The organism is Pandoraea commovens (assembly GCF_902459615.1).
In the GTDB taxonomy this organism is placed as follows: Bacteria; Pseudomonadota; Gammaproteobacteria; order Burkholderiales; family Burkholderiaceae; genus Pandoraea; species Pandoraea commovens.
On record NZ_CABPSA010000005.1, the window covers coordinates 1 to 434,611 of the forward strand.

At 62.1% G+C, this 434,611-nt stretch carries 369 protein-coding genes, 6 tRNA genes, 1 other RNA gene, 4 pseudogenes and 1 riboswitch; of the genes and pseudogenes, 164 read left to right on the plus strand and 216 right to left on the minus strand.

The window, feature by feature from the left end; translation table 11 throughout:
* From PCO31010_RS26780 to PCO31010_RS15290, 6 genes are all read right to left on the minus strand, one after another.
* The coding region (locus PCO31010_RS26780; protein WP_217426166.1) for a hypothetical protein at positions 1–219 on the minus strand (219 nt) is incomplete at its 3' end.
* Positions 220–649: 430 nt separating this feature from the next.
* Positions 650–3,034: a hypothetical protein gene (locus tag PCO31010_RS15270; protein WP_150665014.1), complete on the minus strand. Its 2,385-nt coding sequence runs from the start codon at positions 3,032–3,034 to the stop codon at positions 650–652.
* Between the two features lie 24 nt (positions 3,035–3,058).
* Positions 3,059–5,140 carry a hypothetical protein gene (locus PCO31010_RS15275; protein WP_150665015.1) on the minus strand — a complete coding sequence of 694 codons (2,082 nt, stop codon included), beginning with the start codon at positions 5,138–5,140 and terminating at the stop codon, positions 3,059–3,061.
* Between the two features lie 204 nt (positions 5,141–5,344).
* Positions 5,345–5,566: a hypothetical protein gene (locus PCO31010_RS15280; protein WP_150665016.1), complete on the minus strand. Its 222-nt coding sequence runs from the start codon at positions 5,564–5,566 to the stop codon at positions 5,345–5,347.
* A 61-nt stretch (positions 5,567–5,627) separates the two neighbouring features.
* Positions 5,628–6,965 carry a hypothetical protein gene (locus PCO31010_RS15285; RefSeq protein WP_150665017.1) on the minus strand — a complete coding sequence of 446 codons (1,338 nt, stop codon included), beginning with the start codon at positions 6,963–6,965 and terminating at the stop codon, positions 5,628–5,630.
* A gap of 30 nt (positions 6,966–6,995) precedes the next feature.
* Positions 6,996–7,808 carry a hypothetical protein gene (locus PCO31010_RS15290; RefSeq protein ID WP_150665018.1) on the minus strand — a complete coding sequence of 271 codons (813 nt, stop codon included), beginning with the start codon at positions 7,806–7,808 and terminating at the stop codon, positions 6,996–6,998.
* Positions 7,809–8,022: 214 nt separating this feature from the next.
* Between PCO31010_RS15290 and PCO31010_RS15295 the strand changes: the two are divergent.
* Positions 8,023–8,373: pseudogene (locus tag PCO31010_RS15295) on the plus strand (tyrosine-type recombinase/integrase); the annotation flags it as partial.
* A gap of 55 nt (positions 8,374–8,428) precedes the next feature.
* Positions 8,429–8,823: pseudogene (locus PCO31010_RS15300) on the plus strand (DUF1016 N-terminal domain-containing protein); the annotation flags it as partial.
* A 416-nt stretch (positions 8,824–9,239) separates the two neighbouring features.
* Here the strand turns inward: PCO31010_RS15300 and PCO31010_RS15310 are convergent.
* Positions 9,240–10,268 (minus strand): alcohol dehydrogenase catalytic domain-containing protein, encoded by a 1,029-nt coding sequence (locus tag PCO31010_RS15310; RefSeq protein WP_217426167.1) that lies wholly within the window; start codon positions 10,266–10,268, stop codon positions 9,240–9,242.
* Positions 10,269–10,422: 154 nt separating this feature from the next.
* On the opposite strand from PCO31010_RS15310, the gene PCO31010_RS15315 reads away from it, so the two are divergent.
* From PCO31010_RS15315 to PCO31010_RS15325, 3 genes and pseudogenes are all read left to right on the plus strand, one after another.
* Complete coding sequence (locus tag PCO31010_RS15315) at positions 10,423–11,340, plus strand: LysR family transcriptional regulator (RefSeq protein WP_150665020.1); 918 nt, start codon at positions 10,423–10,425, stop codon at positions 11,338–11,340.
* Between the two features lie 1,042 nt (positions 11,341–12,382).
* Positions 12,383–13,173, plus strand: a pseudogene (locus tag PCO31010_RS15320) (TraB/TrbI/VirB10 family type IV secretion system protein); the annotation flags it as partial.
* Positions 13,170–13,394 carry a DUF2274 domain-containing protein gene (locus tag PCO31010_RS15325; RefSeq protein WP_150665021.1) on the plus strand — a complete coding sequence of 75 codons (225 nt, stop codon included), beginning with the start codon at positions 13,170–13,172 and terminating at the stop codon, positions 13,392–13,394. The pseudogene PCO31010_RS15320 and the gene PCO31010_RS15325, both read left to right, overlap by 4 nt.
* Positions 13,395–13,686: 292 nt before the next feature.
* On the opposite strand, the gene PCO31010_RS15330 is transcribed toward PCO31010_RS15325, so the two are convergent.
* From PCO31010_RS15330 to PCO31010_RS15345, 4 genes are all read right to left on the minus strand, one after another.
* Positions 13,687–13,765, minus strand: a tRNA-Ile gene (locus PCO31010_RS15330).
* Between the two features lie 2 nt (positions 13,766–13,767).
* Positions 13,768–13,844, minus strand: a tRNA-Arg gene (locus tag PCO31010_RS15335).
* A gap of 3 nt (positions 13,845–13,847) precedes the next feature.
* Positions 13,848–13,937 (minus strand) — tRNA-Ser (locus PCO31010_RS15340).
* A gap of 4 nt (positions 13,938–13,941) precedes the next feature.
* Positions 13,942–14,015: transfer RNA gene (locus PCO31010_RS15345), tRNA-Gly, on the minus strand.
* Positions 14,016–14,923: 908 nt separating this feature from the next.
* Between PCO31010_RS15345 and PCO31010_RS15350 the strand changes: the two genes are divergently transcribed.
* From PCO31010_RS15350 to sctV, 22 genes are all read left to right on the plus strand, one after another.
* The gene (locus tag PCO31010_RS15350) at positions 14,924–16,198 is read left to right on the plus strand and encodes an FHA domain-containing protein (RefSeq protein ID WP_150665022.1); all 1,275 of its coding nucleotides are present in this window, start codon (positions 14,924–14,926) and stop codon (positions 16,196–16,198) included.
* 73 nt (positions 16,199–16,271) lie between these two features.
* Positions 16,272–16,505 (plus strand): hypothetical protein, encoded by a 234-nt coding sequence (locus tag PCO31010_RS15355; protein ID WP_150665023.1) that lies wholly within the window; start codon positions 16,272–16,274, stop codon positions 16,503–16,505.
* Positions 16,438–17,037 (plus strand): RNA polymerase sigma factor, encoded by a 600-nt coding sequence (locus PCO31010_RS15360; RefSeq protein ID WP_150665024.1) that lies wholly within the window; start codon positions 16,438–16,440, stop codon positions 17,035–17,037. The genes PCO31010_RS15355 and PCO31010_RS15360 overlap by 68 nt, the downstream gene beginning before the upstream one ends.
* A gap of 22 nt (positions 17,038–17,059) precedes the next feature.
* The gene (locus tag PCO31010_RS15365) at positions 17,060–17,500 is read left to right on the plus strand and encodes a tetratricopeptide repeat protein (protein WP_150665025.1); all 441 of its coding nucleotides are present in this window, start codon (positions 17,060–17,062) and stop codon (positions 17,498–17,500) included.
* On the plus strand, positions 17,497–17,928 hold the full coding sequence (locus PCO31010_RS15370) for a type III secretion system chaperone family protein (protein ID WP_150665026.1): 432 nt from the start codon (positions 17,497–17,499) through the stop codon (positions 17,926–17,928). Before PCO31010_RS15365 ends, PCO31010_RS15370 begins: the two co-directional genes overlap by 4 nt.
* A 29-nt stretch (positions 17,929–17,957) precedes the next feature.
* Positions 17,958–18,278, plus strand: a complete 321-nt coding sequence (locus tag PCO31010_RS15375) for a hypothetical protein (RefSeq protein ID WP_150665027.1) — start codon at positions 17,958–17,960, stop codon at positions 18,276–18,278.
* Complete coding sequence (gene sctJ / locus PCO31010_RS15380; RefSeq protein ID WP_150665028.1) at positions 18,279–19,103, plus strand: type III secretion system inner membrane ring lipoprotein SctJ; 825 nt, start codon at positions 18,279–18,281, stop codon at positions 19,101–19,103.
* Positions 19,103–19,777 carry a SctK family type III secretion system sorting platform protein gene (locus PCO31010_RS15385; protein ID WP_150665029.1) on the plus strand — a complete coding sequence of 225 codons (675 nt, stop codon included), beginning with the start codon at positions 19,103–19,105 and terminating at the stop codon, positions 19,775–19,777. Before sctJ ends, PCO31010_RS15385 begins: the two co-directional genes overlap by 1 nt.
* Positions 19,729–20,433 carry a hypothetical protein gene (locus PCO31010_RS15390; RefSeq protein ID WP_150665030.1) on the plus strand — a complete coding sequence of 235 codons (705 nt, stop codon included), beginning with the start codon at positions 19,729–19,731 and terminating at the stop codon, positions 20,431–20,433. The genes PCO31010_RS15385 and PCO31010_RS15390 overlap by 49 nt, the downstream gene beginning before the upstream one ends.
* Entirely contained in the window at positions 20,426–21,742 is a 1,317-nt protein-coding gene (locus PCO31010_RS15395) for a FliI/YscN family ATPase (protein WP_150665031.1), read from the plus strand. Before PCO31010_RS15390 ends, PCO31010_RS15395 begins: the two co-directional genes overlap by 8 nt.
* Positions 21,730–22,242 (plus strand): hypothetical protein, encoded by a 513-nt coding sequence (locus PCO31010_RS15400; RefSeq protein ID WP_150665032.1) that lies wholly within the window; start codon positions 21,730–21,732, stop codon positions 22,240–22,242. Before PCO31010_RS15395 ends, PCO31010_RS15400 begins: the two co-directional genes overlap by 13 nt.
* Complete coding sequence (locus tag PCO31010_RS15405) at positions 22,239–22,967, plus strand: hypothetical protein (RefSeq protein WP_150665033.1); 729 nt, start codon at positions 22,239–22,241, stop codon at positions 22,965–22,967. Before PCO31010_RS15400 ends, PCO31010_RS15405 begins: the two co-directional genes overlap by 4 nt.
* Entirely contained in the window at positions 22,964–24,109 is a 1,146-nt protein-coding gene (gene sctQ, locus PCO31010_RS15410; protein ID WP_150665034.1) for a type III secretion system cytoplasmic ring protein SctQ, read from the plus strand. Before PCO31010_RS15405 ends, sctQ begins: the two co-directional genes overlap by 4 nt.
* Positions 24,109–24,759 (plus strand): type III secretion system export apparatus subunit SctR, encoded by a 651-nt coding sequence (sctR, locus tag PCO31010_RS15415; protein ID WP_150665295.1) that lies wholly within the window; start codon positions 24,109–24,111, stop codon positions 24,757–24,759. The genes sctQ and sctR overlap by 1 nt, the downstream gene beginning before the upstream one ends.
* Positions 24,756–25,019: a type III secretion system export apparatus subunit SctS gene (sctS, locus tag PCO31010_RS15420; protein WP_174984795.1), complete on the plus strand. Its 264-nt coding sequence runs from the start codon at positions 24,756–24,758 to the stop codon at positions 25,017–25,019. Before sctR ends, sctS begins: the two co-directional genes overlap by 4 nt.
* Positions 25,020–25,024: 5 nt before the next feature.
* Positions 25,025–25,822, plus strand: a complete 798-nt coding sequence (sctT, locus tag PCO31010_RS15425) for a type III secretion system export apparatus subunit SctT (RefSeq protein WP_150665036.1) — start codon at positions 25,025–25,027, stop codon at positions 25,820–25,822.
* On the plus strand, positions 25,819–26,955 hold the full coding sequence (locus tag PCO31010_RS15430) for an EscU/YscU/HrcU family type III secretion system export apparatus switch protein (RefSeq protein WP_150665037.1): 1,137 nt from the start codon (positions 25,819–25,821) through the stop codon (positions 26,953–26,955). The genes sctT and PCO31010_RS15430 overlap by 4 nt, the downstream gene beginning before the upstream one ends.
* Positions 26,952–27,434, plus strand: coding sequence for a type III secretion system chaperone family protein (locus PCO31010_RS15435; protein WP_150665038.1), 483 nt, complete (start codon positions 26,952–26,954; stop codon positions 27,432–27,434). The genes PCO31010_RS15430 and PCO31010_RS15435 overlap by 4 nt, the downstream gene beginning before the upstream one ends.
* A complete protein-coding gene (gene sctC, locus PCO31010_RS15440; RefSeq protein WP_174984798.1) occupies positions 27,379–29,496 on the plus strand; it encodes a type III secretion system outer membrane ring subunit SctC in 2,118 nt (705 codons plus the stop codon). The genes PCO31010_RS15435 and sctC overlap by 56 nt, the downstream gene beginning before the upstream one ends.
* Positions 29,493–30,539 carry a TyeA family type III secretion system gatekeeper subunit gene (locus PCO31010_RS15445; protein WP_150665040.1) on the plus strand — a complete coding sequence of 349 codons (1,047 nt, stop codon included), beginning with the start codon at positions 29,493–29,495 and terminating at the stop codon, positions 30,537–30,539. Before sctC ends, PCO31010_RS15445 begins: the two co-directional genes overlap by 4 nt.
* A 40-nt stretch (positions 30,540–30,579) precedes the next feature.
* Positions 30,580–30,990 (plus strand): type III secretion system chaperone, encoded by a 411-nt coding sequence (locus tag PCO31010_RS15450; protein WP_150665041.1) that lies wholly within the window; start codon positions 30,580–30,582, stop codon positions 30,988–30,990.
* A gap of 3 nt (positions 30,991–30,993) precedes the next feature.
* Positions 30,994–33,090, plus strand: a complete 2,097-nt coding sequence (sctV, locus tag PCO31010_RS15455; RefSeq protein ID WP_150665042.1) for a type III secretion system export apparatus subunit SctV — start codon at positions 30,994–30,996, stop codon at positions 33,088–33,090.
* 53 nt (positions 33,091–33,143) lie between these two features.
* Here sctV and PCO31010_RS15460 read toward each other — a convergent pair whose 3' ends face one another.
* Positions 33,144–36,425, minus strand: coding sequence for a YadA family autotransporter adhesin (locus PCO31010_RS15460; RefSeq protein WP_150665043.1), 3,282 nt, complete (start codon positions 36,423–36,425; stop codon positions 33,144–33,146).
* 775 nt (positions 36,426–37,200) lie between these two features.
* Here PCO31010_RS15460 and PCO31010_RS15465 point away from each other — a divergent pair.
* Both PCO31010_RS15465 and PCO31010_RS15470 read left to right on the plus strand, forming a co-directional pair.
* A complete protein-coding gene (locus PCO31010_RS15465; protein WP_174984800.1) occupies positions 37,201–37,929 on the plus strand; it encodes a response regulator in 729 nt (242 codons plus the stop codon).
* A 41-nt stretch (positions 37,930–37,970) separates the two neighbouring features.
* Positions 37,971–41,363 carry a hybrid sensor histidine kinase/response regulator gene (locus PCO31010_RS15470; RefSeq protein WP_150665045.1) on the plus strand — a complete coding sequence of 1,131 codons (3,393 nt, stop codon included), beginning with the start codon at positions 37,971–37,973 and terminating at the stop codon, positions 41,361–41,363.
* On the opposite strand, the gene PCO31010_RS15475 is transcribed toward PCO31010_RS15470, so the two are convergent.
* On the minus strand, positions 41,350–43,761 hold the full coding sequence (locus PCO31010_RS15475; RefSeq protein WP_150665046.1) for an ATP-binding protein: 2,412 nt from the start codon (positions 43,759–43,761) through the stop codon (positions 41,350–41,352). The genes PCO31010_RS15470 and PCO31010_RS15475 overlap by 14 nt on opposite strands.
* Before the next feature lie 809 nt (positions 43,762–44,570).
* Here PCO31010_RS15475 and PCO31010_RS15480 point away from each other — a divergent pair.
* On the plus strand, positions 44,571–45,419 hold the full coding sequence (locus tag PCO31010_RS15480; RefSeq protein WP_150665047.1) for a hypothetical protein: 849 nt from the start codon (positions 44,571–44,573) through the stop codon (positions 45,417–45,419).
* A gap of 520 nt (positions 45,420–45,939) precedes the next feature.
* Here the strand turns inward: PCO31010_RS15480 and PCO31010_RS15485 are convergent.
* The 13 genes from PCO31010_RS15485 to PCO31010_RS27100 all read right to left on the minus strand — a co-directional run bounded on the left by PCO31010_RS15485 (position 45,940) and on the right by PCO31010_RS27100 (position 57,935).
* A complete protein-coding gene (locus PCO31010_RS15485; RefSeq protein WP_150665048.1) occupies positions 45,940–46,641 on the minus strand; it encodes a response regulator transcription factor in 702 nt (233 codons plus the stop codon).
* A gap of 31 nt (positions 46,642–46,672) precedes the next feature.
* On the minus strand, positions 46,673–47,101 hold the full coding sequence (locus PCO31010_RS15490; RefSeq protein WP_217426168.1) for a type II secretion system protein: 429 nt from the start codon (positions 47,099–47,101) through the stop codon (positions 46,673–46,675).
* 64 nt (positions 47,102–47,165) lie between these two features.
* Complete coding sequence (locus PCO31010_RS15495; protein ID WP_150665049.1) at positions 47,166–47,567, minus strand: type II secretion system protein; 402 nt, start codon at positions 47,565–47,567, stop codon at positions 47,166–47,168.
* On the minus strand, positions 47,542–48,048 hold the full coding sequence (locus tag PCO31010_RS15500) for a type II secretion system protein (protein ID WP_150665050.1): 507 nt from the start codon (positions 48,046–48,048) through the stop codon (positions 47,542–47,544). The genes PCO31010_RS15495 and PCO31010_RS15500 overlap by 26 nt, the downstream gene beginning before the upstream one ends.
* Before the next feature lie 4 nt (positions 48,049–48,052).
* Positions 48,053–50,062 (minus strand): secretin N-terminal domain-containing protein, encoded by a 2,010-nt coding sequence (locus tag PCO31010_RS15505; RefSeq protein ID WP_246184625.1) that lies wholly within the window; start codon positions 50,060–50,062, stop codon positions 48,053–48,055.
* 518 nt (positions 50,063–50,580) lie between these two features.
* Positions 50,581–51,141 carry a hypothetical protein gene (locus tag PCO31010_RS15510; protein WP_150665051.1) on the minus strand — a complete coding sequence of 187 codons (561 nt, stop codon included), beginning with the start codon at positions 51,139–51,141 and terminating at the stop codon, positions 50,581–50,583.
* Positions 51,138–51,647 carry a hypothetical protein gene (locus PCO31010_RS15515; RefSeq protein ID WP_150665052.1) on the minus strand — a complete coding sequence of 170 codons (510 nt, stop codon included), beginning with the start codon at positions 51,645–51,647 and terminating at the stop codon, positions 51,138–51,140. Before PCO31010_RS15515 ends, PCO31010_RS15510 begins: the two co-directional genes overlap by 4 nt.
* Positions 51,644–52,384, minus strand: a complete 741-nt coding sequence (locus PCO31010_RS15520) for a hypothetical protein (protein WP_150665053.1) — start codon at positions 52,382–52,384, stop codon at positions 51,644–51,646. The genes PCO31010_RS15515 and PCO31010_RS15520 overlap by 4 nt, the downstream gene beginning before the upstream one ends.
* A 4-nt stretch (positions 52,385–52,388) precedes the next feature.
* Positions 52,389–54,017: a GspE/PulE family protein gene (locus PCO31010_RS15525; RefSeq protein ID WP_150665054.1), complete on the minus strand. Its 1,629-nt coding sequence runs from the start codon at positions 54,015–54,017 to the stop codon at positions 52,389–52,391.
* Positions 54,018–54,102: 85 nt separating this feature from the next.
* Positions 54,103–55,293 carry a type II secretion system F family protein gene (locus PCO31010_RS15530; RefSeq protein ID WP_246184626.1) on the minus strand — a complete coding sequence of 397 codons (1,191 nt, stop codon included), beginning with the start codon at positions 55,291–55,293 and terminating at the stop codon, positions 54,103–54,105.
* Between the two features lie 3 nt (positions 55,294–55,296).
* Positions 55,297–55,818 (minus strand): transglycosylase SLT domain-containing protein, encoded by a 522-nt coding sequence (locus PCO31010_RS15535; RefSeq protein ID WP_217426169.1) that lies wholly within the window; start codon positions 55,816–55,818, stop codon positions 55,297–55,299.
* Positions 55,790–56,227 (minus strand): type II secretion system major pseudopilin GspG, encoded by a 438-nt coding sequence (gspG, locus tag PCO31010_RS15540; protein WP_150665056.1) that lies wholly within the window; start codon positions 56,225–56,227, stop codon positions 55,790–55,792. The genes PCO31010_RS15535 and gspG overlap by 29 nt, the downstream gene beginning before the upstream one ends.
* A gap of 118 nt (positions 56,228–56,345) precedes the next feature.
* Complete coding sequence (locus PCO31010_RS27100; RefSeq protein ID WP_174984803.1) at positions 56,346–57,935, minus strand: lytic polysaccharide monooxygenase; 1,590 nt, start codon at positions 57,933–57,935, stop codon at positions 56,346–56,348.
* Between the two features lie 305 nt (positions 57,936–58,240).
* On the opposite strand from PCO31010_RS27100, the gene PCO31010_RS15550 reads away from it, so the two are divergent.
* Positions 58,241–58,789, plus strand: coding sequence for a cytochrome b (locus PCO31010_RS15550; protein ID WP_150665058.1), 549 nt, complete (start codon positions 58,241–58,243; stop codon positions 58,787–58,789).
* 91 nt (positions 58,790–58,880) lie between these two features.
* Here PCO31010_RS15550 and PCO31010_RS15555 read toward each other — a convergent pair whose 3' ends face one another.
* On the minus strand, positions 58,881–60,230 hold the full coding sequence (locus PCO31010_RS15555; protein WP_246184650.1) for a helix-turn-helix domain-containing protein: 1,350 nt from the start codon (positions 60,228–60,230) through the stop codon (positions 58,881–58,883).
* A 143-nt stretch (positions 60,231–60,373) separates the two neighbouring features.
* On the opposite strand from PCO31010_RS15555, the gene PCO31010_RS15560 reads away from it, so the two are divergent.
* From PCO31010_RS15560 to PCO31010_RS15580, 5 genes are all read left to right on the plus strand, one after another.
* A complete protein-coding gene (locus PCO31010_RS15560; RefSeq protein ID WP_150665060.1) occupies positions 60,374–61,474 on the plus strand; it encodes a hypothetical protein in 1,101 nt (366 codons plus the stop codon).
* Between the two features lie 777 nt (positions 61,475–62,251).
* On the plus strand, positions 62,252–64,777 hold the full coding sequence (locus PCO31010_RS15565) for a trypsin-like peptidase domain-containing protein (protein WP_150665061.1): 2,526 nt from the start codon (positions 62,252–62,254) through the stop codon (positions 64,775–64,777).
* 1,406 nt (positions 64,778–66,183) lie between these two features.
* A complete protein-coding gene (locus tag PCO31010_RS15570) occupies positions 66,184–66,501 on the plus strand; it encodes a hypothetical protein (protein ID WP_150665062.1) in 318 nt (105 codons plus the stop codon).
* Positions 66,476–66,961: a helix-turn-helix transcriptional regulator gene (locus PCO31010_RS15575; protein WP_217426170.1), complete on the plus strand. Its 486-nt coding sequence runs from the start codon at positions 66,476–66,478 to the stop codon at positions 66,959–66,961. Before PCO31010_RS15570 ends, PCO31010_RS15575 begins: the two co-directional genes overlap by 26 nt.
* Positions 66,962–67,160: 199 nt before the next feature.
* Positions 67,161–68,072, plus strand: coding sequence for a phage/plasmid replication protein, II/X family (locus PCO31010_RS15580; RefSeq protein ID WP_246184651.1), 912 nt, complete (start codon positions 67,161–67,163; stop codon positions 68,070–68,072).
* Between the two features lie 116 nt (positions 68,073–68,188).
* Here the strand turns inward: PCO31010_RS15580 and PCO31010_RS15585 are convergent, their stop codons facing one another.
* The 5 genes from PCO31010_RS15585 to PCO31010_RS15605 all read right to left on the minus strand — a co-directional run bounded on the left by PCO31010_RS15585 (position 68,189) and on the right by PCO31010_RS15605 (position 71,345).
* A complete protein-coding gene (locus tag PCO31010_RS15585) occupies positions 68,189–68,422 on the minus strand; it encodes a hypothetical protein (RefSeq protein ID WP_150665065.1) in 234 nt (77 codons plus the stop codon).
* 760 nt (positions 68,423–69,182) lie between these two features.
* Entirely contained in the window at positions 69,183–69,713 is a 531-nt protein-coding gene (locus PCO31010_RS15590; RefSeq protein ID WP_425495023.1) for an HD domain-containing protein, read from the minus strand.
* A gap of 81 nt (positions 69,714–69,794) precedes the next feature.
* Entirely contained in the window at positions 69,795–70,235 is a 441-nt protein-coding gene (locus PCO31010_RS15595; RefSeq protein ID WP_150665067.1) for a hypothetical protein, read from the minus strand.
* Positions 70,236–70,287: 52 nt separating this feature from the next.
* Positions 70,288–70,956, minus strand: coding sequence for a lysozyme inhibitor LprI family protein (locus tag PCO31010_RS15600; RefSeq protein WP_150665068.1), 669 nt, complete (start codon positions 70,954–70,956; stop codon positions 70,288–70,290).
* Positions 70,953–71,345 (minus strand): hypothetical protein, encoded by a 393-nt coding sequence (locus PCO31010_RS15605; protein ID WP_150665069.1) that lies wholly within the window; start codon positions 71,343–71,345, stop codon positions 70,953–70,955. The genes PCO31010_RS15600 and PCO31010_RS15605 overlap by 4 nt, the downstream gene beginning before the upstream one ends.
* Before the next feature lie 117 nt (positions 71,346–71,462).
* Between PCO31010_RS15605 and PCO31010_RS15610 the strand changes: the two genes are divergently transcribed.
* Positions 71,463–71,774 carry a helix-turn-helix domain-containing protein gene (locus PCO31010_RS15610; protein ID WP_150665070.1) on the plus strand — a complete coding sequence of 104 codons (312 nt, stop codon included), beginning with the start codon at positions 71,463–71,465 and terminating at the stop codon, positions 71,772–71,774.
* A gap of 116 nt (positions 71,775–71,890) precedes the next feature.
* Here PCO31010_RS15610 and PCO31010_RS15615 read toward each other — a convergent pair.
* The 5 genes from PCO31010_RS15615 to PCO31010_RS15635 all read right to left on the minus strand — a co-directional run bounded on the left by PCO31010_RS15615 (position 71,891) and on the right by PCO31010_RS15635 (position 78,151).
* A tRNA-Ser gene (locus PCO31010_RS15615) sits at positions 71,891–71,981 on the minus strand.
* Positions 71,982–72,083: 102 nt separating this feature from the next.
* Complete coding sequence (gene serS / locus PCO31010_RS15620; RefSeq protein ID WP_150665071.1) at positions 72,084–73,388, minus strand: serine--tRNA ligase; 1,305 nt, start codon at positions 73,386–73,388, stop codon at positions 72,084–72,086.
* Positions 73,389–73,601: 213 nt separating this feature from the next.
* Entirely contained in the window at positions 73,602–75,023 is a 1,422-nt protein-coding gene (locus PCO31010_RS15625; protein ID WP_150665072.1) for a replication-associated recombination protein A, read from the minus strand.
* A 141-nt stretch (positions 75,024–75,164) separates the two neighbouring features.
* Positions 75,165–75,815: an outer membrane lipoprotein chaperone LolA gene (gene lolA / locus PCO31010_RS15630; RefSeq protein ID WP_150665073.1), complete on the minus strand. Its 651-nt coding sequence runs from the start codon at positions 75,813–75,815 to the stop codon at positions 75,165–75,167.
* Between the two features lie 5 nt (positions 75,816–75,820).
* On the minus strand, positions 75,821–78,151 hold the full coding sequence (locus PCO31010_RS15635; protein ID WP_150665074.1) for a DNA translocase FtsK: 2,331 nt from the start codon (positions 78,149–78,151) through the stop codon (positions 75,821–75,823).
* A 461-nt stretch (positions 78,152–78,612) separates the two neighbouring features.
* On the opposite strand from PCO31010_RS15635, the gene trxB reads away from it, so the two are divergent.
* From trxB to PCO31010_RS15650, 3 genes are all read left to right on the plus strand, one after another.
* The gene (gene trxB, locus PCO31010_RS15640; protein ID WP_069342590.1) at positions 78,613–79,569 is read left to right on the plus strand and encodes a thioredoxin-disulfide reductase; all 957 of its coding nucleotides are present in this window, start codon (positions 78,613–78,615) and stop codon (positions 79,567–79,569) included.
* A gap of 216 nt (positions 79,570–79,785) precedes the next feature.
* The gene (locus PCO31010_RS15645) at positions 79,786–80,469 is read left to right on the plus strand and encodes a Smr/MutS family protein (RefSeq protein ID WP_150665075.1); all 684 of its coding nucleotides are present in this window, start codon (positions 79,786–79,788) and stop codon (positions 80,467–80,469) included.
* A 126-nt stretch (positions 80,470–80,595) separates the two neighbouring features.
* Positions 80,596–81,216, plus strand: a complete 621-nt coding sequence (locus tag PCO31010_RS15650; RefSeq protein ID WP_039403915.1) for a trimeric intracellular cation channel family protein — start codon at positions 80,596–80,598, stop codon at positions 81,214–81,216.
* Positions 81,217–81,331: 115 nt separating this feature from the next.
* Here PCO31010_RS15650 and PCO31010_RS15655 read toward each other — a convergent pair whose 3' ends face one another.
* From PCO31010_RS15655 to PCO31010_RS15675, 5 genes are all read right to left on the minus strand, one after another.
* Positions 81,332–81,670: a P-II family nitrogen regulator gene (locus PCO31010_RS15655; RefSeq protein WP_010805431.1), complete on the minus strand. Its 339-nt coding sequence runs from the start codon at positions 81,668–81,670 to the stop codon at positions 81,332–81,334.
* Between the two features lie 109 nt (positions 81,671–81,779).
* Positions 81,780–83,903, minus strand: coding sequence for an NAD(+) synthase (locus tag PCO31010_RS15660; protein WP_150665076.1), 2,124 nt, complete (start codon positions 83,901–83,903; stop codon positions 81,780–81,782).
* 190 nt (positions 83,904–84,093) lie between these two features.
* A complete protein-coding gene (locus PCO31010_RS15665) occupies positions 84,094–85,230 on the minus strand; it encodes a GNAT family N-acetyltransferase (RefSeq protein WP_150665077.1) in 1,137 nt (378 codons plus the stop codon).
* 102 nt (positions 85,231–85,332) lie between these two features.
* The gene (gene ppa, locus PCO31010_RS15670; RefSeq protein WP_039399943.1) at positions 85,333–85,860 is read right to left on the minus strand and encodes an inorganic diphosphatase; all 528 of its coding nucleotides are present in this window, start codon (positions 85,858–85,860) and stop codon (positions 85,333–85,335) included.
* 103 nt (positions 85,861–85,963) lie between these two features.
* Positions 85,964–87,175: an alpha-hydroxy acid oxidase gene (locus tag PCO31010_RS15675; RefSeq protein ID WP_150665078.1), complete on the minus strand. Its 1,212-nt coding sequence runs from the start codon at positions 87,173–87,175 to the stop codon at positions 85,964–85,966.
* 139 nt (positions 87,176–87,314) lie between these two features.
* Here PCO31010_RS15675 and PCO31010_RS15680 point away from each other — a divergent pair, with 139 nt between their 5' ends.
* A complete protein-coding gene (locus PCO31010_RS15680; protein ID WP_246184627.1) occupies positions 87,315–88,175 on the plus strand; it encodes an IclR family transcriptional regulator in 861 nt (286 codons plus the stop codon).
* A 69-nt stretch (positions 88,176–88,244) separates the two neighbouring features.
* Here the strand turns inward: PCO31010_RS15680 and PCO31010_RS15685 are convergent, their stop codons facing one another.
* The 5 genes from PCO31010_RS15685 to PCO31010_RS15705 all read right to left on the minus strand — a co-directional run bounded on the left by PCO31010_RS15685 (position 88,245) and on the right by PCO31010_RS15705 (position 94,904).
* Positions 88,245–89,156: a dihydrodipicolinate synthase family protein gene (locus PCO31010_RS15685; RefSeq protein ID WP_150665079.1), complete on the minus strand. Its 912-nt coding sequence runs from the start codon at positions 89,154–89,156 to the stop codon at positions 88,245–88,247.
* A gap of 54 nt (positions 89,157–89,210) precedes the next feature.
* On the minus strand, positions 89,211–90,926 hold the full coding sequence (locus tag PCO31010_RS15690; protein ID WP_150665300.1) for an ABC transporter permease subunit: 1,716 nt from the start codon (positions 90,924–90,926) through the stop codon (positions 89,211–89,213).
* Positions 90,927–91,025: 99 nt separating this feature from the next.
* Complete coding sequence (locus tag PCO31010_RS15695) at positions 91,026–92,138, minus strand: ABC transporter ATP-binding protein (RefSeq protein WP_150665080.1); 1,113 nt, start codon at positions 92,136–92,138, stop codon at positions 91,026–91,028.
* A 45-nt stretch (positions 92,139–92,183) separates the two neighbouring features.
* Positions 92,184–93,227, minus strand: a complete 1,044-nt coding sequence (locus tag PCO31010_RS15700) for an ABC transporter substrate-binding protein (protein ID WP_174984857.1) — start codon at positions 93,225–93,227, stop codon at positions 92,184–92,186.
* Positions 93,228–93,455: 228 nt separating this feature from the next.
* Positions 93,456–94,904: an FAD-binding oxidoreductase gene (locus PCO31010_RS15705; protein WP_150665081.1), complete on the minus strand. Its 1,449-nt coding sequence runs from the start codon at positions 94,902–94,904 to the stop codon at positions 93,456–93,458.
* Between the two features lie 270 nt (positions 94,905–95,174).
* Between PCO31010_RS15705 and PCO31010_RS15710 the strand changes: the two genes are divergently transcribed.
* From PCO31010_RS15710 to PCO31010_RS15735, 6 genes are all read left to right on the plus strand, one after another.
* Positions 95,175–96,659 carry an aldehyde dehydrogenase family protein gene (locus tag PCO31010_RS15710; RefSeq protein ID WP_246184628.1) on the plus strand — a complete coding sequence of 495 codons (1,485 nt, stop codon included), beginning with the start codon at positions 95,175–95,177 and terminating at the stop codon, positions 96,657–96,659.
* Positions 96,660–96,711: 52 nt separating this feature from the next.
* Entirely contained in the window at positions 96,712–97,470 is a 759-nt protein-coding gene (locus tag PCO31010_RS15715) for an SDR family oxidoreductase (RefSeq protein WP_150665082.1), read from the plus strand.
* Between the two features lie 111 nt (positions 97,471–97,581).
* Positions 97,582–98,898: an MFS transporter gene (locus PCO31010_RS15720; RefSeq protein ID WP_233328374.1), complete on the plus strand. Its 1,317-nt coding sequence runs from the start codon at positions 97,582–97,584 to the stop codon at positions 98,896–98,898.
* A 227-nt stretch (positions 98,899–99,125) separates the two neighbouring features.
* On the plus strand, positions 99,126–100,646 hold the full coding sequence (locus tag PCO31010_RS15725; protein WP_150665083.1) for an MDR family MFS transporter: 1,521 nt from the start codon (positions 99,126–99,128) through the stop codon (positions 100,644–100,646).
* Positions 100,647–100,780: 134 nt separating this feature from the next.
* Positions 100,781–102,163, plus strand: coding sequence for a hypothetical protein (locus tag PCO31010_RS15730; RefSeq protein WP_150665084.1), 1,383 nt, complete (start codon positions 100,781–100,783; stop codon positions 102,161–102,163).
* Positions 102,160–103,464: a hypothetical protein gene (locus tag PCO31010_RS15735; protein ID WP_150665085.1), complete on the plus strand. Its 1,305-nt coding sequence runs from the start codon at positions 102,160–102,162 to the stop codon at positions 103,462–103,464. The genes PCO31010_RS15730 and PCO31010_RS15735 overlap by 4 nt, the downstream gene beginning before the upstream one ends.
* Before the next feature lie 85 nt (positions 103,465–103,549).
* On the opposite strand, the gene PCO31010_RS15740 is transcribed toward PCO31010_RS15735, so the two are convergent.
* Genes PCO31010_RS15740 through hemC form a run of 4 tightly spaced genes read right to left on the minus strand, consistent with a single transcriptional unit; the run spans position 103,550 to position 107,822 of the window.
* Complete coding sequence (locus tag PCO31010_RS15740; protein ID WP_039399977.1) at positions 103,550–104,722, minus strand: heme biosynthesis HemY N-terminal domain-containing protein; 1,173 nt, start codon at positions 104,720–104,722, stop codon at positions 103,550–103,552.
* A gap of 10 nt (positions 104,723–104,732) precedes the next feature.
* The gene (locus PCO31010_RS15745; RefSeq protein ID WP_174984807.1) at positions 104,733–105,884 is read right to left on the minus strand and encodes a uroporphyrinogen-III C-methyltransferase; all 1,152 of its coding nucleotides are present in this window, start codon (positions 105,882–105,884) and stop codon (positions 104,733–104,735) included.
* Complete coding sequence (locus PCO31010_RS15750; RefSeq protein WP_150665087.1) at positions 105,871–106,857, minus strand: uroporphyrinogen-III synthase; 987 nt, start codon at positions 106,855–106,857, stop codon at positions 105,871–105,873. Before PCO31010_RS15750 ends, PCO31010_RS15745 begins: the two co-directional genes overlap by 14 nt.
* Positions 106,854–107,822 (minus strand): hydroxymethylbilane synthase, encoded by a 969-nt coding sequence (gene hemC / locus PCO31010_RS15755; RefSeq protein ID WP_150665088.1) that lies wholly within the window; start codon positions 107,820–107,822, stop codon positions 106,854–106,856. Before hemC ends, PCO31010_RS15750 begins: the two co-directional genes overlap by 4 nt.
* Positions 107,823–107,901: 79 nt before the next feature.
* Between hemC and ppc the strand changes: the two genes are divergently transcribed.
* The 3 genes from ppc to argH all read left to right on the plus strand — a co-directional run bounded on the left by ppc (position 107,902) and on the right by argH (position 113,418).
* On the plus strand, positions 107,902–110,901 hold the full coding sequence (gene ppc / locus PCO31010_RS15760) for a phosphoenolpyruvate carboxylase (RefSeq protein WP_150665089.1): 3,000 nt from the start codon (positions 107,902–107,904) through the stop codon (positions 110,899–110,901).
* Between the two features lie 234 nt (positions 110,902–111,135).
* The gene (gene aroQ, locus PCO31010_RS15765) at positions 111,136–111,900 is read left to right on the plus strand and encodes a gamma subclass chorismate mutase AroQ (protein WP_174984810.1); all 765 of its coding nucleotides are present in this window, start codon (positions 111,136–111,138) and stop codon (positions 111,898–111,900) included.
* A 120-nt stretch (positions 111,901–112,020) separates the two neighbouring features.
* Positions 112,021–113,418 carry an argininosuccinate lyase gene (argH, locus tag PCO31010_RS15770; protein ID WP_039399986.1) on the plus strand — a complete coding sequence of 466 codons (1,398 nt, stop codon included), beginning with the start codon at positions 112,021–112,023 and terminating at the stop codon, positions 113,416–113,418.
* A gap of 70 nt (positions 113,419–113,488) precedes the next feature.
* Here the strand turns inward: argH and gltS are convergent, their stop codons facing one another.
* From gltS to apbC, 4 genes are all read right to left on the minus strand, one after another.
* A complete protein-coding gene (gene gltS, locus PCO31010_RS15775) occupies positions 113,489–114,709 on the minus strand; it encodes a sodium/glutamate symporter (protein ID WP_150665091.1) in 1,221 nt (406 codons plus the stop codon).
* Positions 114,710–115,101: 392 nt separating this feature from the next.
* A complete protein-coding gene (locus PCO31010_RS15780) occupies positions 115,102–117,387 on the minus strand; it encodes an arginine/lysine/ornithine decarboxylase (protein WP_150665092.1) in 2,286 nt (761 codons plus the stop codon).
* Between the two features lie 103 nt (positions 117,388–117,490).
* Positions 117,491–118,060, minus strand: coding sequence for a dCTP deaminase (gene dcd, locus PCO31010_RS15785; RefSeq protein ID WP_039373928.1), 570 nt, complete (start codon positions 118,058–118,060; stop codon positions 117,491–117,493).
* A 165-nt stretch (positions 118,061–118,225) separates the two neighbouring features.
* Positions 118,226–119,308: an iron-sulfur cluster carrier protein ApbC gene (gene apbC / locus PCO31010_RS15790; RefSeq protein WP_150665093.1), complete on the minus strand. Its 1,083-nt coding sequence runs from the start codon at positions 119,306–119,308 to the stop codon at positions 118,226–118,228.
* 274 nt (positions 119,309–119,582) lie between these two features.
* On the opposite strand from apbC, the gene PCO31010_RS15795 reads away from it, so the two are divergent.
* Both PCO31010_RS15795 and metG read left to right on the plus strand, forming a co-directional pair.
* On the plus strand, positions 119,583–120,245 hold the full coding sequence (locus tag PCO31010_RS15795; protein ID WP_150665094.1) for a YiaD family glycine zipper/OmpA-like lipoprotein: 663 nt from the start codon (positions 119,583–119,585) through the stop codon (positions 120,243–120,245).
* A gap of 375 nt (positions 120,246–120,620) precedes the next feature.
* Entirely contained in the window at positions 120,621–122,726 is a 2,106-nt protein-coding gene (gene metG / locus PCO31010_RS15800; RefSeq protein ID WP_150665095.1) for a methionine--tRNA ligase, read from the plus strand.
* 84 nt (positions 122,727–122,810) lie between these two features.
* Here the strand turns inward: metG and PCO31010_RS15805 are convergent, their stop codons facing one another.
* Positions 122,811–123,272: an Lrp/AsnC family transcriptional regulator gene (locus tag PCO31010_RS15805; protein ID WP_039403921.1), complete on the minus strand. Its 462-nt coding sequence runs from the start codon at positions 123,270–123,272 to the stop codon at positions 122,811–122,813.
* A 116-nt stretch (positions 123,273–123,388) separates the two neighbouring features.
* Here PCO31010_RS15805 and PCO31010_RS15810 point away from each other — a divergent pair, with 116 nt between their 5' ends.
* Positions 123,389–123,631 (plus strand): DUF6356 family protein, encoded by a 243-nt coding sequence (locus PCO31010_RS15810; protein ID WP_150665096.1) that lies wholly within the window; start codon positions 123,389–123,391, stop codon positions 123,629–123,631.
* Between the two features lie 10 nt (positions 123,632–123,641).
* On the opposite strand, the gene bamE is transcribed toward PCO31010_RS15810, so the two are convergent.
* The 3 genes from bamE to PCO31010_RS15825 all read right to left on the minus strand — a co-directional run bounded on the left by bamE (position 123,642) and on the right by PCO31010_RS15825 (position 130,296).
* Positions 123,642–124,178: an outer membrane protein assembly factor BamE domain-containing protein gene (bamE, locus tag PCO31010_RS15815; RefSeq protein ID WP_150665303.1), complete on the minus strand. Its 537-nt coding sequence runs from the start codon at positions 124,176–124,178 to the stop codon at positions 123,642–123,644.
* 140 nt (positions 124,179–124,318) lie between these two features.
* On the minus strand, positions 124,319–128,572 hold the full coding sequence (locus PCO31010_RS15820) for a translocation/assembly module TamB domain-containing protein (RefSeq protein ID WP_150665097.1): 4,254 nt from the start codon (positions 128,570–128,572) through the stop codon (positions 124,319–124,321).
* Positions 128,572–130,296 carry an autotransporter assembly complex protein TamA gene (locus PCO31010_RS15825; protein ID WP_246184629.1) on the minus strand — a complete coding sequence of 575 codons (1,725 nt, stop codon included), beginning with the start codon at positions 130,294–130,296 and terminating at the stop codon, positions 128,572–128,574. The genes PCO31010_RS15820 and PCO31010_RS15825 overlap by 1 nt, the downstream gene beginning before the upstream one ends.
* Before the next feature lie 426 nt (positions 130,297–130,722).
* On the opposite strand from PCO31010_RS15825, the gene PCO31010_RS15830 reads away from it, so the two are divergent.
* From PCO31010_RS15830 to panD, 4 genes are all read left to right on the plus strand, one after another.
* Complete coding sequence (locus tag PCO31010_RS15830) at positions 130,723–130,905, plus strand: DUF3460 family protein (RefSeq protein ID WP_150577487.1); 183 nt, start codon at positions 130,723–130,725, stop codon at positions 130,903–130,905.
* Positions 130,906–131,220: 315 nt separating this feature from the next.
* Entirely contained in the window at positions 131,221–132,048 is an 828-nt protein-coding gene (locus PCO31010_RS15835) for a segregation and condensation protein A (RefSeq protein ID WP_044457839.1), read from the plus strand.
* A 7-nt stretch (positions 132,049–132,055) separates the two neighbouring features.
* Entirely contained in the window at positions 132,056–132,892 is an 837-nt protein-coding gene (gene panC, locus PCO31010_RS15840) for a pantoate--beta-alanine ligase (RefSeq protein ID WP_150665098.1), read from the plus strand.
* A 161-nt stretch (positions 132,893–133,053) separates the two neighbouring features.
* The gene (panD, locus tag PCO31010_RS15845; protein WP_047907323.1) at positions 133,054–133,476 is read left to right on the plus strand and encodes an aspartate 1-decarboxylase; all 423 of its coding nucleotides are present in this window, start codon (positions 133,054–133,056) and stop codon (positions 133,474–133,476) included.
* Between the two features lie 58 nt (positions 133,477–133,534).
* Here the strand turns inward: panD and PCO31010_RS15850 are convergent, their stop codons facing one another.
* Together PCO31010_RS15850 and PCO31010_RS15855 are read right to left on the minus strand one after the other, a co-directional pair.
* The gene (locus tag PCO31010_RS15850) at positions 133,535–134,158 is read right to left on the minus strand and encodes a ParA family protein (RefSeq protein ID WP_150665099.1); all 624 of its coding nucleotides are present in this window, start codon (positions 134,156–134,158) and stop codon (positions 133,535–133,537) included.
* 141 nt (positions 134,159–134,299) lie between these two features.
* The gene (locus tag PCO31010_RS15855; protein WP_246184630.1) at positions 134,300–135,811 is read right to left on the minus strand and encodes a cobyric acid synthase; all 1,512 of its coding nucleotides are present in this window, start codon (positions 135,809–135,811) and stop codon (positions 134,300–134,302) included.
* A gap of 40 nt (positions 135,812–135,851) precedes the next feature.
* Between PCO31010_RS15855 and cobU the strand changes: the two genes are divergently transcribed.
* The 5 genes from cobU (at position 135,852) to PCO31010_RS15880 (ending at position 140,473) form a co-directional block, all read left to right on the plus strand.
* Positions 135,852–136,418: a bifunctional adenosylcobinamide kinase/adenosylcobinamide-phosphate guanylyltransferase gene (gene cobU / locus PCO31010_RS15860; protein ID WP_150665101.1), complete on the plus strand. Its 567-nt coding sequence runs from the start codon at positions 135,852–135,854 to the stop codon at positions 136,416–136,418.
* A 23-nt stretch (positions 136,419–136,441) separates the two neighbouring features.
* On the plus strand, positions 136,442–137,422 hold the full coding sequence (cbiB, locus tag PCO31010_RS15865; protein WP_150665102.1) for an adenosylcobinamide-phosphate synthase CbiB: 981 nt from the start codon (positions 136,442–136,444) through the stop codon (positions 137,420–137,422).
* A 17-nt stretch (positions 137,423–137,439) separates the two neighbouring features.
* A complete protein-coding gene (gene cobD, locus PCO31010_RS15870; RefSeq protein ID WP_150665103.1) occupies positions 137,440–138,522 on the plus strand; it encodes a threonine-phosphate decarboxylase CobD in 1,083 nt (360 codons plus the stop codon).
* A gap of 262 nt (positions 138,523–138,784) precedes the next feature.
* Positions 138,785–138,997 (plus strand): hypothetical protein, encoded by a 213-nt coding sequence (locus PCO31010_RS15875; RefSeq protein ID WP_150665104.1) that lies wholly within the window; start codon positions 138,785–138,787, stop codon positions 138,995–138,997.
* A 519-nt stretch (positions 138,998–139,516) separates the two neighbouring features.
* Positions 139,517–140,473, plus strand: coding sequence for a cobalamin-binding protein (locus tag PCO31010_RS15880; RefSeq protein ID WP_246184631.1), 957 nt, complete (start codon positions 139,517–139,519; stop codon positions 140,471–140,473).
* A 58-nt stretch (positions 140,474–140,531) separates the two neighbouring features.
* On the opposite strand, the gene cobC is transcribed toward PCO31010_RS15880, so the two are convergent.
* Genes cobC through PCO31010_RS15915 form a run of 7 tightly spaced genes read right to left on the minus strand, consistent with a single transcriptional unit; the run spans position 140,532 to position 147,654 of the window.
* Positions 140,532–141,134 (minus strand): alpha-ribazole phosphatase family protein, encoded by a 603-nt coding sequence (gene cobC, locus PCO31010_RS15885; protein WP_150665105.1) that lies wholly within the window; start codon positions 141,132–141,134, stop codon positions 140,532–140,534.
* Entirely contained in the window at positions 141,125–141,976 is an 852-nt protein-coding gene (locus PCO31010_RS15890; RefSeq protein ID WP_246184632.1) for an adenosylcobinamide-GDP ribazoletransferase, read from the minus strand. The genes cobC and PCO31010_RS15890 overlap by 10 nt, the downstream gene beginning before the upstream one ends.
* 16 nt (positions 141,977–141,992) lie before the next feature.
* A complete protein-coding gene (cobT, locus tag PCO31010_RS15895) occupies positions 141,993–143,063 on the minus strand; it encodes a nicotinate-nucleotide--dimethylbenzimidazole phosphoribosyltransferase (protein WP_150665106.1) in 1,071 nt (356 codons plus the stop codon).
* A 38-nt stretch (positions 143,064–143,101) separates the two neighbouring features.
* Positions 143,102–143,776 carry a cob(I)yrinic acid a,c-diamide adenosyltransferase gene (gene cobO, locus PCO31010_RS15900; protein ID WP_150665107.1) on the minus strand — a complete coding sequence of 225 codons (675 nt, stop codon included), beginning with the start codon at positions 143,774–143,776 and terminating at the stop codon, positions 143,102–143,104.
* Between the two features lie 60 nt (positions 143,777–143,836).
* Positions 143,837–144,691, minus strand: a complete 855-nt coding sequence (locus tag PCO31010_RS15905; RefSeq protein WP_150665108.1) for an ABC transporter ATP-binding protein — start codon at positions 144,689–144,691, stop codon at positions 143,837–143,839.
* Positions 144,688–145,683 (minus strand): FecCD family ABC transporter permease, encoded by a 996-nt coding sequence (locus PCO31010_RS15910; RefSeq protein WP_150665109.1) that lies wholly within the window; start codon positions 145,681–145,683, stop codon positions 144,688–144,690. The genes PCO31010_RS15905 and PCO31010_RS15910 overlap by 4 nt, the downstream gene beginning before the upstream one ends.
* A gap of 27 nt (positions 145,684–145,710) precedes the next feature.
* Positions 145,711–147,654, minus strand: a complete 1,944-nt coding sequence (locus PCO31010_RS15915) for a TonB-dependent receptor plug domain-containing protein (RefSeq protein WP_150665110.1) — start codon at positions 147,652–147,654, stop codon at positions 145,711–145,713.
* A 157-nt stretch (positions 147,655–147,811) separates the two neighbouring features.
* Positions 147,812–148,062: riboswitch (cobalamin riboswitch) on the minus strand.
* A gap of 89 nt (positions 148,063–148,151) precedes the next feature.
* Between PCO31010_RS15915 and PCO31010_RS15920 the strand changes: the two genes are divergently transcribed.
* The 3 genes from PCO31010_RS15920 to ssrS all read left to right on the plus strand — a co-directional run bounded on the left by PCO31010_RS15920 (position 148,152) and on the right by ssrS (position 148,986).
* Positions 148,152–148,463, plus strand: coding sequence for a hypothetical protein (locus PCO31010_RS15920; protein WP_039400036.1), 312 nt, complete (start codon positions 148,152–148,154; stop codon positions 148,461–148,463).
* Complete coding sequence (locus PCO31010_RS15925) at positions 148,460–148,771, plus strand: cell division protein ZapA (protein WP_039400039.1); 312 nt, start codon at positions 148,460–148,462, stop codon at positions 148,769–148,771. The genes PCO31010_RS15920 and PCO31010_RS15925 overlap by 4 nt, the downstream gene beginning before the upstream one ends.
* 34 nt (positions 148,772–148,805) lie before the next feature.
* Positions 148,806–148,986: non-coding RNA, 6S RNA (gene ssrS / locus PCO31010_RS15930), on the plus strand.
* A gap of 124 nt (positions 148,987–149,110) precedes the next feature.
* Here ssrS and PCO31010_RS15935 read toward each other — a convergent pair.
* The 3 genes from PCO31010_RS15935 to PCO31010_RS15945 form a co-directional block, all read right to left on the minus strand.
* Positions 149,111–150,892 carry an acyl-CoA dehydrogenase gene (locus PCO31010_RS15935; protein ID WP_150665111.1) on the minus strand — a complete coding sequence of 594 codons (1,782 nt, stop codon included), beginning with the start codon at positions 150,890–150,892 and terminating at the stop codon, positions 149,111–149,113.
* A gap of 201 nt (positions 150,893–151,093) precedes the next feature.
* The gene (locus tag PCO31010_RS15940) at positions 151,094–152,026 is read right to left on the minus strand and encodes an electron transfer flavoprotein subunit alpha/FixB family protein (RefSeq protein ID WP_150665112.1); all 933 of its coding nucleotides are present in this window, start codon (positions 152,024–152,026) and stop codon (positions 151,094–151,096) included.
* A gap of 13 nt (positions 152,027–152,039) precedes the next feature.
* The gene (locus tag PCO31010_RS15945) at positions 152,040–152,789 is read right to left on the minus strand and encodes an electron transfer flavoprotein subunit beta/FixA family protein (protein WP_039399700.1); all 750 of its coding nucleotides are present in this window, start codon (positions 152,787–152,789) and stop codon (positions 152,040–152,042) included.
* Positions 152,790–153,157: 368 nt separating this feature from the next.
* Here PCO31010_RS15945 and PCO31010_RS15950 point away from each other — a divergent pair, with 368 nt between their 5' ends.
* Positions 153,158–154,123 carry an alpha/beta hydrolase gene (locus tag PCO31010_RS15950; RefSeq protein ID WP_174984813.1) on the plus strand — a complete coding sequence of 322 codons (966 nt, stop codon included), beginning with the start codon at positions 153,158–153,160 and terminating at the stop codon, positions 154,121–154,123.
* Between the two features lie 112 nt (positions 154,124–154,235).
* On the plus strand, positions 154,236–155,030 hold the full coding sequence (locus tag PCO31010_RS15955) for a ferredoxin--NADP reductase (protein WP_150665114.1): 795 nt from the start codon (positions 154,236–154,238) through the stop codon (positions 155,028–155,030).
* Between the two features lie 13 nt (positions 155,031–155,043).
* Here the strand turns inward: PCO31010_RS15955 and PCO31010_RS15960 are convergent, their stop codons facing one another.
* Together PCO31010_RS15960 and PCO31010_RS15965 are read right to left on the minus strand one after the other, a co-directional pair.
* Positions 155,044–155,865 (minus strand): enoyl-CoA hydratase, encoded by an 822-nt coding sequence (locus PCO31010_RS15960; RefSeq protein ID WP_150665115.1) that lies wholly within the window; start codon positions 155,863–155,865, stop codon positions 155,044–155,046.
* Positions 155,866–155,962: 97 nt separating this feature from the next.
* Positions 155,963–156,886 (minus strand): histone deacetylase family protein, encoded by a 924-nt coding sequence (locus PCO31010_RS15965; protein WP_150665116.1) that lies wholly within the window; start codon positions 156,884–156,886, stop codon positions 155,963–155,965.
* A gap of 484 nt (positions 156,887–157,370) precedes the next feature.
* Between PCO31010_RS15965 and mltB the strand changes: the two genes are divergently transcribed.
* Entirely contained in the window at positions 157,371–158,630 is a 1,260-nt protein-coding gene (gene mltB / locus PCO31010_RS15970; RefSeq protein ID WP_246184633.1) for a lytic murein transglycosylase B, read from the plus strand.
* 98 nt (positions 158,631–158,728) lie between these two features.
* On the opposite strand, the gene cysM is transcribed toward mltB, so the two are convergent.
* The 10 genes from cysM to cmk all read right to left on the minus strand — a co-directional run bounded on the left by cysM (position 158,729) and on the right by cmk (position 168,783).
* Entirely contained in the window at positions 158,729–159,631 is a 903-nt protein-coding gene (gene cysM, locus PCO31010_RS15975) for a cysteine synthase CysM (protein WP_150665117.1), read from the minus strand.
* A 126-nt stretch (positions 159,632–159,757) separates the two neighbouring features.
* Positions 159,758–160,567: a ComEA family DNA-binding protein gene (locus PCO31010_RS15980; protein ID WP_150665118.1), complete on the minus strand. Its 810-nt coding sequence runs from the start codon at positions 160,565–160,567 to the stop codon at positions 159,758–159,760.
* A 193-nt stretch (positions 160,568–160,760) separates the two neighbouring features.
* A complete protein-coding gene (gene rfaD / locus PCO31010_RS15985; protein WP_150665119.1) occupies positions 160,761–161,765 on the minus strand; it encodes an ADP-glyceromanno-heptose 6-epimerase in 1,005 nt (334 codons plus the stop codon).
* On the minus strand, positions 161,762–162,751 hold the full coding sequence (rfaE1, locus tag PCO31010_RS15990) for a D-glycero-beta-D-manno-heptose-7-phosphate kinase (RefSeq protein WP_150665120.1): 990 nt from the start codon (positions 162,749–162,751) through the stop codon (positions 161,762–161,764). Before rfaE1 ends, rfaD begins: the two co-directional genes overlap by 4 nt.
* 17 nt (positions 162,752–162,768) lie before the next feature.
* A complete protein-coding gene (locus PCO31010_RS15995; protein WP_150665121.1) occupies positions 162,769–164,142 on the minus strand; it encodes a UDP-glucose dehydrogenase family protein in 1,374 nt (457 codons plus the stop codon).
* A gap of 21 nt (positions 164,143–164,163) precedes the next feature.
* On the minus strand, positions 164,164–165,339 hold the full coding sequence (lapB, locus tag PCO31010_RS16000) for a lipopolysaccharide assembly protein LapB (RefSeq protein ID WP_150665122.1): 1,176 nt from the start codon (positions 165,337–165,339) through the stop codon (positions 164,164–164,166).
* Positions 165,340–165,402: 63 nt separating this feature from the next.
* On the minus strand, positions 165,403–165,696 hold the full coding sequence (locus PCO31010_RS16005) for a LapA family protein (RefSeq protein ID WP_039400068.1): 294 nt from the start codon (positions 165,694–165,696) through the stop codon (positions 165,403–165,405).
* Positions 165,697–165,964: 268 nt separating this feature from the next.
* On the minus strand, positions 165,965–166,258 hold the full coding sequence (locus PCO31010_RS16010) for an integration host factor subunit beta (RefSeq protein ID WP_017232087.1): 294 nt from the start codon (positions 166,256–166,258) through the stop codon (positions 165,965–165,967).
* Between the two features lie 12 nt (positions 166,259–166,270).
* Positions 166,271–167,974, minus strand: a complete 1,704-nt coding sequence (rpsA, locus tag PCO31010_RS16015; protein WP_039400075.1) for a 30S ribosomal protein S1 — start codon at positions 167,972–167,974, stop codon at positions 166,271–166,273.
* A gap of 113 nt (positions 167,975–168,087) precedes the next feature.
* Positions 168,088–168,783: a (d)CMP kinase gene (gene cmk / locus PCO31010_RS16020; RefSeq protein WP_211279352.1), complete on the minus strand. Its 696-nt coding sequence runs from the start codon at positions 168,781–168,783 to the stop codon at positions 168,088–168,090.
* A gap of 112 nt (positions 168,784–168,895) precedes the next feature.
* Here cmk and PCO31010_RS16025 point away from each other — a divergent pair, with 112 nt between their 5' ends.
* Entirely contained in the window at positions 168,896–170,221 is a 1,326-nt protein-coding gene (locus tag PCO31010_RS16025; RefSeq protein ID WP_150665123.1) for an Nramp family divalent metal transporter, read from the plus strand.
* A 21-nt stretch (positions 170,222–170,242) separates the two neighbouring features.
* Here PCO31010_RS16025 and aroA read toward each other — a convergent pair whose 3' ends face one another.
* The 6 genes from aroA to gyrA all read right to left on the minus strand — a co-directional run bounded on the left by aroA (position 170,243) and on the right by gyrA (position 178,394).
* Complete coding sequence (aroA, locus tag PCO31010_RS16030) at positions 170,243–171,565, minus strand: 3-phosphoshikimate 1-carboxyvinyltransferase (RefSeq protein ID WP_150665124.1); 1,323 nt, start codon at positions 171,563–171,565, stop codon at positions 170,243–170,245.
* Complete coding sequence (locus PCO31010_RS16035; protein ID WP_150665125.1) at positions 171,565–172,437, minus strand: prephenate dehydrogenase; 873 nt, start codon at positions 172,435–172,437, stop codon at positions 171,565–171,567. Before PCO31010_RS16035 ends, aroA begins: the two co-directional genes overlap by 1 nt.
* A 17-nt stretch (positions 172,438–172,454) precedes the next feature.
* A complete protein-coding gene (gene pheA, locus PCO31010_RS16040; protein ID WP_150665126.1) occupies positions 172,455–173,537 on the minus strand; it encodes a prephenate dehydratase in 1,083 nt (360 codons plus the stop codon).
* Positions 173,538–173,639: 102 nt separating this feature from the next.
* Positions 173,640–174,752 carry a 3-phosphoserine/phosphohydroxythreonine transaminase gene (serC, locus tag PCO31010_RS16045; RefSeq protein ID WP_150665127.1) on the minus strand — a complete coding sequence of 371 codons (1,113 nt, stop codon included), beginning with the start codon at positions 174,750–174,752 and terminating at the stop codon, positions 173,640–173,642.
* 291 nt (positions 174,753–175,043) lie between these two features.
* Positions 175,044–175,631 carry a DUF2059 domain-containing protein gene (locus tag PCO31010_RS16050; RefSeq protein WP_150665128.1) on the minus strand — a complete coding sequence of 196 codons (588 nt, stop codon included), beginning with the start codon at positions 175,629–175,631 and terminating at the stop codon, positions 175,044–175,046.
* A gap of 141 nt (positions 175,632–175,772) precedes the next feature.
* Entirely contained in the window at positions 175,773–178,394 is a 2,622-nt protein-coding gene (gyrA, locus tag PCO31010_RS16055; RefSeq protein ID WP_150665129.1) for a DNA gyrase subunit A, read from the minus strand.
* 411 nt (positions 178,395–178,805) lie between these two features.
* Here gyrA and ompA point away from each other — a divergent pair, with 411 nt between their 5' ends.
* Positions 178,806–179,474: an outer membrane protein OmpA gene (gene ompA / locus PCO31010_RS16060; protein WP_150665130.1), complete on the plus strand. Its 669-nt coding sequence runs from the start codon at positions 178,806–178,808 to the stop codon at positions 179,472–179,474.
* A gap of 98 nt (positions 179,475–179,572) precedes the next feature.
* Here the strand turns inward: ompA and PCO31010_RS16065 are convergent, their stop codons facing one another.
* Positions 179,573–180,361 carry a hypothetical protein gene (locus tag PCO31010_RS16065; RefSeq protein ID WP_150665131.1) on the minus strand — a complete coding sequence of 263 codons (789 nt, stop codon included), beginning with the start codon at positions 180,359–180,361 and terminating at the stop codon, positions 179,573–179,575.
* A gap of 189 nt (positions 180,362–180,550) precedes the next feature.
* Between PCO31010_RS16065 and PCO31010_RS16070 the strand changes: the two genes are divergently transcribed.
* Positions 180,551–181,021: an EVE domain-containing protein gene (locus PCO31010_RS16070; RefSeq protein WP_150665132.1), complete on the plus strand. Its 471-nt coding sequence runs from the start codon at positions 180,551–180,553 to the stop codon at positions 181,019–181,021.
* 164 nt (positions 181,022–181,185) lie between these two features.
* The gene (locus tag PCO31010_RS16075) at positions 181,186–181,893 is read left to right on the plus strand and encodes an SIMPL domain-containing protein (RefSeq protein WP_150665133.1); all 708 of its coding nucleotides are present in this window, start codon (positions 181,186–181,188) and stop codon (positions 181,891–181,893) included.
* A 191-nt stretch (positions 181,894–182,084) separates the two neighbouring features.
* Here the strand turns inward: PCO31010_RS16075 and PCO31010_RS16080 are convergent, their stop codons facing one another.
* The 6 genes from PCO31010_RS16080 to dctP all read right to left on the minus strand — a co-directional run bounded on the left by PCO31010_RS16080 (position 182,085) and on the right by dctP (position 189,152).
* Positions 182,085–183,617, minus strand: a complete 1,533-nt coding sequence (locus PCO31010_RS16080; RefSeq protein WP_150665134.1) for a malonate--CoA ligase — start codon at positions 183,615–183,617, stop codon at positions 182,085–182,087.
* A gap of 86 nt (positions 183,618–183,703) precedes the next feature.
* Positions 183,704–184,504 carry an enoyl-CoA hydratase/isomerase family protein gene (locus tag PCO31010_RS16085; RefSeq protein WP_246184634.1) on the minus strand — a complete coding sequence of 267 codons (801 nt, stop codon included), beginning with the start codon at positions 184,502–184,504 and terminating at the stop codon, positions 183,704–183,706.
* 37 nt (positions 184,505–184,541) lie between these two features.
* Positions 184,542–186,113, minus strand: coding sequence for a malonyl-CoA decarboxylase domain-containing protein (locus PCO31010_RS16090; RefSeq protein WP_246184635.1), 1,572 nt, complete (start codon positions 186,111–186,113; stop codon positions 184,542–184,544).
* An 86-nt stretch (positions 186,114–186,199) separates the two neighbouring features.
* A complete protein-coding gene (locus tag PCO31010_RS16095; RefSeq protein WP_150577701.1) occupies positions 186,200–187,543 on the minus strand; it encodes a TRAP transporter large permease in 1,344 nt (447 codons plus the stop codon).
* The gene (locus tag PCO31010_RS16100; RefSeq protein ID WP_150665136.1) at positions 187,540–188,109 is read right to left on the minus strand and encodes a TRAP transporter small permease; all 570 of its coding nucleotides are present in this window, start codon (positions 188,107–188,109) and stop codon (positions 187,540–187,542) included. Before PCO31010_RS16100 ends, PCO31010_RS16095 begins: the two co-directional genes overlap by 4 nt.
* A complete protein-coding gene (gene dctP / locus PCO31010_RS16105; RefSeq protein WP_150665137.1) occupies positions 188,106–189,152 on the minus strand; it encodes a TRAP transporter substrate-binding protein DctP in 1,047 nt (348 codons plus the stop codon). The genes PCO31010_RS16100 and dctP overlap by 4 nt, the downstream gene beginning before the upstream one ends.
* Before the next feature lie 351 nt (positions 189,153–189,503).
* Between dctP and PCO31010_RS16110 the strand changes: the two genes are divergently transcribed.
* Positions 189,504–190,175: a GntR family transcriptional regulator gene (locus PCO31010_RS16110; protein WP_039400112.1), complete on the plus strand. Its 672-nt coding sequence runs from the start codon at positions 189,504–189,506 to the stop codon at positions 190,173–190,175.
* Positions 190,176–190,331: 156 nt separating this feature from the next.
* Here the strand turns inward: PCO31010_RS16110 and lgt are convergent, their stop codons facing one another.
* Together lgt and PCO31010_RS16120 are read right to left on the minus strand one after the other, a co-directional pair.
* Complete coding sequence (gene lgt / locus PCO31010_RS16115) at positions 190,332–191,222, minus strand: prolipoprotein diacylglyceryl transferase (protein WP_150665138.1); 891 nt, start codon at positions 191,220–191,222, stop codon at positions 190,332–190,334.
* A 237-nt stretch (positions 191,223–191,459) separates the two neighbouring features.
* The gene (locus PCO31010_RS16120; protein ID WP_150665139.1) at positions 191,460–192,422 is read right to left on the minus strand and encodes a LysR family transcriptional regulator; all 963 of its coding nucleotides are present in this window, start codon (positions 192,420–192,422) and stop codon (positions 191,460–191,462) included.
* Positions 192,423–192,535: 113 nt separating this feature from the next.
* On the opposite strand from PCO31010_RS16120, the gene ilvD (PCO31010_RS16125) reads away from it, so the two are divergent.
* The 3 genes from ilvD (PCO31010_RS16125) (at position 192,536) to PCO31010_RS16135 (ending at position 196,887) form a co-directional block, all read left to right on the plus strand.
* The gene (ilvD, locus tag PCO31010_RS16125; protein ID WP_150665140.1) at positions 192,536–194,404 is read left to right on the plus strand and encodes a dihydroxy-acid dehydratase; all 1,869 of its coding nucleotides are present in this window, start codon (positions 192,536–192,538) and stop codon (positions 194,402–194,404) included.
* Between the two features lie 204 nt (positions 194,405–194,608).
* Positions 194,609–196,282, plus strand: a complete 1,674-nt coding sequence (ilvD, locus tag PCO31010_RS16130) for a dihydroxy-acid dehydratase (RefSeq protein ID WP_150665141.1) — start codon at positions 194,609–194,611, stop codon at positions 196,280–196,282.
* A 230-nt stretch (positions 196,283–196,512) separates the two neighbouring features.
* Positions 196,513–196,887: a c-type cytochrome gene (locus PCO31010_RS16135; RefSeq protein WP_150665142.1), complete on the plus strand. Its 375-nt coding sequence runs from the start codon at positions 196,513–196,515 to the stop codon at positions 196,885–196,887.
* A gap of 37 nt (positions 196,888–196,924) precedes the next feature.
* On the opposite strand, the gene PCO31010_RS16140 is transcribed toward PCO31010_RS16135, so the two are convergent.
* From PCO31010_RS16140 to PCO31010_RS16150, 3 genes are read right to left on the minus strand one after another with little or no spacing between them, the layout of a single operon-like run.
* Entirely contained in the window at positions 196,925–197,302 is a 378-nt protein-coding gene (locus PCO31010_RS16140; RefSeq protein ID WP_174984816.1) for a DUF2486 family protein, read from the minus strand.
* A 2-nt stretch (positions 197,303–197,304) separates the two neighbouring features.
* Entirely contained in the window at positions 197,305–197,721 is a 417-nt protein-coding gene (locus tag PCO31010_RS16145; RefSeq protein WP_150665144.1) for a DNA polymerase III subunit chi, read from the minus strand.
* Positions 197,718–199,229: a leucyl aminopeptidase gene (locus PCO31010_RS16150; RefSeq protein WP_150665145.1), complete on the minus strand. Its 1,512-nt coding sequence runs from the start codon at positions 199,227–199,229 to the stop codon at positions 197,718–197,720. The genes PCO31010_RS16145 and PCO31010_RS16150 overlap by 4 nt, the downstream gene beginning before the upstream one ends.
* A gap of 90 nt (positions 199,230–199,319) precedes the next feature.
* On the opposite strand from PCO31010_RS16150, the gene lptF reads away from it, so the two are divergent.
* From lptF to PCO31010_RS16180, 6 genes are all read left to right on the plus strand, one after another.
* Positions 199,320–200,447 carry an LPS export ABC transporter permease LptF gene (gene lptF / locus PCO31010_RS16155; RefSeq protein WP_150665146.1) on the plus strand — a complete coding sequence of 376 codons (1,128 nt, stop codon included), beginning with the start codon at positions 199,320–199,322 and terminating at the stop codon, positions 200,445–200,447.
* Positions 200,447–201,586 carry an LPS export ABC transporter permease LptG gene (gene lptG, locus PCO31010_RS16160; protein ID WP_150665147.1) on the plus strand — a complete coding sequence of 380 codons (1,140 nt, stop codon included), beginning with the start codon at positions 200,447–200,449 and terminating at the stop codon, positions 201,584–201,586. Before lptF ends, lptG begins: the two co-directional genes overlap by 1 nt.
* A 10-nt stretch (positions 201,587–201,596) precedes the next feature.
* Positions 201,597–201,977, plus strand: a complete 381-nt coding sequence (locus PCO31010_RS16165; protein ID WP_150665148.1) for a sirohydrochlorin chelatase — start codon at positions 201,597–201,599, stop codon at positions 201,975–201,977.
* Positions 201,978–202,222: 245 nt separating this feature from the next.
* On the plus strand, positions 202,223–206,695 hold the full coding sequence (locus PCO31010_RS16170) for a dermonecrotic toxin domain-containing protein (RefSeq protein WP_150665149.1): 4,473 nt from the start codon (positions 202,223–202,225) through the stop codon (positions 206,693–206,695).
* A gap of 28 nt (positions 206,696–206,723) precedes the next feature.
* Entirely contained in the window at positions 206,724–207,407 is a 684-nt protein-coding gene (locus PCO31010_RS16175) for a hypothetical protein (RefSeq protein ID WP_150665150.1), read from the plus strand.
* 299 nt (positions 207,408–207,706) lie between these two features.
* On the plus strand, positions 207,707–212,140 hold the full coding sequence (locus PCO31010_RS16180) for a dermonecrotic toxin domain-containing protein (RefSeq protein ID WP_174984819.1): 4,434 nt from the start codon (positions 207,707–207,709) through the stop codon (positions 212,138–212,140).
* A 33-nt stretch (positions 212,141–212,173) separates the two neighbouring features.
* On the opposite strand, the gene cobA is transcribed toward PCO31010_RS16180, so the two are convergent.
* The 5 genes from cobA to PCO31010_RS16205 form a co-directional block, all read right to left on the minus strand.
* On the minus strand, positions 212,174–212,980 hold the full coding sequence (gene cobA / locus PCO31010_RS16185) for a uroporphyrinogen-III C-methyltransferase (protein WP_150665309.1): 807 nt from the start codon (positions 212,978–212,980) through the stop codon (positions 212,174–212,176).
* A gap of 96 nt (positions 212,981–213,076) precedes the next feature.
* Entirely contained in the window at positions 213,077–214,378 is a 1,302-nt protein-coding gene (locus PCO31010_RS16190) for a sulfate adenylyltransferase subunit 1 (protein WP_150665152.1), read from the minus strand.
* Positions 214,379–214,486: 108 nt separating this feature from the next.
* A complete protein-coding gene (gene cysD, locus PCO31010_RS16195; RefSeq protein WP_046291108.1) occupies positions 214,487–215,434 on the minus strand; it encodes a sulfate adenylyltransferase subunit CysD in 948 nt (315 codons plus the stop codon).
* 130 nt (positions 215,435–215,564) lie between these two features.
* Positions 215,565–216,281 (minus strand): phosphoadenylyl-sulfate reductase, encoded by a 717-nt coding sequence (locus PCO31010_RS16200; protein WP_150665310.1) that lies wholly within the window; start codon positions 216,279–216,281, stop codon positions 215,565–215,567.
* 115 nt (positions 216,282–216,396) lie between these two features.
* The gene (locus tag PCO31010_RS16205; RefSeq protein WP_150665153.1) at positions 216,397–217,173 is read right to left on the minus strand and encodes a sulfite exporter TauE/SafE family protein; all 777 of its coding nucleotides are present in this window, start codon (positions 217,171–217,173) and stop codon (positions 216,397–216,399) included.
* A gap of 133 nt (positions 217,174–217,306) precedes the next feature.
* On the opposite strand from PCO31010_RS16205, the gene PCO31010_RS16210 reads away from it, so the two are divergent.
* Entirely contained in the window at positions 217,307–218,248 is a 942-nt protein-coding gene (locus tag PCO31010_RS16210) for a CysB family HTH-type transcriptional regulator (protein WP_150665154.1), read from the plus strand.
* Between the two features lie 4 nt (positions 218,249–218,252).
* On the opposite strand, the gene PCO31010_RS16215 is transcribed toward PCO31010_RS16210, so the two are convergent.
* The 3 genes from PCO31010_RS16215 to PCO31010_RS16225 form a co-directional block, all read right to left on the minus strand.
* Positions 218,253–219,437 carry a BamA/TamA family outer membrane protein gene (locus PCO31010_RS16215; protein ID WP_150665155.1) on the minus strand — a complete coding sequence of 395 codons (1,185 nt, stop codon included), beginning with the start codon at positions 219,435–219,437 and terminating at the stop codon, positions 218,253–218,255.
* A 20-nt stretch (positions 219,438–219,457) separates the two neighbouring features.
* Positions 219,458–220,594 carry a hypothetical protein gene (locus tag PCO31010_RS16220; protein ID WP_246184636.1) on the minus strand — a complete coding sequence of 379 codons (1,137 nt, stop codon included), beginning with the start codon at positions 220,592–220,594 and terminating at the stop codon, positions 219,458–219,460.
* Between the two features lie 81 nt (positions 220,595–220,675).
* On the minus strand, positions 220,676–221,725 hold the full coding sequence (locus tag PCO31010_RS16225) for a BamA/TamA family outer membrane protein (protein ID WP_257959555.1): 1,050 nt from the start codon (positions 221,723–221,725) through the stop codon (positions 220,676–220,678).
* Between the two features lie 549 nt (positions 221,726–222,274).
* On the opposite strand from PCO31010_RS16225, the gene PCO31010_RS16230 reads away from it, so the two are divergent.
* Complete coding sequence (locus PCO31010_RS16230) at positions 222,275–223,444, plus strand: ABC transporter substrate-binding protein (RefSeq protein WP_150665157.1); 1,170 nt, start codon at positions 222,275–222,277, stop codon at positions 223,442–223,444.
* A 183-nt stretch (positions 223,445–223,627) separates the two neighbouring features.
* Positions 223,628–223,712, plus strand: a tRNA-Leu gene (locus PCO31010_RS16235).
* A 47-nt stretch (positions 223,713–223,759) separates the two neighbouring features.
* Here the strand turns inward: PCO31010_RS16235 and PCO31010_RS16240 are convergent.
* The gene (locus PCO31010_RS16240) at positions 223,760–223,972 is read right to left on the minus strand and encodes a tyrosine-type recombinase/integrase (RefSeq protein WP_343039214.1); all 213 of its coding nucleotides are present in this window, start codon (positions 223,970–223,972) and stop codon (positions 223,760–223,762) included.
* 109 nt (positions 223,973–224,081) lie between these two features.
* Entirely contained in the window at positions 224,082–224,414 is a 333-nt protein-coding gene (locus tag PCO31010_RS16245; RefSeq protein WP_150665158.1) for a hypothetical protein, read from the minus strand.
* 231 nt (positions 224,415–224,645) lie between these two features.
* Between PCO31010_RS16245 and PCO31010_RS16250 the strand changes: the two genes are divergently transcribed.
* Positions 224,646–224,903 carry a type II toxin-antitoxin system ParD family antitoxin gene (locus tag PCO31010_RS16250; RefSeq protein WP_150665159.1) on the plus strand — a complete coding sequence of 86 codons (258 nt, stop codon included), beginning with the start codon at positions 224,646–224,648 and terminating at the stop codon, positions 224,901–224,903.
* Positions 224,900–225,199: a type II toxin-antitoxin system RelE/ParE family toxin gene (locus PCO31010_RS16255; RefSeq protein ID WP_150665160.1), complete on the plus strand. Its 300-nt coding sequence runs from the start codon at positions 224,900–224,902 to the stop codon at positions 225,197–225,199. Before PCO31010_RS16250 ends, PCO31010_RS16255 begins: the two co-directional genes overlap by 4 nt.
* A gap of 125 nt (positions 225,200–225,324) precedes the next feature.
* On the opposite strand, the gene PCO31010_RS16260 is transcribed toward PCO31010_RS16255, so the two are convergent.
* A complete protein-coding gene (locus PCO31010_RS16260; protein WP_150665161.1) occupies positions 225,325–227,070 on the minus strand; it encodes a glutaminase in 1,746 nt (581 codons plus the stop codon).
* A gap of 365 nt (positions 227,071–227,435) precedes the next feature.
* On the opposite strand from PCO31010_RS16260, the gene PCO31010_RS26975 reads away from it, so the two are divergent.
* Positions 227,436–227,828, plus strand: a complete 393-nt coding sequence (locus tag PCO31010_RS26975; protein ID WP_246184637.1) for a hypothetical protein — start codon at positions 227,436–227,438, stop codon at positions 227,826–227,828.
* 170 nt (positions 227,829–227,998) lie between these two features.
* On the opposite strand, the gene PCO31010_RS16270 is transcribed toward PCO31010_RS26975, so the two are convergent.
* The 3 genes from PCO31010_RS16270 to PCO31010_RS16280 all read right to left on the minus strand — a co-directional run bounded on the left by PCO31010_RS16270 (position 227,999) and on the right by PCO31010_RS16280 (position 230,763).
* Positions 227,999–228,631 (minus strand): hypothetical protein, encoded by a 633-nt coding sequence (locus PCO31010_RS16270; protein ID WP_150665162.1) that lies wholly within the window; start codon positions 228,629–228,631, stop codon positions 227,999–228,001.
* Positions 228,632–228,793: 162 nt separating this feature from the next.
* Entirely contained in the window at positions 228,794–229,864 is a 1,071-nt protein-coding gene (locus PCO31010_RS16275) for an ArsO family NAD(P)H-dependent flavin-containing monooxygenase (RefSeq protein WP_150665314.1), read from the minus strand.
* 53 nt (positions 229,865–229,917) lie between these two features.
* Positions 229,918–230,763, minus strand: coding sequence for an AraC family transcriptional regulator (locus tag PCO31010_RS16280; protein ID WP_150665315.1), 846 nt, complete (start codon positions 230,761–230,763; stop codon positions 229,918–229,920).
* 178 nt (positions 230,764–230,941) lie between these two features.
* Here PCO31010_RS16280 and PCO31010_RS16285 point away from each other — a divergent pair, with 178 nt between their 5' ends.
* Both PCO31010_RS16285 and PCO31010_RS16290 read left to right on the plus strand, forming a co-directional pair.
* The gene (locus tag PCO31010_RS16285; protein ID WP_150665316.1) at positions 230,942–232,279 is read left to right on the plus strand and encodes an FAD-dependent oxidoreductase; all 1,338 of its coding nucleotides are present in this window, start codon (positions 230,942–230,944) and stop codon (positions 232,277–232,279) included.
* Positions 232,280–232,336: 57 nt separating this feature from the next.
* On the plus strand, positions 232,337–233,200 hold the full coding sequence (locus tag PCO31010_RS16290) for an NmrA family NAD(P)-binding protein (RefSeq protein ID WP_150665163.1): 864 nt from the start codon (positions 232,337–232,339) through the stop codon (positions 233,198–233,200).
* A gap of 56 nt (positions 233,201–233,256) precedes the next feature.
* Here the strand turns inward: PCO31010_RS16290 and PCO31010_RS16295 are convergent, their stop codons facing one another.
* The 3 genes from PCO31010_RS16295 to PCO31010_RS16305 all read right to left on the minus strand — a co-directional run bounded on the left by PCO31010_RS16295 (position 233,257) and on the right by PCO31010_RS16305 (position 242,330).
* Positions 233,257–234,102, minus strand: coding sequence for an alpha/beta hydrolase (locus PCO31010_RS16295; RefSeq protein ID WP_150665164.1), 846 nt, complete (start codon positions 234,100–234,102; stop codon positions 233,257–233,259).
* Positions 234,092–236,266 (minus strand): tetratricopeptide repeat protein, encoded by a 2,175-nt coding sequence (locus tag PCO31010_RS27205; RefSeq protein ID WP_150665165.1) that lies wholly within the window; start codon positions 236,264–236,266, stop codon positions 234,092–234,094. The genes PCO31010_RS16295 and PCO31010_RS27205 overlap by 11 nt, the downstream gene beginning before the upstream one ends.
* A gap of 112 nt (positions 236,267–236,378) precedes the next feature.
* Positions 236,379–242,330 carry an autotransporter domain-containing protein gene (locus tag PCO31010_RS16305; protein WP_150665166.1) on the minus strand — a complete coding sequence of 1,984 codons (5,952 nt, stop codon included), beginning with the start codon at positions 242,328–242,330 and terminating at the stop codon, positions 236,379–236,381.
* Between the two features lie 740 nt (positions 242,331–243,070).
* Here PCO31010_RS16305 and PCO31010_RS16310 point away from each other — a divergent pair.
* Complete coding sequence (locus PCO31010_RS16310) at positions 243,071–243,616, plus strand: glutathione peroxidase (RefSeq protein ID WP_150665167.1); 546 nt, start codon at positions 243,071–243,073, stop codon at positions 243,614–243,616.
* 114 nt (positions 243,617–243,730) lie between these two features.
* Here PCO31010_RS16310 and PCO31010_RS16315 read toward each other — a convergent pair whose 3' ends face one another.
* From PCO31010_RS16315 to PCO31010_RS16400, 18 genes are all read right to left on the minus strand, one after another.
* On the minus strand, positions 243,731–244,702 hold the full coding sequence (locus PCO31010_RS16315) for a VOC family protein (protein ID WP_150665168.1): 972 nt from the start codon (positions 244,700–244,702) through the stop codon (positions 243,731–243,733).
* Between the two features lie 46 nt (positions 244,703–244,748).
* A complete protein-coding gene (locus tag PCO31010_RS16320) occupies positions 244,749–245,714 on the minus strand; it encodes a PDR/VanB family oxidoreductase (RefSeq protein ID WP_150665169.1) in 966 nt (321 codons plus the stop codon).
* 45 nt (positions 245,715–245,759) lie between these two features.
* Positions 245,760–246,215, minus strand: a complete 456-nt coding sequence (locus PCO31010_RS16325; protein ID WP_150665170.1) for a Rid family hydrolase — start codon at positions 246,213–246,215, stop codon at positions 245,760–245,762.
* Positions 246,216–246,242: 27 nt separating this feature from the next.
* A complete protein-coding gene (locus PCO31010_RS16330; protein ID WP_150665171.1) occupies positions 246,243–247,274 on the minus strand; it encodes an aromatic ring-hydroxylating oxygenase subunit alpha in 1,032 nt (343 codons plus the stop codon).
* Positions 247,275–247,329: 55 nt separating this feature from the next.
* On the minus strand, positions 247,330–247,548 hold the full coding sequence (locus PCO31010_RS16335) for a recombinase-like helix-turn-helix domain-containing protein (RefSeq protein WP_150665172.1): 219 nt from the start codon (positions 247,546–247,548) through the stop codon (positions 247,330–247,332).
* On the minus strand, positions 247,548–247,892 hold the full coding sequence (locus tag PCO31010_RS16340) for a hypothetical protein (RefSeq protein WP_150665173.1): 345 nt from the start codon (positions 247,890–247,892) through the stop codon (positions 247,548–247,550). The genes PCO31010_RS16335 and PCO31010_RS16340 overlap by 1 nt, the downstream gene beginning before the upstream one ends.
* An 18-nt stretch (positions 247,893–247,910) precedes the next feature.
* Positions 247,911–248,924: an ABC transporter substrate-binding protein gene (locus PCO31010_RS16345; RefSeq protein ID WP_150665174.1), complete on the minus strand. Its 1,014-nt coding sequence runs from the start codon at positions 248,922–248,924 to the stop codon at positions 247,911–247,913.
* Positions 248,925–249,010: 86 nt separating this feature from the next.
* Complete coding sequence (locus PCO31010_RS16350; RefSeq protein ID WP_150665175.1) at positions 249,011–250,507, minus strand: aldehyde dehydrogenase; 1,497 nt, start codon at positions 250,505–250,507, stop codon at positions 249,011–249,013.
* Between the two features lie 13 nt (positions 250,508–250,520).
* Entirely contained in the window at positions 250,521–251,339 is an 819-nt protein-coding gene (locus PCO31010_RS16355; RefSeq protein WP_150577662.1) for an aspartate dehydrogenase, read from the minus strand.
* Positions 251,332–252,984, minus strand: a complete 1,653-nt coding sequence (locus tag PCO31010_RS16360; protein ID WP_150665176.1) for a thiamine pyrophosphate-binding protein — start codon at positions 252,982–252,984, stop codon at positions 251,332–251,334. Before PCO31010_RS16360 ends, PCO31010_RS16355 begins: the two co-directional genes overlap by 8 nt.
* Entirely contained in the window at positions 252,977–253,792 is an 816-nt protein-coding gene (locus PCO31010_RS16365; RefSeq protein WP_150665177.1) for an SDR family oxidoreductase, read from the minus strand. Before PCO31010_RS16365 ends, PCO31010_RS16360 begins: the two co-directional genes overlap by 8 nt.
* Entirely contained in the window at positions 253,789–254,667 is an 879-nt protein-coding gene (locus PCO31010_RS16370) for an IclR family transcriptional regulator (RefSeq protein ID WP_174984868.1), read from the minus strand. Before PCO31010_RS16370 ends, PCO31010_RS16365 begins: the two co-directional genes overlap by 4 nt.
* A 49-nt stretch (positions 254,668–254,716) precedes the next feature.
* Positions 254,717–255,625, minus strand: coding sequence for an alpha/beta fold hydrolase (locus PCO31010_RS16375; protein ID WP_150665178.1), 909 nt, complete (start codon positions 255,623–255,625; stop codon positions 254,717–254,719).
* A gap of 111 nt (positions 255,626–255,736) precedes the next feature.
* Positions 255,737–256,294 (minus strand): cupin domain-containing protein, encoded by a 558-nt coding sequence (locus PCO31010_RS16380; RefSeq protein ID WP_039400236.1) that lies wholly within the window; start codon positions 256,292–256,294, stop codon positions 255,737–255,739.
* A 40-nt stretch (positions 256,295–256,334) separates the two neighbouring features.
* Complete coding sequence (locus PCO31010_RS16385) at positions 256,335–257,108, minus strand: SDR family oxidoreductase (protein WP_150665318.1); 774 nt, start codon at positions 257,106–257,108, stop codon at positions 256,335–256,337.
* Positions 257,109–257,162: 54 nt separating this feature from the next.
* Entirely contained in the window at positions 257,163–257,945 is a 783-nt protein-coding gene (locus PCO31010_RS16390) for an ABC transporter permease (protein WP_150577656.1), read from the minus strand.
* A 44-nt stretch (positions 257,946–257,989) separates the two neighbouring features.
* Positions 257,990–258,859, minus strand: coding sequence for an ABC transporter ATP-binding protein (locus PCO31010_RS16395; protein ID WP_150665179.1), 870 nt, complete (start codon positions 258,857–258,859; stop codon positions 257,990–257,992).
* A 309-nt stretch (positions 258,860–259,168) separates the two neighbouring features.
* Positions 259,169–260,245: a porin gene (locus tag PCO31010_RS16400; RefSeq protein WP_174984871.1), complete on the minus strand. Its 1,077-nt coding sequence runs from the start codon at positions 260,243–260,245 to the stop codon at positions 259,169–259,171.
* Between the two features lie 493 nt (positions 260,246–260,738).
* On the opposite strand from PCO31010_RS16400, the gene PCO31010_RS16405 reads away from it, so the two are divergent.
* From PCO31010_RS16405 to PCO31010_RS16420, 4 genes are all read left to right on the plus strand, one after another.
* Positions 260,739–261,896, plus strand: coding sequence for an FAD-dependent monooxygenase (locus tag PCO31010_RS16405; protein ID WP_150665181.1), 1,158 nt, complete (start codon positions 260,739–260,741; stop codon positions 261,894–261,896).
* A gap of 55 nt (positions 261,897–261,951) precedes the next feature.
* Complete coding sequence (locus tag PCO31010_RS16410) at positions 261,952–262,812, plus strand: IclR family transcriptional regulator (protein WP_150665182.1); 861 nt, start codon at positions 261,952–261,954, stop codon at positions 262,810–262,812.
* 263 nt (positions 262,813–263,075) lie between these two features.
* On the plus strand, positions 263,076–264,071 hold the full coding sequence (locus PCO31010_RS16415; protein WP_150665183.1) for a hypothetical protein: 996 nt from the start codon (positions 263,076–263,078) through the stop codon (positions 264,069–264,071).
* Positions 264,072–264,330: 259 nt separating this feature from the next.
* Positions 264,331–264,633, plus strand: a complete 303-nt coding sequence (locus PCO31010_RS16420) for a DUF4148 domain-containing protein (RefSeq protein WP_150665184.1) — start codon at positions 264,331–264,333, stop codon at positions 264,631–264,633.
* Between the two features lie 73 nt (positions 264,634–264,706).
* Here PCO31010_RS16420 and PCO31010_RS16425 read toward each other — a convergent pair whose 3' ends face one another.
* Entirely contained in the window at positions 264,707–265,408 is a 702-nt protein-coding gene (locus PCO31010_RS16425; RefSeq protein ID WP_150665185.1) for an ArsR/SmtB family transcription factor, read from the minus strand.
* Positions 265,409–265,545: 137 nt separating this feature from the next.
* On the opposite strand from PCO31010_RS16425, the gene PCO31010_RS16430 reads away from it, so the two are divergent.
* The 3 genes from PCO31010_RS16430 to PCO31010_RS16440 all read left to right on the plus strand — a co-directional run bounded on the left by PCO31010_RS16430 (position 265,546) and on the right by PCO31010_RS16440 (position 269,763).
* Complete coding sequence (locus tag PCO31010_RS16430; RefSeq protein ID WP_150665186.1) at positions 265,546–266,751, plus strand: cytochrome P450 family protein; 1,206 nt, start codon at positions 265,546–265,548, stop codon at positions 266,749–266,751.
* 257 nt (positions 266,752–267,008) lie between these two features.
* Complete coding sequence (locus tag PCO31010_RS16435; RefSeq protein WP_150665187.1) at positions 267,009–268,385, plus strand: MFS transporter; 1,377 nt, start codon at positions 267,009–267,011, stop codon at positions 268,383–268,385.
* A 124-nt stretch (positions 268,386–268,509) separates the two neighbouring features.
* Positions 268,510–269,763 carry an Hsp70 family protein gene (locus PCO31010_RS16440; RefSeq protein WP_150665188.1) on the plus strand — a complete coding sequence of 418 codons (1,254 nt, stop codon included), beginning with the start codon at positions 268,510–268,512 and terminating at the stop codon, positions 269,761–269,763.
* Between the two features lie 121 nt (positions 269,764–269,884).
* Here the strand turns inward: PCO31010_RS16440 and PCO31010_RS16445 are convergent, their stop codons facing one another.
* The 9 genes from PCO31010_RS16445 to zwf form a co-directional block, all read right to left on the minus strand.
* Positions 269,885–270,403: a hypothetical protein gene (locus PCO31010_RS16445; protein ID WP_150665189.1), complete on the minus strand. Its 519-nt coding sequence runs from the start codon at positions 270,401–270,403 to the stop codon at positions 269,885–269,887.
* 21 nt (positions 270,404–270,424) lie between these two features.
* The gene (locus PCO31010_RS16450) at positions 270,425–271,633 is read right to left on the minus strand and encodes an AAA family ATPase (RefSeq protein WP_150665190.1); all 1,209 of its coding nucleotides are present in this window, start codon (positions 271,631–271,633) and stop codon (positions 270,425–270,427) included.
* 190 nt (positions 271,634–271,823) lie between these two features.
* Complete coding sequence (locus tag PCO31010_RS16455) at positions 271,824–273,200, minus strand: GntT/GntP/DsdX family permease (RefSeq protein WP_425495022.1); 1,377 nt, start codon at positions 273,198–273,200, stop codon at positions 271,824–271,826.
* Between the two features lie 178 nt (positions 273,201–273,378).
* Positions 273,379–274,878 carry an AMP nucleosidase gene (locus tag PCO31010_RS16460; RefSeq protein ID WP_150665192.1) on the minus strand — a complete coding sequence of 500 codons (1,500 nt, stop codon included), beginning with the start codon at positions 274,876–274,878 and terminating at the stop codon, positions 273,379–273,381.
* A gap of 241 nt (positions 274,879–275,119) precedes the next feature.
* Positions 275,120–275,329, minus strand: a complete 210-nt coding sequence (locus tag PCO31010_RS16465) for a dodecin (RefSeq protein WP_150665193.1) — start codon at positions 275,327–275,329, stop codon at positions 275,120–275,122.
* A 45-nt stretch (positions 275,330–275,374) separates the two neighbouring features.
* The gene (locus PCO31010_RS16470; protein ID WP_174984823.1) at positions 275,375–275,962 is read right to left on the minus strand and encodes a MarR family winged helix-turn-helix transcriptional regulator; all 588 of its coding nucleotides are present in this window, start codon (positions 275,960–275,962) and stop codon (positions 275,375–275,377) included.
* Positions 275,963–276,095: 133 nt separating this feature from the next.
* On the minus strand, positions 276,096–277,967 hold the full coding sequence (locus PCO31010_RS16475) for a bifunctional transcriptional regulator/glucokinase (protein ID WP_174984825.1): 1,872 nt from the start codon (positions 277,965–277,967) through the stop codon (positions 276,096–276,098).
* Positions 277,945–278,622: a 6-phosphogluconolactonase gene (pgl, locus tag PCO31010_RS16480; protein WP_150665195.1), complete on the minus strand. Its 678-nt coding sequence runs from the start codon at positions 278,620–278,622 to the stop codon at positions 277,945–277,947. The genes PCO31010_RS16475 and pgl overlap by 23 nt, the downstream gene beginning before the upstream one ends.
* An 11-nt stretch (positions 278,623–278,633) precedes the next feature.
* On the minus strand, positions 278,634–280,142 hold the full coding sequence (gene zwf / locus PCO31010_RS16485; RefSeq protein WP_150665196.1) for a glucose-6-phosphate dehydrogenase: 1,509 nt from the start codon (positions 280,140–280,142) through the stop codon (positions 278,634–278,636).
* A 192-nt stretch (positions 280,143–280,334) separates the two neighbouring features.
* Here zwf and edd point away from each other — a divergent pair, with 192 nt between their 5' ends.
* From edd to PCO31010_RS16505, 5 genes are all read left to right on the plus strand, one after another.
* Positions 280,335–282,182, plus strand: coding sequence for a phosphogluconate dehydratase (gene edd / locus PCO31010_RS16490; protein WP_174984828.1), 1,848 nt, complete (start codon positions 280,335–280,337; stop codon positions 282,180–282,182).
* Positions 282,183–282,294: 112 nt separating this feature from the next.
* Entirely contained in the window at positions 282,295–282,774 is a 480-nt protein-coding gene (locus PCO31010_RS26660; protein WP_174984831.1) for a hypothetical protein, read from the plus strand.
* 41 nt (positions 282,775–282,815) lie between these two features.
* Positions 282,816–283,697, plus strand: a complete 882-nt coding sequence (gene dapA / locus PCO31010_RS16495; protein WP_174984834.1) for a 4-hydroxy-tetrahydrodipicolinate synthase — start codon at positions 282,816–282,818, stop codon at positions 283,695–283,697.
* Between the two features lie 57 nt (positions 283,698–283,754).
* The gene (locus PCO31010_RS16500; protein WP_150665198.1) at positions 283,755–284,282 is read left to right on the plus strand and encodes a helix-turn-helix domain-containing protein; all 528 of its coding nucleotides are present in this window, start codon (positions 283,755–283,757) and stop codon (positions 284,280–284,282) included.
* 80 nt (positions 284,283–284,362) lie between these two features.
* The gene (locus tag PCO31010_RS16505; protein ID WP_150665199.1) at positions 284,363–284,866 is read left to right on the plus strand and encodes a hypothetical protein; all 504 of its coding nucleotides are present in this window, start codon (positions 284,363–284,365) and stop codon (positions 284,864–284,866) included.
* 82 nt (positions 284,867–284,948) lie between these two features.
* Here PCO31010_RS16505 and mgtA read toward each other — a convergent pair whose 3' ends face one another.
* Positions 284,949–287,690: a magnesium-translocating P-type ATPase gene (mgtA, locus tag PCO31010_RS16510; protein ID WP_150665200.1), complete on the minus strand. Its 2,742-nt coding sequence runs from the start codon at positions 287,688–287,690 to the stop codon at positions 284,949–284,951.
* 74 nt (positions 287,691–287,764) lie between these two features.
* Positions 287,765–287,959 (minus strand): hypothetical protein, encoded by a 195-nt coding sequence (locus tag PCO31010_RS16515; RefSeq protein ID WP_150665201.1) that lies wholly within the window; start codon positions 287,957–287,959, stop codon positions 287,765–287,767.
* A gap of 580 nt (positions 287,960–288,539) precedes the next feature.
* On the opposite strand from PCO31010_RS16515, the gene PCO31010_RS16520 reads away from it, so the two are divergent.
* Complete coding sequence (locus PCO31010_RS16520; RefSeq protein ID WP_150665202.1) at positions 288,540–289,142, plus strand: phosphatase PAP2 family protein; 603 nt, start codon at positions 288,540–288,542, stop codon at positions 289,140–289,142.
* Between the two features lie 83 nt (positions 289,143–289,225).
* On the opposite strand, the gene rnk is transcribed toward PCO31010_RS16520, so the two are convergent.
* A complete protein-coding gene (gene rnk / locus PCO31010_RS16525; RefSeq protein WP_150665203.1) occupies positions 289,226–289,651 on the minus strand; it encodes a nucleoside diphosphate kinase regulator in 426 nt (141 codons plus the stop codon).
* Between the two features lie 148 nt (positions 289,652–289,799).
* On the opposite strand from rnk, the gene hemL reads away from it, so the two are divergent.
* The 5 genes from hemL to ribD all read left to right on the plus strand — a co-directional run bounded on the left by hemL (position 289,800) and on the right by ribD (position 294,393).
* On the plus strand, positions 289,800–291,104 hold the full coding sequence (gene hemL / locus PCO31010_RS16530) for a glutamate-1-semialdehyde 2,1-aminomutase (protein ID WP_150665204.1): 1,305 nt from the start codon (positions 289,800–289,802) through the stop codon (positions 291,102–291,104).
* A gap of 98 nt (positions 291,105–291,202) precedes the next feature.
* Positions 291,203–291,817 carry a LemA family protein gene (locus PCO31010_RS16535; RefSeq protein WP_150665205.1) on the plus strand — a complete coding sequence of 205 codons (615 nt, stop codon included), beginning with the start codon at positions 291,203–291,205 and terminating at the stop codon, positions 291,815–291,817.
* Between the two features lie 10 nt (positions 291,818–291,827).
* Positions 291,828–292,727: a TPM domain-containing protein gene (locus PCO31010_RS16540; RefSeq protein ID WP_150665206.1), complete on the plus strand. Its 900-nt coding sequence runs from the start codon at positions 291,828–291,830 to the stop codon at positions 292,725–292,727.
* A gap of 5 nt (positions 292,728–292,732) precedes the next feature.
* Positions 292,733–293,281 (plus strand): TPM domain-containing protein, encoded by a 549-nt coding sequence (locus tag PCO31010_RS16545; protein ID WP_150665207.1) that lies wholly within the window; start codon positions 292,733–292,735, stop codon positions 293,279–293,281.
* Positions 293,282–293,295: 14 nt separating this feature from the next.
* Positions 293,296–294,393 (plus strand): bifunctional diaminohydroxyphosphoribosylaminopyrimidine deaminase/5-amino-6-(5-phosphoribosylamino)uracil reductase RibD, encoded by a 1,098-nt coding sequence (gene ribD, locus PCO31010_RS16550; RefSeq protein ID WP_150665208.1) that lies wholly within the window; start codon positions 293,296–293,298, stop codon positions 294,391–294,393.
* 111 nt (positions 294,394–294,504) lie between these two features.
* Here ribD and PCO31010_RS16555 read toward each other — a convergent pair whose 3' ends face one another.
* From PCO31010_RS16555 to PCO31010_RS16565, 3 genes are read right to left on the minus strand one after another with little or no spacing between them, the layout of a single operon-like run.
* On the minus strand, positions 294,505–295,266 hold the full coding sequence (locus PCO31010_RS16555) for a 2-keto-4-pentenoate hydratase (RefSeq protein ID WP_150665209.1): 762 nt from the start codon (positions 295,264–295,266) through the stop codon (positions 294,505–294,507).
* Positions 295,263–296,093: a 2-keto-4-pentenoate hydratase gene (locus PCO31010_RS16560; protein ID WP_150665210.1), complete on the minus strand. Its 831-nt coding sequence runs from the start codon at positions 296,091–296,093 to the stop codon at positions 295,263–295,265. Before PCO31010_RS16560 ends, PCO31010_RS16555 begins: the two co-directional genes overlap by 4 nt.
* Positions 296,093–296,302 (minus strand): tautomerase family protein, encoded by a 210-nt coding sequence (locus tag PCO31010_RS16565; protein ID WP_039400297.1) that lies wholly within the window; start codon positions 296,300–296,302, stop codon positions 296,093–296,095. The genes PCO31010_RS16560 and PCO31010_RS16565 overlap by 1 nt, the downstream gene beginning before the upstream one ends.
* A gap of 128 nt (positions 296,303–296,430) precedes the next feature.
* Here PCO31010_RS16565 and PCO31010_RS16570 point away from each other — a divergent pair, with 128 nt between their 5' ends.
* The 6 genes from PCO31010_RS16570 to PCO31010_RS16595 all read left to right on the plus strand — a co-directional run bounded on the left by PCO31010_RS16570 (position 296,431) and on the right by PCO31010_RS16595 (position 302,651).
* On the plus strand, positions 296,431–297,336 hold the full coding sequence (locus tag PCO31010_RS16570) for a LysR family transcriptional regulator (protein WP_150577625.1): 906 nt from the start codon (positions 296,431–296,433) through the stop codon (positions 297,334–297,336).
* A 426-nt stretch (positions 297,337–297,762) separates the two neighbouring features.
* Positions 297,763–298,875 (plus strand): branched-chain amino acid ABC transporter substrate-binding protein, encoded by a 1,113-nt coding sequence (locus tag PCO31010_RS16575; protein ID WP_095178473.1) that lies wholly within the window; start codon positions 297,763–297,765, stop codon positions 298,873–298,875.
* Between the two features lie 104 nt (positions 298,876–298,979).
* On the plus strand, positions 298,980–299,903 hold the full coding sequence (gene livH / locus PCO31010_RS16580) for a high-affinity branched-chain amino acid ABC transporter permease LivH (RefSeq protein ID WP_044454576.1): 924 nt from the start codon (positions 298,980–298,982) through the stop codon (positions 299,901–299,903).
* Positions 299,904–299,911: 8 nt separating this feature from the next.
* Positions 299,912–301,186: a high-affinity branched-chain amino acid ABC transporter permease LivM gene (locus PCO31010_RS16585; RefSeq protein ID WP_150665211.1), complete on the plus strand. Its 1,275-nt coding sequence runs from the start codon at positions 299,912–299,914 to the stop codon at positions 301,184–301,186.
* Positions 301,183–301,950 (plus strand): high-affinity branched-chain amino acid ABC transporter ATP-binding protein LivG, encoded by a 768-nt coding sequence (gene livG, locus PCO31010_RS16590; RefSeq protein ID WP_150577623.1) that lies wholly within the window; start codon positions 301,183–301,185, stop codon positions 301,948–301,950. Before PCO31010_RS16585 ends, livG begins: the two co-directional genes overlap by 4 nt.
* Positions 301,950–302,651 carry an ABC transporter ATP-binding protein gene (locus tag PCO31010_RS16595; protein WP_039400315.1) on the plus strand — a complete coding sequence of 234 codons (702 nt, stop codon included), beginning with the start codon at positions 301,950–301,952 and terminating at the stop codon, positions 302,649–302,651. Before livG ends, PCO31010_RS16595 begins: the two co-directional genes overlap by 1 nt.
* Positions 302,652–302,764: 113 nt before the next feature.
* On the opposite strand, the gene PCO31010_RS16600 is transcribed toward PCO31010_RS16595, so the two are convergent.
* Complete coding sequence (locus PCO31010_RS16600) at positions 302,765–303,262, minus strand: SRPBCC family protein (protein ID WP_150665212.1); 498 nt, start codon at positions 303,260–303,262, stop codon at positions 302,765–302,767.
* A gap of 2 nt (positions 303,263–303,264) precedes the next feature.
* A complete protein-coding gene (locus tag PCO31010_RS16605) occupies positions 303,265–303,597 on the minus strand; it encodes an ArsR/SmtB family transcription factor (RefSeq protein WP_150665213.1) in 333 nt (110 codons plus the stop codon).
* Positions 303,598–303,742: 145 nt separating this feature from the next.
* Here PCO31010_RS16605 and ribBA point away from each other — a divergent pair, with 145 nt between their 5' ends.
* The 5 genes from ribBA to PCO31010_RS16630 all read left to right on the plus strand — a co-directional run bounded on the left by ribBA (position 303,743) and on the right by PCO31010_RS16630 (position 309,200).
* Positions 303,743–304,864, plus strand: a complete 1,122-nt coding sequence (ribBA, locus tag PCO31010_RS16610) for a bifunctional 3,4-dihydroxy-2-butanone-4-phosphate synthase/GTP cyclohydrolase II (protein WP_150665214.1) — start codon at positions 303,743–303,745, stop codon at positions 304,862–304,864.
* A gap of 123 nt (positions 304,865–304,987) precedes the next feature.
* Complete coding sequence (gene ribH / locus PCO31010_RS16615; RefSeq protein ID WP_150665215.1) at positions 304,988–305,503, plus strand: 6,7-dimethyl-8-ribityllumazine synthase; 516 nt, start codon at positions 304,988–304,990, stop codon at positions 305,501–305,503.
* The gene (gene nusB / locus PCO31010_RS16620) at positions 305,503–305,955 is read left to right on the plus strand and encodes a transcription antitermination factor NusB (RefSeq protein ID WP_039400328.1); all 453 of its coding nucleotides are present in this window, start codon (positions 305,503–305,505) and stop codon (positions 305,953–305,955) included. The genes ribH and nusB overlap by 1 nt, the downstream gene beginning before the upstream one ends.
* Before the next feature lie 38 nt (positions 305,956–305,993).
* Positions 305,994–307,196 (plus strand): pyridoxal phosphate-dependent aminotransferase, encoded by a 1,203-nt coding sequence (locus PCO31010_RS16625; protein WP_174984836.1) that lies wholly within the window; start codon positions 305,994–305,996, stop codon positions 307,194–307,196.
* Positions 307,197–307,514: 318 nt separating this feature from the next.
* Positions 307,515–309,200 (plus strand): hypothetical protein, encoded by a 1,686-nt coding sequence (locus tag PCO31010_RS16630; RefSeq protein WP_150665217.1) that lies wholly within the window; start codon positions 307,515–307,517, stop codon positions 309,198–309,200.
* Between the two features lie 159 nt (positions 309,201–309,359).
* On the opposite strand, the gene PCO31010_RS16635 is transcribed toward PCO31010_RS16630, so the two are convergent.
* Positions 309,360–310,415, minus strand: a complete 1,056-nt coding sequence (locus PCO31010_RS16635; RefSeq protein WP_150665218.1) for a lytic transglycosylase domain-containing protein — start codon at positions 310,413–310,415, stop codon at positions 309,360–309,362.
* 568 nt (positions 310,416–310,983) lie between these two features.
* Between PCO31010_RS16635 and PCO31010_RS16640 the strand changes: the two genes are divergently transcribed.
* The 3 genes from PCO31010_RS16640 (at position 310,984) to PCO31010_RS16650 (ending at position 316,294) form a co-directional block, all read left to right on the plus strand.
* A complete protein-coding gene (locus PCO31010_RS16640) occupies positions 310,984–312,534 on the plus strand; it encodes a UbiD family decarboxylase (RefSeq protein ID WP_150665219.1) in 1,551 nt (516 codons plus the stop codon).
* Positions 312,535–312,814: 280 nt separating this feature from the next.
* The gene (locus PCO31010_RS16645) at positions 312,815–314,266 is read left to right on the plus strand and encodes an NAD-dependent succinate-semialdehyde dehydrogenase (protein WP_246184653.1); all 1,452 of its coding nucleotides are present in this window, start codon (positions 312,815–312,817) and stop codon (positions 314,264–314,266) included.
* Between the two features lie 411 nt (positions 314,267–314,677).
* A complete protein-coding gene (locus tag PCO31010_RS16650; RefSeq protein WP_150665221.1) occupies positions 314,678–316,294 on the plus strand; it encodes an APC family permease in 1,617 nt (538 codons plus the stop codon).
* A 76-nt stretch (positions 316,295–316,370) separates the two neighbouring features.
* On the opposite strand, the gene PCO31010_RS16655 is transcribed toward PCO31010_RS16650, so the two are convergent.
* The 9 genes from PCO31010_RS16655 to PCO31010_RS16695 form a co-directional block, all read right to left on the minus strand.
* Positions 316,371–318,287, minus strand: coding sequence for a GGDEF domain-containing protein (locus tag PCO31010_RS16655; RefSeq protein WP_246184638.1), 1,917 nt, complete (start codon positions 318,285–318,287; stop codon positions 316,371–316,373).
* A gap of 436 nt (positions 318,288–318,723) precedes the next feature.
* Positions 318,724–319,536 (minus strand): MetQ/NlpA family ABC transporter substrate-binding protein, encoded by an 813-nt coding sequence (locus PCO31010_RS16660; protein ID WP_046291043.1) that lies wholly within the window; start codon positions 319,534–319,536, stop codon positions 318,724–318,726.
* A 61-nt stretch (positions 319,537–319,597) separates the two neighbouring features.
* Positions 319,598–320,251, minus strand: a complete 654-nt coding sequence (locus tag PCO31010_RS16665; protein ID WP_039400341.1) for a methionine ABC transporter permease — start codon at positions 320,249–320,251, stop codon at positions 319,598–319,600.
* Positions 320,241–321,275, minus strand: a complete 1,035-nt coding sequence (locus PCO31010_RS16670) for a methionine ABC transporter ATP-binding protein (RefSeq protein ID WP_150665222.1) — start codon at positions 321,273–321,275, stop codon at positions 320,241–320,243. The genes PCO31010_RS16665 and PCO31010_RS16670 overlap by 11 nt, the downstream gene beginning before the upstream one ends.
* Positions 321,276–321,435: 160 nt before the next feature.
* Positions 321,436–321,858: a response regulator gene (locus tag PCO31010_RS16675; protein WP_150665223.1), complete on the minus strand. Its 423-nt coding sequence runs from the start codon at positions 321,856–321,858 to the stop codon at positions 321,436–321,438.
* An 11-nt stretch (positions 321,859–321,869) separates the two neighbouring features.
* Positions 321,870–322,511 (minus strand): response regulator, encoded by a 642-nt coding sequence (locus PCO31010_RS16680; protein ID WP_039400349.1) that lies wholly within the window; start codon positions 322,509–322,511, stop codon positions 321,870–321,872.
* A gap of 72 nt (positions 322,512–322,583) precedes the next feature.
* Entirely contained in the window at positions 322,584–323,141 is a 558-nt protein-coding gene (locus PCO31010_RS16685; protein ID WP_150665322.1) for a ferritin-like domain-containing protein, read from the minus strand.
* A gap of 170 nt (positions 323,142–323,311) precedes the next feature.
* On the minus strand, positions 323,312–323,473 hold the full coding sequence (locus tag PCO31010_RS16690; protein ID WP_039374862.1) for a DUF1328 domain-containing protein: 162 nt from the start codon (positions 323,471–323,473) through the stop codon (positions 323,312–323,314).
* Positions 323,474–323,592: 119 nt separating this feature from the next.
* Positions 323,593–323,769, minus strand: coding sequence for a DUF1328 family protein (locus PCO31010_RS16695; RefSeq protein WP_150577609.1), 177 nt, complete (start codon positions 323,767–323,769; stop codon positions 323,593–323,595).
* Between the two features lie 297 nt (positions 323,770–324,066).
* Here PCO31010_RS16695 and PCO31010_RS16700 point away from each other — a divergent pair, with 297 nt between their 5' ends.
* The 5 genes from PCO31010_RS16700 (at position 324,067) to PCO31010_RS16720 (ending at position 327,796) form a co-directional block, all read left to right on the plus strand.
* Positions 324,067–325,572 carry a sensor histidine kinase gene (locus PCO31010_RS16700; protein WP_174984840.1) on the plus strand — a complete coding sequence of 502 codons (1,506 nt, stop codon included), beginning with the start codon at positions 324,067–324,069 and terminating at the stop codon, positions 325,570–325,572.
* Positions 325,573–325,790: 218 nt separating this feature from the next.
* Positions 325,791–325,997: a CsbD family protein gene (locus tag PCO31010_RS16705; protein ID WP_039400354.1), complete on the plus strand. Its 207-nt coding sequence runs from the start codon at positions 325,791–325,793 to the stop codon at positions 325,995–325,997.
* 113 nt (positions 325,998–326,110) lie between these two features.
* Positions 326,111–326,248 carry an entericidin A/B family lipoprotein gene (locus tag PCO31010_RS16710; RefSeq protein ID WP_039374867.1) on the plus strand — a complete coding sequence of 46 codons (138 nt, stop codon included), beginning with the start codon at positions 326,111–326,113 and terminating at the stop codon, positions 326,246–326,248.
* A gap of 173 nt (positions 326,249–326,421) precedes the next feature.
* The gene (locus tag PCO31010_RS16715; protein ID WP_150665225.1) at positions 326,422–326,988 is read left to right on the plus strand and encodes a hypothetical protein; all 567 of its coding nucleotides are present in this window, start codon (positions 326,422–326,424) and stop codon (positions 326,986–326,988) included.
* Positions 326,989–327,484: 496 nt separating this feature from the next.
* The gene (locus PCO31010_RS16720) at positions 327,485–327,796 is read left to right on the plus strand and encodes a hypothetical protein (RefSeq protein WP_246184639.1); all 312 of its coding nucleotides are present in this window, start codon (positions 327,485–327,487) and stop codon (positions 327,794–327,796) included.
* A 97-nt stretch (positions 327,797–327,893) separates the two neighbouring features.
* On the opposite strand, the gene PCO31010_RS16725 is transcribed toward PCO31010_RS16720, so the two are convergent.
* Both PCO31010_RS16725 and PCO31010_RS16730 read right to left on the minus strand, forming a co-directional pair.
* The gene (locus tag PCO31010_RS16725) at positions 327,894–329,306 is read right to left on the minus strand and encodes a methyl-accepting chemotaxis protein (RefSeq protein WP_150665226.1); all 1,413 of its coding nucleotides are present in this window, start codon (positions 329,304–329,306) and stop codon (positions 327,894–327,896) included.
* 283 nt (positions 329,307–329,589) lie between these two features.
* Positions 329,590–330,492, minus strand: coding sequence for a LysR substrate-binding domain-containing protein (locus tag PCO31010_RS16730; protein ID WP_246184640.1), 903 nt, complete (start codon positions 330,490–330,492; stop codon positions 329,590–329,592).
* Positions 330,493–330,626: 134 nt separating this feature from the next.
* Between PCO31010_RS16730 and PCO31010_RS16735 the strand changes: the two genes are divergently transcribed.
* The 3 genes from PCO31010_RS16735 (at position 330,627) to PCO31010_RS16745 (ending at position 333,427) form a co-directional block, all read left to right on the plus strand.
* Positions 330,627–331,418, plus strand: a complete 792-nt coding sequence (locus PCO31010_RS16735) for a sulfite exporter TauE/SafE family protein (RefSeq protein ID WP_150665227.1) — start codon at positions 330,627–330,629, stop codon at positions 331,416–331,418.
* 87 nt (positions 331,419–331,505) lie between these two features.
* Complete coding sequence (locus PCO31010_RS16740; protein ID WP_150665228.1) at positions 331,506–332,423, plus strand: carbohydrate kinase family protein; 918 nt, start codon at positions 331,506–331,508, stop codon at positions 332,421–332,423.
* Positions 332,424–332,518: 95 nt separating this feature from the next.
* A complete protein-coding gene (locus tag PCO31010_RS16745) occupies positions 332,519–333,427 on the plus strand; it encodes a LysR family transcriptional regulator (RefSeq protein ID WP_150665229.1) in 909 nt (302 codons plus the stop codon).
* Between the two features lie 85 nt (positions 333,428–333,512).
* Here the strand turns inward: PCO31010_RS16745 and PCO31010_RS16750 are convergent, their stop codons facing one another.
* Both PCO31010_RS16750 and PCO31010_RS16755 read right to left on the minus strand, forming a co-directional pair.
* Positions 333,513–334,619, minus strand: a complete 1,107-nt coding sequence (locus tag PCO31010_RS16750; protein ID WP_150665230.1) for an SDR family oxidoreductase — start codon at positions 334,617–334,619, stop codon at positions 333,513–333,515.
* A 42-nt stretch (positions 334,620–334,661) separates the two neighbouring features.
* Complete coding sequence (locus tag PCO31010_RS16755) at positions 334,662–335,564, minus strand: MipA/OmpV family protein (RefSeq protein WP_174984845.1); 903 nt, start codon at positions 335,562–335,564, stop codon at positions 334,662–334,664.
* 269 nt (positions 335,565–335,833) lie between these two features.
* Here PCO31010_RS16755 and PCO31010_RS16760 point away from each other — a divergent pair, with 269 nt between their 5' ends.
* From PCO31010_RS16760 to PCO31010_RS16785, 6 genes are all read left to right on the plus strand, one after another.
* Positions 335,834–336,556, plus strand: a complete 723-nt coding sequence (locus tag PCO31010_RS16760; protein ID WP_373275364.1) for a response regulator — start codon at positions 335,834–335,836, stop codon at positions 336,554–336,556.
* 25 nt (positions 336,557–336,581) lie between these two features.
* Positions 336,582–337,880 (plus strand): ATP-binding protein, encoded by a 1,299-nt coding sequence (locus tag PCO31010_RS16765; RefSeq protein WP_150665233.1) that lies wholly within the window; start codon positions 336,582–336,584, stop codon positions 337,878–337,880.
* Positions 337,881–338,114: 234 nt separating this feature from the next.
* Complete coding sequence (locus PCO31010_RS16770) at positions 338,115–339,251, plus strand: porin (RefSeq protein WP_150660053.1); 1,137 nt, start codon at positions 338,115–338,117, stop codon at positions 339,249–339,251.
* Positions 339,251–339,949 (plus strand): ABC transporter ATP-binding protein, encoded by a 699-nt coding sequence (locus PCO31010_RS16775; protein ID WP_150665234.1) that lies wholly within the window; start codon positions 339,251–339,253, stop codon positions 339,947–339,949. Before PCO31010_RS16770 ends, PCO31010_RS16775 begins: the two co-directional genes overlap by 1 nt.
* A gap of 39 nt (positions 339,950–339,988) precedes the next feature.
* Complete coding sequence (locus tag PCO31010_RS16780) at positions 339,989–340,927, plus strand: ABC transporter substrate-binding protein (protein ID WP_246184641.1); 939 nt, start codon at positions 339,989–339,991, stop codon at positions 340,925–340,927.
* Positions 340,928–340,929: 2 nt separating this feature from the next.
* Complete coding sequence (locus PCO31010_RS16785; protein WP_150665236.1) at positions 340,930–342,591, plus strand: ABC transporter permease; 1,662 nt, start codon at positions 340,930–340,932, stop codon at positions 342,589–342,591.
* A gap of 89 nt (positions 342,592–342,680) precedes the next feature.
* Here the strand turns inward: PCO31010_RS16785 and PCO31010_RS16790 are convergent, their stop codons facing one another.
* The 3 genes from PCO31010_RS16790 to sauS all read right to left on the minus strand — a co-directional run bounded on the left by PCO31010_RS16790 (position 342,681) and on the right by sauS (position 347,250).
* Positions 342,681–344,066, minus strand: a complete 1,386-nt coding sequence (locus PCO31010_RS16790) for an MFS transporter (protein WP_150665237.1) — start codon at positions 344,064–344,066, stop codon at positions 342,681–342,683.
* An 83-nt stretch (positions 344,067–344,149) separates the two neighbouring features.
* Positions 344,150–345,766 (minus strand): AMP-binding protein, encoded by a 1,617-nt coding sequence (locus PCO31010_RS16795; protein ID WP_150665325.1) that lies wholly within the window; start codon positions 345,764–345,766, stop codon positions 344,150–344,152.
* 8 nt (positions 345,767–345,774) lie between these two features.
* Positions 345,775–347,250 carry an acylating sulfoacetaldehyde dehydrogenase gene (gene sauS, locus PCO31010_RS16800; RefSeq protein WP_150665238.1) on the minus strand — a complete coding sequence of 492 codons (1,476 nt, stop codon included), beginning with the start codon at positions 347,248–347,250 and terminating at the stop codon, positions 345,775–345,777.
* Positions 347,251–347,510: 260 nt separating this feature from the next.
* Between sauS and PCO31010_RS16805 the strand changes: the two genes are divergently transcribed.
* The 6 genes from PCO31010_RS16805 (at position 347,511) to PCO31010_RS16830 (ending at position 356,001) form a co-directional block, all read left to right on the plus strand.
* The gene (locus tag PCO31010_RS16805; RefSeq protein ID WP_150665239.1) at positions 347,511–348,275 is read left to right on the plus strand and encodes an IclR family transcriptional regulator; all 765 of its coding nucleotides are present in this window, start codon (positions 347,511–347,513) and stop codon (positions 348,273–348,275) included.
* A gap of 290 nt (positions 348,276–348,565) precedes the next feature.
* Positions 348,566–349,351 carry a DUF3050 domain-containing protein gene (locus tag PCO31010_RS16810; RefSeq protein WP_039403981.1) on the plus strand — a complete coding sequence of 262 codons (786 nt, stop codon included), beginning with the start codon at positions 348,566–348,568 and terminating at the stop codon, positions 349,349–349,351.
* Between the two features lie 201 nt (positions 349,352–349,552).
* Positions 349,553–350,476, plus strand: a complete 924-nt coding sequence (locus tag PCO31010_RS16815) for a diiron oxygenase (protein WP_039400399.1) — start codon at positions 349,553–349,555, stop codon at positions 350,474–350,476.
* 10 nt (positions 350,477–350,486) lie between these two features.
* Entirely contained in the window at positions 350,487–354,113 is a 3,627-nt protein-coding gene (locus PCO31010_RS16820; protein WP_150665240.1) for an amino acid adenylation domain-containing protein, read from the plus strand.
* A gap of 75 nt (positions 354,114–354,188) precedes the next feature.
* Positions 354,189–354,680: an SRPBCC family protein gene (locus tag PCO31010_RS16825; RefSeq protein ID WP_150665241.1), complete on the plus strand. Its 492-nt coding sequence runs from the start codon at positions 354,189–354,191 to the stop codon at positions 354,678–354,680.
* A 94-nt stretch (positions 354,681–354,774) separates the two neighbouring features.
* Complete coding sequence (locus tag PCO31010_RS16830; RefSeq protein WP_150665242.1) at positions 354,775–356,001, plus strand: aminotransferase-like domain-containing protein; 1,227 nt, start codon at positions 354,775–354,777, stop codon at positions 355,999–356,001.
* 25 nt (positions 356,002–356,026) lie between these two features.
* Here the strand turns inward: PCO31010_RS16830 and PCO31010_RS16835 are convergent, their stop codons facing one another.
* Positions 356,027–356,941, minus strand: coding sequence for a LysR substrate-binding domain-containing protein (locus PCO31010_RS16835; protein ID WP_150665243.1), 915 nt, complete (start codon positions 356,939–356,941; stop codon positions 356,027–356,029).
* 300 nt (positions 356,942–357,241) lie between these two features.
* Here PCO31010_RS16835 and PCO31010_RS16840 point away from each other — a divergent pair, with 300 nt between their 5' ends.
* A complete protein-coding gene (locus tag PCO31010_RS16840) occupies positions 357,242–358,261 on the plus strand; it encodes a sigma-54-dependent Fis family transcriptional regulator (protein WP_246184642.1) in 1,020 nt (339 codons plus the stop codon).
* A gap of 98 nt (positions 358,262–358,359) precedes the next feature.
* On the opposite strand, the gene PCO31010_RS16845 is transcribed toward PCO31010_RS16840, so the two are convergent.
* Positions 358,360–359,358, minus strand: a complete 999-nt coding sequence (locus PCO31010_RS16845; RefSeq protein WP_150665245.1) for an aldo/keto reductase — start codon at positions 359,356–359,358, stop codon at positions 358,360–358,362.
* 416 nt (positions 359,359–359,774) lie between these two features.
* On the opposite strand from PCO31010_RS16845, the gene PCO31010_RS16850 reads away from it, so the two are divergent.
* Positions 359,775–360,530 (plus strand): 4'-phosphopantetheinyl transferase family protein, encoded by a 756-nt coding sequence (locus PCO31010_RS16850; protein ID WP_174984848.1) that lies wholly within the window; start codon positions 359,775–359,777, stop codon positions 360,528–360,530.
* Positions 360,531–360,613: 83 nt separating this feature from the next.
* On the opposite strand, the gene ahpF is transcribed toward PCO31010_RS16850, so the two are convergent.
* From ahpF to PCO31010_RS16870, 4 genes are all read right to left on the minus strand, one after another.
* Positions 360,614–362,206, minus strand: a complete 1,593-nt coding sequence (gene ahpF, locus PCO31010_RS16855; RefSeq protein WP_150665247.1) for an alkyl hydroperoxide reductase subunit F — start codon at positions 362,204–362,206, stop codon at positions 360,614–360,616.
* Between the two features lie 195 nt (positions 362,207–362,401).
* Entirely contained in the window at positions 362,402–362,965 is a 564-nt protein-coding gene (ahpC, locus tag PCO31010_RS16860; RefSeq protein WP_039372199.1) for an alkyl hydroperoxide reductase subunit C, read from the minus strand.
* Positions 362,966–363,132: 167 nt separating this feature from the next.
* Positions 363,133–363,813 (minus strand): Vgb family protein, encoded by a 681-nt coding sequence (locus tag PCO31010_RS16865; RefSeq protein ID WP_150665248.1) that lies wholly within the window; start codon positions 363,811–363,813, stop codon positions 363,133–363,135.
* A gap of 44 nt (positions 363,814–363,857) precedes the next feature.
* Positions 363,858–365,138 (minus strand): helix-turn-helix domain-containing protein, encoded by a 1,281-nt coding sequence (locus tag PCO31010_RS16870; RefSeq protein ID WP_150665249.1) that lies wholly within the window; start codon positions 365,136–365,138, stop codon positions 363,858–363,860.
* A gap of 124 nt (positions 365,139–365,262) precedes the next feature.
* Here PCO31010_RS16870 and PCO31010_RS16875 point away from each other — a divergent pair, with 124 nt between their 5' ends.
* Positions 365,263–366,711 carry a DEAD/DEAH box helicase gene (locus PCO31010_RS16875; RefSeq protein WP_150665250.1) on the plus strand — a complete coding sequence of 483 codons (1,449 nt, stop codon included), beginning with the start codon at positions 365,263–365,265 and terminating at the stop codon, positions 366,709–366,711.
* On the opposite strand, the gene PCO31010_RS16880 is transcribed toward PCO31010_RS16875, so the two are convergent.
* The 5 genes from PCO31010_RS16880 to PCO31010_RS16900 form a co-directional block, all read right to left on the minus strand.
* Positions 366,668–367,288, minus strand: coding sequence for a hypothetical protein (locus PCO31010_RS16880; RefSeq protein WP_150665251.1), 621 nt, complete (start codon positions 367,286–367,288; stop codon positions 366,668–366,670). The genes PCO31010_RS16875 and PCO31010_RS16880 overlap by 44 nt on opposite strands.
* The gene (locus PCO31010_RS16885; RefSeq protein ID WP_150665252.1) at positions 367,275–367,763 is read right to left on the minus strand and encodes a hypothetical protein; all 489 of its coding nucleotides are present in this window, start codon (positions 367,761–367,763) and stop codon (positions 367,275–367,277) included. The genes PCO31010_RS16880 and PCO31010_RS16885 overlap by 14 nt, the downstream gene beginning before the upstream one ends.
* 260 nt (positions 367,764–368,023) lie before the next feature.
* Positions 368,024–369,511 carry a YfcC family protein gene (locus PCO31010_RS16890; RefSeq protein WP_150665253.1) on the minus strand — a complete coding sequence of 496 codons (1,488 nt, stop codon included), beginning with the start codon at positions 369,509–369,511 and terminating at the stop codon, positions 368,024–368,026.
* A gap of 67 nt (positions 369,512–369,578) precedes the next feature.
* Positions 369,579–370,373, minus strand: a complete 795-nt coding sequence (locus tag PCO31010_RS16895) for an IclR family transcriptional regulator (protein ID WP_150665254.1) — start codon at positions 370,371–370,373, stop codon at positions 369,579–369,581.
* Positions 370,370–371,317, minus strand: a complete 948-nt coding sequence (locus tag PCO31010_RS16900; RefSeq protein ID WP_150665255.1) for an N-formylglutamate amidohydrolase — start codon at positions 371,315–371,317, stop codon at positions 370,370–370,372. Before PCO31010_RS16900 ends, PCO31010_RS16895 begins: the two co-directional genes overlap by 4 nt.
* A gap of 383 nt (positions 371,318–371,700) precedes the next feature.
* On the opposite strand from PCO31010_RS16900, the gene PCO31010_RS16905 reads away from it, so the two are divergent.
* A complete protein-coding gene (locus tag PCO31010_RS16905; RefSeq protein ID WP_246184643.1) occupies positions 371,701–372,930 on the plus strand; it encodes a porin in 1,230 nt (409 codons plus the stop codon).
* Between the two features lie 76 nt (positions 372,931–373,006).
* On the opposite strand, the gene PCO31010_RS16910 is transcribed toward PCO31010_RS16905, so the two are convergent.
* Positions 373,007–373,249, minus strand: coding sequence for a hypothetical protein (locus PCO31010_RS16910; protein WP_039400430.1), 243 nt, complete (start codon positions 373,247–373,249; stop codon positions 373,007–373,009).
* Positions 373,250–373,499: 250 nt separating this feature from the next.
* On the opposite strand from PCO31010_RS16910, the gene PCO31010_RS16915 reads away from it, so the two are divergent.
* The 3 genes from PCO31010_RS16915 to PCO31010_RS16925 all read left to right on the plus strand — a co-directional run bounded on the left by PCO31010_RS16915 (position 373,500) and on the right by PCO31010_RS16925 (position 376,793).
* Positions 373,500–373,937 (plus strand): MarR family winged helix-turn-helix transcriptional regulator, encoded by a 438-nt coding sequence (locus PCO31010_RS16915; RefSeq protein WP_150665256.1) that lies wholly within the window; start codon positions 373,500–373,502, stop codon positions 373,935–373,937.
* 116 nt (positions 373,938–374,053) lie between these two features.
* The gene (locus PCO31010_RS16920; RefSeq protein WP_150665327.1) at positions 374,054–375,808 is read left to right on the plus strand and encodes a chloride channel protein; all 1,755 of its coding nucleotides are present in this window, start codon (positions 374,054–374,056) and stop codon (positions 375,806–375,808) included.
* A gap of 124 nt (positions 375,809–375,932) precedes the next feature.
* On the plus strand, positions 375,933–376,793 hold the full coding sequence (locus PCO31010_RS16925; RefSeq protein ID WP_150665257.1) for a DUF72 domain-containing protein: 861 nt from the start codon (positions 375,933–375,935) through the stop codon (positions 376,791–376,793).
* 87 nt (positions 376,794–376,880) lie between these two features.
* On the opposite strand, the gene PCO31010_RS16930 is transcribed toward PCO31010_RS16925, so the two are convergent.
* Positions 376,881–378,260 carry an MFS transporter gene (locus PCO31010_RS16930; protein WP_150665258.1) on the minus strand — a complete coding sequence of 460 codons (1,380 nt, stop codon included), beginning with the start codon at positions 378,258–378,260 and terminating at the stop codon, positions 376,881–376,883.
* A gap of 267 nt (positions 378,261–378,527) precedes the next feature.
* Positions 378,528–379,706: a 4-hydroxybenzoate 3-monooxygenase gene (pobA, locus tag PCO31010_RS16935; RefSeq protein ID WP_150665259.1), complete on the minus strand. Its 1,179-nt coding sequence runs from the start codon at positions 379,704–379,706 to the stop codon at positions 378,528–378,530.
* A 278-nt stretch (positions 379,707–379,984) separates the two neighbouring features.
* Between pobA and PCO31010_RS16940 the strand changes: the two genes are divergently transcribed.
* The gene (locus tag PCO31010_RS16940) at positions 379,985–380,950 is read left to right on the plus strand and encodes a helix-turn-helix domain-containing protein (protein WP_174984851.1); all 966 of its coding nucleotides are present in this window, start codon (positions 379,985–379,987) and stop codon (positions 380,948–380,950) included.
* A gap of 9 nt (positions 380,951–380,959) precedes the next feature.
* On the opposite strand, the gene pcaD is transcribed toward PCO31010_RS16940, so the two are convergent.
* The 5 genes from pcaD to pcaH form a co-directional block, all read right to left on the minus strand.
* Positions 380,960–381,748: a 3-oxoadipate enol-lactonase gene (gene pcaD / locus PCO31010_RS16945; protein ID WP_150665261.1), complete on the minus strand. Its 789-nt coding sequence runs from the start codon at positions 381,746–381,748 to the stop codon at positions 380,960–380,962.
* 13 nt (positions 381,749–381,761) lie between these two features.
* Positions 381,762–382,196 carry a 4-carboxymuconolactone decarboxylase gene (gene pcaC, locus PCO31010_RS16950; protein WP_150665262.1) on the minus strand — a complete coding sequence of 145 codons (435 nt, stop codon included), beginning with the start codon at positions 382,194–382,196 and terminating at the stop codon, positions 381,762–381,764.
* Complete coding sequence (locus PCO31010_RS16955) at positions 382,193–383,569, minus strand: 3-carboxy-cis,cis-muconate cycloisomerase (protein WP_150665263.1); 1,377 nt, start codon at positions 383,567–383,569, stop codon at positions 382,193–382,195. The genes pcaC and PCO31010_RS16955 overlap by 4 nt, the downstream gene beginning before the upstream one ends.
* A gap of 105 nt (positions 383,570–383,674) precedes the next feature.
* On the minus strand, positions 383,675–384,274 hold the full coding sequence (gene pcaG, locus PCO31010_RS16960; protein ID WP_150665264.1) for a protocatechuate 3,4-dioxygenase subunit alpha: 600 nt from the start codon (positions 384,272–384,274) through the stop codon (positions 383,675–383,677).
* Positions 384,275–384,277: 3 nt separating this feature from the next.
* Positions 384,278–384,988: a protocatechuate 3,4-dioxygenase subunit beta gene (gene pcaH, locus PCO31010_RS16965; RefSeq protein WP_150577561.1), complete on the minus strand. Its 711-nt coding sequence runs from the start codon at positions 384,986–384,988 to the stop codon at positions 384,278–384,280.
* A gap of 131 nt (positions 384,989–385,119) precedes the next feature.
* Between pcaH and pcaQ the strand changes: the two genes are divergently transcribed.
* On the plus strand, positions 385,120–386,067 hold the full coding sequence (gene pcaQ / locus PCO31010_RS16970) for a pca operon transcription factor PcaQ (RefSeq protein WP_150665265.1): 948 nt from the start codon (positions 385,120–385,122) through the stop codon (positions 386,065–386,067).
* 12 nt (positions 386,068–386,079) lie between these two features.
* On the opposite strand, the gene PCO31010_RS16975 is transcribed toward pcaQ, so the two are convergent.
* The 14 genes from PCO31010_RS16975 to PCO31010_RS17040 form a co-directional block, all read right to left on the minus strand.
* Entirely contained in the window at positions 386,080–386,988 is a 909-nt protein-coding gene (locus PCO31010_RS16975; RefSeq protein WP_150665266.1) for an amidohydrolase family protein, read from the minus strand.
* A complete protein-coding gene (locus tag PCO31010_RS16980; protein ID WP_150665267.1) occupies positions 386,985–388,721 on the minus strand; it encodes an acyl-CoA dehydrogenase family protein in 1,737 nt (578 codons plus the stop codon). Before PCO31010_RS16980 ends, PCO31010_RS16975 begins: the two co-directional genes overlap by 4 nt.
* A gap of 9 nt (positions 388,722–388,730) precedes the next feature.
* Positions 388,731–390,587 (minus strand): feruloyl-CoA synthase, encoded by a 1,857-nt coding sequence (locus tag PCO31010_RS16985; RefSeq protein WP_150665268.1) that lies wholly within the window; start codon positions 390,585–390,587, stop codon positions 388,731–388,733.
* 93 nt (positions 390,588–390,680) lie between these two features.
* Entirely contained in the window at positions 390,681–392,132 is a 1,452-nt protein-coding gene (locus PCO31010_RS16990) for an aldehyde dehydrogenase (protein ID WP_150665269.1), read from the minus strand.
* 18 nt (positions 392,133–392,150) lie between these two features.
* A complete protein-coding gene (locus PCO31010_RS16995) occupies positions 392,151–392,981 on the minus strand; it encodes a p-hydroxycinnamoyl CoA hydratase/lyase (protein WP_150665270.1) in 831 nt (276 codons plus the stop codon).
* Between the two features lie 151 nt (positions 392,982–393,132).
* Complete coding sequence (locus PCO31010_RS17000; protein ID WP_150665271.1) at positions 393,133–394,275, minus strand: porin; 1,143 nt, start codon at positions 394,273–394,275, stop codon at positions 393,133–393,135.
* 162 nt (positions 394,276–394,437) lie between these two features.
* Positions 394,438–395,703: a 3-(3-hydroxy-phenyl)propionate transporter MhpT gene (mhpT, locus tag PCO31010_RS17005; protein WP_246184644.1), complete on the minus strand. Its 1,266-nt coding sequence runs from the start codon at positions 395,701–395,703 to the stop codon at positions 394,438–394,440.
* Between the two features lie 345 nt (positions 395,704–396,048).
* Positions 396,049–396,624 carry a MarR family winged helix-turn-helix transcriptional regulator gene (locus PCO31010_RS17010; protein WP_246184645.1) on the minus strand — a complete coding sequence of 192 codons (576 nt, stop codon included), beginning with the start codon at positions 396,622–396,624 and terminating at the stop codon, positions 396,049–396,051.
* Positions 396,625–396,802: 178 nt separating this feature from the next.
* Positions 396,803–397,168, minus strand: a complete 366-nt coding sequence (locus tag PCO31010_RS17015) for a response regulator (RefSeq protein ID WP_046290992.1) — start codon at positions 397,166–397,168, stop codon at positions 396,803–396,805.
* 48 nt (positions 397,169–397,216) lie between these two features.
* Positions 397,217–397,858, minus strand: coding sequence for a chemotaxis protein CheX (locus PCO31010_RS17020; RefSeq protein WP_150665272.1), 642 nt, complete (start codon positions 397,856–397,858; stop codon positions 397,217–397,219).
* A gap of 77 nt (positions 397,859–397,935) precedes the next feature.
* On the minus strand, positions 397,936–398,505 hold the full coding sequence (locus PCO31010_RS17025) for a hypothetical protein (protein WP_150665273.1): 570 nt from the start codon (positions 398,503–398,505) through the stop codon (positions 397,936–397,938).
* A 23-nt stretch (positions 398,506–398,528) separates the two neighbouring features.
* A complete protein-coding gene (locus PCO31010_RS17030) occupies positions 398,529–399,257 on the minus strand; it encodes a methyl-accepting chemotaxis protein (protein ID WP_150665274.1) in 729 nt (242 codons plus the stop codon).
* A 104-nt stretch (positions 399,258–399,361) separates the two neighbouring features.
* Complete coding sequence (locus PCO31010_RS17035; protein WP_246184646.1) at positions 399,362–401,818, minus strand: MCP four helix bundle domain-containing protein; 2,457 nt, start codon at positions 401,816–401,818, stop codon at positions 399,362–399,364.
* Positions 401,819–402,106: 288 nt separating this feature from the next.
* Complete coding sequence (locus PCO31010_RS17040; RefSeq protein ID WP_150665275.1) at positions 402,107–403,048, minus strand: LysR family transcriptional regulator; 942 nt, start codon at positions 403,046–403,048, stop codon at positions 402,107–402,109.
* A 123-nt stretch (positions 403,049–403,171) separates the two neighbouring features.
* Here PCO31010_RS17040 and PCO31010_RS17045 point away from each other — a divergent pair, with 123 nt between their 5' ends.
* Both PCO31010_RS17045 and PCO31010_RS17050 read left to right on the plus strand, forming a co-directional pair.
* A complete protein-coding gene (locus tag PCO31010_RS17045) occupies positions 403,172–404,449 on the plus strand; it encodes a flavin-dependent oxidoreductase (RefSeq protein ID WP_150665276.1) in 1,278 nt (425 codons plus the stop codon).
* Between the two features lie 107 nt (positions 404,450–404,556).
* The gene (locus tag PCO31010_RS17050) at positions 404,557–405,924 is read left to right on the plus strand and encodes an MFS transporter (RefSeq protein ID WP_150665277.1); all 1,368 of its coding nucleotides are present in this window, start codon (positions 404,557–404,559) and stop codon (positions 405,922–405,924) included.
* Between the two features lie 21 nt (positions 405,925–405,945).
* Here the strand turns inward: PCO31010_RS17050 and PCO31010_RS17055 are convergent, their stop codons facing one another.
* The 6 genes from PCO31010_RS17055 to PCO31010_RS17080 all read right to left on the minus strand — a co-directional run bounded on the left by PCO31010_RS17055 (position 405,946) and on the right by PCO31010_RS17080 (position 413,254).
* Positions 405,946–407,583, minus strand: coding sequence for a gamma-glutamyltransferase family protein (locus tag PCO31010_RS17055; protein ID WP_150665278.1), 1,638 nt, complete (start codon positions 407,581–407,583; stop codon positions 405,946–405,948).
* Between the two features lie 78 nt (positions 407,584–407,661).
* Complete coding sequence (locus tag PCO31010_RS17060; protein WP_246184647.1) at positions 407,662–408,597, minus strand: ABC transporter permease; 936 nt, start codon at positions 408,595–408,597, stop codon at positions 407,662–407,664.
* Positions 408,598–408,621: 24 nt separating this feature from the next.
* Complete coding sequence (locus tag PCO31010_RS17065) at positions 408,622–409,566, minus strand: ABC transporter permease (RefSeq protein WP_150577545.1); 945 nt, start codon at positions 409,564–409,566, stop codon at positions 408,622–408,624.
* Between the two features lie 13 nt (positions 409,567–409,579).
* Positions 409,580–411,082, minus strand: a complete 1,503-nt coding sequence (locus PCO31010_RS17070) for an ABC transporter substrate-binding protein (RefSeq protein WP_150665279.1) — start codon at positions 411,080–411,082, stop codon at positions 409,580–409,582.
* Between the two features lie 43 nt (positions 411,083–411,125).
* Complete coding sequence (locus PCO31010_RS17075) at positions 411,126–412,232, minus strand: ABC transporter ATP-binding protein (RefSeq protein WP_150665280.1); 1,107 nt, start codon at positions 412,230–412,232, stop codon at positions 411,126–411,128.
* Positions 412,229–413,254, minus strand: a complete 1,026-nt coding sequence (locus tag PCO31010_RS17080; RefSeq protein ID WP_217426173.1) for an ABC transporter ATP-binding protein — start codon at positions 413,252–413,254, stop codon at positions 412,229–412,231. The genes PCO31010_RS17075 and PCO31010_RS17080 overlap by 4 nt, the downstream gene beginning before the upstream one ends.
* 130 nt (positions 413,255–413,384) lie before the next feature.
* Here PCO31010_RS17080 and PCO31010_RS17085 point away from each other — a divergent pair, with 130 nt between their 5' ends.
* Entirely contained in the window at positions 413,385–414,254 is an 870-nt protein-coding gene (locus PCO31010_RS17085) for a LysR substrate-binding domain-containing protein (RefSeq protein ID WP_150665282.1), read from the plus strand.
* Positions 414,255–414,365: 111 nt separating this feature from the next.
* On the opposite strand, the gene PCO31010_RS17090 is transcribed toward PCO31010_RS17085, so the two are convergent.
* The gene (locus PCO31010_RS17090; RefSeq protein WP_150665283.1) at positions 414,366–415,700 is read right to left on the minus strand and encodes an MFS transporter; all 1,335 of its coding nucleotides are present in this window, start codon (positions 415,698–415,700) and stop codon (positions 414,366–414,368) included.
* Positions 415,701–415,860: 160 nt separating this feature from the next.
* On the opposite strand from PCO31010_RS17090, the gene cyoA reads away from it, so the two are divergent.
* The 5 genes from cyoA (at position 415,861) to PCO31010_RS17115 (ending at position 420,943) form a co-directional block, all read left to right on the plus strand.
* Positions 415,861–416,895, plus strand: a complete 1,035-nt coding sequence (gene cyoA, locus PCO31010_RS17095; RefSeq protein WP_052253061.1) for a ubiquinol oxidase subunit II — start codon at positions 415,861–415,863, stop codon at positions 416,893–416,895.
* 100 nt (positions 416,896–416,995) lie between these two features.
* Positions 416,996–418,987, plus strand: coding sequence for a cytochrome o ubiquinol oxidase subunit I (gene cyoB / locus PCO31010_RS17100; RefSeq protein WP_150665284.1), 1,992 nt, complete (start codon positions 416,996–416,998; stop codon positions 418,985–418,987).
* On the plus strand, positions 418,980–419,654 hold the full coding sequence (gene cyoC / locus PCO31010_RS17105; RefSeq protein ID WP_150665285.1) for a cytochrome o ubiquinol oxidase subunit III: 675 nt from the start codon (positions 418,980–418,982) through the stop codon (positions 419,652–419,654). Before cyoB ends, cyoC begins: the two co-directional genes overlap by 8 nt.
* A complete protein-coding gene (cyoD, locus tag PCO31010_RS17110) occupies positions 419,651–420,061 on the plus strand; it encodes a cytochrome o ubiquinol oxidase subunit IV (protein ID WP_150665286.1) in 411 nt (136 codons plus the stop codon). The genes cyoC and cyoD overlap by 4 nt, the downstream gene beginning before the upstream one ends.
* Positions 420,062–420,160: 99 nt before the next feature.
* Positions 420,161–420,943: an SURF1 family protein gene (locus tag PCO31010_RS17115; RefSeq protein WP_281357750.1), complete on the plus strand. Its 783-nt coding sequence runs from the start codon at positions 420,161–420,163 to the stop codon at positions 420,941–420,943.
* Here the strand turns inward: PCO31010_RS17115 and pdxR are convergent.
* Positions 420,900–422,378 carry a MocR-like pyridoxine biosynthesis transcription factor PdxR gene (pdxR, locus tag PCO31010_RS17120; RefSeq protein ID WP_150665287.1) on the minus strand — a complete coding sequence of 493 codons (1,479 nt, stop codon included), beginning with the start codon at positions 422,376–422,378 and terminating at the stop codon, positions 420,900–420,902. The genes PCO31010_RS17115 and pdxR overlap by 44 nt on opposite strands.
* Before the next feature lie 224 nt (positions 422,379–422,602).
* On the opposite strand from pdxR, the gene PCO31010_RS17125 reads away from it, so the two are divergent.
* Positions 422,603–423,271, plus strand: coding sequence for a M24 family metallopeptidase (locus tag PCO31010_RS17125; RefSeq protein ID WP_150665288.1), 669 nt, complete (start codon positions 422,603–422,605; stop codon positions 423,269–423,271).
* A gap of 719 nt (positions 423,272–423,990) precedes the next feature.
* On the plus strand, positions 423,991–425,613 hold the full coding sequence (gene ggt, locus PCO31010_RS17130) for a gamma-glutamyltransferase (RefSeq protein ID WP_246184656.1): 1,623 nt from the start codon (positions 423,991–423,993) through the stop codon (positions 425,611–425,613).
* Positions 425,614–425,717: 104 nt separating this feature from the next.
* Here the strand turns inward: ggt and PCO31010_RS17135 are convergent, their stop codons facing one another.
* The 3 genes and pseudogenes from PCO31010_RS17135 to PCO31010_RS17145 all read right to left on the minus strand — a co-directional run bounded on the left by PCO31010_RS17135 (position 425,718) and on the right by PCO31010_RS17145 (position 428,114).
* On the minus strand, positions 425,718–426,362 hold the full coding sequence (locus PCO31010_RS17135; RefSeq protein WP_039400521.1) for a methionine ABC transporter permease: 645 nt from the start codon (positions 426,360–426,362) through the stop codon (positions 425,718–425,720).
* A gap of 52 nt (positions 426,363–426,414) precedes the next feature.
* Positions 426,415–427,245 (minus strand): annotated as a pseudogene (locus tag PCO31010_RS17140) (methionine ABC transporter ATP-binding protein); the annotation flags it as partial.
* Between the two features lie 38 nt (positions 427,246–427,283).
* The gene (locus tag PCO31010_RS17145) at positions 427,284–428,114 is read right to left on the minus strand and encodes a MetQ/NlpA family ABC transporter substrate-binding protein (protein WP_150665291.1); all 831 of its coding nucleotides are present in this window, start codon (positions 428,112–428,114) and stop codon (positions 427,284–427,286) included.
* 328 nt (positions 428,115–428,442) lie between these two features.
* Between PCO31010_RS17145 and PCO31010_RS17150 the strand changes: the two genes are divergently transcribed.
* A complete protein-coding gene (locus PCO31010_RS17150) occupies positions 428,443–429,708 on the plus strand; it encodes a serine hydrolase (RefSeq protein WP_246184648.1) in 1,266 nt (421 codons plus the stop codon).
* Between the two features lie 81 nt (positions 429,709–429,789).
* Here PCO31010_RS17150 and PCO31010_RS17155 read toward each other — a convergent pair whose 3' ends face one another.
* Positions 429,790–431,304 (minus strand): MFS transporter, encoded by a 1,515-nt coding sequence (locus PCO31010_RS17155; protein WP_150665292.1) that lies wholly within the window; start codon positions 431,302–431,304, stop codon positions 429,790–429,792.
* Positions 431,305–431,622: 318 nt separating this feature from the next.
* Here PCO31010_RS17155 and PCO31010_RS17160 point away from each other — a divergent pair, with 318 nt between their 5' ends.
* Complete coding sequence (locus PCO31010_RS17160) at positions 431,623–433,704, plus strand: OPT family oligopeptide transporter (RefSeq protein ID WP_150665293.1); 2,082 nt, start codon at positions 431,623–431,625, stop codon at positions 433,702–433,704.
* Positions 433,705–434,611: the final 907 nt, after the last annotated feature.

The window sequence follows — 434,611 nt, forward strand, 5'->3', positions numbered from 1 at the left end:
TATGCCACCCCCGCGCAATTCCGCGGCAGGTGCCTTCTGCTCACCAGGAACATCAGTAGACGAAGCCGTGTTGATCTCCGGCTGATCCACAACTTTGCTTCCTTTATCCTGCAGATGCCCAGCTATGCCACCCCCGCGCAATTCCGCGGCAGGTGCCTTCTGCTCACCAGGAACATCAGTAGACGAAGCCGTGTTGATCTTCGTCGGATTCGCATCCATGCGTCCGCCACCCCGCTGACTCCCCTCTCGAAACTCCAGAGTCCAAGAGTGCCTGCTTACACGGCTATCCCCAGATGCCGTAGGCAACTCTATGACTTTGTGACTCTCATTCACAAGGCAAATGGATTTGGAAAGACCCGAAAGAGTGAGCGACCGCCCACTTTTATCTGTGCAAGCGGTAAAAATTAGTTTCCGCTCATTGTTCTCGATAACATCCTTAAATTTAGAAAAATTTCCATATGCATTTACCGAACAGTAAATTGGCTGCGTTGACACAGCTATTTCAGCCATACCCATATAAAACCAAATCCTAAAATATCGTTAACTAAAAAGTGGGGGGCGTTATTGCGCTCGCCCCGCCATTCCTCCCAACGCGCTGCCGTCCAAACGACCTGGGCGGCAGTTACGTTGTACTATTGCTAGAAACGGTTCATTTCGCCCAAACCTGCTGAGTGGTTCTGGACGCATTACCTTGCATTTGATCCACCATGCTCAACACCCGCGTGAACGTGTCGCCGTCGTTCGATTGCTGTTCCCGCATGCGCTCCTGCGTCATTTGCGCTTGTTGTGCCAGTGACTGTTGCAGTGTGAAGTCCGCATGGGATTCGCGTTGCTCCCGCCCCATGAATGCCTCATAGATACCGATGCTTCCCTGAATCAGACGGCCAATCGCATTGGCGACATCGAACATAAACTGGGTCGATCTCCACGTATTATTCGGTGCCGCCGCTTTTTGACTATCCGGACGCCCTTTGCCATTGCGGTCAATAATTTTGTCGGTAACCTCCCCGCCTGAGCCGACACCGTTCGCGGCGGGCGAAATGGGAAGGGGGATACCCATCGCTTTCATCCGAGACGTCAGTTGAGTTGCAAGGGGAGGAGGGGAAACGCCATCCCATTTCCAATGACCTTTGGCGATGTCAGCCTTAAAGTCGGGGCTTCTGCGTTCTGCCAAGGTGGGGCCTAAATTGAGCCCCACGGGCTCTGGGGGTGGGGGTGGGGGTGGCGGAGAACCAACCGCGAACGGTTGATTTACGTCAATGGGAATCTCCATCATCACTTCGATGTGAGTGTTACCGTTGTCGCCTTCGTATACTTTATATGTCGTGCGCCCGCCGACCGCATCCTGAGCCGCATCAAGTGTTGCCTGTGTCCCCACATCGGCCTGATCTCCAGGAATTGCACTGGTGTCGGTCTTAGGTCGGCTTGAGTCGGCGATCGTCTTAACCGCTGTCTGACCAGCTTGCGCAGCGTTCGGTTCGGATGTTCCCGACTCAGTCTGTGTCGCTGCATCCTTCGTTTTTTTGGCCGCCCCGAGTACCGACTTGATTGCCGTCTGGGCTGCCCCAACTGAGCCGGCGCCTGCTTCGGGCTGCTTTGCCTTCGCTGAGCGAAGACTCGACGCCAGCTTGTTGAACATGTTCCCAAGCCCGGATTTGACGCCCTGCAAGGCCCCCCCTTTCATTGCCTGAGCCGCGCGCCATCCCATGGGAACAAACCCCGCGATACCCCCAACGATCATGCCTACGGCGTTGGCCAATTCCTTCCGGAACGCGTAACTCGCCTCCCGTCGCAAATTTGCAACCGAGATCGTTGATGCCACCTTGTGGGAGTGCATTGCAGACAAGCGCAACATTCGCCAATTTTCTCGCGTGCTCGTCAGCGCGATCATGAACTGCTTAAGGTTTTCAATGCCCGTATCGTCGAGCCGTTGAAACGTCGCCAGCATGTAGGCCGGCAACGAGATCCCGGTCTTCGCTCCGACTTGAACCTCTCCGTCGACAATCGAGACGCTCATGTCTTGCAAGATCAACGCGGTCGACAGCAGCGCCTGTCCGCGCGAAATGGTATTCAACGCGGCAAGATGCTCGCTCTCGCTAAGGGGGCGGTTCGAATCGAGCGACTTTGCCGCCAGGCAGCTCAGCGCCACTTCGTTGCTGAGAACATCGCTCAAGAAAGCGCCATCGCGATCCATGTTCGCGCCCATCGCAAGCGCTGATGCAGCGCTCTTATTTCGCAACAACGCAACGACGATCTCCTGGTCCACCAGCGGGGCAGGCCATCGTGAAACGCTCGACTCCAGCGCGCTCAACATATCCACAACTCGCGCTGATTCATTGCCCGTGAAGACAGTCTCGTCAGGCACAACTCGCGAAAGTACAGCAGCCTGCGTTCCCAAGGCCGCTTTAAGCGATTGGACGTAATCTGGATCAGGCGTGTCAGAAGCCGCGTTCACCAATGTTTCCAGGCGCTCGGCTATTTCTTCTGCGCGATCGCGCCACGTCGAGTCCGACTGCGGCACGTCGGTGCACTCCGAAATTTCGAACATTGCCGCCGAAATTTCGCAGATATTGTCAATATTCTTCTGGAAATTCAGCCGCGAGGCGGTGTCGGCACCGCCCCCCTGCATTTGATACATCGTTCCCACAAGACGGCGTTGCTGCTCAAGAGGGACGACATCCGATTGCTCCACCGCTTCAGAAAGTGCAATTGCCTCTGTGAGAGAGTCTTTCCACGCCCCCATGAGCGACTCACTGAGCGCAGGCTGCCGAGCGGCAAAACATGCACTCAACGAGCCGGCCAGATGCTCCGCCGATGGGCTTGTTAGCGCCCCCAGCCCGAGCTCCGATTCGATGTCCGCACCGCCCACTCGGGAGCTGGGCGCCGTCAACACGCCCTTGAGTGTCACCTCTTCCGGACAGGGCAATCCGCCGGCCGTGGTAGCGGTTTTCACCCCTGCCGGATTGCTTTCGCTTCCCGTTGTCCCGAGACCAGGATTGACCAGCGGGACATTACTCATTGCTAAAGTCGTCATTTCCAAAACCTCCTGCTTTACACGTCATGCCTGCGCGCGGATCCAGCCCGCCCGAGTCACCGCATTGACTGTCGACTGGCGGCTTTCCGCCGCGGACCAGAGCATCTGCGTGAGAATCGATGCTTCCAGTCGCATCTTCTCCATCAAGCGACGAAGCTCATCGGATTGCTCCTCAAACTTCATCATCATCTGCACTTGCCCGGCCTCCAGCTCGGCAACTCGTGCCACCGCTTCCGCCAACTCGCGTCCCGAGTAGGCCTGGACCACGCCAAAGACACCGCCGGTAACCGATACACCCACTGACGCGACTGACAATCCCTGGCCGACGTAGCTGGCGATCCGCACTAGTTTTTCGCCATAGCCTATCGCCTTATTCGCAGCACCTAACAATGCGCTTGCCCCCGCCCCGGCAGTCGCAACAGACACAACAATGCCGATGACCATTGCCGCAACCATGCCAATAGTCTCCGAAATGAACTCCCGGTCTTCCGGCGAAAGGAGATCGTTAATGGCTTCCTGAGTGACTTCGCCGTAATACCCGGCTTGCCGAAGCTTCACGCGCGCGATTTCCGTCACGACCGCGTCGACAATGACTGCGGTCAATTTGCCCAGGCCTGCCGCGATCGTAATTGGCTCAGGGGTGAACTCCGATGCAATCGTCAATGCCGTATCCGCGATCGTGTACGCCACCCCAAGAACTACCAGCGCACTCGACAACCCGCCAGTGAATGGCAACGCCGCAATCCCGATCGCCGCCACGAGCGGGCCGATGACCTTGCTGAGCAAGTTTGTCCACCACGAACGACTCTCGGCGGCCTTGCGCTCGGCACGCTGGTCGATTGCATCGAGCATCGCCTGAATTTTGTCGCCGATCTGTTCATCTCGCATCGCACTCAACACCTCGATGTTCGTGCGTTGTGCCGACAACTGCGCCAGACTGGTTTCTTGCTTCGCACGCGAAACCGCCAACATTGCGGTGTCGAAGTCGAATCCGCCACCGGCTCTCGCCAATATCGCGTCAAGCAAGGCCGACGCCTTCGGTGCTGCCCCAGGATCGACAGGCATATACGCCACCGGCATATCCAGTGCGGTCGCGCGCAGTGCCTCTGCACGGCGATTCAAGTCGTCCGCCTGGGCCGTGCGCAGCAGCAGACTGTCGACCATATCGAGTCCTTCGAGCGCCTCCCCGCTGTATCCCATTGCCACCAGAGACTCAATAGCGTTGAGCATCATTTGCGGATTGTCGGGCTGCTCGATTCCTGCCGACGCGAAATGCAGAACGGCGTGTTCATGCTTGCCCAACCGAACCAGGCTATTGGCCAGGGCTTCGTGAGTCTCAGCAGCGGGTGCGTGCGTCAAAGACAAGAGAAAACGTTGCGTCGCGTCAATATGGCGGCCACCGGCCTGTTCTGCCAATCCGTCCAGATAAGCTCGCTGTGCCAACTTCGACGACGAGATTGTGTCGTCCGACTCCATGACACTCAGGAGCAACGGTAACGCTGACTGAAAGCTATTGCGCACCGTCAAGGTCAGCGGGTCCGACTGTTTCGCGTCGTGCATCGCTTCGAGTGAAGTCGCCTCCCGACGCTCCGGAGATTCCACTGCTTCTATGGCATGCAATAGCGCAGCAGCCAACTGCATTAGCGACATTGCGTCGCCATAGGCGCTCACATTGGCCGACCGGACAGGGCCGACTTGCTCGTCCCAGCCATTAGCGCTGTCCAGAGCGGCTTCTGCCTTCGCAACGAGTTGCTCCAGCGTCTCAAGAGAAACCGCACCTACTGCGGGTGCTCCAGGCGTCTGCGGCCGGGCATGCGAGGGACCCCCTGACGGTTTATGCACGTGCGTCGGCTCGTTCTCGTCAGCGGGCTCTTCAGGAACTTCGAGCTCCTGCGGTGCCTCGTCCGAGGTGGTACCGTCATCGCGTCCACCGTTGCCGCTGTTCTCACGGTCACCCTCGATCTCCACAACCTCGTCCTGGTCGACAGGCGCAGAATCATCAATCGAACCTTCGGCTTCCGACGCGTCGAGATGCTCGTCCATCTCCTGGCTATTGTTCGCAATCACATCATTGCCATGCTCGACCAGTTCGGCCAGTACGGCCATAACCCGTCGATTTGCACTCGACCATCCTTCACTACCCGGAACTTGAGTCCGAACGTCTTTCGCACTCTCATTTGGCGTAACCGTCGGGACCGCCGGGACCAGAACGGACGCGGATACTACAGAATTCATGCTATCTCCAATTTTTATGCCATTTGCCACCGGTCGACGCTTCGATAGCGAGTCGTAAATGCAGAGCGCCGTACGTCACACGAGCAGCATGTAGCGCCTCAGAGCACGCCAGTCCTCGCGAACCGGCATCGAAGATGTCGGCATTTGTTCGTGATCACTGTTGGCATGATTGGGCGAGGCCACACTTTCGCTCTGCCGTGCGCGATTCCCTTTCCTCCGATTTAGCGAAGATTTGATAGAGGCAAGAAGATCCTCAATCTCTCCGGCCTTCACATCGCCGTTTGATGAAGTCGTCATTTCCAATTTCCTTGGCAAAGGCAGCACGAGCCCGGACAATGTCGGGCTCGTTCAGGCGGCGTTAGCCTCGCAGGTTCCCGACGATGGTGCCGCGGTTATCTGCGGACGACTTGTTCACGTTCGACGACATGCTGAACGCTTCATTTCGGCCATTCATGAACTTCTGAATGGTCAGCATCTGAAGTTGCTGCTCAGAGCTCATCGTGTTCACTTTGGCCGTGATGTTCTCGACGGCGACGTCCACCAGCTCACCGGACGTGGGCAATTTGTCCTTCGCGTAGATGCCATACGCCACAAGAACGTCTGCCAAGCTCGCCCGCTGCTCTTTCTCGCTGGCTTCTGCTGCCGAAGCATGCTTCGTCCAGGCGCTGGCTGCCGCCGACTTGTGCTTCGTATCGATCCATCCGCAATATTGGTCGTCGACGCCATTGCCCCATTTGCCCTGTGGGTAATAGGGGCTTCCCGGAAGCGCTTGAAAATGGGTGCGTCCGTCCGAATCAACGTATACACGGCAAGGCGCGTAGGTCTTCTCCCAGCTCTTGACGGTGGGATCATTGAGGCATTCTGCTTCGATGGCCGCCCAGTCCTGCTGAGCTGCTTCGACTCTCGCCAAGACCTGCTGTTGAAGTGCGGGGTCGGTACGCAACGGAGAGCTCGGGTGCAATGAGATCAGAATCTCCTCGAGCTTGCCTGCAGGAATTTGCTTGTCTCCCGGATACTCCTTAGCCAGCTTGCGCAACTCCGCCATCACCGCATTCAAGTCCGCCATGACGGCGTTTCGCTCCTGCTGACGCTGCAGGCACCCTTCCAATACGCCGTCGATGAGCGTAGTCAGTTCGTTACTGAGCATCATTAGGAACAAGTCCGGTGAGCGCTTGAGGGCGTCAACCATGTTCTGGATGTCATACTCCGGAAGCGCAGTGCCCCGAACCGGCTTTCCCGTTGCTGCCGACAAAGCCTGGATCCCCTTCTCAGTCGCGGTACGCAGGTTTTCTACTGCCGGCTTCAGCGCATCCGTTGTCATTGCGAGGCGGGCCGAAGTGGCGGTGTCATTGTCTCCGCCCTCGTCCTCGGCAGCAGCGCGCGTTTCATGCTCATCTTCCGCCTCGTCGCGCTCATGGCCGCTTTGGCCATTCCCTTCGTACTCGCTAACTTCTGTACCGGTGTCATTCGCTTCGCCGCTCACACCAAGATCTTCGGCACCTGCGTCGATTTGATCTGCCAGCTTCAGTGTTTCGATCGCCTCATCCACGCTTTCAGCAAGTTGGCCAAGAAGCTCTTCAACACTTTCTGCACCTCCGGGTGCCGACTGGCTCCCCGGGATAACGGCGTCGGTTTTCACCGGCTGATTGATCGGCTGATAAGTGATTACCGGGACTGCGCTATTAATCGTGGTCATACTCTCTTCTCCAAAAGAAATGCTGCTGATTTAGTTAATCGTTGAACGATAAGTGTCGTGGATCACCTTGATGAAGTTACTTCCGAGACGAGACACCTCCTGGAACCGGGTGTATAAGTCCTGAAGCTTAACCATGTCGTTTTGAACCACCCCCTGAAGCCTTACAGAGAGAATCGATCCAACTCGATCGACCGTGGTCTCGGCTTCCGGCCCCGTCATGGGCACATCAGGCATGCCAAATTCAGGATGTTTGTCCTTGTAGTAGTCGATGACTTCCTGAACCGAAGCCACGTCCTTGCCGATGGGAGAATTGGGACCGAGCGGAACCGTGACAGTACCGAAACCAGTCTCGGGATCGGGCTTCACACCACCAGCCACCGCCTGGGATAACGCCCCTTGCAAAGCATGAAGATCTGCCATTTGCGCCTGCCTGTCGGCCTGCTGCTGCAGAAGGTCTCCGATTTGCTTTTCCCGTTTCTCCGATATCTTCATCGTGACTTCGTACATGAGTGATTGAAGCGACTTGGAGCGCACGCCAATCTCATTGCGAAGTGCATCGTGTGCAGGCTGGTCAAGCCCATTCCCCAAACGATTTGCAGCGTAGGCGTCGATCTTTCCCAGCACGCAGTGAAGAGTTTCACCGAGCTGCAATCGCTCGACATCACTCATCGGCTCACGGAGAGCTTCAAATGCGGCGCTATCGACCTCCTGCAACATATTGCGAATCTCCACGCTCGGCGCAGCACTCGTGCCGACCGCGTCGCCGACTTTGCTATTCGCGGAAGTCGCATCCGCTTTTTCGGGGAGCAGCGGAATAGGAACTGCTGTAATGGGAGTTGCCATGTGCATGCCTACAGAGAATTGAACCGGATGGGGACACCGGAGTAGCTCCGCATGTCACATTCACGTCCTCTGTAGTACCGCCAACAAGATCGGCGTTGCGTCGCAAATCGAAAATCCGCACAAATAGGCATGGGCTTACTGGCACACAGGGCATGGCCCAGGAACGAGCGACGTTGATTTGCTAAATCCCATCCGGCGGGTTGCCAGCGATGCCAGTGCCCCCCCCCGCTACGAAGATTCGCCCTATGTCTGCCCGGCGATCCTTGACCACAACAAGCCTCTCAGCACCCGCACCTACTATCAGGCGTGGCTGCGCCTCCTCGATCGGGCCAGTGTGCCGAAGGTCGGCGCCCACGGCATTCGCCACCGCTCGGCGCCCGACATTGCCAATTCGGGCGCGCCCATCGAGATCGGCACGGCGCTGATGGCCCACAAGACTGTGGCGGTGTTCATGCGCTACGCCCACACCGAGGACGATCCGGTGCGACAAGCGGCCGGGCTGGTGGCGAACCGGCGGCAGACCATCACCGGGGCGCGGCGGAAGCCCCAGGAGGCCACAGCATGAACGCCCGGACACCAAAGGCAACGAAGGACGTTGCCCGCCTGCCGGCTATGCCGGCATCCAGTGGACCTGCTCGATGCCGCGCGCCAGGCGGCGGCGCGCAGCGTCAATGCGCTGATGACGGCCAGCTATTGGGAGATTGGCCACCGCATCGTGGAGGCCGAGCAACAGGACAAGCGGCGCGCGGGCTACGGCGAGCAGTTGATCGCCCGGCTGTCCACCGACCTGACCGCGCGCTTCGGGCCCGGGTTCAGCCCGGACAACCTGGAAAATATGCGGCGGTTCTTCGCCGCCAATCCCCGACCGCGAATTTCCGAGGTACCGTCTCGGAAATTCGTTTGGGGCGAGCTGGCTCAGGTATTCACGCGGCCTTGGTCGGCCTGCATGCGCCTGCCATCGGTCAAGGACGAGAACGCCCGCCGGTTCTACAAGAACGATGCACTACGCGGCGGCTGAAGCGTGTGCCAGCTTGACCGGCAGATCGGCAGCGTGGCGCCTTCGTCGACACTTTTTGAATATATCTCTGTACCGTATGCCACCGCGCTTCAACGGCCGCCGGCCCCATGAAGACATCAGTCAGAGGATCGCCGACACGGATGGCTCCGACAGCAGTACCGATCAGCGCTTCCAGCTAGACCTTTTGGGCGCGCATGACCTTCACTACCGCGCCTTACGCCGCTGCCTGAAAATCGGCGTCAGGAAGGATGATGTGCGGTGACTTGCCGCCGAGTTCCAGGCTGACACTCATCATTCCCGCGACACGGGATAGGCCGGCGTTCGCAAGGCAGAACGGCCTCCTATTAAGCCAACTCGCCGATCGAGGCGGCTCCGGCGACCACCCGGTCGCCAGAACTACCTGGGTGTGAAACTCATCCGCCGTGAGGCAGGAACACGCCACGGAACCGCATCTTTCCGGAGGACAGGCGGTCGTATGCCTGGGTCGCCTGGTCGAGCGAAAAGGTTTCGACGATCGGCTTGACCTTGCCCTTTGCGGCAAGATCGAGAATCTCGGCAAGGTAGTGCTGTCCGCCATGCGTAGAGCCAACCACACGTTGGCGCATCATGTGAAACGGCTTGCCGTCGGACGGGATCGAGAACGGCTTGCTGAAGTCGAGTCCGCAAAGGACGATGCGCCCGTCGGGCTTTACCCCCGCCATCGCCTTTTCGGCGGTGTCGAAGTCGTTGGTCGTGACCAGAAGAACATCCGCGCCGCCGGCCTTCAGCAGTTCCTCGCCGTCGGCGACGACGATGTCGGCACCAAGATCCTTAGCCAGCTTGTGCTTGTCCGGCGAATGCGTGATCGCGATGGTCTCGAATCCGCACGCCTTGGAGAACTGTAAGGCGACGTGGCCCAACCCGCCGATACCCAGCACCGCGACGCTGTCACCAGGTTTCGGCTCCGCGTCACGCAGGCCGCTCCAGGTGGTATAGCCCGCGCACATCATGGGCGCTGCGTCCGTGTAGGCCAGCCCATCGGGCAGCAATACGGTGCCTTCAGCAGAGATCGTGATGTACTGTGCGTGCCCGCCCTGCGACGCGAAGCCGGTCGTTCTGGGCGAAACACAGTTCATGGCCGTCTGGCCGGTCAACGGTCGGTTCTGGCGGCAGTACGGGCATCGACCGCACGAAGACTGCACCCAGGTGGTGCCGACTCGGTCTCCAACCTTGCGGGAGTGGACGCCCGCGCCGACTTCGACAACCTCGCCGACTACCTCGTGGCCCGGGGTCTGTGGATAAATGTCCCCCCCGGCACCCTGGGTTGCCCACACGTCCGTGTAGCACATGCCGGAGGCATGAACTTTCACAAGAACCAGCCCTGGTTCTGCCTTGGGCACGGGAACATCATGAACTTCCCAGGGCTTGTTCGCCCCAGTCATCACAACTGCCTTCATCTTCATCGCCGTTTCCTCTTTGTCAAACGTCCGTCACTGTGGGCTGCAGACTTGGGGCTCATAGCGACGCCAACTAGCGTAGAACCGGCGATGCTGCCCCCTGGTTAGAGTCTATGATTCATTGACTGTCTCGACAATCCGCCCAATAATTGATACTAAGATGAAAGGAATTTACCAATCCAAGGGCAATGACCTAGCGGCCTTCGCCGCGTTCCTGGCGGTCGCGGCCCATCGGAGTTTCCGCAGCGCTGCAAACGAACTCGACATGACGCCGTCGGCGATCAGCCATTCGATCAAGGTGCTCGAACAACGGTTGAACGTCCGTCTTTTCAACCGAACGACTCGAAGCGTCTCCTTGACCGCAGCGGGAGAACGTCTGGCTGCGAAACTGAAGCCGGCAATGGCTTCAATCGAAGAGGCCGTTCAGGAGTTGGAGGCCAATGACCCTGTTCCTAGCGGTACGGTGCGAATCAATGCCAGTGAGGGCGCTATTCGGTTGGTACTATGGCCAGTGCTTGCACGCTTTTTGCACGAGTATCCTCGTGTCCATGTCGATATATTCAGTGATGGCAGGCTGAGCGATATTGTTGCCGACGGCTTCGATGCGGGTATCCGATTGGCTGAGGCCGTACCCAAAGATATGGTGGCCATTCCGGTCATGGGAGAGGTCCGCTTTGCGGCAATTGCGTCGCCCGAGTACTTCGAGCAACGCGGATATCCAAGGGTACCGCAAGATCTGTATGACCATAGTTGCATCCGCTTCCGGTTTGAAAGTGGTGCAATCTACCGATGGGAGTTTGAGCGCCAGGGCGTTGTCGAGAGGATCAACGCTTCCGGGTCTCTCACATTGACTGACCAACCGCTTATGGTTGAGGCAGCGATCGATGGAATAGGCATCGCCTTCGTGCCCGACCACCTTGCAACAAATGCGCTCAAGGACGGCCGACTCAAACGAGTTCTGGAAGAGTGGTGCCCCGCATATCCAGGGTTGTGTCTCTACTACTCGGCGAATCGCCACGTACCATCCGGCCTGAGAGCGTTGATCAATATGCTGACTGAAACGCTGTCAGACAATTAAACGATCTTGCGCCTACCCCAAAGGAGGCCGGAATCATCTGATCACAGCAGCCCGACCTAGCAGTAATGCGATCGACGATTGAGCATACTGCGGCGTCACCGACTTGGCGCGGCATCGACCCTGTCGAATAGCCCACGTGACGAAACGCTGAACGTCCTGCTGCGGGCGGGGCTACTAGGACGGTTACGACCGCAATCGAGACTGCGGTCCCATCCACTGGTGGCGAAAGCGCTGCAACCGACAGCCAGCGCCGCCGACGCGTTCGAGTGCAGGGCACGCAACTCGGCTGAGCACTGGGCCGATACACCAATCGTCTGCGCAGCCCACAGTGCGATGCGTTCGCGACCGCCTGGCGGCTGGCGCAAGGAAGTGCTCCGCGGCGCCCTCGATGCCGTCGATAAGACCCCAATCGCGTGCCGCTTGAGCCATGCTTGATTTCATTTTCAGAAGCAGTGATTCGCCCCGATTGAGTGGTTCCACCACCGGAGCACGGCGTTCAGATGGCTTTGCGACTGGCACGCGGCCTATGTCTTTGAGCGTATCTTCGATGCGCTGTTAGACGAGCCTAGGTTGCCGCGATCAGGCTGGGGCCTCGGACGGTTCGGATCTAGGGGGCTTTGGCCCCTATTTTTTGCTGCATCCGGTGGCGCAGCTCTGGCCCTTATGGGCCTGCATGTGCGTGCTTTCACTCCTACCACCGTGCTGCGCGCTACGCATGCCTCGAAATCCCTGCGGACGATCTCCCGTCGGGCGCGGCTTGGCGTCCCCCGAATACCCCCGCCCTTGCTGCGCCGGCTCGGCCAGAGAGCAGCAGCCACTGGCGCAATCAAGCCTGCTTGTCGATGCCTGGAGCACGACGCAGTAGACCGAGCCTACAAAGCTAGGCGTCCCCGACCAAAACACGGCTGGTCGCGCCATCGTGCTGCGCATCAAGCCTCGCTGCGCGAGTCTCGCCCCTGATGGGCTTCAGTCATTCCCTTGCTCCGCTCGGCTGACGCCTCCGGCCCGGCATCCAGATCCGGGCCTGCGCGCTTCCCTTGCCGCTCAGACCGCTTCGGTCGCGCCGGCATCCGGTCTGGCGGGCTTCGACCCGCACGCCGTTGGGCCGGCTTCGACAGCGGCACAGCCAGCCAACCCGGCCACCGTGCAGAACCTGCAAGACCAGAAAGAGGCGCTTCAGAAAGCCGGAACCACAGAAACCCGTAATTCCGGCAACCTGCAAATGCCGGCCTCGCCGTATCAGGTCGTGCCCGGAACAGTGATCGCGGCGGCGCTGGTCACGAGCGTCAAGTCCGACCTGTCGGGGAATGTGATCAGCACTGTGACAGCGCCGGTGTACGACACGGCGACCGGACGCTATCTTCTCATCCCGCAGGGTTCGCGCATCCTCGGCAAATACAACAAGCCAGGTCGCCTACGGGCAGAGCCGCGTGCAGATCGTGTGGAACCGCATCATCCTGCCGGACGTCTTCGCTCACGCTCGACAACCTGGTCGGTGCCGATCCGGCCGGCTATGCCGGCCCGGAGGATGGCGTCGATTGGCATCGGGGACGCATCCTGGCGGGTGGTGCAGCACTGTCCACCATGTTGGGCGTGGGTTCCGAGCTGGCTGCCTCCAATCAGGGAAACGTCAATAGCAATACCGTCATCGCGCTACCGGACAGCGCGCAGGACACGGCCAATCAAGTCGGCCAGGAGTTCACGCACCGCAACCTCAACATCCAGCCGACGTTGACCGAACGACCGGGCTTGCCGATCAGCATCATCGTCAACCGCGACCTGGTGCTGCGGCCGTACCAGCCGATGTCCTTCAACCAGGGGACGTCGCAATGAGCACGACACGCAACCTGCGGCTAGGCCCGCTGCCCAAGACCGAGAGCATCAAGCTGACGTTCGCGTGTCCGTCCGCGCGGAAGGCGGACCTGGATCGCTACGCGGCTATGCACGCACAGACCTACGGCGAAGCGGTGGATGCGACGACGCCAATCCCGCACATGCTGGAAGCGTTCATCGCGGGAGATCGGGGGGGGCAGGCGCCACGGCTTCCTAATTGATGCCCGAGGCCAGAATCAAGCCGGCACGCCTTTCGGCAAGGGATTCTCTTCCCACTTCGACTTTCGCCGCCGTCCTGCACATCGCAGGGCGTTCGTGGTCTGGAGCACGTTGGCCGTAGGTGCCCGCCGTCTGCTGTCTACACCTTCCCTTGCGTGCTGCTTGGGCTTGGCTCGGACACCGGAGCATCCAGGGCTTTCGCCGACTTTGACGGACTTCACTTTGGGCGCCCCCCCCCCCCGAAAGCTCAAATTGTTCAAGTCCCTTGTATCTACCGATTTCACCAGTCGGACTTGGTGGGCCTCCCGCGAGTCGAATACGGCATCAACGAATTATGAGTTCGCTGCTCTAACCAGGCATGAGCTAGAGGTCCTTTGGCGGAACGTGCTGGAATCGAACCAGCGACCCACAGCTTAGAAGGCTGTCGCTCTATCCGTCTGAGCTAACGTCCCTGATGGCGGAAGCGGTGAGATTCGAACTCACGGAAAGATTACCCCTTCGCCGGCTTTCAAGACCGAAGCCTTCAACCACTCGGCCACGCTTCCATACTGGAGCGGGTGAAGGGAATCGAACCCTCGTCATAAGCTTGGAAGGCTTCTGCTCTACCATTGAACTACACCCGCGAAGATGTTGTGATTCTGACGCCAGGGGTACATGAATTTCAATAGCCCTCCAAAAAATTGTCACAAAACTATTGGCATGCCTGTATCTCCCCTCGTAAGCGCCGGAATTCGCCGCGAATGTGGCCGGAATTCATAACCTTATGAATTTGAAACGTTGGCTGCTCACCAAACAGCACGTCGACTGCATCGGGCGTCAGCTCGGCGCAAAATCAACGAGGATTCCTCGCGGACAAATCCCGCGACGTGCGCTGGGTCAGCATATCTCGCAAGCCACATCCCCCGAATCGCGCGCTCGCGAACGTTACCGCATAAGCAGAATCGCAACCCGATCGGAGAAGTACGGCGCATCGATGCGGACGACAACGACAAGAACGCTGCCATGAGCCGCGCTTCGTGATGGCGCCGGAAAGGCCAACTTCAGCCATTCCAGCAGGAGATTCGGACGATCGCTCACGAGACTCACACGCCCCGTCACCCCATGGCAGACAGACTCATCCGGGTGGACGCCGGCTGGAGGCCGCAACCCGGCAGGGATCGACCTCGATACACCCATATACGGCCCCGACGCAAACTCAACGTGATTGGACGTCGTCGAAATGACGACATCGATACCGACACCGCCCCACCAATCACTACACTCACATTTAAAAAATAATAAAAATTACATTAAAAAATAATCAACAACATTAAACGAACGTAAAAATATAACAAACCAAATACCAATAACCACTAAGCAAAAACCCAATCAACACGTAAGCCAAGGCTCATTTTCCACTCCGCCGCCCAAAGTTTGGCACCAGGACAATACAATCACACTCGAAATTTTAAGAAATCATTTCCGCACAAGCGAGCATCTGAAGAACTCTGCAGCGCCTAATCCGAAACACCGATTGCAGTAGAAACGAATCATGTTTAGAAACAAGACTGACCAAACCGAAGATGTGGAATTTCGAGTGCTGACAGGGTCGCAAAGCGGCGCCGCGTTGAAGCTCAACTGCACGCCCCATGTCGTTGGGTCGGGCAACGATGCGGACATCTTCCTTAGCGGCCACGGAATCGCCCCGAAGCATCTGTCCGTTTGTGCAATGCCGGAGGGCTTTCGAATTGACATTCTCGATACCGAAGCTGGCCCTATCACGTTGTCGCGAGCAGCGGAATTGTCCCTCGTGCCGCTCGGCACAGCGGTGAGTCTGGGGAACGTGGTATTCACCGTCGCAAGATCAGGCACCGCCTGGCCTACGGCAACGGAGATGCCCTCCGTTCGTCCGACGGAAGCGGTCGCGCGCACGAAGAAACGTCCGCAGCACTGGCTCAGCGCATCGCTGATTTCGCTCTGCGGGGGCAGCGTGGCCATTGCTATCCTCATCGGGTTGTCGCAACACTCGATCGCAACCCCGACCGCGAAAAGTCCCTCCCAGACGGTCATTCTGAAAGCGAATGAAATTCGAGGCGCACTTGGTCGACTCGGGCTTTCCAGTTCTGTACAGGTCAACACCGACGGGGCGACACCGGTGCTCGTTGGCTACGCGCCGAATCAGCGCACGCTGGAAAACGCAATGGCCGTCTTGACAGGAGAGCATGGGACCATCGACAGTCAGGTCGTCGCCATCGACAACCTCACCGCGCGAGCCAAACAGTACCTCGCGTCGAATGGCCACAAGTACAAGATCGTCTTCGATCGAAATGGCGTAGCCACGCTGGGCGGCTTGACCATGACAAGATCGAGCGCCGAATCTGCCGCAAAAGATCTTCGCGATAACGTGAAAGGCGTGAGCCAAGTCAAAACGCCGTTTGCCACCGAGGAGCAAATCCTCAACTGGCTCGGCACATGGGAAAAGCAAGCGACCGACGGACCTCGCTCTCACGCGAACTTGGCTGAAACTGCGGACGGCAACTGGGAAATCACCGGCGCTTTCACGCCGCAACAGCGCCTCAGCCTCATTCAATCGCTGAGGAACCGCGCAAGCGCAATCAATGTCGTGGCCACAATAAGCGTGCACTCAACAGCGCAGCCCAAAGCTCTCGCGCCGAAGCCCGTACCCGTACTTGCCGTGAGCCGAGGCCCTCTTCCCTATGTCTTGCTCAAAGACGGCGAACGATTGTTCATCAACGGTGTTGTCAACGGGCAACGACTGGTATCCATCGAAGATGCCGGTCCAGTCTTTTCCCCCCTGGGGAGCTAGTACTTGCAGAGGCGCACGGTGTCCTTTGCTTCACGGCGTGGCTTCCCCGCGCCTTAACCATTGAGGATTTGATATGTCAGGACTCTCATTTCAGGAAATTGCCGACACCGTCGGCGCAGCTGCCAAACGAGCGGAAGATCGCCTATTGGAAAAGCTTGAAGAATTCGCCAGTAACGACGACATCACCAGCGGGGACCTGCTCATGATGCAGGCCGAAATGCAGCGATGGAATTTTTCTCATGAACTCTGCGCAAAAAATAACGAAAAGCTCGGCAATACGTTCGCCAGCATTGTCCAAAAAGCCTGAGGCGCAGGATTCGCTACGTTCAGAGTTCTCGGCATTCATCGCGCATGAGTATTCGTCGCTACTGAATTTCGTTCGTCGCCGCGTTTCCTGCCCACAGGCATCTGAAGACATTGTTCAAGCTACGCTACTTCACGCTCACCGAGACATCGAGAACTTCCGTCGCGAAGCGAGCATGCGAAGCTGGATTTTTGGCATTTTGACCAATCAGATCCGCAAGCACTATCGCTCCCAAGCGGTTCAACGCCAGCGGTTTGTGTCCGATGACGACGTCGCCGACACCTTGGCTGCAGATGATGACCCCGAAAAGATCATCGCCCGATCTCAACGCATTGATCATCTGAGCGCGTTTATTGGTCGACTTGAAGACCGGATGCGCTCGGCGCTGTACGAGGTTTCGATCAGCGGACAAACGTACGACGCCGTTGCCGATCAGTTGGATATACCCGTGGGCACATTGCGCAGCAGGGTCTCACGCATCCGTGAAAAGTTGCGCGCCGAACTCGAGCAAATCGGCGTCGGCCGCTTCGACTGACCCACGCCGGAGAAAATTGGACATGGAAAATCCGTTCAATGCCCCGGAGACTCATTTGCCGGACCAAGATGTCAAAAGCCTGCTCATGCTTGCCCATATTTATGGTGTGCAGGGTCTCCATCGACACGCATACGATGCGCTGACCATCGCGTTCGGTGCGCGTCCGGATGACCCGGAAATTGCACGATCCCTTGGCATGACGCTGATCAAAATGGGGCGCTTCAGAGAAGCGATTCTGCCGCTGCACGTCGCGGTGCGCGCCAATGACAACGCCGCCGATGCCGAGACAACCCTAAGTTATGGCGAATGCTTAGCTCGCTCGGGTTTTCGTAACGCGGCAAGGAAAGTGATCCTCGAAGCGATGATCGCGGCGTCCCGGGGACTCGGGCCGCCCCACATCCGCAGACAAGCCGAGCGTTGGCTCGCCCGTTTAGAAAGTTTTAATAATGTTATTCCATCATGAACACATCGCAAGATAATCATCTCGTCACGCGCTTTCGTGAGGCGATGCAAGGCCTTCTCGTTGACATTGGCTTGTCGCGTCCGGAAGTGGTTGACGCCTTCCCTGCATATGAGCTTGCTTCCGATGACGGGATCAAACTGACACTGAGCGTGGACAGCGAAGGCGTGGTAACGGTGCAATCCCACGCTCTCGCATTGCCGGATAAATGCTCGACTTCGATTTTGGTGTCATTGCTACGTCAAAACCGGGTCGGCCCATCGTATCCGCCAATCGTTACGGCCATTGAAAACACTGATGAGCCTGGCGTCGTCGTCTGCACGCAGGAGCGCCTGGAGAACCTGACTAAAGACCATTTTCTCACCCTGTTCCAACGCCTCTCGGACGAAGCACGTCTGATCAGACAAACGCTGGACTCGCCTCTTTCCTAATACCGCCACAACGCTTAACAGGAATTCAAGTGCCTACCATTCAAGTACTAACCCATTTGGTTCAACCCGATTCGCAAGTATCGGGATTCCCCCCCCTCCCCGCCGACCGGGAAGCTACCGACGCACAAGCGGCCTCCTTGTTCCGCAAGGCCGTCGAAGCCCTCGAGAGCATTGAATCACAGCACTCGAAATTAAGCGGTGCGCTAGAAGCCGTCGGCCCGGACATGTCGAGCAGCGAGATGCTTTTGCTGCAGTCACAGATGATCAAGGTTCATACGACAGACGAAATCGCGGGCAAGATCGTGACACAGTCGGCGCAGAACCTCGATACGTTAGCGCGTATTCAATAAATGACTGCATCACTTGGGCGCTTCTTGCGTCTGACGTCGCTGGCATTCGTATTGATACTGGTCGGCTGTTCCGACAGATCAATTGAGCTGGTGCGTTCGCTTCCGGAATCGGAAGCGAACGCCGTTGTCTCCGCACTCGCGGCGGTGAATATAGTATCGAGCAAATCGTTGGAGAAAGACGGTTCTGTAACGGTTCGCGTATCGTCGTCGCGCGAAGCCGAGGCATTAGCGCAGCTGCGTGCCTACGGCTTGCCCCGACGTAACTTCGCCACGCTCGGTGAGGTTTTCAAGAAAGACGGGATTGTCTCGTCGCCGCTCGAAGAGCAGGCGCGCTACGTCTATGCCTTGGCCCAAGAGCTTGAAGACACGCTATCGCAGCTCGACGACGTCGTGTACGTTCGCGTGCTTCCCGTTCTGCCCAAGAAAGCGTCCCTGACAGGCCCAGAAATCAAGGCGACTGCCGGCGTTTTTATCAAACACCGGCCCTCGGCCGATTTAGCGGACATGGTCCCAATGATTCGGGATCTGGTCGCTCATTCAGTGCCCGAGCTGGACGCATCACGAGTATCGGTTGTGATATCGCCGGCTGACGATACGTTCGCTCCTGGCATGCCAAATCCCGGCATGAAGCCCAAGTCGTCACAAACGGCAATGTGGATCGGCTTGCTAATCGCCATGGCGGGGATCGGATCTGGCGGCGCAGGCTATTGGTGGTGGCGCCGCACAAGAATGAAATCCGATGAGCGGAAAACGCGAGATGAGTACAAGGAGCCTATCGCGCCGCGCGCGGAGACAAGCCATCAATCTTTCGATTCGGGAGACTAATGGTGAAGATCAATGCTGAAGTGAAACCCGGAGATCAGGAAATTGCGCTCGGCTGGTATTTCAATACCCTGCCGAGTCGCTACCTCCATGCAAGTTGGCGACGACGGTTCCTCGATGCGCCGTGGTGCGACGTCGTTTTCGATAGTCCGTACGGACATGGTGCGCTTTCGCTCTCAGTCCTTCGGAAGATAGGTATGGAGACGTGCTTCTGGACTGACTGGAATCGTCCCGAAACGACGATTGCGCTTCAGACCCGTAGCAGTGACCTCATCGAGCTCAGTCGGTGGATCGGCCAAATCCTACTCAGCCGACATGTCAGACGCTCCATCGATTACGAGAGCCGATGTCAGTGGCAGGCCGCGCTTGGAGAAGAGAAATTTTTGTCATTGCACGCGCAAGCGCCGCTGCTTACCCATGAAAGATTGGAGACTTTGATCGATTCCGCGCCGATCACACCAGCAAATTTCAACGCCGTTGCACTTGCAACTGGAACCGACTTATTGATTAACGCCATTGCTCGTTTACCCGCTCCGTTGGGCAAACGCTTGCTTTTGAAATTGCCCTGCCCGGATTCTAGTGCGGGCGGCCCATTGAGACATACGCCCCCCGAGATCGAGATTTGGCCATGGATACTCCGGATGTGGCATCGCCTTCCGATGCAAGCTTCTGCGTAACACGCGAGGCCGTACGCATGACCGGCACCGCTCGGGTTCTTCGTGCGTCCGAACTCAATTTGCTCACACACGCGAAAGATCTCGTCGGCCGCGCGCGAGAGATCGCGGAGGACACAATTGCCTGGGGCGACCACGGATATCGGAAAGCTTTCGCTGCCGGATACGAGGCCGGGATCAAACAGGCCGCAGAGCAAGCGCTTCGCGAAAGTCTTGAGGTGACCGAGCTTCGTCTGGCTGAGTTGCGCGCTACCGAACAACACGTCTGCACGTTGGTGCTTGAAGTGATCTCACGCGTTATATGCGAGATGGACGATGTCGAGCGAATTGAACGAATTGTCCGCCAAGGGCTACGCCAATTGGAGGCCAGTCATGGGGCCGTACGTGTCATCGTGGCAACTGAATTAGCGTGCCGCCTTTCAGCGCAAATCCCCCAATGGCGGGCGACATGGCCGTGTTTGGAATTTCAACTGGAAGCGGATGCCGGACTCAGCAATATGCAATGTCGCATCGAAACCGCCAACGGTTCGGTCGTCGGTGATCTGGAAGACGTTCTTAAGGTATTGAGCACAATGCGAGCGGACATGTCGACCGCCTGTCATCAGGACACGAATATGCCCACATCGCCCGATTCGGGCAACGGAGGCGCGGATGTATAGCGAACGCCTGCACGAACTGCAGTTACGCCTGTCGGCGCTCAACGCGCATTCATTGCGCGGGCGCGTCGAACAGGTCCAGGGAACGCTGGTGCGCGCTCGCGTGCCACGCGCGCGCATTGGCGATCTTTGCATTCTGCAATGTCCCGACAGCGCCTGGGAACGTCCAGCGGAGGTTGTCAGCATCGAACCAGGTGTTGCGGTATTGGCTCCGTTTGGCGATCTTGCAGGCCTATCTCACCGTACCGAAGTACTGGTTACGAACGCTCGTCATCGTGTGCGCGTAGGCGACGCGTTGGTGAGTCAAGTCCTGAATGGATTTGGCGATCCTTTGAATAGCGCAGCCGAGCCTTTAGATCTTCCAACATCTTACGCAGTGGACGCGCCTCCTCCCGTTGCCATTGAGCGCGAGCTCGTTTCTTGCAGAATTTCCACAGGAGTCCGCGCCATTGATGGCGTGCTCACGTGCGCAGAAGGACAACGAATTGGCATTTTTGCGGCTGCAGGTGGCGGGAAAACGTCGCTCCTTGCGATGCTGGTCAAGGGCACTGACGCGGACATTTGCGTGGTGGCGCTGATCGGTGAACGTGGCCGCGAGGTCAGAGAATTCATGGAGCACGATTTAGGAGAGGCCGGACTCAAGAAATCGGTACTCATCGTTGCGACGGCGGACAGGCCAGCTGCTGAACGTCTTAAAGCTGGCTTTGTCGCGACGGCCATTGCCGAGTACTTCCGAGATCAGGGGAAACGTGTGTTGTTGCTAATGGATTCCGTCACCCGGCTTGCCCGTGCTCAGCGAGAAATCGGTCTTGCCGTTGGGGAAATGCCTGCTCGTCAGGGCTTTCCGGCCTCGATGTTCGCGTTATTGCCAAGACTTTTCGAAAGGGCGGGAACCGCCAAGCGAGGCTCCATTACGGCGTTCTACTCCGTGCTTGTGGAGGGGGACGATATGACCGAGCCCGTGGCCGACGAGGTTAGATCTCTGCTCGATGGCCACATCATCCTTTCGCGGGCACTCGGTGCAGAAATGCATTATCCCGCGATTGACGTTCTCGCAAGCCTCAGCCGCGTCATGAAACGCGTGGCCAGTGCCGAGCATATGGCAATGGCAGAACACCTGCGCAAACTGATGGCGAAGTACAAGGAGATCGAACTACTCGTGAAACTAGGCGAGTACCAAGGTGGAACGGATGCCATCGCCGACGAAGCGCTGGCGAAAATCGAAGGTATTCGGACGTTTCTGAAGCAACGACAGGACGAGCGCGTGGGTTTCGATTCCATGCTAAAGGAACTGAGATCGTGTCTGAACTAATCGACATCACCGCTTTGCGAACGCATCTCAGTATCAAGACACAACGCAAAGACGCGTCCGCCAGTCGCTGGCGAACGCTTCAGCGCGAAAGCGTAGCGGCGAAGGAAGCGCATGCATCTTGTCTGTCTGCACTCGAACTTACCGCCAGCACGTTCGTCGCGCGACAGCGCGAAATACTCCAGCGTCTACGCGAAGGCGTTACGTCGCTCGCCAACATCGACCTCGCTCATGCGCGTATTCGCACCATGCGAGATGAAATCGACTCGCTAAGGCTTCGCTGCGACACGTTGAAGGCTGAATTGGACGAAGCTATCGCCGCAGAGGAAGCTGCGCGTCTTGTGATGGTCAAGCGTGAGATGGAATTGCAAAAACTTGAGAGCGTTTATGAGCACACCGCTCAAACGCTGCGCAGCATCAAATCGCGGCTCGCCGCAAAGGAATTAACTGATCTCTGTGGCGCATATGCGAAGCAGCGAACCCCTGACAGGAAACATCCATGACTCCGATCTCGCCCGTATCCAGCATTTCTCAAACGCGCGCCAAGCTGGACCAGCCTCCATTACCGGCGAAGCCTTGCGACCTTGCCGACGTTCGACAATTTGCCGAAGCGCGTCGACGCGCCGATGCTGCCCAGAAGAGAGAGAGCGACGAGGCGGCCGCAGAAGACCTCGCCCCCGAATTCGACGTTATCGGCACAGCATTGTCTGCCACGCTTCTAGCGGATCTTCCGGGCGAGTTGCAAGCCACCATCGACCCTCAAATTGATCCCGACTCCGCCAGCGTCGATCTATCTTATGGTCTTAGTTTTGCTAACAGCTCAAGAGTCATCGTTGGGCAAACGGGTTCTCAAGCGCAAGTCCCACCATCTTCAACGGTCACAGCAAACGCAGACGTGCTACGGCTGGAAGCTGCGGCCACCGAATTCACCACGCAGCTCGGACGGCTTGAACGCAGTGGAGAGCTTTGGGCGTCAAAGGCGCAAGTAGTCCTCCGTTCCACCGCGCTCGAAGGCGCTGCGATGCACCTCACGGGCTCCGGCAATCGTATTGACGTCGTAATCATTCCCCCTTCTGCTGAAGTGGCTACCTGGCTGCACGCTCACCGAAAACGTCTTTCCGAAGATCTCACGAGGCGATTGAATCGTGGAATTGACGTTCGCATCTCTGAAACGGGGGGCGTGGCCGCCTCCGAGTCGACTTCGACGGAGATGGGCGAAGAATCATGACGTCCTCCGGTGCAGGTCAAACCGTGGTGCCGAAATATCGGCACCTTGCCCTTCCCAGCCTGTCGCGAGCGCAGGTGCAGGCGCTCGCCCTAATGCATCGCATCGCTTCTCCCATTGCTTTGATCGGCGGGAGGCAATGGCGCGCAAGCCTTCTTCCGCTACGAGGCATACCGGAGCGCGAGCTTGCATGTATCCGAATGACAGGATATATCGGTGGGCATCGGTTTTCGCTCTCGGTTGGTGAGCGCGCCCTTTACGCAGTGATGCGCACGCACGTACCTGAGTTGTTCGATGCCCCGCTGCAGGACGATTTGCTACAGGCTCTGGTCACCCATACGCTCGCGTATTGGCTGGCCGCCTTCGGTTGCGATACGACATTGAATCTGGATTCGGTCGCTCGCGCGTCGTTATCGTCAAGCTTTGCGCCGGGCACGGCGCTGGGACTTTCGTTCAAAACTCAAAAAAACGACGACTCGGCTACGCCTACCGAACAGTTCATTGCCGTCGCTGAATTCTCCGGTGAAAGCCTATGCGCTCTCGCTCGCTGGAGTGAAGAACGGCTACCGAAGCGGAACCACGTCACACCGAACGTAGAACTCAGACGTACCGCTACGATCCGGCTGACACTCGAAGTCGGCCGTACGTCAATAAGTCCCCAGGTGTGGCGGGGCATTTGCCCTGGCGATGTAATTTTTTTCCTTCCTCATGGAACCGCATCCGGATTGCACGTTCATTTCTGCGCGGAGCATCGGCCTCTGGTAAAGGCAGTCATTGATCAACACGCCGGCATGACAATCATAGGCAACGTAATGCAAGTCTCCGACGAACAATTTCCCCTCGACAGCGCCTCCGGTAACGCCAACCAGGACGTTACGGCTCCAGAATCCGAACCGCAAGAAAACGGTGAGAACGTTTCCCTGTCAGACATACCGTTACATCTGACCTTCGACATTGGTGGATGCGAACTAACGTTGGAAGAAGTCGAGAACCTCACCCCAGGCACCATCATCAATCTCAACCGGGCGCTGCCCGAAGTCGTCAGCATACGTGCAAATGGCGTGCTGATAGGCAAAGGAGAGATGGTCGACATCGATGGGTCTGTGGGCGTTATGCTGACCCAAACGAGGTTCGAAGCATCATGATCAACGACATCACGCCAGTCACCCTGGCGATGTATCTGGCGCTGCTGAGCCTCGTGCCTATCATCGTCGTGATGACGACGTCGTTCCTCAAGATTTCGATAGTCATCCTGCTCGTCCGAAACGCACTCGGCGTCCAGCAGATCCCGCCGAATATCGCGATCTACAGCATTACGATCGTGCTGACGTGCTACGTCATGGCACCCGTCGCACACACCATGTACGCGACGGTCTCCGAGTCTCCTGAAGCGATGAAATCGATCCCGGCGTTCATCGAGTCGACCATCGCGGCGGCAGGTCCGCTAAGGGAATTTCTCTCACACCACAGCGATCCCGATCAAGTGACATTCTTTGCCAATACCGTCAAACGGATATGGCCGGCCGAGTTGGCTGCGACGGTGACGGGCAACGATTTCTCCGTATTGCTACCCGCTTTTCTCGTGACGGAGCTTTCGCGGGCGTTCATGGTTGGATTTCTGCTCTATCTGCCGTTCGTCGTCATCGACCTCATTGTTCAAAGCGTGATGCTGGCACTGGGCATGATGATGATGTCACCGATGACCATCTCCCTGCCGCTCAAACTTCTCCTGTTCGTCATGGCGGACGGATGGTCTCGACTGCTGCACGGCCTTGTCGTGTCCTACGCATCATGACACCCGACGACCTCTCTGTGCTGGTGACGCGAGCGCTGTTTCTGACGTTGAAACTGTGCGTCCCCGTCGTCGCGTTTGCCACATTGGCGGGCTTGCTCATCAGTTTGCTGCAAGCCGCGACGCAAGTGCAGGATCAAACGCTTCCCTTCTTCGCGAAGTTTGTTGTCGTGATCGTCGTTCTTATGGTCACGGGACATTGGATAGCGCGCGAAATGCTCGATTTTACGACGGCGATGTTTGATCTCCTTCCGATGCTTTGATCATCATGCACGAACTCGCCCAGACCGTTCACCTGACGAAGGACTTCGCACTTGCGTGGATCATGGCATGGCCTCGTGCGATCGCGCTGTTCACCATGCTGCCATTCTTTCGCAATGACACGATGCCTGGTCTGTTGAGGTTCTGCATGGTGGGCGCGCTTTGCCTGCCGCTTGCCCCAGTGCTACTGCCGCAATTGACTGCAAGCGAGTTGAGCGGTCCCGCCTTTTTTCTCCTTCTCGCCAAGGAAGCTTTGATTGGCTTCGTGATGGGTCTTCCCATCGCACTACTTTTCTGGGCCGCGGAGAGTATGGGCGCGATGATCGACAACCAAAGCGGCGCTTCGGTCGCCAGTGTGCTGAATCCGGCGTCCGGAAATGACGTCGCAACGCTCGCCGCGTTGCTCAACCAGATATTCATGGTCTCTTTCCTACTCCTCGGCGGGATGAGCTGGCTGATTGACACGCTCTACCAAAGCTATCTTTCCTGGCCTCCCACATTGTGGTGGCCCAGTTTCAATGCAACCGGTATGGACTGGTGGCTGGGACGGTTAGATCATTCGCTCAGGACCGCGGTCGTGCTCGCAGGCCCTATTGCGTTAGGACTTTTCATCGTCGAACTGGGCTTCGGTTTGATCGGGAGATTTGCGCCCCGGATGCAGGTCTTCGTTTTGGCCATGCCTATCAAAAACGTACTTTCCGTCCTGTTGCTTGGTGCCTACCTCGGCACACTCCTTCCGCACTTTGGCGATCTCGCGCAAACCCTCAAGGAGGTCGTCCGCTCGGCACTGGAGGTGACGCGATGAGCCAACAGTCCGCAAAGACGGAACGACCGTCTCAACGCCGCCTCGACAAAGCGCGTGAAGACGGCCAGGTCGCAAAAAGTGAAGACACGGTATTCGTGATACTTCTTGGACTTCTTTTCGGATTCCTTATTTATAACGGAAGATACATTGCTGAGTATCTTGTGGGCGTTATATCGCTTCCAACACGCCTGTATGACGCACCTTTCGAATCCGCTGCGATGCAGGTTCTGCTTGAAGCGTCGGGTCTGGCGCTAACGCTCATCATCTCAATATTGGTCACAACGAACGCTCTCAGTTTCGTCCTGCACTGGCTGCAGTTCGGCCCGCTGTTCTCGCTTAAGCCAATATCGCCGAGTCTGAAGAAGCTCGACGTCGTAGCCAACATCAAACAAATTTTCTCGGTCAAGACCTTAGTCGAAGTCATCAAGATGCTCGCGAAATCGGCGGTTCTCGCCGCGATTGTTTTCTTCGTTCTCAAGGGAAATCTCGGCTTGCTCTTCAGCTTGCCTTGGCGTGGCGTTGCAGGCATTTCCTATGGGATAGGCAAAGTGATGACGCATCTTCTGACCCTGAATTTCTTCTTCTTCGCACTGCTCGCCATATTCGACATTCTGTGGCAACGACATCAGCATATCAAGCAACTCAGGATGTCGAAGGAGGAAGTCAAGCGGGAACAGAAGGAAAGCGAAGGTGATCCGCATTTCAAGAGGCACCGCCGCGGGTTTTTTCAGGAGATCGTTGCGGGAGATGCCGAGCGGGTACCACTTTCGACGGCCGTCGTTACGAACCCGACGCACCTGGCCGTCGCGCTGTATTACGACCCGGAGGTCACGCCCTTACCGGTCGTTATTGCAAAGGGCGAAGACGATGGCGCGAGGACAATTGTTTCGATCGCACGCAATGCTGGCGTGCCTGTGATTCAGAACATTCCAGTGGCACGTCGCCTCTACCGTCGAGACGTCTTCAGGGCAATTCCCAAAGACCTGATATCGGCCACCGCGGAAATCGTGGTGCTGGCCCAACGCATGCGGGAGACCGGACAGTCCAGCACCACCATGTCGGGAGATTCGGACGGCTCGCTCTCTTCCGATGGCACAAGTTCGCCCGACGACGCAGAAATCGGTAGCCCATGACGATCTCTACAACCATGACGACAAATACCAATCTCTATCCATCCATCTGGACACCAGCGCTTGGTCAACTCGGTTTGGCAGATGCGCAGTTCGACGGTAACGGGGAATTCTCGTTCGCATTGGAGCACCGCTATCTGGTTCATTGCATTCTCTCTCCACGCCATCTCGTGCTTCGCGTGCGTATCGGCACGCTGACCGACATCGCGCAGGAGCAACGAAATGACGTGATGCAGCGTTTTCTTCAACTTGTGACCGCCCATGCCCGGGAGCGTCGGGAGGCCCCCTCGTTGTCCCCAGACGGACGCACCATCCTGCTGCAACGTTGGTTTCCCAACGAGATGGCGTCTAATCCGACAGCATTTGTCCTCTCGTTCGATGTCTTCGTGGATGCATTCTTCACATGGAAGGAGTGGTGGCAGCGCAATGTCGTCAACACCACACGAGACCGAAATCCCAATCATCTCCGGCCCGGTCTATAACCCTCGCTTCAGAAAAATGATGGAACTTACACTCTCTCGACTACGCCAAGCCTGCATCAATTCGCTGCTCTGCTTAGCGGGCGCTACGTGTGCGATTCAGGTGCACGCACAGACCGACATCGGCGCTCCGTGGCTCGCTCAACCCTACATCTATACAGGTGATAGGCAACCGCTGTCCACCGTGTTGCGCGACTTCGGACGCCAATTCGGACTCAACGTCAAGGTCGCCTCAGGCATCTCCGGCATCGTCAACGGTCGGGTATCCGCAGAATCACCGGGAAAGTTTCTCGATCAATTGGGTGGGCTCCATGGTTTCGACTGGTTCGTGGATAGCGGAACGCTATATGTCACCCCCCTGTCTGCTCGAATCCGAAGGATGTTGAAAGTCCCGCCTCCAATGATCGCGCAAGTGCGAAGCGCTCTTCAGGGGCTCGGACTCTTCAACCCCCGCTATGGTTGGGGAGAACTGGGCAACCAGGGACAGATTATTGTCTCCGGCCCCCCAGCTTATGTGGCCAGAATCGAGGAAATCGTACGCAACATTGCCTCCACGCCGAATAATGTTCAAGTCGCCGTCTATCGGCTGAAATACGCGAACGTCCAGGACCGCACGATCAAATATCGAGATCGGGAAATCGTGGTGCCGGGTGTCGCAACGATCCTGCGTGGATTGGAGGAGACAGGTGCGACGTCGGTCCATGGAGAAGACAGTGCCCCATCGGCGGAGTCCGAGTGGGGTTCATTCCAACGCACTGCCGTCATTGCTTCCGACATCAGACTCAATGCCATCGTCGTAAAGGCATCGCCAGATGCGCAACCGTTTTACAGGCAACTGATCTCGCAGCTCGACGTCAATGTTCCGCTCGTGCAGATTGAGGTGGCAATTATCGACATCGACAGCGACCTGGCTGAGAACATCGGTGTCAATTGGGCGCTGGGCAACATCGCGTCTACCGCCGCAGGGGTTGCCGCCGGCGTCGCCGGAGCGCCATTCTCTGCCGCACTAACCACCGTGCTGCCGCGCGGCTTCGATTTATCGGCTCGCGTTCATCTCCTGGAAAGGGAGGGACGTGGGCAGGTGATCTCAAAACCGTCACTTCTGACGATGGACAACCTTCAGGCCCTATTTGACACAAGCGAGACATCGTATATCCGCACCGTGGGCGAAAGGGTTGTAGAGACCACGCCCGTAAGTGCCGGCCTCATGCTGAAGGTCACGCCTCGGGTCATTGATGCCGCCCCTGGCGAGCAACGCCGAATTCTGCTTCAGGTTGATATTGAAGACGGTAAGCGGATTAATAGTACGGCTGAGGAGCTCCCGGTCCTGAAGACAAGCACGATCAGCACGCAAGCCGTGATCGGCGATGCGGAAAGCCTTCTGATTGCGGGACATCAACGTCAGGAACAGCAAACGTCTGTTGAGCGAGTGCCCGTCCTGGGATCGTTGCCTGGCATCGGCGCATTGTTCAGAAACACACATGAGTCGCAATTGAATCGAACGCGATTCTTTGTAGTGACTCCTCGTATCGTCAATACGCTTTCGGTGGAGGGCACTGCGGGCGGCGAGGCTTTTCGCCAGTCGCGAGACATGGGCGCAGGTATCGATACCACTCAGCCCTTGACCCTTCCGTTGCCAGCACCGAAATCTCAACGGTCAGTGCCGCAACTCCCCATGCCCACACCCACCAGCCCGCCGTCCGATTTGCTGCAACGACCGCTTCCAGCGCCGAGCCCTGATCCGCTCTCATCGCCCCCGTCAATTATGAATAGGAACTCGCCGCAAGCAACATCGCCATCTGACGCCGGATTGCCCGATAGAAACAAGGTTATCGGCGCATCCCCGAACACGATAGCGTCCGAACAGATCTCACCGTCCACAAACGTCACATCGGTCGCCAGCGATCATCGCGCCAGCAAGGGCATCGCCCTGCGCTTGGCTGAAGATCTTTACGGCCACCACGGCAGGGAACATCCCGCAAATCAACGTGACGGAGGCCGCACAGGCGACGGTATCAAGCAGCAACCCGCGCCCTCCATTGATAGATCCAGGGAAACACCATGAACATGAGCATCGGTGGGGCTACATTCCTGCCCCCAATTTCCTCGCCCGTACAGGTGGGCGGGCGGCCCTCGATTCAGTCGCAACTGAGCAACAGTGCCGAAGAGCTGACCTTTGGTCGCACGCAGGATACGAGTCGGCCGCGACGCGAGGTTAGCAAGGTCCTCCCGCACTCGAACCGCTTCAACAAGGTCCAGCAGGTCCTGGCGCTCATGCGCACGGCCTCCGCGACCGACTTGCGTTACGGTCGATTGCAACGCCTCGCCCGCTCAGTCATTTCGTCGCGCGGCGATATCAGCCTTATCACCGGACGATCCGACTTGAGTCCGGAAGATCGGATGCTGGCACTTCAATTCGCATTCGAAGAGACCGCGACACTTGGCGACGACGCGGTCATCGTCCAGGCGCGAATTATTGAAGCGCAGCAAGCCCTTGACGAGGACTTCGGGCAGCAAATTCGGGCTCGACTTCATGCGATGGAAATTGCTATATCTATGGGGGAGTCGACGCATGATATTGACAGCTTTCAGACGGCATACCTTGCCGTGCTCGCGCAAGGCTCCTGCGCGGCGATGCTTGATGAGATCCTCAAGCACTTTCGAAAACGCTTGCGCCGCGCACTGAAGATGCTAACGCTCACGTTAGGGCGCGAGCTGGACTCAAACTGGACCTCATGTCCGGCAGAGTATCTTCATCTGATACGGCAGATGCTCTACGAAACGAGTTCGATAGCCAACGTGCTGGACGAGTGCGAGACACTTTGTTCGCAGTGGGAGGAGCGTCAGGGTATGCGACTCAACGATCCGGTGGAGATGACTCGCGATTTGGTCAAGATTGCCGCTGAACCATGGGTGGTTCCCGCCCGCTTCATCAAGATGGCGGATTCCTTCGTTGCTTCCCCGTGGCGCCTGCGTTTTTTGGGGCGGGTTCGGACTTGGATGCAAAACATGCCGGACAAGTTATTCGTGGACGACGCATCACGAACGCGCGTCGTCGAAGCCATTCAGGAAGCTTTGGACAAAGAAGCGGACATCGAACCCCTTTGACGTCACATTCAGGCTCTCCATTTCATGGGTTTGCTCAAAAATGAACTACACATACGCTCAAGAAGTCGTCGCCGCCTGCTGTCGTCATGCGAAGACCCAATCACTGTTCAGCGACGATAACGTTGCAGAACTTCCTGTAGATGATGGCAGCGCGCTGGCGTTTGAGATCACAGACGATGCGCTTCTTGTGATGCGTCTTTTGCCGAAGAATCAGCCCGACCAAGTAGAGCTACTTGCCTTGCTCGAGATCGCCGACGCCTCTCATGGATGGCACCTGGGGGTTGCACCAGGACTCTCGGCGCATGACCAGCGGCCAATGTTGTGGGTCAGGCTAGAGGACTCGGAGATCGATTTTGCCTCGGTGCAATGCGCTATCGATACATTGAACGAAGCTTATCGTCGGTGGCAACATCGCGTCTCGATGCGCCACGCCAGTCCGTTGGGCAATTAACATATGAAGCCGTTTTTTTCCAGGTTTACACGCTCGCCGAAGATTCCAGTGCTGCGCGCGGACGCCGCGCTCGCCGTTCTGCTCATTGCAATCCTCGCGCTAATGGTTCTGCCGATGCCGACGTTGCTCGTCGACATCCTGATCGGCGTCAATCTGGCCATCGCACTGATTCTTCTGGTTGTGGCACTTCATCTTTCGTCACCTCTGAAGATTTCGTCGTTCCCGTCGATCCTGCTAGTTGCCACGTTATTTCGATTGGCGTTGTCTATCTCAACAACGCGTCTCATCCTGCTGCAGGGCGATGCAGGACACGTTGTAGAGACCTTCGGCATGTTCGTCGTGGGAGGCAACATCATTGTTGGTTTGATTATCTTTTTGATTCTGACCCTGGTGCAGTTTATCGTCATCACCAAAGGCTCCGAACGCGTTGCAGAGGTCTCGGCGCGATTCTCGCTGGACGGTATGCCGGGAAAGCAGATGGCCATCGACGGTGACCTGCGTGCTAACGTGATCGACAAGGACGAGGCAAAGGCGCGGCGCACACACATCGAATTGGAGAGCCAGTTCTACGGTTCGATGGATGGTGCCATGAAATTTGTCAAGGGAGATGCCATAGCAGGGCTGATCATCGTCGCCGTAAACCTGTTGGGCGGCATCGGCGTTGCCGTTCTCCAGCAGGGACTAGACATGTCCACCGCCATGCAGAAGTACTCCATTCTAACAATCGGTGACGGTTTGGTCAGTCAGCTTCCCGCGCTACTTATCTCGATTGCCGCAGGCTTAATCGTCACCCGCGTGACCGGGCAAGACAGCAAGTCCAACGTCGGTCGAGATATCGCCCGGCAAATCGCATCGGAACCCAAGGCCCTTCTTTTTAGCGGGCTCACCATGGGGGGGATGGCCGCCGTGCCCGGCATGCCAACCGCAGCATTCGCCATACTCGCGGGTATTCTCGCCGGCTCCAGTCTCATCATGCACTTGCGTCAGCGGCGAAGCGCCAACGCACAGTTCAATGACACTGCGGACTCGCCCCTTCATGGCATGGCCAACGGTACCTCCCCTAGCTCCGACGGCCCCTCATTTTCGGTGCCTTTGATTCTCAGCCTATCGAAAGCTTTCCGCAATCGATACGGCATGCCAGCCATTACCCAGGCGGTACAAGAGGTTCGACGCGCCAAGAGCTTCGCGCTTGGCGTGCCGTTTCCGGACATCCTCGTTCGCCAGGACGACGAACTGCATGGTTTCGAGTGCAGAGTCCACTGCAATGAGGTTCCGGTATCTGATTGGCGGATTCCTGAAGGACGCGTTCTGGCCCAAGGTTTGGACGCAGACTATCTTGCGATACTTGGCGTGAATGAAGACCCGTGCGGTCTGGGCAACGACTTCCCGTTGTCGTACTGGATCGAGGAACCATTTGTTGAGGAAGCCATCGACTTTGGGGCGGCCATACTTCGCGACCTCGATATTTTCCGAGCTTTTCTGGGAACGATTCTTGAGCGCCACGCGGCCGAATTCTTGGGTCTGCATGAAACGGCGATGCTCCTACTCGCCTTCGAGAAAACCAGCCCAGATCTGGTCAAAGAGGTTGATCGGTTCATGCCGAAGCAACGCCTCGCTGATGTCTTGCAACGCCTTGTCTCTGAAGGCATTCCCATCAGAAACCTGAAAGGCATTCTGGAAACGATGGCGCGCTGGGGACAGAAGGAAAAAGACCCTGTGGTTCTCACCGAGTATGCTCGCGCTGACATGAAGCGACAGATTGCGCATAAGTACGCGCAAAGCCGCGACACATTAAGCGCTTATCTCGTATCGCCCGGTCTGGAGGAGGCGCTGCGGCAAGCGGTACGACAAACGTCAGCGGGCAGCTACGTCGTCTTGCCGGCCGACCAGCAACAAAAGCTGGTGAAGGCGGTTCGAGATGCTGTCGGCGATTTGCGCGATCGACAAGCAATACCTGTATTGCTGACCGCCATGGACATTCGTCGGTACTTGCGCAAGCTGATAGAAAACGACTGCCCCGAACTTGCCGTGCTTGCGTTTCAGGAGCTTCCCAGCGAGATTCAGATTCATGCTATTGGGCAGATTGATGTTGAACTGTGAGGCTTGTGGCGTTGCCCCGCGCTCCCACGCCGCGGGGCATTCAAGGTTATCTGTTACCACTGGAATCCGACGCCTACGGACGCACCATAGTCACCGCGCGAGGTGCTCGTCGCATTCCCCTTAACGATCCACTCGCCGTTTCGGGAGATGGTCGACACACCAATGGCCACACCGGTCTCGCCACGCCAGGTCGCACCGCCAATCGCGACCATGCTCTTGCCGGGACGATAAGGCTGCGGCAAACTGGCTACAGCCATTGCCGCGGCAATGCCGGCGCTCATGCGGTTGTCCATCTTTCGTATGTCGTTACGCACGCCGGCTACCTGCTGATTTAGTCCCTGCCCCAGTTCGCGCAACTGGTTAACGTTGACGGCATCGGTGCCGGCCGTGCCAGGCGCAACGTTGACGATTTGACGCTCGCCCCCCTCGCTACCCACAGAGACCGAGTCGTCCCGATCAGCCACTGATCCGGCGCCCAACGCGACAGAATTTTCTCCAACGGCGAGGCTATTGCTTCCCAATGCCGAGCTATTCTCCCCCGACGCCGTAGCGCCGCTACCTCCAGCCACCGAATTTCGACCATTGGCTGCAGGGGCTGCGGTCGTTTGCTCATCCGAATTCACGCGAAACATTCCGGTGGTGCCGTTGCGCAGGCTCGTCACGTCGCCATCGACGCGAGCAACGTCACCCTCAACCTTTGTTACGCGAGCGTCCAGCTTGGTGAGATCCTCGCCAACACTAATCGCAATATTTGACACGGCAGTGATTCGCTGATCGGTGTAGCTCTTGGCTTGCGCAACCGCGCCGTCCAACTGACGTATGTTGACCGCGTCCGTTGCCATCACGCCATCGGCGACATGACCGATTGTGCGCTCCGCGCCGGCGCTTCCGACCGCGACCGTTCCGACGGTCCGATTCTCCGCGCCCGAGTATTTCCCAGTGTAGTGCGCCGCGCCCCGATCGGCGACCGCCCCTGCGCCAATCGCCACGTCGCCCGCCTGACTGGCAACTGCGCCATTGCCAAGGGCGACGGTCGATTCGCCGTTGGCCCGAGCTGACGGCCCCATCGCGGTGCTGCCCACGCCGTTGGCTTCGGATGCCGCCATTGGTGTGGTACCGCCATTGGCCTGAAAATACCGAATGCCTCCACCGTTTTCGACGTTATGGACGGCATCGCCCAGATTCGACAACATCACGCTTACTGCATGTAGTTGGGCACCGTTCACTGCGTCGGTACTCAGCGCCGACACGTCGCCCTGCGCCACATTTGTCAATCTGGTCCCCCCGGTCTTCCCACCGTCGGACGAAGCGGCACCGCCAAACGTCACGGTCGCCTTACCGTTGTCGACCTCGTCGTCATACTGCACAGCGCGCTCCGAAAGCACTCCGACGCTATCGCCGATAGATTTCAACTGTCCCACATTGACCGCGTCCGTTTCCGCTACGCCGGCAGCGACATTCCTCAGCTTCACTGCAGCCCCACCGGAACCAACGCCCAACGTGACAGCTTCCTTCTCACCGGAATCGTATGTCACCACCTGGCCAAGTGCATCATTGACGACCACGATTGCAGATTGGTTTTGCTCGATCTTTCCTTCTAGCGCTTCGACCGCGATGTTGGTCGAGTGGAGCTGCGAGCCATTCACGACATCGGTGCTGGTAGCGCTGATATCTCCGGCGCTAACTCTAACGATTTTCCGAGTGAAGTTAGCAGAACCAACCGACACGACCCCCTGCTGATCAGCAACGGAATTTGCGCCGAGTGCGACAGAGTTGTAGCCGGAAACGCTTGCATAAGCACCGATCGCCGTTCCACTGGAGCCAGTTGCCTTCGCGCGCAAACCGACGACAGACGCGTCATAGACGTCAGAACTGGCGTAAGCTCCCAGCACGGTGGACCCACCTCCAGTAGCCTTTGCATTCGCACCGACCGCGGTAGCACCATCGCCCCAGCCCGCACGACCGATAAGACTACCGTAACCGACTGCCAAACCATCTGCAGCAGCAATCACCCCACTTTGATTACCTATTGCCGTGGATCGCGCGCCATCCACGCTCGCAGCGCTTCCGATGGCCAGCGCATCGACGCCTGTCGCCATTGGCGCCACGAAACTCACATCGCTAGTGACGCGCACCATCCCTTCGCGCCCTTGCGAGACATTTGCAACACTTGTCTCCGTTGCATTCACGCGAGCGCTAATCGCATTGAGCTGCCCCACATTGACGGCGTCCGTATCCGCCACGCCGGGCGCCATATTGACGATCTTGCGCAGACGCGTGGGCGCACCGACAGAGACAACGTTCTGTTCATCGGTTTCCGATCTCGCTCCAAGTGCCACTGAGTTGGTCGCAGCAGCGCTAAGCTTCGCGAAGTATCCTATTGCGACACTAGACGCACCATCGACTGATGCGGCCGTACCGATGGCGACCCCTTGATTGGATGACGCCGTGGCGCCTTGCCCAAATGCAACGGTATCCTGACCGTACGCCTTGGCGTTAACGCCAACAGCGGAGGCCCCAACGGCGCTTGCCTTACTAAATGCGCCCACAGCCACCGTCCCATTGCGCAATGAGCTTGCCCCACTGCCGATTTCGGCAAAATCGATTCGCTGGTTAGTCTCATTCAATTGCCCCATGTTCACAGCATCGAATTCGCCTACACCACGTGCAACGTTAACGACCTTGCGTTTGAGCGCATCCGAGCCAACGGATACCACATTAGCTTCTTTCGCCAAAGAGCCGCTGCCAAGCGCGACCGCGCCGCTTGCCTCGGAATATGCTTCATATCCAACTGCGAGGCTATCGTCGGCCGTCGAATGGGCTCCTCGCCCCAACGCCGCCGAGCGCGCTCCGGATGCATTCGAAAAGCTGCCGATAGCCGTCGCGTCTGCGGCCATCGCCTTCGAGACATATCCAAGCGCCGTCCCAAAGCGTCCTTGCACTTCCGCATAGTTGCCCAATGCAACGGCGGCCGTATTGCCTGACTGCGTTGGATCAACGGTTAGCGCTTGATAGCCGATCGAGATACTGTCATTCTCCGCTGTCGCCTCTTGACCAATCGCAATGGCAGCGTAACCGCCCTTGGCCTGAGGGCCCAACAAAATGGAATCCACGCTATTGGCACGAAGGCTCGACACCGTAATAGCCCCGCTCCGCGTACCACTCGCGAGCCGGAAGCCATTCGCTTGTCCGAGGCTGTACTTACGCGACGTTTCCTCAATGCTCTCCTCCAGAACAGCCTCTTCTTCCACCGCACGAGCCTCTGCGCTCGATGCCTGCATACCAAGCGCCAGCAGCACACCGCTGATTGCGGCAACAATTTTGGTTTCTTTCATCACAACTCCGCCTTAACCGAAAAAACAACGAAAACTCACTTTCCTCCGCCTCGTCGTCATGTTGGCGGAATGTGAACTCATTCAACTTGGCGGATTATTCGGCTACGCGCTCGCGATGACCAAAAACCATAAACGGAATGTCAACTGGATATTTCCCTTATCAGCACGAGAAACAGTCGGGTAATGTTGTTCGCAGACGGAGCGGGAATCTCAAAACACGGGGGAGTGCTGACGGGTAGAAATCGCCGTCCGGCGGGAGGGGGCAAGGATTTCAGACGTAACTACGAGTGTCAAAGGACTGGCGTTTTGATGTCAGCACCGGAAGGACATGATGAAAAGTAACTCTAAAGAAAATCCAATGCCGACTCCGCCTCCCCGCCGGCTCCCTCTGACGTGTGACGTCAAATGATGTGGCGCCCTATGCGCACCAAAGTTAGCCTTCGCATGCGCCGTTTCCCGATGGTAATTCCAGCGCCCAGCCGCCCGATATCAGCCAAAACCCACATAAAAAATAGGGCAGCCAAACCTATCCATTAGGGCTCCGCTTATGAATAATTTTCGGGAATCTAATCAACAAGTTTTTTGCCCCTCCTCCCGAGAGAGCGCAATTTGGATTCTTTCAATGATTTTTGATCGAAACGATCGCAATCATCAGAATTCCTGCAAACGACCGACATGTGCCCAGCACGTAAGCAGATGCTTATTGGCATGCCCATGCACGCCGCATGCTACTCCGGCTGAAATTGCCAGATACGCTTCTTTGCACGAGCACCTTATGAACCTTTACGATCCCGAAGAGACCGTGACTGCGGAATTTCGCGCCCCCAATCAGTCAGCATCCACGTCGCGCCGAGATGCCCATGGTCGTATCCGCATCATCATCGCGGACGACCATCAGGTTGTAACGCAAGGGGTGCGCCACGTCCTCTCGCAAGCCCCGACAATGGAGGTCATCGCGGAAGTGCACACCATCTCTGCGCTGATGGCACGGCTGGAAAAAAGTCCGTGTGACGTTCTCGTATCCGACTACTCATTTGATGAAGACCCGGAGCCGGATGGCCTACGCTTGATCGAGCGCGTACGGCGGATGTATCCCGACGTCAAGATCGTGCTCCTGACAATGATCGACGATCAGTGCCTGCTGCGGCACGTCATCCAACGTGGCGTATCTGCGTTCGTCAGCAAGAACGGTCGAGAGCTACGCCGTCTGCCAGAAATCATCACCCAGGCGATTCAGGGAAAAATGCATATTGACTCGAAGATCGCCAGCGATGCGCTCTTCAACCTTCTCGATACGCCCCACCGCTCGACGACAACTCGCGAACTCTCCGCTCGCGAGCTGGAAGTCGTTCGACTTTACGAAGAGGGAATGTCCGTTGCCAACATTGCCATTCGCATGAATCGAAGCCGCAAGACGATCACCACGCAAAAAGCCAATGCGATGCGAAAACTTGGTGTGACGACAAACCAGGAGCTCATTGACGCAGTACGAAAGCTTCTGTGACTGAATCTTCCTAATGTTGCCTGGCGAAGCGCAGAGGAACGATGATCGCACAGTGGATTCAACGTCGAATGGAACGTGCAGGAAAATCCCGCAGCGACGACTGCCACCTCAGTGGCGCTTACCAACGCACGATGCTTTACGGCGGAGCGGCGTTGCTCACGTTCGCAATCTTTGTAGCGATTGCCATCACCATCAATGCTCGCGTCGACCGTTTCATCGATGACCAGCGATACCTATTCTCCGATCAACGCAACACTGTGCAGGCGGGCGTTCAACTTGCCGAGTCGAGACTGCGCGAAATAGTCATGCAGCACGAGGCTCGAAGAGTTTGGGGAGGGAACGCGCCCGTTACTGCCGCGCAGGTATCCATGTACGCAAATCGCCTGGGGCTCAATAACGGCGTCACGATTGCTGACTCGGATCTGGTGGCCTCGAAATACACGCTTGCGGCATCGAACGTCGACTTCTTTCGGACGCATGCCCCATACGTAATCAGTCTGCTAAACACCGTATCGCCGACGCCAGTCATTCGCGCAAATGCCGATGGCATCGAGAAAGGAAACTTCGTCTACGACGGCACGGAGCAAATCTTCGCGTTTCACCCTGCCTTTGAGGCAGACGCGGCACTGGAGAGTAAACCTCCCGCCATGGTTCAGGTCTTGGCTCAACAAGAAGTGGCGGAAGTTCGCAAAGAAATCGCCAGGCACGCAGGGGGGGTCGTATGGACCACACCCCACACCTCCACTTTCTCCGGTGAGCGCGTCGTGCAGTATGCAACGGCGATCGAACAGGGCCAGAAGCGCCTAGCGGTGGTCGGATACAGCATTCGGTTGACGGATTTCCGCGCACTCTTCATGCAGAATCAGCCCCCTTTGGCTGGTTTCTACCTGCTTTCCCAGGATGGCGCAGACGTATTAATGGGCGCGCCATCCGAGAACCAATTAGCAGCGAGTGCGACGACCAAGCTATTCGATATGCCGCCAGCCGGCGCGCCGGAAATCAGCATTGCCCGTAGTGGAGGAACGTTTGTGATGGCCCAACGCATTCGAGGTCCGGAATGGATCGCCGTGTATGCGTTCGACTGGCCAGCCATCGTAGTTGGCCTGCGGGAGGAACTTGGCGTTGTTGCCCTGACGGCCGGGGCGGTGCTCGCGCTTCTATGGACGTTTGTCCGAATTTTCGACAAAACGATTTTGATTCCAATGCAACGCAAGATTCGGCGAGTCTATGAGAGCGAGGCATTCAATCGGACCGTGGTCGACACGGCACCTATCGGACTGTGCGTGCTCGACGCCCATACCGGCGACATTGTTATGAAAAATGTCATTGCCGGAGAAATCCTGGGGCGCACATCAAATGGAGCCGGCACTTTCTACGGTGAGGTGCTTAAACTGTGCGGATCGCGCAGCCATCGGACGAAATGGAGCCAGGGCGAAATACAGCGAGACGAGATCGTCATCGGCGTGCATGAAGGCAAGACCATTGCAGTAGGTGCAACCTTCGTCGAGACCCGCTACGACGAGAGGGATGTGGTGCTCTGCGGAATCACCGATGCCACCCAAGCAAGGGAAATGCAAACACTGCTCACCAACGCAAAGCGGGACGCCGAGATGGCCAACGACGCGAAGTCGATGTTCCTCGCAGCGATGAGCCACGAAATCCGCACGCCACTGCACGCGGCGCTCGGCAACCTGGAACTTCTCTCGCTCCAGCCGTTGACTCCTGGACAAAATGCGCTCGTCGAGACGATCGGCAAGTCCTTCGGAACATTGAGACGACTACTCAACGACATCCTCGACTTCTCCAAGATTGAGGCGGGAGAATTGCGTCTGGAACCCGCCCCCTTCGACCCCCTGGAACTGGCAGAAACATGCTCGTTGGCCATTTATCCGTCGCTGGCAAGTCGAGCCATCGGACTAAGATTAATTGCCGACGAAGCAAAAGTTCCCCGGGTCAAGACCGACTCGATGAGGCTACAACAGATCATCATGAACCTGCTGGATAACGCTTCGAAATTCACGCTGCGCGGCGAAATATCTCTGGCGATGACCGTCCGTCGCGAAAGAGGCGATCACGCCCACCTTGAAATTAGGGTGTCGGACACCGGGATCGGCATTTCACCGGAAGATCTAGGACGCCTATTCAAACCATTTACTCAGGCGGGCAAAGCAACAGCTCATCGATTTGGCGGTACCGGCCTGGGGCTGACCCTTTGCAGGCGCCTTGCCGAACTCATGGGGGGAAGTATCCAGGCTACCAGCACGGAGGGCGTTGGAAGCACATTCGAGGTGCTCATTCCTGTCACCGTCATTCCCCGCGCAGCCGAGCCGACTCAGACAAATACCGTCGCACGGGCCAATACATACGTGCTTGACTGCAGCGACGACGTGTGGCGAGCTAGCATCACCTCCCAACTTAAGAACTGGGGGCTGCACGTTGTGGAATCCGCCACGGCCCGCGAAATTGAAAATGCGGTACTAGTGATTGCCCGCGCCGGTGGCGTCGATTCCGAAGAACTGATGCGCATTCGTAGCGCTGCCCCATACAGCTCGCCGCGCGTCGTGCTGATTTCGGAAACCTATCCATCGGCACCTGAATGTCGGGATAACGTGATTCGCGTCACATCGCTCTCGCGTCCAGCGTTGCGCCATGCGCTGACTATGGCGTGTGACGACGCATCGCAGAAACCCGTGCACCACAATACCGAAATAGCCCTGGCGCCTGCGCATCGCGCGCGCTTCTTGATTGTGGAAGACGACGAAGTCGCGCGCACGCTAATCTCCACTCAGCTTGGCATACTCGGCTTTCATAATGTCGATTGCGTCGCCGACGCAACTGACGCGATACATCACTGCCGTCAGCACGAATACCGCCTGATTCTGTCCGACCTGAACTTGCCGGATATGCGCGGCACCGAGCTACTGAACCAACTGCGCCGTGGCGGCGTGATAACCCCCGTTATACTCGTCAGCGCCAGTGCCCCCTTTGTCTCGGCCAGTGATCAAACGGTAGACGGATTCTGCGCCATCGTGGAGAAGCCGCTTTCACTCAAACAACTGCGGGCCCTGTTGATCAAGCAGGGACTTACAGACGAAACCGCCCCCGCCGCAGTGGACCTCGACATCCCGTTCACTCCCCTGGCTCCGGGCCTTTGGAAAACGTTCGCGCGCAACTGGCCCGAAGATTGCGCCGTCGTGACACGAAGCCTCAATGCGGGCAACTTGCAGGCCGCAGCCAGAAGGCTACACAAGATTAAAGGCGCGTTGCAAATGCTTGGTGCACCGACGCTGGCGCAATTGACTGATCAAGCAGAGAAGGCAGCAAAGCGTGAAGATGCGGACATGGCAGCATCGCTCTGGGAAACCGCATCTTCGCGTATCAAGACGGACCTGAGGCGCCTTGACAAAGTGGACACCTCACTCAACGCCTGTTAGCGGCGATGGGATATTGGGAGCCCACCCTCGCAATGGCAGGCATATCCACTGTGGGCACCATGGCCAACCCGATAGGCAGCATCAATATAGCCTCCGTGCCCCTTCCCCCAGGGCGCCGGTTGATCAGAACTTTTCCGGCATGACGAACCATGACAGCCTTGACGAAAGCCAGCCCAAGCCCCACACCTGACGCTGCGTCGCGCTTGCTAGCGCCCACCTGATAGAAAGGTTCGAAGATCTTTTCCATCGCATCCTCAGGAATGCCAACGCCGTTATCACAGATCCTGATAACAGCGAAAGCATGCCCTCCCCTCAACTCCCGCTCGACAATGACATTAACCGATGTTCCTGGCGGCGAGTACTTGATCGCGTTATCCAAGACATTCACGATTGTGCGCAGGAGCATGTCGCGATTTCCCGTGACCCACCCAGGAACATTGCCATGGCGCTCAACGGAGATGTCTATAGACTTGGCGTCGGCAATCGCCGCCACCTGATCGAGCGCCTCATCCACCACGTCATCCACGACTACGCTTGAGAATGTCGCAGGATCAAGCGCCTCCGCACGAGACAACTGCATGAAGTCCTGAGCCATGCGAAGACTGTAGCTTACGAGTCGTCTGAGATCCGCCATGAACTTTTCATCGCTCGACGCCCCGGCGTTACTACTATGCTGCTCAATAAGCGCCAGAATGGTAGTCAACGGATTACGAAGATCGTGAGCAATGTGGCGAAGCGTCTGACGATCTTGCGATACAGATCGTTTCACGTCGTCGATATCGATCAAGCAAATCAGGCTCGCCACGTCCTCTTCCACCGCAAGAGGGGAGAACTGTGTAAATGGCACGTTCATTAGCTTGTAATCCCGTCCGCCCACGCTTATCTCGCATTCGCGAGCCGGCTGGTTCATGGGATCGAGTGCAGCAAATCTCTCTAGGACCTCCCGAAGCGTTCCCGCATCACCACCGGCCTCACCGCTATCTGACGGCACCGCATGCTCATCAAGCAACTCTGCTCCGCGGCTGTTCCATAAGGCCAACTTGCGCGCTCTCTCGAGAAATACCGGATACGGTAAAAGATTAATCACTGCGACATAAGCCTCTTGCCATTCGCGAATCTGCTTCATCGCGACCTTCACTTCATCCAGCAAGGTCGACTCGGCAACCTCACCGCCGGGGGATACCGGCGAGAATCGCACTGCCCCCATGCCCGTCGAGATCTCCCTCAAACGATCGATTTCTCGTCTCAGCAATCGATGCATCCCGAATAGCTGGCTCCAGGCGAAGTACACATAAACCAGCGCGCATACCGCCAGCGAAGCGCCGACTGGAATCCACACGCGGAATATCGCGAGTGCGAGGGTCGAAGCGCCCAGGATTGCCCCCGCCCATAGCAGTGCGAATACATGCAACCGATGCGCTTTTGTTAGCTCACAGATCAACAACATTCCGAGCGCAACGGTCACATTGACGATCAACTTCAGCACGGGCGGAATTTCGTTCACGACATCCGCCGCCAGTAAAGCCGACGTAAACATGGCGTCCAGTTGTGTTCCGCTTACAAAAACCTCATTGATAGACGAAACTTTGTGGATTCCTAAAGGACGAAATATCTCGTGACCGACAAACACAATCTTTCCATTGAATTCCGATGGCGGCACACGCCCTTCCACGACATCTGCAAACGAATAGCTCTTGATAGACTTTACACGAGGAAGCAAAAGGCGAAGTGTCAGTGCATTGGCGCCATCTGCAGGCCCTGCATAGACCACTCCGCGCGCTGCCGACACACGAAGCACCGCGTCACCATTGATTCGTGCAATGTTCAGCGCGGCAAGCACGACATGGGGATACACCACATCGCCTATCGCCCGATATGGTATCAATCCTGTGACCACATCATAGTCTCCGATCGAAAGCTCACGTTGGCCAATCGCTGCGGCGGACTCCGGCGCCGGATCCGGCAATGGAAGTAATAATCTTCCGTCAGCGTCGATGTCAGTGGAGGGAAGACCTACAACAACGCGTCCGTTACGTTTCACGGCTTCGAAGAACCCCGTGTCATATTGCTCACGGGCCGGTAAAGGGATGTCAAAAATGATGCTGGCGGCACCGCGCAAATCGTCGATCAATTGTGCATTCAATGCGGGAGAAAACATCTTTTCTCTCCCGAGTATGCGTAAGCTACGCTCGCCCTTCCCAACAAGCACGACTGAGTCGGACGCTGGCCTGGCCATTGCCGACGAAACAATATTGAAATGGACTTGGTCGAAGGAACCGAAAAGTGCCTCAAGTCGGGGAACGCTCGCCAGTGCGGCAAGTCCGACGACGAGCGTGATAGCGAATGGGCTATGTAAGCGGGATTTCCCCTTGGACGAAAAATGAATCCAATGACGCATTTCCTTGACTCCTGTTTCCGTTCACCCATTCGGGGACACATCATCAGAAATCGTCTACGACAACTTGATTTCCGATCCTAGAGGACTGCTAACGGGCACTGAGAAGAGAACGTTTTTTCACCCGTTCCAAGCGATACACGCCAAGCTCGGGCAAATGAGCCATTGATACATAGGCCAAAGCCCCAACAACCACCACTTACAACTCGAAGCATAATTCCGCAAGATTTGTAATGTTTCATTTTTTTATAAAAATTTCTTGAAAATCCTTCCGGAGAAGGTTCGAAGGCCCACGTCATCATGTCGTCGTCAACAAGACGAATCTCGCACGACTAAATAGATCAAGACGATAGTCGAGAAACCGCCGGCACCACAGTCAAGTCTGTAGCCACCGCGGCACTTTCGATCAAACACATTCGAACGGGTGAGCCGGACAGAGCGGGTCGTAAGTTTCGAACGCCCGATAATTTGCAGCCACGGGGCGTGCTGGGGGCGCACTTATTACAGCGCCGCCTCAGATTTTTGGAGGATGAAAGTTGGCAAGCGAAAGGGCTTTGAATTCGTGCGAATCTTAATCATTAGGGTTACCACTGAAAATACCGATTTGCCATATGAGACGGATGTCCCCGAGAGCATGCTTGCACGCAAATCGAAACGCATCGTGACGAATTGGCAGCCCCCAAATCTTCGCAAGATCTACCCCAACCATCCATCAGCCTGCGCCTATATCGGTACCAGACGTGAGATATCGGCGACTTGCACCCGAGGCTGTTTTGAAGGCCTTACGCACTAACAATGGGACGAATTCCGCAATGAACGTATCGCCTGCACTCTCCCCAGACGGCATCCGCACCGCAGAGATTCCCGACTTTTATCCGGCGGCACGCGCCATCGCGCCAGGGTTTGCGGCGGACATGAGATCAGCCCGCTCCACGTCGGTCTTTCCACGGGAGCCGTATCGTGTCCACGTCTCCAATACTGCACCGCCGAGCTTCTTTGACGTCCACAATTACCGACGCGTCGATGATGCAACGGAACATCGGGGCTTAACCGAACCACCAGGAAGCCTGCGTTTAGAATCAGGCAAACTGAAAGGACACGTGCCGTCGTCCGCATCTTCAGAAAGCGACCGTCGCGATGTCGGTGAACTGGGAGGACAGCTCCCATCACCCGCCACTTCAGAAAGCGACCGTTGCGATGTCGGTGAACTGGGAGGACAGTTCCAATCACCCGCCACTTCAGAATGCGACCGTTGCGATGTCGGTGAACTGGGAGGACAGTTCCCATCACCCGCCACTTCAGAAAGCGACGTTTACGCCTCAGGCTATCTCAGACGAGTACCGTCACCCGCGACTCAGGAGGAAAGCATTAGTGATCTCTGTCCGCGGCCAGCAGCCTCCCCGTCGCATCGCCCAGCGGCAATCATGATGGCGCTGTCGAGTTCCGCGTACGACTCGAAAGAGAAGCGAGATAAGTGCGAGACAGTGGACCGGAAATTCGCAATGCTTCAATGCAAGGAGTGGGAAATTCTTCTCAAAAACGAGAAAACTGTCGAGGACACGCACACATTGAGGAGGATATACGCCGAAATGCGTGAAGTACTACCGTCCCACTGGGGACGCGATGCACCGGTCCTTATTCGTCGAAAGACATCGACATAGTTCACGCAAATCGGCGTTATGAAACCTATGCCACGCCGGAACGCTATCGGAAAATTTGTGGTTTTCTGAGATTTATCGCGCTACGGGCTGAATGCCAAGACAATTCAGCTGTCGATCGGGAAGGTAGATTTCTCGATCAACATCTTCCAAACTCTTCAGGACAACTTACTATGAAAGCATCGAAGACCTTCATCGCAATCACCGCGGCATTCGCACTGTCCGGTTCGGCATTCGCCTGTGGCGGAAGCCACGGTGCAGCGCACGCGCAAGGATCGACACAGTCGGCAAACCAACATTCGCATCAGACGAGTTCCGATACGAAATCGACGTCGAGCCCACATGACCATGGCACTCAAACGACATCTCAGACAAAGGATTCAGGCAACGTCAATACGCAGCGCTAAGCATAAAGCTAAGCGGTGACATCACCGACGACCACGATTGCCTGTCTCCATCGTGGTCGTCGGACCTGGGTTCGTTCAACAAAAAAAACTATTCAGACCATTTCAGACGCCCTCCCTTACACACGCTCCAGCCGATATCCGTAACTGTAGACCGTTGAGACCACAAGTCCGTTCTTTGAACGTAACGCGAGCGTGTTTCGTAACTTGCTGACGTATGTCGTCAAACTTGCGTCGTGCTTGCGATCGACCTCGCCCCAGAGCTTCTTGATAAGAAGATCTTTAGAAACAATACGTCCCACATTGCTGAATAATGTCATTGCAAGCTCGAACTCTCGGGCGGACAGCGCGACTGAGTCACCTTCCACGCCGTTGACATCTGTAAGCTTCACGCGTCGCGACGCAGGATCCAGCTCATATTTTCCAACCGATATGGCCCCCTGCTCAACAGCGCTTGGGTAATACTTTCGCACCTGTGCACCCATACGGGCGATCAACTCCCGTTGGCGTACCGGCTTGGTAAGGAAATCGTCAGCGCCACTATTCAATCCGTACACGACGTCTTCTTCACCATCGTGCTGCGTCACAAATATCACGGGCATGGCGTCCGAAAACGTTTGGCGGACCCATCGAGTCACCTCGATGCCATTGGGCCCGGGCACGTCCCAGTCCACCAGCAGCACGTCCACCTTCTGTGTACGAACGAGGTCCATGAAACGATTACCATCATGACGAACTTCCGTCTGATAGCCCGCAGCCCTTAACCAAGACGCCAGTGTTTCCGCCTGGACCTCGTCGTCTTCAAGTATTGCAACAATCATCGCTCCTCCGCATTGAGATCCAGATGGTTCATCACATTTGTCCTTTGACAGGTCGAAAAACGAATAGCCATTCCTGATATGTGCTCTTACCAGAAAAATCAATGTCCTGCTCCGAAAAGCCGCCTTGCTTCACCGGCTTGCCCGGCGCAAGACTGTAGACTCCCGCAATTCCGCCATCCGGTGCCTTGACAACGCCCCAGTCGGCCCGTCCCGTCAAGGGATCCGCGTAGATTCTCCGCAAATGATGCCGGGTATTGATGGAGCGCTTGTCTTCCACCAGCGCGTCGAGCGATCTGGGGTACTGGCTACCAGGGGAGGCGAGATAGTATCGCTCGATCGCCTGGCGAAACTCCTGTCCGACGAAAAGCAATTCTGTCTCCCTTTCTCGTTGCCGAACCTTTGCCCATATGACACCCGCCTCCGATAGCCCAATACCGATTACCGCCAGAGCGATCAGCATCCCGAGGTAGGCAACCCCACGTTGCTTCGATGCGTACGGCCAGCGCTGGCGACACCGGATGCGCTTACCACTTAGCATATTCGGTGCCATCTGCTGCCTTTCCCGGAGACCCGCTGTGTACATCGAGCACGCCGGCGCTATCGCCTCGCTCCGTTTTCCAGGTGTCGCGTCTACCGGTGACCGGATCCAATGGAATTTCCTTCAAGTACTTTTCCTGTACCAGCACATCGAGCGATGCCGGGGCTTCGCCGCGGTCGGCTCGGTAGTCGTCTATCGCAGTGCGCAGGGCGCGAAGGTTGTGACGCAACACAGTCTCCTGGGCTCTCCCCGTTTGTTTGAAATATGCAGGCGCGACAAACGACATTAGCAGTCCAACGATAGCCATGACCACCAGCAGTTCGATCAAGGTGAAACCTCTCTGGCGTCCTTGTCGAATATTCCTACCACTGATTGTATGGAGTCCCATTGATCCCTACCTTATCGCTTTTTGAACGAATGTCGAACACATCCTTTCCTGACATAAATGCCGTGGGCGAACTCATATAGCTACGTGTCTCCCAGGTTTCGGAAGCCCGTACTCCGGGACAATTGCATAGTGGGTCGACGGGTACGCGTCGAAGGAAATAAATTCGCTTTCCTTCCGGACTTTTTCTGTCTTTAACGCCTTCGGCAAGCACATCCAGTGAAGGTGGATAACCGCTCGCATCGACCGACTTCTCGATTCGACCTTCGTCTGATGCCCGCTTGTAAGCGTCAAGCGCCGAGCGAATCGTCGTCAACGCGTGACGCAATTCCGTCTCTTTGGCTCTGCGCTGCACGAGGTCTGTCAGCGGTAACGCCGCCGACGCGATCAATGCGAGTAAAGTGAGCGCCACCAGCACTTCGATCAGCGTAAAGCCGCGTTGTACTCCAGGCCGGTGTGAATAGCGGCAATTACTGCGTCGCATGATTTCAACGTCCCGACGTCTTCTCTTCTGCCTTTACAGCGGCCCGGCCCTTGTCGGCTTTGCCTTCCCCGTTGTCAGGGACGACAGGCTCATCCTGCGAGGTAGGAGCACCGCCGTTGGAGGGCAGCTTCAGCGCCGCGCCACCTGTACGTGTGTCTCCCGGACGGCCGTCAATGGGATCGCTCAACACCGGCGCGCCCGTGGGTATTGCCCCCTTCTCTGGCACTTTGCCGAACGCCATCGGTTCGGTCGTAAGCTCGCCTTCTGTGCCTGACATGAAAGTTGTCACTGCGGACGCCGGCAGATCGAGATTTCGCTCGATGTGCGGGGTGATCAGCAATACGATCTCAGAGCGCACGCTTCCGGACCGGTCCGTGCCGAATGCCCGGCCAATGCCCGGAAGACCTGACAGATAGGGCAGCCCGCTGGAGCTCGAAGTCTCGTTCCGATTGATAAGACCCGCAAGTACCTGTGTTTCGTTGTCGCGCGCGGTTAACAATGTCTGGGCCTTACGGGTTCCGAGCTTGTACGCAATAAGACCTGTCTTCGTGGCGATCTCCTGCAGGATGTTACTGACCTCCAGCGTGACTTTCACGGACACCTCATCATGCAAGCTGATTCGTGGCTGAACGACCAGTTGCAACCCGACATCCTGATGCGCAATGGATTCGCTTGTCACGCCATTGTTAGTCGTCGTCGTAACCACCGGGACACGTTCGCCGACGTTGATATCTGCTTTCTCGTTATTTCGAACCCGGATCTTCGGGTTAGCCAAGATCTTGGTCTTGCCTTGCTTCTGAAGCATGCGAATCGCCATTCGGAGCTTGGCGCCTTTATCTCCGGAAACAGCTATATTGTCCCGGTTAAGACTAAGAAGATCTCCGATCGTGGTGTGAACCCTTTCGTAAGGATGCTCGATGGAGAAACCCAGCTCTTCCGGATACTGAACACCAAAATCGACGGCGTCGTCGGCGTTAACCTCAAGCACCTGAACGTCCATGGTCACTTCGGATTGCGGTAAGTCCAACGCCTGCACCAGGCGCTCCGCGACTTTGACCGACTCAGGGGTATCCCGAACAATCACCGCGTTGGTCCGCTCGTCCACGTAAATGTCACGAGGTTTGACCATCTGCCGCAGTGCTGCGACAACGTTCTTCGCGTCCGCATGCGAAAGAAAAAACGTGCGCATCATGAACTCCTTATACGTCCGCCCCTTGTCTGGCCGGGACGGATAGATCAACAATGTATGTTCATCGAGCACTTTCTTCGTCAACTGGTTCGCCCGCAGCAGCAACCGAATGGCGTCTTCGGCCGTCGTACTCTTCGCAAACAAGCTGGCCGGCTCCGACAATTGCACTTCCTGATCGAAGACGAAGTTCAGCCCGGTAGCGCGCGATATGGCGTCGAAAATGTTCTCCAGCGGCTGGGACCGGAAGTTGAGCGTTATTGGCTTGCGCAGTGCCTCGGCCAGTCTCGGTTGCATCGCCCTGTCGCGCTGCTGCTGGCGCTGCAGGCTGTCTCGCAACTGGATGGCGTCGGCGTAATCGGGTTGCTCGTCGAGTATTCGCCGAACGATCTCCAATGCCTGATCTGGTGACTGCTGCCTCAGGCGCTGAGCACGTTCCAGTTCGCTTCGAAATTGGACGCGTTGATGGAGACGATCAATCGCTTGACGAACCCGCTGATTCGACGGGTCGGCTCGACTAGCGTTCTCCAGACGCTCAAACGCGGTGTCCTCGTCTCCCATGGCCCACGCCACGCCAGCAGCACGCAGCTCACCGCTGACATACGTATTCTTCCGGTTTTGAAGCACGACGTTGACTTCGACGTCGTCCGGGCGCGCCCGATGCGCAGCCTCGAGCACTTCGATGGACTCCTCGGGCCGCCCGTCCTTTATCAATCGATCGCTCTGCTTCAAGGCTTCAGCCCCGCCGTCGCCAGCCTTTCCGCCTGGAAACGCGCATCCGCCCAGAAGAGCTAACAATAGTGCCGTCACAATAAATTTTGGTTTCACGCTAGATCTCTCACATGATGGCTTTGCAGTGCCGCATCAGCTTCAATGGCCGGCCACGGCCAAGTGATGCTCTCGACGATCCGGTCCAATTAGCACCAAGTCGCTACCTCGCAGGGACTTCAATCGGAAACCGCCAGCAATAGGCTGGCCGGGACGAATGACATCGGGTAATGAGCCACAGCGCCGGCAAAGCAGAAAAACCCGCCCCATCCCGTGCAAAACAATGATGTGACGATCAGGTTCCACCCACTCTCCGCTCACTTCGAATGGCGGGCCCGATTCGGGCTCGGGTACTTGGGTGGGACTCATCTCCGGCGATGGCTCGGACGAAGCATCCGACAGGGTTGAGCGCAATTCTGGCGGCATCGACTCCAGGATCATCTTTGCAGCCGTCTGCGAGGGAAATATGTTGATGGGAGAGTCAGCGTCGTTCGCGCTCACACATGCCGAAGCCGAAAGAAAAAGCAGCAGCACGCCGCGCGCAGTGAGTGACGCTACGAATTTGAGCATTGACGGCTTCATGGGCGCCCCAACAACATGGATACGCGCAACATGACGCGAAGTCGTTCGTTTCCGATGTCCGTACGCTCCATTGTCATTTCCTCGACCCGCACGGTGGGTTGAGCGCGCAATGCCTGGAGCGCCTCTGCAAGGTCGGGATAGCGAGCATGCCCAACAAACACGACGGTCCGGCGGATCTGGTTTCTAGCTTTGTCGACGTCTGTCTGGAAGGTCGTTTCCTCCACAGTCACCTGGTGACGCTTCAGCGCGTCGACAAGGGCAAACTTGCGGGCAGTCGGATCGCCCTCGGGAAGCGCAGTGTCCACCTCCAGGCGAGCAGCAACCGAGGACGCTGAAGCCTCGAGGCTCTCCAGACGGTCTGACAGCACTTGCCGCTCCTCACGCAACATTTGGGCTCGAGGTAACGCAACAACCACCCCGTATATGACACTTACGACGAGGACAAACAGCGCGAATACGCCGACACGGCCAAGCCTCTCACCGGTTCTCTGCGAGTACCACCGCGCCTTGTCTGCGACCGGTTGCCAGTTGATCGTTGTATTCAGGAGCTTTTTCATTGGGGTTCCACCGTCAGGCTGAATGAAGCGAGCGGATGCTCATCCACGATACGCACGCCATGCCGCTGTAACGTAATGCGGGCCGTCGGTCCCTCTGCGCTTCGTAGGCGTGCCACAAGCGCATAGACCTCGTCGATGTGGGCGGCCAGCCCATCAACTCGAATCTGCGCTGCCTCACCCTGTCCCGAGACCGCGACGGACAGCAACCCGAGCTTAGGCGACCACACGCGCTCAACGCGATGCAGTACGCGAAGCTGCTCCTCTGTCGCTGATACCACCCCGGTCTGCCCCGATGATGACGTTGTGGTGCGCGCCCTTTCCAACGCCCGTTGTCGGGCGTCTGTGCGGGTACGAAGGCCCTCGACCGTGGCGTTCAGATCTCCAACTTCGGATCCTAGATGGGCGGCGTACGCGACGGCGCAGATTGCGGCCAAGGTCAGGACAACGGCAATGGGGCGCAACGCTATCCGGTTCTGAACGAAATTGAACTCGGCAAGGCGCTTCATATCGGAACCTCGTCCCAACGGGGTCCCGGTGAGCCAAGACGCTGCCAATGCCCCTCCTCAACAACGTTAATGTGGGACGGCAGAAATCCGGCAAGCAGCGCAGGCAAGTCCGTGGGACGACCGCTCAAGGCGTCAGCTACTACCAAGGCACTATCCAACGGTTTATCAAAATCGAACCGGAGTGTCGTCAGTTCCTGCCACTCGTTTTGACGACGCACCAGTGATGTCAACGTACCTGGCTCCACTACGACTAACGTGCAATCGCTGCCGAGCCGCCTCAGGAAGCGGCCTGCACTTGCCGATGTTGCGTCGACACAAGAGGCAAGGCGCCATCCCGTATGATCTGCAGCGGACTGCAGATCTTGCACAAGCGCGTGACGCACCGCGACGCAGAGACGCGCCTTACCATAGGGCGCGTCCTCAATACACAGCGATTCGGCTTCTGGATCGGGTACATCTTGCTCAGCGAGCAAACCGCATGCGTATGCTCGCCATGCATCCCCCTCTCGAAGCCCGGCTTGCCATGGCAGAATCACCGCGTCATACCACGGATGGGCCAGCATGACGTGAAGCCGACGACTCGAAACGCGGCCGCCAAGAATGCCAACGGCCCGCCCCTCCAAGTCTGCCAGCATCTCCCCCAATTTCGCCGCCGGCCGGCCGCCATGCTGCCCCGTCTGCACTTCGCCACTTCCGGGGCGCATCAACGTGATCGCGCGAGCATCGATCATTGCCATACGTTCATCCCATATCGATCGCACGCTTCACCTCTTGATGAGTCGTTAAGCCCGCGTCAATGAGCGATAACGCGTTCTGGCGTAGTGACCGATATCCGGCACTATGCAAAAGAGCATCCTCGCGCGCCCGAGCCCCCCCATCGATCAGGGCCGACCGAAGCGCGGTATCCATCGTCACAACCTCTGCCAGAGCAATGCGCCCATGGAACCCGCTGCCCCCGCATGTTTCGCAACCATCACCTCCGCCATGACACGCTTCGCACACCCGACGTACCAGCCGCTGACAGACGACCCCGTTCAGCGCTTCCAGGAATGTCGATGCTTCCACTCCCATGTAAAGGAAGCGATCGATCAGGCTGAACGCATCGTTTGCATGCACAGACGAAAGCACCCGGTGTCCCGTGAGCGCCGATTGCACTGCGATGGAGGCGGTGTCCTCATCACGAATTTCGCCGACGAGGATCGTGTCCGGGTCGTGGCGCAGTATCGACCGAAGCCCTCTCGCGAACGTCAATCCTTTCTTCTCGTTAACAGGAATCTGGAGTACGCCAGGTAGCTCATACTCCACGGGGTCTTCAATCGTGATTAGCTTCTCATCACCGTTGTTAATCTCCGCCAGCGCACCATATAACGTCGTCGACTTGCCGCTTCCAGTAGGGCCAGTCACCAGCGTCAGTCCGTGGGGGCGTCTAATGAGAGCGCGGATCCGTTCAATCGCATGGTCGTCGAAACCAAGCGTCTGCAACGTGAGTTCACGGCCGCGCTGTGATTTGTCGAGAATCCGCAGAACGGCATTCTCGCCGTGAACACCGGGCATGATGGAGACGCGCAGATCGATCTCTCTACCCTGCAATACGACCTTGAACCGGCCATCCTGAGGAACACGCTTCTCCGCTATGTCGAGGCTTGCCAACACCTTCAATCTCGACATCACCTGGCTGGCGACCAGATCTCCGGCGACCGGCCGGATGATGCGCATGACGCCATCGACACGGTAGCGAATCAACATTCCCGTTACGCTGGCCTCGAGATGAATATCGCTTGCGCGGCTCTGGAGTGCATCGTAAAGCGTCATATTCACGAGCCGGATGATTGGACTCTCATCCTGAGCGATACTGCTCAACGTGATTGACTCGACGGCCTGCGCCAATGAATCAGTTTGTTCACCAACGTAAACCGCTTCGTCCATGACACGCTCAGTGGACTCAACCGCCCTCAAGTAGTCGTCGACGGCGCCCGGCACGGAGATCGCAAACACGACGGCTCCCGGCAAATGCCTGCGCTGAAGGCGCGCTCGCGTCTCGCGGGAAAACGGATCGGCGAGCACGAGATAGGCCTGCCCTGACAACTCAATGGGGGCCACACGCATAGCGAGCGCATCGGGCAACGGCAGCAATCCCCATGAAGATTGCGCGGCCATGAGTTCCGCCGGCCCAACCGCCTTGAGACCCAGGCATGCAGCCACCTCGTCGAGCCGGTTCGGGTCGCTACGAAGAGCGTCTTCCAGATACTCGGCCAGCGAGATGCCCGCTTGCGCCGCCTCGTTCTGCCACGTCTTGAGCAAGCCGAATGTATTTGAAGCGCCAGACACGTTACCTCCCGTGATGCCATCAATATCGCGGTCAACTTCCATACCGGAATTGTCTGTGTCCTCGCCCACGCCGACAAAGAAGCTCAACGGAACCTAAAAAGACGCCGTTGCATCACGGCGGACTGTGTCAGCCAATACCACTCGCGAGGTCAAATATCGGCATGTAGAGCAGCAAGACAATTGCTCCGACCAATGCGCCTATGCCAAGCATGAGAATCGGCTCAAACAACTTGCTGAAGACCTCGATGGCCCGATCGAGCGTGCCGTCATGGAAATGCGCGATCTTTTCGCACATTTCCCCCAGTTCGCCGCTACGTTCGCCCACGCGCAACAACCGTTCGGCGACGGGAGTTGTTAATGCATGCTCCGCGAGTACCCCTGAAAGCGGCTGCCCAGCTCGAAGTTCCCCTAAAGCGATGTTGAGTCGTGAAAGATAGGTTGAGGGCAACAACCGTCCCGCTAGCGTGAGCGCATCGATGGCAGCCGTTCCTCCCGCCAAAAGCAAACCGACGGTTCGATAAAACCTGGAAAGAACAAACAGATGGCACACTTCGCGAACGCGTGGCGTACGCCAAAGCAAACTCATGAAAATGTTGCGAGCCCACTGCGTCCGAAGCGCAAAAACGGTGCCGACAAACATTGCGGCGAGCACAGCCAACAGGACGCCGCCGTGGCGATCCACCAGGCCGGCCCACCAAAGCATGGCAACTGCGGTTGCCGGTGGGTCATTCACGCTTTCGAACACTGATGAGAAACGAGGAACGACAAAGAACAACATGAACATCAGAATGCCCGCGCCGACAGCCATCACCACAAGTGGGTAGACAAGTGCGCCGCTCACGCGCTTACGGACTTGCTCCAAGCGCGTTTCATAATGTTGAAAGCGGCGAAGCGCGAGCGGAAGTTGCCCGCTTCCCTCCGACGCCTCGACCGTTGCGACAAGCAACGGCGGAAAAATGGAAGGCTGCTGTGCCAGAGCGGCAGAGAATGGCTGCCCTTCCCGCATCTTCGTGACGAGATCGTCGAGCACTGAGCGTTGCCCCCTCTGGGATTCTGCCTTGTCTCGCAACGCCTCAATGGCCTCGATTAGTACCAACCCAGCGTCTAGCAGTGTCGACATTTCTTGCAGAAAGAGTCCAAGCGGAAATTTCTGCTTTCTGGCCAAGATACCGAGTCCGAACTTTCGCTTGACGGAGAGTATTCTGATCGACTCTCCCGACGCAGCACACCGTTGCCGTGCGCCAGCCTCGTCGGGGGCGTCAACCGTCATGGTGACGAACTTGCCGTTGGACAAAACATCGACTCGAAAGGTGGCCAATTTTTAGCTCCCGCGATTCCTCACCGCCAGTTTCTGTCCGGGGTGCCTCGATTTCTCAGCCTGCTGCAACGCGACGTAGTGCCGCCAGACTTTCGTTGCGTAACGCTGACGATGCTCCCTTCGATCTGCTCGGCCACCTGCGTTGTACGCTCCAACGGCCTCCCATGTGTAGCCATATTGGGCAATGAAGCCCGATAGAATTTGCGCGCCTACCATGACCGATGTACATGAATCCGTAACCAAACTCTCTCGAGTAATGCCGACTTTGCTAAGCCATGGCAAATGCGAGCTGTTGATTTGCATCAGGCCGACATCATAGGTGCCGTTTCGATTGCGGTTGAATGCATTCGGATTCAACGATGACTCCACTTTCGCAATTGAATAGAGCAGCAGGGGGTCAATGTTGTGCTGCTGCCCGGCCTTGAACCAACAATCCGCACTTGCCGTTGACGAAAACCCAATACCAAGCAATCCAATGAACATCGCAGCCGCTACCTTATAAACCGTACACAAGATCCGTGTCATCACCTTCGCCTCCGACACGGCCATCCGCGCCCAAAGAAACAATTTCAACTTCAGAGTCACGCCCAGGGACGTGGTATTGATACGCGTTGCCCCAAGGGTCACGGGGCACGTCCTTAGCCAGATACGGTCCATGCCACGTTTGCACTCCGGCCGGGGCCTTCACCAATGCTTCAAGGCCCTGATCCGCGCTCGGATAGCTGCCCGTGTCCAGCCGGTACTTCACCAACGCATCGCCCAGCGCCTTCATCTGCGTTTGTGCTGTCTGCACCTTGGCGCGCCCTGCGTAGGACAGTACCTTCGGTCCTACGTAGCTGGCGAGCAACGCAATGATCAGCAGCACGACAAGCAACTCCAACAGCGTAAAACCGCGCATCGCGCGCGCACTCGCACGGATTCGATTTCGTTCCATGTTTCTTCCCTCCGCCGAATGAATCGGCGCACGTCAATCTCGGCGGTAGCGGAGGCAGCCTTCAAGCTGCCTCCCCCTTATTTGATCGCGCTATGCGATCAACACTCGCGAAGATCGGTTACTTAGCGGTCCAAGCATCGCTCCATGCCCACCCCTTTCCAGGCTCATAAGCCTCACGCGCCTGCCCACACCAACCAGAGTATGGATACGGCTTGCATTGATAGAGCTTGCCGTTATGACTCACGATTTCTCCCCCCTTGTAGGCGTATCCCGCTTGATAGGCCGGATAGTTGCCCACACCCGGGTTGTTGCCCGTGTCGCCGCCGCTACCAGGGTTGTTAGAGCCATCGTTGCCGGGGTTGCTCGGATTACCCGGATTACCCGGATTACCCGGATTACCCGGATTACCCGGATTGTCCGGTTGGGAGCCACCACCAGTCCCCTTAACCATCAGGTTATGCGTTGCCGTAGCACTGGACTTGCCGTTGTCGACGTGCAACTTGAACTCATAGTTGCGATCTTGCTTAAGCGTCGGCGCAGTGAAGGTGACACTCGATCCGCTTCGCGCTGCGCGCACTTCCGTCGGGAAAGTCCATGAATACTGCAGCGGCTTCCCGCCCGGGTCGCTCGATCCTTCCGAAGTCAGCGTGACGCGTTCGCCACCGCGCGCCGACGTCGGTCCCTGGATCTTAGCCACAGGGGGTTGTGCAGAAGGCTGGTCACCGCCACCATTCTTGAGTTCAATGGCATAGCTATACTCCTTGCCATTGCCAAAGAGTTCGTTTTCCGTTGCACTCCGAATGGGAACGATCTGCTTGTTCGCATCGAGCTTCCCGATCTTGATGATCGATGACTTCTTGTTCACGTCGACCGCAAGCGCGTAAATCCAATCCTCGGGCTTGGTGCTATTTGCTGCGACAGTAATCGTGTGCGTTTCGATATCGCCGTTGCGAACCTTATCGAAGACACGCAGCACGACTTGCTGACCGGCTTTCGCCGTATAGCCGTTTTCAATCTTTCCTGACGGCAACCAATTCACGTTGGACGGCACGATATCGACGTCGTTGCAGCTATAAAAACCCTCTGCGTTGTCGCTGGGATCGCGCTGCCACACCGTATATAACACCCGTTTTCCGCTCATGCCGCTCGGAATCTTGACGTGAATCTCGGTGTATGGCTCGCGCGGACGCGGTCCGGTGTCACCGATCAGTTGCAGATCACTCCATCTGATTGGGCGCGTAAAGTCGTAGCCATTCTTCGTGATGTACGTGCGGAAGTAGGTCGTGATGTGCTGTGCGGTCTGGTGGTACCGCAACGTGTAGTTGCCTTGCGCGTCGGGCTTGATCGGCGTGGCACTCCAATCAGCAACAGCGTCCATCCCCTTCCAGCTCTCCTTTCCGCCCGCACACAACAAACCGTCCGGGATACGCTTTTCGTGATCGTTGACGACACCGAGAATTGCGTTACTGGTTCTGTCATAGAAGGGACCGGACCCACTGATTGCCTTGGCCGCCTTGCAACCGGCGGATTTCGGATTCTCCGCGCCCTCCAAGAAGCAAGCCAGCGGCCTGTCTGGCGGCGTTTCCACGTACCCATGCGCATGTGACGCGCTCGGCGCGAAAAGCATCGCAGCCGACAAATTCATCAATGCCAGTGCTGGCAGCAATCGCTTTCCGGCACGTTCCGGAGTGGTTCGATCGGTTCTCATAGCTATCCTTATCAATTCATTTGAGGTGTTGAAGCAATAGCGCCGCTCCATGGCCCCGATCACGACGGGGTGGACCAGCCACCGGATTACGTACGACCATCCGCTGTGGAGAAATTTGGCGGCATCGCACCGATCTCGACATCCCCCCTGATCGAGACTGAGCGTATTTTTGATATCCGGCGCAACGCGATCAACAATGCTCAAAGATTTCTGAAATTATTTTTTGATTTCGAACGTGAACGTTGAAGCGTGACATTTGACGCACCAAACTTTCGGCATGACTTTTTCCCGAAAGGAGACTCACGATGAAATCAAAGCACTCAACACGCCGTTACAGCCGGCCTGTCGTTCTTCTGCATTGGGCCGGTGTTGCATTGATGGTAATGATTGTGGCGTCCGGAGAACTCCGGCACCTGGGGGTGAAGACCGAATGGATTACGATGAGAGAAGCCATGGTCGTTCACATCGGCGCCGCAATGGCATTCCTCTTCTTGCTGATCCCCCGCCTGCTCGCTCGTATTTTTGGTCCGCGCGCTCCGTCACAGGTGGCCGCCAGCCCGTTTGCCCGCTTCGCTGCCCACGCGGTTCACATCGCACTCTATTTATTCGTCATAGGCGAGTGTCTGATCGGGTGGGCCATCGTGAATGCCAAGGGCATGCGAATTCCAATGCCGGTACTGGGTTTCGAGTTTCCAGCATTGGTACCAGAGCATGAGCGCCTCGTCGCGTGGACTGTCGACGCCCACATGGCGCTCGGCTTCATTCTCTACACCGCCATCGCAATGCACGTCGGCGCGGCACTTTGGCATCACTTTGTTCAGCGCGACGGCGTGTTGAAGCGAATGAGTTTGTAATTCCGGCGTTCGCACTCGATGCAAGGACTCGCCAAGTTTGACGACGAAAATAGGAGCGCACCGATGGACATAGGGGTGGAATAACGCGGCACTACCCCTCCATACGCACTCGCCGCGGAGTCGTGCCCCAATAGCGCTTCATCGTCGTTGTCAGGTAGCTCTGCGTTCCAAAGCCACACTCTATTGCGATTGCCTGAATTGAAATCGACGAATTTCGCAGTAGCCACCGCGCCCGATTCAGGCGCCGCTCAATGACATACTGCATCGGGGTGGTGGAGAACTGTTCCTTGAAGACGGCAATCGTCATTTGCTCCGATAAGCCGATATGGCGGGCGATGTCCGCAAGCCCAATGGTTTTGGAAAGGTGCGAATCAACAAACTGATTAATTGCGTCTTCATTAAACCATCGTGACCGAGCCGAGTAAACGGAGATAGCTTCTTGGGCATTGGGATTGCGATGGTACGACGCGCCGGGAGTTTCTCCAAATCTTCGACTGTACTCGCGAATCAGACGACCGGAAATCGCGTATCCGAACTTGCGCAGCGTCCCAATGAATGTGCCCTCTTCGCCCTTGAGCAATGTCCGATGGAGCCCCATCAATCGAGCCTCGTATCGAATGTCCGCGAAGCCCTTCCCAGCGAGGCGCCGCAATGCCTTGTTCAACGCATTGGCGGGGCATCCAAGGGCATATGCCAAGGCACCGAGCGTTTGCCAGCGCATTGGGTCCGCCATGATCATTGCCATGGCCTTACGCGCATTACGCTCATCCGCCACACGGCTGTCGTTCAGAATCTGCATGTAATTGCTAGGGTGGGCGCTCAGCAAGAGCTTCAACAAATGCTCGACAAGACCATTGATCGCCCCATCCGGGGGCGGGGCCATTTGCATCATCCGACACAGGCTGTCCGACGCAAGACGCCACTGCGTAGCGAAATCGGGGTTAAGCAGGGAGAACGTGAACGCAACCGGCTGCAGTGCCGGTTGGCCCGTCCATTGAAGAATAAACTCCTCGCATCGGTGTGCATCAATTACGATTGCCAAATCACTTATCCCTTCGGCATCCGTAACACAGGAAAAACGCTCTCCCAGGGACACCGGAACGACATCACCAGGCGTGCATGCAATCTCAGCGCTGCCGCGCGAGAAATTTGCCGCGCCCCCGTGGCAAGACAGGATCAAATGCCGTTGCGTCGCCGCGTCGGACGCAAAACTGAACGGCATTTCGAAATCAACGTCGTATACACCGACTCCCTCATAACCGTAACCGACGATATCGACGCTCTGGTCCCTGCGCGAATCCAGAGGTTCGAATCGATTGCTCGTATACACCTCGTCGATGAATTTGGACACCTCTTCCGGCTTAGTGCTACTGAATCGGCAGACACTATCATTGCGCTCAAACATCGCTTTAATGACGAGGAGGAATTGGAGTAAACCCACCAATCTCACAATCCCCCCTCGCGAAAAATAGGCCCAGGCCTATTTTTACTCATCAAACACACGGCTTCCAGCGCTCCAACACGTGTCAGACCGACGACGCGAATGAAGCTCTCACGCCACGATGCAACGTCCTGCGAATTAAGATGATTTATCGCCTGAAGCAGCATCTGATAATTATTTTTTCATTTTTAATACCAATCACTCCAATTTCTTATATTTTGCTTATCAAAACGCTCAACAAGTATGAAATAAATTACACCATCCAATTAAACGTAAGCGACGAGCAACTTTTTTTAATAAAAAACTCCATCTACGATCGCTTTACGCTTGAGCGTTACATTCGAAATAGCAAAAACCTCCAACTCGACGAACCGCGGCTCAATAATTCAATTATTGATGAAGAAATTGTTAAAAATAATGTAAAGATAGTGCCGCGCATTGACTCCTCTCAATCACCTGGTGCGGATATTGAAAATTTCGCGAAACATACAAAGTCTAGAATTGAATTCAAATCACAGAGCCGCGTCTCTCTCGCTGACGCCGAAAATCAATCACGCCCGCTCGCGGGATATATCACAGACACCGTGCTGATGCAGATCTTGCTGTCTGAGATTAGGTCGGCTTATGCAGCGGCGCAGATCGAGATGCAACGGACGGATGATGAGATTAACAAGGTCTCCATTCTGCGGAAGGCGCTTTTGACTCGGTCGCTCGCCGCCTCAGTTGAGGCAAATAGCGTTCGGCGCAATCGACCGAGCAACGTCGGCGGAGTCACCGCGAATCAAGGAGGTCAGCCCCCATCAGAGAGCCGAAACGTCATGACTGCCAACGTGGACGCCTCACTGCATGAATTGCGACAAACACGACGCGGTCAAGAAATGACCCTTCGCTTCTATCGTGCGCTTCTCCCCCTTCTCACAGAGGTACAAACTGGAGTGAATTTGGAAAAAACCTACGTAAATGTGCTGGATAAGACTTTTCGCCTAGACAACGGGGAAGATGCTCAAAAGACTCGCTACCGGCTGATGTTACCGATACTCGCCTTACGAGCTGAGAGGGTCGACGGTACCTCACCGCCCCCCCTCCAGTTCACAACCCGGATTATTCCTGGCTTGCCGATAACGGCGATCATAGCCATCGCGATCGTCTCGAGTCTGTTCATTTGCGTCATGATGACGCTAGCCATAGACCACTTGGAACAAAAGTTGGTTTGGAAAAAATTTCTCGCGGCGGAACGAAAGTGATGCGCCAATCAACAAACGTCTGTGAGGCTTTTCCGAAGTCGCGACAGCGGCACGAGGCCTGTGCTATTTCTCCAGATTTCGCCGTTTAAAGTCGATCTCTTCCGGATGATCGACGCGACGCTCCCATTAAACAATTTGCCATCAGCGACGCCCGCCCGCGAAGACGATGGCTGACAACAGGACCCACGGTCCATCGTTCGGAAGATGGCGCTTGCCGATCCGCTGGGTTAGGGCCGATAGCGCCTTGCGCGAAGCGACGCCCCACCATCGCACGGTCAGCGCTTTGCGAGCACCAGACGACGCCCTGCATCTCGTCGCATTCTGCCCCCCCCCCGCCGCCCACAGTTCAGTGAAAAATCCTGCCTCGGCGATGGTCCCCCACCCGGCTTACGCTGATATTTTTCCCCGGCGACGGCACACGCTGCGGAATCAGTAGCTCCACCCGCGGCCAGAACGAATCGGTCACCCCGCAGGATTCGAGTTGCTTCTTGGTCAAGCCGCAGCTCCAACGCCGCACTCACTTGCCACTTCGAACGAAGAATAGCTTTAGTGGCCAAGAACTTCTAAGCGCCATCGGGCACACAAAACACCACAAAACACAAATAAAAATGCAAAGCAATATCTCTTCGGCCGATTTTTTAATAGGCCAAAGAGACATTGTCGCCGCGAACTAAAACACGGACCATAATCAGGCACCTCAAACAACAACGAATAAGGCAAATAGGCAATCCTTTTCGACGTCCTTCTGTATTTCGCCTTTGGCTACACCAGCCAGCAATGGGCGATGCCAATGATGAGAATCTCAATATGAAAAATAAGCTCGCACTTACCATATTATTTATTTTTATAGGGTCGTCGAACACGACCACGTCATGGGCAAAGGACGAAGCTCCACTCGCCCATCAGGAAAATTTAATTACCAAAAAAATAAATATTGACCTTCTCTCCTTATCAAAAAACAAAAAATCTTTTACCTGGCAAATATCCGAACCTAACGCCAAAGAAGTTTCAGTCGTATTGAACAACGTCGCATTACCAACCGGCTCGCAACTGGAGATAACAGAGGGCGGCACGGGGCATACTCAGATTTACAATGACAAATCTCTCTACGACGGCAGTCGACCAAATATAGTAAGCACCTCATCCAACGAAAGCGTACTTTTAATAAAAATTTCCAAAAAAACAAATAACTCCGATTCTGGACACGTAGTCATAAACGAATACACCTACAAAAACAAAACCGACTCACGGGCAATTATCGGAACAAATCAGATGAAGTACGCTGAGTGCTACAAGAAAATTAATCCACAGATATTTCTTAGAAGCAATGCAGTAGCAAAATCAAATGTGGGATCCGGATGGAATATTGCGGGCGGTCCGTATGTTGTCACGAATCATCATGTGGCAGGGGACGTCGGATTTAAAATACACGATATCTTCTACAACTACCAATCACCTACCTGCGAAAAAGAGACGACCGCCGATAATACGTTGAAAATTAAAACAGAAGAAGTGGTAATTTCTGGCGGAACAGGCGGCGAAGACTATGCGGTATACAGGGTAGATGAATTAGCATATGAAGAAGCCGGAATACGACAGATTTTCGGAACCTTGTCTCTTAATTCCGAGACATCGAAAAACGAATTATCGAACGGATCGCCCGTTTACATCGCGCAACACCCTTGGGGAGCTTACAAGAGAATCTCTTCATTAAGCGATGACGGAAAACCATGCAAAACGCAGCGAGGTGGGGACGATCGCGTTTTACGATATGACTGCGATACCGATGGAGGGGCCTCCGGCTCACCGGTCCTGGACCAAACCGACCATCGTGTCGTCGCTTTGCATTATGGCGGATCAAGCTTTAACGTAGGCGTCTTGGCATCGCACCTTTACGGGAAGCTGAAAGGTCTCCTACCTAACTCAAACAAACCAAGCTCAGCGTCGATCGGCGAGGGTAACGTGGCAGTTCGGGACGTAAATTCCTTCCCGTACTCAAACAATCGAATATCGCTTAATCAAAGTGGTCAGATAATTTTGTCTGCGCTGGATGATGCTCGCCTGTTTCACCAAAGCGGGTACTCTATATTTTCCGCAAAAGAACGGAGAAGCAGTGGACGCGTCGTCGAACAAAGCGTAAAGCTTTCTCTTATCACGCCGTGTGGCAAAAAAAGTCTCGTAATGGACGATTGCACCACGGAAGGAGAGCGCTATCTTGATTTAGAGTTTCTTGAAGGAAATTCCGATGAAGAGTTTGGCTCCGGATGGATAACACTAAGAGTGCACAGCCTAGATGGCAAGGTGCTGAAAAATCTGGTTATGCCGTTTAGGCGAGACAGCTATGATCCGTTCGCATCCCCCTTCGACAAGGGGACTTCGGTCGACACATATACTTTGACCGCCGACAAAACACTCACTACGGAACCGATCCGCCATCACTCAAATTTCGGCTACGTCGCAGTCCGTCCCGGTCAAGGGCCTCAATATCTGACGTCCAGCGATAGCGGATATAGCGCACTAACCGTACAGGTGAGAAACGCCAAAAACGAAACATATCTGGCCAAACTTCGAGGATATCGAAAAACGGCATGCACCCCCTCTTTGCGCCCCATCTCCAGCATGACGGGCTGTGGCAGTGGAGCGCAACCCGCAGCACTTGTTTTAAGTTTCGAAAAAACCGATAACAAGGATTTGCCAGTGGGTGCCTATACGGGTTTGCTCCCACTAATGGCAAAACGAGACGGTTTTGAGAGAAATATTCTAGTGAACCTTTCGCTAAACCTCGCTGGCGAAACAAAGCCTCCAGTTGCCGCAGCGGGCAAGAATTTCACCGTGCGCACCGCAACGACTTCAAGCGCCTACCCTCTTGACGGAAGCGCGAGCCAAAACGCTGAGTCCTACACCTGGACCATCTTGAAGGGAGCCGGTACGTTTTGGCTGCAGGAAAAACAAGCTGGGCCTTGGGTTTCCAAAGTTGAGAACGTGAAGGCGCGAGCCTTGATTCCCGCGAACGCTACCGGAGAGGCCACGTACCTGCTTACGGTCACTGGCAAGGATGGCAGCACGGCCAAGAGTGAAATTACCGTCACCGTTAAACCAGCTACCGAAAGTGGCATCGGGGGTGGCACAACGCCGTCTTGGTCGTCCACCTCAGTGTATGCAACGCCATGCACTCCAGTCGTGTTTGCCGGAAAAGTCTGGCTTAATGGTTGGTGGACCAAGGGGGAGTCGCCAACGAACAGCGGACGCTGGGGAGTCTGGCGCGAGAAAGGATCATCAGACATGCACAGCGCGTGTAAGTGAGCGCGAAGGCCACACTCTGCCTTCGCAGTTGTTGCAGCGGCCTTTGGCGTTGTTGGGATCGCCGCGTAAAGGTACCCATACACGCTGAATGGCCCTCGGATACGCGAATCTTCACGAGATGATGGATGCTGCTCAAGCGCGAATATGACACGAGATCGCAGTCTCTCGCGACCAGGCATTAAGGACTGAGGGTCAGCCGCCGATGACGGAGACGCACCGTCGGGATAGGCCTTCACCCACATCCAGGAGAAATAGACATGGCCGTAATCAACGACTCGTCTGACGCGGGGCCTGGATCACCCTTGATCCATTAGGCCTCTTCGAGCCTCACTATGAGATCCAATGGTCGCCCCCCGTCGGCGACCTCTCACGGGCGAAAGGGTACATTGACTTGATTCGGGAAGGACTGGCCGAATGTACGAAATCTCGATGTGATCACCACAATCCAAAAGTCCGGGTTTCGGACCTCAAACGCTGGGCCGTAATTGATCAGCGGCTCGTCTCTATCGCACCACTAAACTAGACGAATCTCTCACCGCAGACGAATCGCAAACAGATCGGCTCGTTTCCGCGCAAGCGGCGAGACGCCGACCAGTCCAGTTGCATATTCTGGGATGAGCCGCGATCTTGCTTTGGCGTTTGTGATCGTGAGAGTGATACCAAAACGCACACCGCATTCCGCCAATCTAAAATCGAAATGTGCGTTTATGCGTATCCCCACTCGTTCCATTAGAACCAAAAAGGTGGACCGGTCTGGCTCGAGAAAATAATAGCCCGCTCGCATTCGGAGTCAACCACTCAGCGGAGCAAGCAGGCCGCCGATTCCGTGGATCTATTTACTATTGCAGATCAGCGTCCAACTCAAGGCAGCCCACATCCGAACGCCTGATAAACAATCATGTTCATTGAAGTCAAATTCACTTCGAATTCGAGCAGCGATCGCGAGCGTCATCAACCCTAGTAAATAATCGCACGCGCAAACCCGATCGCGCACGTACTCATTCGTGGCTGTACGACGTCGCCAGTTCGGCCACAAGGTCGAGCCTCATTCGAAATCTTCGGTCGCCCCAAATTCGATGACGCGCCTCGCCATTTACAGACGCTGCTTCAACAACAAACCAATTACTTACGTTCCAGCGGATCGTTGTTGTGCGAATTCACATGATCTCATATCGCTGAATATCGGGCCCAGTCCCAGAACAATTTGGCCTCTAGTAAATAACACGCCCGTAAAGCTCGGATCGGCTGCCGGACGTCGAGCGCAAATTGAACGTCTAAGCACGCGCCGGTACTCGGCATTTCTCTGCGGACGAGAACGGTGCTGGTAAATTCATCGACGATTCAGCAAAACGCTCGGGTCGCTCTTGCACGTCATGAACCCGAATTCGACTCCCCGGAACTGACGTATGTTCGACACCATCTTTGGGGGCGCAAAGAACAATGCCATGATCGGCAACGTCACCTCACCGAATCTCGGGACCCTGCCCCAATCCCAGGATCAATTCGCTCCGCAAAAAATCATTGCGCAGCCGGCATCTCACACGACGAATAGGATTGCCGTTTTCCTATTGCGTGCGCCGCTTCCAGCGGTCGATCGTGAGCTCCGAATTCGAACTTCGACGGCGTCAGTAAATAAGATGTGCTTCGGGACCATTGCCCGACGCCGGAACAGGCAACGATTGCCTGCTGGAGCACATGATGAACAATCAGATTTCTATTCGTGAAGACCTGGCCAAGGTCGCGTTGCTGCGCCGTCCTGACGTCGAACGCATCACTGGCCTTTCCCGATCGTCAATCTACGCCATGATGAAGATCGGTGAATTCCCTAGATCGATTCCGCTGACAGGGCGAATCGTAGCGTGGCTCGAATCTGAGATTCTGGGTTGGGTTCAATCGAGAATCGATATCCGCGAAGCGAATTCGACATCAACAAGACCTCAGCATGATCCGAAACGAATTCCCGATACCTCATCGCCAGATCGATGTGACGGACAACCTTCCAACAATCACACTGAAATCTCGCTCGTGACCTCAACGCGAAGGTTCGAAAATCCTGTTCTCGAAGAAGCGACGTCGTCTGCGGTCATCACACATGCGTCGTTGGAGCCGTCGAATTATCCGACGGACCCGGCAAATATCACAGTGACCGAACCTGTGAATTCGCAAATGGTTCTTGCCACGTAAGCGCCCGAATTACGCGTCTTCAACGACGCACCAGTAATACATATCAATTACTATCAATTTGACTATGGCTAGACCTGCCCTTCTTCCAAAGCGCATCGTTCGACGCATACTTCCCACTGGATTCGCACTGAACGTCGACACCATCGAATTCACAGTCGCAAACCCTGAGGTCACGCACACGACAAACGCCTCGAAGTGCATGATCATCAGGCCGGAAGGTGATATCTCCAGTATCCGCTTGAATCGTGCACATGTTCCTGCAACCTCCGCGAACCATCGTGCAATTTACAGAACGAGATCACGCGGAGGGCCGCTGACCGAAATCTCATTTTCAGGTTCGCCGTTCGCCGCGCTGTACGGGCAGAACATATGGACGTGCGCAAACGTGAAACGCCTAGTCCGTGAATTCTTAACCCACTGCACGACCCATATGGGACTCAGCGTTCGCGATCGCTCCAACGACGCAATGCTCGAATCCGTGAAGCTCACGCGCGTCGATCTAGCTGCGAACATCAAGTTCGAATCCGATCGAGCAGCCGAACAGTTCCTGGCTGACCTGAGGCTTCAGCTTGGAGCAACGAAAATTTCAATCCAAACCGTCGAATCTTCGATCATGATCCGCCCACGGCGAGGGAAAGATTACAGCATCGTTCTGTACAACAAGGGGCGCGAGATCAGGCAGAATCAAAAACGGCGTAAGCCTCCGAGCAAGGAACTGATGGAAGAAGTCTCAGGCACCGTACGGATTGAGCTTAGATTGCGATCTGCTGAACTCGAAAATCTCGGGCTAGTATTTCCCAGTGCATGGACCCCGAAGATTGCGCGCCAGGTTTTCCGCAAATACTTCCGGAGGTTGCCGATATACGACGCGATAAATCTTCCCGACGAACGTGCGTTGGCGAAATATCCAAGAAAGCTCAGAGCACCGATCGCAGCGCTAAGTACTGGAATCCCGATCAACTGCCTCTATTCGCCGTCGACCTCGCAGCGTCTCAAAAGGAAACTGTGGGATCTCGGCATCAATCCCGGTTCGTACCCGTCAATAACGAGGTCAACCAGGCTCGCGACCGATCTGATGAACGCAGCGAAGATTCTTTCAACACCAGAATGAATTCTTGAGCGTGGTTCATCACCCAAATCGCCCGCACCAGTAAAAATAAATCAATACCGCGATTCGACGTGCATATCGGCAGCGTCAGATACCGGGACTCACGGGCGAGGCCGAAACTATCGATCAACTAATCGACGATCGATTGCCAATCTCACCTCGTTGATCAGTTCTCGTTCGATCGTAGCCAGTTCCTCGGCCTTCGAGAATTTCAGTGTGCGCACGCCGAACGGATTCGTGAATTCGCCAACGTTGCCCGGCGTAACTGCGACCACAACATCCCAGAAAGACGCCCATTCTTCGATCCTGATCTCGATCGCGCAACCGCGATAGGTGCAATTGATGTACGGCATGATCGACGATGGCTCCCGCTCAAGTGAAATGCACGAGGAGAAAAAATATCTACCGACTTTGAGGTCAACGCGAACATTGGGATTGGATAGATCATCGGCCGATTTGGAGGTTAGCTCAAGGGCTTCCTTCGTAGCAAGCGGATCGCGAACCAAGGAAATCGAACGAGTCTTCGACGAACACAGCTCTTGTATATCGACTTTCCGCCGCAGCTTCCCGCCCCGGTTTTAATCTGTCCGCGGTAATCGAAGTTCGGAAAGCGCAACAGATTTTCATCAACAAACTACGAACTGCAAAATCGGATCGGTAGCTCGCCCCCGATCGTCCATCCAGCTGTCGACGCACAAAAATCGGAAGAGGACATCGTCCCCACAGGCCTAACAAAAAACTGAAAAATTCGTACCCGTCCAAGTGAGTTTTCTCGCATGGTTTGGCATGCTGGAAACTTCTCGGAAATCTTATCGTTGGACGGAGGAGACATGCTGATCAAAGCACGCGCACTCGGCGAATCGGGCGCAGTAGTTTTCAGAGGCAAGACGCACATTGACGCCAGCAACATATTGGCGGCTGTACGAACTGGCGCCCGCGTTCCGCAGGAAAGGCGTGAAGTGGATTGGGGAGGCAAGGGCAACAGAACAAGCGACCGAGAAGCACCTAACAAGTACGAAAAACGGGTTCGTTCTTATGCACTCAGACGATCAACGGAGACCGATCGGGTAACAATGGAATCTGTCGCTCCGACGAATAGCGCGGCCCGATGGACTACGGAAGCAAGTCATTCCCCCGTTCATAGGCGATGTCGAATGCCTGCGAGATCGCTGCCTTTTCACAACGCAATCCAGCTACGACGCGTGCCGCCCAGTCGAAGTACCCCCTTATTCTCGTCGACGACCACTCGGGTGGTGGTGCGTTCACCAGGTCGCGCAAATTGCACGTGAAATCAGCGATTTTGATAAGCGCCGCTTCTCCGGATTTCTGCGGCGCGAGTTGTATTTGGAGATCCTTACGCCGCAGCTTCGGCAAATTCTTGTCGTCAGTGACTTCCTCAACGATCCGAGCGACGCGCTCTCCAAAGTGCGATCTCAATTCCTCAACGGTCGTATGTGTATCTTCGAGGGTGTCGTGAAGGACCGCGGCTTGCAGGACCGATGTGTCGCGAACCTCCCCTACTGTTGCAAGCAAATGAGCGACGGCGATCGGATGATTAATGTACGGCGACGCTTCAACGTCTTTCCGACGCTGGCTCCTGTGACGCACAGCTGCAAAATGAATCGCTTCGAGCAAATCTTCCAAATTGTTCATGAGACATGCAAAGTTGGTTACATCCGGGACGCGGCCCCCGGCTTGTCGAACGCCCGTTTCGTCAGAATTGCACTATTTGCCGGGCACACTGACGGCCAAATTTCCATTGATTGACCAAGCCGTCTGCGCTAGGTCAGCGTGCTCCGGCATCGGGCAAATGTATCCGCGACGAGAGAGAATCCGGGCGGTTATCGTGTTGCCCCAAAAAGCATAACGGCTGATATATAGCCCATAAGTGCACCAGAGCAGCAGCGATACCATGTAAAAGTCTTTATTGACATACGACGATTCAGCTGGAATCACGTCAACGAATCCAATCCACATCGAGCTACCTACTCGAAGGTATGTCTGCACAGCGATGTACCCGATTACTATCAATGCCTGCATGTACAGGCGACGTCGCACAAACGCGACGATCCCTACGAGCGGGAGCGCCAATGCGAACCAGAACGCCCATGCCACACCGACCTTCACGCTAACAACGGCCTCACCTTTCTTCATCAAAACCTTCATGCCGCCCCTCCGGTGCACATTCGATGTTGATCTGACATGGGTATAGATGTCCTCATTGTTTCGGAACGAGCAGGGCGACCGGCGATCGATCATCAACCGATTTCGTGCCATCGGGCCAAGCGATGAGGTCACCGATAACCGAGACCATCTGGGCGCTGTCTTCAAGTCGTTGGATTTGTGCCTGAAGAGTTTCGGGCACGTCCCAGACGTATCGCAGCTTGTATTGACGGTCACCGACCTGGAGCGCGACGAAACCGCCTGCGAGGTCGTGATCAAAGACAAGCGTTCCGTAGAGAACGGCACCCGAGAATACCGATGTCTTCGAGGGAGGCGATGCATCTCCAGTGCGAGGAAATGTGAGAACCCGACCATTCTCAGCACTTACGCGAAGAGCGCGTGTTCGCTCGCGGTAGGCGTTAGCAATGCATTCGTCGCTACGACACTTGTCGCGAACGGTGGCGCGCCATTTGTTCTGGTCTTTTCGCAGGCCCGCCTTGTCAGCCGTCCGATTCGTCGCTGCCGTGAATGCCTGCGCAAGCTGGTTGTCCGATTCGGCAAGCGAAGGGCTCGCGCAAATGGACCGCTCCACCGAGCTCGACGCTTTACGGCAATCGAACGAAGGTTGCACGGTTTGCGCCGAGACCACACCGAGATTCACCGACATGAGCGCCACCACTGCGCACCGAATCGAGATCTGGTATTTCGAATTGAAGATTTTCATCGGATAGCGGCGACCGCGTCGTAGCAACGTTGACTCATCCCGCCCAGCATCGTGAGCGGCCCGACGATGTTGTTGATAGTAGCCATAAAACGGTCTCGGGCGTCGGAGCTAGCGCAATACTCAGCAATTTTCTGCGCATGCCCTTCTTTGACCGCCTTCTTCACAACGCCGATTGACTGAGTCATATCGAGCGACTTCTTCAGTTCGCCGACGCTGCCGGGCTCGCGGAGTTCGGTGATATGTACGAGATCGGCGCCACAAACATCAATCGTCCGAAAGTACTGTTGGCACGCCGGAGGCAGGCTTTGCGCATGAACATTCGCCACTGCCATTACACAAAAGAAGAAGCCGAACAAAATATGTGAGCGAATACTTTTTTGATTTCTCATTGGTCTTCCTGAGCTAAAGACAAGCGGACCATCTTTTGACGGCACGCCAAATACTAAGCAATTCTTAGTGTAGCAAATATCGCCAACACCCAGCATGTTTTCCTTTCGGGGAAGAACATGTCCGTATTCGCGAAACGCTTGAAGGAAGCTAGGAAGGCCGCAGGTCTATCGCAGGAGAAGCTCGGGGTACTCGCCGGTATTGACGAAATGTCCGCCAGCGCTCGCATGAACCAATATGAGCGAGGCAAGCACGCCCCTGACTATTCGATGGTCGAGCGCATTGCCGCGAACTTGAATCTTCCGGTCACTTATTTTTTCTCGGCTGACGACTCAGAAGCGAAATTGCTGGTCGCCTATCATCGGCTGCACGACGAAGACAAGAATCGCATCCTGTCCCAAGCTCTCGAGATGATCCGCACCGACAAATGATCGTGGAAGGCACGAATTCAGTGGGATAGTGCGGTCAGCGCCTTGATAGTCATTTTGTAAGTCGCTGACGCGGAAAACAAAAAAGCCCTTGAAATTCAAGGGCTTAAATGTATGCTTGGCGGAGAGGGTGGGATTCGAACCCACGGTACGGTATAACCGTACACCGGATTTCGAGTCCGGCGCATTCGACCACTCTGCCACCTCTCCAAGCGTTCTTTCTGCTTTGGTTCGCTGCCTGAGTGGCCTCAAGCAGCGAGAAAGAGATTATAGCCGAATTTATTTTTCCGGCAACCCCTTTTGCAAAGTTTTTTACGCGGCGGGCTCAAGACGCTCGATGCCGCCCATGTACGGACGCAGCACGTCCGGCACCGTCACCGAACCATCGGCATTCTGATAGTTCTCCAGCACCGCTACCAGTGCGCGTCCCACCGCGAGACCCGAACCGTTCAGCGTGTGCACCAGCTCCGGCTTGTTCTGCGCATTGCGGAAACGTGCCTGCATCCGGCGTGCCTGGAAGCTCTCCATGTTCGAGCACGACGAAATCTCGCGATACGTGTTCTGCGCCGGAATCCACACTTCCATGTCGTACGTCTTCGCGCTGCCGAAGCCCATGTCGCCCGTGCACAGCACGAGCGTGCGGTACGGCAATCCAAGCTTCTGCAGAATCGTTTCCGCATGCCCCACCAGCGTCTCGAGCGCGTCGTACGACTCTTCCGGACGCACCACATGCACCAACTCGACCTTGTCGAACTGATGCTGACGAATCATGCCGCGCGTGTCCTTGCCATAGCTGCCCGCCTCCGAGCGGAAGCACGGCGTATGCGCCACCATGCGCATCGGCAACGCATCGTTCGGCAGCAGTTCGTCACGCACCAGATTCGTCAGCGACACTTCCGCCGTCGGAATCAGATAGAAGTTCTCGATACGCTCGCCCTCTTCACCACCGACCTTGCGCGGCACCTTGAACAGGTCGTCCTCGAACTTCGGCAACTGACCCGTGCCACGCATCGACGCCGCATTCACGATGTACGGCACGTACGTTTCCGTATAGCCGTGCTCGCTCGTGTGCGTGTCGAGCATGAACTGCGCGAGCGCACGATGCAGACGTGCAATGCCGCCCTTCATCACCGAAAAACGGGCACCGGCAAGCTTGGCCGCTGCGTCGAAATCCAGACCCAGCGCGGCGCCGAGATCGACGTGATCGCGCGGCGTGAAGTCGAACTCTCGCGGCGTGCCCCAGCGGCGCACTTCCACGTTCTGCGTTTCGTCCTTTCCGACCGGCACGCTCTCGTGCGGCAGATTCGGCACGCCCAGCAACAAATCCGACAGACGCGTCTGAATCTCTTCAAGACGCACCGACGACGCCTTGAGCGTGTCAGCGATGCCGCCGACTTCGGCGATCTCGGCCGAGGCGTCCTCGCCCTTGCCCTTCTTCATGCCGACCTGCTTCGACAACGCGTTGCGACGCGCCTGAAGCTCCTCGGTTTGCGTCTGAATCTGCTTGCGCTCCGCCTCGAGCGCAGCGAATGCCGCCACATCCAGCGTGAAGCCGCGCGCTTTGAGTCGCGCAGCAACGCCGTCGAGATCCTTGCGAAGAAGTTGAATGTCGAGCATGGTGGGAAATCTATTGTGAGCGGCCCACGTGGGTGGACCATGAATTGGGTGTTGGCCGACGGCGGCGTTGCCAGTGCATTCTCGCCGACGACGGCACTAATGGCGGGATTTTACCAAACGCGCAGCGCTGTGACGCGATTTGACGCGTCGCCAAGCGCCGAGACGCTGCGGCGGCTCGTTACGGCCGCCCGACCCGCACGGCAGCGCGCCAACTCACGCGGACTCGTCGTCCCCGGATTCCGCTGGCGGTGACTTCTCGGAAGATAAGGATGGAGAGGACGTTTTCCCAGCCGTCGGCGTCTTCGCCGGGGCATCGGTTTTGCGTCCCTTGGCATTCGCACGACGCCACTCGGCATCGAGCGACTTCAGCCAGTTCAGCTTCTCCCCGATCTTGCCTTCCAGACCGCGCGGCACAGGACGATACCAGTTCTGCGCACGCAGATCATCGGGGAAATACGTCTCACCGGCCGCATAGGCATCCGGCTCGTCGTGGGCGTAGCGATACTCGTGACCGTAGCCGAGTTCTTTCATCAGCTTGGTCGGCGCATTGCGCAAATGGATAGGCACCGCGCGCGACTTGTCCTTGCCGACGAACGCCCGCGCCTGGTTGTACGCGTTGTAACCCGCATTCGACTTCGGGGCCGATGCGAGATACAGAATCGCCTGCGCCAACGCCAGTTCGCCCTCGGGCGTGCCAAGACGCTCGTACGTCTCCGCCGCATCCAGCGCAATACGCGCCGCCCGCGGGTCGGCCAGGCCGATGTCTTCCCACGCCATGCGCACGATCCGGCGCGCCAGATAACGCGGATCGGCACCACCGTCGAGCATGCGACAGAACCAGTACAGCGCGCCGTCCGGCGAACTGCCGCGCACCGACTTGTGCAGCGCGCTGATCTGATCGTAGAACGCGTCGCCGCCCTTGTCGAAGCGACGCAGATTCTCGGCGAGCACGCTGGCCAGCAGCGCCTCGTCGATCGTCTCCATGTCTTGGGACATCGCCGCCTGCGCCACGATTTCGACGTTGTTCAACAGCTTGCGGCCGTCGCCATCCGCCGAGTCGATCAGCCCCTGACGCGCTTCGTCCGTGAATCCGATATCGCCCAGCTCATGCGCGGCGCGCGTGACCATCTCGCCGAGTTCTTCGTCGTTCAGGCTCTTGAGCACATACACGGCCGCGCGCGAGAGCAATGCGCCATTCACTTCGAACGACGGGTTTTCCGTCGTCGCGCCGACAAAGATGAACAGACCGGATTCGACGTGCGGCAGGAAGGCGTCCTGCTGTGCCTTGTTGAAGCGATGCACTTCATCGACGAACACGACCGTCTGCTTGCCCTGTCCGCGCTGAATCTGCGCAGCCTCGACGGCGTCGCGAATGTCCTTCACACCGGAGAGCACGGCCGACAGCGCAATGAAGTAGGCTTTGAAGGCGTCCGCCATCAGGCGCGCGAGCGTCGTCTTGCCGACACCCGGCGGCCCCCAGAGAATCATCGAATGCGGACGGCCCGCTTCAAATGCCACGCGCAAAGGCTTTCCCTTGCCCAGCAGGTGACGCTGGCCAATCACATCGTCGATGGTATGGGGGCGAAGGCGCTCGGCCAAAGGCACCGAAGCCGACAAAGGGGCGTCGTTTGGCATGTTCTCAAGCAGTGCGGCCGGGGATGTCCCCGGCCGCAGTCAGATAATCAGATGTCCCCATTATGCCAGCCCGATGACAGGCACGCCCGCAAAGCGCTTCTCGGACGATGCCGGGCGGCAGGGACGAAGGTCAGCGCAAGCTCAACCCTTGATCACGTCCGCCCCTTTGGGCACCGTGAACTTGAAGTTGCCCGCCGGTAGCGGCGGATTCTTCTGCATGTTGCTGAACGTAAGCAAGGTCACGTTGCCGAACGCGTCGTACAGTTCCATCGCGGCGAGGTTGCCGTCGCGAAAACCGATGCCCACGCGCTGGAACTGCGTGTCCTGCGCCTTCGGCCTAAGCTCGACCCAGTCGATGCCGTTCTTCACCCCGGCGTCCTTGAGCGTGAAGCTCTTTTCAATGTCGTTGCTACCGAACAGGATCGCCGCCGGGCTTGCGCCCAAGGAATCACCCAGCTTGCGCTCCGTGACCTGATTCAGATCCTTGTCGTAGACGTAGAGCGTCGTGCCGTCCGCCTGCAACAGCTGATCGTAAGGCTTGGTGTAGTGCCAGACGAACTGGCCGGGACGCGAGAACTCGAACGTGCCCGACGCATTGTTCGTCACCTTCATCTCGCCGTTCTGCTGTCCCTTCACCTGCTTCTGCTCGAAGTCGCCGCGCGCCGACTTCACCTGCGCCGCGAACGCCTTGAGTTGCGCCGTACCGCTTGCATAAGCCGGTGCGACCAGCGCCGCCAGCGTCACACCGACAGCACCCACCATGAGCGGCAAGCCGCGCTTGAATCCCAGCATATTCTTTATTCTCCCTCGCGATTCGGCACCAGAATTTCCCGGTTACCGTTGCTCGCCATCGCCGACACGACGCCTGACTGTTCCATCTGTTCGAGCAGGCGCGCCGCCCGGTTGTAGCCGATGCGCAAATGGCGCTGCACCAGCGAGATCGACGCGCGGCGCTGCTTGAGCACCACAGCCACGGCCTGATCGTATAGAGGATCGGACTCGCCGCCCCCCTCGCCAGTTCCACCGCCTGCGCCGCCCGCACCGTCGATACCACCGTCTTCGCCTTCGACCGCACCGTCGAGAAGACCTTCGACGTAGTTGGCCTCGCCCTGTTCCTTGAGCCGCTCGACCACGCGATGCACTTCGTCATCGGCCACGAACGCACCGTGCACACGCAACGGCAACCCGGTGCCCGGCGGCATGTACAGCATGTCGCCCATACCCAGCAGCGTCTCGGCGCCCTGTTGGTCCAGAATCGTGCGCGAATCGATCTTCGACGACACCTGGAACGCCACCCGCGTTGGCACGTTGGCCTTGATCAGACCGGTAATGACGTCGACCGACGGACGCTGCGTCGCCAGAATCAGGTGAATGCCCGCCGCGCGCGCCTTCTGTGCAATCCGCGCGATCAGCTCTTCGACCTTCTTTCCGACGACCATCATCAGGTCGGCCAACTCGTCGATCACGACCACGATGTACGGCAGTCGCTGCAACGGCTCGGGTTCTTCCGGCGTCAGCGAGAACGGATTCGGAATATGTTCTTCGCGCTTGGCGGCGTCGTCGATCTTGTTGTTGTAGCCCGCCAGATTGCGAACGCCCAGCTTGCTCATCAGCTTGTAGCGGCGCTCCATCTCGGCCACCACCCAGTTCAGCGCATGACCGGCCTGACGCATATCCGTCACCACCGGGCACAACAGATGCTGGATGCCCTCGTACATGCTCATTTCGAGCATCTTCGGATCGATCAGGATGAGTCGGACCTGCTCGGCCGTCGCCTTGTACAGCAGCGACAGAATCATGGCGTTGATCCCCACCGACTTGCCCGAACCGGTCGTACCGGCCACGAGCAAGTGAGGCATCTTCGCCAGATCGGCCACGACCGGCTTGCCGCCGATGTCCTTACCGAGCGCGAGCGTCAGCAGCGACGACGAACTGTTGTAGACCTCAGAGCCGAGGATCTCCGTCATCCGCACCGTCTGACGACGCGGATTCGGCAACTCCAGCCCCATGAAATTCTTGCCGGGGATGGTTTCGACCACACGGATCGACACCAGCGAAAGCGAACGCGCCAGATCCTTGGCCAGATTCACGATCTGACTGCCCTTCACGCCCGTGGCGGGTTCGATTTCGTAACGCGTGATGACGGGGCCGGGATAAGCGGCCACGACGCTCACTTCCACGCCGAAATCCTTGAGCTTCTTCTCGATCAGGCGCGACGTGAACTCCAGCGTCTCGCCCGACACGGTTTCCTGTGCAACCGGCGCCGGGTCGAGCAACGCCAGCGGCGGCAGGATCGAGTCCGGCAGGTCGGCAAACAACGGCGCCTGCTTTTCCTTCTCGACGCGCTCGCTCTTGGGCACCACCTTGACCGGCGGCACGATCTGCACCGGCTCGTGGACTTCCGCCCTGACCCGGTTCTGGACGACCGCACCTTCACGCGCAATCGCCGCTTCCTCGCCCATCCGACGGTCCTGACGCGCCTCGCGGCGACGACGGATCACAGTACCGGTATCGAGAATCAGCGCACCGACCTTTTCGGCGGCGGACAACCAGGAGAAATGGAACAGCAGCGACAGGCCGAAGGCGAAGATCAGCAGCAAGGCCAGCGTGCCGCCAGTGAAGCCCAGTGCATGCTGGAAGAAGCCACCGACGGTCTCGCCGATGACGCCGCCCGACGCGCGCGGCAACTGGGCCTTGAGACGGTACAGACGCAGGGATTCGATACCGGCGCTCGAGAGCAGCACCATGAGGGAAGAGACGATCTCCACCCAGCCGCCGCTCGCGAGGCGTTCGCGCAACGGTGGCGCTTCGCGTTTGGCGGAGATGCGCCGGTAGCCGGAAATCACGCGGCGGGCGATGAACACCACCAGCCAGTAAGCGGACAGACCGAGCATGAGCAGCAGCATATCGGCGACCCACGCGCCGACGCGTCCCGCCCAGTTGGCGATACGCTCCACATGCGCCGCATGCGTCCAGCTGGGGTCCAGACGGCTGTAAGAGAACAACGCCATCAACAGGAATACCATCAGCGCGACCTGCGCCATCCAGCGGATTTCATGGAAGAGGTGCGTCACCCGATTGGGCAACGACGATCCGGCACCAGCAGAGTAGGAAGATTTCGTCGTCATCAAGCCATGCGGTTGGGCGGGCAGACGGGCGGCCTGCCGCGCAGCAATGCTCCATTGTAAACAACTATTACATCGATTAACGCATGAGCACGTCAGGAAAGCGTGACAAGCCGTAACCGCGCCACTCCCGAGCGATTTGCCGGACGCCGGGACGCCCGGTGGCAAAGCGAAGTCGGTGAACAGGCCGCCGCTCCCCTCGCCCACACCCGGCGCACTTGCATCCGATGCATCTGCCCCCAAATTTGAGAGACGTCCCGGCGCGGGGCCTTCGAACGTTCGTCCGGTGTAGTCACCCGACCCCCAACGCCCGCCCGAAGGCTATCGCCTCGATTGTGAGGCTCCATCAACGAAACATCGTCGGCCCTTTATAATGTCGGTTTGCGCCGGAGCCCCGGTCGCGCGCCAGGCGGTGCGCGACCGGGGCTCCGGCGCCAGCACCCAACCCCTTTCCGGTGAGTTCCATGTCTGCTGCCAAGCACGCCAAAGTCCTGATTCTCGGTTCCGGCCCCGCCGGCTATAGCGCCGCCGTGTACGCCGCGCGCGCCAACCTCAACCCGGTGCTGATCACCGGTATCGCCCAGGGCGGTCAGTTGATGACCACCACGGACGTCGAGAACTGGCCCGGCGACCCGACCGGCGTGCAAGGCCCGGAACTGATGGCCCGCATGCAGGCACATGCCGAGCACTTCAACACCGAGATGATTTTCGATCACATCCATACGGTGCATCTGAACGAGCGCCCGCTGCGTCTGATCGGCGACTCCGGCGAATACACGGCCGACGCCCTGATCATCGCGACCGGCGCTTCGGCGCAGTACCTCGGCCTGCCGTCGGAAGAAGCCTTCTCGGGCCGCGGCGTCTCTGCCTGCGCCACGTGCGACGGCTTCTTCTATCGCGGCAAGGAAGTCTGCGTGGTCGGCGGCGGCAACACCGCTGTCGAAGAAGCGCTGTACCTCTCGAACATCGCCAGCAAGGTCACCGTGATCCACCGCCGCGACAAGTTCCGCGCCGAGCCGATCCTGATCGACCGTCTGCTGGAAAAGGCCAAGCAAGGCGTGGTCGAACTGAAGTACGACAGCGTGCTCGACGAAGTGACGGGCGACGACAGCGGCGTGACCGGCGTTCGTATCAAGAACACCAAGACGGGCGCGCATGAAGACATCTCGCTGCACGGCGTGTTCATCGCCATCGGCCACAAGCCGAACACGGATATCTTCGACGGTCAGCTCGAAATGAAGAACGGCTACATCGTCACGCACAGCGGCCTGAATGGCAACGCCACGGCCACCAGCGTGCCGGGCGTGTTTGCCGCTGGCGACGTGCAGGATCACATCTACCGTCAGGCCATTACCAGCGCAGGCACGGGTTGCATGGCCGCGCTCGACGCCCAGCGTTACCTCGAAAACCTCGACCAGTAATCGCTCTCGCGCGTTTTTACGCCTGACGGCGGCGCCCCGGCTGTGTGATCTTTCATGCAGCCGGGGCGCCGTCTTCGCTTGTAGCGTCGCCATCATCTTCGTTACGTGGCGTCACGAGCCGTTATGATTCGGAAACGCGCCTTCGCTACCGCGCAGACGCAACGCGCCGCAACACACCATTTTGTCCTCCCTTTGAACGTCCTTGTTCGCACGATCATGAGCAAGAAACCACCGAAACTCAGCCTCAGCGACCTCTCCAACTTCCGTGACGCGCTCGCGACCGAGAGCGCCGCACGCGAAGCCGAACGCATCGCTGCCGCCAAGCGCGCCGCGCAGGCCAAACGCGATGCCAACGTGTTCCGCGACAGCGTCGGCGAGATCGCCCCGCTTGCCAGCAAAGGCTCGACCAATCGCGTCGAGCACCCGCGCTTCCCGCCCGAACCGGTGGCGCGTCAGACCGAGGAAGACGAAGCCGCAGTGCTTCACGAATCCCTGTCCGACGAGTTCGACCCCGAAGCGTTGCTCGACACGGACGACCGCTTGTCGTATCGCCGTCCCGGCATCAGCCACGATGCCGTGCTGAAGCTGCAACGCGGCGACTGGGTGGTGCAGGCGCAGATCGACCTGCACGGCATGCGTCGCGACGAAGCCCGCGAAGCGCTCTCCACCTTTCTGCACGACGCCGTCAAGCGCGGCCTGCGCTGCATTCGCGTAATTCACGGCAAGGGCCTCGGCTCGGTGAACCGTGAGCCGGTCCTCAAGGACAAGGTGCGCGGCTGGCTCGCCCAGAAGAACGAAGTGCTGGCATGGGCGCAAGCGCAAGGACGCGACGGCGGGGGCGGTGCGCTGGTAGTATTGCTCCAGGCTTCGCAGGCCCGGGGCGCGCGCGCGGGCGACTGACGCGCACCTGCGCCAGATGCCGCATCCCGCCAGCCACCGCTGGCATTGAAGATGTCACCGCCGATCACGACGTATTGACGAGGGACTGTCCACCGTCCCCAACAGGATTCGCCGATGATTCACGAGATGAGCGCTCAACTGCATACGATCCTGGCCGTCATGGAGGCCATCGCCGTATTGTCGTGCGCCATCTCCGGCTTCGCGGAAGCCCGCAAGCAGCATCTCGATCCGGTCGGCGCGTTCGTGCTGGCCTTCGCGACCGCCTTCGGCGGCGGCACGTTGCGCGACGTGCTGCTCGACCACCGCCCCTTCTACTGGGTCCAGCATCAGTGGTACTCGGTCATCATCCTCGTGTTGTCGTTGTCCACAGGCGTCGTGCTGAAGCTCGTCTCACGCGTGGCGACGGAGCGCGTGCTGCTCATCACGGACGCCATCGGTCTTGGGTTCTTCAGTGCGTCCGGCACATCGCTCGCGTTGCAGACCGATATGTCGGCGTTCATGTCGGTGATGATGGGCGTGATTACCGGCGTGGGCGGCGGCGTGATCCGCGACATCCTCTGTAACGAGGTACCGCTGGTATTGCGCGACACACGACCGTACGCCGTGTGTGCGTTCATTGGCGGATGGATCTACATCGCGCTGACTTACGCCGACCTCGATCCCGTCTACACCTTGTCGATCAGCGCGTTTTCCGTGATTTTCGTGCGGCTGATCACCGTCGCATTCGACGTGCGCCTCAAGTCCTGAGCCGATCCGGCACCGGCACAGCCAAAACGCCAAAGGGCGACGCCGCTCTCGCAGCCGTCGCCCTTCGTTTTTCCGACGCAATCACCGCAGCAATGCTGCGGCGCTCAAACTGCCGTCAGACCGCCTGTTCGCCCTCTTCGCCCGTGCGAATGCGGATCACGCGTTCGACATCGGTCACGAAGATCTTGCCGTCGCCGATCTTGCCGGTGCGGGCCGCGCCCAGCACGGCATCGATGACCTGTTCGGCCTGCGCTGCGCTCACCACGACTTCGATCTTGATCTTCGGCAGGAAGTCGACGACGTATTCCGCACCGCGATACAGCTCGGTGTGGCCCTTCTGGCGGCCGAAGCCCTTCACTTCCGTGACGGTCAGACCGGTCACGCCGACTTCGGCCAGCGCTTCACGGACTTCGTCGAGCTTGAAGGGTTTGATGATGGCAGTTACGCGTTTCATTGTCGCCTCGATATCTTGATTGGAATATTCTGCAATTTCGCCCGGCTATTGTACCGGGCCGGGAACGGCACGCCGATGACAGCGCACCCTGCCCGCCCCACTTATCGAATTACGCGTGCGGATCGTCCGGCACCGTGTCCAGATCCGCCAGCCACACCACCGACTCCGAATCGCTCGGCGCACGCCAGTCGCCACGCGGCGAGAGCGAACCGCCCGTGCCGACCTTCGGCGCATTCGGAATGCACGAACGCTTGAACTGGCTCGTACGGAAGAATCGATCCAGGAAAATGCGCAGGTTGCGCTTGATCGCAACCAGATCGTAGGCGTTGCGCGACGCGTGCCCTTCGTCCGGCCAGCGCCCCTGCGACGCATCGTGCCACGCACTCCACGACAGGAACGCCACCTTGCGCGGCGCATAGCCGAAGCGCAGCGTGTAGTAGAGGTTGAAGTCCTGCAATTCGTACGGGCCGATGAAATGCTCGGTGCGCTGTTCGGGCGCGCCGTTGGCCTTGCCCGGCACGAGTTCCGGGCTGATTTCAGTCTCAAGAATATCGATGAGGACGTTGCGGCGCTGTCCTTCCTTGCCGCCCTTAACATCCTTAACGTCCTTACCGTCCTTCTGCGCTTTGGCCGACGCAGCGCCACCCAGTTGCCCCGTCTCCGCGACCCAGCGCACGAGATGCATGATGAGCGTCTTGGGCACGCTGGCGTTCACGTTGTAGTGCGACATATGATCGCCCACACCGTAAGTGCACCAGCCCAGCGCCAACTCGCTCAGGTCGCCCGTACCGATCACAATCGCCCCCAGGTGATTCGCCAAACGGAACAGGTGGTTGGTGCGCTCGCCCGCCTGCACGTTCTCGAACGTGACGTCGTAGACTTCCTCGCCCTTCGCGAACGGATGATCGAGGTCCTTCAACATCTGCATGCAACTCGGACGAATATCGATCTCGCGCGCCGTGCATCCCACGGCGTCCATCAACTCGCGCGCCTGACGTAGCGTGCGCTCGCTCGTCGCGAAGCCCGGCATCGTGTAGGCCAGAATATTCGCGCGCGGCAGACCCAGCCGGTCCATGACCTTGGCGCAGACGAGCAACGCATGCGTCGAGTCCAGCCCGCCGGACACACCGATCACGACCTTCTGAATCTTCGACGACGCGAGACGCTGCATCAGCGCCTGCACCTGAATGTTGTAGACCTCGTGGCAGCGCTCGTCGCGACGCGCCGCATCGGACGGCACATAAGGGAAGCGCGCAATTGCGCGTGCGAGCGGCAGTTCGGCGTCACGCGGCAGGGTGACGTCGACCTTGATCGTGCGAAAGCGCGCCACTTCGTCGGCATGGCGGCGCACCGACACACCGAACGTCGTCTGATGCATGCGCTCACGGGCGAGGCGCTCCAGATCGACATCGGCGAAGATCAGATGCGACTCGCTGGCGAAGCGCGCCGACTCGGCGAGCATGTCGCCGTTCTCGTAGATGAGCGCCTGTCCGTCCCACGCGAGGTCGGTCGTCGATTCGCCCTGCCCGGCCGAGGTGTACAGATACGCCGCGAGGCAACGCGCCGACTGCTGGGCGACCAGTTGATGACGATAGGTCGACTTGCCCACGACCACGTTCGATGCCGACAGGTTGACGAGCACCGTCGCCCCCGCAAGTGCTGCGAACGACGACGGCGGCACCGGCACCCAGACGTCTTCGCAGATCTCGCAGTGAAAGCGCAGCAGCGGCTGATCGGCAGCTTCGAAGATGAGCGCACCGAACGGCACGTCGTTGCCCAGCAGGGCGACGGAATCGACGCCTGCGTCATCCGCTGCGTTGAACTGGCGCGCTTCGTAGAACTCGCTGTAGTTCGGGAGATACGTCTTGGGGACAACGCCGTGAATGCGGCCGCGCGCCACCACGACGGCGCAGTTGAACAGGCGCTGCTGCACGCGCACCGGCATGCCGACGATCATCGCAATGACCAGCTCCCGGCTCGCGGCCACGATCTCGGCCAGCGCGGCGTCGCAGGCGTCCTGCAAGGCGCGCTGCTGGAACAGGTCTTCGCAGCTGTAGGCAGGAATGCCAAGTTCGGGGAAGGCGACGAGTACCGCACCCTCGGCGTCGGCCTGACGGGCCAGCGCGATGGTCTGGGCTGCGTTGAAAGCGGGATCGGCGACGCGGCATTGCGGCACTCCGACGGCCACACGCGCGAAATCGTGATTGTAGAGATTGAGAAATCGGTTGGTCATGTCGGCGGCTACCATGCATCGCCCTTGTGCCGTGACGTCGGCAGGCATACCTGTCGGGCGTTTGCAGCGATGAAGCGGGCGTAAGAATCGTCAGTATATTACGCGAGGCCCCGCCTTGCCGGGGCCTGCCTTCGACGGCGCTATGTCCACAATACGTCCCGAGTACGGCCCCAATATGTCCCGAAATCGCTCAGGACGCCGGTCGCTTGAACGGCGTATGCGCTTCCAGCTCGCCGATGTGCTCGTCCATCGCTGACGTCTCACGGTCGAGAAAATCCTCGATGGCCTGCGCGAATCGTTCGTCGGCAATCCAATGGGCGGACCACGTAGGCGTGGGTAACAGACCGCGCGACATCTTATGCACGCCTTGCGCGCCGCCTTCGAAACTGCGCAGCCCGTGCGCGATACAGTACTCGATGCCCTGCGCGTAGCAGGTCTCGAAATGCATCCCGGAGACGAAGTCCGTCGTCCCCCAATAGCGGCCGTACATCGTGTCGCCGCTCACGACATTGAGTGCGCACGCGAGCGGCTGGCCGTCACGCTCCGCCATGACGAGCAGCAACGCGTCGGGCATCGTCGCGTGCACCTGCCCGAAGAACGCACGACTCAGATACGGTGAATTCCAGTGCTCACGGTAGGTGTTTTCGTAGCACTGATAAAAGAAGTCGAGCGCTGCGTCATCGATTTGCTCGCCGCGCAGCCAACGGTACGTCACCCCGGCCTCGCGCACGCGCCGACGGTCCTGTTTCAGCTTCTTGCGCTTCTCCTGATTCATCTGCGCGAGGAAGTCGTCGAACGTGGCGAAGCCCGGATTTTCCCAATGAAACTGCACGCCTTCGCGCAGCATGTATCCGGCTTCGGTGAGCGCGGCCAGATCGTCGTCGTGCGTGAACAGCACGTGGATGGACGACAGTTCAAGCTGCCGGGCGAACGCAATCGCACCGCGCGCCAGCGCCACGCGATCCGCCTGCGTGCGTGCGAGCAGACGCGGCCCGGTCACGGGCGAGAACGGCACGGCGCACAACAGCTTGGGGTAGTACTCGAGACCGTGACGCGCGAAGGCGTCGGCCCATGCGTGGTCGAAGACATATTCGCCCCGGGAGTGCGACTTGACGTAGAGCGGCATCGCGCCGACGAGCACTTCGTCTGCATGCATGAGCAGATAGGCCGGTTGCCAGCCCGTACGCTTGGCGGCGCACCCCGTCTCGTGCATCGCGTGCAGGAACGCGTGCTGCACGAACGGGTTGTCGCCCGCGAGCGCGTTCCACGCGTTGGCTGGCACGTCTTCAATCGATTGCACTACACGGATGACTACGTCGCTGCTCACTTCACACCTCGTTTGCAAACCGGCGGCTTGCGAAAAAACCCGGCACACGGCCGGGTTTTCTTTGCGTCGACGAACGACGCGGCAAACTTGGCGAAGTGGAAATTACTTCTTCGCGTTCGCGACGCCTTCGGTGATTTCCTTGTGGGCGGCTTCGATGCCTTCCCAGCCTTCGACCTTGACCCACTTGCCCTTTTCGAGCGCCTTGTATTGCTCGAAGAAGTGCTTGATCTGGTCCTTCAGGTAGCCCGGCACGTCGTCGATCGACTTCATGTGTGCCGTCATCGGGCAGATCTTGTCGACCGGCACGACCACGAGCTTGGCGTCCACGCCCGACTCATCGGTCATGTTGAGCATGCCCAGTGCGCGGCAGCGGACGACCGAGCCAGCCAGCAGCGGGAACGGCGTGACGACCAGCGCATCGACGGGGTCGCCGTCGCCAGCCAGCGTTTGCGGAATGAAGCCGTAGTTGGCCGGGTAACGCATACCCGTGCCGATGAAGCGGTCAACGACCAGCAGGCCCAGATCCTTGTCGGCTTCGTACTTCACCGGGTCGCTTTGCGCCGGGATCTCGATGATGACGTTGAAATCGTTGGGGAGGTCCTTACCGGCAGGCACGTGGTTGAAGCTCATGATGGCATTCCTGTGAATGAAAATTGGCATGCCGCCGCGCGGCGCGCATGCCCCGCCAACCGGCCGGATGCCACGCCGCCCGACGGCAATCGGGCGCGAAACATTATAGCGGGTTTGCCTGAATTGCCCCGCCGGCTCGGTTCTCGTGCAACGACGGCAGCCGTGCCAGCCGTTCAGCCGTCAACGCCCCCACGTTGGCGCAGCCGAGCAGTTGCATCGTCGTGCGCAATTCGCTCAGCAGCAATGCCAGCACCCCATCCACCCCCTGCCCGCCGCGCGCCGCCACGCCATACAGCGGCGCGCGTCCCAGCAGCACGCCCTTCGCGCCCAGCGCGACGGCCTTGGCGACGTCGGCCCCGCGCCGCACGCCACCGTCCATGAACACGGACATCGCAGGACCCCCCGCCCCTGGCACGCCAACGGCATCGACGATCGTCGGCAACGCTTCGACCGGTGCGAGCGTGCTGCCCAACTGGCGTCCGCCGTGATTGGAGACGATGATGCCGTCCGCGCCGTGGGCCTGCGCCTGACGGGCGTCCTCCACCGTCAGAATGCCCTTGACCAGCACTTCACCCGGCCAGTGCTTGCGCACCCACGTCAGGTCGTGCCAGCCGAGCGACAAGTCCATCTGACGACTCAGCATCGCCGCGTGACGCGCCAGATCCGCCCGCTCACCCACGCTCTGAGCGATGTTGCGAAGCTGCGGCGCGCCGCCCACGAGCATCTGCCAGCTCCAATGCGGGTGTCGCATGCAGTCCGCCACGAGTCGCGGTGTGAAGCGCAGGGGCAGCTTGAAGCCGTTGCGCGTGTCGTGATCGCGCTTTCCGTGCACAGGCGTATCGACCGTCAGCATCAGCGTTCGAAAGCCTGCCTCGCGCGCCCGGCGCATCATGCTCTCGGCAATGCGCCGATCCTGCTGCACATAGAGTTGCAGCCAAAGCTCGCCGTTCGGCACCGCCGCGCGCACGTCTTCGAGTAGCGAAGTCGATGCCGTCGACAGCACGAACGGCAGCCCCGCATCCGCAGCGGCACGGGCGAGCAATTCGTCTGCGCGCGGCCAGAACAGGCCGTTCAGGCCGGTCGGGCCGACGACCATCGGGGCGGCCGCCGACCGTCCCCAGAAATTCGTCTCGCTGGATGTGGCGGAGATATCCGTCATGACGCGCGGCGCGAAGCCCCACTGCCCGAAGGCGTCCCGATTGCGCCGCAGCGCCTCCCCGTCCTCCGCACCGCCTTCCAGATAATCGAAGGCCAGCTTCGTCAGACGACGCTTCGCCGCCCGACGGTAATCCTCCACGCAGGAAAACGCGTGCATTGCTCCCCCTGTCTTGATGTTCTCGCGTGCCCCGCCGCATCCGCTTCTAAATGCCCTGAAATTGGGCAAAGTTCGCTACTTGGGCACAAACAATTGCATTACAATCACAATCATTACAATCCGAACAACCCGCACACCCATGCCGCGCTCATCCGCCGGGTCGTCGCGCTCTGCCACAGACGCCACCCAATCCACCAGCGACACCGCTTCGAGCGCCGCCGCCCTGCGTTCCTCGCTCTTCGTCGGCTCGACCGAGAAGACGTTTCAGGTGCTGCACGCCTTCGACGGTCCTGCGCGGTACATGACGCTGGGCGACATCGCCAAAGCGGCGGATCTGGATCGCAGCGCCACGCAGCGACTGGTGCATACGCTTGAAGCCCTTGGCTATCTCTTCCGCGTACCGGAGACGCGTACCTACGGGCTGACGACCAAGGTGTTGCAGTTCTCGTACAACTACATTCGCGCCAACGAGCTGGTCGACAAGGCGTCGCCGTATCTGCTCGACATTAGCCGCCGTGTGGGCGAGACGACCAACTTGCAAGAGCTGGACGGCCACGAGATCGTGTTCGTCGCACGCTTTCCCGGACAGCATCTGGTGAACATCGATATCGTGGTCGGTGCGCGTCTGCCCGCGATGTTCACGGCGTCGGGCATTGCAATCCTGTCGCGTCTGCCCGAAGCGCGCGTGCGTGAGATTCTGTCGGGCACGGCGCTCGAACCGATGACGCCGTACACGCTCATCGACGAGAAGAAGCTGCTCGAACGGATTGCGCAGACCACGCGTCGCGGCTATGCCATCGTCGAGAACGAAACCGTGATGGGCGACATCTCGGTCGCGGCCCCGATCACCGATCACGACGGTCACGCCGTCGCAGCCATCAACATCTCGGTGCCGACCTCGCGCTGGACGCGTGAGCGCGCGGAAGCCGAACTCGCCCCGCACATTCAGGTCGCCGCGACCTCGATCTCGAAGTCGCGACTGTCGACGTTCCGACGCTAAGCGCGCTCAGGCGCTATCGGGTGCCATCAGTTGCTATCGGGCGGTGACACGCGTCACCGCCGACACACTTCAACGACCTTCGAAAATCGCCAGCTGACGCGCCAGTTCTTCGCGCAGTTCGGCCGACAGCGCCGGTGCGGGCGACACGAGCGGTGCGAGCATCGCCGGGGCGTTCACGCCGATCAGATCCATCACCGACTTCATCGGACCGGGGTTGGTCTCGGCGAAGGCCAGATTCATCAGAGGAATCAGCGAGCGGTGCAGCGCCAGCGCATCGGCCGTCTTGCCTTCCGACGCGAGCGAGAAGATGCGTTGCCAGGCCGTCGGCAACAACGACGCCGTCACCACGATCCCGCCACGCGCACCGGCTGCCACATGCAGCGGGAACAACGTGTCTTCGCCGCTCAGCACGGCAAACGACTCGTCGACACCGGCGATGGTGCGCAGGAAATGCCACATGTCCGTGTTGCAGGCCTTCATGCCGATGATGTTCTCGTGGCGCGACAGCTCATGCAGCACTTCCGGCGCAATCGCGATACGCGTGCGATACGGAATTTCGTAGATGAGGATGGGCAGCGGCGACTCATCGGCGTAGCGCAGGAAGTAGTCGCGAATACCGGCTTGCGTCGGGTTCGTGTAGTACGGCGTGAGGACCAGCAGACCGTCGGCACCGGCAGCGGCGAAGTCACGGCCCGCTTCGATGGCGTCGTGATAACCGGGATCGAGCACACCGGCGATCACCGGCACGTCGCGGCCGTGGTCACGCACTTCCTGCGCCGTAAGTTCGGCCATGCGTACACGCTCGGCGCGCGAGAGTGCACCGTATTCGCCCGTGCCGCCCAGCGGCACCACACCGTCGATGCCCTGCGCCAGCAGGTAACGCATGAGCGCACGTGCGCCTTCGATGTGGATCGTGTCGTCGGTGTGCACCGGTGTGGGGATGGCCGGGAAAATGCCCTTCAGTTGTGCGGAGCGAAGCATGAGTTAAACGTCCGTGAATCGTAAGTTTGTTGGGGCGGATACCGCATCCGGGCTTCAGGTCGCGAGGCTGCGCCGGCGCAGTCGCTCGGCCACCCAGATCAGTGCGGCGATGAAAAGGAACAGGCACGTGGACACTGCGGCGATCACCGGCGAGATCTGCATCGTGATCTCGTCCCAGAACTGCTTGGGCAAGGTGGTCGACAGCCCGCCCGACGTGAACAGCGCAATCGTGAGCTCGTCGAACGACGTCGCGAACGCGAACAGGAACGACGACAGCAGACCGGCACCGAGAATCGGGAACGTCACCCGGCGCAGCGTGGCCCAAGGGCGAGCGCCCAGGCTGTACGCCGCCAGATCGAGACGCGTGTCGTAGTTGCGCAGCACCGCCATCATCGTGATAACGACGTACGGCACGGCCACCACGGTGTGCGCGAGCGTCAGGCCCACGCTGGAGCCGACCAGACCGATCTTCGCGAAGAAATAGAACACGCCGACGGCGAGGATCATGCGCGGCACGACAATCGGTGCGAGCACGAAGGCGAGCATCGCCGACTTGCCGCGCATGCCACCGCGTACCAGCAGGAACGCCGCCGGGGTGCCGATCAGCATCGACAGCAAGCCTGCACCGATCCCCACGAGCATCGAGCGCGTGACTGCCTGCATCCACAAAGGCGAATCCCAGATCTGCTGATACCACTGCAACGAGAAGCCCTTCGGCGGCCATGCCAGACCCGAAGCCGAATCGAACGACATCGGAATCATCAGTAGCGCGGGCGCAGCGAGGAACACGACCAGCAGGAAAACGAACACGCGCAGCACGAGACCGTCGCCCTGCTCCGCCTGGGCACCGCGCCCTTTCGGGAACGCGCGCAGCAGCAGATCGGTCGCGATGCCAAGCGTCGCGAGCACCTTCTCGCCGAGCGTGCGTGTCCAGCCGCCACGGCGCTTGCCTGACTTCACATCGCCCGCGCCACCGGCCATCGTCGACAGACCAACCATACGGTCGTAGACGAAGAACACCACCAGCACCACGGCGAGCAGCAGCACCGAGATCGCACCGGCAAAACCCCAGTTCAGCGCCTGCATCACCTGATCGATGATGAGCTGCGTGATCATGGTTTCGTGACGGCCACCGAGCAATGTCGGCGTAATGAAGAAGCCGATGGACGTGACGAACACCATCAGCGCACCGGCGGCCACGCCCGGCAACGACAACGGGAAGTACACGCGCCAGAACACCGTGCCGGGACGTGCGCCCAGCGTCGAGGCCGCGCTCGGCAGACGACGGTCGATGTTCTCCATGACGGAGAGCATCGTCAGCACCGCCAGCGGCATCAGGGCATGCACCATCCCCAGCACCACGGCGGGGAAGCTGTAGAGCAGCGACAGCGGCTGATCGATCAGACCGAGATCGAGCAAGGTACGGTTCACGACGCCGTTACGGCCAAGCAGCACCACCCACGCGAACGTGCGAACAAGAAAGCTCGTCCAGAACGAGAGCAGCAGCCAGAACAGCAGACGTTGCTTGCGCGCGCCGCTGAGCGTCGAGAGCCGGTAGGCAATCGGATACCCGGTGAGGACCGCGAAGAAGGTCGTGTAGAGCGAGACCTTGAGGGTGATGAGCAACACCTCGACGTACACCGACGAGGCGAACAGCCGCTGATATTCGGCAAGCGTAAAGCCGCTTTCACCGCGAATGCTCAGCAGCAGCAACTGGCCGACCGGGTAGATCAGCATGACGGCCAGCAGGATGACGATGGGGGCTGCCATCAGCAGCGGACGCATGCGCGCGCGCCAGCGCGCCCGGCGCGGGGCCGGTTGAGCGGGTTGGGAGGACGAAGGGCGGACCACGGCAGATGCACTCATGGCTTACCCCGCAATCGCCACGGCGTCGTCGGCGCGCCAGGCGAGGCCCAGCGTCTGACCGATTTCGAAACGGTTGCCCTGACGGCGCGTCGGGAAAGCGGCCACAAGCGACTTGCTCGCGTCGCCGCCCGTCGCCGTCGATTGCAGATACAACTTCGTCATGCCGCCCGTGACCATGATGTCGGTCAGCTTCGCCGAGATCGTCGCCATGCCTTCACCGGCAGCGTCCGTGTCGTGCAGATGCAGGTTCTGCGGACGCAGCATCAGCTTGACAGTGCGACCCTGCTCGACTTGCGGGTCGTAGACCATCGCGCCTGCGCCGTTCGCAGCCGTCACGCCCGGCATGGCCACGCGCACCTGATCACCGCTACGCGTGAGCACCGTCGCATCGAGCAGGTTCGACTCGCCAAGGAAGTCGGCCACGAACACGCTCTTCGGACGGAAGTACAGATCGTCGGGCGTACCGAGTTGCGCGATCTCGCCCGCGTTCATCAGGCAGATGCGATCGGACATCGTCATCGCTTCTTCCTGATCGTGCGTGACATAGACGATGGTGGTGCCCAACTCCCGGTGAATACGCTTGATTTCGAGCTGCATGTGATCGCGCAGCTTTTTGTCGAGCGCACCCAGCGGCTCGTCCATCAGAATGATCGACGGCCGGTAGACCATGCAGCGCGCGAGTGCAATGCGCTGCTGCTGACCACCCGAGAGTTCGCGCGGATAGCGCTCTGCCACGTGCGGCAGATGCACCATTTCCAGCGCGTTCATGACCATCTTGCGAGCGGCCTGTGCGTCGGTGCGACGCATCTGCAACGGGAACGCGATGTTCTCCGCCACCGTCATGTGGGGGAACAGCGCGTAGTTCTGGAACACCATGCCGATGTCGCGCTCGTACGGCGCGCCGTACGTGACATCGGTCCCATTGATGCGGATGGCGCCCGCATCGGGCTGCGACAAACCGGCGATGAGCGAGAGCAAAGTGGTCTTGCCCGAGCCGCTGGGGCCGAGCAAGGTCAGGAATTCGCCCTGGGCGACATCGAGGTCGGTCGGCGCGAGGGCGACAAAATCGCCGTAACGCTTGGACAGGCCCGAAACTTGAAGATTGGCAACGGTCATGAGATCAGCACCCCAAAAAACATGAAACGGAACAGCAGGTGAGGATCAGGTCAGGATCCAGCGGTTGAAACGTTCGAGCGCCACGCTCTGGTTCTGCTGCCAGAACTGCGCGTTGATGTGCACGCCGCTCTTCATGTTGTCCGGGAACGTCGGGCAGTTCCTGGCGATCTCGGGCTTCACGTAATTGAAGGCTTCCGGCTGCGTCATGCCGGCCGGGAAGAACTTGACCAGTTCCGCCTGACGCTTCGGATCGCTCGCGAACTTGATGAACTCGCGGCAAGCGGCAGCGTTGGGCGTGCCCTTCAGAATCGACCAGTTATCGACGCCCCAGATGTTCTGGTTCCAGACGATCTCGACCGGCACGCCGTTGGCCTGTGCCGACTGCGCACGCGAGGCCCACGTGGCGACCATGTCGACTTCGCCCGAGCCGAGCATCTGCTCGACCTGCGCGCCGGTCGTCCACCACACGGCGACCTGCTTGGCGATCTTGTCCAGGCTCTTGAATGCACGGTCGAAGTCGCACGGATACACCGAGCCGGGCGCCACGCCATCGGCGAGCAGCGCCTGCTCGATGGTGTCGAACGGATACTTGCGAATCGAGCGACGGCCCGGGAAGTCCTTAACATTCCACAGATCGGCCCACGACGACGGGGCTTTGCGGCCCTTGAACGCATCGGAGCGATACGCCAGCACCGTCGAGTAGACGTTCGTGCCCACGCCGAACGGCGACATGTATTGCTTCGGAATCTTGGAGATGGTCGGGTCCGCTTCCAGACCGTGACGCTCCAGATACTCCTTGCCGCCCGACGTCAGCAACAGAATCGCGGGCTGGCTGATCTTCGCCATGTCCCATGTGTAGCTGCCCGCCTCGACCATGCTCTTGATCTGCGCGGTCGGCTCTGCATTGGCCTGCACGCCGACGACCTCGATGCCCGTCGCCTTGGCGAAGGGCTTGTAGTACACGGCGTCGTACGCCTTGGTGTAGATGCCGCCGTCGTCACGCACCACGATGCGCTTGGTGGCGGCGCGCGAAGGCGTCCACACGAACGGGAAGGCGACGGCGGCCGCGCCGACGATGGCCGTCTTCATGGCCGTGCGACGGCCCGGTTGTGCGAGCGTCGCTTCGCTTTTCTTGGTGGTATCGAGCGGGCTTGCGGAGGTCTTGCGTTTCATCATGGTCTCCGGTCTTGACTGGGAGGGTGGGCGCGGCGACGGTTTGCGGACTGACATACGGAAAGGCAGCCGCCGCGCGCGCAGTTATGGCAAAACAAACAGCAAAACTTGAAAAACGTGTGTGTGTGAATTCGTGCGTGATGCTTACGGAACGAGACGCCCCGGATTGAACAGCTGGTTCGGATCGAGCGCCGCTTTCACCGCGCGCATCAGCGTCAGTTCGGCGGGGGCCTTGTAGCGCTGCATCAGCGGCAGGCCCGTTTGCCCGACGCCATGCTCGGCGCTGAACGTGCCCGACAGGCGCGCAGCAACATCGTTGACCGCAGCGCGCATCGCGTCGCCCATCGCCGCACTGTCGGCCAGTGCCGCCCAAGCCTCGAACGAGAACATCGGAATGAAGTGGACGTTGCCGTCGCCCATGTGGCCGACGATGGCGATGTCGAGTCCCGGCACGATGGCGTGCACGGCGCGCGTCGACGCGTCGATGAATTCGGGCACGCTCGACACCGGCACGGCGCAGTCGGTGGTGAGACCGATGGCAGCCTTCTTGTTCGCCTCGCTCACGCTGTGGCGCACTTCCCAGAGATCGGCGCGCTGCGTTTCGTTCGCGGCGATGACGGCGTCTTCGACCAGTCCTTGTTCGATGGCTTCGCCCAGCGTTTCGGTAAGCACCGCTTCGAGGCCCTCGGCATCGCGCGTGTCGCCCAGTTCGACAAGCACGTGCCATGCATGGGCACCGGTGAGCGGATTGCGACGGTTCGGCACGTTTGCCAGCACCAGATCGAGCTGGTGGCGGTTCATGATTTCGAACGCAGACAGACGCGAGCCGCAGGCGTTCTGGAACATGCCGAGGATGTGCTGCGCGGCGGCCGGATCGCGCGGCGCGAACCACGCGAGCGAGTGATGCGTAGGCAGCGGATGGAGCTTGAGCGCGGCCGCCGTGACGATGCCGAGCGTGCCTTCCGCGCCGATGAACAGATGCTTGAGATCGATGCCCGTGTTGTCCTTGCGCAGCGCACGCAGACCGTCCCAGATGGTGCCGTCGGCCAGCACGACTTCGAGACCCAGCACGTTATCGCGCGTATTGCCGTAACGCAGCACGCTCGTGCCGCCTGCATTCGTCGAGAGCGTGCCGCCGATCTGGCACGACCCTTCCGCTCCGAGACTCACCGGATACAAACGTCCGACGTCGGCCGCCGCATCCTGTACGGTTTTCAGAATGCACCCAGCCTCGACAACCATCGAGCCGTTGGCCGCGTCGACCTGACGGATATGGCGCATGCGCGCCAGATTCAGAATGACCGGTGCCGGGCCGTGAGTCGGCGGCACTGCGCCACCGCACAAGCTGGTATTCCCGCCCTGCGGGAGGATCGATACACCGGCCGCTGCGCACAGCTTCACAATGTCGCTCACCTGCTCGGTGGACGACGGCAGCACGACGCACAGCGCCTCGCCCCGATAACGGCCGCGCCAGTCTTCGGTATAGCCAGCGGTATCCGACTCACTCGTGAGCACGGCATCCGCGCCGAGCGCTTCCTGTAACCGGGTCAACAGCGGGGTCAACAGCGTCTCTTGGGTCACAGCGTCGTTCATCGCCTGCCTGCTCCTGAATGCTTCGGTTCGACTGCTTCGCCGGGTCCGTCCGTCATTGAACCGACGGTATGCAGCGAACTGTAGTGCCATGCCAGACGCCCGTCTGGCGATTCGATGTGATCAAGGATAGGCGAGAAAAAATTGCAATAAAATATCTTTAATTGCAATGCGCTCATTTTAGGTGTTTATGCGGATGTGACCTATACGACGGTCAATGCCCTCGTGAGTTAAGTGATAATGGCCCCACCCTTTACACGAGGTGCAGTCGACATGCCCGAAGCTACACACTTCATCGGCAATCGCTGGGTCGCCCCCGCCAGGCGCGGCGGTACTCCCGCGATATCTCCGCTGTCGGCCAATACGGCCAACACCGTCATTGCCGTCATCGATCCCTCCGACGGCCAGCCCTTCACCGAAATCGCCCGCGGCGACGCCGAAGACATCGACCGTGCCGTGATCGCGGCGCGCGCCGCCTTCAACGGTGACTGGGGCCGTACCGCCGCCGCCGAGCGCGGCCGCACGCTCTACGCCTTCGCCAGCCTTCTCGCCCGTCATCAGGAAGAGCTCGCTCAACTCGAAGCCCGCGACACCGGCAAGCCCCTCAAACAGGCCCGGGCCGACGCTGCCGCCATCGTGCGGTACTTCGAGTTCTACGCCGGGGCCGCCGACAAGCTGCACGGCGAGACGATTCCCTATCAGCAGGGATTCACCGTATTCACGGTGCGCGAGCCGCACGGCGTGACCGGTCACATCATTCCGTGGAATTACCCGTTGCAGATCTTCGGACGCAGCGTGGCCGCCGCGCTCGCGACGGGCAACGCCTGCGTGGTCAAACCGGCGGAAGACGCGTGTCTCTCGCTGCTGCGCGTGGCGGAGCTGTCGCTCGAAGCCGGGCTGCCGCCGGGTGCACTCAATATCGTGACGGGCTACGGGGCCGAAGCCGGTGCTGCACTGGCAAGGCATCCGGGCATTGATCACATCTCGTTTACCGGCTCGCCCGCCACTGGCACGCTGATCTCGCAGATGGCCGCCGAGAACCACACGCCGGTGACGCTCGAACTCGGCGGCAAGTCGCCGCAGATCATCTTCGCCGACGCCGATCTTGACGCCGTGATGCCGGTCGTCGTGAACGCCATCGTGCAAAACGCAGGGCAAACCTGCTCGGCAGGCAGTCGTCTGTTGGTGGAGCGCGATGCGTACGAGGGCGTACTCGCGCGACTGGCCGAAGCGTTCGCCCAGCTGCGCGTCGGGCCGTCGCATGACGATCTCGACCTCGGTCCGCTCATCAACGCGAAACAGCAACAACGCGTGTGGGACTTCCTCTCCGAAGCCCAGCACGACGGGATTGCCGTGATGTCGCAGGGCGAAGTTGTCGGCAGCGCGCCGGAGGCTGGCTTCTATCAAGCCCCGACCTTGTTGCGCGATGTCCCCGACACGCACCGTCTCGCTCGTGAGGAAGTCTTCGGCCCGGTGCTCGCGGCCATGCCTTTTACCGATGAAGCGGACGCCGTGCGACTCGCCAATGGAACGCTCTACGGCCTCGCCGCCGGTGTGTGGACGCGCGACGGGGCACGTCAGATGCGCCTCGCTCGCGACATTCGCGCCGGTCAGGTGTTCATCAACAATTACGGCGCAGGTGGCGGTGTGGAGCTGCCCTTCGGCGGCATGAAGCACTCCGGCCACGGCCGCGAAAAGGGGTTCGAAGCCCTCTACGGATTCACCACGCTCAAGACCGTCGCCATCCGGCACGGGTGATTCGCTTCCTTTGCGCTTACTTTGCGCTTACTTCGCACTTCGGAGACAAGGCATGCGTTTGCAACAGAAAGTGGCTATCGTGACGGGCGCCGGATCGGGATTCGGCGAAGGCATTGCCAAGACGTTTGCGCGCGAAGGCGCGGCGGTGATCGTGAACGATCTGAATCGTGAAGCGGGCGAGCGCGTGGCCGGGGAGATCGTCGAGGCGGGCGGTCGGGCGGTTTTCGTCTACGGCGACGTGTCGCGCGAGGAAGATCACGTCACGCTGCTCACGGAGGCCGTCGCGCGCTTCGGCAAGCTCGACATCGTCGTAAACAACGCAGGTACCACGCACCGCAACAAGCCACTGCTCGAAGTCACCGAAGCGGAGTTCGACCGCGTCTATGCGGTCAACGTCAAAAGCATCTTCTGGAGCGCACGCGCCGTCATCCCCTACTTCCAGCAACACGGCGGCGGCGTGATGATCAACATTGCGTCGACGGCGGGTGTGCGTCCGCGCCCCGGCCTCGTCTGGTACAACGGCAGCAAAGGCGCGGTGATCACCGCAAGCAAGGCGATGGCCGCCGAGTTCGGCCCGCAGAACATTCGCGTCAATTGCGTCAATCCGGTCATCGGCGACACGGGCCTGACCGCCGAATTCATGGGCGTGCCGAATACGCCTGAGAACCGCGCCAAATTCCTCGCAGGTATTCCGCTCGGCCGCTTCTCCACGCCGCAGGACATCGCCAACGCGTGCCTCTATCTCGCCAGCGACGACGCCGCCTTCATCACCGGTGTCTGCCTCGAAGTCGACGGCGGCCGCTGCATCTAGCGCAGCCCCATCAATCTGCGCGCATACCGTTTCCAGTAGTCCGTAGCACCCGTAGTTGTCGCACCACAACATAACGATAGACAACACAACGTCAAACCGGAGGAGATCCGTATGAACAGCGTTCCGACGCCCCCCTCGCCCATGGCCGACACGGCCTCGGCGGACTTTGAAGCGGCCACCTACCGCAAGGTCGGCTGGCGGCTGATTCCGTTTCTGCTGCTCTGCTATGTCGTCGCTTATCTCGATCGCGTGAACGTGGGTTTCGCCAAGTTGCAGATGGTGGGCGACCTGCAATTCTCCGAGACCGTGTTCGGTCTTGGCGCAGGCATCTTCTTCATCGGTTACTTCATCTTCGAAGTGCCGAGCAACGTGATCCTGCATCGCGTCGGCGCGCGCGTGTGGATCGCGCGCATCATGATCTCGTGGGGCATCATCTCCGGTGCGACGATGTTCGTCACCACGCCGTCGATGTTCTACGTCATGCGCTTCCTGCTCGGCGTGGCCGAAGCGGGCTTCTTTCCCGGCATCATCCTTTACATCACCTACTGGTACCCGGCCTCGCGGCGCGGGCGCATGACGGCATGGTTCATGACGGCCGTGGCGCTTTCGGGTCTTATCGGTGGTCCGCTCTCGGGCTGGATCCTGAAGGACATGAGCGGCGTGAATGGCCTCGCGGGCTGGCAGTGGATGTTCCTCATCGAAGCGATTCCGTCGGTGATCATCGGCATTGCGGTGCTGTTCGTGCTCGATGACCGGATTCGCGACGCCAAGTGGTTGAACGACGCCGAGAAGTCGATGCTTGAGCGCAACATCGCAAGCGATGTGCTCACCAAGGAAGACCTGCCGCTGCGTCAGGTGTTCTCGAGCCCGCGCGTGTGGATGATGAGCCTGATCTACTTCTCGTTCGTGATCGGCCTCTATGGCGTGGGCTTCTGGCTACCGACGATCATCAAGAGTACCGGCGTGACGGATCCGTTGCAGATCGGTTTGCTGACGGCCATTCCGTACTTCTTCGCGGTCATTGCGATGGTCGTAGTGGGACGCCGTTCGGATCTGAAGGGCGAGCGTCGCTGGCACATCGCGATTCCCGCGTTCCTCGGCGCAATCGGCCTGTTCCTGTCGACGGTGTGGAGCCACAACACGCAACTCGCCATGGTCGCGCTCACGCTCGCTACGATGGGGATCATGATCGTGCTGCCGCTGTTCTGGAGTCTGCCGACGGCGTTCCTCGGCGGCACGGCAGCGGCCGCTGGGATTGCGATGATCAACTCGCTGGGCAATCTGGCGGGCTTCGTCGGCCCGTATCTGATCGGCTTCCTCAAGGACGCCACGCAGAGCACCAACAGCGGCATGTTCTTGCTCACCGTTTTCATGATTCTGGGCGGATTGCTGACGCTGGCAGTGCCTGCGCGGCTGGTGAACAAGTAGCGGACGAAGTCGACCAGACAGCGACCAGACGGCGACGAGACGGCGACCAACGAGACAGATCACCTGACAAAACGCCGTCTCAATCGTCGAGACCGACGCGCTACGGGGCTTCTGGCCGCATGGCGCTTGCGGGAGTAACATATTTGGCACGTTTCGCGTGAATCAGGCCGTCCCTGCCGGGGCGGCTTGTTTTTTGCTCCCCCAAGCATTCGTCTTCATCCGCTCGCATGTCCGCCAACGACTCACAGACGACGCCAGCCGGCGTCTCGCCAACGTCACTCACGCCCGCCGAGGTCAAATCGATCCTCACCGGCCTGCTGCTGATCATGTTTCTGGGCTCGCTCGACCAGACCATCGTCGCGCCCGCACTCCCGACCATCGCGCGTGACCTCGGCAGTTTCGACGCCGTCTCGTGGGTCGTCACCGCCTATCTGCTCTCGTCCACGGCCATTACGCCCATCGTGGGCAAGCTCTCGGATTTGTTCGGACGCCGAGTCGTCATCGCCGCGAGCGTCGCCGTCTTTCTGGTCGGATCGGTGTTGTGCGCACTCGCCCCCTCGATGCTCGCGCTGATCGTCGCGCGCGGCGTGCAGGGGCTGGGCGGCGGCGGATTGATCGCCCTGTCGAACACGGTGATCGCCGATATCGTCTCGCCACGCGAGCGCGGTCGTTATCAGGGCTATATCTCGGGGATGTTCGCGGTCTCCGGTGTGGCCGGGCCCGTCACCGGCGGCGTGTTCGCCCAGTACCTCAACTGGACGCTCATCTTCTGGATCAACATCCCCCTCGGCCTTCTCGCGATCTACCTGAGCGACCGTGCGCTGCGACGACTGCCGCGACGCGAAGGCAAGCCGAGCATCGATTACCTCGGCTCGCTGCTGTTGATCGTGTCGACGGTTTGTCTGCTGCTGGCGCTCACGTGGGGCGGACACCGCTACGCATGGCTGTCGGCGGAAATCGGCGGTCTGGTCGCTGCGACGGTGATCGTCGGCGCGGTCTTCCTGCGCCATCAACGTACGGTGCGCGAGCCGCTGCTGCCGGTCGCGCTGCTCGCCAATCCGGTGTTTCGTATGACGTCGACAATGGCCGTGCTGGTGATGATGGTCAACATCAGCATCGGCATTTACGTGCCGCTGTATCTGCAATTGCAGCGCGGCGAGTCGGCCAGCAGCTCGGGGCTGATGCTGATCCTGCCGCTGCTGGGCATTGTGGTCGGCGCGCTGAGTTCCGGGCACTACATGCGTCAGACGGGGCATTACAAGCGTCCGCCGCAGATCGGTCTGCCGGTGGCATTTGCCGGGCTCGCGATCATCGCGCTCGGCGTGCAGTCGCTACCGCTCACGGTGATCGGCATTTGCCTCGGCCTCGTGGGCATCGGCTTCGGCTCGGCCATGCCGGTCATGACCGTGGCGACGCAAAACGCCGTTGCGCCGCGCGACATCGGGATTGCAACCGCCGCCCACGCGTTCTTCCGCGCCCTGGGCGGGATGATCGGCGTGGCGATGTTCGGCGCGCTGATCGTCGGCCTGCTGGTGGCAGGTGACAACGGCAGCGCACCGCGCGAGCTGACCGACTTCCTGCGCCCGGGCGGCGCCCCTGCCGGGATGGAGGACCATCTGCGGCTGGCGTTTGGTGCGTTCTTCGGCGGCAGTGCGCTGATCGCCGCACTCGCCATCGTCGCCCTCGCACGACTGCCGGAATTGCCGCTGCGTCAAAGCTCGGGCAACGAAGCGACCGCTATCGAGTAAGTCGTCTTCAGCCAACGCGGTGTGCCGTTCGTCGGCACGGCCAATTCCGCAAAGTCCTGAGCACAGCGACAAAGTGCTACGCCAGGCAATACGGCACAGTGCGGGCTCCCTTATCCGCGACTAGGAGTCCGCGCTTGTTCCCTACACCGCGCTTCAGCCCTACCGCGCCGTCCGGCCAATGCGCCGTCAACGGCGATACGACAACGACGGCATCCACAACGCCCGCCACCGACACGCCCACACACACTTTCGTACGCGACTTCTGGCAGACGCTACAGCGACCGCTTAGCCCACCTTGGCTCATGCGGTCGATCGTGCCGCATTCGGTGCCCTCGTCTGTCATCGCACCGTCGGAATCGACCGGCGATCTTTCCAGCGTGTTGGACGTCCTCCCAACGGAAGCCGAGGAAACCGCAGTGCTGACACGCGGCATGGGAAAGCGAGACGCTCCCACAGCGTTCGGCAGTTTTGACGAGTCCCCCCATCTGTCGCGCTGGAAGCGTCTTGCCGCCCTGCACGAGATTCCGGCCCTCGAACCCAAGCCGTCGACCTCCGGCGTGTCGTATCGCGCCAGCCCACCGGTTCCCGATCACGTATTGCGCAAAGCGCTGCTGATTCTTGGCGATCCGGCGGCGCAGGCATCGGACTGGTTCGCAACGCTGGAGTCGCGCGCCATCGAAGCGGTACTCGACAAGAGCCCCTACGCCGATGCACATCAACTGATGGAAGGCTTGTTGCGACGTCTGGAAGCCGAGCAGTCGCAAGAGAACTGGGCGACGGCCTTCGAACGCGTCGTCGCCCTGACGTATCGCTTCGAAGACCGGACAGCGGTTGCCGCGCGCGCGATGCTTCTGACCTTCGACAAGCTGTCGGGCGACGGTGCGCAGGCACTGGCGCAAACGTCGACGTCTGCCAGCATCGAACACCTGATCGCCCACCGGTTGCACGCGATTGCCGATATGCCCTCGGACACACGCGCCGCCGCGTGGGGCAAATTGCTCGCGGCGGTGGAACGCTCGAAGGCTTGTCCGAGAGCGCAGCGGCTCGTACCCATGGCCCGGTTCATTGGGCTACTGACGGAGGCCGAACAGCGAGCCGCTGCGTTGGCGGTCGTGAGCGCCTCGCGGAATTTCGTCATTAACGGCGGGTGGCGCGACCTCACGGACGCGTTGCTCAAATCCGTCCCCGGAGGTGAGATGGCCACCGTCGCGCGCGCCATCGTGCACGCCGATCAACGGTTACACAGCGCCGACATGTACGACGCCATCGATGCGATTTCCGACCGCGTCGACTGCATGCCCGAGCGTGATGGGCGAGCACTGCTCGAACATCTGATCGAGATCGTCATGGCGCGCGGCGACTTCGCCTATCTCACGTTCTCGCCAGACGAATCCGCTCAGTTACTCGACGATCTGCGCTCGACATGCCGCCGCTGTGGCTTCGACGACCTTGCGGTAACCATGGCGCAAACGCTTGCGGACGTGATGGACGAGTACAAGGTCACGATGCTGGATTGACCGGCCGCCGCGCGGCTTATCAGGATTCGCTCACCGCGTCGAAAACTGGTCAGGATCGTGGTCGAAAAGCAAAGGTGTTCATCAACGAGGGGGCGCACGATGAAATTCCTCCCAACGAACTCAAGGAGTTCATGATGGAAATTTCCTCGGCATCCGCCTCACAGAACACCGTTGCCTCGCAGACTTCGGAAACGAACGCCCGCTCGACCACGCCGAAAAATCCGACTCAAGCTGAGATTTCCGCCTCACTGACTCGGGCGACCCAGACCGGCAGTAGTATCGAAACGGGGCATTCGGACACTCTCACCGCGAGCAGCACCGATGTTCCCCTCCAATTGAAGGCGTTACTGATCACCGGCAGCGCAGACGAACCAACGGATGCCGATCTGAACCAGCTTCGAAAAACGTTGAAGGCTCTAAAAACGCAGCTTCCCAATAGCTTCTCGAAAGAATGGACGCAGATCTTTCTCATGAAGCTCAACGCCTCATCCCCACTTTCCTCGAAAACACTGAGCGTTTTCTTTGATGCGATAGTGGATTTCCCACGCAACAAGCAAGAAAAGGACGCGAAATCATCGATGATCGCGACCTGGAAAGTTTTTGCCGAGCTCGTCTCTCCCAAGGGCAATCCGTTCGATGAAGGTACGGTGAAAAGTAGAGTCAGCGAGTTCTTTAGCAATATCTACGACAAGGCCGTCAATTTGGAAACGGCAAATCACATTCTCAATTTCGCCTCAGGCGAAATCAAGGATCGACCGCAAACCTGCCTCGCGCTCATCTCGGGACTATGGGGAAAGTACAGTGCCATCGAATCGACATTCGCCCCCGAACTCGCCGCTCGGATCGTGACATGCGAGATGTCGTTGGTGCCGAAAACCGATCGCTACAACGTCTGGAAGCACGCGTTCGACAGGGTGGGGAAAGTGAATTCAAACTTTTACCCAAGCGACATGTCGAGGTTCGTCAACGCACTCTCGTCGAACCCTCCCGATCAGGTGGAGGATATGGCGAGCGCCTATGACGACATCGCTAAGACCCTGTACGACTACCCTCTTACGCGCTCGCGCGAAGACGATCAGATTCGGATACGGGCGCTGGACGGATTTCTTAAGGGCGTAGCGTCGGAAGGCGCGCGTGCGTCCGTCACCGTGGCGCTGACGTCGCACGTAGATCTGGCAACGCTCACGGGCAAACGCTGGAAAACCGCCATCGTCACCGTCACGAATAGCGTCTCAACACTCTTTAATGCTGAGAATAAGGAGAAGATCCGCAACGCCTTGAATAAGCTTGCCGGTGCGTAAGTGGCATGAACAAATGAAAGCGCCCGCTGTTCGCGGGCGCTCAGGAAACGCTGTGTGAACCGGGCCGTTGCAGGCCCGACACCATTCACGCCGTGGCACACGCCCGGTAGTGACGATTCGCCTGATCCATCTGCCCCAACCCTTCGAAGAGCTGTGCGAGCGCCAGATGCAGACGCTGTTGCAGATGCCGGTCGTCCGTATGACGCAACGCCCCTTCGAGGAACGTCTGCGCCTTGCCCCACAGACGCTGATGCTGACACAGCTTGCCCAGCGCGTAGAGCAGATCGGGATCGTTCGGATGACGCTGCTGCCACGCTTCCGCCTTCTGGATGAGCGGCAAGGCGTCTGCACCGGCGCACTCGGCATAGCGGCGCAGCAGTCGGCCATCCCAATGCTCGGCCAGCGCCGCTTCGACGATGTCGCGTGCTTCGCGCGGACGGTCCAGCGAAATCAGCAGTTCGGCGGCAACGTCGGCAGTCCGCGACGAGGTACGCGCGTCAGCAGGCAGCTCCTGCCAGCATTTGAGCAATGCGTCCGCATCGTGGCGATGGTCGCGCAGAATGCCCTCGCTGGCCGTCTGCTTGAGCTTCGCGGCCAATGCCGGATGCAGCGCTTCGCGCTTTTCCAGCACCTTGAGCAGATTCAGCACCTCGGGCCAGTGCTTGAGATGCTGATGGGCACGCAGGGCGACGAGCTGCGCCTGCATGCGACGTGCGCCCTGCGCACGCATTTCCGTCAGCGCTTCGAGCGCACCCTCGGCATCGCGTGTGTCGACGCGCAACTCAGCCGTCTGCAACAGGCGCGCTTCTTCCAGATTGGCCCCTTGTGCTTCGGTCAGCCACGCATCGCGTCGTGCGAATTCGCGCATCCGATGCGCTGCACGCGCACCGATGATCGCAGCCACGCCGCGATTGTCGTCCTGCTCGGCCGCTTCGCGTGCCGCCTTCTCTGCGCGCGTATAACGTCCCGCAAAGAGATTCGCCACGGCATCGCGCAGCGCAATGTTCGCGCGACGGCTGCGTTGGCGATTGCGATACGCGGCCACGCGTTCCGGCATCTTGTAGATGTTGCGCAGCACGCGAATGATCACGTACAGCGCCACGAACAAGGCCAGCAACGCCAGCACGAACAGGTTCAGCGACACGTCGATACGGTACGGCGGCACCAGCATGACCACTTGTCCGTGATTGAACGTGGCCAGCACCGCGAAGCCGGCCGCTACCGCGAACAGGAGCGTCAACCAGATCAGTCCTCGCATGCCCGGCTCCTTACGGCTTTTCCTTGACGTCCTTGACCTGACCGATGGCGGTCAGGCTGGCGTCAAGGGTCGGCAGTTCGATGGTGCGCGAGCCCGAATCGACCTGATCGAGCAGCGTTTTGACGGCGGCGATGCGGCGCGACTTGGCATCGAAATACTTGTCGAGCGCAGCCTCGGCGACCTGCACGTCGCTGTGCACTGCCGACGCGTTGCGTGCAAGCAGCGCCAGACGCGCATTGAGCAGACGCAGCTTCAGGTTCGCACGCAGGAACGCGCCCTGCTCAGGCGCCACGAGCATCACGTCCGGATCGTCCAGACGGCGCACCTGCACCAGTTGCTTCAGGCTGCCGAGCATTTCGCCGCTCAGGCGGTGCCACGTCGCCGTCCAGCCGGTCTCGCCCGCGCCGCTGGGGCCGGTGCCGTCCGCCTTCGGTGCGACGCGCTGCTCCTCGGCCTGCAACGGCAGCGTATCGATCATGGCGATGGCCTGATCGAGCTTGCCCGTGAGTTGCGGCAGATCGGCGGCCGGTACGGCCTTCAGACGGTCGATGTCCTTCTTCAGCGCGTCACGCACACCGGCGAGTTGCGGTGCACCCGTGCGGGCCAGACGCGCGTCTGCCCCTTCGAGCGCAATCAGTGCGCCGCGCACGTTGCCCGTCAGTTGAAGCTGTTGATTCGCACTCGTGACGATCTGCTCGGTCTCGGCCAGCACCCATTCGTCGCGGTTATGCGCGAGTTCCTGATAGAGCTGTTCGAGCGCGGCCTGCTGGCCGCGTGCGTCGGACACGCGCCCCTCCAGCGCCGTGAGGCGGTTCTGGAGATCGCGCTGATTGTCGAGCGCCTGCGCGGTGCGTACCTGCGCCTGCATAACCTGCGAGTCGCCCGCTTGCTGACGGCGCGCCATTTCCTGCTGCACGCGGTCGAGCTTCTGGTTGAGCGACCAGCCGCCGATACCAGCCCCCGCCGCGACCAGCACGAAGAGCAGCCAGGGTAGCGCCGCCCCGGAGCCGCGACGCTTCTGCGGCGGCTCGGGTGGCTGCCACGCGGGCGGGCTGCCGGCCGTGCTGTACGTCGCACCGCCGGTCGCTGTGGAATGTGCCGTCGGGCCGGTCGACGCCGACGGGTTCTGGGAAGACTCTGGAACGCGATTATCTGTCGTCATGCTTGACTTGAATGGGATCCGCCCATGTTTTGAGTGCGGCCAGCAAATTGTCGTCGCCGGGCGCGCACTGCGTAATCCTATCAAACCCCGCGGAACACGCGGCATCCGCGATGCGGGTATGCGATGTAAAGCACGGTGCACTGAGGATCTGCGCAAGCACCTGTGGGGTGCCCGGCGTATGCACGCCGTCGCGGGTGCCGTAGCGTGCAGCCAACAGTGTGCTCAGATGCCGGACAGCTTCGGAGCTGGTCAGCACCCACGCGCACCGCTGCGGCTCAACGAGCCGGGCTTCGAGTGCGGCCCACGCGGCGGCGTCCGGTTCGGGGGCGCGACGCGTGTACGCGCTCACGATATCGACCTGCGTGCCGTTGGCCCGCAGCGTGTCGGCCAGCAACTCGCGCCCGCCGTCCCCGCGCACCAGCAGCACGCGGCGACCGGCCAGCGCCGGCAGATCCAGTTGTTCGAGCAACGCTTCCGAGTCGAAGCGGGCCTGCGGACCGCCCGGCGGGACGATCACGCGATACGCCGGGGCCGCAATACCGGCTTCGGCCAGCGCTTGTGCACTGCCCGGGCCGACGACGGCCACCGGCAGTGTCTCTGGCCAGCGAACCGCGGCCTCGCCTTCGTCTGCCCCACTGCCAGGGGATTGCAGTTGCACCCGTCGCGACAACGCATGTACGACGGCGTTAGGCGAGACAAAGACAGCCAGTGAGTACGACGTCAGCGAGCGCAGCGCAGCGTCCAACGCTGCAAGCGCCGCCGGATCGGCTTGCGCCGCAATGTGCAACAGCGGAAATTCGAGCGTATCGATGCCCTCGGCGTGCAGTCGTGCGGCCAGCGACTGCGCCTGTCCGTCCGGCCGCGTCAGGATCGCGCACGGCGCGACCGGCGATGCGACGGTCCGACGGTCAGTGCCAGCGGTGGCATCGACGGTGGAGGACGGAGCCGGCGCACGCGGCGCGCGCGACGTCAAACGGCTGCGTCCTTCGGCTCGGACGGCGGCACCAGCGCCAACCCGCCCGCGTCGATCAGTTCCTGCGCCACGCGCTGCCCCAGCGCCTCGGCACCTGCCACGTCACCCTGCGCGACGCGCCCGGCCCCTTGCGCACGAAGCACGGTCGCCCCGTCCGTCGACGCAATGAAGGCACGCAGCGCCAGTTCACCCTGCGACGAGAACTCGGCGTAGGCGCCCAGCGGCACCTGACACGAGCCGCCCAGCGCACGCGAGACGGCACGCTCGGCGCTGACTGCCAGCGTAGTGTTGGCATCATGCAACGGTGCGAGCCATTGCAAGATTTCGGGACGTCCGGCGCGTACCTCGATGCCCAGCGCCCCCTGACCGGCGGCTGGCAAGCTCGCTTCGGTCGGAATGATGGCGCGGATGCGGCTGCCCAGCCCAAGGCGCTTCAGGCCTGCCGCAGCAAGGATGATCGCCGCGAAGTCGCCCCGGTCCAGCTTGCCCAGACGGGTGTCCAGATTGCCGCGCAACGGCGCGACCTGGAGATGCGGATAGCGCGCGCGCAGGCTCACCTCACGGCGCAGGCTCGACGTGCCGACTACCGCCCCGGCGGGCAATGCGTCGAGACTGTCGTAATCGTTGCTGACAAAGGCGTCGCACGGGTCTTCGCGCTCAAGCACCGCGGCCAGCGTGAAGCCGTCCGGCAGTTGCATCGGCACATCTTTGAGGGAGTGGACGGCGAGATCGGCGCGGCCGTCGGCCAGCGCCAGTTCGAGTTCCTTGACGAACAGCCCCTTGCCGCCGACCTTCGCGAGCGAGCGGTCGAGAATTTGGTCACCGCGAGTGGTCATTCCGAGAATACTCACGTGACACTGCGGATATAATTTGTGCAGCGCGTCACGCACGTGTTCGGCTTGCCACATGGCAAGACGGCTCTCGCGCGATGCGATCACCAGGGTTTCAGGAGAAGCGAAGTTCATTCAGCAACCGCGTGAAGACCAAAAGAAAAAATGGTAACACGCTTGACCGGCCCGAACGGCTGGTCTCGAGAGGAGCGACATGAAGAGCAGCGCAAAGGCAAAAGCCCCGAAAGAGGGCCTGGCCAAGTCGGTCGGCAAGACGTCCCCCGCGAAGGCAGCATCCGCGGTTTCATCCCCCCCATCCAAGCGCTCGGGCCAGAAGGCCAACGGGCAGGACAAGTCCATTTCCACCTCACCCGCGATTACGGCGCCCAAAGCGCGCCGCTCGCGTGAGGACAAGGACGCGCCGCTGCGTGAGGACATCCGCTTTCTCGGCCGCCTGTTGGGCGATGTGCTGCGCGAGCAACAAGGCAGCGACGCCTTCGATCTGGTCGAAACCATCCGCCAGAACGCGGTGCGCTTTCACCGCGAAGGCGACCGCAGTGCCGCCAAAGCGCTCGATACGCTGCTCAACGGACTGACCAACGAGCAGGCCATTCAGGTCGTGCGCGCCTTCAGCTACTTCTCGCACCTCGCGAACATCGCGGAAGACCGCCACCACAACCGCCGCCGCCGCGTGCATGCGCTCGCGGGCAGCCGAGCCCAGCGAGGCAGCCTGAGCGCCGCGCTGCAAAGCCTGAAGGATGCCGGGCGCGACGACCCCGCCACGCTGCAAGCCTTCTTCGCCAGCGCCCTCATCGTGCCGGTGCTCACCGCCCACCCGACCGAAGTTCAGCGCAAGAGCATTCTCGACGCCGAGCGCGAAATCGCCCGTCTGCTCGAACATCGTGACGACGCCCTCACGGAGCGCGAGTCGTCACGCAACACCGATTCGATGCGCGCGTACGTCACGACGCTGTGGCAGACCCGCATGCTGCGTAGCTCTCGTCTGACGGTGGCCGACGAAATCGAAAACGCGCTGTCGTATTACCGCAGCACGTTCCTGTCCGAAATCCCCGCGCTGTACGACGACGTTGCCGCCGAACTGCACGACGCCGTGCCGAGCGTACGCTCCGAAGGGCTGGGCCGCTTCCTGCAAATGGGTAGCTGGATCGGCGGCGACCGCGACGGCAATCCGAACGTGACGGCGCAGACGCTGCAACTGGCGATCACACGTCAGGCGACGGAAATCTTCGCGCATTACCTCGAAGAGGTGCACTTGCTGGGCGCGGAGCTGTCCGTCTCACAACTGCTCGCAGGGGCGAGCGACGCCCTGCTCACGCTGGCTCGCCGCTCGCCGGACGACTCGCCGCACCGCACCGACGAACCTTATCGACGTGCCCTCATCGGCGTGTACGCGCGATTGGCCGCGACCGCACGCGACTGGGTCGGCCATGTGCCGCATCGCGGTGCGGTGGGCAACGCCAGCCCGTATCACGACGCCAGCGAGTTCATCTCCGACCTGAATACGGTCGTCGCCTCGCTCATGGCGCACCACGGCAGCGCGCTGGTTTCGCAGCGGCTCGGGCCGCTCGTGCGTGCCGCCGAGGTGTTCGGCTTCCATCTCGCGAGCATCGACCTGCGTCAAAGCTCCGACATTCATGAAGCGGTCATTGCGGAGTTGTTCGCGAAGGCCGGCGTCGAAGCGAATTACGCCAAACTCGACGAGAACGAAAAGCTCGCGCTGCTGCTGCGCGAACTGCGCGAGGCGCGTCCGCTCTTCTCGCCATACCTCGATTACTCGCAACGCACCCGCGACGAACTCGCCGTCTTCTCGGCGGCGCGCGACATCCGCGCCCGCTTCGGCGCACGCGCGGTTCGCAACTACATCATTTCGCATACGGAAACCGTGAGCGATCTGATCGAAGTGATGCTGCTGCAAAAGGAGACGGGACTCTTTCAAGGCGCACTCGGCGTCGACGGCGCGAAAGCCATCGAGCCGAAGGTCGGCGCGATGGTCATCCCGCTGTTCGAGACGATTGCCGACTTGCGCAACGCGCCGGTCATCATGCGGGAGTTCTTCGATATCCCCGGCATGTCGAACGTCGTGACGCAGCAAGGCGGCGAGCAGGAAGTGATGCTCGGCTACTCCGACAGCAACAAGGACGGCGGCTTCCTCACATCCAACTGGGAGCTGTACAAGGCCGAACTGGCGCTGGTGCATCTGTTCGAGGAAAAGGGCATTCGTCTGCGCCTGTTCCACGGCCGTGGCGGCACCGTCGGCCGTGGCGGTGGCCCGACCTATCAGGCCATTCTGTCGCAGCCGCCGGGCACCGTGAACGGTCAGATCCGTCTGACGGAGCAAGGCGAGATCATCGCCAGCAAGTTCGCGAACCCGGAGATCGGACGCCGTAATCTGGAGACCATCGTCGCGGCCACGCTCGAAGCCACGCTGCTGCCGAGTCTGAATCAGCCGCCACGTCTGGCCGCGTACGAACAGGTCATGCAAACGCTCTCGGATACGGCCTTCAGCGCATATCGTGATCTGGTCTACGAAACGCCGGGCTTCACCGACTACTTCTTCTCGGCCACGCCGATTGCCGAAATCGCCGAGCTGAACATCGGCTCGCGTCCGGCGTCGCGCAAATTTTCCGATCCGAAGAACCGTCGCATCGAAGATCTGCGCGCGATTCCGTGGGGCTTCTCGTGGGGCCAGTGCCGCTTGCTGCTCACCGGCTGGTACGGGTTCGGTAGCGCCGTGAGTGCGTATCTGGAGGGCGACGGCAGCAAGGCAGACGCCGCGGGGCGCGACAAGCGTCTCGACACGCTGCGTCAGATGGTCAAACGCTGGCCGTTCTTCGCGAACCTGCTCTCGAACATGGACATGGTGCTCGCCAAGACGGATCTGGCCGTGGCATCCCGCTATGCCGAGCTGGTGGCCGACGAAAAGCTGCGCAAGCGTGTGTTCAGCCGGATCGTCGGCGAGTGGCAGAGCACGTCGCAGGCGCTGGCGCTGATCACCGGGCACGACGAGCGCCTGGCGGACAACCCGATGCTCGCGCGCTCGATCAAGAACCGCTTCCCGTATCTCGACCCGCTCAATCACTTGCAGGTCGAGCTGTTGCGTCGTCACCGCGCCGGGGAGTCGGACGAGCGGGCGCGTCGCGGCATCCATCTGTCGATCAACGGCATCGCAGCGGGCCTTCGCAACACGGGCTGATGCGACGCCGATGTCCCTGCACCGGTCCCGCCTGCGAGGCCGGTGCAGACGGTTTTCATGAGGGTGCGCAGCCGGTCGGCGTGCCTCTCCTTGGGAATCTCCCCAACGACAGTTGTCCGATAGGACGTTATATTTCGACCCATTCGACCAGATTGCCGGGGGGCAACCATCATGCAGACCGATTCGATCGGGCGATCCGAACGCGCAACCTTCACACGACGGGCAACATTGTTCGTGACTTCTACCCTGCTGGGACTGGGTGCCGCCGCGCACGTGGCGTATGCCAACCCGGCCGCAGCCACCGAAACCTCCGAACCGTCGTTAGCCGCGCCGACCACCGGCCATGTGTCCTCGCACACGCTGGCCGCCGCGCCGCATGGCGTACGCGGCTTCGCAGTGCGTCTGGTCTCGCAGGCGATGGCGGCTGCGCCCGACCATCCGTCACGCCAAGCAAAGCCGCGTCCTGTCGTCGACCCGGTGCTCGATCCGCTGATGAACGGCATTCTCAAGCGGCTGGCGATCAGCGAAGCCGTGGCACGTAACAAGTACGGCACGGGCAAAGCCGTTCAGGACACGGCGCGCGAACAGGCATTGCTCGACAACATGGGCGAGCAGGCCCCGCAGTACGGCCTCACGTCTGCGCAGGCCCGCACCTTCTTCCGTCTCCAGATTGACGCGGGCAAGCTCGTGCAAACGGCGCTGCTGGCCCGCTGGACGCGCGACGGCCATGCGCCGGGCGAGCCGGTGGACCTTGGCACGCGCCTGCGTCCGGCGCTCGATAAGCTCGGCACCTCACTGCTGCACGACCTCGGCCGTCTGTGCGCCCTGCCGGACGACCCGACGCGTCTGGCGCGGATCCATCAGGCCCGCGAGCGCATCGCCCGCGCGGCAAAGCTCGAAGCGCTGCAACGGGCCGCGTTCGACGAAGCGACGTCCGGCCTGTGCCTGTCGGCCCCGCCGCGCATCTGGACGCTCTCGATGGCGGCCACGTCCCACTAAACCGACCGAACAAGATCACAGCGCCCGGCTGTCGTGGCCCGGGCGCTGCGGCTGTATAATCGCGGTTTGCCGTGCTTTGCCACGGTTCCGCTACGTTCCACGTTTGGCCACGCTACGACAATGACCTCCCAACTCCACAAGAAAGGCGAAGCCTGGTCGGCACGCTTTTCCGAACCCGTTTCCGATCTCGTCAAGCGCTACACCGCGTCGGTGTTCTTCGACAAGCGCCTCGCGCTGTTCGACATCGAAGGCTCGCTCGCCCACGCCGACATGCTGGCTGCGCAAGGCATCATCAGCGCCCAGGATCTGGCCGACATTCAGCGCGGCATGACGCAGATTCGCGGCGAAATCGAAGGCGGTCAGTTCGAGTGGCAACTGGATCTCGAAGACGTCCACCTCAACATCGAAGCCCGCCTGACCGCCCTGATCGGCGACGCCGGCAAGCGCCTGCACACGGGCCGCTCGCGTAACGATCAGGTCGCGACCGACATCCGTCTGTGGCTGCGCAGCGAAATCGACAACATCGGCACGCACCTCGGCGACCTGCGCCGCGCGCTGCTGGATCTGGCCGAACAGCACAGCGCCACGATCCTGCCGGGCTTCACCCACTTGCAAGTCGCGCAGCCGGTGACGTTCGGTCATCACCTGATGGCTTATTTCGAGATGTTCAGCCGCGATGCCGAGCGCATGCTCGACGTGCGTCGTCGCGTGAACCGTCTGCCGCTGGGCGCTGCCGCCCTCGCCGGTACGAGCTACCCGATCGATCGTGAGCGCGTGGCCGCAACGCTGGGCTTCGAAGAGGTCTGCACGAACTCGCTCGACGCCGTGTCGGATCGCGATTTCGCCATCGAATTCACCGCTGCCGCCGCGCTCGTGATGACGCACGTCTCGCGCTTCTCGGAAGAACTGGTGCTGTGGATGAGCCCGCGTGTGGGCTTCATCGATCTGGCCGACCGTTTCTGCACGGGCAGCTCGATCATGCCGCAGAAGAAGAACCCGGACGTGCCGGAACTGGCGCGTGGCAAGACCGGCCGCGTCAACGGCCATCTGATCGCCCTGCTCACGTTGATGAAGGGCCAGCCCCTCGCATACAACAAGGACAATCAGGAAGATAAGGAGCCGCTGTTCGATACGGTCGACACCGTGATCGACACGCTGCGCATCTTTGCGGACATGGTGCCGGGCATCAAGGTGCGCGAAGCCAATATGCGTAACGCAGCGCTGCAAGGCTTCTCGACGGCGACCGATCTGGCCGACTACCTCGTGAAGAAGGGTCTGCCGTTCCGCGACGCCCACGAGATCGTCGCCCACGCGGTGAAGATCTGCTCGGATCGCGACATCGATCTGGCCGATCTCTCGCTCGCCGAATTGCAGAAGTTCTCGCCGCTCGTCGGGGAAGACGTCTTCGAATACCTCACGCTCGAAGGCTCCGTCGCCAGCCGCAACCACATCGGCGGCACCGCCCCGGCGCAGGTGCAGCGTGCAATCGCCGCAGCACGCGCGAAGCTCGCGAAGTAATCGCTTCGGCACTCAGCAACGAAAGATGCCACCCTCGGGTGGCATCTTTTATGCGCAGGACGAACCGTCGTCAGAACAACGGCAACGACAGGAAGCCCTTGATGATGAGCGCGTTCAGGATGTCGATGAAGAACGCCCCCACCATCGGCACGATCAGGAAGGCGAGGTGCGACGGACCGAAGCGCTCTGTCACCGCCTGCATGTTGGCAATCGCCGTCGGCGTCGCTCCCAGCCCGAAGCCGCAGTGACCTGCAGCAAGCACGGCCGCGTCGTAGTTGCTGCCCATCACGCGGAACGTGACGAAGATGGCATACGCCGCCATCGCCACCGCCTGCGTCACAAGAATGACGATCATCGGCACGGCCAGCGTCGACAGGTCCCACAGTCGCAGCGCCATGAGCGCCATCGCAAGAAACAACGACAGACTCACGTTCCCCAACACGGACAGCGAACGGTCGAAGACCTCGTAGCGGACAAGCGACAGCAGGTTGCGCACGACCACGCCCGTAAAGAGTACGCAGACGAACGTCGGTAATTCGAACGGCGTATCCGAGAGCCATGCCGCGATCAACTCGCCACCGAGCAGACAGATCGCGATCATCGCCACCGTCTCGACCAATGCCTGCGCCGTGATCAGACGCACCGTATTCGGTCGCTCGAAGCCCTCCGGTGCTGCATCCTTCGTCGCATCAAGGCCCGGGACTTTGCCGCCGAGGCGGCGTCCGACCAGATAGCGCGCGACCGGCCCACCCAGCAAACCGCCCATTACCAGCCCGAACGTGGCGCACGCCATCGCAATTTCGAGTGCCGACTGCACGCCATAGCGCGTCGTGAGCGTCTCGCCCCAGGCGGCGCCCGTGCCATGCCCGCCGGCGAGCGTGATGGAACCGCCCAGCAAGCCGATGCCCGGCGCCAGCCCCATCGAGACAGCCAGCCCGACACCGATGGCGTTCTGCATGATCAGCATGCCCGCCACGACGCCCACGAACAGCACCAGTTGCTTGCCGCCCGCACGCAAGCTAGCGAGATTCGCCGAGAGGCCGATGGTCGCGAAGAACGCCAGCATCAGCGGGCCTTGCAGCGAGGTGTCGAACCGCAGTTCGAAATGCCCGAACTGACGCATCGCCAGCGTGCCGAGCGCCACCAGCAGGCCAGCCGCGACCGGCTCGGGGATGCTGTACGTGCGCAGCGGCGCAATCCATTCGACAAGCTTGCGCCCCAGCAGCAACACCAACGTGGCACAGACGAGTGTGCCGTAGGTGCTGAACACCAGTTCCCTCGTGACGCCCATGACCTCTCCCCGCTCGAAAAATGCGACGAGTGTAGCAATGACATCCCAACAAAATGATGGGAAAAGTCCCAAAAGTGACGCGTTCGAGTCCAGTCACTAAATTGCCGTTTTAGGCGATGCCGCGAACGTTTGCGAGATTTTCGCGGGAATTCACAGGCGATTATGGAAAATTGCGGTGATTGGCGTTGCGATCACATCGCCGATGAATGAATTACGCAAGTTGCACATCACTAATGGGCGTATGCGACAGCACCGCCTCAACGTTGCTCTCCGGGCCCGAAAAAAAAACCCCATGCTTTCACATGGGGCCGTCCCTTTATGACGCTTGTCGGCCGAAGCCTCCGGCCGCGTCGGACTCGCTTCGCAGCGATCCGGCATGCAGGCAAACGGACTTACTGTCGCACGCAATCCACGAAGTACTCGGGACGGCCATCGACTTCCTCGACCACCAGACCGTGAATGTCGGTGTGGAAGCCGGGGAAGCGCTCGTTGAAGTCGCGCGCGAAACGCAGGTATTCAATGATCGCGGCGTTGAAGCGCTCGCCCGGGATCAACAGCGGAATGCCCGGCGGGTACGGCGTGAGCAGCACGCTCGTGACACGGCCTTCGAGTTCGTCGATAGGCACCCGGTCGATCTGGCGGTGCGCCAGCTTCGAGAAGGCGTCCGTCGGCTTCATCGCGGGCTGCATGTCCGAGAGGTACATCTCGGTCGTCACGCGCGCCACGTCGTTCGCCTTGTACACGCTGTGGATCTGATCGCACAGATCGCGCAGACCGATACGCTCGTAGCGCGGGAACTGCGCGACGAACTCCGGCAGCACACGCCACAGCGGGCGGTTGTGATCGTAGTCGTCCTTGAACTGTTGCAACTCGGTCAGCATCGAGTTCCAGCGGCCCTTCGTAATGCCGATCGTGAACATGATGAAGAAAGAGTAAAGGCCGGTCTTCTCCACGATGATGCCGTGCTCGGCGAGATACTTCGTCACGATGGCGGCCGGAATGCCGCTCTCGCCGAACTCGCCGCCCACGTCCAGCCCCGGCGTGATGATCGTCGCCTTGATCGGGTCGAGCATGTTGAAACCGTCGGCCAGATCGCCGAAGCCGTGCCAGCGGTCGTTCGCCCGCAGCACCCAGTCCTCGCGCTGGATCGGGCCCTCGTCGCCGAGATTCTCCGGGCCCCAGACCGAGAACCACCACGAATCGCCATACTCCAGATCCACCTTGCGCATGGCACGGCGGAAATCGAGCGCTTCGACAATCGACTCTTCGACCAGCGCCGTGCCGCCCGGCGGCTCCATCATGGCGGCGGCCACGTCGCACGACGCGATGATCGCGTATTGCGGCGAGGTCGACGTGTGCATCAGATACGCTTCGTTGAAACGGTACGTATCGAACGTGCGCGCTTCCGAATCCTGCACCACGATCTGCGACGCCTGCGAAATCCCTGCGAGCAGCTTGTGCGTGGAGTGCGTGGCGTAGATGGTCGCTTCGGACGAGCGCGGACGGCCTTCGCCGATAGCGTGCATGTCGCGGTAGAACTCGTGGAACGCCGCGTGCGGCAGCCAGGCTTCGTCGAAGTGCAGTGTGTCGATGTTGTTGCCCAGCACGTCCTTGATCATTTCGACGTTGTAGATCACACCGTCGTACGTGCTTTGCGTAATCGTCAGAATGCGCGGCTTGGCGTTCGGGTCGCGCTCCAGCACTTCGCGGGCGAACGGGTTGGCTTCGATCTTGGCGCGAATGACGTCCGGCTCGAATTCCGACTTCGGGATCGGGCCGATGATGCCGAGGTGGTTACGCGTCGGCGTGAGGAACACCGGCACGGCACCCGTCATGGTGATGGCGTGCAGGATCGACTTGTGGCAGTTACGATCGACCACGACGATGTCGCCCGGCGCCACCGTGGCGTGCCAGACGATCTTGTTCGACGTCGACGTACCGTTCGTCACGAAGAAAAGGTGATCGGCGTTGAAGATGCGCGCCGCATTGCGCTCCGACGCCCCGACCGGGCCGTTGTGGTCGAGCAACTGGCCGAGTTCTTCCACGGCGTTGCAGACGTCGGCGCGCAGCATGTTCTCACCGAAGAACTGGTGGAACATCTGACCGACCGGACTCTTCAGGAACGCCACGCCGCCCGAGTGTCCCGGGCAGTGCCACGAGTACGAACCATCGGCCGCGTAGTGCGTGAGCGAGCGGAAGAACGGCGGCGGCAGCGAGTCGAGGTAAGACTTCGCTTCACGGATGATGTGACGCGCCACGAACTCCGGCGTGTCTTCGAACATGTGAATGAAGCCGTGCAGCTCGCGCAGGATGTCGTTCGGAATGTGGCGCGACGTGCGCGTCTCGCCGTACAGGAAAATCGGAATGTCCGGATTGCGACGGCGCACTTCCTGCACGAAGGCACGCAGGTTGATGATGGCGAGCGCGAGTTCGCCTTCGCCTTCACCGCCTGATTCGCTCGAGAACGTGCCGAATTCGTCGTCGTCGATGGACAGGATGAAGCTCGACGCGCGGCTCGCCTGCTGCGCAAACGAGGTCAGGTCGCCGTAGCTGGTAAGGCCGTTGACCTCCATGCCCTCGGCTTCGATAGCCTCCGCCAAAGAGCGAATCCCGGACCCGGAGATGTTTTCGGAGCGGAAGTCCTCGTCGATGATGACGATCGGAAAACGGAATTTCATTGGCGTTCCTTCGACAAAAGAACGAGCCACGGTCCGACATGGCCGTGGCTCTGGGGCATTGCGATGTGTGAGGTGCTCACCGGCGGCGAGTTAACGTATCAGGCTAGGTTTTCGGCAGCGTGACACCACGCTGTCCCTGATACTTGCCGCCGCGATCCTTGTACGACGTCTCGCAGACTTCGTCGGATTCGAAGAACAGCACCTGAGCCACGCCTTCGTTGGCGTAGATCTTGGCCGGCAGCGGCGTCGTGTTCGAGAATTCCAGGGTCACGTAGCCCTCCCATTCGGGTTCGAACGGCGTTACGTTCACGATGATGCCGCAGCGGGCATACGTCGACTTGCCCAGGCACACGGTCAGCACGCTGCGCGGAATGCGGAAGTACTCGACGGTGCGCGCAAGCGCGAACGAGTTCGGCGGGATGATGCAGACATCGCTCTCGACGTCGACGAAGGACTTCTCGTCGAAGTTCTTCGGATCGACGATCGTCGAATTGATGTTCGTGAAGACCTTGAATTCAGGCGCACAGCGAATGTCGTAGCCGTAGCTCGACGTGCCGTAGCTGACGATCTTTTGCCCGTCCTGGGAATACCGGATCTGCGACGGCTCGAAGGGCTCGATCATGCCGTGCTCCTCGGCCATACGACGGATCCATTTGTCGGACTTGATGCTCATGTGTGGGCCTGAATTGGGGTAGTACGTAAAAAGTGGGCATATTTTACGCGAATGTTGCGGTGCGGTGATGTTTTCACTCGCAGCGCCCCGCGCCGGGCCTTCCAGCCCGGCCCGACGGGCTTTGTGACGTGCCTACCCCGCTTTCACGCCATCCTCCTGCCATTCTTACGTGTTCTGCACGACGATCGACGGGAATTTGCTCGTCATGTCCTTCTGGCGCGCAGCAATCTTCACCGCGACCTTGCGGGCGATGGCCTTGTACAGCTCGGCCACACGGCCGTCCGGGTCGCCCACCACGCTCGGCATACCGGCGTCTGCGTGCACGCGGATGCTCATTTCCAGCGGCAGCTTACCCAGCAGCTCGACGTCGAAATCATGGCTCATGCGCTCGCCGCCGCCGACGCCGAAGATCGGCTCCTCGTGGCCACAGTTCGAGCAGATATGCAGGCTCATGTTCTCGATCAGCCCCAGAATCGGCACGCCGACCTTCTCGAACATCTTGAGACCCTTGCGCGCGTCGAGCAGCGCCAGATCCTGCGGCGTGGTCACGATGACCGCGCCCGTGACAGGCACCTTCTGCGCGAGCGTGAGCTGGATGTCGCCCGTGCCCGGCGGCATATCGACGATCAGATAGTCGAGGTCGTGCCAGTTGGTCTGGTTAAGCAGTTGTTCGAGTGCCTGCGTGACCATCGGGCCGCGCCAGACCATGGGATTGTCCGGCTCGATCAGGAAACCGATGGAGCTGGCCTGCAGGCCGTGGCCGTTCATCGGCTCGAGGGTCTTGCCGTCCTTCGATTCCGGCTTGCCGTGAATACCCAGCAGGGTCGGCAGCGACGGGCCGTAAATGTCTGCATCGAGGATGCCGACATTCGCGCCTTCGGCCGCCAGCGCGAGCGCGAGGTTCACGGCCGTGGTGCTCTTGCCCACGCCACCCTTGCCCGAGGCCACGGCCACGATGTTCTTAACATTGGGAAGAAGCTTCACCCCGCGTTGTACGGTGTGCGCTACGATCTTTTGGCCGATTTCGACGGCTACGCGCTCGACCCCGGGCAGCTTGCCGACGGCCTCGGTAATGCGAGTGCGCATGGCTTCGAACTGGCTTTTGGCGGGATAGCCGAACTCGATCTGAATGCCGACGTGGCCGTGCTCGGCCGCGACTTGCTTCACATACTTTCCGGCGATCAGGTCCAGGCCCGTATCCGGGTCGACGATACCACGCAGCACTTCATTGATTTGGGCGACTTCCATATGGGTCTCTCGCTCTGTCGGGGCGCACCGGGACAACCCGGCATAGCGCTAACAACTTGTAACAACCGTGGCGCACGCTCTCGACTAGCATTCGAGGCGCGCGTGTTATGGGGAACCAGCCGTCGCGGCAAGATGTCCTTGCCTGCGGTTGAAGCTCAGCGCTATTGTAAAAGACGTCGCGCCTTCAGGCTCAAAACCCCTGCGGCGCGCGCGTGCTTCAACGAAGTGCTTACGCGTGTTTCATCACAGCTAGCTAATCGATAAGGAGCCTCAAATGAACAAGAACACTCTGCGCGCTTCTGCGCTCGTACTGGTCTCGGCCGCCATGCTGGCAGGATGCCAGACGCCGCAGGGCACCAACACGGCAGTCGGCACCGGTGTCGGCGCAGCGGTCGGGGCGGGGCTGGGCAACCTCATCGGAGGCAACACCACCGGCACCCTGATCGGCGCGGCAGTAGGAGCCGCCGCCGGCGGCGCCACGGGCTACAACTGGCAGTCCATCAAGAACACGCTGGGCGGTCACACGGCCGGCACCGGCACGCAGATCTCCGAGCGTCCGGACGGTCAGCTCCAGGTCAACGTGCCGAGCGACGTGACGTTCGACACGAACCAGTACGCCATCAAGCCGAACTTCGCCGCCGTGCTCACCGATCTGGCGAACTCGCTTAACCAGAATCCGGGCATCACGGCCCGTGTGATCGGTCATACGGACAGCACCGGTGGCGATCGCATCAACATTCCGCTCTCGCAAAATCGTGCCAATGCGGTCATCCAGTACCTGACCTCGCGCGGCGTCGATGCTCGCCGTCTGCAAGGCGTGGGCGTCGGCTCCAGCCAGCCAGTCGCCTCGGACGCCACGGCAGAAGGTCGCGCGCAGAACCGTCGCGTTGAAATTCTCCTGCAAGCGCCGCAGCAGCAACAGCAAGCGCCTCGCTAAGCGCATCGCTAGGCTTCACCGGACTGACATCCGGTCAGTCCATCCAAACGCATGCCCGGTCCGCCGGGCATGCGCGTTTCTGCGCTAAGGCCGGGCCGCATGTTGCGACGCAGCATCGAAAGTCGGCACATCGGTTGAACTAATCCCCTACCCCAGCGCTCAGACCCTTCGGAAGTGCCTACCGTGGGCGCTTTCATCTCCTCTTTGTTATTGACGTTACGTGTGCCTAGTTATGCCGGAACCTCGTTCCGGCTTTTTTTTGGCCGCGCGCTTTTCCACGACACACCCCTGCCCGGACGTCCGTTTGGGCGCGGGTGCCGCCCGCCTGCTAGAATCGTCCTTTCCCGCAACCCTCAACCCACACAGTCAAACCACATGTCCCGCCGCATTCTCGTCACATCCGCACTGCCGTACGCCAATGGCCAGATTCACATCGGTCACCTGGTGGAATACATCCAGACCGATATCTGGGTACGGTTCATGCGAATGCAGGGCCATGAGGTCTACTACGTTGGCGCGGACGATACGCACGGCACGCCGGTCATGCTGCGCGCCGAGAAGGAAGGCCTCACGCCCAAGCAACTGATCGAGCGCGTGTGGACGGAACACAAGCGCGACTTCGACAGCTTCAACATTTCGTTCGACAACTACTATTCGACGGACTCTGAAGAGAACCGCGAATTGTCCGAGAACGTCTATCTGGCCCTGAAGGAACAGGGCCTGATCGAGGCGCGCGATATCGAACAGGCCTACGACCCGGTCAAGGAGATGTTCCTGCCGGACCGCTTCATCAAGGGCGAATGCCCGAAGTGCGGCGCGAAGGATCAGTACGGCGATTCGTGCGAAGTCTGCGGCTCGACCTACGCGCCGACCGACCTGCTCAATCCGTACTCGGTCGTCTCGGGTGCCACGCCGATTCGCAAGACGTCGACGCACTACTTCTTCAAGCTCTCGGACAAGCGCTGCGAGCAGTTCCTGCGCAAGTGGGTATCGGGCCTCGCCCAGCCCGAAGCCGCGAACAAGATGAAGGAATGGCTCGGTGAAGATGGCGAATCGACGCTCGCCGACTGGGACATCTCGCGCGATGCGCCCTATTTCGGCTTCGAGATTCCGGGCGCGCCGGGCAAGTATTTCTATGTGTGGCTCGACGCGCCGGTCGGCTACTACGCCAGCTTCAAGAACCTGTGCGCCAAGCGCGGTCTGAACTTCGACGAATGGGTCAAGCCCGGTTCCACGACCGAGCAGTACCACTTCATCGGCAAGGACATCATGTACTTCCACACGCTGTTCTGGCCGGCGATGCTCGAATTCTCGGGCCATCGCACGCCGACCAACGTGTACGCCCACGGCTTCCTGACCGTGGACGGCCAGAAGATGTCGAAGTCGCGCGGCACGTTCATCACGGCCCAGAGCTTCATCGACACCGGGCTGAATCCGGAATGGCTGCGTTATTACATCGGCGCCAAGCTCGGCAACACGATGGAAGACCTCGACCTGAACCTCGATGACTTCATCGCCCGGGTGAACAGCGATCTGGTCGGCAAGTATGTAAACATCGCCAGCCGTGCCGCCGGCTTCCTGATCAAGCGTTTCGACGGCCGTGTCTCGGCGGACGCCATGAACGCGCCGTTGCTCGCACAAGTGCGCGCCGCTGCCCCGCAGATCGCCGCGTATTACGAAGGTCGCGAGTTCGGCAAGGCGCTGCGTCTGGTGATGGAACAGGCCGACGCGATTAACGGTTACGTCGATACGGTCAAGCCGTGGGATCTGGCGAAGGACCCGGCACAGGCTGCGGCGCTGCACGAGGCTTGCTCGGTGTGTCTGGAAGCGTTCCGCTTGCTGACGCTGTACCTCAAGCCGGTGCTGCCGACGACGTCGCAGGCGGTGGAGCAGTTCCTGAACATCGCCCCGCAGACGTGGCAGGACGTGAACCGTCCGCTTACCGCCGATGCCGCCATCAACGCGTACAAGCATCTGATGACGCGCGTCGAAGGCAAGCAGGTCGAAGCGCTGCTCGCCGCCAACCGCGACTCGCTGCAAGCGACGGCTCCGGTGGCCGACGCCGCCGCAGCGAAGGGCAAGGACAAGGCGGCCAAGTCCGAAAAAGTCGAGAAAGCGGCAGAGAAGACTGACGACGGAATCATCACCATCGACGACTTCGCCAAGATCGATCTGCGTATTGCGCGCATCGTCGATTGCAAGGCTGTCGAAGGTTCGGACAAGCTGCTGCAACTCACGCTCGACGTGGGCGAAGCGCAAACGCGCAACGTCTTCTCCGGCATCAAGTCGGCGTATCCGCAGCCCGAAGTGCTCGTGGGCAAGCTGACCGTGATGGTCGCGAACCTCGCACCGCGCAAGATGAAGTTCGGTCTGTCGGAGGGCATGGTGCTCGCCGCTTCGGCCGCCGACGAGAAGGCAGAGCCGGGCATCTACATTCTTGAGCCGCACAACGGCGCGAAGCCCGGCATGCGCGTGAAGTAAAACGCGCAGTCCCGAAAGCGAAACACCCCGAGCGCCGGCGATCCGGCCTCGGGGTGTTTTGTTTTTGAGTGTCGGCGGAGTTGCTTACCGCAAGTGGTCCACCGGCAAGGCCGTGGTGAACTTCACCGTTTCCATCGAAAAGCTGGCGCTGATGTCCTGAAGATCGGCCACGCGGATGAGCTTTTTGTAGAAACGGTCGTAGGCCGCAATGTCGGGCAAGTAGACCTTGAGCAGATAGTCGATCTCGCCCGCCATGCGATGAATTTCGACGATTTCGGGCAATTCCCGCGCCCCCGCGACGAAACGAACCATCCAGTCCTCGCTGTGCGTTGCCGCCTTGATGAAGACGAACGCCGTGACGCGCAGGTCGAGTTGCTGCGGATCGCACAGCGTCACCTGTCCGGTGATCACGCCGCTTTCGCGCAGACGCTGCACGCGCCGCCAGCAGGGCGTAGGCGACAGATGCACCGCTTCGGCCAGTTCACCGAGTGAGCGCGAGGCATCGGATTGCAGATTTTCGAGAATTGCGAGATCGGTTTTATCCACAATGACACCCGGGAGGAAAATTTTTCCAAATCCTACCCCATTTGAAGGAAGATTTGGAAGCCTTTACCCGGTGACGGCAAGTAGACTTCAGAAACATTCTGAAAAAAACGCTCGCCATGAAAATCTTCACTCAACATCCCGCCTCGGTCGGCGAAAACTATCTCCAGCACATGGGGACGTCGTTGTCATTCGCCCTCCCCCTGCTCGGCGCATGCCTTGCGTGTCTCGTCCATGCGGTACTGCCGTTCATGTTCGAGAAGACCGGTAGCCGGATCATCACGCGGCTGCACGACCGGATGGTGACGCATCGCGACCGCCGCGCGGGTCATCAGACGCAATCGCCGCACGCCACCCAGTAACACTGAACCGTCACGGTCGCTCCGACGCCGGATCCGGCGAGCGCGACGTCACCGTGACGCGGCCATCCGGGCCGAAATGGGCGTTGAACATGCCTGGCGTGTTCACGCCGTCCTCAAGCCAGCGCCAACTCCACACCGTCTCCTTCTTCAGACGATATTCCGCGACCGTGGTCGGCTTGCCGAGCAGACGCCGCACGTCGTCCTGCGACATACCCGGCTGCACCTGCTGGAAGTTCTCCGCCGAGAGCGCCTGCGTCACGCTGCGCAGCTTGCCGTCGGCGGCGATGTCGACCATATAGGTCCGCAACCCGCCCGGTGAACGCGGATATTCGAGACGGCGCGAGCCGTCGTCGTTCTCCCATACGATCTCGGGCTTGCCCATCTGATCGCGCACCTGCGCCTCGGTCGTGACGCCCGGTTTGAGGTCGCGCAGCATCAGATCGTCCGGCTTGACGGCGTTGAACGTGTCCTGCGCCTTTTCACGCACCTTGTCGATTTGCTGCTGATCACAGCCGAACAGTCCCAACAGACTCGCAAGCAATCCCATAGCGACTCCCCAACGAAGGCCCCGGCGCACACCTGATTCGCGCGCCCCAAGTTCGAAATCGAGCGACGTTTTCATCGTTACCCTCCTCTGACTATTTGCCGGTCGTACATCCACTGCGCCGATGCAAAGACATCACTGCATCAGTCAAAGCGCCGGTTGAACAACACATCGAAGCCGGACAGCGAACCGGTGCGCAGCGCCAGTTGCCAGCGGCGCGATATCTGCCACGTGATTTTCACGATACTCGCTGCACTCGTCAGACTTTGCTCGTATCCCAACGAGAAGTTGTCCGAGATCGCCTTGCCGAGCTTGACCACCTGCTCGTCATCGGCCAAGCCGGAATCGCTGGTGCCGATGCTGAACTCGTCGATCCCCAGATCCTTGATGATGCGCTTGCCACCCGAGGCACCGAGCAACGCCGTGGCTGCACCCGCCATCGCCTGACGCTGGCCGAGACCCGCACCATCCGGACCATGCCCGAACATCAGCCACGACAGCTTCTCTTCGTCGGAGACGTTCGGCTCGGAGACGAGCGTCACACGCGGCTGGCGCACCGTGCCCGTCACCAGCACCCCGGCAGCAACTTCCTGATTGCGACGCATCGCCTGAATGTAGATGTTCGGGTTGCCCAGCGGGCCGACGAAGTTGATTTCCCCGCGCTCGATGGCGAGCTTGCGGTCAAACGCTTCGTACGTGCCTTCCGCCACCGTGATCGTGCCGGTGCCGCGCATCGGTGTGAGCGGATCGCTTTGCACACGCATACTGCCGCGCAGCAACAGGTCTGCACCTGCGCCCACGAAGCGGAAATCGCGGCCCAGATTCACTTCGACGTTGATGTGCGGCGAGAACCGGCTGGCGGGCTTCTCGCTGATGCGCGCCGCTTCCTCCTTCGGATCGAGCGGCTTGGCCCGTGCCTGAGCGCCGCCACGCACCACCACGACGTCGTCGCCCAGCTTCGGCGCGGTCGTGGGCGGCAACGCGAAGCGCGCGCGATCCACGGTGAAGCTGCCGTTCACGGCGATCGCTTCGCCACTGCCCGTGGCCTTGGCCTCGCCCGTGAGCGACAACTGACGATCAGGTGCGGCGAAGAGCTGCAACTTGTCTGCGGCGAGCGTGATCGCGAGCGTCGGCTCAGGTGTGTCGAGACGGATATTGCCCGTTGCACGCGCCGTGCCACCGCCACCGCCGGTCACGACCACGTCGCGCAGCACGATCTCGGTCGGTGTGAGCGCGATGCGCATCCTGCCGTCCTTCACGCTCACGCCCGTGTCGAACATCTGCGCTGAAAGATCGTCGGCCGTCAGCTCCCCGGTCGGACGCGGCTTTGCTACCGTGCCCGCCAGTGCCACCTGCAAGTTGGCGCGGCCCTTGAAGGCGAACTGTGCTCCGGCGAGGTCTTCGAACTTCGAGAGGTTCGGAATCGCGACGGCGATGCGACCGGTGAGCGGCGCGTCGTCGGGTACTTCCGGAATACCGCCCTGCACGCGCAGCCCGGTTTGCACGTCAGCGTCGACCGTGCCGACCAGCGAGGACACGGCCTTGAGCGTCGTGTGCGCCGTCTGGCCCGACAGATCGATACGAGTACGCAGCTCCGAGATGCCGAGCGGCACGCGTGCCCCTACGCCGCCCTTCTCCGCGCTCAGACCGGGAATGCCAGTGATCGTCACCTTGACGTGATCGTTCATGCCGCCGCGACGCAGCGTGACGTCACCACTGCGACGCACGATTTCCACGAACCCGTCCGCGCGCTGACCGGCGCTCACGTTCCACTTGCCGTCGAGCACGAGGTCGCTGGCAATCGGCGGCACCTCGCCGGTGAACGTCTGAACGACACGCAGCACCTGCGCGACGTCGAGCGTGTCGATCGTGCCGGCGGTCTTCAGTTGGCCGCCGCCGTAATCGAAGTTCGCGAGCGAAAGCGCACCGGCCCCCGTCACGAGCTTCGCCGCACCGAGATGCACGCGCTGCGCGCTGGCTTCGATCTGCCACGGCGACGCGAGATTCAGCTTCGGCACGCCACGGTTTTCGAGTGTCTGGATCGTGCCCTTCCAACCCGGCTTGCCGCCTGCGTTGGTCACTGCACCCGATGCATCGAGATTCATGTCGAGCGGTGCTTCGCGCAACTTGCCCGCGGCCTTCAGATGCAGTGTGTGTGCACCGCGAGTACCCGCCAACGCCAATGACAGCTTGTCGAGTCGCGCGACGCTGCTCGCGAAACCCTGCCCGTCGAGCGTGACATTCAGACGATCGCTCGCGACGCCGGGGAAACCGCCGCTGACATCCACCTTACCGGCCAGATGCTCCAGCTTTTGCGCGCCGAACACGAGTTTGTCGGCAGCAAGCGTTGCGGCAACTACCGGGCGCTCCACCGTGCCCGAGACCTGGCCATCCAGTTGCAGTCGGCCTGCCAGACCGAAGCCCAGCTTATCGAGCGACGGGGCGTCAACGTTGACCGCCATCTTGTCGCCCGGCGCACCGAAGCTGCCCCGCAGCACGACCTTGTTCCCCGCGACGAGCAGGTTCGCATCGCTCGGCAACAAACGCGTGCCAGCGAGCTTCACGGTGCCCGCACCGCTCATCGGCAAGTCGGCGTAGACGCTGTCCTGCAACGCGAACTTCAGCGTCAGTCCGAAATCCGGACGCAGCGCGCCCTGTGCATCGAACTGACCGGTGACGCTGGCGACCGGTGTCTTTGTCCCGGCCTTTTGCGGGCCATAGAGGTCGTACCATGCGGCGGGATCGAAGCGCGTCAGTTTGATCTGCGCCTTGTAAGCGCCGGTGTCGCCGTTCTCCAGCACGCCGGTTGCCGCGACCTTGCCGTTGCCCGCATCGAGCGACAGCGCGTGAATCGTGGTGCCCTTCGCGTCGAGACCGACGTCGGCGAGCACACGACGGGCCGCATCGCGCCAGTCGAGCACGATGCGCTGGCCGGTCGCGTCGAGCTTGACGTCGAGCGGGCCGCCGAGCCTCGTCGCGGGCAGCTTGCCGTACAACGCGCGCAGGTCGAGGTCGCGCATCGTGAAGGCAAAGCCGCCGACGGTCGCTTCGGCATCGGCCGTGGTCCCATTCGTGGCCATCGCGGCGCTTGCGGTACTGGCTGCGCTTGCGGAAGACGTCGTCGGAGTAGCAGGCGCGGGCGCGCTTGCCGTCGCCGCCACCTTCTCCCGTCGCAACTCACCGCTGCCGGTCAGCACGGCGCGGCCTGCGAGTTTCAACTCGATGCCGGTCAATGCCTGACGCGTCGCATCGAGCAACACTTGCGTGCGCAGACTCTCCACTGGCAGCCAGCCCGCATCGATCGCACCGGGCTTCACGTTGGTCACCGACACCGGACCCAGCACGCGGAATTCCTTTGCGCCCGGTTGCGGCCGCAAGTCGGCCTGCACTGCGAGGTCCGCCTGCGGCGCACCCGATGCGAAATCGCGCGGATTGAGGTGATCGAGCGCAATCTGCGCGCGCGAGAGCGGCACCGGACCGAACGGCGACGCCGCGATGTGCGCCGTCCCGTTCAGCTTCTCGCCGCTGGCCGTCAGGTCGACGACGAGAGCGTCGAGCGAGCCTGACAAATCGGCTTTGAGCGCGACGGGAATGTCACCCGCCTTGGCCTGCAATCCGACGTTGCCATTCAGCGCAAACGGACGCTGCCCGTTCAGTTGCAGACTGGCCTGCGCTTCGCCATACGGCGTGCCGAGATGCTCGATCTGCACCGTGTGCTGCGTGCCGTCGCTACGACCTGCGACGCGAATGTCTTCAAGCACGAGCGCGGGCGAGTGCAGCGTGAGCTTCGCCACGCGTACGTCGTTCAACGTCAATCCCAGCGGCAGACGCAGGCTTGTCGGCATCGTCGTGGGCGTGTTCGACGGCGGGGACGGCGCGAAAGCCAGATCCACATCGCCCGCATGGAGCTTGTCGACGGTGAAGTGCAGCGGCCGCAGGCCGAGATCCCAACGGCTTTCGAGTCGGCTGACAGTGATGCGCGTCGCACCATCCACGTAGCGCATGTCGTTGAGCGTGAAACCGTGCAACACGCTGCCGCTGCGCCATTCGCCGGAGAGCTTGCCGCCGAGCGTCGAGACGGCCGTCTGCCATAGCCAGCGGCTGCCGCGTTCGTTCGACATGGCCCACACCAGCGCGCCGATGGCGAGTACGACGATCAGCAGCAGCGCGAGGACGATGGCCGCGAGCGTACGTCCCCAGTGTCGGCGCCGTGGCGGCGGCGGTGTCGACGCGTTATCCGGCGGCGGAGTCCCGCTACCGTCCGTTCCCTGCATGCCGGAGCGCGTCAATGTGGGTTCCGTGGGTTCTCGCCCGGTGTCCTGTGCAACGCGACCGCCTTGGCGAACATCGGTCATGGCGGTCGTCGGCATCGAGGTATTGAGCAGCATCTTCATCATCAGAAGGCCACCCCCAGCGAGATCGACGGACGGAAACGCCGGTCATGCACGCCATATCCGAGATCGAGATTCACCGGGCCGACAGGGCTGCGCCAGCGCACCCCCAAACCGACACCGTGATACAGCGGTGTGGGATGACGATAGTCATCGGTCGCCGTACCCACGTCCCAAAACACTGCGCCGCCCCAATCGCGCGTGACCCAGCGCTGATATTCGAGACTTGCCGTCGCAAGGTACTTCGTCGGGAAGGTCGTGCCGTTCTGCTGACGGCCGATGCTCTGATAGGTGTAGCCGCGAATCGACGAGGTGCCCCCCGCGAAGAAGAGCAGCGACGACGGGATGCGGTTGCTGTTGCCGTTCGTCAGCACCGCGCCGAGTTCCAGGCGCGCCAGCACGAGATCGCGCTGTCCGACCGGGAAGTACTGGCGAATACGGCCGTAGAGCCGCGCGAAACTCTGATCGGTCAGCAGCGGCTTTGCGGCGAAGCCGAGCTGCGTGTTGATGATGTTGCCCTTGCGCGGAAAGATCAGGTCGTCGACATCGCGACGATTCCACGAGAACGCAGGTACGAGTGCCTTGTTGAGGAAACGCTCGCCACCATCGGGACGCTCGTCCGTACGATAGAAGTCCAGCGTGTACGCCCAGTCGTAACGCTCGCGCGAGCGCGCACGCTTGATGCCGACCTGCGTCGAGCGCTGGTCGAGACCGTTCAGATACGTGCGGTCGAACGACCCGCGCAGGCTGTTGGTGTACGCGCTCTCGTCCGGTGGCATGCCGATTTCGGCGTAGCCGCCCTGCCGGTACTGTTCGAGACGCGCTTGCGAGTCGAACGTCCACGCCTTGCCGAACAGGTTGTAGTAAGAGTAGCGCCCGTTGATGCTCGCGCCGGTGTCCGTCGTGTAGCCGACACCGGTTTGCACGCGCTGCTGGGGGAATTCGCGCACTTTCACTTCCACCGGCGCGAGTTCGGCCTTCGACGGGTCTTCCGTCACCGAGATGATCACGTTGGAAAAGTACGGCGTGGCCTGAATCTGGCGTTGTAGCTCCTGCAAGCGGTCAGCGTCGAAGGCCTCGCCCTCGGACAGCGGATTGACGTTGCGGATGATCTGCGCGGGATAGCGACGCGTGCCGGTGATCACCAGCGGCCCGAGCGTGAACGGCGGGCCACTCTCGTAGGTCGCGGCGAGCGAGGCGGCATCGTTATCGGCGTCGACCACGGCGCGCGAGAACGTCATCTTCGCGGCGTGGTAGCGCTTCTGCCCGAGCTGGAACAGGGTGTCGTTCTTCGCCTTGTCCCAGTCGGACTGACGAAAGGGTGCGTCTACTGGCAGTTCCCAGGCGTTGCGCAACTGCTCGACGCGCTGCGGATCCTGCTCGGCGACCGGACCGGTGAACTTGAGATCGACTTCCTTGATATGCGTGCGGGGGCCAGTCTCGACCTTGATGTCGACATCGCGCTTACCGTTGATGGTCGCCACGTCCACATGGGTGACAGGCGAGAAATAGCCTTCCGTGGACGTCAGTTCCTGCACCTGCTCGCCGATGGTGGCCACGATGTGCTCGAACTGGGCCTCACCGATGTCGTCGCGCGAGGCGTAGCGCACGACGTCGAGGTTGTCCTTCAGGAGCTTGGCGATGTCTTTGGGCGCGTCGACACGCACCCGATAGTCCGCTTGCGCCAGACCGGGTGCGCACAGGCCGCAAGCCAGCGCCGCCAGGCTCACCAGTCGGGTCGGCTGGTGGCGAATGCGCAGGAGATGCGGGAGTGAGCGTACTAATGAGCGTACTAATGAGCGAACCAATGGGCGTACTGAAATGCGCACGCCAAAGCGACGGCCAGCGTCGTGTCCGGATTTGATCTGCGAGACGGTCAAAACCTTCCTTGGAAATATCGCCGCCGGTGGTCCGGCGTGCCGTGAGGGGTGCTCAAACGCACGATGCCCGCCAGCATGGCACAACGAGACACCGCGCATTGCGTATGTGACTCGTATTTGAACATATCCGGGAGTACGGTTCACCCATGCGGCTTAAATTCGGGCGAATTGCCCAAAACGCCAAAACACCGAACGGCGACGGGTTTGCGGTAGAATCTGCGTCGATTGGCACCGTCAGGACGGTGCCGCTTTTGCCTATTTTTCAAGCAATCGACCATGTACGAGTCCGACATCACCCAATTCATCAAGCAACTCAAGACCGAGAAGCCGACGCTGGAAGCGGAGCAACGCAAGGGTCGTTCCCTGCTGTGGGACAAGCAACCGATTGATATGGAAGAGCGCAGCCGCGCCCAGCAATCGCGTGTGGCCCAGCAGCCGTACGTCTACCAAAGCGAGTAAATCGCCGCTCTCCGGCCGAGTTCCGCATTGAATCCGAGTACGCCCGACGATCCGTCGCTCACGCCCGACCCGATCCCCGAGATCGCGCCGGTGCCTGAGCACGTCGATCCCGTGGCGAGCGGTGCTGCCGACCAGACGCCGGACGATGGCCGAAACGACGGTTCTCAGGAAATTCCGGCCCAAGGCGAGTCTGTCGAAGCGGACAGGACCCACGCCGATGCCCCCGAAGGCGCAACCGACGAAGCGGCACCCGCCGCAACGTCGCGCTCGGGAGGTGCGAGTGGTGCAAGTGGTGCCGGTGGTTCGGCCACCGAGCTGCCCGCGCCGCACGACGGGCAGGACTCCACGCCCGATACGGTCGACGGTGTAGCGCGTGCACGTCTTTACGGCGAGCCGCTGTTTGCGCTGCCGAACGATCTCTACATTCCGCCGGACGCCCTCGAGATCTTCCTCGAAGCCTTCGAAGGCCCGCTCGACTTGTTGCTGTATCTGATCCGCAAGCAGAACTTCAACGTGCTCGACATTCCGATGGCGCAGGTCACGAAGCAGTACCTGCTCTATGTGGAACAGATCCGCCGGACCAATCTGGAACTGGCATCCGAGTATCTGCTGATGGCGGCGATGCTCATCGAGATCAAGTCGCGCATGCTGCTGCCGGTGAAGAAGGCCGACACCGGTGAGGAAGCGGAAGATCCGCGCGCCGAACTGGTGCGTCGTCTGCTGGAGTACGAGCAGATGAAGCTTGCCGCGCAAAAGCTCGATACGCTGCCGGTGCTCGGCCGTGACTTCCTGCGCTCGCAGGTCTATATCGAGCAAAGCCTTCAGCCGCGTTTTCCCGATGTGGACGCCGAAGACCTGCGCGCCGCGTGGGCCGAGGTACTGCGTCGCGCCAAGCTTGTTCAGCATCACAAGATTTCCCGCGAAGAACTGTCGGTGCGCGAGCATATGAGCCAGATTCTGCGACGTCTGCAAGGCGCGCGTTTCATGGAGTTCACCGAGCTCTTCGACGTCACGCGCGGCGTGCCGGTCGTGGTGGTCAACTTCATCGCCATGCTCGAACTCACGCGCGAGTCGCTGCTGGAGATCACGCAGGCCGAGCCGTTTGCGCCGATCTACGTCCGCCTGACTTACACCCCAAACTGAGCGCCCCATGAAAGTCATCCCCTCGATTCACGAACTGCGCGACCAACTGCGCGGACAGAATCGCGTCGCCTTCGTGCCCACGATGGGCAATCTGCACGAAGGCCACCTCTCGCTCATGCGACTCGCCCGCCAGCACGGCGATCCGGTCGTGGCCAGCATCTTCGTGAACCGTCTGCAATTCGGGCCGAACGAGGACTTCGACAAGTACCCGCGCACGATGTTGGACGACATCGAGAAGCTCACGCGCGAGAACGTCTACGTGCTGTTTGCGCCGGACGAGAAGGAGATGTATCCGGAGCCGCAGGAATACCGCGTCGAGCCGCCGCACGATCTGGGCGACATTCTCGAAGGCGAGTTCCGTCCCGGCTTCTTCAAGGGCGTATGCACGGTCGTGACCAAGCTGTTCTCGTGTGTGCAGCCGCGCGTGGCCGTGTTCGGCAAGAAGGACTACCAGCAATTGATGATCGTGCGCAGCATGTGCCGTCAGTTCGCACTGCCCATCGAAATCATCGCCGCTGAGACGGTGCGTGCCGACGACGGTCTCGCCCTGTCCTCGCGCAACCGCTATCTGTCTGACGCCGAGCGCGCGGAAGCGCCGCAGTTGTACCGTCTGCTGAATGAAATCCGCGACACCGTGAACGGTGGCAGCACCGACTACGCGGCGCTCGAAGCGTCGGCTATGAAGACGCTGACCGAACGTGGCTGGAAGCCAGACTACGTGTCGATTCGCCAGCGCGCCAATCTGCGCGTGCCCGCCCCCGGCGCGGCACCGGCAGAAAGCCTGGTGGTGCTCGCCGCCGCCAAACTGGGCGCAACGCGTCTGATCGACAACCTCGAAATTTGAGCGCCGGGCCCACCGCGCACGGTCGAGCAACCAGCACGACCGCCGCGAAGGGCTCCAGGCGCAAGCCGTGCGCGTGTCGGCACTTCGTCGATTCCGCGCGCACATTCTTCGTCGCGCAGCGTGCGCGGCATCGCAACACATCGCAACACAAGAGGCACGCCATGTACCGCACCATGCTCAAGTCGAAGATCCACCGCGCCACCGTAACGCATTGCGAATTGCATTACGAAGGCTCGTGCGCGATCGACGAAAACCTGCTCGAAGCCTCGGGCCTTGTCGAAAATGAGCAAATCGACATCTTCAACGTCAACAACGGCGAACGTTTCACGACCTATGCCATTCGCGGCGAGCGCGGCAGCGGCATGATCTCGCTCAACGGCGCGGCCGCACGTCGTGCGCAGCTCGGCGACATCGTGATCATCGTGTCGTACGCACAAGTCGAGGAAAAGGAAGTGCTGGCAGGCTTCAAGCCCAAGCTGGTGTTCGTCGACGAGAAGAACGTGCAAAAGGGCGAGCGCGATCACGTGCCGCTGCAAGCGTGGGAAGAAACCCGCGCCTTCGAAGCCGCCCAGGCTGCGAAGTAAGGCAACGCGCCGGATACCGGCGCAGCCCAAAGAAAAAGGGACCTGCGGGTCCCTTTTTTTATCTCGCCACGAACTCGGTGATGCCGTCCCACTGCGGCAGGTCGCGCTCGACGCGCCCCGGCGCGACATCCCACAACGTCAGCCCATGCGCGGCGAGCTGCACGTAGTTCTGCGTGTTACGCAGCATGCCGAGCACCGGCAGACCCGCCTCCTCGCAGTAGCGCGAGAGCTGATCGGCCGCCCGGGTGCGAGCGTCCACACGCATCCCGACCACACCGACGCGCACGTCGCCCTGACGCACCGCCTTCTCTTCGCCCAGCTTCTGAAGAAAATCGCGCGTGGCGAGGATATCGAAGATCGACGGTTGCAACGGCACCAGAATGTGGTCCGCGAGCTTGAGGATCGACTCGAGACGCTTGCCGTGCAAACCCGCAGGCGTATCGAGCACTGCGTGCGTGGTGCCCTTGGGCGGACGCGCCACCTCGTTGTGGTCGACATCCCAAGTGGCGATCGGGCGCAGCGCCGGTGGACGCAGCCCCAGCCAGGCGCGCGAGGACTGCTGACGATCCGTGTCGCCGAGCATGACGGCATGGCCCTGCGCGGCGAGATAGCCCGCCAGATTCGTTGCCAGCGTGCTCTTGCCCACGCCACCCTTTGGATTCGCCACCACAATCACCGGCATTGCAGACTCCCCGAGGTCGATTTTCGCCAATATTACAACGGGTCGATGACGAAGCCGCTTCCGCCGGGTTCGGTCGAGTCCTGGCCGGACCTCAGCACGTCGTCCAGACGCGCGCGAGCTGCATGCCCACCAGCCTCCCTGCTAGCGCAGACAGGCCCACACGCGCGGCAAATCCAGATGCGCGGCAAACGCGTCGGCCAATCGGTCCAGCGACGCCTCGCGCAGCGCGTTGTAGTCCTGCACCGCCAGATCGCGTGCGCCCGCCCACGCGAGCAGCGCTTGCAGTGCATCAGGGGTGTCGAACAGGCCGTGCAGATACGTCCCCATGACCTGATCGTCGGCCGAGCGGGCACCGTCGGCGACCGGGGCTTGTTCGCCACCGTCCAGCCAGACCGCAGGACGCGCAAGCGCCGCCCCGCGCGTCACCCCCATATGGATCTCGTAGCCGTTCACCGGCGCGTCGCCAGTGGTGAGACGTCCGGCCACCACGCGCAATTGCTTCTGGGTCTCCATGGTGGTTTCGATCTCCAGCCAGCCGAGGCCCGAGGTCGTGCCCGCATCCCCCTCGAGACCGAGCGGATCGTGAATCGCAGCACCCAGCATCTGCAAGCCCCCGCAGATGCCCAGCACTTTGCCGCCATAGCGTAGATGCCGCGCTATCGCCGATTCCCAGCCTTGTGCGCGCAACCACGCGAGATCGGCACGCACGTGCTTGCTCCCGGGCAGGATCACGAGATCGCTGGCGGGCCACGCCTCGCCCGCACCGACATAACGGAAATCAACTTGCGGATGCGCACGCAAGGCGTCGAAATCGGTGTGATTGCTGATGCGCGGCAAGGCGGGTACGGTCACGCGCAGACGCGTCTCGCCGCTCGCGGCCTTGTGACGTTCGCCTGGCAGCATGTCCTCGCCGTCGAGATGCAGCCCGTGCAGGTACGGCAACACACCCAGCACCGGGATGCCCGTCTTCATCTCTAGCCATTCCAGCCCGCTCGTGAGCAATGACGGATCGCCGCGAAAGCGATTGATGACGAAGCCCTTGATACGCGCACGTTCACTGTCCGACAGACACGCCAGCGTGCCGATCAATTGCGCGAAAACGCCTCCCCGATCAATGTCGGCGACGAGCAGCACCGGGGCATCGACTGCCTCGGCGAAGCCCATGTTCGCGATGTCGCGCGCGCGCAGGTTCACCTCAGCCGGACTGCCCGCGCCCTCGACCAGCACGGCGTCGTACCCCGTGCGCAGACGCTCGTACGCGGCCAGCACCGCCGCCATCGCGCGAGGCTTGTACTCCTGATACGCACGCGCATCGAGATCGGCCACGACCTTGCCGCCGATGATGACCTGTGCGCCCCGGTCGCTGCTCGGCTTGAGCAGCACGGGATTGAAGTCGGTATGCGGGGCGACGCCTGCTGCTTGCGCCTGCAACGCTTGTGCGCGCCCGATCTCGCCGCCGTCGGCCGTCACGGCGCTGTTGAGCGCCATGTTCTGCGGCTTGAAGGGGGCGACGCGCACGCCCTCGCGATACAACAGACGACAAAGACCGGCAACGACCGTGCTCTTGCCCGCATCCGACGACGTCCCCTGAATCATCAGGGTGCCGCGACGCGAGCCGCCGGGTGCTTCGAATTTGACAGGGATTTCACTCATGACGCGGATTATCGCATCGGGCGCTCGTACAATATCCGCCATGACCGACCCTGTCCCGAACTCCCCCGATCTCACCTTCGTACTCGGCGGCGCGCGCTCCGGCAAGAGCGCGTTCGCCGAACGTCTCGCCACGCAGAGCGGCCTGCCCGTGACCTATGTCGCGACGGCCGCCGTGACCGCCGAACCCGAGATGCAGGCGCGCATTGCGCATCACCGGGCGAGCCGTCCGGGACATTGGGAGACGGTGGAAGCCGGACGCGAGCTGTCAGACACACTGAGGGAAGTCGCACGGGACGGTCATTGCGTGCTTGTTGACTGCTTGCCGCTGTGGCTCGCGGGCTGGCTGTGTCCGCCGGACGATCACCCCGAGGGACCTGCGACGGAAGCGCAGTGGCAAAGCGTCGTCGACACGCTCGCGCAGACGCTGCTTTCGCTCCCCGGCAAGATCGTCGTCGTCAGCAATGAAATCGGTCTGGGCGTGATCCCGATGGGTGCGCTCACGCGGCGTTATGTCGATGAACTCGGACGTCTCAACCAGCGTGTCGCCGCGCTGGCACCGCACGTGCGTTTCGTGGTCGCCGGGCTGCCGATGGCCATCAAGGGATAAGAGAAAACAGGAGTCACTCGCCGATGCTCACAGGACTCGCGCCCGAATCGCTCTGGCTCGCCGCATTGATCGGCGTGTTGCTCGACGCCTGGCTCGGCGAGCCGCGACGCTGGCACCCGCTGGTCGGCTTCGGCTATATCGCCAACGGTGTCGAGGCATGGCTTAACGATCCCGAGGTGCGCGACAAGCCGTTCAGCGCCATGACACGTGGCGCGTGGGCGTGGTGCCTCATGCTCGTGATTCCCGTACTGATCGCGTGGGCGCTGACGTTCCTGCCGGGCTGGGGCGGCATCGTCTGGCAAGCGCTGGCGTTGTACGCGGCGCTCGGTGCCCGCAGTCTGCGCGAACACGTCATGCCCATTGCTCATGCCCTGCGCGACGGCGATCTGACACAGGCACGCGCCCTCACGGCACGCATCGTTTCACGCGATACGGAAGACGCTAACGCCTCCGATCTCGCGCGCGCCGCCGTCGAATCCACGCTGGAGAACGGCAACGACGCCATCTTCGGCGCGCTCTTCTGGTTTGCGATTGCCGGTGCGCCCGGCGTCGTGCTGTTCCGTCTGGCCAATACGCTCGACGCGATGTGGGGCTATCGCACCGACAAGTTTCTATATTTCGGCCGCCCGGCGGCGCGCATCGACGACGTCCTCAACTGGATTCCCGCGCGATTGACGGCAGCGAGCTACGCGATCTTTGGCGACGTGGCGCGTGCCATCGATTGCTGGCGCACGCAGGCCAGCGCGTGGTCCAGCCCCAACGCCGGTCCCGTGATGGCCGCCGGTGCGGGTAGCCTCGGCGTTCAGCTTGGCGGCCCGGCGCGATATCACGGGGAGTGGGAAACACGCCCACCGCTCGGCTGCGGCATGGAACCCTCCGCACAACACATCAAGGCCGCGTGGCGGCTGATCTCCCGTTCCATGTGGATGTGGCTGATCGTCACGGGCGCGCTCGCGCTGTTCGCTGCATCGCAGGCCGATGCCATGCCCACCACACTGGTGTAACTCGCTTTCCGATCGTCATGTCTGCATCACCCGCTGCACCCGCACCGTCACCCTCATCGTCACCCTCGAACGCCCCGCGCCACGGCGGCAATCTCGGCGAGGCGATCCACCGGTTTGGACGCCCTCGCGAAGACTGGCTGGATCTGTCGACCGGCATCAATCCCGTGGGATATCCGGTGCCGATGCCACCACCGAGTGTCTGGCGTGATCTCCCCGACGCCTTCGACGACCTCTGCGACGTGGCTGCCCGCTATTACGGCGTGCCGGTGGACACCGTCGTGCCCTGCGCCGGTTCGCAGGCGGTCATCCGCGCGCTGCCCGCGCTGCTTCGACCGGGACGCGTCGCCGTCGCATCCCTCACGTACAGCGAATACGCACCGGCATTCGCGCACGCCGGACACACGCTCGTCCCATGGCTCGGACCGGAAGCTGGCTTGCCGGATGTCGACTACCTCGTCTGGGTCAACCCCGACAATCCCACGACGCGATCCGTCTCACGTGAGACGCTCGCCCAATGGCAAGCGCAACTGACGGCGCGCGGCGGCATGCTGATCGTCGACGAAGCCTTTGCGGACGTATCCCCTGCTACGTCGATGACGCCCCACGCGGGCGAAGACGGCCTCGTCATCCTGCGCTCGGTCGGCAAGTTCTTCGGACTGGCGGGGATCCGTGCGGGCTTCGCCTTGTGCCCGAAAGGGCTTGGCACACGTCTGACCGAACGGCTCGGTGCATGGACGATCAGCGGTCCGGCAAGGTTCGCAGTGCGAACCGCTCTGAGCGACACGGCGTGGCAACTGGCGACGCGGGAACGTTTGTTGCGGGAAGGTGAACGACTGTTATCGCTGTTGCGCGACCAGCGCTGGCCAACGGTCGGCACACCGCTATTTGCCTGGACGGCGCATGCGCTCGCGCCGCAATGGCACGCGCAACTGGCAGAACAAGGCGTATGGACGCGCTTGTTCGATGCACGCCCGATCTCGTTGGTGGATGGCATCGAAACGCTGCCGAGCCTGCGTTTGGGCCTGCCCGCGACTGAAGACGAATGGCAGCGGCTGGTGGGTGCACTGACGGCGCTGCGTCCCGGATTCCGTCGTGAATGACGTTTTCGGGAACTGACGCAGATCGGACCCATCCAATTTTCCCGTTATGCTTCAGAACGGGTGTACGTTGCCCGGGGATATCCCACGAATGGCCGAGTGACTGCCCAGAGGCTGCTTACGCGGTATTAAATAACGGGTGTTCCTGTCGTTTTCGTTACAAATTGAAGCATTTCTGCAACAAATGCACACAGTCATCGCCGAAGGGCGCCGCTAGACTGAAGGTTCTTTCGCAAGGGCTTTCCCCAATCAAAAGGACGACCAAATGAAAAAACTGCCTCTGTTGCTCGCCACGCTTCTGACCGCCACTATCGTGACGGTGGGTTGCTCCAAAAAGGAAGACCAATCGGCCGCCCCGGCAGCTGACACGACCACGACCGCACCGGCACCGGCTGCGGCCAGCGATGCAGGCGGCGGCGCCATGAGCGCCCCGGCTTCGGACGCAGGTGCCGCAGCACCCGCACCGGCATCGAACTAACGCTACACCGCGTTAGACACCGCGCCCCCTGAACGCTTCGGCGTCAGGGGGCGCGGTCGTTTCGGTCGACGGGTTCTTGTCGACGGCCTGGATCGGCGCGTTACCTCACCACAGCTACCCCTGCGTCGAGCACGCCATAGGCTTGCACTTTGCTAGTGCTCGTTGCACTGGTTCCCGATCCAGACCCACCGCCCGGCGCAGCGCACCCGGCGAGCATCGCGACCAACACCAGCGCCGCAGCGCCCACTATTCCCATATTTCGCTTCACGACGTCGACTCCTTCAGTTCTATCCGGCACGGCTGGCATGCCGCCGAATGCCACGCATCTTTCGACACCCGTTGCGTGACATCGGTTCGCAGGACGGTCTTTCAAACGCTTGTCGCCGCGCCCCAACCCGCAGAAAATGGCGAGTCCGTGGCGGGAATGATCTCATTTTTCGACGTTTCTTTATCGACGCGTCTCGCACCCGCCTGCCCTTACACCTGTCTCGCTTCGCGCTCATCGAACGCATCGCCCCCATGTCGCTGATATCGCTGCCCCGCCCGGCCATGCTCACCCGCCTACGCGTTCAGACGCTTGCCCTCGCCATCGCCTGCCTCGCAGGTGCGCCCCTGTCCGGCGCACATGCCGCCGTCTCCGTGAAAGACGACTCCGGCGCGACCGTCACGTTGCCTGCCCCGGCGCAACGCGTGGTCAGTCTGTCCCCGCACGCCACGGAGTTGCTGTTCGCCGCCGGTGCGGGCGACAAGGTCGTGGGCGTGGTGAAGTACTCCGACTACCCCGAGGCGGCGCAGCGCCTGCCGCACGTGGGCGATAACAGCGCGCTCGATCTCGAACGCATTCTCGCGCTCAAGCCCGATCTGCTCGTCGTGTGGATGCACGGCAATTCGCAGCGTCAGGTCGAGGCGCTGCGTCAGTTGAAGTTGCCCGTGTTCTATTCGGAGCCGAAACATCTGACGGATCTGCCAGCCGCAATCGAGACGCTCGGCATACTGATGGGCACGCCTGCCAGGGCGAAGGAATCCGCAGACGCTTTCCGTGCGCGCTATGAAGCGTTGCGCAAGCAATATGCGTCGCGCGCGCCCGTGCCGGTGTTCTATCAGGTGTGGACGCAGCCGCTCATGACGCTGAACGGCACGCATATGGTGAGCGACGTGATCCGCCTGTGCGGCGGTGTGAATGTCTTCGCGGACGAATCGGCGCTTGTGCCGCGCGTGTCCATCGAAGCGGTGCTGGCCAAAGCGCCGGAAGCGATGTTCACCGCGACGCCCGGGGCCACGAAGTCCGACAAGCCGCTGGCCACGCTGGATAACTGGCGCAAGTGGCCGCAACTCCCGGCCGTCGCGCACAACAATCTGTTCGGCATCGACGGCGACCTCATCAACCGTCCCAGCCCGCGCATTCTCGATGGCGCCCGCACGATGTGCGAAGACCTCGATATCGCACGCTCGCGTCGGACGGCTTCGGCGAAGTAAATCGGCCAAACAAGGCGGCCAACAAGGCGGCCAGCGAAGCGGCAGCAGCGACGTGCGGTTACACGTGCGTTTGCACGTTCCAGTGAATCAGACGCGCGTTGCCGTCGTCGGCAATATGCAGATGACAGATGCTGCCGAAGTCGAGTGCCCACGACAGGCACGTGGTCGTCGGCAGACGCAACGCCGTGGCCATGTGCAGACGGATCGGCCCGGCGTGACCGATCACAACGTGCACCTCGTCGTTGTCCGATGCCTGCGAGCGCAACTCACGCGCCCACGTGTCCACGCGCACCACAACGTCGCGGGCCGACTCGCCGCCGGGCGGCGCAAAGCCAGCGATGTTTTGTGCCCACGCGTCGAGCGCACTGCGATGGATCTCGTCCCATGCACGCATTTCCCACTCGCCGAAGTGCATCTCGGCGAGGCGGGTATCGACGTGATGCGGCGCATGAAACATAGACGACAGCCAACTTGCCGGGATTCGCGCACGCATCAGGTGACTGCTGTGCACCGCAGTCAGCGGCCGGTCTCCGATAGCACTGCGGATTCGCGCGACCAGCGTCCCATGTTGAATAGGTTCGATTAGCGGCACATCCGTCTGACCGTAGCAGACACCCGACGCCACATCGGGCTGCGGATGACGCACCAGAATCAGATCCATGCGCACACCGTGAGATAGAGCGCCAGCTCGCCGAGTTGCTGCGCGAAGCCCAGCGTGTCGCCGGTGTAGCCACCGAGGCGTCGGCGCAGATAGCGGATGAACGCCGCACGCAATGCGATCAGAACTACCAGGCTGGTCACACCGGCTCGCCAATCGGGCCATAGCCACCACGGCGCGCTGCAAAGTACACCGAACATCAGTCCGGCGAGACTCAGCCGTTGCGCCACCGGCTTCGCCTTGCCTTCGGGACGCACGTAGTCGAGGGCGCGCAGCAGACTGATTGCCATGCTACGGCTCGCCGCATGCGCGCCGATCAGCACCACGGCAAAGCCCCCCCACCCGACCGACGCCTGAATGTCGACGAGCGCCTGCCACTTGACCGCCAGCGCGAGCCACAGCGCCACAGCGCCGTAAGTCCCGATGCGCGAATCGTGCATGATCTCCAGCACGCGCTCGCGCTCGAACGCCCCACCGAACGCGTCGACGGAATCGGCCAGTCCGTCTTCGTGAAATGCGCCCGTGAGCAACACGCTCACACCCAGCCCCAGCGCAATGGCGAGATGCGGCGAACATAGGTGCCCCATCGCCACCGTCAACAACGCCACCAGCGCACCGACGAACACGCCGACGAGCGGGAAATACCGCGTCGCGGCGTTCAGTTGCTCAGGCGAATAACCCACCCACTGCGGAATCGGCACACGCGTGAAGAAGCCGAGCGCGGTCAGGAACAGACGCAACTGTCCCCGGAATCCGCCGAACGAGACCCGCACGCGATCCTGCACCACAGGCACATGTGTCGGCGGTACCGTGTCGTCGGAAGGATCGGGGGCGGAGGTCGTCATTCGTTTGTCGTCTCTTTCACGCGCGGTCGCTGACGCCCGCACCTTCGAACGTCGCCATCTCGCGCAGGAACGCCGCAGCCGCCTGAATCAGAGGCATCGCGAGCGCCGCGCCTGTGCCTTCGCCGAGACGCAGTCCCAGTTGCAGAAGCGGTTCTGCGCCTAGCGCGTCGAGCATGGCGCGATGCCCGGTTTCGTCCGACGCGTGCGCGAACACGCAGTAATCGAGCACCGCAGGTGCGACGCGCGCGGCGACCAGCAGTGCCGACGTGCTGATGAAGCCGTCTACCACGATCACAAGGCCGAGCTTCGCGGCGGCAAGATACGCGCCGGTCATCATCGCAATCTCGAAGCCGCCGAAGGTCGCAAGCGTGTCGAGCGGGTCAGGCGTTTCACCCATTGCCGGATGCGCCGCGAGCGCGCGTTCGAGCACGGCCGTCTTGCGCGCGAGACCGGCGTCGTCGACACCGGTGCCACGGCCGACACAGTCCGCAAGCGGCAACCCCGTCAGACGCTGCATCAGACAGGCGGCGGCCGATGTGTTGCCAATGCCCATCTCGCCGAAGCCGATCATGCGCGTGCCGCGCGACGCGTGCGCCACCACACGCGCGGCCCCGGCGGCAAGTGCCGTCTCCAGTTGCTCGCGCGTCATGGCGGGTGTGTCGACAAAGTTCTGCGTGCCGCGCGCGACGGGAATGTCCACGAGCGACGCGTGGGCCGGGAAGTCCGCCGCCACGCCCGCATTGATCACTTCCATCTCGATGCCGCCAGCGCGACAGAAGACATTGATGGCGGCGCCGCCGCGCAGGAAGTTGAGCACCATCTGCGCCGTCACGGCCTGCGGATAGGGACTCACGCCCGAAGCCACGACGCCGTGATCGCCCGCGAACACCAGCATGGCGGGACGTGCGAGTTCCGGCGTCGCGCTCTGCTGAATGCGGCCGATCCGGTGCGCCACGCGCTCCAGTGCGCCGAGACTGCCGGGCGGCTTCGTCTTGATGTCGATGGCGTGCTGGAGCGCGGCGTCCATGGCTGTCGACGGCGCGGCGATGTCGAAGAGTTCTGCCAGCAAGGGGCTGAATGCGGTCATACGGGAACGTCCTGAAACGATGAGCAGTGAGACTGAAATTACATTTCGACGCCGGGCTGCGCGCGGATGCCGTCGGCAAACGCGTGCTTCACGGGCGTCATGTCGGTCACGGTGTTGGCCGCATCGATGAGCGCCTGCGGCGCGCCTCGGCCGGTGATCACCACGTGCTGCATGTCGGGGCGCGCCTGCAAGTCCGCAATCACGGTGTTCACGTCGAGATAGCCGAGCTTGAGGGCAATGTTCAGTTCGTCGAACAACACCAGACCGAAGGACGCATCTTGCAACATGCGGCGCGCCTGCTCCCACGCCGCTTCGGCCTTGGCGATATCGCGCGCGCGGTCCTGCGTCTCCCACGTGTAGCCTTCGCCCATCACGTGGAACTCGCATTCTTCGGGGAAGCGGCGCAGGAACTTCTCTTCGCCCGTGGGGATAGCGCCCTTGATGAACTGCACGACGCCGGTCTTCATGCCGTGCCCCATCGCCCGCACGACCATGCCGAAGCCCGAGCTGGATTTGCCCTTGCCGTTGCCGGTCGTAATGACGATCACGCCGCAGTCGCGCTGCGCTTTCTCGATCTTCTCGTCAATAACTGCCTTTTTGCGCACCATGCGCGTGCGATGGCGTTCATTGCGACCGTCGTCGGCGTTTGCATCAATGCCGCTACCGCTGTTATCAGCGCAAAGCGCGTCGGATTTCGGAGTTTCCTGGGTCATGGACAGCACCTGTCAATCAAGTCGAATACGGAAATAGAGGACGTACACCGGCTACGTCAGTCATGTGCGCCGCACCGGCACAAGCGCCTCGTCGTCGCCATCGCGGATCAGGCGCAGCGGATAGCCGAACGCGTCGCTGCAATACTCAGCCGATAGCACTTCCTGCACCGGACCGGCACGCCAGCCGCCACGGCCGTCGAGCAAGAGGGCATGCGTGGCAAAGCGACGCGCGAGGTTGAGATCGTGACACGAAAAAACGACTGCACAATCGTCGCGCTGTGCGTGGCGGGCGAGGCGTTCGAGCGCGTCGATCTGATGATGCAGATCGAGATGCGATACGGGTTCGTCGAGCAGCAGCAACGGCGTGGCCTGCGCAATCACCGCTGCCAGCGACACCCGCTGACGCTCGCCGCCCGAGAGCGTCGTGACGTCGCGCGACGCGAAGTCTTCCAAACCGACCTGCGCGAGTGCGTCGATGGCCAGCGCGACATCCTCGTCGGACTCCCAGGCACCCCAGCGGCCCTGCGCGAGATACGGATGACGGCCCGCCAGCACGACTTCCAGCGCGGTCGCACCGAACGCGTCGCGGCTCTGCTGCGGCATGAGCGCACGCACTTTCGCCAACGGTGCCGGACGCCATTGCGCGAGCGGCTTGCCTGCGATGTCCACACGTCCGCTGGCGGTGATGGAGGCGTCGCGCTGCGGCTTGTCGTCGATGGGACGCAGCCCCGCGAGCGTGCCGAGCAGCGTCGTCTTGCCCGCGCCGTTCGGTCCGGCCAGACACCAGCACTCGCCCGGCGCAATCGCCAGGTCCAGCCAGTCGACGAGCACGCGCTCGCCCGCGCGCAGCGTCAGCGCATGCGTTTGCAATATCGCTGCGCTCGCCGTCGGGTTCGTTGTGGGTATGGATGTCATCGGATCACCCGTCGCGAGAGCAGCCACAGGAACACGGGCACACCGATCATCGCCGTGATGACGCCGACCGGCAGTTGCGTCGGCGCAATCACGGTGCGCGCGACCAGATCGGCGAGCATCAGCAACGCGCCGCCGCCAAGCGCGGCCGCCGGAATCAACATGCGCTGATCGTTGCCGAAGCGCAGCCGCAGAATGTGCGGCACCACAAGCCCGACGAAGCCGATGCTGCCTGCGGTCGTCACGGCGACGGCCGTCGCCAGCGACGCCGCCAGATAGATGCGCGCACGCAACGGGCCGACGGCGACACCGACGGCCTGAGCCACCGCCTCGCCGCGCAGCAGCACGTTCAGTCGATGGGCGACCGGGCACACGATGAGCAAGGTCACGGCCAGTGCGATCAGCGGCAACGACGCGCGATCCACGCCGTTCAGATCGCCCGTCAGCCAGAACAGCATGCCGCGCAGACTCGCGTCGGGCGCGAGCGTGAGAATCAGGGTGGAAAGCGCGCCGAAACCGGCGGCCATCATCACGCCGGTGAGCAGCAGTTTGGTGCTGCTGTCCTGATCGCCGGGGCGCAGGAAGCTGCGGTGCGAGAGGCCCATCACAATCGCGATGGCGGCGAGTGCACCGAGGAACGCGCTCGTCTGCACCCAGAAAAACGGCAGCATGAGCGCCAGCGACGCAAGCGCCGCGACGCCCGCGCCGCCGGAGATTCCGAGCACGTACGGGTCGGCGAGCGGGTTGCGCAGCAGCGTTTGCATGAGCGTGCCAGCCACCGCCAGCAAGCCGCCGCACGCGAATGCGGCGAGCGCGCGCGGCAGACGCAGTCGCCAGACCACGTCGCCAGCGAGACCGGCGTCGTGACCGAGCGCGAGCGCACCGATCTCACGCAACGAAACCGGCACGCTCCCGAGCATGAGCGACGCAACGAGCACGGCCAGCGCGATACCGGCCAGTCCCGTCCAAATAGCGAGGGCGCGACGCAGCGTCATGCGGCGTCACGTCCCGCCGGGACGTCGTCAGAACTGCTTCCAGCCAAGCGAGACGTAGATTGCGCGTCCGAGGGTGTTGTAGCCATAGACCGTCTGGTAGTTCTTGTTGAAAACGTTGTCCAGATGCGCCGAGACGTACCAGGATTTGTCGATATCGTAGCGTGCCTGCAAGTTCACGAGCGTGTAAGCGCCGAGATGCTGGCCGCCCGTATCGTAACGCTCGCCACTGTAATAGACATCGCCACCGACCGAGTACTTGCCAAGGAATTTCTGCGACACGCCGAACGACGCGTATTGCTTGGCGCGGCGGGCCAGCACCTTGTTGGCATCGAGATCGGTCGGGTTCTGACGCGTGAACGACGCGCGAACGTCCGTGCCCGTCCACTGAATCTTGCCCTGATAGGTCAGCTCAAGCCCTTCGACGCGCGCGTTCGCCACGTTCGCAGCCGTGTACGGGAACACGGACAGTGACTGGATCAGGTTCGTGTAGCTCGTGCGGAACAGCGCCAGTTTCGCGAGACCGAAGGCCGGGTCGTAGAACTGGACGGCGAGTTCCTTCGAAATCGAACGTTCCGGTTGCAGGTTCGGATTGCCGTAGCCCGGGTAGAACAGTTCGTTGAAGGTCGGTGCGCGGAAACCGTCCGACGCGTTGGCCATCAGCTTCCACTGCTCGGTCAGCTTGTAGCCGTAACCGACCCAGTAGCTGTTCGCACCGCCGAAGTCCGAATAGATGTCGCGGCGCACGGTGGCCTGCACTTCGTGCTTCTGTGCGAAAACACCTTCATAGCCGACGTAGAACGAGTCGAGATGGCGGTTGTTGTGGTTGTAGGTCGTGTTGCCTTCGACCGTCTGTTCCTGACGCGTGTAACCCGCGATCAGCTTGTGGTCCGGCATGAAGGCGTATTCGTTGGCCCAGTCGATCTGGTTGTTCGACGTATGGAAGTTGCCGTTGCCCTTGCCGTTCAGATAGTTGTAGCTATAGTCGTCGCCCTGCGTGACGGTGAAGCGCGTGTTCCACTTGTCGGTGATGTTGCCCTTGGCGTACGCCGAGATTTGACGCACACGTGCGTCGGTGTCGTTCAGATCGGAGGGCTTGCCGAACGCGTTGTCATAGCTGCTGCTGCCGTCGCTCTGGAACAGACGCGCACCGACTTCCCACGTGTCGCCGAACTTGCGCGAGAGCGAGGCCGTCACGCTGGTGTTGTCGTCGCCGTTGCGGTTCGGGTTGACCTTCGGTGCGAAGCGCGGGTCCTGTGCCGAAATGCCGTTGGTGTGAAAACGCGACACATCCAGCGAAAAGCGCGTCTTGCCGTCTTCGAACGACCCGGCGATACCGGCGTTGGCCTGCGTGGTGTTGTTCGTGCCGTAGCCGACTTCGGCGTAAGCCTTGGGCGGGCCGCCGTCACCCTTGCGTGTGAAGATCTGGATCACGCCGCCAATGGCTTGCGAGCCGTACAGGGCGGACACGTTACCTCGCACGATTTCGATGTGGTCGATTTGCGACACCGGAATCTGAGCGATATTGGTCACACCGGTCGTGGCCGAGTTGACGGGCACGCCGTCGATCAGCACCAGCGACGAGTTCGAGTTCGCGCCGCGCATGAAGATGCTGGCCGTCGTGCCGAAGCCGCCGGTCTGCGCAATTTCCACACCCGCCTGACCGCGCAGCAGCGACGGGAGGTCCTGCGCCTGGCTTTGCTCGATCTGCTCGCGCGTGATGACCGAGGTGGACGCGAGTGTGTCCGCCAGCTTCTGCTCGGTGCGCGAGGCCGTCACGACGGTCGTGTTGAGCGACGCATCGCTCGACTGCGCGTGTGCGCCGAGGCTGGTGGCCAGCAGGGCGACAGCGATCGCGAGACGGTGCGGAGCGGGAATACCAGTGGAAATGCTGGGAACGCGGGCGGCGGGCGCCGAAGCGAGACGTGCAAAAGCAGGCGCGTGCGGCGCCATCGCGCGAACGTGGGTGCGCATGGTCGGGTGTGACTTCCGTAGTTTTCTTATAGCCTAGGCCCGTTCCCCCGCGGGCCGCCGGCGCAAGGGGAGCGCCGGTGACACGTCACGGATGCTGAGCATCGACACATGAAAACGACGTCAGGCCACCTGCGGCGCAAAGCCGGGCGGCATGGATGATTCCCCACTCACTTGGGCCGGTATCCGGGCTGGTCATCATGGCGCCTGACCGGCCTTCCCGCATGCGGATAGCACACAGTGGCAATGGAGGCGAGGCGCGTTTTCGGAAACCTTTCGGGCCGAAAGAATGACTTACCGTTGCGGGGGCAGCACAGGTTGGCCAGCCCGTGTGGGGACGCGGCTCCCTGTTTCCCGTTTAACTGCGCATGCCGGGGGGCGTGCGCGAGCACCGAAGTGCCGCAAGTGTAGGGGCCATTGGAACGAGCGTCAATGCTCGTTCGTCGGGCACTGGCCGCCGATTCCGTTAGAATGTAGGGCAATCAAGAGGACGCAGCCCGATGCTCACCGATCTCGACAATCTCACCGACAAAATGGAACAGCTGGTTGTTATCAGCCAGCGTTTTCACCAACACAATCAAGCGCTGCTCGCGGAACTCGACCGCGCGCGTGCCGAATGCGACGAAACCCGCGCTGCCATTGAGCAATTGCGCACGGAGCGCGACGCCTTGCGTCTGCAACGCGATCAGCTTGCCGCCAAGATCGACGAGGCACAGGTTCGCCTGAACGCCATCCTTGAAAAGCTTCCCACGCAGAACCCCGCTGAGGGTCAGATGGATCTGCTCGGTGCCCCCGGTGGAGAAAACGCATGACGATCAAGCAGCTCGAAGTTCATATCCTGGAACAGTCGTACCGACTCGCCTGCCCGCCGGAACACGAAGCCGACCTGCTCGCTTCGGTGTCGCGCGTGGATGCCGAAATGAGCAAGGTCCGCGCGCAAAGCAGCGTGCGCGGCACCGACCGGATTGCCGTCATGGCAGCGTTGAGCCTGGCATCCGAATTGCTTGCACTGGAAAAAAGTATTGCTGCTGGACAAGCATTCCCCGCCGAAGAAATTCAGCGTAGAATGCAGCTCATGGACGAACGACTGAGCGCAGTGATCGATCAGTATCAGAACTGAAAGACACCCGCAGACGTCCGGTCCGAAAGGTTAGTTTTCCCTGCCTGGTTCGCGAAAGTCATAGATTCCTTGAACCAATGATCTGTTGCAGGTTGCGGAAGTTTGTAGTGCTGGCGTGAGCGTCACTCTGTCTGATGAACCCAAAGCGCTACTAACCGCGACCACCTTGAACCTTCGGTTCAGGATGCCGGCTTAGCGGCTGAGGCGGGGACCCAATGCACGGCACTGCGTGAATCACGCAGTGCCGTTTTTTTTCCAACAATGTTTGTCCGACGATGTTTGTGCGCAAAAGAAAGGCGACCCGCAGGTCGCCTTTCTTTTTTCACGCAACGAAGCGCATCAGAACTGCGCGTCGCTCAGCGACAGGGCCGAGTCGGCCCCTTCGGTGATCGACTGCGCCAGCCCCGGCGCTTGCGTCAGGATGTGATCCGCGAAGAAGCGTGCAGTGCCGATCTTGGCATCGAAGAACGACGGATCCTGATCGCGCAGCTTCTGCGCGGCCAGCAACGCGCGCCCCATCTGCCAGCCACCCAGCACAATGCCCGCAAGCTTCAGATACGGCACGCTGCCAGAGAACACCGCGTTGGCGTTGTCTTGCGTGTTCGCCACGACATAGTCGACCACGATCGACAGCGCTTCGCGTCCCTTGGCAAGACGCTCCGCCACCGATGCCGCCACACCACCCGCTGCGCGCAGCTCATTCTCCGTCGCTTCGACCATCTCGCATAGCGTGCGTGCCACGGCACCGCCGTCGCGTAACGTCTTGCGACCAATCAGGTCGTTCGCCTGAATCGCGGTGGTGCCTTCGTAGATCGGGAGAATGCGTGCGTCGCGATAGTACTGCGCAGCGCCCGTTTCTTCGATGAAGCCCATACCGCCGTGCACTTGCACACCGAGGCTCGTGACCTCCAGCGACATCTCCGTACTCCAGCCCTTCACGATCGGCACGAGGAATTCGTAGATCGCCTGCGCGCGCTTGCGCTCCGCAGCAGCGGCGGCGTGATGACCGATATCGGCCTGCGCAGCTGCCACGTAGGCCAGCGTGCGAGCGCCTTCAGTCAGCGCACGCATCGTCATGAGCATGCGCTTGACGTCGGGGTGATGAATGATCGTGACGGCGTCGCGCGACGAGCCATCCACCGGACGACTTTGCAGACGATCGCGCGCATACGCCACCGCGTGCTGATAGGCACGCTCGGCGACGGCCACGCCCTGCATACCGACGGCGAAACGCGCGGCGTTCATCATGATGAACATGTACTCGAGACCGCGATTTTCTTCGCCGACGAGATACCCCGTCGCACCACCGTTGTCACCGAATTGCAGCACGGCCGTCGGGCTCGCCTTGATGCCGAGCTTGTGCTCGATGGACACGCAGTGCACATCGTTACGCGCGCCGAGCTTGCCTTCGGCGTCGACGTTGAACTTCGGCACGATGAACAGCGAGATCCCCTTCACGCCCGGGGGCGCATCGGGCGTGCGCGCGAGCACGAGGTGGACGATGTTCTCCGCCATATCGTGTTCGCCAAACGTGATGAAAATCTTGGTGCCGAAGATGCGATAGGTGCCGTCCCCTTCCCGCTCTGCGCGCGTGCGCACCATTGCGAGATCGGAACCGGCTTGCGGCTCGGTCAGGTTCATCGTGCCGGTCCACTCGCCCGAGAGCAGCTTCGGGACGTAGAGGGCACGCTGTGCGTCGGTACCGGCAGTGAGCAGCGCTTCGACGGCGCCATCGGTCAGCAGCGGGCACAGGGCGAACGACAGGTTCGCGGCATTGAGCATTTCCGTGCACGGCGTGGCGACGAGCTTGGGCAACCCCTGACCGCCGAACGCCTGCGGATGCACCACGCCTTGCCAGCCCGCTTCGGAGAACTGACGAAAGGCTTCTTTGAAGCCCGGCGTGGTCGTGACAACGCCATCCTTCCATGTGCTCGGCTGTTGATCGCCGATTACGTTCAGCGGTGCGAGCACTTCCTGATTGAAGCGGGCCGCTTCTTCGAGCACGGCCTGTGCGAGTTCGGGCGAGGCTTCCTCATAACCCGGCAGCGCAGCGATGCGGTTCAGGTCCGCCAGCTCGTTCATCACGAACTGCATGTCCTTGATCGGGGCCTGATAACTCATGTCGTTCCTCCAAGGGATTCCGATTGCCTTCGGTGGGTGGCGATTACCGGGATGCTTATTGTTATGTTCGTTCTGTTTTCACTTCAGATGCTGCTCGACCGATTCGCATGAAGACGCACTTGCACGCCTCCTCATGCGAATCGGCTGCGAGAGATGAATCTCGCAGCCGCACAACTTCACTTCGGTACTACGTCAGACGCGTTACAGCGCGCCCGTCAGTTCCGGCACGACGGTGAACAGATCGCCCACCAGACCGTAGTCCGCCACCGAGAAGATCGGTGCTTCCGGATCCTTGTTGATCGCCACGATCACCTTCGAATCCTTCATGCCCGCCAAGTGCTGAATCGCACCCGAAATGCCCACAGCCACATACAACTGCGGCGCGACGATCTTGCCCGTCTGACCAACCTGATAGTCGTTCGGCACGTAACCGGCATCGACCGCTGCACGCGATGCGCCCAGCGCCGCACCCAGCTTGTCCGCCAGCGGCTCCAGCACCTTTGTGTAGTTCTCGCCGCTGCCCAGACCGCGGCCACCCGAGACGATGATCTTCGCCGAGGTCAGCTCAGGACGGTCCAGCTTCGTCACTTCACGGCCCACGAACTGCGACACGCCAGCGTCCGGCGTCGCTGCGACGCTTTCCACCGCAGCGCTGCCACCCGTGGCCGCCGCCGGGTCGAAGCCCGTCGAGCGCACCGTGATGACCTTCACCTTGTCGGCGCTTTGCACCGTCGCAATCGCATTACCTGCGTAGATCGGGCGCTCGAAAGTGTCCGCGCTGTCGACCTTCGTGATATCCGAAATCTGCGCGACGTCGAGCAACGCTGCGACGCGCGGGGCGATGTTCTTACCGTACGCCGTGGCCGGGGCCAGGATGTGCGAGTAGTTGCCCGCAATCGACACCACTTCGTCCGCGATGTTCTCAGCCAGACCGTCGCCGAAGTACGCGGCGTCTGCGAGCAATACCTTCTTCACACCGGCGATCTGCGCGGCGGCGTCGGCTGCTGCCTTCGCGTTGCTGCCCGCGACCAGCACGTGCACGTCGTCGCCGCATTGCAGCGCTGCCGTCACCGTATTCAGGGTCGCCGACTTGATAGCGTTGTTGTCGTGTTCTGCAATGACCAGAATGCTCATCTCGTCGTCTCCCTTAGATAACCTTGGCTTCGGTCTTGAGCTTGTCGACGAGCGCTGCCACGTCCGCCACCTTCACCCCTGCGCTGCGCTTGGGCGGCTCGGCCACCTTCAGCGTCTTCAGACGCGGGCTCACATCTACACCCAGATCCGCAGGCTTCACGGTCTCCAGCGGCTTCTTCTTCGCCTTCATGATGTTGGGCAGCGTCACGTAACGCGGCTCGTTCAGGCGCAGGTCCGTCGTGATCACCGCAGGCAGCGACAGCGACACGGTCTCGAGACCGCCGTCCACTTCGCGCGTCACTTGTGCACGGTTGTCCGCCACCGACACCTTCGAGGCGAACGTCGCCTGCGGCAGCTTAGCGAGTGCCGCGAGCATCTGACCCGTTTGGTTGGAATCGTCGTCGATCGCCTGCTTGCCGAGGATCACCAGTTGCGGCTGCTCCTTGTCCACCAGCGCTTTGAGCAGCTTGGCCACGGCCAGCGGCTGCAACTCTTCGTCAGACTCGATGAGAATCGCGCGATCCGCACCGATGGCCAGCGCCGTACGCAGCGTCTCTTGCGACTGGGCCACGCCCGCCGACACCGCGATCACTTCCGTCGCCACGCCCGCTTCCTTCAGACGCACCGCCTCTTCCACCGCGATTTCGTCGAACGGATTCATCGACATCTTCACGTTCGCGATGTCGACGCCACTGCCGTCGCTCTTCACGCGAACCTTTACGTTGTAATCCACTACCCGTTTGACCGGTACCAGGATCTTCATGAACTCGCTCCAAAGTTACGTTTACGTCAATCCGCTGCCATTATAACCACTCGGCTGATGACGCATTATGTGCATATTTGCGGCATTTTGTGGCGAGCGTTCATGTGTCGCTTTGAATAAGCCACGGATGCACGATCCTTACGATCACGGCTCCGGAGGCAGGCCGGACGCGCTTACCCAGCGCCCTGCCACCCCGAACGATCGTGCTATTTTTATGCAAATCGTGACGCACAGCCAGTTTCCTCGTGGTGCGTTTCCTCTAGAGAATTCACCCCGGCGCAAGACGGCCTATGATCGAATGGCGCACCCGATCATCACTGTGCCGTCGCACATACGACGGTCACCCGGCCAACGCGCCAGGAGGAGACATGACAACGCATTCGGAATCGCGCCTGCAAGCCAGCGACGGACTGATGCTCCACGTCCATAGCTGGTACCCGGACACCGACGGCGACACAGACACCCCACTACGCGCTGTGGTTGCCATCGTGCACGGCATGGGGGAGCACGGCGGACGGTATGCGCGTCTGGCGGCGCATTTCGCGTCGCTCGGCATTGCGACCGTCACGTACGATCTGCGCGGTCACGGCCGCTCGGAAGGCTCGCGTGTCTACGTCAATCGTTTCGACGAATACCTTAACGACACCGAGATCTTCCTCACGCACGTGCGCACGACCTTTGGGCCGACGCCGCTCTTCCTGCTCGGGCATAGCATGGGGGGCGCCATCGCGGCGCTTTACACAATCACGCGCGCGCCCGCGAACGTGAGTGGCCTGCTGCTCAGCAGCCCCGCCCTCGCCCCGGGCGAACCGGTCGCGCCGTGGATGGTGAAGGCCGGTCGCTGGGTATCGCGCTGGCTACCGAAGGTGCCGGTCTTCAAGATCGATCCGGCCGCCATCGCCCGCGACAAGACCGTGGTCGACGCAGCGAAGAAAGATCCGCTTAACGCGTATCGCGGCACCCCGGCGCGCACCGCCGCCGAACTGCTCGACGCCATGGCGCGCATTCACGCCAACGCCGACGCACTGCATTTACCGCTTTACGTCTTCCACGGCACCGCCGACCGGCTCACCGCCCCCTGGGCAAGCGAACAGTTTCACGGCAATGCCGGATCGCAGGACAAGACCCTTCGGCTGTATCCCGGTCACTTTCATGAAACGCTCAACGACCTCGATCGCGAGAAGGTTATCGACGAGTTGACTTATTGGTTGCTGGCGCACGTACCGGAAACCGCCGCCACAAAGCGCAAGCACCCCCAGTCCATGACGCATGAACCGCGCATGAGCGAAACATCGACGGCAAAGCCCGCGCTCGGGACGCACCACAGCCACTGACGAATGCCTTCGCGTGGCGGCCCCGGAACCCGCCTCGCGAACAGGGTCTCGTCACGCAATACCTCGCTGCGCGTTACACTGAAGCCGTGTGGAATTGCGAGGAGCCTCCGGCATGCAAGCGCAGACGACGCAGCAGACACAGCAGACGAAATACTCGCCGCAGACGGTCACCGGCATGCATTTCTGGACGCCGACGATCTTCAGCATCAAGACCACGCGCCCGCCCGGCCTGCAATTCACCGCCGGGCAGTTCGTGCGTCTCGGACTACCGGGCGACGATGGCGAACTGATCTGGCGCGCCTATTCCTTCGTGAATTCGCCCGCCGAAGATACATTGGAGTTCTACGTAATTACGATCCCCGAGGGCCAGCTCACGCCCCGGCTGTCGGAACTCAAGGTCGGCGACGAACTGTTCGTCGATCACACCGCCTACGGCTTCCTCACGCTCGACCGATTCACCGGCGGCGACGACCTGTGGCTGCTCGCCACCGGCACCGGCTTAGCGCCCTTTGTGTCGATTCTCCGCGACCCGGAAGTCTGGCAGCGCTTCAAACGCATCTTCGTCGTGCACAGTGTGCGATGGGAGCGCGACCTCGCCTATTACGAGGAACTCCGTCACTTCTCGCATCCTGATGTCGATCCGGCGCTCGTCGACAAGCTGCACTTCGCAGTGAGCGTCACGCGCGAGCAAACGCCCGGCGCGCTCTATGGACGCATCACGTCGTTACTGGCTTCAGGGGAACTGGAAAAGGCCGTCGGCGCAACGCTCGATCCCGCCACTTCGCGCATCATGGTCTGCGGCAATCCGGACATGATCAAGGAACTGCGTGCCTGGTTCACCGGCAATGGTTATGCGGTGAGCCGCACGGCGACACCCGGGCCGCTCGTGCTGGAAAAGCAGTGGTGACGACGGTTGGCGCTTAGTCCTTCGGCTTCGTCCACTCCGGCGGACGCTTCTCGATGAATGCCTGCACGCCTTCGAGCGCGCATGCATCCATCATGTTGCACGCCATTGTCTGCCCCGCCATCTGATAAGCCGCTTCGATACCCGTCTCGGCCTGACGATAGAACAGCCCCTTGCCCGCCGCCACCGCTGCCGCAGGTTTGGCAAGAATCGAGCGGCACAGCGCCGCCACTTCGCCGTCGAGGCGTTCCATCGGCGCGACACGATTGATAAGACCGCGCTCGCAAGCCGTCTGCGCATCGATGAAATCGCCCGTCAGCAGCATCTCCATCGCTTGCTTGCGCGTGAGATTGCGCGAGAGCGCCACACCCGGTGTCGCGCAGAACAGACCGACGTTGATGCCCGACACCGCGAAGCGTGCCGCCGACGCGGCGACTGCGAGATCGCACATCGCCACCAACTGACACCCGGCCGCCGTCGCGATACCGTGCACGCGAGCGATCACCGGCTGCGGCATGCGCTGGATCGTCAGCATCACGCGCGTGCATTGGTTGAACAGCGTGCGGTAGTAGTCGAGCGACGGCTCGGCGCGCATCTCCTTGAGATCGTGCCCGGCGCAGAATGCCGCCCCTGCAGCGCCCAGCACCACGACGCGCGCAGTGTCGTCGCGCGCGACGTCGTCCAGCGCCCGTTGCAGCGCGTCGAGCATCGCTTCGGAGAGGGCATTGAATTGACGCGGACGATTCAGCGTGAGCGTGACCACGCCGGCCAGATCGCCTTCACCACGCGTGACGAGTACCAGCGGCCCGCTGGCCGCAGTCGCTTCCGATGACGTCATGTTGTCTCCTGTGCCGCCTCTAGCCCTTAACCCGATATATCGGGAAGACGGCCGGCATCTTGCATTCGTCGCACGCGTGCGACGCGCCATGCTGCCGTCAGACGTCGGCGAGCACCTTCAGATGGGCCACGACGCTGCGTCCGAGCGCCGAGAGGTTGTAGCCGCCTTCGAGGCAGCTCACGATGCGTCCCTTGGCGTGACGATCGGCAATGGCCTTGACTTCCTTGGTCATCCACGCGAAGTCCGCTTCGGTGAGCCCGAGGCCGCCGAGATCGTCTTCGCGATGCGCGTCGAAGCCTGCCGAGAAGAAGATCATTTCCGGACGGAACGCATTGAGGCGTCCCAGCCAGCCGTACTCGATGGCTTCGCGTGCGGCCATACCAGACGTGCGCGCTTCGAGCGGAATGTTGAGCATGTTCGGCGCAGGATCCTTCGCGCCGGAGAACGGATAGAACGGGTGCTGGAAGATGCCGCACATCAGCACGCGCTCGTCGTTGCCGAACGCAGCTTCGGTGCCGTTGCCGTGGTGCACGTCGAAGTCGACGATCGCCACACGCGACAGCCCATGCACTTCGAGCGCGTGTGCCGCTGCAATCGCCACGTTGTTGAACAGGCAGAAGCCCATCGCACGCGTGGGCGTGGCGTGGTGGCCAGGCGGACGTACGCTGCAAAAGGCGTTGTCGAGTTCGCCTCGAATGACCGCATCCGTCGCTGCAATCGCCGCACCCGCCGCACGCGTTGCCGCGCGCCAGGAGTACGGGTTCAGCAGCGTATCGGGATCGATGGGGAAGTACCCGGATTCGGGAATGTTGTCGCGAATGAAATCGATGTGGTCTTGCGTGTGCACGAGCCGCAGGCTGGCTTCGTCGGCCGCCGGGGCTTCACGGCGCTCGAGCAGGCCGTCGATGCGTCCCGCGATCAACTGGTCTTCGATGGCGCGCAGCCGTTCGGGGCATTCCGGATGCCACTCGCCCATTTCGTGACGCACGCAATCGGGGTGCGTATAAAACCCGGTAGCCATTCGTTGTGTCGCCTATCGCTTCGAATCGTTATATTGGGACGGGCGGGGGATGCCCGCCGCGCCGTGGTCTCCACGTCCGGTAGCGGCCGGGCGCAGAGCCTGGCTCGCGTCGCGAAAATGTGCCGCAAACATCACACGACATCACCTGCAAACGCGTGCCGATAGCCGGCATCCCCCATGAACACTGTCACGGACAGTGCACAGGCCTTAAGGTATCACAGGTGCACTCGGTTATACTGCCAAGCAGTCTCCCAGCAGACCCGTGTCAGCCGGTAAGGGCCGATCTCCCGAAATTCGGGACGGCAGGAACTGGCATGAATGGTTGACGCTCTAGAGGGCATCTCGCTTTGAGTGAGCACTTTGCGTCACTCGAAAGTGCGCCCATCGGCATCGATAGCTATCGATGAGAGCGCCAACGCGACTAACGTGATCGCGGCCCAACCGCCGCATCGCATTCGGACTTCATACAGGCCTGACAGACAGCATGACATCACCGGTACGGATGTACGATTCTCTCCCGTTGGCGCAAGCACGCCACGCTCGACCGGACACTGCGCGCCCTCTCACTGCGGCGTCGCTCCGGCAATTTTCCCGCTCGTCTCACGTCGCTCGCTCATTCGGCGCATTCGGCTCGCTCGGCATTGCGCTGTGCCTGAGTGCATCGTTCGCGATGACGGCGCTCACGAGTGTCGACGCGCATGCGCAGACGCGCCCCAAGGCGGTCGCGCAATCTTCTCAGTCGTCGCAGACGGAGTTCGAGGAAGAAGTAGTGCCGCAACGCTACGCGGCGAACCCGGAAGTCGACGCGTTCATCAACGACCTCGTCGCGCGCAACGGCTTCAATCGTGGCGAGCTTCAGAAGATCTTCTCGCGCGTCGTGTTCTCGCAGACGGCCGCACGCCTTGTCGCGCCGCCCGCCACGCCGGGCCAGAAGAACTGGACGAAGTACGAGAAGAACTTCCTCGACAACACCCGCATCAACGGCGGCGTGCGCTTCTGGAATCAGAATGCTGCGGCGCTCTCGCGCGCTGCACGCGAGTATGGCGTGCCCGAAGAGATCATCGTCTCCATCATCGGCGTCGAGACGATCTACGGGCGCAACATGGGCAACTTCCGCACCATCGACGCGCTCACCACGCTGGCGTTCGATTACCCGCCCGCCCGCAACCGTTCCGAGCGCATGGCGCTGTTCCGCAAGGAGCTTGAGAACCTGCTGCTGTACGCACGCGAGCGGAACGTCGATCCGTTCAGCATCTACGGATCGTATGCCGGTGCCATCGGCATCCCGCAATTCATGCCGTCATCGATCCGCAACTACGCGGTGGATTACAGCGGCGACGGCAAGATCAACCTGACGACCGACGTGGCGGATGCCATCGGCAGCGTCGCCAACTTCCTCAAGCAGCACGGATGGCAGGCGGGTCAGCCGGTTGTGTGGAACATTGCCGGGGATCGCGGCAGTCAGGGGCTGGCCGAAGCCGGTGCCGACGGACAACCTGAACCGCATTGGAAGCTCGGCGACTTCATCAAGGCTGGCATGCTGATGAACGAGCCGAAGCTCGATGTGGGCGGGGCGCTGGACACGCCGGTGCTGATCGTCGATCTGCCGACGCCGGGACAAGCCACACAGTACCGCATGGGCCTCACGAATTTCTACGTGCTCACGCGCTACAACCGAAGCTTCTTCTACGCTATGGCGGTGTACGATCTGGCCGACGCGATCAAGGCGGCACGCGCGCCGTAATCTCGGCGACATCGCAGCGAGCAGCGACTTGCCGTCATCATGAACAACGGGACCCTCGGGTCCCGTTTTCGTTGGCTGTGCAGCGACTACATACCGCCTTACGCCGGGAACACGCCCGTCGACAAATAGCGGTCGCCCCGGTCGCAGACGACGAACACGATGGTCGCGTTCTCGACCTCACGCGCGAGATTCAGCGCAATCTGGCAGGCGCCCGCTGCCGAGATGCCGCAGAAGATGCCCTCTTCCGCCGCGAGACGGCGTGCCATGATTTCGGCTTCGGCTTGGGTCACGGAGATCGTACGATCCACACGCGCACGGTCGAAAATCTTCGGCAAATACGCTTCCGGCCACTTGCGAATACCCGGAATACGCGACCCTTCGGCAGGCTCTGCACCGATGATCTGCACGGCCTCGCTCTGCTCCTTCAGATATTGCGAGACGCCCATGATCGTGCCCGTCGTCCCCATCGCGGAGACGAAGTGCGTGATGCGTCCTTCGGTGTCGCGCCAGATTTCGGGGCCGGTGGTTTCGTAATGCGCCAGCGGGTTGTCCGGGTTGGCGAACTGGTCGAGGATGATGCCGCGTCCGTCGCGTTGCATCTGCTCGGCGAGGTCGCGCGCGTACTCCATACCGCCCTTGACCGGCGTCAGGATGATCTCGGCACCGTAGGCACCCATGCTCTGACGACGCTCGATGGAGAGGTCTTCCGGCATGATCAGGACCATCTTGTAGCCACGGATGGCGGCGGCCATGGCCAGCGCAATACCGGTGTTGCCCGACGTGGCTTCGATCAGCGTATCGCCCGGCTTGATGCGTCCGCGCAGTTCGGCGTGTTTGATCATCGACAGCGCCGGACGATCCTTCACCGATCCCGCCGGGTTGTTGCCCTCGAGCTTGCCGAGAATCACGTTGTTGCGGCGGCGGATTTCGTCGTCGGGCAAACGCACCAGTTGCACCAGCGGTGTATTGCCGATGGTGTCTTCGATAGTCTTGTAGGCCATTACGCTAAGCTTTTTCGGTCGGGAATCGGAACATTCTAATCCACCGGCCATGACCGCGCTCAGGGTAAGGTCTCGCGGCCGGGCGATGCGCCAACTCGCGCCCGGCGCAACCGGCCGCTGGCAGCGTCAGAGCTTCGGTGCGCTGGCCGGTGCCGGTGCCTTGGCCTTCTTCGACTTGGATGGCTTGGATGGCTTGGCTGCGCTGGCGTCACCGCTTGCAGCGGCCGAGCCCGATGCGGGGGACGGTGCGGCGGCAGTTGCGCCCTTGGTGCTGTCAGCCTTCGCATCCTTCGACTTCTTCGACTTGCTAGTCTTGGTGTCCGCCTTCGTGTCGGATGCGCCCGTGGTAGCCGTTGCCCCCGCTGCCCCCGCTGCCCCCGTCGCGGCCGCCGCACCGGTCGCCGCCGGAAGCGGCGTGCCCGGCTTGGCCGGTGCGGTGGTGGCGCCCGGCGATGCAGGCTTCATCGTCGTACCGGCAGCCGGAGTGGGTGTCGGCGTCTTTTGCGTGGCGGTGGCAGGCACCGGCGCGGCAGGGGTCACCGGCTTGGCAGGCGTGGTCGGTGCCGGAGCAGCAGGCGTCTGAGCGGCGGACGGTGCGGGCTTCGCGGGGGCCGGCGCCGGTGCAGCAGTCGCAGGGGCTTTCGCGACAGGCTTGGCCGGTGCCGCAGCACCCTGTCCGTTGATCGTCATGCCCTCGGATTGCAGCGACGTCACGGACTTAGCGCCAAGGCCCTTGACCCGCTTGGCAACATCGGCCGCATCCTTGTAGGGCCCGTGGGCGTTACGCTCGTCGATGATCGCCTTGGACTTGACCGGTCCGATGCCCTTGAGCGTCTCAAGCTGCGATTGGTCGGCGGTGTTGATGTCGACGGCCGCCATTGCCAGGCCGCACAGGGTGAAGAAGGTAACAACCGCCAGCAAGAGTTTGCGAAGCATGATCTGTTCCTTGTAAGGTCACTCGGGCCAACGCCGTGGCGCACCGACACATCGGACATCCCAGCATCCCCGATACCCACTTAACGCCTCAGCGCCCGCCCGGATGACACGGGGAGACATCAAACGACAACGGGGAGCCGCCTGGCTCCCCGTCTTTTGCTGCTCAACCACCTGTCGACGCCTGTGGCGACACTTACTGCGCCAGCAACCAGCGCACGTAGCGGGAAACGCCCTCGCCCACCGTGTAAAACGGCTGCTGATAACCGCCGACTTGACGCAGATGGTCGATGTTCGCCTGCGTGAAGCACTGATACTTGCCGCGCAGGGCGTCCGGGAACGGGATGTACTCCACGAGGCCCTGCTTGACCATGTCGTCAAGCGACAACGCCGCTTCGCCGGTCTCCGCGCGCAGCGTGTTGATCACGGCGACCGCGATGTCGTTGAACGGCTGCGCCCGGCCCGTGCCGAGATTGAAGATACCGCTGCGCTCCGGGTGATCGAAGAAGTGCAGGTTGACCTTCACGACGTCCTCGACCGAGACGAAGTCGCGGCTTTGCGTACCGGCGGCATAGCCGTTGTACTCGCCAAAGAGCTTCACACGGCCGTTTGCGCGGAATTCATTGAAGTTGTGGAACGCCACCGAGGCCATGCGGCCCTTGTGCGCTTCACGTGCCCCATACACGTTGAAGTACCGGAAGCCCGCCACCTGGCTCCGCAACTTGCCGCCAGCGTCACGCATGGCACGGCGCACGATCTGGTCGAACAGGAACTTCGAATAGCCGTAGACGTTGAGCGGCTTCTCGTACTCGCGCGTCTCCACGAAGGTTTCCGACGCACCGTACGTTGCCGCCGACGAGGCATACAGGAACGGCACGGTCTGCGTCTGGCACGCCTCGAACAGCGCCCGCGTGTAGCGGAAGTTGTTCTCCATCATGTAGCGACCGTCCGTCTCCATCGTGTCGGAGCAGGCCCCTTCATGAAAGATCGCGCGCACGCGGCCGAATTCGCGGCGTTGAAAGCGTGCGACGAAATCCGTCTTGTCGAGGTAATCGCTGATTTCGCAATCGACCAGATTACGAAATTTGTCGGCGCGCGTGAGATTGTCGACCGCCACGATGTCGGTCTCTCCGCGCTCATTGAGGGCTTTGACGAGGTTGGCGCCGATGAAGCCCGCGGCGCCCGTCACGATGATGGTCATGTCAGCTCGGAAAAGAGTTCGTTGTAGTCGACGGTCGCCGTCCCCAGCTTGCCGACGACGATGCTGCCCGCGCGGTTAGCCAGCACCACCGCCTGCGGCAGCGGCAGCCCGGCCGACAGCGACGTGGCCAGCGTGGCGATCACAGTGTCACCCGCACCCGAGACGTCGTACACCTCGCGCGCCTGCGCCGGCACGTGGAGCGCGCCACTTTCGGTAAAGAGCGTCATGCCCTCTTCCGAGCGCGTGAGCAGCAGCGCTTCGAGGCCGAGCGATTCGCGCAGATTCTGGGCGCGCGACGTCAGATCGTCCTCCGAATGCCAGACGCCGACGACCTGCTGCAATTCAGCACGGTTCGGCGTGAGAATCGTCGCACCGCGATAGCGTTCGTAGTCGCTGCCCTTGGGGTCGACGAGCACTGCCTTGCCGGCCGCGCGCGCCGCTTCGATCATCGGCTGCACATGCGTCAGACCGCCCTTGGCGTAGTCCGAGAGCAGCACGACATCGTAGCTGGCGAGCAGTTGGCGATATTGGTCCAGCACCGCGAGCAGCACTTCGCGCGTGGGCTGATTCTCGAAGTCGATGCGCAACAGCTGTTGCTGACGCGAGACGATGCGCAGCTTGATGGTCGTCGCGAGATCGGCGTCGCGCGTGACGAATGCCGTCACGCCGCTGGCGTCCAGCATATCGACGATGCGCTCGGCGGGTTCGTCCTCACCGAGCACGCACAGCAGCCCGGCTTGTGCGCCGAGCGACGTCGCCCCCAGCGCCACGTTCGCCGCGCCGCCGAGGCGCTCTTCATTGCGCTTGACGTGCACGACCGGCACCGGTGCTTCCGGCGAAATGCGATTGACGTCGCCGAACCAGTAGCGATCGAGCATCACGTCGCCGACGATCAGCACGCGTGCGCGACTGAACGCCTCGCGTGGCACGTTGGGCACACCCGGCGCCTGAATCGTGCGCGTGAGCGAAGTTGCCGTCGAAGTCATCCGTCGTTCCTTGAAATTCAGGCCGGCTGGCCCAGGCCACGACCGATGGCGTGGTACTCGATGCCCAGCTCTTCCATCGCCTCCGGTTCGTACAGATTACGACCGTCGAAGATCAGCGGCAGCGAGAGCGCCGTCTTCACCTTAGCGAAGTCCGGGCTGCGGAACGCCTTCCATTCGGTGACGATCACGAGCGCGTCCGAACCGGTCAGCGCGTCGTTTTGCGTCGCACAGAATTCGATGCGGGCATGCGCGTCGGCATCGTCGGCGAAATCCAGCGCAATTACGCGGCGCGCTTCATCGAGCGCCACCGGATCGTACGCCCGCACCCGTGCGCCACGACGCACCAGCTCGGCAATCACACGACGGCTCGGGGCCTCGCGCATGTCGTCCGTGTTCGGCTTGAACGCCAGCCCCCACAGCGCGAACGTCTTGTCCTTCAGATCGTTGCCGAAACGGGTCACGATCTTGTCGATCAGCACCGCCTTCTGCGTTTCGTTGACGGCTTCCACCGCGTTCAAGATGCGCAGCGGCACGCCATAGTCTTCTGCGGTGCGCACGAGCGCCTGCACATCCTTCGGGAAGCAGGAACCGCCGTAGCCGCAGCCGGCGTAGAGGAAGTGGTAGCCGATGCGCGGGTCGGAGCCGATACCCTGGCGCACTTCGTCAATATCCACACCGACGCGATCGGCCAGATTGGCCAGTTCGTTCATGAACGAGATGCGCGTGGCCAGCATGGCGTTCGCAGCGTACTTGGTGAACTCTGCGGCGCGCACGTCCATGTACAGCGTACGGTCGTGGTTTCGGTTGAACGGCGAGTACAGGCGCTTCATCATCGCGCGCGCCTGCTGGCCGTCAGCATCGTCGGCCACACCGATCACGATACGGTCGGGACGCATGAAATCGTCCACTGCCGCACCTTCTTTCAGGAATTCGGGATTCGAAACAACGGAGAACTTCACGTCCGCATTACGTTTGGCAAGTTCGTCGGCCACCGCCGCGCGCACCTTGTCCGCCGTGCCGACGGGCACCGTCGATTTGTCGACGATCACCTTGAAGCTTTTGGCGTAGCGGCCGATGTTGCGTGCTGCCGCCACGACGTATTGCAGGTCGGCGGAGCCGTCTTCATCGGGGGGCGTGCCCACCGCGATGAATTGCACGTCGCCGTGGGCGACCGACGCTTCGACGTCCGTCGAGAATTGCAGACGGCCGGCTTCGCGGTTGCGGGCAATGACTTCCTGCAAGCCCGGCTCGTGAATCGGTACGCCGCCGTTGTTCAGGATCTCGATCTTGCGGGGATCAACGTCGAGACAGAACACGTCGTTGCCGACGTCGGCCAGACATGCACCCGTAACTAGGCCGACGTAGCCGGAACCGATGATGGTGATCTTCATGATATTGGGGTGTGAGAAGTCTTACGAAGCCGCCGGCACGTCGGCACGGCGCGGCGTGTAGGTCTCCCAGCCGTTACAGCCGGGGCATTGCCAATAGAACAGGCGCGCACGGAATCCGCACTGGTCGCAGACGTAGCGCGGCAACGACTTGGTACGTTGCGTGATGAGCTTACCCATCAGTTGCAGGTCGGACTGCGTGTCGCCATGCGCGGTGGCGGCGTGCGCTTCGAGCAGACGTGCCATGCCGGGTGCGCTCGGGGCGCGATGCATTTGCTCGCGCATCAGGGTGAGCGCGGCCTCCGGACCTTCGAGCGAAACCGTCTTTTCGTAGACGATTTCCAGCAGGTCGTCCGACGGATTCTTGCGCAGCGCCTCGCGCAACATGGCCAGCCCTTCAGGGGCGCGTCCCAGCGCTTCATACGCCTTCATCACGCGCTTGGCGGCCAGACCGAGATACATCGGATTCTGTTCTTCGATGGTGCGCAACACGCGCAGCGCGCCTTCGGCGTCACCGGCGGCGAGCAACATGTCGCCGCGCAACAACGGGGCACGTACATTCGCCGGGTTGGCCGCCAGCGCGGCATCCAGTTCATGACCGACAGCGTCGACATCCTTGCGTTGCAGCGCTTCTTGCGCCAATTCGCAATGGAATTGCGCAATTTCCTTGCGATACGAGACGGCAGGATCGAGATCGCTCAGCGTCTCGGCCTCCGCCAGCGCTTTGCGCCACTCCTTCTCGATCTGATAGATCGTAAGTTTTGCGTGCTGTGCCGCTTTCGCGTATGCGCCGGTCTGCAGACGGCTGAACGCGTCTTCAGCGCGGTCGAGCAGACCGGCCTTCAGGAAGTCGTGACCGAGTTCGTAGAGCGCGTGTTCCTGATCGGCTTGCGGCAGATCGTCCCTCGAAAGCAAATTCTGATGCACGCGAATGGCGCGCTCCGTCTCACCGCGACGGCGGAACAGACTACCTAGCGCAAAGTGCAGTTCGGTCGTCTCGGGATCGAGCTTGGCGACTTCGATGAAAGCGTCGATCGCCTTGTCCGGCTGTTCGTTCAGCAGGAAATTCAGACCGCGGAAATAGGATGCCGGCAGATTGCGGCTTTCCGAGAGCAGGCTGCGCAAATCCAGTCGCGCGGCGACCCAGCCACAGCCGAAGATCACGGGGATGGCAAGTAGCCACCAGACCTCGAATTCCATGAATACGTGTTGTCGTTGAAACAGTCGATGAGGATGGCGAGCATCGCGCGCCGCAGCTTCGCCTTAGACCGGCGGCAGCATCGGCGGCTGATCGCTCGCTTCGGGTTCCCGCTGAGCACGGGCCAGATCGCGACGCGTGCGGCGCAACTCAAGGCGTTGACGCATCAGACTCGGCAACGTGGCGAGCACACCGATGACGCCACCGACCACGAAAAACGCCAGGCCGATCATGATGAGCGGCGCCGTCCACGTATGACCCAGGAACAGGTTCAACGTGACCTCGCCCGTGTTGGCGAGCGCCAGGCACAGCAACACCACGAATACGATCAGGCGAACGATCCAAACAATCAGCTTCATGCCGAAAGGCTCCTGCGGCAGGATTGCCGTATGTTTTGCGACTTGGGCCGGCCAAACGTGACGAGGCGAGACGACGACTGCGTCGAGCCCCTCCCGCGTACCGGGCCGGCACGTGGGCGTATTGTACCGGATGTGCCCTGTGAGGCGTCGTTCCTGCAAATGCCTTCACATTTCCGGCGCTTGTCCGCACTCGCGGCGCATTGCCGAACGCCGGAGACAAAAAAAGCGCCCGAAGGCGCTTTTTTTGCGTAGTAGATCCCAAAGGGCCTTATTGGTCCGACGCCTTGTGATCAACCCGCTCTCGCAACTCCTTGCCCGGCTTGAAGTGCGGCACGAATTTCTCCGGCACCATCACTTTCTCGCCCGACTTCGGGTTGCGGCCGACGCGCGGTGGCCGACGGTTGAGCCCAAAACTACCGAATCCGCGGATTTCGATTCGATGACCGCGCGCAAGCGCATCGGCCATCGCGTCGAGAATCGTCTTCACCGCGAAATCGGCATCCTTGAGCACCAACTGGGGAAACCGCGCCGCCAACTGGTTGACCAATTCAGACTTGGTCATAGGCCTTGGACCTTACTGATTCTGGCTGTCCAGCTTGGCCTTGAGCAGGGCACCGAGGTTCGTGGTGCCGCTCGCTGCCGAGCTATCCGACGACATCTTGCTAATCGCTTCCTGTTGCTCGGCCGAATCCTTGGCCTTGATCGACAGGTTGATGTTGCGCGACTTGCGATCGATGTTGACGATCATTGCGTTGACGGCTTCGCCTTCCTTCAGCACGTTACGGGCATCTTCCACACGGTCGTGCGAGATTTCCGATGCGCGCAGGTAGCCTTCGACGTCGTCGCCCAGCGAAACGACAGCACCCTTCGGATCGACAGCCTTGATGGTGCCGTCAACGATCGAGCCCTTGTCGTGGATCGCCACGAACGTGTTGAACGGGTCGCCTTCGAGCTGCTTGATACCCAGCGAGATGCGTTCCTTCTCGACGTCGATGCCCAGAACCACGGCTTCGACTTCGTCGCCCTTCTTGTACTTGCGAACGGCTTCTTCGCCGGCTTCGCTCCACGACAGATCCGAGAGGTGGACCAGGCCGTCGATGCCGCCAGGCAGACCGATGAACACGCCGAAGTCGGTGATCGACTTGATTGCGCCCTTGATCTTGTCGCCCTTCTTGAAGTTGCGCGAGAAGTCATCCCACGGGTTCGGCTTGCACTGCTTCATGCCGAGGCTGATACGACGACGGTCTTCGTCGATCTCGAGCACCATGACTTCGACTTCGTCGCCCAGCTGGACAACCTTGGTCGGAGCAACGTTCTTGTTGGTCCAGTCCATTTCCGACACGTGAACCAGGCCTTCGATGCCCGATTCCACTTCGACGAATGCGCCGTAGTCGGTGATGTTGGTGACCTTGCCGAACAGGCGGGTGCCTTGCGGGTAACGGCGAGCAATGCCTTCCCACGGATCTTCGCCGAGTTGCTTGACGCCCAGCGAGACGCGGCCCTTCTCTTGATCGAACTTGAGGATCTTGGCGGTGACTTCCTGGCCAACCGACAGAACTTCGCTCGGGTGACGCACACGACGCCATGCGATGTCGGTGATGTGCAGCAGGCCATCGATACCGCCGAGGTCGACGAACGCGCCGTAGTCGGTGATGTTCTTGACCACGCCCTTGACGATCGCGCCTTCCTTGAGCGTTTCGAGCAGCTTGGCGCGCTCTTCACCCTGGGTGGCTTCGATCACTGCACGGCGCGACAGCACGACGTTGTTACGCTTGCGGTCGAGCTTGATAACCTTGAATTCGAGGGTCTTGCCTTCGTACGGGGTCGTGTCCTTGACCGGACGCGTGTCAACCAGCGAACCCGGCAGGAATGCACGGATGCCGTTGACCATCACGGTCAGGCCGCCCTTGACCTTGCCGGTAATCGTACCGGTCACGAGGTCGCCCGATTCGAGGGCCTTTTCCAGTTGCAGCCACGAGGCCAGACGCTTGGCCTTGTCGCGCGACAGCACGGTGTCGCCGTAGCCGTTTTCCAGGGCGTCGATCGCCACGGAAACGAAATCGCCGGCCTGAACTTCGACCTCGCCCTGATCATTCAGGAATTCTTCGATGGGGATGTACGCTTCGGACTTGAGGCCGGCGTTGACGACCACGAAGTTGTGGTCAACCCGAACGACTTCTGCGCTGATGACTTCACCAGCACGCATGTCTTGACGGGAGAGCGACTCTTCGAAAAGCGCCGCGAAAGATTCGTTGGTCGAGGTTTGCAGGTCGGACATAAAAGTGGATTACGCCGCTGACGTCCGTCTCCCGAGGGGGGTTGACGCTAACGTACAACGGTTGGGTTAAAGGTTAGACAAAGCCAAGCCGGATGACTGCATGAAACACCCGGTCAGGCGCCTTGCGGGTACTGCACTTGCGCGAACCATTCGAGTACCTGAGCCACCGCCTGATCGACGTTGAGCCCCGATGTGTCGAGTACCCGCGCACCCTCTGCCGGCCTTAGCGGCGCTTCCGCACGGGTACGATCCCGCGCATCACGCGCCTCAAGATCCAGCATGAGACTGTCTATGTTAGCAGAAAATCCTTTTTCTATCAATTGCTTATACCGCCTCTCGGCACGCGCCTGTGGTGTGGCGGTCAAAAAGACCTTCAGATCGGCTTCCGGGAAGATCACCGTGCCCATGTCGCGGCCGTCCGCCACAAGGCCTGGCGCGGTCTTGAAGCCCCGCTGGAGCGCCCTGAGCGCCTGGCGTACCGCCTTGTGCACCGCAATACTCGAAGCCCGGTTGCCGATCGCCTCCGCACGGATCGCGTCAGTCACGTCCTCGCCTGCCAGCCAGATCCGCTGATCGCGAAAACGCACGTCGAGCGTCTCGGCGAGCACCGCCAGCGCGCTGACGTCGTCCGGGTCGATCCCGTGGCGTGCGCTCGCCAGCGCGGTCAGCCGGTAAAGCGCCCCGCTGTCGAGGTAATGAAAGCCAAGCTCGTCGGCCACACGGTGTGCCACCGTGCCCTTGCCGGATGCCGTCGGGCCATCCACCGTAATGACCGGAATCGAGTCGTCCACCACCGTCAAATCAGGCATCCCTTCGTCTCTGTCTATTCAACACATTAAAAAATAATACTTCCCATCCAAATAATAATGATTATCATTTAGATGTAGACGCTATTTTGCGTCGCCGGAAGATGTCACTGCCATGCAAAGCCGCGATTATCCCTTAGCTGGCCCCGAATGGGTGCCGCCGCCCGATCAGCAAAACCGTACGCCGCGCCGCGCGCAGCGGTGGATGGGGTTTGCCGGGGCGGGAACGTTGATCGCCGTCGGCTATATGGATCCAGGTAACTGGGCCACGGCCATCGCCGGTGGTGCCCGCTATGGCTACACGCTGCTGAGCGTAGTGTTGCTCTCGAGCGTCATGGCATTGTTGTTGCAGTGGCTGGCCGCGCGCGTGGGTCTGGTGACCGGACGCGATCTCGCGCAACTCTCACGTAGCCAGTATAGCCGTCGCATCTCGCTAGCGTTATGGGGGCTTTGCGAGATCGCAATCATCGCCTGCGATCTTGCCGAGATCATCGGCAGCGCGGTGGCGTTGCAACTGCTGTTCGGTCTGTCGCTGCCCGTGGGCGTAGTGCTCGCCGGGGCCCTCGCGTTCGCGATGCTCGGGTTGCAAGGCTTCGGGCAGCGACGCCTCGAAGGCGCCGTCGCCGCATTGATTCTGCTCACGGCGGGTTGCTTCGCTGCGCAACTCGCGCTCGCGAATCCCGACTGGGGCGCGGCCGCTGCGGGTTTGCGTCCGCGCAGCGAGATCGTGGCGCAAGCAGGCATGCTCTGGCTCGCCACGGGCATTCTCGGCGCGACCGTCATGCCCCACAACCTCTACCTGCACTCGGCACTGCTTCGTATGCGTGGCGAAGCCATGCCCGAACGCACGCCTGCGGCCATGCACCTTGCGCTACGGACGACCCAATGGGACACCACACTCTCGCTCGGTTTCGCGTTCCTGATCAACGCAGCGCTGCTTATCCTGGCCGCAGCCGTCTTTCATGCCAGCGGGAACACGTCGGTTGAGTCCCTCGGCGATGCACACAAGTTGCTCGCGCCGCTGCTCGGCAACCAATGGGCCGGGGTGATGTTCGCGGTCGCATTGCTCGCCTGCGGTCTGAACTCGACGGTGACGGCAACACTCGCCGGTCAGGTCACGATGGAGGGCTTTCTGAACCTGCGCATGAAGCCTTGGCAACGCGCGCTCATCACGCGTGCGCTGGCTCTTGTTCCTGCCCTGTTAATCGTCGGCCACGGCGGAGAAGCGCAGACCACCAACCTGCTGATCTTCAGTCAGGTGATTCTGAGTCTGCAATTGCCCTTCGCCGTGATTCCGCTCGTACGATTTGCTGGCGACGCGAAGCTCATGGGGCAATGGCGAGTACGCGGTGTGCTACTTGCGACGGCCTGGCTGATCGCCGGTGCGATCGTTGCCCTCAATGGCGTGCTGCTCTGGCAGACCATGACCGGACAAGGGTGATGCAATTGCATCACCCTTGTTTCAGGACGCGACTCTCGCGAACTCCGCGAAGTACGTCGGGAATGTCTTGGCGACACATTTCGGATCGTTGATGGTGACCGGTACGCCCCCCAGACTCACGAGCGAGAAGCACATCGCCATCCGGTGATCGTCGTAAGTGTCGATAGCAGCGTTGGCGGTAAGCGTAGCCGGGGGCGTCACGCGCAGATAATCGGCCCCCTCTTCCACCGTCGCACCGACTTTGCGAAGCTCAATCGCCATCGCCGCCAGCCGATCCGTCTCCTTCACTCGCCAACTCGCCACATTGCGCAGCGTCGTCGTACCGTCCGCGAACAAGGCCGCGACGGCAATCGTCATGGCTGCATCGGGAATGTGATTGAAGTCCATATCCACAGCGCGCAGCTTGCCGGAGGGCGTGTCGATGCCGTGCACCTCAATGGCGTCATCGAACATCGTGACGCGCGCGCCCATGGCCGCCAGCGCGTCGACGAAACGCACATCGCCCTGCATGCTGTCGCGCCCCACACCTTCGACGCGCAACGGCCCGCCACCAATAGCACCGGCGGCGAGGAAGTACGACGCCGACGACGCATCGCCCTCAACACGCACCTCGCCCGGACTCCGGTACTTCGCACCATCGGCATCCGCCGCAGGCAGTGTGAATCGCGACCAGCCATCCTGACGCACGTCGATGCCGAATCGACGCAGCAGACGCAGCGTGATGTCGATATACGGCTTCGAAATCAATTCGCCCTCGACCTCCACAACGATCTCCCCCGTCGCGGATGGCAGCAGCGGCAACGTCAGCAACAGCGCCGTCAGGAACTGACTGGACACATCGCCGCGCACGCGAATCGGGGCGGCAGGCGCGATCACCTCAGCCGGCTTGATATGCAACGGCGGGTACCCGGCATTCCCGAGGTAATCGATCTGCGCGCCAAGCTGGCGCAACCCGTCCACCAGATCGCCAATGGGGCGCTCGTGCATCCGCGCCACCCCCAAGACCTCGTAGTCACCGTGACTCAGCGACAACGCGGCCGTCAACGGACGAATCGCCGTGCCCGCATTCCCCATGAAGAGCTTTGCGGCCTTCACAGGAAACACGCCGCCACAACCCTCGACGATGAAATCGCGCGAGTCGCCGATCTGCGTCCACTTGACGCCCAGTGCGGCCAGCGCGTCGAGCATGACTCGCGTGTCGTCAGACGCCAGCAGCTCACGCACGTGCGTCGTACCGCGCGAGAGCGCCGCGAGCAGCAGCACGCGATTCGAGATACTTTTCGAGCCGGGCAGACGAAGCGTGCCTTCGGCGTGGCCGTATGGGCCGAGATCGAGCGTTTCCATTACTTTTCCTGTTGCTTGGCCCAATCCGTTCGCGCCTGACTGGTGCGAGCGAACACGGCCTCGAGACCGGCACCGTCGCCGGCATCGATCAATTGACGCAGTGAGCCGAGCGTGGCGAGGTAACCGTCCAGTTCGGAGAGCAGCGCGTCGCGGTTGGCGACGCAGATGTCACGCCACATCTCCGGATTCGACGCCGCAATGCGCGTGAAATCCCGAAAACCACCGCCAGCGAATCCGAACTTCAGCGCAGCATCCGGTGCATCGAGAATCTGCGCGATCAACGCGTACGACAGCACGTGCGGCAAATGGCTGACCGACGCGAATACGCGATCGTGCTGCCGCTCGGTCATCTCCGAGACGCGTGCGCCGGTCGCTTCCCACATCGCCCGCACGCGTGCGACATCGTCTGCACGATTGGCCGGTTGCGGGCACAACACGACCCGACGGTCACGGTAGAGATCGACCTTCGCGGCATCGACACCGGACAGCTCCGCCCCGGCGATCGGGTGCCCCGGCACAAAACGCCAGGCTTCGTCGCCCAGCGCCTCGTGCGCAGCGGCGACGGCATCCGTCTTGGTGCTGCCAGCATCGGTCACGATCGTCTCGCCGCTCAGATGCGGACGAATGGCCGCCAGCAGCGCCGGCGTCTGCGCGACGGGTGCGGCGAGCAGCACGATGTCCGCCCCCGACAACGCGTCCGCCATCGACGTGGCAGCCCGATCGATCACACCCAGTTCGCAAGCGCGTGCGAGCGAGGCTTCGGTCCGGCCGACGCCCACGACTTCGTTCACCGCACCCGCGGCTTTGAGCGCGCGCGCAAGCGAACCGCCGATCAGTCCGACGCCGCAGATAACGAGTTTATTAAGACGCATGGTGGCCCGCCTGTCGTTCAGGCGGAACGCGGGTACGACCCGAGCACCTTGCAGTAGGCCGCATTCTGGCGAAGCGCCTCGAGCGCCTTCGCGACGTTCTCATCGTCGCGATGCCCTTCGAAGTCGACGTAGAAGTAATACTCCCACGTACCACTCTTCGCGGGACGCGATTCGAAACGCGTCATCGACACACCGTTATTCGCCAGCGGTTCGAGCAACGCCACCACTGCGCCTGCACGGTTCGGCACGGAGAGAATCAGCGACGTCTGATCGCGACCGCTCGGTGCTGGGTCCTGCGTACCGATGACGACGAAGCGCGTGCGATTATGCGGATCGTCCTGCACGTGCGAGAAAGCGATTTGCAGTCCGTACTGCGTCGCCGCCGACTCGCCGGCAATCGCCGCGATGGACGGGTCGGCTGCCGCCATGCGGGCGGCTTCGGCATTGCTCGACACGGCCTGACGCTCAAGCTGCGGAAAGTGTGCCGTGAGCCAATGCTGGCATTGCGCCAGCGACTGCGCATGCGAACAGATACGCGTCACACCGTCGAGCGTGCCGGTGCGCGACATCAGGTTGTGATGGATCGGCAACGCCACTTCACCACCGATGGTGAGCGGGCTCTGCAGCAACAGGTCCAGCGTGCGCGACACGACGCCTTCGGTCGAGTTCTCGACGGGGACGACACCGAAATCGGCACTGCCCGCTTCGACAGCGCGGAACACTTCGTCAAGCGACGGGCACGGCAGGCCCTTCACGCTTTGGCCGAAATAGGACAAGGCCGCTTGCTCACTGTAGGTTCCCGCCGGGCCGAGATAGGCCACGGTCATCACCTTCTCGAGCGCGCGGCTGGCCGACATGATTTCGCGCCAGATCGACGCGAGATTGTCCCCATAAAGCGGTCCGTCATTAGCTTGTTGCAGACGCGAAATCACCTGCAGTTCGCGCTCGGGCCGGAACACTGCCGCGCCGAAACGCTTTTTGACCTCACCCACTTCCAGGGCGACGGCCGCACGTTGGTTCAACAGCTTGAGCAGCTGCGCGTCGATGGCATCGATTTTCTCGCGCAAGGGGCGCAGCGATGCGTTCAGATCGTCTTCCATGGAGCGTATTGTCTTCTTGCTATGTGACATGGTCAGGCAACTCCCAGCGCGACGCTCCCAATCAAATTGAGGAACACGCGTCGCACTGGCAATGTGCCCTCGTCAGCCGTGGCTGCGCTCGAATTCGCGCAGGTAGTCGACCAGTGCCTCGACGCCGGCAAGCGGCATTGCGTTGTAGATCGAGGCGCGCATGCCTCCCACGGACTTGTGGCCCTTGAGTTGCAGCAGGCCGCGCTCGCGAGCGCCGGCCAGGAAAGTTTCGTTCAGTGCGTCGTCGTTCAGGAAGAACGGCACATTCATACGCGAGCGGCAATCCGGCGCGACCGACGTGCGATAGAAGCCGCTGCCGTCGAGATACCCGTACAGCAGATCGGCTTTCGCTTTGTTCGCCGCCTCCATTGCCGCCAGACCGCCCTGACGCTTGAGCCACTGGAACACCAGACCGGCGATATAGATGGCGTACGTCGGGGGCGTATTGAACATCGAATCGTTCTCGGCCACGATCTTCCAGTCGAAAGCGCTCGGCGTGAACGGCAACGCACGACCCAGCAGATCGTCACGAACGATGACGACCGTCAGCCCCGACGGACCGATATTCTTTTGTGCACCGCCGTACATCACACCAAACTTCGACACGTCCATCGGACGCGAAAGAATGTGCGAGGAAACGTCGGCAACGAGTGGCACGTCCGGCAGACCGGCAGCCGCCAGATCGGGTGTCCAGAAATACTCTACGCCGTGAATGGTCTCATTCGTGCAAATGTGCACGTACGCCGGATCCTTCGAAAGCTTCCACTCGTCGACTTTCGGCAAGCGAGTGAACTTCTCGGCCTCGGTACTCACGGCAATGTTGACGTCGCAATACTTGCGCGCTTCCTTCTCCGATTTGACGGACCACGAACCGGTCACCACGTAATCGGCCGTGCGGCGCTCATTGGCACGTGCACCACCCAGCAAATTCATCGGGATGATAGCGTTCTCGGCAAGCGCGCCGCCCTGCATGAACAGGATGCGGTAATTGTCCGGGACGGCCAGCAGCTCGCGCAGATCGGCTTGCGCCTGCGCCAGGATGCTCATGAACTCGCGACCGCGATGGCTCATCTCCATCACGCCCATACCGGCACCGTGCCAGTCGAGCATCTCCTCGGCCGCCTGGGTGAGGACCTCGGCCGGCAATGCAGCCGGGCCGGCGGAAAAATTGAAAGCGCGCGTCATATTGGATTTGCTGCAGTAAAAGTGAAACGCAAGCCGGCGGAATTCGACCCGTGCGGCTTGCGTTTCACGTCTTGACTCGTTTAGCGGCTGCGGCAAAGACTCACTATACCGCCAGTTAGGCATTAGGTGCGGGCACCCGTCTTAAATCAGACGCCGACCGACCGTCTCTCGGAATGATCCGAACTGACGCCTGCGTTGGTGGCGACATTGCCTCCTCCAACGCAAAATGGCCGTTTGCGATCTCTCGCAAACGACCATTATCCGGCAATCCCCGAGGGGACTGGCCGAAATTTACTTCTTGGCCGGACCCTTCGGTGCCGACTTGGCGGCTGCCGCGATTTCGGCGTCAGCTTGCTTGCTGGTCGCGTCGATCGATTGCGGCATGTACTTCTGCATCAGGCCGCCAACGACTTCCTGGCCAACCTGATCCTGCACCTTGATGTACTTCTGGCCGACTGCGCTCTTGTAGAAAGCGGTCAGACCCTTGATTTCGTCGGTCGTGTAGAACTTGCCGTAAGCGTTGTACTGCGCTTGCACAGCGTCGTTCTTGAAGGCGTCGGTCGTGAAGACCTTTCCCGCGCCGTCAACCAGCTTTTGCACCGAGTTTTGTTGCAGCGTCGGCACGATGGCCTGCTTCTGCGCGTCGCTCAACGTCTTGTTTTCAACCAGTTGACGCTCGAGTACCTGCGGAGCCAGTTGCTTGGCTTGCTGTGCCGCGCCGTCGCCGATGGCGCTGACGAGCTTGCTCGAGTCGATGGCTTCAAGCAGCTCCTTGATGGCTGCCTTCTTGTCCGCGTCAAGCGGAGCGCTCTGCTGAGCCATTGCCATTGCCGGTGCTGCGAGCAGCAGCCACATCCACTTCTTGACGTTGTGTTGCATAGTAATAGTCACTCCAAAGTTCGTCGGCCTTCGCTGACGATAAATAGATGCATCCTCGCCTGGGCACTTCACTGCATCGGGCCAGATTCTACTGACTTTTCGGGGCAATGCACCCCTAGATTACATCGAGTTACGCCGGTATTACTCGGTGACATCCGCTTCCGGCGTCTCATCGTCGCCTTGCGTCTCGCCATTTTCGGCAACTTCCGCGTCGGACTCAACGATGCGTTGCAGACCCGAGAGCGTCGTACCTTCGTCCAGGCTGATCAGCGTCACCCCTTGCGTAGCGCGACCCATTTCGCGAATCTCGGAGACGCGCGTGCGGATCAGCACCCCACCGGTCGTGATCAGCATGATCTCGTCATCCGGATCGACCAGCGTCGCCGCAACCACACGGCCGTTGCGCTCGCTCGTCTGGATCGCAATCATACCCTTAGTGCCACGGCCGTGGCGGGTATATTCCGTGATCGACGTGCGCTTGCCGTAGCCGTTCAAAGTTGCCGTCAGCACCGACTGCTGCTCGTTCTCCGCGACCAGCAGCGCAATCACGGTCTGACCGTCTTCGAGCTGCATTCCACGAACGCCCCGCGCCTCGCGTCCCATCGGACGCACGTCGTTCTCGTCGAAGCGCACAGCCTTGCCTGCGTCGGAGAACAGCATGACGTCGTGGGCGCCGTCGGTAATCGCCGCGCCGATCAGTACGTCGCCGTCGTCGAGATTCACCGCGATGATGCCCTTCTTGAGCGGACGGCTGAAGGCCGCAAGCGGCGTCTTCTTGACCGTACCCAAGCTCGTTGCCATGAACACGAAGCGATCTTCCGTGTACTCCTTGACCGGCAGCACCACGTTGATCTTCTCGCCATCCTGCAACGGGAACATATTGACGATCGGACGGCCACGCGAGTTCCGCGAACCCTGCGGCACTTCATAAACCTTGATCCAGTAGACGCGGCCACGGTTCGAGAAGCACAGGATCGTGTCGTGCGTATTCGCAATGAACAGCGTGTCGATCCAGTCGTCGTCCTTCGTGGCTGCCGCCTGCTTGCCGCGACCGCCACGCTTCTGCGCACGGTACTCGGACAGCGGCATCGACTTGATGTAACCCGAATGCGACAACGTCACGACCATGTCCTGCGGCGTGATGAGGTCTTCGGTATCGAGTTCGGTCGCGTTGTGTTCGATGGTCGAGCGGCGGGCGTCGCCAAATTCGGCGCGCACGGCCGTCAGCTCTTCGCTGATGATGGCCGTCACACGCGGCGGGCTGGCCAGAATGTCGAGCAGGTCGGCGATTTGCGCCATCACTTCCTTGTACTCGGAAACGATCTTGTCCTGTTCCAGACCGGTCAGGCGTTGCAGACGCATCTGCAGAATTTCCTGCGCCTGCGTTTCCGACAAACGGTACAGCCCATCCGGCTGCACGCCCACGGCAACGTCGAGCCCTTCCGGACGGTAGGCCGCCAGGCCACCCTGCGTTTCGGTCTCGGCGCGCGCCAGCATTTCGCGCACGACCGACGAATCCCACGACTTCTCCATCAACGCCGCCTTCGCGATCGGCGGCGTCGGCGCTGCCTTGATGATCGCGATGAAGTCATCGATGTTAGCGAGTGCTACCGCCAGACCTTCGAGCACGTGGCCGCGCTCACGGGCACGACGCAGCTCATAGACGGTACGGCGAGTAATCACTTCGCGGCGGTGCGCCAGGAAGTGCACCAGCATTTCGCGCAGATTCAGCAGCTTGGGCTGGCCGTCGACCAGCGCCACCATGTTCATGCCGAACGTGTCTTGCAACTGCGTGTGCTTATACAGGTTGTTCAGGACAACCTCGGGCACTTCGCCGCGCTTGAGTTCGATCACGACACGCATACCGCTCTTGTCCGACTCGTCGCGAATGTCGGAAATACCTTCCAGACGCTTTTCGTTGACGAGTTCGGCAATCCGCTCAAGCAGTGAGCGCTTGTTCACCTGATACGGCAGTTCGTCGACGATGATCGCTACGCGCTGGCCGCGATCGATGTCTTCGAAGTGCGTCTTCGCGCGCATCACCACCCGGCCACGGCCGGTGCGATAACCTTCGCGCACGCCGGAGATGCCATAGATGATGCCGGCAGTCGGGAAGTCCGGCGCCGGAATGATCTCGATCAGTTCGTCGACGGTCGCTTCCGGATTCTTCAATACATATAGGCAACCCTCGACGACTTCGTTGAGGTTGTGCGGCGGGATGTTGGTGGCCATACCCACGGCGATGCCCGACGAACCGTTGAGCAGCAGGTTCGGGATGCGCGCGGGCAGGATCAGCGGTTCCTTTTCGCTGCCGTCGTAGTTCGGTCCGAAGTCGACGGTTTCCTTGTCGATGTCGGCAAGCAGTTCGTGGCCGATCTTGGCCATACGAACTTCGGTGTATCGCATGGCGGCGGCGTTGTCGCCGTCAACCGAACCGAAGTTGCCCTGGCCGTCGACCAGCATGTAGCGCAGCGAGAACGGCTGCGCCATGCGAACGATGGTGTCGTATACAGAGGCGTCGCCGTGCGGGTGGTACTTACCGATGACGTCACCGACAATACGCGCGGACTTCTTGTAAGCCCGGTTCCAGTCGTTGTTCAGTTCGTGCATGGCGAACAACGCGCGGCGGTGAACTGGCTTCAGGCCGTCACGCACATCCGGCAAAGCGCGGCCGACGATCACGCTCATGGCGTAATCGAGGTACGACCGCCGCATTTCTTCTTCGAGCGAAATCGGGAGAGTTTCTTTGGCGAACTGATCCATTATCCGTGTCTATCAAGCCCTAATCGCGATAGGCGGCTGCCGGCGATATGATCTTGCGATTCTAACATGCCCGTCATAGGCATCCGAAACGAGCGTGATGCGATGCACAAGAGACGTCTGGCACGCCAAAACGTCAAACAAGGGAAAGAAATGAAACGGTTGGCGAGGGGCCTCAAAAGGTGTTGCGCTCAAACCACAACTGCGCCACGACGGGCGGCAAAGCTGGGGTTTTTATCGCGAGCGTCCGAATCGCTATGGCAAAATGCCGTGGCATAAGTTAGACATTATTCGAAGTGCATGGGCCATGCTTTCGCGCATTTGCCGATGTTATACTTCGAGCGATGTAAGACTTTGGTTCTGTCGTCTAGGCTCGCAGTAAACCTGCGGTAATCTCATTTCGAGAGGAGAAATATGAATAAATTCGCTAAGCTCGCGATCGTTGCAGCTACCGCAGTGATGGCTGCTTCGGCTATGGCCCAAAACTACGTCGAGAAGGCTCCGGGCCCGATCGCGGCCTCGAAGCAAGCCGTCAACGACAACTGGGTGAACGGCAGCGGCGAGTGGGTTTGGAAGAACGGCTCGGACGAACTGTGCTGGCGCGATGCGTACTGGACCCCGGCTACGGCTAACGCCAAGTGCGACGGTTCGATCATCGCTCAAGTCGCAGCTCCGGCACCGGCCCCGGTCGCTCCGGTCGCTCCGGTTTCGCAAAAGGTCACGTACCAGGCTGACGCACTGTTCGACTTCGACAAGGCTATCCTGAAGCCGGCCGGCAAGCAGAAGCTGGACGACCTGGCTAGCAAGGTTCAGGCTCTGAACCTGGAAGTCGTGGTTGCTACGGGCTACACGGACCGCATCGGTTCGGACAAGTACAACGACCGTCTGTCGCTGCGCCGCGCTCAAGCTGTGAAGGCTTACCTGGTCAGCAAGGGCGTCGAAGCCAACCGCGTGTACACGGAAGGCAAGGGCAAGCGTAACCCGGTTACGACCGATTGCAAGGGCCCGGTTAACGCCAAGCTCAAGGCTTGCCTCGCACCGGATCGTCGCGTGGAAGTCGAAGTCGTCGGCACGAGCAAGTAATACGCTCTACCGGCAACGAAAAAACCCCGCCTCGGCGGGGTTTTTTTTCGTCCCTGGAAAACGATCGGACAGCCGGATCGAACGATGCGCCAGCGACCTCAGGCCTCACTGCCCAACTGCGGGTATTGGCGCCTGACCATGAACGCCATCAGCGCCTTGACCGGACGGTCGCGCCACCACGATCCGGTCTCCAGCGGCTTGAACATCATGCGCGTGGCAGCCTCCACCGGCATGTACTGCTTCATGACGTCGCCCGACATCTCCAGGAAGGCATCCCACGTCATCGTCTCGAACGGCGGCGGCGTGCGCCAGAAGCGGTTGAGCGGTTCGAACGCAAACGCGATGTCTTCGTCTCGCACGAGTTCGCTGCGCGCCACCATCGTGCGCAACCGACTGATAACCCCGTGCTGCTCCACCGCGTTGTACCGGTCGAAGGTCTTGCGGAAATAGCGGTAGTGGCCGACTTCTTCGCTGCTCAGCTTATGCATCATCTGCTTGAGTTCGTCGACCGGCATATACGATTCGAGGCAGCGGTAGATCATGGCCGTCTGCGTCTCTGTGACGCACCGCGACAGGGCCTCGAGCGCCAGCGACGGGCGCATGTACTGCACGTCGCAGCGTGGCTTGTAGCGTGCCAGAAACGCCTCATAAGCCCGGGACCAATCGAACTCCGGCCACACACGGGCGATATAGTCTTTGGCAAGTCGCCCGTGCTCGACTTCCTCGGGCAGCCAGGTATCTTGAAGCCATGTGCGCATCTCGTCGTCGTCGCCATACATCTGGTTGAGCGTGGAGACAAACTCGGGGACACTGGTCTCGATGAACGACACCGTGGCGAGGGAATAGAAGATGAACGCGTTGCTACGAACAGACGGCTCTGCTGCCATGACTCACGCTCCTATCGGCATAGGCGGTTGAACATGTACATGAAACGTCACGCAAAGGTCACAAAAGCATAGTATAGGAATTGGCCCAATATCGCAGTGCGGCAAACATTCGATAACAGATACATCGTCTTCGCACGCGATGTCCTCACAATGCCCACCGTACCGCACCACACCCAACACCGACACCTCATGGCCCAACGCTACTGGTTGATGAAGTCCGAACCCGAAGAGGCGAGCATCGACGATCTCGCCAACGCCCGGCAGCAGACCCTTCCATGGACCGGCGTTCGCAACTATCAGGCGCGCAACTTCATGCGCGACGACATGCAAGTGGGCGACGGCGTACTCTTCTACCATTCGAGCTGCGCAGTACCGGGCATTGCCGGGCTCGCCACAGTCGCCTCGAAAGCGTATCCCGATCCCACACAATTCGACCCAAAGAGTCCTTACTTCGATCCCAAATCACAGCCCGACACACCGCGCTGGCTGCTTGTCGACGTCAAGCTCGATCGCAAGACACGGCTCGTGCCGTTGACGGAAATGCGTGAGACGCCCGAACTCGACGGCATGCTCGTACTCGCACGCGGTAACCGCCTGTCCATCACCCCCGTGTCACCGGAACATTGGAAATTTATTAGCAAGCACTTACTTAGAGCTTAATTTGGGAAAAGTATCCAAAAAGCGGAACCAAAATTGTTGCGATAGCGTCTGTATAACGTTGCCGCCATGTGCATAGTGTGTACCCACTCGCTGGCATAGTGGCTTCAACCGGTCAAACGTTCGCCGCCAAGATGCGAACTCACACTCGAAAAAGGACAACAACTATGCGCAAGTCTCTCGCTGCTGCTCTTCTGATTGCGACTGCCGCCAACGCCGCGTATGCCCAGTCGGGCGACGAATCGACGCGTCAGGTTTCCGGCGTGCTGGGTCTCGAAGCGAACGCCACGAAGGAAGTCGAACAGGACACCGTGCACATCACCATGTCGGCGCAGGAGCAAGGTCCCGACGCGGCCACCGTGTCGCGCAACCTCACGCAGAAGGCGAACAAGGCGATGTCCGTCGCCAAGAGCCAGAGCGCTGTCGACGTGCACACCGGCAACGTCTCGCTGTATCCGACGACCAACCGCGACGGCAAGATTACGGCCTGGCGCGGTCGCACCGAACTGCAAATGACGTCGAAGGATTTCGGTGCGGCGTCGCGTCTCGCGAGCCAGATCTCGGACCAGATGCAGATGGACGGCGTGTCGTTCTCGCTCTCGCGTGAAGCGCAGGAGAAGACGCAGGCCGAGCTGACCAATCAGGCAATTCAGGCGTTCCGCAATCAGGCACAGAACAACGTGAAGGCGTTCGGTTACAGCGGCTACACGATCCGTCAGGTGCAGGTCGGCTCGAACGCGCCGATGATGCCGCGCCCGTACGCGATGAAGGCGATGGCCATGAGCGCCAGCGCCGACGCGGCGCCGCCGATGCAGCTCGAAGGCGGCAAGACGCAAGTGACCGTCACGGTTTCGGGTACGGTGCAGATGAAGTAAGCGGTGCGCCGCTAACCTGCGGACAGCACCAAAAAGCAATGCCGCCTCCGGTACTCCGGGGCGGCATTTTTTACGTCGGTGGCAAACGTCGTGGCGTGTCACATTGCCGCGGGGCGCCGCATGCTCCAGACGCCCCGCGGGAGGTCGCAAGTCCCCCGCCCAACCTCATGCGACAACGTGTCGCAAGCGACTTACTTGAAGCGATCGCGCAGCACGTTCTTTTGCACCTTGCCCATCGTATTACGCGGCAGCTCCGCGACGACGTGCACACGCTTGGGCACCTTGAAGTTGGCAATGCGCTGCTTGAGTGCATCGATCACAGCGCGCTCGTCGGGTGCCTGCGCGCCGGCGCGTGGCACGATCACCGCGACCACCGCTTCGCCGAAATCCGGGTGCGGCACGCCGATCACGGCCGACTCGGCCACCCCGTCCATCTCGTCGATGAAACCCTCGATTTCCTTCGGGTAGACGTTGTATCCGCCTGAGATGATGAGATCCTTCGAGCGGCCGACGATGTGCACGTAGCCATCCTCATCGAACTTACCCACGTCACCTGTCTTGAAGAAGCCGTCATCGGTAAACTCCTCAGCCGTCTTCTCCGGCATGCGCCAGTAGCCCGCAAAGACGTTCGGCCCCTGCACCTGAATATGCCCGATGTCGCCTTGCGCACTCGGCTGGCCGTCGTCGCCGACCACACGCACGGTCACGTCTGGCAGCGGCACGCCGACGGTGCCCGCACGGCGCACCTTCGCTGCGTCGCCATGATACGGATTCGAGACGAGCATCACCGTCTCCGACATGCCGTAACGCTCCAGAATCGTATGTCCCGTGCGCTCGCTGAACGCGTCGAAGGTCTCGCGCAGCAGCGGTGCCGAGCCCGAGATGAACAAGCGCATATGGCGACACACTTCTCGATTCAGTCCCGGCTCGGCAAGCAGACGCACGTAGTACGTCGGCACGCCCATGAACACCGTGGCCCTCGGCAGTTGATGCAGCACTTCGCGCGCATCGAACTTCGACAGCCAGATCATCTTGCTGCCCGAGTAAAGTGCCGCATGACTGGCGACGAACAACCCGTGCACGTGGAAGATCGGCAGTGCGTGCAGCAGAACGTCTCCACCTTCGCGCTCCCCCCAGCCCCAGAACGCATGCAGCACCCGCGTGTTGCTTGCGAGATTGCCATGCGAGAGCATCGCGCCCTTGCTGCGCCCCGTGGTCCCCGACGTATAGAGGATGGCCGCGAGATCGTCGGGTGCGCGCGGCACCGTCTCGAACGTGTCGTCGAACCAGGCCGCGCGCTCAAGTAGCGAGCCGGTCCGGTCGTCGCCCAGCGTGAAGACGTGTTTCGCGCCGTTAGTGAACGCAATCTTCGAGACCCAGCCAAAGTTCGACGGGCTGCACACCACCACATCCGGCTCGGCATTCTCGACGAAGTAGGCGATCTCACCCTCGCGATACGCCGTATTGAGCGGTAGATAGACGTACCCGGCACGCAGCGTGGCGAGATACAGCAACAGTGCTTCGGGCGACTTCTCGACCTGCACGGCAACGCGCGCCCCCGGCGTCAGATCCAGACTCGCGAGCAGGTTCGCGATGCGCGCACTGGCGTGCTCAAGGTCACCCCAACTGTAGTAAAGCCCTTCGAGGGTCTCGATGGCGCACGCCGATTTGTCCGCAGGGAAGCGTTCGGCAAAGAGTCGATAGAGGTTGGCGTCTTGCGTCATAAACAGAACCGGAAATCAATCAGAACGGGAAATGCGTCGATAAACATTGCATAGAGAGGGCGAAGCGCACAAGGCACACAAGACGCTCAACGCCCCCTGAAATCGGGCGGCCGCTTCTCGATAAACGCGGCCACGCCTTCGCGGTGATCGTGGGAGTCCCAGTAGGAGAAGGCTCGCTGCCACTCCGCCTCGGACAGCGGCGGCACGGGCGGCGCGAGCCGGGCAATCAGCCACTTGTTCAACTGCGCGGCGAGCGGCGCCCCGGCCGCGATGCGCCGTGCGCAAGTGTAGCCTGCCTCCTCGAGCGCTTCGTCGTCGACCACGCGGGTCAGCAGGCCTTTCTCGCGCGCCTCACTCGCGCCGAACACCCGCCCTTCGAGCAGGATTTCGAGCGTCGCAGCGCGACCGGCCAGCGCCAGCACGCCACGCAACTCGCCCGGCGCCATCGGAAACCCGAGTTTGTTGATGGGCACGCCGAAGCGCGCCCCCTCCCCCGCAATGCGCAAGTCGCAGTGCGTGGCGATCTCCATCCCTCCGCCCACACAAACGCCCTCGATCAACGCGACGCTCGGATGTCGGCAACGCGCCAGCGCATCGAGCGTCTGCCCGATGATCTCGCCGTGATAGCGACGCAACGTGTCATAGCTGCCGCGCTCGAGCGGAAACTCCTCGATATCCGCCCCGGCGGCAAAGTTGCCCTGCGCACCGCGAACCACGATGGCGCGCACGCGCGAGTCGTCGTCGAGCGCCTGCACATGCGTGCGCAGCGAGCGCCACATCGCCACCGAGATAGCGTTGAGTTTGGTGGGATTGGAAAGCGTGAGCGTCACCAATCCTTCGTCAAGCAGACTGTCGTCGCGCAGCACTTCGCCCACTACTTCGTTCACGCGTGTCTCCATGAGGTTATCCGTCATTACGCAAACGTTAAAGAAGACGCGACACCGCGCGCCCCAGCGCAGGCTCGCCATCGATGAGCCGTTGCAGGTTCGCGTCGAGTTCATCGGGCTCGTAAAGATAATTCACCATCATCCCGCACGACTGCTTCGCGCCTTTCTTCGAGAGATCGGCATGCCAGTTGATACGCTCCACGCGCGCGCCATTACCGAGGTGGAAGCGCGCCACGGGGTCTCGCGGCTGCCCACGCACGGTCTCGCGAGCGAGGTAGTGCGCTGCCAGCGCTTCGCCCAGCGCGCGCTGCAATGCCTGCCCGCTCTTGCGATCGGGGGTCGCCTGCAACCACGCCATCATCTGCGCCCCCGACGCTTCCGTCGCCAGCGACGGCTCCTGCGCAAGCAACTTCACACGCTTCGGCCCGAGGGCCTCGGCAAGCGCTTGCGCCGACAGTTGCCGCAACCAGTCGTTGAAGCCCGGAATCGGTGAGAGCGTTGCGAAGTTGCGCAGCTTCGGGAAGTCGACGTGCAACTCGTCTATCACGCGCTTAAGCAGGAAGTTACCGAAGCTCACCCCGCGCAGACCCGGCTGTGTGTTCGAGATCGAGTAGAAGATGGCCCACCGCACGCGCCGCAGGTCTTCGAGCGGCGCCTTTTCGTCCAGCAGCGAATGGACGTCCGCCGCCATCTCCGGAACGAATGCTACTTCGACGAAGATCAACGGTTCGCGCGACATACGAGGATGGAAGAACGCGTAGCAGCGGCGGTCGGAATCGAGCCGGTTGCGCAAATCGGCCCACGACGAAATCTCGTGCACGGCCTCGTAGCGCATGAGCTTTTCGAGCAGCGACGCAGGCGAATCCCAAGTGATCGGATGCAGCTCCAACAGACCGACATCGAACCAGGTCGAGAACAGGCTGCCCAGATCTTCTTCGAGCGCCGCCAACCCCGGCAACGCCGCGCGATGACGCAGCATGTCGGCTCGCCAACTTACGAGGAACGGAAGACCGTCCGGCAGCGCGTTGAAGCGCTTGAGGAACCGAACGCGCGCGCTCCCCAACGCCCCGGCGAGACCGGTCGCCGCGCTGGCGGCACGACGGGCGTCCTTCGTCGCATCTTTACTTGCGTCCTTGCCCGCATCCTTGGCACTGTCCTTGATCGCGCCCTTGCCATCGCCGCCAACCTCGCCATCGCTCGCGCAGATGTCGGCCACGACGGTGAGCAACGCCAGTTGTTCTTCGGCAGACGCGGCACCGTAGCGCGCCATGAACTCGCGCGCGGCCTCGTTGGCTGAGGAATCCGTCAGACGCGCCGAAAAGCACTGCGCCAACTGTCGGCGCAACGCGTTCTCCGCCCGCGCCGATAGCGGTGCGGCGACGACCTTGCCGTCCTTGCCGTCTTTCGGCGCACCGCCCTGCCCGCCCGATTTGCCGCGCCCGAACCACTGCCCGAGCCGCTCCCCGAGCGTCGGCTTGGGCGACGGCACCGGTGCGCTCACGTCCGGCACGCTCTCCGACGCACCGCGACCGGGCGAGGATGAAGAGGGCGACGAAGACGAAGCCGCCATCGACGAATTCAGCGCTACAGGCACAGACATTGCGGACATGATCGGCTCATCCTTCATGGTTTCCTCTCAAGGCACAGGGCTCGGTTCGGCTGCCGCCATCTCACGCGATATCACGTGAGATCACGTCATCCCATCAGCCTGTCCGGCAGCCACAACGACAGACCGGGCATCAGACAAATGAGCACGACAGCCACCACCATCAACACGACGAAAGGCATCACGCCCCAGACGATGTCGCGCAGCGCGATATCGGGCGCGGTGTTCTTGATCACAAAGATGTTGAGTCCGACCGGCGGGTGAATCAACCCCAGTTCCATGACAATCGTCATCACCACCCCGAACCACACCAGATCGAACCCGGCCGCGCGCAGCGGCGGCAGAATGATCGGCGCGGTCATCAGGATGATGCTTACCGGCGGCAAAAAGAACCCCAGCACGACCACCATCACCAGAATGGCGGCGAGCAGCACCCAGCGCGACAGTTGCAGCCCCACGATCCATTGCGCGGCCGACTGGCTGATGTGCAGATAGCTCATCACGTACGAGTAGAGCAGCGACATGCCGATGATGAACATGAGCATGGTCGACTCGCGCAACGTCCCCGTGAGAATCGGTGCAAGCTGACGCGGCTTCCACATCCGGTAAATCACGGCGATGAGCGCGAGCGCCAGCAACCCACCCAGCCCAGCCGTCTCCGACGGCGTTGCGTACCCGCCGTAGAGCGCCGCCATCACGCCGATGAGCAGCGTGACGAACGGCAGCACGCGCGGCAGCAGCGCCAGCTTCTCGCGCATCGTGGCGGGCGGCTCGCTCGGGAACGGCGATGGCGTACCGTCGCGCGCCAGTGCCAGTTGCGCGTTGGCGTATTCCTTGCGATAGCGCCATGCCGCGTAGCACGAGAACAGCCCCACGAGCAGCAGCGCAGGCACGATGCCCGCGAGGAACAGACGTCCCAGCGACTGTTCGGCCGCTACCGCATAGAGAATCATCGTGATCGACGGCGGCAGCAGAATACCCAGCGTACCGCCCGCCGCGATAATGCCCGCCGCGAACCCCGGCGAGTAACCGCGCTGACGCATCTCCGGAATCCCGGCGCTGCCGATGGCCGAACACGTCGCCGGACTCGACCCTGCCATGGCGGCAAACAATCCGCAGGCGAAGACGTTGGCGATGCCGAGCCCGCCTGGAATGCGTCGCATCCATGCGTGCAGCGCAAGGTAGAGGTCCTGCCCCGCGCGCGACTTGCCGATGGCCGCGCCCTTCAGAATGAACAACGGGATCGACAGCAGCGTGATGCTCGCCATCTCCTCGTAGACGTTCTGCGTCACCGTATCGAGCGACGATGCAGGCATGAAGCCGAACATGAACGCCACCGCGACAGCCCCCAGCGCGAACGCGATGGGCATCCCCGAAAACATGACGACGAGCGTTGCGCCGCCATAGAGCAATCCGATCGTGAGCTCGCTCATGCGTGCCCTCCCGTGCCGTGCTGCGTGGTGCCTCTCATCTCACACGCCCCGATGGCCACTTGCAGCAGCAACTGGACGGTGAGCAACGTCATGCCGAACGCCATCAGGCCGTAGGGGATCGCCAGCGGCGGCCCCCATGTCGAGCTGCTGGTCTGGCCGTCGACGTAGGCTTCCCAGAAGAGCGTCCACGACTTCCATGCGAAGAACGAGCAGAACAGGAATGTCAGGATGTCGACGAACCAGCGTCGCACGCGATTCACGCGCGGGGAGAGCAGTGTCGTGATCGCTTCGATGCCGATGTGCCCGCGCAGATGCTGCACGTGTGCGGCCGACACGAAGGTCGCGCCAACCAGCAGGAACACGGCGGCCTCGTCCTGCCAGTCGGTCGCGAGCTTGAGCACGTGCCGCGCGAACACGCTGTAGCTGAGCACCAGCGCGGCCCCCACGAGCGCGAGCATGCACACGACCATGAGCAGGCGGCTCACGCCCTGCAAGAGGGCGTCGAGCCGTCGCAACGCGCGCGAACGGGCGACTGCCGGCTCCGCGCTCGCGACGGCCCCGCTCATGCAGGCACCTTCTCGGCCAGCGCGAGCAGCTTCGCGCACGTATCCGACTTACTCGCGTAATCCTTCCACGCGGTGCGCCGGGCAATGTCGCGCCACTTCATCACGGTTGCTTCGTCGAGGTCATAGACCTTCGCACCGGCCTTCGTGTAGACACTCGCGATCTGCGCATCGTCCGCCTTCGCCGCTTCCGTGCCGAACGCTTCCAGATCGGCCCCGACTTGCAGAATGATCTGCTGCTGATCCTTCGGCAGCTTGTCGAAGACCTGCTTCGACATGAGCAGCGGCTCCAGCATGAACCAGTACGACTTGTTACGGCCGGTGGTCAGATGCTTCGAGACTTCTTCGAGACGGAACGACATCAGGCTGGTGGAGGACGTCATCGCGGCATCCATGGCGCCGGTCTGCATGGCCGCGTATAGCTCGTTCGACGGCAGCGAGATGACCGCCGCCCCCGCTTCCTTGAGCATCATGTCCATCTCGCGGCTGCCGCCGCGCACCTTCAGGCCCTTGGCGTCCTCAGGCGCGACAAGCGGCTTGGACCGGCTGGCCACACCCCCGGCCTGCCAGACCCAGCTCACGATCACGATGTCCTTCGCGGCGAGCACGTCGGTCAGCACCTTGCCGATCTCGCCGTTACGCCAGGCATTGCCCTGCGCATACGAGGTCACGAGTCCCGGCATCAATCCGATGTTCAGCTCCCGGACCTCGCCGCCCGCGTACGGCAACGGATACAGCGAGAGGTCGAGCGCCCCGCGACGCAACGCCGAGAACTGCGCGTTGGTCTTCATGAGCGAGCTGCCCGGATAGATCTGGAACTTCAGTGCGCCGTTGGTCCGCTTTTCGACTTCCTGAGCGAACTTGCGACACAAACGGTCGCGAAAATCGCCTTCGGTCAGCGTGCCGCCGGGGAATTGATGAGAAATCTTGAGTGGGCCGGTTTGCGCGAATGCGCCGCCCCAAGGGCTGGCCAGACCACCGGTGACCAGCGCCGATGCGGCACCGAGCATGAGTTGCCGCCGCAGCGGGGAAGGTGTTGTCTCCATGGCGTCTCCTGTCACTTTTGTCAGCGATGAACCTGCGAAGTCCGGTGCGTGACATCGCCCGAAGCCCGCTTCACTAACCGCCGAAGACGGACGCCGGGTGCACCACCGGAAACGCCGGCACTGCATGTACGGATGACTGCTTTGTTTTTGAAGTTTCGAGTGCGCGAGTTGCCGCTCTCGGAATGAAATCGTATAGTTAAACCATCGCGGTGTATACAAATTGACCCGTTAAAAAATACACTTTTGGCGTTTACCCCGATCTTCAATGGGGAATTCGCGCGCTACTTTGGTAACCATGAACCCCATACGCCCCCCGATCACAGGATCGAAACCCGACCGAGCGAGAGCGCCATGACCGTAAAACCGAAGCGATCGGAAGCGCTGCGACAGGCCATCGAGGAAAAGATTGCTGTGGGGGAGTACCCGCCCGGCATGCGACTCGACGAGGTCGAACTGGCCACTGCGTTCGGTGTGTCGCGCACACCGTTGCGTGAGGCGCTGATTCAGTTGGCATCGTCGGGTGTGATCGAGATCCGGCCGCGCCGGGGCGCGGTCGTCGCGCAAATCGACCCGCAGCGGCTGTGCGAGATGTTCGAGGTGATGGCGGAACTGGAGTCGATGTGCGGACGGCTGGCGGCGCGTCGCATTACCGAGGATGAACTGGCCGAACTACGGCAGACGCACGAAGCCAGCCGGGCGGCGGCCGAGGCGCGCGACATCGACACGTATTACGAAGTCAACGCGCACTTCCACGCGCTCATCTATCAGGCGAGTCACAACGCCTATCTTCAGGAGACGGCGCTGCAACTACACCGGCGGTTGCGTGTGTACCGCCGTTTGCAACTGCGCGTGCGCGACCGGCCGCATCAGTCGTTCTCGGAACACGACGCCGTTTTTCGTGCCATCGAGGCAGGCGACGCGGACGCCGCGTCGGAGCACCTGCGCGGCCACGTCACCGTGCAGGGCGAGCGCTTTGCGGACCTGATGGCGTCACTGCATGCGCTATCGCGCAAGGCGGGCTGAGGGCTGCCTACGCGGAGATTGTAAAAATCGACCGACGTTACGTCGGGCCTTCGCGGCATCGTCAGACAAAAAAAACGGGCCACCGGCGCAATGTCCGGTGGCCCGTTTTGAATCGAAGAACGGATGGGCGCGAGCGCGCCGTGAGTCACTACGCCTTCACGCCGCCGACGTCACCTGCGCGCGACGATACGACCACACCAGCATGATCACACCGGCGACGATCATCGGCAGCGACAGCCACTGGCCCATCGACAGACCAAACGACAGCAAGCCGAGGAAGGCGTCCGGTTCGCGCGTGAATTCGGCGAGGAAGCGGAACAGGCCATAGCCCACGAGGAACATGCCCGACACCGCGCCCACCGGACGTGCACGACGCGCGAAGAACCACAGCAGCAGGAACAGCGCCACGCCTTCGAGCGCAAATTCGAACAACTGCGACGGGTAACGCGGCAGCCCGTGGAACTGTGCGAACACCATTGCCAGCGCATGATCGGCCATCGCTTGCGGATGCGCGAACATCCACTGCGCGTCTTCCGCAGCCGCTTGCGGGAACAACATCGCGAAGCGCGAATCGGGCGACGTCACACGGCCCCACAACTCACCGTTGATGAAGTTGCCCAGACGCCCGGCAGCCAGCCCCAACGGAATCATCGGTGCGATGAGATCGGTGCCTTCGAGCAACGAGTGTCCGCGACGGCGCGTGAACAGCCACATCGCCACCAGCACCCCGAGGAAGCCGCCGTGAAACGACATACCGCCTTCCCACACCTTGAAGATGTCGAGCGGATTCGCCAGATAGAACGACAGTTTGTAGAAGATCACGTAGCCCAGACGTCCGCCGAAAATCACGCCGAGCACGCCATAAAACAGCATGTCGTCGAGATCCTGCGCCTTCCAGCCTTGCGCCGCGATGGATGGCTGGCGCACGCGCAAGCGTCCTACCAGCAGGAAGAGAATGAAGCCGACCAGATACATCAGGCCGTACCAGCGGATAGCGAGCGGGCCGAGATGAATCGCGACCGGGTCGAATTGAGGATGAATCAGCATGGATCAGAAGAATCGATTCGTGAACAAAAGTTCCGCCAGGGGGCGTAGGGACTGCCTTCGCAACGCGGCTGCCGTCGCCTCCGTCACCTAGTTTGCGCCATGCGCTGTGCCGGTCGATGAAACGGCCCACCGGCACGCTATGGGATGGGCTGCACGATACCACGAGCACACGGCAGCGCGACATGTGCACGCGCCCGCAAGTGCCACTTCCACGGTCCGGACACTCCGCAAGACGCCTCAGGTCGAGAGCGTCGCACCCGGCGGGGTATGCGCCACGCCGCGCGCCGTCTCGAGAAACCCTTCGAGCACCGGCGTGACTTCGGCCGTGCGCCATAGCAGTCCGGTCTCGATCAGCGTGCTCGTCTCGCGCAGCGCCCGGTAGGTCACCCCCGTGCGTCGCAAGTGACAAAGCGATTGCGGCACCAGCGCCACACCCATGCCCGCCGACACCAGACTGACAATCGTCTGCATCTGAATCGCCTCCTGTCCCACGCGGGGCGTGAGGCCGAGCGCGGCGTAGCATCCCATGATGATGTCGTAGAACGCCGGGGCCACGCGGCGGGGGAAGATGACGAGCGGCTCGTCGGCGAAATCCGCCAGGCTCACCGGCGCGCCGGGCTGGCCGTCGCCGTTCGACGCTAACGCATCGTCCGCATCGTCTGCGCCGCCGTGGCGCCCCGCAGGCAGCGCCAGCATCAGCGGTTCGCGCACGATGGGCAGATAGGACAGTTCGTTGGCATAGCGCGCAGGTACCGGCGGAATGAACAGACCGGCGTCGATACGCCCGTCCATCAGCGCCTCGACCTGCACGTCGCTGGTCGCTTCGAGCAGTTGCAGCCGCACGCGCGGATAGCGCTCGCCGAACTCGCGCAACAGCGGGGGCAGGATGCCGTAGTCCGCCGTCGAGACGAAGCCCAGCGAGAGCGTGCCGACCTCGCCGTGTGCCAACCCTTGCGCGAGGGCGGGCAGCGCGTCGGCATCGGCCAGAATGCGGCGCACTTCCGGCAGCAACTGCCGCCCCACCGCCGTCAGTTCGACTGAGCGGTTGGTGCGCACGAACAAGGGTGCGCCCAGCGACGCCTCCAGCGCCCGGATCTGCTGCGAGAGCGGCGGCTGGGTCATCGAGAGCCGCTGTGCGGCGCGGCCGAAATGCCGTTCTTCGGCCACGGCGACGAAGTATCGAAACTGACGCAGGTCCATGATATGTTTTTCGACTCAATCCGAGTCAAATAATATATTTGACAAGCATTCAAGGAAAGACGAATCTTGACGTCCTCCCCATAAGACAAGCTGTAGTTTCACGGAAGACGACCATGCCTCATTACCGTTCCCGCACCTCCACGCACGGCCGCAACATGGCCGGCGCCCGCGCCCTGTGGCGCGCCACAGGCATGACCGACAGCGACTTCGGCAAGCCGATCATCGCCGTGGTGAACTCCTTCACGCAGTTCGTGCCGGGTCACGTGCACCTGCGCGATCTGGGCGCCGTCGTCGCCAAGGAAATCGAGGCAGCGGGCGGTGTGGCCAAGGAATTCAACACCATCGCCGTGGACGACGGCATCGCCATGGGTCACGGCGGCATGCTGTACTCGCTGCCGTCGCGCGAACTGATCGCCGACTCCGTGGAATACATGGTCAATGCGCACTGCGCCGACGCCATGGTCTGCATCTCCAACTGCGACAAGATCACCCCGGGCATGCTCATGGCCGCCATGCGCCTGAACATTCCGGTCGTGTTCGTCTCGGGCGGCCCGATGGAAGCGGGCAAGGTCAAGTCGGGCGATGGCCAGGTCATCGCCAAGATCGACCTGATCGACGCCATGATCAAGGCAGCCGACCCGAAGATCAGCGACGCGGAAGTCGCCGAAGTCGAGCGCAGCGCCTGCCCGACGTGCGGCTCGTGCTCGGGCATGTTCACCGCGAACTCGATGAACTGCCTGACGGAAGCCATCGGCCTCGCCCTGCCGGGTAACGGCACCATCGTGGCCACGCACGCCTGGCGTCGCGGGCTGTTCGAGCAGGCTGGCCGTCTCGTGGTCGATCTGTGCCGCCGCTACTATCAGGAAGAAGACGCCTCGGTCCTGCCGCGCAACATTGCCACCAAGGCCGCGTTCGAAAACGCCATGACGCTCGACGTCGCCATGGGCGGCTCGACCAACACCGTGCTGCACTTGCTCGCCGCAGCACAAGAAGCGGGCGTCGATTTCAAGATGGCCGACATCGACCGTATCTCGCGCAACGTGCCGTGCCTGTGCAAGGCCGCCCCGGCGACCGACAAGTACCACATCGAAGACGTGCACCGTGCTGGCGGCATCATCGGCATTCTGGGCGAACTCGCCCGTGGCGGCCTGCTCGACACGTCGTGCGGCAACGTCCACAGCGGCACGCTCGGCAATGCCATTGCACAGTGGGACGTGACGAACAGCGCCAACGACAAAGCGCAAACGTTCTACAGCGCCGCCCCGGGTGGCGTGCCCACGACCATCGCCTTCAGCCAGTCGTCGACGTACCCGTCGCTCGACCTGAACCGCGAAGTGGGCTGCATCCGCGACAAGGAACACGCTTACACGAAGGACGGCGGTCTGGCCGTGCTGTACGGCAACCTCGCCGACAAGGGCTGCATCGTGAAGACGGCTGGCGTCGACGAATCGCAATGGGTCTTCACCGGCCGCGCACGCGTGTTCGAAAGCCAGGACGACGCCGTGGATGCGATTCTCGGCGACAAGGTGCAGGCGGGCGACGTGGTCGTGATTCGCTACGAAGGTCCGAAGGGCGGCCCCGGCATGCAAGAAATGCTGTACCCGACGTCGTACCTGAAGTCCAAGGGCCTGGGCAAGACTTGCGCCCTGTTCACGGACGGTCGTTTCTCGGGCGGTTCGTCGGGTCTCGTGATCGGCCACGCCTCGCCGGAAGCGGCCGAAGGCGGCACCATCGGTCTGGTGGAAGACGGCGACGTGATCGAGATCGACATCACCCAGCGCAAGATGCATCTGGCCGTGTCGGACGAAGAACTGGCCCGCCGTCGCGCCGCGATGGAAGCGCGTGGCGACGACGCGTGGCAGCCGGTCGGCCGCGAGCGTGTCGTCTCGCAAGCCCTGCAAGCCTATGCAGCACTCGCTACCTCCGCCGACCGTGGCGCAGTGCGCGATCTGTCGCAACTGAAGCTGGGCAAGCGCGGCTAATAGCGCGATCGGTTCAAACGTGAGCGGCGGCGGCCTCGCTGGACAAAGGCGCCCCGCTCGCTCGCAGTAACACAGCAACATCGCATCAAGTGGCGTTCCGTACCCTTTCGGGATGCCACCGTCAGTACAGCGTGATACAACAACGCCTATGTGCGACGCTGCGACGGCTCGTGGCGTGGCGCATCCCCACAGGAGAGAGACGTCATGGCATTCAACCGTCGTTCGCGCAACGTCACGCAAGGCGTGGCACGCTCGCCCAACCGCTCGATGTACTACGCGCTGGGCTACAAGGAAGAAGACTTCGACAATCCGATGATCGGCGTGGCCAACGGCCATTCGACGATCACCCCGTGCAACGCGGGATTGCAGCGTCTGACGGACGCCGCAGTGGAAGCGATCAGAACTCATCAGGCCAATCCCCAGACCTTCGGCACCCCCACCATCTCCGACGGCATGTCGATGGGCACCGAGGGCATGAAGTATTCGCTCGTCTCGCGTGAAGTCATCGCCGACTGTATCGAGACGGCCGTGCAGGGCCAGTGGATGGACGGCGTGGTCGTCATCGGTGGCTGCGACAAGAACATGCCGGGCGGCATGATCGCGCTCGCACGCATCAATGTGCCGGGCATCTACGTCTACGGCGGCACGATCAAGCCGGGTAACTGGAAGGGCAAGGATCTCACCATCGTCTCCTCGTTCGAAGCCGTGGGCGAATTCACCGCCGGGCGCATGACCGAGGCCGATTTCAAGGGCATCGAAAAGAACGCGTGCCCGACCACCGGCTCCTGTGGCGGCATGTACACCGCCAATACGATGAGCTCGTCGTTCGAAGCGCTGGGTATGTCGTTGCTCTACTCCTCGACGATGGCCAACCCCGATCAGGAGAAGGTCGACTCGGCCGCCGAATCGGCGCGGGTACTGATCGAAGCGGTCAAGCAAGACCTCAAGCCGCGCGACATCATTACGCGCAAATCCATCGAGAACGCCGTTGCGCTGATCATGGCGACGGGCGGCTCGACCAACGCCGTGCTGCACTACCTGGCAATTGCCCATGCGGCGGATGTCGAGTGGAGCATCGAGGACTTCGAGCGCATTCGCACACGCGTGCCGGTCATCTGCGATTTGAAGCCCTCGGGCAAGTACGTGGCGACCGATCTGCACAAGGCCGGTGGCATTCCGCAAGTCCTCAAGATTCTGCTCGACGCCGGCCTGCTGCACGGCGACTGCATGACGATCACCGGCCGCACCATTGCCGAAGAGCTGAAGGATGTGCCGTCGGTGCCGCGCGCCGACCAGCACGTGATCTTCCCCGTCGATCGCGCGCTTTACAAAGAGGGGCACCTCGCCATCCTCAAGGGCAATCTGGCCGAAGACGGCGCCGTCGCCAAGATCACCGGCCTGAAGAACCCGGTGATCACCGGCCCGGCGCGCGTGTTCGACGACGAACAAAGCGCCATGGAGGCGATCCTGAGCGACAAGATTCAGGCGGGCGACATTCTGGTGCTGCGCTATCTCGGACCGAAGGGCGGGCCGGGCATGCCTGAGATGCTGGCACCGACGTCGGCGATCATCGGCAAGGGGCTCGGCGAGTCGGTCGGCTTCATCACCGACGGCCGGTTCTCGGGCGGCACCTGGGGCATGGTGGTCGGACACGTGGCACCGGAGGCGTTCGTGGGTGGCACCATTGCGCTCGTGCAGGAAGGAGATTCGATCACCATCGACGCGCACAAACTGCTGCTCCAGCTGAACGTGGCCGACGACGAACTCGCCAAACGCCGCGCCGCGTGGAAAGCCCCTGCCCCGCGCTACACGCGTGGCGTGCTCGCCAAGTACGCCGCATTGGCGCAACCGGCTAACAAGGGCGGCGCGACGGGCTGATCCGCAGGAATTGCGCGTCGCAATTGCGACGAAGCACATCGGCCTGAACCAACGGCACGTCCCGCGACACGGCGGGCGTGCCGTTTTTCATGCGTCGTCGTGCCGCGCAGAATGGCGCAATTGCCGCCGTATAATGGCGCGTCGATGCATCTGCCCAAAGTCGTCGCCCACAGACGTCCCTGTCATGCAGCCTCGCATCGGATTCCGTCAACACGGTCGGGGAGTATCGAATGAAGGGATTTGCCGGCGTTCGCGCCGGGACGATGATGAGCCTGTGGCTGATGGCCGCCGCAACCGCCTATGCACAGTCTGCACCGCAGTCCGATGTGCCCGATCACCGCGTGATGGAGAAGCTGGCCCGGGCACGGAACTGTATGACGTGTCACGCCACCGACCGCACGCTGCTCGCGCCGTCCTATCGCGACATCGCAAAACGTTACGCCGGGCAACCCGGTGCCACGGAAGAATTGACACGCTCCATCTCGGACGGAAGTCAGGGGAAGTGGGGCAAGATTCCGATGCCCGCGGGCTTGCAACTCGCGCCGGGCGAGGCGAACGATCTCGCACGCTGGATTCTCGGGATGGTGCCGGGGCGTCGCCCCTGACCGACACGCGGGCCTCCCGCGTCACCCGTTCTTTCGATCACCCCTGCGAGCGCACCTGTTTCGCTACCTCTTCGATGACGGCCTGCCGGATACGATCCGGCAGTTGCGCCTGCAAAGCGTCCGCCACCTGTTTGCCGATCAGTTGCACCAGCCAGGACGTCTGATCGATCAGCGCGTCGTGACAGCGCCGCTCCACCATCGTCGTAATCTCGTCGGCCAGTTGCAACGTGAGCCGCGCGCTCACACGCTCGGCAAACACCGCGACATCGGCCGGGACACCCTGTTCAGCCACCGGCGCGGCAGCCTGCTTATCACCCACAGCGTCCTCAGCGCCCGCAGGCACCGTTTCGCCCTCAGCAAGCACTTCGGTCAGCGTGGGAATGCCGGGGTCGTTGCGCTCGGGCTCGTTCGTCACGATCAACCTCGCTGGTCGTAGTTGTTCAGGGTGTAGCCACGATCGCGGTAAAAGCGATAACGCTCGCGCGCACCGGTCAGGTCCTCGGGCGTGTCGCCGATGATTTCCACCACCCGTTCGAAACGCGCGAAGTGCGTGGGGACGCGGTTCGCCAGATTGAGCATGACCTGATGGTGCTGGGCTTGCTCGTCAGGTCCGGCCAGCACGACCGGCGTCTGGGCTGCGACCGGGTCGGCCGTAAAGCAATGCGGGACGAACTCCAGAGGCGAGAACGTCCACAAGGTCTGATCGAACGCCCGCAGCACGTCGGGCTCACCGACGACCACGAGCGTCTGCCCGGCCCCGTAGACCTTGCGCGCGAACCGGCACGCATATTCGAGCCGGTCCGCCACATGCGTGTGAAAGTCGACGCGGGTCACCGGGCTTCGCGATCGAGCAGGAACTGCGTGAGCAACGGCACCGGACGGCCCGTGGCCCCCTTCGCCGCGCCGCTCTTCCAGGCCGTGCCTGCGATGTCCAGGTGCGCCCACTCGTACTTTTCGGTGAAGCGTGCCAGGAAGCAGGCCGCCGTCACGCTACCGGCCGGACGCCCGCCGATGTTCGCCACATCGGCGAAGTTCGACTTGAGCTGCTCCTGATATTCATCTTCGACCGGCAGACGCCAGGCGGTGTCGCCCGTCGTGCGGCCAGCGGCCAGCAGTTCGTCGGCGAGCGCGTCGCTCTTCGAGAAGAGGCCCGAATTCACATGGCCCAGCGCAATGATGCAAGCGCCCGTGAGCGTGGCGACGTCGATCACCGCCGCCGGGTTGAAGCGCTCCGCGTAGGTGAGCGCATCGCACAGGATCAGACGGCCTTCGGCGTCGGTGTTGAGCACTTCGATGGTCTGACCGGACATACTGGTGACGACGTCGCCCGGCTTCGTCGCCTGACCGCTCGGCATGTTCTCCGTGGCAGGCACGATGGCGATGACGTTGAGCTTGAGGCCCATCTCGGCGACCGCGCGGATCGTACCGAGCACGGAACCCGCGCCGCACATGTCGTACTTCATCTCGTCCATGCCCTCGCCCGGCTTGAGCGAGATGCCACCCGTGTCGAACGTCACGCCCTTGCCGACCAGCACGATCGGGGCCTGCTTGGCGCCGGCGCCTTCATATTTAAGGACGATGAACTGCGGCGGCTCGACCGAGCCACGGGCGACCGACAGGAACGAACCCATCTTGAGCGCCTCGATCTGCTTCGGTCCGAGGATTTCCGACTTGAGCTTGAACTCGCGTGCGAGCTTGCGAGCGGTGTCGGCCAGATACGTCGGCGTGCAGACGTTGCCCGGCAAGTTGCCGAGGTCCTTGGTGAGCGCCATGCCGTTGGCGATGGCCTCGCCCTGCTTGGCGGCCACCTTGGCGGCCTTCAGATCGTCCGGGGCGACCGAGAACACGACCTTGCGCAGCGCGGTGTTGGCGGCTTCGACCTTGCTTTTCATGCGCGTGAAGCGATAGGTCGCCTCGCGCAGGGCGAGCACCGAGGCGCGCACGGCCCAGGCGGTATCCTGACCCACGACCTTGGCTTGCGGCAGCGTCCAGAGCGCGTCCGCGGCGCGCGAGGCGAGCACGGCGCGCACAGCAGCGCGCGTGGCTTCGTTGAAACCTTTCTGCGAGAGCTGGTCTTCGCGGCCCAGACCGACGAACAGCACACGTGCCGGACTCCATCCGGCGACTTCGTGCAGCATCAGTGTGCTGCCGAGCTTGCCATCGATTTCGCCGCGCTTGACCATGCGGGCGAGCAAACCCTTGCTCGCGCCGTCGAGCGCCTTGGCCAGCCCTGCGAGCGGCTGCTGCTCGAACACGCCAACCACCAGACATTCGGTCTTTGCGTTGGCGAGACCGGCTTGGCCCGCCTTGGTCGAATCGAAGGCTTTTGTGCTAAAGTCCATCGCGCTTTCCTCGGGTAAAATTCGTACGAGCCGCAATTATCCGCTTTTTTCCGCGCTCGCCCAACCGCGAGAGCACCCAACCGTCATCACATGATTTTTCAGCGTTCCCTGCAGCGCGAGCTGAACTACACCGCCGGGGCCGTCTTCATGGTGCTGATCACCGTCATGCTAACGACGATGATGATCCGCATCCTGGGCTTCGCCGCGTCCGGGAAAGCCGATCCGCGCGACGTTCTCGTGCTCATCGGTCTGGCCGTCATCGGCTACCTCGCCGTCATTCTGATCGTGACGCTCTTCGTCTCGATCCTGTTCGTCCTGACCCGGTGGTACCGCGACTCCGAAATGGTCGTGTGGTTTGCCTCGGGACTGTCCATCACCGACTTCATCAAGCCGGTGCTGCGCTTTGCCACGCCCTATCTGGCCGTCATCACCTTCTGCGCGCTGGTTGCCTGGCCCTGGGCGAACCAGCAGATCTCTCTGCTCGAAGCCCGCTTCGCCCAGCGCGACGACGTCTCCATGATCTCGCCGGGCCAGTTCCGCGAGAGCGCGGCGAGCCATCGCGTGTTCTTCGTCGAGACGGTTTCGCCGGACGCCACCAAAGTCCACAACGTCTTCGTCTCAGGCACGGAAAACGGCAAGGTGAGCGTCGTGGTGTCGAAAGACGGTCACATCGAGACGGCCAAGGACGGCAACCGCTATATCGTGCTGGAAAAGGGCCGTCGCTACGACGGCGTGCCGGGTCAGCCCGATTACCGCGTGATGGAGTTCGAGCGCTACGGCGTGAAGATCGACAATCCGACGACCGCAAGCGCCGACAACACGCCGACCAAGGGCGTGCCCACCGCGCGGCTGTTCCGTGAAATCCAGAATCCGATCTTCCGCGGTGAAATCGTCTGGCGCGTGGGCTTGCCGCTGCTCGCACTGGCGCTCGTGCTGCTCGCCGTGCCACTGGCCTATCAGAATCCGCGTCACGGGCGCACCGTCAACCTGGTCATGGCCGTGCTGATCTATCTGGGCTACACCAACCTGCTGAGCCTGTCGCAGGCGTGGGTCGCGCAGGAACGTCTGCCGCTGGCCATCGGCGTGTGGCTGTTGCATGCTCTGGCCTTGGCGGTCATCGTGCTGCTTTACGTGCGACGCGTGCGTTTTCGGGGTCTTTTCAGCCGACGCCGTAACAACGGTTCCGGCGCGGTGCGTGCATCGGGAGGGGCTCGCTGATGCGCGTCTATGAGAAATACTTCGCGCGCCAGATCTATCTGGCGTTCCTGTTCGTCTTGCTTGCGTTCGTCGGCCTGTTCGTCTTCTTCGATCTGGTGAGCGAACTGGGCGACGTGGGCCGCGGCGGCTACCGCTTCCAGCACGCGCTGGCGTACGTGCTGCTGTTCGCACCGCAGCGCATGTACGAAATCATTCCGGTCGCCTCGCTGATCGCGGCCATTTACGTGTGCGCCCAGTTGGCCGGGAATTCGGAGTTCACGATCTTCCGCGTCTCGGGTCTGTCCACGGGACAGGCGCTGCGCTCGCTGCTGAAGATCGGTTTCCCGATTGTGCTGATCACGTTCGTCATCGGTGAGTACATCGCCCCGAGCGCCGAACAACTTGCGCAGAAGATCCGCCTCGAAGCGCTCGGCAGCTCGGTCTCGGCAGGCTTTCGATCAGGCGTGTGGGTCAAGGACACCGTCGACCAGGACGGTAGCCGCGTGACCCGCTTCATCAACGTCGGCACCCTCAATCCGGATAACACCATTGCCGACGTTCGCATCTACGAGTTCGACGCGAAGCTGCGCCTCGACAGCGTGCGACTGGCCAAGCTTGGCCAGTTTGCCCCGCCCAACGCCTGGAAGCTGACGGATGTGTCCGAAACGGTCTTCAGCGCCATCGACGACGCCTCGGCCAACAACGATCCGTTGCGTGCGCTGGTGCAGAGCAAGCAGGTGCACATCGACTCGGTGCAGATGCGCTCGGAACTGACCCCGCAAATTCTGTCCGTGTTGATGGTCTCACCCGACAACATGGCGATCGGCAGTCTGTACAAGTACATCGGCCACCTGAAGGAAAACCAGCAGAACACCGATCGCTACAACCTCGCGCTCTGGCAAAAGCTGCTGTATCCGCTCGCCGTCTTCGTGATGATGGCGCTGGCCCTGCCGTTCGCCTATCTGCATGCACGCGCCGGGGCCATCGGCCTGAAGGTGTTCGGCGGCATCATGCTCGGCATGAGCTTCCAGTTGCTCAACAATCTGTTCTCGCATCTGGGCCTGCTCAATACATGGCCTGCGTGGTTCACAGCGGCGTTACCGTCCCTGCTCTATCTGGTGCTCGCCATCGGGGCGTTGCGCTGGGTGGACAAGCACTGAGGACGCATCGATGCACGGCAAACCCGGCGTCGTTCTCTTTGCCCACGGCTCGCGCGACCCGCGCTGGGCCGAACCGTTCGAGCGTCTGCGCGACAAGCTGATCGCGCAGCGCCCGGACGCCGATGTCCGGCTCGCGTTTCTCGAACTGATGACGCCGAATCTGGCCGACGCCGTCGCCGATCTCGTCTCGCAAGGCTGTCGGGACGTCACCGTCGTTCCGGTGTTTCTAGGCCAGGGCGGTCACGTCCGGCGCGATCTACCGCTGCTCGCCGATGCCTGTCGCAGCGCGCACCCCGGCATCACCTTACGTCTGAGCGCCGCCGTGGGCGAAGACGATGCGGTGCTTCAGGCACTCGCCGTGTACTGCGCTAACGAACTGCCGCGCGCCTGAGCGTCAGTCCCGCATCCTCGCCTCCCCGGCTCCCCGCCTCACCCTCCCCTCACGCCATTTCCGGCCGCGCCCAACTTCGGGGCTTTGAACGCAATCTGCAAGTCGTTGCAAGGGCCGCGCCGCCAAACTGATGTCTCGCGACCGGTGGGCCATTTTTATCTCATTTCGATCCCCCCCCAAGCTCTCACGCTTGGCGCCGGTTCCATGTCACTGCACGGTAGTCCCTTTTCGACGGGAGTCCTGGCATGTATTCAAGAGCCGCCGACACATCAGGCACGTCAGTTGTCCTTCCGTATCGGGACGATGCGATGGTCGACGCTGGGCATGCCACCGTCCTGAGGAGCGTCACCCACTTCGACAGACTGGCGACAATCGCCCGGACAATTCTCGACGAATCCCCGGAGGCACAACCGGCGCTCGGTTTCATGCTACGGCTCGCGGAGGAAGGTGTCTGCCCAGCCGATCTGGCGGCGTTGACCGATGGCCTCCTCGACCACCTGGCGTACGCGTTCGACACGCGTCCGTGGCTGACGACCTACCTTCTGGACACGTTGCCGGGTCGACTTGCACGGCGCGCCCCGTGGGAAAGCGTCGAAGACGTTTGCCATGCGCTCCTCGGTGCGTCCGCCTTACGCGATCTCGAACGGTCCTTGGCGCGCGCCAAGGGTTCACTACCGGAAACGTGCCATTACGGCGGCGCGTGGAGCCGACACTTCTGCCGGTGGCGTCAGTCGATTGTCGACGCATGTCAGGACTTCCTGTTGCTCGGTAGCGGCGTGCGTGCATCGAACGGCATCACTCGGATGATGCTCACCTCGTCACCGCCACCGCCCGTCAATGTGCGCACATTCGATTTCGGCCGCGCCGGGGCGACCGGATACGTACTCGGGATTCTTTACGCCTCATCGATCTGCCACGTCACCCGTCCCGACTTGCCGCCCTCGCTGACCCGATATCGATCGCCGCCCCCCAACATCGACGTCGACTTCGAATGGTCCGCCACGGGGACATGCACGCGCCAACCCGACAGTCCCGTCGCGGAATCGACGCAGTCAGTCCTCGGTCGGCTGGAACACATCGTCGGCAGCGTCGAACGCTTCGTCATGGACACCGCCATGCCGGTCATCGAGCATCTCCCCCACGCGCTCGATCGGCTCCTGTTTCCCCCGCCGCTGATGTTCCCGACGACCGCCGCCGACTTGCCTGCGACGGCCGCGCCGCCGCCCGCGCTCCCCGACATGTCGCCGTCCCCCGAATTGCAACGTCTGATCAACACAGCGCATTTCTGGCGACACCGTGCAGCGACGCATAAGGCGCTTTCCAGCACATTTTCTCCGTTGCTGACGTTTTCGCCGCCGCCGAACGAGGCGGAATTGCTGCGTAGGCAATTCACGAACGTCACTGAGTTCACCGGCTTCGAGTTGAGCGATCTCCGTCTCAGACGCCACGCACCGACAGATCAATCGAGAATCAGGCAGGTGACGCACTGGTCTCTTCAAGACGGCGCCCAGCAGGTTCGTGATCGCCGACTGAATATCGGGCAGCCCACGCAGGGGGAGACTTTCGACATCAGTCTGGAAACCCGCCCCGGCGCAGTGTACGAATCTCCAACGGTCATGGGGGCAGACCGCTTCGACAGCATCGTCACACAGTGGGAAGCGGCGTGCCGCGAGCGGGTCGCCCGGACATGGCAGCCCCCCGCCGAATTCGAGACGATTGCAACGTCCCACCTCACGAACGTCACTATCTCCACGCTTGCCCTCAGCGATCTGACACTGTCCTACGTTAATGGGCTGATCTCGAATGAGGCGTTTTATCTCGCACATGCGGCGCTCACCAACGCAACGCTCTCGAACGATCCGTCGATGCCCGCATTTTTGGCGCACCGGCTCGAATTGACGATTTACAGGGACGGTCAGGACCATGTCGCGGCCCCCGCCGGAACGTGCGTGATCGGCAAGCCGTCCGGAAACGGCGTCACATTGCTGTACCTCCAGGGCCACGCACCGGCATGGCGCGCTTTCGCCTCGTACGAGGCCTTTTTCGACGCTATCGATAGCGACACGCTGGCGCTGCGCGCCACGCTCAGTGAAAGACTGCCGATCCCGTTGCGCGACCAAGCCGCAAAAAGCGTAGCGCTAGTGACGTTGCGCGAAACAAACGTTGACCTGCCACTTCAGATCGCATCCCAGGCGACCCTCGACGTCATCAAAGCTGACGGCGCACTCCAGGCCATACAGCGCGACACCGCTGCGCGCATCACGCAATACGGCAAATGGTTGTCCGGTACGAGCACGCAGGGGATGGAACAGGGACTGGACACATTTCGGCGCGACTGCGCCCACGCGGACATCGCGCTGCCGGGGCGGCCGACCGATATCACACTCAACGATGTTGTAAGAATTTCTCGTTTGGAAATGCTGCGATTCGACCTGTCGATGGCGGTTCCACAGATTAAGCGGATCACACGGCGACATCTCAAGGACCGACTCGGACGGGCAGGCTTCCACCCCCACGATCCCGATCAGATTTACGTCAAACTGGCTCATCGGGAAACCCTGACGCTCACCGATGCCGTATTGCGCTCGACATCGTTCGAAGCGCCGTGGTGGGATTTTCCGCTGCTCGTGCGCGATGCTGGCGGCCGATACAGAGTTGCGACCCCTCTGGGCGCATCGCGGGCCTCGCCGACAATGGCTAGCAAGGTACTCGACAAATCATGGGAGGAGGGTGTGCGTAGCGCGTTCCGGGACGCCGCCACGCATTTCTGGGAGACGTCGCGGGCCAACGTGCGCAAGGTACTCAAGGCGGAGTTCATTGCGCAGGTGTGGCTATTGCGTGCGCAACGCAAAATGCCCGTCGATCAGGCGCATATTGCCGCGCGAATCGCGGGGCCGATTGAACTCGCTCGTCTCGATGGCACAGAACTCGAGCGTGAGATCGGCGAGCCGAACGTCGAGCGGGAATGGCTGCGCATCGGTGGAACGACGACGAGCCTGATGCGAGTCTCCATCGTCGGCCGATCACCATGCCTGCTGATCGCGCCCTATGCAGAGGGCTTGCGTGTCTATGGTTTCGACGATCGCGACCGCATGGCGGTCTGGTTTCGCGAGCAGATGCGCGACGAGACGTCACGCGAGCGCATCGCCGGTACGTTCGTCGGCCAACGCCCTGCCGCCCCCTCATGGCATGAGAAGGCCACGCTCGACGCACAGCGCATGAGCGACGCGCAGCCCGTCGACACGTTCACAGCCGTGGCATCGGCATACGAGGCGCGCCAACAACAACCGAACACCACACCCGACGACACGCCTGCGGCCGCCCCCTTCCTGGCCATCATGGACACCTTCTCGAAAATCGACGTCGCTTTCGGCCTGGGCACCTGGTTTCTCCCGTTTGCTCGCCCGGTAAGCACGATCTACTCCATGATTGACGCGGGCATCGGCCTCACCGGAATCGGTGTCGGCGCAGTCACCCACAACGAGGACCTGTTCCAGCAGGGGTGGCAATCCATTTTGTCTGCGATCGGTGCACAGGGTCTGGCCGCTGCGAATTTCAAGGCCAAGTTGTTCGTCACCGGAGACCTGCGCTACAGGTACTTCATCTCACAAGCGCCGGTCGCAGCGGATAGGACGATTGTCGGGCTGCATCGGATCGGCGATAGATTTTATGCCGCCATCGACGCCGAGACCCGGGCGTATATCAGGTTCGATGAGTCGACGGGCTTCTTCCGTATGACGCCGGAAGCATCGTCGGATGTCGAGGACACCGATGCTCCGCTCATGCATATGTCGCCTGCGGGGGAGTGGCATGTTGTCTCGGCATCCAAATCTGTCCCGCCCGTCCTCGACGATCCGCATACTGCCTGGCGCATCGACCAGGCGTTTCGCTCGCGCTACGCCACGTTGCGCGACGCCCGCACGCCAGACTTCGACATCGCCCGACGCTCGGTAACTACCGTGGATACGACGCAGACCACCATGCCGTTGTCGTGGCAATTGCGCTTGCTCAAGCTCGACTTCCTGAACCCTGCGCAATCCAACCCTGAGGTACTCGGCAAGCTCGCCGGACGCATCGCCTACCTGCAAAACGCCGTGGATGCGGCGGAGACGGTCGCGCTTAGCCCGATGGCGGAAGACGCGCGTCGCCTCGGCGCCAGCTACCTCGGCGTCACACAAAGTCCCCGCATGTACGTGGGGCATGTTCGGATGGGCCTGCTACGCGCGTGTGCGCTCGTTCCCTACCGATACTCGATCGAGTCGATGGTGAGGCTTTTCAATCAGCAGGCGCGACTGGTTCCGGAATTGTCGGCGTGGCTGGTAGCTGACCTGAGCCAATTGGGAAAAATAACGATCCGATATCTGGACCTGCCATCGGCTGGCCGGGGCGCGGTAGCGCTCGACACCGTCTTTGAAGGACAGCAGGGGACAACCCGCGCTTTCGAGGTGACAGCAGGCGCCCGAACGCTATTGCTGGGCCGCCATATCGGCCGTGAAGGCGTGCCAGCCTACTACTTTCTCGATCCGGCGAATGCCATCGTCGTCCACCCCGAGGCCGCCGTCGTGCTGGGACTGATGCGCAGTCACCTGAGCGCCCTCTTCGAGGACGCCGCGACCACCTTCCACATCAGGGAGATCGACCTGGAATGGCTGGCCGATATTCATGTCGTCCGCCCCTTCACACAGCCTGTCCCGATCCGCATCGCACTTCATATTTGAGGAGTGCATTTTCAGAGGAGCCTTCTGCATGTTTCACACAGAGTTGACCATCTCGGCGTCCGCCAATATGTGTTTCCCTTTCGATGCCCCGACGTCGAATTCAACATGTCCAATGCGCCAGGATATCTCACGAGATTTCACTGCGCTTCAACAGGTCGAGCGTGGCGCGCTGCAACATCGAGAATCGATCCGCACGTGCGAATGGTTCACGAACCGATTGGAGCGAATGCAGAACAATATCGCAGCGTTCAACGCTGCACTCGGCGCACTGACGCGCAGAGAAGACGCCAGAGCACTCAGGGCGCCCGATACACGGGACCTCGTGTTGGCCAACCTCATCTCGATGTCGTCCGATACCCAGGTCGATAGCGCACTTCGCGAACTCGTTCACGCCATCAATCACCGCCCTTGCGGAGAGTCGGTTCAAGACGTTTGCGAACGTCGATTCGGTCGTTCGCTTTTGCGCGACATCCAGCAGTGGTTCGCACGCAATGAGCAGGTCTATCAAGACCGTCTTAAGCACGAAACGCGGAGGGATTTTGTGGCGTGCCTGGTCGCGGTGGGCTTCCTTGGACGCGACCACATCGCCGCGGCAGTCCGCGCCACCATTCATGCACTCCAGGCATTCCGGTGGGCTGGCACGGGCCGCGATCCGCAAAACGAGATTACCCAGGACAACCAAGTCGCGCTTCGTCCGGGGGCCGACAACTGAGTCGCTAGAGTCGTCAACACACACAATCGCGCGACCACCTGACATGGTGGCTGCGCGTTCGTCAACAGCTTCGCCCCCCAGGCGCCACGCGCGGGAGTGCCAGACATATGTATTCGATCTCCGCGAGTCCGCCCGCCGTTGCGAGTCCGGCAGCGCACCCCGAGTTGCCTGCCGCGTCGCACCTCCCGCCGGACACCTTCGCACGTCTCTCGGAATTCCAGCAAGTCGCAGACGCCACGCTCAACTGGCTCGATGAATCACCGGAATCCGCGCCAGCGCTCGGACTGATCTTCTCGCTCGTGAACCAGCGAGTTTCGTTTGACGATCTCTCAGCGCTCAACGACGACATCGTCTATCGGTTCGCCCGCCTCTTCGACGACCAGCCCCTGCTCGGTAGCTACGTGCTGGCCTGCCTGCCCGCGCAAATCCGACATCGGCTCCCCTGGGAGTCCGTCGAAGTCATCGTCGAGCGCGCGCTCAGCGAGTCGTCACTGCGCAGCCTGTCCCGATCGCTGGATCGCACTAACGTCAAAACCCCGGAAAGTGCAAGACACGGCAGCGCATGGGGGAAGTACTTCACCCTATGGCGCGAACAGATCATCGGCTGGGCGCACGCGTTTCGGTGGGCAGGCTCGGGGCATACCTGCGGCGTGTCGGATCCGCGAACGATGCAAGCGTACGCAACGGCCCCCTCCCCCCGAACACCGACCTTGAACTTCGGGCAAAGCGGCTGGACCGGCTTCGCCGTCGCCATGCTCTACGGCTCGGCCATTGGCCACTCGCTCAGCCGCGTCCCGCCTATCGGACCGAGGCCCATCCTCGGCTGGCCGATCACGCCCATCGTTTCGGCGGAACGCATCGGCTCATGCGCAGCGCTGGCTCCCGAAGCGGCCTCAACACCCGGCAACGCCGACATTCCTACCTCGGATGCCTTCGATGTCAACGGCCTGAGCCTCGCCATCCACGAAGCATGGCAATGGCTGTCGGACACGACGATGGACATGACCGAGCGTTCGCTCAACGCATTCGACGCGTTCGACGCGTTCGACGCACTGATGCCTCGCGATCCACTCCGCTTTAGCGGCGCCCTCGCAGAGTCGCTTGTTTCGCCCGATCCGTCGGCTCCCGCAGACCCTTCGGTTCCTGACAATCGCCCCGCCGAATTCGCCATTGCGAAGTGGCGCGAACCGGAGCCCGTCGCCGCGGCCAACCAGCGCGACTTCTTTTCCATGTCACCGGGACTCGACCAGCTCACCATCGCAGCCAATAGCTGGCACAACCGCGGCTCGGAACATCGATCGCTACACGTCAAGTTCGATCGATTGATGAACTTCTCCCCGCCGCCGACCGAGGCGGAATTGTTTAACGCCACAATTTCGGCCGAACCGGATTTCCCAAGCGTCGATCAGCCCGATATCGTGCTCAGACGCCACAAACCGGTGCCGGGAAGTACGCGTCTGCTGGATGTGACTTACTGGAAGCTTTTCGACGCCGCACGAATGATACGTGCGGGATCACTTGACATCGATAACCCGCCCGAGGGCGTCTATTTCGATGTGTGTCAGCGCTCCCCGCACGGCGCGATACAGGGGAATCCCACGCTTGTGAGCGCGGAACGCTTTCGGGCGGTCGTCACCCACTGGACGGAAAAATGTGATGACCAGGCAAAGCAGACCTGGTCGATTCCAGAATCATTGCCCGGTCAGCTCGACGCCACACTGACCACCGGGTCGCAAATCGCACTGGCATTGAGCGATCTGACCCTGGCCTATCGACAAGGACTGATCCCCCATCGGGCGCTAACTGTGGTGCGAGACGTCCTTTCCCAATCGAGCCAGTTCCACATGCTCGGGTCGCGTTCGACGTCGCGCCGTCTTATCGTCAAACTCACGCAAGGTAGCCGCAAACAAACCTTGGTCCCAGCCGGTACTTTCGTCATTTTCGAGCGTCCGCAAGGCGGCTTGACCCTGCTCTATCTGATGGGCGACGGTCAAGCCTGGCGTGCATTTGCATCGCCGGAGAAGCTGGCGGAAGCCACCGAAACAAATGCCGGTGGCCTGCGCGACACGCTTCTCGAACGGCTACCACGATCTGTCGGCGGTGCGGGACTCGCCGACGCCCCGCCTATCGCATTAAGCCCCGTCCCGCTCGCCGATCCCATGCGGATGGCAAACCGGGCCACGCTCGACCTCATTCGCGCCGAAGCCCCGCTGAAAGCCATGGCTGTCACAACAGGCGCCAGGATCAGGCAATACACGGACTGGTTAAGCGGCGCTTCCACCTCGGCAGTGGAAGATGCACTCGAAACGGCAAGACGCGAGCGTGTCGATGCAGGCCTTCCGGCGTCGCGGCACAGTGCCGTGATCTCATTGGCGCAGATCGACAGCATCCGCCACATTCAGGTGCTTCGCGCGCAGTTGTCGACGGCCATGCCGGACGTCCATCGTATGGCACAGGACTTTGCAAGAAGCGTGCTGGATCGGGCCGGTCTCAGCAACACCGATCCGGACACGTTGTACGTGCGCATAGAGGGCTCTCCCGCCCCGATTTCCGTCACGGCATCCTTACTCTACAAACTACGGGTGCCCGACGCCACCGCGACAGGTCCACTACTCAGACGCTCGCCTGAAGGAGCGCTGCGCCCCGAAACGCAGGACTGGGCATCGGACAGCCCATTTCCCGACGCCGCCGCGATTGTCAGCAAACTGGCCGACGGCCCCCCTGAAAAGAGCATTTACGACGCCCTTGAAAATTTTTGGTCGACATCGCGCAACACGGTTCGTCAGGTGCTCAAAAGCGAGTTCATTGCGCAGGCCTGGCTACAACGCGCGAGCGGTGTACTTTCGGTCGAAGCGCGGCATCTGGCTGCGCGTATCGCGGGCCCGATCGACCTGAATCGCTTCTACGAGATGCAGCTGAGTCACGAAGTGGTTTCGCCGAAAGTGAAACGCGAATGGCTGCATGTGAAGGGGCGCAACTCCACGCTGATGGCTGTCTGCGCTGAAGGTCGGCCAGCGGTACTTCTGATTGCCGCGTATCCTGACGGCCCCCGTGTTCACGGTTTTGAAAGCCGGGCGAAGCTTGAAGACTGGTTTCAACAGCAAACCGCCGACGACGACACTCGACGCCAGCTTGCAAGCAGCTTCAGTCCACCATCGCTCGACGACGAATGGCTTGTCGACGCAAAGCTCGATGCATCAGGACAAGCCGTGCCGAGCGAGCCCGACACCTTCACCCTGCTGACGTCCGTGTACGAAGCGCAATCACCACACGGTGGGTGGGCACACGAGCACATCCCCCGCCGGCGGGCGTTACTCAAGGCCATGGACTATCTGGCGAAACTGGATCTGGCGGTTGGCTTCGCATCGTGGGCGCTTCCCGCAGTGCAACCGGTCGGCGCCGCCATTTCCATGGTCGACTTCAGTGTCGGCGTCGTCGGCGAAGGCGTGGCACTTCTGACCGGAGATGCGAAGCTGCACTCGCAGGCGTGGCAATCCATGGTCTCGGCCGTCGTGGCGCAAGGCGCAGTGGTTTCGCGGTTCCCGGCACTCGCCCTCTTCACGGGCTCACGCCGATTCAATTACTACGTGTCGCAACCGCCCGTCGTTGGTGAAGAACTCATCCTGGGTTTGCATCGCGCCGAAGGACGCATGTACGCCGCGATCGATTCGTCCACACGCGCTTACGTCGAGTTTGACAGCACGGTCGGACACTTTCGCCTGATTCCACCCGGCGGTTCGTCTGCCGCAGCGTCGGACGCCCCGTTCATGCGACTGGGATCCGAGGGGAGATGGCACGTGGCAACATCTGCGGACTTGCTGCAACCAGTGCTTGAGGAGCAGACAGTCGGGTGGCGTATCGACCAAAATTTTCTGGAACGCTACGATGGCTGGCGCAACAGACACGACCCGCTGTTCGAGAACGCCATGCGTGCGTACTCGGATAGCGTATCGCAGCGCACGAGCCCCGTGGAAGTGACCGTTTCGGATCTCCGTCTGCTCAAGCTGCAATTCATCGATCGCACGATACAAAGCCCGGAGGAATTGGGCACGCTCGCCGGTCGGATCAATGAACTGCAGAATGCCGTCGATGCCGCAGCGACGATCTCCGTCGCCCGGCTGCCCTCACAGGCAAGGGAGATCGGTGCTCTCTATGTGCCGATCACACAGCGCTTTCGCCACTATCTCAGCCATCTGCGCACCGGTTTGCTACGCGCATCCGCCGTCGCGGCCTATTACGGCCGCGCCGAATCCGTCGCGAATCAATTCAACGCGTATGCGCAACTGTCTCCGTCGGCTTCCGAACTCTTTGCTGAGGACCTCGCCGTGCTGGGCATCGGCGACATTCCCTACCTTCCCCCGCCGCCTAATCTCGTCACCGACGCCCGCTTCGAGACCATGCTCGAAGGGGCGCAGGACACCACACGTCTGTTCGAGATTACGGCGGGAAGCCGCACGCTTTTGCTTGGCCGACGACTGTCATCCACCGGCAATTCCCAATACGTATTCATGGACCCGGCGGTGGGAATCGTGACCCACTCGGACCGTGAAGCATTGACGAATCTGGTGAACACGCATCTGCACGATGTGGCGTCGGAATACGAGATCCCTCTGAATGAGGGCGGCAACTATGCGATAGAGGTTGCCGAGATCGACGCCCGAACGTTGGGCGACATGCCGTTGTTCCGCGACATCGATCTGTATGTACCGGTGCGCGAGGCGTTCAGGATCTAGCGACAACGCCCGGCCGGTGTTGTTCGCACGGACTCAGGCGGCTTCGCGCGAGGCGGTCGCCGACGGCGACAGGTGAACCCATTCGCGCAGAGCTTCTGCGTTGGCATCGGCAAACACCTCGCCGACGAGCAGCACACTGGGTTGGGACGCGTCGAACCACGCCGCAGCGAGGCCCTGCGCCAATTCATCGAGACGGAGCACCACACGGCGCTCGCGCACCGTCGTTGCGGCTTCGACAATGGCCACCGGCGTGGTGGCGGGTTTGCCTGCCGCGATCAGCTCTGCGGCAATGCGTTGTGCGGCGTCGCGGCCCATGTAATACACGAGCGAATCGGCCGACGCTTGCGTCGCAATCTCCGCCGAATCGGGCGCACGGCTTTGCGTGACGAATGCCACACTGCGCGAGACGCCGCGCAACGTGAGCGAGCGGCCGAGCGTCGCGGCACTCGCCAGCGCCGCCGTAATACCCGGCACTACTTCCACTTCGATGCCCGCCGCCTCAAGCGCGCGCAGTTCTTCGTCCGCGCGACCGAACAACATCGGGTCGCCGCCCTTTAGGCGGACCACCAATCCCTGCGTACGTGCGTGATCGATCAACTGCTTGTTGATGAATTGCTGGGCGCTCGAGAGTTTGCCGCAGCGTTTGCCCACCGCGACAAGCTTCGCCTGCGGGCACAGGGCGAGCATGTCCGGCTCGACCAGTGCGTCGTGAAGTACCACATCGGCCTGTGCCAGCAAACGAGCACCGCGCACGGTGATCAGGTCGGCCGCGCCGGGACCGGCACCGACCAGATACACCTTGCCCGGGAGCTGGGCGGATTTCGATTGCGTCGTCGTCATGATGCTGCCGTTGTTCAGTGGGCTGGCACTGGTGCGATCTGCGCGCGCCATTGTGCCTGCAATGCGAGAAAGCGTGTGTCGCCGAGGGTCTGCGCGTCAGGCCGCCAGTGCGCGAATCATGCCTGCCGCCACGGTGTGATGCGTCGCTTCGTCGATCAGCACGAACGCACCCGTTGCCGGGTTGGCATCGTACGTGTCGGCGGCCACCGGCTTTTGCAGACTCAGTTGCACGCGGCCGATGTCGTTCATGGCGAGCGTCGTCTTGTCCGTGCCGTGCGAGAGCGTGCTCACGTCGAGGACCGTGTCTACACTGCCGACCTTCACATACACCGTGCTGGTCGCTTGCTTGAGCAGATACTTGCGCTGCGGTGCGAGTGCGTCTTCGTCGAACCAGCAGACGTCGGCCGCCAGCTTGCGCGACGGTTCCAGCACCGAATCCGCGCTCACAAAGGTGTCGCCACGTGACACGTCCACGTCTTCCGTCAGACGGATCGTCACGCACTGACCGGCAAACGCTTCTTCGAGCAGCCCACGCGGGCCGACGATCTCGGCAACCGTCGCGCTACGACCTGCGGGCAACACGCGCAGCGTCTGACCCAGACGCACAACGCCCGATTCCACGCGGCCCATATAGCCACGGAAGTCGTCGGCATGCGAGCCGTCCTGACGCGCTACCAGTTGCACCGGGAAACGCAGTTCGCCTCCCGTTTGCGCGACCGGCAGCGATTCGAGCATATCGAGCAACGGCTCGTCCTGATACCACGGCATACGCTCGCTCGCATAGACGATGTTGTCGCCCTTGAGCGCCGACACCGGCACGAAGCGCACGTCCTGCAACCCGAGACGCTGCGCCAGTTCCAGATAGGCCGCACGAATCGCGTTGAACGCCGTTTCGCTGTAGTCGATCAGGTCCATCTTGTTGATGGCGACGATCACGTGCTGCAAGCCCAGCAACTTCACGATGGCGCTGTGACGCTTGGTTTGCGCAAGTAATTCGGTCTTGCCGTCGACTTCGCTCACACGCGTGGCGTCGACCAGAATGATGGCGGCGTGCGCCGTCGATGCGCCCGTGACCATGTTGCGGGTGTACTGCTCGTGGCCCGGCGTGTCGGCGATGATGAACTTGCGGCGCGCGGTCGTGAAATAGCGATAGGCGACATCGATGGTGATGCCCTGCTCACGTTCGGCTTCGAGGCCGTCGGTCAGCAGCGAAAAATCGATGTCTTCGCCTGCGGTGCGCTTGTGCTTGGCGCGTGCGAGCGCGGAGAGCTGGTCGGTCAGCACCGACTTGCTGTCGTAAAGCAGGCGTCCGATCAGCGTGCTCTTGCCGTCGTCGACGCTGCCCGCGGTGATGAAACGCAGCACGCCGAGGTCTTCCTGATGCGGGGTGAGGCTCATGATCTCTTCAACTCGATTGCGTGGCCCCTGAGCGACAACTTAGGTCGCCCGACCGGGCCGATGTTCTTTCGGTAGGGTCTAACGGTCGCAACAACGAATGCGCGCGCCTTAGAAATAGCCCTGCTTCTTGCGCTGCTCCATGGCCGCTTCCGATGCCTGGTCGTCCATGCGCGTAGCGCCACGCTCGGTGATGTCGGTCACGGCCGTCTCGGCGATGATCTCCACCGGGCTCGACGCGACGCTCGCCACCGGGCACGTGCAGCTGATGTCGCCGACCGTACGGAAGCGCACCGACGCCAGTTCGCTCGACTCGCCGTCCTGCTTCGGCGTGAGCGGCGTGACCGGCACGAGCAGGCCGTTGCGGCGCACAATCTCGCGCTCATGCGCGTAGTAGATCGACGGCAGATCGAGGTTTTCGCGGGCGATGTATTGCCACACGTCCAGCTCCGTCCAGTTCGAGATCGGGAACACGCGCAGGTGCTCGCCCTTGTGCAGACGGGCATTGAACAGATGCCACAGTTCCGGACGCTGGGCCTTCGGGTCCCACTGACCGAACTCGTCGCGGAACGAGAAGATGCGCTCCTTGGCACGGGCCTTCTCTTCGTCGCGGCGCGCACCACCGATCATGGCGTCATAACCGTACTCGTCGATGGTCTCAAGCAGCGTGACGGCCTGTGCGGCGTTGCGCGAATCCGTTTCGCGACGCAGACGCACAGTGCCACGCGCAATCGAATCTTCCACATGACCGACCACCAGCTCAGCGCCGAGTGCTTTGGCGTGACGGTCGCGGAACTCGATCACTTCCGGATAGTTATGGCCGGTGTCGATGTGCACGAGCGGGAACGGCAGTTGCGTCTTGCGACCCGGGCCGAGGCCGAAGGCCTTGAGCGCGAGATGCAGCACCACAACCGAATCCTTGCCGCCCGAGAACAGTAGCGCGGGCTTGCGGCACTCCGCCACGACCTCACGCAGGATGTACATCGATTCGGCTTCGAGCCAGTCCAGATGATCCATTCGCGAGCCATTGGCCTGCGCGACTTCGTGCATCGCACCCATAGTGTTCCCTTCCTTGACGATTCCGAGTTTTCCGAGATTCGGTCTATTCCAGTGTGCCGCCGCGCCCGTTGGCGTTCTTACCTGATCGCGTCACACCGTCTTGATTCTTGTTGCCTGAGGGCCCTGTCGATCAGTTCGACTGCACCGACACCGGGATCTTGCTCAGGTTGCCCGCGTGCAGCCCGCACTCCTTGCTGTCGCGCGACTCCCACCACCAGCGCCCTGCCCGGCTGTCTTCGCCCGGGCGGATGGCACGAGTACACGGCTCGCAACCGATGCTCGGGTAGCCGCGTGCGTGCAGCGGGTTGACCGGCACGTCGCGCGCGGTGAGGTAGGCCCACACCTGCGCTTCCGTCCAGTCGAACAACGGGTTGTACTTGGCGATGCCGCGAGCGTCGTCCTGTTCCGCGAAAGCCAGTTCGCCGCGCGTCACCGACTGTTCGCGACGCTGACCGGTGAGCCATGCGTCGGCGTCGGCAAGCGCACGGCCCAGCGGTTCGACCTTGCGGATCTGGCAGCAGGCTTTACGCAAGTCCACGCTTTCGTAGAAGGCGTTCGCGCCGTGATCGGCGACGTACTTCTCGACCGCGTCGGCTTGCGGCGCGTACTGCGCAACGTCATAGCCGTAACGCGCCTTGATCTTGTCGAGCATGCCGACGGTCTCGTCATGCAGACGTCCGGTATTGAGCGTGAAGACGGTGATCGGCAGTTGCTGTCGCAGAATCACGTGCGTGATGAGCATGTCTTCGGCAGCAAGGCTGCTCGCGAACTTCACGTTGCGATGCGTGCTTGCGATGCGGGCGAGGCGCTCGACCAGCACGGCTTCCATTTCGTCGAGCAGCGCCATGTCCTGATGCTCGGCATCGGCCACGGTCGACGGCGAGGTCGACGATACAGCGGCCGGGGCGGGTTCCCAGCGGGATTCGTTTCGCATATCGCGAACTCCTTGTTTTGTGTGGGTGTCAGCCGACCAGCTTCACTGCCGCGAGCGTGAGCGTCGCCGCCAGCGCACCGCGCACGATGCGCTCGGGCAGATGACGGGTGAGCTTCGCGCCGAGCCAGATCCCGGGCAGGGAGCCGATCAACAGACTGCCGAGCAGTGCCCAGTGCACCGTCTCGAGCCAGATATGGCCCAGCGCCGCGATCGCCGTGAGCGGCACCGCGTAGGCGATATCCGTACCGGCGACTTCGGCCGGTTCCAACTGCGGGTACAGCATCAGGATCAGCGTCGCGCCAACGGCGCCCGCGCCAATCGAGGAAATCGTCACGAGTACGCCGATCACTGCGCCCACCACGACGGTGGCAATCGTTTGCGCACGGCCCGTCAGTTGCCAGTTGGGATGCGTGCGCAACGCAGCCAGCAATTTGGCGCGGAACAGCAGCGAGAGCACGGTCAACAGCACCGAGGCGGCAATCGTCAGCTTGATGACGTGCAGCGTCGACTCGTCGATACCGCCAAGGCGCTTGAGGAACAGGATCGTGACCAGCGCCGCCGGCAGCGCGCCCAATGTGAGCCGGCGCACGATATGCCACTTCACATGGCCGTGCGAGCGATGTGCCACCGTCCCGAAACTCTTGGTGATGGCGGCAAACGCGAGGTCCGTGCCCACGGCGACGGGGGCCGCGTACCCCAGTAGCAACGTCAGCAACGGCGTCATCAGCGAGCCGCCGCCTACACCGGTCAGGCCGACCAGCAGGCCGACGCCAAATCCGGAAAGGGGTTCGAGCCACAGCGACATGGATGACGTTCCTGGTGGGTCCTAAATGCCTGTAGGGAATAACGTTATCGAAACAGTGGCACCCACTGTAATGAAAAGGCTATATACTTCAAACGAATTAAAAATTGTTTGTATATTTTCTAAAGTTATACAAATGAACCTGCATCAGTTCCGTTTCGTGCGCGAAGCCGTCCGCCAGAATTTCAACCTGACGGAAGCCGCCAAAGCGCTATTTACCTCCCAGCCGGGCGTCTCCAAAGCCATCATCGAGCTTGAAGAAGAGCTTGGCGTGGACATCTTTGCCCGTCATGGGAAGCGCATCCGTAACCTGACCGAGCCCGGTCGCATCATCTTCGAGTCCGTCGAACGGATCCTGATGGAGGTGGAGAGCCTCAAGCGGATCGGCAAGGACTACGCGGCTCAGGATCAGGGCAGCCTGACCATCGCCACCACCCACACGCAGGCGCGCTACTCGCTGCCGCACGCCGTGGCCGAGTTCAAGAAGCGCTATCCGAAGGTGCGTCTGTCGATCCTGCAAGGCAGTCCGACGCAGATCGCCGAGATGGTGCTGCACGATCAGGCCGATCTGGCCATCGCCACGGAAGCCATCGCAGGCTATAAAGATCTGGTGTCGCTGCCGTGCTATCAATGGCAGCACGTGGCGGTCGTACCGCCCGATCACCCGCTGTTGCAACTGCCTTCGGTGGCCATCGAGGATCTGGCGAAGTACTCGCTGATTACTTATGACCCCCAATTCGCCGGTCGCGCCAAGATCGATCAGGCATTCGCGCTGCGGCACGTGGAGCCGGACATCGTGCTCGAAGCCATCGACGCCGACGTCATCAAGACCTACGTCGAACTGGGACTGGGTGTGGGGATTCTGGCGGGTGTGGCGTTCGACCCTGAGCGCGACCGCAATCTCCGTGCGATTCAGGTGGGGCATCTGTTCGGAACGAACGTGACGCGCGTCGCCCTCAAACAAGGCGCTTATCTGCGCGGATATGTTTTCACGATGGTTGAGCTGCTTTCACCGATCCTGACCCGCAAGCTGGTCGAACAGGCGCTGCGCGGCGAGCACGAAAGCTACGAGCTTTGATAGATCAGAAGGCTTCGTTGATTTGAAAATAGGCGCCGCGCGTCTGGCGGCCGAAGCCCACGTCGAAGCGCACGTTCACGCGCGGCTTGAATTCGAACCGATAGCCGACCCCGCCATTGGGCAGCCAGTGCGCCGAGGCCAGATCGCCCGGGCGGTCGGCAATCGCCCCCGCTCCGATCCACGCGACAACGCCGTGCCGTCCGACGAGATGCATCCGGTACTCGACCTGTGCCGTGAGCATGTTCCTGTCGCGGTACTGCCCCAGAAAGTAGCCGCGCATGTGCTTGCCGTCGCCAAACGTCGGCATCATGCTCCACGGCACATCTCCCCAACTGAACTTTCCATAGACGTCGAACGCCAGCACATCGCGCTGGCGAAACTTCGTGTAGTGGTCGTACGCCCATTCGAACGACTCGAACGATGTGCTGCTGCCAAAGGCGCGCCGGTAGACCGTGGTCGTGAGCGATAGCGCCTGTCCTTTGTATGGATTGGGGATGAAGTCGCGCGTGTCGTAAGAAAAGTTAGCGCTCAGACCGATGCTGCGCACATATGGCCCGATGGGGTCTGTTACGAAAGCGCTCGCGTCGCCCTTGTCGCGATTCACGGCGGAATCGAAGTGGGCGTCGACGCCGAAACCGCCGTAGGCACTGGGCCACAGCCGCCACAGAAAGGTCGGACGCACGAAGGCGCTACGTTTGGTGTACTTCTCACGGTTGTCGTCGTTACTCGCGCGGTCGTAACCGACGCCCCAATACTGCGTGGGCATGTTCACGACAGCGCCCGCGATAACGAAGCGAAAACTATCGTCGGTGAAGAAAGTGGTGTTGTCGACGCCGATGCCGAACGCGCCGGTCGTCGTGCCGAAGCCGTGAAGTGTCAGCGTGGAGAGTTGGGTGGTCGGTAAAGCGTCGCGCGTCTTATATAGACCCACAGCGGCCGCGCCGATGCCGAAGCCCATCTCGGGGTTGTAGAACGGCCCCGGCATAACGCCCCAGTCCATGCCGTGACTGACGTCCACCTTGTCTGCCGCGCCCAGCTTCGCGAGCAGTCGGTCGAGCCAGCCTTGTGGTGCGGCAGGCGGGGTTTGCGCAGCCGTCGGCGGCGTCTGGGCGAATCCGATACCGCTGTGCGCGGCCGTGGCCACCACCGCCCACGTCAGGACGGCGCGCAACGCCGGTCGTTGTCTCACGATGAATGCCGGGGCGCGCATCAGAACCTCAGGAAGGCAGTGAGGATGACGTCGCTACGGTTGTAGCCGTAACCGAACTCGGCGAGCAGACCGAAGCGCTTGCTCGCCGCCCAGCTCACCCCTGCCACGCCGCTCCAGCTTCCTGTGACAGACTGATCGATCTGATAATCGAGCCGCTGCGTCTGACCGCCTGCGGCTTCGATCGGCACGTCGAAGTGACCTGTGATCACGGCGCGCGTGCGAAACCACGTCGCGCCGACGTAGGGGGTGAGAATGCCCGCCGATCCGAGATGGAAGTTCCAACCGATGCGTGGCGAAATGTTCCACGAGTGGATGAGGGAGTCGGACATGGAGATGTCCGAGACCGTGTACGTCACCGGCAGCGAGAAAAACAGATCGCCGTAGGTGCCGACCAAAGTGAATCCGCCGCCGTAAGTGTGTCCGCTGTAGTCGGCGTGCGCCGTCGGCAGCTTGATCGGGTTCGCGCAATTCGGTGGCGGACGCCGTCCCGCACATCCGATGTTCAGTCCGAAAAACTGTTCAAGCGCTGTGAGCGACGAGAAGCCGATGTTGATGTCGCCGCCGCCGCGCACGTTGCCGACGATGCCGTACACGTTCATGAACGGAAACAACCACGCGCCAAGCTGAAACTGGTTCGATTCGCTGCGAATGCGCGATTGATCGAACTGCACGAAGTCGGCCGAGCGCAGGCCGTTGCCGTTCGCGCCAACCATCAGGTTGCTGAGTTGATACCGCTGCGTGCCGTTGAAATAGGAATAACCGACGTCGTACGGATTCGGCAGGTCGTATCCCCGGTCGACAACGCGCTGCGCGAAAAACGGCAGCGCATGGTCCCAATGTTTCGGTGCAGCGGGTGAAGATGTCGTGGCGTCAGGCGAGGCTGCGCCACTCGACGATGCCGACGCGTTGGCGGCCGCCCTGTCCTCCGGCGTGCCTGCGACACCCGACGGTGGCGAAGCGCTATCGCCGGAGGGCGTGGCCGTCGGCCCGATCACGCCGCGATACCATCCGCGCCTTGCCGCCACGTCGCCACCGGCGTCGGACGTCGGCGCGACCATCGTCGCCCCCGTCGCCCCTGCACCCCAGGCGGCGGCTTCGCGCGTCACGCCGACAAGGCACGCGAACGTTCCTGCCACGATCCACCAACATCTCGCACTACGCCACGATCCCATGAGTGTGCCTTGTTCTCTAAAGCCGGTTGTATTGACCGTCCATCGTTAGCGCCACGCGCTACCGACCTGAATGTAGAAGGCGTTCTCCCCTTTGCTGTGGGCGACGTCGATGCCTACGGCCAGACCCAGCTTGGCGGCGATGAGATAGCGAAACCCTGCGCCGACGCTCACGACGGCGTCGGCTTCAGAGAAGGATTTCCACTTGCCCCACGCGCGTCCCGCACCGCTGAATCCCAGCACCGACCAGCGCGGTGTGACGTTCCAACGAACCTCGGCTTCGACCATCGCCGCGTTCTGGTCCTGATATCGCCCTTGCTGCACGCCGCGCAGCTTCACATAGGGCTGCGCGTAGAAAGGCGTATCGCCCGCCGAGAAGCGACCGTCGAGGCGCAAACCGAGTACCCAGTCGCGTGCGAGCGGCAGCCATGTGTAGCCGCGTCCGTTATAGGTCTCGAACGATTGGGAACTGCCAGCCCACGGGCGCGCGGCCTGAAGTTCCAGTTCCATATAGCTGCCGCGATTCGGGAAGAACATGTTGTCGCGCGAGTCGTAGTCGATCACCAGACCGACCTTGCCGATACGGCGCTGCGCATCGGGTAGACCGACCTCCTGCGCCACCTGTCCCGTGAAGTGCGTGTTCGAATCGAAATACGTGTAGCGCGGCCCGATGTACCAATGCGAGTGTCCGATGCGAAACAGCACCTGCTGCACAAGCAACCAGCCGTTCAACTGATATGAGCGCGGTGCGCTCGACAGACCGTAGTAGTCCGTCTTCATGTTCACTTTGGCGAGGCCGCCGAGATAGCGGATGGCGTCGCCACCCCACGTATGGAAGTGCATGAGGCCCGCACCCCATGTCCCGTTTTCGGTGTACATCCCGCCGACGGCGGTGATGTTCGGAGGTGTCATGACACCGGTTTCTTTTGCGTTTCTCGCGGCGTCCGCCATCGACTCGGAAAAGAACAGCAGCCCAACGCCGCCACCATATCCAATGGCCGGTTCTGTGATGATCATCGGGACGGGTAACGCGCCACGATGATTCAGCAGGAAATCGCTGGCATCGAAATTACTGTCGTCCTTTGAATGCCAGGACACTTTTTCTTTAGTGGGTTCGGTTAAGGTGCCGGGTTTATCGGGTGCAACAATCTGATCGGCCTGTTTGGCTGCGGCTGTGCCATCCAATGTTTGCGCGCTGACGGAAGTCGTTGCGGCGGCAATACACAGCGCTAATACCGCAGCCAGGTTTCGCTGAAGGCACCCATGCGTCACGTAGCCGGGCATCGTTCTACGCCTCCTCCCACGACAGTCTCTGCATTGGCTGTTCGCTCTCCGGCAACGAGAATGAAATTCAGTGATATTTAATTTTCAAAAATATCAAATACGTCAAGCAAAGTAATTTTAATTACTAATTAATTACTCAATTAAACCAACTTTCAACAAAACACTAAGACATTTAACAAGCTTTAGTCAAAAATAATTTTTAAATTCCCGATAACCACCGGTGGTTGGGCGATTGACTCGGTTCGAGCGGCGATTGAGTCCGGGCGACGCGCTGCTCACGCCCCGAATCGGGGAGTATTTTTCCTTGCTGGTCTGACGCGGACGGTGCGGTATGCTTACGCGATTCGACCAAAAGGAGACCCCATGCGCTCACCTCTTCGCGGCATCCGCCTGTCGGGTGTTTTGCTTGCTCTGACGTTGTCCGGCGTAGTGACGGCGGCCCGTGCCGACCTGACCGTTGGCATTGACCTGTCCTCGACGGGGCCGGCGGCCGCTATCGGTATTGCCAGCAAGAACGCCATGCAGCTTTGGCCTGACCAGATCGGTGGCCAGAAGGTGCATTACATCTTTCTGGACGACGCCTCCGATCCCGGCACGGCTGTCAAAAACGCACGCAAGCTCATCAGCGAAAACAAGGTGGACGTGATCGTCGGCCCGAACATCACGCCGAGCGCGCTGGCCATGCTCGACCCGATCTCGGAAGCGGAAACGCCGATGGTCACGCTGATCGGTTCGGCGGTGGCCGTAGAGCCGCAGGACGCCAAGCGTCGCTGGGCCTTCAAGATGGCCGCCAACGATTCGGCCATGGCTGACGTGATGACCCGTTACATGGCCAACCACGGCGTGAAGACGGTCGGATTCATCGGCTTTGCAGACGCCTATGGCGATAGCTGGTTGAAGGAATTTTCGAAGTTCGCCGCGCTCCGCAAATTGCAGATCGTGGCGCAGGAACGCTTCAACCGGACCGACACGAGCGTGACCGGGCAAGCGCTTAAATTGATGTCGGCGAAGCCGGACGCCATTCTGGTGGCGGGTTCGGGTACACCGGCTGCACTGCCGCAGCGCACGCTCCAGGAGCGCGGCTACACCGGCAAGATTTATCAGACGCACGGCATTGCGACGTACGACTTCGTTCGTGTCGGCGGTAAGGATGTCGAGGGCACCCTGTTCCCGACGCAACCGGGCGTCGTCGCCAAGACGCTGCCGGACGGACATCCCGCCCGCAAAGCGGCGCTTGCGTTCACGAAGAAGTACGAAGCGAAGTACGGCGCGGACACCGTGACCCAGTTCGCGGCGGATGCTTACGGCGTATGGGATCTGCTCAACGACGCCGTGCCGCGTGCCGCCAAGGTTGCGGCGCCGGGCACGCCCGCGTTCCGTGTGGCATTGCGCGACGCGCTGGAGTCGACGCATAACCTCGCGATCCCCAACGGCATCATGAACCTGAGTCCGCAGGACCACGTCGGTCTGGATCAGCGTGCCGGAGTAATGGGACAGATCAAGAACGGCAAGTTTGTCTACGTCTCCGACTGATATCGGGAAACGGCACGATTGTCGGCGGTGCCAAGCCTGAGGTTTGGCACCGCCGGTGACGCAAAGCTGCCGAAGCGGGCTTGTGGCGGGAGAAAATTTCGGTCATAATCTCGCCTTCGTCCGGTGAGCCGTCAGGTTTATCGAACGATTCACGCTGCGACACCGTTCGGTGTCGGCACACCCGCCCAGGTGGTGAAATTGGTAGACGCAGGGGACTCAAAATCCCCCGCCGCAAGGCGTGCCGGTTCGATTCCGGCCCTGGGCACCACGGCTTTTCCAAGACATCTGGCGATTCCGCCATGCTCCGCAATTCGGTTATTTCGTCGGCTCGACTTTGTCGTCGAGACGGTCGCGCACGTAATGCTCGGTCATTACCAAAGAGCGGTGGCCAAGTTGCTTTTGGGCCTTTCGAATATCTCCCGTTGACTCCGCTTTGTCGGTACCGGCTTTGGCCCGAAGGTCGCGACACTGGAATGCATCCTTAGCAACCCCGGCAGCCTCGCGAGCCGCATCGAATCGAGTTCGCAAGCCTCGCTGAGGCAGATAACGGGGGGCGCTAAATGGTCAAGAGCAAGTGCTTGTGAATGTCGTAGAAAATCATCGACGGCCCACCGCATGAGATGGGCCATCTACAAAATTACCTTACCAATTTCGGGTTCGCTCCGGGCTTAGGTGAGTGAAGTATGTAGTACGGACTGAACAATCGTTCTGTCGCCACCATCGCCTCCGCAAAAGTATCGAAGTAAATCGCATGGTCCGGGTCAGGTACATGCGCCCGTTGGATTTCTCTCTGCTCCTCATCCCACGCGTAGCCGAGGTAACGGGCATGCGCATGAAACCAAATCACGTAGCCCTTGCGGGGAAATGACGGCGGCAACGTTGGTACTCGCTGCTTGTCCTTGGACGCGTCGGTCTTCTTGGTCGAGCCAACATCGTGTGGCGTAATGCTGCGCTCGCTTGCGTCTGTCACGGTGCCTCCACTTGGATAGGAATAGTTCACTGGGGGACGTAACTCATCATGTCAGGCGCGCAGATACTTGCGTTTCAGCAACTTCCGATAAATTTTTCGGCTAAACGGCCAATGCGCCGGAATACCAAAGGCGGCGACCTGAATTCAGAGGGGCGGGCACGTGATTTGATAACTGTTGATAAGAATGCTAGAGTGACCACTGACCTAGCCAACTCCAACAGGAGGGAAATCATGATCAGTGCAGAACTCGGGCGCTCGCTTGAGGAGTACGTCGCCGAACTGGTGAAGCGGGGCCGTTACGGCTCGAAGAGTGAGGTGTTGCGCGAGGGGGTCCGTCTGATTCAGGACCGTGAGTCGCAGCTTGCGGCGTTGGATGCGATGGTTGAGAAGGGCATTGCAGATGCCGCAGCGGGTAAGGGGCAGCCAGCCGCTGATGTGTTCGACCGCCTTGAGAAGAAGTATCAGGCAAAGGTGGACGACGAGGGATGATCGTTCACTTATTGCCCGAAGCCATCGTAGACCTTGAGACCGTTGGTGATTACATCGCGCTGGACAATCCGCGCCGCGCAGTAGCATTCATTCAAGAACTGCGGGACAAGTGTTTGAGCCTCGCAGACATGCCGTACGCCTTCCCCGTCGTGCCGCGCTATGAGCGCTTCGGTATCCGACATCGCGTCTACGGCAACTACCAAATCTTCTATCGTGTGGTCGAGTCGGACGAGCGTATCGACATCGTCCACATCCTGCACGGCGCACGAAATTACGCGGCGATTCTGTTTCCCTGATGGCATCAATTGAAGTGCCGAGGATGAAAAAGTGGTGCTGCGAATGCCCTCGAAAGCCCCCCTAAACATCCCCCAATAAACCGCTGGAATCACTAGCGGCGCAGTCGTTCATCCCGTCCGACGGCTCAGTCCTGTTCCCGCGCCGCACTCACCGCCCCCGACATCTCGTCGACCACGACAATCTTCTCCAACGCATGCCGGTCTTGCGACATGTGGTAGTACCGCTTCATCCTGCCGTGAATGTCGCGAGCCAACAGAACGTGCGTTGCGTCGACGGCGATGTCCTTCGCCTTGCGGATGTCCGGCGCTTTCACATAGAAGTCTCGCCTCACCCCATCGATGACCGGCATGGCATTGGTCAGCGCGCGACGCGTTTCCGGGGTCATCTCCGATTGCAGTGTCGCATCCATTTCACGGGGAGAAGGTCCGAGCGCGTGAGATGGCAATTGTCCCGCCATCGGGCGCGCACGCATAAGCCCTCGTGCCATTCCCAAGGCCGCACGTCGCGCCGAAGGCAGTACCAGGTTCAGCTTGTTCAGCGTGCTGATCCATTTTTGCCCTTCACCGGAATTCCCCACGGGGTTCAAGTCGGCGTGATGCGTCGCTACGACGAGGTTCGGATGCCGGTAAAGACTGCCGAAAATACCTCCGTCGACGCCCGTCTTTCCACCGAACGCGTTTTTTCTGAACTGCGTCCCCGACTCTTCATAGCTGCCGCTGATGTCGTTCGAGCATCGAACATAGTCCGCAATCGAGGAAGGCAGGATTCGCCTGCGCGTCCCATTCTCCACATCGACCTGCACGCCACCACTGCGAAACACCCCGGCAACGTTTGCCATGTCCTCCGTGTTCACCATCACGGCGCAGGCTCTGCAATAGCTAAGAAAGGCATCCTCGGAAAGCGCTCGCCTGCATGACAAGGCGAACTCGGACGTCAGTCCGCCGGCACGTGTCGAGTTAGCGTCGACGAATGCCTTGCCATGTTTGCGCATCGCATAAATCGTCAGACTATCCTCATCCACAAAGCCCGAGGCATCCAGCGTCGCCAGCAATTGCCGGTTGCGACTCATTGCCTGGTCAGGCGGACAAAACTCGAACTCTCCGGCGGCCATGGCTTCATTGACGCTCAACCCCGGATTTCTCGTCAACGACTTCATCATCTCCAGGAAGCCATCGAACGGATCGCTGCCCGACGGCGTGTGAATCTGAATCAGCATCCACGTTGCAAGCGCACCGATGTTCACACTCGAATTGAACGGACGGCCGTCGGGTGCGAGCGTGGCATCGTTATAGGGGAGCGTAGATGCTTGCATCCCGACGTATCGACCGTAGCGCTCAGGCTGACCGCCCATCAACCGAATCGCCAGCGCCATCGCCACCGGTTTGGACATGCTCTGCTGCGAAAAGCGGTGATGCATATCGCCAACGCTGACGATCTTTCCCGTGCGCGTGTCCATCAAAGAGATAGCGCGCTTTTCCGCACACGGATTCGTACCGGGAATGCCTTGAACGGGACGCCCTTTGCCGACGGGTGCAGCACGCGAACGAATCACTTCGCTCAGCAGCGCAGCGTCCACGACATACGATTTCCGATAGACCGCCGAAGGCGAGATGTCCTCTCGCGCCCCCTCACTCACGTTCCGAATGTGCATCAGGTCGGCGATCATCACGCGACCGGCAGGATCTGCCTGACATGGTTGAAGATGCACAGAAGCAACGTCATCCACGGGAATCCGTGGGACAAAAGACAGAATTTTCATGATGCGGCGACTTTCTTGAACTCGGAGATATCTGGTCTCAACCTGTTCGATGACCCTATTTCTCTCAGAGCTTCGCCTTGCGGCAAGATCGCCGTGTGTCCCCGCCGTCATTGCGACGGCTTCGGCATTTCGAGAAGAGCATCCCTAAACGATGTTTTATTTCCCTAGGCTACAGGTACGACCAGGAAAGCCGATTCTATGGTTCGCTCATCGCATACTCGACGCGACAACCTCATCGGGTCCGTTCGCTACGGCTCGGCAATCAGGTCGCTATCTTCATAACATCACGTAATTTCCGAATCGGTTGATAGCGCGGAGATCTCGCGCCGAACGCTGCGCAGTCGTCGTCGGATCCCTCGCGCCGCGCGCAATACCGCGTAGCACATGGATCGAAGCGCTCACTACGTTTTCATATTCAATTGGGAAAAGCGCCGAAGCCTTGCGCGTGGCAGCGATCGGGCAGAACGATTCGGACGATGCTGAAACTCACGTCACTTCACGCCTGCCATCATGAAAACACCCTAACCGTACATTTATGGGAGACCTTCATGAACGCTTCTAAAGACGCGAAGACCGAGAAGAGCAGCGACGTCGTTAAGAAGAATCGCAAGCGCTGCGGAACACTGAACGTGCCGAAATCGTTAGCTCGGCAAGGCTACGTAGTTTGGTTTTATGAGCACGGGGAGTATCTGGGATTGGCGTGGAACGAAACGGCTTCGGAAATCGAAAAAGCGCACGTCACCGACGACGATCACGCGATCTACTTCGAAACGTTCGCGCAAGCCGCAGTGGCGTGCGACAAGTTCGTCAGCCCGTGCCGCGTGCTCCATTCGCCTGGCCCCGGCAAGCGGCCGAAACTCATGGGCTAATCGCGGCGGACGGTTCGCCGTTTGTGGCGGGCCGTCCGTGCCTGTAGACGATCTGACACGGTTCGCCCGAGTGGGTGCTGCGGCGTCTGCACGCGCACCGTTTCGGCGGCGATCCCAACCTTTGGGTGCGCGTCACGTCGGCCTTGCGCCCACGCGAGAACCGTCGGCGACTACGGTGGGCTGATCTTCGAGAGAAAGTGCGTCGCGGCAACAAGCGCTGTGCCGACCGTCACGATGGTGCCGATTAGTCGCCAGGTGAGCACATGTAGTTCGCGATGTAACCCGGCACCCAGCGCGTGCATGTCCGATCTGACCGACGCGATCTCACCTGCTATTTCGCTGCGGACTTTGCCGAACTCCTGATGCATCTCTCGGCGCAACTCTCCAAACCCCTGATGCATCTCCTGACGCAACTCTCCGAGCCCCCGATGCATCTCCTGACGCACCTTTCCGAACTCCTGATGCATCTCCTGCCGTACCTTTCCGAGCCCCCGATGCATCTCCTGACGCACCTTTCCGAACTCCTGATGCATCTCCTGCCGCACCGTTCCGAACTCCTGATGCATCTCGCTTCTGAGGCCGCCAACTTCGCGATGCGTCTCGGCACGAACCGTGCCGAACTCCCTAGCAAGATCCTCCTTGGTTGCCAGGGTCGGTAACACCGCCTCGACGGACGCAATTCTTTCATGCAACCGCATCTCATCGTGCTTGTGCCGGGCATCCGCGTGCCCTACTTTGAACCGTGTAATACGTGAATCAATTTTCCGGAGTGTTCCCATCTTCATCTGCACCTTCTGTCGCATCGTCGCCCTCACCTCGCAGGCGTCGACACGTTGGGTAAACGATGTGCAGTGAAGGCGCTTTCGTGCGAAATATGCGGCTTTTTTGCGATCGTCCGGCTCCGCTGCGCTCGCGCCCGTCACTGCATGAGAACCACTCTATCCCGCTGCGCTGTGCTTTCGGTTCTACGTAGTCGCCGACATAGGTGCGGCCAGATGAGCCACGATCTCTTGCGCCGTCGCCCGCGCGCTTCGCATGACGCCGATCAGCGTCGCCGACGCATACCCCGTCCACTCGCCGTAGCCAACCAGCCATAGTCGGGGCTCATCGACGCTCCTTGTCCCGGTGACGCGAATCCGCCCATCGGCCTGCGCAATACCCAGGCCGCGCAAATGACCCAGCGAAGGCCGAAATCCGGTGCACCAGATAACGACGTCGACCGTCGTATGCGTCCCGTCTTCCCAGACGACACCGTCCTCGACGAATCGCGCGAACGGACGCACTGTGCGCAACACCCCACGCGAACGCGCTTCAAGCACCGACGGCACCATGACAATGTGCCCCAGCCCGCTATCGGGATACGGGTCCGGCAAGCCTTGCTGCACAGCCTGCCAGCGTGCCGTTGCGCGTTCGAACAGCACGCGTCCGTCGACGTCGTCCGGTAAGTAAGACGGCGGACTTAGCGTGACCCAGGTCGCTTCGCTCACCTGCGACACTTCGGCATAGATCTGCGCCCCCGAATTGCCACCACCGACGACCAGCACGCGCCGCCCGCGCAGCCCCTGCGCCCCCGCGTATTCGGCCGAATGCATCTGGAGTCCGCCGAACGCATCCTGCCCCGGATAGGACGGCACATACGGCGAACGCCACGACCCCGTTGCACTGACGACAGTGCGGGCCAGCCAGTCGCCGCGATCGGTACTCACCCGCAATCCGTCTGTCTGTGCGACGACGTTCGTCACGTTGACGGGACGCATCACCGGCACCTCATAACGCGCTTCGTACTCGCGCAAATACGTCACGACCGCGTCTCTCGACGGGTATTGCATCTCGCCGCCGCGCATCGGCCACCCCGGCAATGACGACCATTGCGCAGGCGAAAAAAGTTGCAGCGACGGCCACGCCCGTTGCCATGCGCCGCCCGCGGTCGTCTGATCGTCCAGCACCTGATAGTTCACCTGCCATCGACGCAGGAAGTACGCCGTCGCAAGCGCCGACTGGCCGCCGCCGATCACAAGCGTATCGACGTGCCTCATCGAAGACGACGAAGGCAAGGATGACGAAGGCGGCGATGCCATCTCTTGCAGGCTCATGCCCCCTCCTCGTCATCCGCCTGCACACGCGGCCCCACCTGACGGAAATAACGTCCTGGCGATTCTCCGAAGGCACGCCGGAACATGGCGATGAAATTGCTGGGGGTCGAGTACCCGAGCGAATCGGCAATCGTACCGACGGGTTCGCCGTTTGCCAGCCGTTCAAGCGCACTCACCAGACGCGCCTGTTGCCGCCACTGCGTGAACCCCATCCCCGTTTCCGCCACAAAAAGACGCCGTGCCGTGCGCGACGACACACCGGCATGCTGGGCCAGCGCCTCCAGCGAGGTCTGCCCGCTCAGATCGTCGAGCACGGCACGCGCCACACGCGCTACGCGCGCATCGGTCGGCATTGGCAGCCCGAGCGGCTCGGCAGGTGCGCGCGCGATCTCATCGACCAGCACCTGCGCAAGCCGCATCTCCTCGTCCGTCAGCACGTCTCGCAGCGCCCACGACACGGCCCGTTTGACAAGCGCCGCCAGCAACTCCGACACGCCCACCACAGAGGGCGTGGACGGCAATGTCGTCGCAGCCGCTGGCGTCACCAGCACGATCCACCCGCTCACCACGCTCGATAGCGACACGCGATGCGTGACACCGGGCGGAATCCATCCCGCTCGGTAGGGCGGCAACACCCACGCGCCGAACGGCGTATGCACGTGCGCCAATCCCGCGTGAATACAGAACAATTGGCCTCGGACGTGCGAATGCCAATCCAGCTCGCGCGTGCCGATCCTGAACAGACTTCGCTCGTGATCGCGCCCGCCGAAGGCCCAGACGGGCGGGCCGTCGAGCCGGTCGTTCGGCTTGTAGCGGGCGAACGGCGAGTCGTCGAGTTGCATCAGCCCCACGTCGGGTTTCCTGCGCGGCAGGTCGAGAGAATCGGTGCTCATACGTTTGTCCGATGTTTGTCCGATTTGCATTGTTTTATGACCAAACAATGTTATCAGGTCAAACGCGAGCGCGCGGACAATGAGCGAAGTGCCACTGCTGGCCGCCTCATGACGGCCCATCGAAATCATGTCAGTCTTGCATGTCAACATCATCGGCGCGGGTCTGGGCGGCCTGTGCCTGGCGCAGGGCCTGCGCCGCGCGGGAATCTCGTTCGATGTCTACGAGCGGGATCCCGCCCCCGACGCCCGCTTCCAGGGGTATCGCCTGCGCATCGACGCCAACGGCCTGGATGCCCTGAGCGAATGCCTGTCCGACGGCGGCATCGACCGCGTGCGCGAGCGTGCGGCCGTGGCGCGCGCCGGCGGGCGATTCGTCACCCCTCAACTCGAAGACGCCAAGGTCGTCTTACCGCCTAGCTGGCACGACGCGCACACCGATTCGGCCGTCACAGACCATCGCCAGCGCACCACGACCGGCGCCGCGCGCCCGACGCCGCATGCCCCTGACATCCCCGGCGACGTCAGCGTCCATCGCCAGACGCTTCGCGAAATTCTGCTCGACGGCATTCTCGATCGTGTGCATTTCGGCAAATCGTTCTCGCGCACGACCACGATTGCCGACGGCCGCCGTATCGCCCATTTCGACGACGGCACGCAAAGCTTGCCGGGGCTCGTGATTGCAGCAGACGGCACTCAATCCCGCGTTCGCGAATACGTGTTGCCGGGCATGGCCCCTCGCGAGACGGGCGACATCTGCATCTACGGCCTCACGCCGCTGTCGACCGCCCTGCTCGTGCTGATGGACGCCCACGGCGAGGCCACCATGATGGAAGGCAGCACCGTCGTGTTTGCCGACGGATTTGCCGTCATCGTCGAGGCGATGCTGTTTCGTCGTCCGCTTCGTGGCGATATGGCCCCCGAGACAAAGCGCGCACCCGCCCGGATGCCCCTCTCGCCAGTCTCCGACTATCTCTATTGGGCGTTCATCGGTCCGTCGCGAACGCTGCTCGGCCCTGCGTACACCTGCGCGGAAATGCCGGACGCCATGCCGCTCGCGCGCATCGAGTCGATGACACAGTCATGGCACCCGCATCTCGGCTCGCTGTTCTCGCACGCGGTCCCCGAAACGGTCCGCGTGTCGCCCGTGCGCAGCACCGCCAGCCCGCTGCCCTGGCAGATCGACGGTGTGGCCGGGCTGGGCGATGCGGTCCACGCGATGAGCCCCGCCGGGGGACTTGGCGCAAACACGGCGTTGCGCGACGCCGCGCAACTGACCCGGCATCTGCGCACGGTCGCCGACGGCCACGTGCCGCTCTGGCAAGCCATCACCGCCTATGAGCGCGACATGTGCGAGCGCGCGCGCGAGGCGGTGCGTCTTGCCGATGCTGGCGCCGCACTGCTCAACGCGCGTCGCGGCCCGTCGCCCGCATCGACACGGCAATCCGCCGATCTGATGCATTTGTGAGACGACCGCGATCCCGTGTTACTTTTACGGCAACGTTACTGCGCGTGAGGAGTGACTATGTACACCGTAATGGGTATCACGGGTCGCGTTGGCGGCGTGATCGGACACGATCTGCTCACCGCCGGCCTGCCACTGCGGGCCATTGTTCAGGACCCCGTCAAATCAAGTCGATGGGCCACGCTTGGCGGCGAGATCGCGGTGGCGGAGAACGGTGACGCCGATGCGCTGACCAACGCCTTTCGTGGCAGCGAAGCCGTCTTCGTCATGCTCCCGCCGAACGCCGACCCGGAACTCGACTTCTCGCACGCTCGGCACCTGATCGACGCCATCGTCAAAGCACTGAGCGCCACGAACCCCAGGCGGGTGGTGTGCCTGTCGAGCATTGGTGCCGATTGCGACACTCCCAGCCTGATCACCGCGCTGCGTCTGTTCGAAGAGGCGGTGCGCGGGGTACGCTCGCCCGTGACCTTCCTGCGCCCTGCATGGTTGATGGAGAACTTTGCGTGGGACATTGCGCCCGCCCGGGAACGTGGCGAGCTGCCGAGCTATCTGGCACCGGTGGACCGGGCCATTCCGATGGTGTCGACGAACGACGTCGGCCATTTTGCCGCACGTGCGATGCAGGAGGATTTCGACGGCGAACGTATCTGGGAAATCGAAGGACCGGAGCGTTACTCGCCGGACGACATCGCCGCTGCTTTGGCGCGCGCCCTCGTGCGAGACGTGATCGCCGAGGCCGTACCGCGTGCAGGGTGGGACCCGCTGTTCCGCGCGCAAGGCATGCGCAACCCGCTGCCGCGCATCCAGATGCTCGACGGGTTCAACGACGGCACTTTCCAGTTTCGCGACAACGGCCGGCATGTCATGCGCGGAGACGTCACGCTGCTCGACGCGATTACCGCGCTGGTTCGGGAAACCTGAAGTCGAGAGTGAGCGTCTACGGCTTCATGGCCCGCGCCTGACGCCCTTCGGCTCGGTCACTGTGCCGAGCCGCACACGGGCGTCTGTGCGAGCAATGCAGGCCATCGCGCAGCCCACTCGCCGTCGTGCGAAAGGCCGGAGACGACAACCGTCTTGACGCACTTCCCACCGACAGCCGCCGCATAGCGCTTCTCGACGTCCGGGGGCACCACAGTGTCCTGTTCGCTGCTGAAGTGGATCTGAGGTATCGTCGCGACTCGCGTTGCAACGTCGATCGGATTGAGCGACGCCGGCATCGCCGACACGTTATGCATGCGGTTCACATACTCGACATCGAGATTACCGGCGACCGTCCGAAGCGACGCGACGTCCTGTCGTCGGGCGGCAATCAGCGCGACAATCGCGCCACCGCCGGAATAGCCCACGAGCGCCAACCGCTGCCCGGGCGCGCGCGCCGCCATCTTTCCAACGGCCTCGTTCATTGCGTCGATGACGTCCGGCGCAAAGCGCTTGCCGGTCCAATACTGCACCCCGCATGCCGGATTCAGTGCCATTGGCGTGAACTGACAGGGACGCGCGAGATACACCACGTTGGGCGATTTATCGGCCGCCGCAAGGGCGAGCCCCGTCGCAGCGACGGGCGTCGGATCGAGCGACGGCTCCGTTCGCGACAGCCACGCCAGTCCGTCGCCTTCGATATAGACATTCACCGGCGCGTCGGTCTTCGTGATGCGAGAGAACACCGTCAGCACGAACGGTCCGCCCGTCACCGTCTCACGACGCAAACCCGCCGGGTCGGCCAACGCCTGAGCGTGGGCATCGCGATCGAGGCTCGCGCAGCCTGACATCAGCACGGTGGCAACCAGACACGCGAACCCACCGAGCAAGGCCTTAATTTGCATCCTGCAACTCCACACCACGTCGTTGCGCGACAAAGGCGGCGAGCGCCCGCCCCATCCGATCAATCACAGGCCCCCACGCTGCGCGCTCGGACTGACGGAACAGTGTCATCCCCGGATACCACGGCGAATCGTCGCGACCGAGCAACCAGCGCCAGTCGGGTACAAACGGCAGCAGCACCCAGACCGGCCGCCCCATCCCGCCGGCCAGATGCACGGGGGACGAATCGACCGAAATCAGCAAATCTGCGAGATGCAAAATGGCGGCGGTGTCTTCGAAGTCACGGATCTCGTCGCTCAGCGACACCATCGTCATGCCTGCCGGCGGCGTTTGCGCCTGCGACGAAGCGGGTCCTTTCTGGATCGAGAGGAACGTTGCACCGCTCGCGCCGAGCGGCCCAAGCTGATCGAGAGATACGGATCGGTTGCTGTCGTTCACATGCTCCGGGCGTCCGGCCCAGACTGTTGCGATCCAAGGCCGGGGAACGTCGGCCAGACGCGCGCGCCAATGGGCGATGCGCTCGGGATCCGCACTGAGATACCCGACATCGCCGGGCAAATCGGTGAGTTTGAGGCCCATCGCCATCGGCAGGCTCATCAGTTCGCAATGCTGGTCGAAGGTAACGGGCAGCGTGCCGCGTCCGACAATATCCACCTCGCCCCACATCCGGCGGGCAATCGACAATGTTTCGGGATTCACTTCGAAGATCACCCGCGCCTGACTGCGCTCGCGCACCCACCGCGCCATGCGCATGAACTGGAATGTATCGCCATATCCCTGCTCATCGTGGATAAGCAACGTCTGTCCCGGAATCGGCTGACCGTCCCAACGTGGACGCTGGACTTTGCGCTCAATCGATTGCGTATGTTCGAGGCTGTAGCGATAGCGGTACTCTTGCCAGCCCCGCTCGAAATCGCCCAGCAGAAGCAGGGATTCGGCCAGATCGAACCGGTTGGACAAATCACCGGGGACCTGACGCGCGAGCATCGCCAGCACGTCACGGCCAGCCTCGGCTTTACCCTGTGCGCGCAAGGCCATCGCGAGCAGACGCCAAATCGACATGGGCGCAGCGCCCGCCGCCACGACATCGCGCAGCAGCGCCTCTGCGCCTTCGAAATCCTGCGCCGCAATGCGTTCGGATGCCGCTTGATGAACGGATGCGTGATCGTGCAACGTACCCGCCTGCGATACCTGCGACGCCTGCGCGTCAGGTGCCCCGGCGGCGTCACGTCTCGCAATATCCGCTTCGACCGCCGCCAGCGCGGCCTGCACGTTGGTGCTTTGGGGCAGTAACCCGATGGCGGCTCGCGCGCTGACGAGCGCTTCGTCGAGGCGTCCGACCAGACGCAGCACGCCCGCTCGTGCCACCAACGTCGAGGGATGCTGCGCAGCGAATGCCGACATCACTTCCACGACCTGCAACGCAGCCGCAACATTGCCGCGCGAGAGTTCGATATCGGCCAGATTCCGATAAGCGTCGACAAAGTTGGGCGCCAGTTCAATGGCCCGGCGCGCCAGTCCCCCCGCCTCGTCGAAACGTTTCTGCAAGCTCAACAGCGACGCCAGATTACTCAGCGTATCGGCACGCCGGGGATCGATTTCCAACGCGCGGCGATAATGCGCTTCGGACACGTCGAAACGTCCCAGCAGTCGTGCGGTATTACCCAGATTGTTCTGCGCGTCCGCCGATCCCGGTTGGAGATCCCCCACACGCGTCAGACACGTCAGGCTTTGTTCGAGCTGACCGGATTCCTGCAATGCGATGCCCAGATTGTTCCATCCGGGCGCGAACGCGGGATCGATCTCGACGGCGCGACGCCCCGCCGCCACGGCATCCGTCAGACGCCCCGCCTGACGATACATCTCCGCCAGATCCGACCAGCATGCCGCATGCACACCCGGTGCCCGGCACGTGGTTGTCAGATGCTCGATCGCCATGTCGCGCTTGCCGTAAGCATGTGCCATCAGGCCAAGGAGATAGTGCGCGTCGGGGTGTTCAGATGAGGCATCCAGTACACGTCGGCACAACATTTCGGCCTGTGCCGCCTGTCCGGCTTGCCAATGGGAATTCGCCAGCGCAATCGCTTGCGCAAAAGTGAGCGTCCCGGCAGCAGCGGGCGACGACGACGCACCGTGAGGCGACGGGGAGGAGGGGGCGGAAGACATCGGATGACGTTCGGGAAACTCGGGAAGCCGTGGGTACTGCGCGATACTTCCACGGCGGTCGCAGCCATGTCAATGATTGCGACCGCCGATACCGTCTGAAGGTGTCAGGCGATCAGAAGCGCTGCTGCACGCGCACGATGCCCGTGTGCGACACGAAGCCCGACCCCACTTGCAGATCGTAGCGAACGGACGCACTCAGATTGTTCGCCCGCATCAGCGTCACACCCAGCGACATTTCGGCCAGATCCGACACCGGGGTCGCCCCCACCGTCGTGAAGCCGGTTTGCCCGGTCGGGTCTGCGGCAAAGCTCGCGCCCGTGGTCTGACGCGTGCGGTTGTACTCGTGCACCCAGCGCAGACCAAGCTCCGGCGTCCACGTGCCCGACGAGGTCTCGAACGGCATGGCAATCTTCGCGCCCAGAGCACTACGCACCGAACTGCTGCCCGCACTGCTGACCGACAAGGCCGTACCGTTGCCACCGGTTTCCGTGTAGCTGTTCTGATTCAGGTAGCTGTACGTGATGCTCGCGAGCGGGGTGACGATGGCACGGCCCAGCGCAAGCGGCCAGCCGAATTCGGCACTGGTTGCGTACTGCTGACCGTTGAAATTGCCGTTGGCCGCGCCACTGAAGCCCTGCATCGAAACCAGACGCGTCGAGTTGTAACGTTGCAGCACGACCGAACCCGTCAGGTTCACGTACCACGGCTCACCCGTGTAGGCGGCATAACCGATCAGGCCATAGCCGTTGACGCTGGTCTGATTGCCCGACGTACTCCCATCGTTATTGATGACGGTGCGCGAGAACTGGAACGCACCGCCCGCGCGCACGCGATCGCCGAACGCACGGTCGGCCCCCACCAGCAGGCCCCCATAGTTGGCGCTGTAACCGTCGACATTCTCGCGAGCATTCTGGCTGGAGTGACCGCCGAACGCCTGGCCCCACACGCCCCAGTTGGCCGCGCTGTCGCCGGTCGCCACACCCGTGCCACCCGCTTGTGCCACACGCAGACCGTTGACGTGCGAGTTCACGAGGTTCATCGAACCGAACGTCGCAGCACCGGCTGCCCGCGCGTTCTGCGCGGGTGCGAGCTGCTTTCCGACGCGGTTGGCCGAATCGGCCGAACGGTCGCTCAGCGAGCCGAGCGTGGCGTTGAACAGATTGAGCAACTGCGGATCGCTCACACCGGTGTAGCCCAACAATCCGCGCAGGGCCGACGTCGCGTTCGGTGCCGACGCGATCGTCGCGTTCGTACGCGGATCGAAGGCTGGCAAGCCGCCGTTGTTACCGTTCCCGGCTTCGGGGTTGCTGCCCGTGCCACCGGCATTGCCCGAGTTGCCCGAGTTACCCGTATTGCCGCCGTTGTTGATACCGCCGTTGCCGCTGCCGTTGTTGGCACCGGTGCCGTTGGCCAGCGTCACCACCAGATTCTTGTGTGAACCGTTTGCTACCTCCGCACCGCTGGCGTCTAGCGTCGTCGAACCATTGACGCGATACACCAACGAGCTGGCGTTGTAGTTCGCCGTTCCTGCCGTATCGATCACGACATAGCGCTGACCGGCGGCAAAGTTGTAGCCCAGCGATTGCAGCGCCACGCTCGACCCGGCGGCAAGCGTCGTATTACCGCTCACCACGAGGCGGCCATACCCGCTGTCGGTCGCCGGATCGCCAGTGGTCACGGCATTGCTAGCCACGCCGATTTGCAGCGTTGCGCCTGCGGACTGCGCGTAGTTACCCGAGACCTGAATCGCCTTGTTGATCTGCAACACCGACGCTTCGTTGTATGCAGTGCGCGTGCCAGCCAGATCGAAGTTGTTGCCCACAACGAGGTTGCCGCCGTTAAAGCGCACGTCGGCATTGGTGCTGACGATCGTGCCGCCATACGTTGGGCCGAAGCTCGTGATCGTGCCGAAGGTGCCATCCGTTGCACCGGCAATGCGCAGATCGTTCGGCGAGCGGTTGATGATCCATCCCGCAATCGTGCCCGCGTTGTTGATCTGACCGATCGACGACGAGACGCTCTGGTTCGAGATAGCGCCGCCCAAACCGGTGATGAGACCACCGGAAAGGTTATTGATGACGCCGATCGAATTCGCGTTGTAAATCCCGTAGTAACCGGCCGTCAGCGTACCCGCGTTGTTGATCTGGCCGATCGTGCCCCCGGTGCTCACACCGTTCGCCGTCCCCCAGTCGTTGTTGATGCCCGTCGAATAGCTCGTGTCCGTCGCCTTGATGCTGCCACCGGCGAGGTTGTTGATCGTGCCGATGGAACCACCGTAGTTGCCTACACCGGCAAACTGACCGACCACGGTGCCGCTATTGGTCAGCGTGTCGAGCGTCGTGCGCGGCGAGACGTTGCCCGACGGCAGGAGCATCAGGCCGGTGTAGCCGCTGATCAGACCACTGTTATTGATCGAACCGATCTGCCCGGTGTTCGCCAGCCCCACAATCGTCGACGCCGTCGGGGCCGCCGAGATGGTGCCGGTATTCACAACCGACGTCAGAACACCGGCATTAATCACGCCGAACCGGCCGCCGGTGATCTGTCCGGAGTTCTCCAGACGCGTCAGCGCGGTCACGCTGTTCACGCCAGCCATGTTGGCCGAAAGCAGCGTGCTTTTGTTGAGCAACGTGCCGATGACACCGCCGTTGTAGATCGCCGAATCCGTCGCACCGGTCGCATGAATCAGGCCGTTGTTCTCGACGCGATCGATACTGCCGCCATTGGTTCCGACGGACAGCGCGGAGGTTCCGGTCAACGTGCCGTTGTTCGTGAGCGTGCCGAGCGAACCGTTGATCGATCCGTAGGTCGTGCCGGAGATCGTCAGGTTGGCGCCATCGTAGGCCCAGTCCGGCGTGCCGGTTGCCGTGCCCGGCGTCAGCGGCCACGTGCCAGCGATGGTCCCGATGTTAGCCGGTGCGAAGATCGTCACCACGAGATCGGTGTTACTGCCGTTACCGACCTTGGCACCGCTGGCCGCGAGCGACGGATAACCGTTCACGGCATAGCGCAGCGTGCCTTCGTTGTAGATGGCCGAACCCGCGGTATCGATCACCACGTAGCGCTGACCCGCCGCGAAGTTATAGCCCAGCGATTGCAGCGCAATGCTCGATCCCGGCGCAATGTATGTGTTGCCCGAGACGAGCAGACGGCCGTAGCCGACATCCGTCAGCATGCTGCCCGTCGCCAACGCGCCGTTGGCCACGCCGATTTGCAGCGTGCCCGCGGCAGCCTGCGAGTAGTTGCCCGCGACACGAAGCACGTTGTTGATCTGCAGCACCGACGAATCGTTGTACGCCGTGCGGGTGTTTGCGAGATCGAAGTGATCGTCCACCACCAGCTTGCCGCCGTTGAAATGTACGTCGGCGTTCGTGCTGACAATGGTGCTGGAATAAGTGGGGCCGAAACCGGTCAGCGTGCCGAACGTGCCGTCGGTCGCACCGCTGATGTACAGATTGTTTTGCGAACGGTTGATGATCCAGCCCGCAATCGTGCCCGCGTTGTTGATCTGGCCGATCGACGCCGTCGGTGCCTGATTCGAAATCGCACCGCCAATCCCCTTGATCACGCCACCGGCAAGGTTGTTGATCGTGCCAACCGCAGCATCGTTGTAGATGCCGTAGTAGGCGCCCCAAATCGTGCCCGCATTCTTGATAAGGCCGATGGTGCTCGAAGCGACGTTGCTCACCGCAGCGACGTCCGCAGTGAGGCCACCGGTGGCGAGAATCTGGCCGCCCACCTGGTTGTCCAGCGTGCCGAGATAGGCGTTGCTGTTCAGCACGCCCTTGTTCGATCCGGTGATCGTGCCGCTATTAGTCAGCGTGCCGAGCGTCGCATTGGCCAAACCCGTCTTGCTTGAGATCAGGCCGTAGTAACCGGAGATCAGCCCCGTGTTCGTCAGCGCGCCGAGCTGCGCCGAGTTCAGCACGCCGTAGGCGTTGGCTGCCTGAATCGTGCCGGAGTTGAATACCGAGGTGAGCGTGTTGCTGTTGTTCAGCCCCTGCAACGCACCGGTCACGGTGCCCGAGTTTTCGAAGCGGGTGATCGTGCCGCCATTGCTGACGCCACCATAGGCCGCCGTCGACACAGAACCGCGATTGACCAGCGTGCCGATGGTACCGCCGTTGTAAAGGCCCGAGCTGGTGTTGCTGGTCGCGGCGATCACACCGTCGTTCTCGACAAGACCGATGTTGCCCGCCGAGGACGTCGAGAGTGCATAGGCGCCCGTCAACGTACCCGAGTTCGACAGCGTGCCCATGTTGCCCGTGATGGTCGCGAACGAGGTGCCTGCTATCGACAGGTTCGTGCCGTCGTAAGCCCAGTTTGGCGACGACGAAGGCGTACCGGCCACCAGCGTGTCCGTGCCGCCCATCGCACCCACAAAAGGCGCCGTTACCGTCACGACCAGATCCTGGTGCCCGGAAACCGGCAGGCTTGCACCGCTGCCGGAGAGGTACGGGTAACCATTGACGACGTAACGCAGCGTGCCTTCGTTGTAGGTCGCGGACCCCGCCGTATCGATCACGACAAAACGCTGGCCCGCTGCGAAGTTGTAGCCCAGCGACTGCAATGCGATGGTCGAGCCCGGGGCGACGGTCGTGTTGCCCGTCACCTTCAGATAGCCGTACCCGGCGTCGAGGCCAACGTTGCCCGTCGTGACGGCACCGTTGCCCACGCCAAGTTGCAACGTGGCGTTGGCACCCTGTGCGTAGTTACCAAAGATGTAGATCGGCTGGTTGACCTGCAACACGGAGGCATCGTTGAACGCCGTGCGCGCGTTGCCCAGATCAACGATGTCGTTCAACAGGAGGTTGCCTCCGTTGAAATGCACATCTGCCAACGGACTGGCCAGCGTACCGACGACCGAACCGCCGAAGCCCGTCAGCGTACCGAAGGCCGTGCCCGTCGCACCGGCAATCGACAGCGCCTGCGAGCCGTAATACAGAATGCTGCCAGCAATGGTGCCAGCGTTGTTGATCTGACCGATCATGGCGTCGGTCGACTGGTTCGAAATCGCCGCCGTCGGTCCGGTAATCAGACCGGACGCAAGGTTGTTGATCGTGCCGATCGAATCGGTGTTGTAGATCCCGTAGAGGCCACCCGAAATCGTACCGGCGTTGTTGATCGCACCAATCGTGCCGCGATAGTCCGTGCCGCTGACCGCGCTGGCATTGGAAAGCCCAATGCCGATGATGGTATCTGTGCCGGTAATTTGTCCGCCACCGAGGTTCTCGATGGTGGTGATGGCCGTGCCATTGTTGGAGATGCCTTTTTCCGTTCCGGCGATCGTGCCGCTATTGAGCAGAGTGCCAAGCAGCGGATTCGGCGCGCTGCCCTTGACGGCAGCGACCCCGAAAATGCCCGAAATGCGCCCGCTGTTGCTCAGCGTGCCGAGTTGCGACTGGTTGAGTACGCCATACCCGGCCGTCGCGCCAATCGACCCGCTGTTGATGGCCTCCGTCAACGTACCCTGGTTGTTCAGCCCCTGAAAGAACCCGGTGATCGTTCCTGTGTTCTCAAACCGGGTCATCTGACCGCCGTTGCCGATCCCGGCAAACGTGCCCGTCGTCACCGACCCGCGATTGACGAAAGTGCCGATGACGCCGCTGTTGTACGAGCCCGAGTTGCTACCTGCATTGATCGAACCGGTGTTCTCGACAAGAGACACGTTCGCTGCAGCAGAGAACGACAGCGCGTACGCACCGCTCATCGATCCGGCGTTCGAAATGGTGCCGAGGCCACCGGTGATCGTCGCGAACGTCGCGGGCAACGCGCCCGAGATCGTCAGGTTGGTTCCGTCAAAGGCCCAGTTCGGCGACGTAATCGTGTCCGGCGAGCCGGAGAAGAGTTGCGTCACACCGTCCATCGTGGCGACCGGCCCGGGCACGGCAAAAACCGCCCCTGCGTTCATCGACGCGACCGCCACAGCCGCAACGGCAGCGGCCTTGCGCGCACGGCGACGGTCGACGGAGCGCGACTTGCCGCCGTGGCCGCTCGCCACTTCGGAAGCCACCTGATACATGCCGAGACTGGCACTCCACACCACGCGGTAGATGTGATTCATTTGATCCCCAGGTTCTGATTCTTATGGTTACTTGTCATGCAATCGATGCACGAATAACGGAATTCGGCACCGCTTCCCGGGCAATACACTCGTGCAGACGCCAATACACGAACGCTTCGCCGCAAGCGGCGAAGTGCTTCGATGTCGATCAGGCGGAAATGCGGACGAGAGCGCGTCGGGATAGCGACGCAACTACGCTGCTATAGCGCTAATGGAGGAGATGAGCCCGTTCGCCCGATGAGCGACGTGGTTGAACGACCTGTGCGAAACACAGATGCACCGTTGCGGCGAGAAGCGGTACGAACCATTCGGACTACCCCGGTATTTTTTGCAAGCCGACTGCGCTTGTTATTTATCGTAATTTTTGATCAAGCGAATCCTTTCATACGCTTACCCGACTGTCAATCGATAAACGCCACAACTCAAAAACACCATTGATTTCAATGAATTTGTTTTGACTCCATGCAATAGACAAGCATCACTATCGCACCGACTATTTTATTAGAGTTATAAAAATTTATCATTTTTCAGGCAATTCAATGACTTATCTCACATTAACTTGCTTTGCATACCGACATACATTCCATTAACGCTTACGGATAACTTACATCGCGGGTGTCACTATCCGATTTTGACGATACGACGACCCGGCACGGCCTGGCCGCCAGCGAACCCATACGCATTGGGCTAAACTCATTGGCGTTTGCGGCACCTAGGCCGCGTTTTCCGGGAAGTCACGCATGAGCACGAACATCGAATCCATCGCCGTCAATCGCAATGACGGCGCCGCCGCCTCGCTGGGCGATTACGCAGGCAAGGTGCGTCTGGTTGTGAACGTCGCGTCGAAGTGCGGTCTGACGCCGCAATACGAAGGGCTGGAGCGTCTGTATGAAGACAAACGCGCCGCAGGCCTGGAAGTGCTGGCGTTCCCCGCCAACAACTTCAAGGGTCAGGAGCCGGGCACCGACGCCGAGATCCTCGACTTCTGCACCACGCAATACAACGTCACCTTCCCGCTGTTCGCCAAGATCTCGGTGCTGGGCGACGACCGTCACCCGCTGTACAGCGCACTGGTCGACGCCAAGCCGGAAGCCACCGGCGAAGGCCCGTTCCGCGAGCGTCTGAAGGGCTTCGGTGTCGAGCGCGACAACCCCGCCGACGTGCTGTGGAACTTCGAGAAGTTCCTGATCGGCCGCAACGGTCAGGTCGTGGCCCGCTTCTCGCCGGACGTCAAAGCCGACGACCCGCGTCTGGTCGCCGCCATCGACGCCGAACTCGCGAAGTAATTACGCGTGCGCGCCGCGTAAAAACGCAAAAGGGGGCGATGCGCTACGCATGCCCCCTCATGCCGCGTCGTTTCCCCCCGGATTCGACGCGCTGCTACAACTCTCTGCCCATACTTAGCGCTTGGCCGTATCGGTCATGAACTTGCCGGTCGGCGCTTCACCACCCTTCTTCTGGCGACGCGTATTGCCGTCCAGCCCGCCATCCACCGCCCACTCGGCGAACACCGTCGGCCCCGGCTCGAAATCGCGCGGCTGCCATTCCGGCGTCAGGATGTCCTCGTCGGCGTAATACTCGATGAGCGCGCCGCACGGATTCTTGAAGTACCAGAAATACGCCGACGAAATCGGGTGACGGCCCGGCCCCAACTGCGTTTCCCAGCCGCAGCGGTCGATGTGCATACCGCCGCCGAACACTTCGTGGATGTCGCGCACAGTGAACGCCACGTGATTCAGCCCGCGCTTGCCATTGGGCAATGCCAGCAGGAACAGGTCGTGGTGGCCGCCGTGCGGCGCGCAACGCATGAACGCGCCGCGATCCGGATAACGGTCCGACAGCTCGAAACCGAGCTTGTCCTCGTAGAACTTCTGCGTGGCGGCGAGCGCGTTCGTGAAGAAGACCACGTGGCCGACTTCAATCGGCTGCGCACGCTCGTACACCGGACTCGGCGTATTCACGCGCTGTGCAGGGCGTCCCCACGGATTCGTCGGTGCGCCCTGCACGTCCAGCGCGCGCTTGGCAGTCACTTCGACCCGAACAGCCAGACCGTTCGGGTCGATGCAGCCCGTCGCACCTTCTTTGAAGTAGTAGCCCGGCTGATCGGCAAGACGGTCGGCGATGGCAGCCACTTCGTCTGCGCTCGTCACGCCCCACGTCACTTCGCGTAGCGTCGGCCCTTCCTCCATAGCGGGCGGCAACGACGGATCGTCGTGACGCACGGCAAGCACACGGCCGCCGTTAAGCGTTTCGAAGCGCACGCCATTAGCGTCGGCGGCGACCTCAGTCAGGCCCCAGTCGGCCAGAAACCGGCGGCAGGTGTCGAGGTCGGTGACCCCGTAGGTAATTTGCTCGATGCCCAGAATCGTCATGACAGTCTCGGGAAAATCGGAAGTCTTGAATAAATGGAGGGAGCGCTCAGAGATCAAGCGTCAGACGCTCACCCTTGCAACCGGACACGCAGATCATCATGACCTTGTTTTCAGCACGCTCGGACGCGCTCAGCACCGAGTCGCGGTGATCGGGGCAGCCGTCGAGCACGCGGGTTTCGCATGCACCGCAAATACCCTCCATGCAGCTATGTTCAGCGTCGATGCCCGCCGCCAGAAGCGTGTCGAGCAGCGTCGCGCCGGCGGGCACGGCAAGCTCCTTGCCGGACTTCGCAAGCTTTACGACATAGCCCGACGACGTCGCGGGCGGCGGCGCGTCCGGTGCGGCGGCGAAGCGTTCGGTGTGAACATTAGCGATGCCCACTTCGGCACACGTGGCTTCGAAGGCATCGAGCATAACGCCCGGGCCACAGCAATAAGCATGCGTGCCCGTCGGCTGATCGGCCAGAAACGCCGCGAGCGACGCAGGCTTACCGTCGTGCTGATCGTCGAAGTGATAGGTGACATCGCCACCGAGCGCATTCAACTCTTCGACGAACGCCGCTTGCGGCGCCGTGCGCGCGCAATACATCAGCTTGACACTTTGACCGAGCGAGCGCAGACGCCGATACATGCAGAGAATCGGCGTCACGCCGATACCGCCTGCGACCAGCACCGAATGCACCGCCGTCTCGTCCAGTTCGAAGTGATTGCGCGGCGCCGAGATCTCTAGCGTCATGCCGACGCGGAAGTTGTCGTGAATGAAGCGTGAGCCGCCGCGACTCTTCGGGTCGGCCAGAATGCCCAGCACGTAGCGGTTTTCCTCACCCGGCGTGTTCACCAGCGAGTAACTCCGCACCAGCCCGCTCGGCAGGTGCAGATCGATGTGCGCGCCGGGCGTGAATTCCGGAAACGGCGTGCTGCTGTCCGCCGCAGGCACGAGTTCGATGCTCATGATGCCCGCCGCCTCATAACGAAGCGTGCGCACCATTGCCGACAGGGTTGACTTGCTCATAACGCCGCTCTCTGATGTTGCTGATTTTCTTGAGGTCCGCCCGGCTTAACCTGCGATGGCCGCGACGGACAAATCGATGTCGAGACGCGCAAACGCCTCGATCTCCACACGCAGTTCCGGAAACACCAGACCGCTGACCGCGACGAGCGTCGAGCACGGATACGCGCCGCCGTTCGCCGCCACGTCCGCAAAGAACTCGCGGCGGGCGCGACCGACTTCGTCCTTATCGGCGATATCGGTCACGTACACCACAAGCTTGTAGACGTTCGCCAGTCGTCCGCCACCGGCCTCGACCAGCGCGCGGATCTTGCCGAGCACCACCAGCGTCTGCTCATAGGTCGTGAGTGGTTTTTCCGCATCGCGCGTGGCCGGATGCGCGGTCATGCCCGACATCAGGATTTCGTTGCCGCACCGGATGCCGTTGCTCCACGTCGCCGTCGCGAGATCGGGCACGGATTGCGCACGAATGCGTTCGGCTTTGATGGCGGAAGGGTTTTGCATGATCGCGTCCATGAGGTTGCCGAGAGCTTACGCCTTGCCCGGCTGCATGCGCTCGAGCTCCGCCTTCGCCAGATTCTTCAGATGGCGACGCAGACGCACGATGCCCATGTCGTGCTGATACAGATGTTCGTTCTGGTTGGCGTCCGGCTCCATGTCTTCGAGCATCACGCGGTCCTGCTCCAGCACGTTCCAGTGACGTGCTTCCAGACGATTGCGATACAGGAAGCGCCACGTGTCGCGCTGCCAGCCGTCGAGCTTGCGGCAGCGCCAGTGGAACACGGCGGCCAGCGTCGGCGAGATCGGCGTATAGCTGCCCACGATCACGAAGTTACCTCCGGGGCCACCGGTCTTCGGATACGGAATCTCGAGACGCATCCAGTGCGTGCCCGTGTCGGCCCATTCGGTCCAGTCGAAGTTCACATCGCGCTGGCCTTCCTTCTCGAACACGAAGCCACGGTCGGTATCGCGAATGCGGAATGCCGCCGTGTTGTCGCCCTCGGCCATCGAGTGCGATTGCTTGTGGAGATACGTGCCGTGCATCGGGTCCATCACGTTATCGAGCACGTAACGGTAATCGCCCTTCCACTCCGTGTAGCAGAGGAACGACGAGAATTCGCCGTCGGCGTCGAGTTCTTCCGGCAGCACCAGCGGCGGCGGCGTCTCGATGTTCTCGGTGGCGTTGTACAACCAGATCGCCTCGTTGCGCTCGACGATGTGATACGCCTGCGTCGGACGCGAGCCTTCGAGCTTGCAACCCGGGCTGCCCGGCACACGCATGACCGTGCCGTCACAACGCACCTGCACGCCGTGATAACCGCAGGCGATGCGGTCGCCCATCACGATGCCCTTCGAGAGCGGCGCGCCGCGATGCGGGCAGTGATCGTCGAGGGCATGCACCTTGTTGTCCTGATCGCGCCAGAACACGAGCTTCTTGCCCAGACGGCGCAGCGAGACCGGCTCGCGGCCGATCATGTGCGACGGACAAATCGGGTACCAGAGATTCTTCAGGCCGCGCTCAAGCACGGCGTCGGCGGTGAGGATAGGTTGTTGCGTAGTCATGGGGGGACCTCCATCGCGAGCGCCGCGCAAGCGGCCATCGCGCTATGTAATGTTTTTACTCTTCGGCTAGTCGTGCGATCTGCGCTTTGTAGACGTCTTCCGTCCACAAGTCGCCTTCCTGCGGGCCGGGGCCGGTGCGATTCAGGTAGGCCACGAGGCCCGCCAGATCGTGCGTGCCCGACGCGTAGGCGCGCTCGATGGCGTCGCCCAGCAGGCTTTCGTATTGCGTCGGCTCATGACGACGCGCTTGATGCGGTTCCAGATAACGGTCCATCACTTCCCTCCATTACGTACCCGCTCGCGAATACGCGCGTGCACGGGTACAAAGTCGTACGTCGGATAGCATTCGGTGCGAAACACGCCCCAGGCCGAGCGTTCCAGTTCCACGTTCACGACCGGCAGCAAATGCGGCGGCAGTTCCAGCGTGACGATCTGGCCGAAGCCCATCGCCACGGTCCACGACACCACCTTGACGCCTGCGGGCGGGAATCGCTCCCACCATTCGGCCGCCTTCAGACGCTCCTGAAAATCCTCGAGATTGTTCGACTGATCGTGACGCAGGAACACCGTCAGCATCATGGTCTCGGGCTGGGCGGCGCCCGGTGCGGTTTCGCTCATTGCTCTCTCGCCTGTCGCTTACTGCACGAACTGGTTGGTGAACAGGTCTTCCGGCTTGGACTTCTCACGGATGACCTTCTCTTGTGCGTAGAAGTCCTGCAACTTCGTCACACGTGCCGGATCGAACGCGCCCAGACGTTGCTGGCCCGGATACACATTGCGGGCGTAGTACGTGAGGATCTTCTCGATCTCGGCTTCCTTACCCTTGTAAGCAGGCACGGCGGCGCAGTATTCCTTCGCAGCGCCCGCCGGATCGCGCATGATTTCTGCGACCGACTTGATCGTCGCGCGCACGAACTTGCGGATCATCTCCGGTTTCTCGGCGATCGTCTTGTCCGAAGCCAGAATCGCCTGCGCCATGCCCGGGAAATACTTGTCGGTCGACGTCATCGTGATCTTCACGCCAGCGTCTTCGATGTTCTGCGCCCACTCCGGCGTGCCGACCATCGCTTCCGCCTTACCCGTCGCCACCTGCTGCCAGACGCCCGCCGGGCCTGCGCCCTGAATGCGCGCATCGTTACGCGTGAGACCGGCCGAGGCGAGCAGGCCGAGCGTCGCGTAGAAGCCGGTGTCCTGATAAGCCAGCACGGTGATCGTCTTGCCCTTCAGATCGGCGGGCGACTTGATGTTGGCGTCATCACGCACGACCAGCTGGTGCAGCGTGCGGCCGCCGAGCAGCGCCACGCCCTTGATGGGAATGCCGTTCGGACGCAGCACGATCGGCGTATCACCCAGACCGCCGCCCAGATCGCCGTTACCGGACGCAAGCTGCTTGCCCACGTCGGCGCCGCCCTGCACGGTCAGCCAGCGCACCGACAGGCCTTCTGCCGCGTAGTAGCCCTTCTTCTCGGCCAGCATCAGCGGCGCGAAGGCCGGCAGGTTCGCCGGGGCCGGGAGCAGATAAGTGATCTGCTGCGTCGCAGGCTGCTGCGCCATCACCGGTGCGGCCACGCCGCTGAGTCCCGCCACGGCACACAGACCCGCCGTCAGAAAGGCGCGACGCGCCAACGATGCACGGAAAATCGACAACATATCTTTGCCTCGCTCAAGTTTCGGATGTCCGCGATGCCCCGTGCATCGCGGCTTGCCACTGTCATTGCCTACTTCTGCCACCTACGTCAGACCCGACCCGCCCAGGCGAGCGGGTTCTCGTTCAGGCCCCAGTAAAGGCTCTTCTGATTCGTGTATTCCAGCAGTCCCAGACGCCCCTTCTCGCGGCCCATACCGCTCTCCTTCCAGCCGCCGAACGGCGTCGAGATGGAGAACTGCTTATAGGTATTGATCCAGACGGTGCCTGTCTCCAGCGCACGGCCCACACGCCACGCACGCTTGAAGTCGCGCGTCCAGATACCGGCAGCCAGCCCGTAGACGCTGTCGTTGGCCTCGGCCAGCAGATCGGCTTCGTTCTCGAACGGCAGCACGGCCAGCACCGGCCCGAAGATCTCTTCCTGCACCATGCGCGCCTGATTCGTCAGGCCCGCGATGATCGTCGGCTGATAGAAGTAGCCCTTCTCGCGACCGTCGCCCGCAGGACGCTCGCCGCCGCAAAGCAGTCGACCGCCCTCTTCCAGCCCGATAGCGACGTAGCGCTCGATGGAGTCGCGATGCGACGACGTCACGAGCGGCCCCATCTGCGTGTCCTCACGCAGCGGATCGCCCACGCGCAATTGCTTCGCACCGGCAACCAGACGCTCGACGAACGTGTCGAAGATCGCTTTGTGAACGAACAGACGCGAGCCTGCGATGCACGACTCGCCCGACGAACTGAAGATGCCGTAGAGCACACCGGCCACGGCGTGATCGATGTCGGCGTCTTCGAACACGATGGTCGGCGACTTGCCGCCGAGTTCGAGCGAGACCGGCATCAGCTTCTCTGCGGCGAGACGCGCGATGCCGCGCCCCACTTCCGTGCCGCCGGTGAACGCCACCTTCCTGACCTTCGGATGACGCACGAGAATGTCGCCGATGACCGAGCCCTTGCCCGGCAGCACCGACAACACCCCGCGCGGCACACCGGCGGCTTCGCAGATGCGGCCGAGTTCGAGCGAGGCGAGCGGCGTGACTTCCGCCGGTTTGAGCACCACGGCGTTGCCTGCGGCGAGTGCCGGAGCCAGCTTCTGGGCGTCAGACGCAATCGGCGAATTCCACGGCGTGATGGCGGCCACCACACCCAGCGGCTCATGCACGCTCATCGTCAGAAAGTCGCCGCGCGACGGCGTGAGCGTCTCTTCCAGCGTCTCCAGGCACGAGGCGAAGTAGCGGAACGTGCCCGCCGCACTCGCGACCAGCGCGCGCGTCTCGCTGATCGGCTTGCCGTTGTCGCGGCGTTGCAGATGCGCGAGCGCTTCGGCGCGTTGCGTGATGCCGTCGGCCACACGATGCAGCACGGCTGCGCGCTGATGCGGCTTCAGGCCTGCCCAGTCGGCACGACGCCACGCGGCGTCTGCGGCTTCGACCGCTTCGACGGCATCGTCGGCACCCGCAGCGGCGATCTCGGCATTTACGCTTTCGTCCGCCGGATACAGGCTTTGATAGCGCTTACCGGTACCGGCACGCCACTCGCCGCCGACCAGAATGTCGCTCGAAAACCCGTGCAGCAAATCTTGATGGCTCATGACTCTCTTCCTGCTAGATCACACAGTTCGCGACGCGATTGCGCAGTGCGCGAATGGCCGAGTACGCGGTGAGCGCCGACGTCTTGGGGTTGTCCGGCAACGGCTTGCCGCACATCTCCAGCGACATTTCGCCGAACGCACCGCGCGCCGCGATGTGATGCACGTTGCGCGTGCTCGTCGGGTCGGCGATCAGACGCACGCGCGTCGCGTCGAGTCCCAACCCGGCAATGGCGACGGTCGCCGCGACGTTCGCGTTCTTCGGGTACAGACGCGCAGCATCCCGGGCGCTGCCTTCAAAGATCACGGTCGCTGTGGTGAGCGTCGCGAGATCGCAGACCTGCTCGGCGGGCGTGCCCTGCCAGCCCATCGGCGGCTTGCGGCCCGTGTACAGCACTTCGTCCAGCCCGCCTTCACGAGCAGCGGCGATGGCGTCGATGCCACCGATCGCACCGGAGAGCAGCGTGACGGTCGATGCACCATCCTTCGCCGCCTGTTCCAGCGCTGCCAGCAGATCGGTATCCGAAAGCGCGCCAATCGACGCCACCGCGCAGTCGACACCCGACTTGAGCAGCGGCACGACGTGCCCCGAGAGTGCGCTGTGTCCGGCGCATTCCAGAACGAAGTCCGGACGGCTTGAGAGCGCTTGCGCCGACGACACCACTTCGGTGCCCGCACGCACGCTGCCGCGCACGCGCTCAGCAGCGTCTTCCGGCACGATCACATGGCCCACGCGCAGATACGGATCGCTCGCGCACGCTTCGTACACTTTCGAGCCAATCGCGCCGAAGCCGATGAGTGCGACGTCAACCGGACGATGATTCAATTCATGCATTCGCAGGCTCCCGAACCGGCGGACCGGCGAAATGCGACGCGAAGTTGCCGACCGACAGCATGTCGACTTCGAGCAGCACCGGACCGTCGTAAGCGACGGCGCGGGCCACGGCCCCTTCCGCCTGATCGATGGACGTAATGCGCTCGTGCTTGAGTTGCAGGCTCGCGCAGAACGCGGCGAAGTCCGGCTGATGCAGTTGCACGTAATGACGACGGCCACCGTACTGCGCATCCTGAATATTGCGGATCACGCCATAGCACTGATCGTTCATCAGCAGAATCACGACGGGCGCCTTCTCCTGCACAGCGGTCGCGAGTTCGCCCACGTTCACCATCAGGCCGCCGTCGCCGCACAGTGCGACGGTCTTCTTCGCATTACCCGCGAGCGCGGCGCCAATGCCCATCTGCATGCCCTGACCGATGCCGCCACCAAGTGCATGCACCCCGGCGCGCGGCGAGAAGATCTTCAGCAGACGGTTGCCCCACGTGCTGTTCGAGATCGTGACGTCGCGCACCCAGTTGAAGTCGCGACCGAGCGAGCCTTGCAGCGCTGCCACAAGTTGACGGTATGGGCCGAGGCCTTCAGCGACTTGCTTCACGGCAGCGTCGCGCGCCGCAGCGAGGTCAGCGTGGAATGCCGGATCGACCGAGAGACGACCTTGCAGACGGTCGGCGAGCGCATTCAGCACGCTTGCCGCGTCGCCCTGAATGAAAAGGTCGTTGCGATAGCCACGGTTGTCGGCCAGTCCGTCGGCATCGACGCGATACAGCGGACGCGGCAGCGCCAGCTTGTACTTGAGCGTTTCGTTACCGCGCAGACGCGAGCCGACTACGAGCACCGCGTCACACGTCTTGTAGAACTTCTCGACCGTCGGGTGGATGTTGAATGCACCCAGCGTCGCCGCGTGGTCTTCCGGCACGATGCCGCGACCCTGCACGCTCGTCACCACGCCGAAGCCCATGTCGACCAGACGCTTGACGGCCGCTTCCGCGCCGCGTGCACCGCCCCCCAGCCACAGCAGCGGACGATGCGCCGACGCCAGTTTGTCGGCCAGCGCAGCGACGCGCGCGTCGTCGTGCGTCGGCACGGCGATGTGTGGGGCAGACAGATCGGTCGGCCATTCGATTTCTGCGGCCTGAATGTCGATGGGGATCTCGACGCTGACCGGCCCGGTCGGCGCAGTCAACGCAGCGCGCACCGCTTCGCGCACCGTCGCGAGCGCCGTATCGACGCAGCGCACACGGTAGGCGGCCTTCGAGATCGAGTTGAGCATGCTCAGCTGATCCGGGGCTTCGTGGATATAAGCGAGATCGCGGTCGAGGAACTCGGTTTCGATCTGCCCGGTGATGTGCAACACCGGCGTGCCTGCCGTAAGCGCTTCGACCATCGCACCGGCCGCGTTACCGGCAGCCGTGCCCGTGCTCGTGAACGCAACACCGAGTCCACCGGACACGCGCGACAGGCCGTCGGCCATGTTCAGTGCACCGGCTTCGCCGCGTGCGCCGACGTAACGGATTTTTTCGCGGCGCGCGATGGCGTCGAGGATCGGCATGTTGTGAATCGAGATCACGCCGAATGCGGTCTGCACGCCGCACTGTTCGAGAAACGCCGCGATGACTTCGCCGACGGTGGTTTTGTTAGACATGTCTTGCCAAGCCTCCGGAAACATCGATGTGGCTGCCCGTCGTATAGGACGACTGCGGGCTTGCCAGGAAAAAGATCGCTGCGGCCGCCTCTTCAGGCTTGCCCAGACGTTGCAACTGAATTTGCTTCTTGCGTGCGAGTTCGCCGGTCCACTCCGACCACGTCTTGCTGTCGCCCGCCTCTTGCGCGGCGGCGTAACGACGACGCCACTGTCCCGACTCGACCAGCCCGATCAGAATCGCGTTGACGCGCACGCCATCGGGCGCGAATTCGCCCGCCATCGAACGCACGAGGTTCTGCACGCCCGCACGCGCCGACGACGTCGCCACCATGTGCGGCTCCGGTTGCAGCGCGAGCAGCGAGTTGACGCAGACGATGGCGGCGTCACCCGTCTCGCGTGCGGCGTCGCGCAGCATCGGCAGGCAAGCGCGCGTGGTGCGGATCACGCTGAAGTACTTCAGTTCGAGTTCTTCGCGCCAGGCGTCGTCGGTCGTGTCGGCAAACGTCGACACACGCCCTTGGCCCGCGTTGTTCACCAGCATGTCGAGACGACCGAATTCGCCACGGATGCGCTCGACCAGTGCGGTGACGTCGCCCTCATCGAGCACGTTGCACTGCGCGGCGATGAGACGCGCCTGCGGATGACGCTCGCGCAGATGCGCTTCGGCTTGCGCCAGCCGCTCGGGGTTGCGTCCGCAGATGGCGACGGCGGCCCCGGCGTCGAGCAGGCGCTCGGCGGTCGCCAGCCCGATGCCGGACGTGCCGCCCGTGACCAGCGCTGCGCGCGAGGAAAGGTCGATCTTGATCATTTGAGTCCCAGTGACTTCATGTAGGGGGTAGACTTGCCGTCGCTGCCCGGGCGGTAATTCAGACGGTGCGAGAGCGCATCGGCCGCTTCGCGCACCTGACCGATCAGGCCCGCGTCGAGCATCGATGCGTCGATATTGGCGCGCGGAATCGTGACCGTGATGGCCGCGCAGATGCGGCCCACGTCGTTGCGCACCGGTGCGCTCACCACGCTGATGCCGCGCTCGAACGACGAGGCCGACACGGCATAGCCACGCTCGGCGTCTTCGCGCACGCGCTCGAACAGTTCGGTCAGCGACTCGGGCGTCTGCGGCGTGAATTTCTCCAGCGTCTTCTCGGGATAGAGCGCACGCAGTTCGGTGAGCGTCAGATCGCCCATCAGCACGTGACCGTGCACCGTGGCGTGCGCAGGCAAACGCGTGCCGACGTTGACCTTGATCGAGTTGAAGACGCCCGCCACGCTTTGCGCCTTCGCGACGAACACGATGTCGCGGCCGTCGCGAATCACGATGTGCGACGTCAGTTGGGTCGCGTCGCGCAGGCGCTCGATGATCGGAATGCCGAGGTCGGTCAGTTCCAGCGAGCTGAGGTATTCGAAGCCCAGACGCAGCACGGCCACGCCCAGACGGAAGTTCTTTTCGCTTCCTGCGCGCTCAAGAAAGCCCATGGCTTCGAGCGTCTGCAACAGACGGAAGACCGTCGTACGCGGAATGCCCAGCCGTTGCGACAGTTCCGGCGCACTGAACACCGGTTCGCGCGGCGAGAATTGCGTGAGGATGCGCAGGCCGCGCTCAAGACCCGGCACGAGGTAGCGGGACTCGGCGGCGCCTTCGACGACGGCATCGCCATCGAGCGAGACGTTTTGATCGTCATGCATCGTGTCGACTTCGGTGAGCGCTTCGCGCTTCGGTGCGGCCGGTGCCATCTCAGCGCTCCCCTGCCGCGACACGTTCGAGCCACGCGGCGAGCGCAGCATTCAGCACGTCCGGCGTTTCGATGTACGACGCGTGGCCTGCACCGTCGATAACTTGCAGCGGCACGCCCGCGATTTTCGCGATGACTTCGCACGCGGCAGGCGACGTGATGCCGTCCTGCGCACCCACGGCCACCGCAACGGGACCTGCCTTGGCGCTCACGTACTGTGCGAGTTCGCCAGCGACGTCGCCATTCGAGAGCAGGTGCGTCGCCTGACGGTAGCCGACCGGCAACACCCGCGACATATTCCATTTCACCCACGCGCGCGGCAGATCGGCGGCGCCGGGCGCGACGAGGTTGTCGCTGCGCTCACGCGCCATGCCTGCGGGACCGAGCTTGTCGAGCATCGCCAGACGGCTGTCGCGCTTGGACAGACGTACCTCAGCATCGGCGCGGGCGTAGCCATTGGCAGGCGAGCAGAGAAAGAGGCCGCGCACGCGTTGCGGCGCGCGGCTTGCAAACTTCGTTGCCATGATCGCGCCCAGCGAATGGCCCACCAGCGCCACACGATCCAGACCGAGCGTGTCGAGCCACGCTTCAAGGGCGTCGGCATAGGCGTCGGGATGCGGTTCGGCGGCAGCGACATTCGACGTCGCGCCGTAGCCGGGTGCATCCCAGGCGTACAGCTTTGCATCGAGCCCCGTGGCTTCGAACTGCGCCAACCAGGACGCCGCGCCGGAGCCGATGCCGTGCAGCATCACGACCGGCACACCGGCGTCGTTCTCAGTGCCCACGCAGCGATAGCCGACGGTGCCCGCCCGCGTGGCGACTGTGCGATACGCAAACGCGTCCAGCCGTGCGCGCAAGGGCGCGACGACATCGTCTTCTGGCACTTCGTGTTGATGGGCTTCGGCTTGCATGGCGGCTTTCGTCTAACTTTTACGGACTCGATGCAGACTTCCGACTGCGTGAATTTCTGCCGATGCCGCGCGCGCATTCGACACACGGACACCGGACTTTTCTTTGCGGACTTACTTCATTTCGCGCTTGATCTTCGCGAGCGGCGAATCCGGCGGATACGTCGGCGTGACCGGCTTTTGCGAGCCGAGCATCACGCACATCAGCGCGTCTTCGTCGCCGATGTTGATTTCCGTGCGGTACACGCCCGGCGGCACCGAGATCAGATCGCGCTCGCCGAGAATCGCTTCCCACGTTTCACCGTCGCGCTCGCAGATCACCTTCATCTTTCCGCGCATGACGAAGAAGATTTCCTCGACGTCCATGTGGATGTGGCTCGGGCCGATGTTGCCTGCCGGGATCACCATCGTGGAGAACGTAAAGTGACCGGCAGGCACGGTGTTGACGTCCTTGGCCACACCGGTGCCGCCCGTGCCGACGTAGCGCATCTGCGCACGGCGGTACTTCGGGTCGTAGTCGGCCTGGAACTTGAGGGCGTCCCAGTCGTATTTGCGCGTCGAGAAACGGGCGACGCGGGTCTCCAGCCAATCGCCGAATGCCTGACCTTCGGTCTGCGTCCAGCTCTCGACGGCCTGCGGCGTCGCGGTGTTTTTAGCGTCGGCTTGCGCCATGATCTAACTCCTGAAAGGCGTTGCGAATGAGAGTGGCTCGTCAGGGCATGACGAAGCCGCCGTTGACCGGCAGAACCTGCCCGGTCACGAAACGGGATGCGTCGGAGAGCAGGAACAGCACCGGGCCGACGACGTCGTCCGGCACCTGCGCGCGCGGCAGCGCACGTCCCTCCAGATAGTGGCGATGGCGCGCCGCCGGCACATACGCCGTGGCTTCGACTTCGACGAGCCCCGGCGCGATGGCGTTGACGGTGATGCCGTCCGGGCCAAGTTCGCGCGCGAGCGAACGCGTCATCGACATGACCGCGCCCTTGCTGGCGGTGTAGGCGAGCAGGCGCGGTGCGCCCCACAGCGCCGTGTCGGACGCGATGTTCACGACGCGGCCCTGACCCGAGGCGCGCAGGAACGGCAGCGCAGCCATCGTCATGAGCCACGTGCCGCGCACATTGACGTTCATCACGGCGTCCCACGTCTCGACGCTCAGCTCGGTGGCCATCTTGCCGCCCGAGTTGGTGATCGCACCGTTGTTGACGAGTCCGTCGATGCCGCCCATCTGCTGGCCCGCCGCTTGCGCCGCAGCTTCCACCGATGCGGGGTCCGACAGATCGACACGGACGAACGACACGCCATGTCCGGCGTCCTGCAATTCCGCAGCGAGCGCTTCACCGACATGCGCTGCGATGTCGGCGATCGTCACTTGCGCACCACGCGCCACGGCGGCACGCACGAAGCCTTCGCCAAGACCGCGAGCACCGCCGGTGATCAGCAGCTTCTTGCCGTCGAGCGGCGGCAGCGCGTCGATATCGAGTGGCATCACCGGAAGGGTCGACAGTTCGTTCACGATTCGATTCCTTGTGAAGTCCGGCGCTCAGGCGATGTTCATGGCCGCACGCGGCACGTAATGCAGTGCACGACGCTCGAGCCAGACCACCGCCGCGTAGGCCGCGATACCGATGACGGTCAGCCCGGCAATCGCGACGAACACCATTGCGGTATTGCCCTGCCCTTCGCCGTACACCAGCAGATAGCCGAGGCCACGGTCGCCACCGACCAGCTCGCCGACGGTCACGCCGATCACGGCCAGCGTCGACGCGATGCGCAGCCCGGCGAACAATGCCTGCATGGCCGACGGGAATTCCACGAAGCGGAAGATCTGCCAGCGGCGGCCGCACAGCGCACGCACCAGATTGACCATGTCGGGATCGACCGAGCGCACCGCACCCAGCACGTTGATCATCACGGGGAAGAAGACGATCAGCACCGCGACGAGAATCTTCGGGTAGATCGTGTAACCCATCCACATCACGAACAGCGGCGCGAACGCGACCTTCGGCGCGATCTGCAACGCGAGGATGTACGGCGAGAGCATGGCTTCGGTCGATGGCGACAAACCGAGGATCACGCCGATCAGCACGCCCAGCGCCGAGCCGATCACAAAACCGGCGATCACTTCGAGCGCCGTCACGCCGATGTGCAGCCACAGGTTTTCCACCTGGAACATGCGCACGCCTTCGACCAGCGTCGACGACAGCTTGGGCAACACGAATTCGGGCACGCCGAACGCCGTCGGGCCCCATTGCCACACGGCCGCGAAGAGCAACAGCAGCACGAAGCTACCGGCGGTCAGTTGCGTTTTGGAAAGGGATTTCATAGCGGAGATTCCAGTGTCTTGTGCGAAGTGCGAGCCAGTGCCGATCAACCGAGGTGGTCGTCGCGACCGACCTTGAGCAGTTCCATCAGATGCGCGACGTACTCGTTCATGCCCGCTTGCTTGCGGCGCTCGATGGGGTTGTCGCGGTGCGGCAGATCGACGGTGATCTCTTCGATGATCGTGCCGGGACGCTCGCTCATCACGAACACGCGGTCCGACAACGCAATCGCTTCGGCGAGATCGTGGGTGATCATCAGCGCCGTCTTGCCTTCACTGGCGAGCATCTGCGCGAGATCCTGCTGAAGCACCATCTTGGTTTGCGCATCGAGTGCCGAGAACGGCTCGTCCATGAGCAGCACGTCCGGCTCCACAGCCAGCGTGCGGGCGAGTGCCGCGCGTTGACGCATGCCCCCCGAGAGCTGGTGCGGGTAGTGGTTCTCAAATCCCTTGAGGTGGCAACGTGCAAGCAACGCCTTCGCGACTTCGGCGCGCTCGGCCTTGCTGCGGCCGCGAATCTGCATGCCGAGTTCGACGTTCTTCTGAATCGAACGCCACGGCATGAGCAAGTCCTTTTGCAGCATGAACGCGACTTGTTGCGACGGGCCACGCACCGGCTTGCCCGCCAGCGTCACCTGCCCTTCGCTGGGCGCGTACAGACCGGCGCCCATGTTGAGCAGCGTGCTCTTGCCGCAGCCGCTCGGGCCGATCAGCGAGACGAACTCACCGGCCTTGATGCCGATGGACACGTCCGAGACGGCGGTCATCTCGCCCTTGCCCTGGCGATTTTTGAAACGACGCGTGACGCCGCGATATTCGATAGCGAACGGCAACGGTGCCGCTGCGGGCTGCTTCTCACGCGCTCCGGCATACGCCTCGGCTACGTTTGCGTCCTTCAACTGAATCGACCTGAGCATGGGAAACCACCGTGTTTCTGGATGTTCAACTTGCCTCGGGCAGCCTGCGGCGACGGTTCGCTTGCACGGCTTGCCAGCCTGTCTTTCTCTTTCGCGTCACGTTTCATATGTGAAACGTTGATTTACTTATGGATCAATTATAGGGAGTGATGGCCGCAGTCAAAATTGTTTTTTGACTAGGGGAAACCCGAATTCATGGGCTTTCCGGGGGAGGCGCGATGTTTTGAGCAAAAAAAGCGCCGACGGGCAAAAGCCGGCCGGCGCATCAAGAGAGACCACTGGGTGAAAAAGTAAAAGTGCGGATTAGCGTCAGAACGAGTGGTGCACGCCCGACATGATCACGAGCTGGTTCGACGTCGACGACGGGCTGATCGTGTTGATCGCGGTCACCGCGCCGTTGCCGCTCGCGTGCTGGTACGCGCCGCTCACGTAGACCTGCGTGCGCTTGGAGAACGCATAGACGTCGCCAAGGCTGACCTGCGTCCAGCGCTTGCCGGACATGTTGGTCGTGGCCGCGCCGAAAGTGATCGTGTTCGGCACGCTCGTTGCGAAGTTCACACCGGCGTCGAACGATTGATAGGTGTCGTTGTAGCCAGGGGACTGAAGCTTCACGCGCGTGTACAGCGCGTGCAGCAGCCACGGCCCGAAGCCATAGGACACACCCGCGCCCATGTTCTCGACGTTCGATGCCGCGTAGGTCGCCACCGGCTGGCCCTGGAACGTGGCACCGCCGAGCGCCGCAACGTTCGGCGTGCGGTTGTTCTCGTTCGAGTAGACCGCCGATGCCTTGAAGCCACCGTTCGTGTAGTTCGCCGCCGCACTCCACTTCCGACCGTTCGCGAAGTTCGTGTTGTTGCCGAACGAGAGCATCGCGCCCGCCTTGAAGCCCATGTAATCCGGCGTGACGTAGCGCACCGAGTTATCGACCTGCACGACGGACGTGTTGGCGAGTTCGTCGAGGTTGCCCGGGTGGAACATGTACCAGTTCATGCCCAGATAGGCCGTGCTGAACGGGCCCAGCCAGTCGAAGTTGAACGTGGTCATGTGGCCGATGGTGAGCGTACCCATCTTGTCCGACTGCAAGCCGACCCACGACTGACGGTTGAACATCGACCCCGCCTTGATCGTGTTGCCCGTGAGGGTCGAGAAGCCGTTTTCCAGCAAGAAGATGGCGCGATTGCCGCCGCCCAGATCTTCCACGCCACGCAGACCCCAGCGGTCCGGCTGCGAGCCGCCCTGCTGAGCAATCCAGTTCGAACTGCCGCCCTGGTTGTTCACGAATGCCACCCCGGCATCCATGCTGCCGTACAGCGTGACGTTGCTCTGTGCGTGTGCTGCGACCGGCACGCCGAGCGCCAGCAGCGTTGCCGCCGCGACCGTCGTCATGCCCGGGATCCGCCCCATCGGAAACCGCTTCATCTGTGAACTCCTGTCGTTCGATGATTCGAGAACGATGGATACGTCCACCAAAAGCGCAACCAGGCACCGGTCATCGGCACCCAATACGCTTGTTTTGTGACGTTCCACCTGTGAAACGTTGGATTACTTATGAAACCAACTGAGCGAAGCTTAGGCCAGGAGACTCTCGTCGCTTGCAGCGGAGATGCACGAATTGATGGCGGCAAATTGGCGTGATAACGCGCGTGCGTCGGTTCACCGGTGGTGCGTCTGTCCCTGTGAATAGCGGCACCAAACGTCCCGCCGACGTAGCCGCAAGTCCCGGCACGTCGACGTCCGGCGTTGCAGCGGTTGCTCGGGATTTACCCGAGGAAGGCTTGCGGTCGATCGAATCAAAAATAATAATATTTGAACATTGCGTTCATATTTGAACGTTTTATTTTTTCCGATTCATCGAAACGCTCGTCAAAGGATGTCCCCCATGCAAGCTCCCCTCATTGGCATTAACGGTGCCGGCATCGGCGGTCTGGCCGCCGCCATCGGATTGCTCCGCGCAGGTTTTCGAGTGCGTGTGTACGAGCAGGCGTCGCAGTTCGCGCGCGTCGGTGCGGACATCAACCTGACGCCAAACGCCGTGCGCGCACTCGACGGGCTGGGCGTTGGCGACGAGCTTCGCAAGACGGCTGCGCAGCCGAGCCATCGCATCAGCCGCATGTGGGATTCGGGCGAAACGACGTCGTGTCTGGAAATGGCGCAGACCGCGCAGACGAAGTACGGCGCGCCCCAACTCACGATGCATCGCGCCGATTTGCTGCAAGCGCTGGAGCAAGCCGTCCCGACTGAAGCCATTGCACTCGGGAAGAAGCTCGTGTCCTTCGAAGCGCCCGACGCAGGGCAGACCGGCAGCATCCGTCTGACGTTCGCCGATGGCACGCATGACGACGTCGACGTACTTATCGGCGCCGACGGCATCCACTCGGTCGTGCGCCGTGGCCTGTTCGGGCAGGAGTCGCCGGAGTTCACCGGCGTGGTGGCGTATCGTGCCGTCGTCCCCGCAGAGAAGCTCGGCGGCGTGCCGAATCTCGGTGCGTTCACCAAGTGGTGGGGACCGAATCCGTCGAGCCAGATCGTGACGTTCCCTCTCAACCTCGGCCGTGACATCTTCGTGTTCGCCACGACGCCGCAAGACAGCTGGACGCTCGAATCGTGGACCGCGCCGGGCGACGTGCACGAGCTGCGCGCCATGTATGCCGACTATCACAGCGAAGCGCGCGCCCTGCTCGACGCATGCGACAGCGTGCTCAAGTCGGCGCTCTACGTGCGCGATCCGCTGCCGCAATGGTCGCGCGATCGCGTGTCGCTGTTGGGCGATGCAAGCCATCCGATGATGCCGTTCATGGCGCAAGGCGCGGGCATGGCCATCGAAGACGCTGTGGTACTGTCTCGCCACCTCGCGGATGCCGGTACGGGCGCCGATGCAGCTACCCTGTCGAATGCACTGGCACGATACGAAGCCGCGCGTCGCGAACGCACCGCGCGCGTGCAGATCGGCTCGCGCGGCAATCAGTGGCTCAAGGAAGGCGGCAACGCCGACTGGGTCTACGAATACGACGCCTGGCAAGTACCGCTCGCCGCCTGAGTCCGTCAGGACTTCCGAGCATCGCCGTCCGATTTTGACGAAGGGATTCGAACGCATGACCAAAGCAACGTCCGCCAACACGCCAGCCGCAGGCGCTCCTGAGACTGAGGCGCAAGACACCGCGCAAACGGGTCTCGTGACGCCGGTCATGCGCGCGCTCAAACTGTTGCGCTATGTGGCGGACGGCGGCTCGACGGCGAACCTCAGCGACGTCGGACGTCGCATCGGCGTGAACCGGGTGACGGTCATGCGTCTCGTGGAAACGCTGCAATACGAGGGCGTGCTGGAACCACTGCCGCACGGCGGACATCGGCTCGGCCTCGGATTTCTGACGCTGGCCGCCAGCGCCCTTGCAGGCGAAGACCATCTCGCCACGGCACGACGCGTGCTCACTCGCGTGACGAGCGAGACCGGACTATCGAGCTACCTCACGGTGCTCGATGGCGCACAGGTGCGCTACCTCCTGTGCGAAACACCGGCCCTGCCGCTGGTGAGCAACATCCGGGCAGGCAGTCGCGTCACGGCGCATCTGACGGCACCGGGCCGGTCGTTGTTGGCCCATCTGAACACCGATCGCCGCCGAGCCTTGCTCGGGCCTGAGCCGTTGGCCGCCGCAACCGCGCAGAGCGCGCGGACATACGCGGCGCTCGATGAACAGTTGTCCCGCGACCGCGAAGCCGGTTGCGCATGGAGTCAGGACGGCTTCGAAGCCGGTATCGATGCCTGCGCCGCCGCTGTACTCGACGCGCACGGTCGGCCCTTGGCAGCCCTGAGCGTTGCCGGTCCCCGGGCGCTCGTCGGCACCGATTCCGTCACACGCGAGCGCACTGCCCGCGTTGTGAAGTCGGGCGCTGCCGATCTCGCCGTATTACTGGCAGACGCGCCAGCTTTCCTTGCGGCGGCGGAACGGGCCTGAGTTCACGCAAGCAACGTCATCCCTTTGAACACGTGGCATTCACGGCGATACCGCTTGCCACACACCGCCACACGTCGGTGGAAATCGTGCCCTCGCCAACATTGCCACGGCGTGCCGCGTAACACGCCGTAACGCGGTTCTCGCCTTACCTTCCCCTCTCAAAGCCCCTGAACCCCCGTCTCGGTTGCTAGGATTTTCTGTGACGGGCGCAGACATGCCGCATCGATTCCGTGCATGTCGAAGCCCGCTTTGCGGCGAATCCAATGACGAAGAACTCTCTGAAATGGCAGCACGTGGCGGTCGCCAGCGTGCTTTGTGGTGCCTCGGCGTTTGCGCAGGCACAGGAAGCCACCGTGTTCGCGGGCGGCATGAACGCGCGTAACGACGACAACGCGCACACCTATGCGTGGGGTTTCGATTACCGTCAGGCGCTGAGCGAGCATTTCGCGACCAGCTTCACGTGGTTGAACGAAGGCCACGTGCCGGATCATCACCGGGACGGCTTCGCGGTGCAGGTCTGGGCGCACCAGCCGCTCTTCGACCGGCGATTCGATGTCGCCGTCGGCGTCGGCCCCTACCACTATTACGACACCGTTCAGGGCAGTCGCGGACGCCGCTACGAAGACGATCACGGCTGGGGTGCAATGTTCTCCGTCGCGGCGACGTGGTACTTCGAAAGCCGCTGGTACGTGCAGGCGCGTGCCAACTACGTGCAATCGCCGTCGAGTGTGAATTCCGTCACCTATTTGCTCGGCGTCGGCTATCAGTTGGAGAAGCCGTCGTCACCTGGCCCGTTGTCGGGCGGTTCGAAGCCGGGGTTGCCGACGGGCGATGTGCTGTCTGTGATGGCGGGAATATCCGTCGTGAACAGCCTCGATTCGCAGAATGCGGCAGCGGAGGCCATCGAATACCGTCACGGCTTCGGGCCGTGGTTCGACGGCACGGTGTCGTTCATCAACGAAGGACACAGTGATATCGGGAGTCGTCAGGGCGCCGCGGCGCAGGTGTGGATCAAGGACGATTTCTTCGACGACCGCTTCAGCCTCGGTCTGGGCTTCGGACCTTACGTCACGTGGAATAAGTACAAGGAGAACCGTGCGGCGGACGGTGCACAGAACGTCGTCGCCGGTTTGCTGACGATGAGCGCCGCCTACCGATTCGCCGATCACTGGGTCGGACGTATCTCGTGGAACCGTGTCGTCACCGGCTATGACCGCGACAGCGATATCTTCCTCGCGGGCGTCGGGTACAAATTCTGATGCATTGCGACGTTCTGTCGCACTCCTTTTAATTAATATCTTCATTAGAGTCTTCGCTCGACATTCCCGTTGACTGTCGAGCGACTCGAAATCCTTATATGGCAAGGGTTTCGAGCCGATTCATTCTTCGCAATTCATTGTTGCGCCGCATGCGGTTACTCCTGCGACGTGGTCGTCCTACCTTAGAGGCGTAGGCGGTGCCGGACTCGAAAGCGAGCTGGCCGACCACCCCAAAAAAAGCAATGACAGGAGAATAATCATGACCCGCACTCTTTCTCATCTGATGATCGCCGCAACCCTCGCTGTAGCCGCTGCCCCGGCAGCGTTCGCAGGCACTGGCGGCAACGGTTATCCGAACGAAAACTTCTTCTGGCAATCGAGCGTGTATAGCGAACAGCTCGCCGTGCCGCGCGCTCAGGTCAAGCAAGAACTGATCGACGCACAAGGCTCGCTGACCCAGACCGATAGCCAGTACCCGGTCCTCAAGACCTACGGCAACCCGGTAGGCGCTCACGCGCAAGGCTCGACCGCGCTGATGAACTCGACTTATCGAGGGAATTGATTGGCCGTGGTGCCCCAGTTGAAAAGAAACACCCCGCGCAGTTTGGCGGGGTGCTTCTTTTTGTCTACGGGAATCAGACAGCGATGGCCGACAGTTTGCGTTCGCCGAGCGGCGTGACGCGCAGCGCCCGCGCCTCGCGCGTGGGTTCGAGCCATTTGGCGTCGAGATAAGTGCTGAGCAATGCAGCCCCCAAAGCGCCGCCGAGATGCGGCTTGCGTTCGCTCCAGTCCGGACAGGTACAAGCGAAGCGACGGCGCCGCGCATGCGCCTGAGTGAGATCAACGCCGAGTGCGATCAGGCCATCGGTGCCTGCGTCGGTAAGTGACACGTCGCTTCCATCGATACGAATCCACCGACGCGCGTGCATCCGCGCAAACAGGTCGACGGCAATCTCCCCGGCGAGATGGTCGTAGCAGGTGCGCGCGTGACGCAGCGGGATCGGTGTCGCACGGCTGACCGGCACCGGCCGCGGCCGAAGCTCCCGCGTCGCCAGGACAGCGCTGGCGAGCGCCTCGATGGCCGCTGCCGTCTCCGGCGTAGCGATGCGGAAATACCGATGCCGTCCCCGCGCCTCCTGCGCAAGAACGCCGCCGTCGACAAGGCGGGCAAGGTGGCCGCTGGCGCTGGAGGGGGACAGCCCCGCAACGAGCGCAAGCTCCCCGGCAGGACGGGCAGAGCCATCCATCAACGCCCAAAGCATGGTCATGCGGCCAGCGTCGGCAAGGAGCGCGGCGAGGGAACTGACGCCCGGTGCGGCATCGCGTGCAGTGTCCATGTCAGGACTCCTTTGAAGAATATGTCCGCAGTATAGGTCCGACGGCGCGTTCAACAGTTCAGGACAGGATGAAACGTGGCAGGCGCTTCATGGCGCATCCTTGACACCATCGAGACACGTTTCAGAGGCTCTTCGCCATGTCAGTCGCCACCCTTGCATCGCCCACGCAGCCGCACAACCGCTTTCCCGCGAACGCGCTTGAGGCCGTCACGCACCCCGATCCTTACCCGTACTACGCGTCGCTGGCCACCCGGCGCCCCTTGGGCTTCGACGCATCGCTTGGCCTCTGGGTCGCTGCCGGACCGGAGGCGCTGGCGGAGGTATTGGGGCATCCGGCTTGTGGTGTGCGTCCGGCGGGGGCTGTGGTGCCTGCCGCGTTGGTTGGCGGACCTGCTGGTGAGTGGTTTGGAGCGCTCGTCCGTATGAACGACGGCCCCGCTCACGCGGCGATGAAGCCTTGGCTCAACGCGCAGCTTGCGACGCTGCATGCCGACCGGGACACGCTCGTTCGTCTGCACGACGCCAGTCAGGCCGCCTGCGCCGACGCCTACCTCGCGCGCGGCGACGCCCCCGCCGCCCGCCTCGACGACTTCGTCTTTCGTCAGCCCATCTACGGCCTCGCGGCATGGCTGGGCGTTCCCGCAGCACAATGGACCGAAGTGCATGAAGACGTGCAGCCGTTGGTCGCGGCAATGGCCGAAGCTGGCAAACCGTTGCCGCGCGCCGACGTGCTGGCGCATGGACACCGCGCCGCCGCAGCGCTGCGTCTGCGTGCCGCTCGCTGGCTCGACAACGACGCCGCCCCCGGCACCTGGCTGCGAGAAGTCGCCCGGCGCGCAGCTGACAACGACAGTATCGACTTCAATGCCCTCACGGCGAACATCGTCGGCCTCTTCACACAAACCCACGATGCCTGCGCCGGTCTTGTCGCCAACAGCATCCGACGGCTTGCACGAAGTGCCGATGTCACCCCCGCGTCGGCAGATCCGGCAGACCTCAGTGTCGCCATCAAGACCGTCAGCGACGTCATCCGCTTCGATCCGCCGGTACAGAACACACGACGTTTTCTGCACGCGCCTGCGGTCATCTGCGAACAGGCACTGGCGCCGGGCGACGTCATTCTTGCCGTGCTGGCGTCCGCACCGCCGAGCGCAATGCCGGACGGTGTGGCATGGACCTTCGGGACCGGCGCCCACGCCTGCCCGGGACGCTCCCCCGCGAGCACGATTGCCGCCGTCGGCGTTCACGCAATACGCCAAGGGGGCGAAGACCTTGCGTCGTTGGCAGGCGGCACTGCGTACCACCCGCTCGTTAATATCCGCATCGCCCGGTTTTCCGTGTAGTCCTGGTGTTTTGAGTCGGTTGACGGCGGTCCGCGCAATTCGTTTTATCTATCGAAATATTAATTTCATCTGATAAAACAAGATTCATTGACACGCCCCCCTTTGCCCACAAGGCTTTGCGCGGCGTCCCGCCGTCCGCCCGGGATTTCAGGCAGCATGACACTTTCCTCTTCGCCACCCTCGTCCATCATCCTCTCCGGTCGCGGCAGCCTCGCGCGACGGACGGCGGACAGGCGACCGATGTTCCTGCTGCTCTCATGTCCAACACACTTTCCGACGGCATGCCCATGCCTGCACGGCTCTGGGCCGTGGCGACCGTCATGCTCGCTATCGCCTTGTCGGTGCTCGACAGCGCCATCGCCAACGTGGCACTGCCGACCATCGCGCGCGATCTGAACGCCAGCCCTGCCACCTCGATCTGGATCGTCAACGCATATCAGCTCGCCATCACCATTTCGCTGTTGCCGCTCGCCGCGCTCGGCGAAATCGTGAGCTACCGGCGCGTCTACACGGTCGGTCTCGCCCTCTTCACCGTCGCCTCGCTCGCCTGCGCGCTCTCCGACTCCCTCGTCACGCTGACGCTCGCACGCGTAGCGCAAGGCTTTGGCGCGGCCGGGATCATGAGCGTGAACACGGCGCTTGTGAAGACGATCTACCCGTCGCGCTGGCTCGGACGCGGTGTCGCCCTCAACTCGCTGATCGTGGCCGTCTCCTCCGCTGCGGGGCCGACGATTGCTGCGGGCGTGCTCTCTATCGCCCACTGGCCGTGGCTCTTCGCGATCAACGTACCGCTGGGCATCATCGCGTTCGCTATCGCCGTGCGCTCGCTGCCGGACAGCACGCGCTCGTCGCATCCCTTCGACTGGATGGGTGCGCTGTTGAGCGCACTGACGTTCGGGCTACTGATCTCCGGCATCGATTCGTTTGGCCACGGTCAGGAGCGCTGGCTCGTCGCCGTGGAGATTGCGGCGGCCATCGTCATCGGGACGGTCTTCGTACGCCGCCAACGCCGTCAGCCAGTGCCGCTGCTGCCCGTCGATCTGTTGCGTATCCCCATTTTCGGGCTGTCGATCTGCACGTCGATGGCGTCGTTCTGTGCGCAGATGCTCGCATTCGTCTCGCTGCCCTTCTTCCTTCAGGACACCCTCGGCTTCGATCATGTGCAAACGGGTCTGCTGATGACAGCGTGGCCGCTCACCATTGTGGTCGTCGCCCCCCTGGCGGGACGTCTGCTGGAGTACTACAAGCCGGGGCTGCTCGGCGCGATCGGGCTGGCCGCGTTCGCGCTCGGTCTGCTCGCGCTCGGCTTGCTGCCCGATCAGCCAGGCACGCTCGACATCGTGTGGCGCATGGCGTTGTGCGGCTTCGGTTTCGGACTGTTCCAGTCGCCCAACAATTACGCGATGTTGATGTCCGCCCCGAGCCATCGCAGCGGCGGCGCAAGCGGCATGCTGGGCACCGCGCGCCTGACCGGACAGACGACCGGCGCGGCGCTCGTAGCGCTTGTCTTCAGCGTCGCGCCGCAGGGCTACGGCACGCGAGCGTCGCTTTACGTGGCGGCCGCGTTCGCAGCGGTAGCTGCGGTCGTGAGCAGTCTGCGCACGTTGCCGTCCGCGCAGCCGGCAGTGAAATGACGACGCGTCGGACGCCGCGCCGGATACCCCTTCCCGGGCCGCGTAAGCGGGTTCACCCGGCCGACCGTCCGGCCGTGCTACACTGCCGACCTTTTACGGCTCGCCAGCGCGGGCCGCAAACGCCATGAGTTTCTGCGCCATCGATTTCGGCACTTCGAATTCTGCCGTCGCCGTGAAAGGCGGCAGCGCCATGCGTCTGGTCGAACTTGAGGCCGGATACGGCACGCTGCCCACCGCCGTGTTCTTCAACGCCGACGAAGGCGGCCGCGCCTCGTTCGGGCGTCAGGCCGTCGCCGATTACGTCGATGGCTACGACGGGCGCCTCATGCGCTCGCTCAAAAGCCTGCTCGGCTCCTCCCTGATCGAAAGCACCACCGACCTCGGTAACGGCTCGGCGATGCGCTACATCGACATCATCGCCACGTTCCTGCGTCACCTGCGCACCCATGCGGTGAAGGCCGATGGCGGCGATCTGCGTCAGGTCGTCATGGGGCGTCCGGTGTTCTTCGTCGACGACGATCCGAAGGCGGACGCTGCCGCGCAGCGCTCGCTCGAACAAAGCGCACGCGACGTCGGCTTCAAGGACGTGCATTTCCAGTTCGAACCGATCGCCGCCGCATTCGATTACGAATCGCGTCTGACGGAAGAACAGCAAGTCCTGGTCGTCGACATCGGCGGCGGTACGTCCGACTTCTCGCTCGTGCGTGTCGGCCCGGATCGCGCCCGTCATCTGGATCGTAAGGACGACGTGCTCGCGCACCACGGCGTACACATCGCCGGGACCGACTTCGACCGCCGCATCGAGCTGGCAACTATCCTGCGCGAACTCGGCTACAAGGCGCTCGGCCCGGACGGCAAGGAAGTCCCCAACCGGATTTACTTCGATCTCGCCACGTGGCACCTGATCAACACCGTCTACACGCCCAAGCGCGTGGGCGAACTGGCGCTCACGGCGCATCTGTATGCCGACGCGGCGCATCACCGTCGTCTCATGCGCACGGTCGAACAACGCCTCGGGCACGCACTGGTCGGTCATGCGGAAGAGGCCAAGATCGATGTGTCCGCCGGTGGTGAGACGCGAATTGACCTCTCGGTCATCGAGCGCGAACTGGGTGTGGCCTTCTCGGAAGCCGGTCTGGTAGAGGCTGTGAGCGACGAAATCGCCAGCATCACGGCGGGCGCCGTGCATACGGCATCGCTCGCCGGGCTGCGCGCAGAGGATGTCGACGCCCTGTATTTCACCGGCGGCTCGACGGGACTGCGTTGTCTGTCCAGCGCGATGTGCGCTGCCTTCCCGCAAGCGACGCCGGTCTTCGGCGACCGCCTCGCCAGCGTGGCGCTGGGTCTGGGCATTCACGCAAAGCGCGTGTTTTCCTGATCGTTCGTCTCACGCGTCCCACGACGAAAAAAGCGCGCGACCGAAAGATCAGCGCGCTTTTTTTATGCCGTCAGGCGAAGCGGGAAACCGCACCAATCAAGTCGCGAGCAAACCAGCAGCGTCAGCGCGGCAATTTGGTATGCCTTGTGGGAAAGTCGATGCCCGCTTGGGCCAACGCGCGGGCTTCCTTGCTGCCTGGCACCACTCGCAAATCGCCAGTGAAAACCCATTGAAGCGGCTTATACCCGCCAACGGCTGTCATTCTTGTCATCGCTTTCAGACCACTGAAGGACGGCTCAGCGAGCTTGGCCTGCAACCATTTAGCCTTACGCACCATGCTTGCAACTTCGCTAGTGCTGGAAGCGGGGTGCGGCTCAAGCCAGAACACATACTCTTGACCGCCTGTACCGATCCCCAGACCATAGTCCCATCTCGGCGCGTTTGGCTCAGCTGCGCGAAAGTGAGCATCCAGATCCACACTCCCTGTGTGTTTGCACTGAGGATACAAACTCACCAGATCCCGATATTTACCTTCAAGCGCATTCTTCCCCGGATGATGCGTCACGTCAGCGTCATTCGCCGCTTTGGAAAAACCGGTTGCTTCGGATACCTTTTCAGCAGCTTTCTTTGTCTTGGCCATCGAATCAGTCAGCGTCGCGTGTCATTGATTCTCGCGCTTCTTGCGAGCCTGTTTGGTGGGTGCAGCGTGAACCGCATTTGTCACCGCCGCATTTGCCTTCGACGCAAAACCCACCACGCCGCCCCACTCCGACTCCTCGATGGCATCCGCCATCGGGTCCAGATTCGATATGTCTCGTGCTGACGAATTCCGGTCGAAGTAGTAGACCTTGAAGTCCTTTTCAAGGGTGCTGGTCGCAAGTTCTTTGGTGTACGGCACCGACTTCAAGTCAAACAGCTTCCGAACGCTTGCTTCGCCCGCATGATTCTTCTTGAGCTCTTGCAGCGCCCACACCATTTCCAGCACAACCGGCGTGTGCGTCGACAGGACGACCCGGTAGTTGCGCCGCAACAGCTCCAGCACCAGTAACAGTACGGCTTGAATGCCCTTCGGGTGCAGCCCCATCTCGGGCTCTTCGATTACGACCCAATCGATCGTTTCGGTCACCGTCTTACCTGACTTTCGTTTGGTCTTGGACGTACACAGCCAATATAAGCCCATCAGCATCGGTGTGAATTCTCTTTGCCCCGCCGACCAAGAAAGAAACCCAAGCGGCTTCTCCTGTCCAGGCACCTGAAGCGCCAAGCGCTTGGTGAACTCGCTGTCATCCACAACAAGGCTCGTTCTTCCGAACAACTGCTCCGCGATAGGCTCGCGAAGTGATTCATTCAATCGGTTCGGCGCAGGGAACAGCTCTCGCATCGTTGCGAAGTCGTTCTGAATCAGATCGTGAACTGCGTCGCTGAAAGAACGAAGTACGTATGGATCGCCGAAATTGAAGGTGCCGAAGTTCTGCGATACGCCGTTCGGTAGGCTCATCACTCGTTGTGCCGGAATGTAAAACAGCCGTTCGTAGCGTGTTTTACTCTTGCTCGGACGAGCCAAATCTCTCAAATTCCAAGCCTTCCCGTCGAACGAAATGGCGGAACGTTCGGACCAGCCGCCAGCGATTCCACGACCATAGAAGGCATCGAGAAATGCGTCCTCATTGCCTCCGAACGACATGCTGTGATGGTTGAACATGTCGTGGATCTGATCGCGATCGATCAGCAACTTGAGCGTCTGGAGAAAGATACTCTTGCCGGTCGCCTGAGGACCGACAATGACAGTCAGATCGCCAAAGGAGACGTCTGCCGACTGAATAGGGCCGAATTGGCTGAGTTGCAAACGAGGGGATTTCGCCTTTGCCAATGCCTGCTCCAATGAGAAAAGGAGGACGAACGGAATGGCCGAGATTGTACCTTGCTACGTCAAGCGTAAGGAGGTATCGGCGGCTCTGGCCTGCAACGCACACAATGCCGAATGCACGCGCCCCGCCGTCAAGATCAAAGATATCAACGACGGGCAAGCGACTTCGCAAGTCAGATGCGGTTCGGAGCTTTCACACGAGGAATTGCCAGAGCAGCAACGTCATCACCAGTCCGACCAGCGACACGATGGTCTGCAACACCGACCACACCCACAGCGTCTCCTTGAGCTTGAGGCCGAAGTACTCACGCACCATCCAGAAGCCCGCGTCGTTGACGTGGCAGAAGAACACCGACCCCGCCCCGATCGCCAGCGCGATGAGCGAGCCCTGCACCGGCGGCAGATGCATCACGAGCGGCGCGACGATACCAGCGGTCGTGGTCGTGGCGACCGTCGCCGACCCCGTCGCCTGACGCAACGCCACCGCGATCAGCCACGCCAGCAGAATCAGCGGCATATGCGTGCCGACCGCCACCTTGCCGATGGTCGTCGCAATACCTGCCGTCACCAGCGCCTGCTTCAGCCCGCCGCCCGCACCGATGGTGAGCAGCAGCCCGGCAATCGGAGGCAGCGCGCGACGCAGTGTCTCGCCCACGCGAGCGCGCGGCAAACCTCGCCCCCAGCCCAGCACGACGATGGCGACGACGACCGTCAGCGCCAGCGCGATGATCGGCTCGCCGAGGAAGTTGAGCGCGTCGAACAGTGGCGTCTCCGGGGTAAGCGCCACCTTCGCAAGCGTGCGGCCCAGCATGAGCACGACCGGCAGCAGAATCACCAGCAGCGCCGCCGCGAACGGCGGCTGCGACACGTCGTCGTCACGCTTGGTGAATAGCTCGCCCATTTGCTGCGGTGCCTGCACTTGCAAACGCGGCGCAAGCCACATGCCGTACAACGGCCCGGCGAGAATCACGGCCGGGATGGCGATGAGCAGCCCCAACCCCATCGTCATGCCCAGATCCGCGTGCAGCGCCGACACGGCGATCAGCGGTCCCGGATGCGGCGGCACGAGCGCGTGCAGCGTCGTCATGCCCGCCAGCGCGGGAATCGCCACCCGCAGAATCGGCGTGTTCGCGCGACGCGCCATCACGAAGATGATCGGCACCATCATGACCAGACCGACTTCGAAGAACAGCGGCAGGCCGATGATCATGGCGACGAGCGCCATCATCCACGGCAACGCCGCACCTTTCGCAAACTTCAGCAGCACCGTGACGATCCGGTCGGCCGCCCCGGTGTCGGCCATCAACGCCCCGAGCATGGCCCCGAGCGCGATGATCATGCCCGCATCGCCCAGCAGACTGCCTGCGCCCTTGCTGAACGAACTGGCCACCGCTTCGAGCGGTAGTCCTGCGCCAAGCCCGGCGATGAACGTGCCGATGAGAATCGACAGGAACGGCGATAGCTTGAGCGCGCTGATGAAAACGATGATGGCCATGAGGCCGACGAGACAGGACAGCAGAAGGCGAGTGTCGTGCGCTGCCCAAGGCACGACGTGGTTGACTATCTCCACGATGATCCTTGATGACGAGAAACGAAAACACCGGCGCGCAGCGCGCAGCCGGTGTGTGTAGGGATTGTGCTACTGGAGACGGCCGCATGCACGCATGGGCCGCAACGCCCCGTGAGACGGGGCAGGCGGGAGGCAGCGGCAAGTTTCGATCGACAAAACATCGCCGCTGCGGGTCGCGTTACTGGAACGCGACTTCGTTGAAACTGCGCAATTTGCGACTGTGCAAACGGTCCAGACCGTTGTCGCGCAGCAGCTCCATGGCCTTCACGCCGATCTTCAGATGCTGATCGACACGCTCGCGATAGAAGCGGTCCGCCATGCCCGGCAACTTCAGTTCGCCATGCAGCGGCTTGTCGCTCACGCACAGCAACGTGCCGTACGGCACGCGGAAACGGAAACCGTTGGCGGCAATCGTCGCACTCTCCATATCGAGCGCAATCGCGCGGCTCTGGCTCATGCGCTGCACCGGCTCACGGTGATCGCGCAATTCCCAGTTCCGGTTATCGACCGTCACCACCGTGCCCGTGCGCATTACACGCTTGAGCTCGAAGTCGTCCAGCTGCGTGACATCGGCCACCGCGCGCTCCAGCGCCACCTGCACTTCGGCCAGCGGCGGCACCGGCACCCACAGCGGCAGGTCGTCGTCGAGCACGTGGTCTTCACGCACGTAACCGTGCGCGAGGCAGTAGTCGCCCAGACGCTGCGAATTGCGCAGGCCCGCGCAGTGCCCCAGCATGATCCACGCGTGCGGACGCAGTACCGCGATGTGATCGGTGATGGTCTTGGCGTTCGACGGTCCGACGCCGATATTCACCATCGTGATGCCGGTGTTGTCCGGGCGCACGAGGTGATACGCGGGCATCTGCGGCAGGCGCGGGGGCGATGTGCCCTCTTCGGCGCGCGCCCCGATGTTCTGGTTCCAGTGCGTGACGTTGCCCGGCTCGACGAACGCCGTGTACTGGCTGCGGTACTCGCGCAGCGCGGGATCGTCCGTCGCGCTCATCAACTCGCGCCCCAGCTCCACGAACTCGTCGATGTAGAACTGGTAGTTGGTGAACAGCACGTAGTTCTGGAAGTTCTCGGGAGATGTCGCCGTGTAATGGCGCAGCCGGTGCAGCGAATAGTCGACGCGCGGCGCGGTGAACAGCGCCAGCGGCAGAATCTCGCCTGGCAGCGGATCGCGCGTGCCGTTGACGATGCTGTCGTCCATCTTCGCGAGGTCGGGCACGTCGAACACAGTGCGCATGGCGCGCAAGTGCGTCTGATCGAGATCCCCTTCGAGGTACACACCGTCCTGATAGGCGAAGTGCACGGGAATCGGTTCGTCCGAGACGCCGACCTCGAACGCGGCGCCGTGGTTGTGCGCCAGTCGGCGCAACTGCTCGATGTAGTAATTCTCGAACAGATCGGGACGCGTGACGGTGGTCTGATAGCTGCCCGGGCCCGAGACAAAACCGTAAGACAGGCGCTTGTCGAGCTGGGTGATGTCTTCCGTGGTGATGCGGATGAACGGGTAATGGGCGCTCACGCGGCGCGCCTGATCCTTCTGCTTCGAGAAGCGCTCGAATGCCGCGCGCAGATAGGCCGTATTGGCGTCGTAAATCGTCTTCAGATAGGCGACGGCTTCCACCGGATCTGCGATCGATCGGGTGGCATGGACCGGTTCTTGTTCGGACATGCGCAAACCTCTTCTGTCTTCTTCGTGATCTCGAATATGCGCCTATTGTGACACGACTGTACGACATCTGCGGGACAGTGAAGCCGGTCGATTCCCATTCGGCGGAAGGCGCGGTCGGCAGGGTTTTCGCGGGGATTCAGAGGGGATGCGAAGGAGATTGGGTGCGACGTCGGCCGGGGAAGTTCGTCCCCGGCCGAGCGTGTTCTTGCGGATGCTACCGGATGGTGCCGGGTGCGTGCGCTCAGTCTTCGAGGCGCATGCCGACCTTGAGCGTGACCTGCCAGTGCGCGACCTTGCCGTCTTCTATATGGCCGCGTGTTTCGGTGATCTCGAACCAGTTCAGATTGCGCAGCGTCTTGCTCGCGCGTTCGATGGCGCATTTGACCGCGTCCTCGATGGACTTGGTCGACGAGCCGGTCAGCTCGATTTGCTTGTACACGTGATTCGTCATGTCAGCCTCCGGGTGGGTTTGGAGACTTCCCATGCTAGGCGTGTGCTACTGAGGCCGCAAGTCGGTGCATTCCGACAGGTCGTCGCCAGCATCGTCGAGCAAGTCGACGGCCGCCGCATGCTCGCTGACGCTCGCCTCATTTCCCGCCTGCGCGCGACGCAGCACGGCGGGCACAACGGTATCGAGCGGCGTGGGAACGACGTGTGTGAGATTGCGTCGCACTTTTTGCAGCAACTGCGTGAGCTGCACCGCTTCGAACGCGGTCAGGCCGTGCAGCGCTTCATCGCGCACTTCGTCGGAAAGGCGACGCGCGATCTGCAATTGCGCAACGGCCGCCCGCGTGACGAACAGGCGTTCGATGCGAGGATCGCGCGCATCGGGCCGACGTCGCACCCAACCGGCCTCTTCCATGCGCTCCAGCGTGCGGGCGAGCGTCTGTACCGGCGTTTCCAGAATGTCGGCCAGCACTGTCGGGCTCACGCCGCGATTGACGGAGAGATAGGCGAGCAAGCGGCATTGCGCGCGCGTCATCGGCAGCGTGCGCTGTGCAAACTGCTCGAAGCGGCGCCCGAAGAGACGTTGGATGTCTGCGACGAGAAAGCCGAAACGTTGGGCGGAATCGGTTACTTTCATATGCCGCATTATGCTAAACATGTTTAGGGATATCAAGCCGACGACACTTCGGCATCCGGTGCATCCCCGGACCACTGCCCGGCCCTCCCCGTCCGGCGCCACCCTGGGCCGCCTCCGACCGCATCAGTCCGCCTCAGGCCGCCGCCGGTGTCCCGTCACCCTGTCCGCTGCCGTGTCCCAACCAGTCGAGCGCGCCCTCGCCTGCGGTTTCGCCTCCCGGACCGGCGCGCCGAATTGCGACGCCCACGGCCAGCACGTCGATGGCGGCGAGATGCAGGATCCGCGCGATCATCGTGACGTGTGCGCCCATCGTCTCCACATGATCGTTGGGCAACACCAGCGTCGCCTTGCGGGCGAGCGGTGAATTGCGAGCGGTAAGCGCAATGACCTTGGCACCGCGCGTGAGTGCGATATCGACGGCGCGGTTCAGGTCCGTCGAGCGTCCCGATGCGGAAATCGCGACGACCACATCGCCATCCCCCAACAACCCGGCCGACGCCTGCAACAGGTACGGATCGCCGTACGCGATCGTCGGCTTGCCGAAACGGAAGAACTTGTAGTGTGCATCCTGCGCGATCACACCTGAGTTGCCCAAGCCGTAGAACTCGATGCGACGCGCGCCGTCGAGCAGCGTCACGGCCGCCTCGACGGTGCGGGCATCGAGATGCTCGCGCATTTGCAGAATCGACGACACGGTGTTGTCGAGCACCTTGGCGCTGAATTCGGCAGCGGTGTCGCCCACGTGCACCTGCCCGTGACGCACAGGCAAAGTGCCCGTCAATGCGCTCGCGAGCTTGAGCTTGAAATCCGACAGCCCCTGACAGCCGAGCTTGCGGCAGAAGCGAATCACCGTCGGCTGACTCACACGCGCCAGACGCGCGATCTCCGCCACCGGCTCGGCCAGCAACGCGCGCGGTTGCTTCAGCGTAAGTTCCGCGACGCGCTGCTCGGCGGGACTCAGACGGTCGCGCAAACGATGCAGACGGTCGATGAGCGCTCCCGCCCCTGCTGCGTGCGTGCCCAGTTGCTCCGCGAGAATCGCCGACGTCCCTAGAAACGCGGGATGATCGGCCGTGATGATGTAAGTCGGAATTTTCTTCAGATACGCTTCGAAGCGTCCCTTCGCCTCGAAGCGCTGACGAAACGGCGAATCCTCGAACAGCTTGCCGAGCTTCGGAATCACGCCACCGCCGAGGTACACGCCGCCGACCGCGCCGAGCGACACCGCCACGTTGCCTGCGAGCGTGCCCAGCATCGCGCAGAAGCAATCGACGGTCTCACGCGCGAGCGCGTCGCCCGATTGTGCCAGCTTAACGATGGCCGGGGTCTCAAGCGATTCCACGCGACGTCCGGCTCGCTCCGCCAGCGCCTGATAAACCAGCGCCATGCCGGGGCCCGCCACCAGCCGCTCGAACGATACATGCGGGAAGTGCTTCCACGCGTAGCGCAGCACGTCGATCTCACGCTCGTCCGCCGGAGAAAATGTTGTGTGGCCGCCCTCGCTGCCCAGCGCGATCCATCGGTCTCCCGCCGGAATGAGGCCCGACACGCCCACACCGGTACCCGGCCCAAGCAGACCCAGCACACCGTTCGGACGCGGTTCGCCGCCGCCGATCTTGTGCTTCTGCGCGTCCGTCAAATACGGCAGCGCCATCGCCAGCGCGGTGAAATCGTTGACGACCAGCAGCGTCTCGAAACGCAACGCGCGGCGCGTCGCTTCGATGGAGAAGTGCCAGTCGCGATTCGTCATCTGAATCTCATCGCCTTCGATGGGATTGGCGATGGCGATGGCAGCGTGCTGTACCGGCTCGGCGTGATCCGCCTCGTCGAGGTAAGCGCGGATGACTTCGGGCACACCCGCGTAGTCGTCGCAGGCGTAATCACGGATTTCAACGAGATCGCCCGGCGAGATCTCCAGCGCAAAGCGGGCGTTGGTGCCACCAATGTCGGCCAGCAATCGCGGACCGCTCAGGTGGGGCGGGTTATTCCTCACTCCAGAAGACATCGAGCTTGACTCCTTCTCGGTGGATCAGCCGGGAGATGGCATTGTCCTGTTCGCTCGCCTGCGCGGCTTCGAGCACGGCGCGTTTGGCCGGGCCCTGTATTTGCAGAATGAGCCGGTCGCAGGCCGCGAGCGCGGCGAGCGACCACGACACGCGCGGATACGGCGCGTGCTGCGGCTGCACGAAGACGAACTTGTCGTGGGTGGTGGTGGCCTCGGGCCATTGCGGGGCGTCGGCAAAGAGCGACGCGGTGTGCCCGTCCTCGCCCATGCCCAGCACGCAGACTTGCGGCACGCCATGCGTCCACGTGTCGTTGAGCGTGCGCACGTGCAACGCCGTGGCCGTCGCTGTGTCGACGATCGGCAACCAGCGCGCGCCGGTCGCACCGGGCAACAGCGTCTCGCTCACGAGTCGCGCATTGCTGTCGGCGTGATCGGGCGGCAGCCAGCGATCGTCCACCAAGGTGATGTCGACGTCGCGCCACGCCACGGGCAGGCGCGCGAGCTGCGCGAGAAAGGCCCGAGGGCTGGTGCCGCCGGAGACGGCCAGCAACGCCCGCTTGCGAATCGTCAGCGCTTCGTCGATGCCCGCCACGACGGCGTTGGCCAGCGCATGTGCCTGCGCGTCGCGCGTGGGAAAGGTTCGCCAATGGATCATGCGGTCCGCCGTCAGTTGTCTTCTTCCACCCAGCTCGATCCGTATTGCGTGAGCAGCGCGCTGGCGGCGGGCGGTCCCCACGTGCCTGCGGCGTAACGCTTCGGGCCCTTGTGCTGTCGCGACCAGTACGCCTGAATCGGCGCGACCCAGCGCCACGCCTGCTCCTGCTCGTCGCGCCGCACGAACAGCGCCAGCCGACCGTTGATGACGTCGAGCAACAAACGCTCGTACGCATCCATCCGGTGTCCCTTGAAGAACTGGTCGAACGCCAGATCGAGGTGGACGGATTGCAGATTCATGCCCTCGCCCGGCTGCTTCGCGAGGCAGTACAGACGGATCGATTCGTTCGGCTGAAGGCGAATGACGAGACGGTTGACCCCCGGTTGTGCCGTCGCGTCGCCCAGCAGCGGATACGGCGTCGCGCGGTAATTGACGACGATCTCCGCCACGCGCTCGCCGAGCCGCTTGCCCGTGCGCAGGAAGAACGGCACACCCGCCCAGCGCCAGTTGTCGATGTCGGCCTTGAGCGCGACGAACGTCTCCGTCTGGCTGTCCGGTGGCACGCCCGGCTCGTCGTTGTACGCGGGCACCGCCGAATTGCGGATCGCCCCGCCGCCGTACTGCCCGCGCACGACATTGCGCGAAACGCTCTCATCGTCCAGTTGACGCAGCGAGCGCAGCACGCGCAGTTTTTCGTCTCGCACGGCGTCGGCGTCCATCGACAGCGGTGGCTCCATCGCGACGATGGCCAGCAGTTGCAGCAAATGGTTCTGCACCATGTCGCGCAGCGCGCCGGTCTGTTCGTAGAACTCGCCGCGTCCCTCGACGCCGATTTCCTCGGCAATCGTGATCTGGATGTTATCGATCAGTTCGCGCCGCCACAGCGGCTCGAAGATCGCATTGCCGAAGCGCAGGGCCAGCAGGTTCTGCACCGCCTCTTTTCCGAGGTAGTGGTCGATGCGGTAAATCTGGTCTTCGCGGAAGATCGCGCCGACAGCGTCGTTGATCGCCTCCGACGACGCCAGATCGTGACCCAGCGGCTTTTCGAGCACGATGCGGCTGTTCTCGTTGAGCTTCGCGCTGCGCAGCCCTTCGCAAATGGGGATGAACAGCGACGGCCCGGTCGCCAGATAGAAGATCCGCACACCGGGACGCTTCGACAGCCGCTCGGCCAGTACGCCGAACTCGTCTTCGCGGCCCAGATCGAGCGGCATGTAGTCGATGGTGTCGAGAAAGCGCTTCCAGGCGCTCTCATCCCACACGTCGGGCTTGATGTGTCCGCGCACATGCTGCTCGCACCACGCGTGGTACTCGGCGGCGTCCATCGGTTTTCGCGCGATGGCGAGGATGCGGCCAGCATCGGTGGCGGCGGTGATCGAACTCGCCGTTGCGTCCTTCGCATCGTCCGCGCCGAGCTGGCCGGTGCGGAACGCGCGGAACAGCGCGGGAAGGACTTTGCGCAGCGACAAATCGCCGGTAGCGCCGAACAACACAAAGGTATAGGGTGAAGGCGTGTTCATGACAAGACGTCCACGTGTCACTGGGAAAGCGCAACTTTTGACACTGCATTGTAGTTTAACTACACTGCAATTCAACAAAATATCGTGCTTTAACTACATGCCCTCATGGCGTGGCGAGTTAACGACATTCACGAAAGTTCGCACGCATTCCGCGCTTCCTCCCGCCCCACAACGTCCGTCCCGGGATCCCTCATGACCCAGTCTTCGCATAACGTGTCGCTGCATCCGGTGGTACAACGCGTGACCGAGCGCCTTATCGAGCGCAGCCGGTCGTCCCGTCAGGCCTATCTCGACGGCGTCGCGCGCGCCACGCAGGGGCAACCCGGGCGCGACAAGATCGGATGCGCGAATCTGGCCCACGCACTGGCCGCCGCCCCCGCCGACGATCGTCTGAAAATCCGCTCCGAGCGTACGCACAACGTCGGCATCGTCACCGCATACAACGACATGCTCTCGGCGCACGCGCCCTTCGCCGAATTCCCCGACATCATCAAATCCGCAGCACGCGCGCATGGTGCGAGCGCGCAGGTCGCCGGTGGCGTCCCCGCCATGTGCGATGGGGTGACGCAAGGCTATGCGGGCATGGAGCTGTCGCTGTTCTCGCGCGACGTGATCGCGCTGGCCGCCATCGTCGCGCTCTCGCATCAGATGTTCGACGCCGCCATGTTCCTCGGCGTGTGTGACAAGATCGTGCCGGGGCTGGTGATCGCCGCGCAGGCGTTCGGCCATCTGCCCGCCGTGTTCAGCCCGGCAGGCCCGATGCCGTCGGGGTTGCCGAACGACGAGAAGTCGCGCATCCGGCAGGAATATGCAGCGGGCCGCGTCACACGCACCGCCCTGCTCGACGCCGAACTCGCCGCCTATCACGCCCAAGGCACGTGCACGTTCTACGGCACGGCGAACAGCAACCAGATGCTCATGGAATTCATGGGCCTACATCTGCCCGGGTCGTCGTTCGTCAACCCGCATACGCCGTTGCGACACGCGCTCACGCAAGCCGCCACGGCACGTGCGGTAGCGCTCGCGAAGTCGGGCATCAATACGTCGCAGATTCTGGACGAGCGCGCGTTCATCAACGGCGTCGTCGGTCTGCTTGCCACCGGCGGGTCGACGAATCACACGCTGCACCTGGTCGCAATGGCCCACGCAGGCGGCATTCTGCTCGACTGGCAGGACTTCGCCGAGTTGTCGGACGTCACCCCGCTGCTCGCGCACGTCTATCCGAGCGGCAAGGCCGACGTGAACCAATTCCATGCGGCCGGTGGCCTGAGTTTTCTCATTCGCGAACTGCTCGATGCGGGCTTTTTGCACAACGACGTGACGACCGTCATGGGACACGGTCTGCGTGCCTACACGCAGGAGGCCTTCCTGCGCGACGACGTGCTGTCGTGGCAGGAAGCGCCGACCAAAAGCCTCGACGAAAACATCGTGCGTCCGGCGTCGCGACCGTTCGCGCCCGAGGGCGGCCTGCGCATGCTCGCAGGCAATCTGGGACGCGCCGTCATCAAGTCGTCCGCCGTCAAGCCCGAACACCAGAAGGTACGTGCACCGGCGCGCGTGTTCTCCGATCAGGAGTCGGCGCAAGCGGCCTTCAAGGCGGGCGAACTGACGCGCGACGTGATCGTCGTGGTGCGCTTCCAGGGGCCGCGTGCCAACGGCATGCCCGAACTGCACAAGCTCATGCCGATGCTGGGGCTCTTGCAGGATGAAGGGCATCACGTCGCGCTGGTCACGGACGGTCGCATGTCCGGGGCATCGGGCAAGGTGCCTGCGGCCATCCATCTGTCGCCCGAAGCGGAGGAAGGCGGCATGCTCGCGCGCGTGCAGGATGGCGACATCATCGAGATCGATTGCGAGACGAATACCCTGCACTGCGAAGTGGACGACGCCACACTCGCCGCGCGCACGCCCGAGGCGGTGCCGCAACGACCGTTCGATCCGTGGCGCAATATGTTCTCGCTGTTCCGAAACAACGTCGGCACCGCACCGCATGGCGCAAGCGTGCTGTTCAACGACGCGCAGTACCCGAAACACGACTGATCTCACCGCTCAACGTCAGGCAAACAAGGCGTCAAAATCTTGACGCCTTTTTTACCTGCGCCTCCCTAGACTGGCCTCGTTGTCACTTCAGTCGTCAAAACGACACGTCGCCATGCCCTCAATCGCCCAACGCGTCAGCCTTGAACCTCCTGGTGCGAACGCCACTCCGGCTGATCCCTCGCGCGCTTACAGCGCAACACCCGCCACGGCCCGTGCGTCGCTCAGTTCGGCGCAATCGGCCAACAACGCCGTCGCCGCAACGCCAGCCAGTACGCTGACCACGCTGGGCGCACCGTCCGCCGAGACCGTGTCTGTGGCGCGTCAACGCAATCGATACAACCCGCGCGCCCGCCTCGACGCGACGCTCGACATCACCCTCAGCCGCGCCGCCGTCTCCTCGCTGGCCGTCACGCTGGCGATGAGCCTGCCACTGCCATGGCGTGTCGAGACGATTCGTCCGATCCGGCGCGATACGGCGGCTGTGGTGTCGATTGCCTTGCCGCGCGTCGAAGCGGCACGGGCGATGGACGTCGTCATGCAATCGCTGCCGGAAGCCGAATTCGGCGCACTACGCCTGCGTCCGGCCGTCTGAGACCCTCCCGGCGATCTTCGCCAACACCGATGCTTCAGGTTATGAACACAGCCATCTTCGAAGGCGTGTGGGTTCCGCTCGTCACGCCCATGTCAGGCGCCAATGGCGCTCAGATCGACTACAACGCGTTTGCACGTCTGGTCGACTACTACCTCGCCGCTGGCGTAAACGGCCTCGTGGTCGCAGGCACCACCGGCGAGGGCACACTGCTCACCGATGAGGAGCGCCGCCGTCTCGTCGAGACGGCCTGCCACCTCGCTCACGGACACGCGCCGGTGCTCGCCGGTGTCGGTGCCGCCGACACGACGAATGCCGCGCGTCAGATCCGCAGTCTTGACGACCTGCCGCTCGCCGGTTACCTCGTCCCGCCGCCCTACTACCTGCGCCCCTCGCAGGAAGGCATTCTCTGGCACTACCGCACGCTTGCCGCCGGTACGCGCAAGCCGCTCGTGCTCTATAACGTGCCGCTTCGCACCGGTGTCACGCTCGGCGTGGAGACGATCCGCGAGCTGGCATCGCACGAGTCGTTCGCCGCCATCAAGGAGTGCGATGCGCACCCGCTCACACATCTCCCGGCGCAAGTGACGATGCGCGTGCTGTGCGGCGACGACATGCAGATCCTGCCCGCGCTGCGCGCCGGTGCCGTCGGATGTATTTCGGCGGCAGCGCATGTGCGCCCGGACCTCTATCTCAAGCTGATGCGCTACGTGCGCGAAGGCGACATGGATCACGCGAACACACTCTTCAACGGCATGAAGCCGCTGATCCGACGACTGTTCTCCGAGCCGAATCCGGTGGCGATCAAAGCGGCCCTCGCATCGCTGGGCTTCTGCCAGGACACGGTGCGCCGCCCGCTCATGCCGTGCACCACCGCCCTTCGCAAGGACATCGACGCACAACTGGAAGTCACGATGGCGTTCTGATATCGGCAGCATGCCGCCCCGACGTGGTCCATGACCGCACCTGACAGGACACTCGCAATGGATGAGATCGAACGGCGTCACCGCACCGTCGCCCGTCTGCTGATCAAGCTCTCGGGCACCACGCAGGCAAGGCTCGCTTACGCGACCGGCATCACCGGCAACACCATATCGCGCTGGGTGCATGGCGATCACTGCGCACTCGGCGCACAAGGCAGAGACAAGCTCTTTGCCGCATTGGGCGTGCGCAGCGACGGCGTGAACATCCGCTTTGCGCCCCGCTCGACGGGCGCGGCACAACCGGTCTTCCAGATCAGCGGTCTGGTGCAGGCCGAGCGATTCGCCACACTTGCCGCGCTCACATCGACGCAGTTCGTCGCTGCGCGCGAGACGTCTCAGGGGCGAACGCTGGTGAGCGTGGTCACGGACATCAGCGGGCAGACGACGGCGTTGCTCGTCGGCACTCGCGAGGCGTTCGACGAGCTGTACGCCGAGCTTGGCATCGCGCTCTCGCCCAATCGCCGTTTGGAGGCAGGCCTCCGCCCTTATGGGGTGACGGACAAGGCGATGCGTCTACACTCGAACTGACAGCAGATTGCGTAGCAAAGCGCCGATGGCCACCCGTCGGCGATCCATTCTTGGCCCCCCGTCAACTATGGAGCGTTGTCATGACGACAGATCGCATCAACAAGCGCATGAAGGTGTACGCCACCGAGGGCTGGCAGGACACGGGATACAAGGTCGGGGAGCAAAGCGCGCCGAAGGTCATTCTGCGAGCGTCCGGCGAGTGGTGCACACGCACGGACGACCGCAAGTTCGGCCGCCGCGACGCCAACGGCCGTACCCCCAACTCCGGCGCGACGTATCTGCACAAAGTCTCAGGTAACGACGAATATCCGTATCACGGCCACGACGCCCTGATGGGGCAACTCGTCGGGCGCTTCGGCGAGAAGGGCGAACCGTTCCTCGTCGGCAATCAGAAGTCGTTCCGCGTCGAAGGCATGCCCAAGGATGTGTCGCTGTGGCTGTGCTGCAATGATCCTCTCGGCAGCGCGAAGAAGGACAACGATGGCGCGCTCGACGTCACCCTCGAACTCGACGACGCCCGTGACGTTTTCGCGCCGCGTTCGCAGCACTTCGACCGGCCGTCGGGCACCTGGGTCGACGATTAAACCTCGCATCGAAGCCCTGTGAAAAAGCCAGCGGTGAACGACTCGCCGCTGGCTTTTTTCTGTGACGGCTACCGCAGCAACGTCACTGCCACCCGAACCGTCGCGCGAACACGCCCTTCATCAACTGCGTGAGCACGGCGTACGCCAGCAGAATCGCGGCGAGCATCGGGAAGTACGCAAGCGGCAGCGCCTGCATCTTGAAAGTCTCGGCGAACGGCGACAGCGGCAGCATGATGCCGATCAGCATCACCGCGCCCGTCATCAACAGCAACGGCCATGCGGCGCGACTCTGGATGAACGGCAGACGGCGCGTGCGGATCAGGTGCACGATCAGCGTCTGGGACAGCAGACCTTCGACGAACCAGCCGGACTGGAACAACGTCTGATGCTCGGCACTGTTCGCGCCGAACAGATGCCACATGGCGACGAACGTCAGCACGTCGAAGATCGAGCTGATCGGGCCGAAGAACACCATGAAACGCGACAGATCCGACGGATTCCACTGCTGCGGCTTGGTCAGTTGTTCGGCATCGACGTTGTCGAACGGAATCGTCGTCTGCGACAGGTCGTACAGCAGATTCTGCGTGAGCAACTGCAACGGCAGCATGGGCAGGAACGGCAGGAAGGCGCTCGCAATCAGCACCGAGAAGACGTTGCCGAAGTTCGAGCTGGCCGTCATCTTGATGTACTTGAGCATGTTCGCGAACGTACGGCGTCCCTCGATCACGCCCTGCTCCAGCACCATCAGGCTCTTTTCCAGCAGGATCAGATCGGCCGCTTCCTTGGCGATGTCGACTGCGGTATCCACCGAAATGCCGATGTCGGCCGCGCGCAGTGCCGGGGCGTCGTTGATGCCGTCGCCCATGAATCCCACGACGTGACCGTTTGCGCGCAGCATGCGCACGAGACGTTCCTTGTGCGCAGGCGTGAGCTTCGCGAAGACGTTGGCGCGCTCGACGGTCCTGGCAAGTTCGGGGTCGCTCATCGCTTCGATGTCGTCGCCCAGCACGCACGCCGTCACCGGCAAACCGACTTCGCGGCAGACTTTGGCCGTCACGAGATCGTTGTCGCCCGTGAGCACCTTGACGTCCACGCCTGCCGCCGCCAGCGCCTTGAGGGCCGGTGCCGTCGACTCCTTGGGAGGATCGAGAAAGGCGATGTAGCCAACGAGCACGAGCTCGCTTTCGTCCGCGATGCTGTAGCGCTCACGTACCGGCGGCAGATGCCGCGTCGCCACCGCCACCACACGCAGGCCTTCGGCGTTCAGGTGGGCCGTCACGCGACGCAATTGCGCCAGCACGTCCGGCGTGAGCGGTTCGACGTTCGCGCCATGCTGCACGCGGTTGCACACCGCCATTACCTCTTCCACTGCACCCTTGCAGATCAGTTCGTGGTGATCGCCGTTCTCACTGACCACCACCGACATGCGACGGCGCTGGAAATCGAACGGGATTTCGTCGATCTTGCGATAACGATTGACGACGTCCAGACGCTGATGCAACTCGGCGTGATTGAGCACAGCGACATCGAGCAGGTTCTTCAGACCGGTCTGATAGAAGCTGTTGAGGTACGCGTATTCGAGGACATCTTCGGAGAAGTTACCCCACACGTCGGTGTGACGCTCCAGACAGATCTTGTCCTGCGTGAGCGTGCCGGTCTTGTCGGTGCAGAGCACGTCCATCGCGCCGAAGTTCTGGATCGCGTCGAGTCGCTTGACGATCACCTTCTTGCGCGAGAGCACGACCGCGCCCTTGGCGAGCGTGGCCGTCACGATCATCGGCAGCATTTCGGGCGTAAGGCCGACGGCCACCGACAGCGCGAAGAGCGACGCTTCGAGCCAGTCGTGCTTCGTGAAACCGTTGATGAGCAGGACGATGGGCGTCATGACCAGCATGAAGCGGATGAGCACCCAAGATACGCGGTTCACACCTTGTTGGAACGACGTGACGGTCGGTTGCTGCGCGCTCACGCGCTGCGCAAGCGAGCCGAAGAAGCTGCGACCGCCCGTGGCGACGACGACGGCCGTGGCCGAGCCGCTCACCACGTTCGTCCCCATGAATGCGAGGTTGTCGTAAGCGAGCGGGTTGCTGCCGCCAGACTCACAGGGATGCGCGAATTTCTCCACAGGCAATGCTTCGCCCGTGAGCGCGGACTGCGAGACGAACAGGTCTTTGGCAGTAAGGATTCGCACGTCGGCCGGAATCATGTCGCCCGCCGCGAGCAGCACGATATCGCCGGGCACGAGGTCCGCGAGCGCGATTTCACGGCCCATGCGTCCGAGGCGACGCACGTTCTCCGGCTCGACCGCACCGTCGATCAACGGCTCACGACGCAGCACGGTCGCCGTAGTGCTCACCATCGCCTTCAGCTTCTCCGCTGCCTTGTTGGAGCGGGCTTCCTGCACAAATCGCAACACCGTGGAAATGATCACCATCGCCGCGATGATGATCGTTCCCTCGGTGTCGTCGGTCGCGTAAGACACAGCGGCCAGTGCAGTGAGCAGCAGGTTGAACGGATTGCGGTAGCAGTTAAAGAGATGACGCCACCAGGGCAGCGGCTTTTCGTGCTCGACCTCGTTGGGGCCTACGTGCGCACGCACCGTGGCGGCTTCGTCGTCGGACAGCCCGTCGCGGGTGGTGCGCAGACGCGCGAGCAGGTCCGGCCCGGCGTCGCGTGCGGCTTCGAGCAGACCCGGCGGTGCCTCGTGGCCATGGGCTGGCGCATCGAGCGTTTCGAGCATGTCGCGGCGACGGAAGAAGCGCAGGCCGAGGCGCGCGCCAAGCACCGCAATCAGTCGCTCGCTGAGCGTGAGAGCTTGTTGCATGAATACATCCTGAAATGGCTTGCGAGGCACCGGAGAACCCCCGGCGCCTCACGTAACAACGGAAAGACGCGGGGTCAGCCTTGCTTGACGCTCTCGCGATGGCGCACGAACGAGGCCAGCCACTGCCCGGCACGCGTCACGAGACCGGGACGCGCCGCGTCATGGGCCGCGTCCGGGTGCGGATCGACGTGATAGTGATGCAGGCACTGGGACGGCAGCATCAAAGCTTGCGGATTGCCTCCGCGCAGGGTCATGGAATAACGGAACACGATGAATCTCCCGGCCGCACGGCATCTGGCCGACGTGAGCGGCGGGTTCGCGTTTCATGCAAAACACGCGAACGCACGCGCACGACGGGACAGCCCGAACGGCAGACGTAAAACCAATAAGGGAGCGTGCTACGAGAGACGGACGCTATCGGTACATCCCAACAAACCCCTTCGTCGCGCGAGTGCTGCGGCTAAGGGGTGAGGGCATTCGACAGGTACATCTGAGGTGCGCGCCAACCCGACTATGCGAGTTAGCGGCTGGGAAGATCCCGGGGACTAACTCGCGGTGATGGTGTCGACTTCGGTCGACCGGCAACTACCACTAGAACTACTGTCCACGGAAGGACCTCCTGAGAGCTATGACGGCGCGATTCTACCTCCGAGAGCGTCGAAAGAAAAGTGACAATTCAAGGTGTTACAAAATGATGACAAATGGCACTTTCCTCGTGGCGACGGGTCATTCAGAATCTGTCACGCAATCGTCACAAACCGTCGGCCGGCGGCCGTTGAGGCGCCGGCACCGCTAAAGCGCCCGGCCGCACTCCCAATCTCCGGCAGACCTTCGTTCCCCCCGGAGTTCATGGATTCGCTCAACCGCGCCCTCTTTCTCGCCATCAACGCCTCGCACGATGTGAGCGATGGCGAACTGGCCATCGCCGTCTTCATTGCCAAATATCTGATCTTGCTGCTGCCGGTGGGCCTCGTCACGCTGTGGCTCGCGGGCGGACGCGACCGCGAAGGCGCGGTGCATGGCCTGCTGGGCGTGGCGCTCGTGCTGCTGATCAACTTCGTTATCGGATTCGCCTGGTTCGAGCCGCGACCGTTCGTCGTCGGCCTCGGCACGAATCTGCTCGCACACGCGCCGACGAGCGCCTTCCCGAGCAACCACGGCTCGATCATGTTCACGTCGGCGTTCGTGCTGATGGGTACGGTAGCCCGCACGCCACGTCTGCTCGGCAAGCTCCTTCTGATTTGCGCGCTGCCCGTGTGCTGGGCGCGCATCTACCTCGGCGTGCACTGGCCGGTCGACATGCTCGGCGCGCTGGTGGTGTCGCTGGTCGTCGCGCTCATCATGCGCACGGCGAGCGCACGCGAGACGAGCCGTATCGTCGCGGCGATCCTCGAAGGCATCTATCGTCGCCTGTTGGCATGGCCGATTTCGCGCGGCTGGCTACGTCGCTGAGCGGGGAGTTGCGGAAATTGCAGAGGGGATGACTGGGAGACTCGGGAGATCCGAATCTCCCAATGGTGCTGCGGAGAAGGGAATTAACGGTGGTATTCGCCAGCGGCTTCAGGCTGATAGTCGAGGCCAAGCAGTTCCAGCTCGATGAGATGGCCGCCCGGCACTTGCCAGTGAATCGACTGGCCGACACGCAGACCCAGTAACGCGCTCCCCACCGGCGCCAATACCGAAATGCCGTTTTCCGTGGCGGCGAGATGCTGCGGATACACGAGCGTCACGCGGTGCTCCTGCTGCGTGCTCAGATCGCGATAGCGCACCACCGAATTCATCGTGGCGACATCGGCCGGCATTTGCTCCGGCTCGACGACGCTCGCCCGGGTGAGCTCTGTTTCGAGTGCCTCCACATACGGCAGGGCCGTGCGCGGCGCATTCTCGATGACCGAATAAAGACGATCGAGGTCGAGAGACGAGACAGTGATCGAAGGACGTTGTGCGTTGACGGTGGACATGTCGAAGGGCCTTGAATTTCCTTGGCGTTGAGAAAGTTGCCTTCAATCTAACAGAAGCCCCCGGCCGCGAGAAGTCCCGGACTTTGACGCCATCCGCTAGAATCGACGCATTAAGGTGAATAGGCCTATGCGCCGCAAAGCTGAAGTCATGTCCGAAAACACTACGAATGTCGCGCTGTTCGAGCGCGCCCAGCAAACCATTCCCGGCGGTGTGAACTCGCCCGTGCGCGCCTTCCGCTCGGTTGGCGGCACGCCGCGCTTCATCGCCCGCGCACAAGGCCCCTACATGTGGGACGCCGAAGGCGTGCGCTACATCGACTACATCGGCTCGTGGGGCCCGATGATCGTCGGCCACCTGCATCCGGAAGTCGTCGCCGCCGTGCAAACGGCCATGTCGCAGGGTTTCAGCTTCGGCGCACCGACCGAAGCCGAAGTCGTGATGGCCGAAGAAATCTGCCGTCTCGTGCCGTCCATCGAGCAAGTGCGTCTGGTGTCCTCGGGCACCGAAGCCACGATGAGCGCGCTGCGTCTGGCACGCGGCTTTACGGGTCGCAACAAGATCGTCAAGTTCGAAGGCTGCTACCACGGCCACGCCGACAGCCTGCTGGTGAAAGCCGGTTCGGGTCTGCTGACGTTTGCCGACTCCACGCGCAACGCGCCCTCCTCGGCCGGTGTGCCGCCCGAAGTCACGCGCGACACGCTCGTCCTCGAATACAACAACGTCGAACAGCTGCGTGAACTGTTCGCCGGTCAGGGCGGCGAGATCGCGGCCGTGATCGTCGAGCCGGTCGCGGGAAACATGAATCTCGTGCGCGGCTCGCGTCACTTCCTCCAGACGCTGCGCGAGCTGTGCACCGCGCACGGCGCCGTGCTGATCTTCGACGAAGTGATGTGCGGTTTCCGCGTCGGTCTGGGCGGCGCACAGGCGCTTTACGGCATTACGGCCGACCTGACGTGTCTGGGCAAGGTGATCGGCGGCGGCATGCCCGCAGCCGCATTCGGCGGACGCCGCGACATCATGTCGCATCTTGCCCCGCTCGGTGGCGTCTATCAGGCGGGCACGCTCTCGGGTAACCCGCTGGCGGTCGCCGCCGGGCTCGCCACGCTCAAGCTGATTCAGGCGCCTGGCTTCTACGAAGATCTGGCCAAGCGCACATCGAAGCTCGTGAGCGGTCTCGTCGAAGCCGCGCAGGCCGCCGGTGTGCCGTTCTCCGGCGACAGCGTCGGCGGCATGTTCGGTCTGTACTTCCGTGCCAACGTGCCGCAGAGCTTTGCCGAAGTGACGACGTCGGACGTCGCCCGCTTCAACAAGTTCTTCCACGCCATGCTCGATCGCGGCGTCTACCTCGCACCGAGCGCGTTCGAAGCCGGGTTCGTGTCGGCCACGCACGACGACACGATCATCGATGCGACGATCGAAGCGGCGCGCGACGCGTTTGGGACGATTGCATGATCGCGTCCGAGAGCTCGCCTACCATTTGCAGTGTGGTTCGTGCCACGTTTTGCGCAGTCTGCCGGATGTCCGTCCGGTCATAACAAGGGGAAAACGTCATGCAAATGTTACTGCCGATTCTTCGTCGTCAGTCCTGGGTGCGATGGCTCGCGCTGGGACTTCTCGCGTCGATGCTGTCCTCCTGCGGATACAACGAGATTCAGGTCAAGGACGAAGCAGTCAAGGCGTCCTGGAGCGAGGTCGTCAACCAGTACCAGCGACGTGCCGATCTGGTGCCGAACCTGGTGAACACGGTCAAGGGCTACGCGTCGCACGAGCAGGCCACGCTCACCGAAGTGATCAACGCCCGCGCCAAGGCGACGAGCATCACCGTCACGCCGGAGACGCTCAACGATCCGGAAGCGTTCAAGCGCTTCCAGCAAGCGCAGGGTGAGCTCTCGGGCGCACTCTCGCGCCTGATGGCCGTCTCGGAGAACTACCCGAACCTGAAGGCCGACGGCCTGTTCCGCGACCTGCAATCGCAGCTCGAAGGTACGGAAAACCGCATCACGGTCGCGCGCAATCGTTACATCCAGTCCGTGCAGGACTACAACGTGTATGTGCGTCAGTTCCCGAACAATCTGACGGCCAAGATGTTCGGTTACGGCACGAAGCCGAACTTCACCGTGGATAACGAGAAGGCGATTTCCACGGCACCGGCCGTCAAGTTCTGAGGCCGCGGCAATGACAGCGCTCATGCAACCGAAGCGCTTTGTGTGGGCGTTGTGGGCACTCGCGCTGGCCAGTCTTTGCTGGCTGGCGCTGCCCGCGAGCGCAGAAGCGCTGGTGGCCGTGCCCGCGCTGACGGCGCGGGTGACCGATCTGACCGGCACGCTCACCGCCGAGCAGCGCAACGCACTTGAGGCGCAGCTCGCGCAATACGAGCAGCAACGCGGCAGCCAGATCTTTGTGCTGATGCTGCCGAGCACCGCGCCCGAGACCATCGATCAATACAGCATCCGTGTCGCCGACGCCTGGAAGGCGGGCCGCAAGGGTGTTGACGATGGCGTCATCATGCTGATCGCGAAGGACAACCCGAACGACTTGCGCAAGATGCGCATCGAGGTCGGACGCGGCGTACAAGGGTCGCTCACCGACGCCATTTCGGGCCGCATTCTGCGCGACGTCATGGCACCGTACTTCCGCAATGGCGACTTCTTCGGCGGCATCGCGGCGGGAACGGCGGCCGTGCAGGCGGCCATGAACAACGAGGCGTTGCCCGCACCGAATCTGCCGTCCACGCGCGCACCGCACTCCGATTTGTCCGATTTTCTCCCGCTGCTCTTCATCGTCTTCATCATCGCAATGGTGGTGATCATGGAGGGCCGCCGGCGCTTCAGCGGTCCCGGCTTGCCGAGCGACCCCAACGACCCGCGCTCGCGCGTACTCACCGGTCAGCGCGGACGCATCGGCCCCGGTGGTTTCGGCGGCATCGGTGGTATTGGTGGAGGCATCGGCGGCGGACTCGGCGGTGGCTGGGGACGTAACGACGGCGGTGGCGGCGGTGGCGGCGGGGGGGGCGGTGGTTTTGGCGGCGGAGGCGGCGGCGGTTTCGACGGCGGCGGCTCGTCCGGCAACTGGTGAAGACGATGACGACAGCACACGAACCGGCAGTCGCAATGCAACCGAAACCGCACGACGTGTCGCGCTGGCTGCGTCACGCAGGCACCTGGCGGGCACATGCCCGCTGGCTATTTCCCGACAACGCACTCGACACGCTGGAAGCCTCGATCCGCGAATCCGAATCGGAGCATCGTTGCGAAATCCGGCTGGTGATCGAAGCAGCCATGCCGCTCGCCAACGTGTGGCGCGGGCAAACGTGCCGTCAACGCGCCGTTCAACTGTTTCACCATTTGGGTGTCGCGCACACCAGCGAGCGCACAGGCATACTGCTGTATATCAACATCGCCGATCACGATATCGAGCTGATCGCCGACAAAGGCGTCAATGCGCTGGTGGACGATGCCAAGTGGGAAGCCGTCGTGAAGCAGATGAGCGCCGGGTTTCGCGATGAACGCTACGTCCAGAGCGCGCTCGACGCACTGAACACCCTGCGCGGCATTGCGCGCGAATCCCTGCCGGCCCGAGCCGGCGCAGCCCCGGACAATGCGCTGACCGACCGGCCGCTGATGCTCTGACGATCTTACGTCTCATGTTTTCCGATCAGGATTTTGACTACATGCGCCGCGCGCTGGCCCTGGCCGAGCGCGCGATGTTCACTACGACGCCGAACCCGCGCGTGGGCTGCGTCATCGTGCAGGACGGCCGTGTTATCGGCGAAGGCTTCACCCAGCCCGCCGGGCAGGATCACGCCGAAGTGCAGGCCATGAAGGATGCGCGCGTGCGCGGCGAATCGGTGCGCGGCGCGACGGCCTACGTCACGCTGGAACCATGCAGTCATTACGGCCGCACACCGCCGTGCGCCAAGGGGCTCATCGACGCGGGCGTGAAGCGCGTGATCGCCGCGATGGAAGATCCGAACCCGCTCGTCGCCGGGCGCGGGCTGGGCATGCTGCGCGACGCCGGTATCGACGTGCGCTGCGGTTTGCTGGAGAACGAAGCGCGCGAGATGAACATCGGGTTCATCGCCCGCATGACGCGCGGCACGCCGTGGGTGCGCATGAAAGTGGCAGCGAGTCTCGACGGCAAGACGGCGCTGCACAACGGCGTGAGTCAGTGGCTGACCGGCCCGGCCGCACGCGCCGACGGCCACGCATGGCGCGCACGCGCCTGCGCGATTCTCACGGGCATCGGCACCGTGCGCGAAGACAATCCGTCGCTGACGGTGCGTGAGGTGGAAACGACGCGTCAGCCACTGCGTATCGTCGTCGACTCACGTCTGGACATCGCCCCGACGGCAAAGGTGCTGGCCGGTGGCAATGCGCTAGTGGTCTGCGCCAACGGCGATGCGGATCGCGTGGCGCGGCTGCGCGATCTTGGCGTCGACGTGCTCGATCTGCCGAACCCCAACGGCAAGGTCGAGCTACCTGCGCTACTGCGTGCGCTGGGCGAGCGTCAGTTCAACGAAATCCACGTGGAAGCCGGTTACAAGCTCAACGGTTCGCTGCTGCGCGAAGGTTGCGTGGACGAACTGCTGACGTACTTCGCGCCGAGCATCGTCGGCGACGCGCAAGGCATGTTCAACCTGCCCGCGCTCACTTCGCTCGACGACAAGCTCGCACTGACATTCACCGACGTGCGCATGATCGAGGCCGATCTGCGTGTGATGGCCCGGGTGAAGCGGGACTGACGCACTACTGAAATTCGTCGGACAGTAAAGACAAAAACGGGGCGTGCCGTATGGCGCGCCCCGTTTTGCATGGCACGGCAGAAACGTCTGCCGCACTCACCGACGAATGCGTCAGACGTGGAAGCCCACGCGACCGAGCGATTCCATCTCGACCGACACGTACTGACCCGGCTGGATGTACTCGGCCGGTGTCGCGCCGCCCGCCATCACGATCCAGCCCGCCTGCAACGGCTCACCGGCCGCCGCCGACAGACGCGCCGCCGCTACGAGCGAGCGCAGCGGATGACCCAGCAGCGCCGCCGTCGAACCGACCTGCACGGTGCGGCCGTTGATCGACATCGCCAGCCCCAGATTCGAGAAGTCGACGTGCGGGCTATGCCACGCGCCGATCACGAAACCGCTGGACGACGCGTTATCGGCAATCACTTCCGGCAACGTGAACTTGAAGTTCTTGTAGCGCGAATCGATGATCTCGATGGCCGGTGCGATCGCCTCGACCGCTGCCAGCGCCTGCGGCCCGGTGACGTTGCCTTCGAGCGGCTTCTTCAGAATGAAGGCGATTTCCGGCTCGACGCGCGGATGCACGTAGCGCTTAAAGTCGATGGACGTGCCCTCTTCGATCTGCATGCCGGACGTCAGACGTCCCCAGATCACATCGGACAGCCCCATCTGAATCATCTTCGCGCGGCTGGTGAAGCCCATCTTCACGCCGACGCGCGTCTCGCCACGCTCGGCACGGCGCGCCAGCGAGGCGGCCTGAATGGCGTAGGCGTCGTCGAGCGACAGGCGGTTATCGGTGTCGAACTGTTCGACTTCGTGGGCGAAATGCGCTGCGTCGTCGAGCAGCTTGGCGTAATCGTGGATGTGGCTCATCGTGCAGCCTCGCTGGCAGGTTCAAAGACGGCGCGGACCGAGCCCAGGCCATTGATGCGGGTCTCGAAGATGTCGCCCGGGGTGACGGCGGCCATCGGACCAAGGGCGCCCGAAAGCACCAGATCGCCTGCCCTCAGCGGCGTGCCCACCGCAGCCATCGTGCGCGCGAGCCACACCACGGCGTTGATCGGGCTGCCCAGACAGGCCGCGCCTGCGCCGACCGAGACCGGCTCGCCACGACGCTCAAGCACCATGCCGCACATGCGGACGTCGAATTCCGAGAGCTTCTTCGGCGTGTTGCCGATCACATAGGCCGACGACGAAGCGTTATCGGCAATCGTGTCGGTAATGCGGATATTCCAGTCGGCCACGCGGCTGCCGACGATTTCCAGCGCGGGCAGCGCGTACTCGATGGCATTGAGCACATCCAGCTGGCCCGGATTCTCAACGTTCAGATCGCGGCCGATCACGAACGCAATCTCGGCTTCGATCTTCGGTTGCGTGAGGATCGAGGCGGGAATCGGTTCACCGTCGCCATAGCCCATGTCGTCGAACAACAGGCCGAAATCAGGCTGGTCAACGCCGAGCTGCTTCTGCACGGCGACCGACGTCAGACCGATCTTGCAGCCGACGATACGGCGACCGGCCGCGAGGCGTCGCTCGGTGTTGATGCGCTGGATGGCGTAGGCGTCGTCGATGGTGAGCGGTGCGAACGTGTCGCGCAGCGGGGCGATGAAGCGGTGCGAGCGCTCGGCTTCGAGCAGCGCATCGGCGGCCTGCTGGAGACGCGCCTGCGTAGCTGCGTCGCGTTGGATAGCGTTGCTCATTACGCGCCCGCCTTGGCCGGTGCTGCCGGCTCGTCCTTCGTGCGCTCGCCCACCGCCCAGTGGGCGGCCGGCACCTGCGTCGCGAAGACGCGAATCGATTCGAGCGGCGCGCCGAGCGTCTCGTGCACGGTGCGCGCCACGGCCTTCACGCAGGCCTTGACGGCAGCGTCATCGCGGCCCTCGATCAGATTGATATGTACGATTGGCATGATGCTGTCTCCTGAAATGCTCGATAGAGCGGCTTCGTGCAGGCATGATGCGCGCGCGGAAAGATACCGTCCAATACCAAATTTCCAGATTCCGATACTATTTCGGTATCGAGTTGAGGCACTGAATCATGGATATCAAGCAAATGCGGTACTTCCTCGCGGTGGCGCAGGAGGGCCATTTCGGACGCGCTGCCGAACGGCTGAACATGGCGCAGCCACCGCTCACCCGTCATATCCACGCACTGGAGGCGCAACTCGGCACGGCGCTCTTCGTGCGCACGCCCAAAGGCGCGACGCTGACCGCCGCCGGGCAGACGCTGCTCGCCGAGGTGCCGAACATCCTCTCGCTCACGCGCCGCGCAGAAGAGCAAACCCGGCTCGCGGGCGATGGGTATATCGGGCGGCTCGACGTCGGCATCTTCAGTTCCGGCATTCTCAATGTGATTCCGCGACTGCTCGCAGACTTCCACACTGAGCGCCCCGAAGTGAAAATCGGCCTGCACAACCTGTCGAAGACGGAACAGATTGCGGCGCTGCGTGAGCGGCGCATCGCCATCGGCTTCAACCGTCTGATTCCGGACGAACCGGATCTGGTCGTCGACTGGATTCACCGCGAGCCGTTTCTCGTCGCACTGTACGAAGGGCACCCGCTGTGCAAGCGCGCATCGCTCACGCTCGCCGATCTCGATAACGAGCGGATGATTCTCTACCCGAACGCACCGGTGCCCGGACTCGCAGAAGAAGTGGCCGCCGCGTTTCGCGCCGAGGGCGTGACGCTGCGCGTAGAGCAGGAGGTGGAGGATGTGGTGACGTCGATTGCACTCGTGGCGAGTCGCTTTGGCGTGTGCGTCACGACCGAGTCGGCCGCGAATCTGCGATTGCCCGGCGTGGTGTATCGGCCGTTGAAGTCGCAGCGGCTGCGCTCCATCGAACTGAACTGCATGTACCGGCGCGATGACGATTCGCCGATTCTCGCCGCGTTTCTCGCGCTGATCCGCGCATCGCGCACCCGGCGTCACCCGCTGCCGATGTAAGGCTGGCGTCTATCCATAGATATATGCGCACGGATACGGCTGAATGCAAAGCGCCGACGATTGGATTTCAATACCCACCGGATTGTATCCAAAATGTCCTGATGCCTATTTCGTCGCATCCATTCAACATGGCCCTCATTTACCGATTCACGTGACATTTGCGGATTTTCCAATCTGCGTAGTACTACGGAGAATCGCTGTGACGACTCTTATTTTTTTCTTATGACCCTTTTGAAACCCTTTATCCATGCGGGTTTTCGGGGGACTCAGGATACCTGTTTCTATTAAAGAGCGTATTACGCTACTATGGCGCATCGTTCAGGCCGCCAGCGGTTTGAAGGATCCAATACCGACCAGGTTTAGCAGTCGATTAAGGCTACCGCACCACGAGGTAGTCAAAAAATACAAATCAAGGAGATGTCCACAATGCAGTTTCGTCACAAATCCCTGTTCGTTGCCGCTGCTCTCGCCCTCCTCGGAACGGCTGCCAATGCAGAGACCGTCAAGATCGCCATCGCCGGTCCGTTCAGCGGCTCGGTTGCTCAGTACGGCGACATGGTCAAGGCCGGTGCGCTAACCGCGATTGAAGAAGTCAACGCAGCTGGCGGCGCGAACGGCAACAAGCTCGAAGCCGTGTTCATGGATGACGCATGCGAGCCGAAGCAGGCTGTCGCCGTCGCCAACAAGATCGTTAGCCAGAAGATCAAGTATGTGATCGGCCATGTGTGCTCGGGCTCGACGATCCCGGCATCGGACATCTACGAAAACGAAGGCGTCGTGATGATCACGCCGTCGGCCACGGCACCGCAACTGACCGAAGGCAAGAAGCGCCACTTCATCTTCCGTACGATCGGTCGTGACGACCAGCAAGGTCCGGCAGCTGCTCAGTACATCATCAACAAGGTCAAGCCGAAGAAGGTTGCCGTGCTGCACGACAAGCAGTCGTACGGTCAGGGTATCGCCACCTCGGTGAAGAAGGACCTCGACGCCGCCAAGGTGCCGGTCGTGCTGTTCGAAGGCATCAACGCTGGTGACTCGGACTACTCGGCTGTCATCACCAAGCTCAAGGCGCAAGGCGTGGACTTCGTCTACTTCGGCGGCTACCACCCGGAAATGGGTCTGCTGCTGCGTCAGGCACGTGAGCAAGGCGTGAAGGCCACGTTCATGGGACCGGAAGGCGTGGGCAACAAGGACGTGACGGCTATCGCCGGCCCGGCTTCGGAAGGCATGCTCGTGACGCTGCCGGCCGACTTCGCTGCCGACCCGGCCAACGCCAAGCTGGTGAAGGCCTTCGCCGACGCCAAGCGCGATCCGAACGGTCCGTTCCAGATGCCGGCCTACACGGGCGTGCAACTGATCGCCAAGAGCATCGCTGGCGCGAAGAGCACCGACTCGGAAAAGGTGGCGAAGTACCTGCACGCCAACACGTTCGACACGCCGATCGGCAAGGTGGCGTATGACGCCGCCGGCGATCTGAAGTCGTTCAAGTTCGTGGTCTTCACCTGGCACAAGGACGCCACCAAGACCGCAGCCAACTGATTCCCTGACGCTTTACTGGCCAGCGAATCACCCCCAGCCGCCCGCCGACCCCGGCGGGCGGCTCGCATTCGCGCTCGGCCCCCGCTAGTCGCGAGGCTTCCCGCATGAACGAATTTTTCCCACAGCTTGCCCAGCAACTGGTCAATGGCCTGACGCTGGGCGCGATCTACGCGCTGATTGCCATTGGCTACACAATGGTCTACGGCATTATCGGCATGATCAACTTTGCCCACGGCGAGATCTACATGATCGGCGCCTATGTCGGGCTTGTCACACTGACTGCAATCGGAACGGCGGCGGGCTACCCCTTGCCGCTCGTGCTGGGCGCAGCGCTGCTGGTATCGGTGCTGGTCACGGGCCTTTACGGCTTCGCGATCGAGCGGGTGGCGTATCGCCCGCTACGCGGCGGACCTCGTCTCGGACCGCTGATCTCCGCGATCGGTATGTCCATCTTCCTGCAGAACTACGTGCAGATCGGTCAGGGTGCACGCGATGTTTCCGTGCCGATGCTGATCTCCGGCGCCATCGATATTCCGATGGGCGACTTCACCGTGACGATTCCCTACGCTCGCATGCTGATCGTGGGTGTGACGGTGGCACTGATGATTCTGCTCACGCTGTTCATCGCCAACTCGCGCATGGGCCGCGCCTGCCGTGCCTGCGCCGAGGACATGCGCATGGCCAACCTGCTCGGCATCGATACGAATCGCGTGATCTCGTTCACGTTCATTCTCGGTGCCATGCTCGCGGCCGTGGGTGGCGTGCTGATCGGCCTGACCATCGGCAAGCTCAATCCGTACATCGGCTTCATCGCTGGCATCAAGGCCTTCACGGCAGCGGTGCTGGGCGGTATCGGCAGCATTCCCGGCGCCATGCTGGGCGGCGTGCTGCTGGGCCTGGCGGAGACGCTCGCCTCGGGCTACATGCCCTCCGAGTACAAGGACATCGTGGCGTTCTGCCTGCTGGTGCTGGTGCTGCTGTTCCGCCCGACCGGCCTGCTGGGCAAGCCTGACGTCGAGAAAGTCTGAGGTCGACCATGACACAACAACTCACCATGAAGTCCGGCGCCGCCCACCGCGCGCCGGCAGGAGAGACGCTCAAGGGTGCGGTCATCGCCGCAATCGTGACGATCATCCTCACGGCCCCCATCCTGGGCCTGCAACTGAAGCTCGACGGCTACAAGGTCGTGCTCGAACAGCATTGGCGTCCGGTCTGGATCGCGACCGCCATCGTGTTCGTGTTCCAACTGATCAAGCCGTTCCTGTTGCGCACCAAGCGCGCGGTGAAACTGCCGACGATGCCCACGATGGGACGTCGTCAGCAACTGACCGCCATGTGGGTGCTGCTCGCCGTCGGTCTCGTGTGGCCGTTCGTCGGCTCGCGCGGCGCAGTGGACGTGGCCACGCTCGCACTCATCTACTGCGTGCTGGGTCTCGGCCTGAACATCGTCGTGGGCTTCGCCGGTCTGCTCGATCTGGGCTATGTCGGCTTCTATGCCGTCGGCGGTTATACGTACGCGTTGCTCAATCAGTACTTCGGTCTGACCTTCTGGGAATGCCTGCCGCTCGCCGCGCTGATGTCGGCGACGTTCGGCTTCCTGCTGGGCTTCCCGGTGCTGCGTCTGCGCGGTGACTATCTCGCCATCGTGACGTTGGGCTTCGGCGAAATCATTCGCTTGCTGCTCAACAACCTGACGAGCCTGACGGGCGGTCCGGACGGCGTGTCCGGCATTCCGAAGCCCAGCGTGTTCGGCTTCGAGATGGCGCGCTCGTCGAGTGTGGAAGGCGCGAAGACATTCCATGAACTGATCGGGCTGGATTACAGCGGCGGTCATATGGTGATCTGGCTGTATCTGCTCGCGTTCGCGCTGGTCGGATTCACGCTGTTCGTCACGAGCCGTCTGATTCGCATGCCGATCGGTCGCGCATGGGAAGCCCTGCGCGAAGATGAAATCGCCTGCCGCTCGCTCGGTCTGAACCCCACGCGCATCAAGCTCTCGGCATTCACGCTGGGCGCCTCGTTCGCGGGTCTGGCCGGGGCGTTCTTCGCCGCGCGTCAGGGTCTGGTCACGCCGGAGTCGTTCACGTTCATCGAATCGGCGCTGATTCTCGCCGTGGTGGTGCTCGGCGGCATGGGCTCGCAGATCGGTGTGATTCTCGCGGCCATCCTGCTGACGATTCTGCCGGAAGTGGCACGCGACTTTGCCGAGTACCGCATGCTGATCTTCGGTCTGGTGATGGTGCTGATGATGATGTGGCGTCCGCAAGGTCTGCTGCCCGCCACCCGCCCGCATGTGGAGTTGCCGCAATGAGTGCAGAACTGTTGAAACTCTCCGGCCTTCAGATGCGCTTCGGCGGTCTGCTGGCTGTCGACGGCGTCGAGTTCGACGTCCGCAAGAACGAAGTCTTCGCGATCATCGGTCCGAACGGCGCAGGCAAGACGACCGTCTTCAATTGCGTGGGCGGCTTCTACCGTCCGACGGGCGGATCTATCGTGCTCGACGGCAACGACATCACCGGCTTGCCGAGCCATATGGTGGCGCGTCGCGGTCTGGTGCGCACGTTCCAGAACATCCGTCTGTTCCGTCAGTTGACGGTGGTGGAGAACCTGCTCGTCGCGCAGCACATGACCGTGCACACCGGCTTTCTGCAAGGGCTGCTCTCGACGGGCGCGTTTCGTCGCTCGGAGCGCACGGCGCTTGAGCGCGCGAAGATGTGGCTCGATCGTCTTGGCCTCACGCCGGTCGCCAACCGCGAAGCTGGCACGCTGTCGTACGGCCACCAGCGCCGCCTCGAGATCGCGCGATGCATGATCACCGAGCCGCGTCTGCTGATGCTCGACGAACCGGCTGCCGGTCTGAACCCGCAGGAGAAGGTCGAGTTGCAGCAACTCGTGGACAACCTGCGTAACGAGTTCGGCATTTCGGTGCTGCTCATCGAGCACGACATGAGTCTTGTGATGGGCGTCTCCGACCGGATTCTCGTGATGGAACACGGCAAGCCGATCATGACCGGCAAGCCCGACGAGGTGCGCAACGACCCGCGCGTCATCAAGGCCTACCTCGGGGAGGAATAATGCTCAAGCTGGAACAGATCCACACCCATTACGGGGCCGTCGAGGCGCTCTCGGGCGTGTCCATCGAAGTGAACAAGGGCGAGATCGTCACGCTCATCGGCAGCAACGGCGCAGGCAAGACCACGCTGATGATGACCGTGTGTGGCACGCCCCGCGCGTCGAGCGGCCGCGTCATGTTCGAGGGCAACGACATTACCAACCGTCCGACGCACGAGATCATGCGCATGGGCATGGCGATTTCGCCGGAGGGCCGTCGCGTGTTTCCGAGCCTGACCGTCATCGAGAACCTGAAGATGGGCGGCTTCTTCGCGTCCAAAGACGAAATCGATGCTGGCATGGATCACGTCTTCAAGCTGTTTCCCCGGCTCGCACAACGTGGCAAACAGCGTGCAGGCACGATGTCCGGCGGCGAACAGCAGATGCTCGCCATCGGGCGCGCGTTGATGAGCCGTCCGCGTCTGTTGTTGCTCGATGAACCGACACTCGGTCTCGCACCGCTCGTGATCGCGCAGATCTTCGACATCATTCGTGCGATTCGCGAAGAAGGCGTGACGGTGTTTCTGGTGGAGCAAAACGCGAACAAGGCGCTGCATGTGGCCGACCGCGGTTATGTGCTCGAAACCGGGCGCGTCGTGCTCGCCGATTCGGCCGACAACCTGCTCGCCAACGACGACATCAAGCGCGCTTATCTGGGTGCTTAAGTCGGTGGTCACGAGGCCATCGATCAGGCCGATGTGACGGGCAACAGAAAAGGGGATGTGCTTTCGGGCACATCCCCTTTTTCATACGTCTGCGAAAGATGACTTCAGCCGGGTTACTTCATCAGATCGACCAGTTGATCCAACGCCTTGCCCCAACCGTCGTGGAAGCCCATGGCTTCGTGCTGCGCGCGCGTGGCTTCGTCGCCGTGCATGGCGATCGCCGTGTAGCGCGTGCCCTTGCCATGCGTCTCCATCAGCACGGCGGCGGTGAACTGAAAGCCACCGTGTTCGGCTACCGGCGCGGGCGCGGGACGGAAACCGGGCAGCACCGCGTTCGTCCACACGAGTCGCGAATTCTCGACCACTTCCAGATAGCAACCGACGTTCGGAAACTGCTGCCCTTCCGGTGAACGCATGACGGTGTGAAACAGACCGCCCGGACGCAGATCGATTTCGCACTCGACCGTTTGCCAGGGCGCAGGCGTGAACCATTTCTTGAGATGCTCCGGCTGCGTCCACGCGGCCCAGACGCGCTCGCACGGGACGTCGACATAGCGCTCCAGCACCAGGTCCAGCTTCGGGTCCACCGAGAACAGGTTGGGTTGACTCATCTTCACGTCTCCTTCATCTGCAAAAGATAGTTATCGAGTTGGTCGAGGCGACGCGTCCATTTGTCGCGCTGCAACTGGAGCCAATCCTGTGCGCCCGCCAGCGTTTCAGTCTCCAGCGCGTAGGTCCGCACACGCCCTGCTTTGCGCGAGACGACCAGGCCGCTCTCCTCCAGCACGCTCAAATGCTGCGAGAAGGACGGCAACGCCATCGAAAACGGACGCGCCAGTTCACTCACGGACGCCGGGCCCAACGTCAGGCGCTCGACGACCGCACGACGTGTGGGATCGGATAACGCCTGAAAGATTCGATCGAGAGGGATGGATTGGTTAGCCATGCGCCTAACTATAGTCACAGCAATTACTTAGGTCAAGACCTTTGTATTGACGTCTTTCCGTTGTCCGATGCGCTAGATCGGACGCAGCCGCGCACCGGCTTGGCGTAGAATAGAGCCTTTCCAAATTGAGCCCCGCGTTGCCGCTATGCCGTTGGCCACTACAGAAGAAATCATTGCCGAGCTCAAGGCCGGCCGCATGGTTGTCCTCGTTGACGAGGAAGATCGTGAAAACGAAGGCGACCTGGTCATGGCAGCCGAATTCGCAACGCCCGAAGCCATCAACTTCATGGCGAAGTACGGTCGTGGCCTGATTTGCCTCACACTCACGCAAGCGCGTTGCAAGCAGCTCAACCTGCCGCTGATGACGTATCGCAACGGCACGCAGTACGGCACGGCGTTCACGCTGTCGATCGAAGCGGCCGAAGGCGTGACCACGGGCATCTCCGCCGCTGACCGCGCCCATACGGTGAAGACGGCGATTTCGCGCGACGCCCGTCCCGAAGATATCGTCCAGCCGGGTCACGTGTTCCCGATCATGGCGCAGCCCGGTGGCGTGCTGGTGCGCGCCGGTCACACCGAAGCCGGTTGTGACCTGACGGCGATGGCCGGTCTTACGCCTGCGGCCGTCATCTGCGAGATCATGAACGACGACGGCACGATGGCGCGTCTGCCGCAGTTGCTGGAGTTCGCCGAGCAGCACAACATCAAGATCGGCACCATCGTCGATCTCATCCACTATCGCAGCCGTACCGAATCGATGATTGAGACGGTGTCGTCGCGCGAGATGCAAACGGCATGGGGCCCCTTCCAGGCCACGCTCTATCGCGACAAGCCGAGCGGCAATCCGCATCTGGCGCTGGTGCGCGGTGTGCCTTCGCCCGACGAAGAGACGCTGGTGCGCGTGCACGAGCCGCTGTCGGTGATGGACCTGCTGGAGACCGGCGTGTCGACCCACTCGTGGACGCTGGCCGGTGCGATGAAGGCGATTGCCGAAGAGGGCAAAGGCGTGGTCGTGCTGCTGAACTGCGTCGAGACGCCCGAGCATCTCTTCAACCAGTTCGAAGCGCTCGACGAAACCGAGAAGGCGGCACGCGCGAAGCGCCGCCCGGTGGACTTCCGTACGCACGGCGTTGGCGCGCAGATCCTGCGTGAGCTGGGTGTCGGTAAAATGCGAGTCCTGTCGAGCCCGCGCAAGATTCCCAACATGGCAGGTTATGGCCTTGAGGTCACCGGTTTCCAACCGATGCCCGGCGCCGCGACTGCCTGAGTTACCTTGTATCGGCGTCCCGTCTGTGACGGGGCGTCATCTTGCCGAGCATTGCCTGTCTCGGGCATGCCGGCATCACGTTGGCAGCACCGCCTGGACGGTACTTTTTTGAGGAAGCCCATTATGGAAATCGGACAATACCAGCCGGAACTCGACGGTGAAGGCCTGCGCGTGGGCATCGTGCAATCACGATTCAATGACGCGGTCTGCACCGCACTGCGCACGGCAGCCGTGGCCGAACTCGACCGCCTGGGCGTCGACGGCGAAGACGTGCTGCTCGTGACGGTGCCCGGTGCACTGGAAATTCCGCTGGCATTGCAGAAGATGGCCGAAAGCGGCCAGTTCGACGCGCTCATCGCGCTCGGCGCGGTGATCCGCGGCGAGACGTATCACTTTGAGCTGGTGTCGAACGAAAGCGGCGCCGGCATTACGCGCATCGGTCTCGATTTCGGTATTCCCATCGCCAACGCGGTGCTGACGACCGAAAACGACGAACAGGCCGAAGTGCGCGCCGCCGAGAAGGGCCGCGATGCGGCTCGCGTGGCGGTGGAAATGGCCAATCTGCTCGAAGCCATCGACATGTTGAGTGGCGACGATGCAGAGGATGAAGACGAAGACGAAGAAGAGGAAGATCGGTAATGAAGAGTGCACGGCGCCGCGCGCGCGAATTTGCGCTGCAAGGAGTGTATCAATGGCTGATTTCGCGCGGCCACGCGAGTGAGATCGATGCTCACCTGCGCTCCACCCCTGGCTACGACAAGGCGGATCAGGCCCTGCTGGAAGCTGTCCTGTACGGCAGCATCCGTGAGGCCGACGCCCTGTCGGAGCAACTCCAGCCGCATCTGGACCGTCCGGCAGCCCAGCTGTCGCCGATCGAACATGCCGCGCTCATCGCGGGTGCGTACGAACTGATTCATCTTCAGGACGTGCCGTACCGTGTGGTGATCAACGAGGCGGTCGAAGTCGTGAAGACGTTCGGCGGCCCGGACGGTCACCGTTTCGTGAATGGCGTGCTCGACAAGTTCGCCGCCGAGGTTCGCCCGGCGGAAGTCGCAGCCAACCGCAACGGCGGTCGCGGCAAGAGCGCCTGACGTTCCAACTTACGTAAGTCCCCCGTCCTCCCCCCGATATGGACCGCATGCCCAACCTCGCCTCCGCGCTGACACTGGCGCAACGTGTCGACGACATCGCCCCTTTTCACGTGATGGAGTTGGCCAAGCAGGCCGCGTTACGCGAGAAGGCGGGGCACCATGTGATCCACATGGGGATCGGGGAGCCGGATTTCACGGCCCCCGAAGCGGTCATCGAGGCCGCGACGAAAGCCATGCGCGACGGTCGGACGCAATACACCAGCGCAATGGGCGTGCCCGCGCTGCGCGAAGCCATCTCCAGCTACTACCGTAGTTTTTACGGGGTGGACGTCGATCCGTCGCGCATCGTCGTGACGGCCGGTGCTTCGGCTGCGCTTGTGCTGGCCTGTGCCGCGCTCGTGGGTGTGGGCGACGAAGTGCTGATGCCGGATCCCTGCTATCCGTGCAACCGTCACTTCGTGTCGACGTTCGACGGCAAGCCGGTGCTGATTCCGTCGGGTCCGGCGGAGCGTTTCCAGCTGACGGCCGAGCGCATCGAATCCCATTGGGGGCCGAAGACGAAGGGCGTACTGCTGGCGTCGCCGTCGAATCCGACGGGCACTTCCATCGAGACCGACGAACTTGCACGCATCGTGAAGACGGTGCGCGCGCGTGGCGGCTTCACGCTCGTCGACGAGATTTATCAGGGGCTGTCTTATGACTGCAAGCCGACGACCGCGCTGAGCTTCGGCGACGACGTGCTGGTCGTGAGCAGCTTCTCGAAGTACTTCAACATGACGGGCTGGCGTCTTGGCTGGCTGGTGGTGCCACCGTCTCTGGTGCCGACGTTCGAGAAGCTTTCGCAGAATCTGTTCATCTGCCCGTCGGCGGTGGCACAGCACGCTGCAACGGCATGTTTTCTCCCCGAAACGCTGGCGATTTACGAAACCCGCAAGGAAGCGTTCCGCCAACGTCGCGATTACGTTGTCCCCGCGCTGGAGCGTCTGGGCTTCAAGGTGCCGGTCATGCCGGATGGTGCGTTCTACGTCTACGCCGACTGCACGGGTGTGCCGCATGCGCACGCTGGTGACAGCGACCGTCTCACGCAAGCGCTGCTCCAGCAGGCCGACGTCGTGCTGGTGCCCGGCCTCGACTTCGGGTTTGCGGAGCCGCGCCAGTACATCCGCTTGTCGTACGCCACGTCGCTCGAACAATTGAGCGAAGCGATGGACCGGATCGGTAAGGTCTTTTCCGCAGGCTGAGCCAGCACACGGTACGCGACGCAAATCCTTGCGTCGCTTCGACCGACTCTTCAACAACGGCTGAAATAACGCCGTCGCACTTCCCCCAATCCCCCACCTCGCGTTCGGCTATTCCCCAGCCATCGCAGAATTGGTTCGCTGCGATTCCCTCCCCTCGCCTGCCGTCTGCCGAAAAATGGCGAATTCGTGCAGCACGATCCCATTCCTTTGGCCGCACGATAAGCCCGCGCGAACTGTGATGCAGAATCGGCCGTCACGTCATCGAATGCGTGTGTGATCCATTCGGAACGTTCTTATGCATCCCTTGGGAGATGAATCATGATTTCGGCTCTGACGTCTTCATCCGCGTATGCCCATCTCGCTGCGTCTTCGCAGCCCGCCCCCAGCATGGCGCCAGAAATAGACGACGAGCCGTTGTCGGCATCGACGATGCCTCCACCACCGGAACTACCTCCCTTTCCGCTGACGTCGACCGTCGATGCGACGCCCGCGGCGGTTCAAGCGCTGTTAGCGAAGTTCGAGGCCAGCAAGTCAGCGTCGGGGAAGCCCGTGGCCATCGTCTCCGGTGGCAGTCTCAGTGGCTACGCGACATCGCTTGCACTCGTCAAACAAGGCTTCAACGTTCTCGTTGTGGAAAAACGAGGCACCTACAGCCGTCAGAATCTGATCAGCCTGAAGCAGGATGCAGTCTTCTCACTGGCACGCCTCGCCCCGGATCGAGGAGTCACCGGCGACATACCGGCAGTCAACGGCATCGTGCGCACGATGTGCAATCACGAGCGGCAGACCTATGCAAGGTTCAAGATCGAGCACGACGGCACAGCGTTTAAGCCGCAACTTCAGCGACAACACGTACTCATGGATTGGATGGCCCCATCGGATGGCCTTCCTGCCAGACTTCCGCAACTGAAACGAGCAATCTGCGGCATCTCCGCTTATCTCGACGTTCACGATCCCCGCTCGAACACTCGCGACATCGCGCAGCATGAACGAGCCGCGACAACCAGCGCATCGCACCTCGACCCGGTATTTCCGGACAGTCCAATCATCGGCTCAATGAGCTTGAACGACTGGCGACTCGGCCCCCCCGAACGGATGTGCGCCGAGACGCTCGTGTTCACGAACTTGATGCATCTCGAGACGAGCCTGAACGATTACTGTGCCACTCAACCGGGCATCGACATCCTCCACGCGGAGGTACATTTGCAGGAAAGCAGCGACGCGCACGATAGCTTCATACCCGTGCTCAAAATTGGCGAGGAATCTATTTGCCCAAACTTCCCTGTCGATTTGATTTGCATCGCCGAAGGCGCGCATAGCGCGAATCGAGCAGTCATCGGTGGCGCAGCCGCTGTGGTCGACCCGGATGAGTGCTGGCACCAAGGCATTTACGTCCAGCCCTCAAGCGGCGCGCCATGTCGGGGCGACTTCATGGTCATCGAAACTCGTCACGCGCCGCACCTCATCACCGTCATTGAATACGCGGAGCGAGCCCATCAATCGTTAGCCAACATATCGATCTGTACGCGCACGGACGATAAACCGAGTGAAGCGACGGTGTGCGCCGAGCTGGAATGCGCGCAGGCCCACATCCTTGCGCGAGGTATCACCACGTTTCGTGTCGGTGAAGCCACACGTCAGTTTGAATCGGGCGAAATCATTGTGAAATTGTCGCGCACGAAAGTCGCCGGAAAGGGGAATGTGGTCATCGTCGGCGATGCCGCCGCCGCCGGATCTCCTGCCGGCGCGACAGGTGCGTCGTTTGCGGTGTCCGCATACCCCGAAGCTGTCGAGCGCCTGGTCGCACATCCGCAATTCAGCGGCTCAAACGGCGTTATCCCGAAAGCGCTTCTAGACACTTACAACAAGGAAACATCCCGCATAGCCGATGTCGCCCATGAAAGACAGAGTGCCCTCATGCGAAGCGCCGGGGCCTATACGCCGGAAACGGGCACAGCACTCGCCCGCCAGATCGCAAAAGCACGCTTCGGGAAACTCGAATGAAGTTTGGAACAGTGGGAGACCTGACGGCTTGCTGAAACCGAGGTCATCTGGAGGGAGTTTTGTTGGCCGTTGCGAAGGCTATCTATATAGATAGCCTCGCAGGCCGATGGATGCGCCGGCCGTGGCGCATCGCGAGGTCGTCGGCTGGTGCCGACCCGGTCAGGCTGCCGTGCTGTCGTCCGCTTCGAGCGGCTTGGCAGCCGCAGCCGCCTTGCCGTTCGAGGTCGACGCTGCCGGCGCGGGGGCCGATTCCGTCGAGTCGACCGACTTGCCGGTCGAAACCGGCTTGGCCACCGGCTTGGCCGAGCTGACGATCACCGGCGCTTGCGGCTCGTTTGGCGAGACCTTGCGTCCCATGGTCACGCCACGAAGACGATCGCGCTCGGCGAGCACCTTGGCGCCGTAGCCACCGTCACCGGCGCTGGTGGATCCGACGTACAGACGCAGACCGCCCGCGAGCGAACCGCCGCGTGCGATGCATTCCTTCAGGATCAGGGCACCGACCTTGATATTGGCCAGCGGGTGCAGCGCAGCTTCCGGACCGCCGAAGTATTCAAGCTTGTCCTGATGCACCTTCGACATGACCTGCATGAGGCCCTGCGCACCGACGGTGCTCTCGGCATACGGGTTGAAACCCGATTCGATGGCCATCACGGCGAGCAGCAACAGCGGATCGAGTCCGACTTCCTTGCCCGTCGAATAAGCCGCGCGCACGAGGTTACCCGTCACGTCGCCCGCCACGCGATAGCGGCGTGCGAGATAGTCGGCAACGGCGATCTGCTCGCGCGTATCGAGGGCCTTGGTGGCGCGCGCATCGGCCGCCACACGCTGGTTCGGAATATACGCGGCGAGGACAGCGGCCGACGGCACGTGCTGCGCCGCTTGCGCCATCATCGTCGAATCCGATGCTGTGCCTTGTGCAACGATGCCGCCGTTGGCGCCCTGGCCGGCCGCGTTGGCCGTACCGGTGGCTGCCTCAAGCAACGGACCCACGCGCGACGCCATATCGGCGCGCCACGTCGGTCGGGCCCACAGCGCCAGCGTGCCAACCACAGCAACCAGACCGACCGCGCTGGACGTATACAGTCCAACACGACCGCCGTGCCAGGCAAGGCGACGCCAATCACGGCGAGCCACGGCTACCGTTGCCGCGCCGCGCGCGCGAAGCGCACCGAACACGGCCAGTAGCCAGGGTGATAAACCAGACTTCTTCATACTACGTACTCCGGTTACGCCGTCACCACGGGGTGGCCCCGGGGCGTAAGGAAGTAAGCCGGTATGCCCGCCAGGCATCCCGTTAAGCGCTTACTTACGGCATATGGAAAGAGGCGGTGCATCGTGTTGTCATGGACGATGCCGCTACCGCCGCAGCGCGCCGACCTGTTCAGGTCTCTGGCGCTTACGAGCTATCGCTCGCGCTGCTTCCTAAAACACTGGTTTCCCGACCTCGGTGAGAAAACCAGCCACTGAAAATCCACGTCGATGTTGTAGTTGTCGCTAAGCTCGAGCGGGTCGGCCTACCCGTCATCGAAGCCGCCTTTCTGGATTCAACGGGCGGATTGTAGCAGTGATATATAAACCGTCAATACTATTAACAGTCAAAATCATTACCAAAAGTAATTTGCAACACCTGTTTTGCCGTGACGTTTTACTGCCTTGGCCGGTAAAATGCCCTGCCCCACCCCGCGTTTACAAGGGTGTCACCCCGACTTTTACGCGATTCAAACGCCCGTTCGATCCGGACGTATGAATTTCGTAAAAATTTTTGGTAACGGTTTGTTTCATGAAATATCTCGATCTTCGTGACTTCACCGCGCAACTGGAGCGATCCGGCCAGCTTCGTCGCGTAGACGTGCCGGTCTCTCCGGTGCTTGAGATGACAGCGCTGGCCGACCGCGTACTCAAAGCCGGCGGCCCGGCCCTGTGGTTCGAGCGGCCGACCGGTCATGACATGCCCGTGCTGGCTAACTTGTTTGGCACCCCTGAACGAGTGGCACTGGGGATGGGTGTCGAGGACGGCGAGAACGCCCTCGGCTCGCTGCGCGATATCGGCCGCCTTCTCTCGACGCTCAAGGAACCCGAGCCGCCGCGCGGGCTGAAGGACGCAGGCAAGTTGCTCAGCATGGCCAAGGCCGTGTGGGACATGGCTCCGAAAGAAGTCGGTAGCCCGGTGTGTCAGGAGATCGTCTGGGAAGGCGACGACGTCGACCTCTCCCGCCTGCCGATCCAGACCTGCTGGCCCGGGGATGCTGCGCCGCTGATTACGTGGGGGCTGGTCATCACCAAGGGCCCGCATCGTAAACGTCAGAACCTCGGCATCTATCGTCAGCAGGTCATCAGCCGCAACGAAGTCATCATGCGCTGGCTCGCACATCGCGGCGGTGCGCTGGATTTCCGCGAGTTCGCGCAGGCGAATCCGGGCAAGCCGTTCCCGATTGCCGTCGCCCTCGGTGCCGACCCGGCGACCATGCTTGGCGCGGTCACGCCCGTCCCCGACACGCTCTCCGAGTATCAGTTTGCTGGTTTGCTGCGCGGCAGCCGCACGGAATTGGCCAAGTGCGTGACGCCCGGACTGGAGTCGCTACGCGTGCCCGCCCGCGCCGAGATCGTGCTGGAAGGCTTTATTTACCCGTCCGAACAACCGCCTGTCGTGCCCGAAGGCGCACCGCCGCCGCCCTCGCGGGGTGCGACCTCCGGTTACGAACACGCGCTCGAAGGCCCCTACGGCGATCACACCGGCTATTACAACGAGCAGGAGTGGTTCCCGGTGTTCAAGATCGAGCGCATTACGATGCGCCGCAACGCCGTCTATCACTCGACCTATACGGGCAAACCGCCCGATGAGCCGGCTGTCCTGGGTGTGGCGTTGAATGAAGTGTTCGTGCCCCTGCTGCAAAAGCAATTTCCGGAAATCACCGACTTCTATCTGCCGCCCGAGGGTTGCAGCTACCGGATGGCCATCGTCCAGATGAAGAAGGCTTATCCGGGGCATGCCAAACGCGTGATGTTCGGCGTGTGGAGCTTCCTGCGCCAGTTCATGTATACGAAGTTCATCGTCGTGGTGGACGAAGACGTCGATATCCGCGACTGGAAGGAGGTCATCTGGGCGATCACGACACGTGTCGACCCGACACGGGACACGACGCTCGTCGACCAGACCCCCATCGACTATCTCGATTTCGCCTCGCCCAAGGCCGGGCTGGGCTCGAAGATGGGGATCGACGCGACCAACAAGTGGCCGGGCGAAACTTCGCGCGAGTGGGGGCGTCCGATCGAAATGACCGCCGACGTCGACGCACGCATGGCTGCTCTATATAAGGATCTCGGCCTGTAAAACGAGCCACTGATCCTGCGTCATACCGAACGCCGGCGGCCATCGGGCTGCCGGCGTTTGTGTTTGCGCGCAATGCACCCTGCGCGTCACGAACCTTCTCCATCAATGGAGTAAGCTGGCACCCGAAAGACAGATAAGCCGTATCCGTTTCCGTCCCCCGGGTCGGCGCGACCTCCCCCCGAGCGCACCGACCGGTCATCGAAAGGAGCTAATCGTGTCCTCATCCCCCACTTCCCGCGCTTCTCACGCCCCCCATGCGTCAGCCAGATCGCATCCCGCGCTGGCCCGCCTCAAAGATCCCGACCTGCTCAAGTCCAACGCCTACATCGACGGCGACTGGACGCAAGCCGACTCCCACGCCACCTTCGCGGTCAGCGATCCGGCCACCGACGCCGAAATCGCGCAAGTCGCCGATCTCGGTGCGAAGGAGACCGAGCGCGCACTCGTCGCCGCCGAAGCCGCGCTGCCCGAGTGGCGCGGCAAGACCGGCAAGGAACGCGCCCGCATCATGCGTCACTGGTTCGATCTCATCATGGCGGCGCAGGACGACCTCGGCGCCATCATGACGGCCGAACAAGGCAAGCCGCTGGCCGAAGCCAAGGGTGAGGTGGCGTATGGCGCGTCGTTCATCGAGTGGTTCGCCGAGGAAGCCAAACGTATTGACGGCGACGTGCTCGCCTCACCCGAAGGCGGCAAGCGCCTGCTGATGCTCAAACAACCCATCGGCGTGTGCGCGTCGATCACGCCGTGGAACTTCCCCATCGCGATGATCACGCGCAAGATCGCGCCAGCCATCGCCGCGGGCTGCACCATCGTGGTCAAACCGGCCCGTCTCACCCCACTGTCTGCGTTGGCTCTGGCCGAACTGGCCAACCGCGCCGGATTGCCCAAGGGCGTGTTCAATGTCGTGACGTCGAAAAACTCGTCGGACGTGGGCAACGTGCTGACGTCCAGCCCGCGCGTGCGCCATCTCTCCTTCACCGGCTCGACGCCGGTCGGTGCGAAGTTGATGGAGCAATGCGCGTCCACCATCAAGAAGGTGGCACTCGAACTCGGCGGCCTCGCGCCGTTTCTGGTGTTCGACGACGCCGACGTCGATGCCGCCGTCGAAGGCTGCATCGCATCCAAATTCCGCAATGCAGGACAAACGTGCGTCTGCGCCAACCGCATCTACGCACAAGACGGGATCTACGACGCCTTCGTCGAAAAGCTCACCGCTGCGGTGAGCCGCCTGCGCGTGGGCAATGGCTTCGAGCCGGGCGTGGCGATCGGCCCGCTCATTGAGGATGCCGCCATCGCCAAGGTCGAGCGTCATGTCGAGGACGCTGTGGCCAAGGGCGGACGCGTCACCGTCGGCGGCAAGGTGCTGCACGGCCGGTTCTTCGAGCCGACCGTCGTGGCCGATGCCAGCGCCGATATGCTCGTGGCACAGGAGGAGACGTTCGGCCCGGTCGCGCCCGTCTTCCGCTTCAAGGACGAGGCCGACGGCATCCGGCTGGCCAACGCATCGGACTTCGGACTGGCGTCGTATTTCTTCGCGCGCGACGTAGGCCGCGTATGGCGCGTGGCCGAGGGCATCGAGGCTGGCATGGTCGGCATCAACACCGGCCTCATCTCGAACGAAGTCGCACCGTTTGGTGGGGTCAAGCAGTCCGGACTGGGCCGTGAAGGGTCGAAATACGGCATCGACGAGTACCTTGAGATGAAGTATCTCTGTCTCGCCGGGATGTGAAATTCATCTGACCCTTTAACAATTTGTAATAGTTGCTTTCCCACGGCGTGAGCCGCGCCGTGACTGGGTTGCGCGCATTTCGACCTAACGTCGCCGAACCGGACGCCATCGTGGAAACGTTACAAAGTCCCACAGAGGCGGCCCGGCTCGGGTAGAATCGCGCTTTTTTTCGCGAACCGCGACTCCGACCCCAATTCGGTCGTCTCATACGCCAATTGCGGCACCCCCGTTGGAATCCGGTGCAGTCTCGCGAAGCCGATCAACAGAAGTCGCGTCCGTCAGCGCCTCCCCCTGCGCCGTCATGCTCCTCGTGATGGCGACGGCCTGACGACCGTGTCCGCCCTCGCGCAATGCATCCCCCGCTCCTTGCGGGCGTCTGCGTTGTACCCCCCGGGCGTGGAGAAGACATCTATGGATAACAACCAATCGCTCATGCGCAACATCGGGCCGTTCGCCCTGATGTTGACCGGTCTCGGCTCGATCATCGGCTCCGGCTGGCTATTCGGTGCCTGGAAAGCCGCCAAGATTGCCGGACCGGCGGCCCTACTCGCCTGGCTTATCGGCGCTATCGTCATTCTCGCCATTGCCCTGACGTACGCCGAACTCGGCGCGATGTTCCCCGAATCGGGCGGCATGGTGCGCTACTCCCGGTACTCGCATGGCAGTCTCGTCGGCTTTATCGCCGCGTGGGCCAACTGGATCGCCATCGTGTCGGTGATTCCGATCGAAGCCGAAGCGTCGATCCAGTACATGAGCACGTGGCCGTACGACTGGGCGCACGCCTTGTTCGTGGACGGCACGCTCACCACGAGCGGGCTGGCGCTATCCGCGTTGCTCGTGATCGTCTACTTCATGCTGAACTACTGGGGCGTGAAGCTGTTCGCACGCGCCAACACGGCGATCACGCTCTTCAAGTTCGCAATTCCCGCGCTGACCATCGCCGGTCTGATGATTGCTGGCTTCCATCCCGGCAACTTCAACATCGCCGAGCATGGCGGCTTCGCGCCGAACGGTATGTCGGCAGTGCTGACCGCCGTCGCCACGTCCGGCATCGTGTTCGCGTTCAATGGCTTCCAAAGTCCCGTGAACCTCGCGGGCGAAGCGCGCGATCCGGGCCGCAGCATTCCGTTTGCGGTCGTCGGCTCGATCCTGCTCGCGACCGTCATCTATCTGTTGCTGCAAGTCGCGTACATCGGCGCGCTCTCGCCGGAGCAACTCGCGGGCGGCTGGCACATGGTGAGCTTCAGCTCGCCGTTTGCCGAACTGGCGATTGCGCTGGGCTTGAACTGGCTGGCGATCGTGCTGTACTTCGACGCGTTCCTGAGCCCGAGCGGCACGGGCACGACGTACATGGCCACCACGAGCCGCATGATTTACGCGATGGAACGCAACCGCACGTTGCCCGCTATCTTCGGTCGTGTGCACCCGTTGTACGGTGTGCCGCGTCAGGCGATGTGGTTCAACCTCGCGATCTCGTTCATCTTCATGTTCTTCTTCCGCGGCTGGGATTCGCTGGCCGCCGTGATCTCGGTGGCGACCGTGATTTCGTACCTCACCGGCCCGATCAGCGTGATGTCTCTGCGTCGTTCGGCACCGGAGATGCATCGTCCGCTGCGCCTGCCGGGCCTGTCGCTGATCGCGCCGTTCGCGTTCGTCTGCGCCTCGCTGATCCTGTACTGGGCCCGCTGGCCGCTGACCGGCCAGATCATCGTGCTGGTGGTCGTGGCGCTGCCGGTGTACTTCTACTATCAGGCAAAGGACAACTGGCAAGGCTTCGGACGCGACCTCAAGGCCTCGTGGTGGCTGATCGGTTATCTGCCGTGCATGGCGCTTTGCTCGTACATCGGCAGCAAGGAATTCGGCGGCCTCGGTCTGCTGCCTTACGGCTGGGACATGGTCATCGTGGCGGTGCTGTCGCTCGCGTTCTATCACTGGGGCGTGAAGGCTGGCTGGCGCACGCCGTACCTGTCGGAAGAGCGTGAAAACGACGCCGCCAGCATGGAAGGCATGCCCGCGCTGTCGCACTAAGTTCTAGAGTGCTTCAAACGAAAAGCCCGCCAATCGGCGGGCTTTTTTATATTGTGACGAAGCGCCGCCAACCGGCTTACCGATGCGCCCGACGGCGTTCGATGAACAGACTGTTGCCGAGCGCGCGCTTGGCCATCTTCTTGGCATCGGCAGCAGCAGCCGAGACTTCCACGTGTGACGGAAAGCTCTCCGGCGTAACCGCGACCACGCCAATCGACAGACTCGTGATCGGATGGAAGATGACCATGCCGCGACGATCCTCCGCCTCGAACCCGCCAGCCGCGATCTGATCCGGGTGGAAGTACTCCGTCACCGCTTCACCGAAACGCGTGAGCGCTTCGCGGCAACGGGCCTCCCAATCGGGGCTGCGAAACAGAATCAGGAAGTCGTCGCCGCCAATGTGTCCGAGGAAATCGCGCTCGGGATTGCGCACCGCCATCAACACGCGCGCGACCAGTTGAATCAGGTCGTCGCCGCGACGATAGCCAAACACGTCGTTAAACGGTTTGAAGTTGTCCAGATCGACGTAACAGGCGTGGAACGATTGACGCTCCCCGATCATGCGATCCATGTAGTCGTCGATAGGCACGTTGCCCGGCAGTAGCGTCAGCGGGTTGGCATAGCGCGCCGCATCCAGTTGCATATCGGTGATGTGCCGCATCAGCGCGTGCCCCTGCGCCACACCGAAATATCGCCCCTGATCCGTGACGATGAAACCGGCCGCGATCTGACGGCTCGCCCCTTCGGCAATCATCCGGCTCAGATCCTCGACGCGCGCCGCCTTATCGAACGTGAGCGGTCGCGGCTCCATCACGGCCGAGCACGGCTTGCGTCCGTACAACTCGCGCGTGAACGGTCGTGCAAAGCGCCCGATCAGCGACGCCCGTCCAATCAGCCCGACGGCGCGCTCGCGCTCCACCACCGGCAGCACTTCCAGCGCAGGATCGCTCTCGAAGCGCGCCACAACATCCTCGCTGCGCGTGTCCGGCGAGACGGGAGCCACGTACGATGCAATGCGCTCCAGCGTCACATTCCCCGCCCCCAACTGACTCGGTTGCTGATGGACGTAAGCACGACGCTCGTTCACCACTTCCTGCACGTTCGCCGTGATGGCGCGCTGCGGCTGCGCTTCGGGTCGCGCGATGAAATACCCCTGCCCAAGAAAGATGCCCAGATCGCGCACGACCTGAAGTTCCTCGGCATGCTCGATGCCTTCTGCAATGACGCGTGTGCCGCTCGTCTCCGCAATCTGGCGCATCGAGCGCACAAACTGAAGTTTGACGGTGTCGGCATCGATGCCGTCGACGAAATGCCGGTCGATCTTGACGTAATCGGGTCTCAGTTCCGACCACAAGCGCAGGCTCGCATAGCCCTCGCCCATGTCGTCGAGCGCCACTTCGAAGCCTAGCGCACGGTAGGCGGCAAGCGACGCGCGCGTGCTCGCCAGGTCCAGCGTGGGTGCGTGTTCGGTAAGCTCCAGCACGACGCGCTCCGGCGCGAGCCGAAACGACTGAAGCATGGCGAACGTCTCGTCCAGACCGAGCGATTCGCTCACGCCACCGCCGGGGTGCGCACGCGTGACCGGACCGATGTTCAGGAACAGACGTTCAGGCAGGTCCTGCTCCACAAACCCGCGCAGCACAGTACGTCGACAGGCGAGTTCGAGCGGCCCGCTCACGCCGTGACGCCGCGCCGCAGCGAACAGCGCCATCGGCGAATGAATCGATGTGCCCGCAGGCCCACGCACCAAACCTTCATAACCCGCGACTTCGGACGTGCGGAAATCGACAATGGGCTGGAACACGCAGGTCAGGCCGATGCCTTCGCACAACTCGGCGAGCAGCGACGCTTCGTCGGGCTCGACGTAGGGAGTGGAAGCGGAGGGCAAGGTAGAGAGAGCGGAAGCTGGCTGCGCATCGCGCGCTGTCGCGGGAGCGCCAAAGCGATCCTGCGGACGTATCCCGGCAACTGCGGCAGGCGGGAGAGGGTTCAACTGAGACTCCGTAAGTCGGTGCGGCGCGCCGGCATCATGCAAACAGCTGTACGTTATGCGGGCATGTGTCGGGCACACTCCTACGCACCGGGGGCATCTTTGCTTCGATGTGCCCCGATGAAGTCTCACCCGTTCCCCGTGTTTCACGTGCGGTCGCTGCTCTTTGGCCCATATCCGCGTCTTGTGACGGTGCCCGTGGGCACCCTCTTTTACTCGGCACTCAGGCTATCGCCGTTATTTGACAAAACCGTGACAGCATCGGAATTGCAACAAATGTCGACGCAGCGCCCGCCCCCGTCTCCCGCTACGCGGGAATCCGTAGCCTGATGGAGAGATTCGCGTCGCACAAGGACGAAAAAAAAACGGCAACGCCGCGAAGCGTTGCCGTCTTTCGTCAGGCGCATCCGAGCGGTGCGCCGTCGAGCCATCCCGAAACTTACCAGGCCGTCACGACCGAGCCACCGAACTTCTGCTCGATGAACGCCTTCACTTCCGGCGAGTGGTAAGCCTTGATCAGCTTGGCGACCCACGGCTTGTTCTTGTCGGCCGAACGGATGACCAGCACGTTGGCGTACGGACCGTTCGCGTCTTCGATGGCGATCGAATCCTTCTTCGGGTTCAGACCGGCTTCCATCGCGAAGTTGGTATTGATGACGGCCACGGCCACGTCGTCGAGCGAGCGCGGCAGTTGGGCGGCGTCCAGTTCCACGAACTTCAGCTTCTTCGGGTTTTCAGCCACGTCGATCGGCGTTGCCTTCAGACCGGCGTCGGCGCGCAGCTTGATCAGGCCCTGCTTTTGCAGCAACAGCAGCGCACGGCCGCCGTTGGTCGGATCGTTCGGCAGCGAAACCTTGTCGCCCGTCTTCAGATCGGCCAGCGACTTGATCTTCTTCGAGTAGATGCCCATCGGGAAGATCACCGTCTTGGCGATCGATTCGAGCTTGTAGCCACGGTCCTTCACTTGCGCGTCGAGGTACGGCTGGTGCTGGTAGCTGTTCACGTCCAGATCGCCCGACGACAGAGCGGCGTTCGGCTGCACGTAATCGCTGAACTCGATGACCTTGAGGTTAAGGCCGTCCTTGGCTGCGACCTTCTTCACTTCGTCGAAGATCTGGGCGTGCGGGCCGCCCGTCACGCCGACCTTCAGGTTGATGGCGTCAGCGGCAACTGCAGGTGCTGCAAATTGCGTGGCGAAAACCGTGGCGGCGCCAACACCGGCCAGCAGCTTGAAAATCGTACGACGTTGCATGAAAAACCTCGCGTGTGTGAGTGAAGTGCCGGTTCGACCGGCAACCGTTGTTATGTGGGATTTACTTGTGGCTCAGACGCCGCACCAGCCAGTCGCCGAACGTCTGCACCAATTGCACGAAAACGATCAGGATCAGCACCACGGTGATCATGACTTCCGGCAGAAAGCGCTGATAGCCGTAACGGATGCCGAGGTCGCCCAGGCCGCCGCCGCCAATCGCACCGGCCATGGCCGAGTAACCGACCAGGCTCACGAACGTGATCGTCAGACCGGCGACGATGCCGGGCAACGCCTCGGGCAGCAGCACCTTCATGACGATCTGACCGGTCGTCGCGCCCATCGACTGGGCAGCCTCGATCAGGCCACGGTCCACTTCACGCAGCGCGGTTTCCACCAGACGCGCCACGAACGGCGCAGCAGCGATGGTGAGCGGGACCACGGCGGCCATCGTACCGATGGACGAGCCGACGATCAGTCGCGTGAACGGAATCACCGCGACGAGCAGAATGATGAACGGCGTCGAGCGCACAGCGTTGACGAGAATGCCGACGATCCGGTTGGTCGGCAGGTTCTGCAACACGCCGTTGCGGTCCGTCAGGTACAGCAGCACGCCGAGCGGCACGCCCACGACCGCGCCGATGAGGCCGGAGATGCCGACCATGATCAGCGTCTCCCAGAACGACGAGACGAACAGATCGAACATTTCACTCCACATGGCTCAGCTCCTCAACGACAACGCCTTGACTGGCGAGGAACGCCATGGCTTCGGCCACGCGGGCCGGGGTGCCGCCCGCCATCACGGCGAGCGATCCGAACGCCTGCCCCTGGATCTCGTCGATCTGGCCATGCAGGATGTTGAAATCGAGTTCGTAGCGGCGAATGGCCTCGGAGAGTAGCGGCTGGTCCACGCCCGCCCCGGAGAAGGCCAGACGATACAGATGGTCGTGGCCATTGCCGATGCGCGACGCCACACGCTGGCGCACGCCTTCGGGCAGTTCCTGCGCAATCACGTCGCCGATCAGCGCACGGGTGACTTCGTGGCGCGGACGCAGGAACACGTCGATCACGGCGCCCTGCTCGACCACGCGGCCAGCATCGAGCACGGCCACACGGTCGCAGACCTGCTTGATCACTTCCATCTGGTGCGTGATGAGCACCACCGTCAGGCCGAGTTCACGGTTGATGCGCTTGAGCAGTTCGAGAATCGAGCGGGTCGTTTCGGGGTCGAGCGCCGAGGTGGCTTCGTCCGAGAGCAGCACTTGCGGCTCGCTCGCGAGCGCACGGGCGATGCCCACGCGCTGCTTCTGACCGCCGGAAATCTGCGACGGATAACGATCCTTCTGCGCGGTGAGGCCCACGAGTTCGAGCAGCGGCAGCACCTTCGCGCGAATGTCTGCGGCCGACATGCCCGCGAGTTCCAGCGGCAGCGCCACGTTCTGGTAGACGGTGCGCGAGCTGAGCAGGTTGAAGTGCTGGAAGATCATGCCGATGCGACGGCGCGCCTGACGCAGTTCGTCGGACGACAGCGAGGTCAGATCCTGACCGTCGACCCGCACCGAGCCGTCGCTGGGACGGTTAAGCAGATTGATGACACGCACGAGCGTGCTCTTACCGGCGCCGCTTCGGCCGATGATGCCGAAAACTTCGCCGCGCTCGATCGACAGGCTGATATTGGAAAGCGCGTCGATCGGCCCCTTGGGTCCAGCGAAGCGCTGGGTAATGTTCTGGAGTTCGATCATGCAAAAAAATAGCAGCCCCACTGCCGAAACTTCCCGAACAGTGCCGCCGCCAAGACTCTATTTAGCGCAAAGGCAATATTCTAGCCCATGCGCCTAAATAGTTGAAAATAATAAAATTTGATCTCTTTATACTGAATTTCGCAGATAGAGAGGGCAGGCCTCAGGCCCGCCGCTCGTTGGCAAAATCGTCGAGCACTCTGATGACTTCGTCGAACTCCAGCGACTTGTCGAAAAAGTGCCGCACGCCCAGTTGCTGACAGCGCTTGCGGTAGGTCGCGAGCGCATAGTTGGTCAGCACGATCGCCATCAACTTTTCCAGCATGCCTCTGCTGTGCAGGTACGACAGCACGTCCATGCCGGAGCCGCGCCGCAACTGGATATCGACGATGACCGCGTCGAAGGAATCGTTTTCAAGGGTACGGACCGCGTCGTCGGCCGTCTCCGCCACGCCTGTCACTTCCAGCATCCCGCTCGATCCGAGCGCTTCGGACAGACTCTCGCGTATCACCGCCGAATCTTCGATCAGCAGCACCTTGAGGGGCGCTCGCGTCCCTGTAAGCGTTGCTGCGTTCCCAGTTGACATGAAAGCCTCTCTCAACTGATCAGGCCGTTCTTGAGCGCATAAAGCGTCAGGTCGGCATTGGTTTTCAAATGCATCTTTTCCAGCACACGTGCGCGATAAGTGCTGACGGTCTTCACCGACAGATGCAATTCGTCGGCGATCTCGGTCGGCGTGCGTCCCTGTGCCAGCTTGCAGAACACCTGGAATTCGCGCTCCGAGAGCTGTTCGTGCATGGGTTCGTCGACCGGCTTGTCGAGCTTTTGCGCCAGCAGATCCGCCGTCACTTCGCTCACATAGCGATGACCACGCGCTACCGTCCGGATCGCCCGAATGATCTCCTCGGGCGCGGCATCCTTCATCAGATAGCCGTCGGCACCGGCGCGCAGCAGATTGACTGCATATTGCGCTTCGGGATACGTGGACAGGAACAGCACACCCTGCTCGGGTCGCAATTGCTTGATCACGCGCAGGGTGTCGATGCCGTTCTTGTCAGGCATGGCGATATCCAACAGCACGACATCGAATTCGGTTTCGCGCACGGCACGAATCACCTCGTCCCCGCTCGCGGCCTCGCCCAGCACCTCCATGTCCGACTCGTCGGCAATGAATTGCTTGAAGCCGGTACGAACGATCGCGTGGTCGTCGGCAATGAGGATTTTTATTGTGAGTGACATCTAAGCTCCAGAGACTGTCCCCGTCGGCCTCCTGGCCGCACTTGAGTGAATTCGGTGCGCGCGCCATGGCCATCACTCCCGGTCGAGTAGATCCCGCATATCGTCGGCATGCTCTTCCTCAACGGCGAGGATTTCTTCGAGCAAACGACGGGTTGTGGTATCCCGGTCGCCCAAATAATGAATCATCTCGCGGTAACTCTCAATCGCAATACGCTCGGCGACGAGGTTTTCGCGAATCATGTCGCGCAGGGTCTTACATGTGACGTACTCGGCGTGGCTGCGCGAGGAAAGGCTGTCCGGCGAGAAATCCGGCTCACCGCCCAGTTGCACGATACGCGCCGCGATGCGATCCGCGTGATCCTGCTCCTGTGTGGCGTGTTCGGCGAATTCGGCGGCCACCGGCTCGGCATGAATCCCCGTGGCCATGAAATGATGGCGCTTGTAGCGCAGCACGCAGACCAGTTCGGTGGCGAGTGCATCGTTAAGCATGTGGACGACCGCGTCGCGATCGGCCCGATAGTCCTCCGTGACGGCACCTTCGTCGAGGTGCTCACGGGCACGCTCGCGCAGGGCGCGAACGTCGATTTCGAAATCCTCTCCCGCGTGCTGGCTATGACCATTACCGGTCATCGCGTGCTTAGCCTGCTTGGCGTGCTGTTTAGCTTGCTTGGCGGTGTGCATCTGCGAATCCTCCTGTAGCGGTTTGGCGAGTTTGCCGGGGTCGAGGGAACGTTAATGCCATAACTGACGCCAGATATGGCGAAGGGCGGCTCAGGCCGCCCTGCGTTCCTTGACGGTATCTATCGTCGGACCACCCCGAAGAGCAGCGTGACCAGGAAGATCACCAGGAAAATGAAGAACAGAATCTTCGCGATTTCAGCCGCACCGGCGGCGATTCCCGTGAAACCGAAAACCGCGGCGATCAATGCGATCACGAAGAAAACAACGGCATAGTGAAGCATCGCAACCTCCTTGAATGTCGATGGCCCGTTAGCCCATGTGGCAAGCGCTGCGCGAACCGCTTGCCGCGAGCCACATGGCTATGCTGCGGCGCAAAATACGACCGCACCGCAGCGCGCTTCTAGTCGACGATTTTCTTGGCGACGGTCAGGCCAAGCAGCAAGAAAACCACGAACAGCACCAGGAACAGAACGAACAGAATCTTCGCAATCCCGGCGGCACCGGCGGCGATCCCGGTAAAGCCCAACAGGCCTGCCACGATCGATACCAGCGCGAATAACAAAGCCCACTTCAGCATGGCGTTCTCCTTGGTTCAATGTGTCATTTCCCGGAGACTTTCTCTGGCTCCCTGCGGCTGGCGCCTGCCTTGTCGGGCAGCACACCAACCCGAGGGCGCTGAATGAATAGTAGAAAAACGCCGCTCGCGGGACTGCCCGCGCGGCGCTGGTTTTTGCGTAGGAATTTGCTGACAATTGCCCGGAAGGTGCGATTTTCGCCGTATGATCAAGGCACTCCCCGCTATCAACGGTCATTCAAACCCCGCCCAATGCCCCGATTTACGTCCTGGTTGCGTCGCCGAAGCTGGATCATCGCCATGATCGCTGCGATCGTCATCACGGTCGGGAGTCTGATCGGACTGGAGTCGGCGCACCGCCGTCTCGCCTCCACCTACGAAGCGGCGCTGCAAAACATGACCGCCGCCAACGAGCTCAACGAGATCATTGCGCGCACCTCGACGGTGGTCGCGAGCCAGCGTGGTTATCTGCTCACGAACGATCCGAGCTATCTGGATCCGTATCTGTCGGCCGTGCGACGCATTCGCGATCTCTCCGCGCTCGTCATCCAGCACTACAAGGATGTGGGTGACGATCAGGCCACACGCGAATTCGCGCGCGTCATGACCTTGTTCTCGCAGCGCATCACGGCGATGGACACGGCGCGATCCGCCGTGACACAGGGCGAAATGACGCTTGAAGAAGCGTTGTCACCGGCCAATCTCGGCATCGGGACGATGGAACCGGTGCAGACCGGCATTACCGACCTCTATAACCGCGAGCTGGCCCGCGCCCGCACGGCGCAGGACGACGGCCGCTTCGATCAGGCGATCTCGGCGGTCAGCGCCGGCGCACTGTCGGTGCTGACGATTCTGCTCTTCATCTTGTTGTTCCGCTCGCTCGGCAAGCAGATGCGTCAGGAACAACTCGCCCGCGACCAGCTGCACGAGCAGCAGGCCCACCTCGACAGGCTCGTGCGTGAGCGCACCGAACAGCTCGACGAACTGGCCACCCACTTGCAGAACGTGAGTGAAGACGAGAAGACGCGTCTGTCGCGTGAATTGCACGACGAACTCGGCGCAATTCTTACGGCGTGCAAGATGGATGTTACGTGGGCACATCACAAGCTGCGCAACGTCGAGCCGGTGATTTCCGAAAAACTCGCACGCGCGCAACGCAATCTCGATTCGGGCATTCAGACCAAGCGCCGCATCATCGAGAATCTGCGCCCGACCGTGCTGATCAACTTCGGCCTCGTCACCGCGCTGCGCTCGCTCGCGGAAGAAACCGCCGACCAGCAACACTGGCAGCTCGATCTCGATCTGCCCGAGGAAGACTTCGCATTGCCCGAGTCGACCGCCATCGTGCTGTTCCGCGTGGCGCAGGAAGCGCTGACAAACGCAGGCAAGTACGCGCGCGCCACGACTGTGCGCATCGCCCTCGCCTGCGACGACCAACGCGTGCGCCTCGAAGTGATCGACAACGGCATCGGCCTTACGCAAGATCAGTTCAACAAGCCCAAGACACACGGCCTGTTCGGCATGCGTCAGCGCGTCTCGGCCAAGGGTGGACGCATCGACATTCACTCGCTGCCGCAGCGTCTGGGCACTGAGATTCAGGTGGTATTGCCCTTGTGCAATCCGGCCGATGCGATGGATATCGCGACCGAGGTCACCGAAAGCACCGTCTCCGCACAATCGGGCGAGGCATCGTCCGACGGCAAGACCATCGCATCGTCGAACGCGACACCTTCGCGCGACGGCATCGACACCACCGCCACGTCAGACACCTCGCAGCCTCCCCGCCCCCCGGTCGGAATGCACTGACAGCGCAACCCGACTCCGCCTACACCGCGTTGACGTCGCGGCTGACAGCACAAACACTTCGCAGTCCCTACCATGGAATCACCTGCCGACGCCGTGAGAGGCGCGGATTGTGGTCTCCGTGCGCACGCCGCGCTATAGGCGTCCGATGTGCGCTAAATGACGGAATCGCGGACTCCCCGCAGAAGCACCTGAACTAACCCAACACTGAGGAGTTGTTTATGAACTCGGATCTGATCAAGGGCAAGTGGAACCAGCTCAAGGGCGAAGCGAAGAAGCAGTGGGGCAATCTGACCGACGACGATCTGCTGAAGATTGAAGGCAATCGCGACAAGTTCGTCGGTGTTATCCAGGAACGTTACGGCAAGGCCAAGGCCGACGCCGAGAAGGAAGTCGACACCTGGAACAACCAGCACAAGCTCTGGTAAGCCAGCGTCGCTCGCGTGAGCCATGTCAGCCGGGAGGCTGGCGTGGCCCTTCCCTCCCCGCTCGCGCGTCCTATGCGCTTCGGACGACATCATCTCTCCAAGGAGAAATCAAAATGAAACGATTGATCGCCATCGCACTGCTTTCGGGCTTCGCACTCGGCCTGGCCGGTTGCAACACCATCCACGGCGCAGGCAAGGACGTTGAAAAGGGCGGCGAAGCCATTCAGGGCGCAGCCGACCGCAACAAGTAACGCGGTATCGACCGGCGTCTAACCACACCGGCGCGCAGTACCCGAGAGCATCGACATCCCCCCGAATACGCGACGCACGGCGCATAGCTCATTCCCCATGCCGTCCGGGCGTCGCCTCCATGCTTGCCCAATCCCCAGACTAGGAGGACTTTGAGATGTCACATCGAATCGCTATGAACGTCCTGACCTGCGCCTGCATCGCGGCGGCAGGCATGCTCGGCACATCGGCGGCCAGCGCCGCCGATGCTGCGGCCAAGGACCGTTACGACGCTGCGCAGAAATCGGCCGAAGCCGACTACAAGGCATCCGCTGCGCGTTGCGACGACATGAAGGACAACGCGAAGAAGATTTGTGTGGAAGACGCGAAGGGCAAGGAGAAGATCGCCAAGGCCAACGCGGAAGCTGACTACAAGCAAACGCCGAAGGCCCGCTACGATGCCGCCGTCGCCAAGGCAGACGCCGATTACAGCGTTGCCAAACTGCGTTGCGACGACAAGAAGGGCAACGACAAGGACGTCTGTGTGAAGGATGCTGACGCCGCTAAGACGAAGGCCTACGGCGACGCCAAGGTCATGCGTACGAGCCGCGAATCGTCCAAGGACACCATGGCGGCACGTCAGGATGCCAACGCCGATGCCAACAAGGCCCAATACAAGGCCGCGATGGAGCGCTGCGACAGCCTCGCGGGCAATAGCAAGGACAGCTGTGTGGCCGACGCCAAGTCGCGCTACCACCAGTAAGCACAAGTGATCATCGACTAGAACGACAGCAGGTTTAGCAGGGAGGAGGAGGCGTCACGGACCGTCACCACGGGTGAGCGCCGGACGTCGGCACCGGGCGAATGTTGCGCAAGCGGCATTCGCCCGGTGTTTTTGCGCCACAGGCCGGGCACACCATGTAAATGAATGTAACAAGTGTCGCGCGCCGCAGGCGGCGGGCCACCCCGGGACTTGGGGGGCGATGTCAACCGAAACGAGCGCAAAGCGTTGATTCTGAATAGAATAGAGGCCTTAATTTCACGTTTGGCGGCCGCTTTTCTACGCCCGAACGTTCCCCACACCGGATGGCTTCGCATACTTTGCAACAATTGCGTTACGCCCGCGTTTCGGAACTTCAGTAAAGTAAAGCCAAGGAATCTGACGAACCAGGGTGCCGGCGGGCACCGGGCGCGTCGAACGGCATGGTGCCGTTCGGGTGCCGTCATCAGTACGCTGCCAAGTCCGCAGGAGAAATGTCATGAAAACCAAGTTTGCCGCCCTTGCCATCGCCGGGGTCGCGCTCGCCGCGGGTGCGATCGGGACGGCGCAGGCACACGTTTCGGTCGGAATCGGTATTGGTGTACCGCTGATCGCACCGGCTCCGGTTTATGCACCGGCACCGGTCTACGTTGCGCCGCCTCCGCCGGTCTATGTTGCGCCGCCGCCAGTCTATGTCGCCCCGGCCCCGGTCTACTATGGCCCGCCGCCAGCGTATTACGGTCGCCCCTACGGGTATGGCTACGGCCACGGGCGCGGTTACTGGCGTCATGGCCGCTGGTACGGCTATTGATCGACGGCCGGACCGGCTTCGCTGAAACAAAACGCGCTGCCGACTGAGAAGTCGGCGGCGCGTTTTGCTTATGAAAGAGGAAAGTCTCCGGCGGAGCTCAGCGCGCCACCCGGTATGCAATCCGGAAGCCGCCCCAGTGACGTCCGTTCACATAGATCGGAGCGGACGCATCTTTCATCACCACGAACTCCCCGCCGCCCATATCTCGCCGATACGTTTGCAGCAACAGCGGCTTGGTGTTGCGCCCGGCCGCCGCCCCCGTCCGGTCGTTAAACAGACGTCGATTGCGACAGTGCGCGGCGTTCCACACGGGATCGTTCGTCGGCGCTTGCGAGAACTTGCGATTGTGCGTCGGCAGATAGCCGTTTTCATCGACCGCCGCACAGAACGTGATGCGCTCGTTCATGCCGAGCAACGGTTCCTGAATCGCAGGCAACGTCTCGTCCGTAAAGCGTGTAAAGCGCGCCATCAACTGCTGTGGGTTCGAGCCCGGAATCGGTTCGTAGCGACGATCGAACAACTCCTGCTCGCTGATCTTGCCCTTCGCGAGCGCCGCTTCGAAGCTTTCGCCGACCTGTCTGGCCGCGCGACGCACGGCCCGAATGAACGGCGTGTCCTCCGTCTCGACATCCGCCTCGGCAATCAGACCGATCAGATGCTCCGACACCGACAGCAAACCGTTGATCCGCTCGCGCGCACTCTCGACATGATCGGCGGAATGCGTCACGCCATCGGCCATTTCGTCGACGTGTGCGGCGAGCGTGTTGCATTCGTTTTCGATGGATTCACTCGCCTGTGCGATCTGTCCGGCCTGACGGTCGAACGTATCGAGCGCCGTACCGGCTGTCTCGATGACGCTGGCGATGGCGCGAGTGCCTTCGCGCGCGTCGTTAGCGCGCGCGACGTTGGCGTTGCTCTCACGCATGAGACGCTCGGTGCGCTCGCTGAGCGCCGCCAGCGTGTGTTCGATCTGCTGCGTGGCCTCGGCCGTCTTGCTCGCGAGCAGCTTGACCTCGGTTGCCACCACGGCGAAGCTGCGTCCCGCCGCCCCGGCCCGTGCGGCTTCGATGGCGGCATTCAGAGCGAGCAGATTGGTCTGACGCGCGATGACGGAGATGCCTTCGGCAACCTTGCCGACGTGATCGAGCGCTTCGCGCAGGCCGGAGATTTCGTCCGCCATGCCGGAAACGCCTTCGACAAGTCCGTGAATCGACGCGAGCGACGCATCGGCCGTACTGCGCGACGCCGAAATTTCCGCACTGGCACGATCGGCCACGTCGCGGGCTTCGCGCGCCGCCTCGGCAATCCGCTGATTCCCTTCGCTGGTATCGGTCGCGGCGCGGCGAAGCTCCTGAAACACTTCGGCCTGACGCTTGATGCGAACGGCGATTTCGTCGACGTTGCCCGCGATATCGCACAACTCCACACCGAGGGTGCCCGCGTTGTCCGCCACCTCGTTCATGATGTTGACGGTCTGCCCCGCTCCCCTTGAGCGCGTGAATAGCCCCATCGTCAGTCTCCTCGCATCTCTGATCTGCTTGTTATGACGAGGGCGAGACGGTCGCCGGAACTGCCAAAAACGTAAAACGCCGGATAGACGTCTGCGCCACACGTATGGGTATCTTTTTTACCCGGTGTCGAAAAGTATAACGGGAGAAAAAACGGCGGACTTGAGGGTTTCTTCGCGTGATTCGTCCCCGTTTTCTCTATTTTTCGACGTTTATAGGGGCACCCTCTCACGCAAGGCTTACGCGGGACTTACTGCCGGGCACGACGCCCCCTTCAAGGACCTCTCAAGGCCCTTTCAATGCCCCTGCTAACGCATCGGCCAGTGCCACGACCAACCCGCCCGCGTCGCGGCGGCGCAGCAACGCGACTTCGCTGTCGGCATTCGCGTCGTCGAGCGCAACCCGGCGCACATCCGGCCCGGCGAGCGCCGCCAGGCTCTCGGGCACGATCGCCACACCGAAACCGGCGGCGACCAGATTGACGAGGGTCGCCTTGCGCGAAGTTGCCGGAGCCGCCGCCGGAAAGAAACCGTGTTGCTGACACAGTTGCGCGACCCGGTAGCTCAGTCCACCGCGCTCGCGATGCGGCAGCGACACGAACGGCTCGCCAGCGAGCGCCGCCACGCTCACTGATGCCACATCTGCCAGCGCATGATCGCTGGCCACCAGTAGCAACAAGCGCTCACGCGCAATCGTCTCGCAAACGAGCGACGGCGCGGGGCGCAGCACGGGCAATCGCACCAACCCCAGGTCGATGCGCCCGGCTTCGACCTCGTCCTGTTGTTGTTCGGACGACAGCGTCGAGACATCGACGGTGACGCCCGGGTTCGCCTGCAAATGGGCACGCAACGCTACCGGCAGTCCCCCGGCGAACGGCACGGAACTGGAATGCGCGAGCCGCACGGTGCCTTGCTCGCCGCGCGCCACACTGCGCGTGAGCGCGACGGAGCCTTCGAGTTCGGTCAGCACGCGTCGCGCTTCGGTAACGAACGTCCGCCCGGCGGGGGTGAGCGTCACGCCTTTCGACGAGCGTTCGAGCAACACCGCCTGCAACTCCTTTTCGAGCTCGGAGATCTGGCGACTCAACGCCGACTGCGCGACGAACAGACGCTCCGCCGCCGCGCTGAACCCGCCCGCGTCGACCACTTCCAGGAAATAACGCAACTGCCGCAGCGACACCATGACCATGCCGTTTCGAGATCGAACATCGCCACATTCTATATTGGCGCGACGCCTGCACGCGGCCCTATGCTGACGGAAAACCCGCGTGCTCTCAGGCCTTTACGCCAGCACGCTCCGCATCGAATCTCAACGCCGTCACCATGCTCACCACGCTAACCACTTCTGCGCTCGACTCACTCGGCTCACTGACTGCGGCCCTTCCAACACCCGGCCACTGGCTGCTGATGAGCGCAGCGCTCGTCGTCGCCTATGTGATTTTCGGCATCGCGGGCTTCGGCACGGCGCTCGTCGCCAGCCCCCTCCTGGCTTACGCGATGCCTGTCGCGCAAATCGTGCCGATGCTCGCCCTGCTCGACTTCAGCGCGGCATCGGGTAATGTCCTGCGCAATGCCCGCGCCGCCGACATGAGCGAGTTGCGACGTCTGCTGCCCGCCATCGCGATCGGCAGCCTCGCGGGCGGGGCGCTGCTGTTGCGGCTGCAACCGGAGGTGCTGCTTAAGGCGCTGGCGTGGTTCGTCTGCGCATATGCGGTGTTTTCGCTGATCGGGCCGCGCGCGAAATCGCGTCTGTCACAGGCATGGGCGATTCCGTTCGGGACGGTGGGGGGGATGTTCGGGGCGATGTTCGGCAGCGGGGGCTTCGTCTTCGCCATCTATCTGACGAGTCGTCTGGAGCGCGTGGAGGCGATGCGCGTAACGCAGGCGACGCTCATCGGCTTCAGCACGCTCGCGCGCGCCGTGCTGTTCCTGCTGGCAGGTGTCTACGCCAACATGTCGATGCTGGTGACAGCCGTCTCGCTCATCCCCGCGATGATCGTCGGTATGTGGCTCGGCAAGCACATCACGTTGCGGCTCTCTCGGCAACAGTTCGTGCGCGCGGTGAATTTCGTGGTGCTGGTCGCAGGCATCGCATTGCTGATACGCAGCCGGTAAACATCGCGCCAGCAAGCGGGTATGCGGGTATGCGGGTATGCAGGTATGCAGGTATGCTGACGGCCATTCTTACGCGACGCTCCGCTCATGTCTCTGCCCGCCCTGCTCGTCTTTGGCGAAGCCCTCACCGATCTGATCCGTCAACCGGAGAGCGACGGTCGCCAATGGATCAGCCGTGCGGGCGGCGCATGCTGGAACGTCGCTCGGGTGACGGCGGCGATGGGCGTGGCGACGGGCTACGGCGGCGCCATCAGCACGCATGCTCCGTTTGGGACCGAATTGCTCGCGCTCTCCCGCGCAGCCGGGCTGGATGAGCGCTACTGGCAGGCCGTCGATGCGCCACCGCTGGTGGCTGTCGTGCACCGGCACGATCCGCCTGCTTACTTCTTTCTCGGTGAAGGCGCGGCCGATCTGGCATTCGATCCGGCGGCCTTGCCCGTCGGCTGGCAGGATGCCGCACACGTCGCGCATTTCGGCTGCATCAGTCTCGTTCGGGAGCCGCTGGCAAGCACGCTGCTCACCATCGCGCAGACGTTGCACGACACCGGTGTCGCGATCAGCTTCGATCCGAATCTTCGGAATCTGATGGGGCCTGCGTATTTCGCCACGTTCATTCGCATGGCGCGCCTCTCGACGTGGCTCAAGCTCTCAGTCGAAGACTTGCGCGGCCTCTACCCGACACTTCCCGACGACGACGCCCTCGCGGACGTGCGTCGCATCGCCCCGCAAGCGCAGATTCTGTTGACGGATGGGGCGCGTGGCATGCGCTTGCTGCTGCCGGACGGCAGTGTCCTCGTCCAACCGGCGTTCAGTGTCGAAGTGGCCGACACCGTTGGCGCGGGCGACGCGGCTATCGGTGGCTGGTTAGCCAGCCTGTCCCGAATGCCGGACGCGCCGCTCGCCGTCCATTTGCGCCGTGCTGCGGCTGCCGCCGCGCTGGCCTGCACCCGCACTGGTGCGCACGCGTCCGGCTGGGACGATGTCGAAGCGCTCGCTCGAACCTGACTTCCACCGCGATTCGAACGCAAGCGTCGAGTCAATCATCCGAATACTGGCTATGATGAGAGCCAATCATCACCCCAGCCGATACATTCGACAATATGACGCCCGACCAATTGCTGACCTTCGCGACGGTGGCCGAACTCGGCAACATCAGCCATGCGGCGCAGGCGTTGCACCTGTCGCAGCCAGCCGTTTCCGGCCAATTGCGGCTGTTGCAGGAGTCGTTCGGCGAGCCGTTATACCGGCGTGACGGACGCGGTATCCGTCTGACCGCCGTGGGCGAGCAGGTGGCCGTCTACGCGAACAAGCTGCGTCAGGATTACCGTCAGGCGATGGCGTTGCGCGACAGCTTGCGGGGACTGGAGACGGGCGCGCTGCGCATTGGCGCAAGTACGACGCCCGCGAGCTATCTGCTGCCATACGTCATCGCAGAATTCCATCAACGCTACCCGGCGGTCGCGCTGCATATCATCGACGGCAACACGAGCGAGATCGTGGCGCAGCTCGACCGGCTCGACGTCGCATTTATCGAGGGGGCGGTGCCGCCGGGGTTATCACCGGAGATTGCGGTGCGTCCGTGGCGCGACGACGAGATCGTGGCGATTGCGCGCGCCGATCATCCGCTCGCGCAGCATCCTGAGGGCGCGTCGCTGCAAAGCATTGCCGCCTATCCACTGATCATGCGCGAGCCCGGCTCCGGGGTGCGAGCGCTGGTGGCGCGCGCCTTCTCGGTATCGGGACTGGAGCCGCGCGTCGCGCTCGAACTTGCGGGGGTGGAAAGTATCAAGGAAGCCGTGCGCGCAGGCATGGGCGTGGGCTTCGTGTCCGCGATGTCGATGCGTCACGAAGACGCGGCGTTGGCCACCGTGCGCATCGATCCGCCGCACGGCCTCAAGCGTCTGCTGACCGCGCTCGTGCCACATGCCGACGCGTTGTCGCGTCCCACCGAGCGCTTTCTCGCCCAGTGTTTTGCAGGGGACGCCACCGATCCGGCCCCGATGCGGTGACACGTGACAACGACCCCATCGTGCGCCGCACGGCACTCGTCGCATCGCGAACCGGATCGGCGCGTCAGGCCGATCTCCTACGACCTTATTTGAAATCCCAGGCCATCTGCTCGGCGACCGACGTCGCTTCCGATGACCGCACACACACGTCCAGATAGTCAGTCACGGCAGGCGGCGGAGGCGTGCCCTCGCCGAGCAGACGACGGTTGTCGAACACATAGTCGAGCGCCGCAAAAGCGCCATAGCGACGCAACGCCTTCGCCATCAGACGGCTATTGCCATGTCCCAACTGACGCGCCAGCGCAGGCGTCAGCCGGTCGATCTCCGCTTCGCCGATGTGGCGGAAGCGCTCGCCAAGGGGCGCCACACCGCGCGCTCTGGCCAGCGCCGCCTCGATTTCGCGAATCGTGCGCGCACTGCCCTCTCCCGCCGACACGTGATACAGGTCGTGACGCAGTCGGGGCAGGAACGCGAGATCGATGAGCGCATCGGCGCAGTAATCGACCGGCACGACGTCGAGACGGTCGTCAAGCCCGCACGTGAATGCGCCCAGCAACTGCACCATCCGGAACATCCAGAAAATGCTGCCTGACGGCTCGCAGCCGAGGCGCGTGTGCCCCACCACGATGGATGGCCGCGCGATCACCAGCGGCAGGCCCGGCCACTCGCTGCGCAGACGCCGCTCGGCCTCCGCCTTCGACGCCGTGTAGGCCACCACCTGATGGTCGGCAAACGCGAGCTCGTGCGATTCCTTCACTACGCCGGACAACGCGTCGCCGCACGCCATGGCGGTGCCGACGTGCACGAAGCGCTCAAGCACCGGCGACGCCGCGACTGCGCGCGCCAGCGCCAACGTCCCGGTCACGTTGACGGTATCGAGTTGCGGATGTGCCGAGAAGCTCGCAATCGCCCCCGCGTGAATCACGTGCGTGACGCTGCGCATGCGCGGGTCGTCGTCGAACGTCACCGGCTGCGCCAGATCGCCGCAAACGATGTTCGCTTCGGTGAGCGTCAGCCGATGCACGGGTGCCACGCGAAAACGGTCCATTGCGGCGCGTACACGGGCAAGACCGTCGCTGCTGGTGCGCGCACGCACGAGCAGCAATAACGACGGACCGAAGCCGTCCTTCAGAAGTTGGGCGACAACGGCGCCGCCCACAAAACCGGTACTGCCGGTGACGAGAATTCGCATGGCGATGGCCTCACAGAACGATATGCGTCGCAGATCGCCCGATCAGAACGTGTAGTCGAGCGTTGCCGCGGCCTGATAGTTGGTCTTGTTGAAGACGATGGGGCTCTTGGCCGCGTTGCCGGTGTAGCGAATCACGCCTCCCGCGACCGTCGTGCTCCAGTGCTTGGTGAATTTGTGCGTCCAGTTCGCCGTCAGGCTCACGCCGTACAGGCCGCCGCCGGGGGCGTACTGACCGAAGCCGGAGTTCAGGCTCTGGTTGGCCGTCACACCGAAATAGGTTTGCGCGTACTTGCCGCTGGCGAAGTGCGCGGTAGCGCCGATGCCGACGGAATCGGCCGCCGACTTGTAGATCACGCTATCGACCGAGAAGCGGTAGATGTTGCCGCGATCGCGGTTGGTCAGCGCAATGTCGGTCGCGACACTCACGACGGCCAGATCGCTGATCGTGTAGCCAGCTTGCAGCGTGGTGAAGAGCGAGCCCTTGATGTTGCCCATGCCGCGCAGCTTCTTCGAACCGGCGTCGAGCCCTTTGGGGTCGTCCTTGCGTCCGCCGTCATACGAAAGTGCAGCGGACACGAAGAAGCCCGCGGGCAGCGACAGGCGATAACCGATGCCGCTCAGGCCGATGAACACGCCGATAGGCGTTTGCAACGCCAGGTTCAACGCGGGCGTCGCACGATATTCGTCGCTGCCCATGTAGCGCGGCGAGACACCGACGCCACCGCCAAGGGTGAATTCGTAGCCGCTGTCCGCCGCCTTCGTGGGCAGACTCTGGTCCGGCTGAATGCCGCTGTATCGGGCCGGCTCGACAGCTAATGCGGGCGATGCGACACCCGCGAACAGCACGCCCGCCGCCACTGCCATGAGAGGGTGCAAATGGCGATTGCCGCAATGGCTTCGGTGGGCGCGAAGGCGACGGAGGGGGCTGGCGAGACGGCTTTTCATGGCACTCCTACAAAATTCGATGAGTTTCAGTAGTGGGAACTTGGCATTGCAATCTGCGGATGGATCGCAAGTTGAACGCATGGTAGGCAAGAAGCCTTCGCGTGGCTGTTATCCGATTTAGGAGAGTTGTGAACAAATGTTTTCATTTGTTCGAAGGTTTGAAACGCCCGCCTGGCGGGCCTCCAGGGCAGTAAAATGCGCCTCACGGGAGTGCTGCCGGCCGTCGGACGCGGAACGCCGGACGTGGAAAACCGGGCGGCACAGAAAAATTGACAGGAATAACGACCATGTATCGAGTCTTGCTGGTCGAAGACGATGCACGCCTTGCCGCGCTCGTTACCGAATATCTGCACGCTTACCGCTTTGAAGTGATGGTCGTGGGCGACGGCTCGCGCGCGCTGGAGCGGTTTCGCGCGTTTTCGCCGGACATCGTGATCCTCGATCTGATGCTGCCGGGAATGGACGGCATGGAAATCTGCCGCCAGTTGCGCGCCGTGAGTACCACGCCGATCCTGATTCTCACTGCACGCGAAGACACCTACGATCAGGTGGCGGGGCTGGAAGTCGGGGCGGACGACTACGTCGTCAAGCCGGTCGAGCCTCGCTTGCTGCTGGCGCGGCTTCGAGCGCTGTTACGGCGTGTCGTGCCCAGCACCGAGCTGGAACTCGAGAACGACGACGGACTCGCGTTCGGGCAATTACGCATCGTGCCGCGCGACCGCATGGTGTTCTGGCGCGGCGCAACGGTCGAGCTCAAGTCCAATGAGTTCAGCCTGCTCCTGATATTGGCGCGCGGTGCGGGGCGAGTGGTCACGCGCGACGAGATCCTTCAGCAGTTGCGCGGCATCGAATTCGACGGCATCGATCGCACGGTGGATGTGGGCATTTACCGGTTGCGCAAACGCTTCGAAGACACTGACGGTGAACCCCAGCGCATCAAGACCGTTTGGGGCCGGGGCTATCTGTTCAGCCCCTCGGCCTGGGAAAGTTGAAGGGAAATAAAGGGAGAGTTAGGGCATGTTTCGCGTCCTATTGAAGCTGTACGCGCTGGTCGGTATTTCTATCGTTGCGTCGATTCTGATCATCACCTACACGTTCGGCCATCTGTTTCTGGACACCATGAACAGCTCCGCGCAAAAGCAACTGGGCGGTTATGCGTGGCTGATCAACGAGAAACTCGGTGATATCCCGGAATCCGAGTGGCCGCAGTTCGTCAAAGAATTTGCCTCGAAGACGCAGGACACCCTGACCCTCCAGCCGCTCAAGGATTTCCCGGTAGAACGCGAGTATCTTCGCCAGGATCTCGAAGCGGGGCTGCCGATCGTGAACGGCACCGACGGCGAGCACTACGCCATGCGCCTGCGCAATTCGCAGTGGGTTCTGACGTCGGAAAGCGGTACCGATCTGAGCATGAAACAGATCAATTACCTCGCCTATGCCGTGGTGGCCATACTCATGCTGATCTCCGTGTTGACCTGGGTGCGTTGGTACTGGACGGATCTGAAATCGCTCAATCGTGCGGCAATTCGCTTTGGCGAAGGCGATTTCAGCTCACGTGCCAAGGTGTCACGCTTCTCGAATCTGACCGCGCTGGTGCGCGTGTTCAACACCATGGCCGACCGTATCGAGCGGTCCATCAAAGCGCAGAAAGACATGATCAATGCCGTGTCGCATGAATTGCGCACGCCGATTGCGCGACTGGATTTCGGGCTGGAGATCTTGCAGCAACGGCGTCAGGAACCGGACGCAGACGACCGGATCAACGCCCTCAAGGGCGACATCCGCGAGCTGGACGAACTGGTGACGGAGTTGCTTTCGCTGGCCCGACTCGACCAGATCACTGCGCCGCCGATGCGCCAGACGGTGTCGTTGCGCCTGATGTTCGACAGTCTTGCGGCGAATTGCACGGAGGTATTGGCGACGCGCTCGATTGCCCTGGACATCGCGGCCGAGCCGGGCGCGGATCGTGTGGAGGTGGAGCCTAAGCTGATGGCACGTGCGGTACAGAACCTGCTCAACAATGCGATGCGGCACACGTCACGACGCATCGTCTGCGGCGCGCGGGCGTGCGAGAACGGCGAGGTGATGATTTACGTGGACGACGACGGCGAGGGTGTCCCGCCCGCTGAGCGTGCCCGCATCTTCGAGCCGTTCCACCGATTGGACAGCAGCCGCAATCGCGCGACGGGCGGCTTCGGCCTGGGCCTGGCCATCGTGCGGCGCATCGCGCTACTCCACGGCGGGCGCGTGCGCGTCGACACCTCGCCACTCGGCGGCGCCCGCTTCACGATCACGTTGCCTGCACCGCCCGCCTGAAAGCGCACAATCTTCGTGTCGCCTGCGTTGTTTATTTGCAGAAACCGCTGTGAACGTTTGAGTTTTTGCAAATAAATAACGCAATTCCCACATCCCCTCTGCCTGCCCGGCCCCCTCCTCCGCCGTTGAGTATCTAGCAAGTCCCCCTCTTTCGGACGACGACACATTGTCATGTTCGCGACATGTTGGCCGCTTACATTGGCGGCTCAATTTAATCCCAAAGAGGACCTTGAAATGAAACCCAACCTCCGCATCGCGGCGGCAGGGTGCTGCCTGGCGTTCGCCAGCAGCCTGCCCATGCCCGCTCTGGCCCAGTCAAACGTTCAGCTTTACGGCTTGATCGACTCGGGCGTCGAATTTCTCACCAACGCCGATAAGAACACCGCTGGCAGCGCCGTGAACCTCACGCGCGTCACGTCGGGCAACCTCGCCGGTTCGCGCTGGGGCCTGAAGGGCACCGAAGATCTCGGCGGCGGCAACAAGGCGTTGTTCCTGCTCGAAAACGGCTTCAACCTCGGTAACGGTCAATCGCTTCAGGGCGGCCGCGAGTTCGGTCGTCTGGCCTACGTCGGCCTGTCGAACAAGTCGTTCGGCACCGTCACGATCGGCCGCCAGGGCGGTGTGTTCCTCGACTGGGTCAGCAAGTTCAACCCGCTCAACAACGCCGTCTACGCCATCAAGATGCAGGACACGGCGTTCTCCGACCGTCTCGACAACAGCCTTCGCTACAGCGCCAAGCTCGGCGACTTCGAAGCGATGGTCCAGTACTCGAAGGGCTACGACGACGTGAGCTTCGGCGCGGCTAGCACCACGCCGGGCGACAATCGTCGCGCACAGGTCGTCGACGCCGGCGTGCGCTACGCCAACGGCCCGCTCTCGTTCGTGATCGCTTACGACCAGAAGAACGGCGGCTCGACCCTGCCCAATGCAGCCATGACCTCGAAGGTCGGTGGTTATGAAGGCAACATGGATCGCCGTATCGCGGCGGCGGTGCAGTACTCGCTGCAAAGCGTCGATCTGTACGTCGGCTACCGTTACCTGAACGCCAAGGCCATCCACCTCTCGGCCCTGAACAAGAGCCCGGTGGAAGCATCGAGCTACTACTGGATCGGCTCGACGTGGCACGCCACGCCCGCGCTCGACCTGTCGGCCACGGCCATGTATCAGGACTTCTACGGCACGAACCGCGACCCGCTGTCGTTCCAGGTCAGCGCCGACTACAGCTTCTCGAAGCGTACGGACGTCTACGTCAACATGGGCTACGTCGTGAACCGCAATGGCTCCGATCTCGGTCTGAACGGCTTCGGCACCAACGTCATCGCTGGCAAGAACCAGTTCGGTACGATGGCCGGTATCAAGCACACGTTCTGATGACGAGCGACGCTCTGCCTGCGCCGCAAGGCGTCGCTGTGTCGCTGCGCGCGCTGCACCAGACTTTCGGTGCGGCGCGCGTGCTCGACGGCATCGACATCGATGTCCCGGCCGGCACCACGACCGCTTTGCTCGGCCCCTCCGGATGCGGCAAGAGCACGCTGCTCAAACTGCTCGCCGGTCTGCTCGCCCCCACTGGGGGCGAAATCCGTTTCGACGACACCGTGGTCGCCAGCGCCAGCGTCTGTCACGCCCCGGAATTGCGCTCGCTCGGCATGGTCTTTCAGGACTACGCCCTGTGGCCGCACATGAGCGTGGCCACCAACGTTGCATTCCCGCTTGAGATGCGCGGGGTCAAACGCACGGAGCGCGCCGAGCGCGTCGAAGAAGCCCTCACGCTCGTTGGCCTTGCCGGTCTCGGCGCCCGGCGTCCGCAGGCGCTCTCCGGTGGCCAGCAGCAGCGCGTTGCGCTCGCGCGCGCTATCGTCTCGGCCCCGCGTCTGCTGCTGTTCGACGAGCCGCTATCCAACCTCGACCGCGATCTGCGCACGCGTTTGTGCGCCGATATCGGCGCGCTGCTCTCGCGCCTTGGCACCACCGCCGTCTATGTCACCCATGACCGCGAAGAAGCCGAGGCGTTGGCCGACCAGATCGTGATCCTCGCGCACGGGCGCGTTGACAAACGTATTACGAGGTAGCCCATAATGCTCCACCGCAAAATTATCGCGACACTCACCATGGCCTTTGCTGCAAGCGTTGGCGTTCAGCACGCGCACGCGCTGACCGTCTATACCGCCGGCCCCGGCAACCTCAGCAAGAAGCTCGCTGCGGGTTTCGAGAAGAAGACCGGTATCAAAGTCGATGTCTTTCAAGCCACGACCGGCAAGGTGATGGCGCGCATCGAAGCCGAACAGGCCAACCCGCGTGCCGACGTGCTCATCTCGGCCTCGTGGGACACCGCACAGGATCTCGAAAAGCGCGGCTGGCTCGCCCCGTTCCAGAGTGCCAACGCCTCGCGCGTGCCAGCCCCCTTCAAGACGACGCATTACGTCGCGCAAGGCCTCTCCGCGCTCGGCATCGTCTGGAACGCCAAATCGGGCACGCCGGAACCGCATGACTGGCGCGATCTGACCAAACCCGCGTATCGCCATCTCGTGACGATGCCGGACCCGGCCCTCTCGGGTGCGTCCGCCGACCTGTTGCTGGGTCTGCAAGCGCGTCTGGGCGGCGAAGCATGGAAGCTCTTCGACGATCTGAAGCAAAACGGTATGGTCGTGTCCGGCCCGAATGCTCAGGCGCTCAACCCGGTGCTGCAAGGCGCGAAGGCTGCCGTGTTCGGCGCGGTCGACTACGTCGCCTATGCCGCCGCCGCACAGGGCGAAGCCGTGAAGGTGATCTTCCCGACGAGCGGCACGGTCATCGCACCGCGTCCGATGATGATTCTGAACACGTCGAAGCAGCAGAAAGAAGCGCGTCAGTTCATCGATTACGTGCTCTCGGAAGAAGGACAGCAGATGGTCGCTGAAGCGTGGCTGATTCCGGCACGCGAAGACATCGCCATCAAGCGCGCTTCGTTCAAGGATCTGCGTCTGTTGCCGCAAGGCGACGCGCAATCGTCGAGCACCTCGCGCGCCGATGTTCTGGCACGTTTCGCCAAACTCAACGGCCAGCACTAACGGTGAAATCGCTCCGACTACTGCCGACGGCGACCGTTGCAGCGCTCGCCGTCGTGGTGGCATTGCCGGTCGCGTTCGTTCTGTTACAGGCTATCTTTCCGCATCTCGCGCAGGGATCGTTCGCGGATCCCTTCTCCGCTGTCTGGCCCACGCTGTCGCACGACAGCACGCTGCCGCTCGTCACCAATACGCTGAGACTCGGTGTGTCGGTGGCGCTCGGCACGGCGCTGGTCGGTGGTGCGCTCGGCGCGGTGCGCGGCCTGTTTCACGTACCGGGCGCGCGGCTCTGGGATCTGTGCTTCCTCCTGCCGTTTCTGGTGCCGCCGTATCTCGCGGCGCTGGGCTGGATGTTGTTGCTGCAAACGGGCGGCTACGCTCAGCAGCTCACCGGCATGGACGCCGGACAGTTCCTGTTCTCGCTGCCGGGCCTCGTCTTCGTGATGACGCTCAACATCTTTCCCGTCGTCTACTTCGCGGTGTCCCGCGCGCTCTCGACCACCGGCTCGCGACTGGCAGACGTTGCCCGCGTGCATGGTGCGTCCGCGTGGCGTGCGTTTGCACGGGTGACGCTGCCGCTCGCGCTGCCGGCGTTCGCGGCCAGCCTGCTGCTCGCGTTCACGATGGCTATCGAAGAATTCGGTGCACCTGCCGCCCTCGGCGCGCGCGCCGGTTTCTCCGTGCTGGTCACGTCCATCGAAGGCCGCTTCGCCGACTGGCCGATCGACCTGCCGGGCGCGTCGGTTCTGTCGGTCGTGCTGGCGGTGCTCGCGCTCGTCGCCTTCGTGTTGCAACACCGGCTCGCGGCAGGCAAGGACTTCGAGACGCAGACAGGCAAGCCCATCGCATCGCCTCCACGCGAACTGGGCCGCTGGAAAGGTCTCGCGCTCTTCGGCTTCGCCTTCGTAGCACTGCTGGCCACCGTGGCACCGCTGTTCTCGATTCTTGCCACGGCGTTCTCGGGCACGCTCTCGGGTGGCCTGTCGCTCGCCAATCTGACGACGTCACACTTCGCGGCGTTGCTCGGTCAGGGCGCGGAAGGGCTTGAAGCGTTGGCGACGAGTCTGTCGCTGGCGTTGAGCACGTCGCTCGTCACGGGCGTGCTGGGTTTCCTGTGCGCGTGGTGTGTCGTGAAGTCGACGATGCGAGGCCGCGTGCTGATCGACGGCCTGTCGCTGCTGCCGCATGCCTTGCCGGGCATCGTTGTCGGCGTGGGCCTGATCCTCGCGTGGAACCTGCCGTTCTGGCCCGTCACGCCGTACAACACCTGGGGCATTTTGCTGCTGTCCTACAGTTGCCTGCTGCTGCCGTATCCGGTGCGCTACACGAGCGCTGCGCTGCGGCAGACGGCGGCGTCGCTCGAAGCCGCTGCACGCGTGCACGGCGCACCGGCGGGTGTCGCGCTGCGACGCATTACACTTCCGCTGGTAATGCCCGCGCTCGGCGCGTCGTTGATGATCGTGTTTGCGATTGCGTCACGCGAACTCGTGACCTCGCTGTTGCTCGCGCCTAGCGGCGTGCAGACGGTCTCGATCTTCGTATGGCGTCAGTTCGAGCAGGGTTCCATCGGTCAGGGCATGGCGATGGGCGTCGTCTCGATGGCCGTGAGCGGCACGTTGCTCATGCTGGCGTCGCGTCTGGGGAACAAGCGCGAGCGCGCTGCCTGATCCTGATGCGATAGCACCGAAGGGGCGCGCTGCCGGTCGCCGGTCAGCGCGCCCCTTCTTCATTTCACACGGGACAAGCCGCTATCGATTTAACGACGCCAGCGCAGCGGCCGACGCAGCGGGTGCCGTTGCGGCCCCGTCGCCATCCACACCGGCCCCGCGCCGACCATTGACGAAGGGGTTCCGGACATCGCCTTCGCTTCGTCCTCCTCGTCCTTGTCGACGGTTTTGCTCGTGTCGATAAACAGTGCGGCGACAACGCCCATGCCGAGCAACACCGCCGAGATGGCGAACGGCACGTTGTAGCTGCCGCTCGTCTCGATCAGATAGCCGAACGCCACGGGTGAGATCATTCCCGCGAGACCGAAACCGGTGTTCATCATGCCGCCCGCCGTGCCCGCATACTTGCCCGCGATATCGAGCGGCAAAGTCCAGAGCACCGGATTCGTGATTTCGAGGAAGAAGAACGACGCCGAGAGCAGGAACACCGCCACCATCGGGTCGGACACCATCGTCATCGGCAACAGAAACGCCAGCGATCCGCCCATGCCGACGACCAGCACCGATACACGCGCGAAACGCAGGCGTCCCGTCGCCTTGTAGAGCTTGTCGGACACCACACCGCCCAACGTATCCCCGACCACCCCCGCGAGCAGCGGCAGCGCCGTGAACAAGGCCAGTTGCTTGAGATCGAAGCCCTGCGACTCGCGCAGATATGACGGCATCCACGTCAGATACACCCACAGCAGCCAGCCATAACAGAAGTCGACGAACGTCACGAGCCACATGCGTCGAATGAGCTTGCGCCACGGCGTCGACGCACGCTTGGCACGTTCGCAATCCCCCGGCCGGTAGCCGATCTCGGCCGCTTCTTCCGGCGTAACGCGACGGTGTTGCTCGGGCGTGTTGGTGAACACCTTCATGTAGAGCACGGTCCAGATCAGGCTCACCACCCCCAGCACGATGAACGCCTCGCGCCAGCCGAACGCCACCACGATGGCGAGCACGACCGGCGGCGTGATCGCCCCGCCCAGACGCGCAAAGCTATGCGTAATGCCCTGTGCAAAGCCACGCTCGCCGACGGGCATCCAGTAGGTGAACGCGCGCGTTGCCGTCGGGAACGCACCGCCCTCCCCGATGCCCAGCAAGAAGCGCAACGCAACGAGTGCCGCAATGCTGCCCGCAAAGCCGGTCGCCAGTGTCGCGACGCCCCAGATGAGCGAGAGCACCGTCAGTACGAGCTTGGGTCCGTACCGGTCCGCCAGCCATCCACCGAAGATTTGCATCGCGGCATACGGATAGGCGAAGGCCGAGAACACGAGTCCCAGTTGCACCGTCGTCAGTCCCATCTCCTGTCGGATGAAGGGGCCTGCGACGGCAATATTGACGCGATCGATGTACGAGATGAAATACATCAGGCACATGACTGCAAGAATGATGTGGCGCGTTTTCACGCGACCGGTACGCTTGTCCATGTTGTCTCCTATGTATTTACGTCGCACACGTCATGCGCATGCGATCGTGTCCTGCACCCGGGGAGCGATGGCCCCTCGGGTCGTTACTGTTGCAGCAGCTTGAGTCGTTGCACCTTGCCCGACGGGCCACGCGGCAGTTCGGTGACGAAGCGGAATTCCTTCGGGGTCTTGTAGCGGCCAAGGGTTCGCAGGCAGTGTTCGCGCAATGCCTGCACGTCGGCCGACGTGCGTTGAGCGTCGTCCGGCCCACGCAGCACGACAAACGCCACGATCTCCTGTCCATAGGCCGGGTCGGGCACGCCGACGGCGGCCGCCTCCAGCACATCGGGATGCCGCAGCAGCGCCTCGTCGATCTCGCGCGGCGCGATGTTCTCGCCGCCTTTGATGATCAGTTCCTTGGCGCGTCCGGTGATGTAGAAGTACCCGTCGCTGTCGCGATGACCGAGATCGCCGGTGCGCAACCAGCCATCGGCCGTGAAAGCGTCGGCGGTCTCGTCCGGACGTTTGTAGTAGCCGCGCATGATCTGCGCACCGCGCAACACCAGTTCGCCGGTCTCGCCTGCGTCGGCTTGCGAGCCGTCGCGGCGTATGACGCGCGCCTCGCCGCCCGACGGCAGACCGACACTGCCGATGCGGCGCATGCGCGCATCGAACGGATTGCTGAAGACGGGCGCGGCGGTCTCCGTCATCCCCATCGTCTCGATGATGCCGATGCCGAAGCGCGCTTCGAACGCACGGTGATGGTCGGCGGGTAACGCCGCCGACGCACTGCGGCAAAAGCGCAGCCTGGCTAGCTCAGCACGCGACGGGGCATCGCCTTCGAGCAGATACGCGACGATGGTCGGCACGACGTTGATCCACGAGCACCGCGTTGCGGTCACGTCGCGCCAGAAGGTGCGCGCGGAGAAACGCGGGGCCATCACGACCGATCCGCCGTGAAACAGCGGTGCCAGCAACGTCACCACCAGACCGTTGATGTGATAAAGCGGCAGCGAGGCCAGCACGCGATCCTCATGCGTGAGCCGATGCTCGGCGCTGATGAACGCAGCGTTCGCGAGCAGACTTCGATGCGTGAGTAGCACCCCCTTGGGCACCCCGGTGGTTCCCGACGTGTACATGAGCAGCGCCACGTCGGCGATCACCGGCGAGGCCAGCGATGGCACTGCCGCCATCGACGGGATCTCGGGCAGTGCGGTGGCATCGGGTGACGTGCACACCAGCGCCACCGCGCGCATCATCCCCTGTCCCCGTGCCGCATCCATCGCTTGCGTCAGCGCTGGCAGCATCGCCTCGGAGACGAAGATCAGCCGCGTATCCGAGTGCTCGACAATGTATTGCAGCTGCGTCGGCTGACAAAGCAGATTGATGGGATTGACGATCAGGCCGCTGTACATCGCAGCGAGGATCACGCGTGCCGACTGCGGACCGTTGCCCATGCACACAGACACGATGTCGCCTGCGCGCAGGCCAGCCGCTGCAAAACGCCGCGACAGTTCCCGGCAGTCGTCGCGCAACGCACGGAAAGTCAGCGGCACGGCTTCGCCACTTTCATTGCCGCTTTCATTGCCATCATTGAGCGCCAGCAGGTACGGACGCTCGCCGTGCGTGTGCGCCTGCCGCTCGATCAGATCTCGCAACGTGCTTGCGTTAGCGGCGGGCGATTCATGCGCTGCGGCAAGGGCGGCGGAGACAGGGTTCATGGGCGCGTTCATCGTCCGAATCTCCCGAAATAGTCGGCGAGCAGGTCGTCGGCCTCAGGCACTTCGGCGGCGATGGGATAGGCCACGCGCGTGACGTTGAGGTACTGACGGTAGCCGAGGTTGTCGGTAAAGTTGTTTCGTCCCCACGTGCCGCACCCCATCGACAGGGAGAATGGCAGGCCGTTGTCGAAATTCCCGCCGGTCGCGAAGCAATGCGCCTGATTCACGATCACGCGCGCCACCGGCAAGGTCTCGCCCAGTTGCAAGGCCTGCGCCTTGTCAGCGCCGTGCAGACCGACCGAGTGACCCGCGCCCATGTAGCGGTAGATGTTCGAGACGAGCGACACGGCGTCGTCGAAGTCGCGGGCACGATAGACCGTCAGCACCGGCGAGAGCTTCTCACCCGAGAACGGGTAATCCGAGCCGGTGCCCGACTCCTCGACCATCAGGAATTTGGGATGTTGCGCCGCAATATCGTCGAGCCCGGCCAGACGCGCAATCCGCTGCGCCGACTTGGCCGTGCATGCGCCGGAAAGCTTGCCGTCCACCCACATGACTTGTGCCAGGGCCTGCTTCTGGTCCGCACTGAGCAAGACGCCACCGGCGGCGTGCAATGCGTCGATCATTGCGTCGTAGACCCTGCTTTCGATCACGACGCTGTTCTCCGACGAACAACTTGTCGCGTTGTCGAACGTCTTCGAACGGGCGATCTTGACGGCGGCATCCGGCAGATCGGCGCTCTGCGTGACGATCGACGCGACGTTGCCAGCGCCGACGCCGAACGCGGGTGTTCCGCTCGTATAGGCCATGCGCACGTTCGCCTGCGAGCCGGTCGCCACGATCAGATCGGCCTGACGCATGAGCGCCGCCGTAGCAGCCTTGCTGATCGGCTCCGGCAGCATCTGTACGAGATCCGGCGAGAGGCCCGCTTTGACGAGTTCCGCATGCACAAACCGCAATAGCAATGCGCACGCGCTGTAGCCCTTGGGCGACGGCGCGACGATCACCGCATTGCCACACTTGAGCGCATTGACGATCTTGTTCGCAGGTGTCGCAGCAGGATTGGTCGACGGCGTGATCGCTGCCACCACACCGACCGGACGTGCGATCTCGACAATGCCCTTGCCCGCATCCTCGGCAATCACGCCATGCGTCTTGCGGCCGTGCAGATCGCGCAGCAGGCCGAGCGTCTTACGGAAGTTCTTCTGAATCTTGTCGTCGACGTTGCCCAGCCCGGTGTCGTGCACCGCCAGTTCCGCGAGTTGACGGTTGCGCGCCGGTTCCATGATCGCCCATGCGGCTGCACTGGCCGCCGTGTCCAGCGCCTGCTGTCCGGCAGCGGCGAAATCGCGCTGCGCTACCCTGGCCCGCGCGATGAGTTGCGCGACCTGTGCCTCGACGTCGGCCATATCGTTGCTCGCGCGCGGCGCTAACGTGCGAGCGTCCGACGGTGCAACGACAGCTCCGAGAGCCCGTGAATTCATGAGACGCCTCCTGATGGTTTTCGAGTGGGTTCGCGTAACCAATCTAGCCAACACACGACGCGTCGCCGGTCTCAAATTCCCGGTCAAGCCGGACACCTTCGGAGGGTGTAAAGGGTGGGTCGAAATTCGGGACCGCTAAAGTCCGCAAAAGTAATCAAACCGATGCAGAATTGCGGTAACGGGCGAGAGAACAACGACAAAGCTTCGCCACAGGCGACATCAGATTGCCGAGGGGGACATAGCAACACTCAGGAGACGACATGGCAGCATCGAATCAATCGAACGCCGCTGCAGTGCGTGCGTTTCGCGTGCTCGAAACCCTCGCCGACGCTGGCGGTCCGCTATCGATGATGGATCTCGTGAACGCGCTTGGACTGCCCAAGCAAACGGTGCATCGCATCCTCACGCAGTTGAAGGACGCATGGCTGATCACTCGCAGCGACGACGACCGGCGCTATGAATGCTCGCCACGCGTGCGCGCGCTGGCCATCAATGTGTTGATGCAGACGGGCCCTGCTGCAGCGCGTCATGGTTTGCTGGAGCAACTCGTCGCGAGCATCGGCGAGACGTGCAATCTGACGATGCTCTCGGGCAACGATGTGATCTACGTGGATCGTGTGGAGACGGAGTGGCCGCTGCGCATGCATTTGCAGCCCGGCTCGCACGTCCCGCTGCACTGCTCGGCAAGCGGCAAACTGCTGCTGAGTTTCCTGCCGAAGGAACGTCGCGAACATCTGATCGATACATTGCCTCTGCGCCGCTTTTCGGATCAGACGTTCACCGACCGCAGCGCGTTGCGCGCCGAGCTGCAACAGACGCGGCGTCGCAAGATGGGCATTAACAATCAGGAGCATTTGCAGGGGCTGATCGCGATTGCCGTGCCCGTCATGCTCAATCGCAACCGCGCGTGCGCCGCTATCGCTGTGCAGGCGCCTATCGGGCGCCTGACGCTCGACGACCTGCTGGCATTCGAGCCCGAACTGCGCTTCGCTGCCGAAGAAACCGCACGCACCTTCAAGCACTGAGCGGCCCGCTCTCACTGCATCACCGCATGTCACCGCCCCGCCCCGCGCGGGGCGCGCTTCACCTCCTCCCTTTCGCGACACCCGCGCGCACACCTGTCCATTATCTGAACAGTTGTCATGCCTGCGGACGCCCGTTCGCCCCCTGAAAAATCCCCTCAATCGTCTAGATTCTTGCGTTTCGAGACGCTGGCATCGAACTTGCTGATCCCTGTGGGCGACGACTTGAAAGTCGCGCCGCATTCCCCCTCGCACAGGTTGATTTCAACATCGTTATCACAAGGATGCCTATCGTGGACAAGATCGAACATCTCGAACGTCAGATCAAGGAACATCACGCGACGCTTGCACATCACCCGGTGTTCCACTCCATCGAATCGATGCAAGGTTTGCAGACGTTCATGGAGTGGCACGTGTTTGCCGTCTGGGACTTCATGTCGCTGGTCAAGCGCCTGCAGGCCGACCTCACGACGATCACGCTGCCGTGGATCGCACCGCGCAATATTCATGCCGCCCGTCTGATCAACGAGATCGTGCTCGGCGAGGAATGCGACGAGACGCCGCAAGGCCCGATGAGCCACTTCGACCTGTACCTCGCCGCCATGCGCGACGTCGGCGCCGATACGCGCCAGATCGAGAAGCTGATCGACCTGCTCGTCAAGGGCCACAGCGTGAGCGCTGCGCTCGCTGCCGTCGACGCCCCCGCGCCGGTGCTGCGCTTCGTCAACTCGACGTTTGCGACCTGCTACGAAGGCAAGACGCATCAGGTGCTCGGCAACTTCTTCTACGGCCGGGAGAACGTGATTCCCGACATGTTCCGCACACTGCTCGACGGCTGGCAGATCGATCCGAAGAGCGTGCCGCTGCTCACGTTCTATCTGGAGCGCCACATCGAAGTGGACTCCGGCGAACACGGCCCCGCTGCGCGCGCCATGATCGTCGAGGCCGCCAACAACGACGAGCGTCTGATGGTCGAAGCGCTGGAAGCGGGCCTGCGTGCCATCGACGAGCGGCTGCGTCTGTGGGACGGCCTGCACGAACACATCGTGGCGTCGCAGAAGGAAGCCGTCGCTGCGTAAGCCGTTTGCGCGATTCGTTTGCGAGCGCGTTTTTCATGAGGCAGGACGGTCGGGGGACCGGAGGGGCGCGGCCGACAGCACACGCTGTCGGCCGCATACGCCCCCTCACATCCTTACATCCCTCACCGCATGCTGCGCGCGCTCCCATTCGAATCCTGAGTTGCAGGTCCTCTGCCGTCCCCCATATTCCGAGGCAACGCCATGTCATTGCAGAGTTACGTCAGCCATGCTGACCAATGGGAACAACGCGCCACGATCCGTTCCCGTCCGCGCCGCATCGTCGAAGACGACGACCTGAGCTACTACCCCGTCGAGCGTCAGCCGCTGTACGCGCACCCCGCCGTGATCGACGCCGGCCGCGAGGTGCAGGACTACATCCTGCTGCAAAGCTTCTACAAGTACATCAACGACGTCATCATCTTCGAGACGGAGATCGTGAACCGCACGGCGCTGGCCATTGCCAAGTCACGCTTCCCGTTCGAGTTTCCGTTCGCGTGCCGCAGCGACGCCATGTCGGTCGTGATCGACGAGAACTACCACGCCTACGTGGCGATGGACTACCTCGACCAGGTCGAGCGCAGCACCGGCATCGGCCCCATCGAGCAAAACCGTGAGATCGAACTCTCGCGCGCCATTCCCCGTGCCATGGAATACGTGCCGCCGCAATACGCCGCCGGTATGGAACTGCTCGGGGTCGCTATCTCGGAGAACACCGTCACAGCAGAAGTCGCCGCATTCTCGCGCGACACCACGCTCAAGCGTTCGGTCAAGGGTGTCATGGCCGACCATCTGGCCGACGAAGGCCGCCACTCGGTCTTCTGGATCAATCTGGTCAAGCTGTACTGGTCGGAGATCGACGAGACGGCGCGCATCGAACTCGGACGCGGCCTGCCGTTCTTCCTTCGCGAGTACCTCACGAACGAGTTGCAACTCGAATTCGACCGCCGCCTGATCGGCACGCTCGATCTGCCCGCCGCCACGCGCGAACAGATCGCGAACGACATGGTCGGCGCGTACCCGATCACCAACCAGCACCCGATGATCGTCAACATCCGCAAGTTCTTGAAGATGGCGGGGCTGCTCGAACACGAACCCACTCGCGCGGCCATCGCGCAATACCTGTGAGGAACGAGTCATGAGAGCGATTTCCTTCGCCATCGCGGGCAACAACCGCCTCGGCGCACGTCTGTTCGCCGCGCTCCACGACATGGGGCACGACGTGATGCCGCTGTCTTACAGCAGCGGCCCGCTCACGGAGATGGCGGCGCAACTGGGCGCGAGCGTGCCTACGCCGGACAGTGGACCGCAGCGCGTCGAGTGGCGTATCGACTGCGGCGACGCCGCACCGGAAACCGCCTGTGCCGCCACGCACATCATGACGTTTCGTGCCAGCGCCCCGGCACTGCCACCGGTCACGTCCACGCTCGCCTGGCAGTGGCATGGCCCGCGTGGCGATGTCGACGTCGCCACCACGGCCTGCGTGTTCGACAGCCTGCGCTGCGGCGCGGACATGGTCGCGCAGATCGATGCCGAAGCCGAAGCCATGCTCGTCGACATCGTCAGCCAGCTCGGCCGCGACGTGCTGACCACCGATGCGCTCGCGTCGCGCCCGGTGGCCGAGGCGGCGCCCGGGAGCGTGGTGCTCGACCTGCATCGTCTGTCCGGCTGGCATGCGACGAACGAGACGGCACGCGAGATGGCGTTGGAGGCGTCGCTGCCCGAGATGATTTCGCGTCGCGCGCTCGAGGCCCCGTCGGCCGTCGCGCTGCGCGATGCCAACGGCGACGTCAACTACCGCACGTTCGTCGCCGCATCGATGAAGCTCGCGCTCGACATCGCCGCGATGCTGCCCGTGCAATCGCCGGACGACCGTACACCCCAGGTCGTTGCGGTGCGGCTGCCCAAGTCGCGACTGCTGTACACCGCGATTCTCGGCGCCATCGGCGCAGGCGCGGCCTATGCGCCGCTCGACCCGTCGTTTCCTGCGGAACGCGTGCGCCAGATCGTCGAACAGAGCCGTGCGACGTGCCTGATCACCGATGACGATTTCGACGCCAGCGCGCTCGAGGGGCTGAACGTCAGAATCATTCGTCTGCGCTCGCTCAATGTCGCGGACGTGAACATCGGCGTGACAGCGTGGCCCGTCTCGCGCCTGCCCGATCGCGCGAGCCGCTGCGCCATCACGATCTTCACCTCCGGTTCGACGGGTGTGCCCAAGGGGGTGATGCTCACGCACCGCAACATCGTGCACTTCTGCCACTCGTATCGCGACTACATCGGACTGGACGCCAGTTCCCGCGCGTTGCAGTTCTGCACTGTGGCGTTCGACGTCTCGCTGCTCGACATCTTCCCGACGTTCCTCGCCGGTGCCATGCTGGTGATCCCGACCGAAGCCCAGCGCCACGCACTCGACGATCTGAGCGCGCTCATCGAGCGCGAAGCCGTCACGCATGCTTTCCTGCCACCCGCGCTGCTCGGCGTGATGCCGGACGCGCAGTGGCCTGCGCTGCGGCATCTGCTGACCGGCGGTGACGTCTGTTTCCCTGAGACGATTGCCCGCTGGAGTCAGGGCCGCGAGTTCCACAACATCTTCGGCCCGGCGGAATGCACGGTATTCGTCACCGTCGCGCGGCTGAAGGCGGGCGACAGCAACCGGTTGATCGGACGGCCGCTCGCGAACGTGCGCTGCTACGTGCTCACCGAGACAGGCGAACCGGCGCTCACGGGTGAAGCGGGCGAACTGTGCGTCGCCGGTGCCGGTGTGGCGGATGGCTATCTGCATCGTCCCGATCTGACGGAGCGCAGCTTCGTGCCCAACCCGTTTGCCGATCCGAACGGCCAATGGCCGTCAGCCCACGACGAACTGCTGTATCGCACGGGCGACATCGTGCAGTGGGACGAGTACGGCGCACTGCACTTCGTCGGACGCCGCGACGCACAGGTCAAGATTCGGGGCTTTCGCGTCGAACTCGGCGAAATCGAGTCGGCCGCACTCGCTACCGGCCAGTTCGGTCAGTGCGCGTGCGTGGTCGACGACCGCAAACGCATCCGTGGCTTCGTCGCGCGCCCGCTGGCGGCATCCGTGACGGGCGACACGTTGCGCGACCTGCTCGTTGCCCGTCTGCCGGACTACATGGTGCCTTACGAGATCGTCGTGCTCGACGCACTGCCCGCCACCAACAACGGCAAGATCGACCGCAACGCGCTTGGCCGCATTCCGGCGCAGCGCGCCCGCACGGAAGACGACACCGCGCAGGCACCGCTCACCGAAACGGAAACGAATCTGCGTGCCCTGTGGGCACGGCTGCTCGATCTGGAACCGTTCGAGATCGGCCGCGACGATTCGTTCTTCAACCTGGGCGGCCACTCGCTGCTGGTCTCGCGACTCATGCTTGCAGTCAAGAAGGAGTTCGGCGGCAATGCACCGCTTGCCCGCTTCATGGAACGTCCGACCATCGGCGCGCTGGCATCGCTGCTCTCGAACGACGACGTCAACAAGGGCGAACGCATTCCGCAGCGTGTCTTCGACGACATGGTGCTACCCGACGACATTCGTCCGGTCGACGGTCTGCGTCCCATTGCGGACGGTGCACGCGCCATTCTGCTCACGGGCGCGAACGGCTTCCTCGGCACCTTCATCGCGGCCGAGCTGATCGCGCAGACGTCCGCCACGATCCATTGCATGGTGCGGGCAGCGAGTCAGAAGGAAGGCGAGGCGCGTCTCGCGCAGGCGTTGCAGGCCAACGGGCTGGCTGCGCTCGCAGGCCATCCACGCTTGAGAGTCGTGCTCGGCGATCTGGCGAAACCGCGACTCGGCGTATCGCCGGAAACGTGGCGAACGCTGGCGCACGATATCGATGCGATCTATCACAACGGTGCACACGTCAATCACGTCTACGACTATCCGTATCTGTACGACGCGAACGTCGGTGCGACGCTCGAACTGTTGCGCCTCGCCTGCGAGTTCCGCAACAAGTCGATGCACTTCGTCTCGACGTTGTCCGCCGCGAGCGCGGTGAACGCCGACGGTCATGTGCTGGAGGAAGGCCCTGCCCGCAACGCGCCCGCCTTCGTGAACAACGGCTACAACGTGACGAAATGGGTGGCGGAGCATCTGGTGTGGGAGGCCGCCGAGCGCGGCGTCGACGCCACGATTCTGCGTCCAGGCAACATCACCGGGGTGTCTGGCACGGGGCTGTGCCAGCCGACGCGTAACCGGATCCTGCTGCTCGTCAAAGGCTCACTGCAACTGGGCGCGGCCCCTGCCGGGGATACGGATTTCGACTTCACACCGGTCGACTTCCTGGCGCGCGCGATGGTCCGCTGCACGACCGACCCGCAGCGCGAGTTGCGCGTCTTCCACCTCCAGAACCCGCAACCGCTGACGTGGGAAGACTACCTCGGCGCCCTCGCCCGATGCGGCTATTCGCTCGCCCTCGAAGAGCCCGCAGACTGGCGCAATCGCCTGACGTCCATCGACGAGACCAACGCGTTGTTCGATGTGGTCGCGTTCTATCTGGACGACAGTCAGGAGGATATCGGCGACATGGCGCGCATTGCCCACCGGCAATCGGCGCAAGCGCTTGCACGTCTGGGGCTGGCGTATCCGCGCAAGGACGACGCCCTGCTCATGCATCACTTCGGGTATCTGATCGAAAGCGGTTTCCTGCCCGAGCCGGGTAGCAGCAATGCCCGGCGTACCGAACCGAAGGGAAATCAGGCGGGTAAGTCCGACGAGAAGGAGACGGCCTCCGTCGCCTGATCGGCGTGTGGGGTCTCTCTGTCATTTGTTGCACCTTTTTTCGCGCAGTCCATTTTCATCATCGAGGAGTTCATCATGCTGCAAAAAGTCCGCACCGAACTGCAACCCGACACGCTGATCCACAACCTCACGACGACTGTGCACGCCGGGGTAGCCGACCTGAATGCGTCTGCACGCGACGTGTGGAACATCGTCGGCCGCTTCGACGGCTACAACCGCTTCGTGACCGGTCTCGAATACATCCAGATGACCGGCACGGCGACCGGCCCGCGCTCGCTGCGTCACAAGCACTTCACGGGTGGCGATCTCGTCGTCGAGCAACTCAACACGCGCAACGACGACGCCATGACCATGAGCTGGACGCTGATCTACACGACGTTCGACATCGGCAACATGTGGGCGTCGATGGAAGTGGTGCCGCGCGGCGACAAGGCATGTACGGCAACGTATCGCATCGTCGGCGAAGCGCGCTCCGGCAATCCGAAGGATCAGCCGGCGTTCGACGATTTCGCCGTCGGCTTCCTGAAGATGGCGATGGACAACCTGCGCAAGATGTTCAACGAGTAAAGCGCGAGTTGCCCGGCATCGATGTCATCGATGGTATTGCGCCCTCACGGCTCGCGTCGTGAGGGCGTCCCACTTCTTCGTTGCGGACCGCACAATGGACAGACATCTCCCGCCCGCCGGTCGCTGGCAGCTCGCGGCGCGCGCGCAACGCATGCAGCCTTCGGCACTGCGTGAACTGCTCAAGGTCGCCGAGCGGCCTGACATCATCTCGTTCGCGGGCGGCCTGCCCTCGCCCTACGCGTTGCCGGTCGAACGGCTTCAGGCGTCGGTCGACCGGATCTTGCGGCGCGACGCCATCGGAGCGCTGCAGTACGGGCCGTCCGAGGGCTATCTGCCGCTACGTGAGGCTATCGCCGCGCGGCTGACCGGGCAGGGCGCGGCAGTCAGTCCGTCTCAAGTGCTCATCACGACCGGCTCACAGCAGGCGCTCGACCTCGTCGCACGCGTGCTCGTCGATCCCGGCTCGCGTGTGCTGATCGAGACGCCGACCTATCTAGGCGCGGTGCAGGCGCTCGCGCAATACGAACCCGTGTTCGAAGAGGTCTCGACAGACGCGGCAGGCCTGTTGCCCGAACGGCTCAACGAGACGTCGATGCGCAATGCGCGCCTGCTCTATACGCAACCGAACTTCCAGAATCCCACGGGACGCACGCTCCCCCTCGACCGGCGCATGGCCCTGGCGTCGCTGGCCATCCGTCATGGCTTACCGATCGTGGAGGACGATCCTTACGGCGAACTCGTCTACACCGGCGTGACCCTGCCTTCACTACTGTCGATGGCGCCCGACCACGTCGTGCATCTCGGCTCGTTCTCGAAGGTCATTGCACCGGGCCTGCGCGTGGGGTACGTGGTCGCGCCGGAAGAACTCATGATCAAGCTGTTGCAGGCGAAGCAGGCGAGCGACCTGCACACGACCGGCATCACGCAACGGCTCGCGCATGCCCTGCTCACCGACGGCGAGTACGACACGCACCTCGAAGCCATTCGTCTGCGGTATCGGGCGCAATGTGCACTTATGCTCAAATGCCTCTCCGAGCATATGCCTGAGGGCGTGAGCTGGACGCGCCCCGCAGGCGGCATGTTTCTGTGGGTGACGCTGCCGCCCGGCATCGACAGCGCAAGTCTGTTCGAAGACGCGTTGGCGCGCGGTGTGGCGTTCATTCCGGGCGCATCGTTCCATGCCGTCTCACCGAAGGCGAACACGATGCGGCTGACGTTCACGACCGCCACCCCCTCACAGATCGAAACCGGGATTGCACGCCTGGCGCAGGCGATCGAGGCGCGGCTTCGCAAGACCGAAACCTGCCTCACCGTCTCCTAGGTTCCGCTACCCCGACACCGGCACTTCAGGCGCAGGCCTGAAGTGCCGCGTCCGACGGCTCGAACAGTCCGATGTTCTGCGCCGTCTGCACAAAGCGCTGTACGCACGGGTTGCTGCTGGTCGCGCTCCATACCAACGCCACGTCGATATGCGGCGCGTGCAGCAGCGGCACGAACTGCACGTTCTCCGCGCGCGTGCTGCGCATCGAGCTGTGCACCAGTGCGACCCCGAGGCGCTGTCCGACCAGATTTACGATCGTCTGCTGGAAGTTCGTCTCCAGTCGAATACGCGGTGAAAAACCTGCCTGGCGACAGTGGTCCGTGATGGTGTTGTGGATGAACGGCGATGCTTCACGCGGCGAAATGATGAAAGCATCGTCACGCAATTCGGCAACCGAAATGGCCGAGCGCGCTGCTAGCCGATGACCGGCAGGCAGCGCCGCCACCAGCGGTTCGCGGAAGATGGTTTCCGTGCATAGCTCGACCGACGCATCGGAGGAATACATGATGCCCACGTCCACCTTGCCGCAGCGAAGTTCGGCGGCGAGGTCGGTCGGAATCGACTCTTTGAGTTTGACCTCGATACGCGGAAACGCCGCAGCAAATGCGCGCGTGAGCACGGGAAGCACGCTGCATGCGACCGCAAACATGAAACCGGCGCACAGCATGCCTGAGTCGCCGACTTCGGCCGCGCGTGCGTGAGAGCGCGCCTGATCGAGCGTGGCGAGCACAGAGCGTGCGTCGCGATAGAAACGCTGTCCTGCCGCAGTGAGCGCCACGCTGCGCTGTGTGCGTTGAAACAATACGACCCCCAACTCCTCTTCGAGCATCGCGATCTGACGCGACAACGGCGGTTGCGAGATGTGCAGCAAATTCGCTGCGCGCCCGAAGTGGAGTGTTTCGGCCAGTACTACGAAATAGCGAAGTTGCCTCAGTTCCATGGAGCCTTCCCCCCTTAAAAGAACATCGGTTTCTATTCATAGCGAACCGGTATCAGTCATCGCATCATATGGTATTGGAGACCGCTCGCGAATCGAACTATGCTTGGTCTTGCTTTATGGAGCACCCCCCACGGCATTCGCCATGATGCGATACCGCGCAGCCAAACGCAGCGCCCGCCAATTCCTATAAAGTTAATGAGAGACGCTATGTACGCCCACGATCCGCTGGACCGTTCAAACGCAAACTTTCAGTACTCCTCCCGGCCAACGCTTGACCGGCTCTGCGGTAGCGATCCCTCCATGCTGGCCACCCTCGCGCGTGCCAGACTGCTCATCGATCGCCAACTTCCCATTCTGATTCTCGGAGAAACCGGTACCGGCAAGGAGTACCTCTCACGCGCCCTGCATGACTACAGCGCACGCCGTCAGGCGAGCATGGTGTCGGTCAATTGCGGCTCGATTCCCGAAAACCTTATCGAAAGCGAATTGTTCGGATACCAACGCGGCGCCTTCTCCGGTGCCCTCAACACCGGCATGAAGGGCAAGGTCGTACAGGCCGATGGCGGAACGTTGTTCCTCGACGAAATCGGCGATATGCCCTTCGCACAGCAGACACGTTTGTTGCGCGTACTCTCCGAGCGGGAAGTCACGCCCATCGGCGCGTCCGCGCCGGTTCCCGTCGACCTGCAACTCATTTGTGCGACGCACCAGAATCTCGAATCCCGCGTGCAGACGGGGGCGTTTCGCGAAGACCTCTATTACCGCGTAGCCGTCGGCATCGTGCATCTGCCGCCACTGCGTCTGCGGCAGGACCGCGCCTGGCTGCTCGACGCGATGATCGTCGCCGAATCTCACGGCAAAGCCAGTTTCGAATCGCTCGATCGCGAGACGCGTGAGCTACTGCTGTCCTATGCGTGGCCGGGCAACCTGCGTCAGATGCGTGCGGCCGTTCAGTACGCCTGTGCAGTCAGGAGCGGCGACACGATCCGTGTGTCCGACCTGCCTGCGAATCTGCTGCAAAGTGCGATGGCTCCCGCGATTGCGCCAGCGATGACACCGGCAGCCTTCTCGCCGGGCGCGTCCGTGGCGTCAGGGCCCGCTGGCAACATCCAGATCGCACCGCTCGCATCGCTATCGGCCATCGCCAACGGCGAGCGCGAGATCATTATTCGAGTGCTGTCGTCGCGACGCTGGAATATCTCCGCCGCCTCTCGCGAACTCGGCATTTGCCGCACGTCGCTCTATCGCAAACTGCGTGAACTGCATATTCCTCATGTGCGCGATATGGGCAGCGACGTGTTGCTCGGACCGGATCGCTGATATCGACGCGAGAAACGAACGGCCGGACGACGGGGCCGCATACGCCTCGCGCCCCTCGTCCACCGTTCGCTTCAATTCTCTTCCATCCCCTTACACCACTACGCCGGATCCGCCAGCAACGCCATCATGGCGGTCGGCTTGTAGCGGTTTCCGGAAGTCGCGTTCGTGCCGAAATGGGCGTCGAGCGCGCGCACCATGCCCGGGTCTAGATGCACACTCGCCGCCGCAAGGTTCTCCTCAAGACGGCTGATGCGGCGCGTGCCCGGAATCGGCACGATGTCGTCGCTGCGCGAGAGCAGCCACGCCAGCGCCAATTGCGCAGGCGTCACGCCGATTTGCGCCGCGTAGCCCGCGAGCGTCTGCGCCAGCTTCACGTTCGCCTCGAAATGCTCGCCTTGCAGACGCGGGTCCGACGTGCGACGCGAGTCGCCTTCCGGAAAATCCTCGGCGCGCCGCGCGGTGCCCGTCAGAAAGCCACGCCCGAGCGGTCCGAACGGCACGAGTCCGATGCCCAGCTCGCGCAGACACGGCAAAATCGACGCTTCGATATCGCGATGCCAGAGCGAGTATTCGCTTTGCAACGCACTGACCGGATGCACGGCATGCGCGCGACGGACGGTACGCTCACTGGCTTCCGAAAGCCCGAAGTAACGCACCTTGCCCGACTTGACGAGCTCGCCGACGGCACCCGCCACGTCTTCGATCGGCACATTGGGGTCGACGCGGTGCTGATACAGCAGATCGATGTAGTCCGTGCCGAGCCGCGACAGACTGGCGTCGACCACTTCCCGGATATGCTCGGGTCGGCTGTCGGCCCCCGTGACCGCTCCGTTTTCGAAGCGAAATCCGAACTTCGTCGCAATGATCGCCTTGTCGCGACGGCCCTTGAGTACGCGACCGAGAAGACGCTCGTTTTCGAACGGGCCATACACTTCAGCCGTATCGAAGAAATTGCAACCGAGCGCTATCGCCCGTTCCAGCACGCGAACCGATTCAGCTTCGTCGGAAGGCCCATAGGCATAGTGCATGCCCATGCAACCCAGCCCAATGGCGGGGACTTCCAGCCCCTGTTTCCCCAACCGGCGTGTTGGCAGCATTGTCGAACTCCTTTGAAGTGGTCGTAGGTCCGGCGTCTGTCGGTCGACGCCGGTACGTCGTCTTCACCATGCAAGTTTCGATCCATTGTTTTGTCTGCGACGTCGGCATTTCATTCGAATCGTCGCGCTGAACGGCACTCCCCTCACGTAACCCGCATGTCTGCTCGGAACACGACTGACGATCGTGCCGATGGCGACGCGCGACATCGCGGTTAGAACGCGTGTTCGACATCGCACACCTGCGCAAACAGCTGTCCGAAGCTGCGACACCTGTCGCAGCCTGCGACAGGTGTCCGCGCATGTGATGCGGCATCGAAAGTAGCCGCCCACAGAGGGAACACGTGGCTGTCGATATGGCATCCAAATTGCTTGGAGTCCGTCATTTGTCCTCGCCACCCACAGGCGCACGACACACGATGAACAACGACAAGAACGCCGTGCAAGCGGGCACGGGGCTGGCGCTTTACGGGGCTTCGGGAGACGTATTGGCCCGATTCAGGGGATGGGCCGCGCATCTGAGCCCGGACGAGCGCAGGCGGGCGGACGCGTTTTCCCGACCGTCCGATCGGGAGGATTATGTTGCAGCGCACATTCTGGCGCGGGTCGCTGCGGCGCGCATTACCGGGCGTCCGGACACGCCCGGCCCGGCAGCGCGCACCTATGTTCTCGTGCAGCGCTGCGAGCAATGTGGCGGTGCGCATGGACGCCCGCGTCTGCCTGCGCATCCGGGCTTGCATGTGAGTCTGAGCCACACCCGGGGCGCGGTCGCTGCGGCGTGCGCGATCTTGCCCGTCGGCATCGACGTCGAACACTGGGACGAAGCACTCGCCCCGGACGTCGACCTCCCCGGCCTGAACGAGCGCGAGCGCAAGCGACTCGGCGCGTTCGCCAGCGTCGCCTGCACGCATCATGCACCGTCGCCACGTGCGCTGGCCTGGTTGCGTCTCTGGACGCGCAAAGAGAGCCTGATCAAGGTCGGCGGCACGACGCTGGACGAGATGAGCGGTATCGACCTGTCGGCCCTGCCAATGAGCGAAGCGCCGCTGCGCGCCTGGCAACGTCGCGTGGCACATGGCGTGTGGGCGATGACCGACTGGCTGGACCCGGCGCTGCGCGTGACGGGCACCGTCTCCAGCGCAGGGGGGGTGAGCGTCGAGCGCATCGACGCATGACGTCGATCACGCATTCGACGCAAAAAAAGTAAGCCGCCCGAGGGCGGCTTACTTCATGGCAACGACAATGACCCGATGCGTGTTCAGGCCACAGCGGCTTCGTTCTGCTCGGCGTCGACTTCGTCTTCTACCGAGCTGAGCATCAGGTGTTCGAACGCGCCGAGCGACGCCTTCGCGCCTTCGCCGACAGCGATCACGATCTGCTTGAACGGCACGGTCGTCACGTCGCCTGCGGCGAACACACCCGGCACCGAGGTCGCGCCCTTGGCATCGACTTCGATCTCGCCATGACGCGAGAGCGACACCGTGCCCTTGAGCCATTCGGTGTTCGGCACCAGACCGATCTGGACGAACACGCCTTCGAGCGCAATCGTCGAACGCTCGCCCGTCGCACGGTTGAGGTAAGTCAGGCCGTTCACCTTCTGACCGTCACCGACGATCTCGGTCGTTTGCGCATTCATCAACACACGCACATTCGGCAGGCTGCGCAGCTTGCGCTGGAGCACCTCGTCGGCGCGCAGCTGGGTGCCGTATTCGATCAGCGTGACTTCCTTGACGATGCCCGCCAGATCGATGGCCGCTTCTACGCCCGAGTTGCCGCCCCCAACCACTGCAACGCGCTTGCCCTTGAAGAGCGGGCCGTCGCAGTGTGGGCAGTAGGCCACGCCGCGATTGCGGTATTCGCGCTCGCCCGGCGCGCCGATTTCACGCCAGCGTGCACCGGTGGCCAACACCACGGCGCGAGCCTTGAGCACCGCACCGCTGGCCAGATGCACTTCGTGAATCTTGCCTGGGATGAGCGCTTCGGCACGTTGCGTGTCGATGATGTCGACGTCGTACGTCTTCACGTGCTGTTCGAGCGCCGTGGCGAATTTCGGCCCTTCGGTGTGCGTGACGGAGACGAAGTTCTCGATGGCCATCGTGTCGAGCACTTGACCGCCGAAACGCTCAGCCACTACGCCCGTCGCAATACCCTTGCGAGCAGCGTAAATCGCAGCCGCCGCACCTGCGGGGCCACCACCCACGATCAGCATGTCGTAGACCGGCTTGTTTTCCAGCGCTTTCGCTGCACGCGCCGTCGCCCCCGTGTCGAGCTTTGCCAGCAGTTCCTTCACGCTGGTGCGGCCTTGCGTGAACGATTCGCCGTTGAGGAACACCGTCGGCACGGCCATCACCTGACGCGCTTCCACTTCGCTCTGGAACAGCGCGCCGTCAATGGTGACTTGCTGGATACGCGGATTGATCAGCGCCATCACATTCAACGCCTGCACGACTTCCGGGCAGTTCTGGCACGACAGCGAAATATACGTCTCGAAGCGGAAGTCGCCATCGAGCGCGCGAACCTGTTCGATGGTGTCGTCGTCGAGCTTGAGCGGGTGACCGCCGACCTGCAACAGTGCCAGCACCAGCGACGTGAACTCGTGGCCCATCGGCAATCCGGCGAAGCGAATACGCGGTGCCTCGCCCGGCGTGCCGATCGCGAACGACGGACGACGCTCGTCGGCATCGGTGCGTGCCACGACGGCGATCTTGTCCGACAGCGGGGCGATCTCTTCGACCAGCGCCTTCATTTCTGCAGACTTGGGGCTATCGTCGAGCCACACGGCGATTTCGATGGGGCGCGTGACTTTCTGGAGATACGTTTGCAACTGGGCTTTGAGGTTCGCGTCCAACATGGCTGTTTTTCCGTCTCGATAGGGTGAGCGAGGTCCACCGCGTCGGCCGGGGGCTGGCGCAGGTAAGCGTCGGGAATTCGGGGTTGGGTGCCGGCGCAGCGGGCTTTAGGGGGGACCCGCGCGCCGGCAGGTGACGCCGCTGCGTGACAGGAGCGGCGCTTGCTGCGGTACTACCGGTGAAACTCTGGGTGGTGCTTAGATCTTGCCGATCAGGTCGAGCGACGGGCTCAGCGTTTCAGCGCCCGGCGTCCACTTGGCGGGGCAGACTTCGCCCGGGTGAGCGGCGATGTACTGCGCTGCCTGCACCTTGCGCAGCAGTTCCTTGGCGTCGCGGCCAATGCCGTTGTCATGGATTTCGCACAGCTTGATCTCGCCTTCCGGGTTGATCACGAACGTGCCACGCAGCGCCAGGCCTTCTTCTTCGATCAGCACGTCGAAGTTGCGCGAGATCGCCAGCGTCGGGTCCGCCACCATCGGGTACTGGATCTTCTGGATCGTGTCCGACGTGTCGTGCCAGGCCTTGTGCGTGAAATGGGTGTCGGTCGACACGCTGTAGATCTCCACGCCCAGCTTCTTGAATTCTTCGTAATGGTCGGCCAGATCGCCAAGCTCGGTCGGGCACACGAAGGTGAAGTCGGCCGGATAGAACACCACCACCGACCACTTGCCCTTCAGGGTTTCGTCGGTCACGGTGATGAAGTCGCCGTTTTGATAGGCGTTGGCTTTGAACGGCTTGATCTGGGTGTTGATGATCGGCATGTCGTAGTCTCTTGGACGGGGTGGAAAGTGTTCCCAGTATGCCGAATGCTATCGATATGTAGAAATTGATTATAAAAATCTATGCGATTAAGCCAGGCTATCGGGGCCGATAGCCTGGCTGCTATGACGACCGCCCCCATCCGGACGGCCACGGGATTCGGACCCTCTCAGCGGTTCGAGCCCTTCGGATAACGCACCGCGCGCACCTTGCCGCTGGCTGCGCCGCCGCAGTAGAACGTGCCGTTGCCGTCATACTCGAGGCCGCTCACGACCAGACCGTCCGGCATCTGGACACGCTTCAGAACTTCGCCGCTGACGGCATCGATCTGGCGCAGTTCGCTCTCGTCGTTCTCCCACGTGCCGTGCCATAGTTCGTCGTTCGCCCACGTCACGCCGGTCACGAAGCGATCGGATTCGATCGTGCGTAGCACGCGTCCATCGGTCGGGTCGACTTGCAGGATGCGTCGGTCGCGATACTGTCCGACCCACAGACTGCCCTCGGCCCACGTCAAACCCGAGTTACTACCGCGATCTGCCGGTGCAGGAATCGAATGCACCACGCGGCCGGTGGACGGCTCGATCTTGTCGATGCGCGACTCGGCGATCTGGTACAGATGCTTGCCATCGAAAGCGGTGCCCGCATCGCTCGGCGCATCGACGGTGTGGCTGACCTTGCCGTTCGCGGGATCGAAGGCGACGAGGGTCTCGCCTGTCGCCGCCCATACCTGCTGCCCGTCGAAGGTCACGCCGTGGATGCGATCGATGCCCGGAAAGGGGCCGTATTCGCTGATGATGTCGGCTGCGCTCACGGCGGCCGTGCGGAAGTTTCGTTGCGGTGTGCTCGTCATATCAGGCTCCGGTTGTTACGCCGCGTTCGGCGTGCAAGTCCACTCTAGCCAAACGACCATCCGGCAGGGAGTAACAAAATTGTCGTGAATTGGGTGAGCGGCGGCGCCATCCAGCGCCGCGCCCGCGCGAGGCCGACGGCACGCACGCGCCCTTCCGCTTCCAGTTCGCCGAGTGCGCGCTGGACCGAGCGCTGGCTCGCGTTCAATGCGAGTGCAAGTGCCGACGTCGACCAGGCCGCGCCGTCTGCCAGCAACGCGACGAGCGAGGCGCGCTCGCCGTCGATGGGCGGTAGCAGGACGGTCACGGAAGGTCTGGCGATGTCAGGAGCGGCGACTGTCGTGGCTCGCTCGCTTGCGTGAGTGCGTGGGTGAACGTCAAGGGGGCGCAAGGCAAAGCCGCGCGGTGTTGCATCGATCTCAGCGATGCCTTTGAGCACACTGCGCAAGCGTCCGATTTCGACACGCAGGCGCGCCCGATGCGTCTCGTCGGGACGACGCAGGCGGAACGCGTCGGCGATCAGTGTCTCTCTGTCGATATCCCCTGGCCACGCACGCGCCAGATGCAACGCAAGCGTGAACAGCACCGGCCGTCTGGCCAGCGGACGCCACACGTTGCCCGTCCCGATACCTCGACGGCAGGCATCGACCACCAGGGTGTCCGAGTGCAGGAGTGTCGCGGCCTCCGCGAGCGACAGCATCTGTTCGCCATCGCGATGCCAGCGTCTCGCTGCCGGACGCCCCATCGTCTCGCGAAGACGCCGCACTTCGGCGCTGAGCGCCGGAACGTCGGCGGTCGCCGCTGCGGCCTGCGCCTGGGCGAGCGCGGCATGAGCGTCGGCGATGCGTAGCGTACGTAAGGCAAGTTCTGCTGTCGTCAGTGCATGCACGGCCGTCAATCGTGCAGGTGCATGGGGCAACGGCGCATCTTGCAGGGCAAGTGCTGCGGCATCGAGTTTGCCGAGCAGCAACAGACGCCGCGCAACGATCAACCGCGCGAGCATGGCGTTGGGGAAATCACCGCACTCGGCAAGCTGTGACGCAGCGGCTTGTAGCGACCGGTGCGTGCCACCGAGGTCTCGCATAGCGAGCGCGACCTCGGCATCCGCAACGACACACCGTGCACGAGCGACCGACTCATGCGTGCCGAAGCCACGCGCAGCACGCTTGAGCAGATCCCGGGCGCGAGCGAAATCCCCAAGCTGCGCCATCGCAATCCCACGCAACGCAAGGGCCGGCGGGTCATCGCGAAGCGCCACACGACGCAGTGCGCCGAGCGGATCGCCCGACGCCAGCGCGCGGGCCGAAGCGGCAATGAGGGAGTCCATCGCGGGATATTACCGCGCGCGACAGCCAAGTCCTGGACCGAGTGCTGTCGAACGGTCGCACGACGGATGCAAAGTTCTAGGCCCAGTAACCGTTAAAATCGGGGTTTTCGTCCGGAATACGTCCATGTCTTTTGACTCGTTGGGTCTGATCGATCCGTTGCTGCGGAATTTGCAGGATCTCAACTACGAGACGCCTACGCCGGTGCAGGCGAAGGCGATTCCTGCCGTCCTCGCGGGCAAGGACGTCATGGCAGCCGCGCAGACCGGCACGGGCAAGACAGCGGGTTTCGCGCTGCCGCTGTTGCAACGTCTCGTGCAACTCGGACCGCAAGTCTCCAGCAACCGGGCGCGCGTGCTGGTGCTGGTGCCCACGCGTGAACTGGCGGAACAGGTGCTGCAAAGCTTCGTCGAGTACGGCAAGGGACTTAGCTTGCGATTTCTCGCAGCCTACGGCGGCGTGAGCATCAATCCGCAAATGATGAAGCTGCGCAAGGGCGTAGATGTGCTCGTGGCAACGCCGGGTCGTCTGCTGGATCTGAATCGCCAGAACGCCGTGCAGTTTGATCAGGTGCAGACGCTGGTGCTAGACGAAGCCGACCGTATGTTGGATCTGGGCTTCGCGCGAGAACTCAACGCAGTGTTTGCCGCGCTCCCGGCCCAACGTCAGACGCTGTTGTTCTCCGCGACGTTCACCGACGACATTCGCTCGATGGCCGCGAACATTTTGCGAGAGCCGGTCGACATCAGCGTGAGTCCGCGCAATGCCACGGCCAGCAAAATCAAGCAGTGGGTCATCCCGGTGGACAAGCGCAACAAGCCGGATCTCTTCATGCATCTGGTCGCCGAGAACGACTGGAAGCACGCGCTGGTGTTCGTCAAGACCCGTAATGGCGTGGACTATCTGGCAGGCGTTCTGGATGAGGCGGGCTACTCGGTCGACACGATCCACGGCGACAAGCCGCAGCCCGCACGACTGCGTGCGCTGGAGCGTTTCAAGACGGGCGAAGTACAGATGCTGGTGGCGACCGACGTCGCCGCGCGGGGACTGGACATCGACGACCTGCCGCTCGTCATCAACGTCGATCTCCCGATCGTGGCGCAAGACTATGTACACCGGATCGGCCGCACCGGTCGCGCGGGGGCAAGCGGCGTGGCCGTATCGCTCGTGTGCGCCGACGAAGCGCCACAACTGGCCGCCATCGAAGCACTGATCCAGCAAACGCTGCGTCGCGAGGAAGAACCCGGCTTCGAAGCCGAACACCGCGTGCCGGAGACCAGCGCGACGGGGCAAATCATCAAGAAGCCGAAAAAGCCGAAGAAGCCGAAGGTGCCGAGCCTTCCGCAAGGCGGCGTCGGCAAGCAACCCGCGCCTAGCAAGAAGGCGACGCCGCAACACGGCGAGAAGAAGCACAAACCCGCGGCACAGCGCCCGGCGTCGACGGGTAACAGTCCGAAGCCCGCTAGCGGCAACCCGTTCAGCGGACAAAAGACGCGTAGCAAGCCCGCGAAAGACTCCGTCGCGAATTTGCTTAAGCCTGCCGGTAAACCTTCGGGTGGTCGCGGCAAACGCTGATCGGGCTCTGCGGTGACGCGAGCATTTTGCGGTCGGCCCCGCTCGGAACATCGTGCGTCTGACTGATTTCGTCTACGACTTTGCTTAGCACTTCAAACACAGTATCCGGGGACACCTTTGTAGGAGGTTCCTTGTTGGTGTTCCGGTGCGCGATCCAATCTCGGTATCTTTTGATCTGCTTCGCGCGTCCGATCAGATTTACGTCCAACTCCGGTTTGAAAAGGTCGAGAATCTCGTCGAATCGCCAGTACTCGACCTCTGACTTGAACTTCTCGGCAAGCTTGCGCGAATATCCCGCGGGATGTCCAGATGCCAGCAACTCATTTGCCGTCTGCAATCGCTCGACGACGTATCGTTCAAACGTGGCAAAAAGCGCGAAAACTGCGAGATCGGCGGCTTGTTTTTCCGCGTTCACCAAGGCGGTTTCAACGTCCTCGCGCACAGCACTAAAGAGTCCAGCCCGTGGCACGAGTACCCCATCAACATGGTCACGCGCAATGTACGCCACAACGAAAAGACTCTCATGCGAGACGCGATATGCCTGATAGACGACCTCCAGTGGATTAATGAATGTCATGGCCACAAACGTCCGCAAGCAAGTCCATGAACAGCGCTTCATCGAGCAGCACCGCGCGGCGTACCCTCGACTCAATCCAATACCATCCGTTCTCTTCTATTCTTCGTACGAGCCGCCCTCTCAGCGGATTCCCGGGTCGGCGAATGACAATCGTCGCTGATTTGAACCCCGGGTCGTACTCTCCGTAGAACACCAGATTGTGGAATGTGTACGAACCAACGATCTCCACAAGGCCATCTGCGGCGAGGGCATCAGACGCTGCCGGAACGATTTTGGCCAGCAGATTGCCATCTTTTGAGATGTACAAAGCAGGCGCTTCGTACTTCCCCTCTCTTTCCTCACTCAACAACTGAAGTCGAGTTTCGACCTCCAGCTTGTGTCGATGACACCACCGGGTCGCGTCTTGTAGCAAGGCGTCTACGCGCTCGAGATATTGCTTGAGGAGGAAAGATTTTTCCCGACGTAATTCACTCATTTCATGACTCACAGGACTCGGCGGACTCCGCAGCGAAGTGTTCGCTCGCGGCACCATCGCCGAGGGGTTGAAGAAGTCATGAGCGTACGTGACGCACTAACGTGTGCGACGCGGGCATTTGCTCTGGGAGATGTGAAGCGGTACGCCTCCGGCTTGAAACTACGGCGTGAGGCGCATACGGAAGGCTTCCGATAGACCCAGTGCCTTCGAAACGAAAATCAGAAATTGCCGAGCTTTTCACAAAGCCCTACGCAAATTACTCAATACCCAGTCACCACCGCAAACGCGAGTGCGCCCCCCGAGAGCAACAGCAGCACCAGGAACAGCGGCAGGATGAACTTGATCCACTGACCGAACCCCACACGTGCCGTAGCGAGATAGGCGAGCAGCATGCCCGAGGTCGGGGTGATCATGTTCGTCAGTCCGCCACCGAGCAGGAACGCCAGCACCGACGTCTGCGGACTGACGCCCGAGAGCTGCGCGATCGGTCCGATGATCGGCATGCTCACCGCCGCCTTGCCCGACACCGAGGGAATGAAGACGTCCAACGCCATCTGCACGCCCATCAGCCCGTTCGCCACTGCCACCGCCGACTGTCCGCGCACCGTGCGCGTGAAGTCGTTGATCAGCGTATCGAGTACATAGCTGCCATGCAGAATGATCTCGACGGACGCCGCCAGACCGATCAGCAACCCGGCGAGCATCATGCCCTTGAGTCCCTCGACGAACGCGTCCGCCGCCGTGCGCGAATCGAGACGACCGACGACGGCCGTCACAAGACTGGTCAGCACGTAAAAGGCCGACAACTCCAGATTGCCCCACTTCAGTTCGCTCGTACCGTAGACGAGCATCGCGGCCGCCACAGCCAGCACAAGCAGCGTCGCCTTGTGACGCCCCGACAACCGCGCATGCAGATGCGCCACCGTCGCCATCTGCGCGCGCGCTTCACTTAGCCGGTACTCACTGCGATACACATGCCACAGGAAGTACGCGATGCCCAGCGCCAGAAATACCACGAACACCGCGATGCGCAGACCGATCCCCGAGAACAGCGGCAAGCCGACGAGCGGCTGCGCCACGGCGAGCGCCAGCGGGTTCGTCACCGATGCGATGTAACCGATCTTTGCCGCAATCGCCACCAGCGCGACGGCAAACAGATTCGACAGTCCAAGGCGGCGCGTGAGCACCATCACCATCGGAATGACGACGAGATACTCGGAGATGAAGCCGAGCAGCGTACTGCCCAGCGCGATCAGCACCATCAGCAGCGGTGCGAGCACGTACATATTGCCGGACGTGAGTTGCAACAGCCGGTCAATGCCTGCGTCGATGGCTCCCGTCTTTCGCATCACACCGAACATGCCGCCGACGAACATCACCATGAAGATGAGCGGTGCGTTCTTCACCAACCCTTGCGGCACCGAAAGAAACGCGGAGACGACGTTCGCCGGTTGTGCCTGCTCAGGGGTGCTGTGCGTGGCTTTGGGCGCGACAAGCATGCCGATGTCGTGCGTCTTGGGCACCACCTCGTACGTGCCCGGCACCACGAGCTTGCCGTCGCGCTCGAAGCGTCCGGCATCGACCCACCAGGTCATCGCTACAGCCATCACGAGCACCCACAGCATCATGACGACGGGGTGCAACATCTTGCCGTGTGGCTTCTCGGTAGGCCCCGCGGGCGGGTCCGGCAATTCGGATTGCGGGGATGCGGGGTGCCCGTCGACGGGTGTCGGCGCGAGTGCTGTCATGTCTGTCTTGCCTGTTGTCTCTTGTTGTATTCGTGAAATGACGTCGCACCGCGCCTGAGGCAGTCGGCTACGCCACCTTATTGGCTTGCGCCTCGAACGAGGCCGGTGCGGCAGCGCCGCCCGTGTAACCCAGTTCAGCGGAAATCTGACGGCTGCACGCTTGCAGACGCTCCAGATAATCCGGGATCTCGATACGGCTGATGCGCGCTTCCGGTCCCGAAATCGAGAGGGCTGCCACAACCTCACCGGACACGTCGCGCACCGGCACCGCAATGGCGACGGCGCCACTCGTGACTTCGCCCGCACTCATCGCATAGCCCTTGCGGGCGACGGCGGCGAGTTCATCCGCGAATGCCATCGCGTCGGCCGCGACCGGCACGTGCTTCATCCGCGCGAAAAACTCGTTGCGAATGGCGTCCTGCGAAAACGCGAGCAGCAATTTGCCCGACGCCCCCGAGCTGAGCGGCCGACGATTGCCGACCGAGCCGACCGAGCGCACCTGATGCGTGGTCTCGCAGCGTGCGACGCACACCGTTTCCAACCCTTCAGGCACGCGCAGCACGACGGTCTCGTTGATTGCCTGATTGAGCGTCAGCATGTGCTTCTGCGCCGCGCGTACAAGAATGTTCTGCTGCGACGCAGCCACCCCGATCACAAACGCCTGCGGGCCGAGCGCGTAGGTCGTCGTGCGTTCGTCCTGCAGCACGAAGCGGTTGTGCTCCAGCGTGCACAACATGCGATAGGTGCGTGACTTATTGATGCCCAGACGGTTGGACAACTCGGTCACGCCCAACCCAGGATGCTCCGCAACGAGCGAGAGCAGTTTCAGGGCGCTGTCGACGGAATCGACGATGTAGTTCATGGGATTTCCTTCGGGCTTGACTGCGAGCGGACCCACCGGGCGAGCGCAGCCGTGAACGTTTCCAGATGGCGCCCGAGCGTATCAAATCCTGCGTGCTTCACAAAGCGCGCTTCGTCCATGTACAACGCGCGGTTGATTTCGATTTGCAGGCTCGAACGGCGGCGGGCCGGATCGCTCACCGCCGTGAGCAGATCGCCGCCCTGATACGGCGTGTTGACCTGCACCCGATAGCCCAGTTCGCGCAGTTGATCGGCGACCCACTGCGTGAACACCGGATCGGACGTCGTGCCCAGCCGGTCGCTCACCACCATGTCGGGGCGCGCCGCACCGTCGTCCACATTCATGGCGTTACCTCGCGACTTCATCGAATGACAGTCGACGTGCCACAACGCGCCGTGACGTGCAAAAGCGTCCTGCGCCGCGTCGATCAGTGCCTGACGGTACGGCAGGTAATACGCGTCGATGCGATGACGCACCTCGGCCACCGTCAGCTTCCGGTCGTACATCGGCACGCCCGGCAAGGCGTAACGACGCAGCAGCCCCATGCCGCGCGCCGAGTACTTCTCCGGTGCAATCGGCCCCGGCCAGGGCGCGTCGAGCATGTCGGCATCGATGTCGGTCACGGCACGATTGGCGTCGATATACATGCGCGGGAAGTTCGCGGCGATCAGCGTGCCGCCGTGGCGCGGCACGCACGCCCAAAGCTCGGCGACGAAGGCATCCCAGCCGGTGAGGAGCGCCTCATGCGGCACCGGCGTGTGGAAGTCGTCCGGCATGCCGACGCCGCTGTGCGGCGAGTCGAACACGATCGGCAGCGAAGCGTCGACCGCGCCCGCAGCCGGACGCGTGACGACGCACGCTTCGCTATGCGACACGCAAATGTCTGCCGACGAAACCGTTGTGAGGTTCGCGCCTCCAGCCTTGTTGTTTTCTTGCGTCACCATCAAAAATTTTTTCCGCGTTCCCACGACCGCTGTCCGGTCGAAATCGCTGCCATCGAAACTCACAAATCCTCGTTGTTTTATTTATTAAAACAACGTATTAAAAATTAAACCTCAAAAATTTGAGCCGGTCAATTGAGGAATCTGTCATCGACGCAGGAGATGGCAAATGCCCGGCTGCCAGTCATCACAAAAACCAATGCCATCAAGCATGTTTTATTGATTGAAATACAAAATTCGGCAATCCCCTCTCCTCCTGCACGCTCGATTTTTTTCTCGTCGGTTGACGTCTCCGAAGCATCGAATCGATAATTTTCAAAACATTGTTTTAATTATTAAAACATTTGTAACAAACCGAATTTCACACCAACACCCGGAGGGGGGATATGAAGCACAAGGCCTGGCCAATCGCTCGCGTGGCCGTCATGGGGATGGGAATGGCACTGACGGGGCTCAGCACGTCGGCGCTCGCGCAATCCAACGTCACGCTTTACGGCCTGATCGACAGCGGACTGACTTACGTCAGTAAAGTCGCGGGACCGACCGGCACCGCCACGGGCAGCCGGTTCAGCGTGGACAGCGGCGATCTCCAGCAATCGCGCTGGGGCATGAAGGGGACGGAGGATCTCGGGGGCGGCCTGAAGGCGCTGTTCATTCTTGAGGGCGGCTTTTCAGTAGCCAACGGCACGTCCGGCCAGGGCAATCTGCCGCTCGGACGCACCTCCGTCGTCGGCCTGTCCAGCCCGTACGGGACGGTGCAAATCGGCCGTCGTAAGGATTACATCGACGAGATCGCCACCTGGTATTCGAGCGTCTACAACTTCGGCGTCTTCATCAACGGCGTTCACGACAACAACCTCGACCGCGTGGGCGGCAATCGCGCCAACAACTCGATCCGTTACGACACACCGGACTTCCGCGGGCTGACCGCCAATGTGACGTACGGCTTCGGCGGCACCGCCGGGTCGATGGCCACGGGGCAATCGCTGGGCTTCGGTGCGAACTACAAGTACGGCGGCTTCGGTGTGGGCTTCGGCTACTGGCAGTCGCGTCTGGGCACGGGCACGGCGAGCACGAACACGTCGAGCGACGTGGGTGCGTCATCCGGCGCAGGCTGCGATCCGGCCTACGGCAACGCAGGCGCAGTGTGTATCCGCACGTGGATGGTCGGCACGAGCTACAAGTGGGATAAGGCGCGCGTCTACGCGTCGTGGTCGCGCACGTTGCAGCCGCTCGCACGCTTTGGCGGCACCGCCGCCCCGTTCGCCACGACGTTTACCAGCACCGCAAGCAGTGGCGCATTCGCGGCCGCCGGATCGAACAACAACGCGACGAACGTCTTCGACGTGGGCGTGAACTACTGGGTATTGCCGAATCTGGAACTGATCGGCGCAGTCCTGCACTCGCGCTACTCGTTCGTGGGCGCACCGGCGACGGGTCGTCTGCTGCAATTCAACGTCGGCCTGGACTATTTCCTGTCCAAACGCACCGACATCTACACGTACTTCGCCAACTTGCGCGCGACGGACATGTACAACCCGGGCATCACGGGTGGCGCACCGGGACGCGACGCGACGCAGAACGCCATGACCATCGGCATGCGTCATACGTTCTGACACGGCTCGGATCAAAGGTAGGAAAGCATAGGAAAGCCGCACCCTGCAACGGGGTGCGGCGGTGCTTTGCCGAACATCAGCGGGGAGGCGACTCCCCGTCGTCCCGGCAATCGCTTCCGGAACAGCGCGACGGCGCACCGCGCGCATGCGCGGCATGTCCGGACGACGTGCCCTGACGTCCGAAGCCAATCTGCTGAAAAACACCGCCACCGATTTCGAATCCGGTGGCGTAGTGATAAGCGGCAACGGTCGAACCAAGTGCCACCGACAGCAACAACAACGTACCCGTACGCCAGCGGCGTCGGACCGTGGAAGCCATGTCTCCTCCCTGTCAGAGGTCGGCCCGCTCGGAAGACGTCTGTCGCCGGTTCCCGGTGAACAGCACTCCGGCACTGCTACGTCTTGGCGGGGATCGAGTTTCCAGTCACTACTGAGTCTCGTTTTTTCGCGATTCTGCACGCATCAGCCGCGAATTGTCACCCCGGCTATCCCTAAGACCAAGCAAATATATCGCGATGTGATATATTTTTCGGTTTTCGGACACATCCCATTTCCCTGACGGCCGACTTATGACTGCACCGACTCCGCCGAACGCACCGATCACAGGTGACGCGCTGACCAAGAGCGATTTCGAAGCGCTCTCCGAGTTTCGCTATCGCCTGCGCCGCTTCCTCAATTTCAGCGAGACGGCGGCACGCGAAGGGGGCATCACGCCCCAGCAATATCTGTTGTTGCTGCACGTCAAAGGTATTCCGGGACGCGAGTGGGCGTCCATCAGTGAATTGGCGGAGCGCCTGCAAGCGGTGCACCACAGCGTAGTGGCCCTCGTCGCCCGATGCGAGAAGGCTGGCCTCGTGACTCGCCGCCAGAACGAGAGCGACCGGCGCGTGGTCGAGGTGCATCTCTCGCCGACCGGCGAAGCCTGCCTCGCGAATCTCGCTGCGCAGCACCGCAACGAATTGAGCACGTTTGCGGACATCTTCCACATTCGTGGCGTTCATCTGTAATTCCCAGGACTGTCATGGCATCCGCTTCTCAACCTGCTTCTCAACCGACTTCTCAGCCGACTTCTCAAGCTGCGCCGACGCAAGCGTCGAGTGCCCATCACTCACCGCTCGCGCCCATGGCCTTGCCGGAACACGCCCGCGACTTCGCACGTGCGCCGGGACTGCCACGCCTCATCGCACTGGCCGCCGTCATCGGCTTTTGCGGCGTGCCCGCCGCCTGGTTGCTGCTGAACCTGATTCAGGGCTTCACCAACCTCTTCTTCTATCAAACGCTCTCGTTCGCCCCACGCTCGCCTGCGGGCAACACGCTCGGTGCCGTGGTTATCGTGCTGCCGGTCATCGGCGGTCTGATCGTTGGCGCCATGGCGCGCTTCGGCAGCGACAAGATTCGCGGCCACGGCATTCCGGAAGCGATCGAAGCGATTCTCTTCGGCAAGAGCAAGATGTCGCCGCGCGTGGCCGTGCTCAAACCGTTGTCGTCCGGCATCGTGATCGGCAGCGGCGGACCGTTCGGCGCGGAAGGTCCGATCATCATGACGGGCGGGGCCATCGGCTCGCTCATCGCTCAGTACTTCCACCTGAGCGCCGCCGAACGCAAGACGCTGCTCGTAGCCGGTGCCACGGCGGGCATGACCGCCGTGTTCGGCACGCCGGTCGCGGCCGTGCTGCTCGCTGTCGAACTGTTGCTGTTCGAATGGCGCCCCCGCAGTCTTCTGCCGGTGATCGTGGCGTGTGCCGTCGCCGGTTTTGCGCGTCCGTTGCTGCTCGAAGCCGGGCCGCTCTTCCCGATGACGACGCCCGCCGTCTCCCCGATTGCGCTGGTGTCATGCGTGATCGCGGGCGTGTGCGCCGGGCTGCTGTCGGCCGGGATGTCGCGCGCGCTTTACGCCATCGAAGACGCCTTCCACAAGCTCCCCGTGCACTGGATGTGGTGGCCAGCCATCGGCGGCCTCGCCGTAGGCATCGGCGGCTATCTTGAACCGCGCGCGCTGGGTGTGGGCTATGACGTGATCGCCGACCTGCTCGCCGGTCATTTCACGCTGCATGCGGCAGCGGCGCTGCTGCTCGTCAAGGCGCTGATCTGGGCGATTGCGCTCGGCTCGTGCACCTCCGGCGGCGTGCTGGCCCCGCTGCTCATGATCGGCGCAGGTCTGGGGACGTTGCTCGCACCGATTCTGCCCGGCGGCGACATCACCTTGTGGGCGCTCGTGTGCATGGCTGCCACCCTCGCGGGCGTGCTCGGTGCCCCGCTCACGGCCATCGTCTTCGCGTTGGGACTCACGCACGACGTCAATGCGCTGCTGCCTTTGTTGCTCACCTGTGGCGTGTCGTATGGCGTAACGATCTGGATCATGCCGCGCTCGATCATGACGGAGAAGATTGCGCGGCGCGGACGTCACATTCATCGTGAGTATGGCGTCGATCCGCTGGAACGCCTTCACGTCGGCGAGTTGATGACGCGCGAGCCGGAAGCGCTTGTCGCCGATATGACCATCGAAGAAGCGGCGCAACGCGCCTTTGGGGTGACGCAACGTCACCGCGCTTATCCGGTGATCGACGCATCGCGCGCCGTGCTCGGCATGGTCGATCGTCAGGCGCTCACGCGGGCACAGGAACAAGGTCTGCAAACACTGGGCCAGCTATACGGCGTGAATCCGCCGCTCGTCGCCCTGCCGTCCGAAACCGGACGCATCGTATCGGCCCGCTTCGCCGCGCACCATCTGGAGCGTCTGCCGGTGGTGAGCGACGCCACCTCGCGCAAGCTCATTGGCATCATCAGCCGCAGCGACCTCGTCAAACCGGCCGAACACTGGCGCTCGGAAGAGGAAGTGCGCGAACGCATGCTGCACCTCGGACGCAAACGTCGCTAAGCATCGCCGCACGCATGCGTTAAGCGCCGGGCGCGCGTCGGCACCATTGACGCGCGCCCGGCCGTTGATCCACCATCGGGGCTTCCTCCCACCGAATGCGCACCGGCGCGTGCGCCTCTGCCCGATGGCGACGACCCGATCCTCCAAAGCTTCGTCTTCCGCAACAACGCCGTCCCAGGCCCCTGACGCGCGCATTCGCATTGGCGTCGGCGGCTGGAACTTCGCGCCGTGGCAACGCTCGTTTTATCCCGAGAAGTGGCCCAAGCGACGTGAGCTCGAATACGCGAGCCGTCACCTCACGTCCATCGAAATCAACAGCACCTTCTACGGCTCGCAAAAGCCCGCAACATTCCGCAACTGGTTCGACGAAACGCCGGACGATTTCGTGTTCTCGGTCAAGGCGTCGCGCTACGCCACGCACCGGCGTGTGCTGGCGGAAGCCGGTGAATCCGTGGCGCGATTTTTCGACAGCGGTGTGCTGGAACTCGGCAAGAAGCTCGGCCCGGTGAACTGGCAGTTCGCGCCGACGAAACAGTTCGACGCCGAGGACTTCGAGCATTTCCTGAGCCTGTTGCCGACGTCCGCAAACGGGCACACGATTCGCCACGCCCTTGAGGTCCGCCACGAGACCTTCGCCGTGCCCGAGTTCGTCGGGCTCGCACGCAAGTACAAGATGGCCATCGTGCTCGCCGGAGACGCCAAGTTTCCGTGCATCGCCGACGTCACCGCGCCCCTCGTCTATGCACGCCTCATGGGCACCGAGGAACGCTACAAGCTCGGCTACGCCCCGAAAGCCATGACGCAGTGGCTGGACCGCGCGACCACGTTCGCGAACGGCGGCGTTCCGGACGATCTCGATACAGTGGCCAAAGCCCCACCGAAGGCAAAGCATCGCGACGTCTTTCTCTATGTCATCAGCGGCTTCAAGGAACGTAACCCGGCTGCGGCAATGGCGATGATCGAGACCCTCGCCAAGCGAAAATAAGACGCCCATAGAAAAAGCGGCGCACAAAGCGCCGCGTCGGTACAGCCACTGCTACGGTCAATCGATCAGCCGCATACGCTTCGCGCGTCAGTGCATCGCGGCCGAGTTGCGTGCCTCGCTGGCGTTCTGTGCCGGGCGGTTGCCGCTCGAACGCTCCCATGCGTTCTTGGCAAGCAGCGCGATGGTCGCGATCACGGCCGGAATCGCCAGCAACGAGAACGTGGCCGAAAAGCCAAGGTGACGACGCACCAGCTCTGCGCCGAGCAACGCACCGGCAATGCCCCCGAAGCGGCCGATGCCGAGCATCCAGGCCACACCGGTCGCGCGACCGTTCGTCGGATAGAACATCGCCGCCAGCGACGGCATGGACGATTGCGCACCGTTCATTGCCGTGCCCGCGAGGAAGATCAGCGTCACCAGCATGCCGATGTTGCCGATCGCCTGCCCGACGGCATAGACCAGCACAGCGGTCAGCGCGTAGCCCACGGCCACGACCTTCTGCGCGTTGAACTTGTCCATCAGCCAGCCCGACAGGATCGTGCCGATGCCACCGCCGAGCGGGAACAATGCCGTGATCAGCGCGGCGCGCTCGATCGTGAAGCCCGCATCCTTGAACAGAATCGGCATCCAGCTCGTGAGCAGGTAGAAGATCACCAGCCCCATGAAGTAGGTGACCCACAGCATCAGCGAACCGAAACCGTATTGCTTCGACAGCACCACCCCCATCGCCGATCCGGCGCGCTTCGGTGCGGCTTCCACCACGGTGAATGCGCCAACGTCATCGAGCGATTCGCCCGAGATGCGCGACAGAATGCGACGCACACGCTCCACCGGCTTCTGCTTGACCACAAGAAACTTCACTGACTCCGGCAGGCAAACGATCAGCAGCACCGACAGCACCAGCGGCAGTACGCCACCGAGCACCAGCACGCTATGCCAGCCGAAGTGCGGAATCAGCCACGAAGCGACGAACCCGCCGACCGATGCGCCCAGCGGAAAGCCACAGAACATGGTGTTGACGATCACCGCACGGCGCGCTTCCGGCGCGTACTCGGAAATCAGCGTCACCGCATTGGGCATGGCCGCGCCCAGGCCGAGGCCCGTGAGAAAACGCAGCACAGTCAGCGTCTGGAGATCTTGTGCGAACGCCGTCGCGAGACTGGCGATGCCAAAGAACACCACGGACAGCACGAGCATCGTCTTGCGACCGACCTTGTCGGCGAGCGGCCCGGCGAAGATCGCGCCACCGGCCAGACCGAAGAGCGCCGCCGAGAGCACCGGGCCGAGCGAGCCCTTGTCGATGTGCCATTGCTGCACCAGCGACGGTGCGATGTAACCGATGGCCGCCGTGTCGAATCCGTCGATGGCCACGATGAAGAAACACAGGATCAGCACCAGCCACTGATAGGCGGAAAATCGCTGTGCGTTAATGTAGGCGGGCACGTCCACCGTGCGCGGTTGATTCATGACGCTGTCTCCTCGGGGCGATGCCGCCCCGTTGTTCATTCCATTATTTTTTTGAAATCGTCGCTGCCGGTGCGCACCCAGGTGTCGGGGGTGGTGCGCATAACAATGAGCGGGGTGTCCGGCCCGATGGCTGCCCGCCGTCTTGATGCGGCATTGCAGCGAAGCGGATTTCTGCCGCTAATGTACGTCCTTACCTTGCCTGTCGAAATGATCTTTCGTCAAGCCATCCATAACGGGCAGTTATGGATGGTTTGAGGCGCGCCACGCTCAGGCCAGCGGCAACCCGACGTAATTCTCTGCCAGCATGAGCGACGCGGCGCGCGAGCTGACCACGTACTCCAGCTCCGAGCGCTGCATCTGCTGTTCGAACGGCGTGGCATCGTCGATCCGGTGCAGCATGCGCGTCATCCAGTACGAGAAATGCTCCGCACGCCAGATGCGCTTGAGCGCTGCCTCGGAATAGCCTTGCAGTGCGGTTTCACTGTCGCGATGAAAGAAGTCGTCGAGCGCACGCGCCAGACGCCACACGTCCGCCACCGCCAGATTCATCCCCTTCGCGCCGGTCGGCGGCACGATGTGGGCGGCGTCGCCCGCCAGGAACAGACGTCCGTATTGCATCGGCGTCGCCACGAAGCTGCGCATCGCGACCACGTTCTTCTGGAAGATCGGCCCTTCCTTGAGACGCCAGCCATCGTCGCTCTCGGTACGCGCATGCAGTTCTTCCCAGATGCGCGCGTCGCTCCACTCCTCGGCGCGCTCATTCGGATCGCACTGGAAGTACATGCGCTGCACCGTCGGCGAGCGCGTGCTGATCAGGGCGAAGCCACGCTCGTGCGCGGCATAGATCAATTCATCCGACGACGGCGGGGCCTCAACCAGCACCCCGAACCAGCCGAACGGATACACGCGTTGGTATTCCTTGCGCACCGACGCAGGCATGGCCGGGCGGCAGACGCCGTGGAAGCCGTCGCAGCCTGCGATGAAGTCGCACGCGAGTCGACGCGGCTGACCATCCACCGTGAATTGCACACTCGGTTGCGTGCTATCGATGTTGTGCACCGAGACGTCGGACACGTCGAACAGAATCTCGCCCTGCGCCGCTTCTCGTGCCGCAATCAGATCCTTGATGACTTCGTGCTGCGCATAGACGGTGATCGCACGGCCGGTCAGCTCTGTGAGCGCGATGCGGTGACGCTGCCCGCCGAACGCCAGCTCGACACCGTGGTGCACCGCGCCTTCGCGACGCATGCGCTCGCCCACGCCGGTCTCGTTCAGGATATCCATCGTGCCTTGCTCCAGCACACCGGCACGAATGGTCGATTCGACGGCTGCACGCGAGCGCGATTCGAGCACGATGGACTCGATGCCTTGCAGATGCAGCAGATGGGACAGCAGTAGACCGGCAGGACCGGCACCGACGATGACGACAGGGTAATGGGTGCGCATGAGTTGTCTCCTTTCATTGCACCGCCCGCGTCCGGCACACCTGCGCCGGACATCTCGTGACAGGAAAACTGCCTGTCGGCGGATTGCATTTCTTGGATGCTTCACGCCGACCGCCCCAACTTAGGACTGCGCGTAAACGAGCATGTCCGAAGTCATTTTGATGCCTTGTCACGAGGGGCGAATGCGTCATATCTTATGGAGCGCGCACGTCGCGTTGAATGGATGAATCGACGACTTTCTTGTACTTTTTCGACAACTTCGACCAAGGGAAAACCAGTATGTCAGGCGCGTCATCCCGGCTGCGCGCGGCGCGCGAGACGATTCCGGAATTCTCCTTGTATGGCGAGTTGACCGAAACCGACAGCGGCGACTTCGTCCATATCGAATGGATCGAGACACGCAGCCGCCTTTACGACTGGCATATCGATACGCATCGCCATCTGGGGTTGTTTCAGGTGCTCGCGATTTTCGAGGGCACGGTGGAAGCCAACGTCGACGACGCGACGTGGGAAGTCGAAGGCCCGGCCGTCATCACGGTGCATCCTTCAGCCGTGCACAACTTCCGCTTCTCGCGCGGGGCACACGGCTTCGTGCTCACAATGGCGCAGAGCGTGCCGTTCGATGCCGCCATCGGGGCGGACGCCGACATGGCGTCGCTACTGCGAAAGCCGTGGCTATTCCCCCTCGCCGACGCGCCGCAGACACGCGACCGTCTCTACACGCTGCTGGGCCTCATCATGGATGAGTTCTCGCGTCCGCAACTGGGGCACGCGGAGATGGTCGGATGGCTCACGCGCAGCGTTCTGCTATTGCTCGCTCGTCTGCACGCGCATCACGATTCGGCCACGCGCACAGGGCGTACCGAACTGGATCTGTTCGCTCGCTTTCGCGCATTGGTGGAGGCGCACTACACCGAGGCGTGGGCTGTCCCGGCGTATGCAGAACGGCTACATGTGACGGAGAGCAAGCTCAACCGTCTGTGCCGACGCATCTCGGGAAAATCGGCGTTCGATCTGGTGCAGGACCGGTTGATGCTGGAGGCCCGGCGCAAGCTGATCTACATTCCTGCGCCGGTCTCCCATGTCGCCTACGAACTGGGGTTTCAGGACCCGGCCTACTTCTGCCGCGTGTTCAAGCGGCATGTCGGCGTCACGCCGTCGGCCTTCCGGCGAACGGCGCAACACGCGCATCTGGGCGACGAATCCGATCTTGCGTCGGATCTCGTCGCCGCCATCGCCGAATAGTCACCAAAGTCACGCACGCAGGAAGGTCAGCAACGCCTCGGTGACCGCCGGTGCACACTCGATGTTCGAGAGGTGTGCGCCCGGCACGATGACCTGCTTCGCGCCCGGAATGCGCTCGACCATCGCCGTGGACATCGCAGGCGGCGTCGCCAGATCGCCCGAGCCAGTAACGACCAGCGTCGGCGCAGTGATCGCAGCGATCTCGTCCAGCTGATTCATGTCGCGCACCGCCGCGCAAGCGGCCGCATATCCGGCGGGTGCGAGCGAGCGGAACATCGCTTTCATGCGTTCGACGGTCGCCGCCTCGCGCTCGGCGAATTCGGGCGTGAACCAGCGCGAGACCACGGCGTCTGTCACGGCGTTCATGCCGTCGGCCTGCACGGCGCGAATACGGCCGTTCCACACGTCTTCCGCGCCGATGTGCGCCGACGAGCAAACGATGGCGAGACGATTCAGACGCTGCGGCGCGTGAATGCCCAGCCACATGCCCGTCATGCCACCCATCGACACGCCCGCGAGGCTGGCACGCTCGATGTCCAGCGCGTCGAGCAACCCAACGACATCGCGCCCCAACTGGTCGATGACGTACGGTCCCGGCGTGACGGACGAGCCGCCATGCCCTCGCGTGTCATAGCGAATCACGCGGAACTCGCGCGCGAGCGCGGGCACTTGGGGCGCCCACATGTCGAGCGTCGTGCCCAGCGAGTTGGACAACACCAGCGCAGGCGCATGGTCATCGCCATCGATGGCGATACGCAACTGGGCATCACCCACGTCGATCAGACGTTCTACCGTCATTTGCTTCGTCTCCTCAGGCGGTCTTATCGTCACCCACGTCGGGCACGCGCGTGGTCGATCCCGGCTCGGCGGCTTCCATTTCCGCGAAGACCTTCTCGGCATCGTGAATCGCCTGATTGGCGGCGGGCAGCCCGGCGTACAGCGCAGCGTGCATGAACAGTTCCTTCATCTCCTCGCGCGTCACGCCGTTGTTGAACGCTGCGCGCACGTGCATGCGGAATTCGTCGCCGCGATTGAGCGCGATGAGCAGCGACAGCGTGATCATGCTGCGCATATGGCGCGTCAATCCCGGGCGCGTCCAGATATCGCCCCAGGCGAAGCGCGTGATGAAGTCCTGAAAGTCTTCGTTGAAGTCGTTGCGGCGCGTGAGCGTGCGGTCGACGTGCGCGTCGCCAAGCACACCGCGTCGCACTTGCATGCCGTTGTCGTAGCGTTCCTGATCGTTCATTTGGATGTCCTGCCCTGTTGGGTTGACGGCACCGCCGCATCTGCGAGCGCAAGCACCTGACTCACGAACGTATCGGCAGCGCCAAGATAGTGTTGTGGGTCCGTCAGGCGTTCAAGCACCTCGACGGACAACACGCGGGTGATCTCGGTGTCTTCACGCAGGACGTCGAGCAAGTGACGCTGCTGCGCGAGCGCATCTCGGCAACGCGCTTCCACGCGACGATGCGCTTCGAGCCGGCCCATCGATTCGCCCAGCGCCATCGTCACGGCTTCGGCCATGATGAGCCCGTGCGTGACGTCGAGATTGGCGCGCATGCGTGCCGTGTCGACCGTCCAGTCGTTCACGAGTGTGCGTGCCGTCGCCAGCGCGCCGCCGCACAACATGAGCAGCTCGGGCAGCGTTTCCCACTCTGCGTGCCAGGTGCCCAGCCCGCGCTCATGGTCCTGCTGCATGGCCGAGAACAGCGTGGCGACGAGTTGCGGCGTGCGTGCGGCAGCCGCGAGGATGGCCGCGCAGCCGACCGGGTTGCGCTTGTGCGGCATGGTGGACGAGCCGCCCCGCCCCGCACCGGAAGCTTCGGCGATCTCGCCGACTTCCGTTTGCGTCAGCAGCGCCGTGTCGCGCGCGAACTTGCCGAGCGAGCCGGTGAGCGTCGCCGCCCAGCTCCCCACTCTTACGATGCGATCGCGCTGGCCGTGCCACGGCGTCGCGCCTTCGGACAGACCGAGATGGCGTGCGAGCGCCGCCGCGACGGCCGGACCTTGCGTGCCAAGCGACGCCAGCGTGCCCGCTGCGCCACCGAACTGCACACAGAGCACCTGTTCGCGCACGCTGGCGAGGTCGGCACGCGCGCGCAACAGCGCGTCGAGCGTACCGGCGAGTTTGAGACCGAAGGTGATCGGCAACGCGTGCTGAAGCCACGTACGGCCGATCATGACCGTCGCGCGGTGATGCCGGACCTGCTCGGCGAGCGTAGCGATCAGCGCGTCGAGATCCGCACCGAGGTCGTCGAGCGCACCGCGCACTTGCAGGATAAGACCGGTATCGATGGCGTCCTGACTGGTCGCGCCCCAATGGACGAAGCGGGCGGCATCGGCGTCGTGCGTCTTCACGCGCGCCGTCAGTTGCTTGACCAGTGGAATGGCGAGGTTGCCCGCGCAGGCGGCGGCGTCGCGCAAGGCCATCCAGTCGAGATCGCCCGCACGGGCGGCCACAGTGATCGGCGCGACGGCGGCGGCCGGGATCAGGCCGACTTCGGCTTCGGCGGCGGCGAGCGCCACTTCGAAGTCGAGCATGCCCTGCAATGTGGCGTCGCGGGAGAATCGCGCCGACACGGCAGCACCGCGCAGTAGAGAGTCAAGCAGTTCCGTCATCAGAGAATTCGATGCGTTGCAACAATGCAGATACGGCCACGGGCTGCCGGCATTCGCATGCCGGCAGCCCGAAGCCGCGCCAGATTCAGCGTGACATGACAGACGTCAGAGGTCGAGGAACACCGTCTCCTCGTCACCCTGCATGCGAATGTCGAACCGGTACGACACACGCCCGCCGTTCACTTCACGGCGCGCAATCAGCGTGTGACGGCGCTCGGCCGGCACTTGTTGCAGCACGGGGTCGGCCGCATTGGCCGCTGCCTCATCGTCGAAATAGATACGCGTAAACAGATGATTGAGCAAGCCCCGCATCGTCAGAATCACGTCGATGCGCGGTGCGTCGCCCTGCGCAGCCGCGCCAGGCTTGACCGTTTCGATGACGAAGCGGTTCTCGGCGTCGGTCCCCGTGCCGCAACGGGCCGCGCCCGCGAAACCGGTGCGCTCGATGTCTTCGGCGGTCTCGACGTAGCGACCGTGGGCGTCCGCCTGCACGATTTCGATGAGGGCGTCGTTGACCGGATTGCCCGCACCGTCGAACACCTGCCCGATCAGGCGGATGTGCTCACCTTCGGCGCGGTCCGTGGCGACCACCGGCGTGAAAGCGCTCTTGAAGTCATACAGGTACTGCTCCGGCGACAGGCCATAAGCGAAGTACGGGCCGACGGTCTGCGACGGCGTTTGCTTGAATTCGGGAGTAGTCGACATGGCTCAGGACTCCATCGGCGTTTGGTCGGCACCGCGCAGGACGATGTCGAATTCGTAACCCAGTGCGTACTCCGGCTCGGTGATGTCCATCGAGAAGCGCGCGATCAGGCGGTCGCGGGCGTGGGCCGGCGTCGCTTCGAAGATCGGGTCGTAGGCGAGCAGAGGATCACCCGGGAAGTACATCTGTGTGACCAGACGGGTCGCAAAGTAATGGCCGAATACCGAGAAGTGCAGATGCTGAGGACGCCACGCGTTGTGGTGGTTCTTCCACGGATACGCGCCCGGCTTGATCGTCAGGAATTTGTAGCGGCCTTCGGCGTCGGTCATGGCGCGCCCGGCGCCGAGGAAGTTCGGGTCGAGCGGCGCGTCGTGCTGGTCGACCTTGTGCACATAGCGCCCGCACGCATTGGCCTGCCACAGCTCCACGAGCGTGTTCGGCACCGGACGCCCGCCTTCGTCGAGCACGCGGCCCGTGACGATCATGCGCTCGCCCAGCGGCTCGCCGTTGCGCACCGCATTACGCGTGAGGTCGTTGTCGAGCGCACCGATGATGCCGTTGCCATAAACCGGCGAGCGCAGGTCGGCCAGATTCTGCTTCACCGGCACGAGCAATTGCTTGGGGCCGCGCAGCGCCGTGGACTTGTACCCGCTGTCGATGAGCTTGGGATGCGAATCCCAGTCGCGGGGGCGCAGGACGGTTGTCGTCTTCGACATGGTCTCACTCCATTTTGTGTTGACTGATCTGGCAGGCACGTTGGCCGGTCGCCAGCTTGTTTTCGACACTATATCCATAATCAACGGATATATTTATTGACATTTTCTTAGGCTTTTCATAACTTTTCGGCATGGAAAGACATCTACTCGACGGACGCATCAAGCTGCGTCATCTGCAATGCCTGCTGGCCGTCGCCCAGCACGGCAGCTTGCAGCGCGCGGCGGAAGCCCTGTCCATTACGCAGCCCGCCGTTAGCAAGACGATTGCCGAGCTGGAAGGGTTGCTGGGCGTGCGTCTGTTCGACCGTGGCCGTAACGGGGCCCGCCCCACTGCACAAGCCGAGCTGTTCCTGCGCCATGCAGGGGCGAGCGTCAGTGCGTTGCGTCAGGGCATCGACGTGCTGTCGCGTGCCGTCGGCCAGACTGGCGGCGTGATCGAGATCGCCGTGCTGCCCACGCTCGCGGCGGCGATGATGCCCGGCGTGCTCGAAGCGTTTCGACGCGAATGGCCGGGCATCGTCGTGCAGGTGCATACCGGCGCCAACCAGCAACTCCTCACGCAACTGAAGTCCGGTCAGGTCGCGCTGGCGCTGGGGCGGATGTCCGACCCCGAAGGCATGGCCGGGCTGACGTTCGAACATCTGTGCGCCACGCCGCTGTGCGTCGTCGTGCGGCCCGAGCATCCGCTGGTGCAGCAGCGCAGCGTGTCGATGGCGGACATCGCCCACCATCACGTGATCCTGCCGCCGCACGGCACGATCCTGCGTCACACGGCGGACAGCTTTCTGCGTGCGCACGGCGTCGGCACGCTCGACGACTATTCCGAACTGCTTTCGATGTCGCTCGCCCGCGCGATGACCTTGCGCGACGACGTCGTCTGGATCGCCTCGGAGATCACCGTGCAGGACGACCTCGCCGACGGCGCACTGTGCGCCCTGCCCTTCGCGACGAAAGGCACCGAGGAGTCCATCGGCATTCTGTGGCGCAACGACACCGTGCCCACGCCGCCCGGGCAGACGCTCATCAGCGCCATACGCGAAGCTGCGCGCGTGCGTTACGGAATGCCGGGATTGCGCTGACGACATCTCGGCTCACACCTCGGCGGCGGTCATTGTGTTCGACACGGCCGCCAGCCCGAGCATGCCCACGGCGTTGTCCTTAAGCAGCAGCGGTTTGACCTCGTCGCGAAAGCCCGCCGTCTCGAAGTCCTTCAGCCAGCGGTCCGGTGCGATGAGCGGGAAATCCGAGCCGAACAGCATCTTCTCGCGCAGCAGCGAATTCGCGTACTGAATCAGCTCCGGCGAGAAGTACTTGGGCGACCATCCCGACAGATCGATGTAGACGTTCGGCTTGTGAAGCGCGATGGACAGTGCCTGCGATTGCCACGGCCACGACGGATGCGCGATCACGATGTTCATGTTCGGGAAGTCGGTCGCCACGTCGTCGAGGTGGATCGGCTCCGAGTACTTCAGCCGCAACCCGCCGCCGCCCGGCATGCCCGAGCCGATCCCCGAATGCCCGCTGTGGAACACCGCCGTGAGTTTGTGCTCGGCGATGAGTTCGTACATCGGGTACGCCATGCGGTCGTTGGCGAAGAAGCCCTGCATCGTCGGATGGAACTTGAACCCGCGCACACCGAATTCCTCCACCAGCCGACGTGCCTCACGCACGCCCATCTTGCCCTTGTGCGGATCGATGCTCGCGAACGCGATCATGATGTCGGCGTTCTCCTGCGCAAAGCCCGCGATCTCCTCGTTCGGAATGCGGCGTCGGCCGATGTTCGCTTCGCAATCGACGGTGAACATCACAAAACCGATATTGCGCTCACGGTAATGCGCGATGGTCTCGGGAATCGTGGGACGGCGGTTCTGCTTGAGTACCGTGCCGAAGTACTTGTCGGCGGCGTCGTCGAACGCCTTGCCGAACAGGTCCGGTGGCTGACAGCAGGACACTTCCGCGTGCACGTGCGTGTCGATGGCGACGAGATTGTCTAGGTTCATTCGGCGGTCTCCGGATCCTGAATCTGCGATGCAACGATCGCCATCGCGCGGTGCGTCTGCGGCAGTTCGAACTTCAGCCAATAGCGTGCGGCGCGGCGTTTGGCGTCGGAAGGGATGCCCGCCGCGACCTCCGCTATCGAGGCCTGCGCCCAAAGCCCGGCCATCGACAGGCCATGTATCGCCTGCATGACTTCCCCTGCGACGCACAGCGCGGCACGCGGCGTCGCGCGCGCCAAAGCGATGAGCGAGGGCATCAGGTCGGTCCACGTATCGAAGCCGTGAAGAGCGTCGTCGAAGCCATTCAGTCGTTCGAGCGCCCGCGCTTCCCTTACCTGCGCCTGCCCCCACGCCAGCCAACGCGACAGCGTCACGCCCTTGTCTTTGACGATCTTGCGCATCAGCAAATCGATGGCCTGAATCTCGTTGGTGCCCTCGTAGATCATCGGAATGCGCGCGTCTCGCACGAATTGCGAGATGCCCGTCTCTTCGACGTAGCCATAACCGCCGAAGACTTGCAGCGCATCGCTTGCCCCATGAAATGCCTGCGCCGTGGCGGTGGCTTTGACGATGGGCGTGAGCAGCGCCGCGAGCGCATCGGCATCGGCGCGCATGGCCGAGGTGGCCGCGTGATGGGCTTCGTCGATGGCAAGCGCTGCGCGATACAACAGCAAGCGCGCGCCCTCCACGCCGACACGCTGCCCTTCGAGCAGACGCCAGACGGCCGGATGCCCGGCAATCGGCGTCCCGGCGTCTGCGCCCGGCACACGAGATTGGGCACGCTCATGCGCATGACGCACCGACATCTCGTAAGCGCCCTGCGCCAGCCCCACCGCCGACGCACCGACATGCAAACGTGCCGAGTTCATCATCGCGAACATCGCCTCCAGTCCGCGATGCACTTCGCCGACGAGATACCCCGTCGCACCTTCGAACGCCATCGAACAGGTCGCGCTGCCACGAATGCCCATCTTGTGTTCGATGCCGGTGCAGCGCACTTCGTTGCGCTCTGCGTTCGCGAGAATCTTCGGCACCAGAAAGAGCGATAAACCGGCGCTGCCTGCTGGTGCATCCGAAGTGCGCGCCAACACCAGATGCACGATGTTCGGCGTCAGATCTTGCTCACCGCCGGAGATGAAGATCTTTTCCCCCGTGACGCGCGCAGTCTCCTGTTGCTCGTCGGCCCAGACCGCGCGCGTACGAATCTGTCCCAGATCGCTGCCCGCGCCCGGCTCCGTCAGACACATGGTCGCCAGCCACTCGCCGCTGACCAGCGGCGCGAGCCACGCGTCGCGCAATGCTGCGCTGCCGAAGCGGTGTACGCACTCAAACGCGCCGTGCAGAATGCCGGGGTACATCGTCCAGGCGAGATTCGCGCCCGCCGTCAGTTCCTGCACGGCGATCTGTGCGACGAGCGGCAGTCCTTGCCCGCCCAACGACGGATCGCACGGCAGCGACGGCCAACCCGCGTCGCGATACTGACGGTAAGCGTCGGCGAACCCCGCAGGCGTGCTCACTACACCGTCGCGCCAAGTGCAGCCCTCGCGGTCGCCGACAGCATTCAGTGGGGCAAGCACCTCACGCGAGAAGCGAGCCGCCTCGTCGACGACCTGCACGAGCGTGGCCGTATCGAATTCCTGGAACGGTGCGAGCCGCATCAGCGCCTCGCCTACCCCGAGTGTCTCCAGCACGAACGCGATGTCATCGGCCGCGCTGCGCAATTCCGGTGAATGCATGACGGTGACCTATCGACGTGCGGGCGCAAGGATCACGCGTGGGTCGCCTGCGGTGGCGGCGTGGAGCAAATCCACCGTCGCGGACCGATGGTCTTGCACCGCGCGCTGATTGATCGACCCCTTGTCCGTCACCTCGCCTCTGTCGAGCGACGGCGGTGTGTCGAGCAGCAGCAGACGGGCGACGCTCGTGGCGCTGCCGCTCGCGTTGGCATTGAGCTGCGTCAGGAGCGACGCGAACATCTCGCGCACCGGCGTCGACGCCAGCACGTCGGCCAGCGGCGCATCCGCCGGCAAACCGCTCAGTCGACGGCAATCGTCCACGCGCGGGAAGATCATCAAGCCGATATCGTCGCGATTGATGCCGGTGACCACGGCGTCCTGCACGTACGGTGCGCCTTCGGAGATCACGCGCGCGCGCAGCGGTCCCACGCTGACGAAGGTGCCCGAGCTGAGCTTGAAATCCTCGGTGATGCGACCGTCGAACTGAAGACCCGCCTCAGGGTCTTGCGCATCGACGAAGGTCGCGGCGTCGCCCGTGCAGTAGTAGCCCTCTTCGTCGAAGACCGGGTCCGACGCTTCGTGACGCCAGTACCCCGCCATGACGTTCGGACCGCGAAAACGCACTTCGAGCTTGCCGCCCACCGGCGCGAGCTTCACCTCGCACCCCGGTGCGGGCAGACCGATGTAGCCTGCGCGCATGACCGGTCCCGTGGTGAACATGCAACTCGGCGACGTCTCCGTCATCCCGAGACCGGACATGATGCGAATCCGCTCGCCGCAATGCGTTTCGGTCACACGTTCGAGCCGGTCCCACGCCGCTTGCGACAATCCCGCTCCGCCGAAAAAGTAGAGATTCACACGAGCGAAGAAGCGCTCGCGCAGGGCCGCGTCGCGCTCCAGCGCAATTGCCAGGTCTTCCCAGCCCTTGGGCACATTGAAGTAGACGGTCGGGGAGATCTCGCGCAGGTTGCGCAGCCTCTCCTCGAACTTACCCGCGACGGGCTTGCCGTCGTCGATGTGGAGCGTGCCGCCGTTGTAGAGCGCGATGCCCACGTTGTGACTACCGCCATACGTGTGATTCCACGGCAGCCAGTCGACGAGCACGGGCGGCGCCTCGCCGAACGTCGGGAAGGTTTGCAGCAACATCTGCTGGTTGCTGCACAGCATGCGTTGCGTCGTCGGCACGGCCTTCGGCTGACGAGTCGAGCCCGACGTAAAGAGAATCTTGGCGACGGTATCGCCGTTCACCTTCGCGTGTACGGCATCGATGTCGCGCGGCACCACGTCCGCCAGCGTGTCGAACGACACGGTGCCGAGATCGCCGTGTGCCGTGACGCGAATCACCTCGTCGCTCAGCACAGCGTCCATCGCGCGCCCGTAAGCCGTCGCATCGCTCGCATACACGAGGCCCGGCTTGAGCAGACCCAGCGTGTGACGCAGCTTGCCGTAGTCCGTCGACACGATGGAGTACGCTGGCGAAATCGGAGCAAACGGTACACCCGCGTACATCGCGCCCAGCGCGAGTTGGAAGTGTTCGAGATCGTTGCCCGAGAGAATGGCAATGGGCCGCTCCGACGACAGGCCCCTGTCGCGCAAGGCCTGTGCAATGGCGCGCACGCGCAACAGCATCTGCGCATAAGTGATGCCGACCCACTCGCCTTGCGCGTCACGGCGAGCAACGAGCCATCGCGTCGGATGCTTCGCTGCGCCCGACACGAGCCGATCGGTCAGACGTTCGGGAAAATCGCCCAGCGCCTCACGCGAGCGCAGATACCAGAACTCGCCGTCGCGCTGCACTTCGACACCGGGATTGCCGATGGCGACATGCCGGTAGCGATGCCCGGCCACATTGTTGCCTTGATTCAACACACTGTCTCCTGCTGGGGCTCTGCCCTCTGGGTCCTGCACTCGCCCGGCACGACGCGCTTTTGTTCTCTGGGCAGCGTTCGTGCGCGGGGATCAGATCGGATAGTGACGCGGTGTCGTCTGCACGGTGATCCAGCGCAGCTCCGTGAATTCGCCGATGGAGGCCTTACTACCGAAACGTCCGTAGCCGCTCGCCTTCACGCCGCCGAACGGCATCTGCGCTTCGTCGTGCACAGTCGGGCCATTGATGTGGCAGATGCCCGATTCGATACGTTTGGCCAGTTGCAGGGCGCGCGAGACATCGCGACTGAAGATCGCCGCCGACAGACCAAACTCGCTGTCGTTCGCCACGCGCACTGCTTCGTCGTCATCGCTCACACGCTGAATCGTCACCACCGGGCCGAACGACTCCTCGCGATACAGGCGCATCGCAGGCGTCACGCCATCGACAATCGTCGCCTGCATGATGGCGCCGTCGACGCGGCACCCGAGCGGCAGACTCGCACCGTGTTCGCGCGCGTCCTCGACCAACGCCGCGACACGCGACGCCGCCTGCGCGCTCACCATCGCACCGAGCACGCTATCGGGCGACGTCGGCGAACCGGCGTGCAGCTTGGCGGCTTTCGCTGTCAACTTCTCCACGAACGCATCGGCAATGCGTGCGTCGACAATCACGCGCTCCGTCGACATGCAGATCTGCCCTTGATTGAAGAACGCACCGAAGGCGACGCCATCGACGGCAGCATCGAGATCGGCATCGTCCAGCACCAGCACGGGCGCTTTGCCGCCCAACTCCAGCAACGCAGGCTTGAGATGCTCGGCCGCCAGACGCGCGATGATGCGGCCGACGTGCGTCGAGCCAGTAAAGTTCACGCGACGCACTGCCGGATGCGCGATCAGACGCGCCACGATGTCGCCCGCATCCTGAGGTGCATTCGTCACGACGTTGACGACACCGTCGCCAAGACCTGCTTCATGCAGGCAAGCACCGATCAGCGCATGCACGCCGGGACATTGCTCCGACGCCTTGAGCACCACGGTATTGCCGCAAGCGAGCGGCATGGCTAGCGCACGCGTCGCCAGAATCACCGGCGCATTCCACGGTGCGATGCCAAGCACCACGCCGACTGGCGAGCGCACGGCCATTGCGAGACTGCCGGGCACGTCGCTCGGAATGACGCTACCGTCGATCTGCGTGGTCATCGCCGCCGCTTCGCGCAGCATGTTGGCGGCAAGCATGACGTTGAAGCCGTACCAGTTCGCCATCGCGCCGGTCTCGGCTGCGCCAATCGCGATGAACTCTGCCGCGCGGGCGTCCATGCGCTCGGCCGCCGCCATCAGACGCTGACGGCGCGCCGTCGGAGAGAGCGCCGCCCACGCCGGGAACGCGGCCTGCGCAGCATCGACGGCCGCGTCGGCGTCGGCCAGCGTGGCCGCCGGGGCGCGCGTCGCCACGTCACCCGTCACCGGATCGATTCGCTCGAACGTCGCCCCGCCTTGCGCGCCGCGCCACTGGCCGCCAATCAGCATCTGCACTTCATGCATCGCAGTCTTCCTCAGTGTTCAACGCTTGTAGGCTTGCAGGCCCGGCTTGATCGACTTGTCGTCAAGGAACTGCTTCAGACCCTGTTCGCGGCCATGCTCCGGATCGCGCAGTTGGGCCTGATCGAGCTTGGCGTACAGGTAGTCTTCGCACTGCTCCCACGTGAGTTCGCGCGAACGCTTGAAGCCGTGCTTCGCCGCACGCAGCACCACTGGGTTCTTTTCGAGCAGCTTGGCCGCGAGCGCCAGCGTGGCGGCACGCAATTCGGCAAGCGGCACGCTCTGATTGACGAGGCCCATATCGGCAGCTTCACGGCCAGTGAACGTGTCGCCCGTCATGATGTAATGCAGCGCGCGACGGTGACCCACGGTGTCGGCCATGGCCTTGCTCACCAGATTGCCCGGCGGAATGCCCCAGTTGATTTCCGACAGACCGAACACGGCGTCATCGGCAGCAATCGCCAGATCGCACGCCACCAGCGGCGAGAAGCCGCCGCCGAAGCACCAGCCGTTGACCATCGCGATGGTCGGCTTGGCGTACATGCGCAGACGACGCCACTGCCAATCGGACGCGTCGCGACGAATGCGTTCCTGCACGATTTCCGGTCCGCCGTCGATCTCGCGGAAGTATTCCTTCAGGTCCATCCCCGCCGTCCACGCTGCGCCTGCGCCCGTCAGCACGACAACACGCGCGTCGCTATCGAGTTCGAGCGCGTCGAGCACCTGGTTCATCTCGGTGTTCAACGTCGGGCTCATGGCGTTGCGCTTGTCCGGACGATTGAAGGTCACCCAGCCAATGCCGCCCTCCACCTTCACGTCGACCGTCTTCCAGCGTCCTTCGTATGCATTCATTTTGCGTAATTCCCAAATGTCCGGGGCAACCGGACCGCGCGCCGGGAGTGGTGCGCGGCGTTGCCGACAGACACAATTTAATATCAGGTTACCTTACATTGCAAGCGCGACGACTTCAGGGGAAACCCTGAAGATCGATCCGCGCTTGCGATCAGAACGTGTGACGCATGCCGAGCATGACGCCCGCCTGCCCCTCGCCTGCGGGCGGCGTGGTGCCGCCACCGCCACCGCTGACCGAATAGGCCGCGCGGGCGCTGTTGAAGAGGTAGGCGGCCTGTGCATAGACAGCCGTGCGCACGGAGAGCGAGTACGTGGCGCGCAGCGTTGTCATCGTGCCGCGCGTATCGTGGTCGCTGTTGATGATGCGATAGACCTCGGCGTCGACCAGCCAGGCGGGCGTGACGCTGTACGCCGCGCCGAGATAGAACAGGTTCGAATGCGTGTTGACGGCAGACGTCGACACGCGACGTCCCAGCCAGCCGCCGCCGACCTTGAGGGCGCCGTACTTGTAATACGCACCGAGGGTGGTGCGCGTGTCCTTGTCGCCGCTGCTGGTGAAGGCGGAGGTGGCTTGCCCATCGAAGAAGTTGGCCGCCGCGTTGGTGCCGCCGCGCTGCTCTTCATACGACGCCGCCACGCCGAAGTTGCTCGCGTCGTACTTCAGCATGACCGACCAGTCGCGACACTGCACCGACTGACCCGGCACTTGTCCGGCGCAGGTGCCCTGCCCCGGCGAATTGCCGGTGCCTGCCGAGTCGCGACCGAAGGAGTAGCCTGCGCCGAACGTCAGGCCCTGCCAGCCGACCTGATACGTCACCGAGTTGTCGGTGCGGGCGTTCGGGATGTAGGCGTCGAACGACCCCATGCCGTAGATGTCCGGGCCGAGAATGTCGGAGCCCAGCAGCGCGTAGTACGTCATGGTGTATTGGCGACCGAACGACAGCGTGCCATACGGTCCCTTCACACCCACGAACGCCTGACGGCCGAACAAACGACCGCCTTGTCCGAGATCGCCGCCACGAATATTGAAGCCGCTCTCCAGTTGGAAGATGGCCGCAAGTCCTCCGCCGAGGTCTTCGCTGCCGCGCAGCCCCCAGCGCGACGGCAATTCGCCGGTCACGCCGGGCATACGCACGACCGAGCCGTTCGGGCTCGCATGCGAGACGTACTCGATACCGGTGTCGACGATGCCGTACAGCGTGACGCTCGACTGCGCGCTGGCAATGGCCGGTACCGCCAATGCGGCGAGCGCCGCGAGTGGCGCAAGCGTGTGACGTGAAATGCGAAAAGCCATGAAAGTCTCCAAATTATTGATGTCGTTATGTGTGCTACGTGAATCAGGCGATGCATCCGGCGGTGCGCCAGAAAAAACGCGACGGCGGCCTTCGCATGCCGTCCGTCGCGCACAAGCGAGGCCGAGTCGAGTCAACCTTTCGGGCCAACTCGTGAAGCGAACTCAGTCGGCCGCGCGGGGACGACGGATCAGCGTGAGTGCCGCAAGCGCGGCCACGATCGTCACGGGAATGCTTGCGCCGATCACCACCGCAGCGCTGCTGCCCACCGCGAGCAACATGCCAGCGGCGAGCGGGCCCACCACGGAGCCGATGCGACCGATGGCAACCGCTGCGCCCACGCCGGTGCCACGCATGGCTGTCGGGTAATAGGCGGCGGCGAGCGCGTAGAGCACCGACTGGCCGCCGATGATGAACATGCCAGCAAAGAATGCTGCCGCAGCCAGCACACCGAAACCATGTGCGGCGGCCAGACCGACGAGCGACGCGATCATGCCGAGATACATGCCGCCGATCACGAACGACATGCGCGCGCGGTCCATCAGATAGCCCAGTCCCAGCACGCCGACAGCGCTCCCCACGTTGAAGAGGATCTGCACCCAGCCGATTTCGCCACGTGCAAGGCCACGCGACCCCATCAGCGACGGCAACCAGTTGAGCAGGAAATACAGCACGATCAGCGTGCAGAAGTAGGACAGCCAGAGCTGAACCGTCGAGAGGCCGCGCCCTTCGGAGAACAGCACCGACATCATCGGCGCAGGCGTGGCGCGTTGTCCTTGCGACGTCGCCGCTGCGAATGCACGCGACTCCGGCAGGAACCAGGCGAGCAACGGCAGGAGCAGGATCGGGCCCAGGCCGCCGACGTAGAAGATGTGCCGCCAGTCGGCGTCGCTTACCGCCAGCATACCGATGGTCGCCGCGATACCGCCTCCCAGCGGAATGCCGCAATACATGATGCTCACGGCCGTGCCACGCAGACGCGGCGCCACCGCCTCTGACGACAGTGCAATCAGGTTCGGCATCGCGCCGCCCAGCCCGACGCCCGTGAGCATGCGCACGATCACCAGCATCCAGAAATCCGATACGAACGCGGTGGCGATCGACAACACACCGAAAAGCGCTGCACTCAGCATCAGCACGCGCTTGCGGCCGATGCTGTCGGCGAGGCGTCCGCCCACCATCGCGCCCGGCAACAGACCAAACGTGCCCGCCGAGAACGCAATGCCCATCTGCGCCACGCTCAGGCCGAACTCCTTGGACATGCCACGCGCCGCCACCCCGACCGACTGCAAGTCGAGTCCTTCGAGCAACGCCACCGCGAAGCACAGCGCGAGTGTCAGCGCGACGGAATTCGTCGCACTACCGACGCCGCCGGTTCCGTCATCTCCCAACGGCAGCGCCTGCGCGCCGCCCTCCCGATTCGATTTCATGGTGTCTCCTGTCATCTTCTTTATGGATGTCGGTTGCCACCCCGCACGGTCCACCGACATCGGCAACGAACGCGTATTACACAACCATTTAATCAGGTAACCTGATATTAAAGGCGCACATACGACGGACGTGACAACGCCGCGAGAGCGTTGCATCGCTTTCGTCTTACCGGGTCACTGGGATTCGGTCGCGCGGTTATTTAACGTCCGCAGACTGCCGCAGACGGGGCGCGATCCGGTTAGCCGCCGGTGGGCACACAACGATGCCTACCGGGGTGACGGACTCCATTTAATATCAAGCAACCTGACAATACAAGCTATTGTCCGGTCGGGACAAACCCGGAGTCAGTCGCGCAGATTGCGCACGAACAATTCGAGATGACGTTGTACGGCGGCGGCGTCTTCGCGCGCCACACCGGCACGCATGCGCGTGTCGATTTCCTTGGCGACGGCTTCGCATTGCGCGAGTACGCGCCGACCTTCGTCGGTCAGTTGCAGCAGTACGATTCGGCCGTGATTCGGATCCGGTTCGCGGGTGATCCACTGACGCGACGCCATGATGCTCACCACTTCATTGGCGGACTGCGGTGTGATGAACGAGCGTTGCGCGAGTTGCGCATTGGACAGCTTGCCGCGCGCATCGAGCACGGAAAGCGCGGTGAATTGCGCGAGCGTGAGGCCCAGCGGTGCGAGCGCTTCCGACATGTGTCTGCGCAGCAAACGGTCGAGACTGGCGATGACGTAGGTCAGGCGCAGCTTGGAGCGGCGCGGGCGGGTGTCGGCGCCTGTCGCATCGGCGCAGGCCACGGGTTCCGCGTCGCCATCGGCCGCGAGCGCGACGTTGTCCGGCGTGTCGTGCGAACGTGAGTCGCTGGCGGCAACTGCAGCGGCAGTCTTCTTCTTCGAGGGTACGACGCTCATGATGACTCAGCGAGAATGCGCAGATTTTCGCGTAATGCGGGAAAGTCAGCAGTGTAACGCCGCCGCCGGGGCGGTGGCGACGGTCTGCCCGCGATTCATCCCGACGATGAGCGGCGTTCGCCGCCTGACCGGCTCGCCGGAAGCCCACTCAGGCCTCCGGCGCAGCCGGCAAGCGGTATCAGCTGGCGAGCTTGCGGAACGTTTCCAGCACGGCGTCGCCCTTGAACGGCTTGACGATCCAGCCCTTCACGCCAGCGGCCTTGCCGCGCTCCTTCATGGCCGGGCTGCTTTCCGTGGTGAGCATCACGACATTGACGGATGCGTTCGCGAGTTCGCCGCGAATCTTCTCAACCATCGTCAGGCCGTCCATATTCGGCATGTTCACGTCGCTGATGACGAGACGCACGCCGGGGCTGGCCTTGATCTTGGCGAGGCCGTCGCGGCCGTCGACGGCGGTGTCCACGTCCAAGCCGTTCTTGCGCAGAAAGCCGGCGACTTCGTCGCGCACGGTGCTCGAATCGTCGACCACGAGAATCTTCGACATGGTGTTGTCCTTTGTGTGTAAGAGAGAGTGAATTGGCGAGCCGGGATCTCAAAACATTTCCAGCGCCCCGGTCTCGACGGGCTCAGCTGCGCTCTGCGCCGCCTCACGAAACGCTTCGGGCGACCAGTTCAGGCTGAATACAAAGTGCTGATGCAGCGTAACGATCTGACCGTTGACCGGATCGGTCAGGCGGTAGACGAAACACAGCTGCGGGTTATCGGTGCCGAAGGTGATGTACTTCTGCTTGTGGTTGATGAGCAGCGGCACTTGCACCTGCGTGCGGTCCACGGCGAGCGGATCGCCCATGTAGCGGTTCTTGAATGCGCCCCAGACGAGGTTCGTCAGCTCGCCCAGCATGCCGTTGAGTTCACGAAAACCGGCCTGCCCTTCACAGCGACCGGTGTGCTCCAGCAGTTGCATGAACGGCACCTGCTCGGCCTGCATCATCATGTAGCCACGGCACCAGGCGCTCTCGAGCGGAATCAGGCTGAACACTTCGCCGAAGATGATGCGGTCGCGCACTACGCTTGGCGAATCGCAGGTCACTTCGACGTCGCCGAACAGACCACGGAACACGCCGTCGGTGATGTCGATCATGCCGCGGACCAGCGCGTCCGGGTACTCATGCTCGACGCTATCTTCAAGGATCAAGAACTGGCTGACGGACTCGCGGGGGGAGCTTCGGTTCATTGTGGTGGTTTCCTAAAGCGTAATTCGTGAGAGGCGATGGGGTGCGACCTGAAGCGACATCCGGTGCACGAGCCGCGTCAAAACAATTCCAGTTCACCGCCGGTGTCCTGCGTCACGCTGACATCGGCGTTGAAGTCCAGCGGCGCATGCGCACACACGCACAACGTAGCCGCAAGACTGACCGAACCGTCGAGCGTGATGTCCCACGACGCCAGATGGTTCGGCTTGAGTTGCATGAGGTGAGGCACGCAGCGCGCGCTGAGCACGTAGGGCGTGGACATGCCCAGATCGGGGAAGTACCCCAGTAACTCCTGGTTGATCGCCCCGCAGCACAGATTGCTGATTTCGAGGAAGGCTTCGCGAAACGACTTCTCCTGATCGTCGCCCACGAAGTACGCGCGGGTGGCGTCGTCTTCGTCGAAATGCAGCACGAGCAGCATGCGAAAGTCGATGCCGGAGATCGTGAGCACGACCACGTTGGTGTGACGCACCTTCAGCGCGATGCTCATGGTCGTATCCGACGCGTCGGCCTGCTGCACGGCGAGCGGTGCAATCTCGCACTGTGCGTCGGCCGAGCGGGCGAGCCGCGTGCGCGCCGCCTTGTGAAGGATGCGTTCGAAACTGTCGCGTGCGTGAGCGCTGATCACAACGAAACCTGCCTGCTGAGTGCTTAGTGGAGACGGGAATGCAGCTGCTGCGCCAGCGATTCGACGCTTGAGAGCGACGCCGCAATCATCTTGCCGCCGGCCTGAATGTCCTGGAACGTCGCCGTGGTCGTGACGTCGTTGCGATGCAGGCTGTCGCGGTAGCTCTTCGAGAGTTCTTCCGAGCGCGTCGCCAGCGCGCGCACTTCGCTCGCGACGATGCCGAAGCCGCGACCAGCCGTGCCCGCGCGCGCCGCTTCGATGGACGCGTTGAGCGACACGATCAGCACATGGCGCACGATCGAAGCGAGTTCGTGGTTCTTCGCGTGCATGTCCTGGTTTTGCGTCATCAGCGAAATCATCTGCTCGTGCCAGCGCTCGAACGTGGCCGCCAGACCGCGCAAGCGAGCGGCTTCACCCGCGATACGTTGCGCTTCGCCCTGCCACATCGCCTTGTCTTCCAGCACCGACGCTTCTGACTTCTGTGCGGCCTGCAAGTCCTGCTCGGCCTGCGTCAGGCGCGCCTGCAATGCGGCGATGGCGTCGTCATGCGACTGAACGAGTCCGTCTTTGTCTGCGACGGCGACACGCTCACGCTCAAGCGCCTGCTCCAGCGCTTCGTCGTGCGTTTTGGTCAGCGCGCGCCAATGCGCCGTGGCCTGCGCCATGCGCCAGCGATGCACGACGTAACCCGCAACGCCCGCACCGACGAGGCCCGCCGCCGCACCCGCGAATAGCCATTGAACTGCTTCCATACTCGATCCATCTCCGAAAGCGGTGTGGCGGCCGCAGACCCGTCAGGTCTGCGCCGCCTCGCCGATCGTCCTTACGCCGGGATTCCGACGCTCTTGTTCGCGCCTCAGACCTTCCCGGTTTGCGACAAGTCGTCTCGCGACGTGTCCTGCGCCGCCGTCAGACCGTTCGATCCGGCTTGCGGGGCACCGTCTTCCAGCGCGGGCAGGTCGACGGCATCGGCCGCCACGCTGTTCAGATCGAAGCCGTCGACCACGAGGTTGTCGGGCAGGCACACCACCGTCTGGAACTGACGGAATTCCGCGCCCTTGCGTTCATCCGTGAAGCGCAGTTCGATGCGGCCGTGTTCGCGGCGCACGAAGTCCTGTACGGCGTCCATGCCAACGCCACGTCCCGACACCTCGGTGACGCTCGACGCTGTCGAGAAGCCCGGGCGGAAGATGAACTGCGCGATCTGTTCGTCGGTCACGTACGTCTCGGCCGTGATCCAGCCGCGCTGCACGGCGATGCTGCGAATGCGATGCAGCGCAAGGCCACGACCGTCGTCGGTCAGCGTGACTTGCAGCATGTTGTGATCGAGACCCACTTCGATATCGATGGTGCCCGCCGCTGGCTTGCCCTTCGCACGACGCTCGTCCGCCCCTTCGAGACCGTGGTCCATCGAGTTGCGCAGCAGGTGCATGAAGACGTCGCGCAGAATGCGCACGGCTGGGGCACGCAGACGGTAGCCGTTGTCGTCGATACGCACGGCCGGAGCGGGTTTGCCGAGTTCGCCCGCGAGCGACGGCAGCGAATCGAGTACGCCGCCCAGCGCTTCGCCTACACCTTCGGTGCCCAGCAGACGCAGCGTCTGGTGCACCGCGTCGCGCATGGCGACCAGTTGATGCGGATCGTTCGGATCGGCGGCTTCAAGCATGCGCAGGCTCGCGCGGATGTGCGCGCGGTCCACCACCATCGACTGTTCGTCGGCGGTGCGGCCCGGACCCTTTCGACCGAGGCTCATTTCGTTGATGTGAGCATACGTGTCGACAGCGTCGCGCACGCGTTCGAGTTCGCGCATCAGGCCGTCCTGATCCCACAAACGGGCCTCGTCCGGCGCACGCAGATCGTGATAGCGCTGCTCGGTCTCGTGCACGACGTTCGTCAGGTATTGCAGGTTGTACGTGCGCGCATTGCCCTTGATCGTGTGCATGTTGCGGAACAGCTCGGCAATGGCCGCGCTGTCGGCCTGCGAGTGCTTGCGGATGATGCGCTCGTTCTCGCGAATGAAGCCCGTCGAGCTTTCGATGAAGTGATGGAACTTCTCCTGACTCACCGCCAGAATCTCGCCGATCATCTCCAGACGCTGCTTCTGCTCGTTCGCTTCAGCCGCGAGTTCGCGCAGTTCGGTCACGTCGCGCACGCACAGCATCAGGCGCAGGATCGTGTCGGTCTCATCGGTGATCGCCGACCACGTCAGATCGAGCTGCTTGATGCGGCCGTCCGGCATGCGCTTGCCGATCTCGCCGACCAGCAGGTGTTCGTTGAACGCGAAGTTGATGGCGTCCTGACCGATGCAGGCATCGATGGCCGCTTCGACTTGCGAGACGGCGTCGGACCCCAGATCGCTATCGGCGAACACCAGATCCATGACGCCGCGACCGGCAATGTCCTGCGTCTCGAAGATCGCTTCGAGGTAGGCCGAGTATTCGCCGTGCACTTTCGAACCGTCGACGACCGTCAGAATGCCCTGCTGCATGTTCTGCAACATCGCCTGAATGTCGGCCGTCTTCTGCTTGAGTTGCGCGGAGCGCTCCTGAATCTTCTCGATCATCCCGTTGAAAGCGACGATGGAGTGCCCGATTTCATCCATACGGCCAACCGGCACGCGACGGGTGAAGTCCTGACTGTTCGCGATCTCGCTCATCATGGCCTGCATGCGCGAGAGCGGACGCGTGATCTGGCGATACAGCAGCGCGCCGATGGCCGTGAGCAGCACAATGGCAAGCCCCGTCACGATGCCGATGGCCGTCGTGGTGGTCGAGAGCGTGTCGTTGAGCGTGGCGATGGCCGAGTCTTTCTGACGGTTCTTCTCCACGCGCAGCGTGTTGACCACGCCTTCGAGTTCGTCGCGGTACTGCGCGACCATCGCGAAGAGGAACGCCTGCGCCATCTCCGTCTTGCCCGCCTGCTTGAGCTTGGCGGTGTCGTTGATGGCGTTGAAGTAGTTGTCGACGCTCTCGCGTGCCTGCGTCACCAGCCCCTTCTGGGCGTCGCTTGCGGCGCCTTCGGCCTGACGGGCGAGCGACTGGTCGATGTCGCCGCGCAGCTTCTTGAGATTGTCGAGCGCCTGTTCGACGACGGTTTCGTCGGGCGCGTATACCAGCGTCATCGTGGCGATCTGCACCGCCTTGACTTGCGAGACGAGATCGGCGGAAGCGAGCGCGCTGGGCACCACACCTTCCGTTACCTGCCGTACTTTGTGAGCGCTGGCGCGTGTCTGATAGACCGCGTAGCCACCAATGATCGAGAGCGCGACAAACGTCAGGATCACCAATAGCGTTATTCGATGACGGATGGTCATTGCGTCATTTCCCCGGGTCGCACCGGCGCCCGGTGCCACGCGTGATTTGACGCAGTAGATCGGCCGCCGAATTAGTTTGTAGATTCCTCGTGCGCCGTGATTATTGCGGGTGAACTGTGACGATTCGATGAATCAACAGAAGCTTCACGTTACCTTGATGCCGTAGTGCCGTGTAGGAATCCGAGATGAGTAAGCGCGTACTGACGAGGCTAACATCCTTAGACCATCAAGATTTCGGTCCTCACAACGTCCCCCATCCTTCGCGTTGCAGCGGCCACCCAGTCAGCACTAACTTCTGCGCTCGTCCGCGATGGCATCGATGCGTTGCAGCGATTCGACGACCAGCTCGGTGAACTGTCGCCACAGTTCGGGCTTCGCACGCCCGCGCTTCACGATGCGATGAAAACCCAGCGTGACTTCCGGGTCAGTGAGCACCTCCCAACGTACCGCGCGATGACGACATGCAGGCAGCGCGAACGTCGGCACGATCGCTGTGCCGACACCGGCTTCGGCCATGCCGATCAGCGTCTCAAAGCGGCGAAACGGCGCGCGTGGCTCGTCTGCCCGGTCGATGCGCGCGAGATGCGTCTCGACAAGTTGCTGAATCGGATTGTCCGACGGCAGACCGATCAGCGTTTCGCCCCGCAGGGCGTGCCACGATGCATCGCCCGCTTCCGCTTTGGGGTTGCCCGCTTTGCGGGCAGGTCGCTTCGTCGCCGTCACGCGCATCAGACGAAACGATTGCAGCAGGGTTCGCTCGATGCCGTGCGAAGCCTTGGTGAAAAAGCCGAAGCCCATGTCCGCCTCGCCCTGCTCGACAAGCGCATGCACCTGCGCAAGTTCGGTTTCATGCAGCCGCAGGTCCACATCGGGGTTCGCCCGTTGAAACGTACCGAACCACTCGGGCATCAGATGCGACGACACGAGGGGCGTGGCCGCAATGCGCAGCGTCTTGCGCGACACCTGCCCGAACGTCGCAATCTGTCCCGCGACGGCATCGAGCTGGCTGACGGCCGCACTCGCGACCGGGAGCAACGCATGACCGGCGTCGGTCAGCGTCACGCTGCGCGTCGTGCGGTCGAACAGACGGCTGCCGAGTTGCGTTTCGATCTCGCGCATCATGACCGACAAACCCGCCTGCGTGATGTGCAGCCGCTCGGCGGCACGCGTGAAATTGCCCAGCGTGGCCACGAGTACGAACGCTTTCAGTTGACGCAGTGAGATGTTCATCGTCAATTCATAACTGATTCATATTAATTCATATGATAGTCAAAATTCCCTGATGACTGACGACGCGCTTTAATGGTGGCCATTCCAGAACCATTTGCGCAGTCGCGCTCAGGAGACTTTCCCATGCCCCCATCGATCGACGTGGCCATCGTCGGCGCAGGTATCGGCGGTTTGACGCTCGCGCTCAATCTGCATGAAGCCGGTATCGCCTGCCGTGTGTTTGAGGCCGTCCCCGAAATTCGTCCGCTGGGTGTCGGCGTGAACATCCTGCCGCACGCCGCACGCGTGCTCGACGGGCTGGGCCTGACGCCTGCACTGCGCGAGGTTGCCGTGACGACGCGCGAGTCGGCGTTCTTCAACCGCTTCGGCCAGTTTGTCTACAGCGAACCCGCCGGAGAACATGCCGGTTATGCGTGGCCGCAGTTCTCGATTCATCGGGGCGATCTTCAGGGCGTGTTGCTTGCCGCCGTGCGAGAACGTCTTGGAGAAGACGCCGTCGTCGTGGGGCATCGCTGCACCGGCTTTCTCCAGGACGACGACGAGGTCACGATCTCGTTCGAGTCACCGGAGGGCGACAGCCTGCCGCCGGTTACAGCGCGCCTGCTGGTCGCCGCAGACGGCATCCACTCGGTCGTGCGCAAGCAGTTCTATCCGACTGAGGGCGCGCCGCGATACTCCGGCGTCAATATGTGGCGTGGCAGCGTCGTACTGCCGCCGTTCCTGAGCGGCGCATCGATGGTGCGCGCGGGCTGGCTGTCGGTAGGCAAGATGGTGATCTACCCGATTCGCGACAACGTCGACGGCCACGGCAATCAGTTGGTGAACTGGGTCGCGGAGATCGAGGCGCCACGTCCGGCGCGTCGCGACTGGAACGGCGTGGGGCGTCTGGAAGACTTCTTCCCCGCATTCGCCGACTGGCACTTCGACTGGCTCGATGTGGCGGGCATGATCGAGGCGACCGAGACGATTCTGGAATATCCGATGGTCGATCAGGATCCGTTGCCGCGCTGGAGCTTCGGACGTGTCACGTTGCTGGGCGACGCCGCGCATCCGATGGTGCCACGCGGCTCGAATGGCGCGGGGCAGGCGATTCTCGACGCGCCTTGTCTGGCCGCACAATTGCGCGAGCACGGTCTGACGCCGAAGGCGTTGGAGGCCTACGATGGCATTCGCGGCAAGGCGACCGCCGACGTCGTGCTGATGAACCGCAAAGCGCCGCCGGACGCGATCTTGCAAACGGTGCACGAACTGAGCGGCGACAAGCCCTTCACGCATATCGACGATGTGATCAGCGCCGCCGATCTCGCGGAGATTTCGAATCGCTACAAGAACGTTGCGGGTCTGAACCGGGAAGCACTTAATGCCGCGCAGGCTGCTCAGGCGGCTCAGACGGGTCGTTGAGTCACCCGGCAGTCGACTACCAATCACGCGTGCGCGCCCCCCAGGTGCGCACGCTTTTGCCTATTAGACAGAGCCTCGCCAACGAGGCCGATCATGGAGACAATGCCATGCCCCAACCCAGCATCGATCTGCGTGCGCTCATCGACGAGCGGCCCTTCGGCCGTTACCAGATATTCGTCACGGCGCTTTGCGGGCTGATCGTTTTTCTCGATGGTTTCGACACCCAGGCCATCGGCTATGTGGCCCCGGCCATCGTGCATGCGCTGGGCATCGATCGCTCGGCGCTCAGTCCCGTGTTCTCGGCCAGTCTGGTCGGCCTCACGCTCGGCGCGCTCGTCGGCGGACCGGTGTCCGATCGCGTGGGGCGGCGCCCGGTGCTGATCGCGGGCATGCTGATCTTCGGGGCGATGTCGCTCGCGACGGCGTTCGCGTCGTCCGTCACTTCACTGCTGGTGTTGCGACTGCTCACCGGCATCGGGCTGGGCTGTGTAATGCCCAACGCGATTGCGCTGACCGGGGAGTTCGCCCCCGAGCGCGTGCGCTCCACCGCCATCATGGTGATGTTCTGTGGATTCTCGCTGGGCGCGGCGCTCGGTGGACTCGCTGCGGCAGGCCTGATTCGGGATTGCGGCTGGCCATCCGTGTTCATCGTGGGCGGTTTGCTGCCGCTCGCCGCTGCACTGCTCGCCTGGCGACATCTGCCGGAATCGCCGCGCTTTCTCATCGTGCAGGCAAAGCATCCGGCACGGCTGCTTGCCGTCCTGCGGAAACTCGCCCCCGATCTGCCGGAAGACGTGCGCATCGACAGCGGTGCCGACGTGCACGCCAAGGGGCATGTCAGCGTGTCCGCCCTCTTCGCGGACAAGCGTGCGCGGATCACCGTGCTGCTGTGGGTGATCTTCTTCATGAGCCTGATGGATTTGTACTTCCTGTCGAGCTGGCTGCCGACGGTGATTCACGATGCAGGCATCGCACTCGATACCGCTGCGATCATCACCTCCATGCTGCAAATCGGCGGCACGCTCGGTACGCTCACGCTCGGACGTGTATTCGACCGCGTCCCGCCCTTCAAAGCGCTCGGCGTGGTGTATCTGGGCGCAGCGGTGTGCGTCGTGCTGGTGGGATTGGCGGGCACATCGGTCGCGGTGCTCACCGCGACGATCTTCGGGGCGGGGTTCTGCGTCGTCGGCGGACAGATCGGCGCGAACGCGCTGGCCGCACGCACCTATCCCACGACGATTCGCGGCACGGGTGTGGGTTGGGCCTTGGGGATCGGGCGTATCGGCTCCATCGTCGGGCCGATCGTCGGCGGTGTGCTGCTGGCCCTGCATTGGGACCCGCAGCACCTGTTCATGATGGCCGCCGTGCCGGTGACTATTGCCGGGGTGGCGGCCTTCACGATCAGCGCTTTCGTGCAACGTGAAGCACGGCTTGAAGCCCGTCGCGTCGCCCGCACTGCGAGCGACGCTATCTGACGAAGACGGGACTCGGCGAACTCAGTAGCCCGCAGCGAGGCCGTCGCGACGGCTGTCGCTCGCGGCCACGTAGCCGCGCTCCGGATCGTTGCGATCCAGACGCCAGATGTACTGGCCGGAGCCGAAGTCCATGTACGGGTCGTCAATGGACTTGAGCTTGTGGCCCAGCGCTACGAGCCCGGCCACCGTTTCGCGGTCCATCGTCGACTCGATATCGACGGTGAAGTCGCGATTGACCTTCCAGCGCGGCGCGTCGCAGGCGGCCTGCGGTTGCTGACCGTAGTCGAGCATGCGTACCACCGATTGCAGATGGCCTTGAGGCTGCATGTCGCCGCCCATCACCCCGAAACTCATCACGGCTTCGTGCTGACCGTTGACCTTCTGCGTGAGGAACGCCGGAATGATCGTGTGGAACGGGCGCTTGCCGCCCTCGACCACGTTCGCCGACTTCGGGTCCATCGAGAAACCGCAGCCACGGTTTTGCAGCGCGATGCCGTAGTCCGGCACCACGACGCCCGAGCCGAAACCCATGTAGTTCGACTGGATGAAGCTGACCATCATGCCCTGCTCGTCAGCGGCCGTCAGGTAGATGGTGCCGCCGGACTTCGGCATGCCGAAGTCGAAGTGCGTCGCCTTGTCCGGATCGATGAGCTTCGCGCGCTCGGTCAGGTAAGCGTCGTCGAGCATCTGCTCCGGCGTCACTTCCATCGAGCGCGGATCGGCCACGTACTTGTAGAGATCGGCGAAGGCCAGCTTCATCGCCTCGATCTGCAAGTGCTGCGAATGCACGCGGTCCACCGCGAGGCTGGAGACATCGAACTTGTCCAGAATGCCCAGCGCGATCAACGCTGCGATGCCCTGTCCGTTGGGCGGAATTTCGTGCACGGTGTAACCGCGATAATCCTTCTCGATGGGCTTGACCCAATCGGCGCGATAGTTGCGCAGATCGTCGGTCGTCATCACGCCACCATGCTCGGCGCTCCAGGCCGCGATGCGCTCGGCGATCTCGCCCTCGTAGTACGCACGCGGGCCCTCCTTCGCCAGCAGACGCAGCGTACGGGCGTGGCCCGGCATGCGCATCATCTCGCTGGTGGTCGGCGCGCGGCCATTCGGCATGAACGTCTGCGCGTATCCCGGCTGATTCTTGAGTTCGGGCACCGCTGCGGCCCACTTGCGCGCCACGATGTTCGCGACAGCATGACCGCGCTCGGCGATCTCGATGGCCGGGGCCATCAGGTCGGCGAACGGCAGCTTGCCGAACTTCGCGTGCAGGGCTTCCCAACCGGCGATCACGCCGGGAATGCTGACGGAGTCGACGCCGCGAATCGGCTGCTTGGCGATGCCGTGCTCCTCGCCGTACTTCTTGCGGAAGTAGTCGACGTTCCATGCGCCGGGGGCGGTGCCCGAGGCGTTCAGGCCATGCACCTGCTTGCCGTCCCATACCAGCGCGAAGCAATCCCCGCCCAGACCGTTGGAGACCGGCTCGACGATGGTCATGCACGCGGCAGCGGCAATCGCGGCGTCGACGGCATTACCGCCCTGCCAGAGAATGCGCAGACCGGCTTGCGCGGCGAGCGGGTGCGACGTCGACACGATGTTGCGGGCGAACACCGGCAGGCGCGGCGTCGGGTACGGGTTTTGCCAGTTGAAGTGCGTCATGGGAATCGCTGATGACCTCTGTCTCGAATGGTTGGAATAAGTCTGCCGGAGCGTGATGTTGCTTTGGTTGCGTGACGTTTATTGCTCGCGAGGATCCAGCGCGTCGCGCAGTCCGTCACCCAGCAGGTTGAAGCCGAGTACCGTCAGGAAAATGGCGATACCGGGAAAAATGGACATCCAGGGTGCTTGTTCGACAAAGTCCTTGGCCGTGTTGAGCATCGAGCCCCACGACGGCAAAGGCGGCAATTGCCCCAGCCCGAGGAACGACAGGCTCGCCTCGGCAATGATCGCGGTCGCGACCGTGAGACTGGCCTGAACGATGATTGGCGGCAGCACGTTCGGCAGGATGTAGCGCACGATGATGCGCGTGTCCGTGAGGCCGATAGCACGCGCACCCTCGACGTACTCTTCCGCCTTCACGGTGAGCGCCTGCGCGCGCGCCAGCCGGACGAAGCGCGGCATGGCGGACACACCGATGGCAATCATCGCGTTGGTGAGGCTCGCGCCGAGGAACGCCGCCATCGCAATGGCCAGAATCAGGAACGGGATGGACAGCAGCGCGTCGGCCAGCCGCGAGACGATGGCGTCGACCCAGCGGCCGAAGTAGCCCGCCAGGAGTCCTAGCGGCACGCCCACGATCACCGCGATACCGACCGACACCACCCCCGCCGCCAGCGACGCCTGCGCGCCGTAGATCATTCGCGCGAGAATGTCGCGGCCCAGCTCGTCGGTGCCGAACCAGTGCAGCGCACTCGGCGCCTGACGCACCGTCATGAAACTCGTGGCAATCGGGTCGTAGGGCGAGATCCACGGCGCGAGCAGGGCGACGAGGACCGCGAACGCGACGATGATTGCCCCGGCGACGGCCGCCTTGTTGCGCGCGAACTTGCGCAGCCCGCGATAGCGACGACGCGGCAGGCGCTCGGCGCTCACGGCAGCGGCCACCGGCGCGACGGTAGGATTCGCGTCCGGCGTCGAAGAGGATGACGTCTGTGTCGTCTGGATAGCAGCCATGTTCTCTAGGGTCTGTTCACATTCTCAGGCGCGACGCAGGCGCGGGTTAAGCAGGACGTAAAGCACGTCGGCCAGCAGGTTCAGCACGATGAAACTCACAGCGGTCACCAGCACGACACCCTGCACCACCGCATAATCGCGGTTGAACACAGCGTCGACGACCAGCTTGCCGAAGCCCGGAATCGTGAAGACCTGTTCCGTCAGCACCGCCCCCGCGAGCAACTCGCCGAACAGCAGCGCCAGCACCGTCACAATCGGGATCAACGCATTGCGAAACGCATGTTTGAGCACCACCGTACCGCGCAGCAGCCCCTTCGCACGCGCCGTACGGATGTAATCGGTGCGCAGCACGCCGAGCATGGCGCTGCGCGTGTGACGCATCAGTTGCGCGCCCAGCGCCGCCCCGAGCACAAAAGCGGGCATCACCATCGTCTTGAAGCTCATCCACAGATCTTCGCTCGGTGGCACGTAGCCCGACGACGGCAGCAACTGCCAGCGCACGGAGATGAGGAAGATCAGCAGAATGCCGAGCCAGAAGTTCGGAATCGACATGCCCGAGAGCGCCAGCACGTTGGATCCGTAATCGATGGCTTTGCCACGATTGGCCGCCGAGAGAATACCCAGCGGAATACCGATGCCAATAGCGATCACGAGGCCGAACATGGCCAGTTGCAGCGTGACGGGCAACTTCTGCGCGATGAGTTTCGTCACAGGCTCGCCCGTGCGCAACGAGTTGCCGAGATCGCCGCGCAGCACGCTGCCGATCCACAGCGCGTACTGTGTGGGCAGCGGCTTGTCGAGGTGATACTTCTCGCGCAGGGCAGCGATGACCTGCGGGTTCTGATCCTCGCCAGCCATCGCGAGCACGGGATCGCCGGGCAGCATCTTCTGCAACCCGAAGATCATCATCGACACGATGATGAGCGTGGGAATGGCAACCAGCGCACGATGGACGACGAGGCGCAGCATGGCGGCAGTCCCCTTAGCCCTTGATGGTCACGCCGCGCAGACGGATCAGACCGTCCGGGTAGGCCACAAAGCCCTGCACCTTCTTCGTGAGCACATACGGCCACGGCTGCACGTACAGATAGAGGATCGGGTCTTCGTCGGACAGGATCTTGTTCGCGGCGTCATACAACGGCTTGCGCTCGGCGACGGTAGACTTCACGCGTGCGTCGTTCAGCAGCTTGTCGACCTCGGCGTTGCAGTACTGGCCGTAGTTCAGATTGCCCTTGCACGAGACGAACTGATGCAGGTTGCCGTCCGGATCGACACGTCCCGACCAGCCGTTGTAGAGCACGTCGAAGTCGCCACGGTGCGCGGCGTCGAGTGCCGCCGCGTAGTCCATCGGGCGCAGCTTAAGCGTGATGCCCGCTTCCGCGAGCATCGCCTGCAACATCTGCGCCATCTGGTTGGAGACGGTGCTGTTGCCGAAGCTCAACGTCACGTTGACCTTCTCGAAACCGGCCGACTTCAGCAGCGCTTTCGCCTTCGCAACATCGCGCTTCGTGGTTTTGATCGACGTGTCGTAATACTGCCCCGTGCGCGGTAATGCCTGATTGGCGGGGGTGAAGATGCCACCGCCGATCACCTGATTGATGGCGTCGCGGTCGATGGCCAGATCGAACGCCTGACGCACGCGCTTGTCACGCAGAGCCTTGTTCGCATTCGGTGCGACGTTGAACGTCAGGCCGTAGTAGCCGAGGCCGTCCATCGAGATGAAGGTGAGGTTCGCGTCGCGCTTGACCGACTTCACGTCGGACGGCGAGAGACGCTCCAGCATGTCGAGCGAGCCCGAACGCACGTTTGCAAGACGCACCGTCGTGTCCGGAATCGGCAGGAAGATGACCTTCTGGATGGGGTACTTGTCAGCTTCCCAGAAGCCCGGGAATTTCTCCAGCACCACGCGATCGTTCTGCACACGCTGCACGAACTTGTACGGGCCGGAACACACCGGCTTCGATTGCACGCTCGCATCGTCGGCCAGCGTCTTGGGCGCGAGCATCATCCCCGCACGGTCGGACAGCGTGGCGAGCAGCGCCGAGTCCGGGGCCTTGAGCACGATGTTCACGGTCGAGTCGTCCACCACGTCGACATGGTCGATGGACGACAGCTCGCTCTTGCGGTTGCTTGCCTGCATCGTGCGCGCACGGTCGAGGTTGGCCTTCACGGCGGCGGCGTTGAACGGCTCGTCGTCGTGGAACTTCACGCCCTTGCGCAGTTTGAACGTCCACGTCTTGCCGTCGGCACTCACATTCCATGCGGTGGCCAGCATCGGGACGAACTTCAGATCGGTGCTGATATCGACCAGCGAGCTGCACAGCGAGCGCAGCACCATGCGGTCGACGACCTGCGAACTGCGCGCAGGATCGAGCGAACCGATGTCTTCCTGCAAGCCAATCCGGATAGTCGATTGCGCCATGGCCGAAGCCGCGCCGGTCGTGAGAGCCGCCGCCAATACAAGATCGAGCAGAACGTTGCGCATGCGTGTGATCCCTTGTCTGTGTGATGGTGTCGTGAAGGTGTTCTTATGCACTCGTGCGGGCCGCGATCGCATCGGCCTGCGACTGTCGCGCCCGGTACAGCGCGAGCCGCTCGCCCAGCTTCTCGCTCGGTGCCGCCGCCCGTGCCGGGCTTGCTCCGGCGTTCTGAATCTCACGCCAGAAGTGGCAGGCGACCTGTCGGCCGTCCGGCAGCACTTCGTCGACCGGCTTCTGCTCCCGACATGCCGCGCGCGCATGCGGGCAGCGCGGGTGGAAGCGGCACCCCCGCGGCGGCGCGGTCGGGCTGGGCAGTTCGCCCCCCAGCGGCGCGCGCTCGCGTCGCAGATGCGGACGGCTCGCCGGAATCGCCTGAAGCAGCGCCTGTGTATAGGGGTGCAGCGGGTTGTCGAAGAGCGCATCGGCGCTCGCCAGCTCGACGATCTCGCCGAGATACATCACCGCCACCCGGTCGCTCATGTGGCGAATCACCGCCAGATCGTGCGCGACCATGATGAGCGTGAGGCCGAAGTCATGCTTGAGCCGTTCGAGCAAGTTGATGACCTGCGCCTGCACGGAGACGTCGAGCGCCGAAACCGGTTCGTCGCCGATGATCACGCGCGGCTCACCGGCCAGTGCGCGTGCGATGCCGATGCGTTGGCGTTGTCCGCCGGAAAACTCATGCGGGAAGCGTTGCGCGTAGTCCGGTTGCAGCCCGACGGTGCGCAGCAGTTCGGCGACGCGCTCGTCGCGAGCGCGTCCGTGGGCGAGGCCGTGCAACGCAATCGGCTCACCGATCAGTCCGCCCACGGTCATGCTCGGATTGAGCGACGCGAACGGGTCCTGGAAGATGATCTGAAGTTCGCGCCGCAGACGCCGCATCGCGCCCGCCCCCAGTGTCATGATGTCTTCGCCCTGATAGCGCACTTCGCCGCGTGTCGCGTCGAGCAGTCGCAGCAGCAGACGTCCCAGCGTGGATTTTCCGCAGCCCGATTCGCCGACGATGGCGAACGTCTCGCCCGCCTGCACGGCGAACGACACGCCGTTGACGGCATACACCGTGGGGGCGCGTGAAAAGCCGAGGCGATGGCCGCCGAAGTGCTTGGTCAGATCGCGGGCTTCGAGCAGCGGGGACATTGTCGATGGTGCGTTCATGCCACGGCCTCCTCAAGCAAAGACGGCGGCGGGGTAAGCGACTCGACCGGCGCGAGCCAGCACGCCACGCGGTGCGCGCCGGACAATGTCCGCTCGGGCGGTGCCTCACGGGTGCAACGCGCCTCGGCGAACGGGCAACGCGGCGCAAAGCGGCATCCGGCGGGCATGCGCTCCGGCGAGGGCACTGCGCCACGAATCGTCGCCAGCGTGCCTTCGCGTTTGCCAATGGACGGGATCGCGCCCATCAGTCCGATGGTGTAAGGGTGCTGCGGATCGTCGAATATCTCGCTCACTGTGCCGTACTCGACGATGCGCCCGGCGTACATCACGGCCACGTCGTCCGCGACTTCGGCGACCACACCCAGATCGTGCGTGATGAGCACGACGGCGGTGCCGGTTTCGCGTTGCAACGTCTGAATGAGCGTGAGCACCTGCGCCTGAATCGTGACGTCGAGCGCGGTCGTCGGCTCGTCGGCGATAAGCAGCGCGGGCCGGTTGGCGAGCGCCATCGCGATCATCACGCGCTGGCGCATACCGCCGGAGAGTTCGTGCGGATAGTTGTCGAGCCGGGTTTCGGGCGCGGGAATGCGCACGAGCTTGAGCATGTCGAGCGCTTCGGCACGCGCGGCGCGCCGGTCCAGCCCGCGATGTCGCCGAATGCCCTCCTCGATCTGATGGCCGATCGTGAACGACGGATTGAGCGACGTCATCGGCTCCTGAAAGATCATCGCCAGACGATTGCCGCGCAGGTCCGCGAAGTCGCGTTCGTCCAGCGCCAGCAGGTCGCGACCTTCGAAGACGGCGCGTCCGGCCACAAGGTTCGCCGGCGGGCTGGGTAACAAGCCCATAAGGGCCAGCGACGTCACGCTCTTGCCGCATCCCGATTCGCCGACGATGCACAGCGTCTTGCCGGGGTGCACGGCGAAAGAGACGCCATCGATCAGATTCGGCGCGTCGGGTGCCTTGGAGAATTTCAGCGACAGTCCGGTGACATCAAGCACCGGCCCAGCATCTGCGGGCATGGTCATGGGGCGCGTTGTGTGGGTCGGCCACCCGCTCATGCGGGATGTGCATGACACGATTATGTCTTCCCCGCACGCAAAGGAAATATTAATATTTCTTTTTCATGCTTAAGTTATTTTTACTTCCCAAATGCTCACCCTGCGCATGTTGAAGACGTTTCGTCTGGTGGCCCAAACCGGCTCGTTTGCGGCGGCGGCCGAGCGCGCCGCATTGACGCAGGCGGCCGTCAGTTTGCAGATGCGCGGGCTGGAGGACGCCGTCGGTCAGCGGCTGTTCGACCGGCGCGGGCGGCAGATCACGCTCACGCGTCAGGGACGCGAACTGTTTCCCCGCGTCGAGCAGATTCTGGCGCTCACGGCCGAGCTGACCACCTCGCCCATCGATGCGATGCAGGGCCCCGTGACCATCGGCGCGGTGGTGTCGGTCATCGGCGCGCTCTCGCTCGTGGTCGCCGAACTGAAGACCGCGCATCCGCAGCTCGATGTGCGGCTGACGTCCGCCCGCTCGGACGAATTGACCGATCTTGTCGAACAGGGAGAAGTGGACATCGCCGCCGTGGTCGCACGCGCGGACGACGCCCGCGCCGACGGACTGGTGTGGACGCCGCTCTACACCGAGCCGATGGTGATGGTCGTCAATCGCGACATCGCGCAAACCGATCCGCAGCAGATTCTCGATGCACACGCGTTCCTGCGGTTCGACCGTCGCGTGCGAACCGGTCTCGTCGTCGAGCAGGCGTTGCGCGCCGCAAGACTCAGCGTGACCGAGTATCTGGAGCTGAACTCCATCGAGACAATCGTCGCGCTCGTGCGCAAGAACGTCGGCGTATCGGTATTGCCGTTGCTGCATCGAGGCGATTGGCACGCTGACCCGCTGCTGCGCATTGTCCCCATCGCCGAGCCGCCACTGCTTCGCACCGTCGGCATGATTCATCGCGAACACGATTCGCGCACGCACAACATTACCGCTGCGATTGCGGGCATGCTGTACGACGTTTGAACCAGCTTGAACGGGTTTGACACGCACGAACAAGTCGCGCAAATGACAACGGCGTGAACTTTGTCGCGCCGTTGGCGGGAAACAACGTGAAATGAAATTGTTGAGCGGCGTTCAGTCTTTCGTTTCAAGTGCTTTGTTGATGCGTAGTGCGAGCAGCGTGCAGACCGTGCCGGAGAGCAGATAGCCGCTCACGGCGATCAGGCCGAACTCTGCCGACAATCCGAGTGCGACGAGCGGTGCGAACGCCGCGCCCAGCAGCCACGCAAAGTCCGTCGTGAGCGCCGCCCCGGTGTAGCGAAAGCGCTGCTCGAAGTTGGACGTCACCGTACCGGCCGCCTGACCGTACGACAGCCCGAGCAGGCCGAAGCCCACCAGAATGAAGATGTCCTGCCCCACCGAACTGCCGCCCATCAGGAACGGCGCAAACAGGGCGAAGACGCCGATGAAGATCGCGAAAAGACCCAATGTCGTGCGTCGGCCAATGCGGTCGGCAATGCGTCCGGAAATCACCGTGCAGATGATTGCGATCACCGCGCCGAAGAGCTGCACGATCAGCACGCTGTTCAGATCCTGCGTGTTTTGCAGCGAAATCCACGACAGCGGGAACACCGTCACCAGGTGGAAGAGCGCATAACTTGCCAGCGCCGCGAACGCGCCGAGGAAGATGTTGTAGCCCTGCGAGCGCACCATCTCCCGCGTGCTGATCGGCTCCAGTTGCCCCTCTTCGAGCATGGCCGTGTATTCGTTCGTCACGACCAGACGCAGCCGCGCGAACAGCGCCACCACGTTCACAGCGAACGCGACGTAGAACGGATAACGCCAGCCCCAGGTGAGGAAGTCGTCCGGATCGAGGCTCCAGTGCAGAAACAGGAACAGCGACGCCGCGATGATGAATCCGATCGGCGCGCCCAGTTGCCCCATCATCGAATACCAGCCGCGCCGCTGCGGCGGGGCGTTCATCGCCAGTAGCGACGGCAAGCCGTCCCACGAGCCGCCGAAGCCGATGCCCTGCACCAGACGGAAGAAAGCGAGCAGCCAGATGGCCTTGTCGCCGATCACCGCGTGCCCCGGCAGAAAGGCCATGCCCGCCGTTGCCGTACCGAGCACGAACAGCGCCGCCGTGAGCTTGACGCTGCGTCCCCAGCGACGCTGCACGTTCATGAAGAGCGTGGTGCCGAACGGGCGCGAGATAAAGGCGAAGGAGAAGATCGTGAACGAGTACAGCAGCCCGTGAAGGCCGTCCGCAAACGGGAAGAAAACGTGTGGAAAGACGAGAACGGCAGCGATGCCGAACACAAAGAAGTCGAAGTACTCGGAGGCGCGTCCAACAACCACGCCGACCGCGATTTCCTCAGGCGCGATACGGGATTTACTCCCGTGATCGTGCGCTGTCGGCGCGCCGGGTGCCCCCGGTTGCGTCGGCGATTGATGAGCACTGCTTGACATTATCGGACCCCCTCGCGGATCGGGATGACGATGACACTCGTGCCAGAAAAGCATCGCAGGTATCTCGAATTGCCGCTATAGGGTTTACCCTAAATTGATGCATCAGAAAGTGCGGTCCATGATGGGTACGGTCTAAGGCTACGGTTCCATCAATCGCAGCATGACTTCCCCCAAGTTCCTCCGCGGGGTACTTTTACTCCCCGCCTTCGCGCTGCTGTCCGGCTGCAATACCGTATTGATGTCGCCTTCGGGGGATCTCGCGGTAAGGCAGCGGGACATCATCATCGTTTCCACCGTTCTGATGTTGCTGATCATCGTGCCGGTGATCGTGCTGACATTGCTGTTCGCCTGGCGATACCGGGCATCGAACAAGAACGCCGTCTACACCCCCGAGTGGGATCACTCCACGCTGCTCGAACTGCTGATCTGGGCAGCTCCCCTGCTGATCATCATTGCGCTGGGGGCCCTCACCTGGGTCAGCACCCACAAGCTCGATCCATACCGTCCGCTTGAGCGCATCGACGCAAAACGGGAGATTCCGCCCGACACGCGTCCGCTTACGGTGCAGGTCGTGGCGATGGACTGGAAGTGGCTGTTCTTCTATCCCGACCAGGGCATTGCGACCGTGAACGAACTGGCCGCGCCGGTCGACCGTCCGATCCGCTTCGAAATCACGTCGACCACGATGATGAATTCGTTCTTCGTGCCAGCGCTCGCCGGTCAGATCTACGCGATGCCGGGCATGGAGACGAAGTTGCACGCGGTCATCAACAAGCCCGGCGTGTACGACGGCTTCTCCGCGAACTACAGCGGCGCGGGCTTCTCCGGCATGCGCTTCAAGTTCCACGGCATGACGGCGGACGAGTTCGACGCGTGGGTGAAACAGGTCAAGACGAAGGGCGAAAACCTGTCACGCGACAAGTACGAGGCGCTCGCGAAACCGAGCGAGTGGGTGCCGGTGAAGTATTACGCCGACGTAGCACCCGACCTCTACGACGCGATTCTGAACCGTTGTGTTCAGCAGGGGCAGACCTGCCTGAAGGACATGATGGATCAACCGAATCACGCGCACGCCAGCCGGGCCGGTTCGCGCAAGACCGATGCGTTGCTCGCCGACGCGATGTGTACCGCACAGAACACCGTGCAGTTCGCCGCCGACGCGCAACGTGCCCCGGGGACTGCGCTCGCGCAGTGACTTCGTGAAGCCGTTTCGCGACGACCCACCCGTGACGCGCACTGCGCCTAACCGTCGACAATGATGCGCCTCGCGCGCGAATGATCCCAGGTTCGAGCTTATGGACATCGTCAAGCTGATCTTCGGTCGCCTCACGCTAGAGGCGATCCCGTACCACGAACCGATCCTCCTCGCGACCTTTGCGGGGGTGGCGATCGGCGGCGTCGTGGTACTGGGCGCCATCACCTACTTCAAGCTATGGGGCTACCTGTGGCGAGAGTGGTTCACGAGCATCGATCACAAGAAGATCGGCATCATGTACGTGATCCTCGGCATCATCATGTTGCTGCGCGGCTTCGCCGATGCCGCGATGATGCGCCTGCAACAGGCGGTCTCGTTCGGCGACAACATGGGCTATCTGCCGCCACACCACTACGATCAGATCTTCACCGCGCACGGCGTGATCATGATCTTCTTCGTGGCGATGCCGCTCGTGACCGGTCTCATGAACTTCGTGGTGCCGCTCCAGATCGGCGCGCGCGACGTGGCCTTCCCGTTCCTCAATAATTTCAGCTTCTGGATGACGACCAGCGGCGCGGTGCTCGTGATGATGTCGCTTTTCGTCGGCGAATTCGCACGTACCGGCTGGCTCGCGTATCCACCGCTCTCGGGCATGCTGCAAAGCCCTGACGTGGGCGTCGACTACTACATATGGGCCTTGCAGATCGCAGGCGTCGGCACGTTGCTCTCAGGGATCAACCTGCTCGTGACCATCGTGAAGATGCGCGCACCGGGCATGACGATGATGCGCATGCCGGTGTTCACGTGGACGTCGCTGTGCACCAACGTGCTGATCGTGGCCGCCTTCCCGGTGCTCACCGCCGTGCTCGCCCTGCTCGCCCTCGACCGTTACGCCGGGACCAACTTCTTCACGAACGATCTCGGCGGCAACGCCATGATGTACGTGAACCTGATCTGGATCTGGGGCCACCCCGAGGTCTACATTCTCGTGCTGCCGGTGTTCGGTGTGTTCTCGGAAGTGGTGGCGACGTTCTCGGGCAAGCGACTGTTCGGTTATGCGTCGATGGTCTACGCCACTGTCGTGATTACGGTGCTGTCGTACCTCGTGTGGCTGCACCACTTCTTTACGATGGGCTCGGGCGCGAGTGTGAACTCGTTCTTCGGGATCACGACGATGATCATCTCGATACCCACGGGGGCCAAGATCTTCAACTGGCTCTTCACGATGTATCGCGGACGCATCCACTTCGAAGTGCCCATGCTCTGGACCATCGGCTTCATGGTGACCTTCGTGATCGGCGGCATGACCGGCGTGCTGCTCGCGGTACCGCCTGCGGACTTCTCGCTGCATAACGGCCTGTTCCTGATTGCCCACTTCCACAACGTGATCATCGGTGGGGTCGTGTTCGGCGTGTTCGCCGCCATCAGCTACTGGTTCCCGAAAGCCTTCGGCTACAAGCTCGACCCGTTCTGGGGCAAGTGCTCGTTCTGGTTCTGGTTCATCGGCTTCTACGTGGCGTTCATGCCGCTCTATCTGCTCGGCCTGATGGGCGTGACGCGACGCGTGAGCCACTTCGACGATATGTCGTTGCAGATCTGGTTCCAGGTCGCCGCCGTGGGTGCGCTGCTCATCGCCATCGGTATCGCCTGCTTCATCATCCAGTTGGTGGTGAGCTACATGCGTCGCGATCAACTGCGCGACGAGACGGGCGATCCGTGGGGCGGACGCACGCTGGAATGGTCGACGTCGTCGCCGCCGCCGGTCTACAACTTCGCCTTCACGCCGCTCATTCACGACAACGACGCCTGGTGGCAGATGAAGCAACACGGCTTCAAGCGCCCGATGGACGGCTTCATCCCGATCCACATGCCGAAGAACACCGGCGCAGGCATCATCCTCGCCGGGCTGGCGACGGTGTGCGGCTTCGGGCTGATCTGGCATATGTGGCTGGTGGTGATCGTGGCCTTCGTCGCACTGATCGCGACGGCCATCGGACACACGTTCAACTATCACCGCGACTACTACATCCCGGCCGATCAGGTCGAACACACGGAGGCAGCGCGCACGCGACTGCTCGCCCAGAATGTCTGACACGACCGCACCGTTCCCTGCCGGTGGCGTGCCGCTCGGCGGCGGCGCCCACGCCCCTTACCCGCCGCGCGAGGGCGACCTGAAGTTCATGATGTCGACGGACTACCACCCGCCGGGTGGTACGTTGCTCGGCTTCTGGATTTATCTGATGAGCGACTGCCTCGTCTTCGCCTGTCTGTTCGCGGCGTATGGCGTGCTCGGTCGCAACTACGCGGGCGGGCCGACCGGCGCGGAGCTGTTCGAACTGCCGCTCGTAGCGGTCAACACCACGTTCCTGCTGCTCTCGTCGATCACCTACGGCTTTGCGATGCTGGAGATGCAACGGCGCCGCCAGAGCGCTGTGACCGGCTGGCTGATCGTGACGGGGCTGCTCGGCGCCGCGTTCCTTTCGCTCGAACTGTACGAGTTCGCCACGCTGATTCATGAAGGTGCCGGACCGTGGCGCAGCGCGTTCCTGTCGTCGTTCTTCACGCTGGTGGGCACGCACGGGCTGCACGTCACGTTCGGCATCATCTGGCTCATTACGCTGCTGGTGCAGATCGGCAAGCACGGGCTGACCGCACCGAACCGTCGGCGGCTGATGTGCCTGTCGATGTTCTGGCACTTTCTGGACGTCGTGTGGATCGGCGTCTTCACGTTCGTCTATCTGATGGGAGTGCTGCCGTGAGCACCCACGACTCGACTTTGCACGATGCCCACGGGCACGACCCTCACGATCATGAAGACGATCATGGGAACGAGGGGCCGCACAGCACGCTGCGCGGCTATACGACCGGTTTCATTCTGTCGGTGGTGCTCACCGCGATTCCGTTCTGGTTCGTGATGGGCGGCGTGTTCGAGAAATCGAGCACGACCGCGATCATGATCCTGTTCCTCGCGGCGATTCAGATCGTGGTGCACATGATCTACTTCCTGCACATGAACGCGAAGTCCGAGGGCGGCTGGAACATGCTGTCGCTGATCTTCACGATCGTGCTGGTCGTCATCACGCTCTCGGGCTCGCTGTGGGTGATGTATCACCTGAACCAAAACATGATGCCGGGTATGATGCAGGATACGAAAAACCTCCCTTGAACGGCATTTCCCTTGAGTAGCGATCGACTTCACGATTCGGGGGACGCACAGCGTCCCCCGCGCGCTTCTGGCGCCCCCTCCCGCACATCTCCCCTTCGCGTGGTGATTCTCGGCGTCATCACGCTGGTGCTGATTTCCCTTTTTGTCTCGCTCGGCACGTGGCAGCTGCAACGCCGCGCGTGGAAACTCGATCTGATCGAACGCGTGAATTCGCGCGTGCACGCGCCCCCGTCGGCGGCGCCCGCGCGCGCGCAATGGGCTGACGTCAGCGCCGAGAAGGACGAGTATCGTCACGTCTGGCTGACCGGCACCTACCAGTTCGACAAAGACACGCTCGTGCAGGCCGTCACCGATCTGGGCGGCGGCTACTGGGTGCTCACGCCGCTGCGCACGGCAGATGGTGGCGAAGTATTGGTCAATCGAGGCTTCGTGCCGCCGGGCTGGAAAGAGTCGGTGCCGCCCGCCCCGGCGGGCGAAGTCACGGTGACGGGATTGCTGCGCATGCCCGAGCCGGTCGGCGGCTTCCTGCGCAAGAACGCTCCGGCGGAGAACCTCTGGTATTCGCGGGACGTGGTGGCGATTGCGGCGGCGCGCGGTCTCAATGCGTCCGACGTGGCCCCGTATTTCGTGGACGCCGACGGCAAACCCGGCGCGAATGCGGGTGCCGGTGCAAACGCCATCACCAACGACGCCGAAGCCATGACCAGCAAGGTTCAGTCGCAAGATCGCGACTATCCCGTGGGCGGCCTGACCGTGGTGCAGTTCCCGAACAACCACATGAGCTATCTGCTGACGTGGTACGCACTCGCCATCATGTCGGCCGTCGCAGGCTGGTTCGTCATTCGGCTCGAACTTCGCAAGCGCGGCGAGCAGACGAAATAAGCGTCGCAATGCACGTCGCAATACACGTCGCAATCTCCGGCAGCCGCGCATCGTCGAGCGCGGCGTAGCCGAGCACCAGACCCGGGGGCACCGTCTGCGCCCGGGTGAACTCCCCCAGTCCTTCCACGAACACGCCTTGCGCGCGCAACGCCGCGACGAGCGCCGCCTCGTCCACCTGCGACGGCAGCCACAGCACACAATGAAAGCCCGCGTGATCGCCGGTGATGCGACAAGGTGTCGTCATCCTCGCGCGTAACGTTTCCAGCAGCAGATTGCGACGTCTGAGATACACGCTGCGCGAGGCGCGCAAATGCCGCGCGAAATCGCCCCCATCGATATAGCTCGCGAGCGCCATCTGTTCGATGAGGCTGTTCGAGCGTCCCGATGCCGAGCGCTGCCCCGCGATTCGCGCAAGCAATGCTGGCGGTGCCAGCAGATAACCGATACGCAGAGACGGAAACAGCGACTTGTTGAAGCTGCTGCAATGGATCACGCGCGCCTGCGTGTCGATGGCCTTGAGCGCAGGTAAAGGCGCGCTCCCGTAGCTGAACTCGCTGTCGTAGTCGTCTTCGACAATCCAGACGTCGCGCGCACTCGCCCACTCCAGCAGTTGCATGCGGCGATTGATCGACATCGTGGTGCCGAGCGGTGCCTGATGCGCAGGCGTCACGTAGGCGATGCCGGGACGCCCCGCCCCCGCATGGTCGGCGGCCTCCACGACAAAGCCCTCGTCGTCGACAGGCACGCTCACGCAACGCTGCGACGGCGCGCGCACCAGCGTCGACAGATTCTTGTAGCCGGGGTCTTCGAGATAGAACGATGTGGTGCCGTCCGCCAGGACTTCCGTGACGAGATCGATGGCATGGCGAATACCGGTCGTCACCACGATTTCGTCGGCTTCGCAGGCGATGCCCCGCGTCATGCGCACATAGCGAGCGATGCTTTCGCGCAGCGGCAAATAGCCGCGCGGGTCCGTGTCGGCCAACAATTCGGGGGTGACGGCCCGCAACGCACGGTTCATATGCTTGCGCCAGACGGGTAGCGAGAACAACGCGGCGTCGGGCGACCGGCCGGTTTTCGACGCAAGCGATGCAGCGCTCTCGGGCAGCGGTTGCGTTGACGCTGCGGTTTGACCGGATGCCGCCGATGTCGCCACCGCCCCGGAGAAGTCCGCGATCACTTCCGTGCCCGCGCCAACGCGACTCGCCACATAGCCTTCGAGCGTCAGTTGCTCGAACGCCAGCTCGACGATGCCGCGCGACACCTCCCAGCGCTCCGCCAGCGTGCGCGTGGACGGCAGACGATCACCGCGTCGCAACTCGCCCGCGACGATGCGCTCGCGCACGCAACGGTAGACCCATGCCTGACGCGTCTCCTTTTCGTGGCGAGCGGAAAGCGGCAATTCCAATGGCTGGCTGAGATGGCGTCGGCGCATGAGGCGGCTGCACAAAGGGATGGAAGCCCGGTGTCACATCGGATGCGGGCCTTTCACGACGGTCGAATCATCGATCCATTGCAAAGTGGCCCAACCCATCCTGCGACAAATGGCGCTTCGAATTATACAAGTTAGGCCTTATCCTAAACACCATGACGTCTGTTCCGCAGGTTGCAACGCGACTGGCGTTCCCCCCAAATCAGAATAAACAGTGGAGAAATTTGATGGAGTTGACGGAGTTAGTCCGGCGCGAAGCGGTCGGAACCAAGTACAGCGTCGAAACGATGCAACGTGCACAGGCGCTGACCTGGGAGGCCACCGAGAAAATCGCCGCCATGATCAAGCCCGGCATGCGCGAGTCGGAAGCCATCGCCGCGAGCAAGACGCTGCTCGGCACGCTCGGCATGGACCGCATCTGGCACCCGGTGCTGATTCGCTTCGGTGAAAACACGTTGCGCACGTTCAGCGAGCGCAGCGATAACGACCCGGTGCTCGGCGACGACGACATCTATTTCATCGACATCGGCGTGGTGTTCGGCGCGCACGAAGGCGATTGCGGGTTCACACGCACGACCGGCAGCGATCCCGAGATGCAGCGTTGCGCGGACGACGCCAAGCGTCTGTTCGACATCGTCCATCAGCATTGGCGCGCCGAGGGGGTCAACGGTCAGGCTCTGTACGAATTCGCGAAGGCACAGGCCGAGGCGATGGGCTGGGTGCTCAATCTCGACATCAAGGGCCATCGCGTGAGCGACTTCCCGCATGCCATCTACAAGGGCGGCAAGCTCGGCGATTTCGAAGGTACGCCCAATGGCGGCCTGTGGATTCTCGAGATCCAGATCGCACATCCGACGCGTGCGTTCGGTGCTTTCTACGAAGACCTGCTGATCTGACCGGAAGCGTTGACGCGAGCACCGCCGCGGTCGCTCGCGTCATTCGTCTCGCATCAAAACTCAACACGCAGTTCAATCCAGCTCAACACGGCGATATCTGCCTGTTATCTGTGCAAGTCGGGCTCACCTCCCGACTTCGGTTCGCTAATACACGGGTCACATGACAGCGTGGTGATCGCGCAACAATAACGAGTGGATTCCGAACTTTTCGCGTCGTTTCGCTTCGTGATCCCCTCCGTTTCGACGGATAAACCCCCATCGATATCTGACCCTATATCGACCTAAGTTCGCGTCGCGCAAGGCCAGTGAAGGCGCGCGTGCGATTTCGCGAATTGTCCAGAGCCACCCGAAGTCGCGTTGTGGCCCGTCGCCCGGACTTTTGGCGCATCTTTCCCCAATTACCCGTTTTGCGTTAACGTTCGATGGTCGACGGGATTGTTCACACACGTCGCAACGTCGGCGTCGTAACGTCGGTATAGGCAGCGGAGACATCACCCCGCAACCGTGTCGCCCTCTGAGGCGCATGGGCGAGGGCGAGCTGCCCGTCGTGTGTCCGTCGCTAGCGCAGTTGAAGCTACCTCCATCTCGCTCACCATAAGAACCACAGAAAGACGATGAAAAACCCAACCTTCACAAAAGCGCTCTTAGCCACAGCTCTGAGCTGCGCGCTGTTCAACGTTCACGCGGCATCGCAGGCACCGGTCGGCGCGCAGAACGGCATGGTCGTGACGGCCCAGCACCTCGCGTCGAAAGTCGGCGTGGACGTGCTCAAGGCCGGCGGCAATGCCGTTGACGCCGCGGTTGCGGTCGGTTACGCACTCGCCGTGGTGTACCCGGCAGCGGGCAACATCGGCGGCGGCGGCTTCATGACGATCCAGCTCGCCGACGGCCGCAAGACCTTCCTCGACTTCCGTGAAAAGGCCCCGCTCGCTGCGACGGCCAACATGTACCTCGACAAGGACGGCAACGTCATCAAGGGCGCTTCGACGACCGGTTATCTGGCTGTCGGCGTACCGGGCAGCGTGTCCGGCATGGAATACGCGCGCGAGAAGTACGGCACGAAGACGCGTCAGCAACTGCTCGCACCGGCCATCACGCTCGCCGACAAGGGTTTCGTACTCGATCAGGGCGACGTCGACATGCTGTGGACGTCCACCAAGGACTTCGAGAAAGACCACGCCAACTCGGGCGCGATCTTCCTGAACAAGGGCCAGCCGTTCCAGCCGGGCGAACGCCTCGTGCAGAAGGACCTCGCCCGTACGCTCAAGCTGATCAGCGCCAAGGGCACCGATGGCTTCTACAAGGGTGAAGTTGCCGACAAGCTGGTGGCGTCGATGAAGGCGGGCGGCGGCATCATCACGCAGGCCGACCTCGATCAGTACAAGACGCGCGAACTGGCCCCGGTCGAGTGCGACTATCGCGGCTATCACGTGGTGTCGGCCCCGCCCCCGAGCTCGGGCGGCGTGGTGATCTGCGAGATCATGAACATTCTCGAAGGCTACCCGATGAAGGAGCTGGGCTATCACTCGGCTCAGGGCGTGCACTACACCATCGAAGCCATGCGTCACGCGTATGTCGACCGCAACAGCTATCTGGGCGACCCGGACTTCGTGAAGAACCCGATCGCACAGTTGCTCGACAAGAACTACGCCGCGAAGATTCGTGCTGCGATCAACCCGCAAAAGGCTGGCATCTCGCAGGAAATCAAGCCGGGTGTGCCGCCGCATGAAGGCAGCAACACGACGCACTACTCCATCATCGACAAGGACGGCAACGCCGTATCCGTCACCTACACGCTCAACGACTGGTTCGGCGCGAAGGTCATGGCCAACGGCACGGGCGTGCTGCTCAACGACGAAATGGACGACTTCACCTCGAAGGTGGGCGTGCCGAACATGTACGGTCTGATTCAGGGTGAGGCGAACGCCATCGGCCCGGGCCGTCGTCCGCTGTCGTCGATGAGCCCGACCATCGTCACGAAGGACGGCAAGCCGGTGATGGTCGTCGGCACGCCGGGCGGCAGCCGCATCATCACGGCCACGCTGCTGACGATGCTCAACGTGATCGACTACGGCATGACGTTGCAGGAAGCCGTCGATGCGCCGCGCTTCCACCAGCAATGGATGCCGGAAGCGACCAACATCGAAGCGTTCGCGCTGAGCCCGGACACGCAGAAGATCCTGGAAAGCTGGGGCCAGAAGTTTGCAGGCCCGCAACCGGCTAACCACATTGCGGCGATTCTCGTCGGCGCACCGTCGCTCGGCGGTAAGCCGGTCGGCAAGAACCGCTTCTACGGTTCGAACGATCCGCGTCGCAACACGGGTCTTGCACTCGGGTATTGATGAGAGTTGAACGGATTCGGCGTTACGCCGGGTCCGGGTAGCGAATGAAAAGAGGCCGCAGATTTGCGGCCTCTTTTTTGTCGGATGCTGTCCGTCTTCGCTCCTCAGCGGCGATGATCCACGCGACGCGCGAGACGTTCCCCCGCGAACTGCACCAGCGTCACGAGCGCCACGAGAATCACGATCACGTTGAACATCACACTCGTCTCGTAACGCTCATAGCCGTACCGCACGGCGAGGTCGCCAAGACCGCCTGCCCCGACCGCGCCCGCCATAGCCGATGCGCCGACCATCGCAATCACCGTCACCGTCGCACCGCCGAGAATCGCGGGCAACGCTTCGGGCAATAGCACGTGACGCACGATATGCCAGCGACGGCAGCCCATCGCGCGCGCCGCTTCGATCAGTCCCGGGTCGATCTCGCGCAAGCCGACTTGCGTCACTCGTGCGAAGAACGGAATCAGATGGACGGCGAGCGGCACCACGGCGGCCCACGTGCCCATCGTCGTGCCGACGATCCAGCGCGTGACCGGCAACAACGCCACCAGCAGAATGATGAACGGCACCGCGCGGAACAGATTCACCACGACCGACAACGCGCGGTTGAAGCGCGGACGTGGGACCAGCCCGCCCGGTGCTGTGATCACCAGCACAATGGCGATCAGCATGCCCACCGCAAAGACGATAGCGCACGCGCTCGTGACCATTAGCAACGTTTCGCCGAAGGCGCGCAGATATTTGTCGAGCATAACGATTCCGGAGGAATTAGACGGCCTGGACCTGATGGCGCTGCGCACTTTGCGCGAGACGTCCCTGCCAGGCGTGTTGCAACGGGCGTAGCAGCGCGCGCGTTGCCTCGGCCAGCGGGTTCGCGAAGACTTCGTCGACCGGACCGAGTTCGGTGATGCGTCCCTGATCGAGCACCAGTACACGGTCGCAGGCCTGATGGATCACGCCCATGTCGTGCGTGATGAGGACCACCGTCAGACCGAATTCGCGCTGCACGTCGCGCAACAACGAGAGAATCGAATCGGTCGTCTCGGGATCGAGTGCGGACGTCGCTTCGTCGCACAGCAGAATTTCGGGGCGATGTACCAGCGCACGCGCGATCCCCACGCGCTGCTTTTGTCCGCCGGAGAGCATGGCGGGATACGCATCGGCTTTGCCCGACAGTCCCACGAGCGCAAGCAGCTCATTCACGCGCGGCGCGATTTGCGTTTTTGGCATGCCTGCCACACGCAGCGGCAGCGCCACGTTTTCGAAGACGGTCTTCGCCGACAACAAGTTGAAGTGCTGGAAGATCATGCCGACGCGCCGACGCAAACCGACCAGCGCCGCTTCGTCGAGCGACGCCACGTCGACGCCATCTACCTTCACGTGCCCCGTACTCGGCAACTCCAGCGCGTTGATCGTGCGCAGCAGCGTGGACTTGCCAGCGCCGCTGCGTCCGATGATGCCGAAGCTCTCGCCACGATGCACGGCGAAGGTGATGTCCTGCAACGCCGCGCTCGACGCCCCGATGTAAATCTTGCCGAGTCCGTCGAAGGTGATGTGTGCGACTTCGCGCGCCGCCGCCGTGGGTAAGCGGGTCACCGTGGTCGTTGGCGCAGTGGCGGTGTGCCGGGTTGTCATCGACGGGGTCCTCGCAAATGTAAATGGTGAATGGGCGATCAGAACGCCGGGACGACCGAGCCCTGATACTTTGTCTCGATGAACTTGCGCACTTCCTCCGACTGATAGGCCTTCACGAGGGGCGCGACCCACGGCGCGTTCTTATCCTTCTCGCGTACGGCAATGATGTTGACGTAAGGATTGTTCTCGCGCTTCTCGACCGCGATGCCATCGCGCGTGGCGATCAGCCCCGCCTGATACGCGAAGCTGTTGACGATGGCTGACGCGTCGACGTCCGGTAGCGAGCGCGCCAGCACGACCGATGCGCTTTCGATGAACTGAAGCTTGCGCGGGTTGGCGGTGACGTCCGAGAGCGTGGCCGTGCCGGTGTACGGGTCGAAGCCGTCGCGCAGTTTGATGAGACCGTGATCGCGCAGGATCACGAGCGCACGGGTCTGGTTGCTCGGATCGTTCGGCAGGCCGATCTTCGCGCCTTCGGGCAGCGATTCGAGCGATTTGTACTTCTTCGAATAGAACGCGATGGGCGAGATCAGTGTGTCGCCGACCGACACAAGCTTGTAACCGCGTTGCTTGATCTGATCGCGCAGGAAAGGAATGTGCTGGAAGGAATTGGCGTCGAGATCGCCGTTGTTCAGCGCTTCGTTCGGACTGGCCGTGCCGCTCACCACCACGGATTCGACGTTCAGGCCACGCGATTTCGCGACCTTCGTGACCACTTCCCAAATCTCTTCGTCGACACCGCCGCGCACACCGACCTTGAGCGGTTTGTCGGCCGCAAAGGCGCTCGCCGAGCCCAACGTACCGAGCGAGCCGATGGCCAGTGCGAGCAAGAGACTGCCGAGCAGACGAAACAGTTGGCGGCGTTGCATGACGTGTTCCCCTTGATTTAGGTATGGGTGATGCCGATTCAGGCGAACGCTCAGTCTAGGAAGTGGGGGCAATCAGCGTCCAATAACCAATTGCGCAAAGCTAAGTTGCCGACGGGCGCAGAGCATTCGTACGCCGAAGGTTCTGCACTTGTAACTTTTTGTAATACATCGCCGAAAAACTCAGGAACTCCTCTTGTGACCGGCGTCCAACTGGTTTCCCCGTGGATTGCGTCTTGCTCTCGTGTGACGGTTGCCGTCGCGCGTGGGGCGCATTTTTGTTCGACGCACATCGCTTTCTCGTCCCTTCTCTCTACGGAATCGCGCGAAGATGTCTGCCCTGTGGTGCCCGCTGCTCAGCCCGTCCCTGCCCCGCCTTTACCGTATGCCGCCACGCGCGATTGCCATTGCGCGCCTCGTGCTGTTCGGCGTCATTCTGCTCATCGCGGGACTGCCGGTCAGCGACGCGCTCGCTGCCAATGCGCATCAGACGAGCAGCGGCAAGCGCCGACACGATGCCGTCAAGAAGAAGAAAACGGTGGCAAAAAAGGCGAAGGCAGCACCGCAGCGCAAGGCGACGGCAGCGAGCGCGTCGCGCAAGCGTACGGCGGCTCACGCCGCAAAGGGACGCACGAGCCGCACCGCGAAGAAGGCGACGCCGCCGCGTCGCGCCAAGATGACGAAGTCCACGGCGAAGCGATCGCCGACGGTCGCGCGACGCAAGGCCGTGCCGAAGGCTGCTGTGGCCACAGGAGCTGCGACGCCCCCCGGAGGAACGGCGGCGGCATCAGCCCAAGTGAGCACTGACGCTAAACCCCGGCTGCTCGCCCGTTGCGGCTTCACGTCGGCATCGCGCAAACGACTGTTCTCGAAGGCGGTGTACATCGTCGACGAGAACACGCACACGCCGCTGTTTGCCATGAATGCGGATCAGGTGCGCCCCATCGCGTCGCTCTCGAAGCTGATGACGGCGGTCGTCTGGCTCGACAGCGGCCCGGCCATGCGCGCGCCGCTCACCGTCACGAATGCGGATCTCGACACGCTGAAGTTCACACATTCGCGTCTGGCCGTGGGCTCGACGCTCTCGCGCGCCAACATGCTGCACATCTCGCTGATGGCCTCCGAGAACCGTGCGGCCGCTGCGCTGAGTCGTGACTATCCGGGCGGGCGGCCCGCTTTTATCTCGGCAATGAACGCCAAGGCGCGCTTGCTCAACATGCCGAACACACGCTTCGAAAACTCCACGGGACTCTCGCCGCGCAATGTGTCGACGGCGCGTGAACTGGCGCGGTTGGTACGCGCGTCGAACGGCTATCCGCTGATTCGTCGCTACTCGATCGATCATCAGCAGTTAGTGCCCACTGGCAAAGGACAACTGCAATACGTCAATACGAACCGGCTGGTGCGTTACGGCAAGGTGCACGCCAGCGTGCAGAAGACGGGCTTCATCAACGAGTCGGGGCACAACATGGTGATGCGGGTGATGGTGCACAAGTCGCGTCCCGTGATCGTGACGATGCTTGGTAGCGACACCCCCGAAGGGTCACGCCTCGATGGCGTTCGCATCGCGCATTGGTTGTCGTGCTCGTTGCGTTGAACTCACGCCGAGGGACAAAGAAAAACGCGCGCTCACGAGTGGGTGAGCGCGCGCTTCGGTGACGATGAATGCCGGGGTCGGTTAGTGCTTTCGTGCGTGCCAGCGTCCCCAGATCGCCGTGGCGAAGAGCAGGAACGCGCCCGCGCCGATCACGGCGTCGAACCCATGATTGAACGCGGTGTTGGAGAGCATCGTCAGCGCATCGGCGGCCACCGGCGGTAAGTGCTCGGCGACGATCTGCGCTTCGTCGAGGCTGTCGCGCACGGTGTCCGGAAGCGTCGCGACTTGCGGCACATCCATCGAACGGCCGTAGACGAACGTCAGCAGGCTACCCATGAAGGTCACGCCCAACGCGCCGCCGAGTTCGTACGAGACCTCCTCGACCGACGCTGCCATCCCGGCGCGCTCGGGCGGTGCGCTCTGCATGATGGTGCTCGACGCCGCCGTCATGGTCGCGCCGACGCCAACACCGAGCGTCGCCAGTGCCAGCGCAGACAACACAAGACCCGAATCGCGCAGCATCAGGTAGCCCGCCATGCCCACGGCCGACGTCAGCAACGAGATGAACAACATCTGCGCACTGCCCATGCGGGGGAGCATGCGTCCGGCAATCGGTCCCGCGACGAACGCGGCAATCGATAACGGCATGCCCGCCCATCCGGCTTCCAGCGGCGAGTAGCCCATCGTGAGTTGCAGACGCTGGCTGAACACCAGTTGCATGCCGATCAGAGCCGCCGCAGCCATCAGTGCCGCGGCCACCGCACCGGCGAACACCGGATTACGGAACAACGCGAAATCGAGCAACGGATGCGCGCTGCGCTGCTGGCGTTTGACGAACGCCCACAGAAACGCAACGCCCACGACGACGGCAATGGCGACCGTCGCCCAGTCGGGGGACAGTTTGCCCGCGCTCTTGATCGCGTACGTCACACCGATCAGACCGACCATGAAGAGCAACGAGCCGAACCAGTCCCATGGTTGGGACGAAGTCGCACCGCCCTTCGGAATCAGCCAACAGGCCACAGGCAACGCGATGAGTACGATCGGGACGTTGATCAGGAAGACCGAGCCCCACCAGAAGTGTTCGAGCAGTGCGCCACCCACAATCGGGCCGAACGCCGCACCACCTGACGCGACCGACGCCCAGATACCGATAGCGAGCGCCTGCTCACGAGGATCGGCAAACGTCAGGCGAATCAGCGACAGCGTGGCGGGCATCATCATGGCCGCACCGACCCCAAGGAATCCTCGCGCGACGATCAGGACGTTTGCGCTCGGCGCAAAGGCGGCGGCGAGCGACGCCACACCGAAGACGACCAGACCTGCGAGGAACAATTGCTTGTGGCCAAGACGGTCGCCGAGCGTGCCCATGCCGAGCAACAGGCCCGAGACCACGAGCGCGTAAGCGTTGACGATCCACAGCTTGGCGGAGGCCGTCGCTGCCAGATCGTGGGTCAGACGAGGCAGTGCCGTATAGAGCACCGTCATGTCGATCACGATGAGCAGCAGCGCCACCGACACGATGGCCAGTACCAGCCAACGGCGTGCGCCGCTCGCATGAGGTACCGGATGTGTTGAGGTATGCAGACTGGACATCGGAAAAGCTCCTTTCCTTTTTGGTGCGTAACGCCCGTTTGTCCGACGGGGTTACGTACTGACTTTATTTCTAGGGAAAACCCGCATCATCCATCAATAAATCGATTGAGAAAAGTTGGATTCCATCTGATAAGTGGATGGATTTGAAAGGTTTTTCCGTTTAGCGACCGCCAGACGCGGATGCCGACGATCTCGCGGGTGATAGGGTCAGATTCGAACGGTCGTTCTAGTGCGCCCGTCAAGACTGGCGGTGCACCACGCAGGCGCATACAATCTGCGCCACATTCCCATTGGGCGAAAAATCCCCCCTATTCGTACATGGCATCTCATCCGACCCGAATTCCCGACGCCGTCTCGCTCCCCGAGTTGACGGTACGCGGCATGATCCTGGGCGCACTGATCACCGTAGTGTTCACCGCCTCCAACGTTTATCTCGGCCTCAAGGTCGGTCTCACGTTTTCGTCCTCCATTCCTGCGGCCGTGATTTCGATGGCGGTGCTCCGCGCGCTGCGGGGCGGCAACATCCTCGAGAACAACATGGTGCAGACGCAGGCGTCTGCGGCGGGCACGCTCTCATCGATCATCTTTGTGTTGCCCGGCTTGTTGATGATCGGACACTGGCAAGGTTTTCCGTTTGGCCTGACGCTGGCAATCTGCGCGTCGGGCGGCATTCTTGGCGTGCTGTTCACGATTCCGTTGCGTCGTGCGATGGTCGTCGACAGTGACTTGCCGTATCCGGAGGGTGTGGCAGCAGCAGAAATTCTGCGCGTCGGCAGTGAAGGTGACGAAGGTAAGTCGTCCACCAACGGGAAGGCATCGACGGGTAACGAAGCGAGCGGTGTGCGGGAGATTGCCTTCGGCGGGATCGTCTCGGCGCTGTTCGCGTTTGCGACGGCTGGTCTGAAGATTCTCGGCGAGAGCATTACGGCGTGGATCCCGGCGGGTGCTGCGGTCTTTCGTCTGACGACCGGTTTCTCGCTCGCATTGATCGGTGCCGGTTATCTCATCGGCATCGTGTCGGGGCTGGCTATTCTGCTCGGCTTCGTGCTCACCTGGGGCATTGCTGTGCCGGTGCTCACAGCCATCACACCGAATCCCGATGGTCTGGCGATGACGGCATTCGCGAATGGGCTGTGGCAACACAAGGTGCGGTTTATTGGGGCCGGTGTGATCGGCGTGGCGGCTATCTGGACGCTGATCACGTTGGCAAAGCCGATGGTCGATGGTGTGAAGACGTCGTTCACGGCGTTGGGCAAGGCACGCAGCGCGCGGGGTAAGTCTGGTAACGGACAGACGCTCGGTCGCACGGAGCAGGATCTGTCACCGTACTGGGTGATCGGTCTCACGTTGTTGTGCGTGGCGGTGTGGGTCGTGACGTTCGGTGTGTTCCTCGCGGACGCGCCGCTGTCGTTCGGCGGTATCGCGACGCTGGTGATTTGCAGCGTGGTTTTCGCCGTGGTCTTCGGCTTCCTGGTGGCTGCGGCATGTGGCTACATGGCGGGGCTGGTGGGATCGTCTGCCAGTCCGATTTCGGGTATCGGCATCGTTGCAGTGGTGTTGGTGTCGCTGCTGATTCTGAGCGTCAGTCAGGCAAGCGGGCTGCTCGATACCGCAGGCGGCAGCAAGCTCGCGATTGCGTTGGCGCTCTTCACGACGGCTGCGGTCATCGCCATTGCCACGATTTCCAACGACAATCTGCAGGATCTGAAGACGGGTTGGTTGGTGGGCGCGACACCTTGGCGTCAGCAGGTGGCGCTGTTGGTGGGCTGTGTCGTGGGTGCGGCGGTGATTCCGCCGGTACTGAACCTGCTGTACAACGCTTATGGGTTCACCGATGCATTGCCGCGTGCGGGGATGGACCCGTCGCAGGCGCTTTCGGCGCCGCAGGCGATTCTGATGACAGCGATTGCCAAGGGCATCTTCACGCATCAGCTCGACTGGTCGATGCTCGGCATCGGTGCGGTGTTGGGGCTGGCGTTGATTGCGATTGATGCAGCGTTGGCCAAGCGTGGTGGCGTTGCGCGTGTGCCGGTTATTGCTGTGGGTATCGGTATCTATCTGCCGCCGACGATCGGCTCGGTGCTGGTGATCGGTGCGGTGCTGGGTTGGATTGCGCAACGCATTCTGAAGTCACGCGCCAAGGCGCAAGGAAAGGACTTCGGGCCGTATGCGGAAGCGGCCGAACGACGCGGCGTGTTGCTGGCATCGGGCCTGATCGTAGGTGAGAGTCTGGTGGGCGTTGCGATGGCGATGGTCGTCGGCTTCACCGGTTCCGACGCACCGCTGGCCCTCGTCGGCAGCAGCTTCGCCCCAACGTCGGAATGGCTCGCCCTGCTGGTCTTCGCTGGCATCTGCATCGTCATCGTCCGCCGAGTCCTATCGACAACGCGGTCGGCGTGACCCGCATGATCGGCGTAGCGATCTATTCGCACGCTACTGCGTTCAACGTCGTATAAATTCTAGCGTCCTCCTGTGAGTCGATAAGCGCGATCCCGCGCACATCGACTCACAGCATCCCCCCAGCAAGTCCCTCTCCTCCCTGTTTGATCACACGCTAAAGCGCCCAGACTTCGCGCATGGGCATGACGCGTCACGCTTTTATTGAAACACGTCCACGTTAAGGCTGAGATTTCATGTCATCCGACGAAGATGTCGATGGAGCGTCGTTGTTGATGGGAGGGGGGTACCGCTGATCGTAGCCAACGTGTTCTAGTCGAGTCACGTCCCCCACGGGAACGATCAATGCCAATTACGCGCTCAGGGAATACGGCGTCAGGACGCCAAGCACGCGTTGATACGTGCCATGCGCTTTCAGAGTCGTCTTATACGAACTAAGCGTTTTCCTTTCCACTCTTCAAGCGCTCATCTCGATCAGTCATTTCCCGCGGCAAAAGGCATGGCAAAGCGGACGAATAGGGCTTCCAAAAAATCCGTGCTGGCCCCATTCAATAGAAATTAGCGCGCGAATAGCGCTGGCGAAGGTTGGATAAAGAGGGTGCAAAACGAAGTATTTCTTTCGGGTGCAGTGCAGACCGGATTGCCGATCAACGCGGCCAATCTGGGGCGTGGGGGTTTTGCGCTTCTCCGGCGGGCGGCTATGTAGTGTCCAGGAGCGAGCGAAGTCGCTGAATCAGCGTTAGCGATGGGTCTTGAGGCTTTAGTGCAAAGCAGCCGGGCGTCACTCAAGCGTGCAACGACGTTGGCCCAAAGCAAAAACCCCTTGCTACGTTTGTAGCAAGGGGTTTTTAAGGGGAGCCTGACGATTACCTACTTTCACACGGGTATCCGCACTATCATCGGCGTGGAG

Bases quoted from the DNA above. Each gene is read 5' to 3' on its own strand.
- PCO31010_RS15270 (WP_150665014.1), bottom strand. From the start codon at position 3,034: ATGACGACTTTAGCAATGAGTAATGTCCCGCTGGTCAATCCTGGTCTC.
- PCO31010_RS15275 (WP_150665015.1), bottom strand. From the start codon at position 5,140: ATGGCCGTACTGGCCGAACTGGTCGAGCATGGCAATGATGTGATTGCG.
- PCO31010_RS15280 (WP_150665016.1), bottom strand. From the start codon at position 5,566: ATGACGACTTCATCAAACGGCGATGTGAAGGCCGGAGAGATTGAGGAT.
- PCO31010_RS15285 (WP_150665017.1), bottom strand. From the start codon at position 6,965: ATGACCACGATTAATAGCGCAGTCCCGGTAATCACTTATCAGCCGATC.
- PCO31010_RS15290 (WP_150665018.1), bottom strand. From the start codon at position 7,808: ATGGCAACTCCCATTACAGCAGTTCCTATTCCGCTGCTCCCCGAAAAA.
- PCO31010_RS15310 (WP_217426167.1), bottom strand. From the start codon at position 10,268: ATGAAGATGAAGGCAGTTGTGATGACTGGGGCGAACAAGCCCTGGGAA.
- PCO31010_RS15315 (WP_150665020.1), top strand. From the start codon at position 10,423: ATGAAAGGAATTTACCAATCCAAGGGCAATGACCTAGCGGCCTTCGCC.
- PCO31010_RS15325 (WP_150665021.1), top strand. From the start codon at position 13,170: ATGAGCACGACACGCAACCTGCGGCTAGGCCCGCTGCCCAAGACCGAG.
- PCO31010_RS15350 (WP_150665022.1), top strand. From the start codon at position 14,924: ATGTTTAGAAACAAGACTGACCAAACCGAAGATGTGGAATTTCGAGTG.
- PCO31010_RS15355 (WP_150665023.1), top strand. From the start codon at position 16,272: ATGTCAGGACTCTCATTTCAGGAAATTGCCGACACCGTCGGCGCAGCT.
- PCO31010_RS15360 (WP_150665024.1), top strand. From the start codon at position 16,438: ATGAACTCTGCGCAAAAAATAACGAAAAGCTCGGCAATACGTTCGCCA.
- PCO31010_RS15365 (WP_150665025.1), top strand. From the start codon at position 17,060: ATGGAAAATCCGTTCAATGCCCCGGAGACTCATTTGCCGGACCAAGAT.
- PCO31010_RS15370 (WP_150665026.1), top strand. From the start codon at position 17,497: ATGAACACATCGCAAGATAATCATCTCGTCACGCGCTTTCGTGAGGCG.
- sctJ (WP_150665028.1), top strand. From the start codon at position 18,279: ATGACTGCATCACTTGGGCGCTTCTTGCGTCTGACGTCGCTGGCATTC.
- PCO31010_RS15385 (WP_150665029.1), top strand. From the start codon at position 19,103: ATGGTGAAGATCAATGCTGAAGTGAAACCCGGAGATCAGGAAATTGCG.
- PCO31010_RS15390 (WP_150665030.1), top strand. From the start codon at position 19,729: ATGGATACTCCGGATGTGGCATCGCCTTCCGATGCAAGCTTCTGCGTA.
- PCO31010_RS15395 (WP_150665031.1), top strand. From the start codon at position 20,426: ATGTATAGCGAACGCCTGCACGAACTGCAGTTACGCCTGTCGGCGCTC.
- PCO31010_RS15405 (WP_150665033.1), top strand. From the start codon at position 22,239: ATGACTCCGATCTCGCCCGTATCCAGCATTTCTCAAACGCGCGCCAAG.
- sctQ (WP_150665034.1), top strand. From the start codon at position 22,964: ATGACGTCCTCCGGTGCAGGTCAAACCGTGGTGCCGAAATATCGGCAC.
- sctS (WP_174984795.1), top strand. From the start codon at position 24,756: ATGACACCCGACGACCTCTCTGTGCTGGTGACGCGAGCGCTGTTTCTG.
- sctT (WP_150665036.1), top strand. From the start codon at position 25,025: ATGCACGAACTCGCCCAGACCGTTCACCTGACGAAGGACTTCGCACTT.
- PCO31010_RS15430 (WP_150665037.1), top strand. From the start codon at position 25,819: ATGAGCCAACAGTCCGCAAAGACGGAACGACCGTCTCAACGCCGCCTC.
- PCO31010_RS15435 (WP_150665038.1), top strand. From the start codon at position 26,952: ATGACGATCTCTACAACCATGACGACAAATACCAATCTCTATCCATCC.
- sctC (WP_174984798.1), top strand. From the start codon at position 27,379: ATGTCGTCAACACCACACGAGACCGAAATCCCAATCATCTCCGGCCCG.
- PCO31010_RS15445 (WP_150665040.1), top strand. From the start codon at position 29,493: ATGAACATGAGCATCGGTGGGGCTACATTCCTGCCCCCAATTTCCTCG.
- PCO31010_RS15450 (WP_150665041.1), top strand. From the start codon at position 30,580: ATGAACTACACATACGCTCAAGAAGTCGTCGCCGCCTGCTGTCGTCAT.
- sctV (WP_150665042.1), top strand. From the start codon at position 30,994: ATGAAGCCGTTTTTTTCCAGGTTTACACGCTCGCCGAAGATTCCAGTG.
- PCO31010_RS15460 (WP_150665043.1), bottom strand. From the start codon at position 36,425: ATGAAAGAAACCAAAATTGTTGCCGCAATCAGCGGTGTGCTGCTGGCG.
- PCO31010_RS15465 (WP_174984800.1), top strand. From the start codon at position 37,201: ATGAACCTTTACGATCCCGAAGAGACCGTGACTGCGGAATTTCGCGCC.
- PCO31010_RS15470 (WP_150665045.1), top strand. From the start codon at position 37,971: ATGATCGCACAGTGGATTCAACGTCGAATGGAACGTGCAGGAAAATCC.
- PCO31010_RS15475 (WP_150665046.1), bottom strand. From the start codon at position 43,761: ATGCGTCATTGGATTCATTTTTCGTCCAAGGGGAAATCCCGCTTACAT.
- PCO31010_RS15480 (WP_150665047.1), top strand. From the start codon at position 44,571: ATGAACGTATCGCCTGCACTCTCCCCAGACGGCATCCGCACCGCAGAG.
- PCO31010_RS15485 (WP_150665048.1), bottom strand. From the start codon at position 46,641: ATGATTGTTGCAATACTTGAAGACGACGAGGTCCAGGCGGAAACACTG.
- PCO31010_RS15490 (WP_217426168.1), bottom strand. From the start codon at position 47,101: ATGCTGATCGCTCTGGCGGTAATCGGTATTGGGCTATCGGAGGCGGGT.
- PCO31010_RS15495 (WP_150665049.1), bottom strand. From the start codon at position 47,567: ATGGGACTCCATACAATCAGTGGTAGGAATATTCGACAAGGACGCCAG.
- PCO31010_RS15500 (WP_150665050.1), bottom strand. From the start codon at position 48,048: ATGCGACGCAGTAATTGCCGCTATTCACACCGGCCTGGAGTACAACGC.
- PCO31010_RS15510 (WP_150665051.1), bottom strand. From the start codon at position 51,141: ATGAAAAAGCTCCTGAATACAACGATCAACTGGCAACCGGTCGCAGAC.
- PCO31010_RS15515 (WP_150665052.1), bottom strand. From the start codon at position 51,647: ATGAAGCGCCTTGCCGAGTTCAATTTCGTTCAGAACCGGATAGCGTTG.
- PCO31010_RS15520 (WP_150665053.1), bottom strand. From the start codon at position 52,384: ATGGCAATGATCGATGCTCGCGCGATCACGTTGATGCGCCCCGGAAGT.
- PCO31010_RS15525 (WP_150665054.1), bottom strand. From the start codon at position 54,017: ATGGAAGTTGACCGCGATATTGATGGCATCACGGGAGGTAACGTGTCT.
- PCO31010_RS15535 (WP_217426169.1), bottom strand. From the start codon at position 55,818: ATGACACGGATCTTGTGTACGGTTTATAAGGTAGCGGCTGCGATGTTC.
- gspG (WP_150665056.1), bottom strand. From the start codon at position 56,227: ATGGAACGAAATCGAATCCGTGCGAGTGCGCGCGCGATGCGCGGTTTT.
- PCO31010_RS27100 (WP_174984803.1), bottom strand. From the start codon at position 57,935: ATGAGAACCGATCGAACCACTCCGGAACGTGCCGGAAAGCGATTGCTG.
- PCO31010_RS15550 (WP_150665058.1), top strand. From the start codon at position 58,241: ATGAAATCAAAGCACTCAACACGCCGTTACAGCCGGCCTGTCGTTCTT.
- PCO31010_RS15560 (WP_150665060.1), top strand. From the start codon at position 60,374: ATGATTTATCGCCTGAAGCAGCATCTGATAATTATTTTTTCATTTTTA.
- PCO31010_RS15565 (WP_150665061.1), top strand. From the start codon at position 62,252: ATGGGCGATGCCAATGATGAGAATCTCAATATGAAAAATAAGCTCGCA.
- PCO31010_RS15570 (WP_150665062.1), top strand. From the start codon at position 66,184: ATGTTCGACACCATCTTTGGGGGCGCAAAGAACAATGCCATGATCGGC.
- PCO31010_RS15575 (WP_217426170.1), top strand. From the start codon at position 66,476: ATGAACAATCAGATTTCTATTCGTGAAGACCTGGCCAAGGTCGCGTTG.
- PCO31010_RS15580 (WP_246184651.1), top strand. From the start codon at position 67,161: ATGATCATCAGGCCGGAAGGTGATATCTCCAGTATCCGCTTGAATCGT.
- PCO31010_RS15585 (WP_150665065.1), bottom strand. From the start codon at position 68,422: ATGCCGTACATCAATTGCACCTATCGCGGTTGCGCGATCGAGATCAGG.
- PCO31010_RS15595 (WP_150665067.1), bottom strand. From the start codon at position 70,235: ATGAAGGTTTTGATGAAGAAAGGTGAGGCCGTTGTTAGCGTGAAGGTC.
- PCO31010_RS15600 (WP_150665068.1), bottom strand. From the start codon at position 70,956: ATGAAAATCTTCAATTCGAAATACCAGATCTCGATTCGGTGCGCAGTG.
- PCO31010_RS15605 (WP_150665069.1), bottom strand. From the start codon at position 71,345: ATGAGAAATCAAAAAAGTATTCGCTCACATATTTTGTTCGGCTTCTTC.
- PCO31010_RS15610 (WP_150665070.1), top strand. From the start codon at position 71,463: ATGTCCGTATTCGCGAAACGCTTGAAGGAAGCTAGGAAGGCCGCAGGT.
- serS (WP_150665071.1), bottom strand. From the start codon at position 73,388: ATGCTCGACATTCAACTTCTTCGCAAGGATCTCGACGGCGTTGCTGCG.
- PCO31010_RS15625 (WP_150665072.1), bottom strand. From the start codon at position 75,023: ATGCCAAACGACGCCCCTTTGTCGGCTTCGGTGCCTTTGGCCGAGCGC.
- lolA (WP_150665073.1), bottom strand. From the start codon at position 75,815: ATGCTGGGATTCAAGCGCGGCTTGCCGCTCATGGTGGGTGCTGTCGGT.
- PCO31010_RS15635 (WP_150665074.1), bottom strand. From the start codon at position 78,151: ATGACGACGAAATCTTCCTACTCTGCTGGTGCCGGATCGTCGTTGCCC.
- trxB (WP_069342590.1), top strand. From the start codon at position 78,613: ATGTCTGCTGCCAAGCACGCCAAAGTCCTGATTCTCGGTTCCGGCCCC.
- PCO31010_RS15645 (WP_150665075.1), top strand. From the start codon at position 79,786: ATGAGCAAGAAACCACCGAAACTCAGCCTCAGCGACCTCTCCAACTTC.
- PCO31010_RS15650 (WP_039403915.1), top strand. From the start codon at position 80,596: ATGAGCGCTCAACTGCATACGATCCTGGCCGTCATGGAGGCCATCGCC.
- PCO31010_RS15655 (WP_010805431.1), bottom strand. From the start codon at position 81,670: ATGAAACGCGTAACTGCCATCATCAAACCCTTCAAGCTCGACGAAGTC.
- PCO31010_RS15660 (WP_150665076.1), bottom strand. From the start codon at position 83,903: ATGACCAACCGATTTCTCAATCTCTACAATCACGATTTCGCGCGTGTG.
- ppa (WP_039399943.1), bottom strand. From the start codon at position 85,860: ATGAGCTTCAACCACGTGCCTGCCGGTAAGGACCTCCCCAACGATTTC.
- PCO31010_RS15675 (WP_150665078.1), bottom strand. From the start codon at position 87,175: ATGCACGCGTTTTCCTGCGTGGAGGATTACCGTCGGGCGGCGAAGCGT.
- PCO31010_RS15680 (WP_246184627.1), top strand. From the start codon at position 87,315: ATGCCGCGCTCATCCGCCGGGTCGTCGCGCTCTGCCACAGACGCCACC.
- PCO31010_RS15685 (WP_150665079.1), bottom strand. From the start codon at position 89,156: ATGCTTCGCTCCGCACAACTGAAGGGCATTTTCCCGGCCATCCCCACA.
- PCO31010_RS15690 (WP_150665300.1), bottom strand. From the start codon at position 90,926: ATGGCAGCCCCCATCGTCATCCTGCTGGCCGTCATGCTGATCTACCCG.
- PCO31010_RS15695 (WP_150665080.1), bottom strand. From the start codon at position 92,138: ATGACCGTTGCCAATCTTCAAGTTTCGGGCCTGTCCAAGCGTTACGGC.
- PCO31010_RS15700 (WP_174984857.1), bottom strand. From the start codon at position 93,227: ATGAAGACGGCCATCGTCGGCGCGGCCGCCGTCGCCTTCCCGTTCGTG.
- PCO31010_RS15705 (WP_150665081.1), bottom strand. From the start codon at position 94,904: ATGAACGACGCTGTGACCCAAGAGACGCTGTTGACCCCGCTGTTGACC.
- PCO31010_RS15710 (WP_246184628.1), top strand. From the start codon at position 95,175: ATGCCCGAAGCTACACACTTCATCGGCAATCGCTGGGTCGCCCCCGCC.
- PCO31010_RS15715 (WP_150665082.1), top strand. From the start codon at position 96,712: ATGCGTTTGCAACAGAAAGTGGCTATCGTGACGGGCGCCGGATCGGGA.
- PCO31010_RS15720 (WP_233328374.1), top strand. From the start codon at position 97,582: ATGAACAGCGTTCCGACGCCCCCCTCGCCCATGGCCGACACGGCCTCG.
- PCO31010_RS15725 (WP_150665083.1), top strand. From the start codon at position 99,126: ATGTCCGCCAACGACTCACAGACGACGCCAGCCGGCGTCTCGCCAACG.
- PCO31010_RS15740 (WP_039399977.1), bottom strand. From the start codon at position 104,722: ATGCGAGGACTGATCTGGTTGACGCTCCTGTTCGCGGTAGCGGCCGGC.
- PCO31010_RS15745 (WP_174984807.1), bottom strand. From the start codon at position 105,884: ATGACGACAGATAATCGCGTTCCAGAGTCTTCCCAGAACCCGTCGGCG.
- hemC (WP_150665088.1), bottom strand. From the start codon at position 107,822: ATGAACTTCGCTTCTCCTGAAACCCTGGTGATCGCATCGCGCGAGAGC.
- ppc (WP_150665089.1), top strand. From the start codon at position 107,902: ATGAAGAGCAGCGCAAAGGCAAAAGCCCCGAAAGAGGGCCTGGCCAAG.
- argH (WP_039399986.1), top strand. From the start codon at position 112,021: ATGACCTCCCAACTCCACAAGAAAGGCGAAGCCTGGTCGGCACGCTTT.
- gltS (WP_150665091.1), bottom strand. From the start codon at position 114,709: ATGGGCGTCACGAGGGAACTGGTGTTCAGCACCTACGGCACACTCGTC.
- PCO31010_RS15780 (WP_150665092.1), bottom strand. From the start codon at position 117,387: ATGAAATTCCGTTTTCCGATCGTCATCATCGACGAGGACTTCCGCTCC.
- dcd (WP_039373928.1), bottom strand. From the start codon at position 118,060: ATGAGCATCAAGTCCGACAAATGGATCCGTCGTATGGCCGAGGAGCAC.
- apbC (WP_150665093.1), bottom strand. From the start codon at position 119,308: ATGGAAGTCGCCCAAATCAATGAAGTGCTGCGTGGTATCGTCGACCCG.
- PCO31010_RS15795 (WP_150665094.1), top strand. From the start codon at position 119,583: ATGAACAAGAACACTCTGCGCGCTTCTGCGCTCGTACTGGTCTCGGCC.
- metG (WP_150665095.1), top strand. From the start codon at position 120,621: ATGTCCCGCCGCATTCTCGTCACATCCGCACTGCCGTACGCCAATGGC.
- PCO31010_RS15810 (WP_150665096.1), top strand. From the start codon at position 123,389: ATGAAAATCTTCACTCAACATCCCGCCTCGGTCGGCGAAAACTATCTC.
- bamE (WP_150665303.1), bottom strand. From the start codon at position 124,178: ATGGGATTGCTTGCGAGTCTGTTGGGACTGTTCGGCTGTGATCAGCAG.
- PCO31010_RS15820 (WP_150665097.1), bottom strand. From the start codon at position 128,572: ATGATGAAGATGCTGCTCAATACCTCGATGCCGACGACCGCCATGACC.
- PCO31010_RS15830 (WP_150577487.1), top strand. From the start codon at position 130,723: ATGTACGAGTCCGACATCACCCAATTCATCAAGCAACTCAAGACCGAG.
- panC (WP_150665098.1), top strand. From the start codon at position 132,056: ATGAAAGTCATCCCCTCGATTCACGAACTGCGCGACCAACTGCGCGGA.
- panD (WP_047907323.1), top strand. From the start codon at position 133,054: ATGTACCGCACCATGCTCAAGTCGAAGATCCACCGCGCCACCGTAACG.
- PCO31010_RS15850 (WP_150665099.1), bottom strand. From the start codon at position 134,158: ATGCCGGTGATTGTGGTGGCGAATCCAAAGGGTGGCGTGGGCAAGAGC.
- PCO31010_RS15855 (WP_246184630.1), bottom strand. From the start codon at position 135,811: ATGAGTGAAATCCCTGTCAAATTCGAAGCACCCGGCGGCTCGCGTCGC.
- cobU (WP_150665101.1), top strand. From the start codon at position 135,852: ATGACCGACCCTGTCCCGAACTCCCCCGATCTCACCTTCGTACTCGGC.
- cbiB (WP_150665102.1), top strand. From the start codon at position 136,442: ATGCTCACAGGACTCGCGCCCGAATCGCTCTGGCTCGCCGCATTGATC.
- cobD (WP_150665103.1), top strand. From the start codon at position 137,440: ATGTCTGCATCACCCGCTGCACCCGCACCGTCACCCTCATCGTCACCC.
- PCO31010_RS15875 (WP_150665104.1), top strand. From the start codon at position 138,785: ATGAAAAAACTGCCTCTGTTGCTCGCCACGCTTCTGACCGCCACTATC.
- PCO31010_RS15880 (WP_246184631.1), top strand. From the start codon at position 139,517: ATGTCGCTGATATCGCTGCCCCGCCCGGCCATGCTCACCCGCCTACGC.
- cobC (WP_150665105.1), bottom strand. From the start codon at position 141,134: ATGGATCTGATTCTGGTGCGTCATCCGCAGCCCGATGTGGCGTCGGGT.
- PCO31010_RS15890 (WP_246184632.1), bottom strand. From the start codon at position 141,976: ATGACGACCTCCGCCCCCGATCCTTCCGACGACACGGTACCGCCGACA.
- cobT (WP_150665106.1), bottom strand. From the start codon at position 143,063: ATGACCGCATTCAGCCCCTTGCTGGCAGAACTCTTCGACATCGCCGCG.
- cobO (WP_150665107.1), bottom strand. From the start codon at position 143,776: ATGACCCAGGAAACTCCGAAATCCGACGCGCTTTGCGCTGATAACAGC.
- PCO31010_RS15905 (WP_150665108.1), bottom strand. From the start codon at position 144,691: ATGACATCCATACCCACAACGAACCCGACGGCGAGCGCAGCGATATTG.
- PCO31010_RS15910 (WP_150665109.1), bottom strand. From the start codon at position 145,683: ATGACGCTGCGTCGCGCCCTCGCTATTTGGACGGGACTGGCCGGTATC.
- PCO31010_RS15915 (WP_150665110.1), bottom strand. From the start codon at position 147,654: ATGCGCACCCACGTTCGCGCGATGGCGCCGCACGCGCCTGCTTTTGCA.
- PCO31010_RS15920 (WP_039400036.1), top strand. From the start codon at position 148,152: ATGCTCACCGATCTCGACAATCTCACCGACAAAATGGAACAGCTGGTT.
- PCO31010_RS15925 (WP_039400039.1), top strand. From the start codon at position 148,460: ATGACGATCAAGCAGCTCGAAGTTCATATCCTGGAACAGTCGTACCGA.
- PCO31010_RS15935 (WP_150665111.1), bottom strand. From the start codon at position 150,892: ATGAGTTATCAGGCCCCGATCAAGGACATGCAGTTCGTGATGAACGAG.
- PCO31010_RS15940 (WP_150665112.1), bottom strand. From the start codon at position 152,026: ATGAGCATTCTGGTCATTGCAGAACACGACAACAACGCTATCAAGTCG.
- PCO31010_RS15945 (WP_039399700.1), bottom strand. From the start codon at position 152,789: ATGAAGATCCTGGTACCGGTCAAACGGGTAGTGGATTACAACGTAAAG.
- PCO31010_RS15950 (WP_174984813.1), top strand. From the start codon at position 153,158: ATGACAACGCATTCGGAATCGCGCCTGCAAGCCAGCGACGGACTGATG.
- PCO31010_RS15955 (WP_150665114.1), top strand. From the start codon at position 154,236: ATGCAAGCGCAGACGACGCAGCAGACACAGCAGACGAAATACTCGCCG.
- PCO31010_RS15960 (WP_150665115.1), bottom strand. From the start codon at position 155,865: ATGACGTCATCGGAAGCGACTGCGGCCAGCGGGCCGCTGGTACTCGTC.
- PCO31010_RS15965 (WP_150665116.1), bottom strand. From the start codon at position 156,886: ATGGCTACCGGGTTTTATACGCACCCCGATTGCGTGCGTCACGAAATG.
- mltB (WP_246184633.1), top strand. From the start codon at position 157,371: ATGACATCACCGGTACGGATGTACGATTCTCTCCCGTTGGCGCAAGCA.
- cysM (WP_150665117.1), bottom strand. From the start codon at position 159,631: ATGGCCTACAAGACTATCGAAGACACCATCGGCAATACACCGCTGGTG.
- PCO31010_RS15980 (WP_150665118.1), bottom strand. From the start codon at position 160,567: ATGCTTCGCAAACTCTTGCTGGCGGTTGTTACCTTCTTCACCCTGTGC.
- rfaD (WP_150665119.1), bottom strand. From the start codon at position 161,765: ATGACCATCATCGTGACGGGCGCCGCGGGCTTCATCGGCGCCAACCTC.
- rfaE1 (WP_150665120.1), bottom strand. From the start codon at position 162,751: ATGACTTCGACGGCAACTTCGCTCACGCGCACGATTCAGGCGCCGGGT.
- PCO31010_RS15995 (WP_150665121.1), bottom strand. From the start codon at position 164,142: ATGAAGATCACCATCATCGGTTCCGGCTACGTCGGCCTAGTTACGGGT.
- lapB (WP_150665122.1), bottom strand. From the start codon at position 165,339: ATGGAATTCGAGGTCTGGTGGCTACTTGCCATCCCCGTGATCTTCGGC.
- PCO31010_RS16005 (WP_039400068.1), bottom strand. From the start codon at position 165,696: ATGAAGCTGATTGTTTGGATCGTTCGCCTGATCGTATTCGTGGTGTTG.
- PCO31010_RS16010 (WP_017232087.1), bottom strand. From the start codon at position 166,258: ATGACCAAGTCTGAATTGGTCAACCAGTTGGCGGCGCGGTTTCCCCAG.
- rpsA (WP_039400075.1), bottom strand. From the start codon at position 167,974: ATGTCCGACCTGCAAACCTCGACCAACGAATCTTTCGCGGCGCTTTTC.
- cmk (WP_211279352.1), bottom strand. From the start codon at position 168,783: ATGCCTGATTTGACGGTGGTGGACGACTCGATTCCGGTCATTACGGTG.
- PCO31010_RS16025 (WP_150665123.1), top strand. From the start codon at position 168,896: ATGCAAAGCCGCGATTATCCCTTAGCTGGCCCCGAATGGGTGCCGCCG.
- aroA (WP_150665124.1), bottom strand. From the start codon at position 171,565: ATGGAAACGCTCGATCTCGGCCCATACGGCCACGCCGAAGGCACGCTT.
- PCO31010_RS16035 (WP_150665125.1), bottom strand. From the start codon at position 172,437: ATGCGTCTTAATAAACTCGTTATCTGCGGCGTCGGACTGATCGGCGGT.
- pheA (WP_150665126.1), bottom strand. From the start codon at position 173,537: ATGGAAGACGATCTGAACGCATCGCTGCGCCCCTTGCGCGAGAAAATC.
- serC (WP_150665127.1), bottom strand. From the start codon at position 174,752: ATGACGCGCGCTTTCAATTTTTCCGCCGGCCCGGCTGCATTGCCGGCC.
- PCO31010_RS16050 (WP_150665128.1), bottom strand. From the start codon at position 175,631: ATGCAACACAACGTCAAGAAGTGGATGTGGCTGCTGCTCGCAGCACCG.
- gyrA (WP_150665129.1), bottom strand. From the start codon at position 178,394: ATGGATCAGTTCGCCAAAGAAACTCTCCCGATTTCGCTCGAAGAAGAA.
- ompA (WP_150665130.1), top strand. From the start codon at position 178,806: ATGAATAAATTCGCTAAGCTCGCGATCGTTGCAGCTACCGCAGTGATG.
- PCO31010_RS16065 (WP_150665131.1), bottom strand. From the start codon at position 180,361: ATGGCAGCAGAGCCGTCTGTTCGTAGCAACGCGTTCATCTTCTATTCC.
- PCO31010_RS16070 (WP_150665132.1), top strand. From the start codon at position 180,551: ATGGCCCAACGCTACTGGTTGATGAAGTCCGAACCCGAAGAGGCGAGC.
- PCO31010_RS16075 (WP_150665133.1), top strand. From the start codon at position 181,186: ATGCGCAAGTCTCTCGCTGCTGCTCTTCTGATTGCGACTGCCGCCAAC.
- PCO31010_RS16080 (WP_150665134.1), bottom strand. From the start codon at position 183,617: ATGACGCAAGACGCCAACCTCTATCGACTCTTTGCCGAACGCTTCCCT.
- PCO31010_RS16090 (WP_246184635.1), bottom strand. From the start codon at position 186,113: ATGTCCGCAATGTCTGTGCCTGTAGCGCTGAATTCGTCGATGGCGGCT.
- PCO31010_RS16095 (WP_150577701.1), bottom strand. From the start codon at position 187,543: ATGAGCGAGCTCACGATCGGATTGCTCTATGGCGGCGCAACGCTCGTC.
- PCO31010_RS16100 (WP_150665136.1), bottom strand. From the start codon at position 188,109: ATGAGCGGGGCCGTCGCGAGCGCGGAGCCGGCAGTCGCCCGTTCGCGC.
- dctP (WP_150665137.1), bottom strand. From the start codon at position 189,152: ATGGAGACAACACCTTCCCCGCTGCGGCGGCAACTCATGCTCGGTGCC.
- PCO31010_RS16110 (WP_039400112.1), top strand. From the start codon at position 189,504: ATGACCGTAAAACCGAAGCGATCGGAAGCGCTGCGACAGGCCATCGAG.
- lgt (WP_150665138.1), bottom strand. From the start codon at position 191,222: ATGCTGATTCATCCTCAATTCGACCCGGTCGCGATTCATCTCGGCCCG.
- PCO31010_RS16120 (WP_150665139.1), bottom strand. From the start codon at position 192,422: ATGGACCTGCGTCAGTTTCGATACTTCGTCGCCGTGGCCGAAGAACGG.
- ilvD (WP_150665140.1), top strand. From the start codon at position 192,536: ATGCCTCATTACCGTTCCCGCACCTCCACGCACGGCCGCAACATGGCC.
- ilvD (WP_150665141.1), top strand. From the start codon at position 194,609: ATGGCATTCAACCGTCGTTCGCGCAACGTCACGCAAGGCGTGGCACGC.
- PCO31010_RS16135 (WP_150665142.1), top strand. From the start codon at position 196,513: ATGAAGGGATTTGCCGGCGTTCGCGCCGGGACGATGATGAGCCTGTGG.
- PCO31010_RS16150 (WP_150665145.1), bottom strand. From the start codon at position 199,229: ATGGACTTTAGCACAAAAGCCTTCGATTCGACCAAGGCGGGCCAAGCC.
- lptF (WP_150665146.1), top strand. From the start codon at position 199,320: ATGATTTTTCAGCGTTCCCTGCAGCGCGAGCTGAACTACACCGCCGGG.
- lptG (WP_150665147.1), top strand. From the start codon at position 200,447: ATGCGCGTCTATGAGAAATACTTCGCGCGCCAGATCTATCTGGCGTTC.
- PCO31010_RS16165 (WP_150665148.1), top strand. From the start codon at position 201,597: ATGCACGGCAAACCCGGCGTCGTTCTCTTTGCCCACGGCTCGCGCGAC.
- PCO31010_RS16170 (WP_150665149.1), top strand. From the start codon at position 202,223: ATGTATTCAAGAGCCGCCGACACATCAGGCACGTCAGTTGTCCTTCCG.
- PCO31010_RS16175 (WP_150665150.1), top strand. From the start codon at position 206,724: ATGTTTCACACAGAGTTGACCATCTCGGCGTCCGCCAATATGTGTTTC.
- cobA (WP_150665309.1), bottom strand. From the start codon at position 212,980: ATGACGACGACGCAATCGAAATCCGCCCAGCTCCCGGGCAAGGTGTAT.
- PCO31010_RS16190 (WP_150665152.1), bottom strand. From the start codon at position 214,378: ATGAGCCTCACCCCGCATCAGGAAGACCTCGGCGTGCTGCGTTTCATC.
- cysD (WP_046291108.1), bottom strand. From the start codon at position 215,434: ATGGGTGCGATGCACGAAGTCGCGCAGGCCAATGGCTCGCGAATGGAT.
- PCO31010_RS16200 (WP_150665310.1), bottom strand. From the start codon at position 216,281: ATGGCGCTGCTCGACGAAATGGAAGCCGTGCTGGTCGAGCGCCTCGCC.
- PCO31010_RS16205 (WP_150665153.1), bottom strand. From the start codon at position 217,173: ATGTCGCTGTGGCTCGAACCCCTTTCCGGATTTGGCGTCGGCCTGCTG.
- PCO31010_RS16210 (WP_150665154.1), top strand. From the start codon at position 217,307: ATGAACCTGCATCAGTTCCGTTTCGTGCGCGAAGCCGTCCGCCAGAAT.
- PCO31010_RS16230 (WP_150665157.1), top strand. From the start codon at position 222,275: ATGCGCTCACCTCTTCGCGGCATCCGCCTGTCGGGTGTTTTGCTTGCT.
- PCO31010_RS16250 (WP_150665159.1), top strand. From the start codon at position 224,646: ATGATCAGTGCAGAACTCGGGCGCTCGCTTGAGGAGTACGTCGCCGAA.
- PCO31010_RS16255 (WP_150665160.1), top strand. From the start codon at position 224,900: ATGATCGTTCACTTATTGCCCGAAGCCATCGTAGACCTTGAGACCGTT.
- PCO31010_RS16260 (WP_150665161.1), bottom strand. From the start codon at position 227,070: ATGACGGCGGGGACACACGGCGATCTTGCCGCAAGGCGAAGCTCTGAG.
- PCO31010_RS26975 (WP_246184637.1), top strand. From the start codon at position 227,436: ATGCTGAAACTCACGTCACTTCACGCCTGCCATCATGAAAACACCCTA.
- PCO31010_RS16270 (WP_150665162.1), bottom strand. From the start codon at position 228,631: ATGCGACAGAAGGTGCAGATGAAGATGGGAACACTCCGGAAAATTGAT.
- PCO31010_RS16275 (WP_150665314.1), bottom strand. From the start codon at position 229,864: ATGAGGCACGTCGATACGCTTGTGATCGGCGGCGGCCAGTCGGCGCTT.
- PCO31010_RS16280 (WP_150665315.1), bottom strand. From the start codon at position 230,763: ATGCAACTCGACGACTCGCCGTTCGCCCGCTACAAGCCGAACGACCGG.
- PCO31010_RS16285 (WP_150665316.1), top strand. From the start codon at position 230,942: ATGTCAGTCTTGCATGTCAACATCATCGGCGCGGGTCTGGGCGGCCTG.
- PCO31010_RS16290 (WP_150665163.1), top strand. From the start codon at position 232,337: ATGTACACCGTAATGGGTATCACGGGTCGCGTTGGCGGCGTGATCGGA.
- PCO31010_RS16295 (WP_150665164.1), bottom strand. From the start codon at position 234,102: ATGCAAATTAAGGCCTTGCTCGGTGGGTTCGCGTGTCTGGTTGCCACC.
- PCO31010_RS27205 (WP_150665165.1), bottom strand. From the start codon at position 236,266: ATGTCTTCCGCCCCCTCCTCCCCGTCGCCTCACGGTGCGTCGTCGTCG.
- PCO31010_RS16305 (WP_150665166.1), bottom strand. From the start codon at position 242,330: ATGAATCACATCTACCGCGTGGTGTGGAGTGCCAGTCTCGGCATGTAT.
- PCO31010_RS16310 (WP_150665167.1), top strand. From the start codon at position 243,071: ATGAGCACGAACATCGAATCCATCGCCGTCAATCGCAATGACGGCGCC.
- PCO31010_RS16315 (WP_150665168.1), bottom strand. From the start codon at position 244,702: ATGACGATTCTGGGCATCGAGCAAATTACCTACGGGGTCACCGACCTC.
- PCO31010_RS16320 (WP_150665169.1), bottom strand. From the start codon at position 245,714: ATGAGCAAGTCAACCCTGTCGGCAATGGTGCGCACGCTTCGTTATGAG.
- PCO31010_RS16325 (WP_150665170.1), bottom strand. From the start codon at position 246,215: ATGCAAAACCCTTCCGCCATCAAAGCCGAACGCATTCGTGCGCAATCC.
- PCO31010_RS16330 (WP_150665171.1), bottom strand. From the start codon at position 247,274: ATGACTACGCAACAACCTATCCTCACCGCCGACGCCGTGCTTGAGCGC.
- PCO31010_RS16335 (WP_150665172.1), bottom strand. From the start codon at position 247,548: ATGGACCGTTATCTGGAACCGCATCAAGCGCGTCGTCATGAGCCGACG.
- PCO31010_RS16340 (WP_150665173.1), bottom strand. From the start codon at position 247,892: ATGAGCGAAACCGCACCGGGCGCCGCCCAGCCCGAGACCATGATGCTG.
- PCO31010_RS16345 (WP_150665174.1), bottom strand. From the start codon at position 248,924: ATGTTGTCGATTTTCCGTGCATCGTTGGCGCGTCGCGCCTTTCTGACG.
- PCO31010_RS16350 (WP_150665175.1), bottom strand. From the start codon at position 250,507: ATGAGCCATCAAGATTTGCTGCACGGGTTTTCGAGCGACATTCTGGTC.
- PCO31010_RS16355 (WP_150577662.1), bottom strand. From the start codon at position 251,339: ATGCATGAATTGAATCATCGTCCGGTTGACGTCGCACTCATCGGCTTC.
- PCO31010_RS16360 (WP_150665176.1), bottom strand. From the start codon at position 252,984: ATGTCTAACAAAACCACCGTCGGCGAAGTCATCGCGGCGTTTCTCGAA.
- PCO31010_RS16365 (WP_150665177.1), bottom strand. From the start codon at position 253,792: ATGATCAAGATCGACCTTTCCTCGCGCGCAGCGCTGGTCACGGGCGGC.
- PCO31010_RS16370 (WP_174984868.1), bottom strand. From the start codon at position 254,667: ATGCATGACGATCAAAACGTCTCGCTCGATGGCGATGCCGTCGTCGAA.
- PCO31010_RS16375 (WP_150665178.1), bottom strand. From the start codon at position 255,625: ATGCAAGCCGAAGCCCATCAACACGAAGTGCCAGAAGACGATGTCGTC.
- PCO31010_RS16380 (WP_039400236.1), bottom strand. From the start codon at position 256,294: ATGGCGCAAGCCGACGCTAAAAACACCGCGACGCCGCAGGCCGTCGAG.
- PCO31010_RS16385 (WP_150665318.1), bottom strand. From the start codon at position 257,108: ATGCCACTCGATATCGACGCGCTGCCGCCGCTCGACGGCAAGAAGCTG.
- PCO31010_RS16390 (WP_150577656.1), bottom strand. From the start codon at position 257,945: ATGAAATCCCTTTCCAAAACGCAACTGACCGCCGGTAGCTTCGTGCTG.
- PCO31010_RS16395 (WP_150665179.1), bottom strand. From the start codon at position 258,859: ATGCTCAGGTCGATTCAGTTGAAGGACGCAAACGTAGCCGAGGCGTAT.
- PCO31010_RS16400 (WP_174984871.1), bottom strand. From the start codon at position 260,245: ATGACGACGGTCGCGGCGGCAACGCTGCTGGCGCTCGGCGTGCCGGTC.
- PCO31010_RS16405 (WP_150665181.1), top strand. From the start codon at position 260,739: ATGCAAGCTCCCCTCATTGGCATTAACGGTGCCGGCATCGGCGGTCTG.
- PCO31010_RS16410 (WP_150665182.1), top strand. From the start codon at position 261,952: ATGACCAAAGCAACGTCCGCCAACACGCCAGCCGCAGGCGCTCCTGAG.
- PCO31010_RS16415 (WP_150665183.1), top strand. From the start codon at position 263,076: ATGACGAAGAACTCTCTGAAATGGCAGCACGTGGCGGTCGCCAGCGTG.
- PCO31010_RS16420 (WP_150665184.1), top strand. From the start codon at position 264,331: ATGACCCGCACTCTTTCTCATCTGATGATCGCCGCAACCCTCGCTGTA.
- PCO31010_RS16425 (WP_150665185.1), bottom strand. From the start codon at position 265,408: ATGGACACTGCACGCGATGCCGCACCGGGCGTCAGTTCCCTCGCCGCG.
- PCO31010_RS16430 (WP_150665186.1), top strand. From the start codon at position 265,546: ATGTCAGTCGCCACCCTTGCATCGCCCACGCAGCCGCACAACCGCTTT.
- PCO31010_RS16435 (WP_150665187.1), top strand. From the start codon at position 267,009: ATGTCCAACACACTTTCCGACGGCATGCCCATGCCTGCACGGCTCTGG.
- PCO31010_RS16440 (WP_150665188.1), top strand. From the start codon at position 268,510: ATGAGTTTCTGCGCCATCGATTTCGGCACTTCGAATTCTGCCGTCGCC.
- PCO31010_RS16445 (WP_150665189.1), bottom strand. From the start codon at position 270,403: ATGGCCAAGACAAAGAAAGCTGCTGAAAAGGTATCCGAAGCAACCGGT.
- PCO31010_RS16460 (WP_150665192.1), bottom strand. From the start codon at position 274,878: ATGTCCGAACAAGAACCGGTCCATGCCACCCGATCGATCGCAGATCCG.
- PCO31010_RS16465 (WP_150665193.1), bottom strand. From the start codon at position 275,329: ATGACGAATCACGTGTACAAGCAAATCGAGCTGACCGGCTCGTCGACC.
- PCO31010_RS16470 (WP_174984823.1), bottom strand. From the start codon at position 275,962: ATGAAAGTAACCGATTCCGCCCAACGTTTCGGCTTTCTCGTCGCAGAC.
- PCO31010_RS16475 (WP_174984825.1), bottom strand. From the start codon at position 277,967: ATGTCTTCTGGAGTGAGGAATAACCCGCCCCACCTGAGCGGTCCGCGA.
- pgl (WP_150665195.1), bottom strand. From the start codon at position 278,622: ATGATCCATTGGCGAACCTTTCCCACGCGCGACGCGCAGGCACATGCG.
- zwf (WP_150665196.1), bottom strand. From the start codon at position 280,142: ATGAACACGCCTTCACCCTATACCTTTGTGTTGTTCGGCGCTACCGGC.
- edd (WP_174984828.1), top strand. From the start codon at position 280,335: ATGACCCAGTCTTCGCATAACGTGTCGCTGCATCCGGTGGTACAACGC.
- PCO31010_RS26660 (WP_174984831.1), top strand. From the start codon at position 282,295: ATGCCCTCAATCGCCCAACGCGTCAGCCTTGAACCTCCTGGTGCGAAC.
- dapA (WP_174984834.1), top strand. From the start codon at position 282,816: ATGAACACAGCCATCTTCGAAGGCGTGTGGGTTCCGCTCGTCACGCCC.
- PCO31010_RS16500 (WP_150665198.1), top strand. From the start codon at position 283,755: ATGGATGAGATCGAACGGCGTCACCGCACCGTCGCCCGTCTGCTGATC.
- PCO31010_RS16505 (WP_150665199.1), top strand. From the start codon at position 284,363: ATGACGACAGATCGCATCAACAAGCGCATGAAGGTGTACGCCACCGAG.
- mgtA (WP_150665200.1), bottom strand. From the start codon at position 287,690: ATGCAACAAGCTCTCACGCTCAGCGAGCGACTGATTGCGGTGCTTGGC.
- PCO31010_RS16520 (WP_150665202.1), top strand. From the start codon at position 288,540: ATGGATTCGCTCAACCGCGCCCTCTTTCTCGCCATCAACGCCTCGCAC.
- rnk (WP_150665203.1), bottom strand. From the start codon at position 289,651: ATGTCCACCGTCAACGCACAACGTCCTTCGATCACTGTCTCGTCTCTC.
- hemL (WP_150665204.1), top strand. From the start codon at position 289,800: ATGTCCGAAAACACTACGAATGTCGCGCTGTTCGAGCGCGCCCAGCAA.
- PCO31010_RS16535 (WP_150665205.1), top strand. From the start codon at position 291,203: ATGCAAATGTTACTGCCGATTCTTCGTCGTCAGTCCTGGGTGCGATGG.
- PCO31010_RS16540 (WP_150665206.1), top strand. From the start codon at position 291,828: ATGACAGCGCTCATGCAACCGAAGCGCTTTGTGTGGGCGTTGTGGGCA.
- PCO31010_RS16545 (WP_150665207.1), top strand. From the start codon at position 292,733: ATGACGACAGCACACGAACCGGCAGTCGCAATGCAACCGAAACCGCAC.
- ribD (WP_150665208.1), top strand. From the start codon at position 293,296: ATGTTTTCCGATCAGGATTTTGACTACATGCGCCGCGCGCTGGCCCTG.
- PCO31010_RS16555 (WP_150665209.1), bottom strand. From the start codon at position 295,266: ATGAGCCACATCCACGATTACGCCAAGCTGCTCGACGACGCAGCGCAT.
- PCO31010_RS16560 (WP_150665210.1), bottom strand. From the start codon at position 296,093: ATGAGCAACGCTATCCAACGCGACGCAGCTACGCAGGCGCGTCTCCAG.
- PCO31010_RS16565 (WP_039400297.1), bottom strand. From the start codon at position 296,302: ATGCCAATCGTACATATCAATCTGATCGAGGGCCGCGATGACGCTGCC.
- PCO31010_RS16570 (WP_150577625.1), top strand. From the start codon at position 296,431: ATGGATATCAAGCAAATGCGGTACTTCCTCGCGGTGGCGCAGGAGGGC.
- PCO31010_RS16575 (WP_095178473.1), top strand. From the start codon at position 297,763: ATGCAGTTTCGTCACAAATCCCTGTTCGTTGCCGCTGCTCTCGCCCTC.
- livH (WP_044454576.1), top strand. From the start codon at position 298,980: ATGAACGAATTTTTCCCACAGCTTGCCCAGCAACTGGTCAATGGCCTG.
- PCO31010_RS16585 (WP_150665211.1), top strand. From the start codon at position 299,912: ATGACACAACAACTCACCATGAAGTCCGGCGCCGCCCACCGCGCGCCG.
- livG (WP_150577623.1), top strand. From the start codon at position 301,183: ATGAGTGCAGAACTGTTGAAACTCTCCGGCCTTCAGATGCGCTTCGGC.
- PCO31010_RS16595 (WP_039400315.1), top strand. From the start codon at position 301,950: ATGCTCAAGCTGGAACAGATCCACACCCATTACGGGGCCGTCGAGGCG.
- PCO31010_RS16600 (WP_150665212.1), bottom strand. From the start codon at position 303,262: ATGAGTCAACCCAACCTGTTCTCGGTGGACCCGAAGCTGGACCTGGTG.
- PCO31010_RS16605 (WP_150665213.1), bottom strand. From the start codon at position 303,597: ATGGCTAACCAATCCATCCCTCTCGATCGAATCTTTCAGGCGTTATCC.
- ribBA (WP_150665214.1), top strand. From the start codon at position 303,743: ATGCCGTTGGCCACTACAGAAGAAATCATTGCCGAGCTCAAGGCCGGC.
- ribH (WP_150665215.1), top strand. From the start codon at position 304,988: ATGGAAATCGGACAATACCAGCCGGAACTCGACGGTGAAGGCCTGCGC.
- nusB (WP_039400328.1), top strand. From the start codon at position 305,503: ATGAAGAGTGCACGGCGCCGCGCGCGCGAATTTGCGCTGCAAGGAGTG.
- PCO31010_RS16625 (WP_174984836.1), top strand. From the start codon at position 305,994: ATGGACCGCATGCCCAACCTCGCCTCCGCGCTGACACTGGCGCAACGT.
- PCO31010_RS16630 (WP_150665217.1), top strand. From the start codon at position 307,515: ATGATTTCGGCTCTGACGTCTTCATCCGCGTATGCCCATCTCGCTGCG.
- PCO31010_RS16635 (WP_150665218.1), bottom strand. From the start codon at position 310,415: ATGAAGAAGTCTGGTTTATCACCCTGGCTACTGGCCGTGTTCGGTGCG.
- PCO31010_RS16640 (WP_150665219.1), top strand. From the start codon at position 310,984: ATGAAATATCTCGATCTTCGTGACTTCACCGCGCAACTGGAGCGATCC.
- PCO31010_RS16650 (WP_150665221.1), top strand. From the start codon at position 314,678: ATGGATAACAACCAATCGCTCATGCGCAACATCGGGCCGTTCGCCCTG.
- PCO31010_RS16660 (WP_046291043.1), bottom strand. From the start codon at position 319,536: ATGCAACGTCGTACGATTTTCAAGCTGCTGGCCGGTGTTGGCGCCGCC.
- PCO31010_RS16665 (WP_039400341.1), bottom strand. From the start codon at position 320,251: ATGTGGAGTGAAATGTTCGATCTGTTCGTCTCGTCGTTCTGGGAGACG.
- PCO31010_RS16670 (WP_150665222.1), bottom strand. From the start codon at position 321,275: ATGATCGAACTCCAGAACATTACCCAGCGCTTCGCTGGACCCAAGGGG.
- PCO31010_RS16675 (WP_150665223.1), bottom strand. From the start codon at position 321,858: ATGTCAACTGGGAACGCAGCAACGCTTACAGGGACGCGAGCGCCCCTC.
- PCO31010_RS16680 (WP_039400349.1), bottom strand. From the start codon at position 322,511: ATGTCACTCACAATAAAAATCCTCATTGCCGACGACCACGCGATCGTT.
- PCO31010_RS16685 (WP_150665322.1), bottom strand. From the start codon at position 323,141: ATGACCGGTAATGGTCATAGCCAGCACGCGGGAGAGGATTTCGAAATC.
- PCO31010_RS16690 (WP_039374862.1), bottom strand. From the start codon at position 323,473: ATGCTTCACTATGCCGTTGTTTTCTTCGTGATCGCATTGATCGCCGCG.
- PCO31010_RS16695 (WP_150577609.1), bottom strand. From the start codon at position 323,769: ATGCTGAAGTGGGCTTTGTTATTCGCGCTGGTATCGATCGTGGCAGGC.
- PCO31010_RS16700 (WP_174984840.1), top strand. From the start codon at position 324,067: ATGATCGCTGCGATCGTCATCACGGTCGGGAGTCTGATCGGACTGGAG.
- PCO31010_RS16705 (WP_039400354.1), top strand. From the start codon at position 325,791: ATGAACTCGGATCTGATCAAGGGCAAGTGGAACCAGCTCAAGGGCGAA.
- PCO31010_RS16710 (WP_039374867.1), top strand. From the start codon at position 326,111: ATGAAACGATTGATCGCCATCGCACTGCTTTCGGGCTTCGCACTCGGC.
- PCO31010_RS16715 (WP_150665225.1), top strand. From the start codon at position 326,422: ATGAACGTCCTGACCTGCGCCTGCATCGCGGCGGCAGGCATGCTCGGC.
- PCO31010_RS16720 (WP_246184639.1), top strand. From the start codon at position 327,485: ATGAAAACCAAGTTTGCCGCCCTTGCCATCGCCGGGGTCGCGCTCGCC.
- PCO31010_RS16725 (WP_150665226.1), bottom strand. From the start codon at position 329,306: ATGGGGCTATTCACGCGCTCAAGGGGAGCGGGGCAGACCGTCAACATC.
- PCO31010_RS16730 (WP_246184640.1), bottom strand. From the start codon at position 330,492: ATGGTCATGGTGTCGCTGCGGCAGTTGCGTTATTTCCTGGAAGTGGTC.
- PCO31010_RS16735 (WP_150665227.1), top strand. From the start codon at position 330,627: ATGCTCACCACGCTAACCACTTCTGCGCTCGACTCACTCGGCTCACTG.
- PCO31010_RS16740 (WP_150665228.1), top strand. From the start codon at position 331,506: ATGTCTCTGCCCGCCCTGCTCGTCTTTGGCGAAGCCCTCACCGATCTG.
- PCO31010_RS16745 (WP_150665229.1), top strand. From the start codon at position 332,519: ATGACGCCCGACCAATTGCTGACCTTCGCGACGGTGGCCGAACTCGGC.
- PCO31010_RS16750 (WP_150665230.1), bottom strand. From the start codon at position 334,619: ATGCGAATTCTCGTCACCGGCAGTACCGGTTTTGTGGGCGGCGCCGTT.
- PCO31010_RS16755 (WP_174984845.1), bottom strand. From the start codon at position 335,564: ATGAAAAGCCGTCTCGCCAGCCCCCTCCGTCGCCTTCGCGCCCACCGA.
- PCO31010_RS16765 (WP_150665233.1), top strand. From the start codon at position 336,582: ATGTTTCGCGTCCTATTGAAGCTGTACGCGCTGGTCGGTATTTCTATC.
- PCO31010_RS16770 (WP_150660053.1), top strand. From the start codon at position 338,115: ATGAAACCCAACCTCCGCATCGCGGCGGCAGGGTGCTGCCTGGCGTTC.
- PCO31010_RS16775 (WP_150665234.1), top strand. From the start codon at position 339,251: ATGACGAGCGACGCTCTGCCTGCGCCGCAAGGCGTCGCTGTGTCGCTG.
- PCO31010_RS16780 (WP_246184641.1), top strand. From the start codon at position 339,989: ATGGCCTTTGCTGCAAGCGTTGGCGTTCAGCACGCGCACGCGCTGACC.
- PCO31010_RS16790 (WP_150665237.1), bottom strand. From the start codon at position 344,066: ATGGACAAGCGTACCGGTCGCGTGAAAACGCGCCACATCATTCTTGCA.
- PCO31010_RS16795 (WP_150665325.1), bottom strand. From the start codon at position 345,766: ATGAACCCTGTCTCCGCCGCCCTTGCCGCAGCGCATGAATCGCCCGCC.
- sauS (WP_150665238.1), bottom strand. From the start codon at position 347,250: ATGAATTCACGGGCTCTCGGAGCTGTCGTTGCACCGTCGGACGCTCGC.
- PCO31010_RS16805 (WP_150665239.1), top strand. From the start codon at position 347,511: ATGGCAGCATCGAATCAATCGAACGCCGCTGCAGTGCGTGCGTTTCGC.
- PCO31010_RS16815 (WP_039400399.1), top strand. From the start codon at position 349,553: ATGTCATTGCAGAGTTACGTCAGCCATGCTGACCAATGGGAACAACGC.
- PCO31010_RS16820 (WP_150665240.1), top strand. From the start codon at position 350,487: ATGAGAGCGATTTCCTTCGCCATCGCGGGCAACAACCGCCTCGGCGCA.
- PCO31010_RS16825 (WP_150665241.1), top strand. From the start codon at position 354,189: ATGCTGCAAAAAGTCCGCACCGAACTGCAACCCGACACGCTGATCCAC.
- PCO31010_RS16830 (WP_150665242.1), top strand. From the start codon at position 354,775: ATGGACAGACATCTCCCGCCCGCCGGTCGCTGGCAGCTCGCGGCGCGC.
- PCO31010_RS16835 (WP_150665243.1), bottom strand. From the start codon at position 356,941: ATGGAACTGAGGCAACTTCGCTATTTCGTAGTACTGGCCGAAACACTC.
- PCO31010_RS16840 (WP_246184642.1), top strand. From the start codon at position 357,242: ATGCTGGCCACCCTCGCGCGTGCCAGACTGCTCATCGATCGCCAACTT.
- PCO31010_RS16845 (WP_150665245.1), bottom strand. From the start codon at position 359,358: ATGCTGCCAACACGCCGGTTGGGGAAACAGGGGCTGGAAGTCCCCGCC.
- PCO31010_RS16850 (WP_174984848.1), top strand. From the start codon at position 359,775: ATGAACAACGACAAGAACGCCGTGCAAGCGGGCACGGGGCTGGCGCTT.
- ahpF (WP_150665247.1), bottom strand. From the start codon at position 362,206: ATGTTGGACGCGAACCTCAAAGCCCAGTTGCAAACGTATCTCCAGAAA.
- ahpC (WP_039372199.1), bottom strand. From the start codon at position 362,965: ATGCCGATCATCAACACCCAGATCAAGCCGTTCAAAGCCAACGCCTAT.
- PCO31010_RS16865 (WP_150665248.1), bottom strand. From the start codon at position 363,813: ATGACGAGCACACCGCAACGAAACTTCCGCACGGCCGCCGTGAGCGCA.
- PCO31010_RS16870 (WP_150665249.1), bottom strand. From the start codon at position 365,138: ATGGACTCCCTCATTGCCGCTTCGGCCCGCGCGCTGGCGTCGGGCGAT.
- PCO31010_RS16875 (WP_150665250.1), top strand. From the start codon at position 365,263: ATGTCTTTTGACTCGTTGGGTCTGATCGATCCGTTGCTGCGGAATTTG.
- PCO31010_RS16880 (WP_150665251.1), bottom strand. From the start codon at position 367,288: ATGACATTCATTAATCCACTGGAGGTCGTCTATCAGGCATATCGCGTC.
- PCO31010_RS16885 (WP_150665252.1), bottom strand. From the start codon at position 367,763: ATGAGTGAATTACGTCGGGAAAAATCTTTCCTCCTCAAGCAATATCTC.
- PCO31010_RS16890 (WP_150665253.1), bottom strand. From the start codon at position 369,511: ATGACAGCACTCGCGCCGACACCCGTCGACGGGCACCCCGCATCCCCG.
- PCO31010_RS16895 (WP_150665254.1), bottom strand. From the start codon at position 370,373: ATGAACTACATCGTCGATTCCGTCGACAGCGCCCTGAAACTGCTCTCG.
- PCO31010_RS16900 (WP_150665255.1), bottom strand. From the start codon at position 371,317: ATGGTGACGCAAGAAAACAACAAGGCTGGAGGCGCGAACCTCACAACG.
- PCO31010_RS16905 (WP_246184643.1), top strand. From the start codon at position 371,701: ATGAAGCACAAGGCCTGGCCAATCGCTCGCGTGGCCGTCATGGGGATG.
- PCO31010_RS16910 (WP_039400430.1), bottom strand. From the start codon at position 373,249: ATGGCTTCCACGGTCCGACGCCGCTGGCGTACGGGTACGTTGTTGTTG.
- PCO31010_RS16915 (WP_150665256.1), top strand. From the start codon at position 373,500: ATGACTGCACCGACTCCGCCGAACGCACCGATCACAGGTGACGCGCTG.
- PCO31010_RS16920 (WP_150665327.1), top strand. From the start codon at position 374,054: ATGGCCTTGCCGGAACACGCCCGCGACTTCGCACGTGCGCCGGGACTG.
- PCO31010_RS16925 (WP_150665257.1), top strand. From the start codon at position 375,933: ATGGCGACGACCCGATCCTCCAAAGCTTCGTCTTCCGCAACAACGCCG.
- PCO31010_RS16930 (WP_150665258.1), bottom strand. From the start codon at position 378,260: ATGAATCAACCGCGCACGGTGGACGTGCCCGCCTACATTAACGCACAG.
- pobA (WP_150665259.1), bottom strand. From the start codon at position 379,706: ATGCGCACCCATTACCCTGTCGTCATCGTCGGTGCCGGTCCTGCCGGT.
- PCO31010_RS16940 (WP_174984851.1), top strand. From the start codon at position 379,985: ATGTCAGGCGCGTCATCCCGGCTGCGCGCGGCGCGCGAGACGATTCCG.
- pcaD (WP_150665261.1), bottom strand. From the start codon at position 381,748: ATGACGGTAGAACGTCTGATCGACGTGGGTGATGCCCAGTTGCGTATC.
- pcaC (WP_150665262.1), bottom strand. From the start codon at position 382,196: ATGAACGATCAGGAACGCTACGACAACGGCATGCAAGTGCGACGCGGT.
- PCO31010_RS16955 (WP_150665263.1), bottom strand. From the start codon at position 383,569: ATGACGGAACTGCTTGACTCTCTACTGCGCGGTGCTGCCGTGTCGGCG.
- pcaG (WP_150665264.1), bottom strand. From the start codon at position 384,274: ATGTCGACTACTCCCGAATTCAAGCAAACGCCGTCGCAGACCGTCGGC.
- pcaH (WP_150577561.1), bottom strand. From the start codon at position 384,988: ATGTCGAAGACGACAACCGTCCTGCGCCCCCGCGACTGGGATTCGCAT.
- pcaQ (WP_150665265.1), top strand. From the start codon at position 385,120: ATGGAAAGACATCTACTCGACGGACGCATCAAGCTGCGTCATCTGCAA.
- PCO31010_RS16975 (WP_150665266.1), bottom strand. From the start codon at position 386,988: ATGAACCTAGACAATCTCGTCGCCATCGACACGCACGTGCACGCGGAA.
- PCO31010_RS16980 (WP_150665267.1), bottom strand. From the start codon at position 388,721: ATGCATTCACCGGAATTGCGCAGCGCGGCCGATGACATCGCGTTCGTG.
- PCO31010_RS16990 (WP_150665269.1), bottom strand. From the start codon at position 392,132: ATGCATGAAGTGCAGATGCTGATTGGCGGCCAGTGGCGCGGCGCGCAA.
- PCO31010_RS16995 (WP_150665270.1), bottom strand. From the start codon at position 392,981: ATGAATGCATACGAAGGACGCTGGAAGACGGTCGACGTGAAGGTGGAG.
- PCO31010_RS17000 (WP_150665271.1), bottom strand. From the start codon at position 394,275: ATGGCTTTTCGCATTTCACGTCACACGCTTGCGCCACTCGCGGCGCTC.
- mhpT (WP_246184644.1), bottom strand. From the start codon at position 395,703: ATGAAATCGAATCGGGAGGGCGGCGCGCAGGCGCTGCCGTTGGGAGAT.
- PCO31010_RS17010 (WP_246184645.1), bottom strand. From the start codon at position 396,624: ATGAGCGTCGTACCCTCGAAGAAGAAGACTGCCGCTGCAGTTGCCGCC.
- PCO31010_RS17015 (WP_046290992.1), bottom strand. From the start codon at position 397,168: ATGTCGAAGATTCTCGTGGTCGACGATTCGAGCACCGTGCGCGACGAA.
- PCO31010_RS17020 (WP_150665272.1), bottom strand. From the start codon at position 397,858: ATGAACCGAAGCTCCCCCCGCGAGTCCGTCAGCCAGTTCTTGATCCTT.
- PCO31010_RS17030 (WP_150665274.1), bottom strand. From the start codon at position 399,257: ATGGAAGCAGTTCAATGGCTATTCGCGGGTGCGGCGGCGGGCCTCGTC.
- PCO31010_RS17035 (WP_246184646.1), bottom strand. From the start codon at position 401,818: ATGACCATCCGTCATCGAATAACGCTATTGGTGATCCTGACGTTTGTC.
- PCO31010_RS17040 (WP_150665275.1), bottom strand. From the start codon at position 403,048: ATGAACATCTCACTGCGTCAACTGAAAGCGTTCGTACTCGTGGCCACG.
- PCO31010_RS17045 (WP_150665276.1), top strand. From the start codon at position 403,172: ATGCCCCCATCGATCGACGTGGCCATCGTCGGCGCAGGTATCGGCGGT.
- PCO31010_RS17050 (WP_150665277.1), top strand. From the start codon at position 404,557: ATGCCCCAACCCAGCATCGATCTGCGTGCGCTCATCGACGAGCGGCCC.
- PCO31010_RS17055 (WP_150665278.1), bottom strand. From the start codon at position 407,583: ATGACGCACTTCAACTGGCAAAACCCGTACCCGACGCCGCGCCTGCCG.
- PCO31010_RS17060 (WP_246184647.1), bottom strand. From the start codon at position 408,597: ATGGCTGCTATCCAGACGACACAGACGTCATCCTCTTCGACGCCGGAC.
- PCO31010_RS17065 (WP_150577545.1), bottom strand. From the start codon at position 409,566: ATGCTGCGCCTCGTCGTCCATCGTGCGCTGGTTGCCATTCCCACGCTC.
- PCO31010_RS17070 (WP_150665279.1), bottom strand. From the start codon at position 411,082: ATGCGCAACGTTCTGCTCGATCTTGTATTGGCGGCGGCTCTCACGACC.
- PCO31010_RS17075 (WP_150665280.1), bottom strand. From the start codon at position 412,232: ATGAACGCACCATCGACAATGTCCCCGCTGCTCGAAGCCCGCGATCTG.
- PCO31010_RS17080 (WP_217426173.1), bottom strand. From the start codon at position 413,254: ATGCCCGCAGATGCTGGGCCGGTGCTTGATGTCACCGGACTGTCGCTG.
- PCO31010_RS17085 (WP_150665282.1), top strand. From the start codon at position 413,385: ATGCTCACCCTGCGCATGTTGAAGACGTTTCGTCTGGTGGCCCAAACC.
- PCO31010_RS17090 (WP_150665283.1), bottom strand. From the start codon at position 415,700: ATGTCAAGCAGTGCTCATCAATCGCCGACGCAACCGGGGGCACCCGGC.
- cyoA (WP_052253061.1), top strand. From the start codon at position 415,861: ATGACTTCCCCCAAGTTCCTCCGCGGGGTACTTTTACTCCCCGCCTTC.
- cyoB (WP_150665284.1), top strand. From the start codon at position 416,996: ATGGACATCGTCAAGCTGATCTTCGGTCGCCTCACGCTAGAGGCGATC.
- cyoC (WP_150665285.1), top strand. From the start codon at position 418,980: ATGTCTGACACGACCGCACCGTTCCCTGCCGGTGGCGTGCCGCTCGGC.
- pdxR (WP_150665287.1), bottom strand. From the start codon at position 422,378: ATGCGCCGACGCCATCTCAGCCAGCCATTGGAATTGCCGCTTTCCGCT.
- PCO31010_RS17125 (WP_150665288.1), top strand. From the start codon at position 422,603: ATGGAGTTGACGGAGTTAGTCCGGCGCGAAGCGGTCGGAACCAAGTAC.
- ggt (WP_246184656.1), top strand. From the start codon at position 423,991: ATGGTCGTGACGGCCCAGCACCTCGCGTCGAAAGTCGGCGTGGACGTG.
- PCO31010_RS17135 (WP_039400521.1), bottom strand. From the start codon at position 426,362: ATGCTCGACAAATATCTGCGCGCCTTCGGCGAAACGTTGCTAATGGTC.
- PCO31010_RS17145 (WP_150665291.1), bottom strand. From the start codon at position 428,114: ATGCAACGCCGCCAACTGTTTCGTCTGCTCGGCAGTCTCTTGCTCGCA.
- PCO31010_RS17150 (WP_246184648.1), top strand. From the start codon at position 428,443: ATGTCTGCCCTGTGGTGCCCGCTGCTCAGCCCGTCCCTGCCCCGCCTT.
- PCO31010_RS17155 (WP_150665292.1), bottom strand. From the start codon at position 431,304: ATGTCCAGTCTGCATACCTCAACACATCCGGTACCTCATGCGAGCGGC.
- PCO31010_RS17160 (WP_150665293.1), top strand. From the start codon at position 431,623: ATGGCATCTCATCCGACCCGAATTCCCGACGCCGTCTCGCTCCCCGAG.